438 protein-coding genes, 7 tRNA genes, 2 rRNA genes, 1 other RNA gene, 14 pseudogenes and 1 riboswitch (2 of these 463 running past the window's edge) are annotated in these 442,925 nt (G+C 68.1%); of the genes and pseudogenes, 185 read left to right on the top strand and 277 right to left on the bottom strand.

All coding sequences use genetic code 11. The features are described 5' to 3' along the window. Positions 1-4, bottom strand: partial view of a Holliday junction branch migration protein RuvA gene (gene ruvA, locus CK951_RS03665; protein WP_096784864.1) — the 5' portion only. Its footprint begins 665 nt before the window's first position; 4 of the gene's 669 nt are visible here — the first part of the coding sequence; it begins with the start codon at positions 2-4; the stop codon falls past the left edge of the window. Then, the gene (gene ruvC / locus CK951_RS03660; protein ID WP_096784863.1) at positions 1-507 is read right to left on the bottom strand and encodes a crossover junction endodeoxyribonuclease RuvC; all 507 of its coding nucleotides are present in this window, start codon (positions 505-507) and stop codon (positions 1-3) included. Before ruvC ends, ruvA begins: the two co-directional genes overlap by 4 nt. A 321-nt stretch (positions 508-828) precedes the next feature. On the opposite strand from ruvC, the gene CK951_RS03655 reads away from it, so the two are divergent. Then, positions 829-1,041, top strand: coding sequence for a DUF1127 domain-containing protein (locus CK951_RS03655; protein WP_096784862.1), 213 nt, complete (start codon positions 829-831; stop codon positions 1,039-1,041). A 121-nt stretch (positions 1,042-1,162) separates the two neighbouring features. Here CK951_RS03655 and CK951_RS03650 read toward each other — a convergent pair whose 3' ends face one another. The 5 genes from CK951_RS03650 to CK951_RS03630 form a co-directional block, all read right to left on the bottom strand. Continuing rightward, positions 1,163-1,519, bottom strand: coding sequence for a hypothetical protein (locus CK951_RS03650; RefSeq protein WP_232520674.1), 357 nt, complete (start codon positions 1,517-1,519; stop codon positions 1,163-1,165). Positions 1,520-1,605: 86 nt separating this feature from the next. Then, positions 1,606-2,478, bottom strand: coding sequence for a 50S ribosomal protein L11 methyltransferase (locus tag CK951_RS03645; RefSeq protein ID WP_096784861.1), 873 nt, complete (start codon positions 2,476-2,478; stop codon positions 1,606-1,608). 62 nt (positions 2,479-2,540) lie between these two features. After that, on the bottom strand, positions 2,541-3,203 hold the full coding sequence (gene msrA / locus CK951_RS03640; RefSeq protein WP_096784860.1) for a peptide-methionine (S)-S-oxide reductase MsrA: 663 nt from the start codon (positions 3,201-3,203) through the stop codon (positions 2,541-2,543). A 58-nt stretch (positions 3,204-3,261) separates the two neighbouring features. Continuing rightward, a complete protein-coding gene (locus tag CK951_RS03635) occupies positions 3,262-4,494 on the bottom strand; it encodes an MFS transporter (protein WP_096784859.1) in 1,233 nt (410 codons plus the stop codon). Positions 4,495-4,551: 57 nt separating this feature from the next. Further along, positions 4,552-6,744: a primosomal protein N' gene (locus tag CK951_RS03630; protein WP_096784858.1), complete on the bottom strand. Its 2,193-nt coding sequence runs from the start codon at positions 6,742-6,744 to the stop codon at positions 4,552-4,554. 95 nt (positions 6,745-6,839) lie between these two features. On the opposite strand from CK951_RS03630, the gene fsa reads away from it, so the two are divergent. The 4 genes from fsa to CK951_RS03610 all read left to right on the top strand — a co-directional run bounded on the left by fsa (position 6,840) and on the right by CK951_RS03610 (position 9,968). Next, positions 6,840-7,499 carry a fructose-6-phosphate aldolase gene (gene fsa / locus CK951_RS03625; RefSeq protein ID WP_096784857.1) on the top strand — a complete coding sequence of 220 codons (660 nt, stop codon included), beginning with the start codon at positions 6,840-6,842 and terminating at the stop codon, positions 7,497-7,499. Between the two features lie 22 nt (positions 7,500-7,521). Continuing rightward, positions 7,522-8,202, top strand: coding sequence for a DUF484 family protein (locus tag CK951_RS03620; protein ID WP_096784856.1), 681 nt, complete (start codon positions 7,522-7,524; stop codon positions 8,200-8,202). Continuing rightward, positions 8,199-9,119: a tyrosine recombinase XerC gene (locus CK951_RS03615; RefSeq protein ID WP_096784855.1), complete on the top strand. Its 921-nt coding sequence runs from the start codon at positions 8,199-8,201 to the stop codon at positions 9,117-9,119. Before CK951_RS03620 ends, CK951_RS03615 begins: the two co-directional genes overlap by 4 nt. Before the next feature lie 150 nt (positions 9,120-9,269). Further along, positions 9,270-9,968, top strand: a complete 699-nt coding sequence (locus CK951_RS03610; protein WP_198402395.1) for a phosphatidylcholine/phosphatidylserine synthase — start codon at positions 9,270-9,272, stop codon at positions 9,966-9,968. A 1-nt stretch (position 9,969) separates the two neighbouring features. On the opposite strand, the gene CK951_RS03605 is transcribed toward CK951_RS03610, so the two are convergent. From CK951_RS03605 to CK951_RS03580, 6 genes are all read right to left on the bottom strand, one after another. After that, positions 9,970-10,806 carry an EamA family transporter gene (locus CK951_RS03605; protein WP_096784853.1) on the bottom strand — a complete coding sequence of 279 codons (837 nt, stop codon included), beginning with the start codon at positions 10,804-10,806 and terminating at the stop codon, positions 9,970-9,972. Positions 10,807-10,874: 68 nt separating this feature from the next. Next, positions 10,875-11,318, bottom strand: a complete 444-nt coding sequence (locus tag CK951_RS03600; protein ID WP_096784852.1) for a methylated-DNA--[protein]-cysteine S-methyltransferase — start codon at positions 11,316-11,318, stop codon at positions 10,875-10,877. After that, on the bottom strand, positions 11,315-11,560 hold the full coding sequence (locus tag CK951_RS03595) for a DUF3253 domain-containing protein (RefSeq protein ID WP_096784851.1): 246 nt from the start codon (positions 11,558-11,560) through the stop codon (positions 11,315-11,317). The genes CK951_RS03600 and CK951_RS03595 overlap by 4 nt, the downstream gene beginning before the upstream one ends. Further along, complete coding sequence (gene ileS / locus CK951_RS03590) at positions 11,544-14,480, bottom strand: isoleucine--tRNA ligase (RefSeq protein WP_096784850.1); 2,937 nt, start codon at positions 14,478-14,480, stop codon at positions 11,544-11,546. The genes CK951_RS03595 and ileS overlap by 17 nt, the downstream gene beginning before the upstream one ends. Positions 14,481-14,696: 216 nt before the next feature. Further along, positions 14,697-15,773 (bottom strand): YcjF family protein, encoded by a 1,077-nt coding sequence (locus tag CK951_RS03585; RefSeq protein ID WP_096784849.1) that lies wholly within the window; start codon positions 15,771-15,773, stop codon positions 14,697-14,699. 40 nt (positions 15,774-15,813) lie between these two features. Further along, positions 15,814-17,229: a YcjX family protein gene (locus CK951_RS03580; RefSeq protein ID WP_096784848.1), complete on the bottom strand. Its 1,416-nt coding sequence runs from the start codon at positions 17,227-17,229 to the stop codon at positions 15,814-15,816. Between the two features lie 127 nt (positions 17,230-17,356). Here CK951_RS03580 and truA point away from each other — a divergent pair, with 127 nt between their 5' ends. Then, on the top strand, positions 17,357-18,124 hold the full coding sequence (truA, locus tag CK951_RS03575; protein ID WP_096784847.1) for a tRNA pseudouridine(38-40) synthase TruA: 768 nt from the start codon (positions 17,357-17,359) through the stop codon (positions 18,122-18,124). A 114-nt stretch (positions 18,125-18,238) separates the two neighbouring features. Here truA and CK951_RS03570 read toward each other — a convergent pair whose 3' ends face one another. From CK951_RS03570 to CK951_RS03545, 6 genes are all read right to left on the bottom strand, one after another. Next, a complete protein-coding gene (locus CK951_RS03570; protein ID WP_096784846.1) occupies positions 18,239-20,326 on the bottom strand; it encodes a 3'-5' exonuclease in 2,088 nt (695 codons plus the stop codon). Between the two features lie 3 nt (positions 20,327-20,329). Next, a complete protein-coding gene (locus tag CK951_RS03565; protein WP_096784845.1) occupies positions 20,330-20,719 on the bottom strand; it encodes a response regulator transcription factor in 390 nt (129 codons plus the stop codon). 167 nt (positions 20,720-20,886) lie between these two features. Beyond that, positions 20,887-22,707, bottom strand: a complete 1,821-nt coding sequence (locus tag CK951_RS03560) for a DUF294 nucleotidyltransferase-like domain-containing protein (RefSeq protein WP_096784844.1) — start codon at positions 22,705-22,707, stop codon at positions 20,887-20,889. A 119-nt stretch (positions 22,708-22,826) separates the two neighbouring features. Further along, entirely contained in the window at positions 22,827-23,480 is a 654-nt protein-coding gene (locus CK951_RS03555) for an adenylate kinase (RefSeq protein ID WP_096784843.1), read from the bottom strand. Positions 23,481-23,739: 259 nt separating this feature from the next. Next, positions 23,740-25,701, bottom strand: coding sequence for an acetate--CoA ligase (gene acs / locus CK951_RS03550; RefSeq protein ID WP_096784842.1), 1,962 nt, complete (start codon positions 25,699-25,701; stop codon positions 23,740-23,742). A gap of 351 nt (positions 25,702-26,052) precedes the next feature. Then, positions 26,053-27,690 carry a SulP family inorganic anion transporter gene (locus CK951_RS03545; RefSeq protein WP_198402394.1) on the bottom strand — a complete coding sequence of 546 codons (1,638 nt, stop codon included), beginning with the start codon at positions 27,688-27,690 and terminating at the stop codon, positions 26,053-26,055. A gap of 74 nt (positions 27,691-27,764) precedes the next feature. On the opposite strand from CK951_RS03545, the gene CK951_RS03540 reads away from it, so the two are divergent. Further along, positions 27,765-28,265 carry a HugZ family protein gene (locus CK951_RS03540; protein ID WP_096784841.1) on the top strand — a complete coding sequence of 167 codons (501 nt, stop codon included), beginning with the start codon at positions 27,765-27,767 and terminating at the stop codon, positions 28,263-28,265. Positions 28,266-28,585: 320 nt separating this feature from the next. Continuing rightward, on the top strand, positions 28,586-30,043 hold the full coding sequence (dacB, locus tag CK951_RS03535; protein ID WP_096784840.1) for a D-alanyl-D-alanine carboxypeptidase/D-alanyl-D-alanine-endopeptidase: 1,458 nt from the start codon (positions 28,586-28,588) through the stop codon (positions 30,041-30,043). A gap of 24 nt (positions 30,044-30,067) precedes the next feature. Here dacB and CK951_RS03530 read toward each other — a convergent pair whose 3' ends face one another. Then, complete coding sequence (locus CK951_RS03530) at positions 30,068-30,499, bottom strand: tellurite resistance TerB family protein (protein ID WP_096784839.1); 432 nt, start codon at positions 30,497-30,499, stop codon at positions 30,068-30,070. Positions 30,500-30,608: 109 nt separating this feature from the next. Here CK951_RS03530 and CK951_RS03525 point away from each other — a divergent pair, with 109 nt between their 5' ends. Then, on the top strand, positions 30,609-32,189 hold the full coding sequence (locus tag CK951_RS03525; RefSeq protein WP_096784838.1) for a lysine--tRNA ligase: 1,581 nt from the start codon (positions 30,609-30,611) through the stop codon (positions 32,187-32,189). 153 nt (positions 32,190-32,342) lie between these two features. Here CK951_RS03525 and betC read toward each other — a convergent pair whose 3' ends face one another. The 3 genes from betC to CK951_RS03510 all read right to left on the bottom strand — a co-directional run bounded on the left by betC (position 32,343) and on the right by CK951_RS03510 (position 35,229). Continuing rightward, positions 32,343-33,848, bottom strand: a complete 1,506-nt coding sequence (betC, locus tag CK951_RS03520; RefSeq protein ID WP_096787148.1) for a choline-sulfatase — start codon at positions 33,846-33,848, stop codon at positions 32,343-32,345. A gap of 136 nt (positions 33,849-33,984) precedes the next feature. Next, positions 33,985-34,905, bottom strand: a complete 921-nt coding sequence (locus CK951_RS03515) for an alpha/beta hydrolase (RefSeq protein ID WP_096784837.1) — start codon at positions 34,903-34,905, stop codon at positions 33,985-33,987. 117 nt (positions 34,906-35,022) lie between these two features. Further along, positions 35,023-35,229, bottom strand: coding sequence for a cold-shock protein (locus tag CK951_RS03510; RefSeq protein WP_002720759.1), 207 nt, complete (start codon positions 35,227-35,229; stop codon positions 35,023-35,025). A 253-nt stretch (positions 35,230-35,482) separates the two neighbouring features. Here CK951_RS03510 and CK951_RS03505 point away from each other — a divergent pair, with 253 nt between their 5' ends. Then, the gene (locus CK951_RS03505; protein WP_096784836.1) at positions 35,483-35,773 is read left to right on the top strand and encodes a hypothetical protein; all 291 of its coding nucleotides are present in this window, start codon (positions 35,483-35,485) and stop codon (positions 35,771-35,773) included. Between the two features lie 3 nt (positions 35,774-35,776). Here the strand turns inward: CK951_RS03505 and CK951_RS03500 are convergent, their stop codons facing one another. Beyond that, entirely contained in the window at positions 35,777-35,935 is a 159-nt protein-coding gene (locus CK951_RS03500; protein WP_096784835.1) for a DUF3309 family protein, read from the bottom strand. Positions 35,936-36,084: 149 nt separating this feature from the next. On the opposite strand from CK951_RS03500, the gene CK951_RS03495 reads away from it, so the two are divergent. Further along, a complete protein-coding gene (locus CK951_RS03495; protein ID WP_096784834.1) occupies positions 36,085-36,288 on the top strand; it encodes a DUF2892 domain-containing protein in 204 nt (67 codons plus the stop codon). 8 nt (positions 36,289-36,296) lie between these two features. Here CK951_RS03495 and CK951_RS03490 read toward each other — a convergent pair whose 3' ends face one another. Continuing rightward, positions 36,297-36,656 (bottom strand): hypothetical protein, encoded by a 360-nt coding sequence (locus CK951_RS03490; RefSeq protein ID WP_096784833.1) that lies wholly within the window; start codon positions 36,654-36,656, stop codon positions 36,297-36,299. Beyond that, positions 36,653-38,308 carry an energy-dependent translational throttle protein EttA gene (gene ettA / locus CK951_RS03485; RefSeq protein WP_096784832.1) on the bottom strand — a complete coding sequence of 552 codons (1,656 nt, stop codon included), beginning with the start codon at positions 38,306-38,308 and terminating at the stop codon, positions 36,653-36,655. Before ettA ends, CK951_RS03490 begins: the two co-directional genes overlap by 4 nt. A 143-nt stretch (positions 38,309-38,451) precedes the next feature. On the opposite strand from ettA, the gene CK951_RS03480 reads away from it, so the two are divergent. Then, positions 38,452-39,021: a nicotinate-nucleotide adenylyltransferase gene (locus tag CK951_RS03480; protein WP_232520719.1), complete on the top strand. Its 570-nt coding sequence runs from the start codon at positions 38,452-38,454 to the stop codon at positions 39,019-39,021. A gap of 2 nt (positions 39,022-39,023) precedes the next feature. Here the strand turns inward: CK951_RS03480 and CK951_RS03475 are convergent, their stop codons facing one another. Continuing rightward, positions 39,024-39,446, bottom strand: coding sequence for an OsmC family protein (locus CK951_RS03475; RefSeq protein ID WP_096784831.1), 423 nt, complete (start codon positions 39,444-39,446; stop codon positions 39,024-39,026). A gap of 177 nt (positions 39,447-39,623) precedes the next feature. Here CK951_RS03475 and CK951_RS03470 point away from each other — a divergent pair, with 177 nt between their 5' ends. The 3 genes from CK951_RS03470 to CK951_RS03460 all read left to right on the top strand — a co-directional run bounded on the left by CK951_RS03470 (position 39,624) and on the right by CK951_RS03460 (position 40,970). Further along, a complete protein-coding gene (locus CK951_RS03470; protein ID WP_232520673.1) occupies positions 39,624-40,100 on the top strand; it encodes an NUDIX hydrolase in 477 nt (158 codons plus the stop codon). Beyond that, the gene (locus CK951_RS03465) at positions 40,097-40,591 is read left to right on the top strand and encodes a GreA/GreB family elongation factor (RefSeq protein ID WP_096784830.1); all 495 of its coding nucleotides are present in this window, start codon (positions 40,097-40,099) and stop codon (positions 40,589-40,591) included. The genes CK951_RS03470 and CK951_RS03465 overlap by 4 nt, the downstream gene beginning before the upstream one ends. A gap of 175 nt (positions 40,592-40,766) precedes the next feature. Further along, on the top strand, positions 40,767-40,970 hold the full coding sequence (locus CK951_RS03460) for a hypothetical protein (protein ID WP_096784829.1): 204 nt from the start codon (positions 40,767-40,769) through the stop codon (positions 40,968-40,970). Between the two features lie 28 nt (positions 40,971-40,998). Here the strand turns inward: CK951_RS03460 and argF are convergent, their stop codons facing one another. Continuing rightward, positions 40,999-41,925 (bottom strand): ornithine carbamoyltransferase, encoded by a 927-nt coding sequence (argF, locus tag CK951_RS03455; protein ID WP_096784828.1) that lies wholly within the window; start codon positions 41,923-41,925, stop codon positions 40,999-41,001. Positions 41,926-42,061: 136 nt separating this feature from the next. Next, entirely contained in the window at positions 42,062-43,243 is a 1,182-nt protein-coding gene (locus CK951_RS03450) for an aspartate aminotransferase family protein (protein ID WP_096784827.1), read from the bottom strand. 476 nt (positions 43,244-43,719) lie between these two features. On the opposite strand from CK951_RS03450, the gene CK951_RS03445 reads away from it, so the two are divergent. Beyond that, positions 43,720-44,337: a GcrA family cell cycle regulator gene (locus CK951_RS03445; RefSeq protein ID WP_096784826.1), complete on the top strand. Its 618-nt coding sequence runs from the start codon at positions 43,720-43,722 to the stop codon at positions 44,335-44,337. Positions 44,338-44,439: 102 nt separating this feature from the next. Here CK951_RS03445 and CK951_RS03440 read toward each other — a convergent pair whose 3' ends face one another. Further along, a complete protein-coding gene (locus CK951_RS03440) occupies positions 44,440-46,419 on the bottom strand; it encodes an AsmA family protein (RefSeq protein ID WP_096784825.1) in 1,980 nt (659 codons plus the stop codon). Between the two features lie 344 nt (positions 46,420-46,763). Between CK951_RS03440 and CK951_RS03435 the strand changes: the two genes are divergently transcribed. Together CK951_RS03435 and trpE are read left to right on the top strand one after the other, a co-directional pair. Then, a complete protein-coding gene (locus CK951_RS03435; RefSeq protein WP_096784824.1) occupies positions 46,764-48,629 on the top strand; it encodes a peptidylprolyl isomerase in 1,866 nt (621 codons plus the stop codon). Between the two features lie 9 nt (positions 48,630-48,638). After that, complete coding sequence (gene trpE, locus CK951_RS03430) at positions 48,639-50,150, top strand: anthranilate synthase component I (RefSeq protein ID WP_096784823.1); 1,512 nt, start codon at positions 48,639-48,641, stop codon at positions 50,148-50,150. A 36-nt stretch (positions 50,151-50,186) separates the two neighbouring features. Here trpE and CK951_RS21560 read toward each other — a convergent pair whose 3' ends face one another. Both CK951_RS21560 and CK951_RS21555 read right to left on the bottom strand, forming a co-directional pair. Then, positions 50,187-51,035, bottom strand: coding sequence for a divergent polysaccharide deacetylase family protein (locus CK951_RS21560; protein WP_232520672.1), 849 nt, complete (start codon positions 51,033-51,035; stop codon positions 50,187-50,189). A gap of 17 nt (positions 51,036-51,052) precedes the next feature. Beyond that, complete coding sequence (locus CK951_RS21555; protein WP_232520671.1) at positions 51,053-51,607, bottom strand: hypothetical protein; 555 nt, start codon at positions 51,605-51,607, stop codon at positions 51,053-51,055. Between the two features lie 151 nt (positions 51,608-51,758). Here CK951_RS21555 and CK951_RS03420 point away from each other — a divergent pair, with 151 nt between their 5' ends. Genes CK951_RS03420 through lexA form a run of 6 tightly spaced genes read left to right on the top strand, consistent with a single transcriptional unit; the run spans position 51,759 to position 56,608 of the window. Continuing rightward, positions 51,759-52,346, top strand: a complete 588-nt coding sequence (locus CK951_RS03420) for an aminodeoxychorismate/anthranilate synthase component II (RefSeq protein WP_096784822.1) — start codon at positions 51,759-51,761, stop codon at positions 52,344-52,346. Next, the gene (gene trpD, locus CK951_RS03415; RefSeq protein WP_096784821.1) at positions 52,343-53,359 is read left to right on the top strand and encodes an anthranilate phosphoribosyltransferase; all 1,017 of its coding nucleotides are present in this window, start codon (positions 52,343-52,345) and stop codon (positions 53,357-53,359) included. The genes CK951_RS03420 and trpD overlap by 4 nt, the downstream gene beginning before the upstream one ends. 31 nt (positions 53,360-53,390) lie before the next feature. Next, positions 53,391-54,203 (top strand): indole-3-glycerol phosphate synthase TrpC, encoded by an 813-nt coding sequence (gene trpC, locus CK951_RS03410; RefSeq protein WP_096784820.1) that lies wholly within the window; start codon positions 53,391-53,393, stop codon positions 54,201-54,203. Next, a complete protein-coding gene (gene moaC, locus CK951_RS03405; protein WP_096784819.1) occupies positions 54,203-54,682 on the top strand; it encodes a cyclic pyranopterin monophosphate synthase MoaC in 480 nt (159 codons plus the stop codon). Before trpC ends, moaC begins: the two co-directional genes overlap by 1 nt. Next, positions 54,679-55,863: a gephyrin-like molybdotransferase Glp gene (gene glp, locus CK951_RS03400; RefSeq protein ID WP_096784818.1), complete on the top strand. Its 1,185-nt coding sequence runs from the start codon at positions 54,679-54,681 to the stop codon at positions 55,861-55,863. Before moaC ends, glp begins: the two co-directional genes overlap by 4 nt. 58 nt (positions 55,864-55,921) lie before the next feature. Beyond that, positions 55,922-56,608: a transcriptional repressor LexA gene (gene lexA / locus CK951_RS03395; protein ID WP_096784817.1), complete on the top strand. Its 687-nt coding sequence runs from the start codon at positions 55,922-55,924 to the stop codon at positions 56,606-56,608. On the opposite strand, the gene CK951_RS03390 is transcribed toward lexA, so the two are convergent. Then, positions 56,602-58,641: a ComEC/Rec2 family competence protein gene (locus CK951_RS03390; protein WP_232520670.1), complete on the bottom strand. Its 2,040-nt coding sequence runs from the start codon at positions 58,639-58,641 to the stop codon at positions 56,602-56,604. The genes lexA and CK951_RS03390 overlap by 7 nt on opposite strands. 76 nt (positions 58,642-58,717) lie before the next feature. Here CK951_RS03390 and gltX point away from each other — a divergent pair, with 76 nt between their 5' ends. Next, positions 58,718-60,130 carry a glutamate--tRNA ligase gene (gltX, locus tag CK951_RS03385; RefSeq protein WP_096784816.1) on the top strand — a complete coding sequence of 471 codons (1,413 nt, stop codon included), beginning with the start codon at positions 58,718-58,720 and terminating at the stop codon, positions 60,128-60,130. 101 nt (positions 60,131-60,231) lie between these two features. Further along, the gene (locus CK951_RS03380; RefSeq protein WP_096784815.1) at positions 60,232-61,518 is read left to right on the top strand and encodes a citrate synthase; all 1,287 of its coding nucleotides are present in this window, start codon (positions 60,232-60,234) and stop codon (positions 61,516-61,518) included. 169 nt (positions 61,519-61,687) lie between these two features. Here the strand turns inward: CK951_RS03380 and CK951_RS03375 are convergent, their stop codons facing one another. Next, a complete protein-coding gene (locus CK951_RS03375; RefSeq protein ID WP_096784814.1) occupies positions 61,688-62,791 on the bottom strand; it encodes a DUF2235 domain-containing protein in 1,104 nt (367 codons plus the stop codon). A gap of 156 nt (positions 62,792-62,947) precedes the next feature. Further along, positions 62,948-64,093 carry a type III PLP-dependent enzyme gene (locus CK951_RS03370; protein ID WP_096784813.1) on the bottom strand — a complete coding sequence of 382 codons (1,146 nt, stop codon included), beginning with the start codon at positions 64,091-64,093 and terminating at the stop codon, positions 62,948-62,950. 215 nt (positions 64,094-64,308) lie between these two features. On the opposite strand from CK951_RS03370, the gene CK951_RS03365 reads away from it, so the two are divergent. Both CK951_RS03365 and CK951_RS03360 read left to right on the top strand, forming a co-directional pair. Then, positions 64,309-64,740 carry an Lrp/AsnC family transcriptional regulator gene (locus tag CK951_RS03365; protein ID WP_096784812.1) on the top strand — a complete coding sequence of 144 codons (432 nt, stop codon included), beginning with the start codon at positions 64,309-64,311 and terminating at the stop codon, positions 64,738-64,740. A gap of 81 nt (positions 64,741-64,821) precedes the next feature. Continuing rightward, positions 64,822-67,785 carry a valine--tRNA ligase gene (locus CK951_RS03360; protein WP_096784811.1) on the top strand — a complete coding sequence of 988 codons (2,964 nt, stop codon included), beginning with the start codon at positions 64,822-64,824 and terminating at the stop codon, positions 67,783-67,785. Positions 67,786-67,883: 98 nt separating this feature from the next. Here CK951_RS03360 and CK951_RS03355 read toward each other — a convergent pair whose 3' ends face one another. Continuing rightward, positions 67,884-68,471, bottom strand: coding sequence for a transglycosylase SLT domain-containing protein (locus CK951_RS03355; RefSeq protein WP_096784810.1), 588 nt, complete (start codon positions 68,469-68,471; stop codon positions 67,884-67,886). Positions 68,472-68,640: 169 nt separating this feature from the next. On the opposite strand from CK951_RS03355, the gene gatB reads away from it, so the two are divergent. Both gatB and CK951_RS03345 read left to right on the top strand, forming a co-directional pair. Next, complete coding sequence (gene gatB, locus CK951_RS03350) at positions 68,641-70,152, top strand: Asp-tRNA(Asn)/Glu-tRNA(Gln) amidotransferase subunit GatB (RefSeq protein WP_096784809.1); 1,512 nt, start codon at positions 68,641-68,643, stop codon at positions 70,150-70,152. A 104-nt stretch (positions 70,153-70,256) separates the two neighbouring features. Then, complete coding sequence (locus tag CK951_RS03345) at positions 70,257-70,694, top strand: DUF4177 domain-containing protein (protein ID WP_096784808.1); 438 nt, start codon at positions 70,257-70,259, stop codon at positions 70,692-70,694. Between the two features lie 62 nt (positions 70,695-70,756). Here CK951_RS03345 and CK951_RS03340 read toward each other — a convergent pair whose 3' ends face one another. From CK951_RS03340 to pepN, 3 genes are all read right to left on the bottom strand, one after another. Then, positions 70,757-71,863 (bottom strand): pyridoxal phosphate-dependent aminotransferase, encoded by a 1,107-nt coding sequence (locus CK951_RS03340; protein ID WP_096784807.1) that lies wholly within the window; start codon positions 71,861-71,863, stop codon positions 70,757-70,759. A gap of 103 nt (positions 71,864-71,966) precedes the next feature. After that, positions 71,967-72,878, bottom strand: coding sequence for a lysophospholipid acyltransferase family protein (locus CK951_RS03335; protein ID WP_198402393.1), 912 nt, complete (start codon positions 72,876-72,878; stop codon positions 71,967-71,969). 108 nt (positions 72,879-72,986) lie between these two features. After that, positions 72,987-75,542 carry an aminopeptidase N gene (pepN, locus tag CK951_RS03330; protein WP_096787143.1) on the bottom strand — a complete coding sequence of 852 codons (2,556 nt, stop codon included), beginning with the start codon at positions 75,540-75,542 and terminating at the stop codon, positions 72,987-72,989. 165 nt (positions 75,543-75,707) lie between these two features. On the opposite strand from pepN, the gene CK951_RS03325 reads away from it, so the two are divergent. Further along, positions 75,708-77,021: an FAD-binding domain-containing protein gene (locus CK951_RS03325; protein WP_096784806.1), complete on the top strand. Its 1,314-nt coding sequence runs from the start codon at positions 75,708-75,710 to the stop codon at positions 77,019-77,021. A 98-nt stretch (positions 77,022-77,119) separates the two neighbouring features. Continuing rightward, on the top strand, positions 77,120-79,279 hold the full coding sequence (locus CK951_RS03320) for a malate synthase G (protein WP_096784805.1): 2,160 nt from the start codon (positions 77,120-77,122) through the stop codon (positions 79,277-79,279). 24 nt (positions 79,280-79,303) lie between these two features. Here the strand turns inward: CK951_RS03320 and CK951_RS03315 are convergent, their stop codons facing one another. After that, positions 79,304-79,561, bottom strand: a complete 258-nt coding sequence (locus tag CK951_RS03315) for a BolA family transcriptional regulator (RefSeq protein ID WP_096784804.1) — start codon at positions 79,559-79,561, stop codon at positions 79,304-79,306. 73 nt (positions 79,562-79,634) lie between these two features. Here CK951_RS03315 and CK951_RS03310 point away from each other — a divergent pair, with 73 nt between their 5' ends. The 7 genes from CK951_RS03310 (at position 79,635) to CK951_RS03280 (ending at position 86,268) form a co-directional block, all read left to right on the top strand. Then, entirely contained in the window at positions 79,635-80,270 is a 636-nt protein-coding gene (locus tag CK951_RS03310) for a J domain-containing protein (RefSeq protein WP_096784803.1), read from the top strand. 242 nt (positions 80,271-80,512) lie between these two features. Then, the gene (gene cobS / locus CK951_RS03305) at positions 80,513-81,487 is read left to right on the top strand and encodes a cobaltochelatase subunit CobS (RefSeq protein ID WP_198402392.1); all 975 of its coding nucleotides are present in this window, start codon (positions 80,513-80,515) and stop codon (positions 81,485-81,487) included. Position 81,488: 1 nt separating this feature from the next. Continuing rightward, a complete protein-coding gene (locus CK951_RS03300; protein WP_096784801.1) occupies positions 81,489-81,818 on the top strand; it encodes a hypothetical protein in 330 nt (109 codons plus the stop codon). Between the two features lies 1 nt (position 81,819). Continuing rightward, positions 81,820-82,146, top strand: coding sequence for a hypothetical protein (locus CK951_RS03295; RefSeq protein WP_096784800.1), 327 nt, complete (start codon positions 81,820-81,822; stop codon positions 82,144-82,146). A 57-nt stretch (positions 82,147-82,203) separates the two neighbouring features. Further along, positions 82,204-84,066, top strand: a complete 1,863-nt coding sequence (cobT, locus tag CK951_RS03290; protein ID WP_096784799.1) for a cobaltochelatase subunit CobT — start codon at positions 82,204-82,206, stop codon at positions 84,064-84,066. Beyond that, positions 84,066-85,862, top strand: coding sequence for an aminopeptidase P family protein (locus CK951_RS03285; protein ID WP_096784798.1), 1,797 nt, complete (start codon positions 84,066-84,068; stop codon positions 85,860-85,862). Before cobT ends, CK951_RS03285 begins: the two co-directional genes overlap by 1 nt. Before the next feature lie 64 nt (positions 85,863-85,926). Next, positions 85,927-86,268, top strand: coding sequence for a DUF427 domain-containing protein (locus CK951_RS03280; protein ID WP_096784797.1), 342 nt, complete (start codon positions 85,927-85,929; stop codon positions 86,266-86,268). Positions 86,269-86,279: 11 nt separating this feature from the next. Here CK951_RS03280 and CK951_RS03275 read toward each other — a convergent pair whose 3' ends face one another. Continuing rightward, complete coding sequence (locus CK951_RS03275) at positions 86,280-86,708, bottom strand: SufE family protein (RefSeq protein ID WP_096787142.1); 429 nt, start codon at positions 86,706-86,708, stop codon at positions 86,280-86,282. Between the two features lie 129 nt (positions 86,709-86,837). On the opposite strand from CK951_RS03275, the gene CK951_RS03270 reads away from it, so the two are divergent. Next, positions 86,838-87,290, top strand: a complete 453-nt coding sequence (locus tag CK951_RS03270) for a hypothetical protein (protein WP_096784796.1) — start codon at positions 86,838-86,840, stop codon at positions 87,288-87,290. Between the two features lie 33 nt (positions 87,291-87,323). Here the strand turns inward: CK951_RS03270 and rnd are convergent, their stop codons facing one another. From rnd to purM, 3 genes are all read right to left on the bottom strand, one after another. After that, complete coding sequence (gene rnd, locus CK951_RS03265; protein ID WP_096784795.1) at positions 87,324-88,481, bottom strand: ribonuclease D; 1,158 nt, start codon at positions 88,479-88,481, stop codon at positions 87,324-87,326. Between the two features lie 93 nt (positions 88,482-88,574). After that, positions 88,575-89,165, bottom strand: coding sequence for a phosphoribosylglycinamide formyltransferase (gene purN / locus CK951_RS03260; protein ID WP_096784794.1), 591 nt, complete (start codon positions 89,163-89,165; stop codon positions 88,575-88,577). Then, entirely contained in the window at positions 89,162-90,208 is a 1,047-nt protein-coding gene (gene purM / locus CK951_RS03255) for a phosphoribosylformylglycinamidine cyclo-ligase (RefSeq protein ID WP_096784793.1), read from the bottom strand. The genes purN and purM overlap by 4 nt, the downstream gene beginning before the upstream one ends. A gap of 107 nt (positions 90,209-90,315) precedes the next feature. On the opposite strand from purM, the gene CK951_RS03250 reads away from it, so the two are divergent. Both CK951_RS03250 and CK951_RS20925 read left to right on the top strand, forming a co-directional pair. Further along, positions 90,316-90,391: transfer RNA gene (locus tag CK951_RS03250), tRNA-Ile, on the top strand. Between the two features lie 322 nt (positions 90,392-90,713). Beyond that, positions 90,714-90,986 (top strand): annotated as a pseudogene (locus tag CK951_RS20925) (hypothetical protein); the annotation flags it as partial. Positions 90,987-91,098: 112 nt separating this feature from the next. On the opposite strand, the gene CK951_RS03245 reads toward CK951_RS20925, so the two are convergent. Next, entirely contained in the window at positions 91,099-91,980 is an 882-nt protein-coding gene (locus CK951_RS03245) for a LysR family transcriptional regulator (RefSeq protein WP_096784792.1), read from the bottom strand. A 98-nt stretch (positions 91,981-92,078) separates the two neighbouring features. On the opposite strand from CK951_RS03245, the gene glyA reads away from it, so the two are divergent. Then, positions 92,079-93,401 carry a serine hydroxymethyltransferase gene (glyA, locus tag CK951_RS03240; RefSeq protein WP_096784791.1) on the top strand — a complete coding sequence of 441 codons (1,323 nt, stop codon included), beginning with the start codon at positions 92,079-92,081 and terminating at the stop codon, positions 93,399-93,401. Positions 93,402-93,741: 340 nt separating this feature from the next. Here glyA and CK951_RS03235 read toward each other — a convergent pair whose 3' ends face one another. Then, positions 93,742-93,975: a hypothetical protein gene (locus CK951_RS03235; protein WP_096784790.1), complete on the bottom strand. Its 234-nt coding sequence runs from the start codon at positions 93,973-93,975 to the stop codon at positions 93,742-93,744. A 754-nt stretch (positions 93,976-94,729) separates the two neighbouring features. Here CK951_RS03235 and CK951_RS03230 point away from each other — a divergent pair. Together CK951_RS03230 and CK951_RS03220 are read left to right on the top strand one after the other, a co-directional pair. Continuing rightward, a pseudogene (locus tag CK951_RS03230) lies at positions 94,730-96,123 on the top strand (IS256 family transposase). 356 nt (positions 96,124-96,479) lie between these two features. Continuing rightward, entirely contained in the window at positions 96,480-96,773 is a 294-nt protein-coding gene (locus CK951_RS03220) for an SH3 domain-containing protein (RefSeq protein ID WP_096784788.1), read from the top strand. A gap of 127 nt (positions 96,774-96,900) precedes the next feature. Here the strand turns inward: CK951_RS03220 and CK951_RS03215 are convergent, their stop codons facing one another. After that, positions 96,901-97,740 carry an EamA family transporter gene (locus CK951_RS03215; protein WP_096784787.1) on the bottom strand — a complete coding sequence of 280 codons (840 nt, stop codon included), beginning with the start codon at positions 97,738-97,740 and terminating at the stop codon, positions 96,901-96,903. A 125-nt stretch (positions 97,741-97,865) separates the two neighbouring features. On the opposite strand from CK951_RS03215, the gene CK951_RS03210 reads away from it, so the two are divergent. Beyond that, a complete protein-coding gene (locus CK951_RS03210) occupies positions 97,866-98,723 on the top strand; it encodes a LysR family transcriptional regulator (protein WP_096784786.1) in 858 nt (285 codons plus the stop codon). 73 nt (positions 98,724-98,796) lie between these two features. Next, a pseudogene (locus CK951_RS03205) lies at positions 98,797-99,264 on the top strand (transposase); the annotation flags it as partial. A 110-nt stretch (positions 99,265-99,374) separates the two neighbouring features. Here the strand turns inward: CK951_RS03205 and CK951_RS03200 are convergent. Together CK951_RS03200 and CK951_RS03195 are read right to left on the bottom strand one after the other, a co-directional pair. Beyond that, a complete protein-coding gene (locus tag CK951_RS03200) occupies positions 99,375-99,983 on the bottom strand; it encodes a calcium-binding protein (protein WP_096784785.1) in 609 nt (202 codons plus the stop codon). 83 nt (positions 99,984-100,066) lie between these two features. Next, a complete protein-coding gene (locus CK951_RS03195; protein ID WP_096784784.1) occupies positions 100,067-100,309 on the bottom strand; it encodes a PepSY domain-containing protein in 243 nt (80 codons plus the stop codon). A 113-nt stretch (positions 100,310-100,422) separates the two neighbouring features. Here CK951_RS03195 and CK951_RS03190 point away from each other — a divergent pair, with 113 nt between their 5' ends. From CK951_RS03190 to CK951_RS21305, 4 genes and pseudogenes are all read left to right on the top strand, one after another. Next, positions 100,423-100,734: a PepSY domain-containing protein gene (locus CK951_RS03190; protein WP_096784783.1), complete on the top strand. Its 312-nt coding sequence runs from the start codon at positions 100,423-100,425 to the stop codon at positions 100,732-100,734. A gap of 6 nt (positions 100,735-100,740) precedes the next feature. Beyond that, a complete protein-coding gene (locus tag CK951_RS03185) occupies positions 100,741-101,403 on the top strand; it encodes a response regulator transcription factor (RefSeq protein ID WP_096784782.1) in 663 nt (220 codons plus the stop codon). After that, positions 101,400-102,743, top strand: coding sequence for a HAMP domain-containing sensor histidine kinase (locus tag CK951_RS03180; RefSeq protein ID WP_096784781.1), 1,344 nt, complete (start codon positions 101,400-101,402; stop codon positions 102,741-102,743). Before CK951_RS03185 ends, CK951_RS03180 begins: the two co-directional genes overlap by 4 nt. Positions 102,744-102,889: 146 nt before the next feature. Next, a pseudogene (locus CK951_RS21305) lies at positions 102,890-103,326 on the top strand (hypothetical protein). Between the two features lie 16 nt (positions 103,327-103,342). On the opposite strand, the pseudogene CK951_RS03170 reads toward CK951_RS21305, so the two are convergent. Next, positions 103,343-103,855 (bottom strand): annotated as a pseudogene (locus CK951_RS03170) (IS5 family transposase); the annotation flags it as partial. On the opposite strand from CK951_RS03170, the pseudogene CK951_RS03165 reads away from it, so the two are divergent. The 5 genes and pseudogenes from CK951_RS03165 to CK951_RS22060 all read left to right on the top strand — a co-directional run. After that, positions 103,845-104,700, top strand: a pseudogene (locus CK951_RS03165) (IS110 family transposase); the annotation flags it as partial. The pseudogenes CK951_RS03170 and CK951_RS03165 overlap by 11 nt on opposite strands. Before the next feature lie 54 nt (positions 104,701-104,754). After that, positions 104,755-104,901 carry a hypothetical protein gene (locus CK951_RS21550; protein WP_232520597.1) on the top strand — a complete coding sequence of 49 codons (147 nt, stop codon included), beginning with the start codon at positions 104,755-104,757 and terminating at the stop codon, positions 104,899-104,901. Positions 104,902-105,001: 100 nt separating this feature from the next. Continuing rightward, positions 105,002-105,313 (top strand): hypothetical protein, encoded by a 312-nt coding sequence (locus CK951_RS21545; RefSeq protein WP_232520596.1) that lies wholly within the window; start codon positions 105,002-105,004, stop codon positions 105,311-105,313. A gap of 98 nt (positions 105,314-105,411) precedes the next feature. After that, complete coding sequence (locus CK951_RS21290) at positions 105,412-105,825, top strand: DDE-type integrase/transposase/recombinase (protein WP_232520595.1); 414 nt, start codon at positions 105,412-105,414, stop codon at positions 105,823-105,825. A 41-nt stretch (positions 105,826-105,866) separates the two neighbouring features. Continuing rightward, entirely contained in the window at positions 105,867-106,043 is a 177-nt protein-coding gene (locus CK951_RS22060; RefSeq protein WP_232520594.1) for an integrase core domain-containing protein, read from the top strand. Between the two features lie 288 nt (positions 106,044-106,331). Here CK951_RS22060 and CK951_RS22055 read toward each other — a convergent pair. The 6 genes and pseudogenes from CK951_RS22055 to CK951_RS03125 form a co-directional block, all read right to left on the bottom strand. Next, a pseudogene (locus CK951_RS22055) lies at positions 106,332-106,775 on the bottom strand (AAA family ATPase); the annotation flags it as partial. A gap of 240 nt (positions 106,776-107,015) precedes the next feature. After that, complete coding sequence (locus CK951_RS03145; RefSeq protein WP_096784780.1) at positions 107,016-107,948, bottom strand: IS5 family transposase; 933 nt, start codon at positions 107,946-107,948, stop codon at positions 107,016-107,018. 284 nt (positions 107,949-108,232) lie between these two features. Beyond that, a complete protein-coding gene (gene istB, locus CK951_RS03140; protein ID WP_096784779.1) occupies positions 108,233-109,096 on the bottom strand; it encodes an IS21-like element helper ATPase IstB in 864 nt (287 codons plus the stop codon). Beyond that, positions 109,093-110,559 (bottom strand): IS21 family transposase, encoded by a 1,467-nt coding sequence (gene istA / locus CK951_RS03135; RefSeq protein WP_157764584.1) that lies wholly within the window; start codon positions 110,557-110,559, stop codon positions 109,093-109,095. The genes istB and istA overlap by 4 nt, the downstream gene beginning before the upstream one ends. Before the next feature lie 139 nt (positions 110,560-110,698). Continuing rightward, a pseudogene (locus CK951_RS03130) lies at positions 110,699-111,624 on the bottom strand (transposase). A gap of 161 nt (positions 111,625-111,785) precedes the next feature. Continuing rightward, entirely contained in the window at positions 111,786-114,092 is a 2,307-nt protein-coding gene (locus CK951_RS03125; RefSeq protein WP_096784777.1) for a hypothetical protein, read from the bottom strand. 677 nt (positions 114,093-114,769) lie between these two features. Between CK951_RS03125 and CK951_RS03120 the strand changes: the two genes are divergently transcribed. Then, positions 114,770-117,127 carry a heavy metal translocating P-type ATPase gene (locus tag CK951_RS03120; protein ID WP_096784776.1) on the top strand — a complete coding sequence of 786 codons (2,358 nt, stop codon included), beginning with the start codon at positions 114,770-114,772 and terminating at the stop codon, positions 117,125-117,127. 64 nt (positions 117,128-117,191) lie between these two features. On the opposite strand, the pseudogene CK951_RS03115 reads toward CK951_RS03120, so the two are convergent. Beyond that, positions 117,192-117,596: pseudogene (locus tag CK951_RS03115) on the bottom strand (IS5/IS1182 family transposase); the annotation flags it as partial. An 88-nt stretch (positions 117,597-117,684) separates the two neighbouring features. On the opposite strand from CK951_RS03115, the gene CK951_RS03110 reads away from it, so the two are divergent. Next, a complete protein-coding gene (locus CK951_RS03110; protein WP_096784775.1) occupies positions 117,685-118,710 on the top strand; it encodes an IS110 family transposase in 1,026 nt (341 codons plus the stop codon). 267 nt (positions 118,711-118,977) lie between these two features. On the opposite strand, the pseudogene CK951_RS03105 reads toward CK951_RS03110, so the two are convergent. Beyond that, positions 118,978-119,488 (bottom strand): annotated as a pseudogene (locus CK951_RS03105) (transposase); the annotation flags it as partial. Positions 119,489-120,039: 551 nt separating this feature from the next. Between CK951_RS03105 and CK951_RS03100 the strand changes: the two are divergent. After that, positions 120,040-121,545, top strand: coding sequence for a DUF6880 family protein (locus tag CK951_RS03100; protein WP_096784774.1), 1,506 nt, complete (start codon positions 120,040-120,042; stop codon positions 121,543-121,545). Between the two features lie 632 nt (positions 121,546-122,177). Beyond that, a complete protein-coding gene (locus CK951_RS21280) occupies positions 122,178-122,348 on the top strand; it encodes a hypothetical protein (RefSeq protein WP_198402388.1) in 171 nt (56 codons plus the stop codon). A gap of 387 nt (positions 122,349-122,735) precedes the next feature. Here the strand turns inward: CK951_RS21280 and CK951_RS03095 are convergent, their stop codons facing one another. Beyond that, positions 122,736-123,638: a LysR family transcriptional regulator gene (locus tag CK951_RS03095; protein WP_232520666.1), complete on the bottom strand. Its 903-nt coding sequence runs from the start codon at positions 123,636-123,638 to the stop codon at positions 122,736-122,738. Positions 123,639-123,745: 107 nt separating this feature from the next. On the opposite strand from CK951_RS03095, the gene CK951_RS03090 reads away from it, so the two are divergent. The 8 genes from CK951_RS03090 (at position 123,746) to CK951_RS03055 (ending at position 135,406) form a co-directional block, all read left to right on the top strand. Continuing rightward, positions 123,746-124,816 carry a 4-oxalomesaconate tautomerase gene (locus CK951_RS03090; RefSeq protein WP_096784772.1) on the top strand — a complete coding sequence of 357 codons (1,071 nt, stop codon included), beginning with the start codon at positions 123,746-123,748 and terminating at the stop codon, positions 124,814-124,816. Positions 124,817-124,898: 82 nt separating this feature from the next. After that, positions 124,899-125,879, top strand: a complete 981-nt coding sequence (locus CK951_RS03085) for a tripartite tricarboxylate transporter substrate binding protein (protein ID WP_096784771.1) — start codon at positions 124,899-124,901, stop codon at positions 125,877-125,879. A 5-nt stretch (positions 125,880-125,884) separates the two neighbouring features. Further along, on the top strand, positions 125,885-126,418 hold the full coding sequence (locus tag CK951_RS03080; RefSeq protein ID WP_096784770.1) for a tripartite tricarboxylate transporter TctB family protein: 534 nt from the start codon (positions 125,885-125,887) through the stop codon (positions 126,416-126,418). A 1-nt stretch (position 126,419) separates the two neighbouring features. Beyond that, complete coding sequence (locus CK951_RS03075; RefSeq protein WP_096784769.1) at positions 126,420-127,925, top strand: tripartite tricarboxylate transporter permease; 1,506 nt, start codon at positions 126,420-126,422, stop codon at positions 127,923-127,925. 109 nt (positions 127,926-128,034) lie between these two features. Further along, positions 128,035-128,820 carry a TerC family protein gene (locus CK951_RS03070; RefSeq protein WP_096784768.1) on the top strand — a complete coding sequence of 262 codons (786 nt, stop codon included), beginning with the start codon at positions 128,035-128,037 and terminating at the stop codon, positions 128,818-128,820. A gap of 103 nt (positions 128,821-128,923) precedes the next feature. After that, on the top strand, positions 128,924-130,207 hold the full coding sequence (locus tag CK951_RS03065) for an ATP citrate lyase citrate-binding domain-containing protein (protein ID WP_096784767.1): 1,284 nt from the start codon (positions 128,924-128,926) through the stop codon (positions 130,205-130,207). Positions 130,208-130,222: 15 nt separating this feature from the next. Next, positions 130,223-132,934, top strand: a complete 2,712-nt coding sequence (locus tag CK951_RS03060; RefSeq protein ID WP_096784766.1) for a CoA-binding protein — start codon at positions 130,223-130,225, stop codon at positions 132,932-132,934. Between the two features lie 507 nt (positions 132,935-133,441). Then, the gene (locus tag CK951_RS03055) at positions 133,442-135,406 is read left to right on the top strand and encodes a TniQ family protein (protein WP_157764498.1); all 1,965 of its coding nucleotides are present in this window, start codon (positions 133,442-133,444) and stop codon (positions 135,404-135,406) included. A gap of 198 nt (positions 135,407-135,604) precedes the next feature. Here the strand turns inward: CK951_RS03055 and CK951_RS03050 are convergent. From CK951_RS03050 to CK951_RS03040, 3 genes are all read right to left on the bottom strand, one after another. After that, a tRNA-Arg gene (locus tag CK951_RS03050) sits at positions 135,605-135,681 on the bottom strand. A 42-nt stretch (positions 135,682-135,723) separates the two neighbouring features. Continuing rightward, complete coding sequence (locus CK951_RS03045) at positions 135,724-136,209, bottom strand: GNAT family N-acetyltransferase (RefSeq protein ID WP_232520665.1); 486 nt, start codon at positions 136,207-136,209, stop codon at positions 135,724-135,726. Between the two features lie 212 nt (positions 136,210-136,421). After that, complete coding sequence (locus CK951_RS03040) at positions 136,422-136,733, bottom strand: ETC complex I subunit (protein ID WP_096784763.1); 312 nt, start codon at positions 136,731-136,733, stop codon at positions 136,422-136,424. 256 nt (positions 136,734-136,989) lie between these two features. Between CK951_RS03040 and uvrB the strand changes: the two genes are divergently transcribed. Both uvrB and CK951_RS03030 read left to right on the top strand, forming a co-directional pair. Beyond that, positions 136,990-139,173 (top strand): excinuclease ABC subunit UvrB, encoded by a 2,184-nt coding sequence (gene uvrB / locus CK951_RS03035; protein WP_096784762.1) that lies wholly within the window; start codon positions 136,990-136,992, stop codon positions 139,171-139,173. Positions 139,174-139,240: 67 nt separating this feature from the next. Further along, the gene (locus tag CK951_RS03030) at positions 139,241-139,966 is read left to right on the top strand and encodes a hypothetical protein (protein WP_096784761.1); all 726 of its coding nucleotides are present in this window, start codon (positions 139,241-139,243) and stop codon (positions 139,964-139,966) included. An 8-nt stretch (positions 139,967-139,974) separates the two neighbouring features. Here the strand turns inward: CK951_RS03030 and CK951_RS03025 are convergent, their stop codons facing one another. After that, positions 139,975-140,247 carry a GlsB/YeaQ/YmgE family stress response membrane protein gene (locus CK951_RS03025; RefSeq protein ID WP_096784760.1) on the bottom strand — a complete coding sequence of 91 codons (273 nt, stop codon included), beginning with the start codon at positions 140,245-140,247 and terminating at the stop codon, positions 139,975-139,977. 53 nt (positions 140,248-140,300) lie between these two features. Beyond that, complete coding sequence (locus CK951_RS03020) at positions 140,301-140,618, bottom strand: antibiotic biosynthesis monooxygenase (protein WP_096784759.1); 318 nt, start codon at positions 140,616-140,618, stop codon at positions 140,301-140,303. A gap of 141 nt (positions 140,619-140,759) precedes the next feature. On the opposite strand from CK951_RS03020, the gene CK951_RS03015 reads away from it, so the two are divergent. Then, a complete protein-coding gene (locus CK951_RS03015; protein ID WP_096787141.1) occupies positions 140,760-140,951 on the top strand; it encodes a hypothetical protein in 192 nt (63 codons plus the stop codon). Between the two features lie 302 nt (positions 140,952-141,253). Beyond that, the gene (locus CK951_RS03005) at positions 141,254-141,397 is read left to right on the top strand and encodes an entericidin A/B family lipoprotein (protein WP_096784757.1); all 144 of its coding nucleotides are present in this window, start codon (positions 141,254-141,256) and stop codon (positions 141,395-141,397) included. A 60-nt stretch (positions 141,398-141,457) separates the two neighbouring features. On the opposite strand, the gene lepA is transcribed toward CK951_RS03005, so the two are convergent. Continuing rightward, positions 141,458-143,257 (bottom strand): translation elongation factor 4, encoded by a 1,800-nt coding sequence (gene lepA, locus CK951_RS03000; RefSeq protein ID WP_198402387.1) that lies wholly within the window; start codon positions 143,255-143,257, stop codon positions 141,458-141,460. Positions 143,258-143,319: 62 nt separating this feature from the next. Between lepA and CK951_RS21865 the strand changes: the two genes are divergently transcribed. Both CK951_RS21865 and CK951_RS02990 read left to right on the top strand, forming a co-directional pair. Continuing rightward, on the top strand, positions 143,320-144,519 hold the full coding sequence (locus CK951_RS21865; protein WP_157764497.1) for a calcium-binding protein: 1,200 nt from the start codon (positions 143,320-143,322) through the stop codon (positions 144,517-144,519). 110 nt (positions 144,520-144,629) lie between these two features. Next, positions 144,630-144,938: a hypothetical protein gene (locus CK951_RS02990; RefSeq protein ID WP_096784754.1), complete on the top strand. Its 309-nt coding sequence runs from the start codon at positions 144,630-144,632 to the stop codon at positions 144,936-144,938. Between the two features lie 36 nt (positions 144,939-144,974). On the opposite strand, the gene CK951_RS02985 is transcribed toward CK951_RS02990, so the two are convergent. From CK951_RS02985 to meaB, 4 genes are all read right to left on the bottom strand, one after another. Beyond that, entirely contained in the window at positions 144,975-145,457 is a 483-nt protein-coding gene (locus CK951_RS02985; protein ID WP_096784753.1) for a copper chaperone PCu(A)C, read from the bottom strand. A gap of 36 nt (positions 145,458-145,493) precedes the next feature. Next, complete coding sequence (locus tag CK951_RS02980) at positions 145,494-145,847, bottom strand: hypothetical protein (RefSeq protein ID WP_096784752.1); 354 nt, start codon at positions 145,845-145,847, stop codon at positions 145,494-145,496. A 118-nt stretch (positions 145,848-145,965) separates the two neighbouring features. Further along, the gene (gene rpmB, locus CK951_RS02975; protein ID WP_069332452.1) at positions 145,966-146,256 is read right to left on the bottom strand and encodes a 50S ribosomal protein L28; all 291 of its coding nucleotides are present in this window, start codon (positions 146,254-146,256) and stop codon (positions 145,966-145,968) included. 136 nt (positions 146,257-146,392) lie between these two features. Next, positions 146,393-147,364 (bottom strand): methylmalonyl Co-A mutase-associated GTPase MeaB, encoded by a 972-nt coding sequence (gene meaB / locus CK951_RS02970; protein ID WP_096784751.1) that lies wholly within the window; start codon positions 147,362-147,364, stop codon positions 146,393-146,395. Between the two features lie 126 nt (positions 147,365-147,490). Here meaB and CK951_RS02965 point away from each other — a divergent pair, with 126 nt between their 5' ends. Beyond that, a complete protein-coding gene (locus tag CK951_RS02965; protein ID WP_232520664.1) occupies positions 147,491-148,201 on the top strand; it encodes a DUF3108 domain-containing protein in 711 nt (236 codons plus the stop codon). A 39-nt stretch (positions 148,202-148,240) separates the two neighbouring features. Then, positions 148,241-150,667: an ATP-dependent helicase HrpB gene (hrpB, locus tag CK951_RS02960; protein WP_096784749.1), complete on the top strand. Its 2,427-nt coding sequence runs from the start codon at positions 148,241-148,243 to the stop codon at positions 150,665-150,667. Positions 150,668-150,898: 231 nt separating this feature from the next. Here hrpB and CK951_RS02955 read toward each other — a convergent pair whose 3' ends face one another. From CK951_RS02955 to CK951_RS02920, 8 genes are all read right to left on the bottom strand, one after another. After that, positions 150,899-151,417: a lipocalin family protein gene (locus CK951_RS02955; protein WP_096784748.1), complete on the bottom strand. Its 519-nt coding sequence runs from the start codon at positions 151,415-151,417 to the stop codon at positions 150,899-150,901. 95 nt (positions 151,418-151,512) lie between these two features. Beyond that, on the bottom strand, positions 151,513-153,531 hold the full coding sequence (locus CK951_RS02950; protein ID WP_096784747.1) for a M3 family metallopeptidase: 2,019 nt from the start codon (positions 153,529-153,531) through the stop codon (positions 151,513-151,515). A 113-nt stretch (positions 153,532-153,644) separates the two neighbouring features. After that, positions 153,645-154,424 (bottom strand): transporter substrate-binding domain-containing protein, encoded by a 780-nt coding sequence (locus CK951_RS02945; RefSeq protein WP_096784746.1) that lies wholly within the window; start codon positions 154,422-154,424, stop codon positions 153,645-153,647. A gap of 39 nt (positions 154,425-154,463) precedes the next feature. After that, on the bottom strand, positions 154,464-155,531 hold the full coding sequence (locus tag CK951_RS02940; RefSeq protein WP_096784745.1) for a HesA/MoeB/ThiF family protein: 1,068 nt from the start codon (positions 155,529-155,531) through the stop codon (positions 154,464-154,466). Then, entirely contained in the window at positions 155,531-155,998 is a 468-nt protein-coding gene (dut, locus tag CK951_RS02935; RefSeq protein WP_096784744.1) for a dUTP diphosphatase, read from the bottom strand. Before dut ends, CK951_RS02940 begins: the two co-directional genes overlap by 1 nt. A gap of 27 nt (positions 155,999-156,025) precedes the next feature. Beyond that, positions 156,026-157,216 carry a bifunctional phosphopantothenoylcysteine decarboxylase/phosphopantothenate--cysteine ligase CoaBC gene (gene coaBC, locus CK951_RS02930; protein WP_096784743.1) on the bottom strand — a complete coding sequence of 397 codons (1,191 nt, stop codon included), beginning with the start codon at positions 157,214-157,216 and terminating at the stop codon, positions 156,026-156,028. Positions 157,217-157,288: 72 nt separating this feature from the next. Beyond that, entirely contained in the window at positions 157,289-158,104 is an 816-nt protein-coding gene (locus CK951_RS02925) for a ChaN family lipoprotein (protein WP_096784742.1), read from the bottom strand. Then, positions 158,101-158,979: an RNA polymerase factor sigma-32 gene (locus tag CK951_RS02920; protein ID WP_096784741.1), complete on the bottom strand. Its 879-nt coding sequence runs from the start codon at positions 158,977-158,979 to the stop codon at positions 158,101-158,103. Before CK951_RS02920 ends, CK951_RS02925 begins: the two co-directional genes overlap by 4 nt. A gap of 54 nt (positions 158,980-159,033) precedes the next feature. Here CK951_RS02920 and cobU point away from each other — a divergent pair, with 54 nt between their 5' ends. From cobU to CK951_RS02900, 4 genes are all read left to right on the top strand, one after another. Beyond that, the gene (gene cobU, locus CK951_RS02915; RefSeq protein ID WP_096784740.1) at positions 159,034-159,588 is read left to right on the top strand and encodes a bifunctional adenosylcobinamide kinase/adenosylcobinamide-phosphate guanylyltransferase; all 555 of its coding nucleotides are present in this window, start codon (positions 159,034-159,036) and stop codon (positions 159,586-159,588) included. Further along, positions 159,585-160,163 (top strand): histidine phosphatase family protein, encoded by a 579-nt coding sequence (locus tag CK951_RS02910; protein ID WP_096784739.1) that lies wholly within the window; start codon positions 159,585-159,587, stop codon positions 160,161-160,163. The genes cobU and CK951_RS02910 overlap by 4 nt, the downstream gene beginning before the upstream one ends. 104 nt (positions 160,164-160,267) lie before the next feature. Continuing rightward, positions 160,268-160,344 (top strand) — tRNA-Arg (locus tag CK951_RS02905). Between the two features lie 686 nt (positions 160,345-161,030). Beyond that, entirely contained in the window at positions 161,031-162,650 is a 1,620-nt protein-coding gene (locus CK951_RS02900; protein ID WP_096784738.1) for a sensor histidine kinase, read from the top strand. 9 nt (positions 162,651-162,659) lie between these two features. On the opposite strand, the gene CK951_RS02895 is transcribed toward CK951_RS02900, so the two are convergent. The 14 genes from CK951_RS02895 to CK951_RS02830 form a co-directional block, all read right to left on the bottom strand. Continuing rightward, the gene (locus CK951_RS02895; RefSeq protein WP_096784737.1) at positions 162,660-163,376 is read right to left on the bottom strand and encodes an ABC transporter permease; all 717 of its coding nucleotides are present in this window, start codon (positions 163,374-163,376) and stop codon (positions 162,660-162,662) included. After that, positions 163,373-164,092, bottom strand: a complete 720-nt coding sequence (locus CK951_RS02890) for an ATP-binding cassette domain-containing protein (RefSeq protein ID WP_232520663.1) — start codon at positions 164,090-164,092, stop codon at positions 163,373-163,375. The genes CK951_RS02895 and CK951_RS02890 overlap by 4 nt, the downstream gene beginning before the upstream one ends. Next, positions 164,089-165,015 carry an ABC transporter substrate-binding protein gene (locus tag CK951_RS02885; RefSeq protein ID WP_096784735.1) on the bottom strand — a complete coding sequence of 309 codons (927 nt, stop codon included), beginning with the start codon at positions 165,013-165,015 and terminating at the stop codon, positions 164,089-164,091. Before CK951_RS02885 ends, CK951_RS02890 begins: the two co-directional genes overlap by 4 nt. Further along, entirely contained in the window at positions 165,012-165,815 is an 804-nt protein-coding gene (gene thiD / locus CK951_RS02880; RefSeq protein ID WP_096787140.1) for a bifunctional hydroxymethylpyrimidine kinase/phosphomethylpyrimidine kinase, read from the bottom strand. The genes CK951_RS02885 and thiD overlap by 4 nt, the downstream gene beginning before the upstream one ends. Further along, positions 165,812-166,423 (bottom strand): thiamine phosphate synthase, encoded by a 612-nt coding sequence (thiE, locus tag CK951_RS02875; RefSeq protein WP_096784734.1) that lies wholly within the window; start codon positions 166,421-166,423, stop codon positions 165,812-165,814. Before thiE ends, thiD begins: the two co-directional genes overlap by 4 nt. Beyond that, positions 166,420-167,208 (bottom strand): hydroxyethylthiazole kinase, encoded by a 789-nt coding sequence (gene thiM / locus CK951_RS02870; RefSeq protein WP_096784733.1) that lies wholly within the window; start codon positions 167,206-167,208, stop codon positions 166,420-166,422. Before thiM ends, thiE begins: the two co-directional genes overlap by 4 nt. A gap of 47 nt (positions 167,209-167,255) precedes the next feature. Continuing rightward, a riboswitch (TPP riboswitch) is annotated at positions 167,256-167,350 on the bottom strand. 52 nt (positions 167,351-167,402) lie between these two features. Then, complete coding sequence (locus CK951_RS02865; RefSeq protein WP_096784732.1) at positions 167,403-167,855, bottom strand: lytic transglycosylase domain-containing protein; 453 nt, start codon at positions 167,853-167,855, stop codon at positions 167,403-167,405. Further along, positions 167,852-168,646 carry an inositol monophosphatase family protein gene (locus CK951_RS02860; protein ID WP_096784731.1) on the bottom strand — a complete coding sequence of 265 codons (795 nt, stop codon included), beginning with the start codon at positions 168,644-168,646 and terminating at the stop codon, positions 167,852-167,854. Before CK951_RS02860 ends, CK951_RS02865 begins: the two co-directional genes overlap by 4 nt. Before the next feature lie 10 nt (positions 168,647-168,656). Beyond that, positions 168,657-169,640: a UDP-glucose 4-epimerase GalE gene (gene galE, locus CK951_RS02855; protein ID WP_096784730.1), complete on the bottom strand. Its 984-nt coding sequence runs from the start codon at positions 169,638-169,640 to the stop codon at positions 168,657-168,659. A gap of 9 nt (positions 169,641-169,649) precedes the next feature. Beyond that, positions 169,650-170,954 carry a UDP-glucose/GDP-mannose dehydrogenase family protein gene (locus CK951_RS02850; protein ID WP_096784729.1) on the bottom strand — a complete coding sequence of 435 codons (1,305 nt, stop codon included), beginning with the start codon at positions 170,952-170,954 and terminating at the stop codon, positions 169,650-169,652. Positions 170,955-171,021: 67 nt separating this feature from the next. After that, positions 171,022-171,933, bottom strand: a complete 912-nt coding sequence (locus tag CK951_RS02845; protein ID WP_096784728.1) for a DMT family transporter — start codon at positions 171,931-171,933, stop codon at positions 171,022-171,024. A 300-nt stretch (positions 171,934-172,233) separates the two neighbouring features. Next, complete coding sequence (locus tag CK951_RS02840; protein ID WP_096784727.1) at positions 172,234-172,980, bottom strand: YebC/PmpR family DNA-binding transcriptional regulator; 747 nt, start codon at positions 172,978-172,980, stop codon at positions 172,234-172,236. Positions 172,981-173,054: 74 nt separating this feature from the next. After that, positions 173,055-174,833: an SLC13 family permease gene (locus CK951_RS02835; protein WP_198402386.1), complete on the bottom strand. Its 1,779-nt coding sequence runs from the start codon at positions 174,831-174,833 to the stop codon at positions 173,055-173,057. Between the two features lie 136 nt (positions 174,834-174,969). After that, positions 174,970-175,779, bottom strand: coding sequence for a TIGR00282 family metallophosphoesterase (locus CK951_RS02830; RefSeq protein ID WP_096784725.1), 810 nt, complete (start codon positions 175,777-175,779; stop codon positions 174,970-174,972). 84 nt (positions 175,780-175,863) lie between these two features. Between CK951_RS02830 and CK951_RS02825 the strand changes: the two genes are divergently transcribed. Together CK951_RS02825 and pdeM are read left to right on the top strand one after the other, a co-directional pair. Further along, positions 175,864-178,263 carry a ligase-associated DNA damage response DEXH box helicase gene (locus CK951_RS02825; protein WP_096784724.1) on the top strand — a complete coding sequence of 800 codons (2,400 nt, stop codon included), beginning with the start codon at positions 175,864-175,866 and terminating at the stop codon, positions 178,261-178,263. A 27-nt stretch (positions 178,264-178,290) separates the two neighbouring features. After that, positions 178,291-178,977, top strand: a complete 687-nt coding sequence (gene pdeM / locus CK951_RS02820) for a ligase-associated DNA damage response endonuclease PdeM (protein ID WP_096784723.1) — start codon at positions 178,291-178,293, stop codon at positions 178,975-178,977. On the opposite strand, the gene CK951_RS02815 is transcribed toward pdeM, so the two are convergent. The 15 genes from CK951_RS02815 to ybgC form a co-directional block, all read right to left on the bottom strand. Further along, positions 178,941-179,597, bottom strand: a complete 657-nt coding sequence (locus tag CK951_RS02815) for a LytTR family DNA-binding domain-containing protein (RefSeq protein ID WP_232520662.1) — start codon at positions 179,595-179,597, stop codon at positions 178,941-178,943. The genes pdeM and CK951_RS02815 overlap by 37 nt on opposite strands. Positions 179,598-179,753: 156 nt before the next feature. Then, positions 179,754-180,644 carry a bifunctional methylenetetrahydrofolate dehydrogenase/methenyltetrahydrofolate cyclohydrolase FolD gene (folD, locus tag CK951_RS02810; RefSeq protein ID WP_096784721.1) on the bottom strand — a complete coding sequence of 297 codons (891 nt, stop codon included), beginning with the start codon at positions 180,642-180,644 and terminating at the stop codon, positions 179,754-179,756. Beyond that, entirely contained in the window at positions 180,641-180,961 is a 321-nt protein-coding gene (locus tag CK951_RS02805) for a chorismate mutase (protein WP_096784720.1), read from the bottom strand. Before CK951_RS02805 ends, folD begins: the two co-directional genes overlap by 4 nt. 74 nt (positions 180,962-181,035) lie before the next feature. Beyond that, a complete protein-coding gene (locus tag CK951_RS02800) occupies positions 181,036-182,703 on the bottom strand; it encodes a formate--tetrahydrofolate ligase (protein ID WP_096784719.1) in 1,668 nt (555 codons plus the stop codon). A 64-nt stretch (positions 182,704-182,767) separates the two neighbouring features. Continuing rightward, complete coding sequence (locus CK951_RS02795) at positions 182,768-183,370, bottom strand: MOSC domain-containing protein (protein ID WP_096784718.1); 603 nt, start codon at positions 183,368-183,370, stop codon at positions 182,768-182,770. Then, complete coding sequence (locus CK951_RS02790; RefSeq protein WP_269770510.1) at positions 183,358-184,131, bottom strand: methyltransferase domain-containing protein; 774 nt, start codon at positions 184,129-184,131, stop codon at positions 183,358-183,360. The genes CK951_RS02795 and CK951_RS02790 overlap by 13 nt, the downstream gene beginning before the upstream one ends. A gap of 10 nt (positions 184,132-184,141) precedes the next feature. After that, positions 184,142-186,043, bottom strand: coding sequence for an ATP-dependent zinc metalloprotease FtsH (gene ftsH, locus CK951_RS02785; RefSeq protein ID WP_096784717.1), 1,902 nt, complete (start codon positions 186,041-186,043; stop codon positions 184,142-184,144). 76 nt (positions 186,044-186,119) lie between these two features. Further along, positions 186,120-187,361: a tRNA lysidine(34) synthetase TilS gene (tilS, locus tag CK951_RS02780; RefSeq protein WP_096784716.1), complete on the bottom strand. Its 1,242-nt coding sequence runs from the start codon at positions 187,359-187,361 to the stop codon at positions 186,120-186,122. Beyond that, positions 187,361-188,185 carry a tol-pal system protein YbgF gene (gene ybgF, locus CK951_RS02775; protein ID WP_096784715.1) on the bottom strand — a complete coding sequence of 275 codons (825 nt, stop codon included), beginning with the start codon at positions 188,183-188,185 and terminating at the stop codon, positions 187,361-187,363. Before ybgF ends, tilS begins: the two co-directional genes overlap by 1 nt. 4 nt (positions 188,186-188,189) lie before the next feature. Beyond that, on the bottom strand, positions 188,190-188,744 hold the full coding sequence (gene pal / locus CK951_RS02770; protein ID WP_096784714.1) for a peptidoglycan-associated lipoprotein Pal: 555 nt from the start codon (positions 188,742-188,744) through the stop codon (positions 188,190-188,192). Between the two features lie 84 nt (positions 188,745-188,828). Beyond that, the gene (gene tolB, locus CK951_RS02765; RefSeq protein ID WP_096784713.1) at positions 188,829-190,163 is read right to left on the bottom strand and encodes a Tol-Pal system beta propeller repeat protein TolB; all 1,335 of its coding nucleotides are present in this window, start codon (positions 190,161-190,163) and stop codon (positions 188,829-188,831) included. Positions 190,164-190,233: 70 nt separating this feature from the next. Next, the gene (locus tag CK951_RS02760; RefSeq protein ID WP_096784712.1) at positions 190,234-191,517 is read right to left on the bottom strand and encodes a cell envelope biogenesis protein TolA; all 1,284 of its coding nucleotides are present in this window, start codon (positions 191,515-191,517) and stop codon (positions 190,234-190,236) included. 10 nt (positions 191,518-191,527) lie between these two features. After that, a complete protein-coding gene (gene tolR, locus CK951_RS02755; protein WP_096784711.1) occupies positions 191,528-191,998 on the bottom strand; it encodes a protein TolR in 471 nt (156 codons plus the stop codon). Between the two features lie 3 nt (positions 191,999-192,001). Continuing rightward, on the bottom strand, positions 192,002-192,700 hold the full coding sequence (gene tolQ, locus CK951_RS02750; protein ID WP_096784710.1) for a protein TolQ: 699 nt from the start codon (positions 192,698-192,700) through the stop codon (positions 192,002-192,004). Between the two features lie 136 nt (positions 192,701-192,836). Beyond that, on the bottom strand, positions 192,837-193,226 hold the full coding sequence (gene ybgC, locus CK951_RS02745; RefSeq protein WP_096784709.1) for a tol-pal system-associated acyl-CoA thioesterase: 390 nt from the start codon (positions 193,224-193,226) through the stop codon (positions 192,837-192,839). Between the two features lie 266 nt (positions 193,227-193,492). Here ybgC and CK951_RS02740 point away from each other — a divergent pair, with 266 nt between their 5' ends. The 5 genes from CK951_RS02740 to CK951_RS02720 all read left to right on the top strand — a co-directional run bounded on the left by CK951_RS02740 (position 193,493) and on the right by CK951_RS02720 (position 197,716). Further along, positions 193,493-193,786 (top strand): hypothetical protein, encoded by a 294-nt coding sequence (locus CK951_RS02740; protein WP_096784708.1) that lies wholly within the window; start codon positions 193,493-193,495, stop codon positions 193,784-193,786. Positions 193,787-194,049: 263 nt separating this feature from the next. Next, positions 194,050-195,177 carry a DNA polymerase III subunit delta' gene (locus CK951_RS02735; protein ID WP_096784707.1) on the top strand — a complete coding sequence of 376 codons (1,128 nt, stop codon included), beginning with the start codon at positions 194,050-194,052 and terminating at the stop codon, positions 195,175-195,177. A 6-nt stretch (positions 195,178-195,183) separates the two neighbouring features. Continuing rightward, positions 195,184-195,984, top strand: coding sequence for a TatD family hydrolase (locus CK951_RS02730; protein WP_096784706.1), 801 nt, complete (start codon positions 195,184-195,186; stop codon positions 195,982-195,984). Then, positions 195,984-196,781, top strand: coding sequence for an MBL fold metallo-hydrolase (locus tag CK951_RS02725; RefSeq protein ID WP_096784705.1), 798 nt, complete (start codon positions 195,984-195,986; stop codon positions 196,779-196,781). Before CK951_RS02730 ends, CK951_RS02725 begins: the two co-directional genes overlap by 1 nt. Further along, the gene (locus CK951_RS02720) at positions 196,778-197,716 is read left to right on the top strand and encodes an AEC family transporter (RefSeq protein ID WP_096784704.1); all 939 of its coding nucleotides are present in this window, start codon (positions 196,778-196,780) and stop codon (positions 197,714-197,716) included. The genes CK951_RS02725 and CK951_RS02720 overlap by 4 nt, the downstream gene beginning before the upstream one ends. Here the strand turns inward: CK951_RS02720 and CK951_RS02715 are convergent. The 3 genes from CK951_RS02715 to hemC all read right to left on the bottom strand — a co-directional run bounded on the left by CK951_RS02715 (position 197,701) and on the right by hemC (position 202,366). After that, positions 197,701-200,406, bottom strand: coding sequence for a DUF2339 domain-containing protein (locus tag CK951_RS02715; RefSeq protein ID WP_232520661.1), 2,706 nt, complete (start codon positions 200,404-200,406; stop codon positions 197,701-197,703). The genes CK951_RS02720 and CK951_RS02715 overlap by 16 nt on opposite strands. 69 nt (positions 200,407-200,475) lie before the next feature. Further along, positions 200,476-201,237, bottom strand: coding sequence for a serine/threonine protein phosphatase (locus CK951_RS02710; RefSeq protein WP_096784703.1), 762 nt, complete (start codon positions 201,235-201,237; stop codon positions 200,476-200,478). Positions 201,238-201,397: 160 nt separating this feature from the next. After that, the gene (gene hemC, locus CK951_RS02705) at positions 201,398-202,366 is read right to left on the bottom strand and encodes a hydroxymethylbilane synthase (protein WP_096784702.1); all 969 of its coding nucleotides are present in this window, start codon (positions 202,364-202,366) and stop codon (positions 201,398-201,400) included. Positions 202,367-202,443: 77 nt separating this feature from the next. Here hemC and hemE point away from each other — a divergent pair, with 77 nt between their 5' ends. Together hemE and CK951_RS02695 are read left to right on the top strand one after the other, a co-directional pair. Continuing rightward, positions 202,444-203,475: a uroporphyrinogen decarboxylase gene (gene hemE / locus CK951_RS02700; RefSeq protein ID WP_096784701.1), complete on the top strand. Its 1,032-nt coding sequence runs from the start codon at positions 202,444-202,446 to the stop codon at positions 203,473-203,475. Between the two features lie 97 nt (positions 203,476-203,572). After that, complete coding sequence (locus CK951_RS02695) at positions 203,573-204,172, top strand: hypothetical protein (protein ID WP_096784700.1); 600 nt, start codon at positions 203,573-203,575, stop codon at positions 204,170-204,172. A 27-nt stretch (positions 204,173-204,199) separates the two neighbouring features. On the opposite strand, the gene hemF is transcribed toward CK951_RS02695, so the two are convergent. Next, a complete protein-coding gene (gene hemF, locus CK951_RS02690) occupies positions 204,200-205,078 on the bottom strand; it encodes an oxygen-dependent coproporphyrinogen oxidase (RefSeq protein ID WP_096784699.1) in 879 nt (292 codons plus the stop codon). A gap of 98 nt (positions 205,079-205,176) precedes the next feature. Between hemF and CK951_RS02685 the strand changes: the two genes are divergently transcribed. Further along, positions 205,177-205,593, top strand: a complete 417-nt coding sequence (locus CK951_RS02685; RefSeq protein WP_096784698.1) for a hypothetical protein — start codon at positions 205,177-205,179, stop codon at positions 205,591-205,593. 7 nt (positions 205,594-205,600) lie between these two features. On the opposite strand, the gene CK951_RS02680 is transcribed toward CK951_RS02685, so the two are convergent. The 3 genes from CK951_RS02680 to clpS are packed head-to-tail and all read right to left on the bottom strand — an operon-like array spanning position 205,601 to position 207,761. Continuing rightward, positions 205,601-206,410 carry an SDR family NAD(P)-dependent oxidoreductase gene (locus tag CK951_RS02680; RefSeq protein WP_096784697.1) on the bottom strand — a complete coding sequence of 270 codons (810 nt, stop codon included), beginning with the start codon at positions 206,408-206,410 and terminating at the stop codon, positions 205,601-205,603. Between the two features lie 13 nt (positions 206,411-206,423). Next, positions 206,424-207,425: a class I SAM-dependent methyltransferase gene (locus CK951_RS02675; RefSeq protein ID WP_096784696.1), complete on the bottom strand. Its 1,002-nt coding sequence runs from the start codon at positions 207,423-207,425 to the stop codon at positions 206,424-206,426. A 15-nt stretch (positions 207,426-207,440) separates the two neighbouring features. After that, positions 207,441-207,761: an ATP-dependent Clp protease adapter ClpS gene (gene clpS, locus CK951_RS02670; protein WP_011338417.1), complete on the bottom strand. Its 321-nt coding sequence runs from the start codon at positions 207,759-207,761 to the stop codon at positions 207,441-207,443. 172 nt (positions 207,762-207,933) lie between these two features. On the opposite strand from clpS, the gene CK951_RS02665 reads away from it, so the two are divergent. Both CK951_RS02665 and CK951_RS02660 read left to right on the top strand, forming a co-directional pair. Beyond that, complete coding sequence (locus CK951_RS02665) at positions 207,934-208,647, top strand: HAD family hydrolase (RefSeq protein WP_096784694.1); 714 nt, start codon at positions 207,934-207,936, stop codon at positions 208,645-208,647. Positions 208,648-208,864: 217 nt separating this feature from the next. Further along, positions 208,865-210,256 carry a D-alanyl-D-alanine carboxypeptidase family protein gene (locus CK951_RS02660; RefSeq protein WP_198402428.1) on the top strand — a complete coding sequence of 464 codons (1,392 nt, stop codon included), beginning with the start codon at positions 208,865-208,867 and terminating at the stop codon, positions 210,254-210,256. A 142-nt stretch (positions 210,257-210,398) separates the two neighbouring features. Here CK951_RS02660 and ccoS read toward each other — a convergent pair whose 3' ends face one another. The 8 genes from ccoS to ccoN all read right to left on the bottom strand — a co-directional run bounded on the left by ccoS (position 210,399) and on the right by ccoN (position 218,332). Next, positions 210,399-210,557 (bottom strand): cbb3-type cytochrome oxidase assembly protein CcoS, encoded by a 159-nt coding sequence (gene ccoS, locus CK951_RS02655; protein WP_096784692.1) that lies wholly within the window; start codon positions 210,555-210,557, stop codon positions 210,399-210,401. Beyond that, positions 210,557-212,770 (bottom strand): heavy metal translocating P-type ATPase, encoded by a 2,214-nt coding sequence (locus tag CK951_RS02650; protein ID WP_096784691.1) that lies wholly within the window; start codon positions 212,768-212,770, stop codon positions 210,557-210,559. The genes ccoS and CK951_RS02650 overlap by 1 nt, the downstream gene beginning before the upstream one ends. Positions 212,771-212,773: 3 nt before the next feature. Next, a complete protein-coding gene (locus CK951_RS02645) occupies positions 212,774-213,232 on the bottom strand; it encodes a FixH family protein (RefSeq protein WP_096784690.1) in 459 nt (152 codons plus the stop codon). A gap of 1 nt (position 213,233) precedes the next feature. Further along, positions 213,234-214,667: a cytochrome c oxidase accessory protein CcoG gene (ccoG, locus tag CK951_RS02640; RefSeq protein ID WP_096784689.1), complete on the bottom strand. Its 1,434-nt coding sequence runs from the start codon at positions 214,665-214,667 to the stop codon at positions 213,234-213,236. 227 nt (positions 214,668-214,894) lie between these two features. Continuing rightward, positions 214,895-215,773: a cytochrome-c oxidase, cbb3-type subunit III gene (gene ccoP / locus CK951_RS02635; protein ID WP_096784688.1), complete on the bottom strand. Its 879-nt coding sequence runs from the start codon at positions 215,771-215,773 to the stop codon at positions 214,895-214,897. After that, on the bottom strand, positions 215,770-215,973 hold the full coding sequence (locus tag CK951_RS02630; RefSeq protein WP_096784687.1) for a cbb3-type cytochrome c oxidase subunit 3: 204 nt from the start codon (positions 215,971-215,973) through the stop codon (positions 215,770-215,772). The genes ccoP and CK951_RS02630 overlap by 4 nt, the downstream gene beginning before the upstream one ends. A gap of 11 nt (positions 215,974-215,984) precedes the next feature. Then, a complete protein-coding gene (gene ccoO / locus CK951_RS02625; protein ID WP_096784686.1) occupies positions 215,985-216,710 on the bottom strand; it encodes a cytochrome-c oxidase, cbb3-type subunit II in 726 nt (241 codons plus the stop codon). A gap of 14 nt (positions 216,711-216,724) precedes the next feature. Beyond that, positions 216,725-218,332 (bottom strand): cytochrome-c oxidase, cbb3-type subunit I, encoded by a 1,608-nt coding sequence (ccoN, locus tag CK951_RS02620; protein WP_096784685.1) that lies wholly within the window; start codon positions 218,330-218,332, stop codon positions 216,725-216,727. A 194-nt stretch (positions 218,333-218,526) separates the two neighbouring features. Here ccoN and CK951_RS02615 point away from each other — a divergent pair, with 194 nt between their 5' ends. Continuing rightward, positions 218,527-219,375 carry a universal stress protein gene (locus tag CK951_RS02615; protein ID WP_096784684.1) on the top strand — a complete coding sequence of 283 codons (849 nt, stop codon included), beginning with the start codon at positions 218,527-218,529 and terminating at the stop codon, positions 219,373-219,375. A 53-nt stretch (positions 219,376-219,428) separates the two neighbouring features. Here the strand turns inward: CK951_RS02615 and fnrL are convergent, their stop codons facing one another. Next, complete coding sequence (fnrL, locus tag CK951_RS02610; RefSeq protein ID WP_096784683.1) at positions 219,429-220,175, bottom strand: transcriptional regulator FnrL; 747 nt, start codon at positions 220,173-220,175, stop codon at positions 219,429-219,431. A gap of 61 nt (positions 220,176-220,236) precedes the next feature. Here fnrL and hemN point away from each other — a divergent pair, with 61 nt between their 5' ends. After that, a complete protein-coding gene (gene hemN / locus CK951_RS02605) occupies positions 220,237-221,592 on the top strand; it encodes an oxygen-independent coproporphyrinogen III oxidase (protein ID WP_096784682.1) in 1,356 nt (451 codons plus the stop codon). A gap of 77 nt (positions 221,593-221,669) precedes the next feature. On the opposite strand, the gene CK951_RS02600 is transcribed toward hemN, so the two are convergent. From CK951_RS02600 to CK951_RS02575, 6 genes are all read right to left on the bottom strand, one after another. Beyond that, positions 221,670-222,896, bottom strand: coding sequence for a glycosyltransferase family 4 protein (locus CK951_RS02600; protein WP_096784681.1), 1,227 nt, complete (start codon positions 222,894-222,896; stop codon positions 221,670-221,672). Positions 222,897-222,904: 8 nt separating this feature from the next. Further along, the gene (locus CK951_RS02595) at positions 222,905-224,506 is read right to left on the bottom strand and encodes an ABC transporter ATP-binding protein (protein ID WP_096784680.1); all 1,602 of its coding nucleotides are present in this window, start codon (positions 224,504-224,506) and stop codon (positions 222,905-222,907) included. Next, positions 224,503-225,609 (bottom strand): ABC transporter permease, encoded by a 1,107-nt coding sequence (locus CK951_RS02590; RefSeq protein ID WP_096784679.1) that lies wholly within the window; start codon positions 225,607-225,609, stop codon positions 224,503-224,505. Before CK951_RS02590 ends, CK951_RS02595 begins: the two co-directional genes overlap by 4 nt. Position 225,610: 1 nt before the next feature. Next, positions 225,611-226,699 carry a microcin C ABC transporter permease YejB gene (locus CK951_RS02585; protein WP_096784678.1) on the bottom strand — a complete coding sequence of 363 codons (1,089 nt, stop codon included), beginning with the start codon at positions 226,697-226,699 and terminating at the stop codon, positions 225,611-225,613. A 16-nt stretch (positions 226,700-226,715) separates the two neighbouring features. Next, a complete protein-coding gene (locus tag CK951_RS02580; protein ID WP_096784677.1) occupies positions 226,716-228,644 on the bottom strand; it encodes an extracellular solute-binding protein in 1,929 nt (642 codons plus the stop codon). Between the two features lie 199 nt (positions 228,645-228,843). After that, the gene (locus tag CK951_RS02575; protein ID WP_096784676.1) at positions 228,844-229,368 is read right to left on the bottom strand and encodes a cytochrome c family protein; all 525 of its coding nucleotides are present in this window, start codon (positions 229,366-229,368) and stop codon (positions 228,844-228,846) included. Between the two features lie 120 nt (positions 229,369-229,488). On the opposite strand from CK951_RS02575, the gene CK951_RS02570 reads away from it, so the two are divergent. Next, complete coding sequence (locus CK951_RS02570; protein ID WP_096787137.1) at positions 229,489-230,322, top strand: prephenate dehydratase; 834 nt, start codon at positions 229,489-229,491, stop codon at positions 230,320-230,322. 162 nt (positions 230,323-230,484) lie between these two features. Here CK951_RS02570 and CK951_RS02565 read toward each other — a convergent pair whose 3' ends face one another. Next, positions 230,485-230,958, bottom strand: coding sequence for an SRPBCC family protein (locus CK951_RS02565; RefSeq protein WP_096784675.1), 474 nt, complete (start codon positions 230,956-230,958; stop codon positions 230,485-230,487). Positions 230,959-230,995: 37 nt separating this feature from the next. Next, positions 230,996-231,949: an NAD(+) diphosphatase gene (gene nudC, locus CK951_RS02560; RefSeq protein ID WP_096784674.1), complete on the bottom strand. Its 954-nt coding sequence runs from the start codon at positions 231,947-231,949 to the stop codon at positions 230,996-230,998. Between the two features lie 171 nt (positions 231,950-232,120). On the opposite strand from nudC, the gene CK951_RS02555 reads away from it, so the two are divergent. The 5 genes from CK951_RS02555 to recR all read left to right on the top strand — a co-directional run bounded on the left by CK951_RS02555 (position 232,121) and on the right by recR (position 236,983). After that, a complete protein-coding gene (locus CK951_RS02555) occupies positions 232,121-234,025 on the top strand; it encodes a bifunctional 2',3'-cyclic-nucleotide 2'-phosphodiesterase/3'-nucleotidase (RefSeq protein WP_096784673.1) in 1,905 nt (634 codons plus the stop codon). Between the two features lie 42 nt (positions 234,026-234,067). After that, positions 234,068-234,166: signal recognition particle sRNA small type (ffs, locus tag CK951_RS02550), an RNA gene on the top strand. 110 nt (positions 234,167-234,276) lie between these two features. Next, positions 234,277-236,025, top strand: a complete 1,749-nt coding sequence (locus CK951_RS02545) for a DNA polymerase III subunit gamma/tau (RefSeq protein WP_096784672.1) — start codon at positions 234,277-234,279, stop codon at positions 236,023-236,025. A gap of 12 nt (positions 236,026-236,037) precedes the next feature. Beyond that, positions 236,038-236,382, top strand: coding sequence for a YbaB/EbfC family nucleoid-associated protein (locus CK951_RS02540; RefSeq protein WP_096784671.1), 345 nt, complete (start codon positions 236,038-236,040; stop codon positions 236,380-236,382). Position 236,383: 1 nt separating this feature from the next. Beyond that, complete coding sequence (gene recR, locus CK951_RS02535; RefSeq protein ID WP_096784670.1) at positions 236,384-236,983, top strand: recombination mediator RecR; 600 nt, start codon at positions 236,384-236,386, stop codon at positions 236,981-236,983. 46 nt (positions 236,984-237,029) lie between these two features. Here the strand turns inward: recR and CK951_RS02530 are convergent, their stop codons facing one another. Continuing rightward, the gene (locus tag CK951_RS02530; RefSeq protein WP_096784669.1) at positions 237,030-237,791 is read right to left on the bottom strand and encodes a DUF1013 domain-containing protein; all 762 of its coding nucleotides are present in this window, start codon (positions 237,789-237,791) and stop codon (positions 237,030-237,032) included. 120 nt (positions 237,792-237,911) lie between these two features. Here CK951_RS02530 and CK951_RS02525 point away from each other — a divergent pair, with 120 nt between their 5' ends. Beyond that, positions 237,912-238,532, top strand: coding sequence for a ribonuclease T2 (locus CK951_RS02525; protein ID WP_096784668.1), 621 nt, complete (start codon positions 237,912-237,914; stop codon positions 238,530-238,532). Positions 238,533-238,787: 255 nt separating this feature from the next. Here the strand turns inward: CK951_RS02525 and CK951_RS02520 are convergent, their stop codons facing one another. Beyond that, positions 238,788-239,774, bottom strand: a complete 987-nt coding sequence (locus CK951_RS02520; protein ID WP_096784667.1) for an NAD(P)H-quinone oxidoreductase — start codon at positions 239,772-239,774, stop codon at positions 238,788-238,790. A gap of 10 nt (positions 239,775-239,784) precedes the next feature. Next, a complete protein-coding gene (locus CK951_RS02515; protein WP_096784666.1) occupies positions 239,785-240,477 on the bottom strand; it encodes a COQ9 family protein in 693 nt (230 codons plus the stop codon). 109 nt (positions 240,478-240,586) lie between these two features. Here CK951_RS02515 and rpsU point away from each other — a divergent pair, with 109 nt between their 5' ends. From rpsU to CK951_RS02495, 4 genes are all read left to right on the top strand, one after another. Next, on the top strand, positions 240,587-240,793 hold the full coding sequence (rpsU, locus tag CK951_RS02510) for a 30S ribosomal protein S21 (RefSeq protein WP_002720900.1): 207 nt from the start codon (positions 240,587-240,589) through the stop codon (positions 240,791-240,793). Between the two features lie 199 nt (positions 240,794-240,992). Continuing rightward, entirely contained in the window at positions 240,993-241,691 is a 699-nt protein-coding gene (locus CK951_RS02505) for a phosphatidylserine decarboxylase (protein ID WP_096784665.1), read from the top strand. 3 nt (positions 241,692-241,694) lie between these two features. Continuing rightward, entirely contained in the window at positions 241,695-242,432 is a 738-nt protein-coding gene (gene pssA, locus CK951_RS02500) for a CDP-diacylglycerol--serine O-phosphatidyltransferase (protein ID WP_096784664.1), read from the top strand. Positions 242,433-242,456: 24 nt separating this feature from the next. After that, positions 242,457-243,071 (top strand): class I SAM-dependent methyltransferase, encoded by a 615-nt coding sequence (locus CK951_RS02495; protein ID WP_096784663.1) that lies wholly within the window; start codon positions 242,457-242,459, stop codon positions 243,069-243,071. Positions 243,072-243,122: 51 nt separating this feature from the next. Here CK951_RS02495 and CK951_RS02490 read toward each other — a convergent pair whose 3' ends face one another. Beyond that, positions 243,123-243,581, bottom strand: coding sequence for an Lrp/AsnC family transcriptional regulator (locus tag CK951_RS02490; RefSeq protein WP_096784662.1), 459 nt, complete (start codon positions 243,579-243,581; stop codon positions 243,123-243,125). 139 nt (positions 243,582-243,720) lie between these two features. On the opposite strand from CK951_RS02490, the gene ald reads away from it, so the two are divergent. Together ald and CK951_RS02480 are read left to right on the top strand one after the other, a co-directional pair. Next, the gene (ald, locus tag CK951_RS02485) at positions 243,721-244,839 is read left to right on the top strand and encodes an alanine dehydrogenase (protein WP_096784661.1); all 1,119 of its coding nucleotides are present in this window, start codon (positions 243,721-243,723) and stop codon (positions 244,837-244,839) included. A 250-nt stretch (positions 244,840-245,089) separates the two neighbouring features. Beyond that, positions 245,090-245,782 (top strand): glutathione S-transferase family protein, encoded by a 693-nt coding sequence (locus CK951_RS02480; protein ID WP_096784660.1) that lies wholly within the window; start codon positions 245,090-245,092, stop codon positions 245,780-245,782. Positions 245,783-245,788: 6 nt separating this feature from the next. On the opposite strand, the gene CK951_RS02475 is transcribed toward CK951_RS02480, so the two are convergent. After that, positions 245,789-246,340 (bottom strand): TlpA disulfide reductase family protein, encoded by a 552-nt coding sequence (locus CK951_RS02475; protein ID WP_096784659.1) that lies wholly within the window; start codon positions 246,338-246,340, stop codon positions 245,789-245,791. Positions 246,341-246,361: 21 nt separating this feature from the next. On the opposite strand from CK951_RS02475, the gene argH reads away from it, so the two are divergent. The 5 genes from argH to CK951_RS02445 all read left to right on the top strand — a co-directional run bounded on the left by argH (position 246,362) and on the right by CK951_RS02445 (position 252,256). Next, positions 246,362-247,777 carry an argininosuccinate lyase gene (gene argH, locus CK951_RS02470; RefSeq protein ID WP_096784658.1) on the top strand — a complete coding sequence of 472 codons (1,416 nt, stop codon included), beginning with the start codon at positions 246,362-246,364 and terminating at the stop codon, positions 247,775-247,777. Then, complete coding sequence (locus tag CK951_RS02465; RefSeq protein WP_096784657.1) at positions 247,774-247,923, top strand: argininosuccinate lyase; 150 nt, start codon at positions 247,774-247,776, stop codon at positions 247,921-247,923. Before argH ends, CK951_RS02465 begins: the two co-directional genes overlap by 4 nt. A gap of 228 nt (positions 247,924-248,151) precedes the next feature. After that, positions 248,152-248,469, top strand: coding sequence for a DUF2834 domain-containing protein (locus tag CK951_RS02455; RefSeq protein WP_096784656.1), 318 nt, complete (start codon positions 248,152-248,154; stop codon positions 248,467-248,469). A 6-nt stretch (positions 248,470-248,475) separates the two neighbouring features. Continuing rightward, the gene (lysA, locus tag CK951_RS02450) at positions 248,476-249,741 is read left to right on the top strand and encodes a diaminopimelate decarboxylase (RefSeq protein ID WP_096784655.1); all 1,266 of its coding nucleotides are present in this window, start codon (positions 248,476-248,478) and stop codon (positions 249,739-249,741) included. 28 nt (positions 249,742-249,769) lie between these two features. Then, the gene (locus CK951_RS02445) at positions 249,770-252,256 is read left to right on the top strand and encodes a TIGR02302 family protein (protein ID WP_096784654.1); all 2,487 of its coding nucleotides are present in this window, start codon (positions 249,770-249,772) and stop codon (positions 252,254-252,256) included. A gap of 1 nt (position 252,257) precedes the next feature. Here the strand turns inward: CK951_RS02445 and CK951_RS02440 are convergent, their stop codons facing one another. Continuing rightward, complete coding sequence (locus CK951_RS02440) at positions 252,258-253,130, bottom strand: zinc-ribbon domain-containing protein (protein ID WP_096784653.1); 873 nt, start codon at positions 253,128-253,130, stop codon at positions 252,258-252,260. Positions 253,131-253,295: 165 nt separating this feature from the next. On the opposite strand from CK951_RS02440, the gene CK951_RS02435 reads away from it, so the two are divergent. Genes CK951_RS02435 through CK951_RS02425 form a run of 3 tightly spaced genes read left to right on the top strand, consistent with a single transcriptional unit; the run spans position 253,296 to position 255,591 of the window. Beyond that, positions 253,296-253,967: a cell division ATP-binding protein FtsE gene (locus CK951_RS02435; protein WP_096784652.1), complete on the top strand. Its 672-nt coding sequence runs from the start codon at positions 253,296-253,298 to the stop codon at positions 253,965-253,967. Beyond that, positions 253,964-254,866, top strand: coding sequence for an ABC transporter permease (locus CK951_RS02430; RefSeq protein ID WP_096784651.1), 903 nt, complete (start codon positions 253,964-253,966; stop codon positions 254,864-254,866). Before CK951_RS02435 ends, CK951_RS02430 begins: the two co-directional genes overlap by 4 nt. Further along, positions 254,866-255,591, top strand: a complete 726-nt coding sequence (locus CK951_RS02425) for a 1-acyl-sn-glycerol-3-phosphate acyltransferase (RefSeq protein ID WP_096784650.1) — start codon at positions 254,866-254,868, stop codon at positions 255,589-255,591. The genes CK951_RS02430 and CK951_RS02425 overlap by 1 nt, the downstream gene beginning before the upstream one ends. A 19-nt stretch (positions 255,592-255,610) precedes the next feature. On the opposite strand, the gene CK951_RS02420 is transcribed toward CK951_RS02425, so the two are convergent. Genes CK951_RS02420 through mobA form a run of 3 tightly spaced genes read right to left on the bottom strand, consistent with a single transcriptional unit; the run spans position 255,611 to position 258,131 of the window. Beyond that, positions 255,611-256,198, bottom strand: a complete 588-nt coding sequence (locus CK951_RS02420; RefSeq protein WP_096784649.1) for a GNAT family N-acetyltransferase — start codon at positions 256,196-256,198, stop codon at positions 255,611-255,613. After that, complete coding sequence (gene mobB / locus CK951_RS02415; protein WP_096784648.1) at positions 256,195-257,553, bottom strand: molybdopterin-guanine dinucleotide biosynthesis protein B; 1,359 nt, start codon at positions 257,551-257,553, stop codon at positions 256,195-256,197. Before mobB ends, CK951_RS02420 begins: the two co-directional genes overlap by 4 nt. Beyond that, positions 257,550-258,131 carry a molybdenum cofactor guanylyltransferase MobA gene (mobA, locus tag CK951_RS02410; protein WP_096787136.1) on the bottom strand — a complete coding sequence of 194 codons (582 nt, stop codon included), beginning with the start codon at positions 258,129-258,131 and terminating at the stop codon, positions 257,550-257,552. The genes mobB and mobA overlap by 4 nt, the downstream gene beginning before the upstream one ends. Positions 258,132-258,208: 77 nt before the next feature. On the opposite strand from mobA, the gene CK951_RS02405 reads away from it, so the two are divergent. After that, a complete protein-coding gene (locus CK951_RS02405) occupies positions 258,209-258,916 on the top strand; it encodes an AzlC family ABC transporter permease (RefSeq protein WP_096784647.1) in 708 nt (235 codons plus the stop codon). Then, positions 258,913-259,245, top strand: a complete 333-nt coding sequence (locus CK951_RS02400) for an AzlD domain-containing protein (protein WP_096784646.1) — start codon at positions 258,913-258,915, stop codon at positions 259,243-259,245. Before CK951_RS02405 ends, CK951_RS02400 begins: the two co-directional genes overlap by 4 nt. Positions 259,246-259,250: 5 nt before the next feature. Here the strand turns inward: CK951_RS02400 and CK951_RS02395 are convergent, their stop codons facing one another. The 4 genes from CK951_RS02395 to CK951_RS02380 all read right to left on the bottom strand — a co-directional run bounded on the left by CK951_RS02395 (position 259,251) and on the right by CK951_RS02380 (position 262,913). Beyond that, positions 259,251-259,865, bottom strand: a complete 615-nt coding sequence (locus CK951_RS02395) for a hypothetical protein (protein WP_096784645.1) — start codon at positions 259,863-259,865, stop codon at positions 259,251-259,253. Between the two features lie 32 nt (positions 259,866-259,897). Then, on the bottom strand, positions 259,898-260,083 hold the full coding sequence (locus tag CK951_RS02390) for an aa3-type cytochrome c oxidase subunit IV (protein WP_096784644.1): 186 nt from the start codon (positions 260,081-260,083) through the stop codon (positions 259,898-259,900). Positions 260,084-260,193: 110 nt separating this feature from the next. Further along, positions 260,194-261,228, bottom strand: a complete 1,035-nt coding sequence (locus tag CK951_RS02385) for an MBL fold metallo-hydrolase (RefSeq protein WP_096784643.1) — start codon at positions 261,226-261,228, stop codon at positions 260,194-260,196. Next, positions 261,225-262,913, bottom strand: a complete 1,689-nt coding sequence (locus tag CK951_RS02380; RefSeq protein ID WP_096784642.1) for an acyl-CoA dehydrogenase — start codon at positions 262,911-262,913, stop codon at positions 261,225-261,227. Before CK951_RS02380 ends, CK951_RS02385 begins: the two co-directional genes overlap by 4 nt. A 107-nt stretch (positions 262,914-263,020) precedes the next feature. Between CK951_RS02380 and CK951_RS02375 the strand changes: the two genes are divergently transcribed. After that, positions 263,021-263,959: an L-threonylcarbamoyladenylate synthase gene (locus CK951_RS02375; protein ID WP_096784641.1), complete on the top strand. Its 939-nt coding sequence runs from the start codon at positions 263,021-263,023 to the stop codon at positions 263,957-263,959. 48 nt (positions 263,960-264,007) lie between these two features. Here the strand turns inward: CK951_RS02375 and CK951_RS02370 are convergent, their stop codons facing one another. Then, positions 264,008-264,595: a DNA-3-methyladenine glycosylase I gene (locus CK951_RS02370; protein WP_096784640.1), complete on the bottom strand. Its 588-nt coding sequence runs from the start codon at positions 264,593-264,595 to the stop codon at positions 264,008-264,010. 89 nt (positions 264,596-264,684) lie between these two features. On the opposite strand from CK951_RS02370, the gene CK951_RS02365 reads away from it, so the two are divergent. The 3 genes from CK951_RS02365 (at position 264,685) to phbB (ending at position 267,633) form a co-directional block, all read left to right on the top strand. Further along, positions 264,685-265,512, top strand: coding sequence for an EAL domain-containing protein (locus CK951_RS02365; protein ID WP_096784639.1), 828 nt, complete (start codon positions 264,685-264,687; stop codon positions 265,510-265,512). 121 nt (positions 265,513-265,633) lie between these two features. After that, positions 265,634-266,809 carry an acetyl-CoA C-acetyltransferase gene (locus tag CK951_RS02360; RefSeq protein ID WP_096784638.1) on the top strand — a complete coding sequence of 392 codons (1,176 nt, stop codon included), beginning with the start codon at positions 265,634-265,636 and terminating at the stop codon, positions 266,807-266,809. 98 nt (positions 266,810-266,907) lie between these two features. Further along, positions 266,908-267,633: an acetoacetyl-CoA reductase gene (gene phbB, locus CK951_RS02355; RefSeq protein WP_096784637.1), complete on the top strand. Its 726-nt coding sequence runs from the start codon at positions 266,908-266,910 to the stop codon at positions 267,631-267,633. Positions 267,634-267,765: 132 nt separating this feature from the next. Here the strand turns inward: phbB and CK951_RS02350 are convergent, their stop codons facing one another. From CK951_RS02350 to CK951_RS02340, 3 genes are all read right to left on the bottom strand, one after another. After that, a complete protein-coding gene (locus CK951_RS02350; RefSeq protein ID WP_096784636.1) occupies positions 267,766-267,933 on the bottom strand; it encodes a YdcH family protein in 168 nt (55 codons plus the stop codon). 98 nt (positions 267,934-268,031) lie between these two features. Beyond that, the gene (locus CK951_RS02345) at positions 268,032-268,793 is read right to left on the bottom strand and encodes a tRNA1(Val) (adenine(37)-N6)-methyltransferase (RefSeq protein ID WP_096784635.1); all 762 of its coding nucleotides are present in this window, start codon (positions 268,791-268,793) and stop codon (positions 268,032-268,034) included. Further along, the gene (locus tag CK951_RS02340; protein WP_096784634.1) at positions 268,793-269,008 is read right to left on the bottom strand and encodes a DUF2007 domain-containing protein; all 216 of its coding nucleotides are present in this window, start codon (positions 269,006-269,008) and stop codon (positions 268,793-268,795) included. Before CK951_RS02340 ends, CK951_RS02345 begins: the two co-directional genes overlap by 1 nt. A gap of 54 nt (positions 269,009-269,062) precedes the next feature. Between CK951_RS02340 and CK951_RS02335 the strand changes: the two genes are divergently transcribed. Beyond that, a complete protein-coding gene (locus CK951_RS02335; RefSeq protein WP_096784633.1) occupies positions 269,063-270,064 on the top strand; it encodes a polyprenyl synthetase family protein in 1,002 nt (333 codons plus the stop codon). 38 nt (positions 270,065-270,102) lie between these two features. Here the strand turns inward: CK951_RS02335 and CK951_RS02330 are convergent, their stop codons facing one another. From CK951_RS02330 to CK951_RS02320, 3 genes are all read right to left on the bottom strand, one after another. Further along, complete coding sequence (locus tag CK951_RS02330) at positions 270,103-270,939, bottom strand: 4-(cytidine 5'-diphospho)-2-C-methyl-D-erythritol kinase (RefSeq protein WP_096784632.1); 837 nt, start codon at positions 270,937-270,939, stop codon at positions 270,103-270,105. Next, positions 270,932-272,635, bottom strand: coding sequence for a tetratricopeptide repeat protein (locus CK951_RS02325; RefSeq protein ID WP_096784631.1), 1,704 nt, complete (start codon positions 272,633-272,635; stop codon positions 270,932-270,934). The genes CK951_RS02330 and CK951_RS02325 overlap by 8 nt, the downstream gene beginning before the upstream one ends. 99 nt (positions 272,636-272,734) lie before the next feature. Next, positions 272,735-274,390 (bottom strand): electron transfer flavoprotein-ubiquinone oxidoreductase, encoded by a 1,656-nt coding sequence (locus CK951_RS02320; protein ID WP_096784630.1) that lies wholly within the window; start codon positions 274,388-274,390, stop codon positions 272,735-272,737. 280 nt (positions 274,391-274,670) lie between these two features. On the opposite strand from CK951_RS02320, the gene greA reads away from it, so the two are divergent. Next, positions 274,671-275,141, top strand: a complete 471-nt coding sequence (gene greA / locus CK951_RS02310) for a transcription elongation factor GreA (RefSeq protein ID WP_198402385.1) — start codon at positions 274,671-274,673, stop codon at positions 275,139-275,141. Positions 275,142-275,149: 8 nt separating this feature from the next. Then, on the top strand, positions 275,150-276,112 hold the full coding sequence (locus tag CK951_RS02305) for a hypothetical protein (RefSeq protein WP_096784628.1): 963 nt from the start codon (positions 275,150-275,152) through the stop codon (positions 276,110-276,112). A 79-nt stretch (positions 276,113-276,191) separates the two neighbouring features. On the opposite strand, the gene CK951_RS02300 is transcribed toward CK951_RS02305, so the two are convergent. The 3 genes from CK951_RS02300 to CK951_RS02290 all read right to left on the bottom strand — a co-directional run bounded on the left by CK951_RS02300 (position 276,192) and on the right by CK951_RS02290 (position 278,144). Beyond that, positions 276,192-276,809, bottom strand: coding sequence for a Hint domain-containing protein (locus CK951_RS02300; RefSeq protein WP_096784627.1), 618 nt, complete (start codon positions 276,807-276,809; stop codon positions 276,192-276,194). Positions 276,810-276,873: 64 nt separating this feature from the next. Beyond that, the gene (locus tag CK951_RS02295) at positions 276,874-277,188 is read right to left on the bottom strand and encodes a multidrug efflux SMR transporter (RefSeq protein ID WP_096784626.1); all 315 of its coding nucleotides are present in this window, start codon (positions 277,186-277,188) and stop codon (positions 276,874-276,876) included. Beyond that, on the bottom strand, positions 277,185-278,144 hold the full coding sequence (locus CK951_RS02290) for an acetyl-CoA carboxylase carboxyltransferase subunit alpha (RefSeq protein ID WP_096784625.1): 960 nt from the start codon (positions 278,142-278,144) through the stop codon (positions 277,185-277,187). Before CK951_RS02290 ends, CK951_RS02295 begins: the two co-directional genes overlap by 4 nt. Positions 278,145-278,374: 230 nt before the next feature. On the opposite strand from CK951_RS02290, the gene CK951_RS02285 reads away from it, so the two are divergent. Next, positions 278,375-278,839, top strand: a complete 465-nt coding sequence (locus CK951_RS02285; RefSeq protein ID WP_096784624.1) for a GyrI-like domain-containing protein — start codon at positions 278,375-278,377, stop codon at positions 278,837-278,839. Positions 278,840-278,929: 90 nt separating this feature from the next. Here the strand turns inward: CK951_RS02285 and CK951_RS02280 are convergent, their stop codons facing one another. Next, entirely contained in the window at positions 278,930-279,886 is a 957-nt protein-coding gene (locus CK951_RS02280; protein ID WP_096784623.1) for an L-malyl-CoA/beta-methylmalyl-CoA lyase, read from the bottom strand. A 270-nt stretch (positions 279,887-280,156) separates the two neighbouring features. On the opposite strand from CK951_RS02280, the gene dgcN reads away from it, so the two are divergent. The 3 genes from dgcN (at position 280,157) to CK951_RS02265 (ending at position 283,081) form a co-directional block, all read left to right on the top strand. After that, complete coding sequence (gene dgcN / locus CK951_RS02275; RefSeq protein WP_096784622.1) at positions 280,157-281,158, top strand: N-acetyltransferase DgcN; 1,002 nt, start codon at positions 280,157-280,159, stop codon at positions 281,156-281,158. Positions 281,159-281,255: 97 nt separating this feature from the next. Further along, positions 281,256-282,218 (top strand): N-acetyl-D-Glu racemase DgcA, encoded by a 963-nt coding sequence (dgcA, locus tag CK951_RS02270; protein ID WP_096784621.1) that lies wholly within the window; start codon positions 281,256-281,258, stop codon positions 282,216-282,218. Positions 282,219-282,220: 2 nt separating this feature from the next. Further along, the gene (locus tag CK951_RS02265; protein WP_096784620.1) at positions 282,221-283,081 is read left to right on the top strand and encodes a D-amino-acid transaminase; all 861 of its coding nucleotides are present in this window, start codon (positions 282,221-282,223) and stop codon (positions 283,079-283,081) included. 45 nt (positions 283,082-283,126) lie between these two features. On the opposite strand, the gene CK951_RS02260 is transcribed toward CK951_RS02265, so the two are convergent. Beyond that, a complete protein-coding gene (locus CK951_RS02260; RefSeq protein ID WP_096784619.1) occupies positions 283,127-283,864 on the bottom strand; it encodes an N-formylglutamate amidohydrolase in 738 nt (245 codons plus the stop codon). A gap of 142 nt (positions 283,865-284,006) precedes the next feature. Here CK951_RS02260 and pyk point away from each other — a divergent pair, with 142 nt between their 5' ends. From pyk to pheT, 7 genes are all read left to right on the top strand, one after another. Continuing rightward, positions 284,007-285,452 (top strand): pyruvate kinase, encoded by a 1,446-nt coding sequence (pyk, locus tag CK951_RS02255; protein WP_096784618.1) that lies wholly within the window; start codon positions 284,007-284,009, stop codon positions 285,450-285,452. Between the two features lie 43 nt (positions 285,453-285,495). Next, positions 285,496-285,720: a hypothetical protein gene (locus tag CK951_RS02250; protein WP_096784617.1), complete on the top strand. Its 225-nt coding sequence runs from the start codon at positions 285,496-285,498 to the stop codon at positions 285,718-285,720. 109 nt (positions 285,721-285,829) lie between these two features. Beyond that, on the top strand, positions 285,830-286,030 hold the full coding sequence (rpmI, locus tag CK951_RS02245; RefSeq protein ID WP_096784616.1) for a 50S ribosomal protein L35: 201 nt from the start codon (positions 285,830-285,832) through the stop codon (positions 286,028-286,030). A 12-nt stretch (positions 286,031-286,042) separates the two neighbouring features. Next, entirely contained in the window at positions 286,043-286,405 is a 363-nt protein-coding gene (gene rplT, locus CK951_RS02240; protein ID WP_096784615.1) for a 50S ribosomal protein L20, read from the top strand. A 135-nt stretch (positions 286,406-286,540) separates the two neighbouring features. Further along, positions 286,541-287,623 (top strand): phenylalanine--tRNA ligase subunit alpha, encoded by a 1,083-nt coding sequence (gene pheS, locus CK951_RS02235; RefSeq protein WP_096784614.1) that lies wholly within the window; start codon positions 286,541-286,543, stop codon positions 287,621-287,623. A gap of 33 nt (positions 287,624-287,656) precedes the next feature. Continuing rightward, positions 287,657-288,367 (top strand): hypothetical protein, encoded by a 711-nt coding sequence (locus tag CK951_RS02230; RefSeq protein WP_096784613.1) that lies wholly within the window; start codon positions 287,657-287,659, stop codon positions 288,365-288,367. 332 nt (positions 288,368-288,699) lie between these two features. After that, complete coding sequence (pheT, locus tag CK951_RS02225; protein ID WP_096784612.1) at positions 288,700-291,117, top strand: phenylalanine--tRNA ligase subunit beta; 2,418 nt, start codon at positions 288,700-288,702, stop codon at positions 291,115-291,117. Between the two features lie 51 nt (positions 291,118-291,168). Here pheT and CK951_RS02220 read toward each other — a convergent pair whose 3' ends face one another. Both CK951_RS02220 and CK951_RS02215 read right to left on the bottom strand, forming a co-directional pair. After that, on the bottom strand, positions 291,169-291,825 hold the full coding sequence (locus CK951_RS02220) for a DUF1523 family protein (protein WP_096784611.1): 657 nt from the start codon (positions 291,823-291,825) through the stop codon (positions 291,169-291,171). Positions 291,826-291,832: 7 nt separating this feature from the next. Beyond that, the gene (locus CK951_RS02215) at positions 291,833-292,102 is read right to left on the bottom strand and encodes a hypothetical protein (protein WP_096784610.1); all 270 of its coding nucleotides are present in this window, start codon (positions 292,100-292,102) and stop codon (positions 291,833-291,835) included. A gap of 118 nt (positions 292,103-292,220) precedes the next feature. Here CK951_RS02215 and CK951_RS02210 point away from each other — a divergent pair, with 118 nt between their 5' ends. Further along, on the top strand, positions 292,221-293,504 hold the full coding sequence (locus CK951_RS02210; protein ID WP_096784609.1) for an acetylornithine deacetylase/succinyl-diaminopimelate desuccinylase family protein: 1,284 nt from the start codon (positions 292,221-292,223) through the stop codon (positions 293,502-293,504). A gap of 22 nt (positions 293,505-293,526) precedes the next feature. Here CK951_RS02210 and panC read toward each other — a convergent pair whose 3' ends face one another. Then, a complete protein-coding gene (panC, locus tag CK951_RS02205; RefSeq protein WP_096784608.1) occupies positions 293,527-294,366 on the bottom strand; it encodes a pantoate--beta-alanine ligase in 840 nt (279 codons plus the stop codon). Next, on the bottom strand, positions 294,366-295,202 hold the full coding sequence (gene panB / locus CK951_RS02200) for a 3-methyl-2-oxobutanoate hydroxymethyltransferase (RefSeq protein WP_096784607.1): 837 nt from the start codon (positions 295,200-295,202) through the stop codon (positions 294,366-294,368). Before panB ends, panC begins: the two co-directional genes overlap by 1 nt. Positions 295,203-295,399: 197 nt before the next feature. On the opposite strand from panB, the gene CK951_RS02195 reads away from it, so the two are divergent. After that, positions 295,400-295,741 carry a cupin domain-containing protein gene (locus CK951_RS02195; RefSeq protein ID WP_096784606.1) on the top strand — a complete coding sequence of 114 codons (342 nt, stop codon included), beginning with the start codon at positions 295,400-295,402 and terminating at the stop codon, positions 295,739-295,741. Positions 295,742-295,938: 197 nt separating this feature from the next. Here CK951_RS02195 and CK951_RS02190 read toward each other — a convergent pair whose 3' ends face one another. The 58 genes from CK951_RS02190 to parC form a co-directional block, all read right to left on the bottom strand. Beyond that, the gene (locus tag CK951_RS02190) at positions 295,939-296,703 is read right to left on the bottom strand and encodes a L,D-transpeptidase (protein WP_198402384.1); all 765 of its coding nucleotides are present in this window, start codon (positions 296,701-296,703) and stop codon (positions 295,939-295,941) included. Positions 296,704-296,832: 129 nt separating this feature from the next. Continuing rightward, positions 296,833-298,038, bottom strand: a complete 1,206-nt coding sequence (locus tag CK951_RS02185) for a M24 family metallopeptidase (protein WP_096784605.1) — start codon at positions 298,036-298,038, stop codon at positions 296,833-296,835. 263 nt (positions 298,039-298,301) lie between these two features. Beyond that, on the bottom strand, positions 298,302-298,670 hold the full coding sequence (locus CK951_RS02180) for a 2Fe-2S iron-sulfur cluster-binding protein (RefSeq protein ID WP_096784604.1): 369 nt from the start codon (positions 298,668-298,670) through the stop codon (positions 298,302-298,304). A gap of 223 nt (positions 298,671-298,893) precedes the next feature. Beyond that, positions 298,894-299,682, bottom strand: coding sequence for an amino acid ABC transporter ATP-binding protein (locus CK951_RS02175; RefSeq protein WP_096784603.1), 789 nt, complete (start codon positions 299,680-299,682; stop codon positions 298,894-298,896). A gap of 10 nt (positions 299,683-299,692) precedes the next feature. After that, positions 299,693-301,021 (bottom strand): amino acid ABC transporter permease, encoded by a 1,329-nt coding sequence (locus tag CK951_RS02170; protein WP_096784602.1) that lies wholly within the window; start codon positions 301,019-301,021, stop codon positions 299,693-299,695. A gap of 1 nt (position 301,022) precedes the next feature. Next, positions 301,023-302,285, bottom strand: a complete 1,263-nt coding sequence (locus CK951_RS02165; RefSeq protein ID WP_096784601.1) for an amino acid ABC transporter permease — start codon at positions 302,283-302,285, stop codon at positions 301,023-301,025. A gap of 154 nt (positions 302,286-302,439) precedes the next feature. Beyond that, the gene (locus tag CK951_RS02160) at positions 302,440-303,456 is read right to left on the bottom strand and encodes an amino acid ABC transporter substrate-binding protein (RefSeq protein ID WP_096784600.1); all 1,017 of its coding nucleotides are present in this window, start codon (positions 303,454-303,456) and stop codon (positions 302,440-302,442) included. Between the two features lie 228 nt (positions 303,457-303,684). Beyond that, positions 303,685-304,392, bottom strand: a complete 708-nt coding sequence (locus CK951_RS02155) for an ATP12 family chaperone protein (protein WP_096784599.1) — start codon at positions 304,390-304,392, stop codon at positions 303,685-303,687. After that, entirely contained in the window at positions 304,392-305,435 is a 1,044-nt protein-coding gene (locus tag CK951_RS02150; protein ID WP_096784598.1) for an RluA family pseudouridine synthase, read from the bottom strand. The genes CK951_RS02155 and CK951_RS02150 overlap by 1 nt, the downstream gene beginning before the upstream one ends. Next, positions 305,432-305,809, bottom strand: a complete 378-nt coding sequence (gene crcB / locus CK951_RS02145; RefSeq protein ID WP_096784597.1) for a fluoride efflux transporter CrcB — start codon at positions 305,807-305,809, stop codon at positions 305,432-305,434. Before crcB ends, CK951_RS02150 begins: the two co-directional genes overlap by 4 nt. 31 nt (positions 305,810-305,840) lie before the next feature. Further along, positions 305,841-307,154: a replication-associated recombination protein A gene (locus CK951_RS02140; protein WP_096784596.1), complete on the bottom strand. Its 1,314-nt coding sequence runs from the start codon at positions 307,152-307,154 to the stop codon at positions 305,841-305,843. A gap of 38 nt (positions 307,155-307,192) precedes the next feature. Then, entirely contained in the window at positions 307,193-308,581 is a 1,389-nt protein-coding gene (locus tag CK951_RS02135) for a trypsin-like peptidase domain-containing protein (RefSeq protein WP_096784595.1), read from the bottom strand. Positions 308,582-308,635: 54 nt separating this feature from the next. Then, positions 308,636-309,247 (bottom strand): autoinducer binding domain-containing protein, encoded by a 612-nt coding sequence (locus CK951_RS02130; protein WP_096784594.1) that lies wholly within the window; start codon positions 309,245-309,247, stop codon positions 308,636-308,638. A 277-nt stretch (positions 309,248-309,524) separates the two neighbouring features. Next, positions 309,525-309,944: a 50S ribosomal protein L17 gene (rplQ, locus tag CK951_RS02125; protein ID WP_096784593.1), complete on the bottom strand. Its 420-nt coding sequence runs from the start codon at positions 309,942-309,944 to the stop codon at positions 309,525-309,527. A 99-nt stretch (positions 309,945-310,043) separates the two neighbouring features. Beyond that, positions 310,044-311,060 carry a DNA-directed RNA polymerase subunit alpha gene (locus CK951_RS02120; RefSeq protein ID WP_096784592.1) on the bottom strand — a complete coding sequence of 339 codons (1,017 nt, stop codon included), beginning with the start codon at positions 311,058-311,060 and terminating at the stop codon, positions 310,044-310,046. 115 nt (positions 311,061-311,175) lie between these two features. After that, positions 311,176-311,565, bottom strand: a complete 390-nt coding sequence (rpsK, locus tag CK951_RS02115; protein WP_011909468.1) for a 30S ribosomal protein S11 — start codon at positions 311,563-311,565, stop codon at positions 311,176-311,178. A 13-nt stretch (positions 311,566-311,578) separates the two neighbouring features. Next, entirely contained in the window at positions 311,579-311,947 is a 369-nt protein-coding gene (gene rpsM, locus CK951_RS02110) for a 30S ribosomal protein S13 (protein WP_096784591.1), read from the bottom strand. A gap of 176 nt (positions 311,948-312,123) precedes the next feature. Then, positions 312,124-312,777 (bottom strand): adenylate kinase, encoded by a 654-nt coding sequence (locus CK951_RS02105; protein WP_096784590.1) that lies wholly within the window; start codon positions 312,775-312,777, stop codon positions 312,124-312,126. A gap of 10 nt (positions 312,778-312,787) precedes the next feature. Next, positions 312,788-314,146, bottom strand: a complete 1,359-nt coding sequence (gene secY / locus CK951_RS02100) for a preprotein translocase subunit SecY (protein ID WP_096784589.1) — start codon at positions 314,144-314,146, stop codon at positions 312,788-312,790. Positions 314,147-314,245: 99 nt separating this feature from the next. After that, a complete protein-coding gene (gene rplO, locus CK951_RS02095) occupies positions 314,246-314,728 on the bottom strand; it encodes a 50S ribosomal protein L15 (RefSeq protein ID WP_096784588.1) in 483 nt (160 codons plus the stop codon). Positions 314,729-314,867: 139 nt separating this feature from the next. Beyond that, positions 314,868-315,017 (bottom strand): hypothetical protein, encoded by a 150-nt coding sequence (locus CK951_RS21275; RefSeq protein ID WP_198402383.1) that lies wholly within the window; start codon positions 315,015-315,017, stop codon positions 314,868-314,870. An 80-nt stretch (positions 315,018-315,097) separates the two neighbouring features. Further along, positions 315,098-315,286, bottom strand: coding sequence for a 50S ribosomal protein L30 (rpmD, locus tag CK951_RS02085; protein ID WP_002722524.1), 189 nt, complete (start codon positions 315,284-315,286; stop codon positions 315,098-315,100). Between the two features lie 12 nt (positions 315,287-315,298). Beyond that, positions 315,299-315,865, bottom strand: a complete 567-nt coding sequence (rpsE, locus tag CK951_RS02080) for a 30S ribosomal protein S5 (protein ID WP_096784586.1) — start codon at positions 315,863-315,865, stop codon at positions 315,299-315,301. Positions 315,866-315,876: 11 nt separating this feature from the next. Further along, positions 315,877-316,236, bottom strand: a complete 360-nt coding sequence (gene rplR / locus CK951_RS02075; RefSeq protein ID WP_096784585.1) for a 50S ribosomal protein L18 — start codon at positions 316,234-316,236, stop codon at positions 315,877-315,879. A gap of 11 nt (positions 316,237-316,247) precedes the next feature. Next, positions 316,248-316,781 carry a 50S ribosomal protein L6 gene (gene rplF, locus CK951_RS02070; protein ID WP_096784584.1) on the bottom strand — a complete coding sequence of 178 codons (534 nt, stop codon included), beginning with the start codon at positions 316,779-316,781 and terminating at the stop codon, positions 316,248-316,250. Positions 316,782-316,791: 10 nt separating this feature from the next. Then, positions 316,792-317,190, bottom strand: a complete 399-nt coding sequence (gene rpsH, locus CK951_RS02065) for a 30S ribosomal protein S8 (RefSeq protein ID WP_096784583.1) — start codon at positions 317,188-317,190, stop codon at positions 316,792-316,794. A gap of 12 nt (positions 317,191-317,202) precedes the next feature. After that, positions 317,203-317,508, bottom strand: a complete 306-nt coding sequence (gene rpsN, locus CK951_RS02060) for a 30S ribosomal protein S14 (protein ID WP_096784582.1) — start codon at positions 317,506-317,508, stop codon at positions 317,203-317,205. Positions 317,509-317,525: 17 nt separating this feature from the next. Beyond that, positions 317,526-318,086 carry a 50S ribosomal protein L5 gene (rplE, locus tag CK951_RS02055; protein ID WP_096784581.1) on the bottom strand — a complete coding sequence of 187 codons (561 nt, stop codon included), beginning with the start codon at positions 318,084-318,086 and terminating at the stop codon, positions 317,526-317,528. Further along, positions 318,086-318,391, bottom strand: a complete 306-nt coding sequence (gene rplX / locus CK951_RS02050) for a 50S ribosomal protein L24 (protein ID WP_096784580.1) — start codon at positions 318,389-318,391, stop codon at positions 318,086-318,088. The genes rplE and rplX overlap by 1 nt, the downstream gene beginning before the upstream one ends. Beyond that, positions 318,391-318,759, bottom strand: coding sequence for a 50S ribosomal protein L14 (gene rplN, locus CK951_RS02045; protein ID WP_002722508.1), 369 nt, complete (start codon positions 318,757-318,759; stop codon positions 318,391-318,393). The genes rplX and rplN overlap by 1 nt, the downstream gene beginning before the upstream one ends. Before the next feature lie 72 nt (positions 318,760-318,831). After that, positions 318,832-319,074 carry a 30S ribosomal protein S17 gene (gene rpsQ, locus CK951_RS02040; protein WP_096784579.1) on the bottom strand — a complete coding sequence of 81 codons (243 nt, stop codon included), beginning with the start codon at positions 319,072-319,074 and terminating at the stop codon, positions 318,832-318,834. A gap of 13 nt (positions 319,075-319,087) precedes the next feature. After that, a complete protein-coding gene (gene rpmC, locus CK951_RS02035; protein ID WP_096784578.1) occupies positions 319,088-319,294 on the bottom strand; it encodes a 50S ribosomal protein L29 in 207 nt (68 codons plus the stop codon). A 231-nt stretch (positions 319,295-319,525) separates the two neighbouring features. Continuing rightward, entirely contained in the window at positions 319,526-319,939 is a 414-nt protein-coding gene (gene rplP / locus CK951_RS02030) for a 50S ribosomal protein L16 (protein ID WP_096784577.1), read from the bottom strand. A gap of 12 nt (positions 319,940-319,951) precedes the next feature. Next, entirely contained in the window at positions 319,952-320,668 is a 717-nt protein-coding gene (rpsC, locus tag CK951_RS02025) for a 30S ribosomal protein S3 (RefSeq protein ID WP_096784576.1), read from the bottom strand. Beyond that, complete coding sequence (rplV, locus tag CK951_RS02020) at positions 320,668-321,048, bottom strand: 50S ribosomal protein L22 (RefSeq protein ID WP_096784575.1); 381 nt, start codon at positions 321,046-321,048, stop codon at positions 320,668-320,670. The genes rpsC and rplV overlap by 1 nt, the downstream gene beginning before the upstream one ends. A 3-nt stretch (positions 321,049-321,051) precedes the next feature. Next, positions 321,052-321,330, bottom strand: coding sequence for a 30S ribosomal protein S19 (rpsS, locus tag CK951_RS02015; RefSeq protein ID WP_096784574.1), 279 nt, complete (start codon positions 321,328-321,330; stop codon positions 321,052-321,054). 3 nt (positions 321,331-321,333) lie between these two features. Then, positions 321,334-322,173 carry a 50S ribosomal protein L2 gene (rplB, locus tag CK951_RS02010; protein WP_096784573.1) on the bottom strand — a complete coding sequence of 280 codons (840 nt, stop codon included), beginning with the start codon at positions 322,171-322,173 and terminating at the stop codon, positions 321,334-321,336. Positions 322,174-322,295: 122 nt separating this feature from the next. Beyond that, positions 322,296-322,592: a 50S ribosomal protein L23 gene (locus tag CK951_RS02005; RefSeq protein WP_096784572.1), complete on the bottom strand. Its 297-nt coding sequence runs from the start codon at positions 322,590-322,592 to the stop codon at positions 322,296-322,298. Then, a complete protein-coding gene (gene rplD, locus CK951_RS02000) occupies positions 322,589-323,209 on the bottom strand; it encodes a 50S ribosomal protein L4 (RefSeq protein ID WP_096784571.1) in 621 nt (206 codons plus the stop codon). Before rplD ends, CK951_RS02005 begins: the two co-directional genes overlap by 4 nt. Continuing rightward, positions 323,199-323,915, bottom strand: coding sequence for a 50S ribosomal protein L3 (rplC, locus tag CK951_RS01995; RefSeq protein ID WP_096784570.1), 717 nt, complete (start codon positions 323,913-323,915; stop codon positions 323,199-323,201). Before rplC ends, rplD begins: the two co-directional genes overlap by 11 nt. A gap of 13 nt (positions 323,916-323,928) precedes the next feature. Continuing rightward, positions 323,929-324,237: a 30S ribosomal protein S10 gene (rpsJ, locus tag CK951_RS01990; protein ID WP_002722490.1), complete on the bottom strand. Its 309-nt coding sequence runs from the start codon at positions 324,235-324,237 to the stop codon at positions 323,929-323,931. Positions 324,238-324,308: 71 nt separating this feature from the next. Further along, positions 324,309-325,484, bottom strand: coding sequence for an elongation factor Tu (gene tuf / locus CK951_RS01985; RefSeq protein ID WP_096784559.1), 1,176 nt, complete (start codon positions 325,482-325,484; stop codon positions 324,309-324,311). A 75-nt stretch (positions 325,485-325,559) separates the two neighbouring features. Next, positions 325,560-327,677: an elongation factor G gene (gene fusA, locus CK951_RS01980; RefSeq protein ID WP_096784569.1), complete on the bottom strand. Its 2,118-nt coding sequence runs from the start codon at positions 327,675-327,677 to the stop codon at positions 325,560-325,562. Positions 327,678-327,701: 24 nt separating this feature from the next. Then, entirely contained in the window at positions 327,702-328,172 is a 471-nt protein-coding gene (gene rpsG / locus CK951_RS01975; RefSeq protein WP_002722484.1) for a 30S ribosomal protein S7, read from the bottom strand. 12 nt (positions 328,173-328,184) lie between these two features. Next, on the bottom strand, positions 328,185-328,556 hold the full coding sequence (gene rpsL, locus CK951_RS01970; RefSeq protein ID WP_002722481.1) for a 30S ribosomal protein S12: 372 nt from the start codon (positions 328,554-328,556) through the stop codon (positions 328,185-328,187). A 211-nt stretch (positions 328,557-328,767) separates the two neighbouring features. Further along, positions 328,768-329,691, bottom strand: a complete 924-nt coding sequence (locus CK951_RS01965; RefSeq protein WP_096784568.1) for a DMT family transporter — start codon at positions 329,689-329,691, stop codon at positions 328,768-328,770. A gap of 121 nt (positions 329,692-329,812) precedes the next feature. Next, the gene (gene rpoC, locus CK951_RS01960; protein ID WP_096784567.1) at positions 329,813-334,060 is read right to left on the bottom strand and encodes a DNA-directed RNA polymerase subunit beta'; all 4,248 of its coding nucleotides are present in this window, start codon (positions 334,058-334,060) and stop codon (positions 329,813-329,815) included. A 76-nt stretch (positions 334,061-334,136) separates the two neighbouring features. Next, on the bottom strand, positions 334,137-338,270 hold the full coding sequence (gene rpoB, locus CK951_RS01955) for a DNA-directed RNA polymerase subunit beta (protein ID WP_096784566.1): 4,134 nt from the start codon (positions 338,268-338,270) through the stop codon (positions 334,137-334,139). A 244-nt stretch (positions 338,271-338,514) separates the two neighbouring features. Then, the gene (gene rplL, locus CK951_RS01950) at positions 338,515-338,889 is read right to left on the bottom strand and encodes a 50S ribosomal protein L7/L12 (RefSeq protein WP_096784565.1); all 375 of its coding nucleotides are present in this window, start codon (positions 338,887-338,889) and stop codon (positions 338,515-338,517) included. A gap of 69 nt (positions 338,890-338,958) precedes the next feature. Beyond that, the gene (gene rplJ, locus CK951_RS01945; RefSeq protein ID WP_096784564.1) at positions 338,959-339,474 is read right to left on the bottom strand and encodes a 50S ribosomal protein L10; all 516 of its coding nucleotides are present in this window, start codon (positions 339,472-339,474) and stop codon (positions 338,959-338,961) included. A 224-nt stretch (positions 339,475-339,698) separates the two neighbouring features. Beyond that, entirely contained in the window at positions 339,699-340,397 is a 699-nt protein-coding gene (gene rplA, locus CK951_RS01940; RefSeq protein ID WP_096784563.1) for a 50S ribosomal protein L1, read from the bottom strand. A 3-nt stretch (positions 340,398-340,400) separates the two neighbouring features. Further along, the gene (gene rplK / locus CK951_RS01935; RefSeq protein WP_096784562.1) at positions 340,401-340,853 is read right to left on the bottom strand and encodes a 50S ribosomal protein L11; all 453 of its coding nucleotides are present in this window, start codon (positions 340,851-340,853) and stop codon (positions 340,401-340,403) included. Positions 340,854-340,945: 92 nt separating this feature from the next. After that, positions 340,946-341,482, bottom strand: a complete 537-nt coding sequence (nusG, locus tag CK951_RS01930; protein WP_096784561.1) for a transcription termination/antitermination protein NusG — start codon at positions 341,480-341,482, stop codon at positions 340,946-340,948. Between the two features lie 162 nt (positions 341,483-341,644). Continuing rightward, entirely contained in the window at positions 341,645-341,839 is a 195-nt protein-coding gene (secE, locus tag CK951_RS01925) for a preprotein translocase subunit SecE (RefSeq protein ID WP_096784560.1), read from the bottom strand. Between the two features lie 85 nt (positions 341,840-341,924). Beyond that, positions 341,925-342,000, bottom strand: a tRNA-Trp gene (locus tag CK951_RS01920). A gap of 223 nt (positions 342,001-342,223) precedes the next feature. Further along, complete coding sequence (tuf, locus tag CK951_RS01915; RefSeq protein WP_096784559.1) at positions 342,224-343,399, bottom strand: elongation factor Tu; 1,176 nt, start codon at positions 343,397-343,399, stop codon at positions 342,224-342,226. A gap of 100 nt (positions 343,400-343,499) precedes the next feature. Next, positions 343,500-344,075 (bottom strand): hypothetical protein, encoded by a 576-nt coding sequence (locus CK951_RS01910; RefSeq protein WP_096784558.1) that lies wholly within the window; start codon positions 344,073-344,075, stop codon positions 343,500-343,502. An 83-nt stretch (positions 344,076-344,158) separates the two neighbouring features. Next, positions 344,159-346,462, bottom strand: a complete 2,304-nt coding sequence (parC, locus tag CK951_RS01905) for a DNA topoisomerase IV subunit A (protein ID WP_096784557.1) — start codon at positions 346,460-346,462, stop codon at positions 344,159-344,161. A gap of 146 nt (positions 346,463-346,608) precedes the next feature. On the opposite strand from parC, the gene CK951_RS01900 reads away from it, so the two are divergent. The 5 genes from CK951_RS01900 (at position 346,609) to CK951_RS01880 (ending at position 350,095) form a co-directional block, all read left to right on the top strand. Continuing rightward, positions 346,609-347,430 (top strand): SDR family NAD(P)-dependent oxidoreductase, encoded by an 822-nt coding sequence (locus tag CK951_RS01900; RefSeq protein WP_096784556.1) that lies wholly within the window; start codon positions 346,609-346,611, stop codon positions 347,428-347,430. Between the two features lie 59 nt (positions 347,431-347,489). Then, on the top strand, positions 347,490-347,699 hold the full coding sequence (locus CK951_RS01895) for a twin transmembrane helix small protein (RefSeq protein WP_096784555.1): 210 nt from the start codon (positions 347,490-347,492) through the stop codon (positions 347,697-347,699). Continuing rightward, positions 347,699-348,277 (top strand): cob(I)yrinic acid a,c-diamide adenosyltransferase, encoded by a 579-nt coding sequence (locus tag CK951_RS01890; RefSeq protein ID WP_096784554.1) that lies wholly within the window; start codon positions 347,699-347,701, stop codon positions 348,275-348,277. The genes CK951_RS01895 and CK951_RS01890 overlap by 1 nt, the downstream gene beginning before the upstream one ends. Positions 348,278-348,407: 130 nt before the next feature. Next, positions 348,408-349,169 (top strand): electron transfer flavoprotein subunit beta/FixA family protein, encoded by a 762-nt coding sequence (locus tag CK951_RS01885; RefSeq protein ID WP_096784553.1) that lies wholly within the window; start codon positions 348,408-348,410, stop codon positions 349,167-349,169. Next, entirely contained in the window at positions 349,169-350,095 is a 927-nt protein-coding gene (locus CK951_RS01880) for an electron transfer flavoprotein subunit alpha/FixB family protein (RefSeq protein WP_096784552.1), read from the top strand. The genes CK951_RS01885 and CK951_RS01880 overlap by 1 nt, the downstream gene beginning before the upstream one ends. Before the next feature lie 48 nt (positions 350,096-350,143). On the opposite strand, the gene CK951_RS01875 is transcribed toward CK951_RS01880, so the two are convergent. Next, complete coding sequence (locus CK951_RS01875) at positions 350,144-350,968, bottom strand: DUF6473 family protein (RefSeq protein ID WP_096787134.1); 825 nt, start codon at positions 350,966-350,968, stop codon at positions 350,144-350,146. Between the two features lie 168 nt (positions 350,969-351,136). On the opposite strand from CK951_RS01875, the gene CK951_RS01870 reads away from it, so the two are divergent. Next, on the top strand, positions 351,137-352,012 hold the full coding sequence (locus tag CK951_RS01870; protein WP_096784551.1) for a 3-hydroxybutyryl-CoA dehydrogenase: 876 nt from the start codon (positions 351,137-351,139) through the stop codon (positions 352,010-352,012). Positions 352,013-352,020: 8 nt separating this feature from the next. Here the strand turns inward: CK951_RS01870 and CK951_RS01865 are convergent, their stop codons facing one another. From CK951_RS01865 to CK951_RS01840, 6 genes are read right to left on the bottom strand one after another with little or no spacing between them, the layout of a single operon-like run. Further along, complete coding sequence (locus CK951_RS01865) at positions 352,021-352,290, bottom strand: HPr family phosphocarrier protein (protein WP_096784550.1); 270 nt, start codon at positions 352,288-352,290, stop codon at positions 352,021-352,023. Next, complete coding sequence (locus tag CK951_RS01860; RefSeq protein WP_096784549.1) at positions 352,290-352,688, bottom strand: PTS sugar transporter subunit IIA; 399 nt, start codon at positions 352,686-352,688, stop codon at positions 352,290-352,292. Before CK951_RS01860 ends, CK951_RS01865 begins: the two co-directional genes overlap by 1 nt. Then, positions 352,685-353,593, bottom strand: a complete 909-nt coding sequence (gene rapZ, locus CK951_RS01855; RefSeq protein ID WP_096784548.1) for an RNase adapter RapZ — start codon at positions 353,591-353,593, stop codon at positions 352,685-352,687. Before rapZ ends, CK951_RS01860 begins: the two co-directional genes overlap by 4 nt. Positions 353,594-353,614: 21 nt before the next feature. After that, positions 353,615-354,043, bottom strand: coding sequence for an HPr kinase/phosphorylase (locus CK951_RS01850; RefSeq protein ID WP_096784547.1), 429 nt, complete (start codon positions 354,041-354,043; stop codon positions 353,615-353,617). Further along, complete coding sequence (locus CK951_RS01845) at positions 354,040-355,749, bottom strand: sensor histidine kinase (protein WP_096784546.1); 1,710 nt, start codon at positions 355,747-355,749, stop codon at positions 354,040-354,042. The genes CK951_RS01850 and CK951_RS01845 overlap by 4 nt, the downstream gene beginning before the upstream one ends. 9 nt (positions 355,750-355,758) lie before the next feature. Further along, on the bottom strand, positions 355,759-356,460 hold the full coding sequence (locus CK951_RS01840) for a response regulator transcription factor (protein ID WP_096784545.1): 702 nt from the start codon (positions 356,458-356,460) through the stop codon (positions 355,759-355,761). A 341-nt stretch (positions 356,461-356,801) separates the two neighbouring features. On the opposite strand from CK951_RS01840, the gene CK951_RS01835 reads away from it, so the two are divergent. Both CK951_RS01835 and CK951_RS01830 read left to right on the top strand, forming a co-directional pair. Further along, the gene (locus CK951_RS01835) at positions 356,802-358,400 is read left to right on the top strand and encodes a phosphoenolpyruvate carboxykinase (RefSeq protein WP_096784544.1); all 1,599 of its coding nucleotides are present in this window, start codon (positions 356,802-356,804) and stop codon (positions 358,398-358,400) included. 172 nt (positions 358,401-358,572) lie between these two features. After that, complete coding sequence (locus CK951_RS01830; RefSeq protein ID WP_096784543.1) at positions 358,573-360,240, top strand: acyl-CoA dehydrogenase family protein; 1,668 nt, start codon at positions 358,573-358,575, stop codon at positions 360,238-360,240. A gap of 82 nt (positions 360,241-360,322) precedes the next feature. Here the strand turns inward: CK951_RS01830 and recO are convergent, their stop codons facing one another. The 11 genes from recO to folK form a co-directional block, all read right to left on the bottom strand. Next, a complete protein-coding gene (recO, locus tag CK951_RS01825) occupies positions 360,323-361,042 on the bottom strand; it encodes a DNA repair protein RecO (protein ID WP_096784542.1) in 720 nt (239 codons plus the stop codon). A 36-nt stretch (positions 361,043-361,078) separates the two neighbouring features. Further along, a complete protein-coding gene (locus CK951_RS01820) occupies positions 361,079-361,414 on the bottom strand; it encodes a DUF1491 family protein (protein WP_096784541.1) in 336 nt (111 codons plus the stop codon). A 1-nt stretch (position 361,415) separates the two neighbouring features. Next, complete coding sequence (gene era, locus CK951_RS01815) at positions 361,416-362,330, bottom strand: GTPase Era (RefSeq protein WP_096784540.1); 915 nt, start codon at positions 362,328-362,330, stop codon at positions 361,416-361,418. Further along, positions 362,323-363,012 (bottom strand): ribonuclease III, encoded by a 690-nt coding sequence (rnc, locus tag CK951_RS01810; RefSeq protein WP_096784539.1) that lies wholly within the window; start codon positions 363,010-363,012, stop codon positions 362,323-362,325. Before rnc ends, era begins: the two co-directional genes overlap by 8 nt. Then, positions 363,009-363,797 carry a signal peptidase I gene (gene lepB, locus CK951_RS01805; RefSeq protein ID WP_096784538.1) on the bottom strand — a complete coding sequence of 263 codons (789 nt, stop codon included), beginning with the start codon at positions 363,795-363,797 and terminating at the stop codon, positions 363,009-363,011. The genes rnc and lepB overlap by 4 nt, the downstream gene beginning before the upstream one ends. 69 nt (positions 363,798-363,866) lie before the next feature. Next, positions 363,867-364,280, bottom strand: coding sequence for a holo-ACP synthase (acpS, locus tag CK951_RS01800; RefSeq protein ID WP_096784537.1), 414 nt, complete (start codon positions 364,278-364,280; stop codon positions 363,867-363,869). A gap of 28 nt (positions 364,281-364,308) precedes the next feature. After that, entirely contained in the window at positions 364,309-365,070 is a 762-nt protein-coding gene (locus CK951_RS01795) for a pyridoxine 5'-phosphate synthase (RefSeq protein WP_096784536.1), read from the bottom strand. Between the two features lie 36 nt (positions 365,071-365,106). Continuing rightward, positions 365,107-365,763: a DUF2062 domain-containing protein gene (locus tag CK951_RS01790; RefSeq protein ID WP_096784535.1), complete on the bottom strand. Its 657-nt coding sequence runs from the start codon at positions 365,761-365,763 to the stop codon at positions 365,107-365,109. An 18-nt stretch (positions 365,764-365,781) separates the two neighbouring features. Further along, positions 365,782-367,899 carry a bifunctional (p)ppGpp synthetase/guanosine-3',5'-bis(diphosphate) 3'-pyrophosphohydrolase gene (locus tag CK951_RS01785; protein ID WP_096784534.1) on the bottom strand — a complete coding sequence of 706 codons (2,118 nt, stop codon included), beginning with the start codon at positions 367,897-367,899 and terminating at the stop codon, positions 365,782-365,784. Positions 367,900-367,929: 30 nt separating this feature from the next. Continuing rightward, positions 367,930-368,283, bottom strand: coding sequence for a DNA-directed RNA polymerase subunit omega (rpoZ, locus tag CK951_RS01780; protein ID WP_096784533.1), 354 nt, complete (start codon positions 368,281-368,283; stop codon positions 367,930-367,932). Between the two features lie 84 nt (positions 368,284-368,367). Next, a complete protein-coding gene (gene folK / locus CK951_RS01775) occupies positions 368,368-368,946 on the bottom strand; it encodes a 2-amino-4-hydroxy-6-hydroxymethyldihydropteridine diphosphokinase (RefSeq protein ID WP_096784532.1) in 579 nt (192 codons plus the stop codon). A 145-nt stretch (positions 368,947-369,091) separates the two neighbouring features. On the opposite strand from folK, the gene CK951_RS01770 reads away from it, so the two are divergent. The 3 genes from CK951_RS01770 to CK951_RS01760 all read left to right on the top strand — a co-directional run bounded on the left by CK951_RS01770 (position 369,092) and on the right by CK951_RS01760 (position 371,351). Further along, complete coding sequence (locus tag CK951_RS01770) at positions 369,092-369,664, top strand: NYN domain-containing protein (protein WP_096784531.1); 573 nt, start codon at positions 369,092-369,094, stop codon at positions 369,662-369,664. Positions 369,665-369,794: 130 nt separating this feature from the next. Next, a complete protein-coding gene (gene ispH, locus CK951_RS01765; protein ID WP_096784530.1) occupies positions 369,795-370,754 on the top strand; it encodes a 4-hydroxy-3-methylbut-2-enyl diphosphate reductase in 960 nt (319 codons plus the stop codon). A 144-nt stretch (positions 370,755-370,898) separates the two neighbouring features. Continuing rightward, entirely contained in the window at positions 370,899-371,351 is a 453-nt protein-coding gene (locus CK951_RS01760) for a DUF3429 domain-containing protein (protein WP_096784529.1), read from the top strand. Here the strand turns inward: CK951_RS01760 and CK951_RS01755 are convergent. After that, entirely contained in the window at positions 371,348-372,385 is a 1,038-nt protein-coding gene (locus CK951_RS01755; protein ID WP_096784528.1) for a LacI family DNA-binding transcriptional regulator, read from the bottom strand. The two genes, CK951_RS01760 and CK951_RS01755, sit on opposite strands and share 4 nt — an antisense overlap. A gap of 296 nt (positions 372,386-372,681) precedes the next feature. On the opposite strand from CK951_RS01755, the gene CK951_RS01750 reads away from it, so the two are divergent. The 3 genes from CK951_RS01750 to CK951_RS01740 all read left to right on the top strand — a co-directional run bounded on the left by CK951_RS01750 (position 372,682) and on the right by CK951_RS01740 (position 376,603). Beyond that, positions 372,682-372,757: transfer RNA gene (locus CK951_RS01750), tRNA-Arg, on the top strand. 118 nt (positions 372,758-372,875) lie between these two features. Beyond that, positions 372,876-375,290, top strand: a complete 2,415-nt coding sequence (locus tag CK951_RS01745; protein ID WP_096784527.1) for a hypothetical protein — start codon at positions 372,876-372,878, stop codon at positions 375,288-375,290. Positions 375,291-375,412: 122 nt separating this feature from the next. Continuing rightward, positions 375,413-376,603: a TIGR03862 family flavoprotein gene (locus CK951_RS01740; RefSeq protein ID WP_096787133.1), complete on the top strand. Its 1,191-nt coding sequence runs from the start codon at positions 375,413-375,415 to the stop codon at positions 376,601-376,603. Here CK951_RS01740 and CK951_RS01735 read toward each other — a convergent pair. The 5 genes from CK951_RS01735 to CK951_RS01715 all read right to left on the bottom strand — a co-directional run bounded on the left by CK951_RS01735 (position 376,563) and on the right by CK951_RS01715 (position 382,004). Next, on the bottom strand, positions 376,563-377,264 hold the full coding sequence (locus CK951_RS01735) for a porin (RefSeq protein ID WP_096784526.1): 702 nt from the start codon (positions 377,262-377,264) through the stop codon (positions 376,563-376,565). The genes CK951_RS01740 and CK951_RS01735 overlap by 41 nt on opposite strands. Before the next feature lie 106 nt (positions 377,265-377,370). Then, positions 377,371-378,363, bottom strand: coding sequence for a DNA polymerase III subunit delta (gene holA, locus CK951_RS01730; protein ID WP_096784525.1), 993 nt, complete (start codon positions 378,361-378,363; stop codon positions 377,371-377,373). After that, on the bottom strand, positions 378,360-378,848 hold the full coding sequence (lptE, locus tag CK951_RS01725) for an LPS assembly lipoprotein LptE (RefSeq protein ID WP_096784524.1): 489 nt from the start codon (positions 378,846-378,848) through the stop codon (positions 378,360-378,362). The genes holA and lptE overlap by 4 nt, the downstream gene beginning before the upstream one ends. After that, a complete protein-coding gene (leuS, locus tag CK951_RS01720; RefSeq protein WP_096784523.1) occupies positions 378,835-381,378 on the bottom strand; it encodes a leucine--tRNA ligase in 2,544 nt (847 codons plus the stop codon). Before leuS ends, lptE begins: the two co-directional genes overlap by 14 nt. Before the next feature lie 95 nt (positions 381,379-381,473). Continuing rightward, positions 381,474-382,004, bottom strand: coding sequence for a DUF3576 domain-containing protein (locus CK951_RS01715; RefSeq protein ID WP_096784522.1), 531 nt, complete (start codon positions 382,002-382,004; stop codon positions 381,474-381,476). 284 nt (positions 382,005-382,288) lie between these two features. Here CK951_RS01715 and CK951_RS01710 point away from each other — a divergent pair, with 284 nt between their 5' ends. From CK951_RS01710 to CK951_RS01700, 3 genes are all read left to right on the top strand, one after another. Beyond that, positions 382,289-383,353, top strand: coding sequence for a porin (locus tag CK951_RS01710; RefSeq protein ID WP_096784521.1), 1,065 nt, complete (start codon positions 382,289-382,291; stop codon positions 383,351-383,353). A gap of 122 nt (positions 383,354-383,475) precedes the next feature. Further along, positions 383,476-385,629 carry a tetratricopeptide repeat-containing sulfotransferase family protein gene (locus tag CK951_RS01705; protein ID WP_096784520.1) on the top strand — a complete coding sequence of 718 codons (2,154 nt, stop codon included), beginning with the start codon at positions 383,476-383,478 and terminating at the stop codon, positions 385,627-385,629. After that, on the top strand, positions 385,622-386,275 hold the full coding sequence (locus CK951_RS01700) for a YggS family pyridoxal phosphate-dependent enzyme (RefSeq protein ID WP_096784519.1): 654 nt from the start codon (positions 385,622-385,624) through the stop codon (positions 386,273-386,275). Before CK951_RS01705 ends, CK951_RS01700 begins: the two co-directional genes overlap by 8 nt. A gap of 74 nt (positions 386,276-386,349) precedes the next feature. On the opposite strand, the gene CK951_RS01695 is transcribed toward CK951_RS01700, so the two are convergent. Continuing rightward, a complete protein-coding gene (locus CK951_RS01695; RefSeq protein WP_096784518.1) occupies positions 386,350-386,844 on the bottom strand; it encodes a L,D-transpeptidase in 495 nt (164 codons plus the stop codon). Continuing rightward, positions 386,841-387,929 carry a GTP cyclohydrolase II gene (gene ribA / locus CK951_RS01690; RefSeq protein WP_096784517.1) on the bottom strand — a complete coding sequence of 363 codons (1,089 nt, stop codon included), beginning with the start codon at positions 387,927-387,929 and terminating at the stop codon, positions 386,841-386,843. Before ribA ends, CK951_RS01695 begins: the two co-directional genes overlap by 4 nt. A gap of 150 nt (positions 387,930-388,079) precedes the next feature. Between ribA and CK951_RS01685 the strand changes: the two genes are divergently transcribed. The 7 genes from CK951_RS01685 (at position 388,080) to CK951_RS01655 (ending at position 394,389) form a co-directional block, all read left to right on the top strand. After that, positions 388,080-388,766, top strand: a complete 687-nt coding sequence (locus CK951_RS01685) for a response regulator transcription factor (RefSeq protein ID WP_096784516.1) — start codon at positions 388,080-388,082, stop codon at positions 388,764-388,766. Positions 388,767-388,977: 211 nt separating this feature from the next. Beyond that, complete coding sequence (locus CK951_RS01680; RefSeq protein WP_096784515.1) at positions 388,978-389,766, top strand: exodeoxyribonuclease III; 789 nt, start codon at positions 388,978-388,980, stop codon at positions 389,764-389,766. A gap of 391 nt (positions 389,767-390,157) precedes the next feature. Further along, entirely contained in the window at positions 390,158-391,135 is a 978-nt protein-coding gene (gene mbfA, locus CK951_RS01675; RefSeq protein WP_096784514.1) for an iron exporter MbfA, read from the top strand. Positions 391,136-391,218: 83 nt separating this feature from the next. After that, a complete protein-coding gene (locus tag CK951_RS01670) occupies positions 391,219-392,148 on the top strand; it encodes an AEC family transporter (protein WP_096784513.1) in 930 nt (309 codons plus the stop codon). Positions 392,149-392,163: 15 nt separating this feature from the next. Continuing rightward, positions 392,164-392,997: an S-formylglutathione hydrolase gene (gene fghA / locus CK951_RS01665; protein WP_096784512.1), complete on the top strand. Its 834-nt coding sequence runs from the start codon at positions 392,164-392,166 to the stop codon at positions 392,995-392,997. After that, positions 392,990-393,448: a YaiI/YqxD family protein gene (locus CK951_RS01660; protein ID WP_096784511.1), complete on the top strand. Its 459-nt coding sequence runs from the start codon at positions 392,990-392,992 to the stop codon at positions 393,446-393,448. The genes fghA and CK951_RS01660 overlap by 8 nt, the downstream gene beginning before the upstream one ends. Before the next feature lie 29 nt (positions 393,449-393,477). Further along, positions 393,478-394,389 (top strand): ornithine cyclodeaminase family protein, encoded by a 912-nt coding sequence (locus CK951_RS01655; RefSeq protein WP_096784510.1) that lies wholly within the window; start codon positions 393,478-393,480, stop codon positions 394,387-394,389. Positions 394,390-394,660: 271 nt separating this feature from the next. Here CK951_RS01655 and CK951_RS01650 read toward each other — a convergent pair whose 3' ends face one another. Beyond that, entirely contained in the window at positions 394,661-395,653 is a 993-nt protein-coding gene (locus tag CK951_RS01650; RefSeq protein ID WP_096784509.1) for an adenosine kinase, read from the bottom strand. After that, positions 395,650-396,294 (bottom strand): endonuclease III, encoded by a 645-nt coding sequence (nth, locus tag CK951_RS01645; protein WP_096784508.1) that lies wholly within the window; start codon positions 396,292-396,294, stop codon positions 395,650-395,652. Before nth ends, CK951_RS01650 begins: the two co-directional genes overlap by 4 nt. 105 nt (positions 396,295-396,399) lie before the next feature. Here nth and CK951_RS01640 point away from each other — a divergent pair, with 105 nt between their 5' ends. From CK951_RS01640 to CK951_RS01630, 3 genes are all read left to right on the top strand, one after another. Continuing rightward, the gene (locus CK951_RS01640; RefSeq protein ID WP_096784507.1) at positions 396,400-397,248 is read left to right on the top strand and encodes a methylated-DNA--[protein]-cysteine S-methyltransferase; all 849 of its coding nucleotides are present in this window, start codon (positions 396,400-396,402) and stop codon (positions 397,246-397,248) included. Between the two features lie 113 nt (positions 397,249-397,361). After that, positions 397,362-398,048 carry an OmpA family protein gene (locus CK951_RS01635; protein WP_096784506.1) on the top strand — a complete coding sequence of 229 codons (687 nt, stop codon included), beginning with the start codon at positions 397,362-397,364 and terminating at the stop codon, positions 398,046-398,048. Between the two features lie 91 nt (positions 398,049-398,139). Then, on the top strand, positions 398,140-398,907 hold the full coding sequence (locus CK951_RS01630) for a FadR/GntR family transcriptional regulator (protein WP_096784505.1): 768 nt from the start codon (positions 398,140-398,142) through the stop codon (positions 398,905-398,907). A 97-nt stretch (positions 398,908-399,004) separates the two neighbouring features. Here CK951_RS01630 and CK951_RS01625 read toward each other — a convergent pair whose 3' ends face one another. The 5 genes from CK951_RS01625 to CK951_RS01605 form a co-directional block, all read right to left on the bottom strand. Continuing rightward, a complete protein-coding gene (locus tag CK951_RS01625; protein ID WP_096784504.1) occupies positions 399,005-399,559 on the bottom strand; it encodes a F0F1 ATP synthase subunit B in 555 nt (184 codons plus the stop codon). 5 nt (positions 399,560-399,564) lie between these two features. Continuing rightward, positions 399,565-400,116, bottom strand: a complete 552-nt coding sequence (locus CK951_RS01620) for a F0F1 ATP synthase subunit B' (protein ID WP_096784503.1) — start codon at positions 400,114-400,116, stop codon at positions 399,565-399,567. A 77-nt stretch (positions 400,117-400,193) separates the two neighbouring features. Continuing rightward, positions 400,194-400,430 (bottom strand): F0F1 ATP synthase subunit C, encoded by a 237-nt coding sequence (locus CK951_RS01615; RefSeq protein WP_096784502.1) that lies wholly within the window; start codon positions 400,428-400,430, stop codon positions 400,194-400,196. Positions 400,431-400,487: 57 nt separating this feature from the next. Beyond that, positions 400,488-401,237 (bottom strand): F0F1 ATP synthase subunit A, encoded by a 750-nt coding sequence (locus CK951_RS01610; protein ID WP_096784501.1) that lies wholly within the window; start codon positions 401,235-401,237, stop codon positions 400,488-400,490. A 1-nt stretch (position 401,238) separates the two neighbouring features. Further along, positions 401,239-401,589, bottom strand: coding sequence for an AtpZ/AtpI family protein (locus tag CK951_RS01605; RefSeq protein WP_096784500.1), 351 nt, complete (start codon positions 401,587-401,589; stop codon positions 401,239-401,241). Between the two features lie 218 nt (positions 401,590-401,807). Between CK951_RS01605 and CK951_RS01600 the strand changes: the two genes are divergently transcribed. Further along, positions 401,808-402,167: a helix-turn-helix transcriptional regulator gene (locus tag CK951_RS01600; protein WP_096784499.1), complete on the top strand. Its 360-nt coding sequence runs from the start codon at positions 401,808-401,810 to the stop codon at positions 402,165-402,167. Here the strand turns inward: CK951_RS01600 and CK951_RS01595 are convergent. The 13 genes from CK951_RS01595 to ffh all read right to left on the bottom strand — a co-directional run bounded on the left by CK951_RS01595 (position 402,146) and on the right by ffh (position 411,577). Beyond that, positions 402,146-403,651, bottom strand: coding sequence for a malonyl-CoA synthase (locus CK951_RS01595; protein ID WP_096784498.1), 1,506 nt, complete (start codon positions 403,649-403,651; stop codon positions 402,146-402,148). The genes CK951_RS01600 and CK951_RS01595 overlap by 22 nt on opposite strands. Before the next feature lie 13 nt (positions 403,652-403,664). Then, the gene (locus CK951_RS01590; protein ID WP_096784497.1) at positions 403,665-404,474 is read right to left on the bottom strand and encodes a division plane positioning ATPase MipZ; all 810 of its coding nucleotides are present in this window, start codon (positions 404,472-404,474) and stop codon (positions 403,665-403,667) included. A 143-nt stretch (positions 404,475-404,617) separates the two neighbouring features. Next, entirely contained in the window at positions 404,618-404,839 is a 222-nt protein-coding gene (rpmE, locus tag CK951_RS01585; RefSeq protein WP_096784496.1) for a 50S ribosomal protein L31, read from the bottom strand. A gap of 11 nt (positions 404,840-404,850) precedes the next feature. Next, positions 404,851-405,225, bottom strand: coding sequence for a 50S ribosomal protein L19 (rplS, locus tag CK951_RS01580; protein WP_002721387.1), 375 nt, complete (start codon positions 405,223-405,225; stop codon positions 404,851-404,853). 48 nt (positions 405,226-405,273) lie between these two features. Then, the gene (trmD, locus tag CK951_RS01575; protein ID WP_096784495.1) at positions 405,274-406,101 is read right to left on the bottom strand and encodes a tRNA (guanosine(37)-N1)-methyltransferase TrmD; all 828 of its coding nucleotides are present in this window, start codon (positions 406,099-406,101) and stop codon (positions 405,274-405,276) included. A gap of 51 nt (positions 406,102-406,152) precedes the next feature. Further along, the gene (locus CK951_RS01570) at positions 406,153-407,013 is read right to left on the bottom strand and encodes a hypothetical protein (protein WP_096784494.1); all 861 of its coding nucleotides are present in this window, start codon (positions 407,011-407,013) and stop codon (positions 406,153-406,155) included. 84 nt (positions 407,014-407,097) lie between these two features. Continuing rightward, a complete protein-coding gene (gene rimM, locus CK951_RS01565; protein ID WP_096784493.1) occupies positions 407,098-407,607 on the bottom strand; it encodes a ribosome maturation factor RimM in 510 nt (169 codons plus the stop codon). A 50-nt stretch (positions 407,608-407,657) separates the two neighbouring features. Next, positions 407,658-408,008 (bottom strand): 30S ribosomal protein S16, encoded by a 351-nt coding sequence (gene rpsP, locus CK951_RS01560; RefSeq protein WP_096784492.1) that lies wholly within the window; start codon positions 408,006-408,008, stop codon positions 407,658-407,660. Positions 408,009-408,048: 40 nt separating this feature from the next. Next, the gene (locus CK951_RS01555; RefSeq protein WP_096784491.1) at positions 408,049-408,381 is read right to left on the bottom strand and encodes a chorismate mutase; all 333 of its coding nucleotides are present in this window, start codon (positions 408,379-408,381) and stop codon (positions 408,049-408,051) included. Further along, the gene (locus CK951_RS01550) at positions 408,378-408,938 is read right to left on the bottom strand and encodes a GNAT family N-acetyltransferase (protein ID WP_096784490.1); all 561 of its coding nucleotides are present in this window, start codon (positions 408,936-408,938) and stop codon (positions 408,378-408,380) included. The genes CK951_RS01555 and CK951_RS01550 overlap by 4 nt, the downstream gene beginning before the upstream one ends. After that, the gene (locus CK951_RS01545; RefSeq protein ID WP_096784489.1) at positions 408,935-409,465 is read right to left on the bottom strand and encodes a GNAT family N-acetyltransferase; all 531 of its coding nucleotides are present in this window, start codon (positions 409,463-409,465) and stop codon (positions 408,935-408,937) included. The genes CK951_RS01550 and CK951_RS01545 overlap by 4 nt, the downstream gene beginning before the upstream one ends. After that, on the bottom strand, positions 409,462-410,001 hold the full coding sequence (locus CK951_RS01540; protein WP_096784488.1) for a GNAT family N-acetyltransferase: 540 nt from the start codon (positions 409,999-410,001) through the stop codon (positions 409,462-409,464). The genes CK951_RS01545 and CK951_RS01540 overlap by 4 nt, the downstream gene beginning before the upstream one ends. A 73-nt stretch (positions 410,002-410,074) precedes the next feature. Continuing rightward, a complete protein-coding gene (gene ffh, locus CK951_RS01535) occupies positions 410,075-411,577 on the bottom strand; it encodes a signal recognition particle protein (protein WP_096784487.1) in 1,503 nt (500 codons plus the stop codon). 317 nt (positions 411,578-411,894) lie between these two features. On the opposite strand from ffh, the gene CK951_RS01530 reads away from it, so the two are divergent. After that, positions 411,895-412,773: a LysR family transcriptional regulator gene (locus CK951_RS01530; RefSeq protein WP_096784486.1), complete on the top strand. Its 879-nt coding sequence runs from the start codon at positions 411,895-411,897 to the stop codon at positions 412,771-412,773. On the opposite strand, the gene modC is transcribed toward CK951_RS01530, so the two are convergent. From modC to CK951_RS20915, 6 genes are all read right to left on the bottom strand, one after another. Beyond that, positions 412,770-413,915, bottom strand: coding sequence for a molybdenum ABC transporter ATP-binding protein (gene modC / locus CK951_RS01525; RefSeq protein WP_096784485.1), 1,146 nt, complete (start codon positions 413,913-413,915; stop codon positions 412,770-412,772). The genes CK951_RS01530 and modC overlap by 4 nt on opposite strands. Beyond that, positions 413,912-414,598 (bottom strand): molybdate ABC transporter permease subunit, encoded by a 687-nt coding sequence (gene modB, locus CK951_RS01520; protein WP_096784484.1) that lies wholly within the window; start codon positions 414,596-414,598, stop codon positions 413,912-413,914. Before modB ends, modC begins: the two co-directional genes overlap by 4 nt. A 2-nt stretch (positions 414,599-414,600) precedes the next feature. Then, positions 414,601-415,365: a molybdate ABC transporter substrate-binding protein gene (modA, locus tag CK951_RS01515; protein WP_096784483.1), complete on the bottom strand. Its 765-nt coding sequence runs from the start codon at positions 415,363-415,365 to the stop codon at positions 414,601-414,603. 48 nt (positions 415,366-415,413) lie between these two features. After that, positions 415,414-416,277, bottom strand: a complete 864-nt coding sequence (locus tag CK951_RS01510) for a TOBE domain-containing protein (protein ID WP_232520660.1) — start codon at positions 416,275-416,277, stop codon at positions 415,414-415,416. A gap of 664 nt (positions 416,278-416,941) precedes the next feature. Next, a complete protein-coding gene (locus CK951_RS01505) occupies positions 416,942-417,727 on the bottom strand; it encodes a TOBE domain-containing protein (protein ID WP_096787132.1) in 786 nt (261 codons plus the stop codon). 393 nt (positions 417,728-418,120) lie between these two features. Continuing rightward, the gene (locus tag CK951_RS20915; RefSeq protein WP_157764496.1) at positions 418,121-418,339 is read right to left on the bottom strand and encodes a hypothetical protein; all 219 of its coding nucleotides are present in this window, start codon (positions 418,337-418,339) and stop codon (positions 418,121-418,123) included. Here CK951_RS20915 and CK951_RS01500 point away from each other — a divergent pair. From CK951_RS01500 to tnpB, 3 genes and pseudogenes are all read left to right on the top strand, one after another. Further along, the gene (locus CK951_RS01500; protein ID WP_157764495.1) at positions 418,338-418,589 is read left to right on the top strand and encodes a hypothetical protein; all 252 of its coding nucleotides are present in this window, start codon (positions 418,338-418,340) and stop codon (positions 418,587-418,589) included. The two genes, CK951_RS20915 and CK951_RS01500, sit on opposite strands and share 2 nt — an antisense overlap. Positions 418,590-418,849: 260 nt before the next feature. After that, positions 418,850-419,072 (top strand): annotated as a pseudogene (locus tag CK951_RS21530) (IS481 family transposase); the annotation flags it as partial. 227 nt (positions 419,073-419,299) lie between these two features. Further along, positions 419,300-419,635, top strand: a complete 336-nt coding sequence (gene tnpB / locus CK951_RS22050) for an IS66 family insertion sequence element accessory protein TnpB (protein ID WP_157764494.1) — start codon at positions 419,300-419,302, stop codon at positions 419,633-419,635. Here the strand turns inward: tnpB and CK951_RS21270 are convergent. From CK951_RS21270 to CK951_RS01480, 3 genes are read right to left on the bottom strand one after another with little or no spacing between them, the layout of a single operon-like run. Next, positions 419,532-419,795 carry a hypothetical protein gene (locus tag CK951_RS21270; protein ID WP_198402382.1) on the bottom strand — a complete coding sequence of 88 codons (264 nt, stop codon included), beginning with the start codon at positions 419,793-419,795 and terminating at the stop codon, positions 419,532-419,534. The genes tnpB and CK951_RS21270 overlap by 104 nt on opposite strands. Continuing rightward, positions 419,792-420,538: a hypothetical protein gene (locus CK951_RS01485; protein ID WP_096784479.1), complete on the bottom strand. Its 747-nt coding sequence runs from the start codon at positions 420,536-420,538 to the stop codon at positions 419,792-419,794. The genes CK951_RS21270 and CK951_RS01485 overlap by 4 nt, the downstream gene beginning before the upstream one ends. Next, positions 420,538-420,744 carry a DUF6511 domain-containing protein gene (locus CK951_RS01480; RefSeq protein ID WP_096784478.1) on the bottom strand — a complete coding sequence of 69 codons (207 nt, stop codon included), beginning with the start codon at positions 420,742-420,744 and terminating at the stop codon, positions 420,538-420,540. Before CK951_RS01480 ends, CK951_RS01485 begins: the two co-directional genes overlap by 1 nt. A gap of 224 nt (positions 420,745-420,968) precedes the next feature. Here CK951_RS01480 and CK951_RS01475 point away from each other — a divergent pair, with 224 nt between their 5' ends. From CK951_RS01475 to CK951_RS01405, 15 genes and pseudogenes are all read left to right on the top strand, one after another. Further along, a complete protein-coding gene (locus tag CK951_RS01475) occupies positions 420,969-422,168 on the top strand; it encodes a hypothetical protein (protein WP_157764493.1) in 1,200 nt (399 codons plus the stop codon). Continuing rightward, complete coding sequence (locus CK951_RS01470) at positions 422,137-423,261, top strand: hypothetical protein (RefSeq protein ID WP_157764492.1); 1,125 nt, start codon at positions 422,137-422,139, stop codon at positions 423,259-423,261. The genes CK951_RS01475 and CK951_RS01470 overlap by 32 nt, the downstream gene beginning before the upstream one ends. A 168-nt stretch (positions 423,262-423,429) precedes the next feature. Then, positions 423,430-424,041 carry a helix-turn-helix domain-containing protein gene (locus CK951_RS01465; RefSeq protein WP_096784475.1) on the top strand — a complete coding sequence of 204 codons (612 nt, stop codon included), beginning with the start codon at positions 423,430-423,432 and terminating at the stop codon, positions 424,039-424,041. A gap of 178 nt (positions 424,042-424,219) precedes the next feature. Continuing rightward, on the top strand, positions 424,220-424,513 hold the full coding sequence (locus CK951_RS01460) for a hypothetical protein (protein WP_096784474.1): 294 nt from the start codon (positions 424,220-424,222) through the stop codon (positions 424,511-424,513). Beyond that, positions 424,510-425,406, top strand: a complete 897-nt coding sequence (locus tag CK951_RS01455; RefSeq protein WP_232520659.1) for an ATP-binding protein — start codon at positions 424,510-424,512, stop codon at positions 425,404-425,406. The genes CK951_RS01460 and CK951_RS01455 overlap by 4 nt, the downstream gene beginning before the upstream one ends. 2 nt (positions 425,407-425,408) lie before the next feature. Further along, on the top strand, positions 425,409-426,038 hold the full coding sequence (locus tag CK951_RS01450; protein WP_096784473.1) for a hypothetical protein: 630 nt from the start codon (positions 425,409-425,411) through the stop codon (positions 426,036-426,038). An 11-nt stretch (positions 426,039-426,049) separates the two neighbouring features. Next, positions 426,050-427,732 carry a DEAD/DEAH box helicase gene (locus CK951_RS01445; RefSeq protein WP_096784472.1) on the top strand — a complete coding sequence of 561 codons (1,683 nt, stop codon included), beginning with the start codon at positions 426,050-426,052 and terminating at the stop codon, positions 427,730-427,732. Between the two features lie 196 nt (positions 427,733-427,928). After that, positions 427,929-428,384, top strand: coding sequence for a DUF2924 domain-containing protein (locus CK951_RS01435; RefSeq protein ID WP_096784470.1), 456 nt, complete (start codon positions 427,929-427,931; stop codon positions 428,382-428,384). After that, entirely contained in the window at positions 428,381-429,706 is a 1,326-nt protein-coding gene (locus CK951_RS01430) for a recombinase family protein (RefSeq protein ID WP_096784469.1), read from the top strand. Before CK951_RS01435 ends, CK951_RS01430 begins: the two co-directional genes overlap by 4 nt. Beyond that, positions 429,703-430,006 (top strand): annotated as a pseudogene (locus CK951_RS01425) (hypothetical protein); the annotation flags it as partial. The gene CK951_RS01430 and the pseudogene CK951_RS01425, both read left to right, overlap by 4 nt. A 519-nt stretch (positions 430,007-430,525) precedes the next feature. Beyond that, on the top strand, positions 430,526-431,863 hold the full coding sequence (locus tag CK951_RS01420; RefSeq protein ID WP_157764491.1) for a DNA cytosine methyltransferase: 1,338 nt from the start codon (positions 430,526-430,528) through the stop codon (positions 431,861-431,863). Further along, positions 431,850-432,983, top strand: a complete 1,134-nt coding sequence (locus CK951_RS01415) for a DNA cytosine methyltransferase (RefSeq protein ID WP_198402381.1) — start codon at positions 431,850-431,852, stop codon at positions 432,981-432,983. The genes CK951_RS01420 and CK951_RS01415 overlap by 14 nt, the downstream gene beginning before the upstream one ends. An 83-nt stretch (positions 432,984-433,066) precedes the next feature. Beyond that, a complete protein-coding gene (locus CK951_RS20910; RefSeq protein WP_157764490.1) occupies positions 433,067-435,028 on the top strand; it encodes an McrB family protein in 1,962 nt (653 codons plus the stop codon). A gap of 5 nt (positions 435,029-435,033) precedes the next feature. Next, on the top strand, positions 435,034-436,650 hold the full coding sequence (locus CK951_RS22045; protein WP_096784467.1) for a DUF2357 domain-containing protein: 1,617 nt from the start codon (positions 435,034-435,036) through the stop codon (positions 436,648-436,650). A gap of 127 nt (positions 436,651-436,777) precedes the next feature. After that, complete coding sequence (locus tag CK951_RS01405; protein WP_096784466.1) at positions 436,778-437,224, top strand: very short patch repair endonuclease; 447 nt, start codon at positions 436,778-436,780, stop codon at positions 437,222-437,224. 311 nt (positions 437,225-437,535) lie between these two features. On the opposite strand, the gene CK951_RS01400 is transcribed toward CK951_RS01405, so the two are convergent. Continuing rightward, positions 437,536-437,626 (bottom strand) — tRNA-Ser (locus CK951_RS01400). 87 nt (positions 437,627-437,713) lie between these two features. On the opposite strand from CK951_RS01400, the pseudogene CK951_RS01395 reads away from it, so the two are divergent. Continuing rightward, a pseudogene (locus tag CK951_RS01395) lies at positions 437,714-437,914 on the top strand (transposase); the annotation flags it as partial. Between the two features lie 80 nt (positions 437,915-437,994). On the opposite strand, the pseudogene CK951_RS01390 reads toward CK951_RS01395, so the two are convergent. From CK951_RS01390 to CK951_RS01375, 4 genes and pseudogenes are all read right to left on the bottom strand, one after another. Then, a pseudogene (locus tag CK951_RS01390) lies at positions 437,995-439,340 on the bottom strand (IS5 family transposase). 384 nt (positions 439,341-439,724) lie between these two features. Next, positions 439,725-439,801 (bottom strand) — tRNA-Met (locus CK951_RS01385). A 78-nt stretch (positions 439,802-439,879) separates the two neighbouring features. Beyond that, positions 439,880-439,994 (bottom strand): 5S ribosomal RNA (gene rrf, locus CK951_RS01380). A 99-nt stretch (positions 439,995-440,093) separates the two neighbouring features. Continuing rightward, positions 440,094-442,925: ribosomal RNA gene (locus tag CK951_RS01375) — 23S ribosomal RNA — on the bottom strand (it continues 36 nt past the right edge of the window).

The raw sequence follows: 442,925 nt of genomic DNA, 5'->3' as shown, positions 1-442,925 counted from the left end.
TCATCGCGCGGCCCTCGCCAGCGCCGCCTCGAGCCGCCCCGAGGACTGGACGTGATGGGCATGGCAGATCGCCACCGCCAGCGCGTCCGCGGCGTCGGGTCCGGCGAGGCTGACGCCGGGCAGGTGCAGCTTCACCATGTGCTCGATCTGAACCTTGGCGGCGTGGCCCACGCCCACCACGGTCTTCTTGACCGCATTCGGCGCGTATTCCCCGACCGACAGCCCCGCCTGCGCCGGCACCAGCAGCGCGATGCCGCGCGCCTGCCCCAGCTTCAGCGTCGCCACCCCGTCCTTGTTGACGAAGGTATGCTCGACCGCTGCGGTCTCGGGGCGGAACCGGGCAATCACCTCGGTCAGCTGCCCGTGCAGCGACAACAGCCGCTGGGCCAGTTCGCCCGAATCGGAATGGCAGATTCCATTGGCAACGTGGAGGAGACGCGCCCCCTCGACGTCGATCACCCCCCAACCCATGTTGCGCAGACCCGGGTCGATGCCCAGAACCCTCATTCCGCCCCCTGCTTCCTGTTGCCGCAAGGGCTAGCACGAAGAGGGAACATCCGCCAGCGGCTTTCCCCTGTTGCCTGTCGTCGCAGCATCTGCGATACGGTCGCGAGGTCCGAAAGCGACGCTTCGTCCTCACGACGCGACGGCCGACGGACACCGCGGAAGCCTTTGGAATACAAAGGTATCCTGCCGCTTCGAGCCTTGCGTTTTCTGCAATGCAGCGTTGCTCCGGCGTCGATTGCCGACATGAAGCTGCCGGCTTATGTGCCTGTCCAGTCGCAGCATTGCTGTGAACTTGAGCAGTTGATGAAAAGGATCAAGGCCATGGCTGCCTTCGAGACGACCCGCCCGGCGCCCTTCGGCGCCATCGCGACCTTCCACTTCGTGCAGTCGATCAGCGACCTCATCGCCGCTGTCGTCGCCTGGAACGACGCCCGCGCGACCCGCGCGGCCCTTTCGCGGCTCAGCGACCGCGAACTCGACGACATCGGTCTCTGCCGCGGCGATATCGAGGACATCTGTGCGCTGCGCCGCTGAGGCTCGACAGCCGCCGGGACAAGGCTTCCCGGACCTGCTGTAAAGGCCGCTCCCGTCCGGGATGCGGCCTTTTCCTTTGCCGAAGCGGCGTGGTCAGGACAGGGCGCCGGAACCCCTCGGCTCAGACCCTGACAAGAACCCGCGCGAGGCCGGCGGCCACCATGCGCGTGACGGGATCGGCCTGCATCAACAGGCTGCCGACGCGGTCGAACCCCTCGCCCTGCGCCAGCTGGTCCACGCGGCTCTGGTAGCTGTCGGGGCCGATGCGCCAGAGGATGGCCCCCTTCATCGCCATGCCGCAGACCAGCAGCACGAGCAGCGGCGCCACGACCCGCGGCTTGCGGCGCATCGGCCTGGCATAGTGGGACCGCCCCAGCGTCCCCTCCGCCTCGAAGCCGAAGCCCCGCGCATGCGCGGCCTCGATCCGGGCAATGCGGGCCTGGAAGTCGGCGAGGTTCGGATCCACTGACATGCTCATGCTCTCGATCATCGCCACCCACCGCCGGCAAGGCTACGCCGGGATAGTGGCGGAAACGAGGCGTCTGAATAGCCTTTGCCGGGGTTTCAGAGCCTGCGCATCACCAGACAGCACCACTCGCCCAGATCCTCGCGCGCCTTCAGCTCGAATCCGGCCGCAAGGTAAGCCGCAATGATCGCCTCGGCCTGCACCACCAGCAGGCCCGACAGGATCGAAAGGCCCCCGCCCGCGATGTTCTGCGCCATCGCCGGCGCAAGCTCGATCAGTGGGCCCTTCAGGATGTTGGCGAAGACCAGATCGAAGGGCGCCGCCGCCGCGAGGCGCGGATGATCGAAGCCCGCGGCCTCGAGGCAGTCGAGCCGCCCGTCAAGACCGTTGATCGCGACATTGGCCACCGCCACGTCCACCGCCACCTCGTCGATGTCCGAGGCGACGACCTGTGCCTGCGGAAAGACCCGTGCCGCGGCCATGGCAAGCACCGCCGTGCCGCAGCCGATGTCGGCGACCTTCGCAGGCGCGAAGCCCTCGTCCACCAGCCGGTCGAGCGCGCGCAGGCAGCCCAGCGTGGTGCCGTGGTGGCCGGTGCCGAAGGCCACCGTCGCCTCGATCTGCAACGCGATCCGCCCCTCGGGCACCTTGTCGGCGTCGTGGCTGCCATAGACGAAGAAGCGCCCCGCCTCGACCGGCGACAGTTCGCGCCGGACCTTGGCGACCCAGTCGATCTCGGGCAGTTCCGACACGGCGAAGGGGCGCGCGTCGAAGGCCGTGGCCAGAAGCTCCAGCACCGCCTCGGACGGCTTCTCAAGGAAATAGGCGCCAACCTCCCAGAGGCCCGAGCCGTCCTCGATCTCGAACACGCCGACGCCGGTCGGTTCGGGGTTCATCTTCTCGAGCGCTTCGGCGAGGGCTTCGGCAGCCTCCTCGCCATCCAGCGTGGTCAGGGCGGAATAAGTGGGCATGGGCGGCCTCCGGTCGGGTCAGGGCGGGCCTATCCCCGCCCCCGCCCGCCGTCAAGCGCCGCTCAGCCCGCGGCGATGCCCGAGCCGACCGGGCATGACACGCCCGTGCCGCCGATCCCGCAGTAACCGCCGGGGTTCTTCGCCAGATACTGCTGGTGGTAGGCTTCAGCGAAGTAGAAGGGCGGCGCCGGGCGGATCTCGGTGGTGATGCGGCCGCGGCCGGCGGCGGTCAGCGCCCCCTGGTAGGCCGCAAGGCTCGCCTGCGCGGCCGCGGCCTGTGCCTCGTCGAAGGTGTAGATGGCCGAGCGGTATTGCGTGCCGCTGTCGTTGCCCTGCCGCATCCCCTGCGTCGGGTCGTGGTTCTCCCAGAACAGCTTCAGCAGCATGTCATAGGGCAGGACAGCCGGGTCATAGATCACCCGCACGACCTCGGTATGGCCGGTCTGCCCCGAGCAGACCTCCTCGTAGGTCGGGTTCGGGGTGTAGCCGCCGGCATAGCCCGCCATGGTCAGCCAGACGCCCTGCGGCATCTGCCAGAACTTCCGCTCGACGCCCCAGAAGCAGCCCATTCCGAAGATCGCCTCGGCCATTCCCGCCGGCACCGGCGATTTCAGCGGCAGGCCGGACAGGAAATGCGTCTCGGCGGTCGGGATCGGCTGGCTTCGACCGGGCAGCGCCTCGTGGGGCGACACCATCTCGGACTTCTTGCGGTTCAGCAGGAACATGGGGCGGCCTCCGGGTTGACAGGCGACAAATATAGGCCCCGGATCGCGGGCTTGAAAGTCACTCTGCCGGCACCGGGCGCCCCCGGGCGATCACCGTTTCGTATCCCCGCTCGGGGTGGCGCGGGATCAGGAAGGAAAGCCCGAGCGACAGAAGCGCCATCCCCGCCGCCAGCACGAAGACCGAGGCCGGTTCCGTCACCCACAGATACCCCAGTGCCGCCGGCAGCACGACCGCCGCGATGTGGTTGATGGTGAACGAGACGGCGGCGGTGGGCGCGATGTCGGCCGGATCGGCGATCTTCTGGAAATAGGTCTTCAGGGCGAAGGCCATGCCGAAGAACAGGTGGTCGATGACGTAGAGCGCCGCCGCCACCGCCACGCCCCAGCCGAAGACGTAGATCCCGCCATAGGCGAGGAACACCAGCGTCAGGCCGGCGTGTTCGATCATCAGCATCCGCCGTTCGCCATGCCGCTGCACCATCCGCCCGATCCAGGGCGAGGCCAGCATGTTCACGAGGAAGTTGATCATGAAAAGGCCGGTGACGGCATCCACCTCGAAGCCGAAATGCTCGACCATCATGAAGGCGGCAAAGACCACGAAGATCTGCCGCCGCGCCCCGGCAAGGAACTGGAGCAGGTAGTAAAGCCAGTAGCGCCGGCGCAGCACCATGCGCTTGTTCTGCGGATGGGGCGAGTCGAACTGCGGATAAAGCAGCAGGGCGGCGACCGCGAGCAGCGCCGTCACTCCGCCCGAGGCCAGATAGACCGTGCTGTAGTCCAGCCCCAGCGTCCGCCACGTCAGCACGATCAGCCCATAAGCCAGAAGCGACGCCCCCGCCCCGACCGAGGCGATCCAGCCGATGGTCCGCGGCGCCGTGGCTTTCGGCAGCCACTGCAGCTGCAGGCTCTGGTTCATTGTTTCGAAGTAGTGGAAGCCGATCGAGGACAGGAGCGTGATGAACAGCATCCCTCCGAAGGTCGGAAACCATGCCGTCAGCGCGGTCGCCACGCCCAGCAGCGTCAGCGAGACCAGCGCGAGCACCTGTTCGCGCACGAAGAGCAGGATGGCGATGACCCCGATGGCAAGGAAGCCCGGGATCTCGCGCACCGTGTGCAGCCAGCCGATCTCGACGCCGGTGAAGCCTGCGGTGTCGATGACGAAATTGTTGAGCAGCGCCGACCATGTGGCGAAGGCCACCGGCATGGCGGCCGCCATCAGGAACAGAAGCGCCTCGGGGCGCCGCCAGACCGGCAGCGAGGATGTTTCGGAGAGGGGGACGGTGCGTGCCATGCCGCCTGTTACTCCCGCGGCGCCGGAGAGGCGAGACGGATTTTCCCGCCTCGCGGGTCAGAGGAAGCTTTGCGGGTCGATGTCCACCGCCAGCCGCAGGTTCGCCGACAGCTTCACCGGTGCCAGCCATTCGGCGATGGCCGCCTGCAGCGGCGCGCCCTTCGGCGCCTTCACCAGCAGGCGCACCCGATGCCGGCCGCGGACGCGGGCGATCGGCGCGGGCGCCGGGCCGAAGACCTGCGCCCCGATCCGGCGCAACGGTGCGTCGTTGCGGGCAAGCACGCCGCCCAGATCGAAGACCGGCGCGACCTCGGGACCCGAGAGGATGATCCCCGCCAACCGGCCGAAGGGGGGCATGCCCGCCACGCGGCGCTCCTCGGCCTCGGCGCGCCAGAAGGCTTCCTCGTCGCCGCCGAGGATGGCGCGGATCACCGGATGCTCGGGCTGGTAGGTCTGCACAAGCGCCACCCCGCGCCGCCCGGCGGAACGCCCCGCCCGGCCCGCCACCTGCCGCACCAACTGGAACGTCCGCTCGGCTGCGCGCAGGTCGGACCCTTGCAACCCGAGGTCCGCGTCGATCACTCCCACCAGCGTCAGCAGCGGGAAGTTGTGCCCCTTGGCCACGATCTGCGTGCCGATGATGATGTCGGCGCCGCCCTCGGCGATGGCCGCGATCTGCTCCTTCAGCGCGCGGGCCGAGCCGAAGAGGTCCGAGGACAGCACCGCCACCCGAGCTGAGGGGAAACGCGCGGCGACCTCCTCGGCCAGCCGCTCGACGCCGGGGCCGACGGGCGCCATCCGGCCCTCGACCTTGCAGGCGGGGCAGGCCTCCGGCATCGGCTTCGTGTCGCCGCACTGGTGGCAGACGAGGCGCTTCTGGAACCGGTGCTCGACCATGCGCGCATCGCAGTGATCGCAGCCGATCTGGTGGCCGCAGGCGCGGCAGATCGTGACCGGCGCATAGCCGCGGCGATTGAGGAACAAAAGCGACTGCTCCCCCCGCGCGATGCGCGCCTCGACCGAGCGCGCCAGCACTTCCGAGATCCAGCGTGTCGCCGGCAGCTTCTCGGCCCGCATGTCGATGGTGCGCATCTCGGGCAGTTCCGCCGCGCCGAAGCGCGCGCCGAGATCGAGGCGCGCGTATTTCCCCTGATCCGCGTTGACCCAGCTTTCGAGCGAGGGCGTGGCAGAGGCGAGCACCACCGGGCAGCCGCAGATCGAGGCGCGCAGCACCGCCATGTCGCGGGCGTTGTAGAGCGCGCCCTCCTCCTGCTTGTAGGAAGTGTCGTGTTCCTCGTCGACGACGATGAGGCCAAGGTCGCGGAACGGCAGGAACAGCGCGGAACGGGCGCCCACCACGACCTGCGCCCCGCCCTCGGCCACCATGCGCCAGAGGCGCCGCCGCTCGGTCGAGGTCACGCCCGAGTGCCATTCGGCGGGCCGGGCGCCGAAGCGGGCCTCGACGCGGGTCAGGAACTCCGAGGTCAGCGCGATCTCGGGCAGCAGCACCAGCGCCTGCCGGCCGCGGCGGAGCGTCTCGGCAACGGCCTCCAGATAGACCTCGGTCTTGCCCGAGCCGGTGACGCCCTTGAGCAGCGTCGTGCCATAGGCATCCGCCGCCACCGCCGCCACCAGGGCCTCGGCGGCAGCGACCTGATCACCCTCGAGCCGCACCGCCGCCCGGTCGGGATCGAGCCGCGGATAGGGCAGGTCGCGTGGCGCGTCCTCCTCGAGGATCGCACCGGCCTTCACCAGCCCCTTCACGACCGAGGAGGTGACGCCCGCCTCGGCCAGAAGCTCGGCCAGTGTCAGCGGCGCCCCGTCGTGCGCCGCCAGCGCGTCGAGCACCCGAAGCCGCGCCTCGGTCACCCGCTGGGGCTCGGGCCCGGCCAGCCGGTAGACGCGGCGGGTCGAGGGCGGCTCTCCGAGCCCCGGTGCGCGGGTGGCAAGGCGCAGCATCGCGGCCAGCGGCGTCAGCGTGTAGTCGGCGGCGCGGACGAGAAACAGCCGCATCTCCTCGCGCATCGGTGCCGCATCGAGGACGCGCGCGACCGACCGCAGCTTTTCGGCGTCAAAGCCGCCCTCGCCCGGTCCCCAGACCACGCCCAGCACGCGGCGGGGGCCCAGCGGCACCTCGACGAAGTCGCCCGCGCCGCATCCACCCTCGGGCGCGCGGTAGTCGAGCACGCGGCCGAGCGGCTCGGTGGTCAACACACCCACCCTGGTGCCTTCCGGGAACTTACCTGTCACTGCCGGCTTCCCTTTAACCCTGCGCCCCGATGCGCTATTACACCGCGGACGGTGGGGGTGACACCCCCGCGGAACCCGAGACAAGGAAGACCCTCATGAAATTCTTCGTCGACACCGCCGATGTCGCAGCGATTGCGGAGCTGAACGCTCTCGGCATGGTGGACGGGGTCACGACGAACCCGTCCCTGATCCTGAAGTCCGGACGCAACATTCTGGAGGTCACGCGCGAGATCTGCCAGCTCGTGTCCGGTCCCGTCTCGGCCGAGGTCGTCGCCTCCAAGGCCGACGACATGATCGAGGAAGGCCGCCACCTGGCCGAGCTCGCCCCGAACATCACGGTGAAGGTGCCGCTGACCTGGGACGGCCTCCGGGCCTGCAAGGTGCTCTCGGACGAGGGCCGCATGGTCAACGTGACGCTCTGCTTCTCGGTCAACCAGGCGCTGCTGGCGGCCAAGGCGGGCGCGACCTTCATCTCGCCCTTCATCGGCCGGCTGGACGACATCAACCTCGACGGCATCGACCTGATCGCCGACATCCGCCAGGTGTATGACAACTACGACTTCAAGACCCAGGTGCTCGCCGCCTCGATCCGCACGCCGAACCATGTTGCCGACTGCGCCCGGATCGGCGCGGACGTCATCACCGCGCCGCCCTCGGTCATCAAGTCGCTGGCGAACCACGTGCTGACCGACAAGGGGCTCGACCTCTTCAACGCCGACTGGGCGAAGACCGGGCAGACGATCCTGTCCAAGTAACCGCGGCACCGGCGAGGGCGGCATGATCGAACAGGACCTGCGCGACAAGATCCTCGCGACCCCCGAGATGATCCTCGAGGATCGCGACCTGATGAAGGCGCTGATCGCGGCGAACGAGCGTGCGATGGGCGGCAACGTGATCGACCTGCGCGGCATCGCGATGGAGCGTCTGGAGGGCCGGCTCGACCGGCTCGAGGACACGCATCGCTCTGTCATCGCCGCCGCCTACGAGAACCTCGCCGGCACCAACCTGATCCATCGGGCGATCCTGCAGATGCTGGATCCGCTGACCTTCGAGGAATTCCTGACGAGCCTCGCCGGAGAGGTCGCGCAGACCCTGCGCGTGGACTGCATGCGGCTGGTGCTGGAAAGCGCGCAGCGGGACGAGGACCCGGCCCTGCGCCGGGTCGGAGATGTCCTGTTCGTGGCCGAGCCGGGCTTTGTCGCCGACTACATCATGGGCGGACGCAACGTGTCGCTGCGGCCGGTGACGCTGCGCCGTGCGCTGCCCGACTCGCCGCTCTACGGCGGGCGGATGGGATCCGAGGCGCTGATGCGGCTCGATTTCGGGCGCGGGCGGCTGCCGGGGATGCTGGTGATGGGGTCCGAAGACCCGGGCCATTTCAAGCCGACGCAGGGCACCGACCTGCTCGCCTTCTTCGCCGGGGTGTTCGAGCGCACGATGCGCCGCTGGCTGTCATGAGCCTTTCGATCCCGCCCGCGGCGCGCGATGCGCTTCAGGCGTGGCTCGACCATCTGCGGGTGATCGACGGCGCAGCCGAGGCCACGCTGAAGGCCTATGCGGCCGATGTCGGCGGCTGGCTCGCCTTTCTCGCCGGGCACCTCGGGGAAGGCTACGGGCTGAAGACGCTGGCCGGGATCCCCCACGCCGACCTGCGCGCCTGGATGGCGCATGAACGCGCCCGGGGTCTTGGGGCGCGCTCGCTTGCCCGGTCGCTCTCGGCGGTGCGGCAGTTCACCGGCTGGCTGGCCGAGCGCGAGGGCGTGGATGCCACGGCGGTCCTGTCGGCCCGCAGCCCGAAGTTCCGCCGCAAGCTGCCCCGCCCGCTGTCGGTGCCGGATGCGAAGGCGATGATCGCCACCGTGGCCGAGGACTCGGCCGAGGACTGGATCCGCGCCCGCGACGAGGCGGTGGTGACGCTGCTCTACGGCTGCGGCCTCAGGATTTCCGAGGCGCTGGGGCTTCCGGCCTCGGCGCATCCCTTGCCCGAGGTGCTGCGCATCATCGGCAAGGGCGGGAAGGAGCGGCTGGTTCCCACGCTTCCCGCCGCGCGCGAGGCCGTGGGGCGTTACGCCGGCCTCTGCCCGTTCGACCTGACCTCGGGCGCGCTGTTCCGCGGCGCGCGCGGCGGCGCGCTGAACCCGCGGCTGGTAGCCAAGGTGATGGAGCGCGCGCGGGCCGTGCTGGGCCTGCCGCCGACCGCCACGCCCCATGCCATGCGCCATTCCTTCGCGACGCATCTCCTGAACGCGGGCGGCGACCTGCGCGCGATCCAGGAGCTTCTGGGCCATGCCTCGCTGTCCACGACCCAGGTCTATACCGCGGTGGACGGCGCCCGGCTGATGGAGGTCTACGCCCGCGCCCACCCACGGGCATGATCACCCGGCCGACCGATCCCGGAGCGGCAGACACCGCATCCGCCGGGACAGGGGGACGGGCCGGACGCATGGTCAGCTTCCGGCCGACGGAGGGTGCTGCGACCCTTGGCCGGGCTTGCCTGCCCTGCGGGATTGCGGCATGACGGTCGGATGAACGCGCGCCTCAAAGCCTTGTCCGTCCATCTGTTGACCGCCACCGGGGCCGTGCTCTCGATGCTGGCCATGCTCGCCGCCGTCGAGGAGGAATGGAGCCTGATGTTCCTCTGGCTCGTCGTCGCGCTGTTCGTGGACGGCATCGACGGGCCGCTGGCGCGCAAGTTCGACGTCAAGCACAACTGGCCGACCTATGACGGCGTGCTGCTCGACCTGATCATCGACTACCTGACCTATGTCTTCATCCCCGCCTATGCGCTGTTCAAGTCGGGGATGCTGACCGGCTGGACCGGCTGGATCGCCATCATCGTCATCGTCTATGGCTCGGTGATCTACTTCGCCGACACGCGGATGAAGACCAAGGACTATTCCTTCGCGGGCTTTCCCGCCTGCTGGAACATGGTCGTGCTGGTGCTCTTCGCGATCTCTCCGGGGCAGCTCACGATCCTCGGCATCGTCGTGGCTCTGACAGTCGCGATGTTCACCAACCTCAGGTTCATCCACCCGGTCCGCACCGACCGCTGGCGCGCGATCTCGCTGCCGATCGCCGCCGCCTGGGTGTTCTTCGCCGCCTGGGCCGCCTGGGTCGAGTTCAACGAGGAAAGCTGGGCGCATTGGGGGCTGGTCGTGACCTCGGTCTACCTCGTCGTCGCCGGCATCGCGCAGCAGATCATTCCCGAGCGCCGCACCGCCTGAGCTAGAGCCGCGTCAGCATCACGCCCCCGACGATCAGGCCGGCGGCGATGGCCTTGTCGCGCGTCATCCGCTCGCCGAAGGCAAGCCAGCCGATCAGCACGGCGAACAGGATCGAGGTCTCGCGCAGCGCCGCCACCACGGCGATGGGCGCGACCGTCATCGCCCAGATCGAGATCGCATAGGCGCCATAGGAGGCCGCGCAGGCCAGCGTCCCCGCCGCCCAGGCGCGGCGGTCGGCCCGGAGCAGCGCCCACCCGCGCCACGCGACCATGCCGAGCGTGAACATCAGCCCGTCGGCAACGAAGACCCAGGCGACATAGGCCACCGCATCGCCCGAGACGCGCGCGCCCAGCCCGTCGATCATCGTGTAGCAGGCCGTGGCCGCCGCCGAGCCCAGCGCATAGGGCAGCAGGCGCCGCTCCTCGCCGCCGATGAAGACGCCGCGCGCCATCATCAGGATGCCGAGGCCCAGCACCGTGATGCCGGCATACTGGCCCGCGCTCACCGCATCGGGCAGCGTCGCCGCGCCGACCAGCGCCACCACCATCGGCGCCGCGCCGCGCGCGATGGGATAGACGCGGGACAGGTCCCCGTGCTCGTAGGCGAAGGTGAGGAAGGACTTGTAGGCGAAGTGGCAGCAGCCCGCCGCCAGCACCCAGGGCCAGACCTCGGCCGCGGGCCAGGGCCGGGTCAGGGCCACGGCAAGGCCGATCGGCACCTCGGCCACCGACAGGATCACCATGGCCGAGACCTTGGAACTGCCGACCTTGATGATCGCGTTCCAGCTTGCGTGAAGGAAGGCCGCGCCAAGCACCGCCAACAGGACGCCGACACTCATTCTGGCCCGCCCATCGTGACATCGGACCACGGCTAGCCGGGCAAGGGCCGATCCGCAAGCCCCGAGGATCAGAGCAGAAGCGCACCCTCGTGACGGAGAAGCGCGACCTTGGTCTCGATCCCGCCGGGCGCCGAGAAACCGCCCAGCCCCGTGGCCGCGAGCACCCGGTGGCAGGGCACGAGGATCGGCAGCGGATTACGCCCGCAAGCCTGCCCCACCGCCTGCGCGCTGATGCCGAGCGCCTTCGCCAGCTCGTCATAGCGCCGCGTCTCGCCGAAGGGGATGCGCCGCAGCGCCTTGAGGAACAGCGCCTGCCGCCCCTCGCCCAGCTCAAGCGGCAGGTCGAAAACCGTCAGGCGCCGGTCGAAATAGGCCTGCACCTGCGCGATGGCCTCGTCGAGCAGGGGCGAGGTCTCGCCGCCCGGCTCGTCGCTCCAGGCCAGCCGCGTGAGGCGTCCGTCCTCCTCGGTCAGGACCAGCCGGCCGAGGGGCGAGAGGAACGAGGCCTTCATGGCAGCGCGAGCCGGATCGGCCCGCGTGCCGTGCGGGGATCGACCGGCCGGCCCCTCTGTGTCGCGCAGAGCAGACCCTCGGCGGCGCAGGCTTGCGCCACGCGGCGGATGTCGGGCATCAACTGTCTCCACTCGGGCGCCAGGCGCCGCGCGGCTTCCGAGGGGCAGAAGCTGCGGCCCCTGCCCCGTTCCTGCGCGAGGTCCATCAGGACCCCGCGGATCGCCTCATCCGAGCACGTCATTGCACCGGGCGCAGGTGCCCGGGTGCTTGTGCGAGCCCACATCGGGCAGGATCTGCCAGCAGCGCTCGCATTTCTCGCCCTCGGCCTTTTCGAACACGACGCCGACCCCCGGAACCTCGGGCAGACGGAAGGCCTCGTTCGGCTCGGGATCGCCCGTCAGCACGAGATCCGAGGTGATGCAGACCTCGGCGAAGTTCACCGACTTCAGCGCCTGAAGCACCTCGGCATCCGCGACATGCACGACCGGAGCGGCCTCGAGGCTCGCGCCGATGACCTTGGCCGTCCGCTGCACCTCGAGCGCCGCCGTGACGGCGCGGCGCACCTGCCGCAGCGTCGCCCATTTCGCCGCCAGCGGCTCGTCGCGCCAGTCGGCAGGGGTGTCGGGAATGTCCTGCAGATGGATCGAACTGTCGGCACCGGGGAAGCGCGAGAGCCAGACGTCCTCCATCGTGAAGACGAGGATCGGCGCGAACCAGGTCGTCAGGCGGTGGAACAGCAGGTCCATGACCGTCCGGGCCGCGCGGCGGCGGAGGCTTGCCGGGCCGTCGCAATAGAGCGCGTCCTTGCGGATGTCGAAGTAGAAGGCCGAGAGGTCGGTGGTGCAGAAGGTGAAGAGCCGCTGGAACACGCCCTGGAAGTCATAGGTGGCGTAGCCCTTCCTCACCTCGACGTCGAGTTCCGCGAGGCGATGCAGCACCCAGCGCTCCAGTTCCGGCATGTCAGCCGGCTCGACCCGTTCGGCCTCGGAGAAGCCCGCGAGCGCGCCCAGCATGTAGCGCATGGTGTTGCGCAGGCGGCGGTAGCTGTCGGCGGTGCCCTTCAGGATCTCCTTGCCGATGCGCAGGTCCACGGTGAAGTCCGACTGCGCCACCCAGAGCCGCAGGATGTCGGCGCCGTATTCGTCGATCACCTGCTGCGGCGCGACCGTGTTGCCGAGCGACTTGGACATCTTCATGCCCTTCTCGTCCAGCGTGAAGCCGTGGGTCAGCACGCCGCGATAGGGCGCCCGCCCCTTGGTGCCGCAGGCCTGCAGCATCGAGGAGTGGAACCAGCCGCGGTGCTGGTCGGTGCCTTCGAGGTAGAGGTCGGCGAGGCCGTCCTCGGAGCCGTCCGCGCGGTCGCGCAGCACGAAGGCGTGGGTCGATCCGCTGTCGAACCAGACGTCGAGCACGTCGAAGACCTGATCGTAGGCCTCGGGGTCGTGAAGCCCGGCGAGGATCTCGGCCTTGAAGCCGTCGACGTACCAGACGTCCGCACCCTTCGCCTCGAAGGTCGCGACGATGCGGGCGTTGACGGCCGGATCCTTCAGCAGGAAGTCGGGATCGGTGGGCCGCGCCCCCTTCTTCACGAAGCAGGTCAGCGGCACGCCCCATGCCCGCTGGCGCGACAGCACCCAGTCGGGCCGCGCCTCCATCATGGAATGCAGGCGGTTCCGGCCCGAGACGGGGGTGAACTTCACCAGTTCCTCGATCGAGCGCAGGGCGCGCTTGCGGATCGTGTCGCCGTGCTCGCCCATGCCGTCGTTCAGGGTGTGGTCGATCGCCACGAACCACTGCGGCGTGTTGCGGTAGATCAGCGGTGCCTTCGACCGCCACGAATGCGGGTAGGAGTGCTTCAGCTTGCCCTTGGCGATCAGCGCGCCCGAGCGGGCGAGCGCCTTGATGACCTCGACGTTGGCCGGGCCTTCCTTGCCCTCGGACGTGATGATGACCTGCCCGCCGAAGAGCGGCAGGTCGGTGCGGTAGGAGCCATCCTCGAGCACGTTGTAAGTCATCGGCAGGCCGAACTTCAGGCCCAGCTGGTAGTCGTCGTCGCCGTGGCTGGGCGCGGTATGGACAAAGCCCGTGCCTGCGTCGTCAGTCACATGCTCGCCCGGCAGCATCGGAACGTCGAAGTCCCATTCGCCGGCCGAGCCCTCAAGCCCGCGGAACGGATGGGCCAGCACCAGCCCGCGCAGCTCCTCGGCCGCGACGCCGCGGACACGCGCGAAACCCTCGACGCGGGCCGACTTGAAGATGCCCTCTGCCAGCTTGTCGGCGAGGATCACCGTCTCGCCGATCTTCGCCGTCGAGTTCTCGGCCACCGCCTCAACGCGGTAGAGGCCGTAGGCGATCTCGGGCGAGAAGGCCACCGCACGGTTCTGCGGGATGGTCCAGGGCGTCGTGGTCCAGATCACGACCGAAGCCGCCAGCGCCTCGGTATGCAGGCACGCCTCGGCATCCGGGAACGATCCGGCCGACACGATCGGAAACCTCACCCAGATCTGGTGCGAGGTGTGGTCGTGGTATTCGACCTCGGCCTCGGCCAGCGCGGTCTTCTCGACCGGGCTCCACATGACCGGCTTCGAGCCCTGGTAGAGCGTGCCGTTCATCAGGAACTTCATGAACTCGTCGGCGATCACCGCCTCGGCGTGGAAGTCCATGGTCAGGTAGGGCTCGGCCCAGTTGCCGGTGACGCCGAGGCGCTTGAACTCCTCGCGCTGGACGTCGATCCAGCCTTCGGCGAACTTCCGGCACTCCTGCCGGAAGGCGACCACGTCCACGTCGTCCTTGTTCAGGCCCTTCGCGCGGTACTGCTCCTCGATCTTCCATTCGATCGGCAGGCCGTGGCAGTCCCAGCCGGGGACATAACGGGCGTCCTTGCCCATCATCTGCTGGCTGCGCACCACCATGTCCTTGAGGATCTTGTTCAGCGCGTGCCCGATGTGGAGGTGGCCGTTCGCATAGGGAGGGCCGTCGTGGAGCGTGAAGGGCGCGCGGCCCGCGGCCTTGGCGCGCAGGCGGTCGTAGACGCCGATCTCGGCCCAGCGCTTCAACCACTCCGGCTCGCGCTGGGGCAGGCCCGCGCGCATCGGAAAGTCGGTCTCGGGCAGGAAGACGGTGTCCTTGTAGTCAGGGACGGTGGTCGTATCGGCGGACATCGGATGCGGTCCTTGTGGGAATCGGGGGATCGGGCGCGGCCCCTCGGGGCTCTCGCGCCACGGCATGCGGAACCCGGCGCCTGGGATCAGGACGCCGGGCCGGTAATTCGGATGATGGTCGCGATGCGATGCCTCATGCGGGGCTTATAGCCTTGGGTCGGCGAACGGTCCAGTGGCCCTCCGCGCGCAGAAGGGCGACCGGCCCCCGCACCGCGCTCAGCGGTCGAAGAGGCCGGTCAGGCTGCGGCTGACGAGGTTCGTGACCTTCGGCCGGGGTGCCGCGTGGAACGGCAGCGGCCGGCAGAGCTCCATCGCGGCAACGCCCACGCGCGCCGTCAGGGCGCCGTTCACCATCCCCTCGCCGAAGCGGCGCGAGACCTTGGACAGCACCCCGCCGCCGGCCACCGATTGCAGCAGGTCATCGGTCACCGCCACCGCCCCGGCCGCCACGAGCGAGACGAAGACGCGGCGCAGCAGGCGCACGCTGCCGAAGCTGCCCGAGCGGCCGCCGTAGATCTCGGCGATCCGCCGCACCATGCGCAGGTTGGCGTAGAGCGCCGCCGCCACATCCGCCAGCGCCAGCGGCACCAGCGCCGTCACCGCCGCCACCTGCCGCGCGGCGGCCTCGATCTCGCGCCGCGCGCTCTGGTCGAGCGAGGTCAGCAGCTCGGTCTCGGCAAGGTTCAGCAGGCCGTCCACGTCGAAGACCTCGGCATGCCGCTCGGCAAGCCGCGCGCGGCCCCAGCGCAGGTCCGGCCGGTGGGCATAGATCCCTTCCAGCGAGGCCACGACGCGGCGCGCGGCCTTGAGGTCGTCCTTCGCCCGCGCCGCCAGCGCATCCGCCCGCAACTGGTCGAGACGGGCGAGGCGGACATAGGCCCACCATTCGCGCAGGCCGAGTGCCGCGGCCGTCACGACGGCAAGGCCGATCAGCACGAAGCCGACAAGGCCCAGCACCGTGTTCCGGCCGAGCAGGCCCGCCACGAAATCCCATGCCGCGACGGAGAGGACGAAGGCGAAGAGCGTGCCGAACACCCAGCCGGCGAAGCGGCCGAGGCGCGAGCCGCGCACCGTCGCGATGCGGCTGGCGGCCAGCATCGCCTGCCCCTTCGGCACGTCGAGGTCGATGTCGGGCACCGGAGGCACATCGGCCGGCGTGGGACCGCTCACCCTCTCGGGCGGCGGCGGCACGCCCCGCGGGGGGCGCGCGGGCGGAACGGGCGCGGTGGCGCCCTCCTCGCCGGTTTCCCAGTCAAGCAGCATCGGCTTCCTGGGCGGCGGCTTGTCGATCATGGCCGATCTCCCTTCGGGCAGGCGGCGGAAGGCGACCGGCTCAGAGCCGGTCGCCGATCAGGAATTCGGCGGCGCGGTCGAGCCGGATGTGCGGCGGCCCCTCGCCGGGCTTCAGAAGCACCCGGGCCGGCGCGAAGTTCATCAGCGCGAACTCGGCATCGAGCCACTGCTCGGCCCCTTCGCGGGCGGGCGCGAGGATCTTGCTCGGGTCCGCGGGCAACTCGCCCGGATACATCGCGACCTGCCGTCCGTTGGCGAGAAGGCGGCCGCGGACGGCCTCGACCGTCTCGCCGTGGCGCGTGACCTCCTCCTCGACCGTGGCGCGGACCGAGGCAAGCGACATGGCCGCCGTCAGCGAGCCGGCGAAGGCCGCGCGGTCGCGCGCCTCGCGCAGCATCGCCTCCATGATCGCGGTCAGCTTGGGGTGCTGGGTGTGGTGCAGGTGGTCGGCCATGGTGGCCGCGAACAGGATGCGCTCCACCCGGTGGCCCAGAAGCAGCGTCGACAGGAACGAGTTGCGGCCCGGCCGGAAGGCCGAGAGGATCTCGGCCATCGTCCGGCGCAGATCCTCCAGCGCCTGCGGGCCGGCGTGGATCGCCCCCATCGCATCGACCAGCACCACCTGCCGGTCGATCTTGGAGAAATGCTCGCGGAAGAACGGCTTGACCACGTTTTCCTTGTAGCTTTCGTAACGCCTGCCCATCTCGCGCCAGAGGCTCGCGCGCGGGGTCTGGGTCGGCAGGGGCAGCGGCGCGAAGGTCAGCACCGGCGAGCCGGCAAGGTCGCCCGGCAGCAGGAACCGCCCCGGCGTGCAGTCCGACCAGCCCGCCTTGCGCGCCGCCGTCAGGTAGCCGGTGAAACTTGCCGCCAGCGCCAGCGCCTGCGGCTCCTCCAGCGGCTGCGAGCCGTCGATGCCGTGCACCATCGCCAGATAGTCCGCGGCCTCGGGGCGCGGCGTGATCCGCTTCAGCGTCTCCTCGGACCATTGCGCATAGCTCTTTTCCAGCAGCGACAGGTCCAGAAGCCACTCGCCGGGATAGTCGACAATGTCGAGATGGACGGTGCGCGGCCCGGTCAGTCCCGCGATCATGCCCGAGGGCCGGACCCGAAACGAGAGCCGGAGTTCCGAGATCGAGCGGGTCGAGGACGGCCACCGCGGCTCGTCGCCAAGGATCGCCGACAGGTGGTTCTCGAAGTCGAAGCGCGGCAGCGTGTCGTCGGGCTGCGGCTGCAGGAAGACCGCGCTGATCCGGCCCTCGGCCTGCGCCCGCAGTTGCGGCATGCGACCCCGGTCGAGGAGGTTCGCCACGAGCCCGGTGATGAAGACGGTCTTGCCGGCCCGCGACAGGCCAGTCACCCCGAGCCGGACCACCGGCTCGAAGAAGGTCTCGGAGACGGTGGTGACAGCACCCTCGATTCCGCGTGCCACACCGTCGGTCAGTCTGCGGAGAACCACGCGCCTGCCTCTCGTTTACCCGCCCTTGAGGATAGGCGGCTGCCGGCCTGTCATGTAGGCACGACCGCAGCCTGTGCCAACAGGCCGCAGCCTTGGCTTGGCCCCCACCGGATGCTACGGGAAGCGCATGCCCAGATACGCGCTGAAGATCGAATACGACGGGGCCCCGTTCGCCGGCTGGCAGCGACAGGCGACGCTGCCCTCGGTGCAGGGCGCGATCGAGGCCGCGCTGGCCCGGCTCGAGCCGCGCGAGCACACGATCGCCGCCGCGGGGCGCACCGATACGGGCGTGCATGCCACGGGGCAGGTCGCGCATTGCGACATGGCCCGCGACTGGGATCCGTTCCGGCTGGCGGGCGCGCTGAATGCCCATCTGCGCCCGCATCCGGTGGCGGTGGTGGCCGTGGCGCAGGTGCCGGACGAGTTCCACGCCCGCTTCTCGGCCATCGAGCGGCGCTATCTTTTCCGGCTGCTGTCCCGCCGCGCGCCCGAGGTGCATGACCGCGGCCGGGTCTGGCGCGTGCCCCATGCGCTGGACGCCGAGGCGATGCGGGCCGCGGCGGCGCATCTCGTGGGGCGGCACGACTTCACCACCTTCCGCGCCGCGGGCTGTCAGGCGGCCTCGCCGGTCAAGACGCTGGACGAGCTGTCGCTCGAGGTGGCCGAGGTCGCGAACGGCGTCGAATACCGCTTCCGCCTGCGCGCGCGGAGCTTCCTGCACAATCAGGTCCGCTCCATCGTCGGCACGCTGGAGCGGGTGGGCGTGGGGGCCTGGTCCCCCGACGAGGTGAAGGCCGCGCTGGAGGCCCGCAACCGTGCCGCCTGCGGCCCGGTCTGCCCGCCGCAGGGGCTTTACCTGACCGGCGTGGGCTATCCCGAGGACCCGTTCGCCTGAACCGCCGGCTGCCGACCGACAAGGTCGAGTGCCGCCGCGAGGGTCTCCACCCATCCGCATCCGAGGGCCCCGCCCTGACGGCATGAAGCCCGCCCGAAGGACGCGGGGGCGCGCTCAGGCCTCGGTCAGGTGGCTCTCGTTCAGATCGGTGAGCAGCCGGCCGTGCCGCCGCACCTCGGACAGCACCGAGCCGAAGGTCTCGAAGCCGCGGCCCTGCAGCATCGGCAGAAGCTTCAGGAAAGCCTCGGCCGTCGCCACGGTGTCGCCGATGGCGGTGTGGCGGGCCTCCTCGGGGATGGTGATGCCAAGGCGGTGGGTCAGCGCGTCGAGGCTGTGCACCTCGGCCTGCCCGAACAGAACCGCCGACAGCAGCACGGTGTCGAGAATGGGATTGTCGAACCGGCGGCTCATGTAGGGTTCGGCCCGGCGCAGGAATTCCATGTCGAAGGGCGCGTTGTGCGCCACCAGCACGGCGCCTTCGGCGAACTTGTGGAAGGCGCGGCCGACCTCGACGATGTCGGGCGCATCGGCCACCATCGCGTCAGTGATGCCATGCACCTCGGTCGAGGTGGGCGGGATCGGCCGGCGCGGGTTGACCAGCGTGTCGAAGACCTCGCCCTCGACGCGGCGACCGTTGACGATGCGGACGGCGGCGATCTGCACGATCTCGTCCTGCGAGGGCATGAGGCCGGTGGTCTCGGTGTCGAACACCACATAGGTCAGGCTCTCGAGCCGCGTGTCGGCGACCTTCTCGTTCCGGGCCTTCGACAGCAGGTCGAAGTCATAGACCACCGCGCGCGGAATGGCCGGCGGACGCGGACCCGTGCGGCGGGCGGCGCGCAACGGCAGGCAGACCGCGCGTTCGCCGGCCCCCGCGCTTTCGGGCCAGATCTCGGTCATGTGGGTGGACAGCACGGTGCGGCCGGTCACCTCGGGCACGCCGGGTTCCAGCGGCTCGGCCAGCCAGTCCTCGAGCAGGCCCACGGGAAGCGGCGCCCCCTGCCAGTGCAGGCGAAGCATGGCCTCGGTGCCGTCCTCGGTCAGCGTCACCCGGAAACGGTCGGCCGAGCGGCGCGCGGCCACGCGCGCGGCAACGGTGGCCACTAGGCCGATCACCTCGAAACCGTTGCAGCGCAGCAGAAGCGGCGCGTCGCCGACCTCTGCCGAAAGGCCCGCCTGCTCCAGCCGCGCGCGCAACCCGTCCAGCAGGTCCGAGGCGCGGGTGATGGCCAGCGGCCAGCCGTCGTGCCGGTTCTCCTCGTGCTTCCGCCCCAGGTCGTTGACCGCCAGCGCCAGCCCCGCCACCTCCTCGCGCAGCGCACGCTCGACATTCGGCGGCGGACAGGTCCCGGCGGGCAACACCTCGAACAGGGTCTGAAGGTTGGCGGCCGGACGGCGCAGGCGGTCGAACACCTCGGCCAGAAGCGCCTCGCGCCGGGCATAGGAGGCGAGCGCCGAAGTCACGTCGCGCAGGGTCAGCACGTAGCCGGGCTTGGTCGTCTCGCCCGCGATCAGCCGCATCCGCGCCGCCAGCACCCGCGCCCCCACCACGGTGGTGCACAGGATGTCCGAGGCCGCATCCGGGTCGCCCGCCTCGGTCAGCCGCTGATGCGCGTGGCGGATCGGGCCTTCGCGCAGGTAGTCGAACAGGTTGCGGTCCAGCCCCGGCGCGCCCACCGCATGCATCAGGTCGGTCGCGGGGCCGTTGTAGAACACCAGCTGGTGATCGCCCGAACAGAGCAGCACGCCCACCGGCACGTCCGACAGCAGCGCCTCGAGCCGGGCCTTCTCGGCCGAAAGCCGCGAGGTCTCGCGCGCGACCGACTCGGCCAGCGCGTTGCGCGTCTCGGCCAGCGTCAGCGCGGTGGCCGAGGCGGCGGGCGCAAGATCGCCCAGATAGCGGGCCGTCGGTTCCTCGATGGCGCCGTCCACGCCCGCATGGGCGCGGGCGCGCAGCTTTCCGGCCAGCCGGATGATCGGCAGCGCCACGTTTGCATCGAAGAGATACCAGACCCAGGTCACCAGCCCCAGGATGACGAAGCCCGACACTAGGCCGACCTGCTGGAAGGCCGGCAGCAGGGCGGGTTCGCTGATGCGCCGGTAGGCGAAGGCAAGGCCCACGGCGACGGCCACATTGGCGCCCACCGCAAGCACCGCGAAGAACAGAAGGATCCTGACGCGCAGGCCGAGGCGTTGCAGCATGGCTCACTCCCCCTCGCCCAGCAGCCGCCGCACCTCGGCGCGCAGGGCCTTCAGCTCGAAGGGTTTCGAGATGAACCCGTCCGCGCCGAGCGCGAGGCCCTTCTTGCGCTCGATGGCCGAGCCGCGCGCCGTCATCATGAGGATCTTCACATCCGCGAGCGTCGGGTCCAGCCGCACGCCCTGGCAGATCTCGTAGCCCGAGACCTCGGGCAGCATCACGTCCAGCAGCACGAGGTCGGGATGGGTGTCGCGGATGCGGCCAAGCGCCTCCGCGCCGTTCGAGATCCGGTCATGCTCGTAGCCCTCGCGCGTGATCAGGTAATCCAGCGCGATGGCAATGTTGTCCTCGTCCTCCACCACGAGTATCCGGCGTTTGCCTGCTCCGTCCGCCATGTCACCCCTCCCTGCAATCCGCCTTCAGCGGATCGTCCTCGTCACGCCTTCGGCCGATGGTCCGGCCGATGGCCGTCACTCGCATGTCAGGCCCCGGCCCGCGCCTCCCCGCGCCCGACCGGAACCGGCTTCGGCAGCGGAGGCGCCGGACGGCGCCGCCGCCCGTGTCAGGTGCGCGCCCCGCGGGCCGATCCCAGCGCCGACTGCATGGTGCGCACGACGACGAAGGCATCGCGCAGGTGGCTGCGCTCGAAATCCGACAGGTCCGACGGCGCGAGGAAGTTGTCGGGCGCCCGGCCCGACCGGATCAGCCGCGCCTGGTTCTCCAGCCGCATCTGCGCGATCATGTCATAGGCCTCGATCAGGTCCCGTGCGCCCGAGACCGAGATCACCCCGGAATGTTCCGCGGCCTGCAGCCGCGCCCGCGTGTTGCAGGGATGCAGCTCGCCGATCAGCGCATAGACCCGTCCGAGGTCGATCACCGGCACGACGCCGTTCATCTTGAGGTCGATGTGGTTCTTGTGCTCGCCCGACCGGATCGTGGCGAAGCCGCGGATCAGCCCCAGCGGCGGGACGTGCTTCAGCGCGTTCGACACCATGTGCGCCACGAACATCGAGCTTCGTGCCGCAAGACCCAGCGTGTCCTTCTGCAGGCTGTGGAACAGCTCTTCGTCGCCGCCGATCGGGCGCAGGTCGAACATGACCGAGGCCAGCATCTGCGCCGTCGGATCCGGCGTGTCGATCCAGGTCAGGAAATACCGCCGCCACTCGCGCAGCGGCTGGCGCCACATCGGGTTGGTCGCCATCATGTCGCCGGGGCAATAGGCATAGCCGCAGGCCTGCAGCCCTTCCGAGACGAACTTCGCCAGCGCCGCGAAATAGGTCTCGTCCGCCGGCAGCGCGCTGTCGGACAGGATCAGGCAGTTGTCCTGGTCCGAGACGCCGGTCTGCTCCTGCCGTCCCTGGCTGCCGCAGGCGCACCAGACGTAGGGCACCGGCGGCGGGCCCAGCCGGTCCTCGGCCAGCGCCAGCAGGCGCCGCGTCACCGTGTCGGAGATGTCGGTGATCAGGCGGGTGACCACCTCGTGCGAATTGTGCCCCGCCACCAGCTGCACCAGAAGCTTCGGGATGCGCGCGGTGACGGCCTGCAGTTCCGCCACGGAATCGGCCGTGGCCGCGTCGCGCACCAGCTGCGCCGACGAGACCGCCTGGAACCGGGTCAGGTCGGTCTGGGTGATCATGCCGACCAGATGCCCGTCCTCGACCACCGGCAGGTGGCCGATCCGGCGCTCGAGCATGATGTGCAGGATGTCCGATCCCAGCGCGTCGGGTGATAGCGCCACCGGGTCGGCCGTCATCACCTCGATCACCGGCGTCGAGAGGTCGAGGCCCACCGCCACCACCTTGTTGGTCATGTCCCGCGTGGTGACGATGCCAAGGAAGGCCTGCCCGTCCACCACGCCCAGCGAGGAAACACCGGCGTCGCGCATCTTCATCGCCGCGGTGCGGATCGTGTCGCCGGGCAGGCAGGTCACGGGGCGGCGCGCCATCAGGTCCGCGACCTTCTGGGTCATCAGGTCCGAGGCCCGGTAGCCCTGCGTGCGGCGCCGGGTAAAGAAACGCTCGAAGGCCGGCGAGGTCGAGAACAGCCGGCGGAACTCGTCCGCCGGCAGCATCAGCAGCACGCCGTCGGTGGTCGCCCGGGCGGTGGTCGCGGCGCGGCCATCGCGCATCAGCCCGCGCTCGCCGAAGGAGTTGCGCGGGCCGAGGACCGAGATCACGTCGCCCGTGGGTTCCAGGATCTCAACGCCGCCGCGCTTGACGAGGTAGAGGCCCACCAGCCGCTCGCCATGACGATAGACCGTCTCGCCGGCGGTGATCTCCCTGCGGCTGAAGCAGCCGGCGACGCGCGCCATCTCGTCCTGCGGCAGGCTGTCGTAGGGATGCACCGTTTCCAGGAAACTCACGATCGTGTCGACATCTTCCATCAGGCTGCTCGATGCTTCACCGGTTGGACGGGCCCCGGCCGGAGCGCGCCGTTGTCACTGCCTTGGCGCCGTGCACACCCACGGCATCCGCGCCCCCTCCCCGGGGGACGCGGCAGGGTTCAGTCCGAGACGTTTCTGACGATGGTTTCGAGGGTCTCGGCGATCTGGTCGATGTTGCGCATGGCGTCGATGCGGTGCAGGACGCCCTGGGCGTCGTAATGGGCGATCAGCGGCGCGGTCTGGGCGTGGTAGGCCGCCAGCCGCGCGCCCACCGTCTCGGCGTTGTCGTCCGGGCGGCGCTTGAACTCGGTGCCGTTGCAGCGGTCGCAGGTGCCCTCCGCCGCGGGGCGCTTGAAGCGGTCGTGGTAGCCCTCGCCGCAAGCGGCGCAGGTGAAGCGGCCCGAGACGCGCTCGACCATCGCCGCGTCGTCGACCTCGAGGCTGATCGCCGCCGTCACCCGCTGCCCCGCCCCCGCCAGCAGCGCGTCAAGCGCCGCCGCCTGCCCCGCGGTGCGCGGGAAGCCGTCGAGGATGATGCCCGCCGCCACGTCGGGCGCGGCCATCCGGTCGGCGAGGACGCGCAGCACGATCTCGTCCGAGACGAGGCCGCCCGCCTCCATCACCGCCTTCGCCGCCAGCCCCGCGGGCGTGCCCGCCGCCACCGCCGCGCGCAGCAGGTCGCCGGTGGACAGCTGGACGAGGCCGAAGCGCTCCTCCAGCATCCGCGCCTGCGTGCCCTTGCCCGCACCCGGAGGCCCGAGCAGGATCAGCACCGCCGGACGGGCGGCCGCCTCCGTGCCACCCTCCGCCGCCGCGGCGGGCCGGGCGGCGCCGGGGCCGCCCTCTGCCGTTCCGAGAGGTCGGGCGGCGCCGGGGCCGCCCTCCGGCGTTCCGAGAGGTCGGGCGGCTCCAGAGCCGCCCTCTGCCGTTCCGAGAGGTCGGGCGGCTCCAGAGCCGCCCTCTGCCGTTCCGAGAGGCCGGGCGGCTCCAGAGCCGCCCTCCGGCGCCCCTGCGGTTCCCTCCGCCATCGCCTCAGCCCCGGTTCTTGCGGTTGGCGATCAGGTCGTCCACCACCGACGGATCGGCGAGCGTCGTGGTGTCGCCCAAGCTGCCGAAGTCGTTCTCGGCGATCTTGCGCAGGATCCGGCGCATGATCTTGCCCGAGCGGGTCTTCGGCAGCCCCGGCGCCCACTGGATGATGTCGGGCGAGGCGATCGGGCCGATCTCGGTCCGGACCCATTTCACCAGGTCCTTGCGCAACTCCTCGGAGGGCTCCACCCCGTTCATCAGCGTGACATAGGCATAGATGCCCTGGCCCTTGATGTCGTGCGGATAGCCCACCACCGCGGCCTCGGCGACCTGGGCATGGGCCACGAGGGCCGATTCCACCTCGGCCGTGCCCATCCGGTGGCCCGAGACGTTGATCACGTCATCGACCCGGCCGGTCACCCAGTAATAGCCGTCGGCATCGCGGCGGCAGCCGTCGCCGGTGAAGTAATAGCCCTTGTATTGCGAGAAATAAGCCTCCTCGAAGCGCTCGTGGTCGCCCCAGAGCGTGCGCATCTGCCCCGGCCAGCTGTCGGCGATGCAGAGCACGCCCTCGGTCGCCATCTCGGTCAGCTCGTGCCCGTCGGTCGGGTCCAGAACCACCGGCTTCACCCCGAAGAAGGGCTTGGAGGCCGCGCCCGGCTTCACCGGAATGGCGCCCGGCAAGGGCGTGATCATGTGGCCGCCGGTCTCGGTCTGCCAGAAGGTGTCGACGATCGGGCAGCGGCCCTTGCCGACATGGGTGTTGTACCAGCTCCAGGCCTCGGGGTTGATCGGCTCGCCGACCGAGCCCAGCAGCTTCAGCGACGACAGGTCGTACTTGTCCACCCACTCCGGCCCGAGCCCCATCAGCGAGCGGATCGCCGTCGGCGCGGTGTAGAACTGGTTGACCCTGTGCTTCTCGCAGACCGCCCAGAAGCGGCCCGCATCCGGGTAGGTCGGCACGCCCTCGAACATCACCGTGGTGCCGCCGTTGGCGAGCGGGCCGTAGACGATGTAGCTGTGCCCCGTCACCCAGCCCACGTCCGCGGTGCACCAGAACACGTCGCCGTCGTGGTAGTCGAAGGTCAGCTGGTGCGTCATCGCCGCGTAGGTGAGATAACCGCCCGAGGTGTGGACCACGCCCTTCGGCTTGCCGGTGGAGCCCGAGGTGTAGAGGATGAAGAGCGGATCCTCGGCGTTCACTTCCTCGATCGGGCAGTCGGGCGAGGCCTGGGCCATCATCGCCTTCACGTCGACGTCGCGGCCTTCGGTCCAGTGGGTCTGGTCGCCGGTGTGCTTCACCACGAGGCAGCGCACCCGGTCCGAGCAGTGCAGCAGCGCCGCGTCGGTGTTCGACTTCAAGGGCGTGCGCCGCCCGCCGCGCGGTGCGGTGTCGGCGGTGATCACCACCTTGGCCTGGCAGTCGTTGATCCGGTTCGCCAGCGCATCCGGCGAGAAGCCCGCGAAGACGACCGAATGGATCGCGCCGATCCGCGCGCAGGCGAGCATGGCATAGGCGGCCTCGGGGATCATGGGCAGGTACATCACCACCCGGTCGCCCTTGCGCACGCCCTGGCTGACCAGCACGTTCGCCATCCGGCAGACCTGGTCGTGGAGTTCCTGGTAGCTGATGTGCTGGGCGGGCTGGTTCGGATCGTCCGGCTCCCAGATGATCGCGGTCTGGCTGGCGCGGGTCGCGAGGTGGCGGTCGATGCAGTTCCAGGCCACGTTCAGCGTGCCGTCGTGGAACCACTTGATCGAGACCTCGCCGGGCTTGAAGCTCGTCTCCTTCACCTTCGTGTAGGGCCTGATCCAGTCCAGCCGCTTGCCCTGTTCCCCCCAGAACGCCTCCGGGTCCGAAACGGATGCCGCATACATCCGCTCGTATCCCGACGCGTCCACATGGGCCTGCGCGATGAAGTCCGAAGAAGCCGTGTAAACGGCCTGCGCCTGAGCGTGATCCATGAAAGCTCCTCCTACACGCGGGCCGAAACCGCCCGCCACACGGCCGCGGTCGCGGCCCCCTCTCCAATAGACAGAGTGTAACGCATCGGTCAATTTTCGCGTAACTCTTTTCCTGTCGCGATTTTTTTTGTAACGTTCTTTACTGGTGAGGCCGACGTTCTGTAAATTGGCGGAACGGCCGCGGGTTTTGCGCCTTTTTTTCAAGGCCCTGCCGGCAGCCCTCGGCCGCGCGGCTGACGGGTCCCGGCGGACCGCGCGTCAACGGACCATCGGCGGCCTGTGCGGAACGTGGGACGGTAGCGGCTGAATGCCGCCCCGTCCCGCGCGCGGGATGCTGCCGATTCGACCGGTTCAGGTTGCGCCGAGAACTTCGTCCACCCCCGCCACGTCGGGCAGGTAGCGCACATGCGGCTCGCGCAGGCCCTGGGCCAGCAGCACGCGGCGCACCTCGACATTGGCCCCCGTGATGAAAAGCTGACCGCCGCGGCGCGCCATCTTGTGCGCCAGCAGCTCGAACGAGCGCGCGCCCGAGCTGTCGATGAACGGCACCTCGGCAAAGTCAAGAACGAAGGCCCGCGGCCGTTCGGCGAAGCGGTCGAGAGCCGAGCCGAGCATGGCGGCCGCGCCGAAGAAATAGGGGCCGCGCAATCGGTAGATCACCCGGTCCGCCGTCACCGCGCCGCCCGCCTCGGGCACCGGCGCGGGCTCGGCGGTCGCGGTCTCGGACATGCGGCGAATGAAGACGAGGCCGCCGAGCGCGAAGCCCACCACGATCCCTTCTGTCAGGTCGCGGAACACGACGAGCAGGAAGGTGGCGAGCACCACCATCGCATCGCCGCGCGAGGTGCGCAGGAGGTTCCAGAATTCCTCCTTCTCGAACATGTTCCAGGCCACGACGGCCAGCACCCCCGCCAGCGCCGCCAGGGGGATGTAGGCCGCGAGCGGTGCCGCCACCAGCATGAAGCCCAGTATGAACAGCGCGTGCAGCATCCCCGAGACCGGCCCGCGCGACCCCGCCCGGACGTTGGTCGCGGTGCGCGCGATGGTGCCGGTGACGCAGAAGCCGCCGAACAGCGCCGAGCCGACGTTCGCCCAGCCCTGCGCGATCAGCTCGGCGTTGGGACGGTGCTGGGTGCCGGCCATGCCGTCCGCCACCACCGCCGACAGCAGCGATTCGATGGCGCCGAGCAGCGTGAAGCTGACAGCCCACGGCAGGGCCGCCAGCACCGCCTCGGGGGTGAGAGAGGGCAGCGCCGGCATCGGCAGCATGTGCGGCAACGCGCCGAACCGGGTGCCGATGGTGGCCACGGGCAGGTCCAGGACCTCGACCGCGACGGCGGCCGCCACCACCGCGATCAGCAGGCTCGGCAGCCTCGGCGCGAGATGCTTCATCACCTCGATCAGGGCCACGGTGCCGGCCGCGACCGCGACAACCGCGGGGGTCACGCTGTCGCGCGCGTTCCAGAGCATCTCGAGCTTGGCCAGGATCTCCGAGGGTTCGGGGCCGGCAAGCGTCAGGCCAAGCAGCTCCTTCAGCTGGCTCGCGAAGATGATGACCGCGATCCCGGCGGTGAAGCCCACGGTCACCGGATAGGGGATGAAGCGGATGTAGCTGCCGAACTTCAGCGTGCCGACCGCGATCAGCAGGAAGCCGGACAGGAAGGTGGCAAGGATCAGCCCCTCGATCCCGATCTGCATCACGCAGGCCGAGACCAGCACGATGAAGGCGCCCGCCGGCCCGCCGATCTGGAAGCGGCTGCCGCCAAGCGCCGAAACGAGGAAGCCGCCGACGATGGCGGTATAGAGCCCGCGCTCGGGCCCCACGCCCGAGGCGATGGCGATGGCCGTCGAAAGCGGCAGCGCGACGATGGCGACGGTCAGCCCGGCCAGCGCATCGGCGCGCAGGTCGCGCAGGCGGTAGCCCTCGCGCAGGACGGTGACGATCTTCGGCAGGAAATGATCCCAGAAGGTGAGGGTTGTCTCGCGCATGACATGCCTGTACCGCTTGTATGCGCCGAGCGGACGCTTGCTCCGCCCCACTTGTCAACCCTCCCGTCCGGACGATGCCCGACCCTGCCGATCCCCTTCTTGCGGCCGATGACGACGCCCGCATCCTGGCCCGCGCCCTGCTTGCGAAGGCGCGCCATGCCTCGCTGGCCGTCACGGATGCCGAGACCGGAACGCCCGGCATCAGCCTGATCGCCTTCGGTCTCGATCCCGAAGGGATGCCGCTCACCCTCGTCTCGGGCCTCGCGCCGCACATGGCGGCGCTGCGCAGCCATCCGGCCGCCGCGGTGATGGTCGGAAGCCCCGGCGCGAAGGGCGACCCGTTGACGCACCCCCGGCTGATGATCCGCGTGACGGCCGAATTCGTGGCGCGGGGCACGCCCGAACATGCCGCCCTGCGCGAGCATTGGCTGGCACTGCAGCCCAAGGCGAAGCTCTACGTCGATTTCGCGGATTTCGCCTTTGCCCGGCTGGTGCCCGTGTCGGCGATCCTGAACGGCGGCTTCGGTCGCGCCTGGCGGCTGACCCCCGAGGATCTGCGGCAGGAGCGGGAATGAGAAGGGGCGGCCCCTGCCGCCCCCTCCCCCGCTTCCCCGCCGGTCACCGGCCCAACAGCGCCGGAGGGTCGCGGTGCGGCCTGCCCGGTTCGGGCCGGGGAGCGGCTGGCGCGTGACGCCGGAGAACCGCCCCGCATCCGCCTCGCCCTTGCCCGCCGGCGGCCGCAGCCGTCCGCATGACTGCCACACTGCCACGCAAGGATTGACGAAGGGCTGGCAGGGCGCACGCTGCGGCACCGCCATCCGCAACACCTCCTCCGGCAACAGGCTTGTCAGCGCCACGCCCGGCTCGCTACCATCGCGCGCATGAGGATGACCGCATGACCTTCACCCGGCGCTGGCTGCTCGGCGCGCTTCTGGCGGGCGTCGCCACGCCGGCGCTGGCCGAGGCGCCGACGCGCTCGCCACGCCCGCTGCGCCGGGGCGGGGCTGCCGCACCGCCCGACGCGTCGGACCTTGTCGCCCGCGCGGCACTGGGTGGCGCCGTGGCCTATGTTGCCGTCGATGCCGCCACCGGCGAGGTGATCGAGGCGTCGAACGCGGCGCTCCGGCTGCCGCCGGCCAGCACCGCCAAGGCGATCACGGCGCTTTACGCGCTGGATCGGCTGGGCCCGGACTTCCGCTTCACCACCCGGCTGCTGGCCACCGGCCCGATCGAGAACGGGATCATCCAGGGCGATCTGGTGCTGGCCGGCTCGGGCGATCCGACGCTGTCCACCGACGCGCTGGGCGACATGGCGGCGAAGCTGAAGGCGGCCGGCGTCCGCGGCGTCACCGGGCGCTACGTGGCCGAGGCCGGCGCCCTGCCCGCCATTTCGGCCATCGACCCCGAGCAGCCCGCCCATGTCGGCTACAACCCCGCGCTCTCGGGGCTGAACCTGAACTTCAACCGCGTGCATTTCGAATGGAAGCGCGCGCCGAAGGGCTATGCCGTCACGATGGACGCCCGCGCCGAACGCTTCGTGCCGCCCGTGGCCATGGCCCGGATGGAGGTCGTGACGCGCGACCTGCCGGTCTATACCTACATGGGCGGACAGGGCTCGGACAGCTGGACGGTGGCCAGCAGCGCACTTGGCAAGGCCGGAAGCCGCTGGCTTCCGGTGCGCCACCCCGAGACCTACACCGCCGAGGTGTTCCAGACCCTCGCCCGGGCGCAGGGGATCGACCTGCCGGCGGCGCAGGTCGTGCGCGTCCGCCCCGAAGGCCGCACGCTCGTCGAATGGCAGAGCGAGCCGCTGCGCGAGATCCTGCGCGACATGCTGAAATACTCGACCAACATCACCGCCGAGGCGGTGGGGCTGGCCGCCTCGGGCGAGGCGTCGCTGGCGCAGTCGGCGCGCGCCATGAGCCTATGGGCGAACGGGAGCTTCGGCATCTCGGCCGAGTTCCGCGACCATTCCGGCCTCGGCGGCCGCTCGCGCGTTTCGGCCGCCGACATGGCCAGCGCGCTGGCACAGGCCGAGCGGCGGGGACTCGGGCTGCGGCCGATCCTCAAGACGCTGGAGATCGGCGGGGCCAAGGGTCGGCGGAAGCCGGGGCAGCCGGTGACGGTGGCAGCGAAGACCGGGACGCTGAACTTCGTCTCGGGCCTTGTCGGCATCGCCTCGCCGTCGGGGGGCCGCGACCTGGTCTTCGCGATCTACTGCGCCGACCGGACCCGCCGCGACGCCCTGACGACGGACGACCGCGAGCGCCCGCAGGGAATGCCGGAATGGACGGCGCGGGCGCGGGGACTGCAGCGCAGCCTGATCGAACGCTGGGCCGCCCTGCCCGCCTGACGGGCCGGGACGCCCCGCGCCGGGTCAGATCAGCATGTGGCGGGCGCGCGCCCCACGCTCGATCGCCGCGGCGTGAAGCCGGTCGATGTCCAGCTCGTTGCGGATCTCTTCCAGCATGCGCAGCTCGGGCTGGCCGAGCGTCCCGTCCGCCGCCGCCACGTCGCAGGCCAGCGCATAGGCAGTTTCATACAACCGGTCGTCGAGCGCGGCGCGGATCAGGCCGAAGAGCGCGTCCAGCCCCTCGTCCTCCTCGAACAGGTCAAAGACCGTCTCGGCGATGGGGCGGATGCGGTCGGCGTCGTAGGTCGAGAAGATCGGCAGGTGGCCCACGATCCGCTCGATGGCGATCAGTTCGGCCGTGCGCACATTCGCATCCGAGAAGGAGACGGCGATCATGATCGCCACGAGGGCATCCTGGGGGTTGAGCGAGGGCGGGGTGTGCGGCACGGCGGGCATTCCTGAAAGCGTGGTCGCGGCGCAGATTATTGACGCGGCCGGACCCCGGCAATAGGAGACGGGGGTTCGGGCGGCACGGGGCTGCCCGTCTGCCCGAGGATCTCCGCCCATGTCCGCCCTCAGCGATGCCGCGATGACGTCCAAAGCCTGGCCCTTCGAAGAGGCCCGCCGGATTCTCGCCCGCTACAAGGGCAAGGCGCCGGAGAAGGGCTATGTGCTGTTCGAGACCGGCTACGGCCCCTCGGGCCTGCCGCATATCGGCACCTTCGGCGAAGTGGCGCGGACGACGATGATCCGCCGCGCGTTCGAGGCGATCTCGGACATCCCCACGCGGCTGATCTGTTTCTCGGACGACATGGACGGGATGCGCAAGGTGCCCGACAACGTGCCGAACGGCGCGATGCTGCGCGAGAACCTGCAGCGGCCGCTGACCTCGGTCCCCGACCCGTTCGGCGAATACGAAAGCTTCGGCCACCACAACAACGCGATGCTGCGCCGCTTCCTCGACACCTTCGGGTTCGAATACGAATTCATCTCGGCCACCGACTTCTACAAGTCGGGCCAGTTCGACGCGACGCTGCTCCGCGCCTGCGAACGCTACGACGCGCTGATGGAGATCATGATGGCGAGCCTCCGCGAGGAGCGGCAGCAGACCTATTCGATCTTCCTGCCGATCTCGCCCATTTCGGGGCGTGTGCTCTACGTGCCGCTGAAGGAGGTCAACGCCAAGGACGGCACCATCACCTTCGACGACGAGGACGGCACCGAGACCACCCTGCCCGTCACCGGGGGCAACGTGAAGCTGCAGTGGAAGCCCGACTTCGGCGCCCGCTGGGCCGCGCTCGACGTGGACTTCGAGATGTATGGCAAGGACCACTCGACCAACACGCCGATCTATGACGGGATCTGCGAGGTGCTGGGCGGCCGGAAGCCCGAGCATTTCACCTATGAGCTGTTCCTCGACGACAAGGGCGAGAAGATCTCGAAGTCGAAGGGCAACGGGCTGACGATCGACGAGTGGCTGAGCTACGCCTCGACGGAAAGCCTGAGCTACTTCATGTTCCTCAAGCCGAAGACCGCCAAGCGGATGCATTTCGACGTGATCCCGAAGGCGGTGGACGAGTATCACCAGCAGCTCCGGGCCTACCCGACGCAGGACGTGGCGAAGCAGATCGACAACCCGGTCTGGCACATCCACCAGGGCAACCCGCCGGAATCGAAGATGGTGGTGAGCTTCGCGATGCTCCTGAACCTCGCCTCGGTCGCGCAGGCGCAGGACAGGGACGGGCTCTGGGGCTTCATCAGGCGCTATGCGCCCGAGGCGAGCCCCGAGACGCACCCCGACCTGGATGCCGCGGCGGGCTTCGCGGTGCGCTACTTCCACGATTTCGTGGCGCCGAAGCGGGTCTATCGCCTGCCGACCGAGCAGGAGCGCGCGGCAATCGCCGACCTGCGCGACCGGCTGGCCGCCTGGGACGGCGGTCTGGATGCCGAGGCGCTGCAGTCGCTGGTCTTCGCCGTGGGTCGCGAACACGGGTTCGAACCACTGCGCGACTGGTTCAAGGCGCTCTACGAGGTGCTGCTTGGCGCCTCGGAAGGCCCGCGCTTCGGCGGGTTCATCGCGCTCTATGGCGTGAACGAAACGATTGCCCTGATCGACCGGGGTCTGTCGGGCGCCCTCGCCGCCTGACGGCACCCGCTGCCTCGCCCCGCGGGGAAGGTGCCGCCTGCGGGGGCGTCGAACCCCCGCAGGCGGCGCTGCCGCGGACAGTCCCGTCGGACGGTCCCGGCCCAGGGCGGGCGCCGCGGGAGATCCAGCGCAGCGCGCCCCGCCCCGGAACGGTCACTCGCCGCGGGGGAAGCGCTTGCTCTCCTCCAGCACGTTCAGGTCCATGTGGTTGCGCATGTAGCGCTCGGACGCCTTCTGCAGCGGCTGGTAGTCCCACGGGTAGTAGCCGCCCTGCCGCAGCGAGTCGTAGACCACCCAGCGGCGGGCCTGGCTTTCGCGCACCGCGGCATCGAAGGCAGCGAGGTCCCAGCGCGCCTCGGAGGCCGCGCGAAGCCGCCCGAGCACCTCGGCGTGGGCGGGATCGGGGGCAAGGTTGTGGCGCTCCGCGGGATCGGTTTCGAGGTCGAAGAGTTGCTCGGGATCGGCCTTGCAGCGGACGTATTTCCAGCGTCCGTCGCGGATGGCGACCAGCGGCGTGATCGAGCCCTCGGCGGCATACTCCATCAGGACGGGCGAGGTCCTGCCCTCGCCTTGCGCGAGCGGCACCAGGCTTTCGCCGTCCGTCCAGGGCGCCACCTCGCCCATGTCGATGCCCGCCAGCGCGCAGAGCGTCGGCGTCACGTCGATGGTCGAGACCGGCGTCGCGATCCGGCCCGGAGGCAGGCCGGGCGCCGCGATCATCAGCGGCACCCGCGCCGAGCCCTCGAAGAAGTTCATCTTGAACCAGAGGCCGCGCTCGCCCAGCATCTCGCCGTGGTCCGAGACGAAGACCACGATGGCCTCCTGCCGGGTCGCGTCCAGCACCGAAAGGATCTCGCCGATCTTGTCATCCACATAGGAAATGTTGGCGAAATAGCCGCGCCGCGAGCGGCGGATCTGCTCGTCGGTGAGGTCGAAGGCGCGGAAGTCGCAGGCGTCCATCAGGCGGCGGCTGTGCGGGTCCTGCGCCTCGTAAGGGATCGGCTCGGGCGGGGCGAGCATCGGGTGGTCCTCGTAGAGATCCCAATACTTCCGCCGCGCCGCGAAGGGATCGTGGGGATGGGTGAAGCTGACCGTCATGCACCAGGGCCGGTCGTCGCCGCCGCGCGACAGGTCGTAGAGCTTCTGGATCGCGTGATGCGCCACGTCGTCGTCGTATTCGAGCTGGTTGGTGATCTCGGCCACGCCCGCGCCGGTGACCGAGCCGAGGTTGTGATACCACCAGTCGATCCGCTCGCCGGGCTTGCGGTAGTCCGGCGTCCAGCCGAAATCGGCCGGGTAGATGTCGGTCGTCAGCCGCTCCTCGAACCCGTGCAGCTGGTCGGGACCGACGAAGTGCATCTTCCCGGACAGGCAGGTCTGCCAGCCCGCGCGCCGCAGGTGATGGGCGAAGGTCGGGATGTCCGAGGCGAACTCGGCCGCGTTGTCGTAGACCCGCGTGCGCGAGGGCAGCTGGCCCGACATGAACGAGGCCCGCGCCGGCGCGCAGAGCGGGCTGGCCGTGTAGGCATTGGCAAAGCGGGTCGAGCGCTCGGCAAGGCGCTTCAGGTTCGGGGCGTGGAGCCAATCGGCCGGCCCGTCGGGGAACAGCGTCCCGTTGAGCTGGTCGACCATAAGAATCAGGATGTTGGGCTTCGTCATGGCGGCCTTCGTGCAGGGTGTGCCGCAGCCATGCCCCGGCCGCGCGAAGCCGTCTGTCCCGCAGGCGACCTGTTCGGGCCGCACTTGCCACGGACCCGTCGTTTGTGGCGAGCCTCCGGCCTTCGGCCCGCGCGGATCAGAACTGCCCGCGGGACATGCCGGTGACGGCTGCCGTGATGCGGGCGAAGCTCTGCGCCGCGCGGGTGATGCGGTGGCGGCCGCGCAGGAAGCCGTGGACGAGGCCGGGCTCCTCGATCCAGCGCGCCCGGCCGGCCGCGGCGCGGATCGCGTCGCGATAGGCACGGCCATCGTCGGACAGGGGATCGCATTGCGCCGTCACCACCAGGGTGGGCGGCAGGCCGCGGAAATCGGTGTCCCGCAGCGCGTCCGAGGTCGGATCGGCGCCAGGCTCCCGCCCGCCGTGGCGGATCGCGGCCATGGACAGCACGTCCTGTCGCGAGAGCATGGGCGCCGTCGCATGGGTCAGATAGCTGCCGCGATCGCGGTTCCCACCGAGCGCGGGGCAGATCAGCACCTGCCCCGACAGGGCGACCCGCCCGCGCAGCGCATGGGCGACCGAGGCGGCGAGGCTGCCGCCTGCGTCGTGGCCCACCAGCACCAGCGGCCCGGGAAAGGCCAGTGCAACCGCCTTGGTGGCGGCAAGCGCGTCCTGGAACGCCGCGGGGTGCACATGCTCCGGTGCCAGGCGATAGCCGACGGAGATCACGCGCAATCCGGTCGTGGCAGCGATCTCGGCGCAGAGGTCGTCCTCGCTGTCGAGATCGCCGAGCACGAAGCCGCCGCTGTGCAGGAAGACCACGCTTCCGGGCGCCGAACCCGTGGCATGGAGCCGGCAGGGCACGCCGCCGAAGCTCCGATCCTCGGGGGCCGGGGCGCCGGGCGGCGCGGCGCGGAACGCGCGGCACATCTGGTGATGAAGGGCGCGCTGCATGTCGAGGGCGAGCCGCGCGCTGTCGGGCGGGAAGTGGCGGGCGCTGGCGCGGATGAACTCCCACGTCTCGTCGTCGATGAGATCGAGGTAGTCCGCTTCATCCATGACAGCGCCTCCGGCCGGTGCGGCGCCACTCTGCGTCCGAAGCGGAGGGGCCGCAACACCGGCGAAAGGCAAAGGGCGGGCCAGACGGCCCGCCCTTTCAGACCCGAGGCGAAGACCTCAGGCGATCGAGATGTTCGTGGCCGATTCGCGGCCGTCGCGGCCCGATTCGATGTCGAACGTGACGGCCTGACCGTCGTTCAGCGCGCGAATGCCGGCACGCTCGAGCGCGGTGATGTGGACGAACACGTCCTTCTTGCCACCTTCAGGGGCGATGAAACCATAGCCCTTGGTGGCGTTGAACCATTTCACGGTGCCTTTGGCCATCGTGATGTCTCCTGTCGAAAGTCCCGCCCGCGGAAGTGCGGCGGCTCGGCTCAGTCAGGGCAAGATCGAAGGACTGTTGCCGGCGAGGGAGACAGTGGTCGATAAAGATAACGTCGCGCGGGGAGTATGCCCGATGCTCCGCATGAATCAACAAGATTCAGGGCGCGTGGGGCGGATTGCCGCCGGTGCGCCGCATTGGCAGCCGCCGCGGCAGCGGCTAACTTCGGCGCGATGGACATTCTGGAGGCTGAACATGACCTGGGGAACCCTGATGAGCCGCGCCCACGGGATGTGCGAGTTCTGCGGCGGCATGGACGACTGCCTGCCCGTCGAGGTCGAGGGCGTGGGCGAGGTGCTGCTCTGCGCGATCTGCGAAGGCGACCCGCCGGCCGAGCACTGGCGCTGCCTGGAACAGGCCGCCACCTCGGAACATCCCGAGGTGCAGGTCGCGGTCTGGCGCAAGCTGGGAGAGATCGGCGAGCCCTGGGCCGCCGAGGTGCGCAGCCGGATGCGCCTCGCCCCGGAGGTCGAGGCGCTGCTCTGAGCGTCAGATCCGGCCCAACAGGACCAGGATCAGCACGACGATCAACACCACCCCGATCGCGCCCGAGGGGCCATAGCCCCAGCTGCGTGAATATCCCCAGTTCGGCAGCGCGCCGATGAGGATCAGGATGAGGATGATCAGCAGGATGGTCGAGAGTGTCATGGGACGTTCCTCGCGCGCCTGAAAGGACTTCAAGCGAGGAACGTCCCGGCCGCGGCGCGGTTCCCCGGGGCCATGCATTCCGAATATTGAATTCGAAGCGGGGCGGTGTTACCTCGGGCGCAGGAACTTCCGCAACCGGAGTGGCAAAGATGACCCTCGACCGCATGGTGATGACGTTTGCCGGCTGCATGGTGCTCTTGAGCGTGCTGCTGACCGCCTTCGTCTCGCCCTATTTCGTCTGGTTCACCGTCTTCATCGGGCTGAACCTGATCCAGTCGTCCTTCACCGGCTTCTGCCCGGCAGCGATCCTGTTCCGCAAGATGGGGGTGAAGGCGGGCTGCGCCTTCGACTGAGCCGCGGCTCAGGGCAGGCGGCGCGGCTGGATCAGCTTCAGCCGGTCGCCCATCTCGATGTTGACCCCGCGCATCGCGTCGAGCGACTCCTGCGTCCGGCGCGACTGCTCGGCAAAAGGGTCGGTCCGCCGCCCGAGGTCGCTGATCGCGCCCTCGGGCTGCTGCGTTTCATCCTGCGGCAGCACCTTCTTCGCGCGGTGGCGTTGCAGCGCCTCCGCCTGCTCGCGGTGCCTGCACATCAGGTAGTCGAGGGTCAGGTCCTCGTCGGTGCGCAGCGGCCGATCCTTGGCCTTTTCGCAGGCCGCCTGCGCCGCCGCCGGAAGCGCCAGCACAAGGCCCGCGGCCAGGAACAGCCGCCGTGCCGTCATCGAGTGAACTTCTTGTATTTCACGCGGTGCGGCTCCACCGAATCGGGGCCGAGGCGACGGATCTTGTCCTCCTCGTAAGCCTCGAAGTTGCCTTCGAACCATTCCACATGGGCATCCCCCTCGAAGGCGAGGATATGGGTGCAGAGCCGGTCGAGGAAGAAACGATCGTGTGAGATGATGATCGCCGAACCGGCGAAATCGTCGATCGCCGCTTCCAGCGCCTGCAGCGTCTCCACGTCGAGGTCGTTGGTCGGTTCGTCCAGCAGCAGCACGTTGCCGTTCGAGCGCAGGAGCTTGGCCATGTGCACGCGGTTGCGCTCACCGCCCGAGAGCAGCCCCACCTTCTTCTGCTGGTCGGTGCCCTTGAAGTTGAACGCCCCGCAATAGGCGCGGCTGTTCATCTCGAAATCGCCGAGGTGGATGATCTCCAGCCCGTCCGAGATCTCCTCCCACACCGTCTTGTTCGGGTCGAGCGCGTCGCGGCTCTGGTCGACATAGGACAGCTGCACCGTATCGCCGATGGTGATGGTGCCGGAATCCGGCGGCTCCTGCCCGGTCAGCATCCGGAAGAGGGTGGACTTGCCGGCGCCGTTCGGCCCGATCACGCCCACCACGCCGCCCGGCGGGATCGAGAACGACAGGTTCTCGATCAGCAGCTTGTCGCCCATGTGCTTGGTCAGGTTCTCGACCTCGATCACCTTGCCGCCCAGACGCTCGCCGTTCGGAATGATGATCTGCGCGGTCGAGACGCGCTCGCGCACCGACTGGCCGGCCAGTTCGTTGTATTTCTGGATCCGGGCCTTCTGCTTCGCCTGCCGCGCCTTGGCGCCCGAGCGGATCCATTCCAGTTCGCGCTGCAGGACCTTCTGCTTGGCCTTGTCCTCGCGCGCTTCCTGCACCATCCGCTTGGCCTTCTGCTCCAGCCACGAGGAATAGTTGCCCTCGTAGGGGATGCCGCGGCCGCGGTCGAGTTCCAGGATCCAGCCGGTGATGTCGTCCAGGAAGTAGCGGTCGTGGGTCACGATCAGGATCGTGCCCTTGTAGTCGATCAGGTGCTGCTGCAGCCAGGCGATCGATTCCGCGTCGAGGTGGTTCGTGGGTTCGTCCAGAAGCAGCATGTCGGGCGCTTCCAGCAGCAGCTTGCACAGCGCCACCCGGCGCCGCTCGCCGCCCGAGAGCGTTTCCACATCCGCGTCATCGGGCGGGCAGCGCAGCGCCTCCATCGCGATGTCGACCTGGCTGTCGAGATCCCACAGGTTCTGCGAGTCGATCAGGTCCTGAAGCTGGGCCATCTCGTCCGCGGTCTCGTCCGAGTAGTTCATGGCCAGCTCGTTGTAGCGGTCGAGGATCGCCCGCTTGGCCGCCACGCCCTCCATCACGTTGCCGCGCACGTTCAACGCCGGATCAAGCTGCGGTTCCTGCGCAAGGTAGCCGACGCGGGCGCCCTTGGCGGCCCAGGCCTCGCCTTTGAAATCGGTGTCCATTCCCGCCATGATCCGCAGCAGCGTGGACTTGCCCGAGCCGTTGACGCCGACGACGCCGATCTTGACGCCGGGCAGGAAGTTGAGGTGGACGTTCTCGAAGCACTTCTTGCCGCCCGGATAGGTCTTCGAGACGCCCTCCATGTGGTAGACGTATTGGTACGAGGCCATGCGAAACTCTCCATGAGGCGGTTTGGCGGCCCTTTTACCGATTGCGCTGGACAAGGGCAACGCGAGGATGGTTTCAGGGCGCGGTCTTGGGAGTGCGGAATGCGGAGGATCCTGTGCAGGGCTGGCCGGTGGCGCATGCGGGAATGGCGGTCGGCCTTCTCGGCGGGTCTTTCGACCCGGCCCATGCCGGCCATGTCCACATCACGCGCGAGGCGCTGAAGCGGTTCGGCCTCGACCGGGTCTGGTGGCTGGTCTCGCCCGGCAACCCGCTGAAGCCGCGGCCCCCCGCGCCGCTGGCCCTCCGCATGGCCGAGGCGCGCCGTCTGATGCGGCACCCGCGGGTCGAGGTGACCGATCTCGAGGCGCGTCTTGGCACGCGCTTCACGGCCGAGACGCTGGCGGCTCTCCGGGCGCGCTATCCGGGCGTGCGCTTCGTCTGGCTGATGGGCGCGGACAACCTCGTGCAGTTCCATCGGTGGGAGCGCCGGCGCGCGATCATGGCCAGCGTGCCGGTGGGCGTGCTGGCGCGCCCCGGCGCCGGGCTGGCCGGCCGGACCAGCCCGGCGGCCCGGGCGCTCGCGGGAGCGTTGCTGCCCGCGGCGCAGGCCCGCCGCCTGCCCCTTGCCCCGCCGCCGGCCTGGTGCTTCGTCAACCTCCCGATGGTGGACGTGTCCTCCACCGAGATCCGCCGCAGCGGCGTGTGGCGCGGCTGAGATCAGCCGAGCCGGGCGTTCATCGTGATCTCGGCGGTCAGCAGCTTCGAGACCGGGCAGTTCGCCTTGGCCGACTCGGCCGCCTTCAGGAATGCATCCTCGTCCGCGCCGGGGATCTCGGCTCTCACGTCGAGATGCACCGCGGTGATGGCGAACCCGTCGCCCTGCCGGTCGAGCGAGACGGTGGCCGTGGTCTCGATCCGGTCAGCGGTCATGCCGTGCTCGCCCAGCACGTTCGACAGCGCCATCGAGAAGCAGCCCGCATGGGCCGCGCCGATCAGTTCCTCGGGATTGGTGCCCGCGCCGTCCTCGAAGCGGGTGTTGAAGCCGTATTGCGCATCCGACAGCACGCCCGACTGCGTGCTGACCGTGCCGCGGCCGGTCTTGAGATCGCCCGTCCACACTGCCGAACCCTTGCGTTTCATCGCTTCCTCCGCTTGTCGGGGGCGCGCCCGATCCGGCGCCCCTTTCGGAACGGCGCCGGCCCTGCGGCGGTTCCGCAACCGGTGGAGCTTCGGCTTGCGAGCGGGCCTGCCCGGCGCCGCATCCCGCGGCAGCGCCGGCTGCGGGGGCTCGATGCCCCCGCAGGCGGCACCCCCGGCATGGACTTTTTCCGCGCGGCCTGCGACGCTCTGACCATGAAGACCCCGCGCCTTGCCGCCCGCGCCCTCATCCTCCAGGAGAACCGGCTGCTCCTCGTGAACGCCTGGCCGGAGGGTCTGTCCGACCTCTGGTGCGCCCCGGGGGGCGGGGTCGAGGCGGGCACGTCGCTGCCCGAGAACCTCGCTCGAGAGGTCGAGGAGGAAACCGGCCTCGTCGTCAGCGTCGGCGACCCCTGTCTCGTGAACGAGTTCCACGACCCGGACACCGGGTTTCACCAGGTCGACATCTACTTCCGCTGCGCCATCGCCTCGGGGATCCTCTCGAGCGACTGGCGCGACCCGGCCGGCATCGTCACCGAGCGGCGCTTCTTCGACCGCGCCGAGCTTTCCGCCATCCGCTACAAGCCCGACAGCCTGCCCGCCGTGGCCTGGGGCAATGGCATCCTCTACGATCCTCTGGAGCCGATCCTGCGATGAGCCGCGCCTTCGTCAAGGAGGATGGGCCCGACAACGAGCCGCTCCCCGACCTGCCGATCAGCCCTCACCCGAACCTCGTCACGCCGCGGGGGCTGGCCGACCTGCGGCGCCGGCTGGCCGAGGCGCAGGCGACGCTGCAAGCCCTTCGGGCGCGCGAGGATCGCCTCGACCGCCTGCCCGAGGCCGCGGCCGAGCGCGACATCCGCTACCTCGAGGCCCGCATCGCGAGCGCGATCCCCGTCGATCCGGCCGCCGCGCCGGCGGACGAGGTGGCCTTCGGCCATCGCGTGACAGTCGAGGACGAGGCAGGCATCGAGACGACCTGGCAGATCACCGGCGAGGATGAAGCCTCGGCCGCCGACCACCGCATCGCGCCCCACTCGCCGCTGGGGCGGGCGCTGATCGGCGCGCGGGCGGGCGACGAGGTGGTCTGGACCCGCCCGGCAGGACAGGTCACGCTTCTCGTCAAGAGAATCGCCTGCCCCGACTGATCGGCGGAATTTCCCACTCTGCAAAAATCTTCGGCAACAGGATCTGCCGCTGCACGTTGTCCGCCGAAATCCCGTTTCATGCCCTCGCGACGCACTGCGCGGTTTAGGTTGGTTCAGGCTCACACGGTATCAGCGGTGCTCAGGGAGGACCTCGCCACCGTCGAAGAGGTCGACAATGATCGAACTTGCCTTCCTGGCGTGCCTGAGCGCCATGCCCGATGCCTGCGAAGAACGCAGCCTCTACTACTCCGACCTGACCCCCATGTCCTGCCTCATGGGGGCTCAGCCCGAACTCGCGAAATGGGTCGTCGAGCATCCCAGATACCGGGTCGCCCGCTGGAGCTGCCGCCTGAAGGACCCCAGCGAGCAGGACGCCTGACCGGCCCCGGCCAACCGTCCCGCAGGGCTTACAGGCCGAGGCACCAGCGCATCACGGCCTTCTGTGCGTGCAGCCGGTTCTCGGCCTCGTCGAACACGACCGAATGCGGGCCGTCCATGACGGCGCTCGTCACCTCGTCGTCGCGGTGCGCCGGCAGGCAGTGCATGAACAGCGCGTCGGGCTTCGCCCGCGCCATCAGCGCCTCGTTCACCTGATAGGGCCTGAGCTGGTTGTGCCGCCGCTCGCGCGCGGATTGCGGATCGTGCATCGAGACCCAGGTGTCGGTCACCACCAGGTCCGCCCCCTCCACGGCGCGGGCGGGATCGCGCTCGATGGTCACGCGGCGGCCCTTCTCGCGGGCATAGCCCATGAACTCGGCCTCGGGCTCCAGCGTGGGCGGGCCGGTGAAGGTGAAGTCGAAGCCGAACTGTCCCGCCGCATGGATCAGCGAGGCGCAGACGTTGTTGCCGTCGCCGGCCCAGACCACCTTGCGGCCCGCGATGGCACCGCGATGCTCCTCGTAGGTCATCACGTCGGCCATGATCTGGCAGGGATGGGTGCGGTTCGTCAGCCCGTTGATGACCGGCACCGTCGCATGCTCGGCCATCTCCAGAAGCGTCGCCTCCTCGAAGGTGCGGATCATGATCAGGTCCACGTAGCGCGACAGCACGCGGGCGGTGTCGGCGATGGTCTCGCCATGGCCGAGCTGCATCTCCTTGCCCGAGAGCACCATGGTCTGCCCGCCCATCTGCCTCACGCCCACGTCGAACGAGACGCGGGTGCGGGTCGAGGGCTTTTCGAAGATCAGCGCGACCATGCGGCCGGCGAGCGGCTGGTCATCGTCCAGTTCGCCCTTCGGACGGCCGTTGCGCGCAGCCTTCATGGCATGCGCGTTGTCGATCATCTGCCGCAGTTCGGCGGCGTCCGTCTTGTGGATATCGAGGAAATGATTCACTGGTTCGGCCCTTGCTGCCGGTCGGGGGCATCTGCGCCCCGGGCGCACCCTGGCGCCGTCACGACCGGATGATGTTCACCTGAAGGAAGCGGCGGTGGCGGCTCCTCGTCGGCGGCGGTGCGGCAGCCGGCGCCTCTCAGGCCGCATCGCGTTCCAGTGCCCCTGCCGCCCGGTCGAGCCGCGCCACGGCCTCGGCGATGTCCTCGTCTGGGATGTTCAGCGCCGGCAGCAGCCGCAGCACGTTGTCGGCGGCCGGCACCGTCAGCAGGTGCTGCCCATAGGCCGCCTGCACAACGTCGACATTCGGAACCCGGCAGCGCAGGCCGAGCATGAGCCCCAGGCCCCGGACCTCCTCGAACACCTCGGGATGGGAGGCCACGAGCCCCTCGAGCTTCTGGCGGAACAGCGCGGCCTTGCGGCCCACCTCGGACAGGAAGGCGTCGTCGGCCACGATCTCCATCACCTTCGCCGCCACCGCACAGCCCAAGGGGTTCCCGCCATAGGTCGAGCCGTGGGTGCCCACCACCATTTCCGCCGCCGCCCGCCCGGTCGCGAGTACCGCGCCGATCGGAAAGCCGCCGCCAATGCCCTTCGCCACCATCATGATGTCAGGCTCCACCCCCGCCCATTCGTGGGCGAAGAGCTTGCCGGTCCGCCCCATGCCGCACTGCACCTCATCGAAGATCAGCAGCGCGCCGACGGAGTCGCAGGCATCGCGCAGGCCCTTGAGGCAGACGTCGGGCAGGACGCGGATGCCGCCCTCGCCCTGGATCGGCTCGATCATCACGGCCGCGGTGCGGTCCGAGATCGCGGCCCTCAGCGCCTCGTGGTCGCCAAACGGCAGGTGGCGGAAGCCGGGCATCAGCGGGCCGAAGCCCTTGACCATCTTCTCGGACCCCGCCGCGGCGATGGCGCCAGTCGAGCGGCCGTGGAAGGCGCCCTCGAAGCAGAGGATCTCGATCCGGTCCGGCTGGCCCTTCCCGGACCAGTATTTCCGCACCATCTTGATCGCCAGTTCCGCAGCCTCCGTGCCCGAATTGGTGAAGAAGACGGTATCGGCGAAGGTCGCCTCGACGAGGCGTTCGGCCAGCCGTTCCTGCTCGGGGATGCGGTAGAGGTTCGAGACATGCCAGAGCTTGCCGGCCTGTTCCGACAGCACCCGGACGAGCTCGGGGTTGGCATGGCCCAGCGCGTTGACCGCGATGCCCGCGCCGAGGTCGAGGTATCGGGTGCCGTCCTCGGCGACAAGCCAGGAGCCTTCGCCTGCGATGAAGGCAAGCGGCGCGCGGTTGTAGGTCGGCAGGACAGCGGAAATCATCGGCAGGGGTCCCTTGGAAAGCCACAGGGGTGCCAGAGGAGGCGCCCCAAGTCAACGTGATGTGTCGGGAAAGGGTGACAGCCGCGCAGGCGCGGACCGACGCTCAGGCGCGTCGGCGTCGGGAGGAGAGAAGGCGGCTCCGGCATGTCATGGTGACGTGGTTAGCGCAGTCAGGCGCCCCTGTCCATGCGCTTTCACCACGCGGGGCAGTGTTGTCCCGTATCGGTTGCGCGGGTCGCGCATCCTTGGCATCCTTCAGCGGCCCGGACCTGCGCGGCCGATGGGCGCCCCCTCGGGGGCGTGCGTCGTCGGACCACCGGCAGGCGCCCGTGCCGCGGCGATTCCGGTCGCGCGGCACCGGGGCGACTTGAAACGCGGCCGGGGCGCGTGTAAATCTCGCTGCCTCCCCCGCACCAAGCGGGGAACGGCGGAAGCCCGGCGCCTGCGTCGGGGCCACCCTCAAGCGGAGTTGCGGCATGTCCTGGACCGACGAACGCGTCGAGACCCTGAAGCGAATGTGGGCCGAGGGCCAGAGCGCCAGCCAGATCGCCAAGGAACTCGGCGGCGTCACGCGCAATGCGGTGATCGGCAAGGTGCATCGCCTGGGCCTGTCGAACCGCGTGGGCGGCAACGGCGGACGCGACGAGATCGAGGAGGACCTGCCGCCGCCGGTCGCCCCGGCAGCCGCCCCCGCCGCAGCCGCCCGGCCCGAACCGGTACGCCCGGCCGATCCGCCGCGAGCCGCCGATCCGCGCCCCGCGCCCGAACGTCCCGCACCTGCCCCCTCGGCGCCGGTTGCGGCCGTGCCGCTCAGGAAGCCGGTCGTGCCGGCCGGCCAGCCGCTGCCGCCGCAGCCCTCGGCCAACGAGATCAGCCCCGAGGCCCTCGCCTCGGTGCGCGAGGTCGAGAAGCGCGCCCGTCGCCTGACGCTGATGGAACTGACCGAGCGCACCTGCAAATGGCCGATCGGCGACCCTGCCACCGACGACTTCTGGTTCTGCGGGCTGCCCTCCTCGGCCGGCAAGCCCTATTGCGAGGCGCATGTCGGCGTGGCCTTCCAGCCGATGAGCGCGCGCCGCGACCGTCGTCGCTGACGCTTCGTCATCGGGAATACTCAAGGGCGCCCGGTCAAAGGGGCGCCCTTTTCCATGACCTTCGGGGGCATGGGCGGCCGGACCTTGCGGCGGCGGCGACGATCAGTCCCCGCCCAGCAGGCGGTTCAGCGCGCGGCCGGCCTCGTCCTCCAGCGCCTCGCGGGCGCGGCGCTTGGCGGCGTCCTCCAGACTCTCGCCCTCGCCCAAGACGACGCCCAGCCGCTCGGCGGCCTCCTCTTCCAGACGCTGCTTCATCTCGCGCTCGACGGGCTGGCGCACAAGGGCCTCCATGTCGAGACGGTAGGACGGCTTTGCCCAGGGGCCGGTGACCAGCACCGGCACGCTGACCCCGCCCGTCCCGTCCTCGCGCGGCAGAAGCCGCGGCAGGAAGCGATAGTCGACGGTCCGTGCGCCGATTTCCAGCCGGCCCGCTCCGGTCGCACGCAGCAGTGGCGCGGCCAGCACCAGATCCTCGTTGCGCAGCACGCCGTTTTCGATGGAGAAGCTGGCGGTCAGCCGGTCGAAGATGGTCTTCTTCCCCTCGCCGACATAGCCCGCGTCCAGCGTCCGCACCATGCCGGCAAGGTCAAGCCCGCGCATCTCGCCCTTGCCGAAGGCCACCGAACCCTCGCCCGAAAGGCTCCGCGCCAGCGCCTCCGCGCTCGTGCCCGAGCCGAGCAGCTTCAGCGTCACGTCTCCCCGCGTCGCCAGCCGGTCGAAGCCCGCCAGATCGGCCAGCAGTGGCTCGGTCGCGAGCCCCTTCAGCGCCAGATCGGCCCCCAGCGACAGGCCGTTGCGTGCATTGACCACCACCTGCCCCGCGAGACTGCCGCCATAGGCCGCCGCCTCGCGCAGATCGGCGACCGCGCGCCCCCGGTCGAGCGAGACGATCGCCTTCGTCGCGCCAAGGCGGATCCGGCCAAGGTCGATGCTGCCCGCGGCCAGCGCGATCCGGGCGTCAAGCTCGCCGAGCGCGCTGGCGTCGATCTTCCGCTTCGACCAGCCCTGCGGGCTGTCGGCCGCACCGGCAGGGCCCGCCCCCTCCTCTCCGGAGCCGCCCGTCCGGGACAGGTCCAGCGCTTCGGCGCGCAGGTTCGCCTCGAGCCGCGGGCGCGCCTCGCCCGGCGTCAGGTCGGCCTCGACCGCCAGCCGGTTGCCGTCGAGGCTCACCTGCCCCTCGCGCAGGTGGATGGTGCCGCCATCGGCCAGCGTGAAGCGCCCCGCGATGCCGACCTCCTCCCGGCCGAGGCCCTGCGGCAGGTCCGGCCGGGGCTGGCCGACCAGCGCCATCAGATCCGCAAGATCACCCAGCGCCGCATCGATGCGGCCCTCGGCCATCGCGGGGGCGGTGCCAAGCTGTCCGTCGAAGGCGACCCGCGCATCGCCCGAGACCAGCGACAACCGCAGCGGCACCACGCGGCCCGACAGGAAGGACGCGCCCTCCTGCACCGTTCCCTCGGCGGCGAAGGCGCGGCCGTTCGCCTGACCCGCAACCGTGAGGTCGGCCGGGCCGCCCGGCTCGGGAAGGCTCACCTGCGCCTCGAGCGCGGTGATGTCGGCGGATGCGCCGGACCTGCCGTCGCGCCACACGACGCGGCCGCCGTGGATCACGCCCTCGTCCAGCGCGAACCGGCTCAGCCCGCCGCCCGCCGAGGGGGCCGGGGTCGCCTCGCCTTTGCCCGCAGGCGCCGCCGCCGGCGGCGCGAGGTCCCAGTTCGCCTGCCCCTCGGGCGAGCGTTCGAGGCGGATCACCGGCGCCTCCAGCGCGATCCGGCTGATACGCCACGCGCCGGTCATCAGCGCCACGGTATCAAGGCCGATCTCGAGCGCGGCCGCCTCGAGCATCGGCCCCTCGTCGGACCACGGCGCATTGGCGATGGTCACCGGCCCCGTCCGCACGCCGAGCCGCGGCCAGACCGAGGGCCTCACCTCGCCCGAGATGGTCAGCGCGCGCCCGGTCGAGGCTTCGAACTGCTCGGCCGCAAGCTGCGCCACCCGCTCGCGCGGGACCAGCACCAGCGCGACAAGGAAAAGGGCCACGAGCCCCAGAACCACACCCGCCAGACGGATCACCCAGCGCATAGCCACCTCCGCTCAGGGTTCAGGAAAGACTAGCGGCGCCCTCCCGCAGCGGCAAGCATCGCGCCGGAAACCGGCAGCCAACCGCCTTCGGGCGGATCGGGACAAGCCCTCGGCGGGTCCGGGCCGGACAGGCCGCGCGCAGGGCTGACACCGGCGCCGACCGTCCTCCAGTGGCCGCGCCGGACCCCGCGGCCGCGCCCCGCTGCGGCAGCCGGCGGTCATGTCGCTCATGCACATCCTGCGGTCGCCCCCAGCGGCCACGCCTCGCTGCGGCCCTCTGCGTCTTGCCCCGGCGCCGCCTAGGCCCTAGACATTCGCAACCGCCCCGAACCGGAAGCCATGCCATGTCACGACTGACGACGATCGAGCACCACAAGCCGAAGAAGAAGGGGACGCAGATCGTTTTCTGGGGTCTCGTCGGCTTGATGGCCGTCGGCCTGGGCGGCTTCGGCGTGACCAACTTCGGCGGCGGCATGTCCCGCATCGGCAGCGTCGGCGACCGCGACATCACCACGGCCGCCTATGCCCGCGCGCTGCAGCAGGAGCTGCGCGCCTTCGGGGCCCAGATCAAGCAGACGGTCACGCTGGAACAGGCGCAGGCGCTTGGCCTCGATGCGCAGGTGCGCCAGCGGCTGGTGGCCGAGGCCGCGCTGGCCAACGAGGCCGACCACATCGGCCTTTCGGTGGGAGACGAGCGGGTGGCGCGCGAGATCACCGGCGTGGACGCCTTCCACGGCCCCGCCGGCAAGTTCGACCGCGAGACTTACCGGATGGTGCTGCGCCAGAACAACCTGTCCGAGCCGGAGTTCGAGACCGGCCTGCGCGAGGACATGACCCGCTCGCTGCTGCAGGGCGCGGTGGCGGGCGGCTTCGTGGCGCCGCAGGCGATGACGGACCGGCTCCACGCCTACATTGCCGAGCGGCGCAGCTTCAGCCTGTTGCGCCTGACCGAGGCCAACCTGTCCGCGCCGCTGCCCGCGCCCGCCGAGGACGCGCTGAAGGCGTGGCATGCCGCGCATCCGGCGGACTTCACCGCGCCCGAGATCAAGCGCATCACCTATGCCGCGCTGCTGCCGGAACAGGTCGCCCCCACGCTGCCGGTGGACGAGGCGGAACTGCGCCGGGTCTATGACGAGCGCCGCGCCGAATATGTCCAGCCCGAGCGCCGACTGGTCGAGCGGCTGGTCTTCCCGACACCCGAGGCCGCCGCGGAAGCCCGCAAGCGCATCGACGCCGGAACCGCCTTCGAGGACATCGTGGCCGAACGCGGGCTGGAACTGTCCGACATCGACCTCGGCGACGCCTCGCGCGAGGATCTGGGCGCGGCCGCGGATGCGGTCTTCGCGCTGGCCGAGCCGGGCATCGCCGGCCCGGTCGAGACCGACCTCGGCCCCGCGCTCTTCCGCATGAACGGCGTGATCGCCGCGCAGGAAACCCCGTTCGAGGAGGCCCGCGAGGACCTGCTGGCCGAATACCAGCAGGACGCCGCCGGCCGCGCGATCGCCAGCCGGCGCGAGGAGATCGACGACCTGCTTGCCGCCGGCGCGACCATCGAGGAGCTGGGCAAGGAAGCCGGCATGACGGTGGCGACGGTGGATTACGCGCCCGGCATCGACTCCGACATCGCCGGCCATCAGGCCTTCCGCGATGCGGCCGACAAGCTGCAGCAGGACGATTTCCCCGAGACGGTGATGCTGGCCGATGGCGGCCTCGTGGCGCTGCGTCTGGACGAAGTGGTGCCGCCCGCGCTGAAACCGTTCGAGGAGGTGCGCGACGAGGTGGCCGAGGCCGTGCGCGCCGACGCGCTGGCCAAGGCGCTGTCGGCCCGCGCCGCCGAGATCGCCGAGGCGGTCAAGGGCGGGGCGGATCTCGCCAGCTTCGGCACCATCGAGGAGCTGGGCCCGCTGACCCGCGACGGCTTCGTCGAGAACGTGCCCCCCACCCTCGTGCCCACCGCCTTCGAGATCGGGGCGGGCGAGATCCGGACCGTCGAGGGCGAGGGTTTCGCCGGTATCCTGCGTCTCGACGCGATCCAGCCCGCGCCGACCGACGACGAGGCGGCCACGGCGCTGAAGGCCTCGCTTTCGGCGCAGATCGAGCAGGCGCTGGCGCAGGACGCGCTGGCGCTCTACTCGAACGCCCTGATGCAGGAGGCCGGGATCACGCTCGACGCCTCCGCGATCTCCGCCGTTCATGCCCAGTTCCAGTAAGGTGCCCCCGTGCCGCTCGTGACGACCTTCGACTCCTTCGAGCGCGGCTGGAATGCCGGGCAGAACCAGCTGGTCTATGCCCGGCTGACCGCGGATCTCGACACGCCCGTGTCGCTGATGCTGAAGCTGGCCGAGGCGCGGACCGACACCTTCATGCTCGAGTCGGTGACCGGCGGTGAGGTGCGCGGGCGCTACTCGGTCGTGGGCATGAAGCCCGACCTGATCTGGCAGTGCCACGGGCAGGAAAGCCGGATCAACCGCGAGGCGCGCTTCGACCGGCTTGCGTTCCAGCCGCTCGAGGGGCATCCGCTCGACACGCTGCGCGCGCTGATCGCGGAAAGCCGGATCGAGATGCCGGCCGACCTACCGCCGATCGCGGCGGGCCTGTTCGGCTACCTCGGCTACGACACGATCCGGCTCGTGGAGCATCTGCCGGACGTGAACCCCGATCCGCTCGGCCTGCCCGACGCGGTGCTGATGCGGCCCTCGGTCGTGGCGGTGCTCGATGGCGTGAAGGGCGAGGTGACGGTGGTCGCACCCGCCTGGGTCTCCTCCGGCCTCTCGGCACGGGCCGCCTACGCGCAGGCCGCGGAGCGGGTGATGGACGCGCTGCGCGACCTCGACCGTGCGCCGCCCGCGCAACGGGACTTCGGCGAGGTGGCCACCGTGGGCGAGATGCGGTCGAACTTCACGCACGAGGGTTACAAGGCCGCTGTCGAGAAGGCGAAGGAATACATCCGCGCCGGCGACATCTTCCAGGTCGTCCCGTCGCAGCGCTGGTCGCAGGAATTCAAGCTGCCGCCCTTCGCGCTCTACCGCAGCTTGCGCAAGACCAACCCGTCGCCCTTCCTGTTCTTCTTCAACTTCGGCGGCTTCCAGGTCATCGGGGCGAGCCCCGAGATCCTCGTGCGGCTGCGCGACGGCCAGGTAACGATCCGCCCGATCGCCGGCACCCGCAAGCGCGGCGCGACCCCCGAGGAGGACCGCGCGCTCGAGGCGGACCTGCTCGCCGACAAGAAGGAACTGGCCGAGCATCTGATGCTTCTCGACCTCGGCCGCAACGACGTGGGCCGCGTGGCGAAGATCGGCACCGTGCGCCCGACCGAGAAGTTCATCATCGAGCGCTACAGCCACGTCATGCACATCGTCTCGAACGTGGTGGGCGAGATCGCGGAGGGCCATGACGCGCTGTCGGCGCTGCTGGCGGGTCTGCCCGCGGGCACCGTCTCCGGCGCGCCGAAGGTCCGCGCGATGGAGATCATCGACGAGCTGGAGCCGGAGAAGCGCGGCGTCTATGGCGGCGGCGTCGGCTATTTCGCGGCGAACGGCGAGATGGACTTCTGCATCGCGCTGCGCACGGCCGTCCTGAAGGACGAAACGCTCTACATCCAGTCGGGCGGCGGCGTGGTCTATGACAGCGACCCCGAGGCCGAGTATCAGGAGACGGTGAACAAGGCGATGGCGCTGCGGCGCGCCGCCGAGGATGCGGGGCTCTTTGCCCGCCGCAACGGCAATGCCTGAAGCCCGGCCCGCCCGAAGCGGCGGGCGGGCGACCCGCTAGCGCATCACCGCGGTGACCGGGGCAAGGGCGACCGAATCCGCCCGGCCCTCCACGGTCCATTCGATCAGGCCCTGCACGGTCTCGGGCCGCGTTTCGCCATAGACCGTCACCTGCCCTTCCTGCGCGGCCTTGAAGGCCGCCCGGTCGAGCGTGCGGCGGATGTCGGCCACCTGAGCGCCCTCGGCGTCGAGATTGCGGAACACCAGCGCGGTCGGCAGCCCCTCGCGCCGGGCGACCTGATCGGCGGCGTTCAGGCCGCGGTCATGCGTGACGAGGCCCCTGCCCTGCGCCTCGAGGATCTGGACCACCTGGGTAGAGAGGCTGCGGGCGGACTGGAAGCCGGCCTGCGGCAGGTCGATCAGGCCGACAGCCTCGGGCAGCGCCGTGGCCGCCGCCTCCAGCGTCACCTCGATGTCGGAGGGCTGCGCACCGTCGGGAATGCCGGTGGCAAGCATCAGCACCTCGTGTCCGGCCGCGCGATACATGCTTGCAGCCGTCGCGGCATCGGGGGCCTGCGGGTCGATCACGAAGGTGACGGGGAAGGGCAAGGCGCACAGCGCCTCGCGGTCGAGGTCGGGCCCACCGGTGTCGCGGAGGAGGATCGAGAACAGCGGCTTCTTCTGCGCATTCTCGAACGGGCGGGCGTGGCGCCGGATCGGCGGCAGGTCGGCCACCTCAGGCGCGGGCGCGGCTTCGGGCGAAGGCTCGCCGATCCGCGGCAGCCGCGAGGCGGCGGGATCGCCGGGCGCCCCCGGCGGATCGGGTTCCAGCAGTCGCGGCAGGTCCTGCCCGGTGCCGGCCGGCGCGGCAGGCTCGCCCTCGGGGGCCGCGGCCTGCGCCAGCATCGCCTCTTCCTCGGCCGTCAGCGGGGGCGGCGGCGGCAGGTCGGCGGCCGAGGGTCCGGCCTCGGCGGCGGGGGCACCGGGTTGCGGCGCGCCGTCCGACCGCACGGCCGCCGGAGTGGCAAGGGCCGGCACTGCAGGCGCCGCGGCCTCGGCTTCGGGTGCGGGGCGGGGCGGCGGGCTCCCAGCGGCACCGGCTGCGGCCGGGCGGCGGTCGAGGTGTCGGGAGCCTCGGGCTCGGCCGCGGCGGGCGCGGCGACGACAGGCGCCTCGGACCGGGCGGGGCTCGTATCCGCGGCGGGAAGCACAGGCGCCACCTCGGGCAGCGGGCGGGCGAACTCGGAGCCTGCGGGCGGCGCAAGGTCGGTGGTCGGGCCGGAAGCCGCGGCCGGGTCCGGCCCGATGGCCGCGGGAGCGGAGGACGGCTGCGCGACCGCAAGGGCCGCCGCCTCGAGGCTCGGGCTGGCCGCGGGCCAGATCGTCCCCGGCGGGCGCGCGATCTGCGACGCCACCGCGAGGCCCACGCTTCCCACAACGCCGCCCATGATCATGCCCGAAAGGAAACCCCGGCCCATGGCCTACCTCCTGCCTGCCCCGCCCGGGGCATTTCGCGCGTTCGCCGCGCCGTTCATCCCCTTGACGCCCCTGCGCCGCTCGGCCCATGTATAACGCGACCGTCGCAAGGGTTCACCCCCTATCCTCCACATCGCCTCGGGGTGCCGCAAGATGCTGCTTCTCATCGACAACTACGACAGCTTCACCTACAACCTCGTGCATTATCTGGGGGAACTCGGGGCGGAGGTCGACGTGCGCCGCAACGACGCGCTCGACGTGCAGGCCGCGATGGCGCTGCATCCCGATGCCATCGTGCTCTCGCCCGGCCCCTGCGACCCCGCCGCCGCCGGCATCTGCCTGCCGCTGACCGCCGCCGCAGCCGAGGCGAAGATCCCGCTGCTCGGCGTCTGCCTCGGCCACCAGACCATCGGCGAGGCTTTCGGCGGCAAGGTCGTCCGCTGCCACGAGATCGTGCACGGCAAGATGGGCACGATGCATCACAGCGGAAAGGGCGTCTTCACGGGGCTGCCCTCGCCCTTCCTCGCCACCCGCTACCACAGCCTGGTGGTCGAGCGGGAAGGCCTGCCCGACTGCCTCGAAGTCACCGCCTGGCTCGAGGACGGCACGATCATGGGCCTGCGCCACAAGACGCTGCCGATCGAGGGCGTGCAGTTCCACCCCGAAAGCATCGCCTCCGAGCACGGCCACCAGATGCTGCGCAACTTCCTCGACAGCTCCCGCGTCGGAGCGCCGGCATGAGCGACCGCCTGAAGCCGCTGATCGGCACCGCCGCCAGCCGCCCGCTGACCCGCGAGGAAGCCGAACTCGCCTTCGAATGCCTGTTCGAGGGGGAGGCCACGCCCGCGCAGATGGGCGGCCTGCTGATGGCGCTGCGCACGCGCGGCGAGACGGTGGACGAATACGCCGCCGCCGCCAGCGTCATGCGCTCGAAATGCGTGAAGGTGCGCGCGCCGCATGGCGCGATCGACATCGTCGGCACAGGGGGCGACGGCAAGGGCACGCTGAACATCTCGACCGCGACGGCCTTCGTCGTGGCCGGCGCGGGCGTGCCGGTGGCCAAGCACGGCAACCGGAACCTCTCGTCCAAGTCGGGCGCGGCGGATGCGCTGACCGAGATGGGCCTCAATGTCATGGTCGGCCCCGAGGTGGTCGAGGAATGCCTGATGGAGGCCGGGATCGGCTTCATGATGGCGCCGATGCACCACCCCGCCATGCGCCACGTCGGCCCGGTGCGGGCGGAACTGGGAACGCGGACGATCTTCAACATCCTCGGCCCGCTGACCAACCCCGCCGGGGTGAAGCGCCAGCTGACCGGCGCCTTCTCGGCCGCGCTGATCCGGCCGATGGCCGAGGTGCTGCGCGCCCTCGGCTCGGAACGGGCCTGGCTCGTGCATGGCGGCGACGGCACGGACGAGTTGTCGATCTCGGCCCCCTCGAAGGTCGCGGCGCTCGAAGGCGGCCAGATCCGCGAGTTCGAGCTGCACCCCGAGGAGGCCGGCCTGCCGGTCCACCCGTTCGAGGCGATCGTCGGCGGCAGCCCTGCCGAAAATGCGGCAGCCTTCCGCGCGCTGCTTGACGGGGCGCCGGGCGCCTATCGCGACGCGGTGCTGCTGAACTCCGCCGCGGCTCTGGTCGTTGCAGAGAAGGCGCAGACGCTCGGGGACGGGGTCGCGCTTGCGATGGAAAGCATCCTGTCCGGCGCCGCCAAGGCCAAGGTGGCAGTTCTGGGCCGGATCACAAACGCCGGCTGAAGGGCCGCAAGACAAGGAGAGCCGGCCCGAAATGAGCACCATTCTGGACCGCATCAAGGCCTACAAGCTTGAGGAAGTCGAAGCCCGCAAGGCTGCCCGGCCGCTGCCTCTGGTCGAGGACGCGGCCCACGCCGCCCCCGCGCCGCGCGGCTTTGCCAAGGCGCTGGCGACGGCTGCGGCCACCGGCTACGGCCTGATTGCCGAGATCAAGAAGGCCAGCCCCTCGAAGGGCCTGATCCGCGCCGATTTCGACCCGCCGGCCCTTGCAAGGGCCTACGAGGCGGGAGGGGCGACCTGCCTGTCCGTGCTGACCGACGGGCCGAGCTTCCAGGGCGCCGACGACTACCTGAGGCAGGCGCATGACGCGGTCTCGCTGCCCTGCCTGCGCAAGGATTTCCTCTACGACACCTATCAGGTGGCCGAGGCGCGCGCGCTTGGCGCCGACTGCATCCTGATCATCATGGCGAGCGTCTCGGATGCGCAGGCGCTGGAGCTTGAGGCTGCGGCAAGCCAGTGGGGCATGGATGCGCTGATCGAGGTGCATTCGCGCGAGGAACTGGCCCGGGCGGAACAGCTGAAGTCGCGGCTGATCGGCATCAACAACCGCAACCTCGACACGTTCGAGGTCTCGCTGGACGTGACGCGCGACCTTGCGCGCCGTGTGCCCGAGGACCGGCTGATCGTGTCGGAAAGCGGGCTCTACACCCCCGAGGACCTTGCCGATCTGGCGCGCTACGGGGCGCGCTGCTTCCTGATCGGCGAAAGCCTGATGCGCCAGCCGGATGTTGAGGCCGCGACGCGCGCCATCCTCGCCAATCCGCTGACCGCGCAGGGCGGGGTCTGATGGCCGGCCTCAGCCATTTCGACGAAAAGGGCCGCGCCCACATGGTGGACGTGTCCGACAAGCCGGTGACGGCGCGCCTCGCCGTGGCACGCGGCGCCGTGAAGATGAGCGCCGAGACGCTCGCACTGGTGGCCGAGGGCCGCGCCGAGAAGGGCGACGTGCTGGGCGTGGCGCGGCTGGCCGGGATCATGGCGGCGAAGCGGACGGCCGATCTCATCCCGCTCTGCCATCCGCTGCCGATCACCAGGGTGGCGGTGGAGCTGACGGTGGACCCGGCGCTTCCGGGCGTGGTGGTCGAGGCGACGGTGAAGACCGGCGGCCAGACCGGGGTGGAAATGGAGGCGCTGACCGCGGTCAGCGTCGCCTGTCTCACGATCTACGACATGGTAAAGGCGGTCGAGAAGTCGATGGAGATCACCGGCATCCGCCTGATCCTGAAGGACGGCGGCAAGTCGGGCCGCTACGAGGCCGGGCCATGATCCCGGTCGAGGAGGCGCTGGCGCGCGCGCTGACCCTGGCCGCACCGCTCCGCGTGGAGCGTGTGCCGCTGGCCGAGGCCTGCGGCCGCGTCATGGCGAAACCGGCCGTGGCCACGCGCGACCAGCCGCCGTTCGACGCCTCGGCCATGGACGGCTATGCGCTGATCGGCGATCCGGCGATGGGAGAGAGCTTCACCGTGGTGGGCGAGGCCGCGGCGGGGCATGGCTACGAAGGCGACCTTCGGCCCGGGCAGGCGGTGCGGATCTTCACCGGCGCCCCCGTTCCCGAAGCCGCCACCCGCGTGGTGATCCAGGAGGACGTGCTGGCGCTGGACCATGTGATCCGCCTGAAGGCCGGCGCCGAGGGCGGCACCCATATCCGGCCCCGCGGGCAGGATTTCAAGGCGGGCGACAGCCTTTCGCCGCGCCGCCTCCGGCCCAACGACCTCGCGCTGCTGGCCGCCATGAACATCCCCGAGGTGACGGTGACGCGTCGGCCGGTGGTGGCGCTGATCGCCACGGGGGACGAGCTGGTGATGCCGGGCGAGGAGCCGCGGCCTGACCAGATCATCGCCTCGAACAGCTTCGCGCTGAAGGCGCTGGTCGAGGCCGAGGGCGCCGAGGGCCGCCTGCTGCCGATCGCGCGGGACACCGAGGCCGACCTGCGCATGGTGCTGGAACTGGCCGCCGACGCCGACCTGATCGTGACCATCGGCGGCGCCTCGGTCGGCGATCATGACCTTGTGGGGAAGGTCGCGGCCGGCATGGGGCTGGAGCGCGCCTTCTACAAGATCGCGATGCGGCCGGGAAAGCCGCTGATGGCCGGGCGGCTGAACGGCGTGCCCATGCTGGGCCTGCCCGGCAATCCGGTGTCCTCCATCGTCTGCGCGCATCTGTTCCTGCTGCCGATGCTGCGGGTGATGCTGGGCCTGCCTGCCGCCCCCGCCCCGACGCGGCGCGCGGAACTGGCCGTGGCGCTGCCGCCGAACCCGTCGCGGGAACATTACATGCGGGCGCAGCTGACCCAGCGCGACGGTCTGCCGCTGATCGAGCCGTTCCGGTCGCAGGATTCGGCGCTGCTCCGGATCCTGACAGAGGCCGATGCGCTGCTGGTGCGTCCGGTGGACGACCCGGCCCGCGAGGCCGGCGGGACAGTGGATTACATCCCGCTGAGCGCTTGACACAAACGGGGAACGCGGGCAGAACAGGGGGTGAACCCGGCCACCGGAGGATCTGTCCGTGCTGACCCGCAAGCAGATGGAACTGCTGGATTTCATCAAGACCCGGATGGACCGGGACGGCGTGCCTCCCTCGTTCGACGAGATGAAGGACGCGCTCGACCTGCGGTCGAAATCCGGCATCCACCGGCTGATCACGGCGCTGGAGGAACGCGGCTTCATCCGCCGCCTTGCCCACCGCGCCCGCGCGATCGAGATCGTGAAACTGCCCGAGGCGATGGAACGGGCGGGCTTCACCCCGAAGGTGATCGAGGGCGACCGGCCCGAGCCGCCGAAGGGCGCCCGGCCGATCGAGACCGTGAACGCGCTCGACCTGCCGCTGCTGGGGCGGATCGCCGCCGGCATGCCGATCGAGGCGATCTCGGACGTGGCGCAGTCGGTGACGGTGCCGGGATCGATGCTGTCGGGCCGCGGCCAGCATTACGCGCTGGAGGTCCGTGGCGATTCCATGATCGAGGCCGGGATCAACGACGGCGACATCGTGGTGATCCGCGAGCAGCAGACGGCCGACAATGGCGACATCGTGGTGGCGCTGGTCGCGGATCACGAGGCAACGCTGAAGCGCTTCCGCCGCCGCGGCGGGATGATCGCGCTGGAGCCGGCCAATGCCGCCTATGAGACGCAGGTCTATCCCGACCACATGGTCAAGGTGCAGGGCCGCCTCGTCGGGCTGATCCGCAGCTACTGAGCGCCGCTCCACAGCCGGTTCCCTGCGCGGGCGGGCTGAAGGCGCGGCCCATCCGCGTCCGGCCAGACCGCGAGCGAGCCGGTATGGTCCAGCACGGCCTCGTCGATCAGCAGGCAGCCCTCGGGCACCTCGCCCTTGTGGCGCGAGGTCAGGATGACCAGCCGGGCCGTCGCGCAGGCCTCCGGGACGAGGGCTGCGGCCCCTTTCCCCTTCAGCGCCACCCCCTCCAGCGCGCCAAGCCGGAACCTTCGCGCCTCGCGCGGGCCATCAAATCCCTGCCGGTCGGCGGCGGTCGGCTGGTCGGCAAGATCGCCGTCGTTCTCCAGCCAGGTTTCGGCCGCAAACCCTCCGCCGCGCGGGGTCGAGAGCGCCCGCCCCTGCGGCCCCATCAGCCCGACCAGCGCCCCGTCCGAGGCCACAAGCAGCGGCGGCCGCTCGCTCTGCGACCAGAGCCAGAAGGACAACGCCATGACGGCGATCCCCGCGTGCCGCGCCTGGCCGCGCCAAAGCATCAGCCACAACCCTCCGAGGGTAAGGAGGGGCAGCACCCATGGCCCGGGCGACGGCACCGCGCCCAGCGACCCCGGCATGGCCGCCACCCAGTGCGCCACCCAGAGGATCCAGCGCGCGCCGAGTTCCATCACCCAGAGCGCGGGCGTCGCCGCCCCGAGTGGCGCCAGCAGCGCCGAGAGCGCGGCGGCCGGCATCACCAGAAGCTCCATCACCGGCACGGCGATCAGGTTGCCCAGCAGGCCATAGACCGCGATGCGGTTGAAATGCGCCGCCGCATAGGGGCCGGTGGACAGGCCGCCGATCATCGAGGACAGGAACAGCATGAAGATGGGCGCCACCAGCCGCGACATGGTGCGGGGATGCACCCGCTCGCGCAGGCCGTTGAAGCCCCAGATCAGCGCCCCGGTCGCCGCAAAGGACATCTGGAAGCCGGCTTCCAGCAGCGCCTCGGGCTGCCAGAGCAGGATGATCGTCGCGGCGAGCGCGAAGGTGCGCATCGACAGCGCCCGCCGGTCGGCCAGGATCGCGGCCAGCATGAAGGCGATCATGACGAAGGCCCGGAGCGTCGCCACGTTGCCGCCCGACATCAGCAGGTAGAAGCCGGTGGCAAGGAACGCCGCCCCGGCCGCGATCTTCTTCGTCGGCAGCCGCAGCGCCAGCGGCGGCACAAGGGCGAGACCATAACGCACGATGGCGAAGACGAAGCCCGCGATCAGGCTCATGTTCAGCCCCGAGATCGCAAGGATATGGGCGAGCCCCGACCGCCGCAGATCCTCCATCGTCGCGGCGCTGATGCCGGCATAGTCGCCGGTCAGGACCGCGGCGGCGAAGGCGCCGGCCTCGCCGGGAAAGCGGTCCTGCACGGCCGTCCGGATGCCGGCCCGCAGCCGGGCGACCGGCGCCGCCCCCGGATCGGCCGGTTCGAGCAGGACCACCGGTGTGCGGGTATAGCCCACCGCCCCCAGCCGGTCGAAGAAGGCCATGCGGCGAAAGTCGAAACCCCCCGGTTCTGCGGGCGCCAGCGGCGCGTCGAGGTGGCCGGTCAGCATCACCACCATGCCGGGTTCCGGGGTGAAGGGCTGCTCGCCGTGGATGGTGAGGCGGACCCGCTCCGGCGTGCGCTCGGGGGATGTGCGTTCCAGCACCACCCGGTCGAGCGTCAGCCGCATGGCGTCGGACTGCGAGCGGTCGATCGTGACCACCCTGCCCTCGACGGCGCCATAGTAGTGAAAGCCGAGGATCGGCGCGGCCACGGTCTGCGCGCGGAACCCCGCCGCGAGGAAGCCCGCCGCGATGCAGGTGGCGGCGATGATCGGCGGATGCAGCAGTTCCGGCCCGCGCAGCCGGCCGGCGATGCCTACCGCCAGAAGGGCCAGGGCGGCAAGGTAGAGCGCAAGGCCCGGCTCGTCCGCCGGCGCGAACCACAGGCCGATGCCGATCCCGAGGAAGACCGGCACCCAGGGGAACAGGAACCCGCGCGCCTCGGCCAGAGCCACGAGCGGAAGGGCCAGAGCGCGCACCTTGTTTCCCGATCCACGATTGCCTAGACAGACCCGATCCTGAGCGCCCGAAGGTTTCAAAAAGGTTAATCCGCCCATGCCCGCCGCGACCGAGAAGCCCGTCGTCACCCGTTTCGCCCCCTCGCCGACCGGCTATCTGCACATCGGCGGCGGTCGGACGGCGCTGTTCAACTGGCTCTTCGCCCGCGGCCACAAGGGCACCTTCCTGCTCCGGATCGAGGATACCGACCGCGAACGCTCGACCCCCGAGGCGACGGACGCGATCCTGCGCGGGCTCACCTGGCTTGGCCTTGACTGGGACGGCGAGGTGGTCAGCCAGTTCGCCCGCAAGGACCGGCACGCCGAGGTGGCGCGCGAGATGCTGGACCGCGGCGCGGCCTACAAGTGCTTCTCGACGCAGGAGGAGATCGAGGCGTTCCGCGAGGCCGCCCGCGCCGAGGGCCGCTCGACCCTGTTCCAGAGCCCGTGGCGGGACGCCGATCCCGCAAGCCATCCCGACGCGCCCTATGTCATCCGCATGAAGGCGCCGCGCGACGGCGAGACGGTGATCGAGGACCGCGTGCAGGGCTCGGTCCGGTTCCGCAACGACACACTCGACGACATGGTGGTGCTGCGCTCTGACGGGACGCCTACCTACATGCTCGCGGTGGTGGTGGACGACCACGACATGGGCGTGACGCATGTGATCCGCGGCGACGACCACCTGAACAACGCCGCCCGGCAGACCATGGTCTATCAGGCGATGGGCTGGGACATTCCGGTCTGGGCGCATATCCCGCTGATCCACGGCCCCGACGGCAAGAAGCTGTCGAAGCGGCACGGCGCGCTGGGGGTCGAGGAATATCAGGCGATGGGCTATCCGGCCGCCGGGATGCGCAACTACCTGACGCGCCTCGGCTGGGCGCATGGCGACGAGGAGTTCTTCACCTCCGAACAGGCGATGGAGTGGTTCGACCTCGAGGGAATCGGCCGCTCGCCCGCGCGACTCGACTTCAAGAAGCTGGAAAGCGTCTGCGGCCAGCACATTGCGGTCATGGAAGATGGGGCGCTGATGCATGAAATTGCGGCATATCTCGCTGCAGCGCGGAAGCCGGCGCTGACGGACCTGCAGGAGGAGCGCCTGCGCGCCGCGCTCTACTGCCTGAAGGACCGCGCGAAGACCTTCCCGGAACTTCTTGAAAAGGCGCGCTTCGCGCTGGAAGCACGCCCCATTGTCCCGGATGACGCTGCGGCAAAATCCCTCGATGCGGTATCCCGTGGTATACTGCGCGAATTGACGCCGATCCTGCAAACTGCTAGCTGGTCGAAGCAGGAACTGGAGGCCGTCCTTGCCGCCTTCGCCGAGGGCAAGGGAATGGGCTTCGGAAAACTGGCTGCCCCCTTGCGCGCCGCTCTGGCAGGACGCACGGTGACGCCCAGCGTCTACGACATGATGCTCGTCATCGGTCGGGACGAGACGATAGCGCGGCTGGAGGATGCCGCGGCCTGACCGCCGCCTCCCTCCTCGCCCGCCCCGGCCCGGATCAGGACCGGGAGCCTTTCGGCCCCGCGCGCATTGCGCGGGCCGGCCCGAACGAGAGAGGGAGAAGCATGACGAAATCCGCAAAGCTCACGATCGGCGAGAAGGTCATCGACCTGCCGATCCATTCGCCCACCCTGGGGCCGGACGTGGTCGATATCCGCAAGCTCTATGCGGAAGCCGACGTCTTCACCTACGACCCCGGCTTCACCTCGACGGCATCCTGCGAAAGCACGATCACCTACATCGACGGCGACAAGGGCGAGCTGCTGTATCGCGGCTACCCGATCGAGCAGCTGGCCGAGCGCTCCCACTACCTGGAAGTCTGCTACCTGCTGCTCTACGGAGAGCTGCCGAATGCGGCGCAGCTGGCGGATTTCGAATACCGGATCACGCGGCACACCATGCTGCACGAGCAGATCCACTATTTCTTCCGCGGGTTCCGGCGTGACAGCCACCCGATGGCCACGATGGTGGGCGTGGTGGGCGCCATGTCGGCCTTCTACCACGACTCGCTCGACATCAACGATCCCTGGCAGCGCGAGGTCGCGGCGGTCCGGATGATCGCCAAGCTGCCGACGATCGCCGCGATGGCCTTCAAGTATTCGCTGGGCCAGCCATTCAACTATCCGCAAAACCACCTCGATTACGCCGGCAACTTCCTGCACATGTGCTTTGCCGTGCCGGCCGAGCCCTACACCGTGAACCCGGTGCTGTCGAAGGCGATGGACCGCATCATGATGCTCCATGCCGACCACGAGCAGAACGCCTCGACCTCGACAGTGCGTCTGGCGGGCTCGTCGGGCGCCAACCCCTTCGCCTGCATCGCGGCCGGCATCGCCTGCCTCTGGGGTCCGGCGCATGGCGGGGCGAACCAGGCCTGCCTCGAGATGTTGCGCGAGATCGGCACGGTGGACCGCATCCCGGAATACATCAAGCGCGCCAAGGACAAGGACGACCCGTTCCGCCTGATGGGCTTCGGCCACCGCGTGTACAAGAACTTCGACCCGCGGGCGAAGGTGATGAAGGAAAGCGCCGACGAGGTGCTGGGCCTGCTCGGCATCGAGAACAACCCGACGCTGCAGGTCGCCAAGGAGCTGGAGCGGATCGCGCTGGAGGACGACTACTTCGTCTCGAAGAAGCTCTATCCGAACGTGGACTTCTACTCGGGCATCATCCTCGACGCGATGGGCTTCCCGACCTCGATGTTCACGCCGATCTTCGCGATCTCGCGCACGGTCGGCTGGATCTCGCAGTGGAAGGAGATGATCGGCGATCCCACGCAGAAGATCGGCCGCCCGCGCCAGCTCTACAAGGGCGAGAAGATGCGCGACTACGTCGACCTGCGCCACCGCTGACATCGGGACATGAACGCGAAACGGCGGCTCGCAAGGGCCGCCGTTCTGCATTTTCCCCGGCGCATCCGGCATGGCGCCGGGCGGGAGCCTCGGGGCCAGGGTCGTCGAGTTGGCTGATGGCATCGAGGCGAGCCGGGTCCGACGTAACGGCCTGCCGGGCGCTTGTAATTCAGCCCTGCGTGGGCTGACCAGCCGCCGCGGTTCCCGGCCGCAGCCGCCAGCCGCGGCGGCGCGTCTCGGGCAGGCGGACCGAGGGGTGGATGTATTCCGTCGGGCAGCGCAGCGTCACCCGCTTCTGCCGCCAGAGGAAGATCTTGCTCCAGCCGGCATACATGCTGGTCATCGGCGCGCCGACGTCGCAGGGGAACCGCGCGCGCCAGCCCTCGGGCAGTTGCAGGCCGCAATGCGAGGCGCGTTCCAGCATCCACACCAGCGGGATGTTCGACAGGAGGCGCGAGCCGTGCCGCCCGCCCGCGAGCTGCCCGCCGACGTCGCCGTGCCCGCCCTTGAACCACGCCTGCTCGACGATCTGCCCGTGGTAGGGATAATCCCACAGAACCGGCTCGAACACGGTCCGCTTCTCGTCCAGGGCCAGCGCGTGGAAGCCATGCCGGACGGCGCGGCCCAGCCGGTGGTTGTGGAAGGCGTGGCGGTCCGCGACGATGCGCCAGACAATGGGCAGGCGCACGCCCAGCGCCTTGACCGTGTCGAAGATGCCGACCATCTCGATCTCGATCCGCTCGTGGCAGAGCCGGCGCGAGAAGGCACGTGCATGGGGCCGGGTGCTGCCCATCTCGTAGTGCCGCCAGGCCAGCTGCACGTTGCGCTCGGTCGCCTCCTCGCGGCGCAGGAGGCCGACGTGGTCGATCACGCCCGCCAGCGAGCGCACGGCATAGGCGCCGCGCGAATAGCCGAACAGGAAGATCCGGTCGCCCGGCTGGTAATGCGAGGCGAGGTAGCCATAGGCCCGGCGGATCTGGCGGTTCAGGCCCTTGCCCTGCACCAGATCGCCGATCCGGAGCCAGCCGCCCCATTGCAGCCCGGGCTCGTAATAGATCGTGCGCTGGACCGACCGGCGCTCTTCCCGCAGCAGCTTGAACAGCAGGCCGACGTTCGTCTCGTGTCCCGGCTCGAGCGATGAGCAGGTGCCGTCGAGCAGGATCACGTGATCCACCCTGCCCCGGCGGGCGCCGCGACCGGGCGGCGTGGCGGGTTCCGTCTCGACCGTCGGATGGGGGCGGAGCCAGTGGCGGATGCGCTTGATCAGCGACATGCTCCGCCCTCCGCGACTACCGTCGTTTCGCCCTCGCACCCCTCTGACTGGTCAAGCGCAAACATGGTGTCCATCCACTTTCACATGGAGGAAGAAGATGAAACCCGGCCGGAGGGTTCCGGCCGGGCTTCAAAATATCACCGATAGGTGAATGATTTACAATCTGAGCGAAAGCACAGTCGCCATACTCAGTTCGCCGAAGCCGTTGAAGCGGGTGTTGGTGGCGGTCGAGTAGGCGCCCATACCCTGGAACACCAGAAAGTCTCCCTCCTCGACCTCCGCCGAAAGCGGAAGCTCGCCCGGAAGGCGGTCCACCGAGTCGCAGGTCGGGCCGAAGATGATGCGGTCGCGGGTCTCGCCGTCACGGCGCCGGCCCTCGGGCGTCAGCACTTCGACGCGGTCGATCACGCCGATCAGCGGCAGTTCGGTCAGCGAGCCATAGACCCCGTCGTTCAGGAAGACATGGGTGTCGTCCCGGACTGCCTTGACCCGCGCCGCCAGCGTGAAGGCGTCGGCGCAGATGCCGCGGCCCGGCTCGCAGACCAGCAGCGGGCGGGCGTCGCCGAAGGCCTCGTCCGCCACGCGGTCGATCAGGTGGAAGATCGCCTCAAGCTCGGGCTCCACCCCGTTCAGCCGGTGAGAGGGGAAGCCGCCGCCGACGTTCAGCCGCGCGATGGTCACGCCCGCCTCGCGGCCGATCTCGGCGGCGGTGCGGATGTAGGTCTCCCACGCGGCCGGGTCGGTGCATTGCGTGCCCGGGTGGAAGGTCATCGAGGGGATGAAGCCCGCCTCGGCCACCGTCTTGAGGAGTTCGGTCGCAAGCTCCACCGTCGCGCCAAATTTGGCGCCGAAGTTGTAGGCCGCACCCGAGACCGGCAGCTTGAAGCGCACCGAGATCTCGCAGCCTTCGGCCGGGACCATCTCGACCAGCTTGGCGAGTTCCGACTTGGAGTCGACCGACCAGCTTTTCACGCCCATCTCGACGCCCACCGCGATCTCGGACCGCGCGCGGACGGGGTTGTTGTAGTGCAGCGCGGCGTCGGGGGCGATCCGGCGGATCATGCGGATCTCGTGCGGCGAGGCCACGTCATAGCCGCGGATGCCGGCGGCGGCGAGGTTCTCGATCACCACCTCTTCCGGGTTCGACTTGACGGCATAGGTCACCATGCCCGGGAAACCGTCGATGAAGCGACGCGCGGTCGCCTGCAGGGTCGCGGGCGAGAAGAACAGCACCGGCGTCTCGGGAGAGATCGCGCGGAGATATTCGGCGGGGTTTGTCCAGATCGTTTTCGAGAGTCCCATCGGCGTTTCCTTTCGGCCAACAAGACGCAAGCCCTCTGCCCGGATTCATGGGGAGTGGGAGGCACCTGCGCGGTTTCGACAAACCAGGCCAGGTGCGTATGAGCCGCCCTTTTCCTGCAACAAAGGATGCCTCATTTGGGGCACAAATCCACCGATCAAAAGTGTTGATATGCAGCGATCTGTCGGCATAATGACGAAAACCTTGGTCAATATGCATGGACGAACTCGACAGAAACATCCTGGGCATCCTGGGGGCCGATGCGCGGACCTCCGTGGCCACGCTCGCCCGGCGGTTGAAGGTCGCGCGCTCGACGATCCAGGCCCGGCTGGAGCGTCTCGAGACCTCCGGCGTGATCGCCGGCTACACCCTCAAGCTCGGCGAGGAGGCGCGCCAAGGCCGCCTTCGCGCCTCCGTCCTGCTCACCATCGAGCCCCGGACGCAGCCCGCGATCCTGACGCGCCTCAAGGCCATCGCTGAGGTCGAGAAGGTTTTCACCACCTCGGGCCGGTTCGACCTTCTCCTGCAGATCGCCGCGCCCTCGACGCAGGTTCTGGATCAGGTCCTGGACGAGGTCGGCGCCATGACCGGCGTCCGAAGCTCGGAGAGCCTGATCCATCTGTCCACCCGGATCGACCGCGCGGTCTAGCCCCCGGCACCGTGGCGCGATGAGGCTTGGCCTCGGCCTTCGCCTTGGGTAGACCGGGCGCAACAGCTACGGGGGCGCGACATGCCGATGGACAAGACCTTCAACGCCGCCGAGGCCGAGGCCCGGCTCTATGCCCAGTGGGAGAAGGCCGGCGCCTTCAAGGCCGGGGCCAACGCCTCGCGCCCCGAGACCTTCTGCATCATGATCCCGCCGCCGAACGTGACGGGCTCGCTGCACATGGGGCATGCGTTCAACAACACGCTGCAGGACATCCTGACGCGCTGGCACCGGATGCGCGGCTTCGACACGCTCTGGCAGCCCGGTCAGGATCACGCGGGCATCGCCACGCAGATGGTGGTGGAGCGCGACCTCGCCAAGGCCGGCCATCCCTCGCGCCGCGAGATGGGCCGCGAGGCGTTCCTTCAGAAGGTCTGGGAGTGGAAGGAGCAGTCGGGCGGCACGATCATCAACCAGTTGAAGCGGCTGGGTGCCTCCTGCGACTGGTCGCGCAACGCCTTCACGATGGACGCGAACTTCCAGCGCGCCGTGCTGAAGGTCTTCGTGGACCTTTACGAAAAGGGCTTCATCTACCGCGGCAAGCGGCTGGTGAACTGGGACCCGCATTTCGAGACCGCGATCTCGGACCTGGAAGTCGAGCAGGTCGAGATGAACGGCAACATGTGGCGCCTGCGCTACCGGCTGGCCGATGGCGCGACCTACCGCCATCCGGTGACCTTCGACGAGACCGACACCCCCATCGACTGGGAAGAGCGCGACTACCTGACGGTGGCGACGACGCGCCCCGAGACGATGCTGGGCGATACCGGCATCGCGGTGAACCCCGCCGATGATCGCTACGCCCACCTGATCGGCAAGGAGGTGATCCTACCGCTGGTCGGCCGCCGCATCCCGATCGTGGCCGACGACTATGCCGATCCCTCGAAGGGCACCGGCGCGGTGAAGATCACCCCTGCGCATGACTTCAACGACTGGGGCGTGGGCCAGCGGACGGGGCTGCGCGCCATCAACGTGATGACCGGCCGGGCCACGATGTTCCTTGCCGAGAACCCGGATTTCCTCGAGGGCTGCGAATGCGAGGATGTCGTCTTCGCCCTCGACGGCCTCGACCGCTACGAGGCAAGGACGCGCATCGTGGCGCTGGCCGAGGAGCAGGGCTGGCTGGACGGCATCGACAGCGACCGCCACATGGTTCCGCATGGCGACCGCTCCAAGGTCGCCATCGAACCGATGCTGACCGACCAGTGGTTCGTGGACACGGCGAAGATCGTGCAGCCCGCGATAGACGCCGTGCGCGACGGCCGGACCGAGATCCTGCCCGAGCGCGACGCCAAGACCTATTTCCACTGGCTCGAGAACATCGAGCCGTGGTGCATCAGCCGCCAGCTGTGGTGGGGCCACCAGATCCCGGTGTGGTATGGCCTCGACGTCTGGCCCGCGGGCTTTGACGACGACGGCGACGACAGGCTGGACGAGGTCGAGATCTTCGAGCTGCTCGAGGATGGCGCCTTCAACCACGCCGACCCGGTGCATCACTGCGCGGCGGATTTTGACGGGGTGTCCGAGAAGTTCCTCGACGATCTGGCCTCGCTGCCAGCGCCACTGAACCACGCCCGCATCGTCGAGGTGGCCGACCGTGCGGCGGCCATCGACCTGCTTGCCCAGTCGCTGGCCGACTACAACCTTTCCGAGGACCCGACGCACCTCGTCTATCCGGTCTGGCGCGATCCGGACGTGCTGGACACCTGGTTCTCGTCGGGGCTCTGGCCGATCGGCACGCTGGGCTGGCCCGAGGACACGGCAGAACTGAAGCGCTACTTCCCCACGAGCGTGCTCATCACCGGCTTCGACATCATCTTCTTCTGGGTTGCCCGGATGATGATGATGCAGCTTGCCGTGGTGAACGAGGTTCCCTTCAAGACCGTCTACGTCCACGCCCTCGTGCGGGACGAGAAGGGCAAGAAGATGTCGAAGTCGCTCGGCAACGTGCTCGATCCGCTGGAGCTGATCGACGAGTTCGGCGCCGATGCGGTGCGCTTCACGCTGACGGCGATGGCCGCGATGGGGCGCGACCTGAAGCTGTCCACGGCGCGGATCGCCGGCTATCGCAACTTCGGCACGAAGCTCTGGAATGCCTGCCGCTTCGCCGAGATGAACGGCGTGTGGGAGGGCCACGCGACGCGGAGCGCCCCGCCCGCCGCGACCGCCACGGTGAACCGCTGGATCATTGGCGAGACCGGCCGCGTGCGCGAGGAAGTGGATGCCGCGCTGGCCGCCTACCGCTTCGACGCGGCGGCCAATGCGCTCTATGCCTTCGTCTGGGGCAAGGTCTGCGACTGGTATGTCGAGTTCTCGAAGCCGCTGTTCGACACCGAGGCGGCCGCCGAGACCCGCGCCACCATGGCCTGGGTGCTCGACCAGTGCATGATCCTGCTGCACCCGATCATGCCCTTCGTGACAGAGGAGCTCTGGGCCACCACCGGCAGGCGCGCGAAGATGCTGGTCCACACCGACTGGCCCGCCTTCGGCGCGGACCTCGTCAATCCCGCAGCGGATCGCGAGATGACCTGGGTGATCGGCCTGATCGAGGAAATCCGCTCGGCCCGTGCGCAGGTGCGGGTGCCCGCGGGGCTGAAGCTGCCGGTGGTGCAGATCGCGCTCGACGAGGCAAGCCGAGGGGCCCTTGCGCGGAACGAGGCGCTGATCCTGCGACTCGCCCGGCTCGAGGGCTTCACCGAGGCGGCGAGCGCACCCAAGGGGGCGCTGACCATCGCGGTGGAGGGCGGCAGCTTCGCCATCCCGCTGGAAGGCGTCATCGACATCGGCGCCGAGAAGGCGCGGCTGGAGAAGACGCTGGAGAAGCTTCAGAAGGACATGGCCGGCCTGCGCGGGCGTCTGGGCAACCCGTCCTTCGTGGCCTCGGCACCCGAGGAAGTGGTGGACGAGGCGCGGACCCGACTCGAACAGGGCGAGGAGGAAGCGGAGAAGCTCGGTTCCGCCCTCGCGCGTCTGGCCGAGATCGCCTGATCCACCCGGCGGCCCTTCCCCGCGGAGGGGCCGCATTCGAAAAGCCGCCGACCGCAAACAGGTTCAGCCGCCGGAAAGCCCTTCCGGCGGGGGACGGATCAACTCTTCAGCTGGCAATAGGGTTGGGCGCGCGTCCAGGCGGCCATGTCGGCCCGCTTCGAGGCGCTGCGGAACGGCGCCCAGTCGCGGCCGAGGCCCAGCCGCCCGTTTCCGGCCACCATGCCGTCGCGGCCGACCTGTTTCGCGGCGATCCGGACGGCACAGGACAGGTTCATCGCGCCGTCCTTCAGCTCGCCCGCGCTGCGCGCCGCGCAGCCATGCGCCCGCGCGGTCTGCGGTGCGATCTGGGTCAGGCCGATCCAGCGCCCGCCGCCGCCCGAGGCCTTCGGGTTCCACGTGCTCTCGTGCTTGGCGAGCGCCGACAGGATCCCGCTCCAGAAGGCGCGCCGCTCGTCCGGGGTGGCGTCGGGATAGCCCGGGCACCAGGTCGCGATGTCGCGCGGAACGATATCGGTCAGGTAGTCGTCGCGCTGCTCCACGGCCAGAAGGGTCCGCTGGGTCCAGATTTCGGCTTCCGGCCGGTGATCCCACCGCATGACGGGCAGGGTCTCGGGAGTCGGTTGGGCTTCGCCGCAGGAAATGGGCAGGGCGAGCATGAGGCCGAGCAGGACGGTGCGGAACTTCATGGGACAACCTCAAGCGGCGCCGCGTCCTGTCGCGGCCTGCAGGTTCTGCCCGGCGCCGGCGGATACTGGCAACCCACCCTTGGGGATGTCGGCGAGACTCCGCCCGGGGCGGACTTGCCCTCTGGCGGTTCCCCGCCTAGAACGGGGCCGCGACCGGAGGGACCATTCCATGCTCGACCTGACCTATGAATCGCCCAAGCCCAAGGTCATCGCGGGGGCGAAACACGACTGGGAACTGGTGATCGGCATGGAGATCCATGCTCAGGTCTCCTCGAACGCCAAGCTGTTCTCGGGCGCCTCGACGACCTTCGGCGCCGAGCCGAATTCCAATGTGTCCTTCGTGGATTGCGCGATGCCGGGGATGTTGCCGGTGATCAACGAATTCTGCGTCGCGCAGGCGGTTCGCACCGGGCTGGGGCTGAAGGCGCAGATCAATCTGGTCTCGGCGTTCGACCGCAAGAACTACTTCTATCCGGACCTGCCGCAGGGCTACCAGATCAGCCAGCTCTACCACCCCATCGTGGGCGAGGGCGAAGTGCTGGTCGAGATGGGCCCGGGCGTCGCGCGCCTCGTGCGGATCGAGCGAATCCACCTCGAGCAGGACGCGGGCAAGTCGATTCACGACATGGACCCGAATCTCTCCTTCGTGGACTTCAACCGCACGGGCGTCGCGCTGATGGAGATCGTCAGCCGCCCCGACATCCGCGGCCCCGAGGAAGCGGCGGCCTATGTGGCGAAGCTGCGCCAGATCCTGCGCTACCTCGGCACCTGCGACGGCAACATGCAGAACGGCAACCTGCGGGCGGACGTGAACGTCTCGGTCTGCCGGCCCGGCGACTACGAGCGCTATCAGGCGACGCAGGACTTCTCGCATCTGGGAACCCGCTGCGAGATCAAGAACATGAACTCGATGCGCTTCATCCAGCAGGCCATCGACTACGAGGCGCGGCGCCAGATCGCGATCCTCGAGGATGGCGGCAAGGTGGTGCAGGAAACGCGCCTCTACGATCCCGACAAGGGCGAGACGCGCTCGATGCGGTCGAAGGAGGAGGCGCACGACTACCGCTACTTCCCCGATCCGGACCTGCTGCCGCTGGAGATCGAGCAGGCGTGGGTGGACGATATCGCCGCCTCGATGCCCGAGTTGCCGGACGCCAAGAAGGCCCGCTTCATGGCGGACTACGGCGTGACCGACTACGATGCCAACGTGCTGACGGCCGACCTCGAATCGGCCATGTTCTTCGAATCGGTGGCGAAGGGGCGGGACGGCAAGCAGGCGGCGAACTGGGTCATCAACGAGCTGTTCGGCCGGCTGAACAAGCAGGGCCTGACCATCGCCGAGACACCCGTGACGGCCGCTCAGCTGGGGGGGGTTCTCGACCTCATCGGCTCGGGCGAGATCTCGGGCAAGATGGCCAAGGACCTGTTCGAGATCCTCTGGACCGAGGGCGGCGACCCCGCCGAGGTGGCGGCCGCGCGCGGCATGAAGCAGGTGACCGACACCGGCGCCATCGAGACCGCGGTGGACGAGATCATCGCGGCCAATCCCGCTCAGGTCGAGAAGGCCAAGGCGAACCCGAAGCTGGCAGGTTGGTTCGTGGGGCAGGTGATCAAGGCCACCGGCGGCAAGGCCAACCCGGCCGCCGTGAACCAGATCGTGGCGCAGAAGCTGGGGCTTTAAGTCTCGGCAAGCCCCCGCCCGCGCGGCGCCGCGCGGGCTGTTCCCCCTTGGCGACAGGCGGATCTGCCCTAGACTCGCGATACAGTCAGCGAGAATTTCAGGTCATGCCCCGATTCGAATACAAGGTCGTTCCTGCCCCGCGGAAGGGCGAGAAGGTGAAGGGGGCAAGGACCCCCACCGACCGTTTCGCCCTGTCGCTTACCCAGTTGATGAATGATCTCGGCCGAGATGGCTGGGAATATCTGCGCGCCGAGACCCTGCCCTGCGAGGAGCGGGTGGGCTTCACCGGGAAGACCACCACCTTCCAGAACCTGCTGATCTTCCGCCGGGTCGAGTCCACGGAAGCCGGACCCGAGAGACTTCCCCCGGACCTCCCGGCCTTCTTCCGCCCCGAGCGGCCGCCCGAGCCTTCGGAACTGGCGGCGAGCCTTTCGGCCCGTCGGGTGGAGGCCGAGGCCGGCCTGCGTGCGCCGCCCGTGCGGGCGCCGGAGGGACAGGCACCGGCGATCGGTCCGGCACGGGGCGGCCTCGCGGCCGAGTGAGCCCCCTCGCCCCGGCTGAGCGGCCGACAGCCCAGCCGCGCGACGCCCGGGAGCCGGGCAGGCTAGGCGCGCACCGCCGCCAGAGCCTCGGGCAGGGCCGCCTCGAAGGCGGCCATCTCCTCGGCGCGCCCGCAGCTGACGCGGATGCAGCGGTCGTGCGGCGCAACGAACGGCATGCGAACGAAGATGTCGCGCGCGATCAGCGCTTTCAGCACCTCGCGCGCATGGGCGCCGTCGCGGCCGCAGTCGATCGTGACGAAATTGGTGGCCGACGGCAGGGGACGAAGTCCGCAGGTCCGGGCGATCCGCGAAAGCTCGTCCCGCGACAGGGCAACCTCGACGCGAACCTGTTCAAGCCAGGCCTCGTCCAGCAGGGCGGCCAGCGCGCCGGCCTGCGCGATGCGACCGACGCCGAAGTGGTTGCGCACCTTGTCGAAGGCCGCCACCAGCGAGGCCGCGCCGATGGCGTAGCCCACGCGCAGCCCCGCCATGCCGTAGCCTTTCGAGAAGGTGCGGAAGCGGATCACGCGGGGATCCTCGGGGTCGATCTGCGGCGCCGTCCCTTCGGGCGCAAGTTCCACATAGGCTTCGTCCAGCGCCAGCAGCGTGCCCTCGGGCAGGGCGTCGATCATCGCGCGGATGACTGCGGCCGGATGGTGGGACCCCATCGGATTGTCGGGATTGGCAAGATAGACCAGCTTCGCGCCGACCTCGCGCGCGGCGGCGACCAGCGCCTCGGGATCCTCGTGATCCCCGCGATAGGGCACCTTGTGGAGCCGTCCGCCGAAGCCCTCGACATGAAAGGCGAAGGTCGGATAGGCGCCCTCGGAGGTCACCACCGGGTCGCCCTCGGCCACCAGCAGCCGCACGAGCGAGCCGAGCAGGCCGTCGATCCCCTCGCCCACCGTCACATTGGCCTGTGCGACGCGGTGCCGGGCGGCGATGGCCGCGCGCAGATCGTGGATCTCGGGATCGCCATACATCCAGACCTCGGAGGCGGCGAGCGTCATCGCGGCGACCGCCCTCGGCGAAGGGCCGAAGAGGCTTTCGTTCGCGCCCAGCCGGGCACGGAACGCCCTGCCCCGCGCCCGCTCCTGCGTCTCGGGTCCGACGAAGGGGACGGTGGCGGGCAGGCGTTGGACAAGCGGGGTGTAGCGGGGTCCGGTCATGGGGCGAGTTGAACGCGATCCACGCGCGCCACGCAAGAGCGGCGCGCGGCTGATCCCGCCTGCCTCCGCGAGTCGCACCCAAAGGGGAGCTGCCGGGCCCTTTCTAGCCGCGGGCGTAGCGCAGCGCGCCACGCAGGCTCGTCATCTGCACGATGCTCACCGCCGGCGAATGCTGGCCGCCCAGTGCCAGCGTCGCCTCGCGCAGCATCTCGATCCCCTCCTCGGATCTGGCCGGCAGGCGCTCGGGCGGGATCGGCCGGCCCATGGTGATGCGGAACGGCTGGCGGTGCTTGTTCAGCACCTCGTGGAACAGGGTGATGTCGCGCAAGGTGGGGTGGATCAGGTCGAACAGGTAGAACAGCGTCGAGTTGCGCGCCCGGATGTTCACCGGCACCACCTCGAGGTCGAACTTGCGCGCGATCATCGCGGCCGAGGCCATCCACGGCCGCTCCATCAGCTTCAGCCCCGTCCGCTTCGCCAGCCGTCCCGAGGGGAAGATCACGCCGAGCCGGCCTGCGTCGATGGCGCGGCGGGTATAGTCCATCGTCTCGCGCGTCTTCTGGTGGCTGCGCTTCTCGGGCCGCCACTCGACCGGGCAGATCAGGTCCTCCATCTGCGGCAGCACGCGCAGGATGTCGCGGTTGGCGTAGAAGAAGAGGTCGGGCCGCAGGGGCGCCAGCGCCCGGTGCAGCATGATCCCGTCGGCGATGCCGGTGGGGTGGTTGCAGACCACCAGCGCCGGACCGTTCCGCGGCAGGTTCTCGAGCCCCGACACCTCGACATCGCGGGCGATCAGGTCGCCCACCATGCGCATGATATCGGGCGTGGGGTGGTCCTTCAGCCGCTCGCCCAGCGCCACGGTGCGGTTGTAGCCCAGCACGCGGGTCAGCATCCGCCGTGCAAGCTCGTGATGCGGGCGGCCGGAAAACAGCCACGGCGCGCGTTCCTCGATGAGGGGATCGATTCGGGACTGCATCATGAGCGACACCATGGTCTTCCAGCTCTCGCACGACATGAGGCCGGGTTTCTGCGCCGGGCAAGCCCTGCCACCCGTCCACCTTCCGTCTCGGCAGTCATCCGCCGGTCAGAACGCTTCGGCACGATCAAGGTTCCGCGTCCCCCCTCAGCCGCGCCGCATCCGCGCCGCCATCTCGGCCAGATCGCGGCTGAGACCGGGCGCGGCAAGGATGCGGTCAAGCTCGGCCGCCATCAGCGCCTGACGGTCGGCGTCATAGCGGGCGAGCGTCTCGAAGGCGGTGGACATGCGGGCGGCCGTCTGCGGGTTCAGCGGATCGAGCCGGATCAGCCAGTCGGCCAAGAGCCGGTAGCTGTCGCCCGAGGCATGGTGGAAGCCGGCGTGGTTGGCCGAAAGCGCGCCGATCACCGCGCGGAAGCGGTTGGGGTTCTTCCAGTCGAAGGCCGCATGCCGGGTCAGCCGCTCGACGGTCGCCGCGGTCTCGGCCGGCGCGGCATGCAGGATCTGCAGCGAGAACCACTTGTCCATCACCAGCCGGTCGCGGCTCCAGCGCGTCTCGAAAAGGCCCAGCTCCTCCTGCCCGCGTCCGATCTCGAGCAGGCAGGCGAGCGCGCCGACCTCCTCGGTCATGTTGTTGGCCGAGCGGAAGGCGGCCTCGGCCCGCGCGCCGCCGTCGCGCCGCGACAGCAGGCCCAGCGCGGCAAGGCGCAGCGCCCGGCGACCGGCGGCCCGCGCCTCCGGCGTGAAGGGGCCGGGCTCGGCCAGACGGTCGATCAGCCCGCCAAGCTCCGGCTCCAGCCGCTCGGCCAGCGCCTCGGCCATCCGGTTCCGCACGGCATGGATGCGCGCGGGGTCGGGAACATGGCCCGAGGCATGGAGCGTCTGCGCCATGTCGTCCTCGCCCGGCAGCCGCAGCGCCAGCGCCCGGAAGGCGGGGTCCAGCGTCTCGTCCACCGCCACCCGGGCCAGCGCGTCGAGCCAGTCCGGCCCCGGCTGCGCCCCATCCGTCACCATCCGCGCCAGCACGTCCTTGGCGAGCGCACGCCCCGCCTCCCACTTGTTGAACGGGTCCGTGTCGTGGGCGAGCAGGAAGGCGCGTTCCTCGGGCGAGGTGTCGCGTTCCAGCACCACCGGCGCCGAGAAGCCGCGCAGGATCGAGGGAACGGGCCGGCTGGCCAGACCGCCGAAGCTGAAGCTCTGCCGCGCCTCGGTCATCTCGAGCACCGTGGTCGGCAGCACCTCGTCGCCGTTGGGGTTCAGCAGGCCGACCGCGATCGGGATGACCTTGGGACGCTTCACCGGCTGGTCGGGCGTCGGCGGGTTCACCTGCTCGAAGTCGAGCGTATAGCGGCCGGCCTCGTAATGTTCGGCGACCTTCAGTCGGGGCGTCCCCGCCTCGGAATACCAGCGCTTGAACTGCGAGAGGTCGCGCCCCGTGGCATCCTCGAAGACCTTGAGCCAGTCCTCGATGGTCGCCGCCTGCCCGTCGTGGCGCCGGAAATAGAGATCGAGCGCGCGGGAATAGCCCTCGTCGCCCACGAGACGCTTCAGCATCCCGATCACCTCGGCGCCCTTCTCGTAGACCGTCGCGGTGTAGAAGTTGTTGATCTCGATGTATTCCTCGGGGCGGACGGGATGGGCGAGCGGCCCGTCGTCCTCGCGGAACTGCCGCGCGCGCAGCGTCAGCACATCCTCGATCCGCTTCACCGCGGCCGAGCGCATGTCCGCGCTGAACTGTTGGTCGCGGAAGACCGTCAGCCCTTCCTTCAGGCAGAGCTGGAACCAGTCGCGGCAGGTGATCCGGTTGCCGGTCCAGTTGTGGAAGTACTCATGCGCGATGATCGCCTCGATCCGGGCGAAGTCGTCGTCGGTCGCGGTCTCGGGAAGGGCCAGCACATACTTCGAGTTGAAGATGTTCAGGCCCTTGTTCTCCATCGCGCCCATGTTGAAATCGTCCACGGCCACGATGTTGAAGATGTCGAGGTCGTATTCCCGGCCATAGACCTCCTCGTCCCACTTCATCGCGCGGATCAGGCTGTCCATCGCATAGCCGCAGCGCGCCTCGTCGCCGGGGCGGACCCAGATGTTCAGCGCGACGTCGCGGCCCGACATGGTGGTGAAGCCCGCGCTGTGGGCGACCAGATCGCCGGCCACCAGCGCGAAGAGATAGGCGGGCTTCGGCCATGGATCGTGCCATTCCGCCCAGCCGGGCCCGTTCGCCACCTCGTTGCCGTTCGACAGAAGCACCGGCAGGTCGCTTTCGATCCGCACGCGGAAGGGCGCCATCACATCGGGGCGGTCGGGGTAGAAGGTGATCCTGCGGAACCCCTCGGCCTCGCACTGGGTGCAATACATGCCGTTCGACATGTAGAGCCCTTCCAGCGCGGTGTTGGCGGCGGGGTCGATCTCGACCTCGGCGGTGAAGGTGAAGGGTCCGTCGGGCAGGCTTGACTGCGGCAGGGTCAGCCCGGTCGCGTCGGGTTCGGTGGCGATCGGCACGCCATCCACCGCCGCCGCGATCAGCCGGATCTTCTCGCCATCCAGCCTCAGGTCATGCCGCCCAGGGCGGGCCGGGTTCGGCGTGAACCGGATCTCGGACAGCACCCGCGTCGCACCCGGCGCGAGGCGGAAGGTCAGCGAGACGGTTTCGACGAGGTGGCCGGGAGGAAGGTAGTCGGCGAGGCGGATCGGCATGTCGGTCATGATCTTCTCCTTGACCTTCAAGCCTAGTCGGCGAAGCGGCGCGCGCAAGGGCGGCATCGCCGGAAGGTGGTCCCGGGCATCATCCGCGGCGTTCGATTCAGAAGTTTGACGGCCCCGCCGGTGCGGCCCCTTGCTCTTTCGCCGCGTTGCGGTAAGCCATGTTCCATGAATGTTCTCGTCTGGTTCCGGAACGACCTGCGGGTGACCGATCATCCCGCGCTTGCCCTTGCGGCCGAGGCCCGGGTCTTGCCGCTGCACATCATCGATCCGGAGGACTGGGCCGATTCCGCGCGCTCGGCGCGGCAGTGGATGTTCCGCGCCGAATGTCTCGTCGAGTTGCGGGAGACGCTGGCCCGGCTCGGCGCACCGCTGGCGGTGCGGGTGGGCGATCCGGTGGCCGTGCTCGACACCCTCTGCCGGCTGCACCGAATCAGGCGCATCCTCTGCCTCGAGGATGCGGCCAGCCGGGCCACCGATCGGCGCGTCGCCGGTTGGGCGGCAACGGCTGGCGTCGAACTGGCGGTCGTCCCGCAGGGTCCGGGTGCCCCGGCCGCCCTCAGCCCGGTTCCGGCGGTGGAGCCGGGACCGATCCCGCCGCCCCGCGCCCTGCGGCTGGCCGAGGACCGTTGCCCGCACCGCCAGCCCGGCGGGCGGGAACAGGGGCTTCTGTTGTTGCAGGGCTTTCTCGAGCGGCGTGGGGAAGCCTATCGCGAGGCGCGCGACCGGCCGCTGCTGGCCGAGCGCCTTTCGTCGCGTCTGTCGCCCCATCTCGCCGCCGGAAGCCTGTCGCGGGCCGAGGTGGCCGAGGCGCTCGCCCGGCGGCTGGCCGAGCGGCCGGGCCCCGGCTGGACGCGGAGCCTTGCGGCGTTCCGAACCGCGCTTGCCCAGACGGCGGAGGGTGCCGCGCCGTCCGATACCGGCGCCGACGCCGCGCATCTGGGGGCCTTCCAGCGCGCCGAGACCGGGCTGCCCTTCGTCGACGCGGCCTTGCGCTGTCTCGACGCGACGGGCTGGCTGCCTGCCCGGATGCGGGCAATGCTCGCCTCGGTCGCGCTGCACCATCTGGGCCTGCCGCAGCGGCCGGCAGGTGCGGCGCTGGCCTGCCGGCTGACCGATTTCACGCCGCCCGTGCATTGGGCGCAGATGGAACGCGCCGCGGGCCGGGGGCCGGCCGATCCCATCGCCCTCGCCGCCATTCTGGACCCGGACGGCCGCTTCACCCGGCGCTGGCTGCCGGAACTGGCCGATGTGCCCGATGCCCTGCTGCAGGAGCCGTGGCGCTGGACCGGTGCGCGCCGGCTCCTCGGGCATCGCTACCCCGAGGCCGTGGTGGACCCGGCCAGCACCGCCCGCGAGGCGCGCCGCCGCCTGATGCGCCGGGCCGCCGGGACGGCGGATCTGGTGGACTGGCGCGGCGCCCGCCCGGCCCGTGGGCGCCGCGTCCCGGTCTCTCCGGCCCAACTGCACCTCGACCTCTGAAACGGTCCCTGGATGCCTTGTCGACAGTCCGCCTTGGTTGCTTGCGGGCACGTTTGTCCGTAAAGCTGCGACAGAATGTCATCGCGGGGAGAAGACCCTTGACCGACCGGATCGAGAAGCACGGCCTGCAGGTCGACATCCGCCTGGCGGAGTTCCTGACGCGCGAGGCGCTGCCCGGCTCGGGCGTCGAGGAGGATGCCTTCTGGGGCGGCCTTGCGGCGATGGTGCGCGACCTCGGGCCGGTAAACCGCGCGCTTCTCGATCGCCGCTCGTGGATGCAGGACCGGATCGATGCATGGCATCGCGAACGGCGCGGCCAGCCGGGCCTGCTTGAGGATTACAAGGCCTTCCTGCGCGAGATCGACTATCTCCTGCCCGAGGGACCGGATTTCGCGATCGAGACGGAAAACGTCGACCCCGAGATCGCGTTGACCGCAGGACCGCAACTCGTGGTGCCGGTGATGAACGCGCGTTATGCGCTGAACGCGGCAAATGCCCGGTGGGGATCGCTCTATGATGCGCTCTATGGCACGGATGCCCTGGGCGATCTGCCGCCCGACGGAGGCTTCGACGCCGCGCGCGGCGCGCGAGTGATAGCCTGGGGGCGGCAGTTCCTTGACGAGGTGGTGCCGCTGGCCGAGGGCAGCCACGCCGCCGTGACCGGCTATCGGGTCGAGGACGGGGCACTCGTTCCGGCGCTGAAGAACCCGGCAGAGTTCGTCGGCTATGGCGGCGCGGCCGGGGCGCCCTCGGCCATCGTGCTCATGCACCACGGGCTGCACCTTATCCTCGATATCGACCACGGGCACCGGATCGGCGCCACGGACCGGGCGGGCATCGCCGACATCCGGCTGGAGGCGGCGCTGTCGGCGATCATGGATTGCGAGGATTCCATTGCGGCCGTCGATGGCGAAGACAAGGCGCTGGCCTATGGCAACTGGCTCGGCCTGATGAAGGGCGACCTGCGCGAGGCGATCTCGAAGGCTGGCCGAATGTTCGTTCGGGAACTGGCGCCAGACCTCGAGTTTGCCGCTGCGGCGGGCGGGCGGCTGCGGCTCAAGGGCCGCGCGCTGATGCTGGTGCGCAACGTGGGCCACCTGATGACCACTCCTGCCGTGCTGGACGAACAGGGCGAGGAGATCTTCGAGGGCATGCTCGACGCCTTCGCCACCACCCTTTGCGCGATGCATGACCTGCGCAAGACAGAGGGACCCCGGAACTCGGTCACCGGATCGGTCTATGTGGTGAAGCCGAAGATGCACGGCCCCGAGGAGGTCGCCTTCGCCGACGAGATCTTCTCTCGCGTGGAACGGGCCTTCGGATTGCCGCCCTACACCGTCAAGCTCGGCATCATGGACGAGGAGCGGCGCACGAGCGTGAACCTCAAGGAGTGCATCCGGGCCGCAAAGCATCGTGTCGCCTTCATCAACACGGGCTTCCTCGACCGGACGGGCGACGAGATCGTGACCGGAATGGAAGCCGGGCCGATGGTGAAGAAGGGCGACATGAAGGCCTCGCGCTGGATCGCCTCCTACGAGGATCGCAACGTGGACATCGGGCTGGCCTGCGGACTGCGCGGCCGGGCGCAGATCGGCAAGGGCATGTGGGCCGCGCCCGACCGCATGGCCGAGATGCTCGCGACCAAGATCGCCCATCCGCGCGCGGGCGCCAACTGCGCCTGGGTCCCCTCGCCCACCGCTGCCACCCTGCATGCCACGCATTACCACCGCGTCGATGTCGCCGCGCGGCAGGCCGAGATCGCGGCGGCGGGGCCGCGCGGCTCGCTGGACGATCTTCTGACGCTGCCGGTCGCCGAGGGCGTGAACTGGTCAGACGCCGAACTGCGCCAGGAGATCGAGAACAACGCGCATGGCATCCTCGGCTATGTCGTGCGCTGGGTCGATCAGGGCATCGGCTGCTCGAAGGTGCCCGACATCAACAACATCGGCCTGATGGAGGACCGGGCGACCTGCCGCATCTCCTCTCAGGCGCTGGTGAACTGGCTGCACCACGGCGTCGTTTCGGAAGAGCAGGTCAGGGCCGCGCTGGAGAAGATGGCCGTCGTGGTGGACAGCCAGAACGCCGAGGATCCGAACTACCGGCCCATGGCGCCGGGCTTCGACGGGGCGGCCTTCCGGGCTGCCTGCGACCTCGTGTTCAAGGGACGCGAGCAGCCCTCGGGCTATACCGAGCCGGTCCTGCACGACCGCAGGCTTCAGGTGAAGGCCGAACGCACGCCGCAGGTATCGGTCACCTGAGACGCTGCGGCCCGCGTCGCCGGGTCAGCCGTCGAGATCCAGCGCCAGCGCGTGGATGCGGCCAACCAGATCCTGCCCGAGCGCGGCGTGCACGGCACGGTGACGCTCAAGCCGGGTCTTGCCGGCCATGGCCCCTGCCCTCATCTTCACATGGAAGTGGGTCTCGCCGCCCTCGCGCCAGCCGCCATGGCCGCGATGCTTCTCGCTTTCGTCAACCACTTCAAGCTCATGCGGAGCGAAGGCCGACTGGAGCCGATCACGAATTTCCTCAACCACGCCCATCCTGTGCCTTCCCCTCTTCAATCCGGCGCACAAACCCCTAAACTCACGCCTCCGAGTCGGAAAGGCAGAAGAGATGACCAACCGCCCCCCCTTCGAATTCGACATCCGCGTGTCGTCGGACAAGAAGCGTCGCAAGACGGGGCGCCGCGGCATGTCGGGCGCCTTCGAGACCTCAACGCGGGGCTGCGACTATCCCGGCTGCGCCGAAGGCGGCGTCTATCGCGCGCCGAAATCGCCGGACCTGCTCGACGAGTTCTTCTGGTTCTGCAAGGACCACGTGCGCGAGTACAACCTGAAATGGAACTTCTTCCAGGGCTCCTCCGAGGACGAGATCAAGCGCATCCTCGACAAGGACCGGCTGTGGGAGCGTGAGACCCAACCCTTCGGCAAGCGCCCGGACGAGGGCCGCGTCTGGTCGCGGCTGGGCGTGAACGACCCGATGGAGATCCTGGGCGAGAAGGCGACGCAGAATCCGGGCAAGTCGGCCAGCACGGCGATGCGCAAGCTGCCCCCAACCGAGCGCAAGGCGCTGGAGATCCTCGACGCGCGCGACACCTGGACCAAGCTCGAGATCCGCAAGCAGTACAAGAGCCTGGTGAAGGACCTGCACCCCGACATGAACGGCGGCAACCGCGCCGACGAGGACCGCCTGCAGGAAGTCGTCTGGGCCTGGGACCAGATCAAGGACAGCCGCTACTTCCGCGATTGAGCCCGGACGGATCGTCCCGCCCCTTCGGGGCCGGCACCGCCCCCGGCTGAAGAACCACCAAGATTTGCCGCCTTCCCACTCTCCGGGGCGGGCGATCAGGGTCCGGCGGTCCGTTGCCACGCCAACCTGCGAGACCATGGCAGGACGTCGATCCGGACGCCCTTCCCCTTGCAGGCCCCTACGATATGTTCCATCAAAGATTGGCCGCTTCCGGGCGGCCAATCTGGAAACAAGGCGGACGGATGCTGGACATGACTGTGAGACCCACCGAAGAAATTTCCGTTCGCGAGGTCTTCGGCATCGACACCGACATGAAGGTGAAGGGCTTCGCCGACCGCAGCGACCGCGTCCCGGACATCGACCCGACCTACAAGTTCGACCCCGACACGACGCTCGCCATCCTTGCGGGCTTTGCCTACAACCGCCGCGTGATGATCCAGGGCTATCACGGCACCGGCAAGTCCACCCATATCGAGCAGGTGGCCAGCCGGCTGAACTGGCCCTGCGTGCGGGTGAACCTCGACAGCCACGTCAGCCGGATCGACCTGATCGGCAAGGACGCCATCAAGCTGGTGGACGGCAAGCAGGTCACCACCTTCCAGGAGGGCATCCTGCCCTGGGCGCTGAGGAATCCCTGCGCCATCGTCTTCGACGAATACGACGCCGGCCGCGCCGACGTGATGTTCGTGATCCAGCGGGTGCTCGAGACGGACGGCAAGCTCACGCTGCTCGACCAGAACGAGATCATCACGCCGCACCCCTGCTTCAGGCTGTTCGCCACGGCGAACACGGTGGGCCTCGGCGACACCACGGGCCTCTACCACGGCACGCAGCAGATCAACCAGGGCCAGATGGACCGCTGGTCGCTGGTAGCCACGCTGAACTACCTTTCCCACGACGCCGAGGTGGCGATCGTCCTGTCGAAGAACCCGCACTACAACACCGACAAGGGCCGCAAGACGATCAGCCAGATGGTCACCGTCGCGGACCTCACGCGCACCGCCTTCATGAACGGCGACCTCTCGACGGTGATGAGCCCGCGGACGGTGATCTCCTGGGCGCAGAACGCCGAGATCTTCCGCAACGTGGGCTATGCCTTCCGCCTCACCTTCCTCAACAAGTGCGACGAGCTGGAGCGCCAGACCGTGGCCGAGTTCTACCAGCGCTGCTTTGCCGAGGAACTGCCGGAAAGCGCCGCCTCGATGGCGATGAAGTGAGATGACCCCGACCGCCCTCGCCGAACGCATCGCCGACTGCCTCGCCACCCGGGCGCGGGCGAAGCGGCTGGGCATTGCAATGGCCGCAGCCGGGGCGGTGGCGGGCGGGCTGATCGCGCTCCTCACGCTTGGCGGAGTGCTGCCGACACTGGCCGGCGCCCTCGCCGCGGCCGCGCTTGGCTCCCTGCCCCCGGCCGTGCGCCGCCTCCACGCCGGACGCGACCTCGCCCAGCTCGAGGCGGACCACCCGGCGGTGTTCCCGGTGGCGATGGAGCGTTACCGCATGGTGATGGCGACGGAACGCGCCTCGCGCTACAAGCTCTACTGCTGACATGGAGCAGGCCCTCATCGCCGAGCGCCTGGCCGAGCTTCACGGCATCATCGACCGGACCCGACGGCGCGACCGGCTGATCGTCGCCGCGCTCGCGCTTGGCGCGGGGCTTGTGGTGCTGGCCGCGAAGGGGCCTGCGGCCGCGGCCATGGCCGCCGTGGCGGCCGGCATGGCCGCCTCGGTCCCGGTCTGGCTGCGGCGAGCCTCGGCCCGGCGCCAACTCGCCGACCTGGAACGGGAACACCCGGCCCAGGTTGCCCTTGCGATGGACCGCTACCGTCTTGCCATGGCGACCCGGCGCGCCGAGCGCTGGAAGGTGTTTCGCTGACCCAGTCCCTCGGCATTTCCCTTGTCCGCGCATCCCGTGGGTGCTTTATCTGAAGCCATGACCAAGCCCAGCGACAACCCCGCCGATCCGTTCAAGAAGGCCCTCGCCGAGGCGACGAAGACGCTCGCCGACGATCCCGACATGACGGTGACCTTCTCGGTCGATCCTTCGGGCATGACCAGGGACGGAATGCGGCTGCCGCAGGTCAGCCGGCGGCTGACGCGGGACGAGGTCTTGCTCGCGCGCGGAACGGCCGACGCCTTCGCGCTGCGCCGGAGGCATCACGACGATGCGCTGGCTGCCCGCTACTGCCCCACCGGGCAGCTTGCGCGCGAGATCTACGAGGCGATGGAGACCGCCCGCTGCGAGGCGGTGGGCGCGCAGGACATGCCCGGCACGGCCGGCAACATTGATGCGCGGATCGGCCACGACGCCGAGCGCAAGGGCTATGCCCAGATCACGCAGGCCGCGGATGCTCCGCTGGCTACCGCGGCGGGGTATCTGGTCCGTCACCTCGCCACCGGGCGCCCTCTGCCCAAGGGCGCGGACAACGTCATGGAGCTGTGGCGCGGCTTCATCGAAGGTCAGGCGGGCGGGGCGCTGCAGAACCTCGACGAGGTCTTGACCGATCAGGCCGCCTTCGCACGGATGGCGCGCAAGGTGATCTCGGACCTCGGCTATGGCGACCAGCTGGGCGACGACCCGGACGTGGACGAACAGGACGATGCCGGCGAGGAGGCCGAGCAGAACGAGGACGAGGCCCAGAGCCAGGGCGAGGAGGAGAGCGAGGACAACCCCGACGCCCAGCCGGAGCGCAGCCAGGAAGAGCAGCAGGACGCGAGCCAGGCCCAGGTCTCGATGGAGGACCAGCCCGACGCCGATCAGGGCGAGGAGGTCGAGCTGCCCGAGGGCGAGGCACCGCTGGAGCCACCTCCGCCCGCGCCCTACTCCGAGGCCGACCCCGCCTATACCGTCTTCGTGACCGACTTCGACGAGGAGATCCGCGCCGAGGATCTGGCCGAGCCGGCCGAGCTCGAACGGCTGCGCGCCTATCTCGACCAGCAGCTCGAGCCGCTGAAGGGCGCGGTCTCGCGGCTGGCCAACAAGCTTCAGCGCCGCCTGCAGGCGCAGCAGAACCGCAGTTGGGAGTTCGACCGCGAGGAAGGCATCCTCGACGCCGGCCGCCTCGCCCGCGTCGTGGCCAACCCGACCACGCCCCTGTCCTTCAAGGTCGAGAAGGACACCGAGTTCCGCGACACCTGCGTGACTCTGCTGCTGGACAATTCGGGTTCCATGCGGGGACGCCCCATCTCCATCGCCGCGATCTGCGCCGACGTGCTCGCGCGGACGCTGGAGCGTTGTCAGGTGAAGGTCGAGATCCTCGGCTTCACCACGCGCGCCTGGAAGGGCGGTCAAAGCCGCGAGAAGTGGCTGGCCGCCGGTCGTCCGCAGCAGCCAGGCCGGCTGAACGACCTGCGCCACATCATCTACAAGGGGGCCGACGCGCCGTGGCGGCGCGCGCGGCAGAATCTCGGTCTGATGATGAAGGAAGGGCTCCTGAAGGAGAACATCGACGGCGAGGCGCTGGAATGGGCCCACCGCAGGCTGAGCCACCGGGCCGAGGCGCGCAAGATACTGATGGTGATCTCGGACGGGGCGCCGGTGGACGATTCCACCCTTTCGGTGAACCCGGCGAGCTATCTTGAAAAACACCTCCGCGACGTGATCGCCATGGTGGAGCGCAAGCGCCAGGTCGAGCTGATCGCCATCGGCATCGGCCATGACGTGACGCGCTATTACGCGCGGGCGGTGACCATCACCGACGTGGAGCAGCTGGCCGGCGCGATGACCGAGCAGCTGGCAAGTCTCTTCGACGCCGATCCGAAGAAGCGGATCCGCAGGGCAAGACAGGTGGCCTGATGTTCCAGACGTTCCATGCGACCTCCTCCCCGGCCCAGGGGCCGGCACGGCTTGCCGCGCTGAGGGCGGCACTCGGGGCCGAGGGGCTTTCGGGCCTGCTCGTCCCGCGCGCCGATGCGCATCAGGGCGAATACGTGGCCGCACGGGACGAACGTCTTCAGTGGCTGACCGGCTTTTCCGGCTCGGCCGGGTTCTGCATCGTGCTGCCGGATGTTGCCGGCATCTTCATCGATGGGCGCTACCGGGTGCAGGTGAAGCATCAGGTGGACACTGGGCATTTCACCCCCGTGCCCTGGCCCGAGGTGCAGCCCGGCGACTGGATCGGCGAAAAACTTTCCCAGGGCATCATCGGCTTCGATCCCTGGCTGCACACGGCGGACGAGATCGCCCGGTTGCAGACCGCGCTTGCCGGACGCGACATCAGCCTGCGCCCCGTCGGAAATCCCGTCGACCAGCTCTGGACGGACCAGCCCGAGCCGCCGAAGGGCCGCGCCTTCGCCCATCCGGACGAGCTTGCCGGCGAGAGCAGCGCCGCCAAGCGGCTGCGCCTCGCGGCCGCGCTGGCGAAGGCGGGGCGGCGCGCCGCGGTGATCACGCTGCCTGATTCGATCTGCTGGCTGCTGAACATCCGCGGCGCCGACGTGCCGCGCAACCCTATCCTGCATGCCTTTGCGGTGCTGCATGACGATGGCCGCGTGACGCTTTACGTCGAGCCGGAGAAGATCGACGCCGACCTGCGCGCCCATCTCGGCGATCACGTGACACTTCGCCCGCCGCAGGCCTTCGTGCCCGGACTTCGCTCCCTGTCCGGTCCTGTGCAGGTGGACCGCAAGACCGCGCCGCTGGCCGTGACGCTGGAACTGCAGGAGGCCGGGATCGAGGTGGTGGATGGCGACGACCCCTGCCGCCTGCCCAAGGCCTGCAAGACACCGGCAGAGATCGCCGGGATGCGCGAGGCGCATCTGCGCGACGGCGCCGCGATGGTGGAGTTCCTGTGCTGGCTCGATGCCGAGGCCCCGAGGGGTAGCCTGACCGAGGTCGACGTGGTGACTGCCCTCGAAGGCTTCCGCCGCGCCACCAACGCGCTGCACGACATCAGCTTCGACACGATCTGCGGCGCCGGTCCGAACGGCGCGATCATGCACTACCGGGTCACCGAGGGCTCGAACCGGCCGGTGCGGCGGGACGAGCTGCTGCTGGTGGATTCCGGCGCACAGTATCCGGACGGCACCACCGACATCACCCGCACCGTTGCCGTGGGCGATCCGGGCGAGGAAGCGCGCGAGTGCTACACCCGCGTGCTTCAGGGGCTGATCGCGATCAGCCGGGCGCGCTGGCCGAAGGGCCTCGCCGGCCGCGATCTCGACGCGCTGGCGCGGTTCAATCTCTGGGTGGCGGGGCTCGACTATGACCACGGCACGGGTCATGGCGTGGGCGCCTTCCTGTCGGTGCACGAGGGTCCGCAGCGGATCGCCCGGATCTCCGAGGTGCCGCTGGAGCCGGGCATGATCCTGTCGAACGAACCCGGCTATTACCGCGAGGGCGCCTTCGGCATCCGGCTGGAAAACCTTATCGTCGTAACTGAGGCGCCGGCCCTGGGCGACATGCGAAAGCAGCTGAGCTTCGAGACGCTGACCTTCGCCCCCTTCGACCGCCGGCTGATCCTGCCCGCCCGCCTGTCGCCGGACGAGCGGGCCTGGCTTGATGCCTACCATGCCGAAGTTCTCGAAAGGATCGGGCCGCGCCTGTCGCCCGCGGGGCTCGACTGGCTTCGGATAGCCGCTGCGCCTCTTTGACCTCTTGCCCTGCCGGCTCTCGCCCGCCATCCTTTCTGCGTTGCAGCACAGTAAGGGACTTCCGATGAGCGAGCACATTCACCTGCGCAAGGCCCAGGGCAAGTGGGTCATCCGGACGGACTCGGCTGTCCTCGGCGAGACGCTGAACGCCATCGAACTGACCGAGGGCAGCCGTGACCCGGTGATCTATTTCCCGCGCGAGGATGTGGCGATGGTCATGTTCGACAAGAGCGACAAGGCCACGACCTGCCCGCTGAAGGGAGAGGCCAGCTATTACTCGATCGTCGGCCCGAACGGCACGCTGAAGGACGCGGCGTGGTCCTACGAATCACCCAAGAAAGGGCTCGAGGCCATCGCCGGCCACCTGGCCTTCGCGCCCGAGGTGACCAAGGTCGGCCAGTACTGACCGGCACCGCCTCAGGCGGTCGCCACCTCGGACGAGACGCGGCGGATGCGCTCCACCATGGCGCGCAGTCCGTTCGACCGCTGCGACGACAGATGCTGGTCGAGGCCGAGCCGCGCAAGCTCGGCCGGGGCATCGACCTTCGCCACCTCGGCCACCGTCAGCCCGGAGTAGAGCGCGTGCAGCACGGCGATCAGGCCGCGCACGATCATCGCGTCGCTGTCGCCCTGGAAGTCGAACCGGGCCGCGCCGCCGTTGCCATCGATCACCGGCCGGATCCAGACCTGGCTTGCACAGCCCTCGACCTTGGTGGCCGGCACCTTGAACGCGTCGGGAAGCGGCGGCATCGCCTTGCCCAGCTCGATCACATGGCGATAGCGGTCCTCCCAGTCGTCCAGGAACTCGAACGTCTCGGCGATGTCTTCGAAGGCTTGGCTGGCCATGCGTGTCTCCATACCTCACGTCACAGGTAAGCGCTGGATCCCGCAAGGTCCAGCCCCGCGCGCCCACGCTTTTCAAAGCGCAGCGCATCGGCTAGCCATTGGGCAGAGATGGATGCGAGGGATGAAGGAATGAGACGACCGCTGCTGCTGGGGCTCGCACTGGTCCTGACGCTGGGGGCCTGCGGCACGCGGCTCAACCCGGTGAACTGGTTTGGCGGGTCCGAGCCTGCCACTGCCACCATGACGCCGGTTGCCCTGCCCGCCCCTTCCGAGGACGGGCGCCCGCTGATGGCGCAGGTGATCTCGCTCGACATCGACGCGATGCAGGGCGGCGCCATCGTGCGGGCGGTCGGCCTGCCGCCGACGCAGGGCTACTGGGCTGCCGAACTGGTCGGGCGTCCGGTGCAGGATGGCGTCAAGACCTTCGAGTTCCGCGCCCTGCCCCCGATGGCGCAGGCGGCTGTCTCCACCCAGCAGTCGCGCGAAGTGACGGTGGGGGCCTTCATCACCGCCCATGAGCTGCAGGGGATCCGGCAGATCACCGTCGTCGCGGCCGGCAACGCGCTCACCAGCCGCCGCTGAGGCACCGGCGCTCCCCGGCCGGGGAGCGTCCGACTAGAGCTTGACCACCCGGACCTCGTTGCCCTTTGCCGAAAGCGCGATCTCGCCGCGGCAAAGGCGCAACGCATCCGATCCGAAGGCTTCCAGCCGCCAGCCCTTGAGCGTGGGCAGGTCCCGCTCGCCCGCCGCGATCGCGTCGAGATCCGAGGCCGAGGCGATCAGCCGCGCCGCCACGCCGAGGCTTTCCGACTTCGCCTTCAGCAGCACGCGCAGAAGATCGGCCAGCGCCGGATTGACCTGAAGCTGCTCGCGCGACAGGTCCGGCTTCGGCATGTCCTCGGGCCGCATCTCGAGCCCCGCCTTCACCGCCGCAAGGATGCCTTCCGCGACATCCCCCCGCCGGCCTTCGCGCATCAGAAGGCGGGAGCGGCCGAGTTCCTCGGCATTGGTCGGACGGGTCGAGGCGATCTCGAGCAGCGCGTCGTCCTTCATCACCCGCGAGCGCGGCACGTTGTTCCGCTGCGCGTAGTCCTCGCGGAAGCGGGCGAGTTCCTTGACCACGGCGAGGAACCGGCCCGAGGTCGTGCGGGTCTTGATTCGCAGCCAGGCCTCATCAGGGCGCACGGTATAGGTCTCGGGATCGGTGAGGATCGCCAGTTCCTCCTCGACCCACTTCTGCCGGCCGTTCTTCGCGATCTGCTCGGACAGCCATTCGTAGATCACGCGCAGATGCGTTACATCCGCGATGGCATAGGTCATCTGCGCATCCGAGAGCGGCCGCCGCGACCAGTCGGTGAAGCGCGAGGTCTTGTCGAGCTGCTCGCGGGCGATCTTCTTGACCAGCGTCTCATAGCCCACCTGCTCGCCGAAGCCGCAGACCATCGCCGCAACCTGCGTGTCGAAGAGCGGCGTCGGGAAGACTCCGCCTTCGACGAAGAAGATCTCGAGATCCTGCCGCGCGGCGTGGAAGACCTTGACCGTCGGCTCGTGCCGGAACAGGTCGTAGAGCGGCTCCAGCGACATGTCCGGCCCCTCGATCGGGTCCACCAGCACCGCCTCGCCGTTCCGGCCGGGCAGCGCCATCTGGATCAGGCAGAGCTTGGACCAGTAGGTCCGCTCGCGCAGGAACTCGGTATCGATGGTGACGTAGGGCGCGGCCTTGGCGGCCTCGCAGAAGGCGGCCAGGGCCTCGGTGGTGGTGATCGACTGCATCAGGGTCCCGCGTCTCGGGGTTCACGCGGGTTCGTCCCGCGCCCCCGCTATAGGCGGCGTGGCCGGAAAAGGAAAGACCGATGGGTCGTTGCGTCAGGGGAGGAGGATGGGCCTGCGGTCGCCCGCCGCGAACCTGCGCAGGACGGCCGGGTAAAGCAGGTGCTCCTGCGTCAGGACCCGAGCCGCCAGCGTCTCCGGCGTGTCGTCCGGCAGGACGGGCACCCGCGCCTGCCCGAGGATCGGCCCGTCATCCAGCGCGGCCGTCACCTCGTGCACCGTGCAGCCGGCCTGCGTGTCGCCTGCCTCGATGGCGCGACGGTGGGTGTGCAAGCCCTGGTATTTCGGCAGGAGCGACGGATGGATGTTCAGCATGCGCCCTTCGAACCGCGCCACGAAGTCCGCCGTCAGCACCCGCATGAAGCCGGCCAGGCACAGGATGTCCGGCTGCGCCTCGAGGATCGGCTCCAGCAGCGCCGCCTCGAAGGCCGGGCGGTCGCCCTTGAACGGCCGGTGATCCACCGCCGCGACCGGCACGCCCAGCGCCGCAGCCCGTTCCAGCCCCGCCGCCGCGGGATCGTTCGAGACCACGAGCACGGGCCGCGCCGGATGGTCGCCCGCCATGCTGCGCACAAGGGCGAGCATGTTTGAGCCGCCGCCCGAGATCAGGATGGCGACTCGCTTCACAGAAGGCGGCCGTCGTAGCTCACGCCCCTGCCGACCGTCACCTCGCCGATCCGGGTGACCGACTCGCCCTCGGCGCTCAGCAGCGCGGCGAGGTCGTCCGCGCGGTCCGCCGCCACGACGAGGATCATGCCGATGCCGCAATTGAAGGTCTTCAGCAGTTCCGGCTCCGCCATTCCGGCGGTCTCGGCGAGCCAGCGGAACACCGGCGGAAGCGCCCAGGACGACAGGTCGATCCGCGCCCCCGCCCCTTCGGGCAGCACCCGCGGCAGGTTCTCGGTCAGGCCGCCGCCTGTGATATGGGCCAGCGCATGGACACCGCCCGCCCGGATCGCCGCCAGTGCCTGCTTCACGTAAAGCCGCGTCGGCGTGAGCAGCACCTGCCCGAGCCGGCCGGAGGCGAAGGGCGCCGGGGCATCCCAGCCGAGGCCCGAAAGATCGACGACCTTTCTCACGAAGGAATAGCCGTTCGAATGCACGCCGTCCGAGGCGAGGCCGAGCAGCACATCGCCGACCTGCACGCCGCATGGCAGATCCTGCCCGCGCTCCATGGCGCCCACGGCGAAGCCGGCAAGGTCGAAGTCGCCGCTGTGATACATCCCGGGCATCTCGGCGGTCTCGCCGCCGATGAGGGCGCAGCCAGAGGCCGCACAGCCCTCGGCAATTCCCTCGATGATCCGGGCGGCCTGGTCGACCTCGAGCTTGCCGGTGGCAAAATAGTCGAGGAAGAACAGCGGCTCGGCGCCCTGGCAGACGAGATCGTTGACGCACATCGCGACGAGGTCGATGCCGATGGTGCCGACCTCGCCGGTATCGATCGCGATGCGCAGCTTGGTGCCCACGCCATCGGTGGCCGCGACCAGGACGGGGTCGACGTAGCCCGCGGCCTTCAGGTCGAACAGCGCCCCGAAGCCACCGAGGCCCGAGACGGTCCCGGCCCGGTTCGTCCGCTTCGCGGCGGGCTTGATCCGTTCGACGAGGGCGTTGCCGGCGTCGATGTCCACCCCGGCGTCCGCGTATGTCAGCCCCTTGTGCTCTTCGGCCATGATCCATCCCTGCCGCTGCCTGCCGTCCCTCTAGACGATCGCCGCCGAGCGTGCAACGCGAAGCCACCCTTGACCCCTGCACCGCTTCGCCTTAACGGGGATCGGCCGGGCCTGTAGCTCAATGGTCAGAGCAGGGCGCTCATAACGCCTTGGTTGGGGGTTCGAGTCCCTCCGGGCCTACCAGGCCGCTATTCACTCAATGATCTGAGAGGTGGGGTGTCCCATCTTCAGCCCATGGGACACCATTGCCGTCAGAGCCCCACCCTGGACAAGGCAGAAACCGCTTCGGCACCCAATCGCGAGCGATCACGCCCTTGGTGCAGATGTCTCTGTGCCTCGGTGCGCCCGTGCACGTACATTGATGTGATGCTGGGTGACTCCGACCCCAGCAGTTGCCCGGCCTCGCGGACGCCGTCGCTCGTCTAGCCGGTGAGACCTGCTTCCTGCGAGGCCCGTTGATTTGAGGTGGGTGTCGCGACCCAGGCTCCGCAAGGAGACCGGACCGATGAGCAATCTCTATGGGCTCACAGACGCCCGGATGGAGCGGTTGAAGCCGTTCATCGGGACGACGGACCACTGGACTGTCCTCTGATCCTCCTTGCTTCCGTAGAGCCGTGGCAACCCCCCCCCCCCCGTCGACGACCGACGTGTTCCGGGCGGCATGATCTTCATCGACCGCAATGGTTTGTGGTGGTGCGACGCGCCCGTGGAACAAGGCCCGGCGAAGGACCTGACCGCGTCGGGATATTGCTCGGACGCCTATAAGGACTGGCGCCGCCACCCGCCACGACAGGGACCCCTTAACCTTCTTCCCAGCCATGGCCCCTCGCCGCATCCGTCCTCTTCCGGTTGTGAAACCTGCAAACCCGGCACCTTAAGGCATGACGTGTTCAGCCCAACTCCCGCAGCACGTCGAGCAGGCTCCGCTGGTTGCGGCTCGCGGCCGGCCCGGGCAACGTCCAGAGTGTGATCGACTGGCGGCCAATCACCCCTCGCCCGAGCGGCGCGACCAGATCTCCGGCGTCGAGGTGCCTCGACACGAGCGCCTTCCGCGCGATCAGGATGCCTGAGCCGTTAAGTGCCTCCTCAACGGCAACGGCGTAGAGCGAGAACACGGGACCGCGCGGCGTGAACGCCTGACCGGGCAGGGCGACGGCCGCCCAGGTGCTCCAGTCGTCGGCCCATGCAGAGTCGGTCAGACAGGTCATGGTCAGAAGATCTTGGGGAGCGCGGATGCGCCGGGCAAGTTCGGGGGTGCAGACCGGAAGGATCTCGTCCCCGGCGATGCGAATGCCATCGGTCGGAACGTCATCTGTATAGAAAAGGCAGAGATCGAAAGGCACGCGCTTCAGGTTGGGCGGCGTCTCCACGGCGGTGACGGACACTTCGATTTCAGGTAGCGCCGCCCGCAGCGCCGGAAGACGTGGTGCAAGCCAGAGTTGCGCAAGCGCCGGCAAGGTGGCGATGTGTATCCGCTTCGGAGCGGCGTCCTGACGGAGCTCCTGCACAGCCTCGCCGAGCCGGTCGAATGCCTCGACGAAGCGCGGCAAGGCGCGTGCGCCGATCGCGGTGAGTTCCACGCCCTGCGCATGACGTTTGAACAGCGGTGCCCCGATTTCGTTCTCGAGAGCCTTGATCTGTGCGCCCACGGCACCGGGCGTTACCCGCAACTCCTCGGCGGCAAGGGCGAAGCCGCCAAGCCGGGCGGAAGCCTCGAAAGCCCGCAAGGCATTCAGGGAAGGGAGACGCGGAAAGGGTGGTGCAACTGCCAAGCGAGACTCATGTTTTCTATGCCTATCATTCCTGAAATCTGCTTTGCACGGAAGCCTCCACTTGCCGAGGATGGCGGCATCTGGACCGGAGTTCCCCCATGACCGTTCATCATCTTCGCCCCTGGCTGCCGCCCACCGTCGTCACGCGCATCGACGCGATCAGCGCCGAGACCGCCCGTGCCACGTCGGATGAGATCGACGCTCGTATCTTCGCGCTCGCGGAGCGCAACCGCGCGATTCACGATCGCGAATGCTTCAACCTCAACCCGGCGACCAACGTCATGAACCCCAGGGCCGAGGCGCTGCTTGCGAGCGGTCTCGGCGCACGACCGTCGCTCGGTTATCCGGGCGACAAATACGAGATGGGGCTCGAGGCGATCGAGGAAATCGAGGTCATCGCCGCACAGCTCGCGGCCGAGGTCTTCAAGGCCAGACATGCCGAGATCCGGGTGGGGTCCGGCGCCTTGGCGAATCTTTACGCGTTCATGGCTACTTGCGAGCCCGGGGATGCGATCATCGCGCCGCCCGCCACCATCGGCGGCCATGTCACGCACCACCGTGCCGGCTGCGCGGGTCTCTACCGTCTCGACACCCATCCAGCCCCCGTCAACGCCGACGGCTACACGGTTGATCTCGACAGGCTGCGTGACCTTGCCCGTGACGTGCGTCCGAAGCTGATCACGATCGGGATGAGCCTGAACCTCTTCCCGCATCCGATCGCGGAAATACGCGGGATCGCGGATGAGGTCGGCGCGAAGGTTCTCTTCGATGCCGCTCACCAGTGCGGCATGATCGCAGGCGGCATCTTCGCCGATCCGCTCGCCCAAGGTGCCCACATGATGACCATGAGCACCTACAAGAGTCTTGGAGGGCCGGCGGGGGGCCTCATCGTGACCAACGACGATGATCTGGCCCAGCGGATCGAAAAGATCGCCTTCCCCGGGCTCACCGCGAACTTCGATGTCGCGAAGTCGGCAGCCCTCGCGATCGGGCTTCTGGACTGGCGGGAGTTCGGGGCTGCCTATGCAACGGCGATGGTCTCCACGGCCAAGGCACTGGCCGAGGCGCTTGCGGCGGAGGACATGCCCGTATTTGCGACCTCGCAGGGCCATACAGGTTCGCACCAGTTCGCGCTGGAGGCGGCGGAGTTCGGGGGCGGTCAGGCTGCGTCGAAACACCTGCGAAAGGCCAACATTCTCGCTTGCGGGATCGGCTTGCCGGTTGCTCCCGTGGAAGGGGACCTCAATGGCTTGCGTCTGGGCACTCCGGAGCTCTGCCGCTGGGGCATGACGGCAAGCGACATGCCCCGGCTGGCCGGCCTCATCGCACGGGCACTGCGGTCCTCGCAGCCCGAAGCTCTGGCACCGGAGGTCGCCGAATGGCGCAGCAGCTTCGATCAGCTCCACTTCATTCGGGGGTGAGCAAACAACAAGCCATTGATAGGAAAGGTGCTTTCCTGTCCCGGCCCCTCGCAGATGCTTTTCCTGGCCCTCCGCGGCCTCACTTGCGCAGTTGGGCCGATCATGGAGTGCTCGGCACTGGATTCCGCCGGACGCCAGAAGGCGTCATCTTGCGACCGGCTCCATGTCCTTGCGCAGATGGAGCGCACGGTAATCGGGCCCGTCCGGCGAGAATCGACCGGGCGATGACGGTGTTCCGGTGCTCGCCCCATTAGGCGGCGAGGATGCTCGTGGTCGCGAACCGGGGGTGGAACGCGGCGACGTCGGCCTTGGAGGATCTCGTATCCGAACATCGGCTGCTTCACTCTGGTTGCCGGGTGTGCCCCGCGGCCAACAGCGCGAGTAGCCGGCCGCCATCCCGCATCCCGACACGCCTGCCGAACGCCGCGGCAGACGGCCGCTCGGAGGTAAGCCTGACGGGCTGCGCCTCCGCCAACCTGTCGACCTCGGCCCGCGCCACGACGATCCCGGGATAGCCCTCCACACCGGCCCGCCGCCCCGCCGTGCGCGAGGCGCCGGTCGAGCCAGAAGTCATGGGGGCACGGATCCGACGGGTGCAGATCCACGGCACCGCCGAGGATCGCGTCCTCGATGTCCGCCAGCCGAGTGGCAACGTCGTATTCCTCGGTGGGGCTCTTGACCGCGTCCTCTGAACCCCACACGTATCAGCCGCTCAGGCCGGTCGCGTCCACCAATCCCGAACCCCCGCCGTAGCTCTCGCTACGGAACGATCCCTTGTTTGCAACAAACAGGTCAGTCGCTCATGTCCGAGCAATTCATTTCGAGCTGAGCTCCTTACGCCTCCGAGATCGTGCTCTGCGGCCTGCGTCCAGAAGACGTGAAGCCGCTCGCCAAGCTCCCTGAGGCTTGGCTTCCTGCCGCTGGACCACTTGGTCCTGTCTACGGCGGGCCGATTGGTCGAGGGCGACGCCGTCCTGCTGCTTCCCCCGCTGCGGACGGTGACAGCATCGGCAAGCTCGCGAGCCCTAGGTTGCACGACTGGCTCGGCGAGGCCCTCGATGCGCCCTATCTGGTGCTGATGCTCTGCCCGGAGGAGGCCATCCCGCCCGCCGAATTGCTACGTTATCTGCCCGCCCCCCCTGAACCTGATGCGGACCGACCGCGCGATCGTCTTCCAGCGCGGAAATCGACGGGGGGGGCGGTGAGGTTAGCGTGCGAGGAGCTGGTGTAATTTCGTCGCCAGCGGCGGTGTGATCCCGGGTGGCCATCGAGGTGTATGGTCGAGGTGGAGTTTGGCGACTTCAACCACGGACCTTACGGAGACCCCGATGACCAAGACGAACATGGACCTGTCCGAGCTTCTGGCCAAGCACGATCAGGGCGACTTCCTGCGCTCCATAGCCGAGGCTGTCCTGCAGCTGATCATGGACTTCGAGCGTAAAGCGATCGATCCAGTGGATCGATCGTAGCGAAGAAGGATGTGGAAGGCCTGATCGGTGCCGGCCGGCATGAACGCAGCGGTGATCGCACGACCTGGCGCAACGGGTATCGGAGAGCGCGCTCTCGATACCCGTCTGGGCACGCTGAACCTGCGGGTGCCGAAGCTCCGGCAGGGCAGCTACTTCCCAGGCTTCCCCGAGGCCCGGAAGACCTTCGAACAAGCGCCGGTGGCGGTCATCCAGGAGGCGTGGATCAGCGGCGTGTCGACCCGACGGGTGGACGAACTGGTGCAGGCCATGGGGCTGAACGGAATCTCGAAGAGCACGGTGTCCAAGCTTTGCAAGGAATGAGCCGGGCCAGAAAACGATCCGGGGGATCGTTTTCCCGGCGAATGACGAACGCGTGGGCGAGTTCCTGAACCGCCCGCTGACCGGCGAGTGGCCCTATGTCTGGCTGGACGCGACCTACCTCAAGGTGCGCCTGGGCGGTCGCATCGTGCCGGTCGCGGCGATAATCGCCGTGGCCGCAATACCGAGGGGCGCCGGGAGATCATCGGCCTTGGCATCGGCCCGTCCGAAGCGTTCGGGCGATGGCCCTCACCCTTCTGGACCGAGTTCCTGCGATCCCTGCGCGCCCGCGGCCTCGGCGGGATCAGGCTGGTGATCAGCCCTCGGCGGCGAAACGGTCTCCCGGACCGTTTCGTGCCCCGCCTCGACCCATACCGGCCTCAAGGCCGCCATCGCCCGGGTGTTCGAGGCGACCTGGCAGCGCTGCCGCGTTCCCTGGATCAGGAACGCGCTGGCACATGTCTCGCGCGGCCAGCATACCGTCGTCGCCGCCGCGATCCGGCAGGCCTTCGATCAGCCCGACCGCGCCCATGCCGGCGAGACCTGGCGCAAGGTCTCTGAGCAGTTGCGCCCGCGCTGGCCCAAGCTCGCCGACCTCATGGATGCCAGCGAGCACGACGTGCTGGCCTACATGTCCTTCCCGCGCCAGCACCGGACCAAGTTGCACAGCACGAATCCGATCGAGCGACTGAACAAGGAGGTGAAGCGGCGCGCCGACGTGGTCGGCGTTGGTCGGGAAATCCTTCCACTGGAAGGATTTCTGATCCTCCCAACTCCCCAACGACGCCTCCATCCTGCGCCTGATCGGCGCGGTGCTGTTCGAGCAGAATGACGAGTGGCAGACCTCGAGCCGCTGCATGATGGTCGAGGCCTTCGCCCGCATCGACACCAAGGAGATCGACCCCATTCTCAGCATGACCACAAAAGCCGCCTGATCATGACCTCAGGCCATCCGGGAATTTACACCAGCTTGGCGGACGTGACCGCGGTGAGCCGCCTGACGCGCGGGAAGCCGACATTGAATGTGCGGCAGAGCTATGCGGGTCTTGCGCCCCGGCTGGCGGCCCAGGTCGGCCATTACTCGCAACGCAAAGCGGTTCCGGCGGAGGCGCAAGGCGGGTGGTCGTAGGACAGGCTGCGTCGGGCATCACGTCCGGCTTCGGGGCGCGGATCGGCGTCCGGCCCGTAAGTCTCGGCCGCGTCGAGCAGGGCACCCTTGCCAGAGCACGGTTTGTCGTTCACACGCGTGGCGAAGTCCGCCGGATCTGGCACGAAAGCTTGAGGTTTCGCGATGCATCGTCTGCTCATCCCAATGCTCGCCTCGACGCTGCTGCTGACCGCGTGCGCGAGCCATGCGGTTGGCCCTGGCAGCCGGGTCGTCGTCGAGCGCGCGGGAAGCGAGCTTCTGAAGCTCCGCGCCGGGCCGGGGCTCGGCTACCGCGTTCTCCTCGGCCTGCCGGATGGCACGGCCCTTATGCGCCACGACTGCGTGACCGAGGTGGGTCAACTCTGGTGCCGGGTGTCGCTGGCCGACGCACCGCGCATGACCGGCTATGTTTCTGCCGACTACCTCTCGGAGCGCTGAGCCCAGACGGACGCTGCGAAGCAAGCCTTATCGCCCCGGGTGGGGGATCCTTCCGGCCGCGGCTGGGCGCCGTGCGTGGCCCTGACCGGGTCTCCCGCGGCGCTGCTGCGCGACCTCGGGAGCCCGCTTACGTCTTCATGATCGCGATGCCCCCGGCGATCATCGCCGCGGAGGTCCATCGCCATCGGCTGACGGGTTCACGCAGGACGATGGCCGCGATGAGCGTGGCGAAGAGGATGCTCGATTCCCGCAGGGCCGCGACGAGGGCGAGGGGCGCCTGGGTGAACGCCCAGACTGCGATCCAGTAGGAGCCGAGCGACATGGCGCCCGCCGCCAGGCCCGTCCGCCAGGCGGGCAGCAGTGCCGGGAAGGCCGCCGCCCCTCGCGTCACGGCTGCCCAGAGCGCCATCAGCGCGGCGTCTCCCACCACCATCCACAGGATGAATCCGGAGGGCGTGCCGGCAACCCGCGCTCCGACGCCGTCGACAAGCGTGTACCCTGCGGTGAATCCGGCCGTGCCAAGCGCGAAGAACAGCGCCGCGCCGCCCATCCGCCCCGCGGACGATCCCTTCGCCGCCATCAGGAGCACACCAGCAGAGATCGCGCCGATGGCTGCCAGGCCCGCGTCGCCCGGATCCGCCCCGAGCGCCATGACCGATACGAGCGTGACAACCAGAGGCGCCGTGCCGCGGGCAAGCGGATAGACCTGGCTCAGGTCGGCATGGGCGTAGGCCTGGACGAGGAACAGCTTGTAGCCCGCATGGAGCAGCGCGGCAGTCGCGATCCACGACCATGCCGCCGGCGCTGGCATCGGCACGAAGGGAAGAAGCGGCAGCGCGATCAGAGCCTGCACCAGCGCCAGGAGGAGCACGGTCGAGACGCGATCAAGCCCGACCTTGACGACCGAGTTCCACCCGGCATGCAGCAGGGCCGCCATGAGGACGGCGGCGAAGACATGTGTATCCATGAGACCTCCGGGGCGGCGCGGGCGGGCTTCAAGTCGCCGCGCAAGATGTTCCGAAGCGTGGTATCCCGCAGAGCAGGTACGTTGAAAAACGATGATTTTTCGCCTGCCATGTGCAATCAGAGCACATGAAACGCGGCACGCTCCCCCTTACCGCTCTGCGCGCCTTCGAGGCGACCATGCGCCTCGGGCAGATGCGGCGCGCGGCGGACGAACTCGGCGTGACCTACAGCGCGGTCAGCCGACAGGTTCGGGGACTGGAAGAGATGCTGGGCGTCCCGCTCTTCGAGGGGCCGCGGAACAGGCTGGTTCCCTCCGCCGCGGCGCTGGCACTGCAGCCCGCGCTGACCGAGGCATTCGACGGGATCGAGGCGGCGGTCGCGCGCGTGCAGCGTCGGGACCGGCGGGTTCTCGACGTTTCGTGCCTTGGCACCCTCGCCATGCGTTGGCTGATCCCGCGGATGGCGCTTTTTCAGGCGGCGCACCCCGGGATCGAACTGCGCCTGACCACCGATGACGGCCCGGTGGATTTCACGCAGAGGCGGATCGACGTCGCGATCCGGGTGGGATCCGGCCCCTGGGGCAGCGCGCAGGCCACGGAACTTTTCCCCGATAACGTCGGCCCGGTCCTGAGCCCTGCATTGATACCCGAGGACCAACTCACGCCGCAAAGCCTCCTCGGCATGACCGCTCTGAAAACCAGGACGCGGCCGGCGGCCTGGGCTGACTGGACCGCCAGGCAAGGCCTCGCCGCACCCATCCAGACCCTGGAATTCGAGCACTTCTACTTCATGCTCGAAGCTGTCACCGCAGGCCTTGGTGTGGCGATCGCGCCTGACATCCTGATCCGCGACGACCTCGCGGCTGGACGGCTTGTCGCGCCGTTCGGTTTCGTGCCGTCGGGGATGTCCTACGTCGCGCTACGACCGGCGCGGCGGAACGCAGACGCGGAAACGTTCATTGACTGGCTCGTTGCAGCCAACTGACAGGAACGGCCGCGGTGTACAGCATCGGCGTTGCGGCAGAACTTCCGCCAGGAAGGGTTCACGTCAGGACTCCATGCCGTTAGACGGGCGGCATGACGAAGCCTGCACGCACCCTTACCGCACGACCAACTGGACCAGCTACAACAGGGCACTCCGGAGGCGCAGGTCGCTCCTGATCTGGCTGGACAGGGAAATGTCCTGGCTCGCGCCGCGTGAGGGAAGACCAGGGCGGCCGCCGTAGTCTTCAGACGCAGCGGTCCAGTTCTGCCTGTCGATCAAGGGTGAAGGGCGCCCGGAGAACGGTCCTGAGGACCGTTTTCAGCCCTGAACGGGCGGAGCCCTGGTTCCGGCTGCGGCTGAGGCAGGCCGCCGCGATGGTCGCCAGCCTCCTGCGCCTGGCTGGGCTGGACTGGCCGGTTCCGGACGTCTCCACCCTCGGCCGCCGGCGGAAGTCTCTGGCTGTCCATATCCCACAGCGCCGCGCCGACCACTGAACTCGCTGGTGCAAAGCACCGGGATCAAGTTTCTCGGCGACGGGGAATGACAGGCCCGCAAGCTCGGCGCGCAGAGGCGACGTCCGGCGCGGGTGGGTTCAAGCCTGTTCAGCGGCCAAAGCCCCCTGCCCGGGTCCCCGGCCGTTTCAGCCCCTGTTCAGAGGATGAAGTCCGACATGTCGAGGTGCGACACCTGCATGTTGGTGATCGTGACGACAGTGTCGGCAGAAAGGGTCAGGACGACGCTGGTTCCGACCTGCTGGGCGCCGTTGATGAGCGCCCTAGCCTGGGCGACGCTGAAATCGTCCAGTTCGATCCGGTCCACGCCGTTGCGGAAATCCGTCACGGTATCGCGACCGTCGCCGCGTTCGAACTCGAAGACGTCGGCGCCCGCTCCGCCGGTCAGGATGTCGTTTCCGCCACCGCCTTCGAGGTGATCGGAGCCTGCCCCGCCCCAGAGCCGGTCCTCTCCGGCCCCGCCGTCGAGCTCGTCCTTGCCTGCCCCGCCCGACAGCCGGTCATGTCCGGCGCCGCCGTCGAGCTCGTCATTGCCTGCGCCGCCACGAAGACGGTCGTTGCCCCGGTCCCCCTCGAGGTCGTCGGCTCCCTCGCCGCCGTCCAGATGGTCGTTGCCACTGCCGCCGTGGAGATCATCGTTGCCCTCCAGGCCGAAGAGGCGGTCGTTGCCTCCGAAACCGGTCAGGATGTCGGCCAGCCGGGTTCCGGTGAGGGTATCGGCCAGGTTCGTTCCGATGCGTCGTGCCATGGTGTTGTTCCTTGAATCGGGTCAGGATCGCCGCGGGCTGTCCGCGCCGTCCGAAGGGTTGCCGGCTGGGGGTTCGGCCAGGATCAGTCGTCGCGGCGCTCGCGGAGGATGTCGGCTGTGGCGGCATCGACGAGCAGTTCGACACGGGCGCCGGCGGGGCTCACCGCCTCCACCTCGAACCGCGCGCCCTCTGCCTCGATCTCGTGGACGGTGTAGCCCTTGACCTCGAGTGCGGAAAGAGCGGCAGAAACCGGCAGCGCCGCCTCGGCCGCCGCCATGGTTGCACCGATGCTCAGGGCCGCGGCCGTTAGCAGGACATTCTTCACTCTCTTCTCCTTGCCAGGTTGCCAATGTCCGAGGCTGATCGCACAGGCGCGCTGACAGCGCCCTGAGACAGGCCGTAGGCGATTTGTCAGGAAGGGCGGTGTAGGGTGGCCGGATGACACGTTCCGTTCTGCTCCTTGCCCTTCCGCTCCTGCTTCTTCCGATCTCCGGGGGGAGCCAGGATCTCCTGCCGCCCGATTTCGAGCTCGCCGAGGAGGCCGTGCGACGGGGCGAGATCCTGCCGCTGGCCGATATCCTGCAACGCGTCGCGGCGGTTCAGGAGGGGCGGGTGATCGAGGTGGAACTGGAAATCGAAAACGGCCTGCGCATCTATGAGGTGGAACTCATCACCCCTGACGGGCGTCTGCTCGAGACCGACCTGAATGCGGCGACGGGGGAGATTCTCTCGCTGGGCGAGGACGACTGAAGGATCATGCGCGCCCTTGTCGTCGAGGACGATCCCCGCATTGCCGAAGACCTCGCCCGCGCCCTTGCCTCGTCGGGATTTCGTATCGAACAGGTGGCCGAGGGAGAAGCCGCGTGGTTCCGGGGCGGGACGGAGGCCTATGACCTGATTGTCCTTGACCTCGGCCTGCCAGGGCTGGATGGGCTGAGCGTGCTGAAGCGCTGGCGCGGCGAAGGTGTGACGAGCCCGGTCCTGATCCTGACCGCACGCGGATCGTGGCGAGAGCGGGTCGAGGGCATCGACGCGGGTGCGGATGACTATCTGCCCAAGCCCTTCCGGATGGAGGAACTTCTGGCGCGCGCCCGCGCACTGGTGCGCCGGACCGGGGGACAGGCCACCTCCCAGCAGATGGTCGGGAAGCTCTCGGTCGATCTCAACCGCATGGCTGTCGCCGTGCAGGGCGTTCCGGTCGGCGTCACGCCGCTGGAGTTCCGGCTGATCTCCTATCTGGCCCTGCACCGGGACCGCGTCGTTCCGCCGACGGAACTGCTCGACCATCTCTACGGGGACGAGGACAGTCGCGACACCAACGCGCTCGAGGCGGTCATCGCCCGGGTCCGGCGCAAGCTGGGACCGGGCGTCGTCGGCACGCGCCGTGGCTTCGGCTATTTCCTGGACGGCGCGATTTGAGCCGTCAGTCGCTGCGTCTGCGCCTGGGTCTGGTCGGAGGCCTGTCCATCCTCGGCGCCCTCGCGCTGTCGGTGATCGGTCTGACGCTCCTGTTCGAGCGCCACGTGCAGCGCGTGGCGGTGGCCGATCTTGAGGCGCGGTCCTATTCCGTCGCGGCCATGATCGAGATGACGGCCCCCCACCGCGCGGGCTTTCGCCCTGCGCCCGTCGATCCGCTCTATGAACAACCCTTTTCGGGCCATTACTGGCAGCTGGAACTGGGGCCGCATACTCGCCGCTCGCGCTCGCTGTGGGATGTGACCCTGCCCCGCATCGGCCCACCCCTCCCTCCCGGAACCGCTCGCGTCCTTGACATGACCGGCCCCGAGGCCCGGCCCTTGCTGGCCTTCGAGACCTGGTTGAGCGTCGACGACGGGGCCTCGACGGTGCCGGTGCGCATCGTCGTGGCCACGGACCGCGCCGCGCTCGATGAGGCCCGGAGCGGCTTTCTGAGGGATCTCCTGCCCTATTCGGCCGCTCTCGGGCTGCTGCTGGTGCTGGGCTTCTGGGCACAGTTGACGGTCGGCATGCGGCCCCTCACGGCGGTGAGCGACCGGGTTGCGGCGCTGCGATCGGGCCGCATCGCGCGGATGGGGACCAGCCTTCCGGCCGAGGTGCTGCCTCTTGCCGGAGAGATCGACACGCTTCTTTCGGACCGCGACGGGGAATTGCTCCGCGCCCGCAATCGCGCCGCCGACCTCGCGCATGGCCTCAAGACGCCTTTGCAGGCCCTGCTGGGTGACGCGGCGCATCTGCGCGAGCGGGGGGACCGGGACCTGGCCGACAGCATCGAGACCATCGCCACCGGCATGCGCGGGCTGGTGGAGCGCGAACTGCGCCGCGCGACGATCCAGTCCGACCGCAGACCCTTGCGCGCGAACCTCCTGACCATCGTGTCCGGCGTGGTGAATGTCCTGCGCCGGACGCCCGACGGGGCGGCGCTCTCGTGGGAGGTGGATATTGCCGCCGATCTGGAACTGAGGATCGACCCCGACGATCTTGCCGAAGCCTTCGGTGCCCTTGCGGAAAACGCCGCGCGCCATGCCACCGGCAGGGTGGCGGTCCAGGCTCGGGCCGAGGCGGGGATGGCGACGATCCGGCTCAGCGACGACGGCCCGGGCGCACCCGCCGAGGCGATGCGGGACCTTGTGCGACGGGGGTTTCGCGCGGACGAGCGCGCCGGCGGGCAAGGCCTCGGTCTCGCGATCGCAGGCGAGATTGTCGAGGCGGCCGGAGGAGCGCTTTCCTTCTCGAATGAAGGACCGGGTCTTACGGTTCTGCTGAAGCTGCCCTTGCCTTGATCCGGGCTTGATCGGCCGAACGCGGCACACCCTCCGGCCGCCGGGGTCCCGGAGGCTGCGCAGGTTGTGTCCAGAGCCGGGCGTCCTCAGGAAAGGGAGAGCGGAATCGTCAGTGACGGGGCTTGCCGATCCTCCTCTTGGACAAGGTGCCAGTGGTGGACAGCCGCACGAATATCCTGCTTCTGCGGGTGGGCGACGAGCGGCAGGGCACCGTGGGCTTTACCAGCCGGGGCTGGCGGGTGAGCAAAGCCCGGGGCCGTCGGTGCGCTTCATGGGCATCAACCGCTCGGCCATCGCCTCTTACCTGATCAGCCTCTACTGCTCGCTCGTGGTGCAGTCGCGCGATGCGCTGGCGGTGCTCGAGGCTGCGGAGATCGGCAGTTCCATGACTATCCCGACAGCTACAAGTGACTTCGCGCCCGCAGCGGCGGGCTTGCGGGACGTGGGGCTGCTGACGGCACTGGCAAACCAGTTGTTCGCCGCCTACCGGGAACCACGGCACCGCCTTCGGCAGGCGGGCCGTTTGCCTATCCGGTGCCGAACGCCCAACCTAGCCCCCCTGGCCTTGCTCCGGGGCTGCTAGGCTCCAGACTCATTGATTATCGGAGCCAGAACAGGACGATGGCTGCGAGTGCGATAGCGGAGAAGAAGGTGTCCGGGCAGCGGTCGTATCGGCTAGCAACCCGTCGCCAGTCCTTGAGGCGGCCGAACATGATCTCGATGCGGTTGCGGCGCTTGTAACGCCTCTTGTCGTATTTCACCGCCTTCTTGCGCGATTTCCGGCCCGGGATGCAGACCTTCATCCCTTTGTCTTTCAACGCTTCTCGCAGCCAGTCCGCATCGTAGCCCCTGTCTGCCAGCAACCAGTCCGCCTTCGGCAGGCTGCCCGGCAGCGCCGCCGCGCCGGTGTAGTCGCTGACCTGTCCAGCGGACATGAAGAACCCGATCGGCCGCCCCTTCGCATCGGCGACGGCGTGCAACTTGGTGTTCATGCTCCCCTTGGTGCGCCCGATCTGACGTGCGCGCCCCCCTTTATGGATGGCCCGCCCCTCCCGCCGCCCTCTGCAGGATGGCGGTGTTGAATGAAGGAAGGAGTGAGCCATGAGCATTGTGATCCTGGGGTCGATCTGGGCAAGAACAGCCTGCCGCGTGGTTGGACTGGATGCCAACGGCAAGGTCGTCGTGAGACGGCGGATGCGCCGTGACGGGGTGATCACCTTCGCCTCACGGTTGACACCTTGCATCATGGCGATGGAAGCGCGCTGCGGGGCGCACCACATGGGTCGTGCGCTGGCCGCGCTGGGGCACGAGATCCGGTTGATGTCGCCGGAATATGTTCGCCCCTACGTCAAGGCACAGAAGAACGATGACCGGGACGCCGAGGCGATTGCGGAAGCGGCCACCCGTCCGACCATGCGCTTTGTCGAACTCAAGAGCGAGAAGCAGCTTGACGTTCAGACGCTGCACCGGGTGCGCGATCGTCTGGTCGGGGAGCGAACCTCCCTGACCAACCAGATCCGCAGCCTGCTGCTGGAGCGCGGGCACGTCGTGGCGCAGGGTCACGGGCGGTTGCGGCTCTTGCTGCGCGATCTTCTGGATGATGGCGCCGACGCCCTGAGCCCACGCATGGCGTTCCTGCTTGGAGACATGCGCGCGCGTCGGGAAGAACTGGGACCGTCGCATCGCCGCCTTCGACGCCGAGTTTGTAGCCATGGTCCGAAGTGATGACAGGGCACGACGGCTGACGAGCATTCCGGGCATTGGAGTGCTCAATGCGACCGCGCTGGCGGCCGCGGTTGGCAACGCTGCCACCTTCGGCAAGGGCCGAGATCTAGCGGCCTGGCTGGGTCTCGTGCCTCGTCAGGCCACGACCGGCGGCAGGCCAAGGCTCCTCGGGATCACGAAGCGGGGCAGTCGCTATCTCCGCAAGATGCTGATCCAGGGCGCGCGTGTATCGACCCAGTGAAAATCTGCTCATGCTACAAGGAGTAAGGTAGCGATGAGTGTGACGATGGACGACCCGATCAAACGCTGGACGGCGAAGCGCAAGACGGCGCTCGTGGTGGAGATCATCCAAGGCACTTGTGAGGGACCGTGGCGCCAGTGGCGCCGCGTAAGCCCGAACAAGGACGGTGGCCGAGGCCAGCCGGTCCTATGATCTCTCGCCTTCCGAGATCGAGGGTTGGGTCGAGGATGCCAAGCGGGGGATGGATATCGAAGGGGACCGTGGCCGCAGTGCGGCCGCGTAAGCCCTGGAGATGGCGCTCCGCGCCAACCCGCTCGACATCCGCGAGCAGTACGAGAAGCAGCTGAAGGACCTTCAGGAAGCCTATGGCGAGGCGATGCTGGAGCTGCGGGCGAGAAAAAAGCTCCAGGCCCTGCTGGATGCGGCGGATCGAGCCATGGAGCCGCCACTGGTCCGAGGCCCATGGCGAGGAAATGATCCAGAGCATCCAGCAGGGCCTTCTGGCCGATGGGATCACGGTGCCGCTGACCAAGCTGTGTGCGTGGTTCGGCGTGCCGCGGCGGACCGTGTACTACAAGCCGACGAAAGCTGCGCCGAAGGTTGATCCACGATTTGCCGAGCCGATCAAGGCCATGATCGAGCAGGAGCCGTCCTTCGGCTACCGCACGGTCGCCTGGCTTCTGGGCTTTCAACAAGAACACGGTGCAGCGGGTCTTCCAGATCAAGGGCTGGCAGGTCCGCAAGCGCCCGATCGGAATGCGACCCAGGATAGAAGCGGTGCCCTCGGTGGCCCAGGCCCCCAACGAGCGCTGGTCCACGGATCTCTGCCGGGTCTGGGCCGGGCGCGACGGCTGGGCCACGCTCGCCCTGGTGATCGACTGCCATACCCGCGAGCTTCTGGGCTGGCACCTGTCGCGCTCGGGCAAGGCCTCCACGGCCGCGAGCGCGTTGGAACACGCGCTGATCAACCGGTTCGGCACACTCGGCCGGGTGACGAAGGAGTTCCTGCTGAGGTCCGACAACGGCGTTCGCCATGGGCCTCGGACCAGTGGCGGCACCATGGCTCACTCTTCACCAGTCGCAAATACACGGCCCTCGTCCGCAGCTACGGCCTGAAGCAGGAGTTCATCACCCCGCATTGCCCGCAGCAGAACGGCATGGTCGAGCGCGTGATCCGGACCCTGAAGGAGCAGTGCGTTCACCGCCAGCGCTTCGACAGCCTCCAGCACGCGGCACGCGCCATCGGCGACTGGATCGCTTTCTACAACCATCGCCGCCCGCATCAGGAGCTGGACATGAAAACCCCCGCCGAGGCATTCGCCTTGGCGGCTTAACCTGTGCAGATTCCGCTGGGTCGATACAGGCGGGCGCCGTTCCATCCGCTCGGCGCGGTCGAGCATGCGGATCACGGCACGCAGATCCGGCAGGTAGCCGCGGGCGGCGGCTCGGCCGAGGGCCTCGCAGATCGCCCCGATCGAGGTCTCGGACAGCCCTCGCCGGGTGCCCTGGTGCCGGGCGAACTGCTGGAGGTGCGGCACCGTCGGCCGCTCCAGCCGGATCGGCGGGCAGCGACTGATCAGGTGCGCCGGCAACGCGCGCCAGTCGTTGGAGGCGAGGATCCAGCTGACCCACCTCATGTCGAATGCGATTTCGAAGTAGGGACAGCTCCAGCGTTCCGCCGAGTCCGGCTCGAGCAGTGGCAGGAGCGCGTTGGTCAGGAAAAAGCAGTGACCCTTGATCGAATCCGCGTTGCCCGCCTTTTCCACCTCGTCGACAATAATGACCGGATTTCCGACGAGTTCAGCGAGGATGAGGTTGATCATCCTGCCAGGCGCGGCGTTTCCCCAACCGCGCTGCGACCCGACCAGCCCGAAGCTCGCGTTCTCCACGGTGGCCTCAAAGATGGGGCCCGGCACGCCGATCAGGCCTGCGAGCAGGCGCCCGAGATAGCTCTTGCCGATCCCCGGCGCGCCGTCGAGCAGCTTAGGCCTGATGCGCGTCCCGAGTTCGCCACGCTCAACCGATTGCTGCAGATCCTGCCAGATCCGGTCCACCGCCGGGGCCATCCAGGGCATCTCTGCGTGCAGGGCGGCCGCGATCTCGTCCGCGCGATGTGCCGAGGGCAGTGCGACCAGATCCACGCCGTCGCGCAGCACCTCGAGCCGCTTTTTGTCCTCGGGCCTCAGCCGACTCAGCGGAGATTTCCGAGTAGCGCAGGCGCTGATGGCTTCCGCCCGACGTGAGATGCGCTGGGCTCTGTTGCACAAATCGGGTGAGGGACGGAGTTCCCCTTTCCCTGGACGGACCTATCCTGCGACCTCTGTGATGGGCGTGCCGAGGGCCGTGAAACCGTTCAGGACAGCGACACGGACCTGGAACTCTGCAACCTGACGATCGAAGTCCCGAGCGGAGAGGCGCTGCCCAAGCAACTTGATGCAGTGCATCTTGGTCTCTGCCCGGCTTCGTCGATGATAACCGCTCCATCGTCGCCAGATTGTCTTGCCGACGCGCTTGGATGTGCGCAGGATTTCGTTGCGAGCGATCGCTCCGGCGGTGTCTGGCTTCCATGGTTTGGCGTTCTTGCGGGGCGGAATGACCGCGGCGGCACCGCGGGCGGCGATGGCGTTGTGGCACTTGCGGGTGTCGAAGGCGCCGTCGGCGGTGACAGTGGCGATCTCTTGCCCGACCGGGATCTGGTCGAGCAACTCGGGCAGCATGGGCGCATCGCCCACTTCGCTGGTGGTGAACTCGGCGGCCCGGATTTCCAGGGATTTCTCGTCAATTCCGATGTGGATCTTGCGCCAGACGCGCCGCTTTGAGCCGCCGTGCTTACGGGCGTTCCACTCGCCTTCACCTTCAACCTTGATCCCGGTGCTGTCGACCAGCAAATGAAGCGGGCCGTCCGAACCGCGGTAGGGAATGTTCACCTTCAGGGTCTTCTGGCGGCGCGACAGCGTGCTGAAGTCTGGCACCGCCCAATCCAGACCGATCAGCCGCAGCAGGCTCTCGACGAACCCTGTGGTCTGGCGCAGCGCCATGCCGAATAGCACCTTCATCGTCAGGCAGGTTTGGATGGCGGCATCACCATAGGCGGGCTGCCGTCCACGCTTGCCCGTTGGCGCGGCTTCCCAAGTCATGGCGGGATCGAACCAGATCGTCAGCGAGCCGCGGCGCTTCAGCGCTCCGTTGTAGCTTGGCCAGTTCCGGGTCTTGTAGGTCGGGGGTGTCGGTCTGCTCATGCCCTCCAGCTACCATGCTGGATTCACAAGATAAATCCCTCACCCGATTTGTGCAACAGAGCCCTTGCGAGGGCTTCGTTGACCACCTGCCGGATCTTGCGCAGCGGATGCCCGGCCGGGATGCGGTCTTCGAGGTCGACATAGGGCGTTGTTGCAGAAAGCCGCCTTGAGGCGTGACTTCCCCTTTCCCCCCGGGACGTCAGGCGACGCGGTGTAGAGCGTCAACCTCCTTGGCCGTGACCGACAACCAGGATGGCCGGTTTTGACCGCTGCGGTCGTTGGTGTTAGTCGGCGCTGATCTCCCTCTGCTTGTCGTTGATGTTGTCGGTGGCTTCGACGCCGATGTTGTCGCTGGAGGTTGTCGGCGCAGCGACAGGCTCCGTGGATCGGCGTCGTGCGGCGGCGCGTCGGCGGAAGCTCTCGCCGTTCATCTCGAGGATGGTCGCGTGGTGAACCAGCCGGTCGATGGCGGCGACGGTCATGGCCTGATCGGGGAAGACGCGGTTCCAGGCGCTGAAGGGCTGGTTGGCGGCGATGGCGAGGCTTCTGGTCTCGTAGCGCCGGGCGATGAGCTCGAAGAGCACCGAGCTCTCGGCCTGGTCCTTCTGGGCGTAGGTGATGTCGTCGAGGATAATCAGGTCGAATTTGTCGAGCTTCGCGAGGGCGGCCTCAAGGACGAGGTCGCGGCGCGCGGCCTGCAGCCTCTGCACGATGTCGGTGGTGGGGGTGTAGAGGACGCGCTTGCCGGCCTCGACGAGGGCATGGCCGATGGCACAGAGAACGTGGCTCTTGCCGGCGCCCGAGTTGCCGATGGCGATGAGATTGGCGCCGGTCTCAACCCAATCCCCGGCGGCCAACGCCTCGATGCGGGCCCGGGTCACGCCGGACAGCGCCTTGAAGTCAAGCGTTGCCAGCGTCTTGCCGCCGGGAAGTTCGGACTGCTGCAGATGGCGCTGGATGCGGCGGGCATCGCGATCGGCGAGCTCGACCTCGGCCAGGGCTGCGAGGAAGCGCGAGGCGGGCCAGCCCTCGGCGTCGGCACGCTCGGCGAGCATCGGCCAGTGGCGCTGGATGCTGGGCAGGCGCAGAGCCGTGAGCATGGCGGGCAACGCATGCACATCGACGGGGTGCGGGGCAGCGGCGGTCATGCGCGCGCCTCCAGCAGCTCGTCGAAGCGGGCCAGATCGGTGAGGTTGACGGGCGTGTCGTCGGGCAGCTCGCGCCGACGCGGCTCCAGCTTGCTCCTTAGCGCATGGGCTTCGGGCAATTCGCCATGACCGAGGGTGTGGGCAATCAGCGCGGCCAGTTCAGCCTCGCAGCCCTCCGCATGGGCAAGCCACAGCAGATCGACCATGCGACGGCAGGCGTCGCGGCGCGGCAAGGCGGCGGACAACGCAACCCAGGCCTCGGCGTATTCCGATCGCGGGAACAGGCCGTCGCGGTAAACGGAACCGGCCAGCGCCTGCGGCTTGCGGCGCAGGGCGTGGATGACAGGGCGATAGTTGACGCAGTGGACGCGGGCGCCGTCATCGCGGCCGCGACGGCGGGGGTGCGTGACGACAGGGGTCGCTCCGAGAAAGGCCTCGATCCGGTCGTCGTAGACATGGACCCGCAGGCGCTTGCCGATCAGCTGCGAGGGTGCCGAGTAGAAGACCTGGTGGACCAGAAAGCCCCCGGTCTTCGTGACCCGCGCGACCACTTCGGTGAAGTCTGTGGTGCGCCGGGCCGGCAGCGGCCTGAGCGCCGCCATCTCGATGCGCACCGCGGACTCGCGCCGGCGGTTGCGTCGGGCGACCAGTTCATCGACGAAGCGGCGCCAGCTGGCGAGATCGGCGAAGTCGCGGGAGCCACGCAGGATCAGGGCCTGGTCGAGGGCGACCTTCAGGTGGTTGTTGTGGGCCTCGACCGATCCGTTCTCGTGCGCCTCGCCCGGGTTGTTGCGGCTGGCGAGCATGCCGTAGTGGGCGCAGAACGCCTGATAGCGGCTGGTGACATCGGCCGCCGCTTCGGTGTCGAGGTTCCGGTAAGCTGCGGACAGGCTGTCGGTTCGGTGCTCGTGCGGGACGCCGCCAAGGGTCCAGAGTGCGTTCTGGAGGTTCTCGGCCAGCGCCGGGAAGCTCTCGCCGCCCAGCACCACGGCGGCATGTTCCCAGCCGCTGTAGGCCAGGACGAAGTGGTAGAGGCGCTGCTCCAGCGGCTGCCCCGCGATCGTCACGCAGAGTTCGTTCGCATCGGTGAAGTCCGACAGGGCCATCCGGCCGGGCTCGGGCGTCTGACGGAAGATCACGTCGCGCTCGGGGCCGTTCAGGGCACGCCAGTCGCGGACGCGCCGCTCGAGCGTCCGGCGCACGCGGTCGTCCGGGAAAGCCTCCGGGTCGCTCATCTGAAGGTGCCGCAGCAGGGTCACGGCCTGAACGGCCGGATCACGCGCGAGGATCGGCAGCAGCACCGGCTCCCACACCGCCTCGAGCGGGTCGGGCACGGTGCGGCCCCGGGGGGCCGGACGTTGCGAGGGAAGGCGCGGATCGGCATCGATGCGGCGGGCGGTGCGCTCGCTGAAGCCGGCGCGGGCGGCGGCGACACGCTGGCTGTGCTGGAGACGGTCGGTCATGTAGACTCTCAATTGCTGGTCGGTGACGGGTTTGCCCGGCACGGTCGGATCTCCGTTTGGACGCAGAGATCCCGATCCTACCGGCCCGCAGCGGCCAGCACCCACCCTTCTCCCCCGAAACGAGGGCCAGCCGCTGGGTTCAGCCTCCGGGACGGGCTACGCCCGTCCTCCGGCTCAACCCAGCGGCCAACTTGCCTGACGGTGTCGGACAACTTGGTTGTCGCTCATCAACGCGGACGATCTCGGCGGTGCCGAGGGCGTTGAAGCGGTTCATGAGAGCGACGCGGATGTGGATCTCGGCGGTCTGACGGTCGGGGGTGAGCCATTGGAACGCCATTGGTCCGAGAGACAGTGGCGAACGCCATGATGCGTTCACCTAAGGCCTTGAGCCGAGCCGGTGAGCGCCACCGGTTCGAGCGAACCGGCGAGGGCATCTTCGCCTCGATCCGGCTGCGGGCGTGGTAGCCCGTCCATCGCTTCCAGAACGCCCGGCCATAGTGACGGGTGGCGCGCAGGGTCTCGTTTCCGGCCCGGGCGGCGGGGCCATCTTCCTTCCATGGTCGGCCGTTCCTGCGGATCAGTATGACGGCTGTGGCGCGGCGCTCGACGATGGCCGTGTGGCAGCGTCGCGTGTCATAGGCGCCGTCGCCGGTCACGGTGCCGATCTCCTCATCCTCGGGGATCTGGTCCAGCAGCTCGGGCAGGACAGGGCTGTCGCCGTCGCGGCTGGGGGTGAACTCGACGGCGCGGATGTCGGACGTGGTCCCATCCATGGCCAGATGCACCTTGCGCCTTTGGCGCCGGCCCTGCGCCCCAGGGCTCCGCCCGTTCAGGGCTGAAAACGGTCCTCAGGACCGTTTTCCGGGCGCCCTTCACCCTTGATCGACAGGCAGAACTGGATCGCCGCATCCGAGAACAGCGGCGGCCGCCCAGGCCTGCCCTCAGGTGGCGCGAGCCAGGCCATCTCCCTGTCCAGCCAGATCAGCAGCGACCCGCGCCTCCGGAGCGCCTGGTTGTAGGTGGCCAGTTCGTCGTGCGATGGCGGGGGCGTGCAGGCTTCGTCATGCTTCCCGTCTAACGCCATGGAGTCGTGATGTGGATCCTTCCGGGCGGAAGTTCTGCAACAATGCCCACCCGATACGACCGATGCCCGGAAACCTTCTTCTCCGCTATGGCCCTCGCAGCAACCGTCTTGTTCTGGCTCTGAAACTCAATGAGTCTGGAGCCTAGATGAGCGGATAGTCCACGATGCCGGAAATGTCCGTGACAGCGCCCGTCCCGTAGCCCTCGATAACAAGAACGGCGCCGCTGACGAAGCGGACGATGACGTCGCCCCCGGGACCGGTGTCCTCCACGCCGGTTATGACCGCATTCTCCCAGCTTTCGCTCGGATCCGAATAGATCGAATCCGGGTGCTCCCGGATCGAGAAGCGGATGCGCTCGGCCGCGCCGTCGAAGTCGGTGATCCGCATCTCGCCCTGCGCAGCGGGATCAAAGAGGAAGGTGTCCACCCCCGCACCGCCGGTCGCAAGGATCTCGCCGCCCCAACCGCCCAGCGTGTCGTCGCCCGAACCGCCCAAGACCGAGCCGCCTCCGGGTGTCGGAAGCCGGGTCCAGACATCGCTCACCACCGTCATGCCGTTGTAGAGGGTGAGGAAGTCGTCGCCGGTGCCGCCGGTCAGGCGGAGAATGTTGGTGCCCTGGCCGGTGTAGACGGCCTCGAGCCGGTCGTCGCCTGCGCCGCCGTCCATGACGATGCGCGACTCGCTGTCCTCCGACCAGCCGTGTGCCGTCACGGCGAAAAGGGTGTCGGCGCCATCTCCGCCCGCTAGCGCCAGGGCGAAGCGGGCGATGCCGAGGTCGGGCCAGCTGGTCCGCTCGACATAGGGTCCAACCGACGCCGCGAGCACATCGTCGCCCGTCCCGCCCGACAGGCCCTCGGCATGGCTGAAACCTCCCGCGGCACCCCCGAAGAACTCGGTCCGGGACTCAACCCGGTCGTTGCCCCCGCCCCCCTCGAACCGGTAGGCCGACTTGGCGCCGGAGCCGGGGCCGATCAGCGCCACGTTGTCGATCACGTCGTCGCCCCGGCCGCCCTGCGCCGTGATCAGGCCGAACTCCTGCGCCCGCCCTCGTGCAATGATCGAGGTCGAGAGGCTGTCGTTTCCAGCGCCGCCGCTCAGCCTGATCGCGCTGTCGGCGTCCCGCACCGCCACGCTCAGATTGTCGTTGCCGTCGCCTCCGGACAGGACGTGCAGGCCGCGATCGCCGCCGCGGGTTGTCACGGTCATCAGGTCGTGCCCCGCGCCGCCGTCGAGGGTCGAGGCGAAGCGGTGGCCGGTCAGCATGGCATCGATCCCGAAGTCCACCGTCAGCTCGTCGTTCCCCGCGCCGCCGCGCAGGTCGGCGAACAGGCGCACGCGTCCCGAGGTGCTGCCGCCGTATGGGTCGATCGCCGACAGATCGGCCACGGCGGAGAGCCGGTCGTTGCCGGTCCCGCCATCCAGCACGAAGGCGCCGTGGACGCTCCCGTAGTCGATGTCGTCCGTCCTGCTCGTGGTCAGATCCAGCCGTGCGGTGACCGCGTCGTTTCCCTCGCCGGCATCGATGATCTGAAGCGACCGGGCCGACACGGCTGCGACGTGGCTTGCGAAGCTCTCGACCCTGTCGTTGCCCGCGTCCGCGCGGATCCGGGTCACGAACTTCTCGTGCAGGGTGACGCGCAGCGCGCCGTTGTGGCCTACCTGACCAACATCGAGGCGGTCATCTCCGCTGCCGCCGTCCACGATCATCCGGGTCAGGCCGCCCAGTTCGTTGCCGGTGACGCCGAGGCGTGCCCAGACCTCGTCGGCGCCCGAGCCAGCCCGCACCTCGCTCAGACCGATCACGCCACGGCCGTTGATCGCCGTTAAGGAACTCGACAGCACGTCGTCGCCGCCACGGCCGTCGACGAAGGACCGGGACCAGCTGCGCTCGGCCGTCTGATCGAACACCATCGACGCCGACAGGACGTCGGCATCGTCTCCGCCGACGACGCTGTTGGTCAGGACGAACTCACCGCCCACCCCGAAGTTGCGACGGTAGTCGCCGGCGTAGGCGTTCAAGGTGATCCGGTTGGTTCCCTCGCCTCCGGTCGCCGTCAGCGACACCACCGACCGCGTGCCACCGTAGCTGCTCGCCTGGCCCAGGATCCAGATGTCGTCATCGCCGGACCCGCCCTTGGCGTTCACCAGCACCGTCGCGTCGCTTTGCGACTGCGCCTCGAGAGTCGCCTCGATCCGGTCGGCGCCATCGCCTCCCGACAGGGCGGCGACGGCCATGGCTGGCTCCGTCCGCAAGCTGTCGCCGCGCGAATAAAGGGTAATGAGATCGTCGCCGTCCCCGGCATCGATAACGGTGCGCTGGAAACCGCTCGTGATCGTGTCGTTCCCCTCGAGGCCGAGGACGAGGGTATCCTCGTCAAGAGCTGTCAGAAGATCCGGCCCGTCGGTTCCCAGCAGGAGCTGCGCCGTTGCCTTTCGACTCGTCCTCATGGTCTGGCCTCGCCTTGGGTCGCCCGTCCAGCCTGCAGCCTGCGGTAAATCCAAGATTCGCGCGACGCCTTCTTTGCGGTGAGGCGGTCACCGCTAGCGCCTCGGGTACGGACGTCGAAGCATGGCCATCGGTCGAAAGGATCGCACCAGCAGCCTCCACCACCATACCTATCTGATTGGAGAGCTTCATGACCCGAAGCCTAGCTGCCCTGCCCGATCCGGCCGCGCTTCGTCCTCGCGCACGAACCGTGCCCGTCCCGCACGGCAGCCCAAAGGTCGACGCTGGCGCATGGCATGCGGAGCTCGTCCCTGACGGGAGCCCGACGGTGACGGTAATTCTCTTCGATGCATCGGACGCACCGGTCTCGGCGGAAGGCTGGAAAAGGCCAGGCTACTCTCGTGATTGGAGGCGTCGCGCAACGCTTCCAGCTCGTGCGGGCGGGGGACCTCCTGCATGGGGCGGCCACGGCACCGCTTTGCTCGGACAGCGGCGGGGCGGTGCGTTCAACGTGGCCCGACAGCACGACGGCCACGGCGACCTTCTGACGCCTGCACGGGAGGGCGGGCCCGGACCGGTGCCCGCGACATGCCGGCTTGACCTTCCAGTTCCCGGAAGATGCAGGATCATTAAGGGCCATCATCAGGCCACTCCGGTTCCAGGAGGGTCAGGAGGCGGAATGATACCGAGCGATCCCAGGTCGGACGGTCACGCTCACCATGGGCACGAGGCGGCGGTTCCCGAGGGTGCCGCGGTCGCCGTGGACCCGGTCTGCGGGATGAAGGTCGTCCTGAAGGAGGGTTCCCGCAGCGTGACGTTCCAAGGCCGGACCTTCCACTTCTGTTCCGACGGATGCCAGGCGAAGTTCGAGGCGGATCCGTGGTTTTATGCCTCCGGCAACGCCGGGAAGGTCGTGGCCGCTCCGCCGAAAGGCACCCAGTACACCTGCCCGATGCATCCCCAGATCGTGCGCGACGCGCCGGGCTCCTGCCCGATCTGCGGCATGGCGCTGGAACCGATGGTGCCCACGGACGAGCCCTCGCACGAACGGACGGACTTCACCCGCAGGATGTGGGTTAGCGTGGCGGCCTCGGTGCCACTGGTGATCCTCACCATGGGCGGGACGGTGGGACTGCCCGTCCGCGACTGGATCGGCCACCGCACCTCGCTCTACCTCGAGTTCCTCATCGCGACGCCCATCGTGCTCTGGGCGGCGGCGCCGTTCTTCAGGCGCGGGCTCGACTCGATCCGAAACCGAAGCGCCAACATGTGGACCCTGATCTCGCTGGGGGTGGGTGCCGCCTGGCTCTACTCGATCGCAGCGACCTTCCTGCCCGGCCTCTTCCCGGAGGCCTACCGGATGGACGGCATGGTCGGCACCTACTATGAGGCGGCCGCCGTCATCATCGCGCTGGTCTTCGTGGGCCAAGTGCTGGAACTCCGCGCGCGTGAGCGGACGGGTGATGCGATCCGTGCTCTCCTGAACCTCGCGCCGAAGGTGGCGCGCCGCATCCTTCCGGACGGGCGGGAATACGACGCGCCCCTTGAAAACGTGCTGGCCGGTGACCGCCTGCGGGTAAGGCCCGGCGAGGCCGTGCCCGTGGACGGAGAAGTTCTGGAAGGTCATTCGGCGGTCGACGAAAGCATGCTCACTGGCGAACCGATGCCCGTCGAGAAGGGGCCGGGGGACCTGGTGACCGGAGGAACCCTGAACCGCAACGGCTCGCTCGTCATGGTGGCCAGCCGGGTCGGGGCGGACACCGTGCTCGCGCAGATCGTCGAGATGGTGGCGAACGCGCGCCGCTCGCGCGCCCCCATCCAGGGCATGGCGGACCGCGTCTCGGCGATCTTCGTGCCCACGGTCGTCGGGGTGGCGGTGCTCGCCTTCCTCGTCTGGTGGTTTGCGGGTCCCGATCCCGCGTTCTTCTTCGCCACGGCCGCTGCGGTCTCGGTGCTCATCATCGCCTGTCCCTGCGCCCTTGGACTCGCGACACCAATCTCGATCACGACCGCGGCGGGTCGGGGAGCGCAGGCAGGCGTGCTGATCAAGGACGCCGAGGCGCTCGAGCGGATGGCCGGTGTGGACACGCTCATCGTGGACAAGACCGGAACCCTGACCGAAGGAAAGCCCAGTCTGACCGATACCGTTGCCGTGGCCGGGCTCAGCGAGCAGGAGGTGCTGGCCGCCGCCGCCTCTCTCGAGCGCGGGTCCGAGCATCCACTGGCCGAGGCCATCGTGCAGGGCGCAGAGGCGCAGGGGCTGACCCTTGTGCCTGCAGAGGACTTCAGGGCCCTCACGGGAAAGGGCGTGAAGGGCTCCATTCAGGGACGGGCTGTGGCGCTCGGCAACGCCGCCCTGATGACGGATCTGGGGCTCGAGACCTCTGCCTTCGAGGGGACGGCCGACGCCCTTCGTGCCGAGGGCAAGACGGCGATGTTCCTGGCCATCGACGGGCGGCTGGCTGGCCTTGTGGCGGTGGCGGACCCCGTCAAGTCTTCCACCGCGGAGGCAATCCGGAAACTTCACGCGGAAGGCCTGCGCATCGTCATGGCCACCGGGGACAACGAGCGCACCGCGCAGGCGATTGCCCGGCGCCTCGGCATCGACGAGGTTCGGGCGGGTGTCCTGCCCGCCGACAAGAAGGCGCTGATCGACGCCCTCCGTGCGAAGGGCCGGCGGGTTGCAATGGCAGGCGACGGGGTGAACGACGCGCCCGCCTTGGCGGCGGCGGACGTCGGGATCGCCATGGGGACCGGAGCAGACGTGGCCCTGGAGAGCGCGGGCATCACCCTGCTCGGCGGCGACCTGATGGGGATCGTCCGGGCGCGGAAACTGGCGCGGGCGACCCTTCGGAACATCCGGCAGAACCTGTTCTTTGCCTTTGCCTACAACGCACTTGGCGTGCCGGTGGCGGCAGGCGTGCTTTACCCCTGGTCCGGCCTCCTGCTCTCGCCGATGATCGCGGCAGCGGCCATGAGCCTGTCCTCGGTATCGGTGATCGCGAACGCCCTGCGGCTGCGGCGGGTGAAGCTTTAGGCAGCGTGCTGATCGGCCGGGCTTGAGCTTGTCCGCACCAGATAGTTCAGCCTGAACAACTTGCTCAGGTGGCCGCGAAGCTGTGCCGCTGAAATCCTGCCTGCCGGAGCACCGCCAGGACGATGGTTATGACGGAAGCAAGAAGCGCCCTCAGATGGGCGAGGATCTTGCGGATGTTGTGCCCGCAGCTGCAGAGGACAGTAAAGAACGCGTTGCCGATCGTGCCCTTCAGGAAGCAGCGCGCGAGCCTTCCGCCGGTCTTCATGTGGCCGATCTCGGGTTCGATGCTGCTCCGTCGCAGCGCCTTCGCCAGCGCCGGGGTCAGCCCGCGGCGAGTGCCGCTGATCAGGACCCGGGTGTGCTCGACGCCGTGACCGTTGTAGCCGCGATCGACGACAGCCCGCTTCGGCGGGTAGCCCGTGACGATCGCGACCTGCTCCAGCGCCTCGCCGAGGGTGTGGCCGTCGTAGATGGGATGGTTGCCGCCCTCTCCTGACGGCATCGCAATGTGCCAAGGTCGTGGTGTTCAACGCCACGCAAGCGGAGAGGACGGCGAGATGAAGGATACGATGATCGGGGTGGATCTGGCAAAGCGTGTTTTCCAGCTCCACGGGGCGACGATGACGGGGGAGGTGAAGTTCCGCAAGAAGCTGTCGCGCGAACAGTTCTGCGCGTTCATGGCGAAACAGCCCGCTGCTTTGGTGGTGTTCGAGGCCTGTGGGAGCGCAAGCTACTGGGCCCGGGAGATGGCGGCCCTCGGGCATGAGGTGCGGCTGATCGCGCCGCAGTATGTGCGGCCCTTCGTGAAGCGCCAGAAAAACGATGCAGCCGACGCCGAGGCGATCGTGATCGCTGCGCGGCAGGCCGAGATGCGCTTCGTGGTGCCGAAGACGGCAGATCAGCAGGCCAGGGCGGTGCTGTTCCGCAGCCGTGAGCGGCTCGTTCACCAACGCACGGAACTCGTGAACGCGCTTCGCGCGGTGCTCTATGAATACGGCCACGTCTTCCCGATCGGCCTCTGCCACGTGAAGCGCATCGCGGCGGTGGTCGAGGATCCTGGCTGCGACCTGCCCGCCCTTGTCATTGCGGAGTGCCAGGACCTGCTGGCGCAGATTGCGGAGAAGAGCGAGAGGATCGAGACGAAGACCAAGGCCCTGAAGGCGCTCGCAGCGGAGACCGATACCGCGCGGCGCCTGCAGACGACGCCCGGCGTCGGCCCCCTGACGGCGCTGGCGGTCGAGGCCTTTGCCCCTGACATGGCGCAGTTCAAGTCCGGCCGGGATTTCGTGGCCTGGCTGGGGCTGGTGCCACGCCAGCACTCGAGCGGTGGGAAGGCACGGCTGGGGCGGATCTCCAAGGCCGGCCAGAGCGATATCCGACGGCTTTTGATCATCGGAGCGATGAGCCGCATCACGGGCCGCGCACGCCACAAGGTGCCAGCCGAGAGCTGGCTCGGCCGCAAGCTTGCGACGAAGCCGAAAATGCTGATTGGGATCGCGCTGGCCAATAAGATGGCCCGGCAGTTCTGGGCGATGCTGACGAAGAACGAGGACTACCGGGATCCGGCGCTGGCGAGGGCATGACCACCCTGTCGTGACCTGCCAGTTCCGGTGCCAAGGGGGAGTGTGAGAAGCCAATGACCTGAATGGGCGCAACGATCGAACAGATCCGGATCGGGGAAGCCAGGGCAATCCCATGAGCATCAGAGCTCACGTCGTAGATTTGGACCCGACCCGCTGATCACCATACCGGCCCGCGGCTTCTGGAAGCGCCGCACATCGAGGCCTGAAAGAAGACCGCACTCGATCACACGCCGACAGGGTCAGAAGCCTCTTGCATCACGGGCGGCAACCAAAGAAGGGATTGCCCGGCAGCGAGCGCGTGCCCACCACGAAGCCGCCCGTCAGCGTGGTGGCGATGCTGACCTTGGTGCCGAACTCGTAGCGCACCCGAGCCTTGCCCTTGGAGATGCAGTCGACCTCCGGCTCATGCAGCGCATGGATCTTGCCGGGGTCCTTCGGCTTCTGGTGAAGCAGCCGCGAGACCAGCACGAGCTTGTCGAGCACCCGCTCGCGCAGCGGCGGTGAAGTGCTGAAAGTACGGGTTCTCCACCTACCGCGCGACGACCGCCTCGTCCGAGCGCCGGAAGGCGTGTTGGAGGTAGAGCAGCCCCGCCACGAGACGCGGGGAGGTCGCCGGACGCCCGGTGGTGGATGGGAAGAACCCCGTCCATTCCCGTTCGAAGAACTCCCAGTCGATCAGCCCCGCCAGCATGACCAGCTCGTGACGCATGTCGATCATGTCGACCAGACGCGGTCGGAAGAGGTAATTCTGCTCGGGCGGATGGGGACGGTGCTTCATACGACGGGCCGAAATTGCAAGGTTCTGGCCCGAATCCTTTGAAATCCTGCAGGACATGGCGACTGAAACCTCGGGTTCTCCCTGCCGGATCACCCACTTCACGGTTGTTCGGGCCGGACTCTGTAGCCTCCCAATCCGCTTCCCGCCCCTCACGGCTGAACCGGCTGTGATCTCGCTGCGGTCCGCCCGAACGGCTGCTCCGGCAAGGTTTCTGCGACAATCACGCCGCACTGCTGTCAGACGGCTTTCCGCCCTCTGCTCCTGATCGCGGCATCGCGCCGCACCTCGGATGGATGACCGAGAAGGGCTGCTTGGTCCCTTTGCTGCAACACGCTCGACTGGCCACTTCGGAGGTTGGCGCTGTGAGGATCGATCGGCGGCTCAGGGCCGACCGTGCCGTTTTCCCGCGCTCCAGCGCGCGGGTCGGCGGCGGCCGCAATTTGCGTTTCGCGACGCTCCAGGGCGAGCCTCACCGACTGATCCCCTCCAGTGTTGCCGCGCGGTCTTCCGTCAGGCAAGACGATCTGACGCCACGATCACGGATCCGCCCCATGGCCCGCAAGCCCGCTCTCGACATCGAGACCCTCCTCAAGCTCGGCCCCGAAAAGCTCGCGCGGCTGGTGCTCGACGAGACGCAGGACAACCCCGGCTTCAAGCGCCGCGTGTCGGCCGCGGTCGCCGGGACCGCGGGGCCGGAAGCTATCGCGAAGATCGTCGACCGCAGACTCGCGGGCCTCGAACGCGCCCGTGGCTTCGTCGACTGGGACAAGGCCCGCGCCTTCGCCGACGACCTCCGCAGCCTGGTCGCCGTCATCGCCGAGGAACTCGGCCCCGCCGATCCGGCGCTGGCGGTCGACCGGCTGCTCCGCTTCCTCGTCACCCACGGCACGGTCTTCGAGCGCGTCGACGATTCCTCGGGCCGCGTGGCCGACACCTATGTGCTGGCCACCGAGGCCCTTGGGCCGCTGGTGGGGCGGCTGGGCGCGGCGGCCTCGGACCTGCCCGAGCGGGTGACGGAGGCGCTTGACGCGAGCGCCTACGGCTATCTGACGCCGGTCGCGCGGGCGATCATTCCCCAACTGCCGCCCGCGGTTCTGGCGGCCTGGGACGCCGATCTGGCGGCACGCAGCGCCGCGGTCGGCGCGCCCGGGTGCGACCGCTGGTTCCGCTCGGCGGCCGCAGAATGGGCCGAGATCCGGCAGGCGATCGCGGTCGCGCGCGGCGATCTCGACGGGTTGGTGGCGATCGAGGCGGCCAAGCCGGACCACGTCCAGCGCCCGCTGGCGATGGCCGCGCAGCTGCTGGAGGCCGGGCGGGCGGCCGAGGCGCTCGACTGGGTGCGCAAGGAGCCGAGCCCGCTGCAGGGACGCGTGACGATCCTCGACGACGACAGCTTCGACCCCGAGGCGCCCGCGGTGCAGCGGGTGAGCCTTGAGGCCCGGATCCTCGACGCGCTCGGGCGCCGCGACGAGGCGCGGGCGCTGCGCTGGGAGGGCTTCGCCGCGACGCTTTCGGCCAAGCTTCTGCGCGAGCATCTTAAATCGCTGCCGGATTTCGACGATCTCGAGGCCGAGGAGAACGCGCTGAGCCTCGCACTTGACCATCCCGAGGGGCTGGTGGCGCTTGGCTTCCTGCTCGACTGGAACCGGCGCGACCTTGCGGCGCGGCTGGTGATCGCGCGGGCGGAGAGTTGGAGCGGGGCGGACTGGTACGTGCTGCCGAAGGTCGCGGACCTCTTGCAGCACGAGCATCCGGTGGCGGCGACAATTCTCTATCGCTCGCTGCTGGCCGACATCCTCGCGCGGGCGCGGTCGAAGGCCTACGGGCACGGGGTGGAGTATCTGCGGCGGCTCGACCAGCTGGCCGGGGCAGCGGAGGCGGACGCTGCGTGGCCGCAGGGGATGGAGGCCCACGCCGCCTGGCGGGCGGCGCTGAAGCGCGACCACGGGCGTAAGACGGGCTTCTGGAGCCAGATGGGCGAGAGCGGAAAGGCGGGGGCGGCAGAGCCCGAGCGGCCGCTCAGGGGCCGGGCGCCGCGGTGGGTGCAGAGTCCGTGAGGCGGGGGAGACCGAATAAAACGGCCGAAGCCGAAAGGCAGCCTTCCGGCACGAAAGGCAAAACTCTCTGGGAGTTTTCATGGTGTGGATTGCCACAGAATTCTTCCTCAAGAGGCCACTTTCTTTCCTTTAGGGCAGCAGTTCTGACCCTCCCTGAGGGAAGTGGCTTCCAGGCATGTGACATCCCGCACCGCCAAGTCACAATCTCTCCGCCTGCGGTCCAAGCGCCACCCAGAATCGGGTTCGTGGGAGACGGGGCTGGAAGTGTGGGCTGTCAACGCATGTTCCATCGGGTCAGGCCGCACCGTCGTCGGGCATCTCACCGCTTCCCGCGGCACCTGGTCGTAGCCGAGGCGCACGGCCCTGAGCGGCCGTTCGGCGACTAGAGCCGGTTCCGCGAAGCTGCCGCTCGAGCGCACTGCGGCGAATCGTCATGCCGTCCATCAGGCAGTGGGTCCCGGCGGAATTCAGCATGAACGCCCGCTGCCGGTCGCCCGGCCCGGCTCCGCGGGCAAGGGAGATGATGGCCACGTACGCGCATTCCGGCAATGCAACTTCGGCGGGTCTCAATGGCTTCATAGAGCATTATGTCGTGGCTGCGAGCGATCGAAGCTCGCAGAAGGAAAAAAGCCATGCAATCCGGATTATCCTCGCTTCTGAAGCCCTTTGTGGACGCGCTTGATGTCTTCATTGCCGCTTCGCGCGCCTCGGCCTGTGCCGACCGTCATTCCATGCCCGCCGCCCGTGACCTCATGCGCCTCGGGATCGATCCGGCCGCGTTCTACAGGATCGGTCGCGGCTGATCAGCAAAGACTATGATGGGCGGACATTCGGGAGCCGGCGCCGGAGCGGCCTGCCAGATCTGAACGTAGCCACTCACTTCGGCCCTGGCTCGCGGAACCCTCCGTCGTCATGCCCAAGTGTCCTGTCAAAGTGGGTCCATTTCAGTTCGCTCGTTGCCGTAATGCAAGGGCGGGAGACCCCACCGGGGCGAGGCAGATAGTCTGGGCGACGAACATGAGGATGCCGGTTGGCCAAGACGAATACCTCGGGGTCGCCGGTGTCGGTCGGCAGGGCTTGTCCTGAGGATTCAGCCGGGGCACCGCGTGTTGCGCTTCCTGACCGGCCCAAGCGCCACAGGGAGAAACCGATGCAGACGGCTCCGGCGGGTCTCTCGGGGAGGCCAGCGCTCAGGTAGCGCCGCCCCAGGTTCCGATGAGCATGTTCATGAACGTCGCCGCTGCAGGCGAAATCGAGGCTCCGCGCCTTCGGACAACTCCGATCGTCCGGGAAACCTCCGGATCCCGGATCGGGCACGTGGCGAGGAACGGATGATCTCCCTGGGGCGTCGCCATCCTCGGCAAGACGGAGATCCCAAGGCCAGCTTCAACGAGACCCAGGGACGTCGAAAGATGCGTTACCTCATAAGTCCATTGAAGGCTCACGCCTGACTTCACCAGCACTGCATCCAGAAGCACGCGGTTCGCGCTCGACCTGTGGACCGTGATGAGCGGGTAAGGGGCAAGGTCAGCCCACGTCAGGCTTTCGGACCCCGCCAGAGGATGGTCCTTGCGAACGGCCAGGACGAAAGGGTCCTCTGCAAGACGGTCGAAAACCAGGTCTGGATCGGCGGCGCCCATGATGTTGACGCCGAACTCGACCTCGCCCCGGGCGACGGCCTGCAACCCTTCCGTCGCAGGAAGGTCGAGGATGCGGAAGCGCACGTCCGGATGTTCGACGCGGAACGCCCTGATCACCGTGGGCAGGTAGTAGAAGGCTGCGGTCGGAAGACAAGCCAGGCTCACGATCCCCCCGCGGCGCCGGGGATCGCGGAACGTGAAGAGCGATCCATCGAATTCCTCGAGCATCCGCCTGACCAACGGCAGCAGTTCCCGCCCCATGGCCGTGGGGGCCACATGACGCGTCGTCCGTTCGAGCAGCGCTCCCCCCGTTGCAGCCTCAAGCTTCTGGATGCGCCTGCTGACGGCCGTCTGGGACAGATTCAGGACCTCCGCGGAGCGGTGGAAGCTCCCCAGTTCCACCACGAGAAGAAACGCCCGCAGGTCCAGTATTTCGCAATTGATGCGTTCCACGCAGTAATTCCTCCGATCATAGCAATTAACAGGATAAATGGAATCGCGTAAAACGCAATTGAAGAAGCGATTGAAACGCATGGCGCATCAAACGGGAGCCGACAGTGATGGATGACCTTGTCCGCATCCCATGCGTCCTGATGCGGGGCGGAACCTCCAGAGGACCGTTCTTCCTTGCCTCCGATCTGCCCATCGATCCCAAGCAGCGGGACGCGGTGCTGATCGAGATCATGGGATCGGGGCACCCCTTGGAGATCGACGGCATCGGCGGAGGCAACTCCCTGACCTCCAAGGTCGCGATCATCGGCCCGCCGACGCGACAGGGGGCGGATGTCGATTATCTCTTCGCGCAGGTGAAGGTGGAGGAGCGGGCGGTGGATCTGTCGCCCAACTGCGGCAACATGCTCTCGGCGGTGGGTCCGTTCGCGATCGAGGCCGGCCTGGTTCCGATCCGCGGCGACCGGACGACCGTTCGGGTCCATAACGTCAACACCGGCAAGATCATCGAGGCGGTGATCGAGACCCCAGGCGGAACCATCCGCTATCAGGGAGAGGCCGTCATCGACGGCGTTCCGGGCATGGCCGCTCCGGTCTACCTGGCGTTCACGGAAGCGGTCGGCGCAAAGACGGGGCTGCTGTTGCCGACAGGCACGCCGCAGGAGACCATCGAGGGTATTCCGGTTTCCCTCATCGACGGGGCGACGCCGGTGATGATCGTGCGGGCCGAAGCCTTCGGGCTGAGCGGCTCCGAGCCGGCGCTGATCCTCGACGCCAACCGCGACTTCATGGCGAAGCTCGAAGCCATGCGGATCGAGGCGGGCGCGCGCATGGGTCTGGGCGACGTGCGATCCTCGGTGCTGCCCAAGCCGATCCTCATCGGCCAGCCGTTGCACGGTGGCACCCTCTCGGTGCGCTACTTCACTCCGCATGCCTGCCATACATCTCTCGCGACGACCGGAGCCGTAACCGTCGCAATGGCCGCGACCTTGCCGGACAGCCTTGTTGGCGCATCCATGTCCGACTTCAGGCTGCCGTGCGATCTGATGCTTGAGCATCCCACGGGACGAATGGGCGTGCGCGTCGCCCTCCCCGCGGGTGCGTCGCTTCCGGCGGTCTACGTCATGCGGACTTGCCGTCGACTCTTCGAAGGGGCCGTGCTGGCCCGCCGCAAGAACTGAACGAGTAACCCGACGGCGCTGATCCGGCCGGGAAACATGAGGTGCAATCAGCCCGATACACTACCTTGGAGGAGGAAAACCCATGACTACCACTTTCTCACGCCGCGCAGCGCTGGCGCTCGGTATTGCCGCTGTCTCGCTTGCGGGATTTCCGGCCGCGGCGGATGACGATTATCCGTCGTCGAAGCCCATCACCCTCGTCGTGGCCTATGCCGCGGGCGGCGGAACCGATGCCATCGCAAGGGGCTTCGCCGCGCAGTTCGAGAAGGAACTCGGCGGTCGCGTCATCGTCGAAAACCGACCGGGTGCGGCCGGCAACATGGGGACCGACGCGGTCGCCAAGGCTGACCCGGACGGCTACACGCTCCTCGTCGGCAACCAGGGACCGATGGTGGTCAACCCGCACATCTTCGAGATGCGGCATGACCCGGTCGAAGCGCTCGATCCCATCGCGATGATCGCGGATGCCCAACTCGTCATCGTGGTCGGTCCGCGGCTGCCGGTGAAGACGCTCCCGGAGTTCCTCGAAAAGGCCAAGTCGCAAGAGCTCGTCTACGGCTCGGCGGGCAACGTGTCGGCCAGCCATGTCGCCACCCTGCTTTTCGGACAGAGCGCCGGCGTCGATCTCAAGCATGTGCCTTACAAGGGTGCCGGCCCCGCGGTGAACGACCTTGTCGGCGGCCACGTCGACTTCATGGTGACGACGATTCCATCCGTCATCGGCCTGATCGAGTCGGGCACGGTCACGGCCCTTGCCGTCACGGGCGCGGAGCGCTTCAAGGGCCTGCCGGACGTCCCGACCGCGATCGAGGCCGGCCTTCCAGGTTATACTGCCTCGGCCTGGTACGGCATCCTCGGCCCGAAGGGCATTCCCGAGGACGTCCGCGCCAAGATCGCCGACGCAACGTTGGCGACGCTGAAGAACCCCGCGTTCCTGGAGAAGCTCGAGACCGATGGGGCTGTGCCCTCCGATCTCGTCGGCCCCGCCTTCGCGGATTTCATGGCTGCCGAGCGCGCGCGCTGGGGCGAGGTGGTCAAGGCCGCCGACATCAGGGTGGAGTGAGGCCGATGGCAGGCGACGTCCATCTCGACATCGACCCCGAGGAGGTCCCGCCTTCCTCCCCGTGGTTGGGGCGCGAGCGGCTGGCGGGGCTGAGCCTCGTCGGCTTCGGCGCGCTGGCGCTCTGGGCAAGTTCCGACCTGCCCTTCGCCTCCGAATTCGGGGTGAGCTCCGGCCTTGTGCCGCGGCTCCTCTCGATCCTGATCTTCGGCCTGGGTGTCCTCCAGCTGTTCCTTTCCTGGAGGAAGCCGGGGCCATCCACCGGGGGCTGGCGCATGCACACCATGCTGCCGGTGGTGGCGGCCATCGTGCTCTTTGCCGTGACCATCCGCGGCTACGAGTTCGGCTCGCTGCACATTCCCGAACTCGGTTTGCTGGTGGCGACGCCGCTCGCGATCGTCGTCTCGGGCCTCGCCGCGCAGGATACGAAGCTGCCCGAACTTCTGCTTTTCGCGGCCGTGCTGACCCTCTTCTGCATCGGTCTCTTCCGCTATGCGCTCGGCCTCTCCCTGCCGGTGGCGCCATGGCTGATCGGATACTGACATGTGGGAAACCTTCTCGAACCTCGCCTTCGGTCTCTCGGTTGCCCTGACGCTGAAGAATGTCTTCTTTTGCTTCGTAGGTTGCCTTGTCGGGACCCTCGTCGGCGTGCTGCCGGGTATCGGGCCGGTCGCGACGATCGCGATCCTTCTGCCCGTCACCCTGTCGCTTGACCCGACGGGAGCGCTGATCATGCTCGCCGGCATCTATTACGGCGCGCAGTACGGCGGCTCGACGACCGCCATCCTCGTCAACATTCCCGGCGAGGCGACCGCGGTCGTCACCGCGCTGGACGGGCACCAGATGGCGCGAAAGGGCCAGGCCGGGCTCGCACTCGGCCTTGCCGCGATCGGCTCGTTCTTCGCCGGCACGGTCACGACCATCATGATCGCGGCGGTCGCCGGGCCGATGACGAGCCTGGGGCTGCTGTTCGGACCCGCGGAATACTTCTCGCTGATGATCATGGGTCTGATCTTTGCGGTCGTGCTCGCCCACGGCTCGCTCAACAAGGCGGTGGCGATGATCCTCGTCGGCGTCCTGCTCTCGGCCGTCGGCGCGGACATGGAGACCGGGCGGGAGCGGATGACCTTCGGGCTCGAGATGCTTCAGGACGGCATCGAGTTCGTGGTCATCGCGATGGGCATCTTCGGCTTCGGCGAGATCTTCAGGAACCTCGCGGACCCCGAGCCACGCAACATCATGCGCAACGCAATCGGACGGCTGTGGCCCACGTTCAGGGAACTGCGCGAGAACTTCGGGGCGATGGTCCGCGGCACGGCGATCGGTTCCGTTCTGGGCGTTCTGCCGGGCAATGGTGCCATCCTCGGCCCGTTCGCCAGCTACGCCGTGGAGAAGCGCATCTCCGATCGTCCCCAGGACTTCGGCAAGGGGGTGTCGCAGGCCGTCGCCGGTCCGGAGTCGGCCAACAACGCGGGCGCCCAGAGTTCGTTCATCCCGCTCCTGACCCTCGGTCTGCCGCCGAATGCGGTGATGGCGCTGATGGTCGGCGCGATGATGATCCAAGGGATCGTCCCCGGGCCGCAGGTCATCGAGCGCAGCCCCGATCTCTTCTGGGGTCTGGTCGCTTCGATGTGGATCGGGAACCTGATGCTCGTCATCATCAACCTGCCGCTGATCGGTCTCTGGGTGAAGCTTCTCAAGGTGCCCTATCGCCTGCTCTTCCCGGCCATCGTGGCCTTCTGCTGTATCGGCCTGTTCTCGATCTCGAGCGAGCCCGGGCACGTGATGATGGCGGCGGTCTTCGGCCTCTTCGGCTACGTCCTCTACAAGCTGCAGTTCGAGCCGGCACCGCTCGCCCTCGGCTTCGTGCTCGGCCGGCTGCTGGAGGAGAAGCTGCGGCAGGCGCTGATCATCTCGGACGGGAGCCCGCTTACCTTCGTCACCTCTCCGTTGTCTCTCGGACTGCTTCTCGTGGCGGCCGCGGCCCTGGCCGTTGCGGTGCTTCCCTCGATCCGGAAGTCCCGGGACGAGGTCTTCAAGGACGCCTGACGGCGACCCGGGATGCGCCCGGCGCATCCCGGACCTCCTTCGCCCCTGTGCGAGTTCGGTCATCGACCCGGAAGCAGGGTTGCTTCACCCCGAACGACTCGAGGAGCTCATGGATTTCATAGCCACACACTTCGTCTTCCTCACCACGCCGGAAGGCTGGGCCGCAATGGTGACGCTCATTGCCATGGAAGTCGTGCTCGGCATCGACAACCTCATCTTCATCTCGATCCTGACGAACAAGCTGCCGCCAGAGCACCGCGAGCGCGCCCGCAAGCTTGGCATCGGGGCAGCCCTCGTGATGCGGCTGGTGCTGCTTGCCACCATCGCCTGGATCGTCGGCCTGACGACCCCGGTCTTCACCGCCTTCGGCAACGAGTTCTCCTGGCGCGACCTGATCCTGATCGCTGGCGGCCTCTTCCTCGTGTGGAAGGCGACGAAGGAAATCCATCACACCGTGGATCCGGTCGATCACAGGGATACGGCCGTCGGCGGCGCCGTCAGCACCAATCTCGGAGGCGCAATCTTCCAGATCCTGCTGCTCGATCTGGTGTTCTCGGTCGACTCGATCATCACCGCGGTCGGAATGACGGATTATCTGGCCATCATGTACATCGCCGTCATCGTCGCCATCACCGTGATGCTGGTCGCGGCCGCTCCGCTCGCCGCCTTCATCGAGCGCAACCCGACCATCGTCATGCTCGCCCTCGGCTTCCTTCTGATGATCGGGACGACGCTGATCGCCGACGGCTTCGGCTTCCACGTGCCGAAGGGCTACATCTACGCCGCCATGGGCTTCTCGGCACTGGTCGAAGGGCTGAACATGCTGGCGCGGCGACGTTCGGAACGGGCGGCTGACGGGACGGCCAGCGCGACGGAGGACCGCGTCGAGCGCTGACCGCTCCCGAGGGGCAGCCCCGGCCCGAACGCCTATCACGATCGACCGCCGCATCCTTCCGGCGCGAAGTACTCGGAAACGACACGCAACACGGGATGGACCCATGCAACTCAACGGCCTGCTTCACGGCGCGCGCCTGCTTGGCCACGTCGACTTCCCAACCCCCGAGGTGCTCGGCCCCGACGCGAGCGAGGATCAGATCCAGACCCTCATCGACCGCCACGGGCTCATCTTCATCAAGCCGGTCTTCCGCGGCGGGATCGGCAAGAAGGGAAAGGCCGGCCTTGTCGGCAGGGCCCGAACGCTGAAGGAGGCGCTCGCCGAGAAGGAGCGGCTCTACTTCTGCGAGCATCGGCTCGGCAACGCCTACGCCAAGGCCAATGGCGTGACCTTCGAGGCCGGGGTGCCTGCCGAGCACGAGGTCTATTTCTCGATAGCGGACAACACCCTCTTCCGCGCGCCGACGATGACGCTGACCCACCGCGGCGGCATCGACATCGAGGAACTGCCGAAGTCGGACGTGGCGATGGTGCCGTTCGAGGCGCTGACCGGCCTCAAGGCCTTCGTGGTGGCGAATGCGCTCGGCGACATCGGAGCGCCGAAGGAGATCATCTCGCCCCTCGTCCAGCAGCTGCCGAAGCTCTGGGAGCTTTTCCACCACTACGGGATGACCACGCTCGAGCTGAACCCCATCCGGATGATGCCGGTGAGCGGCGGGCGGCTCGTGCCGATGGCCTGCGACTTCAAGTGCGGCTTCGACCGCGACGACCCACGCGTCAGCCGGCTGGGGCTGCCGGACCAGATCTTCGCCGCGGACGTCTCCGCCTTCGAGCAGGAGGTGAACCAGCTCCGCACCCACCAGGGGCAATCCGACGTCTTTGTCATCAACGACAAGGGCACGATCCTCGCCCCGACCTTCGGCGGCGGCGCGAACTCCCTCGTGACCGAAGTGCTCGGCGAGGCGGCGATCATCTCGTCGGACTTCGGCGGCAACCCGCCCTACGAGAAGATGAAGGCGGTCGCCTCGATCTGCTACCGGCATTTCCTCCACCAGACCAACGTCCTTTTCATCATCGGCGGCAAGTCGAACAACACCGACATCCTCGAGACCTTCCGGGCGATGGGCGATGCGCTCAGGGAGCACTTCGCCGCGCATGGGCCGACGCCGCTTCACGTGGTCGTCGGACGCGGGGGGCCGAACCTCGTCCGCGGCATGGGCAACCTGTCGGAGACCCTGGAGAGCCTCGGTCTCCCCTACCGCTTCTTCGGCTTCGACAGCGCGATCTCGGAGGTGGTGAACCACGCCAAGCGCGTGGACCAGTGGATGCGGGCCGGGGGTCGCGAGGAGGTTGCGGCGTCGCTCGGCCTCAAGCCGGCAACCGATTGAAAGGGAGGAAAAACCGTGTATCATCAAGGCATCCAAGGAATCCCCTACTATCTCGGCATCTCGTCGCTGGCTGAAATCGCCACGGCTGAAGACCGGGTCTGCGTGCTGAACATCGCCGGCGGCGAAAGCCGGCAGGTGACGCCGACGAGCCACGCCTTTTCCGGCGGCAACGTCGTCTTCGGCACCTCGCCGGGTCGTGCCGGGCAGGTGCTGAAGACCCCGGCAGGCGACATCCCCATCTTCAACAGCGTCCGCGAGGGGCTGAACGCGGGGCTCTCGTTCAACACCGGGGTCGTCTACCTGCCGCCGTCCGGCGCGCGCGATGGCGTGGCCGAGTTGATCCGGGTCAACCCCGACCTGCGCAAGATCGTCATCATCACCGAGAAGATCTCGGTCCACGACGCACGCGAGATCCGGGCGATGGCGCAGGGCAACGGCATCGACATCATCGGCGGCAACTGCCTCGGCGTTGCCGACAGCTGGAACCGGGTCAGGATCGGGGGCGCCCTGGGGGGCGACCATCCGGAGGAGTCGCTGATCAAGGGCTCGGTCGCGATCTTCTCGAACTCCGGAGGCTTCACCACCACGATCGCCCAGTATCTCGCCACCGCGGGCTGGGGGACGACGACACTGATCTCCTCCGGCAAGGACGTCTACATCCACTACGCCTGCCCGGACTTCGCCCGCGCCTTCGCCGCGGACGAACGATCGCAGGCGGCGGTGCTCTATGCCGAACCCGGCGGTTACTACGAGCACGGGATCGCCTGGACGAAGCCGGTCGTCGCCTGTGTCGTCGGCCGCTGGAAGTCGAGGCTGACCCGCGCCGTCGGCCACGCCGGCGCGATGGCAGGCTCGGGCGACGCGGCAGAGGACAAGGAACGCTGGTTCATGGAGGCGTTCGATGTCGACGCGATCTTCACGCCGGACAACCCGGTCGTCTCGGCGCGGGGCGCGGTGGTCACCAACATCGCCGACATCCCGGCGGCGCTGACCGCGGTGATGAAGTTGAACGGCACGGCGCCGGACTTTGCCCCCCGGGGCAACCTTGCGCTGAAGCCATGGCTGGCGAACGACCAGGGGCTGCCGCTGCCCGCCGACATCGCGTTGCCGGTCGTCACCGCGCCGGAACCCTGTGCCAGCCAGATCGACGCGCTCGGCCAGCAGGTCGGCGCCGTGGTGGCGCGGCAGAACATGAAGGACAAGTCGGGCGCCAGCGTGATGAACCCGACGACGCAGGTAACCAGCGTGCATGGCCACGAGGTGCTCGACCTTGCGCTGCAACCGCTGGAGGCCTGCTTCGCGCTGCCCCTCGTCCACGAGATCGCCAGCGAGAACGACCGTGCCATGCTCGACGTGGCCGTGGCGGCCGAGGTCAACCTCGTCGGCGACCCGATCCTCGCCGCGGCGGATGCCGCGCGCGAGGCGGGCAATGCGCCGAACGCGGTGATGGCGACCGCGGCGCTTCTGACCGGGCCCCGGCGGGTCGAGCGGGCGTTGGCCTGCACACGAGCCCTGATCGACATCTTCAGCCATTCCGGGCTGAAGGACGGTCGGGACGAAAGCTTCGACTCCAGCCACATCCGGATCGACCCCGAGACGCGGGCGCTGTTCATGGCGACCGAGGCGGAGGCAGCCGACCCGCGGCCCGAAGCGATGCTGCGGGCCATCGCGGCACGCGGCGGCAAGTCGGCGTTCCTGAAGTTCCTGCAGAGCCTCGGCATCCGGCTGTCGCGCGACGCGATCCTTGCGGCAATCGCCACGACGATCAGCTGGGGACCGTTGATGCGGAAGCGCATCACGCGGCTGACGGCCGAGACGCTGCCGTGGTACCTGCGGCTCTACGGGGTGATGGTCGGCTCGACCATCCCCGCCGAGCATCACCAGTCGGGCCTGCTGCACGGGATCGCGCGCGATGAACGGTTCGGGCAATGGACGATGGCCGATCTGTGCTTCCTCGCCATGACCGGCAAGAAGCCGACGCCGGAGGAGGCGCTGCCCCTGCAGATCCTCATCGGCCTGCTGATCTCCAACGGCCCCGGCTCGATTTCAGGCCAGGGTGCCAAGGGCGCCGTCTCGGCCGACGGTCCCCAGACGCTGGGCCGTGTGCAGATCAACAAGGCGATGGTGGGGTTTCTGACCCACTGTGGCTTCAGCCATGGCGGCAACGGGTACGAAGGGATGGCCTTCCTGCTCGACCAGTTCAAGGACAAGGGGCTGACGGACCCCTCGGACCCGGCGCACGGCATCGACCTGAAGGCGATGGCGACGGAGTTCGCGAAACAGTACCGGCGCGAAAAGCGGGCGTCGAAGGAGGCAGGTGCCGAGGTCCGTGCGCTGCCCGGCGTGCATCATCCGGTCTTCCGAGGCAAGCCGGTCAATCATGATCCGCGGGAGCGGTTCGTTGCCGAGTACATGGCCCGCGCCGGGCACTACAACATCTTCCACGCCTTCTATCGCGAACTGGTGCAGGCGCTCTACGACAACGGCGCGAGCCCCTACGTGTTCTGCGTGAACGTCGACGCAATCATCGCGGCGCTGCTGCTGGCGTTGCTCTGGCCCGACTATCGCGCCGAGCGTCTGAGCGAGCGGGACCTCGAGACCGCGGCCTTCACGGTGTTTCTCTATGGCCGGATGATCGGATCGGCGGCGGAGATCGACGACCACCTGAACCGCGGCCGGAACATGGACACACGTACGCCGGCATCGGCCTGCGGCTTCGTCGTGTGAGGGAGCTTTGACCCGCACCGCAATTGCATCGATCAAGCAGGGTTTCTTCGGAACGAATGTGATCGGGTGCGCCGCGTAGGATGAACGGCTTGAAGTGAACTTGCCGAGCAAGCTGAGGAAGCGGACGTTCTCCAATCCTGGGTCCAGGTTCCCGCCGAAGTTGCAGAACTGGGTCAGAGCCGGATAGACAGCGTGTTCCACCTCCCCTTCCCAAACGGCCGCCCCACAATCAAAGGCCGCGACCGCCCTCTTCGTGCTGGCGCTGGACCGGATTGACGCTAGGGAGTGTGCGCCATGAGCGTCTGCTGTCGCACGATCCGGCGGGTGCGATGCCGCATCCGCCTCAGGCAGCTTTCCGCCCGTCGCGTAGGCACCGCCAAGCTTGGTGCAGTGGGCTTGAAGGTCTGAGAAGGGCTGTGAGCGCGTCTTGCAAAGCTCGAGAGGCCGCTTCGGATGCTCGCGCCGTGAGGGTCGTCTGGCCGTCCTGGGCCGCTCTGCATATTGCAGATGTGCCGCGGGACACCGCGTGACGCTGCAGCCCGCGGTGTCGGCCGATCCAGAGCCTGTCTCATCCACGAGTGGAAATCCGCAGCCCGTTGCTCCATCCTGCCACGGCATCCCTCTCTAGCCGTCTTCTCTCCAGTGGCACAGCCGTTTCCTCTCCGCCCGGTGCCCCTGATCCGGGAGACCTTCCCCTCCTTCCTCTCCCGGTTCGCCGCCATGAATGGCGTCAGCACGTGGGATTTCTGTCGAGACCGGGATTTCTCGCTCAAGCGCGCCGTGGAACTGGAGCCGGACGTCGTCGAACGTATTGGCGAGATCGGTGGGCTGTCGCAGGATGCGCTCCGTGACATGCTGTCCTGGACGGGCGAGCGCGCCGGCACCGTCCGCATGACGTTCCGGGGCGAGATCTTCGGATCCCGGGCGCTCCGCAACCCGAAGGTGCGGGGCTGTCCGGCCTGCCTCCGGGAGGATGCCGCGGCCCATCGTGGTGCTGCGATCGAGGCGATGGCGCTCCGCGGCGACTGGCAGTTTCGCGAGGTCAGCCTCTGTCTCCGGCACCGGCATCCGCTGGTGCAGCTCTGGGAGGTCGAGAGCCTTACCGAGCGGCACGACTTCGGCGTCCGGCTGACGGCCATCGAGGACGCGATCCTCGGCGGGACCTTGGATCTGCCCGCGTCCGAGCCGAGCGCCTTTGACTTCTGGCTCGACCGGCGCCTCGCGGATGGCAGCGACGCGACGTGGCTTGCGAACCATTCGCTGCACGCGGCGACGATCTTCGTCCGGCTACTCGGCATGGAACTCCTGCGGCTGCATGAACCTTCCGCGGACTACTATGACCGGCTCCGTCTCGCGCAGGTCAAGGGCTTCGACGTGGCGGAGTGTGGCGGGGAGGCGATCGGCGAGGCCCTCGATGCGCTGGCCCGCCATCCGGGCGGGCACAACGACGAGCCGCAGAAGGCCTTCGGTCAGCTCTACGCCAACCTGAACCGGCTCTACCTCGACGAGGCCGGCTTCGACCCGTTCCGCCGGCTGCTTCGCGATTGCATCCTCGCCCACTGGCCGGTCGCCGCGGGCGAGATCGTGCTGGGCGAAGCGCTGCCAAAGCGGCGCCTCCATTCCGTGCTCACCGCCGCGCGGGAGGCGGGCGTCACGACCGATCTGGCCCGGCAGTTCCTGTTGGAGGCGGGGGCCATCCGCCTGGGGGATAACCGGCCCGATAGCCGCAAGACCTTCGATGCGGACCGCTTCGGCCCGCTCATCACCGAGATCCCGAAGCTCGTCGGACCTGGCCCGATGCGCCGGGCGATGGAGGCCACGTTGAAGGAGTTCCAGGCTCTCGTCGCGGACGGGGTGGCTCTGGTGGCGGAGCTGCACGCCCGTGCCGTGCCGGTCGCGGCCGATGACGCCGCATGGGAGAGCGTCCAGCGCGCCCGGCAACGACGGAGCGTGGCGGTCGGCGTCATCATCGCGGCCATCATCCAGGCCGGGGAGCTGAAGGCGGGGCGACGGGCCGGTGTGGAGGGCTATGGCGGGATCGTGGTGGCGCGGGCCGAGGTCGACAGGATGGCGGAGGCGCGGTCTGTCAGGCTTACCCCCGAACGGCCGTCGGCCGCGGCGTTCGGCCGGAGTATCGGGATGCGCGATGGCGGCCGGTTCCTGGCGCTGGTGGCCGCGGGACACACTCCGGCAACCAGGGTGACGCATCCGAAGTTCGGCACCGTGATCCTCGTCCTCTCCGAAGCCGACATCGCCGCGTTCCATCGCCGGTTCGCGACCACGACGACTCTCACCGCCGAATGGGGCGAGCACCGGAACACTGTCATCGCCCGGCTGGAGGCAGCCCCGAGTGTCGCGAATCTCGCCGGACGGGGCCGATTACGGGGCGCTCTATCTGCAAACGGACGTGGAGCCGGTCGCAAGATGACGCCCTCGGGCGTCCGGCGGGATCCGCCGGGCGGAGGGTTCTGAGATCGGCCGAACTGCGAAAGAGGAGCCGTGAAGAGCCCAAAAAGGAACGCCTATGGGCGGCAAAGTCAGGAAAATACCCCGCTGTATCAGAGACTTGCGACAGGAAGCCCCGACATCACGAGATTTGTCTTGATCGCGGGTGTGCAAGAAAACCGCCGAAACGTGCATCTTTATGCCTCGTTGGCAAAGAGACGCCCATGGCGGGCCCAGAAGGACTCGAACCCTCAGCCTGCCGATTAGAAGTCGGCTGCTCTATCCAGTTGAGCTATGAGCCCGCTTTTGCCCTTTTGCGTCAGCCGGGACCTGCGCGCAAGGGGTCAGAGGCTGCGCGTCATGAAGAGGCTGTTGGGATCCTCCACATATCCCTCGAACGGCGGGCAGGGGACGAAGCCGGCGGCTGCATAGAGCCGGCGGGCCGAGGCGAAAGCGGGCTCGACCCCGGTCTCGAGGCTCATGCGGGTGAAGCCGGCCGCGCGCGCCTCCGCAAGGAGGTGATCGAGCAGCAGCCGGGCAAGGCCCCTTCCCCGCGCCTCCTCGACGACATGCATCGACTTGATCTCCGCATGTCCGGCATCGATGGCCTTGAACGCGCCCATGCCGAGGACATCTTCGCCCTCCCGCACACTGAAGAAGGCCACCGCCGGATCGGCCAGATCGGCCGGGTCAAGCGCATGCACGCTTTCGGGCGGGGAACTCTGCCACATCAGCTCGAGGTGACGCCGGAACAGCGGGCCGAGGTCCAGGGACAGCGGGTTGTCACGCCGGATCACCGGGCGGGCACCTGCGTCGATCATGTCTGACATGGCTCAAGACTCCCGTCCGGTTGAGGGCATTCGCCGCGATTACGGTCGCTCCTGCCCAGCGCGAGGGACCGCAACCGTCCGTGGCGCCCTATGGGCGCGCAGGATCCGGCTTTCGCGGCAGCCGGAAAGCGGTGAGCGCGAGGCGCACAGGCTTCGGGCCGGGAGCCGGCGCGCAAGGGCGCGATGTCCGGCCACTTCCGCCTCGCCACTCCTCAGTGCGTCCACGCACCCCGGCGATCGGTCGCGAAGTTCTCGCCATACCCGCGCGGGCGGACGTTCGCGCGACGGAGCCGCGGTTCCATCACCTCCACCTCGAGACCGTGGTGGCGGGCGTAGTCGAGCGCGGCCTCACGGCTCTCGAAGCGAAGCACGACCTGACTCTGCGTGTCGCCGGACGATGTCCAGCCCATCAGCGGATCGATGTCGCGGGTCTCGTTGCTTTCGAATTCGAGAACCCAGCCTCTCGCCTTGCCGGTTCCGGACTGCATGGCGTTTCGGGCCGGTTGGTAGATACGCGCGCGCATGAAGGGCTCCCTTGCAGTTGCCCCGTTTATTGGCGGCTTTCCTGTCGCAGATCAAGACCAACCCGGCCTTTTGCAAGGCGGCTGTCGGTCGATCACGGGAGGGTGGGTGGGGTGTGTGGTGCAACCGACCGACAGCGTTCTGCTGCTTGCCTCTTCCTTCTACCGGTCGAGGGTTAAGGGCGGGTAAAGATCCGCACCCCTTCCCCTTGTTTGCGAACAAAAACGGATCAAATCTAGGCGGCCAGGGGAATCAGCCATGCCGCACAACAATACGAACATGCCGATGCACCGCCCGGACGTGCTGACCCGCCCGAAGCTCGAAGGCGGGCGGCGGTTCGTCCTGCGGACTCCGTTCGAGCCGGCCGGCGACCAGCCGACCGCGATCGCGGAACTGGCAGCGGGCATCGTCGCCGGCGAACAGAATCAGGTGCTGCTGGGGGCTACGGGCACCGGCAAGACCTTCACCATGGCGAAGATCATCGAGCAGACCCAGCGCCCGGCGATCATCCTTGCGCCGAACAAGACGCTGGCGGCGCAGCTTTACGGCGAATTCAAGGGCTTCTTCCCCGAGAACGCGGTGGAATACTTCGTGTCCTACTACGACTACTACCAGCCCGAGGCCTACGTTCCGCGCTCCGACACCTACATCGAGAAGGAATCGCAGATCAACGAGCAGATCGACCGGATGCGCCACTCCGCCACCCGGGCGCTGCTGGAGCGTGACGACGTGATCATCGTGGCCTCGGTCTCGTGCATCTACGGCATCGGCTCGGTCGAGACCTATTCGGCGATGACGCAGGACCTGATCGTGGGCAACGCCTACGACCAGCGGACGGTTCTGGCGGAACTGGTGGCGCAGCAATACCGCCGGAACGACCAGGCCTTCCAGCGCGGCAGCTTTCGGGTCAGGGGCGATTCGCTGGAAGTCTGGCCGGCCCACCTTGAAGACCGGGCGTGGCGGTTCTCGTTCTTTGGCGAGGAGCTGGAAAGCATCACCGAGTTCGACCCGCTGACCGGCGCGAAGACCGACAGCTTCAAGCAGATCCGCATCTACGCGAATTCGCACTACGTCACGCCGCGGCCGACGATGCAGCAGGCTGTCCAGGGCATCAAGCGCGAGCTGCGCCAGCGGCTCGACCAGCTGGTGAACGAGGGAAAACTGCTGGAGGCGCAGCGGCTGGAGCAGCGCACCAACTTCGATCTCGAGATGCTGGAGGCGACCGGTGTCTGCAACGGCATCGAGAACTACTCGCGCTACCTGACGGGCCGCGCGCCGGGCGAGCCGCCGCCCACGCTGTTCGAGTTCATCCCCGATAACGCCATCGTCTTCGCCGACGAAAGCCATGTCAGCGTGCCGCAGATCGGCGGCATGTATCGTGGCGACTACCGGCGCAAGTTCACCCTCGCCGAGCACGGCTTCCGCCTGCCCTCCTGCATGGACAACCGCCCGCTGAAGTTCGAGGAATGGGACGCGATGCGGCCGCAGTCGGTCTTCGTCTCGGCGACGCCCGCAGCGTGGGAACTGGAACAGGCTGGCGGTGTCTTCGCCGAACAGGTGATCCGGCCGACCGGCCTCCTCGATCCGATGGTCGAGATCCGCCCGGTGGAGATGCAGGTGGACGACCTCTTGGACGAGATCCGCAAGGTTTCGGCCGCCGGGCTGCGCACGCTGGTCACGGTGCTGACCAAGCGCATGGCCGAGGATCTGACCGAATACCTGCACGAACAGGGCATCCGCGTGCGCTACATGCATTCGGACATCGACACGATCGAGCGGATCGAGATCCTGCGCGACCTGCGCCTCGGGGCCTTCGACGTGCTGGTGGGGATCAACCTCTTGCGCGAGGGGCTCGACATCCCGGAATGCGGGTTGGTGGCGATCCTCGACGCCGACAAGGAAGGGTTCCTGCGCTCGGAAACCTCGCTGATCCAGACCATTGGCCGGGCGGCGCGGAATGCCGAGGGCCGGGTGATCATGTATGCCGACCGGATCACCGGCAGCATGGAGCGCGCGCTGCGCGAGACCGAGCGGCGGCGCGAGAAGCAGATCGCCTACAACGAGGCGCATGGCATCACGCCGCAGACCGTCCGGAAGAACGTCGAGGACGTGCTGGCCGGTCTCTGGCAGGGCGACACCGACATGAGCCGCGTGACGGCAAAGGTCGAGAAGCCGATGGTCGGCGCGAACCTTGCCGCCCATCTCGACGCGCTGCGCGCGGCGATGCGCAAGGCCGCCGAGAACCTCGAGTTCGAGGAGGCCGCCCGCCTCCGCGACGAGGTCAAGCGCCTCGAGGCCGTGGAGCTTGCGGTAGCGGACGACCCGCTCGCCCGGCAGTCGGCGGTCGAGGAGGCGGCGGAAGCCGCGGTGAAATCCTCGGGCCGCAGCACCGCGGGGCGGGCCGGCCAGCGCGGCGGCAACAAGCGGCGTCGCGGGCGCTGATCCGGCCGGTCTTAACCGGCCGTTAACCTTGAGCGCGTCAGGCTGCACGGGTTCGGAGGACCGACCCATGCGCACCGCTCTCTCGCGCCTGCTCGGGCTGGCAGCGCTGGCCGGGGCGGCCGTCTGCGCACCGCACGCCCACGCCGGGCCCTGGGCGCGCGAGGATGGCGCGGTCTTTCTCACCCTGTCGCAGCAGGGCGATGCGGCCGGCGAAAGCTGGACCGGCCTCTGGGCCGAATATGGCCTGACGCCGCGGATCACGCTGGGGATCGACGCCGGCGTGTCGGGACGCGGCGACGGAAAGTTCATCCTGTGGGGCCAGAAGGCCTGGGTGCGCGGCGAGCACCGCTTCGCAGCCTCGGCCGGGATCGGCGCCAGCTTCATCGGCGAGGAGGTCATGCCGCTCGCGCAGCTGGGCGGCGGATGGGGCCGCGGTCTTTCGACCCGGTTCGGGGCAGGATGGGTGGCCGCCGAGGCTCGGGCGATCGTCACGGCGCGCAACGTGACCTTCACGCAGCAGCTCAACTCGCAGGCCCTGGCGACCTATGTCTACATGCTGCCGGAAACCAGCGCGAAGGCCGAACTGACACTGGGCCTTCGCCCGCGCGACCGGCTGATGCTGATCAGCCAGGTGCAGCTGGAACAGGGACGCGACACGGGCCTCGACATGCGGCTGGCCAACTCGGTCGTCTACAGCCTGCGCGATCCGGCAAAGCTGGAGGTGGGGCTGATCACGCCGATCAGCGGCGAGGCCGAGCCTGCGGTGAAGCTCGGCCTCTGGCTGGAGTTCTGACTCCCGCGCTAGTCGAAGATCAGCCGGGCGATCACCAGCACGATCACCGCGCCGATCAGCGCGGCCGCCAGAATCGCCACCAGCCCCGAGGCCGCCAGCACCGTCACCCCAAGGGCGAGCAGAACCAGCGGCGCGGCCAGTGCGCCGATCAGCCCGATGAGCAAGTAGCGGCCCCGGTGCCGCCCGCCCGCGGCAAGGCTCGCGACCCATCCGGCCAGAAGACCTGTCAGGGCAAGCAGGACCAGCCCCACCACCCCGACAGCCTGCACGAACTCTTCCATCTGTCTCTCCCACCGTTGCGGAAGAAAACGCGGACGGATGGCCGCCGGGTCCGTCAGTAGACCGCGGCCACCTCGTACATCACCGGCTCGAAGCTGCGGCACAGTTCGGCAAACCGTCGGGTGCGCTCCCGCATCTCCGGCGCGCGCAGCATCGCCATGAAATCCTCGCGCCGCTGCCACTGGGAATAGTTCGCGATCCGCGTCTGGGCATCGTTGACGTGCAGGCTGGCCGAGATGAAGCCCGGCTGGTGGCGGATGAAGTCGTCGAGCGCGGCCTGCAGTTCCTCGAGCAGGTCGGCGCAGGTGCCGGGGGTCATCTCGAAGGTTGTGATTACGGTCTGGCCGGTGAAGGCCGGGTCGATATTGGTCATGTCCGCTCTCCTGTCCTGAGGGAAAGCCTATGACTGCCGAAGACTTGCGGCAAGCGCGGTAAAATGCGGCAGCCGGTGCGGCGGCCGGCCTGCGGCAACTTCGCCCTACCCGTCCCCATGGGTCCGCGCTACGCTTCGGCCATGCAACTGATCGATCCGAACCACCCGTTCTTCCGTCCCGCCTGGCGCCGCTGGGCCACCGGGATCTTTCCGATCGCCTGGTCCGCCGTGGAGCTTTTCGCCCTCGGCAACCCGATCTGGGCGGTGATCTTCCTGCTTCTGGGGATCTATGCCTTCTGGGTGCTGGTCATCAAGGGACCGGACGCCGCCTGAACGCAGCCGCCGCGCGCGTCCATCCGCCGACCGGAAGGATGCGCGCGGCCTGTCTCTCCCGATGGCCCTGCGTCGGGCGGCCGGGCGGCGGCAGGCTGCCACCCGGCCGCGGTCCACGGCCGGGATCGATCAGCATGGCGGCCCCCGAGGCCGCGAGCGTCAGCAGGAAAAGGGCGAGGACGAACCGGGTCATGCGGCAGAGAATTGCCGCAATCCGTTTAAGGACGCCTTAAGCCCCTTCTTCGGCCGGAACGGGATGGGCCGCCCGTGCGTTCGTGGCGCAGCAACCACGGAGAAACCACATGATGAAACCCTTCCTCCTCCTGCCCCTGCTGGCGCTGGTGGGCCTTGCCGCCTGCGAGACGGTCGAAGGCGCGGGTCAGGATCTTTCGGCTGCGGGCGACGCGATTACCCAGGAATCGCAGGAGGCCCAGAGCGGCATGTGAGGAAGGCGATCCTCGCCAGGCCGACGGGGCGGGGCACGGGCTGATGCCCGGCCCTGCCTCTCAACTGTCCATCTTCAGCGCGTTGATGAAGGCCTGCTGCGGGATCTCGACCTTGCCGAACTGGCGCATCTTCTTCTTGCCGGCCTTCTGCTTGTCCAGCAGCTTGCGCTTCCGCGTGGCGTCACCGCCGTAGCACTTGGCGGTCACGTCCTTGCGCATCGCCGAGATCGTCTCGCGCGCGATCACCCGTCCGCCGATCGCCGCCTGGATCGGGATCTTGAACATGTGCCGCGGGATCAGCTCCTTGAGCTTTTCCACCATGGCCCGGCCGCGCAGGTCGGCGCGGTCGCGGTGCACCATCATCGACAGCGCGTCCACCGGCTCGTCGTTCACGAGGATCGACATCTTCACCAGGAAATCCTCGCGGTAGCCGGTGATCTGGTAGTCGAAGCTGGCATAGCCCTTCGTCACCGACTTCAGCCGGTCGTAGAAGTCGAACACAACCTCGTTCAGCGGCAGGTCATAGACGACCATCGCGCGACTGCCGGCATAGCTCAGGTCAAGCTGGATGCCGCGGCGGTCCTGACACAGCTTCAGCACGTCACCGAGATACTCGTCCGGAACCATGATCGTGGCGCGGATCCGCGGCTCCTCGATATGGTCCACATAGGTCAGGTCGGGCATGTCGGTGGGGTTGTGCAGTTCCTGCACGGTCCCGTCCTTCATGTAGATCTGATAGACCACCGAGGGCGCGGTGGTGATCAGATCCAGATCGTATTCCCGTTCCAGCCGGTCCCGCACCACTTCCAGATGCAGAAGCCCGAGGAAGCCGCAACGGAAGCCGAAGCCCAGCGCCGCCGAGGTCTCCATCTCGTAGGTGAAGGAGGCGTCGTTCAGCGCCAGCTTCTCGATCGCCTCGCGCAGGGCCTCGAAATCGTTGGCGTCCACCGGGAAGAGGCCGCAGAACACCACCGGCTGCGCCGGCTTGAAGCCCGGCAGCGGCGCTTCGCAGCCCTTCTTCTCGTGGGTGATCGTGTCGCCCACCCGAGTGTCCCGCACCTGCTTGATCGAGGCGGTCAGCACGCCGATCTCGCCCGGACCGAGTTCGTCGATGTCCACCATCTGGGGTTTCAGCACGGCCAGCCGGTCGATCCCGTAGATCGCGCCGGTCTGCATCATCTTCACCCGGTCGCCCTTGCGGATCACGCCGTCCATCACGCGGATCATCACGACGACGCCGAGATAGCTGTCATACCAGCTGTCCACCAGCATCGCCTTCAGCGGCGCCGAACGGTCACCCTGCGGATGCGGCAGGCGGGTGACGATGGCTTCCAGCACGTCGGGAATCCCCAGCCCCGACTTGGCCGAGATCAGCACCGCATCCGAGGCATCGAGGCCGATCACGTCCTCGATCTGCGCCTTGACCCGCTCGGGCTCGGCCGCGGGCAGATCGATCTTGTTCAGCACCGGCACGATGTCGTGCCCGGCATCCAGCGCCTGATAGACGTTGGCCAGAGTCTGCGCCTCGACGCCCTGCGAGGCATCGACGACCAGTAGCGAACCCTCGACCGCGCGCATGGACCGGCTGACCTCATAGGCGAAGTCGACGTGGCCGGGCGTGTCGATCAGGTTCAGGACGTAGGTCTTGCCGTCCTTCGCCGGATATTCGATCCGCACGGTGTTGGCCTTGATGGTGATGCCCCGCTCGCGCTCGATATCCATCGAGTCCAGGATCTGGGCCTTCATGTCGCGTTCGGCCACCGTCCCCGTCAACTGGATCAGCCGGTCGGCGAGGGTGGATTTGCCGTGGTCAATATGTGCCACGATCGAGAAGTTGCGGATGAGGTCGAGCTGGGTCATGCGCGGCATATAGCCTGTCGCGGCTGCGCCGGGAAGGGGCCTGCGAGAACCGGGGTCGCGTGTTGACAGCGAGCCCGCCCAGGGCGAGAATTATCGTCACTAAACCACTGATTGCAAGGTATATTATGACCACTCGCGTTAACGGGACGTCCGCCGCGGACTTCCTGAGAGAATATTCCTACGACAACCTGATTCTTTCCGGCCGGGGCGGCAACGACACGCTGCAGGGCTCCTACGGCAACGACCGGGTGTTCGGCGGCATCGGCAACGACACGATCTACGTCAGCACGGGCCGCGACGACCTCTATGGCGGGGCGGGCAACGACACCTACATTGCAGACTCCAGTGCAAACGGGTTCTCGGTGTCGGTCCACGAGGATGCGGCAGGCGGCGTGGATACCTTCATCATCCGCACCAGCCTCGTGTGGGGCAGCACGCCGGACAACGTCGAACGCGTGCTGATCGAGGCCGACGTCCTGCGGTTCGAAGGCAATGATGCCGACAACGTCATCGATGCCTCCACGCGCTACAACTCCATGACGATCTCGGGCCACGGCGGAAACGACCGCATCTTCGGCACGTCAGACCACGACATCATCAATGGCGGAAGCGGAGCCGACACGATGTCGGGCGGTGCCGGCTACGACACCTACTATGTCGACAACCTGCGCGACGTGATCCTCGAGAGCGCCTCAAGCTCGGATACGGACCAAGTCTACTCCACCGTCAGCTTCACCCTCAACCAAGGCGTGGAGGAACTTGCCCTGCTCGGTGCGGCGCGCAACGGCACCGGCAATGCACAGGACAATTCGATCTACGGCAACGGTCTGGCGAACGTGCTGGTCGGCCGAGGCGGCGACGACCGGCTCGGCGGCGGGGCGGCCAATGACAGCATCGACGGCGGAGATGGCGACGATGTGCTGGACGGCGGACTGGGTCGCGACATCCTGACCGGCGGCGGCGGCGCGGATGTCTTCGTGTTCCAGACGCGCGGCAGCGGATCGAGCCGCGCAACGGCAGACGTGATCCGGGACTTCCGCAGCGCGGATCTGATCGACCTGACCTCCGCCGACGCGAACCTGCAGCAAGCCGACATCCAGCAATTCACCTTCATCGGAGCGAACGAGTTCCACGACCGCGCAGGTGAGCTGCGCTTCTCCGGCGGCTATCTGATGGCGGATCGCAACGGTGACGGCGCGGCGGACTTCTTCATCGCGGTGACCGGCTCGCTCGCCGACGTCAGGGATTCACTGTTGCTGTGACGGTCCGACGGCACGAATCGGTTTGATAAAAAGCGGCATCCGGGCATAATTGGCGCGATAAGAAAGACCGGCGGGGATCAACCCCGCCGGAGCAGTGAACGAGGCAGATCATGAAGAAACCGGCCCTTGCGGCGGCGCTTGCCGTCCTCGTCCTTCCCACACTTGCCGCTGCCGGAGGCCCGATCGAACGGGCCTGCCTGCGCTCGGACCGTCAGGCGGCCAACCGCGCCACCTGCAACTGCATCCAGCAGGTCGCGGACATGTCCCTGCGCTCGGGCGACCAGAAGCGCGCAGCGAAGTTCTTCGCCGATCCGGAGGAGGCGCAGGAGGTGCGATTCTCCAGCCGCAGCTCCGACGAGGCGTTCTGGCTGCGCTACAAGTCCTTCGGCGAGGCGGCTCAGGCCTATTGCGGCGGCTGACGGAAGGGGCGCGCCCGGCGGGCACGCCCCGAAGGCTCAGTTGCCGTGCGTCATGCCGTGCATCATCTGCCCGGCGGCAGCGTCGCGCTTCAGGTCCACCGGCACCGTCAGGTCGATCGTCTTGCCGCTCTCGAAGCTGAGCGTCAGGGCGACCGTGTCACCATCGGCCAGCGGCCGGGTCAGCCCCATCAGCATGACGTGATCCCCGCCGCGCGCCAGCGCGTGGCTGCCGTGGGCGGGCACCGGAAAGCCCTCCTCGACCTTCCTCATCTGCATGACGCCATCGGCGCCCGCGACATGGGTGTGCAGTTCCACCAGCTCGGCGGCGTCCGAGGCGGCACCGGTCAGCCGGTCGTCGCTGTCGCCGTGGTTCTCGATCACCATGAAGATGCCGCCTGACTTGGCGGCAGGGCTCGCGACGCGCGCATAGGCATCCGTCACCGACAGGTGGCTTTCGGCGAAGGCGGGGGCGGCAACTGCCACCGCGGCGGCGGTCATCAGGGCTTTGAGCAGGGTCATCTTGTGTCTCTCCTGTTTGCGGGAAGGGTGCGTCGGTCAGCCGAAGCCGACCGGCGGCCCGCGCGCACAGGGCGAGAAGGGGTCCGGGCCCTCGGCCTGCCGCGGCAGGTCCAGCCGCAGCGCGATCCCGCGCGCGGCGGGCGCCGCGGGCAGCGCCGGCGCATCCGTCAAGGCCGCAATCAGCAGGCTGCCAAGGCAGTCCGGGCAGGGATGAACCGGCCCGAGGGGCCGCCCGCCGGCATCGACGGCAAGCGTGGTGACGCCGAGGCCGGTGCAGATGACGACCTGCCGGCCCAGCGCCGCCTGTCCGCGCGCCACGGCGACCGTCACCGACGAGGCAACGAGCACGAGGCCGAGCATCAGGACGAACAGGAGGCGGAGCCGGATCATGCCGCGATCATAGGCGCTGGCCGCGCGGCCACAAGCGCGGCCGGCGGCAAAGCTTGCGCCAAAGCAAAGGCCCCGCCGATGGCGGGGCCGCAGCGCGGTGCGATGCAGAGAGAGTGGATCAGGCCGCGGTGGCCTGGGCCTTCTCGATCTCTTTCTTGATGGCGCGGGCTTTCAGCGACAGCTCGTCGTCCTTGGCCTTCGCAAGGAAGGCGTCGAGGCCGCCGCGGTGATCGACGGTGCGCAGCGCCGCCGCCGAGATGCGCAGCTTGAACGACTGGCCCAGCACGTCCGAGATGAGGGTGACGTCGTTCAGGTTCGGCAGGAAGCGCCGACGGGACTTGTTGTTGGCGTGGCTGACCGTGTTGCCGGTCATCGGAGCCTTACCGCTGAGTTCGCAGACGCGCGACATGGTCGTGATCCTTGTGGTTGTGCATGAAGGGCACCGCCAAGGGCAGCGCGCCGAATTCCATCGGCGCCGTGTAGGGGCAAACGCGGGCGGCGTCAAGCGATTCAGGCCCGATCCTTCCGCCCCGCAACACCTCCGGTCAGAGCCGGGCCAGCAGTTCCGCCGCCGCAGCCTCCGGCGTCAGGCCGCCCCGGGTCACGGCCTCGCCCAGCCGCGCCATCGCGTCCCGCGCGGGCCCCGGCCGCGTGAGGACGGACAGCAGCCCCTGCCGCACCTCCTCCTCGAACCAGTGGCGCGACTGCTCGGCCCGGCGGCTTGCGAAATGGCCCTGCTCGCGGCGCCAGAGGATCAGCGCCTGCATCTCCTCCCAGGCGGCGGCAAGGCCGGCCTCCTCCAGCGCCGAGACGGGCATGGCCTTGGGGAACCCCTCGGGGTCCTGCGGGCGCCGGCGCAGCAGGCGCAGCGCGCCGGCGTAGTCCGACACCGTGCGCAGCGCCGCGGGCTTCAGGTCGCCATCGGCCTTGTTGACAAGGATGATGTCGGCCATCTCCATGATGCCGCGCTTGACCCCCTGCAACTCGTCGCCGCCCGCGGGCGCCAGCAGCAGCAGGAACAGGTCGCACAGCTGGGCCACCACGGTCTCGGACTGACCGACGCCCACGGTCTCGATCAGGATGATGTCGAAACCGGCCGCCTCGCACAGCGCCACCGCCTCGCGCGTGCGGCGGGCGACCCCGCCAAGGTGGCTCTGCGAGGGCGAGGGCCGGATGAAGGCGCGCGGCTCGCGCGACAGCCGCTCCATCCGCGTCTTGTCGCCGAGGATCGACCCGCCCGAGCGGGCCGAGGACGGATCGACCGCCAGCACGGCCACCCGCTTCCCCTGCCCCGTCAGCATCAGCCCGAAGCTTTCGATGAAGGTCGACTTGCCGACGCCCGGCGTGCCCGACAATCCGATCCGCAGCGCCTCGCGCCCGGTCTTCGCCAGTTCCCCCAGCAGGGCAAGCGCCTGTTCGCGGTGATCGGCGCGCTGGCTTTCCACCAGCGTGATGGCGCGCGCAAGGGCACGGCGGTCGCCGCTGGCGATACGGGAGGCGAGGTCGGCAGGGTCCATCGTACGCTCCGGCAGGGTTCCGCGCCGCTTGACGCGAATGTCAGCGTGCCGCGGCGATGCGGGGCTGTTTTGCCCTCTCTTCCCGGGATATTCCAGAGGGCAGGTTGCGACAGGATGAGGGTTCGCATGGGCAGGCTCGGGATCATGGCACTGACGCTTCTGCTGGCGGCGCCGGCCAGCGCGGGAACGGACGAGGCGGTGTTCGACCTGATGCTGCGCGGCATGCGGGCGGGGACGCTCTCGTTCAGCGCCGAGGAACAGGACGGCCGCTATGCCGTCAACGGCAGGCTGGAAAGCGGCGGGCTGATCGGCATGTTCAAGACCACACGCTACGACGTGGCCGCGCGGGGCTCGATCCAGGGCCGCACGCCGGCGGCCGCGACCTACAGCGAGCGCGCCGCCCGGGGCGACGATCGCCGCGAGACGATCCTCACATGGACCAACGGCGTCCCCGCGGTGGAGCGCAGCGTGCCGCAGCGCAAGCGCCGCTCCTACGACATCGAGGCGCAAGAGCAGCGCGGCACGGTCGATCCCCTGAGCGCGCTCTACGCCGCGCTGCGCGACACCGCTCCGGGCGAGGAGTGCCGGCTGTCGCTCGACATCTTCGACGGGCGGCGGCTGACGCGGGTGGCCCTCGGCGAGCCCACGCCCTCCGAAACCGGCGTGACCTGCAAGGGCGAGTTCCGCCGCGTGGCGGGCTATTCGAAGGAGGATCTGGCCGAGAAGTCGCGCTTCCCCTTCGTGGTCAGCTTCGCGCCGACCGATGAGGGCCGGATGCGCGCCGTGCGGGTGACGGCCGACACGATCTATGGCCAGGCGACGCTGCGCCGCCGCTAGGCTCTGGCGCGGCGCGCGTGGCACGGCCATAACGGCCGCATGAGCGAGACCCTTCCGATCGACGCCGCGCTGCCCGAACTGGTGGCCGCGCTGCGCAGAAGCCGCATGGCGGTGCTTCAGGCGCCGCCGGGCGCGGGCAAGACCACGCGCGTGCCGCTGGCGATGCTGGACGCCGGCCTCTGCGAGGGCCGCATCATCCTGCTGGAGCCGCGGCGGCTGGCCGCGCGGGCGGCGGCCGAGCGGATGGCCGCGACGCGGGGCGAGGCGGTGGGCCAGACCGTCGGCTACCGCATCCGCGGCGAGGCGAAGGTCTCGCGCGCCACCCGGATCGAGGTGGTGACCGAGGGCATCCTGACCCGGATGATCCAGGACGACCCCGCGCTCGACAGCATCGGCGCGCTGATCTTCGACGAGTTCCACGAGCGCAGCCTCAACGCCGATCTCGGCCTTGCGCTGGCGCTGGAGGTGCGTGGCGCGCTGCGCGAGGATCTGCTGCTCGTCGCGATGTCGGCGACCCTCGATGCCGCGCCGGTGGCGGCCCTCATGGGGGACGCCCCGGTGGTGACCTCCGAGGGCCGCGCCTTCCCGGTCGAGACGCGCTGGCTGCCGAAGCCCCTGCCCCCCGGCGCGCGGCTCGAGCCGGAGGTGGCGGCGATTGTCCGGCAGGCGCTGGCCGAGACCGAGGGCGACATGCTGGTCTTCCTGCCCGGCGAGGCCGAGATCCGGCGCGTGCAGGGCCTGCTCGACCTTCCGGGCTGCGAGGTCGCCCCGCTCTTCGGCGCGATGGACTTCGGCGCGCAGCGCGCGGCCCTCGCACCATCCGAGCGCCGCAAGGTCGTCCTCGCGACCTCGATCGCCGAAACCTCGCTGACCATTCCGGGCGTCCGGGTGGTCGTGGATGCCGGCCGGGCGCGGCGGGCGCGGTTCGACCCCAACTCCGGCATGTCCCGGCTGGTGACCGAGCGTGTCACGCGGGCCGAGGCCGAGCAGCGCCGCGGTCGCGCCGGCCGCGTGGCCCCGGGGATCTGCTTCCGGATGTGGACGAAGGGCGAGGAAGGCGCGCTCCTGCCCTTTCCCCCTGCCGAGATCGAGGCCGCCGACCTCACCGGCCTCGCGCTGGAACTGGCGGTCTGGGGCAGCAGCGACCTCGCCTTCCTCACGCCGCCGCATCCCGGCGTGCTGGCCGAGGCCCGCGCCCTGCTGGAAGGGCTGGGCGCGCTGGAGAACGGCCGCATCACCGAACACGGCCGTGCGCTCGCGCGGCTGCCGCTGCATCCGCGTGTGGGCCACATGCTGGCGCTCTCGGGGCCTCAGGCCGCACCGCTCGCCGCGCTCATGGCCGACCGCGACCTGGTGAAGGGGCCGCCGGACCTCGCGCTGCGCCTTGCTGCCCTGCGCGACCCGAAACGGTTCTCGGACGAGCATCCGCATGAGGTGAACCGTGCCGCCCTCGCCCGCATCCGCGACGAGGCCCGGCGGCTCGCGAGCTCGGTGTCCGCGCCCGATGCGGGCTTCTCGCCGGGCCAGATGGCGGCGCTGGCCTATCCCGACCGGATCGGCCTCAGGCGCAAGGGCGACAGCCCGCGCTGGGTGCTGTCGGCCGGCAAGGGCGCGGCGATGGAGCCGGGCCAGCCGCTGTCGGGGGCCCGCCTGATCGTCGCCACCGACCTCGACGGCAATGCCCGCGAGGCGAAGGTCCGGCAGGCCGCCGCCATCACCGAATCCGAATTGCGCGAGCTTTTCGCCCCACAGATCCGCTGGCGCGAGGTCTGCGAGTGGTCGCGTCGCGAGGGCCGGGTGATCGCCCGGCGGCAGGAGATGCTGGGCGCCCTCGTGCTCGACGACCGCAGCTGGCCCGATGCCCCGCCCGAGGCGCTGGCCCGCGCCGCCGTCGAGGGCCTGCGCCAGATCGGCCTGCCCTGGAGCCCATCCGCCCGCCGCCTCCGCGCCCGGATCGCGCTGCTGCATGCCGAGGGCGCCGACCTGCCGGATGTGTCGGACGCGGCCCTGCTGGCCGATCCCGACTGGCTGCTGCCCTTCCTCGGCGGGCGCCGGACCGAGGCCGACCTGCGCGCCCTCGACCTGACCGAGCCGCTGCGCGCGCGGCTCGGCTGGGAGGGCGGGCAACTCCTCGACCGCCTGGCGCCGTCGCATTTCGAAACCCCGCTCGGCCGCCGCGTGCCGATCGATTACGAGGGCGAGGCGCCCGGCATCGAGATCCGGCTGCAGGAGATGTTCGGCGTGACGGCCCATCCCACGGTCGGGCCGAAGCGGCTGCCGTTGCGGATCACGCTGCTCTCGCCCGGCCAGCGCCCGGTGCAGGTGACGATGGACCTGCCCGGCTTCTGGGCCAGTTCCTACGCGGACGTGCGCCGGGACATGCGCGGCCGCTACCCGCGCCACCCCTGGCCGGAAGATCCGACCGAGGCCGAGCCGACCACCCGCGCCAAGCCGCGCGGCACCTGAGCCGCCCGCGCCTCAGCCAGCCGCTCCCCAAGCCGGACGCCCCGGCCCACCGCGCCCGTTCCGGCAGAACCGCCGGTGATGCGACGGGCTCCGCACCCCAGGATCACCGCAGCCGTTCCACGCCAGACACCGGGAGCGGGCCGTGCGCCGACCCCGGCGCGCGGACTTTGACGTCTTCCGCGGCAGCGCCGTTCGCGGGGGTTCGATGCCCCCGCGGACGGCACCCCCGCCTCAACGCTGGTCGGTCCGCTGCAGCGCCGCCGCATCATAGCCGCTGCGCTCGAACAGCGAGCGCGCAGCGTAGAACTCCTCGGGATCGATGCGGCGATCGCGGTGCAGCACCCAGCCGGCGATCCGCGTGGGCGTTCCCACCACCAGCATGCGGCCGTCCGCCGACTGTCCGAGGATCCAGTAGTCGCCGCCGAAGGGCACGCCCTGCAACTGCACGGTCAGCTTGCCTGGCCCGGCAACCCGCGCAACGCCCGTGATCTCGCGGATCTCGCCCCCCACCTGGCAGCGGTTCCGGAGCGCGATCGAGCCATCCGCCTGCGGCTGGTAATAGGCGGTGGTATGGCTGCAGCCGCGCTGGAAGGGCGCCGGGAAGTGCGCCACCTCGTACCAGAGGCCTGCGATGTCGGCCGGCTGCACCGCCGGGTCGAGGAAGAACGGCGCGCCCAGCCAGCGCGACGAGGGCACGTGCCGCTCGCAGGCGGCGAGCGCAAGAATGCCAAGCAGAAGCAGGCGTTTCATCGAACCTCCCGAATCCAGTTGCAGCACGGACGGGGCGCACGGCCCCGTGCCCCTGCAGCATCCGCCGCCGCCCCGGTCCTGTCGAGTCCCGAAACTCAGGCCGCGTCGAGAAGTCCCCGGCCCTTCAGCAGCGCCTCGACCCCCGGCATCCGGCCGCGGAAGGCGGTGTAAAGCTCTTCCGCCTCGCGCGAGCCGCCGGCCGAGAGCACATGCGTCTCGAGCCTGCGCGCCATCTCGGGGTCGAACGGGTCCCCTGCCTCCTCGAAAGCCGCGAAGGCGTCGGCATCCATCACCTCGGACCACATGTAGCTGTAGTAGCCGGCCGAGTATCCGTCGCCCGAGAAGACATGGGCGAAATGCGGCGTCGCGTGGCGCATCCGGATCGCGCGCGGCATGCCCAGGCCCTCCAGCACCTCGGCCTGCCGCGCCATCGGATCGGCCGGCGCCGCGGTTTCGTGGAACGCGAGGTCCACCATCGCCGACGACACGAACTCAACCGTGGCAAAGCCCTGGTCGTAGGTCGACGCGGCCAGCAGGCGCTTGCGCATCCCCTCGGGCATCGGCTCGCCGGTCTGCCAGTGGCGGGCGTGACGCTCCAGCACCTCGGGCACCGACAGCCAGTGCTCGTAAAGCTGGCTCGGCAGTTCCACGAAGTCGCGCGCGACCGAGGTGCCCGAGATGAAGCCATGGGTCACGTCCGACAGCATCTGGTGCAGCGCGTGGCCGAACTCGTGGAACAGCGTCCGCGCATCGTCCCAGGACAGCAGCGCGGGGTCGCCCTTCGCGAAGTTGCACACGTTGACCACGACGGGCCGCTGCTCGCCGCCCAGCTTCCTCTGTCCCCGCATGGTCGAGCACCAGGCTCCCGACCGCTTCGAGGCTCGGGCGAAGTAGTCGCCGAGGAACACCGCCATGTGGCGCCCGTTCCGCGTCACCTCCCAGGCGCGCACATCGGGATGGTAGAGGGGCAGGTCGAGCGGGCGAAACTCCAGCCCGAACAGGCGATTGGCGCAGTCGAAGGCAGCCTCGATCATGCGGTCGAGCGACAGGTAGGGCTTCAGCGCCGCCTCGTCGAGGTCATGTTCCGCCGCGCGGCGCTTCTGCGAGTAGTAGCGCCAGTCCCAGGGTTCGAGATCGCCGTTGATCCCGTCCTTGTGCATCATCGCCGCCAGCACCTCGGCATCGGCTTCGGCGCGAACCTTTGCGGGCGCCCAGACCCGCAGCAGCAGGTCGCGCACCGCATCCGGCGTCTTCGCCATCTCGGTCTCGAGCTTGTAGGCCGCGAAGCTTGGATAGCCGAGCAGTCGCGCCCGCTCCTCGCGCAGGCGCAGGATCTCGGCGGCGACCTCGCGGTTGTCGCTCGCGTTGCCGTTGGCGCCGCGCGCGACCCAGGCCTCATAGGCCTGCCGGCGCAACTCACGCCGCGGCGAGAACTGCAGGAACGGCACGATGAGCGAGCGGTTCAGGGTCACGACCGGCCCCTCCGCCCCGCGCTCGGCCCCCGCCGCGCGCGCCGTCGCCACGACGAAATCGGGTAGCCCCTCCAGATCCTCCTCCCGGAGCGGCATCATCCATTCGCGCTCGTCGGCCAGCAGGTTCTGGCCGAAGGTCGTGCCCAGCACCGCGAGGCGCGACTTGACGGCTGTCAACCGCTCGGCCTCTGCCCCCTCCAGCTCCGCGCCCGAGCGGACGAACATCCGCCGGTAAAGCATCAGCACCCGCGCCTGCTCGGGCTCGAGCCCCAAAGCGTCACGGTCCTGCCACAGCGTCTCGATCCGCCGGAACAGCGGGCGGTTGTTCACCACCTCGGACGAGAAGGCCGACATCTTCGGCGCAAGCTCGCGCTGCAGCGCCTCGCGCGCCTCGTTGCTGTCGGCGCCGGCGAGGTTGTAGAAGACGCCCGCCACGCGATCGAGGCTTTCCTCGGCCAGTTCCAGCGCCGCGATGGTGTTTTCGAAGCTCGGAGGCTCGGGGTTCTCCGCGATGGCCGCGATGTTGGCCCGTGCCTCGGCAAGGGCCGCGTCGAAGGCGGGCGCAAAATCCTCGTCACGGATCACGGCGAAGGGCGGCAGCTCGAAGGCCGAGGTCCAGGGCGAAAGCAGCGGATTGGTCATGGCGGGTCTCCTTCGCCGCCAAAGCTAGGGCCGGGATCGCGTGCCGTCCATCCCCGAGGGCGGCTGCCAGAGGATCAGATGGGAGCACATGCGCACCCCCTGCCCCGGCAGACTCACTGCTTCATCTTGAAGTCGAGGAACCACTTCCGGTCGATCGCCTTCAGCGTCCCGTCCTCGCGCATCGACGCAAGTGCCGCGTTCACCGGCGCGACCAGATCCGAGCCCTTGGGGAAGATGAAGCCGAACTCCTCGGTGCCGACCGGCTCGCCCACGATCTTCAGCTTGCCCTCCGAGCCTGCGACATAGCCCGCACCGGCCGTGGCATCGGTCAGCACCAGATCGGCCTCGCCCGCCAGCAGCGCCTGCACCGAGGCGCCGAACGTGTCGAACAGCACGATCCGGGGGTTGTGCTCGTCTCCGTCCAGCATCTCGTAGACGCCGACATAGAACGGTGTCGTGCCGGGCTGCGCCGCCATCCGCAGCGTCCTGTCGGCCGCGAACGAGGCCGCGTCGTCGAAGCGGTCCTCGTCGCCGCGCACCATCAGCACCATCTCGGACCGCATGTAGGGATCGGAGAAATCGACCTTCTCCTTGCGGTCCTCGCGGATGGTGATGCCGGTCATGCCGATGTCATAGCGGCCTTCCGAGACCGCCGGGATCATCTCGTCCCAGCCTGCCGTGGCATAGCTCACCTTCAGGTCCAGCCGCTTCGCGATCTCGGCCATGGCGTCGTATTCCCAGCCGACCGCATGGCCCGAGGCGTCGATGAACTGGAGCGGCGGATAGGCGTTCTCGGTCACCACCGTCACCGCGCGCCCGTTCAGGTCGGGCAGGTCCCGGGCGGCGGCCGGCAGGGCAAGGAGGGCAAGCGCAAGCAGCAGGCGGGCAGGCATGGCGATCTCCGTCAGTGTCCGTCGTGCGTTGCGGGCAGGCTAGGCGATGCCTGCCGCCCCGTCCAGCCGCCCGCCCCGGCCGCCGCAGACCGGGCAGCCATCGCGCGGCTTCAGGACGATTCGCCGCGTCTCGCCCCAGAGCGCGTCGTAGATCAGAAGCGCGCCGCGCAGCGTCGCCCCGGCCCCCGTCAGGTGCTTCACCGCCTCTACCGCCATGATCGAGCCCACCACCCCCGGCAGCGGCGCGATCACGCCGGCCTCGGCGCAGGACGGCACCAGCCCCGGCGCCGGCCGCACCGGGAAGGTGCATTCGAAGCAGGGCCCGCCATGCGCGGGATCGTAAAGGCTCACCTGCCCCTCCCACTGCGCGATCGCGCCGGAGATGAGCGGCTTTTTCGCCGCGACCGCCACCCGGTTTGCCAGATAGCGCGTGTCGAAATTGTCCGTCCCGTCGAGGATCAGGTCGTAGTCGGCAAAGAGATCCGCCGCGATCTCCTCGGTCAGCCGCCGCTCGTAGGGGCGCACCTCGACGAAGGGATTGAGCGCGCGCATCGCCGCCGCGGCCGAGGCCACCTTGGGCCAGCCGATCCGGGCATCGGCATGGATCACCTGCCGCTGGAGGTTCGAGCCTTCGACCCGGTCATCGTCGATCACCCCGATCGTGCCGACCCCCGCCGCCGCCAGATAAAGCAGCGCCGGCGAGCCGAGGCCGCCCGCGCCGATCACCAGCACGCGCGCCTCCTTCAGCCGTTTCTGTCCCGGGCCGCCCACCTCGCGCAGCATGATGTGGCGGGCGTAGCGCTCCAGCTCGTCCGGGCGGAACAGGCCCTGTGCCGCCGGCGCGACCCGCGTCGCCGCCCGGCGGCGGAGCCGGCCGAGCGCCATCCTGTAGAAAGCCCCCAGAACGGCAAGCCCCCCCAGCACGAGCCATGGCTCTGCCCGGCCGCCGGTGGCAAGCCGCAGCGGATGGGCCGCCGGCAGCACGACATGCGCCGAGACGACGCCGAGCCAGAGAAAGCCGAGCATGGCGACCCTCAGCCAGAGGGGCAGTCTCAGCAGCCAGCCGAGGCCCCAGAGCACCGCCGCAAGCGCCAGAACCGCCAGCATCAGGCGATCCCGGTGGAGCCGAAGCCGCCTGTGCCACGCGCCGTCTCGCCAAGGTCATCGACCAGTTGGAAACCCGCCTGCACGACCGGCGCCACCACCATCTGCGCGATCCGGTCGCCATGCGCGATCCGGAACGGTTCGGCCCCCAGGTTCACCAGCAGCACGCCGAGCGGCCCGCGATAGTCGCTGTCGATGGTGCCGGGCGTGTTCGGAAGCGAAATGCCGTTCTTCAGCGCCAGCCCCGAGCGCGGCCGGATCTGGGCCTCGAACCCCGCGGGGATCTCGAGGCGCAGGCCCGTCGGCACCAGCACCCGCTGCATCGGCGGAAGCAGCAGCCCCTCGGCCCGGACCTCGGGCGGCAGGTTGGCGCGCAGGTCCGCACCCGCGGCGCCCGCCGTCTCGTAGGAGGGCAGCGGCAGCGCCGCGTCCGCCCAGCTTTCCCGGATCACCCGCACGATCGGCCGCATCGACTTCTTCCCTTCGCCTGCTCCGCCTCAGCCCAGCGCATCCGCAATGCGTCGCGCCAGCCTGCGGGCCACCTCGTCCTTGCCCATCCGCGGCCAGTCCTCGGCACCCTCGGCAGTGATCAGCGTCACCGCGTTCTCGCTGCCGCCCATGATGCCGGTCGCCGGAGAAACGTCGTTGGCCACGATCCAGTCGCAGCCCTTGCGCGCCCGCTTGGCGGTGGCATGGGCAATGACATCGTCGGTTTCGGCCGCGAAGCCCACCACCAGCCGCGGCCGCCCCTCGCCCCTGCGCGAGACGCTGGCAAGGATGTCCGGGTTCTCGGCGAAGTCGAGTGAAAGCCCGCCCGAGCCCTTCTTCACCTTGGAGGCGGCGGCATTGGCCACCCGCCAGTCCGCCACCGCCGCGGCGAAGACCGCAGCCTCGACAGGCAGCGCGGCCTCGACGGCGGCCATCATCTCGCGCGCGGTCTCGACCCGGACCACCTCGACCCCCGCCGGCGGAGGCACGCTCGCCGGCCCGGTGACGAAGACGACCTGTGCGCCGAGATCGCGCAGCGCCGCCGCCAGCGCCGTGCCCTGCGCGCCCGACGACCGGTTGGCGATGTAGCGCACCGGGTCGATCGGCTCATGCGTGGGACCCGAGGTGACCAGCACCCGCCGTCCGGCCAGCGGACCGGCAGCCAGAGCACGCTCGATGGCGGCAAGGATCTCCATCGGCTCGGCCATGCGGCCGGGACCGAACTCGCCGCAGGCCATGTCGCCCTCGTTCGGCCCGACGGTCAGCACGCCGTCTCTCTGCAACGTCGCAAGGTTGCGGCGCGTTGCCGGATGCTGCCACATCCGGACGTTCATCGCCGGGGCGAGCAGCACGCGCGTATCCGTGGCCAGCAGGAGCGTCGAGGCAAGATCCTCGGCGCGTCCCCCGGCCATCCGCGCCATCAGGTCCGCCGTCGCGGGCGCGACCACGATCAGGTCGGCGACGCGGGACAGCGCGATGTGCCCCATCTCGGCCTCCTGCGTGAGGTCGAAAAGCTCCTGATGGACCGCCTCGCCCGCGAGGGCAGCCACCGACAGAGGGGTCACGAATTCCGCGGCTGATCGCGTCATCACCGGCGTGACCGCAGCGCCGCGCTCGCGCAGGCGGCGGATCAGGTCCAGCGCCTTGTAGGCGGCAATGCCGCCGCCGATGATCAGAAGAATGCGCTTGCCGGCCACCATGGCTTCGCCCCCGAGGCTTCCGCCCCCGGTGTAGGGGCCTCTGGGCCGAGACTCAACCCGGCCGACGCGGGATCAGTCGCCGGTAAGTGTGGCGCAGGGATCCTCGCGCTCGGCCGGCGCCGTGACGAGCCACAGGTCAAAGGGCACCTCGCCCTCGGGCGGCTCCTCGAACTGGCCGACGGACAGCACGCGCAACTGAGGCGCGACCGCGGCAAGCACCGATGGCAGGCCCACGTCGCGCCGGGCATGACCCGTTCCGGTGATCACGGCCACGGGCCCGCCCGTATCCTCCATCGCCTCCAGGACGGCCCGGGCGAGCGAGGCGTCGCGCAGCCGCTGCGCCTCGACCATGCCGGGCAGCAGATCCTCCGGGAGCGCCCCGCAATGGGCGATCCGCTGCTCCTCCACACGCGAGGCCAAATCCGACGGATCAAGCGGCCGGTCCAGCCCGAAGCGTACTGCGGCGGGGCCGAAGGCGGCGGCTGCCCCGTCGGTCACCGCCTCGCGCGCCGCTTCGCGAACGACCTCGGCGCCGAAGACCTTCGCTTCCGGCGCCGCCAGCAGGATCGGATGATACATCGAGAAATCCGGCCAGCCGGAGCGGTCCCACTCGAGTTCCGCCGCCAGCTTCCGCCCGCTCTCCAGTATGGAGGGCCGGATCAGCCCGGCCTTCTCAGCGGTCAGCATCTCGAAGACCAGCGCGGCCGGACGCAGCGCCGCCACGGCCACGGCCTGATTCTCGTGATGGCGGGGGTTGTCGTGAACCTCTCCCAGGATGACCACATCGGCCGGAGGCAGCGCGGCAAGGGCCGCCGGTTCTATGCGCTCGGCCAGCCCGGGACGGGCCGCCAGGGCCATCCCGGCCGCGAAAAGGATGCACTGTTTCATAAAAGGAAGTGATGCACCTCGCGGGACTGGGCTTCAAGGCTTCGGCGCATCTTCGCAAAGGCCGCCGCTTCAAGCTGCCGCACCCGTTCCTTGGACAGCTTCAGCTCCTCGCCCAGGCTTTCCAGCGTGCGGGGCACGTCGCGCAACTTGCGCTCGGTCACGATGAAGCGCTCGCGGGCGTTGAGTTGCTGCATCGCCGTGATGAGCCAGTCGCGCAGCCGCGCGGAATCAAGCGAGCCCTCGACCTGTTCCGCGGCCTGGGCGGAATCGTCCTCGAGCGCATCGATCCACTCGCGCCCATCCTCGTCCGCCGACTGCGTGGCGTTGAGCGAGAAGTCCGAGCCCGACAGCCGCCCCTCCATCATCTCGACATCGGCAAGCGGAACGCCCACGTCATGCGCCACCATCTCGCGCAGCTGATGGGCGTCCAGCACCTCGCCGCGCTGGCTGGCCTCGCGCTCGAGCCGTGCCTGCACCCGCCGCATGTTGAAGAACAGCGCCTTCTGGCTCGAGGTGGACCCCGTGCGCACCAGCGACCAGTTGCGCATCACATAGTCCTGGATCGAGGCCTTGATCCACCAGACCGCATAGGTCGAGAAGCGCACGCCGCGGTCGGGGTCGAACTTGTCGGCGGCCTTCATCAGCCCCAGCGACGCCTCCTGGATCAGGTCGTTCATCGGGGCGCCGTAGCGGCGGTATTTCGAGGCCATCGATATGGCAAGGCGCATGTAGGCGGTGATCAGCCGGTGCAGGGCCGCCTCGTCGCGCGCATCGCGCCAGGCATAGGCAAGGCGCGATTCGGTCGCGGCATCCAGAAGTTCCGCCCTCATCGCTTGGCGGGACATCGTTTGATCGGTATATCCGTCCAGTGCCATCAGGACCCCCTGTCGAACCCGCCCACAGATCTGTCTTTACTACGGAACAATCCCATGTCCGGATCACATGATTTGGCGCTGCCGCCCCTGACGCTGGTGCTGGGGGGCGCGCGGTCCGGAAAGTCGCGGATGGCGGAGCGGCTGGTCAGCGACACGGGCCGCCCCCGGATCTATCTGGCGACGGCCGATGCATGGGATGACGAGATGGCCGCACGGATCGCGGCTCACCGCCACGACCGGGGCGACGGCTGGCAGACCGTCGAGGAGCCGCGCGATCTCTGTCCTGCCTTGTCACGGATGCCTCCCGAGGCTTGCGTCCTGCTGGATTGCGCGACGCTGTGGCTGACCAATCATCTGCTTGCCGGAAGCGACCTCGATGCCGAGATCACCTCGCTTCTTCATGCGCTTGGCGCGTGCCCTGCGCCCGTTGTCGTGGTTTCAAACGAGGTTGGGTGGGCGATAGTTCCCGAGAATTCGCTTGCGCGCCGTTTCCGCGACGAGCAGGGCCGGCTGAACCAGCGCCTCGCGGCGCAGGCAGGGCTGGTCGTGGGCGTGATGGCGGGTCTGCCCTTCGTGCTGAAGGGCCGCCTGCCGGGACAGGCCGCGTGACGCGCCTGCACTGGGTCCGGCACGGGCCGACGCATGCAACGACCATGATCGGCTGGACCGACCGCCCCGCCGACCTGTCGGACACCGCGGCCACCGAACGCCTGGACGCGGCGCTGCCGCGCGGAGCGCTGATCGTCTCGTCCGACCTGCTGCGCGCCCGTGCCACCGCGGATGTGCTGTCCGCGGGCCGGCGGCGCCTGCCCCACGACCCGCGCCTGCGCGAGATCCATTTCGGTGCATGGGAGAACCGGAGCTTCGCCCAGGTCGAGGCGGGCACGCCGCGCCGGATGCAGGCCTTCTGGCAGAACGCCGGCGAGGCGCGCGCCCCGGGCGGCGAGACCTGGAACGAGCTCCGGGCGCGGGTGTCCGCGGCCATGCAGGACCTCGCGCTGCGGCATCAGGGCGAGGAGATCGTGGTCGTCTCGCATTTCGGCCCGATCCTCGTTGCGCTGCAGGTGGCCCTCGGGCTCGGCGTGCAGGAGGCCTTCGGCCACCGGATCGAGCCGCTGTCCGTCACCTCCCTTTCGCTGAGCGCCGAGGGATGGGCCGCGGGTCCGATCAACCGCATCGCCTGAGGGGCATCCGCCGGCCGATGGCGGTCAGGTGGCGCGCATTTGTGGCAACCGGGTGCAGCAACCCTGTTGCAGCCGCCCCGGCAAGCGGCTATACCCCGCCGGACGCACCCGTAGCTCAGCTGGATAGAGCGCTGCCCTCCGAAGGCAGAGGCCAGGGGTTCGAATCCCTTCGGGTGCGCCATCATCGATCAAGTCCTGAGGTTCCTGCGCCGGACCTCCACACGGGAAGCTCCCAAGCGCCGTCATTCGCGGCCGCAGGCAGGACCGGAATCGCCTCGGAGTTTGCTGGCCGCGCCAGTATCGGCACGACCGGGGCGGGCGCGCATCCGATCGGCCAGGGCACGACGCCGCGGCCGGCGCGCAGGGGGATTGGTCGCCGCCAGACCTCCGGGGCACGGCAGCGGTCCCTATCGGCTCTGGCCATGGCCATCGCGCCTGCCTCGGGATCGGACGACGTGCGGGCAGGCATCGCTCGCCTTCGGCAGCCCCTCGCGAGCGGATGGTGCCCGCATGGGAAGCGGCGACGCCCGCCATCTCGCTCGGCACCCGTCGCGAGTGGGTGGCGCTCCGCACAGGCAGGCCGCCTGCGGCGATCCGCGCCTTTGCGCCAGGGCGCGCGTCATGCGATCTTCCCGGCGTGAGAAAGTGACCTTGTGCAGGTAACCCTGCCGGACCCGCCCGGGGGCGTTCGTCCGGCGGCGCGCCCCGAGGGGTGCGAGAGTGGGGTGACTCGTCCCGGATGGACGGTCACCCCGCACGGGCCGCATCGTCCCCTTCCGCCGGAAATCCCGACGCAGAAACAGGAAACGCTGGCCAATCCGGACGAGTTTCGGCAACTCTGACCAGATCGAACCGGAGGTTGCACGGGTGTCTTGGGTCGGATCGTCGGCGCCGCGCGGCAGGGAAGCCGAGCCAAGCCTGCCGCTGCTGCTTTCGCTGGTCGTCACGGGCTACATCCTGATGGGCAAGCTTGGACTTGCCACGGCCATGCCGCCCGCGGGAACCGTCATCTTCTGGGCGCCGAATGCCATACTGCTGGTCGGGTTGCTGTCGACCGCGCCCCGGCGCTGGCCGATCCTGCTGGCGGGGGCGCTCGTCGCCGAAGTGGCCGTCGACTGGCCCGAGATGCCGCTCCGCTGGGCGCTGGCCTTCGGCCTTGTGAACTGCTTCGAGGCGACGCTCGCCGCGGCGCTTCTCACGCGCTTCTCGGCAGGGCCGGTCAGGCTGGCCGGGCTCGGTTCCTTCGTGCGCTTCGTGGTGCTTGCACCGGTGTTCGCCTCGGGTGTGGCGGCACTTGGCGGGGCACTGATCATCAAGCTGCGCTTTCCGGACATCAGCTATCTGCACTACTGGCGGGTCTTCTGGCTGGGAGATGCGCTGGGGGTGCTGCTAGTCGCGACCGCGCTCCTCGTCTGGCTTGAACCGGGCAGGCGCTTCGCCTGGCGCGACCGGTTCGACCGGCTGGAGGCCGCGGCGCTCGCCATGGGCGTGGCGACGGTGTCGGTGATCGCGCTGATGCGCGAGAGCAACCTCGAACATATCTACCTGCTCTTCCCGCTGCTCCTGTGGGCCGCGCTGCGCTTCCGGATCGAGGGGGCGACCGTGGCCGTCGGCGTCACGACCGGCATCGCGCTCTGGGCCGTGGCGCAGGGCCGCGGCCCCTTCATCGAACTCTCGGCCATCGAAAGGGTGGGTGCGCTGCAATTGCTGATCGCGGTGGTGGCGCTCTCGACCTTCATGCTGGCCTTCTCGGCCGACGACAGGCGGAACGTCACCCGACGGCTGGAGGGGCTGGTTCACGACCTGCAGCAGGCGCAGGGCACGCTGGAGCGGATGAACGCCGACCTCGACGCGCGGGTGACCGAACGGACGCAGGCGCTTCAGGCGACGCTGGCACGCAACGAGATGCTGCTGCGCGAGGTGCACCACCGGGTGAAGAACAACCTTCAGCTCATCTCGAGCCTCGTTGCCTTGCAGCGGCGCGGGGTCGAGGCCCCCGCGATGCGCGAGCGGCTTGCCCGCATCCAGGGCCAGATCGGCGCGATCGCCACCACCTACGACCTGCTGCACCGGCTGGAAGGCAGCGAGTCGGTGGACTTCGGCCCCTTCGTCCCCGCTCTCTGCGATGCCATCGCGGTGGCCGAGGATGGCCGCGCCCGGATCGCGGCCGAGGTGTCGGGAGCGGCCCGCGTCGATGCCGATGCGGCCATCGCCCTGTCGCTGGCGCTGAACGAACTGGTGACCAATGCGCTGAAGCACGCCGGTCCCCGGCCCGAGGTGCGCGTGGTCTGCCGCCGCGAGGGGGACGAGCTGATCCTCTGCGTCGAGGATGACGGCCCCGGCTTTCCGAAGGACTTCGACCTGCACCGGCAGAAGGGTTTCGGCGTCCGCATGGTGTCGAGCCTGATCGGCCAGGCCCAGGGATCGGTGCGGCTTCCCGACACCGGGCGCGGGGCAGCGGTCGAGATCCGGGTGCCCGTCTCCTGAGCGCGGCCGTCAGAGCCCGAACCGGCGCAAGAGCGCATCGACCGCCGCCCGCAGCGCCAGCGTCAGCACGGCCAGCACGGCCAGCGCGGCGAACATCAGGTCCGTCTTCATGCGGGCATTGGCCAGCAGCATCAGGTGGCCAAGCCCCTGCGACGCACCTACCCACTCACCGATCACCGCACCGATGGGCGCGTAGACCGCCGCGATCCGCAGCGCCGCGCCCAGATGCGGCAAGGCATGCGGCAGCCGCAGCCAGACCAGCGTCCGCAGCCGCGACGCACGGGCCAGCCGCGCAAGATCAAGCGTCGCCTGGGGCGTCGCGCGCAACCCGTCGTGCAGCGCCGATGCGACGGGGAAGAACACGATCAGCACGACCACGGCCACCTTCGACTCCATGCCATAGCCGAGCCACAGGGTCAGGATCGGCGCGAGCGCGAAGACCGGCACCGCCTGGCTCATGACCAGCACCGGGCGCAGCAGCCGGGCGATCCTGTCCGAAAGCGCGGTGGCAAGTCCCGCCAGCAGTCCGGCGAGGCAGCCCGCCACCAGCCCTGCCCCGATCTCGGCCAGGGTGGTGGCCGCGCTGGACAGAAGCAGCGTCCGGCTGGACACCAGTTCGCGCAGCACGGCCAGCGGGGCGGGCAGGATGAAGGCGGGCACCCCCGTCAGCATCACCACCGCCTGCCAGAGCGCGACCATCGCCAGTGCCGGACCAAGAGCCTTCATGCCAGCCGCGCCATCAGCGCCTCGGAGGCCGCGGCAAGGCTCTGCAGACTGCGCGGCGGCGCGTCGGGTGGCGTGTCCACCGGCTCCAGCCCGGCGCGGGACAACAGCCAGACACGGTCGCCCAGCCGCAGCGCCTCCATCGGGTCATGGGTGACGAGCAGCACGGCGGCGCCCGAAAGCTGCGCCCGGGCGAGGTCCTGCATCCGTCGCCGCGTGCCGGCGTCGAGCGCCGAGAACGGCTCGTCCAGCAGGGCCAGCGGCGCCCTCTCCATCAGCGCCCGCGCCAGTGCCACGCGCTGCCGCTGCCCGCCCGAAAGGCTCGCCGGCGCGCGATCCTCCATGCCCTCGAGTCCGACCGAGGCCAGAAGGGCGCGGGCCCGGGCGGCATCGGCGCGCTCTCCCCTCAGCCGGCAGCCCAGCAGCACGTTGCCCAGCACGCCGAGCCGCGGCTGCAGCAGGTCCTCCTGCGCCATCCAGGCCAACCGCTGCGGCGCGCGGATGCGGCCTTCGAAGTGCGCGCCGGTGGGCAGGCTCGCAAGCAGGCGCAGAATCGTGCTTTTCCCCGCGCCCGAGGCGCCGAGCAGGCAGGTCCAGCCCGGGGGCAGGTCCAGGCGCACATCGCGGAACAGTGGCCGGTCGCCCAGCCAGGCCGTCCCCTCGAGTCCGAAGTCCTCCGAGCCAGCGCGCGCCAATGCGGTGGCCTGACAGCGGCTCACCGGCCGAGATCCACCGCGATCTCCTGCACCCCCGGCGCGGCGGGGATCAGCCCGACCTGCTGCATGTAGCGGCCGAAGTCCGCATAGCGCGCCTCGTCCAGCGCCAGCGGGTGCGCCGCGAAATGCGGCAGCGTATCCCCCCAGGCGGCGGCGTTCAGCGCATCGTCGACCTCGGCCGACCAGCCGCGGAACACATCCCACGCCTCCTGCGGATGCTGGGCGATGAAGGCCGCCGCCCGCTCGGTGACCTTCAGGAAGGTGGCCACGGCTTCGCGGTCCATCGTCTCGGGGTTCGCGACGTAGATCAGTTCGTCATAGACGGGCACGCCGTTCTGTTCGGGCAGGAAGCACCGCCCTTGCGAGCCGGTGGCCGCGATCTGGTGCAGCTCGAAGTTGCGGAAGGCGCCCGCGACCGCATCGACCTGGCCCGCGGCCAGCGCCGGCGTCAGGGCGAAGTTCACGTTGACGAATTCGACCTCGGCGGGCTCGACGCCGTTGGTGCGCAGCATGGTGTGCAGCAGCGCCTCCTCGATGCCGGCCACGGAGAAGCCCACCTTCCGGCCCTTCAGGTCGGCCAGACCGGCCACCGGCCCCTCGGCCCGGGCCATGACGCAGTAAAGCGGGCTGTCGATCAGCGTCCCCACCCGCACCAGCGGCAGACCCTCGGCATGTTGCAGATAGAGTTGCGGCTGGTAGGTGATCGCCAGATCCGCCTGCCCCGAGGCCGCCATCTTCGGCGGATCGGCCGGATCGGCGGGGGCGACGATCTCGACCTCAAGCCCTGCCTCGTCGAACCAGCCCTGACGCGCGGCCACGATGATCGGGCCATGGTCGGGATTGACGAACCAGTCGAGCACCACGGTCAGCGGTTGGGCCGCGACCGGGGCGGGCAGCAGAAGGGCCAGAAGGGCCATGCGTTTCATGCGGGAGTCCTCAGCATCGCGAAGTGATCGGTCGGCCCGTGACCATGGCCGACCCCGAGCCGGTCTGCCCCGGCAATGGCGCGCGAGACATAGGCCTTGGCCGCCACCGCGGCGCCGAGGGCATCGCCCGTCAGCGCCAGATGGGTGGCAAGCGCGGACGAAAGCGTGCAGCCCGTCCCGTGCGTGTTTCGGGTATCGGTGCGCGGCGAGACCAGCCATTCCGCCCGATCGGCATCAAGGAACAGGTCCGGGCAATCCTCGCCCGCCAGATGCCCGCCCTTCAGCAGCACCGCCCGCGGCCCCAGCGCCAGAAGCGCCCGCGCCTGCCGCTCCATGCCGGCGCGGTCGCGGGCCTCGGCCTCGCCCAGCAGGTCGGCGGCCTCGGGCAGGTTCGGGGTGACAATGGCGGCCAGCGGCAGCAGTCGCGCACGCAGCGCGGCCACCGCCTCGGCGGCCAGCAGCCGGTCGCCGCCCTTGGCGACCATCACCGGGTCGAGCACGACCGGAACGCCGCGCGCCTCCAGTTCCTCGGCCACCGCCCCGGCGATACCGGCGGTGCCGAGCATCCCGATCTTCACCGCATCCACGCGGATGTCGTCGAAGACCGCGCGGAGCTGCGCCACCACGAAGGCCGGGTCGATCAGCTGCACCCCGGTCACGCCGCGGGTGTTCTGGGCGGTCAGTGCGGTCAGCGCGGCCATGGCGTAGCCGCCGTTCGCGCTGATCGCCTTGATGTCGGCCTGAATGCCGGCGCCGCCCGAGGGGTCGGAGCCCGCGATGGACAGGATGTTCGGGATCATGCCTGCCCCCATTCGAAAGCCAGCGCGCGCGCCGCCGCTTCCGCGTCCGTCGCCGCACCGATGGCCGAGACGATCGCCATGCCCGCGGCCCCTGCCTGCCGCACCGCCGCCGCATCGCCAGGGCCAAGGCCACCGATCGCCACCGCCGGAACAGGCGCGGCGGCGACCAGCGCGGCCAGCCCCTCGAAGCCGATGGGCGGCGCGTGGTCGGGCTTCGAGGCGGTCGCCCGCACCGGCCCGGCGCCGACATAGTCCACGAGGCCGAGCGGCATGGCCTTCACATGCTCCAGCCGTTCGACGGAAAGACCCAGCAGCCGGTCAGGGCCGAGCCGCCGCCGCGCCTCCTCGACCGGCAGATCGCCCTGCCCGACATGCAGACCCGCCGCACCCGAGGCCAGCACCACCTCGACCCGGTCGTTCACGATCAGCGGCACGCCGAACGGCGCAAGCATCGCGACCAGCCGGCGGGCGCGGTCGATCAGATCGGCGTCCGGCGCCTGCTTGTCGCGCAACTGCACCAGCGTCGCGCCGCCCCGGACGGCGGCAAGGACCAGATCCTCGAGCCCCTCGCCCCCGTCCGGCGTCACGAAATAGAGCGAGAGGTTCATGCCGCCTCCACCCGCGCGCCGCGGTCGAGGTCTGCAGCGGTCAGCCCGTGCAGCGCGTCGAGGAAGCGGACCTGGAAGCTGCCCGGCCCCTCGGCCCCATGGGCCGCGCGTTCCCCGGCAAGGCCGAAGAAGGCGAGCGCCGCCACCGTCGCCTCGAGCCTCGGCTGGCCGCTGACGAAGGCGCCGACGATGCCGGTCAGCGAACAGCCAAGCGCGGTGACCTTCGGCATCAGCGCATGGCCATTGGCGCAGCGGAAGGCGCGGACGCCATCGGTGACGAAATCGACCGGCCCCGTCACCGCCACCACCGCCCCGGAGGATGCCGCGAGCCGCCGCGCGCCATCTTCCGCCGCGGCGACCGGGTCGGCGCTGTCGGCGCCCTTGCCGCGCGCCCCGGCCCCGGCGAGGGCAAGGATCTCCGAGGCATTGCCGCGGATCACCGCGGGCTTCAGCGCCAGAAGCCGCGCGCCCAGATCGCGCCGGAACGCCGTGGCCCCCACCGCCACCGGATCGAGCACCCATGGCCGCCCCGCCGCCGCGGCGCCTTCGGCCGCCGCGACCATGCCCTCGATCCAGCGCGGGCTGGGCGTGCCCATGTTGATGGTCAGGACATGCGCGATGCCGGCGAACTCGGCCGATTCCTCGGCGTCATGCACCATGGCGGGCGAGGCGCCCGCCGCCAGCAGCACGTTCGCCATGACGTTCATCGCCACGAAATTGGTGATGCACTGCACCAGCGGCGCCGTGCGCCGCATCGTGTCGAGATAGGCTCCGCAGTTCTCCATCGCTCTCCTTCCGCAGAGGGAGAACGAGGGCATGCATCCATGGGGGGACCTGCAGCACCGCGACTTCCTCCGCCAGCATGACCTGGTTCAGGTTCAAAGGGTGCTTCTCAGCCCGGATGCCCGGACGCCCCTGTCACAGCCACAGGCTTAGCGCGAAGAAGAGGCGCGGCGCAAGTCCCGCCGCGCGGAACGGGTCAGCGAAGGCCGGTCTCTTCCAGAAGGCCCATCCGCTTGGCCTCGTAATAGTAGCCCTTGCGATACCACTCGATCGCCCGCTCCTCGTTGCCGCGGGACACGAGCCAGGCGCCGCGCAGGTATTTCCCGCCATAGCGCAGGTTGGTCTCGGCATCGAGCAGGCTTTCCGCCGGCCCGCGATGGCCCATCGTGCGCGCGGTCTGCGGCGCGATCTGCATGAGCCCCATGTAGGGGCCGTTGCGCGCGGCCGGGTTGTAGCCGCTTTCGTGCCGCACCACGCGGTGCATCAGCGACGGCGGCACCTGATACTGCCGCGCGTAATCGGTCACCAAGCGCATCACCTCGGGGGATCCCGAGGGTCCGCGGGTCGGAGCCGGCTCGCGGTCCCCTCCGCCACAGCCCGCCAACATTAGCGCCACCGCGACAGCCGCGGCGCCCATCCTGCCCTTCATCCTGCCTGTCCCTCTGCTGCCTTCACGACGGCTTGCAATTCGTCCCACACGTTCGGTGCGGCGACGAGCACCATGCCACCACCGGGGCATTTCGGGAAGGGGGCGGATCGTCCGCCCGCCTCCTCGACCATCAGAAGCGCCGCAAGGCAGTCCCAGGGATGCATGTGCGGCTCGTAATAGCCGCCAAGCCGGCCCGCCGCGACCGAGGCGAGCATGATCGCGCCCGAGCCGTTGCGGTAGAAGATGCCACCGCGGCGCATGAGTTCCCGCACCAGCGCCGAGGCGAAATCCGGGGATGTGCGGTGGCTTGCGCCCAGCGCCACGTTGCAGTTCGAGATCCGCAGGTCAGGCCGCGCGGTCAGGCGCTGGCCGTTGAGATGGGCGCCGTGGCCGCGGCGCGCGGTGAAGGTCTCCTGCGCCAGCGGATGCTCGATCACGCCGGCGACCGTCTCGCCGTCCCGCACCAGCGCGAGCACCACGCACCAGTGCGGCAAACCGGCAAGGAAGGGCGAGGTGCCGTCGATCGGGTCGATCACCCAGGTGAAGCCGCTGCTGCCCTCCTGCGCGCCATGCTCCTCGCCCAGAAAGCCGTCCTCGGGGAACGCTGCGGCGAGGCGGTCGCGGATCAGCGTCTCGACCTCGCGGTCGGCGCGGCTGACGATGTCCTGCGGGCTGGCCTTGGCCTCGATGGCAAGGCTCTCGCGGTGCGCGAAGAAATCGAGCGCGAGGCGCCCGGCTTCCGCCGCCACCTCCTGTGCAGCGTCGAGACGGGCGGCGACGGGATCGGTCAAGCGGTTGTCCTCATGTGTGTTTCGGCGCCTGATGCCAGCGCCAGGCATCGGCGATCATGTGCGGCAGGGTCGACAGGCCCGGCTCCCACCCAAGCTCCTTCACCGCGCGTTCCGAGCCGCAGACCAGCGCCGTCGCGTCGCCCGGCCGGCGGTCGCCATAGACGATGGGAACCTCGCGGTTGGTGACGGCGCGCGAATGCTCGATCACCTCGCGGACCGAGAAGCCGCGCCCGGTGCCAAGGCAGAACACCCGGCTCGCCCCGCCGTCGAGCAGCCGGTTCAGCCCCAGCACATGCGCCTGCGCCAGATCCATCACGTGCACATAGTCGCGGATGCAGGTGCCGTCATGCGTCGGATAATCGGTGCCGAAGACGGTCAGCGCCGGCCGCTTGCCCGCCACAGCATCCAGCATCAGCGGGATCAGATGCGTCTCGGGCTCGTGCTGCTCGCCGATCTCGGCCTCGGGGTCGGCGCCCGCCACGTTGAAATAGCGGAAGATCGTGTGATTGAGCCCGAAGGAAGCGCCGAAGTTGGCCAGCATCTCCTCGATGGCGCGCTTCGAGGCGCCATAGGCGTTGATCGGGCGCTGCGGCGTATCCTCGTCAAGCACCACGCCATCCTGATCGCCATAGGTCGCGCAGGTCGAGGAGAAGACGAAGTTGCGGATGCCATGCGCCACCGTCGCCTCGATCAGGTTCAGCGCGCCGGTCACGTTCACCCGCCAGTAGGTCGCGGGATCGCGCATGGATTCGCCCACCAGCGAGAGCGCCGCGAAATGCATCACCGCGACAGGCTTCCATTCCTCCAGCGTCGCGTCGATCGAGGCGCGGTCCATCAGGTCCCCGCAGGCGAGCGGGCCGAACTTCACCGCCCCCGCCCAGCCGGTCGACAGGTTGTCGAAGGTGACGGGCTCGAATCCCGCGCGCTTCAACACCTTGCAGGCGTGCGAGCCGATATAGCCCGCGCCGCCCGTCACCAGAACCCGATCACCCATTCGCATCTCCTAGCGGCCGACCCCGACGTAAGTGGTGAAGCCGGCCCTTGCCGCATCGGCCGGCGCATAGACGTTGCGCAGGTCGGCCATCTTCGGCTCGGCCATGACACGGGCCAGCCGGGACAGGTCGAGCGCGCGGAACTCGTTCCATTCGGTCAGGATCACCAGCACCGAGGCGCCCTCGGCCGCGGCATAGGCATCCTCCATCCAGCGGACGCCGGGCAGCAGCGTCTCGCCCTCGTGCCGGCCCTGCGGGTCGACCACGCGGACCTTCGCCCCTGCCCCGATCAGCGCCGGCACGATGGTCAGCGAGGGCGCGTCGCGCATGTCGTCGGTGTTGGGCTTGAAGGTCACGCCCAGGACGGCGATGGTCTTGTCGCGGCACGAGCCGTCGCAGAGATCCTCGATCTTCTCGATCATGCGGCGCTTGATCTCGTCATTGACCTTGATGACCGTCTCGACGATCTGGATGGGAGAGGCATGTTCCTGCCCCATCCGCGCCAGCGCTTTGGTATCCTTGGGGAAACACGAGCCGCCATAGCCCGGCCCGGCGTGCAGGAACTTGTTGCCGATCCGCCCGTCGAGGCCCATGCCCTTCGACACGGCCTTGATGTCGGCACCCACCCGTTCGCAAAGCGCGGCGATCTCGTTGATGAAGGTGATCTTCGTCGCGAGGAAGGCGTTCGCGGCATATTTGATCATCTCGGCGCTCTCCAGCCCGGTATAGACCACCGGGAAGTCGCGCAGGAACAGCGGGCGGTAGATGTCGGCCATCACCTGCTTCGCCCGCTCGGATTCCACGCCCACCACCACGCGGTCCGGGCGCATGAAGTCGTCGATGGCCGCGCCTTCACGCAGGAATTCGGGGTTTGAGGCCACGTCGAAATCGGCGGCCGGATTGGCCCCGCGGATCACCTCGGCCACCTTGCGGTTGGTGCCGATCGGCACGGTCGATTTGGTCACCACCACCGCGTAATGTTCAAGCGCGTGGGCGATCTCCTCGGCCGCGGCCATCACATAGGTCAGGTCGGCATGGCCGTCGCCGCGCCGCGTGGGCGTGCCCACGGCGATGAACACCGCCTCGGCGCCGCGCATCGCCTCGGCCAGATCGAGCGTGAAGCTGAGCCGGCCGGCGGCGACGTTGCGCGCCATCAGCGCATCCAGCCCCGGCTCGAAGATCGGCACCTTGCCGTCGTTCAGCTTGGCGATCTTGGAGGGGTCCTTGTCGACGCAGACCACCTCGTGCCCGAAGTCGGAAAAGCAGACGCCCGAGACGAGGCCCACATAGCCTGTGCCGATCATCGCGATCTTCATGGAAAAGTGCGTCCTTTCTCTCGTGAGCCTGTCTAAGCGGGCCCGTTTCAGACTGTCAAATTCAACTCTAGGTATCTGCGACCGCAGGTCCGCTCGCCTTTCGCCGCAAGACGGATTCGCGCCAGGTGATGTAGCTTATGGCGCCGATGATGATGCCGCCCCCCAGAAGCACGTAGGGATCGACCGGTTCCCCGAAGGCCAGCGCACCGAGCAGCGTGGCCCAGACCAGTTGCAGGAAGGTGACGGGCTGCGTCACGGTCAGGGGGGCCGCCGAAAAGGCCCGGGTCATGCAATAGTGCCCGGAGGTCGCGAAGGCCGCCACCAGCGCCAGCCACAGAAGCTGTTCCGCCCCCACCGGCACCCAGACCAGAAGCGCGAACGGCAGAAGACCGACCGTCACCATCAGCGACATCATCGCCACGATCGTCCCCGCCCCCGCGAGGTCCGAAAGCCTGCGGGCCATCAGGTAGCTGAAGGCGAAGAACACCGCCGCCGCAAGCTGCGACAGATGCCCCGGCAACAGCTCGCGCAGGCCGGGCCGCAGCACCACCAGCGCGCCCACCAGCGCCACGGCGACCGCAAGCACACGCCGCAGCGCCAGCCGCTCGCCGAAGAACAGTGCCGCGCCGACCGTCACGAGAACCGGGTTGAGGTAGCCGATGGCCGTCACCTCGGCCACCGGGATCCGCGCCATAGCGTAGAACCAGCAGATCACGGCGGCGGTATGGAACGCGCCGCGCAACGAATAGAGCCTCAGCGTGCCCGGGGCGAATCCCTGCCGCAGCACCGGCAGGAGTGTCGGCAGCAGGAACAGCACCCCGAAGGCAAAGCGGATGAAGGCGCCCTGCGCCGCCGGGATCTCGGGGCCGAGATAGCGGACGATGCCCGTCACGCCCACGAAGCTGAGGCCGGACCCCAGCATCCAGAGCACGCCCTCCAGCGTGCGAGTCCGGCTTGGATCGGCGGGATGGGCGCTCATGGCCGGCAGTCAATCCGATCCGTCCCGCCGCCGCAAGGTCCGTTCAGCCGGGGCCGGGTCGCCGTCGACGGCCCTTCGCGGGGGCCGGCCGGCAGGTCCGGCGTACCTGCGCGTGCAGGAACGTGCGGCCCTGAGTATCGGCGACGCGGCCCGGGCTACCGGGGTCCCTGCGCGTGCAGGCACGCCATAGCCTCGACCGGCCGGGAAATCGCCCCGGAACCGGAGGACCGGCCGAACGCATGTCGCGCGGGACACAAGGATGGGCCCGACCCCCGGCCGGACCCGCCCGCTCCTCCGCCCTCAGGCGTCGAGCTTCGCCGCCACGTCCTCGGGGATGTCGAAGTTCGCGGTGACCGTCTGCACGTCGTCATCCTCTTCCAGCGCGTCGATCAGCTTCATCAGCTTCGTCGCGGTCTCGAGGTCGACGTTGGTGCGGTTCTGCGGCTTCCAGACGAGCTTGGCTTCCTCGCTTTCACCCAGAACCTTCTCGAGCGCCTCGCTGACCTCGTTCAGGCTGGTGTCGGGGCAGTAGATCCAGTGGCCGTCCTCGTCCGATTCGACATCGTCCGCGCCGGCCTCGATCGCGGCCATCATCACCGTGTCGGCATCGCCGGCGGCGGGCTTGTAGGTGATCTCGCCCACCCGGTCGAACATGAAGCTGACCGAGCCGGTGGTTCCGAGGTTGCCGCCAAACTTGGTGAAGTAGCTGCGCACGTTCGAGGCCGTGCGGTTCACGTTGTCGGTCATCGTCTCGACGATGATCGCGATGCCGTTCGGGCCATAGCCCTCGTAGCGGATTTCCGAGTAATCCTCGGCATCGCCACCCTGCGACTTCTTGATCGCGCGTTCGATCACGTCCTTGGGCATCGACACGGCCTTCGCCGCCTTCACGGCAAGGCGCAGGCGCGGGTTCTTGTCGGGATCGGGGTCACCCATCTTGGCGGCGACGGTGATCTCCTTCGCCAGCTTCGAGAACATCTTCGAGCGCAGCTTGTCCTGCTTGCCCTTGCGATGCTGGATGTTCGCCCATTTGGAATGGCCCGCCATGACCCTCTCCGATCCTTTGATGTGGGGCGCCTATAGCCCACGGCCCCGGGGGGCCGCAAGCCCGCGGCCTCAAGTCAGAACGGGAAGAACAGCGGGATCAGCAGGCTCATCGCCACCATCATCAGAAGGTTCAGCGGCAGACCCACGCGCAGGAAGTCGGTGAAGCGGTAGCCGCCGGGGCCATAGACCAGCGTATTGGTCTGGTAGCCGATGGGCGTGGCGAAACTGGCCGAGGCACCGAACATCACCGCCACCACGAAGGGTCGCGGATCGACGCCAAGCGACAGCGCGAGGCCCACGACGATGGGCGTCAGGATCACCGCCACGGCATTGTTGCTTACCACCTCGGTCATCAGCGAGGTCAGCGAATAGACGACGAAGATCAGCGCGAAGGGCGGCAGCCCCTGCATCAGCGGCGTCGCCGCGTCGACGATCATCCGCACCGCGCCCGAGTTCTCGAGCCCTGCGCCCACCGCGAGCATCGCGAAGATGAGCGCCAGGAGCCGCCCCTCGACATAGCCAAAGGCCTCTTCGGCATCGATGCAGCCCGAGACCAGCACCACCGCGACACCCATGAGCGACAGGATGACGATCGGGGCAATGTCAAGCGCCGAGAGCACGACGACCGCCGCAAGGACGCCCAGCACGATCGGCGCGCGGTCGCGGCGATAGGCCCGTTCGGAGGGTCTGGCGATATCGACCACCTGCATGTCCGAGGCCAGCCGCTCGATATCCGCCGACGCCCCTTCCAGCAGCAGCGTGTCGCCCACCTGCACCACCAGGTCGTCCAGCTGGCGCCCGATGTTCTGGTTGCGGCGGTGCACGGCCAGCACATAGACGCCGTAGCGCCGCCTGAGCCGCATCGCCCCCAGCGACCGGCCGACCATGAAGCAGCCGGGCGTGATCAGCACCTCGACCACGTTGGTCTGGACCGAGGACAGCTTGTCCACCAGCCGCACCTCGCGGCTCGCCTGCAGGCTCAGCACCTCCGACATCGGGGTGCGCAGCACGATGCGGTCACCGGCCTCCAGCGTGACCTCGGCGAGGTTCCGGCGCAACGACGCGTCGCCGCGCAGCACGTCGATCACGCGCAGGCTCTCGCGCCTGAACAGGTCCACATCCTCGACCCGGCGGCCGATCAGCGCCGAGCCTTCCGGCACCGCCACCTCGGTGAAGAACTTCATCCGGCTGCGGTCGGTCAGCATCATGCCCAGGCTGTCGCGGTCGGGCAGCAGCCGGCCGGCGAAGAGCCACAGGTAGCCGACGCCCAGCGCCGCCATGATCAGCCCGAGCGGCGTGATCTCGAAGATCGAGAACGCCTCCAGCCCGGATTCCTGCGCCACGCCATCGACCAGAAGGTTCGTCGACGTGCCGATGAGCGTGATCGTGCCCCCGAAGATCGACAGGTAGCTGAGCGGGATCATGATCTTCGACGGGGCCACCTTCATCTCGCGGGCGATCTGCATGAAGACCGGGATCATCACCACCACGACGGGGGTGTTGTTGATGAAGGCGGACATGCCCAGAACGGTCACCGACATGATCGCCAGCGTGCGCACCGGCCTTTCCGACACGTGGCGGATGGCCAGTTGCGTCACCCAGTCCAGCGTGCCCGTCCGGACCAGCGCCCCCGCGAGGATGAAGAGCCCCGCGATGGTCCAGGGCGCGGGATTGGACAGCACGTCCAGCGCATCGTCCTGCGGCAGGATGCCCAGCGCCAGCATCAGCGCTGCCCCGGCGACGGCCGTGACCTCGACCGGGAAGGTCTCGCGGACGAACAGGACAAGCATTCCCGCAACGATGGCAAGCGCCGCTTGGGCCTGCAGAGGATCCGGCAGTTCCAGCCCGAACATCATCTCTCCCGACGAGGTTTCGCGGATTGATACGCCGCGGCGGCCGACAATCAAAGCGGCCGGTCGCGCCGGCGGCGCCGTCACGGGGAACGGGTGTCCGGATTCCCGCCCCGGGCCGGAACGGCGTTCCGCCGCCTCAGGGGCGCGATTCCTGCAGGCGTCCGCCCACGCGCACCGGAACCACGCGCAGGGCAAGGCCGGCCCGGTCGTCCGTCTCGACATAGACGCCCGACAGCGTGGCCGGGCCCGAGGCCGGCTCGAACCGGCCCTTGGGCATCTGGGTGATGAAGCGGCGCAAAGGCTCGGTCTTCTCCATGCCGATGACCGAATCGTAGTCGCCGCACATGCCGGCATCGGTCAGATAGGCGGTGCCGCCGTTCAGGATCTGCGCATCGGCGGTCGGAATGTGCGTGTGGGTGCCCACGACGAGGCTAGCCCGTCCGTCGCACCAGTGGCCCATCGCCATCTTCTCGCTCGTGGCCTCGCAATGCATGTCCACGATGATGGCCTGCGCCGCCCCGCCAAGGGGCGAGCCCTTCAGCACGCCGTCCACCGCCGAGAACGGATCGTCGAAGGGCCGTTTCATGAAGACCTGCCCCAGCGCCTGCACCACGACCACCTTTCGGCCGCCGACGCTGAAGACGCGCGCGCCCTTGCCCGGCGCGCTGCGGGCATAGTTCAGCGGCCGGACGATCCGCGGTTCGGTCTCGATGAATTGCAGCATCTCCTTCTGGTCGAAGGCATGATCGCCCAGCGTCACGCAATCCGCGCCCGACGCCAGCAGCTTCCTGGCGTGGTCGGCCGTCAGCCCCGCGCCACTCGACGCGTTCTCGCCGTTCACCACGACGAAATCGAGACCCCAGTCCGCGCGCAGCCCGGGCAGCCGTTCCGCCACCACCGAGCGTCCCGCGCGCCCCATCACATCGCCAAGAAAGAGAAGCTTCATGCGGCAGGGTTAGGTCCGCCCCGACCCGAGGGCAAGGGGATTCCGCCCCTTTCCCGACTGCCGGGGGCGCCCTATCCTTGCCCGATGACCCGCCTGCCGCCCCCCCTCGAGCACTGGTTCGCCTCGCGCGGATGGGCGCTCCATCCGCATCAGGAGGCGATGCTGCGCCGTGCGGAGGAGCCGGCGCTGCTGCTGGTCGCACCCACCGGCGGGGGCAAGACGCTTGCAGGATTCCTGCCGACGCTGGCCGAACTCGGCCAGAAGCCACCGCCGGGCTTGCACACGCTCTACATTTCGCCGCTGAAGGCGCTGACAGCCGACATCCGCCGCAACCTGCGCGCGCCGATCGAGGGTACGGGCCTCGCGATCCGGGTCGAAGACCGCACCGGCGACACCGGCAGCCACACGCGCCGCCGCCAGCGCGCCGATCCGCCGCACATCCTGCTGACCACGCCCGAAAGCCTCGCGCTGCTCCTGTCCTACGAGGATGCGCCGCGGATCTTCGCCGGCCTGAAGCGGGTGATCGTGGACGAGATCCACGCGCTGGCCGAGTCGAAGCGGGGCGATCAGCTGATGCTGTGCCTCGCCCGGCTCCAGCGCCTTGCGCCGGGCATGCGCCGCGTGGGCCTCTCGGCCACGGTCGAGGATCCTCCCGCGCTCGCCCGGTTCCTCGCCTGCCATCCCGGCCCCTGCGCGGTGCTGGAGGCCGATCCCGGCCCAGATCCCGACATCGCCATGCTGGAAACCGAGGCCCCGCCGCCCTGGGCCGGCGGCGGCGGGCGCCACGCCATCCCCGAGGTGCTGGCCGAGATCCGCCGCCACCGCACCACCCTTGTCTTCCACAACACCCGCGCACAGGCGGAACTGTTCTTCCACGCGCTCTGGTTGGCGAACGAGGACGACCTGCCCATCGGCATCCACCACGGCTCGCTGTCGCGCGAACAGCGCGAGCGGGTCGAGGCGGCGATGGTGGCGGGCGAGCTGCGCGCCATCGTCTGCACCGGCTCGCTCGATCTGGGCATCGACTGGGGCGACGTCGATCTGGTTATCCTGGTGGGCGCGCCGAAGAACGTGAAGCGCCTCGTCCAGCGCATCGGTCGGGCGAACCACCGCTACAACGCGCCCTCCAAGGCGCTTCTGGTGCCGGCCAACCGTTTCGAGGTGGTGGAATGCCTTGCCGCGCTGGAAGCCGTGCGCGACCACACGCTCGACGGCGAACCGCGTGGGGCGGGACCGCGCGACGTGCTCTGCCAGCACATCCTGATCACCGCCGCCGCCGGGCCGTTCGACGCGGACGCCCTCTTCGCCGAGGTGACGAGCGCCAGCCCCTATGCCGGCCTCTCCCGCCCCGACTTCGACGCCTGCATCGACTTCGTGGCGACGGGTGGCTATGCGCTGCGCGCCTATGACCGCTGGCAGCGGATCATGCTGCGCGACGGGCGGTGGCAACTGCGCGACCCGCGCACGGCGCAGGTGATCCGGATGAACATCGGCACCATCATCGACACCGAAGTGCTGAAGGTCCGGATGCGCGGCCGCGGCGGCGCTCCGCTGGGCGAGATCGAGGAAGGCTTCGCCGCCACCCTCACCCCCGGCGACACCTTCCTGATGGCCGGTCAGGTCGTGCGCTACGAGGGCCTGCACGAAATGACGGTGGAGGTCACACGCAACCCCGGCCGCGATCCACGGGTGGCCACCTTCAATGGAACGAAATTCGCCACCTCCACCCTGCTTACCCACCGGATCCTTGAGCTTTTCCAACAACCGGACTGGCCGGGCCTGCCGCGCCACACCGCCGACTGGCTGGCCCTGCAGCGAGAGGTCTCGTGCCTCCCCGACCGCGACCGCCTGCTGGTCGAAAGCTTTCCGCATGACGGGCGCGAGCATCTGTGCATCTACGGCTTTGCCGGACGGAACGCGCAGCAGACCCTCGGCCTCCTGCTCACCAAGCGGATGGAGGAGGAACGCCTTGCCCCGCTCGGCTTCGTGGCCACCGACTATGCCACGCTGATCTGGGGGCTGGATGCGGTGACGGACCCTGCACCGCTGTTCGACCCCGCGCGCCTGCGCGAGGGGCTGGAGGGCTGGCTTGCCGGCAATGCGGTGATGAAGCGGACGTTCCGCAACTCGGCCATCATCGCCGGGCTGATCGAGCGCACGCACATGGGCCGCAGGCGGACCGGCAAGCAGGCGACGTTCTCCTCGGATATCCTTTACGACACGCTGATGCGCCACGATCCCGGCCACCTGCTGCTGAAGATCACCCGCGAGGAGGCCGAGCGCGGTCTGGTGGACTTCGGCCGCATCGAGGAGATGCTGGCGCGGATCGGCAGCCGGATCGACTGCCGCCGGCTGTCGCGCGTGACGCCCTTGGCCGCGCCGCTCTTCCTCGAGATGGGGCGCGTTCCGGTCGAGGGGGCCGGCCGCCACCGGCTGATGGAGGAACAGGCGGCCGCCTTGATGGCCGCCGCGGGACTTGCGTAAGCCGGACGGATCGGACAGGAACGGGCCATGAACGGCCATTCCTTCACCCTTGCCGGCGCGGCGCTGGTGGCGCTGCCCTCGGGCGCGCTCTGGTGGCCCGGGGAACGGCTGCTCTGCGTGTCCGACCTGCATCTCGGCAAGTCCGAGCGTCTGGCGCGGCGCGGGGGCACGCTGCTGCCGCCCTACGAGACACGCGCCACGCTCACGCGGCTCGACGCCGATCTGGAGGCGACGGGTGCGGGCGCCGTGCTGTGCCTCGGCGACTCCTTCGACGATGGCGCGGCGGCGGAGGCGCTGCCCGAGGACGAACGGCTCTGGCTGCGCCGCCTGATGGCAGGGAGGGACTGGACCTGGATCCTCGGTAACCACGACCCCGCGCCCGTGGATTGCGGCGGAACCTACCGGGCCGAGGTCACCCTGGGCGCGCTCAGCTTCCGCCACATCGCTTCGGGCGAGGCCGAGGTTTCCGGCCACTACCACCCGAAATGCGCGCTGGCCGGCAAGGCCCGTCCCTGCTTCCTGCTGGATGGGTCCCGACTGATCCTGCCGGCCTATGGTGCCTATACCGGCGGGCTCTGGTGCCACGACCCGGCGCTTGTCGCCCTGATGCGGCCGGGGGCGCTGGCGATCCTGACCGGACACCGGGCGCTGCCCGTGCCGATGCCGCGCATGGCGCCTCAGATCAGGCCGCGCTCCTCGACCTTCGCACGGTGAGCGCGGCTGACCGGGATCCGGCTGCCGTCCTTCAGGACGAGGAACAGCTTGCCCGGCTCGCGCTCCACTCCCGTCACCGCCGACCAAGCCACCCAGTGCGAGCGATGCACCTGCGCGCCGGGCACGCCCTCCGTCTCGTCCATGGCGTCCGAGAACCGCATCAGCAGGCTCGAGGGGCCCGCGCTGGTCACGATGTCGACGTAGTGATCGCGCACGGTGATCGAGATCAGTTCACCCCGCGCCGCGGGCTCCATCCGGTACAGCAGGCGCGCCTCTCCGCTGGCGACCGGGCTCGCCGGGCCCAGCCGGATCGCCGACAGTCCCAGCCCGGCGCAGAACAGCGCGGGGGCGACCTCGGCCACAGTTGGCGCGAGTGCGTCGCCCAGCGCAAGCCGCATCAGCCACCAGAGCGGCAGCGTCAGCAGGACGGCGACCGCCAGAGCGAGGCCGACGCCGCGCTTCAACTCGCGCAGGCCCGCCGTCGCGAACCAGATCCGAAGCGCAAGGCCGAGGGTCAGGGTCAGGGCGACGAGCGCGCTCCAGAACAGGAACCGCTCGGGCAAGGGATAATGCTGGTAGCTGCCGAACGGCCCCGAGACGGCCAGTCCGGTCGAAAGCACTGCCCATGTCAGCCACGGCAGCGGGTCAGAAAGACAATCGGCATAACGGCGCGAGAAGGACAAATGAACCTCCGCCAAGACCTGAACCAATGGTCCTTGGCTACAGGCCCGGCTGCGGCCTTTCAACTCCGCCGTGTGACGCAGGCTCCGCGCGTATCAGGCGGTCAGGCCCTGAGGCTCGGGCAGGCCGTTCGCCCGACAGCAGGCGGTCAGGGTGTTGGCCAGCAGGCAGGCGATGGTCATCGGCCCCACCCCGCCCGGAACCGGCGTGATCGCGCCCGCGACCTCCGAGGCCGAGGCAAACTCGACATCGCCCACCAGCTTCGTCTTGCCGTCCCGCTCGATGCGGTTGATGCCCACGTCGATGACGGTGGCGCCGGGCTTCACGTAGTCGCCGGTGATCATCTCGGGCCGCCCCACCGCCGCCACGAGGATGTCGGCGCCGCGGCAGACCGCCGCCAGATCCTTCGTGCGCGAATGGGCGATGGTGACGGTGCAGCTGTCACCCAGCAGCAGCTGCGCCATCGGCTTGCCGACGATGTTCGACCGGCCGACCACCACCGCGTTCAGCCCGGAAAGCTTGCCCAGATGGTCGCGCAGCATCATCAGGCAGCCGAGCGGCGTGCAGGGCACCATGCTCTTCTGCCCCGTGCCGAGCCGCCCCACGTTCGAGATGTGAAAGCCGTCGACGTCCTTCGCCGGATCGAGCGCGTTGATCACCAGATCCGAGTTAAGGTGAGGCGGCAGCGGCAACTGCACGAGAATGCCGTGAACCTGCGGATCGCGGTTCAGACGGTCGATCAGCGCCAGCAACTCGGCCTCGGAGGTGTCGGCGGGCAGGCGATGTTCGAAAGAGGCCATGCCGACCTCGACCGTCTGCTTGCCCTTGGCGCCGACATAGACCTGGCTCGCCGGATCCTCGCCCACGAGGACGACCGCAAGGCCCGGGGTGAGGCCGTGATCGGCCTTCAGCCGCGCCACATGGTCTGCCACCTGCGCGCGCACATTCGCCGCGAAGACCTTGCCGTCGATCCGCTTCGCCGTCATTCCGTCGTCCCCTCCCTCGGGGCGTCTGGCCCCAGAACCTCTTCCTCGCGGGCGATCGACCAGTCGATCAGGATCCGCCAGAGCGTCTCGATCAGGGCGGGGTCGAGGCCCTCGGCCATCGCCCGGACGCGCACGTTGCGCACGACCTCCTCGACCCGCACGTCGATGCGCGCGGGCAGGCCCTCCACCGTCTTGATTTCGGCCGCGCGATCGATGTAGCCGGCCCGGCGGGCCAGCGCCTCGACGAGCTGCGCATCCAACGCGTCGATCATCGCGCGCACGTCTTCCATCGAGTGGCAATCTTCCGGGTCTCGCACCTTGGTCCTCGCTTCTGGGTCCGGTCCCCGTTTCAGACACCGGCCATTCAAGGTCAAGGGGGCGAAACGACCGCCTAGAACAGCCCCTCGATCAGTCCGTCGCCGTTCAGCCGGATCACCTCGGCCGAAGGCTGGCGTGGAAGGCCCGGCATGGTGCGGATCTCGCCGCAGATCGCCACCACGAAGCCCGCCCCTGCGGACAGCCGCACCTCGCGCACCGGGACCGAATGCCCCTCGGGCGCGCCCCGGATCGCGGCATCGGTGGTGAAGCTGTACTGAGTCTTCGCCATGCATACCGGCAGCGCCCCGTATCCGGCCTTCTCCCACGCCCGCAACTCGTCGCGGATGGTGTGATCGGCAATCACGTCATGTGCGTGATAGATGCGCCTTGCGACGGTCTCCATCTTCTCGAAAAGCGGCATGTCGTCGGGATAGAGCGGCGCGAACATCGACGGCGTCTCCGCGAGTTGCACCACCTTGTGCGCCAGATCCTCGATGCCGGCCGATCCTTCCGCCCAGTGCCGGCAGACGATCGCTTCTGCCCCCTGCGCCGCAACGTAGGCGCGGACCGCCGCGATCTCGGCCTCGGTATCGGTGGTGAAGTGGTTGATCGCCACGACGACCGGCACGCCGAAGCCCTTCACGTTCGAGATGTGCCGCCCGAGGTTCGGGCAGCCGTGCCGGACCGCCGCCACATCCTCGCGGCCCAGATCCTCCTTCGCCACGCCGCCGTTCATCTTCAGCGCCCGGATCGTGGCGACCACCACGGCCGCCGCGGGCTTCAGCCCGGCGATGCGGCATTTGATGTTGAAGAACTTCTCGGCTCCCAGATCCGCACCGAAGCCCGCCTCGGTCACCACGTAATCAGCCAGCTTCAGCGCGGTGCGCGTGGCGATCACCGAATTGCAGCCATGCGCGATGTTGGCGAAGGGTCCGCCGTGGACGAAGGCCGGGTTGTTCTCGACGGTCTGGACGAGGTTCGGCTGCATCGCGTCCTTCAGAAGCACCGCCATCGCGCCATCGGCCTTCAGGTCGCGGCAGAAGACCGGCGTGCGGTCGCGGCGATAGCCTATGACGATGCCGCCCAGCCGCCGCTCCAGATCCTCCAGATCCTCGGCGAGGCAGAGGATTGCCATGACCTCCGACGCCACGGTGATGTCGAAGCCGGTCTGGCGCGGAAAGCCGTTCGCTACGCCGCCGAGGTTCACCACGATGTCGCGCAGCGCGCGGTCGTTCATGTCCATCACCCGCCGCCAGGTGATGCGGCGGGCATCGAGGCCCAGTTCGTTGCCCCAGTAGATGTGGTTGTCGATCATCGCGGCCAGCAGATTGTGCGCCGAGGTGATCGCGTGGAAATCGCCGGTGAAGTGGAGGTTCATGTCCTCCATCGGGATAACCTGCGAGCGGCCTCCGCCCGCCGCGCCGCCCTTCATGCCGAAGTTGGGCCCCAGCGAGGCCTCGCGGATGCAGGTGATCGCGCGCTTGCCGATCCGGTTCAGCCCGTCGCCGAGGCCGACCGTCGTGGTGGTCTTGCCCTCGCCTGCGGGCGTCGGGTTGATCGCGGTGACGAGGATCAGCCGGCCGTCGGGCCGGTCCTTCAGGCTGCGGATGAAGCCCTGCGAGACCTTGGCCTTGTCGTGGCCATAGGGGATCAGATCCCCGGCCGGGATGCCCAGCCGGGCGCCGATCTCCTGGATCGGTTTCTTGCAGGCGGAACGCGCGATCTCGATGTCCGTGGTCATGAAGCCTCCCCTTCCTCTTCCCTTGGCTAGCAAGCGGAAGACCCGTCAGGCCAGCAGAATTCACTCATCCCTTGGTGCGGGCCGCCCCGAGATGCGGCCAGGCCGGCTGCTCCGGAATATGAAGGCGGACGGCCGCGCCCAGCCGAAGCACCCCTTCGGCCTCGACCCAGGCGGTGACGCCGCGGCGCCCGACCGCGGCCGGCTTGAACCTTGCGCCCGCGCCGGGATGGACCGCCTCGATGGGCTTTGCCGGAAGCGTGCAGGGCCGGTTGCGCATGTCCACCACCAGCGTCGCACCGCCCTCGGCCTGCAACCGTGACGAGGGCGGGACGAGCGAGAAGTCGGGGATGCCCTCGATCACCATCGTCGCACCCACAAGGGCGGGATCGAGCGCGGCAAGGCCCATCCCCGCGGCGATGACCGCAAGCTCCTCGGCAGAGAGGATCGAGACCTGGCGGGTGTTGCGGATCGTGGTGCCGCGCCGATACTGCGCCGTCACGCGCGAGCAGGACGGCCGGGTAAGACCGCCATGCGCCTCGCCTTCGGGCCCGCCGAAGCCAAGGGCGAGTTCGGTCACGGCACGCGCCTCCAGCGCCGCCGCGCGGTCGACCACCAGGCCAAGCCAGGTGATCCGGCCGGTGAAGCCCGTGGGGATCAGGGCCGGCATGTCAGCACGAAGAAGCAGCGGCGGAACGGGAACAGCGTGCCGCCATCGGGAAGCAGCGGATAGGCGGCTGCGAGGCAGGAATCATAGGCTCCGATGAAGGCACGGGCCTCTTCGTCGGTCAGCCGCGCAAGGAACGGCCGCATCGCGGTCGACTCGGTGAAGCGCCGGACGGGATGGCCGTCGGCCCAGGCCTCGAGGTGCTGCACATATTCGGTCTCCCAGGCCTGCACCTCGCCGAAGGGGGCAAGCTGCTGCCAGTAGTGCTGGGCCGGGGCGACCGGAGGCGCATCCTCGGGCTCGAACCGGTCGGGGAACATGCCGGCGGCGATGTCGCGCAGGAACCGGTGCGAGGGCGCGCCGTATTGCCGGGGCATCTGCACGGCGAGCACGCCCCCCGGCGGCAGAAACGTCGCCAGCCGGGGCATCAGCGCGGCGTGATCCGGCAGCCATTGCAGGGCCGCGTTGGAGAAGATCAGCGCGACAGCCTCCTCCGGCTGCCAGAGAGCGATGTCGGCTTGGGTCAGGGCGTCGTAGCAGCCCGAGGGCGCGGCCTCGGCAATCATGGCGGGCGAGGCATCCACCCCGACGATCCGGCGTTCGGGCCACCGCGTCCGAAGCGGCATTCCGACGGCGCCGTTGCCGCATCCCAGATCGACGATCACGCCGGGTGGCAAACCGCCGACCTGAGCCAGAAGATCCAGCGCCGGGCGCAAACGCAAACCCCGAAACCTTGCGTAGGTTTCGGGGTTCCAGTCCTGCATTGGATGGCGCTCAGACAGAGGGCTCGAGGCCGCCGTCGGCCTTGATGACCTTCGGCCGGGTCTTCGGGATCGCGGCGATCGAGCCGCCGCCCACCGGCCGGTCGGCATCGTCGTCGCCATCGATCTTCTCGCCGGCAATGACGCGGCGGATCTGGTCGCCGGTCAGCGTCTCGTATTCCAGCAGACCCTTGGCCAGACGCTCGAAGTCCTCGGACTTCTCGGTCAGGATGCGATAGGCCGTCTGGTAGCCTTCGTCGATCAGGCGCTTCACCTCGGCCTCGATCAGCTTCTTGGTCTCGGCCGAGACCGAGAAGCCGGCCGTGTTGCCCTGATAGCCCTCATGCGCCTCGGCATAGTCGATGTTGCCGACCGCGTCCGACATGCCCCAGCGCATCACCATGGCGCGGGCAAGGGCAGAGGCCTGCTGGATGTCGCCCGCCGGACCCGAGGACACCGCTTCCTCGCCATACTTGATGATCTCGGCCGCCTTGCCGGCCATCGTCATGGCGATCTTCTGCTTGCCCTCGTCCTTGTGCATGTTCAGCCGGTCCATCTCGGGCAGGCTGACCACCATGCCGAGCGCACCGCCCCGCGGGATGATCGTCGCCTTGTAGACCGGATCGCACTTGGACAGGTTCATGCCGACGATGGCGTGACCGGCTTCGTGATAGGCGGTCTTTTCCTTCTGGTCGGCGGTCAGGACCATCGAGCGCCGCTCGGCGCCCATCATCACCTTGTCCTTGGCGTTCTCGAAGTCTTCCATCGTGACGAAGCGGCGGCCGACGCGGGCAGCCAGCAGCGCCGCCTCGTTCACCAGGTTCATCAGGTCGGCGCCCGAGAAGCCCGGCGTGCCGCGCGCGATCAGTCGCAGGTCGACGTTCGGCCCCAGCGGCACCTTGCGGGCATGGACCGACAGGATCTTCTCGCGGCCCTTGATGTCGGGGTTCGGCACATGGATCGTGCGGTCGAAGCGGCCGGGACGCAGCAGCGCCGGGTCAAGCACGTCCTTGCGGTTGGTCGCCGCGACGATGATCACGCCCTCGTTCGCCTCGAAGCCATCCATTTCGACCAGCAGCTGGTTCAGCGTCTGCTCGCGCTCGTCGTTGCCGCCGCCGATCCCCACGCCACGGGCGCGGCCCACGGCGTCGATCTCGTCGATGAAGACGATGCAGGGCGCGTTCTTCTTGGCCTGCTCGAACATGTCACGGACACGGGAGGCACCCACACCCACGAACATCTCGACGAAGTCGGAACCCGAGATGGTGAAGAACGGCACGCCCGCCTCGCCCGCGATGGCGCGTGCCAGAAGCGTCTTGCCGGTGCCGGGCGGGCCGACGAGCAGCGCGCCCTTCGGGATCTTGCCGCCGAGACGCGAGAACTTCTGCGGGTTGCGCAGGAACTCGACGATCTCCTCGAGTTCCTCCTTGGCCTCGTCGATGCCGGCCACGTCGTCGAAGGTCACCCGCCCCTGCTTCTCGGTCAGAAGCTTGGCGCGGGACTTCCCGAAGCCCATGGCCCCGCCGCGCCCGCCGCCCTGCATCCGGTTCATGAAGAAGATCCAGATGCCGATCAGCACGAGGAAGGGCAGCCAGAGCGAGATGAGCGAGAAGAAGCCCGACTGCTCCTGCGCCTCGGCGCGAACCTCGACGCCCTGCGCGATCAGGCGGTCGGTGACCTCCTCGCCCTGCGGCTTGATCGCCACGTATTGCGTGCCGTCCTTGCCGCGCACCATCACCCGTTCGCCATCCAGCGTGACCGAGGCGACCTCGCCATTGTCCACGCGGCCGATGAAGTCGGAATAGGAGATGGTGCGCGAGCCGCTGGTGGTCTGGCCGCCGCTGAACAGGTTGAACAGCGCCAGGATCAGCAGGAACAGGACCACCCAGAATGCGATGTTTCTCGCGTTGCCCACGAATGTCTCCTTGCAGAGTCTAGCCGCGGGGGAACCCGCAGTCTTGCCGTTGAAGATAGAGATAAGCGCGGGGCGTTCAATGCGATAGTAGAGAAAGAAAATCGTCGTTTCGCAACGGATCGGCAACCGCGCTCCAGCCCGCGGCCTTGCCCGCCAGCGGGGCGGCCACCAGTCGATCGTCCCGCCAGACCGAAGGGGAGGCCAGAAGGCTTGCCCGCGGCAGCCCGGTCCCGCGCCAGTCCGGGCAGAGCGCAAGCCCATCCGGCCCCAACGCCCGGATCCGCAACCCCTTGTCATCCGGCGGATTGTCGCGCTCGGGGCCCGTCAGGCACCACCGGCCGTCCCACCGCGCGCCCACCGGGGCCACGAGGCTCCGCACCGCCTGCCATTCGCGGAAGATGCGCAGCCCCTCCGCGCGCCGGACGAGCCGGCAGCCGTGCAGCGTCACGGATTTCCCCTCGGCCAGCCGCCGGGTGGCCTGCGCCAGCGCCGGGCCGCGCGGGCCGTATTCCGCCGAGGCGACCCATAGAATCGCCTGCCTCAGCAGACGTCGCAGCACCTCGGCGGGAAGATCCAGCGCCGCAGGATCCAGAAGGACGTCCCCTCGGTCGAGGCGCTGCACCCGCCCCGCCGCCTCGCGCGTCTGCACGTCAAGCGCGTCGCGGACCTCGGCAAGGTGGCCCGCCACCTCGGCCAGCCGCTCGGAGCCAAGGCCGATCCCTGCCAGACCCTTCATCGCCTTCCGCACCCGCGCCCGGTCGAAGGCAGGGTTCTCGTTCGACGGGTCCTCGACCCAGCCGGCGCCGCGCCGGCGCAACTCGTCGCGCAACTCCTCGCGCCCGATGCCGAGCAGGGGCCGCAGCCACAGCATCCCCTCGTGCCGGCGCCGCGCCTGCATGGCCGCGAGGCCGTCCACGCCCGCCCCGCGCGCAAGCCGCATCAGGAAGGTCTCGGCCACGTCGTCGCGCGTATGACCGAGCGCCACGGCCTCCAGCCCCTCGGCCCGCGCCCAATCGGCGATCAGCCGGTAGCGCGCGCGGCGGGCCTGATCCTGCAGGTTGCCGCGCCCCTCCCACCCCTCCCAGCGCAGGATGTCGTGCGGCACGCCGAGGCCCGCGCAGACGCGGGCCACCTCGGCAGCCTCCAGCGCAGCCTCGGGACGCAGGCCGTGATCGACCGTCACCGCCCGCGCTGCAATCCCGGCCTCGGCCGCAAGGTGGAGAAGCGCCATCGAGTCGCCGCCCCCGGAAACGGCAAGGCCCAGGGCATGCACATCGGCGAGCCCCGGGCCGTTCAGGAACCGCTGCAAGAGCGGCATCAGTTGCAGCCGAGGCCCTGCATGGCGGTGGCCGCCTCAAGGGCCGGGGCGCTTCCGGGGAAGCGGGTGCCGACCTCGGCCAGCGTCACGCAGGCTTCGGGAGTCTGCTTCAGGTCGCCCAGCGCCCGGCCCAGCTTCAGCAGCGCCTCGGGCGCTCGCGGGCCGTTCGGCGCGCCCGAGAAGCTCTCCAGATAGGCGCGGGCCGCGTTCGCGGTCTCGCCCAGCTGGCTCAGCGCCTCGCCGCGCAGGAAGTGGGCTTCATAGGTCAGGGGCCCACCCGTATAGGTCTCGGCGAAGGTCTTAAAGAGGTCCGCGGCGGTTCGAAAGTCACCTTGACCGAGCACCTCCTGGGCCCGGTCGAAGTCGGCTTTCTCGGAGACGGCCAGTTCCGCCCCACCCGCATCGGCAGCCGGAGCCGGCGCAGGGGTTGCCACAGGCGCCGCCGGCGCCTCGCCGCCGAGCGGCTTGGTTTCGCCGAGGGCACCGATATCGCAGCCCTCCTCGAGTTCGCAGACCCGGAACTCCAGATCGCCCACCCGGTTGGTGCCGTCCGCCACAACCCGGTTGATCCGAAGCTCCAGCTCCTCGGCCTTGGCGGTCACCTGCGACAGCGCCGCCTCCATCGCGTCCATGCGCTGAAGCGCCGAACCCCCGGCCGCGCCGGAGGTCGCAGCCCCGGTCGAGACCAGTTCGCGCTTGAGCGAGTTGAACTCGGCCTGAAGCGTTCCCAGCTCGGCCTTGATGTCGGCGAGCGTCTGCGCCCGATCCTGCGCCGCCGCCGAGAGCGGCGCCAGCACCAGCGCTGCGGCCCAGATCAGGCGCATCGGGTCAGGCCCCCGCGCCCATCGAGAGCACCGTCACCGCGCGCCGGTTCTTGCCGTAGCATTCCTCGGTCGAGCAGACCTCCACGGGGCGCTCCTTGCCGTAGGACACCGTCTTCATGCGCGAGGGCGCGACGCCCTTCGAGATCAGGTAGTCCTGCACCGCCGAGGCGCGACGGGCGCCGAGGGCAAGGTTGTATTCCCGCGTGCCCTGCTCGTCGGCGTGGCCTTCGATGATGATGGCGTAGTCGGCGTTCGAGGCGAGCCATTGCGACTGGGTGTCGAGCGTGGCGCGCGCCGTGTCCGACAGCGTGCTCTGGTCCACCGCGAAGAACACGCGGTCACCGAGCGTCTGCTGGAAGTAGGCGATCGAGCTCGGGTCGTTCGGCCCGCCGAGGCCCTGGCTGTCGATGCCGCCCGCGCCATAGCCGCCCATGCCGGCGCCACCCGCGCCGCCCATGCCGGCGCCGCCCGCCCCGCCTGCGCCATAGCGGTCGGGGTTGTTGCAGGCGGCAAGGCCAAGGGCCGCCAGAAGAACGAGAGCCTTCGGAAGATGGGTCATCGGATTGTCCTTCGCAGATCGGGCGCAGTGCGGCCGAAGGTAACAGGTTTGGCCGCCGTGGGAAACGGCGGCCGGCGTGTCATGTCAGGGCAGAAGCGGCGACCATGCCGGGTCCGAGGCCGCCACGCTCAAGGGCACCCGCTTGAGGTTGCGCCCCGAGATGTCGACCGAGTAGAGCGCCGGCTGCCCGCCTGCCCCCGCGCCTTCGCGGGTGAACATCAGGACGCGGCCGTTCGGCGCCCAGGTCGGGCCCTCGTCGAGGAACGAGGCGGTGAGCAGCCGCTCTTCCGAGCCGTCGGTGCGCATCACGCCGATGTGGAAGCGGCCCTGATGCTGCTTGGTAAAGGCGATGAGGTCTCCGCGCGGCGACCAGACCGGCGTGCCGTAGCGGCCCGCGCCGTTCGAGATCCGCCGCGGCTCGCCGCCGCCGGCGGACATGATGTAGAGCTGCTGCGTGCCCGAGCGGTCGCTTTCGAAGACGATCTGGCTGCCATCGGGCGAGTAGCTGGGCGCGGTCTCGATCGAGGGCGCGTTGGTCAGCTGCCGGCGCGAGCCCGACGCGGTGTCGAGGGTATAGATGTCGGTGTTGCCACCCTGCTCCAACGAGAAGGCCACGGTGCGCCCATCGGGCGCGAAGCGCGGGGCGAAGGTCATGGTGCCCGGCTGCTCGGCCAGCCCCTTGGTCGCCAGCGAGCCTACGTTCATCAGGTAGATCCGCGGGAAGCCGGTCGAGTACGAGGTGAACAGGATACGGTCGCCGGTCGGCGAGAAGCGCGGCGCAAGCACGATGGACGAGGAATCCGTCAGGTACTGCACGTTGGCGCCATCGTAATCCATCACGGCAAGGCGCTTGGCGCGGGCGTTCTTCGGCCCCGATTCCGAGACGAAGACCACCCGGCTGTCGAAATAGCCGCCCTCGCCGGTGATCCGGCTGTAGGCCACGTCGGCCACCTTGTGCGCCATGCGCCGCCAACCCGAGGCGGAACCGGCGAACTGCAGACCCTCGCCCAGCGGCTGGTCGGAGAAGACGTCGTGAAGCCGGAACTTCACCACCACCCGGTCGCCCGAGGCCGAGACCGAGCCGGTCAGCAGCGCCTGAGCGTTGATCGCCTTCCAGTCGGCATAGGCGATGGGCGCGTCGAAGCTCGTGACGCGGCTGATGTGCGCCGAGGCGGGGATCTCGCGGAAGAGGCCGGTGCCCGACAGATCAGAGGCGATGACGCGCGCGATGTCCTGCGCAAGCTGCGAGGCGCCGCCGTTCTCGGCCACGAAGTCGGGAATGGCGAAGGGCAAGGGTTCGATCACGCCTTCGGTGATCTCGATGCGCAACGGCCCGTTCTGCGCCACGGCCGGAGCGGCGGCAGGCAACAGAAGGGCAAGGGCCAGGCCCATCGGGGCGAGGGTTCTGAACAGGGTCATGGAGTCCTCATGCTCTCCGGGTTCGGTTGGACCGGGCAGGGGCCCGGAAGCGGATGGCGGGGCCGAGAGATCATTTCATCCGCATCCCGCTGGGATCGAACACCATCTCGACCTCGCGCCACTGGTCGTATTTCTCGGCCGGCAGCGGGAAGCCCCGGGCGCCGCAGCGGATGACGGCACGGCGCGCGGCCTCGAAGGCTTGCCGGGCGCCGGCGTCGCTGCCGCCGCTCGAGTCGATCATGCGGATCGAGCCCGCGTCAGGCTTGCCGTCCTGGCCCATGGTCATCGCGACCGTCACCGTCGTCGCCAGCGCCTCGGTCGACAGCGCGCCCACGTTCCAGCACTGCTGCACGGCGACGCGGAAGGCATCCTTCTCGCCGCTGGTCATCGGCGGACCGGACCGCGCCGGGGCCGAGGGCTTCTCGGACGGCTCGTCCTCGCCGCCGCCCATCGCCTCGGCCAGCGCATCGTTGATGGCATCCGTCTCGGCCGGCCTGGAGGCGGGCTTTTCGGCCGGCTTCTCCGACGGCTTGTCGGCCGGCTTTTCAGCCGGTTTGTCGGCGGGCTTGTCGACCGGCTTCTCCTCGCTGTCGCGGCTGGCCGAAGCGGGCTTCGGTTCTTCCTCGGCCGCCGGCTCGGGTGCCGCGGCGCGCTTCGGGCGCACCTTCGGCCGGGTCGAGCTGGTGGGGGCGAGCTGCGCCACTTCCTCGGTCTCGGTCGCTTCGGTCACGATCTCGGTCGTGGCCTCCTGCGGCGCGGCCTGCGGCTTCTCCTCGACCTTTTCCTCGGCCGGCTTCTCGGCATCCGGCGTCACCGCGGGTTCCGGAACCTCGGCGACCTCGGCCTCCGGCTCCGGCGCCTCGGCGGGCGTCGGCGCCACGCGGGGCGCGGGCTTCGGCTTCGGCCGCGGGGAGGATTGCGGCACGAGGATCGGCTGTTCCACCTCGGCCAGGGGCGCGACCGGCTCGGGCGCCTCGGCGATCTCGGGCTCGGGAACCGGCGCGATGTCAGGCGCCGTGGGGGCGGCATCGGGAGCGGGCGCGGGCGCGGGTTCCGGGCGCGGCTCGGGCGCGGGCGGCGGAGGCTCCTCGGCCACCGGCTCGGGCGCGGGCGCGGGCTCGGCCTCCTCGGGCGGCGGCGCGGGCTGCGCGGGCTCGGCCGTGGCTTCCGGCGGGGTCTCGGACGGCGCGGTGGCCGCCGCGGTCATGGCGTCGAACTCCTCGCTGGTCATCAGCGAGACGGAGGTCACGGCAACTTCGGGCGCATGGTCGGGCTGGAAGAACCAGTCGCCGAACAAGAGCCAGAGGATCAGGCTCAGGTGCCCGATGCCGGAGATGATGACCCCCTTGTTCATGATGTGGGGCCTAGCCGTCGTTTCCGCCGAAGGTCGGGCCGCCGACATCCGTCACCAGCCCGATGTCCTGGAAGCCGCCCTTGTTGAGCGCGCCCATCACCTGTGCCACCCGCTCGTAGGGTATCGAGCCGTCCGCGCGCAGGAAGACCTTCTTCGAGGTCCGCTCGGCCGCGATGGCGGAAAGCTTGGGGATCAGATCGGCCTCGGCCGTCTCGGTGGTCTGGATCATCAGCCGGCCGTCGGCGACCAGCGTGATGGTCAGCGGCTCCTCCTGCTCGGTCGGAAGCGCGTTGGCCGCCGTCTCGGGCAGCTTCACGGGAACGCCCACGGTCAGCAGCGGCGCGGCCACCATGAAGATGATGAGAAGCACGAGCATCACGTCCACGAAGGGCGTGACGTTGATCTCGGACATCGCGGCCGAGGCGCCGCGACGACGGCCGCGCCGGCCCCCGCCGGACTTCTTGATGACGCCCGCACCCATCGGTCAGGCCGCGTCCAGCTGGCGCGACAGGATGGTGGCGAATTCGTCGGAGAAGGCGTCGTAGCCGCCGATGATCCGTTCGGAATCGGCATTGAGCTTGTTGTAGAACACCACGGCCGGGATCGCGGCCACGAGACCGAAGGCAGTGGCGAGCAGCGCCTCGGCGATACCCGGCGCCACGACGGCGAGGTTCGTGTTCTGCGAGATCGCGATCTGCTCGAAGGCGTGCTTGATGCCCCAGACCGTGCCGAAGAGGCCGATGAAGGGCGCGGTCGAGCCGGTGGTGGCGAGGAACGACAGGCCCGCGTTCAGCCGCTCGCTCTCCTTGTCGATCGCCACGCCCATGGAGCGGTCGATGCGCGACTGGGCGCCCGCGATCAGCCCGCCATCGTTGCGGTGGCTGCGGCGCCACTCCAGCATGCCGGCGGCAAAGATCTTCTCGGACGCGCCCTCGGGCTGGGGACCCAGACGCTCGAAGAGCTCGTCCAGCGGCTCGCCCGACCAGAAGGCGCGGTCGAAGATCGAGGCCTCGCGCCGCGCCAGACGGAACATGATGTGTTTCTGGATGATGATGGCCCACGACCAGAAGGACATGACGATCAGCAGGATCATCACGAACTTCACGGTGAGCGTCGCGCGCGCGAAGAGGGCGAGCATGGAGAAATCAATCTCCTGCGCCGTCGCAAGGGTTTCCGTTTCCATCTGCCTGCTCTCTTGGGGCCGTTCTGCGGGCCGTTCCTTACAGGTGATTCTATCCGGCTTTTAGAGGGATTGCCAACACATCTGCGTCAAGTGGCAAATGGGTGCCACCTGTCGCTGCGACCCCTGATGGCGCCTCTCAGCCGAGGCGCTGGCGGACATCCGCCGGAAGCCGGGCCGCCCGGCCCTCTGCATCCAGACATACCAGCACCACGCGCGCGGCGAAAAGCTTCTCGTCGTCGCGCCAGACCTCCTGATCCAGCACGATGCGCGCGCCGCCGGTCTCGACCAGCCGGGTCTCGACCTCGAGCAGGTCGTCGAAGCGGGCCGGACGCAGGTAATCGGCCTCGACCCGGCGGACGGCGAAGACGATCCCCGTCTCGTCGCGCAGCCGGCCCTGGTCGATGCCCTTTCCGCGGACCCATTCGCTGCGGCCGCGCTCGATGAACTTCAGATAGTTGGCGTAGTAGACGATTCCCGCGAGGTCGGTGTCCTCGTAGTAAACGCGAAGGGCGAAACGGTGGCTCATCGGGGCCTCGGGGCTCGGATCGACTCGGGTTCCCGACTAGCGCGAAGGCCGGCACCGAACAAGGAAGATCCCGGATTTGCTGGTAAAAATTTCGCAGGTCCCGCCGGGCCGGCGCGGTGCGAGTGTATGCCGCACCTTGTTCCGCGCGTTTCTGCGTGAGGAAGCCGCGCCGCGTGCTAACGTCAGGACCGCAGGTGCATCCGCATCGTTTCGAGGCGTGTTGCGCGTCTGATCATGAGTTCTAATGCCCGTTAGAGGAGAGCACTATGTCTGATATGGAAAAGGCGATGTCGCAGATGCTGGCCGACATGACGCCGAAGAAACTGCCCACCAACGAAGAGATCTTCGGCAAGGGCGCGGAACTCGGCGATGCCAAGGCGATGGGCTTCACCGACATGCTCGAGTCCATGACCCCGAAGAAACTGCCGACCAACGAAGAGATCTTCGGCCAACTGGCGGAGCTCGACACCACGGCTTTCGACGAACTGCTGAAGATGATCACGCCCCAGAAGCTGATGTCGTACGAAGAACTCGCGAAGATGTTCGGGATGAAGCTCTGACGACCTGAACGGACGCTGACCCCCAGGGGCCCGAGCGGCCGGCCGATGGGCCGGCCACGTCGCATTTTGGGGCACCCGTGGCGGACGCGCCCTGTGGCAGGAGCCAGCCGCGAGCGGCGGAATGGCTCCTGCACGTCGCACCGTGGCGCAGCTTCGGGCCACCGATGACCGCGCGAGGCGCTTGCATTCCCGGCTCCCGTCATCCTACCTCCGTCCTGCGCCCCGGCTGACAGGATGGCGCCACGCCCATCCGAGAGGGAGCAATGGCGCAGCCCGCGCAGGATGACATTCCCGAACCCGACCGCGTCGAGGGCGCCCCCCACCCGCGCCAGACGGCGCGTCTCTTCGGCCATGACCGTGCCGAGGCCGAGTTCCTCGCCGCCTTCACCTCCGGCCGGCTGCATCACGGCTGGCTGATCACGGGTCCGCTCGGCGTGGGCAAGGCGACGCTGGCCTGGCGCGTCGCGCGCTTCCTGCTGGCAACCCCGCCCGACGGCGGGTTGTTCGCACCCCCTCCGCCCGCCTCGCTCGACATCCCGGCGGAGCATCCGGTCGCGCGCCGTGTGGCTGCCCTGTCCGAAGGGAGCCTGTTCCTGCTCCGCCGCGCCTGGGACGAGAAGGCGAAGCGGCTGAAGACCCAGATCACGGTCGAGGAAGTGCGGCGAATGAAGTCCTTCTTCTCGCTGTCCTCCGCGGACGGCGGGCGACGGGTCGCCATCGTCGATCCGGCGGACGAGATGAACCCCTCGGCCGCGAACGCGCTGCTCAAGCTGCTGGAGGAACCGCCCGCAGGGGTGACGATCCTGCTGGTCTGCCACCAGCCCTCGCGGCTTCTGCCGACAATCCGTTCGCGCTGCAGGGAGTTGCGGCTGACGCCGCTGGGGGCCTCCGACATGGCCCGCGCGCTGGAGGCGGCCGGGGTCGAGGCAAGCGATCCGGCCGCGCTTGCCGAACTGGCCGGCGGTTCGGCCGGCGAGGCGATCCGCATAGCCAATCTCGACGGCATGAAGCTCTACGCCGCGCTGGTCGGCCTGCTGTCCGGGCTGCCCCGGCTCGATCGCGGAAAGCTGGTGGCGCTGGCCGACGCCGCCTCGGGCAGGGGAGCCGAGGCGCAGTTCGATCTCATGCTGTCGCTGATCGACCTCTTCCTTGCCCGTCTGGCGCGTGCCGGCACGCTGGGGCGGACCCCGCCCGAGGCCGCCCCCGGCGAGGCGCAGCTGATCGCGCGCCTTGCGCCCGATCCGCAGACCGCGCGGGGCTGGGCGGATCTCGCGCAGTCGCTGGGAAACCGGGCGCGGCGCGGGCGGGCGGTCAACCTTGACCCTGCCGCGCTTCTCATGGATATGGTTCTCAGGATCGACGAGACGGCGGCGCAGCTCGCCCCAAGGTAAGCCTGGATGACGCCCGAACCCCTCCTGCCGCAGATCGTCGACAGCCACTGCCACCTGGATTTTCCCGACTTCGAGGGCGAACTGCCCGAGATCGTCGCCCGTGCGCGGGCGGCTGGCGTGACGCGGATGGTGACGATCTGCACCCGCCTGCGGCATGAGCCGCGCGTCCGCGCGATTGCCGAAGCCTTCGACGGCGTGTTCTACGCCGCCGGCACCCATCCGATGAGCGCGGCCGAGGAACCGATGGCGACGGTCGAGGAGCTGGTGGCGCTGGCCGCGCATCCCAAGTTCGTCGGAATCGGCGAAAGCGGACTCGACTACCACTACACGCCGGAAAGCCGCGGGGCGCAGCAGGAAAGCCTGCGCATCCACATCGAGGCCGCGCGCCGCACCGGCTTGCCGCTGATCATCCACGCCCGCGACGCGGACGAGGACATGGCCCGCATCCTGACCGAGGAGCATCGCGCCGGCGCCTACACCTGCGTGATGCACTGCTTCTCCTCCGGCCCCGCGCTGGCCGAGGCGGCGCTGGATCTGGGCTTCTACCTGTCCATGTCCGGGATCGCCGCCTTCCCGAAGTCGGCCGAGCTGCGCGCGATCTTCGCAGCGGCACCGCTCGACCGCATCCTGCTCGAGACCGACAGCCCCTACCTCGCCCCCCCACCCCACCGCGGGCGGCGCAACGAGCCCGCCTATACCGCCCATACCGCCGCGAAGGGGGCCGAGGTCTTCGGACTGAGCCTCGCGGAATTCGCCGCGGCAACCACGGCAAACTTCGACCGGCTGTTCGCGAAGGCCGCCGCCTGATGGCGCGTCTGCGCTGCACCATCCTCGGCTGCGGCTCGTCGGGGGGCGTGCCGCGGCTGGGCGGCCATTGGGGCGACTGCGACCCCGCCAACCCGAAGAACCGCCGCCGCCGCTGCTCGATGCTGATCGAGCGGATCGACAACGGCGGCACGACCCGGGTGCTGATCGACACATCGCCCGACCTGCACCCTCAGCTTCTGGATGCCGGGGTCGGCGTTCTGGATGCGGTCGCCTGGACCCATGCCCATGCCGACCACGTCCACGGCATCGACGACCTGCGCCAGATCGTCTTCAACATGCAGAAGCGCCTGCCGGTCTGGGCCGATCCGGTCACGCAGGATTCGCTGCTGACGCGCTTCGGCTATGCCTTCACGCAGCCGTCCGGATCGCTCTATCCGCCGATCCTTGAGCTGAACACCATCGACGGCCCGTTCGAGATCACCGGCGCCGGCGGGACGATCCGGCTGCAGCCGTTTGAAGTCAGCCACGGGCCGACCGATGCGCTGGGGTTCCGCGTGGGCGGCATGGCCTACCTGCCCGACGTGCTGTCGATCCCCGAGGAAAGCTGGGTGCATCTCGACGGGCTGGAGATGTGGGTGCTCGACACGCTGCGCCGCAAGCCGCATCCGACCCATGCCCATCTCGACCTGGCACTCGAATGGATCGGCCGGGCGCGGCCCGAGCGCGCGATCCTGACCAACATGCACATCGACCTCGACTACGAGACGCTCGCGGCCGAACTGCCGGCCCATGTCGTGCCGGCCTACGACGGGCTGAGCTTCGACCTCGACGCATGAGCGCGCTGATCGATGTCATCCTGCCGGTCTTCCTCGTCATCGGGTTCGGCTACGCGGCGGTGCGGGCCGGGCTGATCTCGGACCTCGCCGTCGATGGGATCATGCGTTTCGCGCAGAACTTCGCGGTGCCCTGCCTGCTGTTCTCGTCCATCGCGCGGCTGGACCTGTCGGCGAACTACGACGTCGGGCTCTTCGTATCGTTCTACGCCGGGGCCTTCGCCGGATTCTGGGCAGGCTTCCTCGGGGCGCGGCACCTGTTCCACCGACCGCTCGAGGACTGCGTGGCCATCGGCTTCGCGTGCCTGTTCTCGAACTCGCTGCTTCTGGGCCTGCCGATCACCGAGCGCGCCTATGGCCCGGACGCATTGGCCGCGAACTATGCGATCATCTCGATCCATTCGCCGCTCCTCTACGGTTTCGGCATCACCTTCATGGAGATCGTGCGCTCGCACGGGATGGGCCTGTCGAAGCCGCGTCTGGCGCGGCAGGTGGTGACGGCGATCTTCAGCCAGCCGCTGGTGATCGGCATCACGCTCGGCTTCATCGTGAACCTGTCGGGCATGGCGCTGCCCGAGGTCATCGACGGCGCTGTCGGCATGATGGCGCGGGCGGCGCTGCCCACGGCGCTCTTCGGGCTTGGCGGCGTGCTGATGCGCTATCGGCCCGAGGGCGACATGAAGGTGATCGGCATGATCACGGTCCTGTCGCTGGTGGTGCATCCGGGGGTGGCGTGGCTGCTTGGCCGGTATGCCTTCGGGCTGGACACGGCGCAGATCCGCTCGGCCGTGGTCACCGCCGCGATGGCGCCGGGGGTGAACACCTATCTCTTCGCCAACCTCTACGGCGTGGCGAAGCGGGTGACCGCCTCGGCCGTGCTGATCGCCACCGGCACGTCGATCCTGACGATCTGGCTCTGGCTTCAGGTGCTGCCCTGATCGCCCGCCATCGCGCGGCGCACCAGCGTGTTGAGCCACGCCATCCCCGCCAGCACCAACCCAAGGCAGAAGAAGCTCAGCACCCGGACGAGGCCCGAGAGGCCAGCGGCATCCCACAGGAAGACCTTGGCCACCGTGACCGCGATCACCAGCATCGCGAGGCGCCGCAGGGTCTCGGACCGGCGCTGCACGGCCTGCCAGAGCAGCGCCGCGCCGCAGACGAGCATCGCCACGGTGTAGCTGTAAAGCTCGCCCTGCAGCACCAGCGGCGCATCGATCCGCGCGCCGTGCCAGAGCCGGCGGATCTCGAGCACCGCCCATAGCAGGACGAGCGCCCCGCCCGCCAGCTGCACCGGCCGCCGGATCAGGCCCAGACCGGGAATGACCGCGGCGGCGGCGATGATCAGCGCCCCCGGCAGCGCATAGGCCACGGCAAGGCTGTCGAGCAGCGGCACGCCGAGGATCCTGCCCGACTCGCCCGCGATCAGCGGGTTGGCCGGAACCACCGCCATCAGCAGGAAGGCGGCGGCCACAGCCCCCGCCGCAGCCGCCAGCGCGCGGCGGAGCTTGTCCGGCAGGCCGTCACCCCTGACGCGCCAGAGCTGCGTCACGGCCACCACCAGCCAGGGCAGCGCCTGCAGCGACAGGAACCAGTGCGTCTGGAATCCGCGGTCGAGGTCCGTCGCACCGAACCAGCGCAGGAGGAGCACGTCGACCAGCAGCGCGGCCCAGGCGACGGCCGCGCTCTCCGCCACCGTCCGTTCCATCCGCCGCTCCTCGGGCAGCAGGGCCCGCGCCGCAGCGGCAGCCGCGATGGCACCGAGGAAGGCCGCCAGCACCTGCTCCACCGGGGCGAACCGCGCCCAGTCGAAGCCGGGATCGGCCAGCAGCCGGTAGCTGATCGCGACGGCGCCCAGTTGCAGGAACCAGCCCATCTCGACCAGCCGCAGACGCCGGTCGAGCCAGGCCGCGACCACCACCAGCACCCCGAGCGCCAGCGTCAGCGCCGCCGCCTCGAGAAGCAGAGTCATCGCAAGGGCGACGCAGGAGAGCGCGGCGAGCACGGCCCAGGCCATCGGCCTCCGGTCCTCGAGCCCGGCCCAGCGCAGCGCGAACCAGGTCATCAGCGCAGCGACCGCCATCACGTGCAGCGCCCAGGGCAGATTGCCCACCACCGGCGCAGGCTGCCAGCGGAACTCCAGCAGCGCGGCGGCGACGGGCGCGACCAGCACGGCCGCCAGCGCGAGCGGCCGGAGCAGGCTGCCCCAGGCCCGGCCGGAGAGCGCCATGGACACCACGCCGGCCATCAGCAGAAGCGCCGTGGCCGTGGCCGGGGGCGCGGATTCCGGCGCGCGCAGCGCGATGGCCTGAAGGGCGAAGCCGCGCGCCATGCCCTCGGCGGTCCACAGATGCGCGAGGAAGGCCAGGGCTGGCAGGATCGCGAGGTCGCCGATGCCGGGCGCGCGCAGGCTCATCACCACCAGCGCGACCGAAAGGCCGGCGAGCGTGCCGAAGGACCAGAGGCCGTCGATGCTCAGCCACAGCGCGAGCGAGGCCACCGCCACCATGCCCAGCGCCAGCCGCACCGGGAAGGCGGGGAAGCCCGCTCCCAGCAGCCGGTCGCTGAGCGCGGGCGCCTCGTGGTCGGGGATCGGCGCGCGCGCGGGCACCACGACGGACAGCCCGACGAACCCCGCCAGCGACAGCGCCCAGCCCCCCTCCCCCGCCCCGCCGAGGAACATCAGGAAGGCGCCTCCGACGCCAACCACAAGCGCCAGCACCGAGACCCAGCCCCAGCGTCGGAACGCATCCACCGCAAGACCGAGGAAGGCAATCAACAGGTAATAGGGATAGAGCATCGCCGTGGCGCCGCTCTCCCCCGCCACGAGGAAGGGCGCCGCGCCGGCGCCGGAAAGGCCCATCGCGACCAGGAAGGGCCCGTGACGCCAGCCCAGCAGGACCGCGCCCAGCGTGGTCGCGACCAGCCCCGCGAGCGTCAGCGACGGGCCATAAAGCATGTAGAGCAGCCGTCCCGCAACGATCCCGGCATAGATCGAGACGAGACCCGCGGCCGAGAACACGGACGGAAGGTAGAGCGCCGGCGCCTCGTCGCCCTCGCCGCCGCGGCGGCGCACCCATTCGCCCGCTGCGACCAGCGCGAGGCCGAAGGCAACCGCCGCCGCGACGCGCAGAGGGGGCGGCAGCAGGCCCGCCTCGATGCCATATTGCACGAAGAAGATCCCCGCGAAGGCAAGCGAGACGGCGGAGAGCGTGAAGGCCCAGTTGGTCCTCAGCCACAGCGCAAGCGCCGAAAGCCGGTCGGCGCGGAACACCACGGCCCTGCTGTCCGTGCCGGACGGCAGGGGTTCATCCTGTGGCGGCCCGGGGCGCGGAGTGCGGCCGGCCCATGGACCCGCCGCGAGATCCGCCACGGCGGGCTCGGGTTCAGCCGGGGCTTCGAAGGCGGCCGTCGGCACTGGCGTAGCGGCAGCCGGTTCAACTTGCGGTGCGGGCGTCGCCTCTGGCGTAGCTTGCGGCGCGGGCGCCAGCGTCGCCAGTGCCGCCTCGAGCCGGCCGATCCGGTCGAGCAACCGCCTCTGGCGCAGCCAGAGCAGGACGGTCGCGACGGGCGTTCCCAGCAGGATACCCAGAATCGCCAGCGCCATCAGGATGATCACACCGTCGCCCACCGCACGCCTCCTGCCGCCGTCGCCTTGCGCCACGATGACACGGATCCCGCGCCGGGGGCAGAGGGTCCCTCAGGGCTGGCGCTGGTGCTCGGTCACATAGGCCAGCGCCAGCGGCAGGGCGCTCAACTCGCGCGAGCCGGGGCGCGCGAGGCGCAGCGCGGTGGCGGCGGGCGCGACCATGGAGAGCAGCAGCGCCATGCGGTGCACGGCGGGCCAGGTGCCCTCGGGGGCGTGGGTCAGGTAGGCGCCCAGCGCCGCGCCCAACACGTCATGCGCGCTGCGGTCGGCACACAGGCAGGAGTGGATGAAGATCATCACGTCCAGCGCGAAATGCCGGTTGCGGCGGCGGCGCTCCGCATAGCGGGCAAGGCTGATGAAGCGGGCGCACTCGCCGTCCCAGCAGATCGCGCGCATCGTTGGCCGGCCATGGGTGAACCCGGCCCGATGCACCTTCCCCAGCGCCTCGCCTGCCGCGGCAAAGGCGGCCGTCCGCTCGCGCGAGCGGACATCGGAGGAGCGCAGCAGGTGGCGCAGGTTGGCGCCCGCGTCGCGCGTCACCAGCCAGTCCGTGTGCCCGTCCACCATCGCCACCACAGGCAAGCCGGCTTCGGCCATCCGGGCATAGCCCTCGCGCTCGCGCCGGAGCAGGCGGCGCATGTCGCCCTTGCGCTGCCAGGCGCGGTGGGTGAGGTCCTCGACGCGTTTCAGCCAGAGTTGGTCACCGTCCGGCAGCGGCAGCGGCCGGATCCGCACCGGCGGCTCGCGGAGGGCGTTGGCGATCACCTCGACGAAGGGATCGGCGGCGGGAGTGGCTGCATCGGCCTGTGACATGACTCGCACCCCGGCGGCACCATGCCGTCATATCCGAAGGTTACCAGCGTTCCGCCCTCCGCCGAGAGCGCCTGTTGCCGCACCCACGCAAGAAAATGTCGCGGCGGACAGGAAAAGGGCGGCCGCAGGGGCCGCCCTCGGGATCACGTCGATCAGGGATTCAGCGCCAGCTGAAGAAGTCCTTCGGCGCCCGGCCCAGCAGTTCCGAGGCGAGTTCCGCCCCCAGCGCCGCCGCATCCGGGATCGGGCCGCGGATCTCGCCCGAGATCGACTCTGACCCGTCGGGCCGCAGGATCTCGCCGCGCAGCCAGACCTGATCGCCTTCCAGCACCGCAAGGCCGGCGATCGGCGTCTCGCACGAGCCGTCGAGCTTCAGCAGGTAGCTGCGCTCAGCCGCAAGCCGGTGGCCGGTGGGGACGTCGTGGATCGCGGCCAGCATCTCCTGCGTGCGCGGGTCGTCGATCCGGCGCTCGATCCCGATGGCGCCCTGCGCCACGGCCGACAGCATGTCCTCGGGCTCGATGGCCACGCGCGGCACGTCATCCATCTTCAGCCGGTTCAGCCCGGCCATCGCGAGGAAGGTGCCCCGCGCCACCCCGTCCGAAAGCTTCTTGAGACGGGTCTGGAGGTTCCCCCGGAACTCCACGATCTGCAGGTCCGGGCGGCGGTTCAGGAGTTGCGCGCGGCGGCGAAGGCTCGACGAGCCCACCACGGCGCCCTGCGGCAAATCAGCCAGCCCCCCTTCGGCGAAGGTGATGAAGGCGTCCCGCGTGTCCTCGCGCGGCAGGTACGTGTCGAGGATCAGCCCCTCGGGCTGAAGCGTCGGCATGTCCTTCATCGAATGCACGGCGATGTCGATTCCCCCGTCCAGCAGGGCCTCCTCGATCTCGCGCGTGAACAGGCCCTTGCCGCCGATCTCCTTCAGAGGGCGGTCCAAGACCTTGTCGCCGGTGGTTTTTATGACCACGATTTCGAATGCCTCTTCCGGCAGCGAGAACGCGGCCGACAGGCGGCTGCGGGTCTCGTAGGCCTGAGCCAACGCAAGCGGCGAGCCGCGCGTGCCGATCTTGAGGGGTTCAGCGGGGGTGGGCATGGTGTGTGTCATGCCGATTTGGTTATCGCTGTCCATTTGCCCTGACAACTCCCCATATTGACATCCCATGCGCAGCTTGGGAACCAGCACGCAAGCTGAGAAGGAGCACCTCCATGACGAAGACGATGCTGCGGTCGCTGAAGGGCGAGACGCTGCCCACGCCCCCGATCTGGCTGATGCGTCAGGCTGGGCGCTACCTGCCGGAGTACCGCGCGACCCGCGCCCAGGCGGGGGACTTTCTCTCGCTGTGCTACAACCCCGAACTCGCCGCCGAGGTGACGCTGCAGCCGATCCGCCGCTATGGCTTCGACGCGGCGATCCTGTTCGCCGACATCCTGCTGCTGCCGCAGGCGCTCGGCGCGGATCTGTGGTTCGAGACGGGCGAAGGCCCGCGGATGTCGACGATCACCGACATGGCCGGGGTCGAGGCGCTGAAGGGCCGCGATGACATCCACGACAAGCTCGCCCCGGTCTACGAGACCTGCCGCATCCTCTCCCGCGAACTTCCCAAGGAGACAACCTTCATCGGTTTCGCCGGGATGCCCTGGACGGTCGCGACCTACATGATCGCGGGCCGCGGGTCGAAGGACCAGGCCGCCGCCCACAAGCTGAAGGATACCGACCGTCCGGCCTTCGTCGCGCTGATGGACCGGGTGACCGACGCCACGATCGAATATCTCTCGAAGCAGGTCGAGGCCGGCTGCGAGGTGGTCAAGCTGTTTGACAGCTGGGCCGGATCGCTGAAAGGTCAGGACTTCGAGGATTTCGCGGTCGCCCCGGCGAAGAAGATCATCGCCGAACTGAAGGCGCGCCACCCGGGCCTGCCGGTCATCGCCTTCCCGCGCGAGGCGGGCGAGGGTTACATCGGTTTCGCCGAAAAGACCGGCGCGGATTGCGTGGCCATCGACAACTCCGTCAGCCCGGAATGGGCGGCCGAGAAGGTTCAGGCCGGCAAGACCTGCGTGCAGGGCAACCTCGACCCGAAATACATGGTGACGGGCGGCGAAGAACTGGTGGCGGCCACGAAGCGCGTGGTCGAGGCGTTCCGGAACGGCCCGCACATCTTCAACCTCGGCCACGGCATCACCCCCGAGGCCGATCCCGAGAACGTGACGCTGCTGATCGAGACGATCCGCGGCAAGTGAGACGCGCGGGGCGGCTCACGCATCCTTGAGCCGCCCCCGGTTGCCTTCCTCGGCCCCAGCCGACAGGTTCGCCCGCAGCCTGATATGCGGAATCGCCATGCGCCCGGCCCTCGTCGCCCTTCTGCTCCTTGCCCCGACCGCCGCCGCGGCCAAGCCGCAGGCCTGCCTGACCTCGCTCGAGGGCTTCCCCACCGCGCTCAGCTACGACAGCGAGGATCAGGAGGTCCGCGCCAACCGCTCGACGCGCGAACGCTGGCTCGGCGGCTATGGCGACATCACCTGCCCCGGCTATGTCACGCTGCGCGCCATGACGCCCGGGCTGAACGACCGCGAGCGGTCGGTGTTCTGCCTGCAGTTCGACCACGAAACCGACACCTACACCGGCTTTGCCGAGGGCAAGCGCGACGCCTATGTGCATTGCGCCCAGCCCACGGGCGCCTTCTGCGAGAAGGTCAACGCCTCGGCCGAGACCGCCCGGAAGGTGGCGGGCGCCGCCGGCCGGGTGCTGAACGGCGTCCAAGCGGTTGAAAACAGCGCCGGGGCCGTCGTGCTCTCGGGCTCGACCGGATCGGTTTCGGCCGCGCTCTCGAACCTCGGCGCCACGGCGCTGCCCATCGTCAGCGCCCCGGCCACCCTCGCGGCGGCCGCGGTGACGGTGGTGGCCGTTGGTGGCGCGGTCTATGTCTGCAGCGAATAGACCGTCGGAAGGCGCTGGCCCCGTCCGTCAGACCCACTTGGCCAGCGGCGGCAGGCTCATCAGCACGGCATTGGCGTCGTGGCCGGTCTCGAGCCCGAACTTCGTGCCCCGGTCATAGACCAGATTGTATTCGGCATAGAGCCCGCGGTGGATCAGCTGCGCGTCGCGGTCGGCCTCGGTCCAGGGTGTGGCGACCCGGCGTTCGACCAGCGGCACGAAGGCCGGCAGGAAGGCGCGGCCGATCTCTTGGGTGAAGGCGAAGTCGGCCTCCCAGTCGCCGGTGTTCAGGTCGTCGTAGAAGATGCCGCCGACGCCCCGCGCCCGCCCACGGTGGGGGACGAAGAAATACTCGTCGGCCCAGGCCTTGAAGCGGGGATAGGCGTCGGGCGAATGCGCCTCGCAGGCGGTGCGCAGGGTGGAGTGGAAATGCTCGGTGTCCTCGGGATATTCGAGGCAGGGATTGAGGTCGGAGCCGCCGCCGAACCACCAGGCGTGCGGTGTCCAGAACATCCGCGTGTTCATGTGCACCGCCGGCACATGCGGGTTCTGCATGTGCGCGACGAGGCTGATGCCCGAGGCCCAGAACCGCGGGTCCGCCTCCATCCCCGGCACGCCGCGGGCCGCCATGGCGCGCTGCGCCCGCTCGGCCAGCCGTCCGTGGACGGTCGAGACGTTGACGCCCACCTTCTCGAACACCCGGCCGCCGCGCATCACGCTCATCAGGCCGCCGCCCCCGCCGCCCTCGCGCTCGGTCTCGGTGACCTCGAAGCGCCCGGGCGCCGGGTCGGTGGGGGACGTGCCGGCCACCGCATCCTCCAGATCCTCGAACGCCGCGAGGATCTGGTCCCGCAGGCTTCGGAACCAGGCGGAGGCCCGGGCCTTGTGCTCGTCCATGCCGTCAATCATGCAAACCTCCCACAGCTTTTCCGCGAGAGCTAGCAGCTTTGCCGCCGTCGATCCAGAAACCACTGGCGCGGGACCGGGAAACGGGTAGCTTCGGGGACATGAGACGCGCCGGCCCCCTGATCCCGCTGTTCGCTCTTCTTGCCGCCTGCGGCACGCCGCAGGAACGCTGCATCGCGCAGGTGACGCGCGACCTGCGCGTGGTGGACGAGCTGATCCAGGAGGGCGAACTGAACCTCGCCCGCGGCTACGCGATCGAGGAGGTGACCGACTATCGCCCGGAATGGGTGGATTGCGGGCCACCCTTCGTGCGCTACCGCGCCAACGGCGAGCGGATCTATTACCCGCCGCGCCGCTGCTTCGACCAGGTGCCCTATACCGTGCGCCAGCCCAAGGCGATCGACCTTGCCGCCGAGGCCCGCACGCTTGAGCAACTGAAGAAGAAGCGCGTCCAGTTGGCGCGGCAGGCGATTCCCGCGGTGGAGCAGTGCCGCGCGTTTTACCCCGAGACGAAGTAGCCCGCCTTCAGTGAACTGCCGCGCAGGCCGGGTCGATCAGGCTGCGCCCGCCGTCCAGCGTGACGACCTGCCCGGTCATGAAGGCCGCCGCATCCGAGGCGAGGAACTGCACCGTCTCGACGATCTCGGACGCCGCGGCGATGCGCTTCATCGGCGTGCGCTCGGTGATCGCGACGCGCAGCCCGGGCGCGTCCTTCAGCGCGTTCTGCAGGCTCGCGCTCATGACCGAGCCGAAGGAGACCGCGTTCACCCGGATGCCCCTCGGCGCCAGCGCGACGGCCATCGAGCGCGTCATCTGCTCGACCGCGGCGCAACTGATCGAATAGGCCAGCAGCTCCGGCTGGGTGCGGATCGCGGCGATCGACGAGAGGTTGATGATCGAGCCGACCTGCGCCGGCTTCTCCTCGCTCTTTTCAGCGCGCGCGATCATGCGCTTGGCGGTCAGCTGAGTCAGGCGCAGGCTGGTCAGCAGGTTCTGCTGCAAGAGCGTCTCGACCGCGTCCTGCTCGGGGCAGAGCGGATCGGAGGTGGCGATCTGCCGGCTCGCGTTCACCAGGATGTCCACCCGGTCGAAGGCATCCACCGTCGCCGAGAGCAGGTTGGTGATGGTCAGCTTCTCGCGCAGGTCGCCCGCGAACATGCGGACGGGACCTTCGGCGCGGGCTTCCTCGCCCACCTGGTCCTCCAGCCGGGCCTCGTCGATGTCGACGAACATCACGTTCGCCCCCTTGTCGACGAAGTGGCGCGCGACGGCGAGACCGATGCCGCTGGCGGCCCCGGTCACGATGGCCGTCCTGCCGGCAATGACTAGTGACATGCAGTGTCTCCCGTTACGCGCGCGATACGCCGACCTTCTCGGGCCGGGAGGCGCGGACGATCCTGAAGGCGGCATCGCCGCCGATCTCCTCGACCTCGCGGAACAGCGCGCGAAGTCCGCGGTCATAGGGCAGGTGACGGTTCGCCACCAGCCAGAGCACCCCCTGCGGCTGCAGAAGCCGCGCCGCGGCCTGCAGGAAGCCCAGCCCGAGCGCCGGATCGGCCTCGCGCGTGGTGTGGAAAGGCGGGTTGCAGACCACGACATCCGCGGCCTTCGAGAGCCGGAAGCGGGTCGCGTCGGCCCAGTGGAAAAAGGCGCGCGGGTCGGTGACGTTCAGCCGCGCGCAGGCCAGCGCCGCGTGCTCGGCCTCGACCAGGTCCAGCCGCTTGACGTGGGGCCGCTCCAGCACCGCGCGCGACAGGTAGCCCCAGCCGGCTCCAAGGTCGACCACCCGGCCCGACAGCTCCGCCGGCAGGGCCGCCAGCAGCAGCGCCGAACCGCGGTCGGGCGCATCGGCCGAGAAGACTCCGGGCAAGGTGCGGAACCCGCCCTCCACCGCGGTCAGCCGCGCCGCCCAGTCCTCGAGCCCCGGCCCCGCCGCGAAGGTGAACAGCTTGCCATGCGCCTTGGACAGGGTGGCCGAGACCGCAAGCCGTTCGCCCAGATCCCGGTAGATCGCCTCGATCCCGTCGGTCTTCTGCCCGTCCACCACGATGGGCCCGCCCGGTTCCACCGCCGCCGCGGCCTCGGCCAGAAGGGCCCTAGCCTCGTCGCGCGACCGTGGCAGGCAGACGATGGCGGCGGCATGACCCTGCCCTCCCTCGACCGCCACGCGGTAGCCCTGCGCCGCGAAGGCATCATGCTCGGGACGGAAGCCCTGCACGATCAGCAGGCGATCCTTCGGCAGGGCGGACAGGTCGTCGCCGGCGCGCGCACGATAGACCGCGATGCTGCCCGCGTCAGGCAGCACCACCGCGCCTGTCTCCAGCGCCAGTGTCAGCCGTGCAGATCGCATGCGGGGGCCTGCGGCCTATTCCTTTTCCATGGTGCATTGCAGCGGATGCTGATGCCGGCGGGCGAAGTCCATGACCTGCGCCACCTTGGTCTCGGCCACCTCGAACGAGAACACGCCCACGACGGCGAGCCCCTTCTTGTGGACGGTCAGCATGATCTCGAACGCCTGCGCGTGGCTCAGGCCGAAGAAGCGTTCCAGCACATGCACCACGAATTCCATCGGCGTGTAGTCGTCGTTCAGCAGCAGCACCTTGTACAGCGGCGGCCGCTGCGTCTTGCTGCGCGTCTTGGTCAGGATCGACGTGTCGTCGCCGGGACCGCCCGTCTTGTCGGACATCTGAAGCGGACGAAGGGTCAAGATCGTGGCTCCTGCCGATGCGCGGATTCGAAGGGATGGACGAGACGCACAGTATAATCCATTTTCGCGCGTCGGAAAGAGGCGCGCATGACGCGGAAAGCGTTGCAGGCCGCGCAGGAAACTGCGTAATCCGGCAGCAGCGGGAGGGGCCATGAACCGACGCATCACCACCATCGCGTTCGACGCGGACGACACGCTCTGGCAGAACGAGACCTTCTATCGACTCACTCAGGAGCGGTTCACCGGCCTTCTGGCCCAGCATGCCAGCCCCGACCACCTGCACGAGCGGCTGCTGGCGGCCGAGCGGCGCAACCTCGGCCACTACGGATTCGGCATCAAGGGCTTCATGCTGTCGATGATCGAGACCGCCATCGAGGTGACCGAGGAGCGCGTTCCCGCCAATGTCATACGCGAGATCATCGCCGCCGGTCAGGAGATGCTGGCCCATCCGATCGAGCTTCTGCCCCATGCGCGCGAGGCCGTGGAGGCGCTGGCGGCCGATCACCGTGTCATTCTTGTCACAAAGGGCGATCTTCTTGATCAGGAGCGCAAGCTCGCCCAGTCAGAGCTGGGCGAGCTGTTCGACGCGGTCGAGATCGTCTCGGACAAGACCACTCCGGTCTACGAGCGGATCTTCCGGCGGCACGGCGACGGGCCGGAGCGCGCGCTGATGGTTGGTAACTCGTTGAAATCGGACGTCATTCCCCCGATTGCCGCCGGGGGATTCGGCGTGCATGTGCCGCATGGCCTGACCTGGGCGCTGGAACATGCCGATCCGCCGGACGGTCATCCGCGCTTCTTCACCCTGCCCGACCTGGGCGGGCTGCCGGCGCTGGTGGATCGGCTTAACGGGAATTTCCCATAACTTGAGGTTCTTGGCCCCGGCTGCCCCAGATCTGCCACAGCCGATGAACAGCCCGTGAAAACCCCTTGAAACTCAGGGGTTTTCCTGAATCGACGCCTGTGCTAGCGTCGGCGGCAAATCAACAATCTCCCCGGACGATCAAAAAAGAACCGGCGGAAACGAGGCAGGCAGAAGGACAGGCGACGTGACATCGCATCTGGGGCAGTACGTCCGCAAAATGCTATTCGTGGCCGCGGCTGGGGTTCTGGCGGCGCAATCCGCCCTCGCCGCACCCTATGCGGCCATCGTGATGGACGCCCGAACGGGCGAGACCCTCTACGAGACCAACGCCTCGACGCGTCTCCATCCGGCGTCGCTCACCAAGATGATGACGCTCTACATCACCTTCCAGGCGATCCAGCGGGGCGAGATCTCGCTCGACAGCATGGTGACGGTCACCAAGAACGCGGCGGCCGAGCCCCCCTCCAAGCTCGGCCTGCGGGCGGGCCAGCGCATCGCCCTGCGCTACCTGATCCGGGCCGCCGCCGTGAAATCGGCCAACGACGCCGCCACCGCGATCTGCGAGGCCGTCGGCGGGTCGGAGGCAGCCTTTGCCGAGCGGATGAACCGCACGGCGAAGGCCATCGGGATGAAGGGCTCGACCTTCCGGAACTGCAACGGGCTGACCGCCGAGGGCCACCTGTCCACCGCGCGCGACATGAACCTGCTGGGCCGGCGGCTGTTCTTCGATTTCCCGCAATACTACAACATCTTCTCGCGCCGCACCGCCGATGCGGGCGTCGCGACCGTGTCGAACACCAACACGCGCTTCCTTGACGCCTACAAGGGTGCGGACGGGATCAAGACCGGCTACACCTCGCCCGCCGGCTACAACCTGACCGCCTCGGCGCAGCGCGGCAACAAGCGCATCATCGCCACCGTCTTCGGCGGCAAGAGCACCGCGCACCGCAACGCCAAGATGGCCGAGCTGCTCGACCTCGGCTTCCGCGAGGCGCCGACCGGCGCGAAAGTCCGCCGGCCCGAGCCCATCGACATGAACGCGGTCGCCGTGGCCTCGGCGCAGGCGGTCGCGGTGGAGCAGCCGCTCCAGACCGTGCTGACCCGCTCGCCGCGTCCCCTCGCCCGTCCGGGCTCCAGCGCGGCCATCGCGGCCGCCGCCAAGGTGGACACGATGCAGGGCGGAATCGAATCGGCGCTGGCGGCCTCCCTGCAGGACGACGTCGCGATGCAGGTGGCGCAGGCGGTCGCGCTGGAAGGCGAAGGCTCGGACTCGGGCCTCGCGCCGCGCGAGCGTCCGGCGATGCGGCTGGCGGCCGCCTCTCCCTCGCCGGTGCCCACCTCGCCCGAGGTGATCACGCGGATGTCGACCTCGGGCGGGCGGCACTGGGGCGTGAACGTGGGCCGCTTCCCGTCGCGCAGCGCGGCCGAGCGCCAGCTCATGCGGATCGCGCTGGCCGAAAGCGGCACGCTGAACGACGGGCTGCGCAAGATCATGGAACGCTCGGGCGGCTATGACGCGAATTTCATGGGCCTGACCCAGGAAGAGGCGGATCTGGCCTGCCGCCGCCTGCAGGCCCGCGCCATCCAGTGCTTCGCCATCGGCCCGTGACCCTCACGAGCTGAAACGATTCCGCAGCAAGGCCCGCAGCCCACAGGCGCGGGCCTTTCCCATGTCCGGTGCAGGAATGGAGCCGACGACCGCCCCTTCAATGCCAGAAGCCCGCCGTCGGTCGAGGGCGGGCCTTCCGGGCTCAGGGGCGGGGATGGTCGTCGTAATCCGTCTTCAGGATGCGGTTCGCATCGCCCTCGGGATCGTCATACTGCCGCGCCTTGAGCGACCAGAAGAAGGCGGCAAGGCCAAGACCGCCCAGGAAAAGCGAGACCGGGATCAGGTAGGCCAGGATATCCATCACTTCACCCTGAGCGCATTCAGCGAGACGCTGATCGAGGACAGCGACATGGCCAGCGCCGCGGCCAGCGGCGTGGCGAGCCCCACCAGCGCCAGCGGCACCGCCACCACGTTGTAGCCCGCCGAGATCGCGAAGTTCTCCTTGATCCGGCGCGTGGCCTTGACCGAGATCCGCAGCGCATCGGCAATGGGTGACATGTCCTGACCCAGCAGCACGATGTCCGAGGCCACACGTGCCGCATCAAGCGCCGAGGCCGGCGAGATCGACACATGCGCTGCCGCCAGCGCCGCCGTGTCGTTCAGCCCGTCGCCCACCATCAGCACGCGCCGCCCCTCGGCCGTCAGCGCCGAAACCCGGGCGGCCTTCGCCTCGGGCAGCGCGCCCGACTGCCATTCCGCGATGCCGAGCCGGCCAGCGAGGCCGGCCACCGCGGCCTCGGTATCACCCGACAGCAGCAGAAGCCGCTTGCCCTGGGCAGACAGCGCCCGCACCGCCTGTTCCGCGCCGGGACGCAGGCGGTCGGTGAAGGTGAAGGCGCGGGTCCCGGCCCCGGCCGTGAGGTAGGTCGCCGTCACCGAAACCGGCTCCGCCCCGACCCATTCGGCCCGGCCAAGCCGCACCGTGCGGCCGTGGAATTGCCCCTCGACACCAAAGCCGGGCACCTCGCGCAGATCGGTGACGGCCGCAGGATGGATGCCGGCCGCCCTGGCCGCGGCCGAAAGCGCCTGCGCCAGCGGATGGGATGAGGCCCCGGCCAGCGCGGCGGCCACCTCGAGATCGGCGCGCGGATGCGAGGCGATGTTGGTCGGCTCGGGCGTCCCCATCGTCAGCGTGCCGGTCTTGTCGAACACCAACGTATCGACCTCGGCCAGCCGCTCGAGCGCCGTGCCGTGCTTGATCAGCAGCCCCATGCGGAACAGCCGGCCGCTCGCCGCGGTCACGACCGCCGGCACGGCAAGCCCCAGCGCGCAGGGGCAGGTGATGATGAGGACGGCGGCCGAGATGTTGATCGAGGTTCGGATGTCGCCGTTGGTGATCCACATCCAGACCCCGAAGGCGGAGAAGGACAGAAGATGCACAAGCGGGGAATAGAGCCGCGAGGCGCGCTCGGCCAGCGAGGTGTAGCGGGTCTTGGCACTCTCCGCGACCGCCACCAGATCGGCCATCCGGTGCAGCGACGAGTCGCGTCCCGCCGCCGTGACGCGGACGGTCAGCGGGCCGGTCAGGTTCACCTCGCCCGCCGAAACCACCATCTCGGGAGCCGCCTGCAGCGGCAGGCTCTCGCCGGTCAGAAGCGAGCGGTCGAGTTCGGAAAAGCCCTCGGTCACCACGCCATCGACCGGCATCCGCCCGCCAGGACGGACACGGACCAACTCTCCCGCTGCAAGCTCGGCGATCGGCACCGTGACCTCGGCCCCGTCGCGCAGCACGATGGCGCGCGGCACCTCGAGTGCGGCCAGCTCCTCGGCGGCCGAGCGGGCGACGGCGCGGGTGCGGTGGTCGAGATAGCGCCCGGCGAGCAGGAAGAAGGTCAGCATCACCGCCGCGTCGAAATAGGCGTGATGGCCGGAGTGGAAGGTCTCGAACAGCGAGATCGACGAGGCGAGGATGATGGCGAGCGAGATCGGCACGTCCATGCCCAGCCGCCCGACGCGCAGCGCGGCCCAGGCGCTGCGGAAGAAGGGCTGCCCGGCAAAGACCACGGTGGGCAGCGCGATGGCGGCCGAGATCCAGTGGAACAGGTCGCGCGTGGCGTTCTCGGCCCCCGACCAGACCGCGACCGACAAGAGCATCACGTTCATCATCGAGAAGCCGGCGACACCGAGGCGCATCAGCAGGTCGCGGCCCTGACGGTCGGTCTCGGTGGCCGACAGGAGGCCGGCGTCCAGCTCGTGCGCCTCGTAGCCGAGCCCGGCCAGCACCTCGATCAGGTCGGCGGCAGTCACGTCGGGCTCGGCATCGACCGAGACCCGGCGCAGGGTCAGGTTCACCCGCGCCGAGCGCACGCCCGGCAGCGCCTCGAGCCCGCCCTCGACGGTCGTCATGCAGGCGGCACAATGCGCCGTCGGCAGCGACAGGACCAGCCGACCCGAGGCCGGGGCAGCCATCGCGGCAAGCCTTTCGGCCGAGGGCGCCGCGACACAGGCGGGACAGGCCGAGGCCGAAGCGGGCACGTCAGCCGGGGGAAGGTCGAGGCGCTCCGCGACGGTCATTGCTCAGCCCTGCACGAAAAGGTCGAGGCGCTGGCGGAACGGCGTGCCGGCGGCGGAGGTCGCCTCGATCTGCAGCATCCACTTGCCATGCCCGAGGGCGACCGGCGCCCGGAAGGCGCCGGAGCGCAGCACGAAGTCCGGCCGGCGATCCTCGCGCGATTCGGTGGTGCGTCCCACCAGCACGTCGAGCGTCTGGACCGCGGCCGGGCGCCCCTCGGCATCGGCAAAGCGCAGGATCAGTTCCTGCGCTTCCGGGTCATAATCCGCCTCCAGCCTCCAGCCGAGCGCCTGCTGCGCCGTGCGCTCGGCATCGAAGGTCTGGCTCGCGACATAGGAGTTCGCGACCTCGAGACCGGGGAAAGTCGAGACCGCCTTGACCGCCATCACGACGTTCACGGCGATGATCACTGCGAAGGCGCCCACGGTGATCGCCAGAACCTTGCGCCCGGTCAGTTCGGCCATGTCAGTTGCCCCTTCCGTTGAAGATCGTGTCGTGGTGCACGCGCTCGCTTGCCGTCAGGTCCTCGACCCAGAGCCGGAGATCTGTCCGCTCGGCGTCTGCCGCGGCGCTGGACTTGTCCGCGATGACATATACGCGCTGCGTCATGGTCTCGTTGGCAGGAACGGTTACCACGGACCCCTCTGCCCCCTCCAGCGAAAGCGACAGGTCGGCCTCGCTGGTCAGCGAGATCTGATACTTGCGGTCGTCGCCCTGCTTGTTGCGCAGGCGCAGGTCATAGGTGTTGCGGATCGAACCGTCCGAGAGCGTGACATAGGTCGGGTTGCGCAGCGGCGTCACGTTGATGTCGATGGGCGAGCGCAGGAAGAGCGCGACCACCAGCGCCACGCCGATCCCCGACCAGAGCGCGGTGTAGATCAGCGTCCGCACGCGGAACACATGGCGCCAGGCGGAGCGCGGTTTCTGCCCCTCGCGCTCGGCCCGCTCGTCCGTCAGGGCGAGGTAGCCGATGAGGCTCGGCGGCTTGCCGATCTTGTCCATCACCTCGTCGCAGGCGTCGATGCAGAGCGCGCAGGTGATGCAGGCGAGTTGCTGGCCGTCGCGGATGTCGATGCCCATCGGGCAGACGTTCACGCAGGCCATGCAGTCGATGCAGTCACCCTGCGCGGGGTCGATCGGCTCGCCCTTCTTCAGCTTGCCGCGCGGCTCGCCCCGCCATTCGCGGTAGGCGACGGTGATGGTCTCCTCGTCCATCATCGCGGCCTGGATGCGCGGCCAGGGGCAGGCGTAGATGCAGATCTGCTCGCGCGCGAAGCCGCCGAAGGCGAAGGTCGTGGCCGTCAGCGTCGCCACGGTGATGTAGGCCACGGGGTGGGCGTTGCCGGTGAAGAGATCGACCAGCAGCGTCGGCGCGTCGGTGAAGTAGAACACCCAGGCCCCGCCGGTCGCGAGGCCGATCAGCAGCCACAGCGTCCATTTGGACAGCCGCTTGCGGATCTTCTCGGCGTTCCACTCCTGCCGCAGCAGGCGGATGCGGGCGTTGCGGTCACCCTCGATCCAGCGTTCCACGAGGATGTAGAGGTCGGTCCACACGGTCTGCGGGCAGGCATAACCGCACCAGACCCGCCCGGCGGCCGCCGTGAACAGGAAGAGGCCAAGCCCCGCCATGATCAGCAGGCCCGCCACGAAGTAGAATTCGTGCGGCCAGATCTCGATCATGAAGAAGAAGAAGCGCCGGTTCGCGATGTCGACGAGGATCGCCTGATCGGGCAGGTTCGGCCCGCGGTCCCAGCGGATCCACGGCGCGAGGTAGTAGATGCCCAGCGTCACCCCCATGATCCACCACTTCAGGGCGCGGAACTTGCCGCTCACCCGCTTGGGGAAGATGGGTTCCCGCTTGGCATAGAGGCTGGTCGTTTCGGTATCGGGGCTGGTCACGGCGGACTCCGGCTGCTTTGATGTTCCGGGTGCTATCAGACCGGTCGGCCCGCGCAACTTGACATCCATCAAAATTACGCATCCGTGATACATCATTCACGGCAGCAAGGACCATCTGCGCCTGTCGTCGGGACAGGAAGGCGCCGACCCCTCGCACTCGGAACACCTGAACATGGGTGAGGAGAAGGCGCCGGCCCGCGGGGCTGCCCCCGCGGGCCGTTCAGCACTTATTCGCCGCCGCCAAGGCCGTGGACATAGACGGCCGCCGCGCGGATGTCGGCTTCGGAGAGGCGGGCGTTCCAGTTCGGCATGACGCCGAACCGGGCATAGGTCACCGTCTCGGTCAGCTTGTCGCGGTCGCCGCCGTAAAGCCAGATCGCGTCGGTCAGGTTCGGGGCGCCCACATCGCGGCTGCCCGCGCCGTCCTCGCCGTGGCAGGCGGCGCAGTTGTCGGCGAAGACCGTGGCGCCTTCGGCGGCGAGCGCCGCGTCATGGTCCTGCCCGGACAGCGCCAGCACATGCTCGACCACCTGGCCGATCTGCGTGGCGTCCAGCAGCTCGTCCGCCCCGAAGCGCGGCATCTCGGAATAGCGCGCCTCGGCGTCGGTGGTGTTGCGGATGCCGTGCGTGATCGTGGTGTGGATCGACTCGATGTCGCCGCCCCACAGCCAATCGTCGTCGAGCAGGTTGGGATAGCCCTGCCCCTGCACGCCCGCAGCACCCGACCCGTGGCACTGCTGGCAGTTGGTGCGGAACACCGCGGCACCGGCGTTGGTGGCATACTGGCGCAGGTCGGGATCGGCCGCGATGGCGGTCAGGTCGGTCTCGACCAGCTTCTGCCGGATGGCCGCGTTCGCCTCGGCAAAGGCCTGGATCTCCTGCTCCACGTCCTGCCGGGTCGAGGCCCCGAGCAGGCCCGGAGTGGCCGCCTTCACCAGCGGCCAGGCCGGATAGAGCAGCGAGTAGCCCACCGCCCAGATGATGCAGGCGTAGAAGGTCCACAGCCACCAGCGCGGCATCGGGTTGTCGTACTCTTGAATGCCATCCCAGGAATGGCCGGTGGTCGGCGGCTCGCCGGACTTCGGTTTCGTCGGTTTCACACTCATTTCCTCGCCTCCTCGGACGACGACTCGGGGTCGTCATCGGCGGGTTTCGTCTCGTGGCGGAAGATCGCGTTGGCAGCCTCGTCATGATGCTTGCGGCTGCCGGGACGCCAGGCCCAGAACACCACGCCCACGAAGAACAGCGTCAGGACGAGCAGCATCCAGCTGTCGGCGAAGCTGCGCAGCAGGCTGTAGGTATCCATGCCCGCCCCTCCTACCGGCTCGCGTCGGGGGTGAAGGTCGAGAAGTCGACCATCGTGCCCAGCACCTGCAGGTAGGCGACCAGCGCGTCCATCTCGGTCAGCTGCGGCTGGCCGTCGAAGTTGCGCACCGCGGCCTTGCCATAGCGCTCGAGCAGCCCTTCGCTGTCCCCGTTCGGATCCGCCTGCACCTTGAAGTCGGCCACCGCGGCTTCCATCATATCGTCCGTGTAGGGCGTGCCGACCGTCCGGTGGACGGTCATCACGTCCTGGATGTAGCGGCCGTCGATCTCGCGATGCGAGAGGAAGCCGTATTTCGGCATGATGGATTCCGGCACCACCGACTGCGGGTTGGTCAGGTGGTCGACGTGCCACTCGTCCGAGTAGCGCTCACCCACCCGGGCGAGGTCCGGGCCGGTGCGCTTGGAGCCCCACTGGAAGGGGTGATCGTACATCGACTCGGCCGCCAGGCTGTAGTGGCCGTAGCGCTCCACCTCGTCGCGCATCGGGCGGACCATCTGGCTGTGGCAGACGTAGCAGCCCTCGCGGATGTAGACGTCGCGCCCCGCGAGTTCGAGCGGGGTGTAGGGGCGAACCCCTTCCACCTTCTCGATCGTGTTCTCGAGGTAGAACAGCGGCACGATCTGCACCAGGCCGCCGATGGTGACCACGAGGAAGCTGAAGATCAGCAGCAGCGTGGCGTTGGTTTCGAGGATCTTGTGTTTTGCGAGGATACCCATGGTCGTCCCCTCCGTCACTCAGCGGGAACGGCCGTGGGACGCAGCGCCCGGGCAGGCGCGGTCGTCACGGTTTTCCACAGGTTGTAGCACATGATCAGCGCGCCGGTCAGGTAGAGCACGCCACCCAGACCGCGGACCACGTTCATCGGGAACTTGGCGGCCACGGTGTCGGCGAAGGCGTTCACGAGGAAGCCGTTCGCATCCACTTCACGCCACATCAGGCCTTCCATGATGCCCGAGACCCACATCGACGAGGCGTAGAGCACGATGCCGATGGTGGCGAGCCAGAAGTGCCACGAGACGAGGCTGAGGCTGTAGAGCCGTTCCTTGTTCCACAGTTTCGGCGTCAGGAAGTAGAGCGCGCCGAAGGTGATCATGCCGTTCCAGCCAAGCGCGCCGGAGTGGACGTGACCGATGGTCCAGTCGGTGTAGTGGCTGAGCGAGTTCACGGCCTTGATCGACATCATCGGGCCTTCGAAGGTCGACATGCCGTAGAAGCCGATCGAGACCACCATCATGCGGATGATCGGGTCGGTGCGCAGCTTGTCCCAGGCGCCCGAGAGCGTCATCAGGCCGTTGATCATGCCACCCCACGACGGCATCCACAGCATGATCGAGAACACCATGCCGAGCGTCGAGGCCCAGTCGGGCAGCGCGGTGTAGTGCAGGTGGTGCGGGCCGGCCCAGATGTAGAGGAAGATCAGCGCCCAGAAGTGCACGATCGACAGCTTGTAGCTGTAGACCGGACGCTCGGCCTGCTTCGGCACGAAGTAGTACATCATGCCGAGGAAGCCGGCTGTCAGGAAGAAGCCCACGGCGTTGTGGCCATACCACCACTGCACCATGGCGTCCTGCACGCCCGAGAAGACCTGGACGGACTTCGAGCCGAAGAACGAGACGGGGATCGACAGGTTGTTGAAGATGTGCAGCATCGCCACGGTGACGATGAAGCTCAGGTAGAACCAGTTCGCCACGTAGATGTGGGGTTCCTTGCGCTTGATGATCGTGCCCAGGAACGCGGCGAGATAGGCGACCCAGACGATCGTCAGCCACAGGTCGAGGTACCATTCCGGCTCGGCGTATTCCTTCGACTGGGTGGCGCCGAGCAGGTAGCTCGAGGCGGCCAGCACGATGAAGAGGTTGTAGCCCCAGAACACGAACCAGCCGAGGTTGCCACCCCAGAGCCGCGCGGCCGAGGTGCGCTGCACCACGTAGAAGCTCGTCGCGATCAGGGCGTTGCCGCCGAAGGCGAAGATCACCGCCGAGGTGTGCAGCGGACGCAGGCGCCCGAAGTTCAGATAGCCCTGCGCCCATTCGAAGTTGAGCGACGGGAAGGCCAGCTGGAACGCGATGATGACGGCCACCAGGAAGCCGACGACACCCCAGAAGGCGGTCGCCACCACGCCGTAGCGGATGACCCCGTCCATATACTCGGTCTGCAACACCGGCTGGGGACGAACATCGTTCCCCACCCTGCGCACCTGCCAGAGGAAAAGGCCGCCAGCCACCAGCATGACCGTTACGGCGTTCACCATGTATGCAAGGTCGCGCGCGTAGTTGGCGGCGATCGCGGCACATAGCGCGATCACGCCTAGCGCGACCAACTTAACATAATCCCACATCTTGCGTCCCTTCGTCTTCGCTAGGCCGACTCCCCCGGCCGATGCTAATCGACAGGCCGTGTGTGGCGGCGTGTCGCGGATTCTGCCTTGATCCATGTCAATGGTTTCGGCTCTGATACTTGATCAGCATCAAGGAACAAAGCCCCTTTCGATCACAACATCCGGGTCGGAAGCTTTCGGCTGGAGATTGTGAAATGGCCTACAAATCCCTGCTTTCCGTGGCCACTTCGCCCGATCGGGTGGAACCCGTGCTCTCGGTGGCGTCGCGTCTCGCGCTGGCGGAAGACGCTCATCTTGACGTTCTCGCCCTCGGAATCGACGGGACCCAGGTGGCCTACTACAACATGGGCGGCACCGCGGTGGTGCTGCAGATGGCGCTGGAACGCGCCGAACAGGAGGCGCAGGCCGTCGAAAAGGCCGCGCGGGCGGCGCTGGCCGCGCAGCCCGTCACGCTGCGCAGCTCGGTCGAGACGGCGGTGGCGCAGATGGGCGGCCTCAGCGGCCTCGTGGCGATGCGCTCGCGCTTCGCCGATCTCGTGGTGCTGCCGCGCCCCTACGGCAAGGGCCGCGGCGCCGAGGCCGAGGCCGTGGTCGAGGCCGCGCTGTTCGAGGGTCAGGCGCCCGTGCTGGTGATTCCCGACGACGCGAGCCTCAGCGATCACTACGGCAATCGCATCATCATCGCCTGGGACCAGAGCCGCGAGGCCCTGACCGCGGTGCGCAAGGCCATGCCCTTCCTGCTGCGGGCCGAGGTGGTGAACATCGTCATCGTCGATCCCTCGGCCCATGGCGCCGAGCGGTCGGACCCGGGCGGCGCACTGTGCCAGATGCTCGTACGGCACGGCGTGCGCGCCGAGGTCTCGGTGCTTGCCAAGACGCTGCCGCGCGTCTCGGACGTGATCGCGCGCCATGTGCGCGACCAGAATGGCGATCTTCTCGTGATGGGTGCCTACGGGCACTCGCGCTTCCGCGAGGCGATCATCGGCGGGGCGACCCGTGACATGCTGGAACTGGCCGAAGTGCCGGTCCTGATGGCGCACTGACGCTCGGTGATGCGCCCACTTCGCCCGCCCCTCCCGGGGGCGGGCCCTTCGCTTCAGACCAGAAGGCCGCCGTCACTGTCGTCGCCCGCCTCTTCCAGAAGCCGGGCGAAATCGTTCACGATCACGTGGCGCTTGCCTTCCAGCGAGATCACCCCGTCGCGCTTCAGCGCCGAGACCTGCCGGCTGACCGTCTCGAGCGTGAGGCCGAGGTAATCCGCCATCTCCTCGCGCGTGAGCGGCAGGTCGAACGTCAACGGCCCCTTCGGGTCGCGCAGCTTCAGCGCCGCGTCGCGCCGGGCGATGATGGCAAGCAGGCTTGCGATCTTCTCGCGCGCGGTCTTGCGGCCCAGCAGCAGCATCCACTCTCGCGCGGCATCCAGTTCGTCCAGCGTCATTTCCAGAAGGCGCTGCCCGACGTGGGGCGTCTTCTGCATCATCTCCTCGAACGGCTTGCGGCGGAAGCAGCACATCAGAAGGTCGGTGGTCGCGGTCACGTCATAGGCCACGGTCTGGCGTCCCGGACGCCCCACGAAGTCCGAGGGCAGCAGCAGGCCCACCATCTGGCGCCGGCCATCCTCCATCGTCTGGGTCAGCGTGGCGATCCCGGTCACCACCGAGGCCACGAAATCCATCTTGTCCCCCGACCAGATCACGGTCTGCCCAGCCTGATAGCTGCGGTAGTACTTGATCTGCTCCAGCGTCGCGAGTTCATCCGTATCGCACCGTGCGCAGACGGCACGGTGACGGATCGGACAGTCGCCGCAGCGGTGGAGGATTGTTGGGACTTCGAGCAGCGTCATGCCGTTTCCCCGCTTGATCTGAATCAAAGCAATAAACGAGTTTCGCGCCTAGCGAAAGTCGATGCAGTCGGTTTCTCAACTTGCAAAATTCGGGCTCTTTGACGCCCGCGTGCCGCGCTACACGAGCTACCCGACCGTGCCGCACTTCGGTTCCGGCGTGACCGACCGCCTTCATGGCGAATGGATCTCGGCGATTCCGGCCGGCAGTTCAATATCGCTATACCTGCACGTTCCGTTTTGCCGCAGGTTGTGCTGGTTCTGCGCATCCCGCACGCAGGGGACGAGTTCCGATGCGCCGGTGCGCGCCTATGCCGCAGCCCTGAAGTCCGAGATCGCCCTGCTTCAGGCGAGGCTGGCGCCCGGCATCCGGCTGTCGCGGCTGCACTGGGGCGGCGGCACTCCGACGCTGCTGCCGCCGCATCTGATCGTTGAACTGGTTTCGGCCATCCGCGACGCCATCCCCGCAGCTCCGGACACCGAGTTTTCGGTGGAGGTCGATCCCAACGAGATCGACGCCGCGCGCCTTGATGCGCTGGTCGAGTGCGGCATGAACCGCGTCTCGATCGGCGTGCAGGATTTCGACCCCGCAATCCAGAAGATCATCGGCCGCGAACAGGGCTACGACGTCACCCTCCGGCTGGTCGAGATGCTGCGGGACCGGGATGTCGCGGGCCTGACCGCCGACATCCTGTTCGGCCTGCCGAATCAGACGCAGCTGGGCATTGCCAGCACGGTGCAGAAGCTGCTTGCCCTAGCGCCCGACCGGGTGGCGCTCTACGGCTATGCCCATGTGCCGTGGATGTCGCGCCGGCAACTGATGATCTCCTCGGACACGCTGCCCCGGCCCGAGGAGCGGCTGGAGCTGTTCCAGACCGCGCGCGAGCTGTTCCTGTGGGACGGCTACACCGAGGTCGGGATCGACCATTTCGCGCGGCCCGGCGATGCCCTCGCCCGGCTGCCGGCCGAGGGGCGGCTGCGGCGCAGCTTCAATGGCTACACCGACGACCCGGCCGAGGTGCTCGTGGGCCTCGGCGCTTCGGCGATCTCGCGGTTTCCGCAGGGCTTCACGCAGAACGCCGCCAGCACCTCGGACCACATGCGGGCGATCCGCGCCGGCCATTTCTCGACCATGCGCGGGCACATCCTGTCCGACGAGGACCGGCTGCGCGGCCGGATGATCGAACAGCTGATGTGCGAGTTCCGGATCAGCCGCGCCCGGATCCTCGCCCGGTTCGGCATCGCGCCCGAGCGGCTGGAGGCGATGTTCCGGGCGGTGGCGCTCGACTTTCCCGAAGTCGTCGAGATCACCGGATACGGGCTGGAGATCGCGCCCTCGGGTCGCGCCCTCACCCGCATGATCGCACGGCGCTTCGACGCCTATGACCAGAACCCGCTGAGGCCGGGGGTGCCAGCCTGAAACCACCCGGGTTGACGGCCCCCGGGCAGGGCGATCAGGCTCGGTTCGGGGTCGCGGCCCCCGCCATGGCCGGGCGCTCAGGCGTGCGGCGCGAAGCGCTCCACGAACTCCACCATCCTCGGCAGGCAGACCGAGCGCAGGTCGTAGCGGCTCAGGATCGTCTCACGCGCCGCATCGCGCAGGGGGCGGAAGCGGTCCGGGTCGGCCAGCGCCTCGGTCATCACCTCGGACCAGCCCTTCACGTCGAAGAAATCGACCAGAAGCCCGTTCATGCCGTGGCGGATCACCTCCTCGACCGGCGCAGTGCGCGAGCCGATGACCAGCGCCCCCGCCGACATCGCCTCGAGCATCGACCAGGACAGCACGAACGGATAGGTCATGTAGACATGCGCCCGGCTGACCTGCATCAGCGCCTTGAACCGGTCGTAGGGCACGCGGCCGACGAAATGCAGCCGCGAGAGGTCGAGGCGGTCGCCGACCTCGGCCAGAATGCGCTCCTTCCACGTGCCTTCCGCCGGCGCCGGGCCATAGCTCACGCCGTCGCCGCCGACCAGCACCACCTGCGCATCGGGCCGCGCCGCCAGCACCGCGGGCAGGGCACGCAGGAAGACGTGGTAGCCGCGATAGGGCTCGAGGTTGCGGTTCACGAAGGTCAGAACCTCGTCGCCGGGCCTCAGCACGCGGCCATCGGGCAGCGCAAAGCCCGCGCCGGGATCGGGCGCCACCGCCTGCGTGTCCACCCCGTCGTGGATCACCTCGATCATCCGCCTGAGCGGCGCAGGATAGGTCGAGGCCTGCCACAGCGTCGGCGACAGCCCCGCATCCGCATGCAGCAGCGCCTGCCCCAGATGCGCCGCACGACCTTGCGCGATCATCACCGCGTCGAAGCCGCGGCGGTCGAACTCGGGATCGAAGGCCACGTCCTGCCCGATGCCGCGATAGTAGAACTCGGCGTAGATCAGGAGTTTCGCCTCGGGCCAGACCTCCTTCAGGAACAGCGTCTCGCCCCAGCCGGAATGGCCGAAGATCACGTCGGGGCGATAGCCGCGCTGGTCGCGCAACTGCACCGCCGCCCGCGCGACCGTCACGCCGCGGTCGCTCATCTGGGTGTAGTTGCGGCCCAGCCGCGTCGCCTGCGGATCGGGCAGCGGCGTCTCGTGCCGGTAGCGCAGAACCGGGATCGGCGCCTCGCGCATGTTCGTGCCGTCGGTCAGGGCAAGGCACTCGTGCCCGCGGCGCGCAAGCTCGGGCGCGAGATGCAGGAACTGGCCGGGAAAGTTCTGGTGAACGAACAGGATCTTCATGGCACTCGTCAAACCGCCTGGCTGAGCCCTCCACCGAAGGCGGCGGCCAGCAGCGTCCGCGCGTATTCGGTCTGCGGCCGCTCGAAGACGTCGTCGCCTTCGCCGGCCTCCACGACATCGCCGTCCTTCATGACCAGGACCTTGTGCGACAGGGCGCGGATCACCCGCAGGTCGTGGCTGATGAACAGGTAGGCGAGGCCCCACTTGCGTTGCAGTGCGCGCAGAAGCTCCACGATCTGCACCTGCACGGTCATGTCGAGCGCGCTGGTCGGCTCGTCCAGCACCACGAACTTCGGGCGCAGGATCATGGCCCGCGCGATCGCGATGCGCTGGCGCTGCCCGCCCGAGAACTCGTGCGGATAGCGCCCCATGGCCGTGGGATCGAGGCCGACCTCGGTCATGATCTCGGCCACCATGTCGCGGCGGTCGCGCCCCTTCTCGACGCCATGCACCCCAAGGCCCTCGGCAATGATCTGCTCGACCGTCATTCGCGGCGAGAGGCTGCCATAGGGGTCCTGGAACACGATCTGCATGTCGCGGCGCAGGTCGCGCAGGGCACGGCCCGGGCGGGTGTGGATCGGCTGGCCGAGGAAGACGATCGGCCCCTCCGACTCGATCAGCCTCAGAAGCCCCAGTGCGAGCGTCGTCTTGCCCGATCCGCTTTCGCCCACCACGCCCAGCGTCTCGCCCGCGCGGATCGAGAGCGTCGCGCCGTTCACCGCCTTCACATGCCCCACGGTGCGCTTCAGAAGCCCCTTCTGGATCGGGAACCAGACACGCAGCCCCTCGGTGCGCACGATCTCGGCCGCGCCTTCGGGCACCGGATCGGGCCGACCCTTTGGCTCTGCCGCGAGCAGCTTCTGCGTGTAGGGGTGTTTCGGCGCAGCGAAGATCTGCGCGGCCGGACCCTGCTCGACGATCTCGCCGCCCTGCATCACGCAGACCCGGTCGGCGATCCGCCGCACCACGCCGAGGTCATGGGTGATGAAGAGAAGGCTCAGCCCCTCGGTGCGCTTCAGTTCCGCCAGCAGGTCGAGGATCTGCGCCTGGATCGTCACGTCGAGCGCGGTCGTCGGCTCGTCCGCGATCAACAGGTCCGGCCCGTTCGCCAGCGCCATCGCGATCATCACCCGCTGCCGCTGCCCGCCCGAGAGCTGATGCGGATAGGCGCCGAGCCGGCTTACCGCATCGCGGATGCCGACCTTGGTCAAGAGGTCGAGGATACGCGCCCGAGCCGCAGCCCCGACCAGCCCCTGATGCAGCGCAAGGCTCTCGCCGATCTGCCGCTCGATGGTGTGGAGCGGGTTGAGCGAGGTCATCGGCTCCTGGAAGATGAAGCTGATGTCGTTGCCGCGCACCTTGCGCAGGCTGGCCTCGGGCGCGCCGACCATCTCGCGCCCCTCGTAGAGCACCGATCCCGTGACCTCGGCGCTGTCGGGCAGGAGCGAGACGGTGGAAAGCGCCGTTACCGACTTGCCCGAGCCGCTTTCGCCGACCAGCGCGACGGTTTCGCCGCGGCCGACCGAGAAGCTCACCCGCTTCACCGCCTCGACGATCCGCCCGTCCTGCCGGAAGCGGACGGTGAGGTCCTGAACCTGAAGCACGCTCATCGGAAGGTCTTTCGCGGATCGAAGGCGTCGCGGACACCCTCGAAGATGAACACCATCAGCGAGAGCATGATCGCGAAGGCGAAGAAGGCGGTGAAACCCAGCCACGGCGCCTGCAGGTTCTGCTTGGCCTGCAGCGTCAACTCGCCCAGCGAGGGCGCGTTCGACGGCAGCCCGAAGCCGAGGAAGTCGAGCGCGGCAAGGCTGCCGATGGTGCCGGTGATGATGAAGGGCAGCATGGTCAGCGTGGCGACCATCGCGTTGGGCAGGACGTGGCGGAACATGATCACCCCGTCCGCCACTCCAAGCGCCCGCGCCGCCCGGACGTACTCGAAGTTCCGCGCCCGCAGGAACTCGGCCCGGACGACGCCGATCAGGCTCGTCCAGCCGAAAAGCACCATCAGCCCCACCAGCAGCCAGAAGTTCATCTGCCAGATCGCGGCCACGATGATGATGATGTAGAGCGAGGGCGTGGAGCCCCAGAGTTCGATCACCCGCTGGAAGATCAGGTCGGTCAGCCCGCCGAAATAGCCCTGCACGGCGCCCGCGGCGATGCCGATGGCCGAGGTGAGGAAGGTCACGATCAACGCGAAGGCGACCGACAGGCGGAAGCCGTAGATCACCCGCGCCAGCACGTCGCGCGCCGTGTCGTCGGTGCCGAGCCAGTGGTCGGCATCCGGCGGCGAGGGTGCCGCACGGCCGATGTCGTTGATCGTGTCGTAGCTATAGGGGATCGGTGGCCAGAGGATCCAGCCGCGCTCGATCGGCTGGCCCTCGACCGTGCCCCCCTTGGCCTCGGCCTCGACGCCCTCGGGATCGTCCCAGCAGGCCTCGTGCCCCCCTGAGACGATCAGGCAGCGTACTTCCGGGTCGCGATAGGCGGCCTCGGTCTGGAAGTCGCCGCCGAAGGTGGTCTCGGGGTAGAACTGCGTGATCGGGGTGTAGAGACTGCCGCGGTAGCTGATCAGCAGCGGCTTGTCGTTCGCCAGAAGCTCGGCAAAGAGAGACAGGCCGAACAGGATCGCGAAGACGAAGAGCGAGAAGTAGGCCCGGCGGTTCGCCTTGAAGTTCCGCCAGCGGCGCTGGTTGAGCGGGGACAGCGCCATCTCAGCTCCGCGTCCCGAAGTCGATGCGGGGATCGATCCAGACATACATCAGGTCCGACAGGATCCCCATGACGAGGCCGAGCAGGCCGAAGACGAAGAGCGTGCCGAAGATCACCGGGTAGTCGCGCGCCACCGCGGCCTCGAACCCGAGCCGGCCGAGGCCGTCGAGCGAGAAGATCGTCTCGATGATCAGGCTGCCGCCGAAGAAGACCGAGACGAAGACCGACGGGAAGGACGCGATCACGATCAGCATGGCGTTGCGGAACACGTGGCCGTAGAGCACACGCCCCTCGGTCAGCCCCTTCGCGCGGGCGGTCATGACGTATTGCTTGCGGATCTCGTCAAGGAAGGAGTTCTTCGTCAGCAGCGTCAGCGTCGCGAAGGCCGAGATGGTCGAGGCCACCACCGGCAGCGTGATGTGCCAGATGTAGTCGGCGATCTTGCCCGGGATCGACAGACTTTCCCAGTTGTCGGATGTCAACCCGCGCAGCGGGAACCACTGCCAGTAGGAGCCGCCGGCGAACAGCACCAGCAGGAGGATCGCGAACAGGAAGCCGGGGATGGCATAGGCCACGATGATGGCGCCGCTCGTCCAGGTGTCGAAGCTGGAGCCGTCCTTCACCGCCTTGCGGATGCCGAGCGGGATCGAGACCAGATAGGCGATCAGCGTGGACCACAGGCCCAGCGTGATCGAGACCGGCATCTTCTCCAGCACCAGATCGACGACCGAGATCGAGCGGAAATAGCTCTCGCCGAAGTCGAAGCGCAGGTAGTTCCACATCATGTTGAGGAACCGCTCGAGCGGCGGCTTGTCGAAGCCGAACTGCCGCTCCAGATCCGCGATGAACTCGGGCGGCAGGCCGCGCGAGCCGACATAGCGTTCGTCGGCCTGCCCGGCCGCCGCGATGTCGCCGCCGGCATCGCCGCCGCCCGCGACCGTCTGGAACACGTCGCCCTGCCCTTCGAGTCGCGCCAGCACCTGCTCGATCGGGCCGCCGGGGACGAACTGGGTCAGGGCGAAGTTGATGACCATGATGCCGAACAGCGTCGGCAGGATCAGCAGCAGTCGCCGGAGGATGTAGGCTCCCATCGTGGGGTGCGGCCCTTTACTGTCTCAGCGCGCCCGATGCGCGCAGCGCCTGCGCCTTGTCGGGGTTGAACCACCAGAAGTCCAGTTCTCCCAGCGCATAGGGCGGCAGCGTCTCGGGGTGTTCATACATGTCATAGTAGGCGACGGTGTGGCTGGCCTTGTACCATTGCGGCACCCAGAAGCGTTCCAGCCGCAGGACGCGGTCGAGTGCCTTCGTGGCCGTCACCAGCTCGTCCGAGGACTTGGCCGCCAGCACGACCTCGATCATCCGGTCGACGGCCGGGCTTTTCAGACCCATCATGTTGAAGCTCGAGACATCCGCCGTCTCGGAGCCGTAATACTGCTTCAGCTCCGACCCCGAGATGTAGTTCGTCCGCGCGTTGCCCGTCGCGATGTCATAGTCGAAGCTCGGCGGGCGGGTGCGGCTTTCCATCTGCGCATTGTCCACCCGCGTCATCACCGCATCGATCCCCAGCGCGCGCAGGTTCTCGACGTAGGGATTGATCACCCGGTCGAAGGTCTGGCTGTCGTTCAGGAACTCGATCCGCAGCACCTCGCCCTTGGCATTGCGGCGCAGGCCGTCGTCGCCCACCGCCCAGCCGGCCTCGTCGAGCAGCTTGCTCGCGGCGCGCAGGTTCTTGCGGTCCAGCTGGCGGTCGCTGGAGACGGGCGGGCTGACGGGCGGGTCGGTCAGGATGGAGGCCGGCAGCAGCCCCTCGTCCACCAGCGGCTTCAGCAGCGCGACCTCGGCCTCGGACGGCGGGCCGCTCGGCTCGAGATAGCTGTTCTCCCAGAAGGAATCGACGCGGGTGTAGAGGCCGTAGAAGAGCGTCGCGTTCGACCATTCGAAGTTGAAGACGAGGTTCAGCGCCTCGCGCACGCGGGGGTCCTGAAACTTCTCGCGGCGGAGGTTGAGCATCCAGCCCTGCCCGGTGGCCTTGGCACCGGAAGGCAGCTCGACCTTCTTCACCACGCCGGATGCCACTGCCGGAAAATCGTAGCCCGTTGCCCAGAGGATCGAGGAGGCCTCGTTGCGGAAGGTGTAGCTGCCGCCCTTGAAGCCCTCGAAGGCCGCGTTGTAGTCGGCGTAATACTCGATCCGGATCGTGTCGAAATTGCCGGTGCCACGGGTGATCGGCAGGTCCTTGCCCCAGTAGTCGGGGTTCCGGCGATAGACGACGGTCTGGCCCACGTTCATCCGGTCAAGCACATAGGCGCCCGAGCCGAGGAAGGGCTTGAGGCTGCCTTCCTCGAGGTCCAGCCCTTCGCGTTCGTATTGCGCCTTCGACAGGACCGGCAGGCCGCCCACGTCCTGCGGCAGGTCGCGGGTCGGAATGCCGGGCTTGAAGGTGAACTTGACCCGGTGGGTGTCCAGCGCCTCGGTGCTCTCGACCTGCTGGGCGAAGACGGTGCGGAAGTCCGTGAGGCCCTTGGTCAGGAAGGTCTGGTACGAGAACACGACGTCCTCGGCCGTGACCGGCGTTCCGTCCGAGAACTTCGCCTCGGGGCGCAGGTTGAAGATCACCCAGCTGCGATCCTCGGGATATTCCAGCGTCTCGCAGAGCAGGCAGTAGGCGGCGCCGATCTCGTCCGCGGTGCCCACGAGGATGGATTCATACATCACCGAGGACAGCGCCGCCGCACGGCCCTTCACCGAATAGGGGTTCATCGAATCGAACCCGCCAAAGGCCCATTCCGAGATCTCGCCGCCCTTGGGCGCATCGGGATTGACGTAGTCGAGATGTGCAAAGTCGGCGGGATACTTCAGGTCGCCGAAGGTCGAGATGCCATGCGCCTTGATGACCTTCTGTTCCTCGGCATGCAGCGGCAGCGCCGCCGCCGTGACGACCAGAAGCCCCAGCCCGCCCAGAAGCCATGGCCGCACGTCGGGAAGTCTCTCAGCCGCGACCCCACCCTGCGCCGTGCGCGCCCCGACTTGCGCCATGCCGTTCTCCCTGCCTCGTTACGCGGGCCTCGCGCCCATCGGCCCATGCTAAGGCGCAATCCGCGGCGGCCTCAAGTTGCGATTGCGTGACGATGGCGGTCGGGCGGCCGGGAATGGCAAAAGCCGCCCCGGGGCGAGGCCGGTGAATGGCAAAAGGCCGCCCCAGGGGGCGGCCCGGAAGGCAGGATGCGCAGGCGGCTTACTGAAGCGAGGCCAGATAGGCCACCACGTTCGCCCGGTCCGCTTCCTTCGGCAGGCCGGCAAAGGTCATCTTGGTGCCCGGCACGTGACCCTTTGGGTTCTCGATGAAGCCGTTCAGCTCGTCCAGCGTCCAGTTCGGAGCAGCGCCTGCATGGGCCACCATCGCCTCCGAATAGGCGAAGCCCTCGACCGAGGCCACCGCACGATCGACCACGCCGTCGAGATGCGGGCCGGTCGCGTTCGATCCGTCGACCTTGTGGCAGGCCGCGCATTTCGCGAAGGCCTTCTGTCCGGCGGCGACATCGGCCGCGGCCACCAGATCGGCGAAGGGAACCGCCGCCTCGGCGGTCTCCTCCTCCGCGGCCCCCGCCCCGGTGTCGATCACATAGGCCTGCTCGGCCTCGTCGCCATGCCCGCCGCCGATGGTATAGAGCGCATCGGCCGCCCATCCCCCAAGAAGGAACACCAGAAACGCGCCGCAAACGGCGCCGACCGCCTTCGTCAGGGTCATCGTGTCGAACATGTCGCATTTACCTCGATTTGGGTCCGCGGGACATGTACCCGCTTCTTCCCCGCGCTTTCAAGGTGTAGTAGCGCCGCCGGGCGCGGGGACAACCCGTTTTTGATCGCGGAGACCGATGGCATGACCGGCCGAATCGCATTCCAGGGCGAACCGGGCGCCTATTCCCACGAAGCCTGCCGACAGGCGCGTCCGGGAATGGAGGCCGTGCCCTGCCGCACCTTCGAGGATGCGATCGAGCTTGTCCGCTCGGGCGAGGCGGATCTGGCGATGCTGCCGGTCGAGAACTCGACCTATGGCCGGGTGGCCGACATCCACTCGCTGCTGCCGGGGTCGGGCCTCAGGATCATCGATGAGGCCTTCGTCCGGGTGCACATCAACCTGCTCGCGGTCCGCGGAACGCCGATCGGCAAGATCGAGGCCGCGATGAGCCACACCGTCCTGCTGGGTCAGTGCCGGTCGTTCCTGCGCCGTCACGGGATCCGCTCGGTGACCGGCGCCGATACCGCCGGCTCGGCGCGGCTGGTGGCCGAGAAGGGCGATCCCAGGCTGGCCGCACTGGCCTCGGAACTGGCCGGCGAGATCTACGGCCTCGACGTGGTGGCCCGCCACATCGAGGACCAGTCGAACAACACCACGCGCTTCCTCGTGATGGCGCGCGAGGCGGACTGGACCCGCCGCGGCCCGGGCAAGATGGTCACGACCTTCACGTTCCGGGTGCGCAACATCCCCGCCGCGCTCTACAAGGCGCTTGGCGGCTTCGCCACGAACAGCGTCAACATGACGAAGCTGGAAAGCTACATGGTCGGCGGCTCGTTCGTCGCGACCGAGTTCTACGCCGACATCGAGGGCCACCCCGAGGATCCGAACGTGGCGCTGGCACTCGAGGAGCTCGGTTACTTCACCAGCCAGCACGAGATCCTCGGCGTCTATCCCGCGGACCGAGGCCGCGGCTGAAGCATCGGCCGCGGGGCGATCAGGCAGACAATCGTCTCGATTCCGGCGCGACGGCCGTGCGTCGCCACGGGCGGTTCGGCCCTGCCGGGGAAGCGCGGCGCGGGCCACGGCTTCCCACCGGCGGCGCTGCTATGCGAACGTTCGGTTCGATGCGAGCGCCGGTCAGGCCCTCGTGCCGGCCTTCCAGCGATCCTCGATATCGGCGGCAAAGCCCGCGACGCGGGTCTCGAGCTTGCGCTGGAACTTGCCCTTGGCCAGCTTCAGCGACTGCACGAGGACCCGGGCGGCGATGGTCGTCGGCTTGACCTCGGAGATCACGCCGACCCGCGTCCGGCGCGGTCCCAGTTCCACGAACTCCAGCGCCAGATGGGCCCGGACCGAATAGCCATGCCCCTCGAGGACCAGCCGTTGCCCCGGCTCGATCGAGGCGAGGCGCAGGTCGATCTCGCGCGGCTTGCCCTGATAGCCGAAGCGCACGAGCCAGCCCATGCCGGGCCCCGCCTCCGGAGTATGATCGAGCCGCTGGACCTCGACGCCGCGCCGCAGGGCCGCGCGCTCCCAGACGACGAAGTCCGACAGGAGGTCCCAGACGAAATCGATCGGCGCCTCGACGTCTTCCTTCGTGCTCAGCCGCATGGCCCATCCCCTTGGCAGATCCGGGCGCCTTCTGGCGTCAATCGAGGCGATCCGCAAGCCAGTTGGCGATCAGGAAATGCGCGATGGCGCCTTTTCGCGCCGGCTTCACCCGGGGGTGGTGGCCGGCCATCACCGACACCATCTCCTCGCGAGTAAGCCAGAGCGCATCCTCGAGTTCCGCCGGATCGAGCGTGATCGCATCGGTCAGCGCGACCCCGTGGCAGCCGACCATCAGCGAGGCGGGGAAGGGCCAGGGCTGGCTGGCGAGATAGCGGACTTCGCCGACCTTCACGCCGGTTTCCTCGTCCACCTCGCGCCGCACGGCCGCCTCGATGGTCTCGCCCGGCTCGACGAAGCCCGCGAGGCAGGAATAGAACCCCTCGGGCCAGCCTGCCGAGCGGCCGACCAGCGCGCGGTTGCCATGGGTGACCAGCATGATGACGACCGGATCGGTGCGTGGGAAATGCTGCGCCGCGCAGACGGGGCAGCGGCGCTGCCAGCCGCCCTCGGCCGGCTCGGACGGCGCGCCGCAGGCCGAGCAGAACCGGTGGCTGCGGTGCCACTGGACCAGCGCCTTCGCGGTGGCGGCAAGTTCCGCCTCGCGCGGGTCCAGCTGCAGCATAAGGCCGCGCAACTCGCCGAAGGCGATGGTCGCCGGCAGGGCCGGATGGGTCTGGAAGCCGGGATCGAAGAAGCCGGCCGCGACCGCCTCGGCACCCGCCTCGGGCGCCCAGTCCGAGACATCGGCGGCAAAGCAGGGCGCATCACCGTCGAGGCCGAGGAAGACCGGCTCCTCGGCCCCTGCCAGCACGGGATGTCCGGCCGGCAGCCATGCCAGCCGCGCGCCATCGGCAAAGAGCGGCTTGCCGCGCCAGACCGGCAGCACGCGCCCGGCCGAAAACATCGCCGCCAGCCCCTCCGCATCGCCGCGCAGCCGGCCCGCGCGATCCAGCCCCGAGCCGCCGAAGACCACCGTTTCCGCGTGCCGCATCCGCAACCTCCCGATCAGCCCCCGCCCTCATGCCACGGCTCGGGCCGGCGGGCCAAGCGCGACGAGAAGGGTGCTGGCGCATCCGGCGGCGCGGGCCTAGCCTCGGCCCGTTCGAAGCGATCGCCCGGCGCGCAGTCCCCGACGCTGGCGGCCGCGGACCACGGAGACGGGATGAGCCATACCCCCCTGCCCCCTCCCGCGGGCGCGCCCGCAGCAGCGACAGCCCTGCCGCACCGGCCGGAGCAGGTTGCGGCCGCCGAGGTGCCGCTTCGCATCCTCGCCACCACCGATCTGCATGTCGAGATCCTGCCCTATGACTATCATGCCGACCGCGAGGTCGAGGGGCCCGCGCTGGCCTGCACCGCCACGCTGATCGCCGAGGCGAGGGCCGAGGCGGCCAACGTCCTGCTCCTGGACAATGGCGACCTGCTGCAGGGCAACCCGATGGGCGACCTCTGGGCACAGCGCGGGATGGACGGCGGGACCCACCCGCTGATTCAGGCGATGAACGCGCTTGGCTATGACGCTGCGACGGTCGGCAACCACGATTTCGACTACGGGATCGACTTCCTGATCGAGGCGCTCGCCGGCGCGGCCTTTCCCGTCGTCTCGGCCAACGCGGTGCTGGCGCTCGGCGAGACGCCGCTTCATGACCGGCCGCTGCTGCCGCCCTATGCGGTGCTCGAGCGCAGGCTGGTCGATCGCGCGGGCCGCGCTCATCCCGTCCGGATCGGGGTCCTGGGCCTGCTGCCGCCGCAGGTGCCGCTCTGGGATCGGGCGGTGCTGGGCGACCGTCTGGTGACGCGCGACATCTTTCCCTGCGCCGCGGCCTGGGTGGAGGAGATGAAGCGTGTCGGCTGCGATCTGGTCGTGGCGCTTTGCCATTCCGGGATCGGCGACAGCGAGGCGCACCCCGGGCAGGAGGACGCGGCCGTGCCGGTCGCGGGCCTTCCGGGGATCGATGCCGTGGTGGCGGGCCACAGCCACCTCGTCTTCCCCTCGCAGGGTTTCCCGACCGGGCCCGGGATCGACCCGGTGGCGGGGCGGATCGCCGGCAAGCCCGCGGTGATGGCGGGGGCGCGCGGTTCGCACCTCGGCGTGATCGACCTGGTGCTGCGGGCGAACGCCGGGCGCTGGACCGTGGCCACCGCCGCGGCCGAGGTGCGGCCCCTGATGCGCGCCGTGCCGCCCGCGCCCGCCATCCTGCGCCTGGCGGAGGCGGCCCATGCCGAGACGCTGCGCCATGCCCGGCACCCCATCGGGCATTCGCTGACGCGGATCACCAGCCACTTCGCGCTGGCCGCCCCCTCGGCCGGGGTGGCGCTGGTGGCCGAGGCACAGGCGCGCCATCTGGAACGCGTTCTGACCGGGACCGACCTTGCCGGCCTGCCGATCCTGTCGGCCGCGGCACCCTTCAAGGCGGGCGGACTCGGCGGGCCGCAGAACTACACCGACATTCCTGCCGGCGACCTTGCCCTGCGGCATGCGTCGGACCTCTACATCTACCCCAACCTGATCGCCGCCGTCCGGCTGACCGGCGCGCAGATCGCCGAATGGCTGGAGCGCGCCGCGAGCATCTTCGCGCAGCTCGCGCCCGGCATTGCCGACCAGCCGCTGATCGATCCGACCGTGCCGAGCTATACCTTCGACCTGATCCACGGCCTCGACTTCACGATCGATCCGAGCGAGCCCGCCCGCTACGACGCGCACGGCCAGCTGCTGCGGCCGGAGGCGCGCCGCATCCGCGGGCTGGCCCGGCACGGCCGCGCGGTCGATGCCGGCGACGCCTTCGTGGTGGCCACGAACAGCTACCGTGCCGGTGCCTCTGCCCGGCTGTTCGGCGAGGTGCCGGTCTGGTCGGGCAGCGACAGCATCCGCGACATCCTGATCCGGCACATCGCCGGGACATCGCCGATCGCACCGGTAGCGCCGGCCTTCTGGCGGCTGGCGCCGGTGCCCGGCGCCTCTGCCATCCTTCTGTCCGCACCCGATCCGGCGCCGCCGCCGCCCGGCCTTCGGCTGACGCGGCTCGCGCCCGACACGGGGGGCTTCTCGCGCTTCCGCCTCGCGCTCTGACGGGTGCTTGCAAATGCGACGGGGCGGGCCTATATCGGCCGGCGAGAGGTTGGCGCGGGCAGGCGCCTCGCCAACCCGGTCAGGTCCGGAAGGAAGCAGCCGTAACGAGTCCCGTCTGGGTCGATGTCCAGCCTCTCACCTTTCCCCGACAGCAGGAACCTCGCCACCCCGGTCGGCCCCGCGGGCCTTCTGGTGGACGCCGCCGCTGCCCCGCCCTAATCTCGGTCCCAGTCCGAATCCGCCGAGGTCCGATGTCCGACACACCCGAGCAAGGCTATCAGGTCCTTGCCCGCAAATACCGCCCGCAGACCTTCGCCGACCTGATCGGACAGGACGCGATGGTGCGCACGCTGAAGAACGCCTTCGCGGCCGACCGGATCGCCCATGCCTTCGTGATGACGGGGGTGCGCGGGGTGGGCAAGACCACCACCGCCCGGATCATCGCCAAGGGGCTGAACTGCGTCGGCCCCGACGGCACCGGCGGGCCGACCACCGAGCCCTGCGGCACCTGCGAGCCCTGCCGCGCGATCGCCGAGGGCCGCCATGTCGACGTGATGGAGATGGACGCGGCTTCGCGCACCGGCGTGGGCGACATCCGCGAGATCATCGACTCGGTCCACTACAGGGCGGCCTCGGCGCGCTACAAGATCTACATCATCGACGAGGTCCACATGCTCTCGACCAGCGCGTTCAACGCGCTGCTCAAGACGCTCGAGGAACCGCCCGCCCATGTGAAGTTCATCTTCGCGACCACCGAGATCCGCAAGGTTCCGGTGACGGTGCTGTCGCGCTGCCAGCGGTTCGACCTGAAGCGGATCGAGCCCGAGGTGATGATGGCTCATCTGGCGAAGGTGGCCGGGCTGGAAGGCGCGCGCCTCGCGCCCGAGGCGCTGGCGCTGATCACCCGCGCCGCCGAAGGCTCGGTGCGGGACGCGATGAGCCTGATGGATCAGGCGATCGCCCACGGCGCGGGCGAGACTTCGGCCGATCAGGTGAGGGCGATGCTGGGCCTTGCCGACCGCGGGCGGGTGCTCGACCTCTTCGATCTGGTGATGAAGGGCGACGCGGCGGGTGCGCTGGCCGAACTGTCGGGCCAATATGCCGACGGCGCCGACCCGATGGCGGTGCTGCGCGACCTGGCCGAGATCACGCACTGGATCTCGGTGATCAAGATCACGCCCGAGGCCGCCGAGGATCCGACCACTCCGCCGGACGAACGGATGCGCGGCCTAGACATGGCGCAGCGCCTGCCGATGCGGGTGCTGACGCGGATGTGGCAGATGCTGCTCAAGGCGATCGAGGAGGTCTCTCTGGCCCCCAACGCCATGATGGCGGCCGAGATGGCGGTGATCCGGCTGACCCATGTGGCCGATCTGCCGGACCCGGAAAGCCTCGTGCGCAAGCTCATGCGGCAGGGCGCGGCGCCGGCGCCCGGTCCCGGCGCTGCGGGCGGCGGCCCGGCAGGAGGGGCAAGAGCGCCGACGGCACAGGCCGTCGCGCAGGCGCCCGTCCGCACCACGATGGCAGGCGCCTCGGCGGGCACCGCGACGGCCCTTGCCGTGGCCGAGGGCCAGCCGCTGTGCCAGAGCTTCGCGCAGATGGTCGAGCTGATCCGCACGAAGCGCGACATGAAGCTGCTCTACGAGGTCGAGACCGGCGTTCGCCTCGTCCGCTTCGCGCCGGCCCGGATCGAGTTCGAGCCCTCGCCCGAGGCCGCGCCGGATCTTGCCGCACGGCTCTCGCAGCGGCTGCAGGGCTGGACCGGCATCCGCTGGGGCGTCTCGGTCGTCTCGGGCGGGGGGCAGCCGACGATTGCGGAAGAGCGCGACAAGGGGCGCCTTGCGGACAAGGCCAAGGCGCTGGAAAACCCGCTGGTCCAGGCGGTGATGGCCGCCTTTCCGGGGGCGCGGATCGCCGAGATCCGCAAGCCGCAGGAGATCGCCGCGACCGAGGCGCTGGCCGAGGTCGAGGACGAATGGGACCCGTTCGAGGACAGTTGAGAGGAGCAAGAGATGCTTAAGGGATTGGGCGGCCTTGGCGACATGGCCAAGATGATGAAGGCCGCACAGGGCTTTCAGGAGAAGATGGCGCAGCTCCAGCAGGATCTGGGCAGCATGACGGTGGTGGGCGAGTCCGGCGCGGGCCTCGTGAAGGCCACCTCGACCGCCAAGGGCGAGCTGACCGGCATCGAGATCGACCCGTCGATCTTCAGCGCCTCGGAAAAGGAAGTGGTCGAGGATCTGATCCTCGCGGCGATCAAGGATGCGCAGGCCAAGGCCGCCGAGAAGGCCAAGGAAGAAATGGGCAAGCTGACCGAGGGCCTCGGCCTGCCGCCGGGCATGAAGCTGCCGTTCTGACATGGCCGAAGCGCCCGGCGACATCGAGCGGCTGATCGAGCTGATGGCGCGGTTGCCGGGCCTCGGGCCCCGCTCCGCTCGCCGGGCGGTGCTGATGATGCTGAAGAAACGGGGGGCCGTGATGGCCCCTCTGGCGCAGGTGATGGCCGAGGTCGCGGCCTCGGCCTGCGACTGCGCGCGCTGCGGCAACATCACCGGCGCGGACCTCTGTGACATCTGCCGCGACGAGCGGCGCGCGACGGGCGAATTGTGCGTGGTCGAGGACGTGGCCGACCTCTGGGCGCTGGAGCGTGCCGGCGCGTTCCGTGGCCGCTATCACGTGCTGGGCGGCGTGCTTTCGGCGCTGGATGCGGTCGGGCCGGAGGATCTGCGCATCCCGCGCCTGGCCGAGCGGGTGCGCGAGGAAGGCATCACCGAGGTCATTCTTGCGCTCAACGCCACGGTGGATGGCCAGACCACGGCCCATTACATCGCCGACGTGCTGGAGCCTCTTGGCGTTCAGGTCACTTCGCTTGCGCAGGGCGTGCCGATCGGCGGCGAACTCGACTATCTCGACGACGGCACGATCGGTGCGGCGCTACGGGCACGCCGCCGGTTCTGACCGACTGGCGCGTCCGTTGCTTCGGCGCTCGAGGCGCCAAGCCGCATCAGATACGGTGGTCGTCCTCTTCCTCTTCCTCGTCCTCCGCATCGTCACCGTGCGGCAGGTTGAAGAAGGAATCGGCATCCGAGAAGTCGGCGGGGCGCTTCTCTTCCTCCGTGCGGCCGAACTGCTCCAGCCCGGCAAGGCCCGAGGGCATCCGCGGCTCGTCCGGCATCGAGAGCGACTGTTCGGTCGAGACGAGCTTGCGCCGCTCGTCATCGCTCATCACCAGACCCTCGGCGGCCTTCTTGCGCGCAGCGGCCTGCACCGCAGTGTCCAGTTCCGACTGGCGGCAGAGGCCGAGCGCGACCGGGTCGATCGGCTGGATCGAGCCGATGTTCCAGTGCGTGCGCTCGCGGATCGACTGGATGGTGGGCTTGGTGGTGCCGACGAGCTTGGCGATCGCGCCGTCCGAGAGTTCCGGGTGGAACTTCACCAGCCACAGGATGGCGGCCGGGCGGTCCTGCCGCTTGGACAGCGGCGTGTAGCGCGGGCCGCGGCGCTTTTCCTCGCCCACGGCGGCCGGGTTGAACTTCAGCTTCAGCCGGTAGAGCGGGTCCTTCTGGCCCTTCTCGATCTCGATCTGGTCAAGCTGGTTGTTGGCCACCGGATCGAAGCCCTTCACGCCCGCCGCGACGTCGCCATCCGCAATGCCCTGCACCTCAAGCTCGTGCATGCCGCAGAAATCGGCGATCTGCCGGAACGACAGGGTGGTGTTGTCGATCAGCCAGACTGCGGTGGCCTTGGACATCAGCGGCTTGTTCATCGGACGATCCTTTGCAAATCTTGACCATGCCGGGAAAACGGCTGCGGCCGGGCCGCGTCTTCTCGTTTTCGGGAAGTTCAGGTGGCATATACTGCCGATCGGGGCAGAGGGGAAGCGAAAATGCGTGTGTTTGCCTTCGGTCTCGCGCTCGCGGCGGCGCCGGCGCTCGCGGATCAGGACCGTGCCGGCGACTTCACGCACTACATCCTTTCGCTGAGCTGGGAGCCGACGTGGTGCGCGGTGGAGGGCGAGGCGCGCGGGGCCGAGGAATGCAGCTGGGGCCGCGGCTTCGTGCTCCACGGCCTCTGGCCGCAGCGCGAGGAGGGCTGGCCCGCCTTCTGCCTGACGGTGGAGCGCGACCCCTCGCGCCGCGATACCGACGCGATGTCGGACCTCATGTCGCCGGGGCTCGCCTGGTATCAGTGGAAGAAGCACGGCCGCTGCTCGGCGCTTCCGCCGACCGACTACTTCGCCCTGATGCGCGAGGCGGTGGAGCGTGTGGCGGTGCCCGACCCCCTTCTCCGCCTGCGTGAGGACATCGCCCTGCCGCCCCGGGTGCTCGAGGAAGCCTTCGTCGAGGCCAACCCGGGGCTGCCCCCGGAAGGCATCACCGTCACCTGCGAAGGCGAGTATGTTCAGGAAGTGCGGATCTGCCTGACGAAGGAACTGATGTTCCGCGCCTGCGCGCCGGACGCCCGAGAGGACTGCCGAAGGCCGAGCGCCCTGATGGACAAGCCCTGACCAGGCGTCGCGCGCCTTCCCCGCTGTGCCAAGCCCCTCACTTCGAAGCCGGCCCGGCAATGGAGCTGCTCGGGGCCGTGGTGGAGGCTTTCCCAGCGGCCCCGCCGCGGGCGCGACCCGCCGTCTTCTTCCTCCAGCAGCGCGACCAGAGCCGCCGACGTGCCGCTTCGGCCACCCGGTCTGCCCCGCCCTCTCCACCATCCGCGGCAGCGCCGGAGGAGGGGGTTCGATGCCCCCTCCTCCGGCTCCCCCGTCTCAGACCGCGAGGACGATCTTGCCGATGTGGCCCGAGCCTTCCATCCGGGCATGGGCCAGCGCCGCTTCCTCCAACCCGTATTCGCTGTCCATCACCGGGCGCAGCGCACCCGAGGCCACCATCGGCCAGACCTGTGCCTCCACGTCGCGGGCATAACGCGCCTTGGCGAGGTCGCTCTGCGGGCGCAGGGTCGAGCCGGTGATCGTCAGGCGCCGCATCATCACCTCGGCGAAGTTCAGCTCGACCTTCGTGCCCTCGAGGAAGGCGATCTGGACCAGCCGCCCCTCCGTCGCCAGCGCCTTGACGTTGCGCGGCAGGTAGCTGCCGCCGACCATGTCGAGGATCAGGTCGGCCCCGCCCTCGGCCTTCAGGATCGCGACGAAATCCTCCTCGCGGTAGTTGATCGCCCGCTCGGCCCCAAGTTCCCGGCAGGCCGCGCACTTCTCCTCCGACCCAGCGGTGGCGAAGACCCGCGCGCCCAGCGCCTTCGCGATCTGGATCGCGGTCGTGCCGATCCCGGACGAGCCGCCGTGGACGAGGAACCGCTCGCCCGCCTTCAGGCCCCCGCGCAAAACCACGTTCGACCAGACCGTGAAGCAGGTCTCGGGCAGGCAGGCGGCCTCGCGCAGGCCCAGCCCCTCGGGGATCGGCAGCGCATGCTCGGCCGGCGTCAGCGCGTATTCGGCATAGCCTCCACCGGGCAGCAGCGCGCAGACCCGGTCGCCCACCTTCCAGCGCGCGACGCCGGGACCCACGGCCGCCACCTCGCCCGCGGCCTCCAGCCCCGGCAGCGGAGAGGCGCCGGGCGGCGGCGCATAGGCGCCTGCGCGTTGCAGGGCATCGGGCCGGTTCACGCCGGCATAGGCCACGCGGATCAGGATCTGGCCGTGCCCCGGCACCGGAACCGGAACCGTGCAGGGGCGCAGCACCTCGGGCCCGCCGGGCTGGGAAATCTCCACGGCGCGCATCGTCTCGGGCAGGGTCACAGGGGTCTCCTCAGTAATGGCTCGTCCGGCCCGGCATGTCCGGCGCCGGCTTCGGTGCGTGGACGCGGCGCATCATCATCCGCGGTCCAGCCGTCACCGCGCGCAGCAGCGGATTGCGCTGCGCCTCGGTCTTGAACTTCTCGAACCGCAGCACGTCGGCGATGCGCCGGTCGAGGAACTCCCATGTCGCGTAGTGGCCGGGCGTGTCGTCGCCCAGCCAGTAGAGCACGGTCGCCGCATAGACCGCCGAAAGCGTCGCCCGCTTGGTGTACCAGTTCACGTCGCGCGATTCGTCGCCCAGCGCGGTCCAGATCCTGTCCGCCGTGCCCCAGACCGCCTTGGCCCCGTCCGAGGCATGCTGCGGCAGGCTGAACAGCGTCGAGCCGCGCCGCACCAGTTCCTTGTCCTCGACCGCCTCGAGGCGGAAGCGGATCAGCGCGGCCACCCGCTCGGAATAGCGCATCGCGCCAAGATCGACCGCCGCCGCCTTCTCGAGCATCCGCTCGTCGCCGCGGCGGTGGTAGGCCAGCGCGAGGTCCACGCCGCCGCGCGGGAACAGCGCCCGCGCCAGCCCGGGCGCCACGCCCGAATCGCTTACGGCCGCCCGCAGCGTCGCCTCGGACCAGCCGTCGAACGGCACATGCATCACCGCCGCGTCGAGGATGGCGTCGCGCGCCTTCTCGTTTCCGTCCCGAACATCCATAGCCAGTTCCTTTTCCGGTTCCCTGCGGTGGACAAGCCACTCTGTCTTTGATATAGGCGCCCGACCTGCTTATCTTGCAACTCTAACCTAGGAAGGTGGTGACAACCACATGCAGGTCAGCGTCCGCGACAACAACGTCGAACAGGCCCTTCGGGCCCTGAAGAAAAAGCTCCAGCGCGAAGGCGTGTTCCGCGAAATGAAGCTCAAGCAGCATTTCGAGAAACCCTCCGTCAAGCGCGCCCGTGAGCAAGCCGAAGCGGTCCGCCGTGCGCGCAAGCTCGCGCGCAAGAAGGCGCAACGCGAAGGCGCTCTCTGAGACGTCGCCGCGAAGCTGGGCGGGTCTTCGGACTCGCCGTCATCGGACCCCCGTCGCGCAAGTGTCGGGGGTTTTTCTTTCCCCGGTGCGGCAGAGGCGCGCAGCGTCGAGCTGTCCCTCAGGGTTGCATTGGCGGGCCCGAATGCTTTTATCCCGCCATTAACCTTGGGCCCGGACCCATGTCAGAAGGCATTCAAGAATGGCGATCGACCTGCTCTCCACCTTCATCAAGCCGATGCACCGTGAGGGCTTCAAGTTCGTCGGCATCTTCGCCGCCGTCACGCTCATCCTGTTCCTGATCTGGGAACCGCTCGGCTGGATCGGCGTGATCCTCACGGTCTGGTGCTACTACTTCTTCCGCGATCCGATCCGCGTCACCCCCATGCGCGAGGGGCTGCTTGTCAGCCCAGCCGACGGCGTGATCTCGCTGATCGAGCCCGCCGTGCCGCCAGCGGAACTCGGGATGGGCGACGCCGCGCTGACCCGCGTGTCGGTGTTCATGAACGTCTTCAACTGCCACGTGAACCGCGCGCCCATCGGCGGCACGATCACGAAGATCGCCTATCGCCCCGGCAAGTTCCTCAATGCCTCGCTCGACAAGGCGAGCGTGGACAACGAGCGCAACGGCCTTGCCATCCGCCTCGCGGACGGCCGCCAGATCGGCGTGGTGCAGATCGCGGGCCTCGTCGCCCGCCGCATCCTCTGCGAGGTGAAGGAGGGCGCGACGCTCGGCACCGGCGACCGCTTCGGCATGATCCGCTTCGGCTCGCGCGTCGATGTTTACCTGCCCGAGGGCGTGCAGCCGCTGGTCTGCCTCGGCCAGACCATGATCTCGGGCGAGACGGTGATCGCCGACCTCGCCAGCACGGAGGCGCGCCGCACCGGCGCGAGCATCTGAGCCATGCTGCGGCGCGACGAGCGGACCCTGCCCCTGCTGATGCTGCTGCCGAACCTCGTGACCATCACGGGGCTCTGCGCCGGGCTGACGGCGATCCGCTTCATCATGGTCGGGCGGTTCGACATCGCCGCCATGCTGATCATCTTCGCCGCCGCCATCGACGGGCTCGACGGGCTGATCGCGCGCCGCCTCAACGCGCAGTCCGAGTTCGGCGCCGAACTCGATTCGCTTTCCGATTTCCTGAACTTCGGCGTCGCGCCGGGGCTTCTGGTGTACCAGTACGCGCTGGCCGGCACCTATTCGACCAACTGGGTCTTCGTGCTGGTCTATACGCTTTGCGGCTGCCTGCGGCTTGCACGCTTCAACGTGAACCGCGACCAGCCGCTGCCGCCGGGCGCCAAGCCGCACTTCACCGGCGTGCCGGCCCCGGGCGGGGCGCTTCTGGCGCTGCTGCCGATCTTCATGTCGCTGCAGGGGCTGGTCGATGCCTCGGCCTTCCCGATGGCCTATGGGGTCTACCTCGCTTTGGTCGGCTTGCTCATGACGAGCCGGATCCCCACAATATCGCCGAAGGCGATGCGAATCCCGCGGGACAAGACGATCTTCGTGCTGATCGGCACGGTCATCGTCCTGGGGCTCCTCGTCACGCGGTTCTGGCTTCTGATGGTGCTTGTCGGCCTCGCCTATGCCGCGGTCACCGCCATGTCGATTGGGAACTACCTGCGCCGCTGGCGCAGCTGAGATCAACCACAGAGGGACGGACGCATGGAACTGGACGCGGTAAGCCGGAGCTACAAGCGCTGGGCGCCTATCTACGACTTCTCCTTCGGCAAGGTGAGCGAAAGCCCGCGACGCCGGACGGCCACGCATGTGAACGCGCGTGGCGGCAAGGTGCTCGAGGTGGGCGTGGGCACGGGTCTCTCGCTGCCGCTCTACAGCCATCGGGTCGCCGTCACGGGCATCGACTTCTCGCACGAGATGCTGGCCAAGGCCCGCGACAAGGTCGAGGAACTCGGCCTGAAGCCGGTGAAGGAGCTGCGCCAGATGGATGCGCGCGAGCTCGACTTTCCCGACGAGACCTTCGACACCGTGGTGGCCATGTTCCTCGTCTCGGTCGTGCCGGAACCCGAGCGCGTCGTCTCCGAGATGGCCCGCGTCTGCCGCAGGGGCGGCGAGGTGGTGATCGTGAACCACTTTGCGCGCGACAAGGGCCCGCTGGCCGCCGTCGAGAAGGCGCTGGCGCGGTTCGAGAACACGCTGGGCTGGCACTCCGACTTCGCGATCGAGCGCGTGACGGGCGATCAGCGCCTCGAGGTGATCGAGCAAGCGCCGATGGGTCCGGGCGGGCTCTTCACCTTCCTGCGCTTCAAGCGCGTCTGACGACAGGCTGGCCGCCCGATGCCGGGCGGCCGCAGCGGGCCCTGGCCGCGGTCAGACCGGGATCGCCGTCGTCTTGAACACGGTCCGCAGCGCAAAGCTCGAATGCATCTGCGCCACGCCGGGCAGGCGCGCGAGATGCTGGCGATGGATGCGGGCGAAATCCTCGGTATCCTGCGCGACGACCTTCAGGAGATAATCCGCCGTCCCGGCCATCAGGTGGCATTCGAGGATGTCCGGCACCCGTGCCACCTCGCGCTCGAACGCCTCGAGCACCTCGTCGGCCTGTCCCTGCAGGGTGATCTCCACGAAGACCGTCGTGGGCCGCGAGAGCTTGCGCGCATCCAGAAGCGCCACGTAGCCCGCGATGAAGCCCTCCTCCTCCAGGCGCTGCACGCGGCGGTGGCAGGCCGAGGGCGAGAGGTTCACCCGTTCCGACAGTTCGGCGTTGGTTATGCGGCCCTGCTTCTGCAGGACGGTCAGGATTCGGCGGTCTGTCGCGTCAAGTTCCATTCGGATGCAAGGTTCTTCGGCTGAGGGCGGGTTTCGCGGAAGAAGCTACCGCCCTCCTCTGCTGCCGTCACGCGAGATTTCAAAGCACCACCGCCGGCTCCCGTGCATCCTGTGTCAAAATCACGCAGGGAGGAAAGTGATGAGGATCGGCTGCCCCAGGGAGATCAAGCCGCAGGAATTCCGCGTGGGCCTCACGCCCCATGCCGCGCGTGAGGCCCGATTCCATGGCCACGAGGTGATCGTGGAAGCCGGGGCCGGCATCGGGTCCGGCTTCCCGGACGAGGACTATCGCGCGGCCGGTGCCCGGCTTGTCGATACCTCCGAGGAGGTCTTTGCCGAGGCCGAGATGATCGTGAAGGTGAAGGAGCCGCAGGCGGTCGAACGGGCGCGCCTGCGGGCGGGTCAGGTGCTCTTCACCTATCTGCATCTTGCGCCCGATCCCGAGCAGACGCGGGACCTGCTGGCCTCGGGCGTGACCGCCATCGCCTACGAGACGGTGACCGATGCGCGGGGCGGCCTTCCGCTGCTGGCGCCGATGTCCGAGGTGGCGGGGCGCCTTGCGCCGCAGGTCGGGGCGTGGACGCTGCAGAAGGCCAATGGCGGTCGCGGCGTGCTGCTCGGCGGCGTGCCGGGCGTGGGGCCGGCGCGGGTCGTGGTGATCGGTGGTGGTGTCGTGGGCACTCACGCAGCGCGCATTGCGGCCGGGATGGGCGCCGATGTCACCGTGCTCGACCGATCGCTGCCGCGACTGCGGACGCTCGACGAGGCCTTCGGCAGCCTGTTCCGCACCTCCTATGCCTCGGCGGGCAACACGGCGGATCTGGTCGCCGAGGCAGACATGGTGATCGGCGCGGTGCTGATCCCGGGGGCGGCAGCGCCGAAGCTGGTCAGCCGGGCGCAACTTTCCACCATGAAGCCCGGGGCGGCGATCGTGGACGTCGCCATCGACCAGGGCGGCTGCTTCGAGACCTCGCGCCCGACCACCCATCAGGACCCGATCTATGAGGTGGACGGGATCATGCACTATTGCGTGGCGAACATGCCGGGCGCGGTGGCGCGGACCTCGACGCTGGCGCTGGGGAACGCGACCATGCCCTTCCTGCTGGCGCTCGCCGACAAGGGTTGGAAACGCGCCTGCGAAGAGGACCCCCACCTGCTGGCCGGTCTCAACACCCATGCCGGACACCTGACCTATTACGCTGTCGGCCGGGCGCTGGAGATCGACGTGCTGTCGCCGCATCTGGCGCTGAAGATGTGACGGGGCGGTCCCGACGGGTGTCCGAGCCTCCAGAGAACTGACAGTCCGCCACGCAAAGCCCGCGGCGGCTGTCGTCTTCCGGTGCGTCCCCGTGCTGGTCAGACGGCCGCCATCCGATCCACAGGGACGGCCGTTCCGCATCCACCCGTTCCAGGCCGCCTCCCGGACTGGCCGGAACCTCGGGCGGCATCGAGGCTTGTCTTCCCTCGCGCCGACATCCCATGGTCGGCAGGCCTGACCGGAGGACCGCATGACCGACCTTTCCGCCTTTCCGATCACCCGCCGCTGGCCACCGCGCACCCCCGGCGCGATCCAGCTCTACTCCCTGAACACACCGAACGGCGTGAAGGTCTCGATCGCTCTGGAAGAGCTGGGACTGCCCTACGACGCGCACTTGGTGGATTTCGAGACGAAGGACCAGCTCAGCCCCGAGTTCCTGTCGCTCAACCCGAACAACAAGATCCCGGCGATCATCGACCCCGAGGGACCGGATGGGAGGCCGCTCCCCCTTTTCGAAAGCGGGGCGATCCTGATCTACCTCGCCGAGAAGACAGGCCGGCTGCTGCCCGAGGACCGGCGCTACGAGGTGCTGCAGTGGCTGATGTTCCAGATGGGCGGGATCGGGCCGATGTTCGGCCAGCTCGGCTTCTTCCACCACTTCGCCGGCAAGGAGATCGAGGATCCGCGCCCGAAGGAGCGCTACCGCGCCGAAGCCGAGCGGCTGCTGAAGGTGCTGGAGGGCGCGATGGAGGGGCGCGAGTGGATCGCGGGCGATTATTCCATCGCCGACATCGCGATCTGCCCCTGGCTGCGGGCCTTGCGCGACTTCTACAAGGCGGCGGATCTGGCGGGCTGGGGTGGCCTGACGGCTGTTCCCGCCTGGCTCGAGCGGTTCCTGGATCGGCCGGCAGTGCAGCGGGGGCTTACGATCCCCTCCCGCTGACGGGGGTCAGTCCATCATCTCGGCAAGGACGGCGCGGGCCTCTGGCGAATCCCAGACCGCGTCGCCGATCAGCCGCGCGACCTCGCGGCCCTCAGGGTCGAGGACCAGCGTCACCGGCAGGCCCATCACCCCGATCTGCCGGGCCAGCGCCGACTTCGGATCGCGCAGCGCTGTAAGGTGCCTCACGCCGGCCTCCTCGAAGAAGCGGGTGATGGCTGGCACCGCGTTCCGGCCCGTCGCCACCGTCACCACCGCGAAGCGCTCGCCGCCCATGGCGGCCTGAAGCGCGTCGAGCGTCGGCATCTCCTCGCGGCAGGGGGCGCACCAGGTCGCCCAGAAATTGGCCACCACCCACTTGCCCTTCCAGTCCGAGAGGCTGCTCGGCGCCTCGTCCAGCGCCACCAGCCCCTGCTCGGGCAGCGGCCTGGGCGCGTCGTGGATCACCAGCTTGCGCATGTCGCCCGTGCGCATCGCCGCAGCCTCCGCCGGTCCGGCCGCCGCGCCGTTTGCACCGAAGGTCAAGGCCGTGTAGATCACGGCAAACAGCAGACGCAGCATTCCACCTCCCGAAGGCTTTCCATGTCCGACCGAGCCCCCTCCTCCTCCGCCGCCAACGCCATGTGGGGCGGGCGTTTCGCCGCCGGACCGGACGCGATCATGCAGGCGATCAACGCCTCGATCGGGTTCGACAAGCGGCTTTTCGCGCAGGACATCCGAGGCTCGCGCGCCCATGCCGCCATGCTGGCGGCGACAGGCATCCTTAGCACTAAAGATGCAGAGGCCATCGGGGAAGGCCTTCTCACGGTGTTGTCAGAGATCGAGTCCGGACATTTCCCGTTCCGGGTCGAGCTGGAAGACATCCACATGAACGTCGAGGGACGGCTGAAGGAGCTGATCGGCGAGCCGGCCGGCCGGCTGCACACGGCGCGGAGCCGCAACGACCAGGTGGCGGTGGATTTTCGCCTCTGGGTCCGCGACCAGTGCGACGCTGCCATCGCCGGCATCGAGGCGCTGATGAAGGCCTTCGTTTCGCAGGCCGAGGCCGGCGCCGACTGGGTGATGCCGGGCTTCACCCACCTGCAGACCGCGCAGCCGGTGACCTGGGGCCATCACATGATGGCCTATGTCGAGATGCTGGCCCGCGACCGGTCGCGCTTCGTGGACGCGCGCGCGCGGATGAACGAATGCCCCTTGGGCGCCGCGGCGCTGGCGGGGACGAGCTTTCCCATCGACCGCCACATGACGGCTGAGGCGCTCGGCTTCGACCGGCCGACGGCGAACAGCCTCGATTCGGTCAGCGACCGCGACTTCGCGCTGGAGTTCCTGTCGGCCTCGGCGATCTGCGCCATGCACCTGTCCCGCTTCGCCGAGGAGCTGGTGATCTGGTCCTCGGCGCAGTTCCGCTTCGTGCGGCTGTCCGATCGCTGGACAACCGGCTCGTCCATCATGCCGCAGAAGAAGAACCCCGATGCGGCGGAACTGCTGCGCGCCAAGCTGGGCCGGGTGCTGGGCGCGGCGGTGGCGCTGTTCACCGTGATGAAGGGCCTGCCGCTGACCTATTCCAAGGACATGCAGGAGGACAAGGAGCAGGTCTTCGACGCCGCCGACACGCTGATGCTGGGCCTCGCCGCGATGACGGGGATGGTCGCCGACATGCAGGCCAACCGCGAGGCACTGGTGGCGTCCGCCGCCTCGGGCTTCTCGACCGCGACGGATCTGGCCGACTGGCTGGTGCGCGAGCTGGGCCTGCCGTTCCGCGAGGCGCATCACGTCACCGGCACGCTGGTCGCGATGGCCGAGGGCAAGGGCTGCGACCTGCCGGACCTGACGCTTGCCGACATGCAGGCGGTCCACCCGGGCATCCGCGAGGATGTCTTCGCCGTCCTTGGCGTCGAGAACTCGGTGCGCAGCCGCATCTCCTACGGCGGCACCGCGCCCGACAACGTCCGCGCGCAGGTGGCGCGCTGGAAGCAGCATCTGGGGATGACCGCATGACGCGACCGCTGATCCTGCTCGTCCTTGCCCTCGCGGGCTGCGGCATCGACGGTCCGCCGCTGAAACCCGGCACCAACGAGCCGGTCGAGGTCCAGCCGGGCCTGACGATCGGCGGCACCGCCGAGTTCGGCATTCAGGGCAACTGACGATGCGGTGGGCGCTCCTCCTCCCGCTCGGCCTCGCGGCCTGTGCCCAGCCCTCCGAGCCGCATGTCGGCGTGGGCGTCGGCGTGGGTCCGGGTGGCGTCGGCGTCCATCCCGGCGTCTCGACGCGGGTCGGGGCCGCGCGCGTGGGAGTCGGGCCGCATGGGGCTTCTGTCGGCACAGGATTTGGTATCGGTAACCTTGCAATTGGTTTGGGGAGTGCGCTCTGACATGTCGCCGCTGCGAATGATCTTCCTTGCCCTCGCGATCTGGGGCGCGACGCATCCGATGTTCCACTTCGTCTCCTACATGCTGGAGACGGGCGAGGGCTTCGGCGGCATGATTGACGCCTGGTATGTCAATTCCTCGACCACCGGCCTCGTCTGGGACCTGACGATCTCGGCCATCACGCTGACCGTCTGGATCCTGGCCGAGACCTTCACCCGGAAGAACTGGATCGCGCTTGTGGCGATCCCGGCCACCTTCCTGATCGGCGTCTCCTGCGGCCTGCCGCTCTACCTGTTCCTGCGTTCGCGCCCCGTGACCTGAGAAGACATGGACCATTTCCTCTACCGCAACGGGACGCTCCACGCCGAGGATGTCCGCCTGTCCGACATCGCGGCCACCGTGGGCACGCCGTTCTACTGCTATTCGACCGCCACGCTGACGCGGCACTACCACCTCTTCACCGAGGCGCTCTCGCCGCTGCCGCACATGGTCTGCTTCGCGATCAAGTCGCTGTCGAACGTCGCGGTGCTGAAGGTGCTGGGCGACATCGGCGCGGGGATGGACGTCGTCTCGGGCGGGGAATACCTGCGCGCGAAGGCGGCCGGCGTGCCGGGCGACCGCATCGTGTTCTCGGGCGTCGGCAAGACGCGCGAGGAGATGCGGACGGCGCTGGAAGGCGGCATCCGCCAGTTCAACGTGGAATCCGAGCCGGAGATGCGGGCGCTGTCCGAGGTGGCCCACTCCATGGGCCTGCGCGCGCCGATCGCCGTGCGGGTGAACCCGGACGTCGATGCCCGCACGCACGAGAAGATCGCAACGGGCAAGAAGGAGAACAAGTTCGGCATCCCGATCGCCCGCGCAGCCGAGGTCTATGCCGAGGCGGCGGCGCTGCCCGGTCTCGAGGTGGTGGGGATCGACGTCCACATCGGCTCGCAGCTGACCGAACTCGAACCCTTCGAGCAGGCCTATCTGAAGGTCGCCGAACTGACCGAACGGCTGCGCGCCGAGGGCCACGACATCCGCCGGCTCGACCTCGGCGGGGGCCTCGGCATCCCCTACACCCGCTCGAACGAGGCGCCGCCGCTGCCGCTGGAATACGGGGCGCTGATCAAGCGCACCGTGGGCCATCTCGGCTGCGAGATCGAGATCGAGCCGGGCCGGCTGATCTCGGGCAACGCGGGCGTGCTGGTGGCCGGCGTGATCTATGTGAAGCACGGCGAGGGGCGGGATTTCCTGATCCTCGACGCGGCGATGAATGATCTGGTGCGGCCCTCGATGTATGGCGCGCACCACGACATCGTGCCGGTGGAGGAAGCCGCTCCGGGGATCGAGCCGCAGCCCTATGACGTGGTCGGGCCGATCTGCGAAACCGGCGACACCTTCGCCAAGGGGCGCCTCCTGCCCGCGATGGCCGAGGGCGATCTGGTCGCCTTCCGCTCGGCCGGGGCCTATGGCGCGGTGATGGCGTCGGAATACAACTCGCGCCCGCTGGTGCCCGAGGTGCTGGTTCACGGGGATCACTTCGCCGTCATTCGGGCGAGACCGACGTTTGACGAAATCCTGAAGCGAGATAGCATTCCCGAATGGCTGTGACGCGCGCAGCCTGTTTCAGGCGAGGCGCATGGCACGCGAAACCCCGGATCCCGCGACCGAAACGGCTCTGGAACGGCTGATCTGGCCGCTCCGCCTGACCTGGGCGGGGCTCTGGGCCGAGCGTCTGGCGCGCGCGTTCTGGCCGGTCTGGACCATCCTGATCGCGACAATGGCCGCGCTGGTCTTCGGGCTTCAGGACCTGTTGCCGCTCGACTGGGTGCGGGGCGGCCTTGCCGTGGCGGGGCTGGGCGCGCTGGTGGCGCTGGGGCTCGGGCTGCGCGGCTTCCGCCGGCCCTCGCGTGCGGATGCGCTGGGGCGGCTCGATGCCTCGCTGCCGGGGCGGCCGATCTCGTCCATGATCGACCAGCAGGCGATCGGCACCTCCGACCCCTGGTCGCGGGCGATCTGGCAGGCGCACCGTGCCCGCATGGCCGAGCGTGCGGCACAGGCCCGTGCCGTGCCGCCTGACCTGCGGCTGGCTCGCCGCGACCCCTTCGCGCTGCGCTACGTCGCGCTGACCGCGCTGGTCGTGGCGCTGATGTTCGGCTCGGTGTGGCGGCTCGGCTCGGTTGCCGGCCTCGGTCCCGGCGGGGCCGAGGCGATGGTCGGCGGGCCAAGCTGGGAGGCATGGGCCCAGCCGCCCGGCTACACCGGCAAGCCCTCGCTCTACCTCAACGAGATCGACACGCCCGACGTGACCCTGCCGGTCGGCAGCCGCGTGCAGGTCCGGCTTTACGGCGAGGTGGGCGATCTTGGCGTGACCGAGACCGTCTCGGGCCGGCCGGTCGGCGAGCCGGTCCCGGGACCCGCGCAGGATTTCGATGTCCGCCAGACCGGCTCGATCACCATCGACGGCCAGGGCGGGCGCGCCTGGCGCGTGATGGCGCTGGCCGATGCGCCGCCCGCCGTCTCGACCGAGGGAGAGATGAGCCGCGAGGCGGACGGCCGGATGAAGCTGACCTTCTCGGCGCAGGACGACTATGGCGTGACGGGCGGGCGGGCGGTGATCGCGCTGGATCTGGCCGCCGTCGACCGCCGCTTCGGCCTGGTGGCTGAGCCGGAGCCGCGCGAGCCTGTGACGCTGGACCTGCCGCTGCCGATCTCGGGCAACCGGGCCGAGTTCAGCGAGACGCTGGTGGATGACCTGTCCAAGCATCCCTTCGCGAACCTTCCCGTGGTGCTGAACCTGACGGTCACCGATGCCGCGATGCAGGAGGGCTCCTCGCCCACGCTGAAGGTCGTGCTGCCGGGCCGGCGCTTCTTCGATCCGCTGGCCTCCGCGCTGATCGAGCTGCGCCGTGACCTGCTCTGGACCGCCGCCAACGGGCCGCGGACGGCGCAGATCCTGCACGCGATCACCCATTCGCCCGAGGGCCTCTTCCGTAACGAGCGCGCCTTCCTGCGCACCCGCGTCCTGATGCGCCGGCTGGATGCCGAGGCTGCGACCCTGACGCCCACCGCCCGCGACGAGATCGCCGAGCAGCTGTGGGAGATTGCGCTGATGGTCGAGGAGGGCGACCTCGCCTCGGCGCTGGAGGCGCTGCGCCGCGCGCAGGACCGGCTGGACGAGGCGATCCGCAACGGCGCCTCGCCGGACGAGATCCAGAAGCTGATGGACGAGATGCGCGAGGCGCTGAACAACTACATGCGCGAACTGGCCGAGGAGGCGCAGCGCAATCCCGACCAGCAGCAGTCCGAGAACCGCCAGACCATGGAGATGTCGGGCGACCAGCTGCAGGAGATGCTCGACAAGCTGCAGGAGCTGATGGAGCAGGGCAAGATGGCCGAGGCGGCCGAGTTGATGGAGATGATGCGTCAGCTGATGGAGAACATGCAGGTCACGATGGGCGAGGGCCAGGGCCAGGGGCCAGGCAACCAGGCCATGCGCGACCTCTCCGAGACGCTGCGCGACCAGCAGGGCCTGTCGGATGACTCGTTCCAGCAACTGCAGCGCGGGCCGAACGGCGAGCCTCGTGGCGGCGAGCAACCCGGCGAGGGCGAGGGCCAGGACGGCCGCAGCCTTGCCGACCGGCAGCGCGACCTGAAGAACCGGCTGAACGGAATGAACGACAGCCAGCTTCCCGGCGCGGGCAGCGAGCGCGGCGAAAGCGGCCGCCGGTCGCTGGACGACGCCGGCCGCGCGATGGAAGAGGCCGAGCGGGCGCTGCGTGACGGCGACCTGCCCGGCGCACTCGACCGGCAGGCCGAGGCGATGGAGTCGCTGCGCGAGGGGATGCGCGACCTGGGTGAGGCGATGGCCGAGGAGCAGCGCCAGCAGAACGGCCAGGGCGAGGGCGAGGCCTTCGGCCGGGCCGATCCGAACAGCCAGCGCGACCCGCTGGGCCGCGAACCGGGCGAGACGGGCCGGATCGGCTCGGATCGCAACATGCTGCAGGGCGAGGACGTCTATCGCCGGGCGCAGGACCTGCTGGACGAGATCCGCCGCCGCTCGGGCGACCTCACGCGCCCCGAGATCGAGCGCGACTACCTGCGCCGCCTGCTCGATATGTACTAGCTCAGGAAGCGGCGTCCTGCACTGCCTGACGGGCGGTCTGCAGCAGCCGGTCGAGCAGCAGGCGCGCCTCGTCCACCGCGGCGACGTAGCGGCGCAGCGCGGGCTCGGCCCCGGGCATCTCGGCCGCGATCTGCGGTGCCATCAGATAGCCGGTGGCCAGAAGCAGGGCGACCACGATCATCAGGAAGAACCCGGCGCGATAGGAGGCGCGCGACGGACGCGGCGGCGGCGCGGGCTCGTCCCCGGCGCCGGGGCGCGTGACGCTGGACCGCAAGGTCGAGTTGATCTCCTCGATGTCCGGCAGCAGGTCGCGCCGGGGTCGCGGCATCGGCTCGGCCAGGGGTGCCTGCGGCATCGGCGGCGCGGCCGGGGGCTGGAAGGCCACGACCTGCGCCAGCGCCGGCCGCTGGTCGGGCAGCACGGAAGGGTCCGGCACCGGGGCGATCACCGTCTCGCCCGCGCCTTCCCTGCGGCGCTGCTCGGCCTCGCGCTCGGCTTCCTCGCGCAGGACGGCAAGCAGGCCCTCGTCGAGGCTGCGGCTGGGAGGGGCCACGGCCGCGGGCGGGACCGCGGCATCGTCGTCGTCCTCGCCGGGCGGATCCTCGTCGGCCGAATCCGGCCCGCGTCCGGGTTCGGGCGTGCCGAGGGTCGGATCGGACTGCGGCAGCGGCGTCTCGGAAAGCCAGGCGGGGGGCGCCGCCGCGGGCGGAGCCTCTTCTGGCGCGGCCGCGGGCAGCGGCACCGAGAAGATCGCGCTTGGCCGCTGGAACCAGCCATGCCCGCAGTTCGAACACTGGACGTCGCGGCCCTCGGCCGGGATGGCATCATCGGACACTTCGTATTGCGCGTCGCAATTCGGGCAAATCAGCCGCATGTCCCTCTTCCCGCCTCGTCACCTGATCTTTGCGTCATCTTGTAGCAACGATGCCGCGCCCATCCAAGCCTTTGTGGCCGCAGCGTCTTCGAGCCTCATTGAAACCGCCCGCAGGGTGGTTAAGACTGCGGCCGCATTCGCGGGACCCGAAGGGGAGAAACAGGCGTGATCGCCTTCGACAATGTCGCCTACAGCTACGGCGGCGGTGAGCTTCTGTCCGAAGTCTCGCTGCGCCTGACCCGCGGCTCGTTTCATTTCCTGACCGGGCCCTCGGGCTCGGGCAAGTCCACCTTCCTCAAGCTCTGCTACGCCGAGCTTCTGCCCACCGCCGGCAGCGTCACGATCTTCGACCGCGAGGTGCGCAGCCTCGACCGCGACGAGGTCGCGCGGATGCGCAGGCGGGTGGGCGTGGTGCATCAGGACTGCCAGTTTCTCGACCATCTGCCGCTCGCCGCGAACGTTACGCTGCCGCTGACCGTGGCGGGCCGCGACACGAACGCACAGGATCTGTCGGACCTGCTGGCATGGGTCGGACTGGCCCAGCTGGCCGATGCCCTGCCCCCCGCCCTGTCGGGCGGCGAGCGCCAGCGCGCCGCGGTCGCCCGCGCCATCATCACCTCGCCCGACGTGCTGCTGGCCGACGAGCCGACAGGCAATCTCGACTGGGAGATGTCGCTGCGGCTGCTGAAGCTGCTGGTGGAGCTGAACCGGATGGGCACCACGATCCTCGTCGCCACGCATGACCTGAACCTGATCCGCAACGCCAAGCAGCAGGTCGCTGCGCGGGTGCTTCGGATCTCGAACCGTCGGGTTCAGCTTGCGGGGGCCGACCTGTGACCTTCGCCCAGCTTCTGTCGGAACTCGCCACGCCCGACCGGCAGGCCGACCGCGTGGTTCCGCCCTCGGGGCACACCGCCTGGCTGACCGGCTTCACCGCCGGAACCATGACCTTCCTTGCCGTCTTCGCGCTGGCGCTGTCGCTGGCGGCGGGCCGGCTGGCCGACCGCTGGGGCGAGGCGCTGGAGCGCACGGCGACCATCCGCATCTCGGCCCCCGAGGAGCAGCTGGAGGTCCAGACCCGGGCGGTGCTCGACCTGCTGGCCGAGACGCCCGGCATCGCCTCGGCGCGGGCGCTGACGGACGAGGAAGAGCACGCCCTGCTCGAGCCGTGGTTCGGAGCCGACCTGCCGCTCGACTCGCTGCCCATCCCGCGGCTGATCGAGCTGCACGAGGAGGGCGAGGGCTATGACGCCGACGGCCTGCGCCAGCGGCTTGCGGCCGAGGCCCCGGGCGCGGTGCTCGACGATCATCTGCGCTGGCGCCAGCCGCTGGCCGTCGCCGCCTCGCGGTTGCGGCTGCTGGGTGCCGTGTCGATCCTGCTGATCCTCGCCAGCACGGCGGCGATGATCACGCTGGCCGCGAATGCGTCGCTTGCCGCGAATGCGCAGGTCATCCGCGTGCTGCGCCTCGTGGGCGCACATGACCGCTATATCGCCCGCGCCTTCGTGCGGCGCTTCACGCTGCGGGCGCTGGCCGGGGCCGCGGCGGGCGCGCTGGCCGGCATGGCGGCGATCGCCCTCCTGCCCTCGGCCGATGCCGCGGGCGGCTTCATGACCGGCCTCGGCTTTCAGGGCGCCGGCTGGCTTCTGCCGCTGCTCCTGCCGCCCGCCGCCGCCGTCACCGCCTTCTTCGCCACCCGCGCCGCCGCCTTCCGCAAGCTCAAGGAACTCACCTGATGCGCCACGCGCTGCAATGGATCCGGTCCATCATCTTCAACGTCCAGATGTATGTCTCGATGATCGTCATCGCGCTGGCCTTCACGCCGCTGGTGATGCTCGACCGCAAGTGGGCGCTGGTCTGGATGCAGGTCTTCGGGCGCTGGGTCCGCTTCACGGCGCGCTGGATCGTCGGGCTGAAGACAGAGGTCCGCGGCGAGGTGCCGACCGGCGCCGTGCTGATCGCCTCGAAGCACCAGAGCTTCCTCGATTCGATCACCCTAGTCTCGGTGCTGCCCGCGGCGCGCTTCATCATGAAGAAGGAGCTGGGCTGGATCCCCCTGATGGGCTGGCACGCGCTGCGCGCCGGGTTCATCCCCGTGGATCGCGGCAAGCGCGGGGCGGCGATCAAGAAGATGATGGCCGACGTGGCCAAGGGCCGCGAGCAGCCGGGCCAGCTGATCATCTATCCGCAGGGCACCCGCGTGGCGCCGGGGGACGAGAAGCCCTACAAGATGGGCACCGCGGTGCTGTATGGCCAGCTCGAGCAGGACTGCCATCCGGTCGCGACCAACGTCGGCGTGTTCTGGCCGCGGCATGGCGTGTTCCGCAAGCCCGGGACGGCGGTGATCGAGTTCCTGCCGCCGATCGCGCCGGGCCACACGCCGGCCACCTTCATGGTCGAGCTGGAGTCCGCGATCGAGGCAGCCTCGAACCGGCTGATCGCCGAGGCCCGGGGCGCCTGACGGGCGCCCGGGCTGCGGTTCAGCGCACCCGGCGCACCATGGTGATCGCGCTGGTGAAGCCAAAGACATGGCGCAGCGCGCCGATGCCATGCGCGCTGACCGCCACGAAACCCAGCCGCTCGTAGAGCGCCCGGGCGCGCCAGTTCGAATCGATCACATCCAGACGGACCGCCGTATAGCCGCGCCGGATCGCCTCGGCGCAGATCTCGCCCAGAAGGGCCGTGCCGATGCCATGAGAGCGCATCTCGCGCTCGACGCAGATGCCGTCCAGCAGGAAGCGGTCGTTGTCCACCTCGCCCTGCAGCAGGCGCAGGATCATCGCGCGCCAGGTGCCGCCCCAGGCGCCATAGACGGCCCGCATGTCGGCACTGGTGCCGCCGGCGAAGCCGCCGCGCGGCGTCTTGAAGCCGGCAAGGCCCAGCAGGCGCCCGTCGTCATCCAGCGCCGCGATGGCATGGTCCTCGCGCATGACCCGCTCAAGGAAGGCCAGCGCCCGCGGCTCGGGACCCATAACCTTGTCGAGCTTGCCGCCGAAGGCCTGCCAGTAGAGCCGGGCCGCCGTGTGCCGCTGCGCGGCCGGCAGGCCGTGATGCAGGCTGATCCTCATATCAGGGAAAGCCGCAGCTGATCGGCATGGCCGGCCCCGAGGATCCAGCCCTCCTCGGCGCGGCCGGGCCAGTCGGGCACGTCCTCGAGCAGATCGCCCAGCGAGCCGTCGCGCGACATCCGCCACAGCGCCCGCGCCATCAGACGCACCTGCGCCGAATCCTTGATCTCGCCGTCGCGGGTGGCCTTGGTGATCTGCGGCCCGAGGAGCGAGGGGTAGATCTCGGCCACGACCAGCGGCGCGGTGGCGGGCTCGAACGGCCAGGCGGCGGCATGGAAGCGGCGGCGGAGGCGCGCGATGACCGGCAGGCCCAGAAGCGCCTGCGAGCCGACCGAGCCGGTGGTGTAGAGCTTCCAGACCGGATGCGCCTTCGGCACCGCCAGTTCCACGCGCCGCCGCTCGGCGATGCCCAGCGCGGCGTGGTCGCAGGTCTTGCGGTCGGGCAGGTCGGCAAGCTCCATCCCCGCGGGTCGGCCCCAGAACGGCCCTGCCCCCTCGAAGGCCGCGTTGATCCCGGCGGCCAGCTGGAAGCGGTTGTTGGCGTTGTCGGGCGCGTCCTCGATCCGCGCCTCGAGCCAGTCCCAGAGCGCGGGCGCCCACCGCTCGCCCGCAAGCTTCGGCGCGAAGCCTTCCGGATAGCCGAAGGGGAAGTCGAAGCCGGCCAGCACCCGCCGCCCCGCCGCAAGCTCGAAGGCGAAGAGGTCGTTCAGATGCGCCTCGGCATCGGCACGGGTGCGGTGATAGCTCACCGTCTCGCCCAGCGGGCTCGCCACGCCGATCCAGATCGCATCCGACGAGGGCTTCCTCGGCGAGGGCACCGAGGCGCCCGACCAGTCCACCGCGATCACCGTGTCGAAGCCGGTGCGGACGAGGCCGGTCTCGGCCAGCACGAAATCCGCCACCGCCCCCACGTCGTCGAGGTCGAGCACCGGGACGGGCAGCGACAGCGGGCAATCGGCGGCGACCGCCCGCACCCAAGGGTCCTGCGGCTGGATCGGCTCGTGCCCGGCCGCTGCGCGGAAGACCTCGATCTTGGGATGCGGCTCGGACTTGTAGCCCTCGACCAGCACCAGATCGACCGGCGCCATCCGGGACAGGATCGCCGCCAGCCCCGGCTCGGGTCCGCGGTGCTCGCGCATCAGCGCGAAGCGGTCGGCCGAGGCCAGCACGACCTCCGACGCTCCGGCCGCGCGGTGGCGCCAGGTGTCCTTGCCCGGCTGGTCTAGGTCCACCTCGTGGTGGACATGCTTGACCGTCGAGACGCTGAAGCCGCGCGCGATGATCGCGCCCACCAGCCGCTCCATCAGGCTGGTCTTGCCGGCGTCCTTCCAGCCGATGATTCCGTAAACCCTCATTCCCCGTTCCGCAGCATCGATTCGGCCTGCGCCAGATCCTCCGGCGCGTTCAGGTTGAGGAAGGCGTTCGCGTCCGGAAATCCAGCCCGTGCGGCCGCATGCCGCGCCGCGAAGGCCATGACCTTCGCCTCTCCGGCGGCAAGCCAGGCCTCGAGATCGTCGGCCACCCCGACCGGCCAGAGCGCGCAAGCCGGATGCAGCCGCCCGCCCGCTTCCGCGACGGCGGCTCCGCCATCGCCGGCCATCCACAGGCGCGGCGCCAGATCGCAGGGAAAGAACGGCGTATCCACCGGCACCGTCACCAGCGCATCGGCGCCGCGCGCCGCGGCCCAGCGCAGGCCCGCAAGCACCCCCGACATCGGCCCCTGCGGCCGCGCGTCGGCCAGGACCGGCAGGCCGAAGCGCGCGAATCGCGCGGGGTCGCCATTGGCGCTGATCGCCAGTTCCTCGACCTGCGGCGCGAGGCGATCGACGGCATGGGCCAGCAGCGGCCGGCCCGCCAGCGGCAGCAGCGCCTTGTCGGTTCCGCCCATCCGCCGGCCTTCTCCGCCGGCCAGGATCAGCCCGAAGAGTCTCATCCGCGCCTCCGATTGCATCGCCCGGCCAGAAGCCGTAAGCCGTCCGGGCGCGGCCGTAAACCCGAAGGTTCCCTGCCATGTCCGTTCGTCGAGCCGCCGTCCTGCGCGGCATCTGGTCCTCTGCCCCCTTCGCGCTCGTCATCGGGCCGTTCGGCCTGCTGTTCGGCGTCGTGGGCACCGAGGCGGGGCTCGACATCGTCGAAGTCATGGGCTTCTCGATCATCGTCATCGCCGGGGCGGCGCAGTTCGCCGCGGTGCAGATGCTGGCCGATCACGCGCCGACGGTGATCATCCTTGCGACTTCGCTCGCGGTGAACCTGCGCATGGCGATGTATTCCGCCTCGCTTACACCGCATCTGGGGAAGGCCCCGGTCGGGATGCGGGCCGTGATGGCCTATTTCCTGGTCGACCAGACCTACGCGGCCTCGATGATCGAATACGACCGCAACCCGGAGATGAGCCTTGGAGAGAAGATCGCCTTCTTCTTCGGCACGGTGCTGCCGGTCTGCCCGCTCTGGTATGTCTCGACCTATGTCGGCGCAAAGGTCGGCACGGCGATCCCGCCCGAGTTCGCGCTGGATTTCGCGGTGCCCATCACCTTCCTCGCCATGATCGCGCCACTTCTGCGCACAGCGGCGCATGTGGCGGCCGCGGGGGTTTCGGTGGCCCTGGCGCTGGCGCTGGCCTTCGTGCCCTACAACGGCGGGCTGCTGATCGCCGCCGTGGCGGCCATGGTGACCGGCGCGCAGGTCGAGGCCTGGACCGAGCGGAGGCGCGCGGCATGATCGAGAACACCCTGCAGGTCTGGATCGTGATGATCGTGCTGGGCCTCGGCACGTTCCTGATGCGCTTCTCGTTCCTCGGGATGATCGGCAGCCGCCAGTTGCCGGTCTGGGCACTGCGCCTCCTGCGCTACACGCCGGTTGCGGTGCTGCCGGGGCTGGTGGCGCCGCTCGTGCTCTGGCCGCCAGCGACGGGGGGCGAGACCGACCCGGCGCGCCTTGCCGCGGCGGTGGCGACGGTGGGGGTCGGCCTGCTGTCCCGCAACGTCTTTGCCGCGATCTTCGCAGGGGCGGCGGTGCTCTACCTCACGCCCTGGCTGATGGCGCTCTGATCCCGTCAGTAGGCGAGGCGGGGATCGCCCTGCTGCACGATCAGCACGCCGTGGTTGTCGTCAGCATCGTCGTCCCGGATCGTCCGGGTCTCCACGCCCGGCAACTGGCCGAACTCGGCCATCAGCCGGTTCGGAAACCAGGTCACGCCGATCGACTCGAGGCCCGGCGTGCCGTTCAGGATGCTCGAGATCGACCGCGCGCATTGCGCCTTGGGCACCGCGCCATAGGCCATGGCGCGCCGCATCACCGTTTCCGCCATCTCGGCCGAGACCTGCACCGTCTGCTCGTGCACGTCGAAGGTCTCGCGCGCGTGGTAGTCGATGTAGAAATCGACGACCTTCGGCGTGACGCCGAAGTGGACGTCATTCCGTTCGGGCAGCCGCGGATGGTGCCAGGTGCCGGCGGGGTCGAACATCACCACCTGCGAGCCGTTGATGAGCAGGCCGGAATGCGCCCCCCCGCCGCCCTTGACGCGCGTCACCGTGTAGAGCGTGATCGAGGCGGGCTCGCCCGAGACGAAATGCGCGCGGGTGACCTCGGCCTCCGGGGCCCATTTCGGTTCGGCGCCGCCGCAGGCGGCAAGCGCCAGCAGGGCGACGCAAGGTAGGATGGTTCGCATGGAAGGTCCTGGAGACGTCGCCCCGGCGGGGATCAGGCGTTGGCGAGGGCGAGGAAGATCAGGACGCAGAAGATGATGACCGCACCCCAGGTCACCATGCGGATGAAGCCGACGAAGGTCTTCTCCTGCTGGGTGATGTCCATGGTTCCGGGCACATGCCCATGATCGGCGTGCGAATGGTCGGCCATCGGTCCGGGTCCCTTGTGAGTGTCAGACATCTATCCGAATTCCTTTCCGCTGTCACGCCTGCTCGACCGGGTGCCGCGAGGACCCGGCCCGCCCTGCCCCGTCGCCGCGACGCCTGCGGGCGGTCGTGGCCCGCAAGAGGTCAGGCGTCCGCCCGCTGCCAGATCCACGCGCCGTCCGCGTCCGGCCGCCGGATGACCTCGCCGCGGTGCCAGAGGTGGTTCATGTGCGCCACCGCCTCGACCAGTGCCATGTCATAGGCGCCGCCCACGATCTCGCGTCCGAAGAGCGGGATGAAACACTCGGCCGCGGTCCGCGGTTCCGCCAGATGCTCGCGCAACCGGTCGAGCGCGCCCTCGTGGTTCTCGATCATCTGCCGCAGGCGGAGCGGCAGTCCGGTGAAGGGCAGCTTGTGGCCCGGCAGGATCAGCAGGTCGTCGCGCGCATGCTCGCGGAACGCCCGGCACGAGGCGAGCCAGTCGGCCAGCGGATCCGCCTCCGGCTCCGAGGCATAGACGCCGATGTTGGCCGAGATGCCGGGGAGAAGCTGGTCGCCGCCCAGCACCAGCCGGTCGTCGAGGCTCCAGAGCGTTGCATGTTCCGGGGCATGGCCGTGACCGACCCGGACGACCCAGCGCCGCCCGCCGGCGGTCAGGATGTCGCCATCCACGATGCGCGAGAAGCCCTGCGGCATGGGCGCCACCACATCGGCGAAGTTGAACGGCCGCTCGGTCGCGCGGCGGGCCAGCATCTCGGCCGGCATGCCCGCCCGACGCCAGTAGGCCAGCGTCTCGGCCGTGGGCACCGGCTGCACGTCCAGCGTCAGCATCCGGGCATAGAGCCACGAGGTCCGCGTGCAGACCAGTTCCGCCCCCATCGACTGGAACCAGCCGGCGAGGCCCACGTGGTCCGGGTGGTAGTGTGTGACGATCACCCGCCGGATCGGGCGGCCGCCCAGCGGCCCGTCCATCAGCCGCTGCCAGATGGCGCGGCCGCGGCGGCTGTCGAAGCCGGTATCCACCAGCGTCCAGCCGTCGCCGTCATCCAGCGCGAAGACATTGACGTGATCGAGCTGCATCGGCAGCGGCAGGCGCAGCCACAGCACGCCCTCGGCCAGAGGGATGGCCGAGCCCTCCTCGGGCGGCAGGTCGAACGGCGTGCGGATCTGGGCCGTCACGCCGCGAGATCCTCGGCGGAAAGGGCATAGAGCCCGGCCGCCCCCTCGCGCACCTGCGCCAGAAGCGCCGCGTGCTCGGGCAGCAGCCGGCGGATCGCCACGCGGGCCAGCGGCTCGCGCGCCCGCTCGGCGATGGCGGCCGTCAGGTGGAAGTGGGCACCCAGCACCCGGGCGAAGGCGCGCAGATAGGGCACGGCTCCGGCGTAGCGGTCCTGCATCTCCTGCGCGACCAGCGCCTCGGTCGCCTCGCGCAGCGCCTCGGTCGCGGCCCAGACGTCGTTGGCGAGGTCCGGCAGGCTGTGCCGCGCCGTCTCGGCCGCATCCTCGATCTCCTGCAGCAGGCGGAACGCGGCCTCGCCGCCGTCCATCATCTTGCGGCCCACCAGATCCATCGCCTGGATGCCGTTGGTGCCCTCGTAGATCGCCGTCACCCGCACGTCGCGCAGGTATTGCGCGGCACCCGTGCCCTCGATGAAGCCGGTCCCGCCATGGACCTGCACGCCCATCGAGGCGACCTCGATCCCGACATCCGTGCCGTAGGCCTTGGCGATCGGCGTCAGCAGCGCGGCCCGCGCCTGCCACTCGGCCGAACCCGTCGCGCGCGCCATGTCGAGCGCGACCGCGCAGGCAAGCGCGATGGCGCGGGCCGAGAAGGTCTCGGCCTTCATCACGGCGAGCATCCGGCGCACGTCGGCATGCTCGATGATCGTCCCCGATCCGCCCTGCCGGCGCTCCAGCGCATAGGCCACGGCCGCCTGCGTCGCGGCCTCGGCCACGCCCACGCCCTGCACGCCCACGCCGAGGCGGGCGTTGTTCATCATGGTGAACATCGCCGCCATTCCCTTGTGCGGCGCGCCCACCAGCCAGCCCCGGGCGGCATCGAACTGCATGACCGCCGTGGGCGAGCCGTGCAGGCCCAGCTTGTCCTCGAGGCTCACGACGCTCAGGCTGTTCCGCTGCCCCGGGTTGCCATCGGCATCGGGGATGAACTTCGGCACCATGAAGAGGCTGATGCCCCGGGTGCCGGGCGGGCCGTCGGGCAGGCGCGCCAGCACGAGATGGCAGGTGTTGGCAAGGAAATCGCTGTCGGCCCAGGTGATGTAGATCTTCTGCCCGGTGATGGCATGGCTGCCGTCGCCCAGCGGCTCTGCCCGCGTCCTGACCGCGCCGACATCCGAACCGGCCTGCGGCTCCGTCAGGTTCATCGTGCCGTTCCACTCGCCCGAGATCAGCCGGGGCAGGTAAAGCGCCTTGATCTCGTCCGAGGCATGATGCTCCAGCGCCTCGATCTGGCCCTGGGTCAGCAGCGGGTTCAGATGCAGCGACAGGCAGGCGCCGGCCATCATCTCGTTCACCGCCGTCGTCACGGTCAGCGGCAGGCCCATGCCGCCATGGGCGGGATCGGCCGAAATCCCCACCCAGCCGCCCTCGGCAATGGCGCGATAGCCCTCGGCAAAGCCCGGCGACGTGCGGACGACGCCGTTCTCCAGCCGCGCCGGGTGCAGATCGCCCGGCCGTTGCAGCGGCGCGAGCACCTCCTCGCACAGCTTGCCGGCTTCGGACAGCACGGCCTCGACAATCTCTGGGGTGGCTTCGGCGAAACGGTCGGTGGCGGCGACCTGATCCAGCCCGACCACATGGCGCAGAAGGAAGCGGAAGTCGGCCAGCGGGGCGCGATAGGGCATGGGGTCCTCCGGGAAGGCGCGCCTTGGCAAAGGGCCGGGACGCGGATAAGTCACCGGAAGCCTACCTTACGCGCCCCTGTCCTCAAGCTCAACGCTGCGTCACGCCGATGACCGAGACCCGCCTGCTGCCCGCGACGCCCGAAGGCATCGCCGACGCCGCCCGCATCCTGGGCGACGGCGGGCTGGTGGCCTTCCCGACCGAGACGGTCTATGGCCTCGGCGGCGACGCGCGCTCGGACCTTGCGGTGGCGCGGATCTTCGAGGCCAAGGGGCGCCCGCGCTTCAACCCGCTGATCGTGCATCTGCCGGACCTTGAGACCGCCCGCCGCTACGCGCGCTTCGACGACGCGGCCGAGCGGCTGGCGGGGGCTTTCTGGCCCGGGCCGCTCACGCTGGTCCTGCCGCTGGGCGAGGCGCCGCTGTCGCCGCTGGTGACGGCCGGCCTCCCTTCGGTCGCGATCCGGGTTCCTGCCCATCCGCTGGCGCGCGAACTTCTGCGCGCCTTCGGCGGCCCGCTCGCCGCGCCTTCCGCCAACCCCTCCGGCCGGGTCAGCCCGACCCGCGCCGCCCATGTGATCGAGGGTCTCGCAGGCCGGATCGAGGCGGTGCTGGACGGCGGAGCCTGCGAGGTCGGCGTGGAATCGACCATCCTCGGCCTCGACGGGCCGCCGCGCCTGCTGCGCCCCGGCGGCCTGCCCCTCGAGGCGCTCGAGGAGTGCCTTGGCCAGCGCCTCGCCAGCGGCGGCAGCGCCGAGCGTCCCACTGCGCCCGGCCAACTCGCGTCGCATTACGCGCCCGCGGTGGCGCTGCGGCTGGGCGTGACCAGCCCGGCGGAAGGCGAGACCTATCTGGGCTTCGGTCACTCGGGCGGCACGCTGAACCTCTCGCCTTCGGGCGATCTGGTCGAGGCGGCGGCGAACCTCTTCCACCTGCTGCGCGAGGCGGACAGGCTGGGCCGCCCCATTGCCGTGGCGCCGATTCCGGAAAAGGGGCTGGGCCGGGCGATCAACGACCGGCTGCGGCGCGCCGCGGCGCCGCGCCCCTAGGCCATCCCGGCCGCCGCCCCCTTCAGTTCAATCCGGCAACGGCACGTTTCAGGACGTCCCGGGCTGGCCCAGCGCCGCGCAGCGGGCATGGGCGGGGCAGGTCACGAGGTGGTCGTTCACCATGCCGGTCGCCTGCATGAAGGCATAGACGATGGTCGGCCCGCAGAAGCGGAAGCCCTGCGCCTTCAGGTCCTTCGACATGGCGCGTGCCGCGGCCGTCTCGGTCGGGACCTCGGCCATGCTGGCAAAGCGGTTCTGCACCGGGCTCCCCTCGACATGCTTCCACAGGAAGTCCGCAAACCCCTCGCGCTCCTCGATGGCAAGGAAGGCGCGGGCGTTGCCGATGGTCGCCTCGATCTTGCCACGGTGCCGGACGATGCCGGCGTCAGACAGCAGGCGCGCCACCTCGGGTTCACCCCAGGCGGCGATGGTGGCCGGCTCGAACCCCGCGAAGGCCGCGCGGAAGGCGTCGCGCTTTCTCAGGATGGTGATCCAGGCGAGGCCCGCCTGAAACCCGTCGAGAACCAGCTTCTCCCAAAGCGCGCGGGCATCGCGCTCGGGAACGCCCCATTCGCGGTCGTGATAGTCCATGTAGAGCGGGTCGGTCCCGCACCAGGGGCAACGCATGGGGATCATATCCGAAGGATATCAATGCCAATCTGAACTTTTCCTTTACGGTTGTGGCGGCAGTCTGTCATCGGATTCGGGCAGTGAAGGCGGAAGAAATGGCTCAGCAACGCAGGCCGGAGGCACCGCCAGTCGGCACGCCCCTCGACTTCGCCATGGATGAGATCGACAGGCAGACCCTGCGCATGGTGGAACAGGCGCTGCGGGCGGAGCGGCTGGCGCTGGCCTGGCAGCCGGTGGTGCTCGCGCGGGACGTGACGCGGAGCGTGTTCCACGAGGGGCTGATCCGCGTGCTGGACGAAACCGGTCGCAACATCCCGGCGCGGGACTTCATGGCAGCGATCGAGACGCAGGAACTCGGCCGCCTGATCGATTGCGCCGCGCTCGGCATGGGTCTTTCGGCGCTGGCGCGCAATCCGGGCCTGCGGCTGTCGATCAACATGTCCGCCCGCTCGATCGGCTACACGCGCTGGATGTCGACGCTGAAGGCGGGGCTGCGATCGAACCCGACGCTGGGCGAGCGGCTGATCCTCGAGATCACGGAAAGCTCGGCCATGCAGGTGCCGGAACTGGTGATCGCCTTCATGGACGAGCTGCAGCGCGAGGGGATCTCTTTCGCGCTTGACGATTTCGGCGCCGGCTTCACCGCCTTCCGCTACCTCAAGGATTTCTTCTTCGACATCATCAAGATCGACGGCCAGTTCATCCGCAACATCCACGCCGATGCGGACAACCAGGTTCTGACCCAGGCCATGCTCTCGGTCGCGCGGCACTTCGACATGTTCACGGTCGCGGAATCGGTCGAGACGACGGAAGAGGCCGAATGGCTGCGCCGGGCCGGCGTGGACTGCCTGCAGGGCTATCTGTTCGGCGCTCCGCACACCCAGCCCGCGTGGGAGCCGGTCAACCAGCGCATGACCGCCTGACCCCCTTCTCGCCGGTTCGGGCGCAAAGATCTTGCGCTCGGCCCCCTCGGTGCTTACCCAATTTCTGCGAAGCGGCGGAGAAGCCCCTCTGCCGGCATCGGGTTCAGGGAGAGGAACGGACATGACCAACGTGGTAATCGTCTCGGCGGCGCGCACGGCCGTCGGGAGCTTCAATGGCGCCTTCGCGAACACGCCCGCGCACGAACTCGGCGCCGCCGTCATCGAGGCCGTGATCGCCCGCGCGGGGATCGACAAGGCCGAGGTCAGCGAGACGATCCTCGGCCAGGTGCTGACCGCCGGCCAGGGCCAGAACCCGGCCCGTCAGGCGCATATCCGCGCCGGGCTGCCGAAGGAAAGCGCCGCCTGGAGCATCAACCAGGTCTGCGGCTCGGGCCTTCGCTCGGTGGCGCTGGCGGCGCAGCACGTCCAGCTGGGCGATGCCTCGATCGTCATCGCGGGCGGGCAGGAGAACATGAGCCTCGCCCCCCATGTCGCGCATCTGCGCGCCGGCCAGAAGATGGGCGACCTGAGCTTCATCGACTCGATGATCAAGGACGGGCTGTGGGACGCCTTCAACGGCTATCACATGGGCCAGACCGCCGAGAACGTCGCCGCGCAGTGGCAGATCAGCCGCGACATGCAGGACGAATTTGCCGTCGCCAGCCAGAACAAGGCCGAGGCGGCGCAGAAGGCCGGCAAGTTCGCCGACGAGATCGTGCCCTTCGTGATCAAGACCCGGAAGGGCGACGTGACGGTGGACGCCGACGAGTACATCCGCCACGGCGCGACGCTGGACGCGATGGCGAAGCTGCGCCCGGCCTTCACCAAGGACGGCACGGTGACTGCCGCCAATGCCTCTGGCATCAACGACGGCGCCGCGATGGTGCTGGTGATGAGCGCGGAAGAGGCCGAGAAGCGCGGGCTCACCCCCCTCGCCCGCATCGCCTCCTATGCCACGGCCGGTCTTGATCCGTCGATCATGGGCGTCGGTCCGATCCACGCCAGCCGCAAGGCGCTGGAAAAGGCGGGCTGGAAGGTCGGCGACCTCGATCTGGTGGAAGCCAACGAAGCCTTCGCGGCGCAGGCCTGCGCGGTGAACAAGGACATGGGCTGGGATCCCTCGATCGTGAACGTGAACGGCGGCGCCATCGCCATCGGCCACCCGATCGGCGCGTCGGGCGCGCGCATCCTGAACACGCTGCTGTTCGAGATGAAGCGGCGCGACGCGAGGCGCGGCCTCGCCACGCTCTGCATCGGCGGCGGCATGGGCGTCGCCATGTGCCTTGAGCGTCCCTGATCCTTTCGCAGTTGCAGAAAACGGGGGCGCAATTTTATTGCGCCCCCTATTTCGTTTGGATAACAGTCTTTCACAAGCAGTCTTGCTGAGGAGGAATCATGTCGAAAGTTGCTTTGGTCACCGGCGGTTCGCGCGGCATCGGCGCCGCCATCTCGATCGCGCTGAAGAACGCGGGCTATACCGTCGCCGCGAACTATGCCGGCAATGACGAGGCCGCGCAGAAGTTCACCGCCGAGACCGGCATCAAGACCTACAAGTGGTCGGTGGCCGACTACGACGCCTGCGCCGCCGGCATTGCGCAGGTCGAGGCCGAACTTGGCCCGGTCGCCGTGCTGGTCAACAACGCCGGCATCACCCGCGACGCGATGTTCCACAAGATGACCGTCGCGCAGTGGAAAGAGGTGATGGACACCAACCTCTCGGGCCTGTTCAACATGACCCATCCGCTCTGGTCGGGGATGCGCGACCGCAAGTTCGGCCGCATCATCAACATCTCGTCGATCAACGGCCAGAAGGGCCAGGCCGGCCAGGCGAACTATTCCGCGGCGAAGGCGGGCGATCTGGGCTTCACCAAGGCGCTGGCGCAGGAAGGCGCACGCGCCGGCATCACCGTGAACGCGATCTGCCCGGGCTACATCGGCACCGAGATGGTCCGCGCGATCGACGAGAAGGTGCTGAACGAGCGCATCATCCCGCAGATCCCGGTGGGCCGCCTGGGCGAGCCGGAAGAGATCGCGCGCTGCGTGGTGTTCCTGGCCTCGGACGATGCGGGCTTCATCACCGGCTCCACCATCACCGCCAACGGCGGCCAGTATTTCGTCTGACACGACCCGGCGCGCGCGGAGGACATTCCGCGCGCGCAAACCGGCTGCTGTGCGGGGGATTCAACCTGCGGCAGAAAAAGCCGGCGCCGCTCCGGCAGGGGGCGCTGGCGGTCCGCCAGCGCCGGGCACGCGTCAGGCCTGGGAGAGGCGGTTGATTTCTTCCTTGAGCCTCAACTTCTGTTTCTTCATCTCGGAGATCTTCAGGGCGTCGACGGCAGGGTTTCGCTGAGCTTTCTCCACGCTTTCCGAGAGGGTCTCGTGCTTGCGGCGCAGTTCCTGCAGATGCGAAGCGACAGTCATTCTCGTCCTCCTGTGCATGATCCGAGTGTCACGAGTTCATCACAAAGGACGAGTCGTGTCACGCAAACTCGGGCCCTTTGGCGGAGCTTCGCGCAGGGCTAGATCAACCTGAACGGGAAAACGCCGCCGCCGCGAAGGATCTGCGCGGCCGGAGGCGTGAAGCTTTCGCGGTCGCCGTCGTGGCGGTCGCCCTCGTGCAGCACGAAGGGGGGCAGCAGGCGGAACGTGCCCTTGCCGCCCTTGCGGGACTGGAGGATCACTCTCTTGGCCTCGCGCCCGGCACGCGCCTGAAGTGGCAGCACCACCGTCGAACCCATGCGCGCATCAAGAGCGGCCAGCGCATCCGGCAGGCGATCCGCCCCGAAGATCAGCGACAAAATGCCGCGGGGCGCAAGGCGCCGGATGCCGGCCCCGATCCACAGCCCGAGCGGCGTCGCCTCGCGCATCGCGCGCTCGCGGCCGGGGTCGGCGGCCCCGGTCCCGCCGCCCGCCGGGTAATAGGGCGGGTTGGCGATGACATGGTCGAAGCTCGCCCGCAGCGGTGCGGGCATCCGGGCCAGGTCACCCTCGACCACCTCGAGCGCCACCCCGTTCCGCGCCGCGTTCTCGCGCGCGAGCGCGGCATAGGCCGGCTGAAGCTCCAGCCCCGCCAGCCGCAGCTCCGGCACCCGCGCGGCGAGGCAGAGGCTCGCCACCCCCACCCCGCAGCCAAGCTCGAGCACGCTCTGCCCCGGCTCAGCCGGGACGGCCGCCGCCAGCAGCACCGGATCGGTCGCGGCCCGGTAGCCGCGCCGGGGTTGCAGCACCCGAAGCCGGCCGCCCAGGAAGCCGTCGTCGGTCAGCTCGTCAGGCGCGAACATCAGGGAGTGGTCTCGATGCCGTTGTCGGCCATCACGCGGCAGGCGCGGTCCCAATCATCGAGAGAGACAAACAGCCGCCGCGGCAATATGCCGATCGAGCCTTCGAGGACGCTCATGTGGACGTCCACCGGAAAGGCGTCTATATCCTCGCCCTGAAGGAGCGCGGTGGCGAAGGCGATGATCGTCGGATCGGTCGTGCGTAACAGTTCCTTCATGTCGGGGACATTGTCGGCAACGCGTCGGTTTGTCGAGCAGGTTGCAGGATCGGGATGGGATTGGACGAGGTTTCGCAAAAGCCGCACGAACGGCTCGCCACTTGGCTCGCCGGGGACATGGCAGCCGTCAACGCGCTGATCCGCGAGCGGATGGCCTCGAAACACGCGCCCCGCATCCCCGAGGTGACGGCCCATCTGGTCGAAGCCGGCGGCAAGCGGCTCCGCCCGCTGCTGACGCTGGCCGCCGCGCGGATGTGTGGCTATGACGGCCCCTATCACATCCATCTGGCGGCCACGGTCGAGTTCATCCACACGGCGACGCTGTTGCATGACGACGTGGTGGACGAAAGCCACCGCCGCCGCGGCAAGCCGACCGCCAACCTCCTGTGGGACAACAAGTCCTCGGTTCTGGTCGGCGACTACCTCTTTGCCCGCAGCTTCCAGCTGATGGTCGAGACCGGGTCGCTGCGCGTGATGGACATCCTCGCCAACGCTTCGGCCACGATCTCGGAAGGCGAGGTGCTGCAGCTGACCGCGGCGCAGGACCTGCGCACGACCGAGGACATCTACCTGCAGGTGGTCCGCGGCAAGACGGCGGCGCTGTTCGCGGCGGCAACCGAGGTCGGCGGCGTGGTGGCGGGCGTGTCGGACGAGCAGGTGGACGCCCTGCACGCCTATGGCGACGCGCTGGGGATCGCCTTCCAGATCGTGGACGACCTGCTCGACTACGGCGGCGTGGATGCCCAGATCGGCAAGAACACCGGCGACGACTTCCGCGAGCGCAAGCTGACCCTGCCGGTCATCAAGGCCGTGGCCAAGGCTGACGAGGCCGAGCGCGCCTTCTGGCAGCGCGTGATCGAGAAGGGTGACCAGCGCGAGGGCGACTTCGCCGAGGCGCATGCGATCATGACCCGTCACGGCTCGATGGAAGCCGCGCGTCAGGACGCGCTGCACTGGGTCGCGGTGGCGCGGGACTCGCTGACGAAGCTGCCGGCGCATCCGCTGCGCGACATGCTGCACGATCTGGCGGATTTCGTCGTCGAACGCATCGCCTGAGAGCGCGCCGCCGGATCACCTCCGGCGGCCGGCCTGCCTCAGCCGATCATCCGGGCAGGCTCCACCCACCATGTGGGGCGGCGGCTCCGAAGCTTCTCGGCGCCCGCACGCGCCCCGCCCTCATCCGCGAATAGTCCGAAGCAGGTCGCGCCCGAGCCCGACATCCGGGCCAGCAGGCAGCCCGGCAGCGACGACAGTTCCGCCTTCGTCTCGGCGATCTCGGGCGCGAGGCTAACGGCCGGCGCCTCCAGATCGTTCCGCATCGCATCAAGGAAGGTGGCCAGTTCCTCGGCCGAGCCACAGGCGGGCAGCACCTTTGGCATCGGCGGGTTGTCCCGGCGGGCCAGCGCCTTGAACACCGGGGGCGTGGGCACAGAGACGCCGGGGTTGGCCAGCACCAGCCAGGCCTGCGGAAGCGGGTGATCGAGCGGGCTCAGCACTTCGCCCACGCCCGACATCCGCACCGCGCGGCCCTCGAGGCAGACGGGAACGTCCGCGCCCAGCTTCAGCACCGCCGCAGGCTCGGGCAGCGGCGCGTCCCACAATTCGGCCAGCGCCTTCAGCGTCGCCGCGGCATCGGCCGAACCGCCACCGATGCCCGAGGCCACCGGCAGGCGCTTTTCCAGCGTGAGCCGCGCCCCCTGCCCGCCCATGGCACGCGCGGCCCGCAGCACGAGGTTGTCGTCAGACACCGGCAGGTTGCCAGCCTGCGGCCCGGTGATCTCGAGCGTCAACTCCTCGGCGGCCTCGGCGCGGACGGTATCGCCCACCTCGGCAAAGACGACGAGCGAATCGAGCAGATGATAGCCGTCCGGCCGCTGGCCGGTGACATGCAGGGTCAGGTTGATCTTGGCTTGGGCAAAGGCTTCAGTCATTCGCACTTTCGGCAACAGATAACGGTTTTGCGCCTTCCTCGGCCAGAAGCGCATCGAGTCCGACCGCAAGCTTGCGGCGGATGCGCTCGGCCTCCTTTTCCTCGGGGTCGAAGGACAGCGCGCGGCGCCACTGGAAGCGGGCCTCGAGCTTGCGCCCTACGGCCCAATAGACATCGCCCAGATGGTCGGTGACGATCGGATCGACAGGTTCGAGCAGCGAGGCCTTCTCCATCGGCTCCACCGCATCCTGATAGCGGCCGAGGCGGAAGTAGGCCCAGGCGAGGCTGTCGATGATATAGCCGCTTTCGGGCCGGGCGGCGACGGCACGCTCGATCATCGACAGCGCCTCCTCGAGGTTCTGCCCCCGGTCGACGAAGGAATAGCCGAGGTAGTTCAGGACCTGCGGCTCGTCCGGGTTCAGCGCCAGCGCCTTGCGGAAGTCGGCCTCGGCCTCGGCCCAGTGCGACAGGCGCTCGTGGCAGATGCCGCGGCTGTAATAGAGCGGCCAGTGCTGGCGCTCGGGCGCCTCGACCCGGGCGATGGCCGCGTCATAGGCGGCCACGGCATCGGCATAGCGCTCTTCCCGGCGCAGCGCGTCGCCCAGCGCCAGATGAACCTGCATCAGGTCGGCCCGGCTGCGCGCAAGGCCCTGCAGCACCTCCAGCGAGGCCTCGGTCTTGCCGTCGGCGCGCAGCGCATCGGCGCGCCCGATCTCGGCCACGAAGAACATCGGGTCCGAGGTCGGGATGCGGGCGTAGGTCTCGGAGGCCAGCTGGTGCTGCCCCTCGTTGTCAAGGATCTGCGCCGTGAGCAGCAGCGCCTCGGTATGGTCGGGCCGCAGGTGGATCGTCGTGCGGGCATAAAGCAGGGTCGAGCCGTCGTCGCCCTCGCCGCTCAGCGCACCGGCGAGGGTGAAGAAGATCTCGGCCATGCCCTCGGTCGCGTTGCGCGCCACGTCGTAGGTCAGCTTTTCGCCAGCACCCAGCCGGGCCTTCAGCGCGTCGATGCCCGCATCGGCATCGGCGCCGAAGCTGCGGTCGAGCATGGCGATGGCATCGGCGTTCCGGTCGAGCTGGCTGAGGATCTGCGCATGGGCGATCGAGCCGCGGCGCATCACGTGCAGCGTCCTGCCGTCGCTGCCGGTGAGGATCGCGTCCGCCCCCTCGAAATCGCCGGCCGCCGCCAGCGCCAGCGCCTTGTGGTAGAGGCCGAAGGCTTCCAGCCCGTCCCCCGCCTGCGCGATCCCGTCGAAGGCGGCCAGCGCCTCGGACATCCGGCCGGCGCCGAGCGCCGCCCAGGCCATGGCGAGCTTGTCCACCAGCGGACCAAGGCCGGTCGGCCCGCCCTTCAGGATCGCCTCGAAATCCTGCCGCTGCGCCCGGTCGGCCAAAAGCACCAGCGCCGCGGGCTGGCTCGGCGCCTTGGCCTCGACGAGCCGGTTGGCCAGCGGCACGGCCTTGTCGATCTCGCCCAGCGAAAAGGCCGAGATCAGCGCGCCCTCGACGAGGGCCTGATTGGCCGGATCGTCCGCCAGCGCCCGCGTGAACCAGTCGCTGGCCGCGCGATAATCGCTGCTGGCGGCCGCGACACGGGCAGCGAGATAGGCGCCCGCGTCGCCATCCTGCGCCAGCGTCGCCGCAGGCAGAAGCCCGGCGAGCGCCAGGGCCAGGACGGGACGCGTCAGGAAGTTCGCCATGGATGTTCGCCTCCGGTTTCCGGCAACGCTAGCCGTGCCGCAGGGGCAAGGCAATGCGCGCGGGACCGGAACGCAAAGGCTCGCGCAAATGTCAACCGCTCACATGTTCGGATAGTTCGGGCCGTCGCCACCCTGCGGGGTCGTCCACACGATGTTCTGGCTGGGGTCCTTGATGTCGCAGGTCTTGCAGTGCACGCAGTTCTGGAAGTTGATCACGAAGCGCGGTTCGCGCCCGGCCTCGCTCACCACCTCGTAGACGCCCGCCGGGCAGTAGCGCTGAGCGGGTTCGGCGAAGGTCGGCAGGTTGACCGCGATCGGGATCGACGGGTCCTTCAGCTTCAGATGCGCCGGCTGGCTTTCCTCGTGATTGGTGAAGGAGAAGGCCACGTTCGTCAGCCGGTCGAAGGACAGCACGCCATCAGGCTTCGGATAGTCGATCGGCGCGTGGAACTTCGCGGGCTGCGTGTCGCGCGCATCGTCCTTGTGGTGCTTCATCGTGCCGAAGACCGAGAAGCCGAACAGGCTGTTCGTCCACATGTCCAGCCCGCCCAGCGCCATCGAGGCGTAAAGCCCCAGATGCGACCAGATCGGCTTGACGTTGCGCACCTTCCACAGGTCCTGCCCGATGGGGCCCTTGCGGACCTCCTTCTCGTAGGAGGTCAGTTCGTCGCCCTGACGGCCCTCCTTGATCGCGGCATGGGCGGCCTCGGCCGCGGCCTTGCCCGAAAGCATCGCGTTGTGGTTGCCCTTGATGCGCGGCACGTTGACCATGCCGGCCGAGCAGCCGAGCAGCGCGCCGCCCGGGAAGACCATCTTCGGCAGCGACTGGAAGCCGCCCTCGCTGATCGCCCGCGCGCCATAGGCCACGCGCTTGCCGCCCTTCAGCAGCTCGGCCACCATCGGGTGGTGCTTGAAGCGCTGGAACTCGGCGTAGGGATAGAGGTGCGGGTTCTCGTAGTTCAGGTGCACCACGAGGCCGATGAAGACCTGGTTGTTCTCGGCATGGTAGATGAACGAGCCGCCGCCCGCGTTCTTGCCCAAGGGCCAGCCCATCGTGTGCCAGATCCGGCCGGGCTTGTGCTTCTTGGGATCGATCTCCCAGATCTCCTTCATGCCGAGGCCGTATTTCTGCGGCCCATAGCCCTTGCGAAGGTCGAACTTCTCCATCACCTGCTTCGAGAGCGACCCGCGCACGCCCTCGGCCAGCAGGACATACTTGCCCAGAAGCTCCATCCCCGGCTCGTAGTTCGGGCCGGGAGTGCCATCCGACTGCTTGCCGAACTCGCCCGCGACCACGCCGCGGACCTCGCCATTCTCGCCATAGACCAGCTCCGAGCAGGACATGCCCGGGAAGATCTCGACACCCAGTTCCTCGGCCTGCGTCGCCATCCAGCGGCAGACATTGCCCATCGAGACGACGTAGTTGCCGTGGTTGTCCATCAGCTTCGGCACCGGCCAGCTGGGCAGCATGTGCTGGCCCGCGGGCGTGAGCAGGAAGAAGTGGTCCTCGGTCACCGGGGTGTTCAGCGGGGCGCCCTTCTCCTTCCAGTCCGGGATCAGCGCGTTCAGCCCGGTCGGGTCCAGCACCGCGCCCGACAGGATGTGCGCGCCCACTTCGGAGCCTTTTTCCAGCAGCACCACCGACAGGTCGGGATCAAGCTGCTTCAGCCGGATCGCCGCCGAAAGGCCCGCGGGTCCAGCCCCCACGATCACGACATCATATTCCATCTGCTCGCGGGTGATCTGGTCGGTCATCAGGCGGTCCTCTGGCGGGCTCTGGGCGCGGTCACCCGGCTGGATAAGGCTGTCAAGGCAGTCAACCGGTCTTGCAACATGGAGGACGCAAGGTCAATCGTGACGCCGCGGCCGGCTCGCCGCGATGCCGCGACAAATGCTGCGGTTGCGCGGTGCGACGCCGCCCAGACAAGCGCCCTCTTGCATTTGGGCGCCCCATCGGCTCAGGTGCGGGAAAGACAACCATTCGAGGTCATGGCCCTGCCCGGGCCGTGGCTTTCTGTTTTTTGGGTGAAGGCCGATGGAAAAGATCCCGATGACCCGCGCGGGCTTCAACGCGCTCGACGACGAACTCAAGACGCTCAAGACCGTGGAGCGCCCGGCCGTCATCCGCGCCATCGCCGAGGCGCGCGAGCATGGCGATCTTTCGGAGAACGCCGAATACCACGCCGCGCGCGAGAAGCAGAGCTTCATCGAAGGCCGGATCAAGGAGCTGGAAGCGATCCTGTCGCTGGCCGAGGTGATCGATCCGACGAAGCTTTCCGGCTCGATCAAGTTCGGCGCCACGGTCACGATCCTCGACGAGGAGACCGAGGAAGAGCGGACCTACCAGATCGTCGGCGAGGCCGAGGCCGACATCGAGAACGGCCTGCTCAACATCAAGTCGCCGCTCGCCCGGGCCCTGATCGGCAAGGACGAGGGGGATTCGATCGAGGTGAAGACGCCGGGCGGCGAGCGCGGCTACGAGGTGGTCTCGGTCCGCTTCGTCTGAGGCCGCGCATGACCGACCCTCACGACAAGCCTCTCGATCTGGGTCTTTACGCGCGCGAGCGGCTGGCCGCGCTCACGCCGGCCGAGGCGGCGGTCGGCGGGGTGGGGCTGCTCTGGACGCTGGGTGTCGCCCTGCACCTGATGGTGGGCGGCGAAGGTGGCTTCTTCGCCCATGCGCTGGCGATTCTCGCAGTGCTGCTGCCGCTGGGCCTGACGGTCGCCATGGTGCTGTTCCTGCGCACCATCCGGGTGCTGCGGTCCGAGAACGAGCGGCTCGGCGTGGCGGTCGATGCAATGCGCAAGGCGCATATCGCAAGCCAGCAGGGCGGCGCGGCCCGCGTCGCGCTGGAGAAGCGGGTCGAGGATCTGGCCACGGCGCAGCATCAGCTTGAACTGCGGCTGGCCGAGCTTTGTGCCCCGCCCGTCGAGGACGTGCCCGCCGCCCCCCGCGCGGCCGAGGACCAGCCGGCGCTTGCGCTGGGCCGTCCGCGCACCCGCGCGCCGTTGAGCGTGGCCGATCTGGTGCGCGCCCTGAACTTCCCCGAGACGGCCGAGGATCGCGCGGGCTTCCGCGCGCTCCGGCGCGCGCTCGAGGATCCGTCCTCGGCCAAGCTCGTGCGGGCGGCGCAGGACGTGTTGACGCTGCTGAGCCAGCTCGGCCTGTTCATGGAGGATCTGTCGCCCGATCGCGCCCGGCCGGAGATCTGGCGCCGCTTCGCCACGGGCGAGCGCGGCAAGACGATCTCGGACCTCGGCGGGATCCACGACAAGGATGCGCTGGCGCTCGTCTCGACGCGGATGCGCGAGGATCCGGTGTTCCGCGATGCGGCGCACCACTTCCTGCGTGCCTTCGACCGCACGTTCTCGCATTTCGCGCCTCAGGCGAGCGATGCCGAGATCATCGAGATGGCCGAGACCCGCACCGCGCGCGCCTTCATGCTGTTCGGACGGGCGATGGGCACCTTCGACTGAGGTGCGCCGCCGACGGGTCTTCCGCGGCTGCCCGGATCAGGACGTCGGCGCGCGACGGTGGTCCTTTCCCGTTCCGGCTTCAGGGCCGCGCCCGAGTTCCGGACGATCCGCCCCGCGGCGGGTCACCCGCGGCCGACGTCGGCCAGAACGCAAGCGGATCGAGACCGAACAGGCGGCGACGGCGCGGCGCCTCGCACGGAAGCCCCTCGACCGGCACGATACTCTGTGCGCCGAGCAGGAAGCGGACGGCGGGAACCGGGCCGTCCGGCGGACGCTGCGCGATGCTCGACCCGTTGACCAGCGCGAGGATGGGCACCAGAACCACGGACGGGGGCGCGTGAGGCGCGTCGGCCCTCCCCTTCAGGCAGATCCGCTGCGCCGGAGACAGCAGCAGAGCCCGCTCCGGCACGCCCTTGCCCAGCGCATCCGGCGCGACCCTGACCGGCCAGCCGCGCGGATCGGCCAAGGGCTCCGGCCGCAGGATGTGCCGCTCGACGGCCAGCACGGGAAGGAAGCCGTCGCCGGGCGACCAGACCCGGTCGCCCGGCCGGAGGCTGCGCAGGGCGCGCGGCCCGTCGGCGGTCAGCACCCGCGCCCCGGCCGGAAACCCCGCCGCGGGATCGGTCCCGTCCCGCGCCTCCTCGGCCACCCACCGGAAGACGGGAGGTGCACCCCTCTTTGCACTTCTCAGGAACATACAGGCCTCCGCTGCTGCGCGACACGCTTGCAGAGGAGGGTTACTTTCCGCTTACCGGAACGGTTCAGGCAAGCTTCAGCGCGACGATGCCCGCCACGATCAGCCCGATCCCTGCGATCCGCAGCGGCGAGGCAGGCTCGCCGAACAGCGCCATGGCCAGCAGCGCCGTCCCGACGGCGCCGATGCCCACCCAGACCGCATAGGCGGTGCCGACCGGCAGGCTCTTCATGGCAAGGCTCAAGAGCCAGAAGCTGGCCACCGCGCCGATCAGCGTCAGCACGCTCGGCACCGGCCGGGTGAAGCCGTCCGAGTATTTCAGGCCCAGCGCCCAGCCGGTCTCCAGCAGACCGGCCAGCAGCACGAGCAGCCAGGCGCTCACGCAGCCAGACCCTTCGACCCCATGTCGAGGAACTTGTTGCGGCGGTCCCTGATCAGCCACTCCGGCTTGCGGCCGATCAGCTCCTTCAGCATCATCTCGACGGCCTTGCCGACCGCCTCGACGGTCTCGCGGCGGCCGCGCTGTGCGCCGCCCAGCGGTTCCTTGATGATGCGGTCGATGACGCCCAGCTTGTGCAGGTCCTGCGCGGTCAGGCGCAGCGCCTCGGCGGCCTCGCGCATCTTCTCGGCGTCCTTCCACAGGATCGAGGCGCAGCCCTCGGGCGAGATCACCGAATAGACGGAATGTTCCAGCATCGCGATCCGGTTCGCGGTCGCCAGCGCCACGGCCCCGCCCGAGCCGCCCTCGCCGATTACCACCGTCACCAGCGGCACGCCGATCTCCAGGCATTTCTGCGTGGCGCGTGCGATGGCCTCGGCCTGCCCGCGCTCTTCCGCGCCCTTGCCGGGATAGGCGCCGGGGGTGTCGACCAGCGTGATGACCGGCAGCTTGAAGCGGTGCGCAAGGTCCATCAGGCGGATCGCCTTGCGATAGCCCTCGGGGCGGGCCATGCCGAAGTTGCGTTCGATGCGGGTCTTGGTGTCGTGGCCCTTCTCCTGCCCGATCACCACCACCGGGTTGTCGTTGAACCGCGCAAGCCCCCCCATGATGGCATGGTCGTCGGCGAAGTTCCGGTCACCCGCGAGCGGGGTGTAGTCGGTGAACAGCCCCTCGATGTAATCCTTGCAGTGCGGCCGGTCCGGGTGCCGCGCGACCTGGCATTTCCGCCAGGGCGAGAGATCCTTGTAGAGGTCCTTCAGCAGCGTCTCGGCCTTCTTGTCGAGCGCGGCCGCTTCCTTCTCGACGTCCATCTCCTTGTTGCCCCGGGCCAGGGCGCGCAGTTCCTCGGCCTTGCCCTCGATCTCCGAGAGCGGCTTTTCGAATTCGAGATAGTTCATCGCGGACACTCCGTGCGGACCGGCACGGTATATGCAGCCCGGCGGGGACAAATGCAACAAGCCGGCCGGGACGCGCCGCCGCAGGCGCCGGCCGCGGATGGCGCATCTGACGCAACGTCAACCGGCTGATGCGCGCCCGCGGCGCCGCCCGGTCAAAGTGCCACACGAGGACGGGCGAAATTCTGGCGCAACATGAGGTTGCTGTCCGTGACGAGTTGAGGAGCAAGGCCATGTATCCCGTGCAAATTCGCGACAAGGCCCCCCGCCGGCTTGCGGCCCTGCTGCATGCCGGGTCCTTCGAGGAAATCGGCTGCACCCTGGGCCAGACCTGCCAGATCCTGGAGGAGCGCGGGCTTCTGGACCGCGCCGGCTGCATGGTCGGGGTCTATTGGGACAATCCCGTTCTGGCGCCTGCGGGCACGCTGCACAGCCATGCCGGCATCGACGTGCCCGCCGGGATGGACATTGCCGCGCCCCTGCAGGAGTTGCGGCTGAGCGGGGGTCGCCATGCCGTGCTGCGCTACACCGGCCCCTATTCAGGGCTGGCCGACGCCTATCGCTACCTGTTCACGCGGTGGCTGCCGGAGAACCGCGAGACCCAGGCCGAGGGGCCGGTGCTGGAGATCTACCGCAACGCCTCGATGGACACGCCCTCGGACCAGCTGGTGACCGACATCTGCGTTCCGCTGACCTGACAACAGCAACGCCCCGGACCGGGGTCCGGGGCGCGCGTCCTCCCGTCTTGCTACGGTTTGCCTCCCAACTTGCCGCAGCGCCGGTATGTCTCAGGCTGAGATCATTTCCGCCTGTCTCACAATCACTTCTGCCTGTTTGATGGACGCTATGTCAACGAGTCTTCCCTTGTAGACCGTCGCTCCCTCGCCGCGGGCCTTGGCGGCCTCCATCGCAGAGAGAATTTCCCGCGCCTCGGTCACCGCCTTTTCGGAGGGGGTGAATACCTCGTTCGCCAGCGCCACCTGCTTGGGGTGGATCGCCCACTTGCCCACCATGCCGAGGGTCGCCGAACGGCGGGCCTGGGCGCGGAAGCCCTCATCGTCCGAGAAGTCGCCGAAGGGTCCGTCCACCGGCAGGATGCCGTGCGTGCGGCAGGCCGCGACGATGGCCGCCTGCGCCCAGTGCCACGGGTCGGACCAGTGCTTCGCGCCCTCGTGCAGCATGTAGTAGTTTTCCTGCGTGCCGCCGATGCCGGTCGTCTGCATCCCCATCGAGGCCGCGAAGTCGGCCGCGCCGAGGCTCATGGCCTGCAGGCGGGGCGAGGAGGCCGCGATCTCCTCGACATGGGCGATGCCGGCGGCCGATTCGATGATGACCTCGAAGCTGACGGGCTTCATGCGGCCCTTGGCGCGCTCGATGGCGGTCACCAGCGCATCGACGGCATAGACATCCGCCGCACAGCCCACCTTGGGAATCATGATCTGGTCGAGTCGTTCGCCCGCCTGCTCCAGCAGGTCCACCACGTCGCGATACCAGAACGGCGTGTCGAGGCCGTTGATGCGGACCGAGAGATACTTGCGGCGCCAGTCGAGCGTGTTGATCGCCTCGATGATGTTGGCGCGCGCCTGCGGCTTGTCGTCGGGCGCCACCGAATCCTCGAGGTCGAGGTTGATGACATCCGCCGCCGAGGCCGCCATCTTCTCGAACAGAGCAGGCCGCGAGCCGGGCCCGAACAACTGGCAGCGGTTGGGACGGGCGGGCGGCGTAGGCTGGATGCGGAAGCTCATGCGTTCTCTCGGCAAGGAAGTTTCTTCATCTTGTGGCATTTGGTTATATTATTGCGCAGTGGCGCGCAAGCGCCTTTCGCATTCGCAGAATGCAGCCGCAGCAAGAGGCAGAGCTTGCGCAAGGCCATGGCATCTGGAAAGAAAATTCGTCACCTGCAGCTCGGCGCCGAAGAACATTGCGTCAATCTCGGCACCAGACGCAGAGAATGCGATGCAATTCCGCCGCTCGTCGCGCATCATCGCGCCGACCCAGACGCAAGGATGCCTTCGATGATCCAGACCCCCTACCTGCTCTTTCTCGGCGATGCGCCGGACGCGCTGGCGGCAAAGGTCGCGCAGGGGATCAAGGACTGGCGCCCCGAGTTCGCGCTGGGGCAGTTCCGGATGGAGGGCTGCAAGGCCGATCTCGGCCTGCCCGACATGACGCTGGCCGAGGCGAAGGCCGCGGGCTGCAGGACGCTGGTGATCGGCGTGGCGAACCGCGGCGGGGTGATCTCGCCCGCGTGGAAGAAGGTGCTGGTGGCGGCGCTGGAAGAAGGCTTTGACCTCGCCTCGGGCCTGCACAACCTGCTGCGCGACGAGGAGGATCTTGCGGCGGTGGCGCGGGCGACCGGGCGGCAGCTGCATGACGTGCGGGTGCCCGAGGTGGACTATCCCATCGCCAACGGCCGCAAGCGCCGCGGCAAGCGGATGCTGGCCGTGGGCACCGACTGCTCGATCGGCAAGATGTATACCGCGCTGTGCGTGGACAAGGAGATGCGGGCACGCGGGCTGAATGCCACCTTCCGCGCGACGGGGCAGACCGGCATCCTGATCACCGGCGACGGGGTGCCGCTGGATGCGGTGGTCGCGGATTTCATGGCCGGCTCGATCGAGTGGCTGACGCCCGACAACGATCCCGACCACTGGGACTTGATCGAGGGCCAGGGCTCGCTGTTCCACGTCAGCTATTCGGGCGTGACGCTCGCGCTGATCCATGGCGGGCAGCCCGACGCGCTGATCATCTGCCACGAGCCGACGCGCGCCCACATGCGCGGCCTGCCCGACTACAAGCTGCCCACGATCGAGCAGGTCCGCGATGCCGCGCTGGCCATGGCACGGGTAGCCAATCCGGCCTGTGTGGCGGTGGGCTGCGCGATCAACACGGCGGCCCTGTCGGATGCCGAGGCACTGGCCTGCTGCACCGAGATCGAGGCCCGCACCGGCCTGCCGACCGTCGATCCGTTCCGCCACGGCGCCGGCCGGCTGGTGGATGCGCTGATGGCGGTGTAGCCTCCGCCCGCTGCCCGGCGGCGCCGACCGCATCGCGGCGCGGCCGGGGCGGCAGCGGGCCATGCCCCGCGAACGACGCATCGGCCGGAGGAGCCCCATGATCACCGTCACCCCCGAGAGCTTCCGCCTCGCCGAGGTCTTCACAATCTCGCGCGGCTCGCGCACCGAGGCCCGGGTGCTGACCATCCATGTCACCCGCGGCGGCGTGACGGGCCGCGGCGAATGCGTCCCCTATGCCCGTTATGGCGAGACGCTGGAGAGCGTGGCCGACCAGATCGCGACCCTGCCCGAGAACCTCACCCGCGCCGACCTGCAAGGCCTGTTGCCCGCGGGGGCGGCCCGCAACGCGGTGGATTGCGCGCTGTGGGATCTCGAAGCCAGGGACAGCGGCAAGCGGGTCTGGCAGCTGCTGGGCCTGCCCGCACCGGTGCCGCAGGTCACGGCCTTCACCCTGTCGCTGGATACGCCCGACAACATGCGCGCCGCGGCGGCGCGGAACGCGCATCGCCCGCTGCTGAAGATCAAGCTCGGCACGCCCGACGACATGCCCCGGCTCGAGGCGGTGCGGGCGGGCGCGCCCTCGACCCGGATCATCGTCGATGCCAACGAAGGGTGGACCGCCGAGGTCTATGTCGATCTGGCGCCGCATCTGATCCGTCTGGGCGTGGCGCTGGTCGAGCAGCCGCTGCCGGCCGGTCAGGACGACCTTCTGGCCGAGATTGCCCGCCCCCTGCCGGTCTGCGCCGACGAATCCTGCCACGACCGGCACTCGCTGGCCGGGCTGAAGGGCAAATACGATGTCGTGAACATCAAGCTCGACAAGACCGGCGGCCTGACCGAGGCGCTGGCGCTGAAGGATGCAGCCCTGGCCGAGGGCTATGGCCTGATGGTCGGCTGCATGGTCGGATCGTCGCTTGCCATGGCGCCGGCCGTGCTGGTGGCGCAGGGTGCGGCTTATGTCGACCTTGACGGGCCGCTGCTTCTGGCCGAAGACCGCGAGCATCCGCTGGTCTTCGACGAGGCCGGCATTCACCCGCCATCCGCCGAACTCTGGGGTTAAGCATGAGCCGCATCGTCTATGTGAACGGGGAGTATCTTCCCGAGGAAGAGGCCAAGGTCTCGATCTTCGACCGGGGCTTTCTCATGGCCGATGGCGTCTACGAGGTGACCTCGGTCCTCGCGGGCAAGCTGATCGACTTCGCGGGCCACGCCGAGCGCCTCGCGCGGTCGCTGGGCGAGCTGGACATGGCGATGCCTATGAGCGCGGACGAGCTGCTGGCGATCCACCGCGAACTGGTGGCGAAGAACGCGATCGACGAGGGGATGGTCTATCTCCAGATCACCCGCGGCAATCCGGGCGACCGCGACTTTGCCTTCCCGCCGGCGGACACGAAGCCGACCGTGGTGCTCTTCACGCAGTCGAAGCCCGGCCTTGCCGCAAACCCGGTGGCGAAGGTCGGCATCAAGGTCATCTCGATCCCCGACATCCGCTGGGGCCGGCGCGACATCAAGACGGTGCAACTCCTCTACCCGTCGATGGCCAAGATGGCGGCCAAGAAGGCCCATGTCGATGACGCCTGGTTCGTCGAGGACGGCATGGTGACCGAGGGCACCTCGAACAACGTCTATATCGTGAAGGGTGGCAAGATCATCACCCGCCACCTCGGCAACGACATCCTGCACGGCATCACCCGCGCCGCCGTCCTGCGCTTCGCCCGCGAGGCGCAGATGGAGGTTGAGGAACGCCCCTTCACCATCGACGAGGCGCAGGCGGCGGACGAGGCCTTCTTCACCTCCGCCTCGGCCTTCGTGATGCCGGTGGTCGAGATCGACGGCAAGCCGGTCGGCACCGGCAAGCCGGGTTCGGTCGCCGCCCGCCTGCGCGAGATCTATCTGGACGAAAGCCTCAAGGCAGCCGTCTGACTGACCGGCATCGGCGCGACCCGGGGCGGCTTCGGCCGCCCCCTGTCATTCCGGGAAGCCGGCCAGAACCTCCTGCAGGATCGGCGCCAGCCGCGCGGCCCAGGCGACCTGCTCCGCCTCCTCGCGGATCAGGTCATGGCGCAGCTCGATCAGCGTGTTCAGCCGCCCGCGCTGCAGGGCGTGACGGTCGATCGAGTCGCCTGGCAGGTGGCCGAGATAGGGCTCGTTGTCCCCCACGCAGAGGTCGGGCTCCTCCCGCAGCCGCGCGATCAGCGCAAGGCTGAAGGCGCTGTCGAGATGCGAATGCAGCACGCCTACATGCCAGGGCCGCGGGCCACGGCCCTGCAGCCGCGGCGTGAAGGAATGGATCGCCACGATCACCGTATCCGCCCGCCGCGCCGCCAGACGCGCCAGCGCGGCATGGTAGGGCCGGTGCAGCAGGTCGAGCCGCCGTTCAACCTCGGCCGCATCGACATGGCGGTTCGCGGGGATGATCGTGCCGTCATAGAGCCGCATCACCAGCGTCGGGTCCATCTCGCCCCGGTTCGGGTCGATCACCAGCCGCGAGAAGGTGGAAAGCACGCAAGGACCGTCGAGCCGCGCAGCCAGCTCGCGCGCCACGCCCGCGGCACCGACGTCATAGGCGATGTGGCGCCCCATCTCCTCGGGCGGCAGGCCCAGGTCGCCGCCGGCGACCTCGGGCGGCACCCGGTTCGAGGCATGATCGCAGGTCACCAGCCAGCGCGACGGGCGGTCCGCTCCGACGATCTCGAAGGCGCTCATCCGGGTCTCCCTGTCACGAGGCTGTCAGACCCACCGTTTAAGCCGCAACAGGAAAAAGCGCCAGTTGCCGCGCCCCGGGCTTTGGGCCATAGAGATGACGGCCCACCACGACATCGATGGAACTTTGAGGAAACGAGGCAGCATGAGACGCCTTCGCAATGTAAAGATCGTGGCCACCCTGGGCCCGGCCTCCAACGACCACGCCACCATCCGCGCGCTTTTCGAGGCAGGCGCCGACGTGTTCCGGCTCAACATGAGCCACGGTTCGCATGACGACATCCGCGCGCGGCACGCCATCATTCGCCAGATCGAGGCCGAGACCGGCACGCCCATCGGCATCCTTGCCGACCTGCAGGGGCCGAAGCTGCGCGTCGGCGTCTTCGCCAACGGCTCCGAGGAACTGGAGGACCGGTCGATGTTCCGGCTGGACCTCGATCCGACGCCCGGAACGGCGCAGCGGGTGAACCTGCCGCATCCCGAGATCTTCGCGGCCTTGGAACCCGGCGCCACGCTTCTGGTCAATGACGGCAAGATCCGCCTGCAGGTCAAGGACTGCAGCCCCGATCATGCCGACTGCATCGTGACGGTGGGCGGGACGATCTCGAACCGCAAGGGCGTGAACGTGCCCGACGTGCTGCTGCCGCTCGCCGCGCTGTCCGAGAAGGACCGGCGCGACCTGGAATTCGCCTGCGAACTGGGCGTGGACTGGCTGGCGCTCTCGTTCGTGCAGCGCCCCGAGGACGTCGAGGAGGCGCGCAGCCTTGCCCGCGGCCGGGCGGCCATCCTGTCGAAGATCGAGAAGCCCGCGGCGGTGAATGCCTTCGAGGCCATCCTTGCGGTGTCCGACGGCATCATGGTCGCGCGCGGCGACCTTGGGGTCGAGCTGCCCGTGCAGGCGGTGCCGCCGATCCAGAAGCGCCTTGTGCGCGGGGCGCGGGCGGCGGCCAAGCCGGTGATCGTGGCGACCCAGATGCTCGAGTCGATGATCGATTCGCCGATGCCCACGCGCGCCGAGGTTTCGGACGTGGCGACGGCGATCTACGAGGGCGCCGATGCGGTGATGCTCTCGGCCGAATCCGCCGCCGGCTCGTATCCGATCGAGGCGGTGATGACGATGAACAACACCGCCATCTCGGTCGAGAACGATCCCGTCTATCGCGACATCATCGAGGCGAGCCGCACCGCCAAGCGGGCCAGCGTGGCCGATGCCATCGTGGCCGCCGCGCGCGAGATCGCCGAGACCACGCCGATCAAGGCCATCTGCTGCTTCACCCAGACTGGCAAGACCGTCTCGCTGGTCGCGCGCGAACGTCCGCGGGTGCCGATCCTAGCGCTGACCCCGCTGATCGAGACCGCGCGGCGGCTCGCGCTGACCTGGGGCACACATTGCGTGGTGACCGAGCCGCAGGAACGCTTCAAGGGCGCGGTGATCTGCGCGGCGCGGGCGGCGCTGGCCGACGGCTTCGCTCAGGAGCATGAGCAGATCGCCGTGGTGGCGGGCGTTCCCTTCAACGTCAGGGGCACGACCAACATCCTTCGCGTGGCCCCCTGCGACGAACGATTGATTTACAGCGTCGATCCCGAATAACCTGCGCCCGGGCAGGCCCTTGGCAGAAAGCGGGGAGACGGCTTTGGACAGCGAACTCCTTCTCGTCACGGGCCTCGTCCTCGGCGCAGTCGCCATCCCCTCGACGCTGTCGGCGCTGAACGACGGCCGCCCGCCGCGCGCGGGCGCCGTGGGCCTGCTGCTGGCTGGGACGGCTGTCGCCGTAGCGCTGCAGGCCCGCCCGGGCGGCTATGAACTGGCCGACATCCCGCAGGTGTTCTCGAACGTGATCGGCCGGTTCCTGAACTGAATCCGCTTGCACCGCGGCCCTCCCCCGCCTATAGGGCGCCACTCACCCGCACGGCCGGCCGAAGTGGCATGCCGAGTCGTGCCAGAACCGCTCGCAAGAGGAGATGGAAATGCCCAAGATGAAGACCAAGTCCGCGGCGAAGAAGCGCTTCAGCTTCACCGCCACCGGCAAGGTGAAGGCCGGCCCGGCCGGCAAGCGCCACGGCATGATCAAGCGCTCGACGAAATTCATCCGCGACGTGACCGGGACGATGGTCCTGTGCGACTCGGACGCGAAGATCGTCAAGAAATACATGCCCTACGACCGGTAAGGAGAGCTTCACATGTCCCGCGTCAAGTCCGGCAAGGTCACCCACGCCCGTCACCGCAAGGTCATCAAGCAGGCGAAGGGCTACTATGCCGCCCGCTCCACCAACTTCCGCACCGCGACGCAGGCCGTCGACAAGGCGAACCAGTATGCGACCCGCGACCGCAAGGCCCGCAAGCGCAACTTCCGCGCGCTGTGGATCCAGCGGATCAACGCCGCCGTCCGCCTGTTCGACCTCGAGATGACCTATTCGCGCTTCATCAACGGTCTGGCGAAAGCCGGGATCGAGGTGGACCGCAAGGTTCTCGCCGATCTCGCCGTGCACGAGCCGGAGGCGTTCAACGCCATCGCCGCGCAGGCAAAGGCCGCGCTGGCCTGAGGCCGCCCATTTCCGCTTTCGGGAAGCCCCGCCGCTCGCGCGGGGCTTTTCCATGTCCGGGGGTTGTCCCCGCCCCGCTCTGGACAAACCGCCCCTCTCTGGGTAGCACCCCGTCACCCGCACCGGAGACTGACCATGACCGCGCTCGACACGCTCAGAGGCAAATACATCGAGGCCATCGCCGCCGCCTCCGACGAGGCTGCGCTCGAGGAGGTCCGCCTTGCCGCGCTGGGCAAGAAGGGCGAGATCAGCCTGAAGATGCGCGAGCTGGGCCAGATGACGCCGGAAGAGCGCAGCACGGTCGGCGCCGCCCTCAACCGCCTGCGCGACGAGATCGACGCGAGCCTGCGCGCCCGCAAGGCCGGGCTGGCCGATGCGGCGCTGGATGCGCGACTGAAGACCGAATGGCTCGACGTGACGCTGCCGGGCCGCCCGCGCCGGATGGGCACGATCCATCCCGTGTCGCAGGTGATGGCCGAACTGACCGCGATCTTCGCCGACATGGGCTTTGCCGTGGCGGAAGGCCCTCAGGTCGAAAGCGACTGGTTCAACTTCGACGCGCTGAACATCCCGCCCGAGCATCCCGCCCGGCAGGAGCATGACACCTTCTTCATGGCGCGGGCCGAGGGCGATGCCCGCCCGCCGCATGTGCTGCGCACCCATACCTCGCCGGTGCAGATCCGCGCCATGCAGGCGCAGGGCGCTCCCATCCGGGTGATCGCCCCGGGCCGCGTCTATCGCATGGACATGGACCAGACCCACACGCCGATGTTCCATCAGGTCGAGGGGCTTGCGATCGACCGCGACATCTCGATGGCCAACCTCAAGTGGGTGTTGGAAGAATTCTGCCGCGCCTTCTTCGAGGTGCCCTCGGTCGAGCTGCGCTTCCGCGCCTCGCACTTCCCCTTCACCGAGCCCTCGGCCGAGGTGGACATCCGCTGCTCGTGGGAGGGCGGACAGCTGAAGATCGGCGAGGGCGACGGCTGGCTGGAGATCCTCGGCAGCGGCATGGTGCATCCGAAGGTGCTGGCGGCGGCGGGGGTGAACCCCGACGAATGGCAGGGATTTGCCTTCGGCATGGGGATCGACCGCATCGCCATGCTGAAATACGGCATCCCCGATCTGCGGGCCTTCTTCGAAAGCGACCTGCGCTGGCTGCGTCACTATGGCTTTGCCGCTCTGGACATGCCCGATCTGGCAGGTGGGCTGTCGCGCTGATACCCTGACCGGATCTTGGTAAAGGGTCCGGTCATGTACACCGTCCAACACATCGTAACCATCCAGAACGTCATCGCGGCGACGCTCGTCGTCTGGTACTTCGCCGCGGTCTACTATCTCGAACTGCGCCGCCAGTTCCGTTATCCCGAATACCCCCGCTCCGCACGCTTCCCGATGTGGCGCAAGCGCTTCCAGCTCTATGCGCAGCTTCAGGCGACATCGCCCGGCAACATCACCGATCGCAGCCCCGAGGCGCAGGAGGTGCTGCAGGCCTTCCTCCGCAAGGTCGAGATCCGCAGCGCGACGCTGGTCGCACTCTGGGCCGTGGTGCTGGGCGCGGTCCTCACGCTCGCCTTCACACTGCCGAGCTGGCAGGTCGGGCGGCTCCTGCTGATCGCCATCGCGGTCTGCTGCATCCCCTTCGTGCTGCGCCTTGCGCTCGGCGTCGCGCAGGTCGATCAGGTGGCCGCGCAGAAGGTGCTGACCAACTCGGTCGATGACGCCACCGCCGCGCGCCGGCTGCAGGACCAGCTGATCGAGGACCTGTTCAACAAGGAACTCGCCTTCCGCTTCTCGGCCTTCGGCTTCCGCTCGCTGCTCGCGGTGCTTCTGCTGCTGACGGCGGGCTATCTCTCGACCTACATCGACTGGGCGGCCGTCTCGGCCAACCTGCCGGAGCTGACGATGCCCCGGTTCAGCCTGCCGGAACTGACGCTTCCGAAGCTGCCGGCCTTCCATCTCTGATCCAACGGGCTGTCCGGCACGTGCCGGGCAGCCCGCTACCGCGCCGGCACCTCGGCTGGCGGCGGCTCTCCATCTCCCTCCGGACAGTTCAGCCAGACCAGCGCCATGAGCGCCATGAGAACGCACATGCGGGGCACATTGCTGCGCGGGCGGTCGGGCGGAGGGTGCATCCAGTCTTCCATGTCCGTCAGCTAAAGCGATCTTGTGGACAAAAGGTTGACGCCGGATCCGCGGCGGCGGAACAGCACGTTTCCCGCGGGGAAACCCCGGCCTTCCCCTTGCCGCCCGATTGCGCTAAGGCCCATCCGCAACCAATTCCGAGGGGCGCGCCGATGAAATTCACCCTGTCCTGGCTGAAGGATCACCTCGAGACCGAGGCCCCTGTCGACGAGATCGCGACCGCGCTGACCGATCTCGGGCACGAGGTCGAGGGCATCGAGGACCCCGCGAAGACGCTCGGCGCCTTCCGCATCTGCCGCGTGATCGAGGCCCAGCCGCATCCGAACGCCGACCGCCTGCGGCTCTGCCGGGTCGAGACCTGGCCGAACGGGCCGGAGGCGCCCTCGCAGGAGGTGCAGGTGGTCTGCGGCGCGCCGAACGCGCGAACCGGCCTGATCGGCGTCTTCGCCCCGGTCGGCACACATGTGCCCGGCACCGGCGTCGACCTGAAGCCGGGCGTCATCCGCGGCGTCGAGTCGAACGGGATGCTGTGCTCCGAGCGTGAACTGATGCTCTCGGACGACCATGACGGCATCATCGACCTGCCGGCGGATGCGCCGCTGGGCGTCCGCTTCATCGACTATCGCGGGCTGAACGATCCGGTGATCGAGGTGAAGATCACGCCGAACCGGCCCGATGGCCTCGGCGTCCGCGGCCTCGCGCGCGATCTGGCTGCGCGTGGGCTGGGCCGGCTGAAGCCGCTCGTGGTGGAGCCCGTCCCGGGCCGCTTCCCCTCGCCCGTCGGCGTCACGATCAGCGAGGAGCTGAAGGCCAAGGGCTGCCCGCTTTTTGCCGGGCGCACCATCCGCGGCGTGAAGAACGGCCCCTCGCCCGAGTGGCTGCAGGACCGGCTGAAGGCGATCGGCCTGCGGCCGATCTCGGCGCTAGTGGACATCACCAACTACTTCACCATCGGGCTGAACCGTCCGCTCCACGTCTTCGACGTGGCGAAGGTCAAGGGCGACCTGCGCATCCACGCCGCCCAAGGGGGCGAGGAACTGCTGGCGCTCGACGGCAAGACCTACACGCTGCGCGCCGGGCAGATGCTCATCTCCGACGACGAGCAGCCCGAGTCGCTGGCGGGGATCATGGGCGGCGAGCTTTCGGGCTGCACCGAGACGACCACCGACGTCTTCCTTGAATCCGCTCTCTGGGACCCGATCACCATTGCCGCGACCGGCCGGGTGCTGAAGATCACCTCGGATGCCCGCTACCGGTTCGAGCGCGGCGTCGATCCGGCCTTCGCGCTGCCGGGGCTGGAACTTGCGACGCGGATGATCCTCGACCTCTGCGGCGGCGAGCCGTCCGAGGTGGTGATGGACGGCGCGGTGCCGGATACCTCGCGCGCCTATCGCTTCGACGCGAAGCGGGTGGTCAGCCTCGTCGGCATGGAGATCCCCGAGGCCGAGCAGCGCGCGACGCTGGAGGCGCTTGGCTTCACGCTTCAGGGCGACATGGCCTCGCCCCCCTCGTGGCGCCCCGACGTGCAGGGCGAGGCCGATCTGGTCGAAGAGATCGCCCGCGTCGCCTCGCTGACGAAACTGGAAGGCAAGCCTCTTCCCCGCGCGCAGGCCGGCGTGCCGAAGCCGATCCTCACGCCGCTTCAGGTGCGCGAGCAGGCGGCGCGGCGGACGCTGGCGGCGCTCGGCTACAACGAATGCGTGACCTACAGCTTCATCGACGAGGGCGCGGCCGCGCTCTTCGGCGGCGGGTCCGAGGCGGTGCGGGTCGAGAACCCGATCTCGTCCGAGATGACCCACCTGCGCCCCGACCTGCTGCCGGGCCTGCTGCGGGCCGCAGCGCGCAATCAGGCGCGCGGCTTCATGGACGTGGCGCTGTGCGAGATCGGCCCCGCCTTCCACGGCGGCGAGCCGGGCGAGCAGCATCTGCAGGCGACCGGCCTTCTGGTCGGCGCTTCGGCCCCGCGCGATCCCTTCGGCTCGCGCCGGCCGGTGGATGTCTATGACGCCAAGGCGGATGCCGAGGCGGTTCTGGCGGCGGTTGGCGCTCCCGCGAAGATGCAGATCACCCGCAAGGTCGCCTCGTGGTGGCACCCGGGGCGGTCGGGCGTGATCGGCCTCGGTCCGAACGTGCTGGCCACCTTCGGCGAGCTGCATCCGAAGGTCCTGCGCGAGATGGACGTGAAGGGGCCGGCGGTCGCCTTCACCCTGCTCATTGCCAACGTGCCGCTGCCGAAGGTCAAGACCCCGACCCGGCCGGCGCTGAAGCTTTCGGACCTGCAGGCGGTCGAGCGCGACTTCGCCTTCGTGGTGGATCAGGGCGTCGAGGCGCTGGCGCTGGTGAACGCAGCGCAAGGGGCCGACAAGACCCTGATCGAAAGCGTGCGCGTCTTCGACCAGTTCGCCGGCGAGAAGGCCGAGGCGCAGATGGGCGCGGGCAAGAAGTCGCTCGCCATCACCGTCCGCCTCCAGCCTGTCGACAAGACGCTGACCGAAAAGGACATCGAGGCGGTGTCTGCGAAGATCGTGGATAAGGTCTCGAAGGCCACGGGCGGCACGCTCCGGGCCTGAAACGAAAGGCGCCGGGGCATCCCCGGCGCCCCGCCTGTCATCCGGCGCGCCTCAGTTGCGCAGCGAGTTCAGCCAGGCGCGGAAACGCCCCGCGCTGGTCCTTGCCTGCTTGCGCGCCCGCTGGGTCTGGGAGTCCCAGGCATCCTCGATATCCTCCAGCGCCGGATCGATCGTGCGCTCGCGGAACTGCATCCACATCTTGTAGATCATGAAGGCGATCAGTCCGAGGGTCAGGAAGAACAGGATGTTGAACCACGGAATGATCGTCGTGTCCGGCCCCGCGACCGGCTTCAGGTTCAACGCGTTCGGAAAGATCGTGAACAACTGGTTCCGCCAGCCGTAATGGGTGATCGAGACCCATTGCGGGGTGCCGCTGGTCGAGGTCAGGTCGGTGGCCTTGGCCTGAACGTCGAAGCTGTTGACCTTGAAGTAGGGCGGCCAGCCCCAGCCGGTATCCTCGTTGCGGTAGACCATCGTCTTGCCGTTGGGAAACACCGCCTGGATGAACTTCACGTCGCGGCTGCCGGCGTTGGCCACGTTGGTGCCCGCATCGGGCGCGGCGAAGAAGAAGCTGTTCTCACCCAGATCCATGCGCTGGGTGTTGGTGCCGACGATGCGCACGATGTCGTGCTGAGGCAGGGTGTAGTGCAGGAAGGCCGCGATCAGCAGCGCCACCAGCGCCAGAGCCGTCCACTTTGCGTAACGCATGACAACCTCACGAGAAATTGTGGATCCAGAACAGGACCACGAACAAAACCTGCGGCACGATGTAGACGAAAAGCACCAGCCTGGCCCGCAGGCTGCGGCGAAAGTCCATCATGCCTGTCTCGATATAGTCCTCGCGCTCGCCCGAACCATCCCCCGCGTCGTATTCCTTCTCGAGCTTCTCGCGATGCAGCGAGTTGATGTAGACCGAAAGCAGCAGGAAGATCACCGTCTGCACCACGAGACCCAGAAGGGCGAGGCGAAGGAAACCCAGGATCATGCCATCCTCCGTGGTGCGAGGGGTCGCTGCGCCGTTCTAGCGCAGGGCGCATGGTCGCGGTAGCGGGCAGAAGGACGCGCCGTTGCCAACGGGCGGCGGTCCTGCCAAGCTCCCAGCAATGGAGGATGCTCGCCTGATCGCGGAAGTCGAAGGCCGTCGCGAGGCGCTGGTGGCGCTCGCGCGGGATCTCGTGCGCATCCCGACGCTGAACCCGCCGGGGCGGAACTACCGCGAGATCTGCGAGATCCTGGCGGCACGCCTCGCGCCCGGGTTCGAGGTGGAGTTGATCCGGGCCGTCGGCGCACCGGGCGATTCGGAGGCCCATCCGCGCTGGAACCTGATAGCACGGCGGGAGGGCGCCCGGCCCGGCGACTGCGTGCATTTCAACTCGCATCACGACGTGGTCGAGGTGGGCCACGGCTGGACCCGCGATCCGTTCGGCGGCGAGGTCGAGGGCGACCGGCTTTACGGCCGTGGGTCCTGCGACATGAAGGGCGGCCTTGCGGCCTCGGTGATCGCGGCCGAGGCGTTCCTTGCCGCCTGCCCCGACTTCGCCGGCTCGATCGAGATTTCCGCCACGGCGGACGAGGAGTCGGGTGGCTTCGGCGGCGTGGCGTGGCTGGCCGAGCACGGCCGCTTCGCCCATGTCCAGCACGTCCTGATCCCCGAGCCCTTGCACAAGGACCGCATCTGCCTCGGCCATCGTGGCGTCTGGTGGGCCGAGATCGAGACGAAGGGCCGGATCGCGCATGGCTCGATGCCCTTCCTCGGTGACAGCGCCATCCGCCACATGGGCGCGCTGCTGGCCGAGATCGAGGACCGGCTTTATCCGATCCTCGCCACCCGCCTCACGGAAATGCCGGTCACGCCCGAGGGCGCGCGCCAGCCGACGCTCAACATCAACTCGATCCACGGCGGCGAGCCGGAGCCCGAGCCGGGCTACACCGGCTTGCCCGCGCCCTGCGTCGCCGACCGCTGCCGGATCGTGATCGACCGCCGGGTGATGATCGAGGAAGACCTCGGCGCGGTGAAGGCCGAGTTGCGCGGGCTCGCGGAGCGCCTTGCCGAGACCCGCCCCGGCTTCGCCTTCGAGATCCGCGACCTGTTCGAGGTGCACCCGACGATGACCGATCGCGAGGCGCCGGTGGTGCGCTCGACCGCCGCAGCGATCGAGCGGGTGCTGGCGCGACAGGCTGAATTCGTCGTCTCGCCCGGCACCTATGACCAGAAGCACATCGACCGGATCGGCAAGCTGAAGAACTGCATCGCCTATGGTCCGGGCCTGCTGCGTCTGGCGCACCAGCCCGACGAGTGGATCGGCATCCAGGACATGCTGGACAGCGCGAAGGTCATGGCGTTGACCCTCGCCGATCTGCTGGGGCAAGGGCAGGCCCGCGGCTGAATCGGGATCGCGGGACTGCGGGCTACACTGGAATGTTGTCGATCAGCCGCACGCCTTCCAGCGTGGCTGCCGCGAGCAGCCGGCCGTCGCCGTTCAGCCGCTCCATCGGCTGCAGCAGGTCGGCCGAGCGCAGCTCCAGATAATCCACCGCCTCGTATCCTGCCGTCAGGACAGCGGCGCGTGCCGCGTCCAGCGCCTGCGGAGCCGCGGTGCCGGCGCGCATCGCCTGGGCCGCCTCCTGCATGGCGCGATGCAGCGCCGGGGCCAAGGCGCGGCCCTTTTCGGACAGGCGGACGTTGCGCGAGGACATGGCAAGGCCGTCCGCCTCGCGCACCGTGGGGCAGCCGATGATCTCTACGGGGATGTTCAGATCGGCCACCAGCCGCCGGACCACCATCAGCTGCTGCCAGTCCTTCTCGCCGAAGAAGGCGCGGTCGGCCATCGTCATGCCGAAGAGCTTTGCCACGACCGTCGCCACGCCATCGAAATGGCCGGGCCGATGCGCACCCTCCAGCGGTTCGCTGACGCCGGCGACCGAGACCGAGGTGGCGAAGCCCGGCGGATAGACCTCCTCGGGCGCGGGGGCAAAGATCGCATCGACGCCGACGGCTGCGAGCAGAGCCGCGTCGCGCTCCTCGGTGCGGGGATATTTCTCCAGATCGGCGGCGCTGTTGAACTGCTTCGGGTTGACGAAGATCGTCACGACCACCCGGTCGCAGGCGGCGCGCGCGCTGCGGGCAAGGCTCAGGTGGCCTTCATGCAACGCGCCCATGGTCGGCACCACGCCGACGCTTTCGCCCGCCCATTTCCAGCCCGAGACGCGGGCGCGCACCTCGGCCACCGTCCGCAGCACCTGCGGCATCACCGGCCGTCCCCCTTCGGCAATTCGTCGGGAAAGACATGCTCGGGGCCGGGGAAGCGCCGGGCACGGACCTCGGCGGCATAGGCGGCGATGGCCTCGTCGGCGGCCTTCCCCAGATCACCGTAGCGTTTCACGAACTTCGGCCGGAACTCGGTAAAGAGACCCAGCATGTCGTCCAGCACCAGAACCTGTCCGTCGCAGCCGGCCGAGGCGCCGATGCCGATGGTGGGGATCGCGAGCGCCTCGGTGATCCGGCGGGAGAGCCCGTCCGGCACCTTCTCGAGCACCACCGAGAAGGCGCCCGCCTCGGCCACCGCCTGCGCATCCGCCATGACGCGCTCGGCGTCCGCGCCGCGGCCCTGCACCTTGTAGCCGCCCAGCGAGTTGACCGCCTGCGGCGTCAGGCCGACATGCGCCATGACCGGGATGCCACGCTCGACGAGGAAGCGGATCGTCTCGGCCATGTGCCGCCCGCCCTCCAGCTTCACGGCGGTGCAGCCGGTCTCGGCCATCAGGCGGCGGGCGCTGGCGAAGGCTTGCGCCGGGCCTTCCTCGTAGCTGCCGAAGGGCATGTCGATCACCAGCATGGAGCGCGAGATCCCGCGGGCGACGGCCTGGCCGTGCAGGATCATCATCTCCATCGTCACGCCCAGCGTCGAGGGCAGGCCGTGCACCACCATGCCGAGGCTGTCGCCCACCAGCGTGATGTCGCAATGCGCATCCACCAGCCGCGCCATCGGCGTCGTGTAGGCCGTGAGGCAGACGATCGGCTCGCCTCCCTTCCGTGCCAGGATGTCGGCCGCCATCACCGGGCGGACGGGGCTGCTCGCGCTCATCGCTATTCTCTCCCCCCAGAGGAACCGTCGGCTCCGGATATAATGGCCAAGTGCCGGAAGGGCCAGCAGATCCTTCCCGCGCCCCGCGGCGCGGACCGCGATGCGCGCAAGGGTCGGGGCAGCGTGGCAGGCGTCTTCGGACCCTTGACCCCGGCCCGCGGCCGGCGATGCTGGCGGCGACCCGACAGGAGACAGCCATGACCCTCATCGCCAGACTGACCCGCGACGGCATCACCCCCGAGGTGGAGCGGCCCGATTCCGACCGGGTGATCGCGGGCGATCCGGTCCACACCACCTGGAACGTCGAGGAGCGCGACGGCCTCTGGTGCGGTCTCTGGCAGTCCACGCCCGGCAAGTGGCGCGTGAGCTATGCCGAATGGGAATATGTCCGCATCCTCGAGGGCCGCTCGGTCCTGACGGCCGGGGACGGCAGCCGGGTCGTGCTGGAAGCCGGTGACAGCTGGATCATCCGGCCCGGGTTCGAAGGCACGTGGGAGGTGCTGGAGACCACGCTGAAGGACTATGTCATCCGGCTCTGAGGCCGGAGGGCCCCGCACCTGCCGCCCCGCTTCGCGACGCAGCCGGCCTGACGGGCAGGCGCCGGCCGACCTGATCGCCCGGCGGGCCGACGATGCGACCCGGCGGGGCTCCGACCTCTGCCGGTGCAGCGCGGAAGCCGCGGCGCGTTCCGGAACAGACCCGGCCGGGGAGTCGGAACGCGGCCTTCGGCGGCGTCTCAGCGGGCGGTGGCCGGGACACCGGACAGCAGGATCTCCTCCTCGGCGGTCAGCGCCTCCGCAGTGCCGGGGGTGGCGCGACCGTATTCGTCGTCGTGGAACGGCCCCTCCAGCGCCAGCGACTCCGATTCGGAGCGCACCTTGACCGGCGTGCCGATGTTCGTCCGGTTGTAGAGGTCGATGGCGTCCTGATTGAACAGGCGGATGCAGCCGGCCGAAGTGGCGTGCCCGATCGACGAGTTCTGCACCGTGCCATGGATGCGGAACATGGTGTCCCGACCGCCGCGGTAGAGATAGAGCGCGCGCGCGCCAAGCGGATTCTCGAGCCCTCCGGGCAGGCCGGCGGCATAGGGACGATACATCTCGGGCTGGGTCCGCAGCATGTTCAGCGTCGGCTGCCACGACGGCCACTCGCGCTTGCGCCCGACCTTGGCATTTCCGCGGAACGCAAGGCCCTGACGGCCCACGGCAATGGCGTAGCGCATCGCCTTGCCCTCCTCGGTCACGAAGTAGAGCCGCCGCGCATAGCTGTCGACCACGATGGTCCCGGGCTTCTCGGAGCCGGCGTAGGGCACTTCCTGCCGCACCGTATCAGGCGTGAGGTAGCGCGTCGGCACCGGCTGGATGAAGAACTCGCCATCCTGGATGCCGGGATAGAGCGGATGATCCTGTGGCGGCATCGGCGCGGGAGCGGACGCGCAGGCGGCGAGGAACGGAAGAAGCGCGAAGAGGGCCAGGGAGAGAATGCGTCCGGTCACGGTCAACCCACGTCAGGAATGCTGCCTGACAAGATCGGACATGGCAGGCGCCCTGCGTCAAGTCCCGAAGGCGAGGAATCTCCCCGGGCGTGGCGCCCGGGGATCACCTGGGGCGGTTGCCCGCCGGCAGGACCGTCAGCCGACGACGTTGAAACCCGGGCCGTAGGGGTAGCCCGTGATGTTCTCGTTGCCGTCCTCGGTGATCACCAGGATGTCGTGCTCGCGGTAGCCGCCCGCCCCGGGCTGCCCCTCGGTGAGCGTCAGCATCGGCTCCATCGAGATCACCATGCCCGGCTCCAGCACCGTCTCGATGTCCTCGCGCAGTTCCAGCCCCGCCTCGCGCCCGTAGTAGTGCGAGAGCACGCCGAACGAGTGGCCATAGCCGAAGGTCCGGTATTGCAGCAGGTCGCGCTCGGCGAAGAGGGTGTTGATCTTCGCGGTGATCTCGGCGCAGGAGGCGCCCGGCTTCAGGAGGCTCATGCCGTATTCATGGGCGGCGACGTTGGCCTCCCAGATCTTCAGGCTGGCCGGGTCCACCTCACCGACGAAAAGCGTGCGTTCCAGCGCGGTGTAATAGCCCGAGATCATCGGGAAGCAGTTGAGCGAGAGGATGTCGCCGCGCTGAAGCGCGCGGTTCGTCACCGGGTTGTGCGCGCCGTCGGTGTTCAGGCCCGACTGGAACCAGACCCAGGTGTCGCGATACTCGGCCTCGGGGAAGCGCCTGGCGATCTCGCGCTCCATCGCGTCGCGGCCGGCGATGGCGATCTCGATCTCGGTCGCGCCGACCTTCACCGCGTCGCGGATGGCGTAGCCGCCGACATCGGCCACCTGTGCGCCCTGCCGGATCAGGGCGATCTCGGCGGGCGACTTGAGCATGCGCTGCGCCATGGTGCCGGGGGCGATGTCCATGCCGCGCGAGGGCTTGAGGAAGACGTTGAGCTTCTCGGCCTGCACCATGGTCAGGTGATCGGCCTCGCAGCCGATGGCCTTGCCGGTGCCGGTGACACCTGCGACCGTGCGCCAGAAGTTGTCGCGCTGCCAGTCGGTGTAGGTGATGTTGTCCCCCGCGCTCCTCCGCCACGGCTGGCCGGCGTCGATGCCCGCGGAAACGGTCACGCAGTCGGTGGGCGTCACCACGCAGGCATAGGGCCGTCCGAACGAGCAGTAGAGGAAGCCCGAGTAATAGGCCACGTTGTGCATCGAGGTGAGCACCACGGCGTCGAGCGCGTGCAGCTCCATCAGGTCGCGCAGGCCGGCAAGCCGCGCCTCGTATTCCTCTACGGCGAAGGGCAGCGCGGCCTTCTGGCCGTTGTGGCAGCGGTAGTTTTCGGGACGTTCCATATCGGACCTCATCACAAGGGGTCCGCGTGGAAGGGGACCCCGAAAGAGTCCCGGCGTACAGGACGGACACGGGAGGCTGACCCCCCGCAAGCACCGGAGGGGTCGCCCCCTCCTCGCGTCGACGCCATCGCCGCGTGCGCTGTTCCATGTCCGGGTTCTGCCCGGCAGACCCGCACCCCGAAGGGCGCGGGCGTTGTCATTTCATTCCCTCGCGGCCGGCCTTCTGTCAAGCGGCAGAACGCGTCGCGGCTCTCGGGACGGTCTCAGGCGCCGCCGGGGGCGCCGGTGAAGGCCACGGTCACGTCCTCGTCGCGGGCGATGAACTGGCAGGCGAGGCGATAGCGCGGCGGCAGGTCGAGCACTTCGGCATCCTCGATCTCCTTCGCGGTGATCCTGCCCAGTTCCTTCAGCTTGGCCTTCTCCTTCTCGGTCAGGTCGATGCCCTTGCGCATCGAGGGATCCTTGTAGGTCACCTCGATCAGGCATGAGGCGCAGTTGCCATCCTTGCACTCGAACGGGATCGGAACCTTGTGCTCCTCGGCAACCGCCAGGATCGTCTTGGTATCGCCCGCAACCGCATAGACGGTGAGGTCCTCGTGCATGATCGGCGACGAGAAGGTGATGTTGGCCATGTGACTTGTCCCTCTGAAAGCGCCCCTCCGCCGGAGACGGATCGGGCGACGCTCCTCCCGAAGGGAACGATAGCAAGCGGGGCCACCGGCGCGCGGGTGCCCGCGGTCGCAGGCGCGCGGCCCGGCTGCCGGACAAACAGCCGGATTTCCGGGCAATGAAGCCGAAAGGGCGCCGCTTGGGTCAGCGACGCCCTTTCTTTTGGCAGGCGCGGGGTGGTCGCCCTCAGTGGCCGAGAATCTGGCTCAGGAACAGCTTCGTCCGCTCGCTGCGCGGGTTGCGGAAGAACTCGCCCGGCTCGTTCTGCTCGACGATCTGGCCCTGGTCCATGAAGATGACCCGGTTCGCCACGGCCTGCGCGAAGCCCATCTCGTGCGTCACGCAGAGCATGGTCATCCCCTCCTCGGCCAACTCGATCATGGTGTCGAGCACCTCCTTGATCATCTCGGGGTCGAGCGCCGATGTCGGCTCGTCGAAGAGCATGATGCGCGGCTTCATGCAGAGCGAGCGGGCGATGGCCACCCGCTGCTGCTGGCCGCCCGACAGCTGGCCCGGGAACTTGTGGGCCTGCTCGGGGATCTTGACCTTGCGGAGGAAGTGCATCGCCACCTCCTCGGCTTCCTTCTTGGGGGTCTTGCGCACCCAGATCGGCGCCAGCGTGCAGTTTTCCAGGATCGTCAGGTGCGGGAACAGGTTGAAGTGCTGGAACACCATCCCGACCTCGGAGCGCACCTTGTCGATGTTCTTGAGGTCGGAGGTCAGCTCGATCCCGTCCACCACGATCTGGCCGGACTGGTGTTCCTCGAGCCGGTTGATGCAGCGGATCAGCGTGGACTTCCCCGAACCGGAGGGGCCGCAGATCACGATCCGCTCGCCCTTGTGGACGGTCATGTTCACGTCGCGCAGGACGTGGAAGCTGCCGTACCACTTGTTCATCTGGCTGATCTGGATCGCGACCTCGTCGCTCACCTGCATGTGGCTGCGGTCGATCTTGCGGTCGATGGCCTCGGACATGGACGGGCTCCTATCGGTGGTCGGTCTTCAGCCGGCGCTCGAGATACATCGAGTAGCGCGACATGGCGAAGTTGAAGGCGAAGAAGATCAGGCCGACGAAGATGTAGGGCTCCCAGTAGATGCCCTTCCAGTCGGTCGAGGCGCGGACGGCGTCGGTGATGCCCTTCAAGGGATCGAGAAGCCCCACGAAGACCACCAGCGTCGTGTCCTTGAACAGGCCGATGAAGGTCGAGACGATGCCGGGGATCGAGATCTTCAGCGCCTGCGGCAGGACGATCAGCCGCTGCGCCTTCCAGTAGTCGAGGCCGAGCGCATCGGCGGCCTCGTACTGGCCGCGGGGCAGCGCGGCAAGGCCGCCGCGGATCACCTCGGCGATGTAGGCCGCGGCGAAGAGGGTCACCATGATGATGACGCGCAGGATGATGTCGAAGGTCGTGCCCGGCGGCAGGAAGTAGTTCAGCAGCAGCGAGGCCGTGAACAGCAGCGTGATCAGCGGCACGCCGCGGATGAACTCGATGAACGAGACCGAGAGCAGCTTGACGAGCAGCATGTCCGACCGCCGGCCCAGCGCCAGCACGATACCCAGCGGCAGCGACAGCGTGATGCCCGAGATGCCGATGGTCACGGCGAGCAGGAAGCCGCCGAACTTGTCGGAGCGAACGGGCTCCAGCCAGAAGGGCGCCACCCGCCCGACTAGGCCCGTCAGGTCCCGCGACACGTCGCCCGCAACGAAGAGCCACCAGAGGATCGGCACGAGGATGGCACCCGCCACCGCCACGATGCTGCCGAACCGGGACAGCAGGCGATAGGCGAGCCACCCGAGGGCGAAGCCGGCCGCCGCCGTAACCGGCAGGAAGACCGAGCCGCCCCAGAGCAGCCAGAAGCCGATGAAGGGAAAGGCGAGGCTGAACCACAGCATCCCCCGCGGCAGGCGCAGGAACAGCACCGGGGCCAGCGCCACGAACAGCAGCACGAAGGCCAGCGTTGGGCGCCAGTAGAGGTGGTTCGGGTAGAAGCCATACAGGAACTGGGTCCAGCGCTCGCGGATCACCGCCCAGCATGCGCCGGTAACGCCCTCGCCCCAGCGCTCGGTGATGATCTGCCGGCACTGGCTCAGGTTGTCGGCCACCCAGACCGAGCGCGCCAGCCACGGCACGATCCCGTGCAGCAGATACCAGAGCAGGAAGACCCCGACGATGGTGAGCAGGATGTTCAGCGGCCCGGAGAACAGGTTCAGCCGCAGCCAGCGGATCACGCCGGCTTCGGCAACCGGGGGCGCCTCGGGCGGCAGCATGGTCTCGCGGACGAAGGGCACGGTCTGGGCGTGGGTCTCGCTCATCTCAGCGCTCCTTCAGCTTCACGGAGGCGTTGTAGACGTTCATCACGCCCGAGATGACGAGGCTGATGGCAAGGTAGATCAGCATCATCAAGAGCACGCACTCAAGCTCGCGCCCCGTCTGGTTCAGCGTGATGCCGCCCAGCGTGCCCCTCAGGTCGAGGTAGCCCACCGCGATGGCGAGCGAGGAGTTCTTGGTCAGGTTCAGGTATTGCGAGATCAGCGGCGGGATGATGACCCTGAGCGCCTGCGGCAGGATCACGAGGTTCATCGTCCGCGCCGGGCGCAGGCCGAGCGCGAAGGCGGCCTCGGACTGGCCGCGCGAGATGGCGAGGATGCCCGCGCGCACGATCTCGGCGATGAAGGCGCCGGTATAGAGCGACAGCGCCAGCCACAGCGCCATGAACGAGTTCGACACGTTCAGCCCGCCGGTGAAGTTGAAGCCCTTGAGCGTGGGAAATTCCAGATGGAACCCGAGCGCCAGCAGCACCGCGACCGGCAGGCCCACCAGCAGCAGGAGCGAGGTCCACCAGGTCGCCGGGCGAACGCCGGTGGCTTCCTGGATACGGGTGGCGCGCGCCTTCACCATGCGGTTCAGGAACCAGCCGATGACCACGGCCGCCATCACTGCGAGCACGTCGAGATTGACGTAGAACAGCCCGAGGTCCAGCCAGCCCAGCTCGCGGCTGAACACCGGGTTCGGCATCGCGGTATAGCGGTTGGTGATGGCGATGGCGTCGAGGAACATCGACTGGTTCGCCACGCCCGTCTCGGGGTTCGGGCGGAAGGCATTGGGCGCCGGCGTCGCCTCGGTGAAGACGGCGTAGATCAGCAGGATCCACAGCAGCAGCGGGACGTTGCGGAAGACCTCGACATAGACGGTCATCAGCCGCCCGACGAGCCAGTTCTTCGACAGCCTGAGAACGCCGACGATCACGCCGATAACCGTGGCGGCGATGCAGCCGAGCAGCGCGATCAGAAGCGTGTTGAGCAGCCCGACCAGCATCGCACGACCATGCGTGCTGTCATTGGTGTATTCGACCAGCCGCTGGCTGATGTCATAGCCGGCGCGGTTCCACAGGAAGCTGTAGTCGAAATCCTTGCCCAGTGCCTCGAGGTTGCGCACGGTGTTGTCCACCAGCCAGGCGGCGCCGGCCATGAACAGGAAGAAGACGAAGACCTGGATGGTAAGCGAACGATACCGCGTATCGTATAGCAGCATGCTGAGCCGAAAGCTGTCTTTCGGCACCTCGGCGACATTGGCCATGCGGTGTTTCCCCATTGTCCGGAAAGCGGGGCCGGATTGTCCCGGCGGGCTGGCGTCGTTGCGCCCCTCGCAGTCCGATCGTTGATGCCTCGCCTGCCTTCGGCGGCGGGTTCTGTCGGAAAGGGGCGCCCCTTGCGGAGCGCCCCCTGTCCGGTCAGCGGAACGGCGGAGCGTAGAGCAGGCCGCCCTGCGTCCATTGCGCATTCAGGCCGCGCGCGAGGCCGATCGGGGTCGCCTCGCCGATGGTCGCGGCGAAGATCTCGCCGTAGTTGCCGCCCACCGCGATCGCGCGCTTGGCCCAGTCCTTGTCCAGCCGGATCATCGGCCCGAGGTCACCCTCGACGCCGAGCAGGCGGCGGATCTCCGGGTTCGGCGAGGAAGCGGCAAGCTCCTCCATGTTGGCCGAGGTCACGCCGTATTCCTCGGCGGCGATCAGCGCGTTCAGCGTCCAGCGGACGATGTCGGTCCATTCATTGTCGCCATGGCGCGTGGCCGGCCCCAGCGGCTCCTTCGAGATGATCTCGGGGAGGATGATGTGATTTTCCGGATCGGCGAAGGCCGCGCGGGTCGCGGCAAGGCCCGAGGCGTCGGTGGTGTAGGCATCACAGGCGCCGGCGGCATACTGCTGCTCGCCCTCGGCGTTGGTCTCGACCGCGACGGGGGTATAGGAGAGGTTGTTGACCTTGAACCAGTCGGCGAGGTTCAGTTCGGTCGTGGTGCCGGTCTGGATGCAGACGGTGGCGCCATCGAGTTCCTTGGCCGAGGTCACGCCCAGATCCTTGCGCACCATGAAGCCCTGGCCGTCGTAGTAGTTCACGCCGACGAAATCGAGCTTGAGGTCGGTGTCGCGCGAGAAGGTCCAGGTGGAGTTGCGGGCCAGCAGGTCGACCTCGCCCGAGGCGAGCGCGGTGAAGCGGGTCTGGCCGGTGGTGGGCACGAACTTGACCTTGCTTCCGTCACCCAGCACGGCCGCGGCAACCGCGCGGCAGAACGAGACGTCGAAGCCGGTCCAGTTGCCGTTGGCATCGGGGAGGGAGAAGCCGGTCAGACCGGTGGAGACAGCGCAATTCAGCTCGCCCCGCGCCTTCACGTCGTCGAGCGTCGCTGCCGAGGCGATGCCGGCAGCAAGGCCCGCCACGGTCAGCGTGCCAAGAAAAACGGATTGTTTCATGCGTACCTCTTCCTGAATGCCGCCAGGTTCTCAGGCGGATTTTTGATCCCCGGTGAGCGAGGACGTCTCGTGTGGAGGATACCATCTCCACGGTGGACGCCAGTGTCGACCGAAGGCGTTTCAAACGTCAAGTCAAACCGGCGAAGTAGCCATTTTCGCAGCGAATTCACCCTGTTGCGAATCAAATGTGCAAAGTTGCGACGAGAGGCCGCCCCTGCCGGCCGATTGTCACCCGCACAAGGCGAAGAATCGCGCCGCATGCAGGAAGGCGGCCTTGCGCAGCGCCTCTGCCGCGGCGGCCTCCTCGTCCTCGCCCCACTGGCTCGCCTGCCAGGTCTCGTCGATGCGCGAGAGCGTCCAGGCCTCTTCGGCGCTCAATCGACCCTCGGCCACCGCGAAGGCCAGCACGAGCGAGCCGGAGATCGCCACGAGATCGTGGAAGGCCGCGATCTGGAAGGCGGAAAGGCCGCGGACCCGCTCCGAAAGGCGGGACAGGCTGTCGGCGGGCTGGGCCTCGGGCACGACGCCCTGCGTGGCGTGGAGGGGCGCCGCAAGGGCCTCGGACGCCCAGTCGAGCAGCGGGTCCCACCCAGCCTTCTGCCGCGCGACCAGCGCCGCGGGCGCCACGGCGCGGTAGCAGATCAGGTCGGTCTCGCCATAGGCGGCGAGAAGCCCGGTCACCTCGTCGAACTGGGGGGCCACCTTGTCGAGCGCGGAATTGGCAGAGCGGGTGAAGGGCATCGTCTCGGGCCGGACCTCGCGATCCTGCGCGCGCCATTCCTCGGCGATGGCCTCGGCGAGGCCGCGCGTCGGCACGACCAGCGCGCGCTTGCCCGGCGTCTTCACCTCGCGCCCGTCCAGGGTGACCGAGAAGCCCCCGTCCCGCTCCTCGACCCTTGCCTCGGTCCAGAAGCGCTTCAACGCCCAGCCAGCCATCACTTCCCTCCGAACGGATCTTCCGGCACGTCGCCTTCCTTCCAGTCCAGGAGCTTCCACGTCTTGGCCATGTGCGGCGGCAGGGGCGCGGTGCAGGTCATCGGCTCCTTCCGGATCGGATGCTCGATGGTCAGGCTCCGGGCATGCAGGTGCAGCTTGCGGCTGATCTCGCCGCCCAGCTGCGCCCCCCAGCCATCACCGGGATTCTCCTGGCCCGAGCCGCCATACTTGCCGTCGCCGACGATGGGGTGTCCGAGTTCGGCCATGTGCGCGCGCAACTGGTGCGTGCGGCCGGTGATCGGCGACAGCGCCATCCAGGCGCAGCGGGTGCCGAGGAACCAGAGCGTGAAGAAGTCGGTCTGCGCCCGCTTCGCCTCGGGGTAGTCGCCGACCTTGGCGGGGTGGATGCAGAGCATCTTCTCGCCCTCTCCGCCGCGGCCATGCCCCGGCGCCTTCATCAGCGCATACTTGATCGAGCCCTGCTTGGGGCTGGGCACGCCCGCGACCAGCGCCCAGTAGATCTTGCGGGTGTTGCGGTGGCGGAACGCCTCGGACAGCGCCCGCGCCACCCGGTCGGTGCGCGCCAGAACCAGCACGCCCGACGTATCCTTGTCGAGGCGGTGCACCAGCTTGGGCCGCTCCTTGTAGCCGAACTTCAGCGCCTCGGTCAGCCCGTCCACATGCCGGTCGCCCTGCCCCGAGCCGCCCTGCGAGGGCAGGCCCGCCGGCTTGTTCAGCACGATGATGTCGTTGTCGCGATAGATCACGCAGTCCTGGATCATCTGCTCGTCGGACTTCGTGACCTTCGGCGCCTCGGGCCGGGGGGCGTTCGGATCGGGCAGCGGCGGCACGCGGATCTCCATGCCCTCGGCAACGCGGTCCGAGGCCTTGGCGCGCGCGCCATCCACCCGGATCTGCCCGGTGCGGCACATCTTCTCGACCGCGCCCTGCGTCAGATGCGGGAAGCGGCGCTTGAACCAGCGGTCAAGACGCTGCTCGCCCTCGTCCTCCGTGACCGTCAGCAGCTGGACCCCGTTGCTCATGCGAACACCCCCCGCATCGTCGCCATCCCGGCGAACAGCGCGACCAATGACAGACTGACCGTTACCACCACATAGACCGCCGCAAGGCCCAGCTCCCCGCGCTCGTAAAGCGTCGCGGCATCCAGCGAGAAGGCCGAGAAGGTGGTGAATCCGCCGAGGATGCCGGTCATCAGGAAGGGCGCCCAGCGGTTGCCGCCCTTGTGTGCCAGCACGACCACCAGCACGCCCATCAGGAACGAGCCCAGGACGTTGACGAAGACGGTCCCGATGGGAAAGCCCGAGCCGAACAACCTCATCGAGGCGATGTTGGTGAGGTAGCGCGCCGAGGCGCCGAGGGCGCCACCCAGCGCCACTTGAAGAAGCGAGCTGATCATCGCGCCTCTCTGTTCCCCGCGTCCACCTTTGTCAACCGCCCTGCCGCCTCGCACGCAGCTTGGCGAAATAGTCGACGCGCTTCTTCAGTTCCCGCTCGAAGCCGCGTTCCTGCGGCAGATACCAGACGGGGCGCTTCATCCCCTCAGGGAAGTAGTTCTGACCCGAAAAGCCGTCCTCGGCGTCATGGTCGTAGGCGTAGCCCGCGCCATAGCCGATCTCCTTCATCATCTTCGTCGGCGCGTTCAGGATATGCTTGGGCGGCGGCTCCGATCCGGTCTGCCGCGCCGCCGCCCGTGCGGCCTTGTAGGCGGTATAGACCGCGTTCGATTTCGGGCTGAGCGCGAGATAGACCAGCGCCTCGGCCAGCGCGAGTTCGCCCTCGGGCGAGCCGAGGCGTTCGTAGGTCTGCCACGCCTCGAGACAGATCCCCTGCGCCTGCGGATCGGCAAGGCCGATGTCCTCGACCGCCATGCGGGTTATGCGGCGGGCCAGGAAGCGCGGGTCCTCGCCGCCCTCCAGCATCCGGGCGAACCAGTAGAGGGCCGCATCCGGATCCGAACCCCGCACGGATTTGTGCAGTGCCGAGATGAGGTTGTAATGCTCCTCGCCGGACTTGTCGTATTTCGCGGCCCGCCGCATCAGCCGCGTTGCCAGCTGGTCGCGGTCGAGGTGGCCCTTGACCTTCCAGGCCATCACCTGCTCGACAAGGTTCAGAAGCGCCCGCCCGTCGCCGTCCGCCATCTCGAGCAGCGCCTCGCGCGCCGGGCCGTCCAGCGGCAGGGCCCGGCCCAGCTCGTGCTCGGCCCGCTGGGCCAGACGCTCCAGATCGGCGAGGCTCAGCCGTTCCAGCACGATCACCTGCGCGCGCGACATGAGCGCGGCGTTCAGCTCGAACGAGGGGTTCTCGGTCGTGGCGCCGACGAGGAGGATCGTACCGTCCTCCATGTGCGGCAGGAAGCCGTCCTGCTGCGCCTTGTTGAAGCGGTGGATCTCGTCGACGAAGAGCAGCGTCCCCTGCCCGTTGGTCCGGCGCAGCCGCGCCGCCTCGAACACCTTCCGCAGGTCCGGCACGCCGGTGAAGATGGCCGAGATCTGCACGAAGGCCAGGTCGGTCTCCTTCGCCAGAAGCCGCGCGATCGTGGTCTTGCCGACCCCCGGCGGCCCCCAGAGGATCAGCGACGACAGGCTCCCCGAGGCGAGCATCGCGCCCAGCGGCCCCTCGGGCGACAGCACCTTTTCCTGCCCGATCACCTCGGCCAGCGCCTTCGGCCGCAGCCGGTCGGCGAGCGGGCGCGGCGCATCGGCGGCGGGGGCGGAGGGTCGGTCGAAGAGATCGTCGGACATGGGCCGAGCCTACGCCGGCCGCGCCGCGGGGGAAAGCGTCACAGCCGGAAGCGCAGACGCAGCGGCTGCCCCTCGCGCAGGATGTCCACCTGCCACCAGCGGGCGTTATCGCGCGAGGCGATCAGCACGTCGCGCGGACGCTCGATCCTTCGGCCGTTGATCTCGAGCAGCAGGTCGCCCGGGCGCAGGCCGGCCCGCGCGGCAAAGCTTTCGGCGTCGCGCACCACCACGCCTTCGGCCGCCAGCGGCAGGCCCAGTTCGGCGCTGACCGCGGGATTGATCCGCTCCACCGTCAGGCCGGCCAGCACCGACTCGCGCAGGGTCAGCGTCTCGCGCGGGGGATCGTCCGGTGGGGCGATCAACGCCACCTCGGCCTCGCGTTCGTCGCCGTCGCGCAGATAGGTCACGCGGGCCGTGGCGCCGATCCCCATGGCCGAGAGGCGGAACATCACCTCCTGCGGGCTGTCGGTGCGCTGGCCGCCAATCATCAGAACCACGTCGCCCGCGCGAAGCCCCGCCTTCCGGAAGGGGCTCGCCGCGTCGAGCTCGGTCAGCACCACGCCTTCCGGGCGCGGCAGCCCCATCGCATCGGCCATGGCGGCATCGACCGCCTGCCCGTTCACGCCGGCCCAGGGCCGCCGGAACCGCTCCTCGCCCGCCTCGGCCTGCGCCAGGAAACTGCGGACGAGGTTGGCGGGAATGGCGAAGCCGATCCCGTTCGAGCCGCCAGACTGGGTCAGGATCGCGGTGTTGATGCCGAGCAGCCGGCCCGCCGTGTCGACCAGCGCGCCCCCCGAGTTGCCGGGGTTGATCGCGGCATCCGTCTGTATGAAGTAGCCGCGCCCGCCGTCGATCGACAGCCCCGACCGCGCCAGCCCGGACACGATGCCCTGCGAGACCGTCTGGCCCACCCCGAACGGGTTGCCGATCGCCAGCACCAGCTCGCCCACCTCGACGCCGTCCGAATCGCGCAGCGGCAGGAACGGCAGGTCCGCCGCATCGGAGAGGCGCAGCACCGCGAGGTCGCTGTCCTCGTCGGCCAGCATCACCTCGGCCTCGTATTCGCGGCGATCGTTCAGCACGACCCGGATCGCATCGGCCTGCCCGACCACATGGTAGTTCGACACCACGATGCCATCCGCCGAAACGATCACCCCCGAGCCGAGCGAGTTCTGCACCCGCGGCTGCCGCCGGCCGAGATCGCGGAAGAAGCGGTCGAAGAAGGGATCGGCGGCGAAGGGGCTGACGCGCTGCTCGACCACGCGGGTGGCGTAGATGTTGACCACCGCCGGGGCGGCCTCGCGCACGACCGGGGCGAAGCTCAGCGCGATCTCGGAGGCGGAGGCGGGCACCCGGGTCTCGGCCGGAACGGCCAGCGGCAGAAGCGTCGCAAGAATCGGGACGGCAAACAGGACTGGCAGGCGCATGCAAACCTCATCGGACGCGGCGATATGTAAGCCGCGCCTGCGCCGGCGCAAGCGTCAGATGAGGCGATAGTCCTTGGCGCGCTGGATCGCCTCGGCGGTGGTGCGGGCGCCAAGCCGCGCACGCGCGCTTGCAATCCGGGCCTTCAGCGCGCTCTCCGAGATGCCGAGCTTGGCGGCCGCCGCGACATGCCGGTCGCCATTGGCGATGCAGCGCAGCGCCTCGATCTGCGGCTGGGTCAATTCCTCGGTCGGCAGCGTCAGATCATGCAACCGCTGGAATGAGGCAAACAGATCCGACATCTCCCCATCGGTGAATTCCCGATCCGTACGCGCGAAATTTCCAATGCTGCGCGAGCGGGCGGGACCCCAGGAAACCGTGCAGCCAAATTTCAGGCCGAATTCCCGGGCCGCGGAAAAGATTCCTTTCGGATCGGGCAAACCGAGATCGCTCCACCGCCGAATTCCGGTTTCCCCGATGGCCCAGATGATCGCCGGATCATGCAGGACGAATCCATGCTCGGTGTAATATTCGATCCAGTCCTCGCGGTAGGATTGCAGGACGATCAGGGGGGACGCGAAGCGGATGTGGAGGCCGATGAAGTAGCCCGCAGGCGCGAGGCGTTTCATCTGGCTGATTTCGATATCGGGTTTCGAATTGATCTTCATTTCGGAAACAATCTGCAACGAATCCCAGTTATGGACAATGGCGATAACAATTCGCAGGTGATGGCACTTCTTAACCGATCCTTTGCGAGTTTATTGCAGTGCAGTGATGAAGCAAACCCCGTTCTTTTCCAATGGTGAATCCGGCTGCCTGCAACTCGTCTTTGGCGGAAATCCCATACGTTTGACTGAAGCGGACCAATTCGAAGGGTCCGAAAAGAAATAGGCCCGCCATCCGAAGAGGCGGGCCTTTCTGATCAAGCGGACGTGTCGTCCGAAGTCACTCCTCGAGCGCTTCCTCGGCAGCCGTGCGCGCCTTGTCGGCAGCGCCCTTGGCGTTCGGGTCGCGGTCGACGAACTCGATGATCGCCATCGGGGCCATGTCGCCATAGCGGAAGCCGGCCTTCAGGACGCGGACATAGCCACCGGCGCGCTCGGCGTAGCGCGGCCCGAGGATCGCGAAGAGCCGCTCGACGTGGCGGTCTTCCTTGAGCTGGGCCGCAGCCTGACGGCGGGCGTGCAGGTCGCCGCGCTTGGCGAGCGTGACCAGCTTCTCGATGATCGGGCGCAGTTCCTTGGCCTTCGGCAGGGTCGTCTTGATCTGCTCGTGCTCGATCAGCGAGCCGGCCATGTTGGCGAACAGCGCCTTGCGGTGCTCGTGGGTGCGGTTCAGGCGGCGGTAGCCGCGGGCGTGACGCATGATGGTCTCCTAATGCTTTGTCTTGCCCTTCGTGCGTAGCGACGGGCTTCGTTGGGGCGGGATTGCCCAGGTGTCGAGAGGGGGCGTGACGCCCCGCCCTCAGAACTGGTCTTCGAAGCGCTTGGCGAGGTCTTCGATGTTCTCCGGCGGCCAGTCCTCGACGTCCATGCCGAGGTGGAGGCCCATGCCCGAGAGAACTTCCTTGATCTCGTTCAGCGACTTGCGGCCGAAGTTCGGCGTGCGCAGCATCTCGGCTTCCGTCTTCTGGATCAGGTCGCCGATGTAGACGATGTTGTCGTTCTTCAGGCAGTTGGCCGAGCGGACCGACAGTTCCAGCTCGTCCACCTTCTTGAGAAGCAGCGGGTTGAACTCCAGCCCGTCCTCGACATCGTGGCGGGTGGCCGATTCCGGCTCCTCGAAGTTCACGAAGATCGACAGCTGGTCCTGCAGGATGCGCGCGGCATAGGCCACCGCATCTTCCGGGGTCAGGCCGCCGTCCGTCTCGACGCGCATGGTCAGCTTGTCGTAGTCGAGCACCTGGCCCTCGCGGGTCGGCGTGACCTCATAGCTCACCTTCTTCACCGGCGAGTAGATCGCGTCGATCGGGATCAGACCGATCGGAGCGTCCTCGGGACGGTTCTTGTCGGCGGCGACATAGCCCTTGCCGGTGTTCACGGTGAGTTCCATGAACACGTCCGCGCCCTCGTCGAGGTGGCAGATCACGTGATCCTTGTTCAGGATCTCGATGCCATTCGATTCCGAGATGTCACCGGCGGTCACCACGCCCGGCCCCTTGGCCGAGATCGACAGGCGCTTCGGCCCCTCGACTTCCATCTTGATGGAGACGCCCTTGAGGTTCAGCACGATGTCGGTCACGTCCTCGCGGACGCCCGCGACGCTCGAGAACTCGTGCAGGACGTTGTCGATCTGGACGGAGGTAATGGCGGCGCCCTGCAGCGACGACAGCAGCACGCGGCGCAGCGCGTTGCCCAGCGTCAGGCCGAAGCCGCGCTCAAGCGGTTCGGCGACCACGGTGGCGACGCGCGCCGGATCGGCACCCGGCTTGACGACCAGCTGCGTCGGCTTGATCAGCTCGGCCCAGTTCTTGTGGATCATGCGTTTGCCTCCATACCTGTCGCCAGCCCATGTCCGTAAGCCGGCAACGCCCGAGGATCTGAACAAGTCGATCGGGCCGCGCCAGATGGCACGGCCCGATCCGATGGATCTGCGATCAGACGCGCCGACGCTTCGGCGGACGGCAGCCGTTGTGCGCCATCGGCGTCACGTCGCGGATCGAGGTGATGTTGAGGCCGGCGGCGGCCAGCGCGCGCAAAGCCGATTCGCGGCCCGAGCCCGGACCCTGCACTTCGACCTCGATGGTCTTCATGCCGTGTTCCTGCGCCTTCTTGGCCGCATCCTCGGCCGCCATCTGGGCGGCGTAGGGGGTCGACTTGCGCGAGCCCTTGAAGCCCATCGTGCCGGCCGACGACCACGAGATCGCGTTGCCCTGCACGTCAGAGATCAGGATCTTGGTGTTGTTGAACGAGGAGTTCACATGAGCAACGCCGGCGGCGATGTTCTTGCGCTCCTTGCGCTTCATGCGGGTCTTGTCACGTGCCATGTCTCAGCGCCCCTTATTTCTTCTTGCCAGCGATGGCTTTCGCCGGGCCCTTGCGGGTGCGGGCGTTGGTGTGGGTGCGCTGGCCGCGGACCGGCAGGCCACGACGGTGACGCAGGCCGCGGTAGCAGCCGAGGTCCATCAGACGCTTGATGTTCATCGAGGTCTCACGACGCAGGTCGCCTTCGACCGTGCAGTTCGCGTCGATGTATTCGCGGATCGCCAGCACTTCGGCGTCGGAAAGATCGTTCACGCGGCGGGCGCGGTCGATGCCCACGGCCTCGCAGATCTGTTCCGCGATGAAGGGGCCGATGCCCGTGATGTAGGTGAGCGCGATCGGAACCCGTTTCGCGGTCGGGATGTTGACGCCAGCAATACGTGCCAAACGTTTCTTCCTTATGTTGCGGTCCCGTAATTCCAGGACCTTTTTTCACAACCACCGGAGCCGGCAGTCGCTCCGGACTTGCAGCCGCGGGACAGACTCGCCGTCCGCGGCCGATTCCCCTTCGGGACGCCGTGATCTATGGGGTTTTGCTCCGCCCGTCAAGGGCAGATGCAAAGTCACCCCCGCTTGTCAAGAACCTTCGAGATCGCAGCGGAAACCTCGTCCATCTCGGCCAGGCCATCGACCGACGACAGCTGCCCCTTGGCGTAATAGTAGCCGATCAGCGGAGAGGTCTTCTTGTAGTATTCCATGAGCCGCTTCGACAGCGCCTCCTCGGTGTCATCGGCACGCCGGCGCAGGTCGGACGAGCCGCAGACGTCGCAGACACCCTCCTGCGCGGTGGGCTTCGTCTCGTCGTGATAGACCGCACCGCAGTTGCCGCAGGAATAGCGGCCGGTGATGCGCGCGACCAGCGCCGCGTCGTCCACCTGCATCTCGATCACCGCATCGAGGCCCTGCCCCATCTGGGCCAGAAGCTCCCCCAGCGCATCGGCCTGCGCCAGCGTGCGCGGGAAGCCGTCGAAGATGAAGCCCCCGGCAGCGGGCGTGGAGAGCTTCTCGCGGATCAGGCCGATCACGATGTCATCCGTGACCAGCTCGCCCCGGTCCATCACCTCGGCGGCGCGGCGGCCCATGTCCGAGCCGCTGGTCTTCGCCTCGCGCAGCATGTCGCCGGTCGACAGCTGCACCATGCCGCGGCTCTCCTCGAGCCGTTTCGCCTGGGTCCCCTTCCCCGCACCGGGCGGACCCAGAAGTATCACGTTCACCATCACTCTTCCCTCAGCGGCGGGTCGGAGCCTTCGCCCCTGTCCGCTTTCTCCCCCTCAGCTGCGACCGCTCGATCAGCCCTTCGTACTGATGCGCGAGCAGGTGCGACTGGATCTGGTTGATCGTGTCCATCGTCACCGACACCACGATCAGCACGGACGTTCCCCCGAAGTAGAAGGGAATGCCCAGCTGGTTGCGCAGGACCTCGGGCAGAAGGCAGACGGCCGCAAGATAGGCCGAGCCGATCACGAGGATCCGGTTCACCACATATTCGAGATATTCCTCGGTCTTCTTGCCGGGGCGGATGCCCGGGATGAAGCCGTTCTGGTTCTTCAGGTTCTCGGCCACGTCATCGACCTTGAACGCCACGTTCGCCGTGTAGAAATAGGCGAAGAAGACGATCATCGAGGCGAAGAACACCAGGTAGAGCGGCTGGCCGGGGCCGAAATAGGCCAGGATCGTCGACATGATCGGCCCGGTCTGGGCGCCAGAGAAGGTCGAGATCGTGACCGGCAGCAGAAGCAGCGACGAGGCGAAGATCGCCGGGATCACGCCCGCCGGGTTGACCTTGACCGGCAGGTGGGACGAGCCGCCGTCGTAGATCTTCATCCCGACCTGACGCCGCGGATACTGGATGTGGATCTTGCGCAGCGCGCGCTCCATGAACACCACGAAGGCGATCACCGCAACAACCATGACCATCACGCCGATGATCACCGCCGGGCTGATCGCACCCGAGCGGCCCTGGCTGAAGAATTGCGCCAGCGCGGCCGGAATTTCCGCCACGATGCCGACGAAGATGATCAGCGAGATGCCGTTGCCGATGCCGCGCGCGGTGATCTGCTCGCCGAGCCACATCAGGAACATCGTGCCGCCGACCAGCGTGACCACGCAGGCGGAGCGGAAGAACATCCCCGGGTCGGTGACGAGGTCGCCCGCCTCGAGGCTCATCGCGATGCCCCAGGCCTGGAAGGTCGCCAGGAACACCGTGCCGTAGCGGGTGTACTGGTTGATCTTCTTGCGGCCCTGCTCGCCCTCCTTCTTCAGCTGCTCGAGCTTGGGCACCATAGAGGCCATCAGCTGCACGATGATCGAGGCCGAGATGTAGGGCATGATGCCGAGGGCGAAGATGCCCATCCGGCTGATCGCGCCGCCGGTGAACATGTTGAGCATGCCGCCGATGCCGGCGGTCGCCCCTGCCATGAACTCGCGCAGCGCCGATCCGTCGATCCCCGGCACCGGGATGTAGGTGCCGAGACGGTAGACCATCAGCAGGCCGATGGTGAAGAAGATGCGTTGGCGAAGGTCCGTGGCCTTCCCGAGGGCGCCCCAACTCAGGTTCGACGCCATTTGCTCTGCAGCAGATGCCATGCCCGTCTCTTTCATGACGGCGCCGCCGATCCGTTCTCCGGGTCGGCGGCGCGGGAAAACTGTCAGGTCATTTATGCGCCCGGAGGCGCAGTCACAACCTTATTCTGCGCTCGCCGCCGCAGCCGGCGCGGTCAGCGTGACCGAGCCGCCGGCCTTCTCGACCGCTTCGACCGCCGATTTCGAGGCGCCGGTCACGGTGAGGGTCAGCTTCGCGGTGATCTCGCCCTTGGCGAGAACGCGGATGCCATCGCGCTTGTGCGAGGTCACGCCCGCGGCCACGATCGCATTCTCGTCGATCGGCTGGCTGGCGTCGAGCTTGCCGGCGTCGACGAACTTCTGGATCAGGCCCAGGTTGACCACCGCATATTCCTTGCGGTTCGGCTTCGAGAAGCCGCGCTTCGGCAGACGCCGGTAGAGCGGCATCTGGCCGCCTTCGTAGCCACCCAGAGCCACGCCCGAACGCGATTTCTGGCCCTTGATACCACGGCCGGCAGTCTTGCCCTTGCCCGAGCCCGGGCCGCGCGCCACGCGCTTCTTCTTGCGGGCTGCGCCTTCGTTGTCGCGGAGTTCGTTCAGTTTCATGTCGCTATCTCCTGGCCGGAACCCCTCCGCCAGCGACGGATGGAGGGAACACGGCATTTCTTGCTTGGAAGCGGCCCTCGGGCCGCCGGACGCCTATAGTCTCTTGGCCGCCGTGGATCAAGGGCGGAAAGAGCTTCGCTCAGTGGCAATGCACCTCTCCCCGCTTGCGGTCCATGTGGCAACACTGGCCCGGGGGCGAACTCTTGCGGCAACCGCCGCCATGGGCCGGAGCCGAAACCGCCGCCGCCCCCTGAAGTCCGACCAGCAGCGCGAGAATCGCCGTCCACATCACGCGCCCCTCCCGCAGGCGGCCGAAATGCAAGACGCCCCGGACCAGCCGGGGCGTCCAGTGCTTCACGAAGGCGCAGCTCAGCCGCGCTCCTCGATGATCTCCACCAGATGCGGGATCTTGGCGACCATGCCGCGGATCGACGGCGTGTCTTCCAGTTCCCGGGTGCGGTGCATCTTGTTCAGACCGAGCCCCTTGAGGACAGCGGTCTGGACGGCCGGGCGGCGGGCAGCCGACCGGACCTGCTTCACGATGATCGTTTTCGCCATGGTCCGGGCTCCTTACGCTTCCGCCACTTCGGCTTCAGGCTTCTTCAGGATCTCGGCAACCTTCTTGCCGCGACGCTGCGCGACTTGACGGGGGCTCGATTCCCGCTTGAGGCCATCCATCGTGGCGCGGATCATGTTGTAGGGGTTCTGCGAGCCGAGCGACTTCGCCACGACGTCCTGAAGCCCCAGCATCTCGAACACGGCGCGCATCGGGCCACCGGCGATGATGCCGGTCCCAGGAACGGCGGCCCGCATCACGACCTTGCCGGCGCCGTGGCGGCCTTCCATGTCGTGGTGCAGCGTCCGGCCGTCCCGCAGGGCGACGCGGATCATCTGCCGCTTCGCCTGCTCGGTGGCCTTGCGGATCGCCTCCGGCACTTCCTTGGCCTTGCCCTTGCCGAAGCCGACGCGGCCGCGCTGGTCACCGACCACGACCAGAGCCGCAAAGCCGAAGCGCTTGCCGCCCTTCACGGTCTTGGACACGCGGTTGATCGCCACCAGACGATCGGCGAATTCCGGGGTTTCCTCGCGCGGCGCACGATCGTCGCGGCGGTCCCGGCGGTTCTCTCTCTCTGCCATCGTCTTACTCCTCAGAACTTCAGGCCGCCTTCACGGGCAGCGTCGGCCAGAGCCTTGATCTTCCCGTGAAAGAGGAAACCGCCACGGTCGAAGTAGCATGCTTCGATCCCGGCTGCCTTCGCCCGCTCGGCGATCGCACGGCCCACGGCCGCCGACGCCTCGACGTTGTTCTTGCCGAAGAAGCCCAGATCCTTTTCCAGGGTCGAGGCCGCGGCCAGCGTCACGCCGTTCGCGTCGTCGATCAGCTGCGCGCTGATGTTCTTGCTCGAACGATGGACGGACAGGCGCAGACGCCCGTTCGCCGACGCTTTCAGTTTGTTCCGGACGCGCAGGCGGCGCTTGAGGAACAGCTCTCTTTTCGTGTTCGCCATTTTCGCGCCCCTTACTTCTTCTTGCCTTCCTTGCGGAAGATGAACTCGTCCTTGTAGCGGATGCCCTTGCCCTTGTAGGGCTCGGGACGCCGCCACTCGCGGATGTTCGCCGCAACCTGACCGACGAGCTGCTGGTCGATGCCCTCAATCGTGATCTCGGTCTGCTTCGGGGTGGCAACGGTCACGCCGGCCGGAACCTCGAAGTTGACGTCGTGGCTGTAGCCGAGCGACAGTTTCAGGACATTGCCGGCCATCGCGGCGCGGTAACCCACGCCGGTGATCTCCAGCTCCTTCTTGAAGCCGGTGGTCACGCCGATCACCAGGTTCTCGACCTGCGACCGGACCATGCCCCACTGCTGACGCGCACGCTTCGAGGTGCCGCGCGGCGTCACGCGGACCACACCCTCTTCGAGGGCGATCGTCACGTCGTCGGTCGCGAGGAAGCTGCGGGTGCCCTTCGGGCCCTTCACTTCTATCGACTGACCCGAGACCGAGGCCGTCACGCCTTTCGGCAGCGGAACGGGCTTCTTGCCAATACGAGACATTTGACCCTCCTCAGAACACGGTGCAGAGCACTTCGCCGCCAACATTGGCGGAGCGGGCGCTCGCATCGGACATGACGCCTTTCGGCGTGGAGATGATGGAGACGCCCAAGCCATTGCGGACGCTCGGAAGGTCCTTGGTGGCCATGTAGACGCGGCGGCCGGGCTTCGACACGCGCTTGAGTTCGCGGATCACCGGGGTGCCTTCGAAGTACTTCAGCGAGATGACCAGTTCGCCCTGGCCGTTCTCGGTTTCCTTCTTCTCGTAGCCGCGGATGTAGCCCTCGGCCTGAAGCACGTCCAGCACCCAGGCGCGCAGCTTGGAGGCCGGCGTCGAGACGGTGGACTTGCCGCGCAGCTGCGCGTTGCGGATGCGGGTCAGCATATCGCCGAGCGGATCGTTCATCGACATATCCCGATCTCCTTACCAGCTCGACTTCACCATGCCGGGGATCTGGCCGAACGAGGCCAGTTCACGCAGCATGATCCGCGAGAGTTTCAGCTTGCGGTAGAACGCATGCGGGCGGCCCGTCAGCTGGCAGCGGTTGTGGATCCGCGTCGCCGACGAGTTGCGGGGCAGTTCCGCCAGCTTGAGCTGCGCCTTGAAGCGCTGCTCCATCGGCAGGTCCGCATTGGTGGTGATCTCTTTCAGCGAGGCGCGCTTGGCAGCATACTTCTGCACCATCTTCGCGCGCTTGACCTCGCGTTCGATCATGGATTTCTTTGCCATATCTCTCTCTCCCGCGATCAGCTGATGAACGGCATGTTGAACTGCTTCAACAGCGCCTTCGCTTCCGCGTCGGTCTTCGCGGTGGTGCAGATAATGATGTCCATGCCGAGAACCTCGTCGACCTTGTCGAAGTTGATCTCGGGGAACACGAACTGCTCTTTCAGGCCCATCGCGTAGTTGCCGCGCCCGTCGAACGAGTTGCCCTTGACGCCGCGGAAGTCGCGGACGCGGGGCAGCGCGATCGTGATCAGACGGTCGAGGAATTCGTACATGCGGTCGCCGCGCAGGGTGACCTTGCAGCCGAGCGGCATCAGCTCGCGCACGCGGAAGCCGGCGATCGACTTCTTGGCGTGGGTGATGACGGCCTTCTGGCCGGCGATCAGCGACAGCTCTTCCGCAGCGGTCTTCACCTTCTTGGTGTCCTTGACCGCTTCGCCGACGCCCATGTTCAGGACGATCTTGTCCAGACGCGGGATCTGCATGTCGTTCTTGTAGCCGAACTGCTCCTTCAGCGCCGCGCGAACGGTGCTGGCATAGGCAGTCTTGAGCCGCGGGGTGTAGTTGGTCTGGTCGAGCATCAGATGACGTCCCCCGTGGTCTTGGCGTAGCGGACCTTCTGCTCGCCTTCCATGCGGAAGCCGACGCGGGTCGCCTTGCCGTTGGCATCGAGCAGCGCGAGGTTCGACAGGTCGATCGGCATCGCCTTGGCGATGCGGCCGCCCTGCGAGGTCGGGGTCTGCTTGGTGTGACGGATGGCGAGGTTCACGCCGTCGACGATGGCCTTGTTGGCCTTCGGCATCACCGTGGTGATCTCACCCTGCTTGCCCTTGTCCTTGCCGGCGAGCACGACGACCTTGTCGCCCTTCTTCAGCTTGGCGGCCATCAGAGCACCTCCGGAGCCAGCGAGATGATTTTCATGAAGTTCTTGGCACGCAGTTCGCGCACGACCGGCCCGAAGATACGGGTGCCGACCGGTTCGCCCTGGTTGTTCAGGATGACGGCGGCGTTGCGGTCGAAGCGGATGGTGGTGCCGTCCTCACGACGGACTTCCTTGGCGGTGCGCACGACGACGGCCTTGCGGACATCGCCCTTCTTCACGCGACCGCGCGGGATGGCTTCCTTGACCGACACCACGATGATGTCGCCGACGCTGGCGTAGCGGCGGTGGGAACCACCCAGAACCTTGATGCACTGAACCCGGCGAGCGCCCGAGTTGTCAGCAACATCCAGATTGGTCTGCATCTGGATCATTTGGTTTCTCCCGACCTTTGGGGACCGCTTGATCCCGCGGCCCCAGGGTTTCGTTCAGACGGAAAGGTCAACTCAGGCCGAAACGGCTTCGGTGACGACCTTCCAGCGTTTGGTCTTCGAGATGGGCGCGCATTCCTCGATGCGGACGACGTCGCCGACCTTGAACTGGTTCTCCGGGTCGTGCGCCCGGTATTTCTTCGACAGGCGGACCGTCTTCTTCAGCAGCGGGTGCTTGAAGCGGCGCTCGACGAGGACCGTCACGGTCTGCTCGTTCTTGTCGCTGGTCACGGTGCCTTGCAGGATGCGTTTGGGCATGGAAGCCTCCCTCTCAGTTCGCAGCGGCCGAAGCGGCCATCTCGTTCAGGACCGTCTTGATGCGGGCGACGTCACGACGGACGGCGCGCATGCGGGCGGTGTTCTCGAGCTGGCCAGTGGCCTGCTGGAAACGGAGGTTGAAGGCTTCCTTCTTGAGCGCCACGAGCTGGTCGCGGAGCTGGTCCGGGGTCTTGGACCGGAGATCCTGGGCGGTGGTCATCGCCTCGTTCCTTTCTCAATCACCAGAGGGCCCCTGACCTTGGCGCAGGGTCACCTGTGTCCTGGTGGATCAATGACAAATCCGCGAATCCGGTCGCCCGGAATCCGCAGGATGCAGCCTGCTACAGGAGGAGAGGTCCAAGAGCAAGCAGAGAATCGTTCACCCCGCGCCGGAAAGCGAAGGGCCCCCGGCGTGGTGACGTCGGGGGCCCCTTCAATCCGTTGCGGGACCTTACCAGTCCTCGCGCACCACGATGCGGGTGGTGATCGGCAGCTTCATCGCGCCGAGGCGCAGGGCCTCGCGGGCGATCGTCTCGGACACGCCGTCGATCTCGAACATGATCCGGCCCGGCTTGACCTTGGCCGCCCAGAAGTCGACCGAGCCCTTGCCCTTACCCATACGCACTTCGGTCGGCTTCGAGGTGACCGGAGTGTCGGGGAACACGCGGATCCAGACCCGGCCCTGACGCTTCATGTGGCGGGTGATCGCGCGGCGGGCCGCCTCGATCTGCCGCGCGGTGACGCGCTCGGGCTCGGTGGCCTTGAGGCCGAAGCCGCCGAAGTTCAGGAGGAACCCGCCCTTCGCCTCGCCGTGGATGCGGCCCTTGTGCTGTTTGCGGAACTTTGTCCGTTTCGGTTGCAGCATCTTATTGCTCCCTTACGCGCGTTCGCGGTCGCGACGCGGCGGACGCGGCGCAGCGCCTTCCTGGGCTTCCGAATGCCGGCGGTCGTGCGCCTGCGGATCGTGCTCCAGGATCTCGCCCTTGAAGATCCAGACCTTCACCCCGATGATCCCGTAGGGGGTCGTGGCTTCCGAGGTCGCATAGTCGATGTCGGCGCGCAGCGTGTGCAGCGGCACGCGACCTTCGCGATACCACTCGGTCCGGGCAATCTCGGCACCGCCGAGGCGGCCCGCGACGTTGACCCGGATGCCGAGCGCACCGATGCGCATGGCGTTCTGCACGCCGCGCTTCATGGCGCGACGGAAGGACACCCGACGCTCCATCTGCTGGGCGATCGACTCGGCCACCAGCTGGGCGTCAAGCTCGGGCTTGCGGATCTCGACGATGTTCAGGTGAAGCTCGGACTTCGTGAAGGCCGAGAGCTTCTTGCGCAGCGTCTCGATGTCCGCGCCCTTCTTGCCGATGATCACGCCCGGACGGGCGGTGTGGATCGTCACGCGGCACTTCTTGTGCGGACGCTCGATGATCACCTTCGACACGCCGGCCTGCTTGGCGTAGTCGTGGATGAACTCGCGCATCTTGAGGTCTTCCAGCAGCAGGTTGCCGTAGTCCTTCGACTCGGCGAACCAGCGGCTGTCCCAGGTGCGGTTCACCTGAAGGCGCATGCCGATCGGATTGACCTTCTGACCCATTACGCAGTCTCCCCGACTTGCTTCACCTTGATCGTGAGCTCGCTGAACGGTTTCATGATCTTGCCGAACCGGCCGCGGGCGCGCGGACGGCCGCGCTTCATCACGAGGTTCTTGCCGCAGTAGGCTTCGGTCACGACGAGCTCATCCACGTCGAGGCCGTGGTTGTTCTCGGCGTTGGCGATGGCCGACTGGAGGCACTTCAGCACGTCCTGGCTGATGCGCTTCTTCGAGAAGGTGAGGTCGGCGATCGCCTTGTCGACCTTCTTGCCACGGATCAGCGCGGCGACGAGGTTCAGCTTCTGCGGCGAGGTGCGCAGCATCTTCGCCTTGGCGAAGGCTTCGTTTTCGCCCACGCGGCGCGGGTTCTTTTCCTGGCCCATGGATTACTTCCTCTTCGCTTTCTTGTCGGCGGCGTGACCGTAGTAGGTCCGCGTCGGCGAGTACTCACCGAACTTCTGGCCGATCATCTCCTCGGTCACGTTGACCGGGATGTGCTTCTTGCCGTTGTAGACGCCGAAGGTGAGGCCCACGAACTGCGGCAGGATGGTGGAGCGACGCGACCAGATCTTGATCACTTCGTTCTTGCCCGACTCGCGCGACTTCTCTGCCTTCTTCAGCAGGTAGCCGTCGACGAAGGGGCCTTTCCAGGTAGAACGTGCCATCTATCAGCGCCCTTTCTTCTTCGCGTGGCGCGAGCGGACAATGAGGTTGTCCGAAGCCTTGCTCTTGCGGGTGCGGTTGCCCTTGGTGCCCTTGCCCCACGGGGTAACCGGGTGACGGCCGCCCGAGGTGCGGCCTTCGCCGCCGCCGTGCGGGTGGTCGATCGGGTTCATGGCCACGCCGCGGACCGTCGGGCGGACGCCCAGGTGACGCATGCGGCCAGCCTTGCCGAAGTTCTGGTTCGAGTTGTCGGGGTTCGACACCGCGCCAACCGTCGCCATGCACTCCTGACGCACCATGCGCAGTTCGCCCGACGAAAGGCGGATCTGGGCATAGCCGCCGTCACGGCCGACGAATTGCGCATAGGTGCCGGCGGCGCGGGCCAGCTGGCCGCCCTTGCCCGGCTTGAGTTCGACGTTGTGCACGATCGTACCGATCGGCATGCCCGAGAACGGCATCGCGTTGCCCGGCTTCACGTCGGTCTTCTCGCCGGCGATCACGCTGTCGCCCACGGCGAGGCGCTGCGGCGCGAGGATGTAGGCAAGCTCGCCATCCTCATATTTCACGAGCGCGATGAAGGCGGTCCGGTTCGGGTCGTATTCGATCCGCTCGACGACAGCCGCCATGTCGAACTTGCGACGCTTGAAATCGACGATGCGGTAGAGACGCTTCGCCCCGCCGCCCTTGTGCCACATCGTGACGCGTCCGGTGTTGTTCCGTCCGCCGGTCTTGATAAGGCCCTCAACGAGGGTCTTGACCGGGCGGCCTTTCCACAGCTCCGAACGGTCGATCAGAACCAGCCCACGCTGGCCAGGCGTCGTCGGTTTGTACGACTTGAGTGCCATGCTTCCTGTCTTCCGTCAGCTAGAGGACCCCTTGCGGGTCCGGTACAGGGCTCCGAAGATCCCCAGGTGATAAAAATCCGCGGCCCCGGAAACCCGGGGCCGCAAGATTCGTCGGCCTTTTATCAGAGGCCGGTGGTGACGTCGATGGTGTTTCCTTCCTCGAGCGTCACATAGGCCTTCTTGCGATCCGAGCGGACGCCGGGACGGCCCTTGAACTTCTTCGTCTTGCCCTTGGTGACGGTGGTGTTCACCGCCTTGACCTTGACGTTGAAGATCGCCTCGACCGCTTCCTTGATCTGCGGCTTGGTCGCGTCCATCGCCACCGCGAAGACGACGCCATTGGCCTCGGAGGTCATGGTCGCCTTCTCGGTGATCACCGGCTTGCGGATCACATCGTAGTGTTCGGGTTTGGCGGTCATTTCAGACGAGCCTCCAGAGCTTCGACACCCGCCTTCGTGATCACGAGGGTGTCACGCTTCAGGATGTCATAGACGTTCGCCCCGATCGACGGCAGCACATCGACGCCCTCGAGGTTGCGTGCCGCCTTGGCGAAGTTCTCGTTGATCTCGGCGCCGTCGATGACGAGCACGCGCTTCCAGCCGAGCTCCTTCACCGCCTTGGCGAGAACCGCGGTCTTCGCCTCGGTCAGCGCGATGTCCTCGATCACGATCAGGTTGCCGGTCGTGGCCTTCGACGACAGCGCGTGCTTCAGACCCAGCGCCCGGAACTTCTTGTTCAGGTCGTGGGCGTGGCTGCGCGGGGTCGGGCCCTTGTAGACGCCACCGTGACGGAAGATCGGCGCCTTCTTGGACCCGTGGCGAGCGCCGCCGGTACCTTTCTGGCGGTAGATCTTCTTGGTCGAGTAGCTCACGTCCGACTTGCCGAGCACCGAGTGGGTGCCGGCCTGGGCTTTCGCCCGCTGCCAGCGCACCACGCGGTGCAGGATGTCGGCGCGCGGCTCGAGGCCGAAGATCGCGTCGTCGAGTTCAATCGAGCCCGCGGGGCTCGCGTCCAGCTTGATGACTTCAGCCTTCATTGCTTTCGCCTCCAACGGAGGTTTCCAGAGCCGCCGCGCGGATCGCCGCCGGACGGATCGCCTGTTCCGGCACCGGCTTCTTCACGGCATCCTTGATGGTGACCCAGCCGCCCTTCGAACCGGGAACGGCGCCCTTCACCATGATCAGGCCGCGGTCGCTGTCGGTGCGGACGACCTGCAGGTTCTGCGTGGTCACACGGGCTGCACCCATGTGGCCGGCCATCTTCTTGCCCTTGAACACCTTGCCGGGGTCCTGGCACTGGCCGGTCGAACCGTGCGAGCGGTGGCTGATCGACACGCCGTGCGAGGCGCGCAGACCGCCGAAGTTGTGCCGCTTCATCGCACCGGCAAAGCCTTTACCGATCGAGGTGCCGGCGATGTCCACATACTGACCCGCGAAGTAGTGGTCAGCGGTGATCTCGGCACCGACGTCGATCAGGCAGTCCGGCGTGACGCGGAATTCGGCGATCTTGCGCTTGGGCTCCACGTTTGCTTTCGCGAAGTGGCCGCGCATGCCGGCCGAGGTCCGTTTCGCCTTGGCGGCACCCGCGCCGAGCTGGACGGCGGTGTAGCCATCCTTCTCGGCCGTGCGCTGCGCGACGACCTGGAGCGAGTCGAGTTGGAGGACGGTCACGGGAACCTGCTTGCCGTCCTCGAGGAACAGCCGGGTCATGCCCAGCTTCTTGGCGATAACACCAGAGCGCATTGTCGTGGACCCCTCAAACCTTGATCTGGATGTCCACGCCGGCCGCGAGGTCGAGCTTCATCAGCGCGTCCACGGTCTGCGGGGTCGGATCGACGATGTCGAGAAGGCGCTTGTGCGTCCGGATCTCCCACTGGTCGCGCGACTTCTTGTCGATGTGCGGACCGCGGAGAACGGTGAACTTCTCGATCTTGTTCGGCAGCGGGATCGGGCCGCGCACTTGCGCGCCGGTCCGCTTCGCCGTGTTCACGATTTCCTGGGTGCTGGCGTCCAGCACCCGGTAATCGAAGGCTTTCAGCCTGATGCGGATAGTCTGACCTTGCATTTACATGCCCTCGGGCTTGGCGGGAAACGGGGGGGCTTGGGTCGTCCCCCCGCCCCTCTGCCAATTTGCGATTACGCGATGATTTTCGAGACGACGCCGGCGCCGACGGTGCGGCCGCCTTCACGGATGGCGAAGCGGAGCTTCTCTTCCATGGCGATCGGCGCGATCAGCTCGACGTTGAACTTCAGGTTGTCGCCCGGCATCACCATCTCGGTGCCTTCCGGCAGTTGAACCGTGCCGGTCACGTCGGTGGTGCGGAAGTAGAACTGCGGACGGTAGTTCGCGAAGAACGGGGTGTGGCGGCCGCCTTCCTCTTTCGTGAGGATGTAGGCCTCGGCCTCGAACTTCGTGTGCGGCTTCACCGAGCCGGGCTTGCACAGCACCTGGCCGCGCTCGATCCCGTCGCGGTCCACGCCACGCAGCAGCAGACCGACGTTGTCGCCCGCCTCGCCCTGGTCGAGCAGCTTGCGGAACATCTCGACGCCGGTGCAGACCGTCTTCTTCGACGGGCGGATGCCGACGATCTCGAGTTCCTCGCCCACCTTCACCACGCCGCGCTCGATGCGGCCGGTGGCCACGGTGCCGCGGCCCGAGATCGAGAACACGTCCTCGACCGGCATCAGGAACGGCTGGTCCACGGCGCGGGCCGGGGTCGGGATGTACTCGTCAACGGCGGCGATCAGGGCGCGGATCGCGTCCTCGCCGATTTCCTTCTCGGTGCCATTCATCGCATGCAGCGCCGAGCCCTTGATGATCGGGATGTCGTCGCCGGGGTAGTCATAGGACGACAGCAGCTCACGGATCTCCATCTCGACCAGTTCGAGAAGTTCCGGGTCATCGACCTGGTCGACCTTGTTCATGAACACGACCATGTAGGGGATGCCCACCTGGCGGCCGAGCAGGATGTGCTCGCGGGTCTGCGGCATCGGGCCGTCGGCGGCCGACACCACGAGGATCGCGCCGTCCATCTGGGCGGCACCGGTGATCATGTTCTTCACGTAGTCGGCGTGGCCGGGGCAGTCGACGTGGGCGTAGTGGCGGGTGTCCGACTCGTATTCCACGTGGGCGGTCGAGATCGTGATGCCGCGGGCGCGCTCTTCCGGGGCGCCGTCGATCTGGTCGTAGGCGCGGAATTCGCCGAAGTACTTGGTGATCGCGGCCGTCAGCGTCGTCTTGCCGTGGTCAACGTGGCCGATCGTGCCGATGTTGACGTGCGGTTTCGTCCGCTCGAACTTTGCCTTTGCCATGATGGCCTCCTGAATGTGTCGCGGGTGGGGTGCACCCTACGGGGTTGGGTAGGGTGGGCTGATCGCCCACCGCGCTTAGGCGTATTTCTTCTGGATCTCGTCCGAGATGTTCTGCGGCACCGCGTCGTAGTGGTCGAAGTGCATGGTGAACACGGCGCGGCCCGAGGACATCGAGCGCAGCGTGTTGATGTAGCCGAACATGTTGGCCAGCGGAACGAAGGCGTTGATCACGTTCGCGTTGCCGCGAGTGTCCTGGCCCTGCACCATGCCGCGCCGCGAGGTCAGGTCGCCGATGATGCCGCCGGTGTATTCCTCCGGGGTCACCACTTCGACCTTCATGATCGGCTCGAGCAGCTTCGCGCCGGCCTTCTTCAGGCCTTCGCGCATCCCGGCCCGGGCCGCGATCTCGAAGGCGAGAACCGACGAGTCGACGTCGTGGAACGCACCGTCAACCAGCGCGACCTTGAAGTCGATGACCGGGAAGCCCGCGAGCGGACCCGAGTCCATGACCGACTTGATGCCCTTCTCGACGCCGGGGATGTATTCCTTCGGCACCGCGCCACCGACGATCTTCGACTCGAACGAGTAGCCCTGGCCCGGCTCGACCGGTTCGATCTGAAGCTTGACGCGGGCGAACTGGCCCGTGCCGCCGGTCTGCTTCTTGTGGGTGTAGTCGATCTCGGCCGCACGCGAGATGGTCTCGCGGTAGGCCACCTGCGGCGCACCGATGTTCGCCTCGACCTTGAACTCGCGCTTCATCCGGTCGACGAGGATGTCGAGGTGAAGTTCGCCCATGCCCTTCATGATCGTCTGCCCCGACTCGAAGTCGGTCTCGACGCGGAAGGACGGGTCCTCGGCGGCCAGACGCGCGAGCGCCAGACCCATCTTCTCCTGGTCGGCCTTGGTCTTCGGCTCGACGGCGATCTCGATCACCGGCTCGGGGAAGGTCATGGTTTCCAGGACGACCTGATTGTTCGGGTCGCAGAGCGTGTCGCCGGTGGTGGTCTCTTTCAGACCGGCCAGCGCGATGATGTCGCCCGCGAAGGCTTCGTCGATCTCTTCCCGGTTGATGGCGTGCATCATCATCATCCGGCCCACGCGCTCGCGCTTGCCCTTCGTCGAGTTGACCATCTGGTCACCCTTCTTGAGCACGCCCGAGTAGATGCGGGTGAAGGTGAGCGAGCCCACGAAGGGGTCGTTCATGATCTTGAACGCCAGCGCCGCGAAGGGCTGCGCGTCGTCGGCCGAGCGCGCGATGTTGCGCGTTTCGGTCTCGTCGCCCGGGGCGAAGCCCATGTAGGCCGGCACGTCGAGCGGCGACGGCAGGTAGTCGATCACCGAGTTCAGGACCGGCTGCACGCCCTTGTTCTTGAACGCGGAGCCCGCGGTCACCGGAACGAAGGACATGGAGAGGCAGCCCTTGCGGATCAGCTTCCGCAGGGTCGGGACGTCGGGCTCGTTGCCTTCGAGGTAGGCTTCCATCGCCTCGTCGTCCTGCTCGACGGCGAGTTCGATCAGCTTGCCGCGCCACTCTTCGGCTTCCGCCTTGAGCGAGTCGCGCACGTCGCGGATTTCCCACGAAGCGCCAAGGTCTTCACCCTGGTAAACCCATTCCTTCATCGTCACGAGGTCGATGATGCCTTCCAGCTTGTCCTCGGCGCCGATCGGCAGGGCGATCGGGGCGGGGGTCGCGCCGGTGCGGTCCTTGATCATCTTCACGCAGTTGAAGAAGTCGGCGCCGATCTTGTCCATCTTGTTGACGAACACGATCCGCGGAACCTTGTAGCGGTCGGCCTGGCGCCAGACGGTTTCCGTCTGGGGCTCGACGCCGGCGTTGGCGTCCAGAAGGCACACGGCCCCGTCAAGCACCGCCAGCGAACGCTCGACCTCGATGGTGAAGTCGACGTGTCCGGGGGTGTCGATGATGTTGAAGCGGTGCTTCGGCGTCATCGGGGTCTTGCCGTCCTCGGTGCGCTCCCAGAAGGTCGTGGTCGCGGCCGAGGTGATGGTGATGCCCCGCTCCTGCTCCTGCTCCATCCAGTCCATCGTCGCGGCGCCGTCATGCACCTCGCCGATCTTGTGGGACTTGCCGGTGTAGTAGAGGATCCGCTCGGTCGTCGTCGTCTTGCCGGCGTCGATGTGAGCCATGATCCCGAAGTTACGGTACAGCTCGAGGGGGTATTCGCGTGCCATCTGGATGGTCCTCAGGCTGAGTGGTTACCAGCGGTAATGGCTGAACGCCTTGTTCGCGTCGGCCATCTTGTGGGTGTCTTCCCGCTTCTTCACGGCCGTCCCGCGGTTGTTGCAGGCATCGGCGAGCTCGGCGGCGAGACGCTCTTCCATGGTGTTCTCGTTGCGCTTGCGCGCGGCGGTGATCAGCCAGCGGATCGCAAGGGCCTCACGGCGCTCGGTGCGGACTTCGACCGGAACCTGGTAGGTGGCCCCGCCGACGCGGCGCGAGCGCACCTCGACCGAGGGCTTCACGTTGTCGAGCGCCTCGTGGAAGGCTTCGAGCGGCTCGCGCTTCAGACGGGTCTGGACCCGGTCGAGCGCGTTGTAGACGATCGATTCCGCGACCGACTTCTTGCCGTCGATCATCAGGTTGTTCATGAACTTGGTCAGCACCGTATCGCCGAACTTGGCGTCGGGCAGGATTTCGCGCTTCTCGGCTGCGTGACGACGGGACATACCCGGAACTCCTTATTTCGGACGCTTCGCGCCGTATTTCGAACGGCGTTGACGACGATCTTTGACACCCTGGGTATCGAGGACACCGCGCAGGATGTGGTAGCGAACGCCCGGAAGGTCCTTCACGCGGCCGCCGCGGATGAGCACGACGGAGTGCTCTTGCAGGTTGTGCTTCTCGCCGGGGATGTAGGAGATCACCTCGAAGCCGTTGGTCAGGCGGACCTTGGCGACCTTACGCATAGCGGAGTTCGGCTTCTTCGGCGTCGTGGTGTAGACGCGCGTGCAGACGCCACGCTTCTGCGGGCAGGACTCCAGGTGCTGGGACTTGGAGCGGACTCGTTTCGGCTCCCGCGGCTTGCGGATGAGCTGTTGGATCGTTGGCATTCACGTTCCCCGTGTTGCAACCCGTTTCATTCACGCCTGCCCGGATCCGGTCGGGGGGCGCCGTTCGCGGTGCCTGTTCGCACAAACACCAAAACCGCGGACGTCCCTTTGCGGGGACGACGCGGTGGAATTCCAGAGGATCGGGGCGCGGAGCCCGGATCATGACCACTACAGTTAACTGAGGCTGGCCGCAGGCCGAGGAGCCCGCAGCTCAGGTAGGCGGCGTATAGGGGGAGTCGCGGGGGATGTCAACAGGCGCCTCCTGCCGGCGGGCAAGCCGCGCCTCGCGCCAGAGGGTGAAGATCCCCGCCGCCGCCACGATGGCCGATCCGGCCAGCGTCATCGCGTCCGGAAGGTTGCCGAACATGAGCCAGCCGAGGCCGATGGCCCAGATCAGGCCGGTGTATCGAAAGGGCGAGACGAAGCCGATGTCGCCCGCCCGCATCGCGGCCACGATGAACAGATAACCCAGGATCAGCGCCCCGGCGGCGACAAGGATCAGCAGTGCCTCGCGCAGGCTGACCGGCTGAAGCCCCGCGACGAGGGCGCCCGCAATCCCCATCACGGTCACCGCGAGCGAGGTCCAGATCGCAATGGTGGCGGAGGGCACCGCCGGTCCGAGCCGTCGCGTCGCCAGATCCCGCGCCACCACGCAGGCGACCGAGGCAAGGCCGAGCAGCGACCAGACACTGAATCCTTCGGCCCCCGGGCGCACGATCAGCAGAACACCCCCGAAGCCTGCGAGGATCGCCAGCATCCGGCGCCAGCCCAGCGGCTCCTTCAGGACAACCGCCGCCGCAAGCGTGACAGCCAGTGGCAGCGACTGCAGGATCGCCACGAGGTTCGCGAGCGGCAGCACCATCAGCGCCGAAAGGTAGGTGACCGTCGCCAGCACGTCCGCGCCCACCCGGATCGACAGCAGCTTTCGGTCGGGACGGGGCAGCCGGAAGCGCAGGCCGCCGACGCTCGAGCCATACAGGAACAGGAACGGCAGCGTGACGAGGCCGCGCAGCGCGATGGCCTCGAACAGCGGCAGGCTCTGCGTCACCGCCTTCATCAGGGCGTCGTTCACCGTGAAGGCCGCCATCGCCACGTTCATGGCGATCGCGCCGCGCAGATTGTCCGAGAGGGGCAAGGGAATCTCCGTCTTCCGACGCAGGCTAGTCGGGCCCGCGGCCGGGCGAAAGGCGGAAACCGGAAAAAAGCAAGGGCCCCCGTGCGACGTGCACGGAGGCCCCCGTCTCAGTGCCGGACGATCACTCGTCGCGGCTTTCCACCGTGTCCACCAGGCCCGAGTCCTCGGGCCCGAAGTCGATGACCTCGTCGGTCGGCGCAGCCAGTGCCGCCGCGGCTTCCGCCTCGGCGCGACGGGCGTCGATGACCTTCTGGTCGCGGTCGTGGGCGATCTTCTTGACGCGCGAGGTCGCCCCGCCCGTCCCGGCCGGGATCAGCCGGCCGACGATCACGTTCTCCTTCAGGCCGACGAGCTTGTCGCGCTTGCCCTGAACCGAGGCTTCGGTGAGCACGCGCGTCGTCTCCTGGAACGAGGCCGCCGAGATGAAGCTGCGGGTCTGCAGCGACGCCTTGGTGATCCCGAGCAGGATCGGCTCTGCCACCGCGGGACGCATCCCGTGCTGGATCGCCTTCTCGTTGGTCTCGTCAAGCTCGGCCTTGTCCACATGCTCGCCCTTGAGCAGCGTGGTCTCGCCCGAGTCGAGGATCTCGAACTTCTGCAGCATCTGCCGCACGATCACCTCGATGTGCTTGTCGTTGATCTTCACGCCCTGCAGTCGGTAGACCTCCTGCACCTCGTCGATCATGTAGTTGGCCAGCGCCTCGACCCCCATGATCCGCAGGATGTCGTGCGGAGCCGGGTTGCCGTCCATGATGTAGTCACCCTTCTGCACGAAGTCGCCTTCCTGCACCGGGATGTGCTTGCCTTTCGGCACCATGTATTCGACGGGCGTCAGCGTCTCGTCCACCGGCTCGATCGTGATGCGGCGCTTGTTCTTGTAGTCCTTGCCGAAGCGCACGTAGCCGTCGTTCTCGGCGATGATCGCGTGGTCCTTCGGACGACGGGCCTCGAACAGTTCCGCCACGCGGGGAAGACCCCCGGTGATGTCCTTGGTCCGGGCACCTTCGCGCGGGATACGCGCCACGACGTCGCCGGCGCGGACCGCCTGGCCGTCCTCGACCGAAAGGATCGCCTCCACCGACATCGGGTACGAGATCGGGTTGCCCGCCTCGTTCCGCATCGGATCGCCCGTCTCCGGATTCATGATGATGATTTCCGGTTTCAGGTCGCCGCCCTTCGGCGTCGAGCGCCAGTCGGACACGATCTTCTGCGTCATGCCGGTGGCTTCGTCGGTGTCCTCGCGAACCGAGATCCCCGAGATGAGGTCCACGAACCGCGCCACACCGTCCTTCTCGGCGATGATCGGCAGGGTATAGGGGTCCCATTCGAAGAGACGGTTGCCGCGCTTGACGGTCTGGCCGTCCTTCACGTGCACCTTGGCGCCGTAGGTGATCTTGTGGGTCGCGCGCTCCTGCCCCGCCTCGTCGATGATGGCGATCTGCATGTTGCGGCCCATGACGATCTGGTCGCCCGAGGCGGTCTCGAGCAGGTTCGGGTTCCGGAACTCGATCCGGCCCTCCTGGCTCGCTTCGAGGAACGACTGCTGGCCGCCCTGCGCGATGCCGCCGATGTGGAAGGTCCGCATCGTGAGCTGCGTGCCGGGTTCACCGATCGACTGGGCGGCGATGATGCCGACCGCCTCGCCGATGTTGACCAGCGTGCCTCGGGCAAGGTCGCGCCCGTAGCACATGGCGCAGACGCCCTCTTCCGCTTCACATGTCAGCGGCGAGCGGATGCGGACCAGCGCGACGTTCGCCTGATCGATCAGGTCGGCACGACGCTCGTCGATCAGCTCGCCCCTGGCCACGACCACCTCGTCGGTGCCCGGGACAAGGATGTCCTCGGCCGCGACACGACCCAGCACGCGCTCGGAGAGCGGGCTGACGACCTCGCCCTCGTTCACCGCCGCGGAGGCCGTGATCGCATTCTCGGTGCCGCAGTCGTGGCTGCGCACGATGCAGTCCTGTGCCACGTCCACCAGACGGCGGGTCAGGTAGCCCGAGTTCGCCGTCTTGAGCGCGGTGTCGGCCAGACCCTTCCGGGCGCCGTGAGTCGAGTTGAAGTACTCGAGCACGGTCAGGCCTTCCTTGAAGTTCGAGATGATCGGCGTCTCGATGATCTCGCCGTTCGGCTTGGCCATCAGGCCGCGCATCCCGCCCAGCTGCTTCATCTGCGCCGGCGAACCCCGCGCGCCCGAGTGGGACATCATGTAGACCGAGTTCGGCTCCTTCTCGGCGCCGGCGTCGTCATAACGCACGGCCGAGATCTCGGCCATCATCTCGCCCGCCACCTTGTCCGAGCATTTCGACCAGGCGTCGACGACCTTGTTGTACTTTTCGCCTTGGGTGATCAGGCCGTCCATGTACTGCTGCTCGAACTCCTTCACCTGATCGCGGACCTCGTTCACGATGGGCCACTTGGTGTCGGGGATGAGCATGTCGTCCTTGCCGAACGAGATGCCGGCCTTGAAGGCTTCGCGGAAGCCCATGCCCATGATCTGGTCGCAGAAGATCACCGACTCCTTCTGGCCGCAGTAGCGGTAGACGGTGTCGATGACGTTCTGCACGTCCTTCTTCCGCAGAAGCCGGTTGACCAGCTCGAAGGGCGCCTTGGCGTTCAGGGGCAGGAGGTTGCCCAGCCGCAGGCGGCCCGGGGTGGTCTCGTAGCGCCGGATGACCTCGTTGCCCTCGTCGTCGATCTGCTTGATCCGGGCGGTGATGCGGGCGTGCAGGTGCACCTCGCCGGCGGCAAGGGCATGCTCGACCTCTTCGACGGACGAGAAGGCCATGCCCTCGCCCTTCATGCCCTTGCGCTCCATCGTGGTGTAATAGAGGCCGAGGACCATGTCCTGCGACGGCACGATGATCGGCGCGCCGTTGGCGGGCGACAGCACGTTGTTCGTGGACATCATCAGCACGCGCGCTTCCAGCTGGGCTTCCAGCGAGAGCGGCACGTGGACGGCCATCTGGTCACCGTCGAAGTCGGCGTTGAAGGCCGAGCAGACCAGCGGGTGAAGCTGGATCGCCTTGCCCTCGATCAGGATCGGCTCGAACGCCTGGATGCCCAGACGGTGCAGCGTCGGCGCGCGGTTCAGCAGCACCGGGTGTTCGCGGATCACCTCGTCGAGGATGTCCCAGACCTCCGGGCGCTCCTTCTCGACCAGCTTCTTCGCCTGCTTCACCGTGCTGCTGAGGCCCTTGGCCTCCAGCCGCGAGTAGATGAACGGCTTGAACAGTTCGAGCGCCATCTTCTTCGGCAGGCCGCACTGGTGCAGCTTCAGCTCCGGCCCGGTCACGATGACCGAACGGCCCGAGAAGTCCACGCGCTTGCCGAGCAGGTTCTGGCGGAACCGGCCCTGCTTGCCCTTCAGCATGTCCGACAGCGACTTCAGCGGGCGCTTGTTGGTGCCCGTGATGACGCGGCCGCGGCGGCCGTTGTCGAACAGCGCGTCGACGGCTTCCTGCAACATCCGCTTTTCGTTGCGGACGATGATGTCCGGCGCGCGCAGCTCGATCAGCCGCTTGAGGCGGTTGTTCCGGTTGATGACGCGGCGGTAGAGGTCGTTGAGGTCGGACGTGGCGAAGCGGCCGCCGTCCAGCGGGACCAGCGGGCGCAGTTCCGGCGGGATCACCGGCAGCACGGTCAGGATCATCCACTCGGGCCGGTTACCCGACTCGAGGAACGATTCCACGATCTTGAGCCGCTTGATGATCTTCTTCGGCTTCAGTTCCCCGGTCGCCTCCTTCAACTCCTCGCGGAGCGTCTCGGCGGTCTGTTCGAGGTCGATGGCCGACAGCATCTCGCGGATCGCCTCGGCGCCGATGTTGGCGGTGAAGGCGTCGGCGCCGTACTGGTCCTGCGCGTCGAGGAACTCTTCCTCGGTCATCAGCTGGCCGTAGGTGAGGTCGGTCAGGCCCGGCTCGATGACGACGTAGTTCTCGAAGTAGAGGATGCGCTCGAGGTCACGCAGCGTCATGTCCAGCATGAGGCCGATGCGGGACGGCAGCGACTTCAGGAACCAGATGTGCGCGACCGGGGCGGCGAGCTCGATATGGCCCATCCGCTCGCGCCGCACCTTCTGGAGCGTCACTTCCACGCCGCACTTCTCGCAGACGACGCCGCGATACTTCATGCGCTTGTACTTGCCGCAAAGGCACTCGTAATCCTTGATCGGCCCGAAGATCCGGGCGCAGAACAGGCCGTCCCGCTCCGGCTTGAAGGTCCGGTAGTTGATCGTCTCGGGCTTCTTGATCTCGCCGTAGGACCACGAGAGGATCCGTTCCGGCGAGGCGAGCGAGATCTTGATCTCGTCGAAGGTCTTGACCGGCGCAACCGGGTTGAACGGGTTGGTCGAGAGTTCCTGGTTCATATCCTGATCCCTAAAAGGTTGCGGTCGAAGAACGGGGCGCTTCCCCGGGCGTCAGGCCCGGGGAAGCGCGCAACCGTCACTCTTCGTCCGCATCCAGGAGTTCCATGTTGAGGCCGAGGCCCCGCACTTCCTTGACGAGCACGTTGAACGACTCCGGGACACCCGCCTCGAAGTTGTCCTCGCCCTTGACGATCGACTCGTACATCTTGGTGCGGCCCGCCACGTCGTCCGACTTCACCGTCAGCATTTCCTGCAGGGTGTAGGCGGCGCCGTAGGCTTCGAGCGCCCAGACCTCCATCTCGCCGAGACGCTGGCCACCGAACTGCGCCTTCCCGCCCAGCGGCTGCTGGGTGACGAGCGAGTACGGCCCCGTGGAACGGGCGTGCAGCTTGTCGTCGACAAGGTGGTGCAGCTTCAGCATGTACTTCACGCCCACGGTGACCGGACGCGCGAACTGCTCGCCCGTGCGGCCGTCGAAGACGATGGACTGGCCGCTCTTGTCGAAGCCCGCCCGACGCAGCGCGTCGTTCACGTCCGGCTCCTTCGCGCCGTCGAAGACCGGGGTCGCGATCGGCACGCCCTTGGTCACGCGGCTGGCCATCTCGACCAGATCGTCCTCGTCACGGTCGGCGAAAGCGCCCTCGTAGGTCTCGTCGCCATAGGCCAGACGCATGGCTTCCTTGACCGGGGTCAGGTCGCCCGAGCGGCGGTACTGCTGCAGCGCCTCGTCGATCTGGATGCCAAGACCGCGCGCGGCCCAGCCCATGTGCGTCTCGAGGATCTGGCCGACGTTCATCCGCGACGGCACGCCGAGCGGGTTGAGCACGAGGTCGACATGCGTGCCGTCCGCAAGGAACGGCATGTCCTCGATCGGCACCACCTTCGAGATGACGCCCTTGTTGCCGTGACGGCCGGCCATCTTGTCGCCCGGCTGCAGCTTGCGCTTCACCGCGACGAACACCTTGACCATCTTCATCACGCCCGGAGGCAGGTCGTCGCCGCGGCGGACCTTCTCGACCTTGTCCTCGAAGCGGTGATCGAGCGCGCGCTTCTGCGCCTCGAACTGCTCGTGGAGGGCCTCGACTTCCTTCGCGTCGGCTTCCTCACCCAGCGCCAGCTGCCACCACTGCCCGCGCGAGAGCGTGGACAGAAGCTCGTCGTTGATCTCGGAGCCAGCGCGGATGCCCTTCGGACCCTTCACGGCAACCTTGCCCATGATCAGCGACTTGAGGCGCGCGTAGATGTTGCGCTCGAGGATCGCCAGCTCGTCGTCCCGGTCACGGGCCAGACGCTCGACCTCTTCGCGCTCGATCTGCAGCGCACGCTCGTCCTTGTCGACGCCGTGGCGGTTGAAGACCCGCACTTCCACGATCGTGCCATAGGCCCCCGGCGGCAGGCGCAGCGAGGTGTCGCGCACGTCCGACGCCTTTTCCCCGAAGATCGCGCGGAGGAGCTTTTCTTCCGGCGTCATCGGGCTTTCGCCCTTCGGGGTGATCTTGCCGACGAGGATGTCACCCGGCTGCACTTCAGCGCCGATGTAGACGATGCCCGCCTCGTCGAGGTTGCGCAGGGCTTCCTCGCCGACGTTCGGGATGTCGCGGGTGATCTCTTCCGGCCCGAGCTTGGTATCGCGGGCGGCGACCTCGTATTCCTCGATGTGGATCGAGGTATAGACGTCGTCGCGCAGGATGCGCTCGGAGATCAGGATCGAGTCCTCGTAGTTGTAGCCGTTCCACGGCATGAAGGCCACGACCACGTTCCGGCCAAGGGCGAGTTCGCCCATGTCGGTGCAAGGACCGTCGGCCACCACCTCGCCACGCGCGACGACGTCGCCCACCTTCACCAGCGGCCGCTGGTTGATGCAGGACGACTGGTTCGAGCGTTTGAACTTGCGCAGGCGGTAGATGTCGACGCCCGGCTCGCCCGGCTCCAGCATCTCGGTGGCGCGCACGACGATACGCGTCGCGTCCACCTGGTCGATCACGCCCGCACGGCGCGCCATGATGGCGGCGCCGCTGTCACGCGCCACCACGGCCTCGATCCCCGTGCCCACGAAGGGCGCGTCGGATTGCAGGAGCGGCACCGCCTGACGCTGCATGTTCGAGCCCATCAGCGCGCGGTTCGCGTCGTCGTTCTCGAGGAACGGGATCAGCGAGGCCGCGACCGACACGAGCTGCTTCGGCGACACGTCGATCAGGTCGATGGCATCCGGCGGGTTCAGCATGAACTCGCCCGCCTTCCGCGACGAGATCAGGTCGTCGGCAAAGCGGCCGTCCTCGTCCTGCGCCGCGTTGGCCTGCGCCACGGTGTGACGCATCTCCTCGGTCGCCGACATGTAGACGACCTCGTCGGTCACCTTGCCTTCGATCACCTTGCGGTAGGGGGTCTCGATGAAGCCGTACTTGTTCACGCGGGCGAAGGTCGCGAGGCTGTTGATCAGGCCGATGTTCTGACCTTCCGGCGTCTCGATCGGGCACATCCGGCCATAGTGGGTCGGGTGAACGTCGCGCACCTCGAAGCCCGCGCGCTCGCGGGTCAGACCGCCCGGCCCGAGGGCCGAGAGACGCCGCTTGTGGGTGACTTCCGACAGCGGGTTGGTCTGGTCCATGAACTGCGACAGCTGCGACGAGCCGAAGAACTCGCGCACGGCAGCCGCCGCCGGCTTCGCGTTGATCAGGTCCTGCGGCATGATCGTGTCGATCTCGACCGAGGACATCCGCTCCTTGATCGCGCGCTCCATGCGGAGCAGGCCCACGCGGTACTGGTTCTCCATCAGCTCGCCGACCGAGCGCACCCGGCGGTTGCCGAGGTGGTCGATGTCGTCGATCTCACCCTTGCCGTCGCGCAGTTCGGTCAGCGCCTTGATGCAGGCGATGATGTCGTCGCGGTCGAGCGTGCGCTGGGTGTCGGGCTTGCCGAGGTCCAGACGCATGTTCATCTTCACGCGGCCGACGGCCGACAGGTCGTAGCGCTCGCTGTCGAAGAACAGCGTGTCGAACAGGTTCGACGCGGCCTCGACGGTCGGCGGCTCGCCCGGACGCATCACGCGGTAGATGTCCATGAGCGCGGTATCGCGGCCCATGTTCTTGTCCGCCGCCATGGTGTTGCGGATGTAGGGGCCGACGTTGACGTTGTCGATGTCGAGCACCGGGATGTCGGTGATGCCCTGATCGAGCAGCAGCTTCAGCGTGCCGCCCTTCACCTCGCCGTCGCGGTCGTACTCCATCGTGAGTTCGTCACCGGCTTCGACCCAGATCTCGCCGGTTTCCTCGTTGATGATGTCACGCGCGACGTAGCGGCCGACGATGTGGTCGAACGGCACCAGAAGCTCGGTGATCTGGCCCTCGTCGATCCACTTCTTGACCATCCGCGGCGTGGCCTTCTCGCCCGCCTTCAGGATGACCTCGCCGGTGGCCGCGTCCACGAGGTCGTAGCTCGGCCGGGTGCCGCGCACACGCTCGGGGAAGAACCGGGTGACCCAGCCGCGGTTCTTCTGATACTTGAAGTCCACCGTCTCGTAATAGGCATCCATGATGCCTTCCTGATCCATGCCGAGGGCATAGAGCAGCGTCGTCACCGGCAGCTTCCGGCGGCGGTCGATGCGGGCGAAGACGATGTCCTTGGCGTCGAACTCGAAATCGAGCCACGAGCCGCGGTAGGGGATGATGCGGCAGGCGAAGAGCAGCTTGCCCGAGGAATGCGTCTTGCCCTTGTCGTGGTCAAAGAACACGCCAGGGGAGCGGTGCATCTGGCTGACGATCACGCGCTCGGTGCCGTTCACGATGAACGTGCCGTTCGCGGTCATCAGGGGCATGTCGCCCATGTAGACGTCCTGCTCCTTGATGTCCTTGACGGACCGCGCGCCCGTGGTCTCGTCGACATCGAACACGATCAGACGCAGGGTGACCTTCAGCGGCGCGGCATAGGTCATGTCGCGCTGCTGGCACTCGTCCACGTCATACTTCGGCTTCTCGAGCTCGTATTTCACGAACTCGAGCACGGCGGTCTCGTTGAAGTCCTTGATCGGGAAGACCGACTGGAAGACGCCCTGGATGCCTTCGCCATCGGCGGCCTTCGGGCCGTCGCCCGATTTCAGGAACAGATCGTAGGAGGATTTCTGAACCTCGATCAGGTTCGGCATCTCCAGCACTTCGCGGATCTTGCCGTAGTACCTGCGGATACGTTTCTGGCCAACGTAGCTCTGAGCCATGCTCGAAGTCACCTTTCGTTTTCGCGGGCGCACGTGCCGTCGGGCCACGGGCATGCGCCGCTTGCGAAGAAGGGGGGAGGTCCCATTCACGCCCGCCGTCCCACCGGAGGGCTCCCGAACCTCGAACCACGCCTTGGAAGGGGCTTCGGGCTGGAAGCCCCTTCCGAGACAGGTTCGGCTGGGCCCGACAATCCGTCGGACCCAGCCCGATTTCAACCGCTGGATGCGCGAGGCATCCGCGAGATTACTTCAGCTCGACTTTCGCGCCAGCTTCTTCGAGCTTCTTCTTCATGGCTTCGGCGTCGGCTTTCGAAGCGCCTTCCTTCACCTTGCCGCCAGCTTCCACGAGGTCCTTGGCTTCTTTCAGGCCGAGACCGGTGATCGCGCGCACTTCCTTGATCACGTTGATCTTGTTGGCGCCGGCGTCGGTCAGGACGACGTCGAACTCGGTCTTCTCTTCTTCGGCCGGGGCCGCGGCAGCGGCCGGGCCGGCAACCATGACGGCGCCGCCGGCGGCCGGCTCGATGCCGTACTTGTCTTTGAGGATCGTCTTCAGCTCTTGGGCTTCGAGCAGGGTCAGACCGACGATTTCTTCGGCGAGTTTGTTCAGATCAGCCATTTTCTGTTCCGTTCAGTTAGATGGGGTCCAACATGGTGGGCAACAACCCACGCAGGTCGACGAGATTGCTCAAGCGGCTTCCCGCTCCTCCAGGGTGGAGAGGATGCCGGCGATGTTCGAAGCAGGTGCGCCAATGGCCCCGGCGATGCTCGACGCGGGCGCACCGATGCACGACACGATCTGAGCGATGAGCTCTTCGCGCGACGGCATGGCGGCGACGGTCTTCACACCGGCCTGGTCCAGGATCGTGTCGCCCATTGCCCCGCCAAGGATCACGAACTTGTCGTTCTTCTTGGCATAGGCTTCCGCAACCTTCGCCGCAGCGACGGGGTCCTCGGAATAGGCCATCACGGTCATGCCCGTGAGCAGGTCACCCATCTTTTCGCAGGGTTGACCGGCAAGGGCGATCTTGGCGAGCCTGTTCTTGGCAACGCGCACGGACCCACCGACTTCGCGCATCTGCGCGCGCAGGTCCTGCATCTGAGCAACCGTGACGCCTGCGTAGTGTGCAACCACGACCACGCCAGAGCTTGCGAAGATCTGGCCGAGTTCCTCGACCACTTTCTCTTTCTGGGCTCTATCCACAGTTTCACTCCAAGTTTGGGGGTTTCCCCCCGGCTCACTTCTGCCCCGCGAGCGGGGCGTTCGGGTCCGCGATGTGGTCCCGAGCCAAGATCCGGCGGTTGCCCGCAAAAATCCTTCTCGATCCCCATCTCAGGCAGGACATTAAGAGGTCGCCCTCACCCGCCGTCTCGGACAGGACGGGGCGTTGCCGCCCCGTCATCCCGCGCGTTGCCGCGCGGAAATTCTCAGTGGCTCGTCGCCGAGCTCAGGTCGACCGAGACGCCCGGGCCCATGGTCGAGGACAGCGACACCTTCTTGAGGTAGGTGCCCTTCGCCCCGGCGGGCTTCGCGCGGTTCACGGCGTCCACGAAGGCGCGGACGTTCTGCGCGAGCTTCTCGGTGTCGAACGAGACCTTGCCGACGCCGGCGTGGATCACACCGGCCTTCTCGACCTTGAACTGGACCTCGCCGCCCTTGGCGTTGCCGACGGCGCCGGCCACGTCCATGGTCACCGTGCCGACCTTCGGGTTCGGCATCAGGTTGCGCGGGCCCAGGATCTTGCCCAGACGGCCGACGAGCGGCATCATGTCCGGGGTCGCGATGCAGCGGTCGAACTCGATCTTGCCCGACTGGATGGTCTCCATCAGGTCCTCGGCGCCGACGATGTCCGCACCGGCGGCCTTGGCCTCGTCAGCCTTGGCGCCGCGGGCGAAGACCGCCACGCGAACCGTCTTGCCCGTGCCGTTCGGCAGGGTGACGACGCCGCGAACCATCTGGTCGGCGTGACGCGGGTCGACGCCCAGGTTCATCGCGACTTCCAGCGTCTCGTCGAACTTGGCCGAGGCCGCCTGCTTGATCAGCGCAACCGCATCCTCGAGCGAGATCAGGTCCTTGCCGACGAAGGCTTCACGCGCCGCGCGCGTCCGTTTTCCAACCTTGGCCATGACTTACCCCTTGACCTCGATGCCGCAGGACTTGGCCGAGCCAAGGATGATCTGCATCGCCGCCTCGATGTCGTTGGCGTTCAGATCCTTCATCTTCGCTTCGGCGATCTTGCGGATCTGCGCCGCGGTCACCGTGCCCGCCACTTCGCGGCCCGGCTTGGTCGAGCCCTTCGGACGGTTGCGCTTGCCCACCGACGGAAGGCCCGCGGCCTTCTTCAGCATGTAGGAGGCCGGCGCCGTCTTCAGCTCGAGGCTGAACGACTTGTCCTGGTAGTAGGTGATGATGACCGGAGTGGGCGTGCCCGGCTCGATGTCGGCGGTCTTCGCGTTGAATTCCTTCACGAAGGCCATGATGTTCAGGCCGCGCTGACCCAGCGCCGGACCGACCGGCGGGGACGGGTTGGCTTGCCCCGCCTTCACTTGCAGCTTCAGCTGCCCGATGACTTTCTTGGCCATGTGGCCTCTCCTCTGTCACTGCCCCAGGGGGCGAGTTTAGTGGTCCGGTCCGTCACGCCCCACGGGCGCGCTCGCCTCCCACGCGATGCACGTCAGATGCCGCCCTTGGCGACCTGCGTGAATTCCAGCTCGACCGGGGTGGCCCGGCCGAAGATCGAGACGGTCACCTTGAGGCGCGAATGCTCTTCATCCACGTCCTCGACCATGCCCGAGAAGCCCTCGAACGGGCCGTCCGTCACCTTCACCGTCTCGCCGATGTCGTAGCGGATCAGGCTGCGCGGCTGCGCCTCGCCTTCCTCGACGCGGTTCAGGATCGTGTTCACTTCCGAGTCGCGCATCGGCATCGGCTTGCCCTGCGGCCCGAGGAACCCTGTCACCCGGTTGATCGAGGAGATCAGGTGGTAGCCGCGGTTCGACATTTCCATGTGCACCAGCACATAGCCCGGCATGAAACGACGCTCGGAGGTCACCTTCTTGCCGCGCCGGACCTCGATCACCTCTTCGGTCGGCACGAGAACCTCGTCGATCTCCTCCTGAAGACCGGCATCCGCCACGGCCGTCCGGATCTGCTCGGCGACCTTCTTCTCGAAGTTCGAGAGAACGCTCACCGAATACCAACGCTTCGCCATGCCTCAGCCTACCTCTTCGCGCGGGGCTTTCCCCGCATCTTCCGGCGGACAGGCGTCCGCCCCCAGAACAAAAAACAGCGCGCAACCCGAATCGCTGCGCGCCGGCCTCTGCCAAGTCACCGCCCGATTACAGGCAGGACCTCCGGCGATCAAGAACAAACGTCAGAAGCTGTTCAGAAGCAGGCTGAGCCCCTGACGGATGCCGAAATCCACCAGCGAGAAGAAGGTGGCCGTCAGCGCCGCCATGACGAAGACCATGATCGTGGTGAGCATCACCTCGCGGCGGCCGGGCCAGGTGACCTTGCCGACCTCGGAGCGCACCTGCGAAATGAACTGGAACGGATTCGCCTTGGCCATCGTCTCGTCCTGAATGAAGCGTCGCGCGGCAGATACGCCCTTGGCGGGCGAAGTTCAAGGCGTCAGGCGTTCTGCGGGAGAGGCTTGGCAGGAGTTGGGGGACTCGAACCCACGACCCTCGGTTTTGGAGACCGATGCTCTACCAACTGAGCTAAACTCCTAAGCCTGCCCGCGAGGTAAGACAGCCGCGGGACGAATGCAAGCCCGTTTTTGCGCCCTCGCGCGATTGCGATATGCCGCCGCAGGCTGTGCCCTTTCGGGACCGCCCGCTGACGCCCTGACCGCCCCGACAGGGCGCAACGGCCCGGCGCAGGGGGCCGCCAGCCGGAAAAGGGAAAGGGCGCGCGGGTTGCCCTGCGCGCCCTCCTCGCGATCCCGGCGGGATCAGGCGATGATTTTCGAGACGACGCCGGCGCCGACGGTGCGGCCGCCTTCACGGATGGCGAAGCGGAGCTTCTCTTCCATGGCGATCGGCGCGATCAGCTCGACGTTGAACTTCAGGTTGTCGCCCGGCATCACCATCTCGGTGCCTTCCGGCAGCTGAACCGTGCCGGTCACGTCGGTGGTGCGGAAGTAGAACTGCGGACGGTAGTTCGCGAAGAACGGGGTGTGGCGGCCGCCTTCCTCTTTCGTGAGGATGTAGGCCTCGGCCTCGAACTTCGTGTGCGGCTTCACCGAGCCGGGCTTGCACAGCACCTGGCCGCGCTCGATCCCGTCGCGGTCAACGCCACGCAGCAGCAGGCCCACGTTGTCGCCCGCCTCGCCCTGGTCGAGCAGCTTGCGGAACATCTCGACGCCGGTGCAGACCGTCTTCTTCGACGGGCGGATGCCGACGATCTCGAGTTCCTCGCCCACCTTCACCACGCCGCGCTCGATGCGGCCGGTGGCCACGGTGCCGCGGCCCGAGATCGAGAACACGTCCTCGACCGGCATCAGGAACGGCTGGTCCACGGCGCGGGCCGGGGTCGGGATGTACTCGTCAACGGCGGCGATCAGGGCGCGGATCGCGTCCTCGCCGATTTCCTTCTCGGTGCCGTTCATCGCATGCAGCGCCGAGCCCTTGATGATCGGGATGTCGTCGCCGGGGTAGTCGTAGGACGACAGGAGTTCGCGGATCTCCATCTCGACCAGCTCGAGAAGTTCCGGGTCATCGACCTGGTCGACCTTGTTCATGAACACGACCATGTAGGGGATGCCCACCTGGCGGCCGAGCAGGATGTGCTCGCGGGTCTGCGGCATCGGGCCGTCGGCGGCCGACACCACGAGGATCGCGCCGTCCATCTGGGCCGCGCCGGTGATCATGTTCTTCACGTAGTCGGCGTGGCCGGGGCAGTCGACGTGGGCGTAGTGGCGGGTGTCCGACTCGTATTCCACATGGGCGGTCGAGATCGTGATGCCGCGGGCGCGCTCTTCCGGGGCGCCGTCGATCTGGTCGTAGGCGCGGAATTCGCCGAAGTACTTGGTGATCGCGGCCGTCAGCGTCGTCTTGCCGTGGTCAACGTGGCCGATCGTGCCGATGTTGACGTGCGGTTTCGTCCGTTCGAATTTTGCCTTTGCCATTGGCGGAGCGCCTCGCGGATTGGGGGACGGCCCGAGGACGGTCGGGCAGCCCGTTCTACACGGCGGCGGAGTTATCCATTGGACAAGGGAAAATCAAGTATCACTTGTCCCCGCGCGGGTTCCGGGGCGGCTCGGGCGGCAGCGGCGGCAGGCCGAACCACTCGGGATGCTGGAGCAGCCAGGTCTCGACCCGCTTCGCCACGTTGTAGGCCAGCGCTTCCATCTGCTGCCCCTTCGTCTGGGTCAGCCCGGTGCCGATGATCGACTCGCCCGAGAGGCTTTCGAAGACCGTCATCTTCTCGCCCTCGGCGTTCAGTTTCCGCCCCGCCGCATCGTCCCAGATGTTCGCGGTGATCGCCACCACCGACTTCGGCGCCGCCACCACCGGAATGCCGGGCGGCGCCAGCGCATAGCCGTCGACGCTGATGCCGAGGTTGTAGAGCTTCGTGCCCTGATAGCGACCGAAGCGGTCGTCGATCGCCTTCTTCATGGCCGCCTCCCACTCCTCGACGCTCGCCGAGCGCGAGATCGGCACCTTCTGCACGTTGTCGGCCACGACGATGTTGAGCCCCAGCGCGAAGTCTCCCAGATCCGCCGGAGGGTCCTGGAGATCGTTCCTCTGGCACCCCGCCAGCAGGGCAAGCCCGAGGCAGAGCGCGGCAGCGCGGCGGGTCATGACGGCGTCCTTCCTGAGTGGCGCTCCGCCTTATCCCGCCGGCGATGCGTGCGCAACTCCGGCACCCGGTGCAGCCGCACCCCTCAGTTGAAGCGGTTGTCGCGCGGGAAGCCGCGGGGTGCCATCTTTCCGGCGCCGGCCCGGGGGCCCTTCCATTCCGCAAGGTCGGTCTCGGAGCGGGTGCGGCCGGCGGGGTCCTTCCAGACGAGGCCCTTCGCGATGTCGAAGGTGATCGCGTCGGCCAGCCCGCCGTCCTTGTATTTCTGCAGGCGGACGCCCTTGCCCTTCGCCATCTCGGGCAGTTCCTCGAGCGCGAAGACCAGAAGCTTGCGGTTCTCGCCCACCACCGCGACGTGATCCCCGCGCACAGGGCGGCAGATCGCGGTGCGCACGCCTTCCTTCATCGTCAGCACCGCCTTCCCGGCGCGGGTCTGGGCCAGCACCTCCTCGGACGGCACCACGAAACCGTCACCGGCGGAGGAGGCCAGCAACAGCTTCTCGCCCGGCCGCCAGATCATCAGGTCGGTGATCTCGGCCTCGTTCGGCAGGTCCACCATCAGGCGCACCGGCTCGCCCATGCCGCGGCCACCCGGCAGGCTCGCGCCGGTCAGGGTGTAGAAGCGGCCGTTCGAGCCGACCAGCAGCAGCCGGTCGGTCGTCTCGGCGTGGAACATGAAGCGCGGGGCGTCGCCGTCCTTGAACTTCACCTCGGCGTCGAGCGGCTGGTGGCCCTTCATCGCCCGGATCCAGCCCATCTTCGAGCAGATGACCGTGATCGGCTCGCGCTCGATCATGGCTTCCAGCGGCACCTCCTCGACCTCGCCCGCCTCGGCGAACTGGGTGCGGCGCGCGCCCGCCACGGTCCATTTGCCGAAGAGCTTCTGGATCTCCTTCAGGTCGGCGCCGATCCGGTCCCACTGGCGGGCCTCGCTGCCGATCAGCCCTTCCAGATCGGCACGCTCGGCCAGCAGCGCGTCCCGCTCGGCCAGCAGTTCCATCTCCTCGAGACGGCGCAGCGAGCGGAGGCGCATGTTCAGGATCGCCTCGGCCTGAACCTCGGTCAGATCGCCCGGACCCTCGCTCGGCCCGACATAGTCCTTCTCGGACGTCGCGCGCTTGAACTTGCGGCCCCATTTCTCGGCCATCAGCGCCCGCTTCGGCTCCGCGTCGTAGCGGATGATGTCGATCACCCGGTCGAGGTTGAGGTAGGCGACGATCAGGCCGCCCAGCACCTCGAGCCGGTGGTCGATCTTCTCCATCCGGTGCTGCGAGCGACGGATCAGCACCTCGCGCCGGTGGTCGAGGAAGGCGCGCAGCACCTCCTTGAGCGAGCAGACCTTCGGCGTTCGGCCGTCGATCAGCACGTTCATGTTCATCGAGAAGCGCACTTCCAGATCCGAGTTGCGGAAGAGCATCCCCATCAGCATCTCGGGATCGACGGTCCGGGCGCGCGGTTCCAGCACGATGCGCACGTCATCGGCGCTTTCGTCGCGGACATCGGCAAGCGCCGGGACCTTCTTGGTCTGGATCACCTCGGCCAGCCGCTCGATCAGCTTCGACTTCTGCACCTGATAGGGGATCTCGGTCACCACGATCTGCCAGGTGCCGCGGCCGAGATCCTCGACCTGCCACTTCGCCCGCAGCCGGAAGGCGCCGCGGCCGGTGCGGTAGGCGTCGAGGATCGAGGCAGGCGGCTCGACGATCACGCCTCCCGTGGGAAAGTCCGGTCCCGGGATCAGCCGCACCAGCGCCTCGTCGGCCAGGTCGGGATCGCGGATCATCGCGAGGCAGCCCTCGATCAGTTCGTCGAGGTTGTGCGGCGGGATGTTGGTGGCCATGCCGACCGCGATCCCCGAGGCGCCATTGGCCAGCAGGTTCGGGAAGGCCGCCGGCATCACGATCGGCTCTTCCAGCGTGCCGTCATAGTTCGGGCGGAAGTCCACCGCGTTCTCGGCCAGCCCTTCCATCAACAGTTCGGCGATGGGCGTCAGGCGGGCCTCGGTGTAGCGACTGGCGGCCGGATTGTCGCCGTCGATGTTGCCGAAGTTGCCCTGCCCGTCCACCAGCGGATAGCGGACGTTGAAATCCTGCGCGAGCCGCGCCATCGCGTCGTAGATCGCCGCGTCGCCATGCGGGTGATAGTTCCCCATCACGTCGCCCGCGATCTTCGCCGACTTGCGGAAGCCCCCCGTGGGCGACAACCGCAATTCGCGCATCGCGAACAGGATGCGGCGGTGAACCGGCTTCAGTCCGTCGCGCGCGTCGGGCAGCGCGCGGTGCATGATGGTCGAAAGCGCATAGGTCAGGTAGCGCTCGCCGATGGCACGGCGCAGCGGTTCCGAGGTGGTCAGCGGCTCTTGCGCGGGGTCTTCGGGCGTGTCGGTCATGGCCCCGTGTCTAGTCGCGGCGGTTGCATCGGTCCAGACGGAAAGGATGGCGCGGATCGGAGGCGGCAGAAACGGTCGCGCAACTGACGCATTGGCCTTCGCCGCGGTTCTCCCCTAACAGAAGCCCGACCTTCGGAGGGCAGTGGATGAAGAGCGTTCTGATCACGGGGTGTTCGTCGGGCATCGGCCTCGACGCCGCGCGCGGCCTCAGTGCCCGCGGCTGGCGGGTCTTCGCCACCTGCCGGAAGGAGGCCGATTGCGAGCGGCTGCGTGCCGAGGGGCTGGAAAGCTTCCGCCTCGACTATGACGACCCCGACAGCCTTGCCGCGGCCGTGGAGGAAGCCACCCGCCACACGGGCGGCACGCTGGATGCGCTTTACAACAACGGCGCCTTCGCCTGCCCCGGCGCGGTGGAGGATTTGCCGCGCGAGGCGCTGCGCGCCGTGCTCGAGACCAACATCGTCGGCGTCCACGACCTCACCCGCCGGGTGATCCCGGTCATGCGGCGGCAGGGCCACGGGCGGATCGTGAACTGCTCGTCGGTGCTGGGTTTTGTCGGCTATCCGTGGCGCGGCGCCTATGTGGCGTCGAAATACGCGATGGAGGGGCTGACCGATGTCCTTCGCCTCGAGATGTCGGACACCCCTATCCGGGTCGTGCTGCTGGAACCCGGCCCCATCGCCTCGAAGATCCGCGAGAACTCGATCCCGCATTTCGAGCGCTGGATCGACTGGCAAGCCTCGGCCCGCGCCGAGCAATACCGGCAGTCTCTGGTGAAGCGGCTCTACGAGGGCGGGCACGACCGCTGGCAGTTGCCGGCGTCCGCCGTGACGGAAAAGCTGATCGAGGCGCTGGAAAGCCCCTCCCCCCGCGCCCGCTACCGCATCACCGTCCCCAGCCGCACCGCATGGTTGCTGCGCCGGCTGCTGCCGACGCGCGCGCTCGACCGGGTGCTGTCGCGCGGCTGAAAGGGGTCGCTTTTTCGCCCCGATCCGCTACATGACGGCGACAATCCCGGAGGATGGTCATGCTGCAGGATCCGCTAACCGTCATCGTAGCGCTTGCCGTGGGCGGCGTTCTGGTGATCCTTGCGATCGGGATCGGCGGCTTCGCCCGCGGTGGAGACTTCAACCGCAAGCACGGCAACCGCCTCATGCGCTGGCGCATCATCGCACAGGCGGTGGCGATCGCGCTCATCCTCCTCATCGTCGCCGTTCGCCAATCCGGAGTTTTCTGATGGTCGTCCTTTCGAAGATCTACACCAAGACCGGCGACGCCGGCGAAACCGCGCTGGGCAACGGCGCCCGGGTGGCCAAGCATTCGACCCGCGTCCACGCCTACGGCACGGTGGACGAGACGAACGCAACCGTGGGCCTCGCGCGGCAACATGCGACGGGCGAGATGGAACTGGGCCTCGCCCGGATCTCGAACGACCTCTTCGACCTTGGCGCCGATCTCTGCCGCCCCGAGATGGAGCGCGACGCCGAGGCCGAGTTCCCCCCCTTGCGCATCCTCGCCGCCCAGGTGGGCCGGCTGGAGCGCGAGATCGACGCGATGAACGCCAGCCTGCAACCCCTGCGCAGCTTCATCCTGCCGGGAGGATCGGCGCTGGCGGCGCATCTCCATCTCTGCCGGACGGTCTGCCGCCGGGCCGAGCGCCTGACGGTGGAATTGGCCACCATGGAATCGGTCAACCCCGAGGCGGTGAAGTATCTCAACCGCCTGTCAGACTGGTTCTTCGTCGCCGGCCGCATGGCGAACGATGACGGCCGCGCCGACGTGCTCTGGGTTCCCGGCCTCACGCGTGGGGCATAAGGACGCAGACGGACGCGACGTCGAACGGGATTTCCCTGTCGGTTTTGGTCTGTTTTCGCTGTGCCGTTGCGGCTAACAACGGCGCGGAGAGTTTGCCCGCCATGGGCGGATGGAAGGGAGATTGCCACTGATGAAGGTACTGGTGCCTGTCAAGCGCGTGATCGACTACAACGTGAAGGTCCGCGTGAAGGCGGACGGCACGGGCGTCGATCTTGCCAACGTGAAGATGTCGATGAACCCGTTCGACGAAATCGCGGTCGAAGCGGCGATCCGTCTGCGCGAGGCCGGCACCGCGACCGAAGTCGTCGTGGTCTCGATCGGCGTCAAGCAGGCGCAGGAGACGCTGCGCACCGCCCTCGCCATGGGCGCCGACCGCGCGATCCTGATCGAGGCGGCCTCGGACGTGCATCAGGACATCGAGCCGCTGGCGGTCGCGAAGCTGCTCAAGGGCGTCGTGGATGCCGAACAGCCGGGCCTCGTGATCTGCGGCAAGCAGGCGATCGACAACGACATGAACGCCACCGGCCAGATGCTCTCGGCGCTGCTGGGCTGGAGCCAGGCGACCTTCGCCTCGGATCTGGCGATCGAGGGCGATGCGGCGGTCGTGACCCGCGAGGTCGATGGCGGGATGCAGACCATCAAGGTGAAGATGCCGACCATCGTCACCGTGGACCTGCGCATGAACGAGCCGCGCTATGCCTCGCTGCCCAACATCATGAAGGCCAAGAAGAAGCCGCTGGAGGAGAAGACGGCGGCCGACTACGGCGTCGATGTCACCCCGCGCCTGAGCGTGGTGAAGACCGCCGAGCCGGCGGGCCGCAAGGCCGGCGTCAAGGTCGGCTCGGTCGATGAGCTGATCGCGAAACTGAAAGACGAAGCGGGGGTGATCTGATGGCCGTTCTTCTGATTGCCGAAGTGACCGGCGGCACGCTGGGCGCGGATTCGACGGCGAAGGCGCTGACCGCAGCGAAGGCGCTGGGCGACGTGACGGTGCTGGTGGCGGGCTCGGGCGTCGATGCCGCCGCCGCCGAGGCCGCTCAGTTCGCCGGAGTTTCGAAGGTTCTCGCGGCGGATGAAGCCGCCTATGGCCACGGCCTCGCCGAGCCGCTGGCGGACCTCGTGCTGAGCCTTGCGCCCTCCTACAGCCACATCCTTGCCCCGGCGACCTCGGCGGCGAAGAACGTGCTGCCGCGCGTGGCCGCCCTGCTCGACGTGATGGTGCTGTCGGAGGTGACCGCCGTGATCGACGCCGACACGTTCGAGCGCCCGATCTACGCCGGCAACGCCGTGCAGACCGTGAAGTCGGCGGACGCGACCAAGGTCGCCACCATCCGCACCGCCACCTTCGAGGCGGCGGGCAAGGGCGGCTCGGCTCCGGTCGAGAAGATCGGCGCGGCGGGCGACAAGGGCCTGTCCTCCTGGGTCGAGGACAAGGTGGCGGCCTCGGACCGGCCGGAGCTGACTTCGGCGAAGATCGTCGTCTCGGGCGGCCGCGGCGTGGGTTCCGAAGAGAACTTCGCCATGATCGAGAAGCTGGCCGACAAGCTCGGGGCCGCGGTCGGCGCCTCGCGCGCGGCGGTGGACTCGGGCTATGCGCCGAACGACTGGCAGGTCGGCCAGACCGGCAAGGTCGTGGCGCCGCAGCTCTACATCGCCGTCGGCATCTCGGGCGCGATCCAGCACCTGGCCGGCATGAAGGATTCGAAGGTCATCGTCGCCATCAACAAGGACGAGGAGGCGCCGATCTTCCAGGTGGCCGACTACGGTCTCGTGGGCGACCTGTTCAGCCTCGTGCCGGAACTGACCGAGAAGCTCTGATCCGGCCAAGCCGTTGACATTGGACGGGCGCCCCTGGGGGCGCCCGTTTCACATCAGGCGCAGCAGCGCAGGCCCCAGCGCCGCGGCGATCTCGGCATGGACCGCAGGGCCCGGCACCTCGGCCGCGATCGGCGCATCGAGCGGGGGAAAGGTCATGCCCTCGGTGCCCTTCCGGCGCGCCTCCTCGGAGATCACCACCTCGAGATACTGGCTGGCATGGGGCCGCACCGCCGCGATCATCTCGGCATCCACAAGCAGCGGCGAGGTATCGGGCGTCAGCGGCCCCTCCCGCGACGGGGCATGGTCTGCGATCCAGAGAAGCAGGGTCTGCGATGGGATGCGCCCCAGCAACGTGCGCATCCGCGCCACCCAGGCCGCGCGAAGCTCGGCCGCGACCTGTGTGAACTTGTCGGGCGAGACGGCGTACAGCGTCTGGATCATGTGCCGGGTGAAGGTGAAGTCGGCGAAATCCACCTCGCGGTACATGGCGCGCAACACCGGCGAGGCGCTGAGGAACCGGTCGTTCCGGCGCGGATGCACCGAGTAGAGCCGGTTCGTCAGGTTCGCCGCGCCCACCACCTGCACCACGGCGATCTGCGCCTTGGCGGCGATCCCCGCCACGCTCGGATCGTTCAGATAGACGTCGATCCCGGCGTTCATGCAGGCCAGATTGACCATCCGGAGGCCCGTCGCCGCCTCCACCAGATCCGGGAAGGGCTGCGGCACGAACTTGCCATAGCTCTCGGTTCCGCCCAGCACGGCACAGAACGCGCCCTCGAGGCTGCGTCGCGGCCCCCGGAACAGCAGCTTCGATGTGCCATACCGGCACGGAAAATAGTCCAGGGCCCCTTCGCCCTGATATGCGAAAGCCATCACACCCACCATCGCAGTTCACCCGGAAGTCACGATGAGCGCGAGGCGTTGCCAAATGGCTAAAGGCTGCATTCGAACCGAAGTTTAGCCAGTCCCCGAACCGGCCGCGCCCTTGCGCCTGCCGCCGCGCGCCGCCTATTGTTCGCCCAGGTCAGCAGGAGTGAACCGATGGAGATCCACAAGGTCGGCGTGGTGGGCGCGGGGCAGATGGGCAGCGGCATCGCGCATGTCTTCTCGCTGGCCGGATACGAGGTGCTTCTGAACGACATCAGCGCCGAAGGGCTGCAGAAGGCGCTGAGCGGCATCGACCGCAACATGGAACGGCAGGTCGCCCGCGGCAAGATCACCGCCGAGGACAAGCTGGCGGCTCTCGGCCGGATCCGCACCACGATGACGCTGACCGACATCGCGAAGACCGACCTGGTGATCGAGGCCGCAACCGAGCGCGAGACAGTCAAGCAGGCGATCTTCGAGGACCTCGTGCCGCATCTCCTGCCCCACACCATCCTGACCTCGAACACCTCGTCGATCTCGATCACCCGGCTCGCCTCGCGCACCGACCGGCCCGAGCGGTTCATGGGCTTCCACTTCATGAACCCGGTGCCGGTGATGCAGCTGGTTGAACTGATCCGCGGCATCGCCACCGACGAGCCGACCTACCGGACCCTGCACGAGGTGGTGCGCCGCCTGGGCAAGACCGCCGCCAGCGCCGAGGACTTCCCGGCCTTCATCGTGAACCGCATCCTCGTGCCGATGATCAACGAAGCGGTCTATACGCTCTACGAGGGCGTGGGATCGGTGAAGTCGATCGACGAGTCGCTGAAGCTGGGGGCGAACCATCCGATGGGTCCGCTGGAACTGGCGGACTTCATCGGGCTCGACACCTGCCTTGCCATCATGAACGTTCTTCATGACGGGCTTGCCGATACCAAGTACCGGCCCTGCCCGCTGCTGGTGAAATACGTCGAGGCCGGATGGCTGGGCCGCAAGACCGAGCGCGGCTTCTACGACTACCGGGGCGGAACGCCGGTCCCGACGCGATAGCCGTCGCGCTACATCTCCTCGCCGAAACGGTCGGCCACGAGGCGCTGGAGCGCCTCGGCCAGGCCCTCGGCATCGGCACCCATGGTCTTCACCCGGATCGACGTGCCGCGCGACGCCGCGAGCATTAGCAGGCCCATGATCGAATCGCCCGAGACCACCATGCCGTCTTTGGACACCTCGGCCTGAGCGTCATGACGCTCGACCACCTCGACGAACTTGGCCGAGGCCCGCGCATGCAGGCCCTTCTCGTTCACGATCGTCAACTCGCGTTCGATCATCAGTCCGCCCCGCCGCCGAGGTCCAGGCTGTTGATGTACTTGCGACCCGCGTCGAGCGCGAGCGCCACCGCCTGCGGCACCGCAAGCTCCCGCGACTTGGCCAGCTTGATCAGCATGGGCAGATTGGCTCCGTAGATGATGCGTCGGTCCCGGCCCGCGCAGGCCGGCAGCGAGAGGTTCGAGGGCGAGCCGCCGAACATGTCCGTCACCACGACGACGCCGGCCCCGCGATCGACGGCGCGGGCGGCAGCGGTGATCTCGGCCTGCTTGGCGGCGCGGTCGTGGTCGTCCTCGATGGCGATGGCGGCCATGGCCTCCTGCTTGCCTACGACATGCTCGACCGCCGAGAGATACTCCCGCGCCAGCCCGCCGTGCGCAACGATGACGATACCGATCACGCCTTCTCACCCTGATGCGTGGGGAGCACCGCGGCCGCCCTGCGTTCGAGTTCCCTGTGCCGTTTTGACACCGGCCAGCCGGCCTCTGCAAGGACATTGCCAAGACGTTCGGCCACCGCCACCGAACGGTGCTGGCCGCCGGTGCAGCCGAAGCCGATCGAAAGATGCGCCTTGCCCTCCTGCAACTGCGCCGGCAGCAGGAACAGCACGAGGTCGCAGAGCTTCCCGAAGAACGGCGCGAAGCGGGGATCGGAGCCGATGTAGTCGGCCACCGCAGCATCGCGCCCGTCGAGGCTGCGCAGGCTCTCGACCCAGTAGGGGTTCTTCAGGAATCGGCAGTCGAAGATCATGTCCACTCCGCGCGGAACCCCCCGCTTGTAGGAGAAGGACTGCACCGATACCGCAAGACGTGTCGCCGCACCCCGGTCGAACCAGTGCGCGAGATCGGACTTCAGGTCATGGGGCGACATCTCGGAGGTGTCGATCAGATGGTCGGCGCGGGCACGGATCGGCGCGAGCAGGTCGATTTCGCGCTCCACGCCCTCGCTCGGGGTCTCGGCCGGGGCGAGGGGATGGCGGCGGCGGGTCTGGTTGTAGCGGCGGATGAGTTCCGAGGCAGAACAGTCGATGTAGAGCACTTCCAGCGATACCCGCGGGTCCTGCGTCAACGTGTCGATCAGTTCGATCAGCGCGGTGGCGTTGAAGTCGCGGTTGCGCACGTCGAGGCCAAGCGCGATCGGCCGGCCGATCGACGGCCCCTCGATCAGGCGCGGCACGAAGGACAGCGGCAGGTTGTCGATGACCTCGTAGCCCATGTCCTCGAGCGCGTTGATCGCGGTCGTGCGACCGGCACCCGAAGGGCCGGTGACCAGCACGAGCCGGTATTCCTGCACGGGCTCCACCATAAGGTCCAAGTCTCTTCGCTCTCAGGCCACCCGCCCCGACTTCAGGCGGAGCAGCAGCGCTGAGGAAAAATGGCTTCCTTCCTGTCCAAGCACAAGGTCAACGGGCAATCCGAGCACCTGAATGTTACGCCAGTGTGGCAAACGCTCCGTCTCGCGCTGCCCGAGGTCGACCGCTAGAACCACTCGCGCTTCGTGAACGGCGGGGCATTTCAGCAGGCCGATGCCGCGCGCCTCGATCATCCCGGCGATGGGCGGCGGGCAGCGCGCGACCAGCAGGTCGCCCCGACGCTCCACCTCCGTCTGGTCGTCGGCCACCAGCGCCGCGCCGAGGGCGATCAGTTCAAGTGCCAGCGACGACTTGCCCGACCCGGAGGGCCCCATGATCAGCAGCGCCCTGTCCCCGACCGCGACGCAACTGGCATGGAGCAGATCGCGCCCGGCCTCGGTCACACGGGCAGGCCCACGACGAAGCGCGCGCCCAGCGGCTCGGAGGTGATGTCGGCATTGGTCGGGCGGATGTTCTCGGCCCAGATCACGCCGCCATGCGCCTCGACGATCTGCTTCGAGATCGCGAGGCCGAGGCCCGAGTGGTTGCCGAACTGGCCCTCGGGCCGCTCGGAATAGAAGCGCCGGAAGATCTTGGTCAGTGCCTGTTCCGGGATGCCCGGCCCGGTATCCTCGACCACCACGAGAACGCGGTTCTCGCGCCGGCGCGCCCAGACGCGGACGGCGTCGCCCTCTTCGCAGAACGACAGGGCATTGGTGATCAGGTTGACGAAGACCTGCGCCAGCCGCGCCTCGAGTCCGCGGATGCAGATGGGCTCGGTCGGCAGGTCGGTGATGAAATCCACCCCGCGCTCGGCCGCCTGCTTGCCGAGATATTCGCCAAGGTTCGAGATCGTGCGCAGGAGGTCGAACTCTTCCTCCTCCTCCTTCACGAGTTCGCTGTCCAGCCGCGAGGCGTTGGAGATGTCGCTGACCAGCCGGTCGAGCCGCCGCACGTCATGTTCGATCACGTCGAGCAACCTTTCGCGCTGATCCTCGCGCTTCGCCAGCCGAAGCGTGCCCACGGCCGACCGCAGCGAGGCCAGCGGGTTCTTGATCTCGTGCGCCACGTCCGCGGCGAACTGCTCGTTCGCGTCGATGCGGTCGTAGAGCGCGGCCACCATGCCGCGCATCGCGATGGAGAGCCGGCCGATCTCGTCCGGCCGTGCCGTCAGGTCGGGGATGCGCACCCGTCCCGGCGCCATCTTCCGTGCGTCGCGGTCGCGGCCAAGCTCGGCCGCCGCCGCAAGATCGGCCAGCGGGTTCGCGATGGTCGAAGCCAGCACGAGACTGAGCCCGATCGAGACGAAGAGTGCGACCACGAACATCTGCAGGATCTGCTCTCGCTCGTAGCGCACGAGGCGGTCGATCTCGCCGGCGGCGGAGGTGATCGCCACCACGCCCACGATCTCCTCGCCCTGCCGGATCGGCGTCGCGACCGAGAAGAGCGCCCCGCCATCCACGTCGAGTCCGGTGTTGATCGTCGTCCGCCCGTCGAGCGCCCCCGCATAGACCTGACGGGCCAGATCCTCGGCGTCGATCTCGGGCTGCGGGTCATCGCCATAGGACAGCACGCGCGAGACCGTCTCCCACACGGCGTTCAGGAAATCGGTGATGAAGGTCGAGCGTGCCTCGTCCCGCCCCGCCTTGGGCGCCTGCCCCTGCGCCGAGGCGAGCACCGCGCCGCCCGGATCGAACACGAAGAGATCGATGGCCGGATCGACCGCGACCGCCGCCAGCGTGCCGGCGACATCGAGGTCAGCCTCCGGCCCCAGCGAATCGAGGCGCGCCTCGAACACGTTCGCCACCAGCTGCGCCTCGGAGACGAGGGCCCGCTCGCGCTGGAGGACGAGGTTCTCGCGGAACGGGTTGGTGAACAGCACGCCCGAGACCTGGATCACCAGAGCGAGCAGGTTGAAGATGATGATCTTGCGCGCCAGCGGCGAGCGGTTCAGCGAGACGATCCCGCGTCGCCCCCGGGTCTTCTGCAGGGCAGGGTCGGCCTTCTCGTCCGGCGCGATCCAGTCCTCGCCCAGCAGCACGTCGCCCGGTTTCGGCTGGACCGGCGAGGCGGCGGTCTGGTCCCGGCCGAAGGAGGAGGCGGCGGTCATGTGGGCCCGTCACTCCTCGTTGTAGCGGTAGCCGATGCCGTAGAGCGTCTCGATGGCGGAAAACTCGGGGTCTGCCGTGCGCATCTTCTTGCGCAGGCGCTTGATGTGGCTGTCGATCGTGCGGTCGTCGACATAGACCTGATCGTCATAGGCCACATCCATCAGCTGGTCGCGGCTCTTGACGAAGCCGGGGCGCTGCGCCAGCGCCTGCAGCAGCAGGAATTCGGTCACCGTGAGCGAGACGTCGCTGCCCTTCCAGCTGACCGCATGGCGGAGCGGGTCCATCCGCAGGTTGCCCCGCTCGAGGATGCGATTCTCTTCCTGCGTTTCCGTCTCGCCGCCCGACAGCGCCTCCTGCCGGCGCAGGAGCGCGCGGATCCGCTCGACCAGCAGGCGCTGCGAGAAGGGCTTCTTGACGTAGTCGTCCGCCCCCATGCGCAGGCCCAGCACCTCGTCGATCTCGTCGTCCTTCGAGGTGAGGAAGATCACCGGCATCGTGGTTTTCTGCCGCAGACGCTGCAGCAGATCCATCCCGTCCATCCGCGGCATCTTGATGTCGAGCACCGCCATGTCCGGCATGCGCTTGTTGAAGGCGTCCAAGGCGGACTGACCGTCATTGTAGGTCTCGACCTCGAACCCCTCGGCCTCCAAGGTCATGGCGACCGAGGTCAGGATGTTCCGGTCATCGTCCACGAGAGCGATCCTAGACATTATCCCAACCCCAAACAGACTGCATTCCCAAATTCGCTGCATGATCCTTTTTCCGCCGAAGGAATCAATAGCCATCTGCGAATCGGACAAGCCGGCGGACGGACGATCAGGTGGATTATGCAAAGGAATGACTAATTTGCCGCAACGATCCGCCGAAGATTGCGCCAACCTGTCGCTGGTTGCGCTAACGTCCCGTCGTCACTCTGTTGTCGCATGGGCGGCTCATGGTATAGGTTTGCCTTGTCGGCTCCCGTCTGCGGGCGCTGACCGGCATCCTATGGCCCGGGATGCCGTTGGAGGACCGGAAACAGCCGCTCGGGCGGCATCGGGGAGCTTGCAGTATGAATTTCGGACGCGTGAACCCAGCCCAGACGCTGGACGCACAAGGCATCACTGGACTTGCGGAGGTTCATTACAACCTCATCGAACCCGCGCTCGTGGAAGCCGCGGTGAAGCGCGGCGAGGGCCGTCTGGGTCGCGGAGGCGCCTTCCTCTGCTCGACCGGCGCCTTCACGGGCCGCTCGCCCAAGGACAAGTTCGTGGTCCGCACGCCGTCGGTCGAGGACACGATCTGGTGGGAGAACAACGCGCCGATGGCTCCCGACGCGTTCGACCGCCTGCATGCCGACATGCTCGAGCACATGAAGGGCCGCACCTACTACGTGCAGGACCTCTATGCAGGCGCCGACCCCGAGCTTCGCCTTGACGTCCGCATGGTGACCGAACTCGCCTGGCACGGCCTCTTCATCCGCCACATGCTGCGCCGCCCCGAGCGCGCCGAACTCGACAGCTTCGTGCCCGAGTGGACCGTGATCAACTGCCCCTCGTTCAAGGCCGATCCGGCGCGCCACGGCTGCCGCACCGACACCGTGATCGTGCTGAACTTCGAGCGTAAGCTGATCCTGATCGCCAACACCGAGTACGCCGGCGAGAACAAGAAGTCGGTCTTCACGCTGCTGAACTACATCCTGCCCGGCAAGGGCGTGATGGCGATGCACTGCTCCGCCAACCACGCGATCGGCAACACGGACGATGCGGCGGTGTTCTTCGGCCTCTCGGGCACCGGCAAGACGACGCTCTCGGCCGATCCGGTGCGCACGCTGATCGGCGACGACGAGCACGGCTGGTCGGACAAGGGCACCTTCAACTTCGAAGGCGGCTGCTACGCCAAGACGATCAACCTCTCGGCCGAAGCCGAACCCGAGATCTACGCCACGACCTCGAAGTTCGCGACCGTGGTCGAGAACATGGTCTATGACCCCGAGACGCTGGTCCTCGACTTCGACGATGACAGCCTGACCGCCAACACCCGCTGCGCCTATCCGCTCGACTACATCTCGAACGCATCGGAAAGTGGTGTCGCCGGGCATCCGAAGAACGTGATCATGCTGACCTGCGACGCCTTCGGCGTGCTGCCGCCGATCGCGCGGCTGACCCCGGCGCAGGCGATGTATCACTTCCTCTCGGGCTTCACCTCGAAGGTGGCCGGCACCGAGCGTGGCGTGACCGAGCCGCAGCCGACCTTCTCGACCTGCTTCGGTGCGCCCTTCATGCCGCGTCGTCCGGAAGTCTACGGCAAGCTCCTGCAGGAGAAGATCACCAGCCTCGGCGCGACGTGCTGGCTCGTGAACACCGGCTGGACCGGCGGCGCCTACGGCACCGGCAAGCGGATGCCGATCAAGGCGACCCGCGCGCTGCTGACTGCGGCCCTCGACGGCTCGCTCGCCAACGTGACCTTCCGCAAGGACGCGAACTTCGGCTTCGAGGTTCCGACCGAACTGAATGGCGTCGATCCGAAGCTGCTCGACCCGCGCTCGACCTGGGCCGATCCGGCGGCCTACGACGCGCAGGCGAAGAAGCTGGTCGAGATGTTCGCCAACAACTTCGCGCAATACGTGCCCTACATCGACGCCGACGTGAAGGCGGCGGCGATCGGCTGACCTTTCCGCATCCGCGGGTGGCAGGGGGGCGCTTCGGCGCCCCCTTTTAGTTTTTGCCCATCGAATCAAGAAGGTCATATTCATGCGCATGAAACGCATCGCGCGAATTTTTGTTGCGCTGCGGGTGCAAAGTGATTAGGACATCGCAGTCGCAGAATGGAGGAGTCATGCCATGCCGAAGGACGGATCGACCATGCACGAACAGCCGCTTCTCGCCGATCTTCTCTCGCTGACGGCTGATGCCCTCCCCGAGACCGAGGCGCTGCTGGAAACCGCGCGCGCCGCGCTGAAGGAGCGGGTGAGCGTCAACGGCAAGGTATCGTCCAAGGCGCTCGAGCAGGACCAGTTCGCGGCGCATGCGCTTTCGTGGCTGGCCACTTACGTCGAGTCGCTGCGCCAGATGCGCGCCTGGGCCGGCCGGCTCGAGACCGAGGGCCGCCTTGGCGAGATGGAGGCGCTGATCCTGCAGATCGCCTTCGGCGAATACCTCGCGCAGATCCGCGGCGGCATCCCGATGAGTCAGAACGAGACGGCGCGGGTGCAGGACATCGGCGTTGAGCTTGGCCATCCCGGCGAGGCGGTGAAGACCCTCATCCGGCAGGGCAACACGCCCGCCGCGCGGGCGGCCCTCGTCGCGCTGATGCGGGACAACCACGGGCGCGCGACCTTCGGTGCCTCGGGCCTCGACGAGGAACTGGAGATGATCCGCGACCAGTTCCGCCGCTTCGCGGACGAGCGCGTGACGCCCAACGCGCACGGCTGGCACATGAAGGACGAGCTGATCCCGATGGAGATCATCGACTCGCTCGCCGAGATGGGCGTCTTCGGCCTGACGATCCCGGAAGAATTCGGCGGCTTCGGCCTCTCGAAAGCCTCGATGGTCGTGGTGTCCGAGGAACTGTCGCGCGGCTACATCGGCGTGGGCTCGCTGGGCACCCGCTCCGAGATCGCGGCCGAGCTGATCCTCTGCGGCGGCACGCCCGAGCAGAAGGCGCAGTGGCTGCCGAAGCTGGCCAGCGGAGAGATCCTGCCCACCGCGGTCTTCACCGAACCGAACACCGGCTCGGACCTCGGCAGCCTGCGCACCCGCGCGGTGAAGGACGGCGACGAGTGGGTGGTGAACGGCAACAAGACCTGGATCACCCATGCCGCGCGCACCCATGTGATGACGCTGCTGGCCCGGACGGACCCCGAGACGACCGATTACCGCGGCCTCTCGATGTTCCTTGCCGAGAAGACCCCCGGCACGGACGAAAACCCCTTCCCGACCCCCGGCATGACCGGCGGCGAGATCGAGGTTCTGGGCTACCGGGGCATGAAGGAATACGAGATCGGCTTCGACGGCTTCCGCGTAAAGGGCGAGAACCTTCTGGGCGGCGTCGAGGGTCAGGGCTTCAAGCAGCTGATGCAGACCTTCGAGAGCGCCCGCATCCAGACCGCCGCCCGCGCCATCGGCGTCGCGCAGAGCGCGCTGGAGGTCGGGATGCAATACGCCGAGGACCGCAAGCAGTTCGGCAAGTCGCTGATCGAGTTCCCGCGCGTTGCCGGCAAGCTCGCCATGATGGCGGTCGAGATCATGATCGCGCGGCAGCTGACCTATTTCTCCGCTTGGGAGAAGGACCACGGACAGCGCTGCGACCTGGAGGCGGGGATGGCGAAGCTTCTGGGCGCCCGCGTCGCCTGGGCCTCGGCCGACAACGCGCTGCAGATCCACGGAGGCAACGGCTTCGCGCTGGAATACCAGATCAGCCGCATCCTCTGCGACGCGCGGATCCTCAACATCTTCGAAGGCGCGGCCGAGATCCAGGCGCAGGTGATCGCCCGGCGTCTGCTGGACTAATCGCCTGAAGCATCTTTCCGAAGGGCGGGCGCGATGCCCGCCCTTCGCTTTTCCGGCGCGTCATCCGCGCTTCGTGAACGGATCAGAGACGCGAGAGCAGTTCCACAAGCCGCGCCCGCGCCTCCGGCAAGGGGCGGCCGTTCAGCATCGGCGCCAGTTCGCGCGCCAGGAAATGTCCGGTAACGGCAAGGCCCTGCCGCAGATCCTCGCCCGACGCCGGCCCCTGCCCCATCAGCGCAAGCGGCAGCGGAAAGAGCCGATCCACCCATTCGCCCGCCGCCTCGCGGCTGACGGCACGGCCTGTCTTCGGGCTGACATAGGCCAGATCGTCCCGGCTGCCCGTCACCGCGCATCGGCTGAGGTCCAGACCGAAGCCGGTTTCTTCCAGCAGGCGCATCTCCCACCTGAGATAGGCCGCAGGCCAGTCCGGCTGTCCCAGAGCATCAAGCATGGCGATGCTTGCCTGCCAAAGACCCGGATGCGGCTCGCGCTCGGGCAGCGTGACATGCAGCATGGCGCAGATCGCGTTGAGACCGGCGAGGCCGAGGCGGTCCCCCAGCAGCCCCGTCCGCGCGCGCAAGGGCTCCACCGTGAAGGCACCCATGTGCTCGTCGAGTCGCGCCTTCCAGGTCAGGTCGAGTTGCGCCCCCGGCTGCAGGATGGGCGCGATCCGGCGAGAGGCGCCGCCGCGCACGACGCCCAGGTGGCGGCCATGCGCGGCCGTGAAGACCTCGATGATCGCGGCGCTCTCGCCGTGCCGCCGCACCGACAGCAGCGCGCCCTCGTCCCGCCATTCCAACATCGGCCGACTATCCCGCGGTCACGGCCGCGCGTCCAGTCACTCGGAGAGGCCCGGCTCGTCGAGCAGCGTGCGGCCCTGCCGGTCCTCGATCTCGATCACCCATAGGTCAGGGTCGAAGCGGCGTTGGCGCGCGACTGCGCCATCCACATCGGCCTCGGCGCCCTCGGCCAGCACCACCCACGCCCGCTCACCGGTCATCAGGTTGAACGAGCGGTGCCACGCCCGCGCCTGCCCGTCGAGCGTCGCGCATTTCACCAGCACGGTGCCCGCGGTGGCATCGCCCTTGGCCGTCACGAAGGCGGGGATGTCGGCCAGCCGCAGTCGCGCCAGATAGGCGCGGACCCAGAAGTCGGCCGTCAGCCGCGGCTGCACCTCAGTCGCCGTCCTTGAAGTCGAGGCCCATTTCCGAGTAGCGCTCGGGCTCCTCCAGCCAGTTCGGCCGGACCTTCACCTGAAGAAAGAGGTGGACGGGGCGTTCGAGGAAGGCCGCGATCTCTGCGCGTGCGGCCTGGCCGATCTGCTTGATCGTCTCGCCCTTCGCGCCCAGCACGATGCCCTTGTGGCCGTCGCGCGCCACATAGACCACCTGGTCGATGCGGGCGGAACCGTCCGGCCGGTCCTCCCACTTCTCGGTCTCGACGGTCAGCTGGTAGGGCAGTTCCTCGTGGAGCCGCAGCGTCAGCTTCTCGCGGGTGATCTCGGCCGCGATCGCCCGCATCGGCACGTCGGCGATCTGGTCCTCGGGGTAGAACCACGGCCCCTCGGGCAGCACCGATGCCAGCCACTGGCGCAGCTTGTCCACGCCATAGCCCTTCTCGGCCGAGATCATGAAGGTCTCGGCGAAGGGGAAGGCCGCGTTCAGTTCCTGCGCGAGGCCCAGCAGCACCTCGGCCTTCACCCGGTCGATCTTGTTGATGGCGAGCGCCACGGTCTGACCCTGCGGGATGCGGTCGCGCATCGCATCGATGATCGCCTGCGTGCCCTCAGTCAGGCCGCGGTGCGCCTCGACCAGCAGCACGATGACATCGGCGTCAGCAGCCCCGCCCCAGGCGGCGGCGACCATGGCCCGGTCGAGCCGGCGGCGCGGGCGGAAGAGGCCGGGCGTGTCGACGAAGACGATCTGGGTCTCGCCCTCCATCGCGACGCCGCGGATGCGGGCGCGGGTGGTCTGGACCTTGTGGGTCACGATCGAGACCTTCGCCCCCACCATGCGGTTCAGCAGCGTGGATTTGCCGGCATTCGGCTCGCCGATCAGGGCGACGAAACCTGCGCGGGTCGTGTCAGTCATTCTTCGCCTCCATCCGCGCGAGTAGCGCCCGCGCCGCCGCCTGTTCCGCCACCCGCTTCGTGCCGGCGGCGGCCCGCTCGGTCTCGCCGTTGCCAAGCCGGACCTCGACGGTGAAGACCGGCGCGTGATCGGGGCCCGAGCGGTCGGTCGCCTCGTAGGTCGGCGGCGGCAGGCCGCGGGCCTGCGCCCATTCCTGCAAGGCGGTCTTGGCATCGCGCGCGTCGGCCTCGACCTGCGCGATCCGGTCGCCCCAGAGCCTCAGCACCAGCCGGCGCGCGGCCTCGAATCCCCCGTCGAGATAGACCGCGGCGATCACCGCTTCCAGTGCATCGCCCAGAAGCGCCTCCTTCCGGCGGCCGCCCGACATCATCTCGGACCGGCCGAGCTTCAGCACCTCGCCCAGCCCAAGGTCGCGCGCCACTGCGGCGCAGGTCTCCTTGCGGACGAGAGCGTTGAAACGGGGCGCCAACTGCCCCTCGGTCGCCTTCTGGTCGGCGGCCAGCAGCGCCTCGGCCATCACCAGCCCGAGCACCCGGTCGCCGAGGAATTCGAGCCGCTGGTTGTCGGGACGCGTGGCCGAGGACAGCGACGAATGCGTCACCGCGCGCAGAAGCAGGTCGGGCTCGCGGAAGTCATGCCCGATGCGGGCCGCGAAGGCCCGAAGGTCGGAGGACAGTTTCAATCGACGGCCTTGAAGAAACGGTCGGCGCGCCAGGTCCAGAAGTAGAGCATCGAGCGTCCGGCCGAGGAGAACATGATGCGATCCGCACGGCCGATCAGGTTCTCGGCGGGCACGAAGCCGACGCCGCCGACGGCTTGGCCATAGCGGCTGTCCTGGCTGTTGTCGCGGTTGTCGCCCATGAAGAAGTAATGGCCGGCCGGAACGGTGAAGACGTCGGTGTTGTCGCCGAAGCCGTTGGTGTCGATGTTCAGCACGTCATGCGTGCGCCCGCCGGGAAGCGTCTCGGTGAAGCGGCTCTTGGTGCAGGTGCCGCCCTCGCCCACCGGGCCGTTCTCGCAGCGCGGGAGGTTGCCCATCGGGCCCTGCTGCTCATAGACCTCCTCGAAGGTGCCGGCCGGCTCCTGCGGGACCATCTGGCCGTTGAGGTAGAGGATGCCCCCCTTCATCTGCACCGTGTCGCCCGGCAGGCCGATCAGCCGCTTGATGAAGTCCGAGCCATTGACTGGATGGCGGAACACCACAACGTCGCCGCGCTCGGGCTCCGAGGCGAGGATGCGCCCCGAGAACGGGCACAGGGCGAAGGGGCAGGAATACTGCGAATAGCCATAGGCCATCTTGTTGACGAACAGGAAGTCGCCGATCAGCAGCGTGTCCTTCATCGACCCGGACGGAATCCAGAACGGCTGGAAGAACAGCGTGCGGAACACCCCCGCGATCAGGAGCGCATAGACGATGGTCTTGATCGTCTCGAGGATGCCGCCTTCGGTTTTTGCCTTGCTCGCCATGAAGTCTGCCTGTCTGGTTGCGGGCCGGCCGCCCGGTTCGGCGCTTCATGCGCGCCGACAAGGGATGAGTCAAGCTGGCGGGGGCGCAACCGGCCGCGCCTCGATCACCACGAAGGCCTGCGCCCAGGGGTGGTCGTCGGTCAGGCTGACATGGACCACCGCCTCGTGGCCCGGGGGCGTCATGGCCGCCAGCCGCTCGGCCGCCCAGCCGGTCAGGTGCATCACCGGCTGGCCGGTCGCTAGATTGGCCACGCTCATGTCCTTCCACGCGATGCCCATGCGCAACCCGGTGCCCAGCGCCTTCGAGCAGGCCTCCTTGGCGGCCCAGCGCTTGGCATAGGTTCCGGCGACATTGGCGCGGCCCTCGGCCTTGGCCTGCTCGGCCCGCGTGAAGACACGGTTGCGGAAGCGGTCGCCGAAGCGGGCGAGCGTCCTTTCCATCCGTTCGATGTTGGCGAGGTCGGTGCCGACCCCGAGGATCATCGCCCGCTCCGGACGGCCGAAGCGGGGATCATCCCGCCAGCGCCTCGCGCGCCGCGTCCATGCGTCGGCGCATGCCCTCGATCGCACTGCCCAGACCGCGGAAGATCGCCTCGCCGATCAGGAAATGGCCGATGTTCAGCTCCATCACCTGCGGGAAGGCCGCGATCTCGGCAACCGTGTCGTAGCTGATCCCGTGCCCGGCATGGACCTCGAGCCCGAGCGAATGGGCGAGCGCCGCGCCCTCGCGCAGCGCCTCGAGTTCGCGCGCGGCGTCGGCGGCGCGGCCCTCGGCGACGAGGTCGCAGTAATGGCCGGTGTGCAGTTCCACCACCGCGGCGCCGATCTCGGCCGAGGCCTCGATCTGGCGCACGTCATGGCCGATGAACATCGAGACCCGGCAGCCCGCCTCGCGCAGCGGCGCCACGAAATCCGCGAGGCGCGCGACGTCGCCCGCCACGTCGATGCCGCCCTCGGTCGTGCGCTCCTCGCGCCGTTCGGGCACAAGACAGACCGCATGCGGCTTGTGGCGCAACGCGATGGCCTGCATCTCGGGCGTGGTCGCCATCTCGAGGTTCAGCGGCACCCGCAGCCCCTGCATGAGGGCGGTGATGTCCTCGTCGCGGATGTGGCGACGGTCCTCGCGCAGGTGGGCGGTAATGCCGTCCGCGCCCGCGGCCTCGGCCAGCAGGCCCGCGCGCAGCGGATCGGGATAGGCCGTGCCGCGGGCGTTGCGCACCGTCGCCACATGATCGATGTTCACGCCCAGCCGCAGCCGACCCAATGGTTTCATGGTCTTTCCATTCACTCCGATGATGCCCGGACCATCCTATTGGCTTCCGGGACCCGCGTCATCCGCTTCGGGCAGGCCACGACGCCGGCGGCGGGCGCGGCGCGCCTCGGTCTTCATGGCGCGGATCTTCTGGTAGGCGCGGATCACCGGGATGGTCAGGTAGTAGAAGACCATGCCGGTGATGATGCCGGGAATGATGCCGCCCACCAGATAGGGCAGGAAGATCATGCGGAAGAAATGCGCGAGGTTCGACCAGCGCGTGGGGTCCGAGGTGAAGATTGCAAGCAGGTTGGCCCATATCTCGGAGCCCGCGCCGGTAAAGGCGTCGAAGATCGAGAGCACCGTCAGCTTCTCGTCGAGCCCGAGCATCCAGTGCCCGATCTCGACCGAGGAGATGGCGATCAGCGGCGTGGTGATCGGGTTGCCGATGAAGGTGGCCAGCAGCGCGGCGAGGATGTTGCCGCGCAGGATCCACGCCACCAGCGCCGAGCCGAGGAAGTGGAAGCCGAACAGCGGCGTGAACGAGATGAACACCCCCGCGAAGACACCGCGCGCGATCCGGTGCGGTTCGTCCGGCAGACGGGTCAGCCGGTGCTTGACGTATTGCGCTGCCCGGCGCCAGCCGCCGCGGGGCCAGACGCTTTCCTGGGCAAGCTGCCGCCAGCTCTTGGGGGTACGCCGCTTGAAGACCAAACCGTTCCTCGTGGCCCGTCAGGGCTTCCTGCTGAGATCCCGGTGCCGCGCGATCTGCGCCACATCCGTCTCCGCCTCGAGGGCAGTCATCAGCGTGTGCAGATGTTCGACATCCCTGAGATCCACATCGACCAGAAGGCGATAGTAGTCCGGCTTGCGGTCGGTGAACCTGAGGTCGGAGATATTGGCCTTCTGCTCGCCGATCAAGGTGCAGATCCGCCCGAGAACGCCGGCATCGTTCGAGATGGTTAGATCGAGCGTCACGGTATGGACCGCCGCGTGCCGGCCGGCATGCCAGTGCAGGTCGATCCAGCGCGAGGGCTGCTCCTCGAACTCCTCAAGCGCGGGGCAGTCGATGGCGTGGATCACCACGCCCTGCCCGCGATAGGTGATGCCGACGATCCGTTCGCCCGGCACCGGCTGGCAGCACTTGGCGCGGCGGAACTGCTGGTCGTCGGACAGGCCCACCACCGGGCGCTGCATGTCCACCTCGGGACCCGAGGCGCGCACGAGTTCGGGATAGAGCGTCTCGACCACCTTCCGCGCGGTCAGCTCGGCGGAGCCGAGCTGTGCCAGAAGCTCGGTCTCGTCCGACAGGCCGAGCATCTTCGCCGCCGTCCTGAGCGCCTTGTCGGTGGCCTTGCGGCCCACATGGTCGAAGGCCGCCCGCGCGAGTTCCTGCCCCAGCTTCACGAACCGGCCGCGGTCCTCCTCGCGCAAGGAGCGCCGGATCGCGGCCTTGGCGCGGCCCGTGGTCACGATGTCGATCCAGCTGGCCTGCGGGCGCTGGCCTTCCGCCGTGATGATCTCGACCGACTGGCCGTTCTTCAGCCGGGTCCAGAGCGGCACGCGGATGCCGTCCACCTTCGCCGAGACGCAGGAATGGCCGATTCTTGTATGGATCGCATAGGCATAGTCGAGCGGCGTGGCACCCCGCGGCAGCTGGATCACGTCGCCCTTGGGCGTGAAGCAGAACACCTGGTCGGTGTACATCTCGAGCTTCACGTTCTCCATGAACTCGTCGTGGTCGTCCTCGTCCAGACGCTCGGTCAGGCTGGCGATCCACTTGGCGGGATCGACCGCGAAGGGGTTGTGGACGCGCACGCCCTCGCGATAGCTCCAGTGCGCCGCCACGCCGGCCTCGGCCACCTCGTGCATCTGGCGGGTGCGGATCTGCACCTCGACCCGCTTGCCGTCGCGCCCCGAGACCGTGGTGTGGATCGAGCGGTAGCCGTTCGACTTGGGCTGGCTGATGTAGTCCTTGAACCGGCCCGGCACGGCGCGCCAGCGCTGGTGGATCACGCCGAGGATGCGGTAGCAGTCTGCCACGTCCTTGCAGATCACGCGGAAGCCGTAGATGTCCGAAAGCCGCGAGAAGGCCAGATCCTTCTCCTGCATCTTGCGCCAGATCGAATAGGGCTTCTTGGCGCGGCCGTAGACATCGGCCTCGATATGGGCCTTTTCCAGCTCCAGCCTTATATCGGCGGTGATCTTGTGGACCACGTCGCCCGTCTCGCGCTGCAGCGTGATGAAGCGGCGGATGATCGAGTTGCGCGCCTCGGGGTTCAGCACGCGGAAGGCGAGATCTTCCAGTTCCTCGCGCATCCACTGCATGCCCATGCGGCCGGCGAGCGGCGCGAAGATCTCCATCGTCTCGCGCGCCTTCTGGGCCTGCTTCTCGGGGCGCATCGACTTGATCGTGCGCATGTTGTGCAGCCGGTCGGCAAGCTTGACGAGGATCACCCGCAGGTCCTTGGACATCGCCATGAACAGCTTGCGGAAGTTCTCGGCCTGCTTGGACTGCGTCGAGGACAGCTCGAGGTTGGTGAGCTTCGTCACCCCGTTCACCAGTTCGGCGATATCCTCGCCGAACAGGCGCGAGACCTCGGTATAGGTGGACTTCGTGTCCTCGATCGTGTCGTGGAGAAGTGCCGTGACGATGGTCGCATCGTCCAGCCGCTGCTCGGTCAGGATGGCGGCAACGGCGACCGGATGGGTGAAATAGGGCTCGCCGGACTGGCGGAACTGCCCCTCGTGCATCTGCCGCCCGTAGGCATAGGCGCGACGGATCAGGTCCGCATTGGTGCGCGGATTGTAGTTGCGGACGAGGGCGATCAGGTCTTCGACGTCGATCATGGCCCCGACCGCAACAGGTTCAATACAGGATCAATGCTGGCCCTGCGCTTCCATGAGCGCACGCAGCAGTTTTTCTTCCGACATGTCGTCCTGGACCGGACGGTCGATCTCGCCGCCCATGAGCAGCGCCATCTGGTCCTCTTCCGGCTCGTCCACCTCGATCTGGGTCTGGTGGCTTTCGATCATGCGCTCGCGCAGGACCTCGGCACCCTGGGTCTCTTCCGCGATCTCGCGCAGCGCGACCACCGGGTTCTTGTCGTTGTCGCGCTCGATCGTCAGCGGCGACCCCGATGCGATCTCGCGCGCCCGATGGGCGGCCAGCATCACCAGTTCGAACCGGTTCGGGACCTTGTCAACGCAATCTTCAACCGTCACGCGGGCCATGGGAGTCTCCGTTTCGGACAGGGGGCATGGAGCGGCCTATGTAGACCGCGCGCAGGCTCTTGACAAGACCGGTTTCCCTGTTCCTCAGCCCTCGATGCACACGACCGCGTCGCGGTCCGCCGCAGGCAGGCGGGCCAGGATCTCGGCTACCGTCAGGCCGAGCAGGGGGTGGCGCCAGTCCGGCGCAACCTCGGCGAGCGGCACCAGGACGAAGGCGCGATCCTGCATCCGCGGGTGGGGCAGAATCGGACCGTCAGGCACCAGCCGCCCCTGCTCCTCGGGCGACAGCCGGCGCCACCGCTCCTGCGTGGCGGAATCGGGCCAGACCGAATCACCCAGCGCGATCAGGTCGAGGTCGAGCGTGCGACTGCCCCAGCGTTCGACCCTCCGTCGGCCAAAATCCGCCTCGATGCGGTGCAGCACCTCGAGGATGGATACAACATCGGCATCCGCCGGAAGGTGGAAGACGCCTGCAGCATTGACAAAGTCCGGAGCGGCCCGGGCAGGAAAAAAAGGGGTCCGGAACAGCCTGCTCACGCGAATCCTGCAAGAAAACGCATTTGCAACTGCAGAAAACGCCTCGGTCACGACCTGTTGGGGGAACCTTCCGCGGTCGTGCAGGTTCGACCCGAATGCAACCAGAGCTTGCTTCCCACCCGACATGTCCAATGGTATAAGTTTCTGATGAGGCCCGCTTGCCGGTAGATGTATTACACTGATATCCGACCCTTTGTCGATTTATGCTTGGCGAAATCCATTCCGATGACAGCAGATTGACGAAGCAAGGGTTCTCGAGGGGACAAGGATAATGTTCTACAAGGACGAACGGCTTGCGCTGTTCATAGACGGTTCGAACCTTTACGCGGCCGCGAAGGCGCTGGGGTTCGACATCGACTACAAGCTGCTGCGCCAGGAGTTCATGCGCCGGGGAAAGCTGCTCCGGGCATTCTACTACACGGCCCTGCTTGAAAACGACGACTACTCGCCGATCCGTCCGCTGGTCGACTGGCTGCACTACAACGGCTTCACCATGGTGACGAAGCCCGCGAAGGAGTACACGGACAGTCAGGGCCGTCGCAAGGTCAAGGGCAACATGGACATCGAGCTCACGGTGGACGCCATGGAGCTTGCGCCCCGCGTGGATCACATCGTCCTGTTTTCGGGCGACGGCGACTTCCGCCCGCTGGTCGAGAGCCTGCAGCGGCAGGGTGTGCGCGTGTCGGTGGTCTCGACCATCCGCAGCCAGCCCCCGATGATCGCAGACGAACTCCGCCGCCAGGCCGACAACTTCATCGAGCTGGACGAGCTGCGCGAGGTGATCGGCCGCCCGCCGCGCGAGCCGCGAATCGAGCGTGAAGAAATCTCGGTCGAGGCGAAATGACGTCCGAGCGGGCGCGCCCCCGGGCGCGCCGCCCGAAGATGCGGCATCCTGAGGCGGGTGCCATGCCGGGGCTGGACCCGAACGCCCGATGGGAATACCTCTGGGTGGCACAGGACAGAAGAGCCGGCCCATGACCAAGCCAACCCTCACCCTCTACCTCGCCGCCCCCCGCGGCTTCTGCGCCGGCGTCGACCGCGCGATCCGCATCGTCGAGATGGCTCTCGAGAAATGGGGCGCCCCGGTCTACGTCCGCCACGAGATCGTTCACAACAAGTTCGTTGTGGATCGTCTGGCCGGCATGGGCGCCGTCTTCGTCGAGGAACTGGACGACGCCCCTCTCGACCGGCCGGTGATCTTCTCGGCGCATGGCGTGCCGAAATCGGTGCCGGAAGAGGCCGAGCGGCGCAACATGACCTATGTCGATGCCACCTGCCCGCTGGTCGCCCGCATCCACATGGCCGCCCAGCGCTTCAGCGAATCCGGGCTGCAGATGGTGATGATCGGTCACAAGGGCCACCCCGAGACCATCGGCACCATGGGACAGCTGCCCGAGGGCGAGGTGCTGCTGGTCGAGACGGTGGAGGATGTGGCGGCCCTCGAGGTTCGCGATCCCGAGAAGCTTGCCCTGATCACGCAGACCACGCTGTCGATCGACGACACGGCCGCGGTGATCGCCGCCCTGCGCGAGAAGTTCCCCGCGATCGAGGTCCCCGCGAAGGAGGACATCTGCTACGCCACGACGAACCGTCAGGGCGCGGTGAAGGCGCTCGCCCAGAAGGTCGAGGCGCTGCTGGTGATCGGCGCGCCGAACTCGTCGAACTCGCGGCGGCTGGTCGAGGTCGGCGCGGCGGCCGGCTGCAGGGTCGCCCATCTGGTGCAACGCGCGACCGACATCGACTGGGAGGCCCTGCAGGGCGTGACCCGGGTCGGCGTCGCCGCCGGCGCCTCGGCACCCGAGGTTCTGGTGGACGAGGTGATTGCCGCCTTCCGCGAGCGGTTCGACACCACGGTAGAGACCGTCGAGACGGTGAAGGAGCGGGTCGAGTTCAAGGTGCCACGCATCCTGCGCGAACCGGTCGAGACCCAGTGACACCGAGGGGCGGGGCCGCGTGGCGCTGCTTCCCCGCCCGATCGATGCTCAGGCGATGCGCATGACCCAAGGCGGCACGACGGCGCGGCCCCGTGTCATCCCGAGTCCCGTGGGGCGCGATGCCCCGTCTTCCTTCGAGGCTCCATGAACCAGATCCCCCGCCCTGCCCTGCTGCTCGGCCTTGCCGGGCTGATCCCGTTCCTCTGGAGCGCCCTGACCGAACTCTCCCCGCAGACGGGCGACTGGGCCGCCGGAGTGCTGGGGCCGCGATTCGTCGGGCCCTATGTCGGCCTTGCGTATGGCATGGTCATCCTGTCCTTCATGTCGGGCGTGCTCTGGGGCTTCTCGACCCGCCTGTCGGGCCGGGAGGCCGCGACGGGATACGCGCTGTCGGTGATCCCGGCACTCTGGGCCTTCTTCTTCGTCGGCGGCGGCCCGACTTCGGCCGCGATCTATCTGGCGGCGGGTTTCGCTGGCCTTCTGGCGCTCGACTGGACGTTCTGGACGCAGGGCCTGGCGCCCGGCTGGTGGATGCGCCTGCGCGTCCTGCTCACCTCGGTCGTGCTTGCCTGCCTCGCGGTGACGATCTTCCTCTAGATCCTGCGGATCGTGTCGCCCGGCTCGAGCTTGGGTTCGAGTTCGATCACCACACCCGAGGTGGCGCCATCTGGCCTCTTGCCCGAGACGATCTCGGCCGCCCGGCGCCCGATCTCGAGCCGGCAGGCATCCATCGTGGCGAGATGGCAGGGCAGACCCTGCACCAGTTCCACGCCGTTGAAGCCCGCAAGCCCGACGCGATCCGGCACCTCGATGCCGTGGTGCAGGCACCAGAGCAGCCCGCCCGCGCCGATCATGTCGTTAGAATAATAAAGGAAATCCAGATCCGGGCTACGCTTAAGGATGGCTTCCGTCATCTCGCGGCCCTTCAGGAGCGCCGATCCGCCCGAGTAGAACTCGCGATCCTCCACATGCAGACCGGCGGCGCCGAGCGCCTCTTCGAACCCCTCCAGCCGCTTCCGCGCCCGGTGATCGTGGGGCATCATCGTCCCGAGGAAGCCGATCCGGCGATAGCCTGCCGCCACGATGGCCTCGGCCATCTGCCGGCCGGCGCGGCGGTGCGAGATGCCCACCGCATTGTCCACCGGCGTGCCGTCCACATCCATGATCTCGACGATCGGGATGCCGGCATTCTCCAGCATCGCGCGGGCCGCCGCGCTCCGCTCCAGCCCGGCGATGATGATGCCCGAAGGGCGCCACGACAGCATCTCGTAAAGCACCTTCTCCTCGCGCTCCGGCGAGTAGTTGGTGACGCCCACGACGGGTTGAAGGCCGGTATCCTCGAGCACTTCGGACACGCCGGTCAGCACTTCGGGAAAGACCATGTTGGACAGCGAGGGGATGATCACGGCCACAAGGTTCACGCGCTGGCTGGCCAGCGCCCCGGCGATCCGGTTCGGCACGTAGCCCAGCGCCCGGGCCGCCGCCAGCACCCGCTCGCGGGTGGCGCCCGACACGTCGCCGCGATTGCGCAGCACCCGACTCACGGTCATTTCCGAGACGCCCGAGGCGTCGGACACATCACGCAGGGTCAGGGTGCGCCGCTGGGCCGCGGAAGCCGGCTCTTTCGCCACGAAACATCTCTCTTGCAAAGACCTTACGTTTTCTTGTTAGCGTCAAAGGGGGGCTTGTCCAAGGCCTCTCCCTGTGGCATGTTAGCGATAACGGCCGATCCTGCGGCTGACGGTATCCTGCGCGTCGTGCAAGCTCTCCAAGTCTGACGCAACGGACCCATGGGGGAGTGGTGGGCCAAGAGTCACTCCCCCAGCTCTCCTCCTCAGGCCTCCTTTCCCCGCTTCCGCCACGATGAGCGTCGCGTCTTGCAACAGTCGCGAATTGGCCGCATTAAGGGGCAGGCCCGCCGGCTGCCGGCCCCGTAGCTCAACGGATAGAGCGATCCCCTCCTAAGGGATAGGTTGCAGGTTCAAGTCCTGCCGGGGTCACCACCCGCCGCCCGTGACTGGCAGCGCGCGGTGCGATTGCCGGATCTCAACCCCTCGCGGCGATGACCGTCTGACGGAGGGCGCCGCCGCTGGCGGCCCTTCCTCCATCAGAGGAACCGCTATGGCCATTGACCCAGATATCACACCGCTCCTCGATGCCCTGTCCACGCAGGTGGCGAACATCGAGGGGCAGGCGACCGACCTTGCGACGCGCATCGATGCGGTGAAGGCGGAACTGCTGTCCCTCGAGGACCATGCGGCGGAAGAGAGCGCAGCCCTGCTTGCGCGTCTCGCGGCGCTGGAATCGGCGCTGCCCGCCGTGGCGGACACCAGCCAGTGCAGCGACACCGCCCTTGCCGGCCGCATCGATTCGCTCAGCGCGAGTTCGACAGCCGGGGATGCGGCGCTGTGCGAGCGGCTGGACACGGTGCAGAGCGAGATGGGCAGCCTCGGCACGCGCCTGACCGAGGCTCTGTCGCGTCTGACGAAGCTCGAGGGGGGCGGTGCGCCGGTGACGGCCGACCTGTTCGACGACGAGACGGCCGCGGCGCCCGTCGGCTGGACGCAGGGCTGGCATCCGCTCGACTGGATCGAGACCGGGGGCGCCATCCGCTCGCAGCCCGCCAACACGTCGCGGACGCTGCTGTCCTGTGACGCCCTCGACACTGCCACCGACGTCGAGACGCTGGCGCTGTTCGGCTTCGCCGATGCCGGCGGCTATGGCGGCCTGGCGATGCGGGCATCCGGTGCCGCCACGAGCGAAAGCGGCTACCGGGTGATGTTCAACAACAACGGTTCCGGGCCGTCCATGCAGGTGGTCCGCTTCAACGCAGGCACCGCCACCATCCTGTCGAACCTGGCCTTCCCACGTGCCGCGGCCGGCGACTACTGGCTGCGCATGCGGCTGAGCGGACCGACGCTGTCGTGGAAGGCCTGGCCTGCGAGCGAGAACGAGCCCGCCGCATGGACCGGCACCGTGACCGACGGCAGCCCGATCGTCACCGCCGGCCGCTGCGGCGTCACCGCGGGCTGCGGTGCCTCCACCGCCACGACGGTCAAGGTGCAGCAGTTCTCCTGGGCTCTGGACGGGGCCTCTGCCGCACCGGCGCCGGTCACGGTCACGACAGCGGAGCCGCCCGCCCCCTCGGTGCCGCCCGAGACGACGGTGCCGCCCGCGACGGCGGAGCCGAAGCCCTGGGAAAGGATCGGCACGCTGCCGATGCCGGTCATAGCCTTCGACGACCAGGCCAGCAGGACCGTCTACGTGGCGCCGGGCAGCCGCTATGCCCATGTCCGGGTCTCGGCCAGTTCGGACATCAAGGCGACCGCCTACCTGCGCCCGTGGGTGTCGAACGTGACGGGGGGCAACGTGAACGTCGGCAGCAACCAGGAGCTCTGGGTCGGGCCCTACTGGTGCGCATGGCGCCCGGGGGACGACCGCGATCTCTGGGTCACGATCGACATGCAATACGGTCGCGCGGCCGGCAACCGGTTCAGCATCGCCTTCCACACCGACATGGGCGGATGGGCGACGGCCAGCCCGATCACCGGCTACGTCGAGGTCAAGGAGGGCGCGGTCAATGCCCTGCCCGCCGTCATGCCCCACCACCGTCCGCCGATGCAGCTGACCTTTACCGGCGCGCCGACGGTTTCGCTCGATCCCGCCGGCATCATCTGGTCGGACAGCGGCTATGTCGGAAATGCCTCCTCCGGCACGCCGTGCTGGATGTCGCGCCTGTCGCATGGCTACACCCAGGACGGTAACGGCGAGGTCGGGCTCTACCTCAACGACGACGCCTTCCCGGGGGTCGCGCAGACGCCGCACATGAAGGGCACCGACCAGCAGGGCCGGCCGTTCGTGCGCCTGCGCTCCGAGCGGCTGGTTGCACCGCATGTCTTCCAGGACACGCGGCTGTTCTACCATCAGGCCAGCGCCCTCGTCGCGCAGCGCCTGCCCGCCTGGCGCGGCAAGACCGGCGTCTGGTCGGCGCGGTGCATGACCTCGAGCCGGATGTACTCCTGGCCGGCGTTCTGGCTGCTGGGCGACGGCTGGCCGCCCGAGTTCGACATCTTCGAGCACTTCAACGGGATCTACGGCAGCTGGCCGGACGGATCGTGGTCCACCTCCACGGCGCATTCCGGCCCCTTCGGCTCGCTCACGGTGATGAACCGCCACCCGCTGAAGTTCGACCTGAACAAGCTCGGCTTCAGCACCTTCGACGCCTATACCGAGATCCACGACTACGCCGCCTACGTCGACCGCGACTGGATCTACAGCTTCATCGACGGCGTCGAGGTGTTCTGCTGCCCGAACATCGCGCGACACGAGAACTGGGACGCGAACTGGTCGCTCTATCCGATGTTCGACGTCGCGGCGAAGTTCGCCAATCCGAGCACCTACCCCTACAGCGACGGCTCGGGCGACATGTACATCTACGGCGCGACCAAGCACGAGACCACTGCGGCGGCCCTGGTTCCCTTCACCGAGGCACGTCCCTGGATGAACCGGAAGATCGCGCCCGACCCGACGTTCTGAGTCCGGTCCGGTCCGGCTTCGGCCGGGGCCCCCGTTCCGGCTGTTGCCCGCCCCCTCGGGGCGGGCATTTCCTTTGCCGGCCGCCTCGCCTACCGTGCCGGGGCGAGAAAGGAGCACGGATGATCGACGCAGTGGTAATCGGGGGTGGACCCGCGGGGCTGATGGCCGCCGAGGAGCTTGCCCGCGCGGGGCGTCGTGTCCTGCTCTGCGATGGCAAGCCGAGCCTCGGGCGCAAGCTCCTCATGGCAGGCAAGTCGGGCCTGAACCTGACCAAGGACGAGCCGCTGTCCGGGTTCATGGCGCATTATGGCGAGGCGGCGGACTGGCTCCTGCCCATGCTGGCCGAATTCGGCCCCGAGGCGGTGCAGGACTGGGCGCGCGCCCTCGGCCAGCCGGTGTTCACCGGGACCTCGGGCCGGGTTTTCCCGGTCGCCATGAAGGCCTCGCCGCTGCTGCGCGCCTGGCTTGTGCGGCTGAACGCGCTGGGCGTCGAGGTCCGCACCCGCTGGCGCTGGGAGGGGTTCGAGGGGCGCGCCCTTCGCTTCCGCACGCCGGACGGCCCTGTGGAGCTGACACCGGCGGTGACGGTGCTGGCGCTGGGCGGGGCAAGCTGGTCGCGCCTCGGCTCCGATGGCGCATGGGCGGAATGGCTCGCGGCGCGGGGCGTCGGCATCGCGCCGTTCCGGCCGGCCAACATGGGTTTTCTCGTCGACTGGAGCCCGCACATGGCCCGACACTTCGGCGCGCCGGTGAAGGGCTGCGCGCTGATGGCGGGCGACCGGCGCGAGCGTGGCGAGTTCGTCATCTCGGCGCGTGGGATCGAGGGCGGCGGGGTCTATGCCCTGTCCCGTCTCCTGAGGGAGGGCGCGCCCCTGACGCTGGACCTGCTGCCCGACCTTTCGACGCAGGACCTCGCCACCCGGATCGCAAAGCTGCGGGCGGGCGAGAGCATCGCCAACCGGCTGCGCAAGCTGGGCCTCTCGCCGGCCGCGGCGGCGCTGGTGCAGGAGTTCGCCCGCCCCCTGCCGCAGGGCGAGGCGCTGGCCCGGCTGCTCAAGGCGCTGGCGGTGCCGCTCGCAGGCCCGCGCCCGCTCGACGAGGCGATCTCGACCGCCGGCGGCATCACGCGGGACAGCCTGACCGGCGATCTGGAACTGCGGGCCCTGCCGGGCATCTTCGCCTGCGGCGAGATGCTCGACTGGGAGGCCCCGACCGGAGGCTACCTGCTGACCGCCTGCCTCGCCACCGGCCGTCACGCGGGCCGCGCCGCCGCTAGAGCCCCGGGGTCACCGAAAGCAGGCTGCGCCGGCTGAACATGGTGCCGCGGTTCGGGCCGAAGTCGAAGCGCGCGCCGATCCCGACATAAGGCTCGGAACCATCGAGGCCCAGATCGTCCGCATCCAGCGCGCCGACCTCGGCCGTCAGCGCCAGACCGTTCGGCAGCGTGTAGTCGCCGGTCAGGCCGAACCGCGTGGTATCCAGCCCCTCGATGTCGAGGTGCTGGATCTTGCCGCCCAGCCCGAAGCTGCCGGAAAGCAGGACGCTTCCCTCCAGCCCCATCATCGAGCCGGTGAGCCCCGAATTGTCCGCGCGGCCGACATGGGCTTCGACGTCGAAGGTGTCGCTGCGCTGGCCGACCTCGAAGCCGTAGAAATCCACGCTGTCGCCGGCGACATCCTCGATGCCGTAAAAGATGCCAAGGGCCGTCTCGGGATTCACATAGAAAAGCCCGTGCAGCGCGCCCGACGTCGCGTCGTCCTCGATGCCGTGCAGCCTGCTGTAGCCCAGATCGCCCTGCACGCCGAAGCTTGGCCCGAAGGCGAAATCGACCGACCCGCCGAGGCTCGTCTTGGCGATGTCGCTGTCCTCGGTAAAGGCGGAATGGCCGAAATCCACTGTGGCGCCCGTCATCTCGGCGATGGCCGGAGTCGCGGCCACGGCCGCCGCGAGGGCGAGCACGGAAAGCCTGTTCATGGTCTGCTCCAAGTTTCTTGTTCTGCCTCATACCGGATCTAGCACGTTCCGCCTTCGGGATCACCCCCTGTAGCGGAAATTGCTCGGGCCAAGCCCGGGCGGCCTGTCAGCGGTGGTTGCACAGACGGATCAGCGCGCGCTCCATCACGGCCATGGCCGGGGCCCGGCTTGTCGACCGCAGCGTCAGGTCGGTCTCCACCAGCAGCCGAAGCGCCTCCTCCAGCCGCTGCACCCCCCACCGCTGCGACTGGCGTTGCATCTGCTCGCGCCGCGGGTTGTAGGTGGGCCGCCCCGCCTCCGCCCCCGTCGCGATCCGGTGCAGGTTGCGGAAGTGGCGGAGCGCGCCGATGCAGAGCGTGACCGCATTCACGCCCTGCGCCTCGAGCCGCCGCAGCAGCGGCGCGACCTCGGCCCGCCGCCCCTCGGCCACGGCATGCAGCAGGTCATCCACTCCCGCCTCGATCGAGGCCGGGGCAAGGGCTGCGACCTCGGCCGCGGACAGCGGCGCCGGATCGCCCAGCTTGTAGAGCGCAAGCTTCTCGACGGTCTGGCGCAGGTCGCCGGGATCGATCTCGCGCGACAACGCCGAGAGTGCCGCGGTTGCCGCAGGCTCCAGCGCACCGAGGCCCGCCTGTCGCAGCATCGCCTCGATCTCGTCGCGGGTGGGCGGGTCGTCATAGAGGCCGATGCAGACTGCGTTGGGATGCGCTTCGAACAGCTTCTTCAGCGCGGACTTGCCCGTCAGGCCGCCCGCGGTCACCACAAGCTGCGCATCGCCCGGCCGCCAAGCCTTCAGGGCGTGGCCCACAAGCTCCGCCAGACCGTCGCCGGCCTCGTCCACCAGAACGGCACGCGGCCCCGCGAAAAAGCCTTTCGCCGTCATGGCGTCCAAAAGCGCGGCCGGATCGCGCCGCAACTCGGCGGCGGGAAGGCGTGACAGCCGCATCTCGGCCGCGCCTTCGGGACCGATCAGCGCGGCGATCGCCTCCTGACGCTTGAGCGCGACCCGCATCGCATCCTGCCCGAAGATCAGAAGGCCGGCGCGGGACGGATCGGGCCGGGCCAGATAGCGCGCGGCCTCGGCGCCCTTCAGGATCATCCGAGCCAGCGCCCCGACGTGGCGATGAGCTGGGTCACGATCTGGTCGGCGAGGATCCGCATCAGCCGGTAGGAGGCGTCCTGTTCGGCGACCAGTGCCGCGACGGTGGAGCCTGTCGCCGACCACGAGGTGAAGTTCGTGACGGTGCCGCTGTCCACCGTCTTGCCCGTCGTGCGGTCCTCGACGGTGAAGTCGATCCGGCCGCTCAGGTTGTAGCGGGTGATCGAGTTGTCGGAGGTGATGCCGACGCTGTCGATGTCGGTGCTGATCCGGTAGTGCAGGTCGAAGCGCGGCGCCTCGGGGCGGCCGAGACGCTCCTCCAGCCGCTCCACCAGGTCGAAGCCGTTCTTGTCGGTCGGGTCGTCCACCCGGATCGCGCCCTGCAGCGTCTCGGCCGGGCCGCCCGGCGCATAGGCCGGACGGAAGCCGCAGCCGGCAAGGGCCAGCGTGGCAAGAAGGAAGGCGCGGCGGTCAGATGACGACATTGACGATGCGGCCCGGCACGACGATCAGCTTCTTCGGCGCACCGCCCGACAGCGCGCGCTGCACAGCTTCGTCTGCCAGCACCAGCTTTTCAACCTCGGATGCGGCCATGTCCTTCGGCACCGTGATCTCGGCCCGGCGCTTGCCGTTCACCTGGATCGGAAGGGTCACCGTATCATCGACCAGAAGCGCAGGGTCGGCCTTGGGCCAGGGCGCCCGGGCCACCAGCCCCTCGCCGCCGAGCATGGCCCAGACCTCCTCGGCCAGATGCGGCACCATCGGCGACATCAGCTGCGCCATGATGCGCATCGCGCGCTTCTTCGCCTCAGCCCCCGCAGCCGAGCGCGAGAGCGTGTTGGTGAATTCGTAAAGCTTGGCGATGGCCTTGTTGAAGGCAAAGCCCTCGATCCCCTGCGTGACCTCGGCAATGGCCTTGGCGGTGGCCTTGTCCAGCGCCGCATCCTCGGCATTGGCGGCAGCGTCGGCGCGGCTGATCTCGTCGGCCAGCCGCCAGACGCGGCCCAGATGCTTGAACGCCGCCTCGGCGCCCGAGGCCGTCCATTCGACGTCGCGCTCGGGCGGGCTGTCCGACATCACGAACCAGCGCGCCGTGTCGGCACCGAACTGGGCGATGATGTTCATCGGATCGACGACGTTCTTCTTCGATTTCGACATCTTGGCCGAGGGGATGATCTCGACCGGAGTGCCGTCCGCCAGTTTCCCCTCGGTCACGTCCTCGGGCAGGTGATAGACCGGGCGGCCCGCCGCGTCGCGGGTCATGTAGATCTCGTGCGTCACCATCCCTTGCGTGAACAGCGCGTTGAACGGCTCGATCGCCTTGGCGGGCAGGTGGCCGGTCTTCTGCATCGCCCGCGCGAAGAAGCGGGAATAGAGCAGGTGCAGGATCGCATGCTCGATGCCACCGATATACTGGTCGACGTTCATCCAGTAGTCGGCTTCCTCGGCATCGGTCGGCGTCGCCGCATGAGGCGCCGTGAAGCGGGCGTAATACCACGACGAGTCCACGAACGTGTCCATCGTGTCGGTCTCGCGCCGGGCCTTCGCGCCGCATTTCGGGCAGGTGCAGTCGCGCCACGTCGGATGGCGGTCGAGCGGGTTGCCCGGCACGTCGAAGGTCACGTCGTCCGGCAGGCGGACGGGCAGGTTCTCCTTGGCTTCCGGGACCACGCCGCAGGTCTCGCAATGGATCACCGGGATCGGGCAGCCCCAGTAGCGCTGGCGGCTGATGCCCCAGTCGCGCAGGCGGTAGTTGGTCACGCCCCGGCCCACGCCCTGCGATTCGCAGAACTCGATGGCAGCGGCGACACCCTCGTCGCCGGTCTGCACCTCGGCACCCGCAAAGCCGCGGACATAGCGCACGCGTTCGGACTTCATCGGCACGAAGGCTTCCGCCAGCGGCGCCTCCTCGGTACCCTCGGCGACGAAGACCGGCGGGATCGGCAGGCCGTATTTCGAGGCGAACTCGAAGTCGCGCTGGTCATGCGCCGGGCAGCCGAAGATCGCCCCGGTGCCATAATCCATCAGGATGAAGTTCGCGATGTAGACCGGCAGTTCCCACGCCGTGTCAAAGGGATGGCGCACACGGATGCCGGTATCGAGGCCCTTCTTCTCCGCCTTCTCCAGCGCCTCCTCCGAGGTGCCGACGCGCCGGCACTCGGCCACGAACTCGGCCACCTCCGGGTTGTGCCGCTCCAGATGCCTGGCCAGCGGATGATCCGGCGAGATCGCCGCGAAGGATGCGCCCATCAGCGTGTCGGGCCGCGTCGTATAGACCTCCAGCCGGTCGAATCCCTCGGGCGCGCCGACGGTCGAGAAGGCGAATTGCAGACCGCGCGACTTGCCGATCCAGTTGGCCTGCATCAGCCGCACCTTCTCGGGCCAGTCCTTCAGCGTGTCCAGCGCCTCCAGCAGTTCCCCGGCATAGTCCGAGATCCGGAAGAACCACTGCGTCAGCTCCCGCCGCTCGACCGGCGCACCCGAGCGCCAGCCCTTGCCGTCGATCACCTGCTCGTTCGCAAGCACCGTCATGTCCACGGGGTCCCAGTTCACCACCGCGTTCCTGCGGTAGATCAGGCCCGCCTCCATCATGTCGATGAACATGGCCTGCTGCTGGCCGTAGTATTCCGGGTCGCAGGTCGCGAACTCGCGGCTCCAGTCGATGGACAGGCCCAGCGGCTTCATCTGCGCACGCATGTCGGCGATGTTTCCGTAGGTCCAGTCCTTCGGGTGGCCGCCCCGCTCCATCGCGGCGTTCTCGGCGGGCATCCCGAAGGCGTCCCAGCCCATCGGATGCAGGACGGAATAGCCGGCGGCGGCCTTCTGCCGCGCCACCACGTCGCCCATCGTGTAGTTGCGCACGTGCCCCATGTGGATGCGCCCCGAGGGGTAGGGGAACATCTCGAGCACGTAGTATTTCGGCCGCGAGGGGTCGTGCCGCGCCTTGAAGACGCCCGCCTCGTCCCAGGCGGCCTGCCAACGGCTTTCGGTTGCTGCGGGATCGTAGCGGGACATGGCGGCCTCTTCAGACAGGATCGCCCGCAGTTACACCGAGGCGGCGCCCGAGGTCCAGAGCCGCCCCTGCTTCTTCCGGTCGCCCGGGGGGTGTGTCAGAGGCTCGAGTCGCGCAGCCGCAGCTGCCGGGCCCGGTTCAGGATCGCATCCTCGACCGCGCGCTGGGTCTCGGCCGAGACCGGCCCGCCGCCCTGCGTCTGCAGCGCCACCTTCAGCGAGCGCGCGTCAAGGGCCGGGTCCTGCACGTAGACGGTCGCGCGATAGGCCCGCCCGCCGCCCGGCGGCACGCCGTAGCCGGTCGAGATCACGCCGGTGAACGGGTCCACCGACTGGATCGGCAGGAAGTTCAGCACTTCCAGAGAGGCGTTCCAGATATACTTGTTCACCTCGACGGTGGTGTTGGGATCGTCCTTCGCGCCGAACAGGTCCCAGACCGAGGAACCGGTGGAGGCGGGATTGCGCTCCGCGAACTCGGCCTCGCGCTGGGCCGCGCCTGCCGCCGCCTGGCGTTCCGCCGCGTCGCGCATCGACTCGTTGCCGGGCGCGCCGACCGAGCCGCCACAGGCCGAGAGCGAAAGCGCGAGTCCGACCGGAAGGGCGGCGCGCGCGAGGCGATGGAAGCTCATGAAGTCCCCCGTGTCTTACGTCTGGTGCTGTCTAGCCGAGCCTCCCGACCGTGCCAAGGTTTTTCCCGCCCGAAGCCCCTCGCGGGCAGGAAATCAGGCATTTTCCGGCCTTTGGGGGCCGTGGCGGGCGGAAAAGATGACTGTGGCAAGACTGCACCATCATCTACGTCTTTCCCCTTCGGCGGGCCGTTCCAATTGCAATCGAGGCCGCCAGAGGGGAAACAGAGGCAGGCCCACTCGGATTCCCCTGAGCTGGGGCGCAGACGAGACAAACGAGGGAAACTATGAAACAGATTCTTCTTGCGACCACCGCCCTGGTCATGACCGCCGGTGTGGCCGCGGCCGAAATCACCTTCAGCGGCACCGCCGAAATGGGCATCGTCGGCAGCGGCGAGGACATGGCTGTGATCGGCCGTGGCCAGTCGAACGTCGGCGGCACCGAATTCCACAACGACTTCAACCTGATCGTGACCGCCACCGGCGAGACCGACATGGGCCTGTCGTTCGGCGTCAGCACCGAGATCTCGAAGGACGAAGGCGAAGCCAACGGCAACTTCTCGGCCGACAACACCGCCGCCTTCATCTCGGGCGCCTACGGCACCCTGACCATGGGTGAAATCGACGGCGCCATGGACTGGGCGATCACCGAGAACATCGGCAACCCGGGCTCGATCGGCGACGACGAAACCACCCACCTCGGCTACCTCGGCGCGTTCGGCGACGCTTCGTACGACAACCAGATCGCCCGCTACGAGTACAACTTCGGCGACTTCGGCGTCGCGATCTCGGCGGAACTGTCGGACGGCGCGTTCGTTTCGGATGATCCGGAAGTTGGCGTCAACAACGAAATCGTTGGCGACAGCGGCGAGAACTACGCCGTCGGTGGTAAGTACAGCGGTGACTTCGGCGGCTTCGGCCTCGGCTTCGGCCTCGCCTACCAGACCTTCGACGATGGCGCGATCACCTTCGTGGAAGACGTGCAGGGCATCGGCGAAGCCGACGTCGACATCCTCGCGGTCAGCGCCACTGCCGACTTCAACAACGGCTTCAAGGCCGGCATCGAGTACTCGGACTGGTCGGCTGAGAACGACGCGGGCCAAGACCTCGACTTCGCCCACATGGCGATCTCGGGTGGCTTCGTGACCGGCGCGTTCGAAATCGGCGCCAACTACGGCGTGTTCGACTTCGACACCGAAGGCGCGGCTGACAAGATCGAAGGCTACGGCATCGCTGCGGCCTACGACCTCGGCGGCGGCCTGAAAGTCCACGGCGGCTACGGCGACTCCGACGTCGACGGCATCGAAGGCGACTGGGAAACCTACTCGGTCGGCGTCTCGATGTCGTTCTGATCGGATCTCCGATCCTGAACGGAAAGAGCGGGCCTCGTGCCCGCTCTTTTCTTTTGTGCCGCCAAATCGACATGGGCGCGCGGCCGTGCTAGTTCCGGGCGAAACCTTGCGGACATTTCACCATGTTGCCCCTGAACCCCGCCCATCTCTCTCACCTGCTGTCCGAAGCCGTGCGGCTGCACGAAGCGGGCCGGCTGGCGGAGGCCGAGGAGCGCTATCGCTCGATGCTGGCCGTCGCGCCCGACATGGCGGCAGCCGCCTTCCACCTCGGCCGGCTGCTCGCGACCCGCAAGTCGCCCGAGGCGCTGGACTGGCTTGGCCGCGCGGCCCGCACCCGCCCGCAGGAGGCAGCAGTCTGGCAGGCATGGGCGGCCGCGGCACAGCTTCTGGGCGACGAGGCCGCCCGCGACGCGGTGCTTGCCGCAGCCCGCGGGAAGAAGCTGGCTCCGGCCCTGCTCTCGCAGATCGAGGCCCGCCTGTCGGGCGCAACGCCCGCACCCGTGGCGCAGCCTCGCATCGGGCGCGCGCCCGGGCCCGAGGTGAAGGCGCTTCTGGACGATGTCCGCGCCGGCCGGATGGCGGCCGCGGAACGGCGCGCGCTCGCGATCCTGAAGGCCGCGCCCGACAGCGCGCTGGCCGCCGATGTCCTCGGCAGCGCACGGATGGCGCTCGGCCGGCCCGATCAGGCACTGGAGGCGTTCCGCCGCAGCACCACGCTCGAACCGGGCTGGGGCGAGGGCCACCTGCATCTCGGCCAGGCGCTGATGCGGCTCGGCCGGCCAGCCGAGGCGCTGGAGCCGCTGGCCCGTGCCGCCGCGCTGTCCCGGACCCCGGCGCGGGCGCTGGTGATGCTCGCGCTGGCGCAGGCCCGGCTCGGACGGCAGCCGCAGGCGCTGGCCGCGCTGAAGCGCGCCGTGGAAGCCGAGCCGCGCAACGCCGAGGCGCAGTTCCAGCTCGGCGTCCTCCACACCGACCTGCGCAACTTCCCCGAGGCCGAGGCCGCCCTGCGCGCCTCGGAAGCGGCCGGCAACCGCAGCGCCGAACTGCAACTGCGGCTGGGTCAGGTCCTGCTGCTGCAGGGCGACGAGGCGGGGGCCGAAGCCTGCTACGAGAAGGGTCTGTCGCGCGAACCCGATCACGCGATGCTTCTGTCGCGCAAGGGGCTGCTGCTGCAGGGCCGCGGCGCCTTCGCCGAGGCCGAAGCGCTGCTGCGCCGTGCCATCGCCCTTTCGCCGGGCACGGGCGAGTTCTACCGGCTGCTCTCGGCCAGCCTGAAGATGACGGCCGACGACCCGCTTCTGGCCGAGATGCAGCGCCGATTCGACGACTCCACCACCGCCGAGGCCGACCGGATGCACCTCGGCTTCGCCCTTGCCAAGGCGATGGAGGACCTGAAGCGGCACGACCGCGTCTTCACCTACCTGCGCCCCGCGAACGAGCTGATGCGGAAGGCGCATCCCTACGACATCGCCACCCGCCGCGCCGAGGTCGACGGCATCCTGCGCGCCTTCGCCGATTTCGCCCCGCGGCCGGCCGAGGGCCGATCCGACTTCGCCTCGGTCTTCGTGACCGGCATGCCGCGCTCGGGGACGACGCTGGTCGAGCAGATCATCGCCAGCCACAGCCGCATGACCGGCGGTGGCGAGGTGGGCGTCGCCGCGCGCGAGGTGCAGAAGGTGGTCCTCGACGCGCAGGGCCGTCACCGGGCCTGGGGCGATATCGCGCCGGATGAGGTGGCCGCCATGGGCCAACGCTACGAGGCCACGCTGCGCCGGCGCTTCCCGGATGCGGTGCAGGTCACCGACAAGTCGATCCAGACCCATGCCTGGATGGGCTTCATCGCCGAGGCGCTGCCGAAGGCGAAGTTCGTCGTCGTCCGCCGCGATCCCCGCGACACGGCGCTGTCGATCTACCGCAACGTCTTCGCCGAGAACACGCATCTCTACGCCTACGACCTGCACGACCTCGGGCTCTATTTCCGCATGTTCGAGGAACTGATCGACTTCTGGCGCGCCAAGATGCCGGGCGGCTTCCACGAAGTCCAATACGAGGAGCTGGTGGCCAACCCCGAGGCGGAATCGCGCCGGCTGATCGCCGCCTGCGGCCTCGACTGGGAGGACGCCTGCCTGAACTTCCACGAGAACAAGCGCCGCGTCGAGACGTTGAGCCTCTATCAGGTGCGCCAGCCGATCTACGCCACCTCGACAAAGGCGTGGGAGCGGCACCGCGAGGATCTGGCCGGGTTCATCGCGGCACTGGAGGGGCAGCATGCTTGAGGACATCCTGTCGCGCATTGCCCGCGCCGAACAGGCCGCGGGCCGCGAACCGGGATCCGTCGAGCTGATCGCCGTGTCGAAGGTGCAGCCGCTGGACCGCGTGGTGGCCGTGCTCGAGCAGGGCCACCGGATCTTCGGCGAGAACTACGTGCAGGAGGCCACGGCAAAGTGGCCGGACCTGCGCCACCGCTTCGGCCATGTCTCGGTCCACATGATCGGCCCGCTGCAGACCAACAAGGCGAAGGCGGCGGTGGGCCTCTTCAACGCGATCCACACGCTCGACCGGCCCTCGCTTGCCGAGCGCCTGGCGCGGCTGGCGCAGGAGCGCGGCTCCTCACCCGAGCTGTTCGTGCAGGTGAACACCGGGGAAGAACCGCAGAAGGCGGGCGTGCTGCCGGCTGACGCCGACGCCTTCATCGCTGCCTGCCGCGGGATGGACCTGCCGGTCCGCGGCCTGATGTGCATCCCGCCCGAGGATCAGGACAGCGCGCCGCATTTCGCGATGCTGGCCGACATTGCGGCGCGGAACGGCCTCGGCGGCTTGTCCATGGGGATGAGCGGCGATTTCGAGGCCGCCATCGCCGCCGGCGCGACCCATGTGCGGGTAGGCTCCGCCATCTTTGGCGCGCGGGACTATTCCCGATAGAAGCCGGCCCTGCCCTTCCCGTGGCGAGGGGGCATTCCGGTGCCGCGCACGAGTGGCGTCGCCCCGCGCGAAGGCTATTTCACGACCAGCCGGGTCTGCGGCGTGATCCGGTTCGCGATCCACAGAAGGTCGCGGCGCGCGAAGGCCACGCAGCCCGCCGTGGGATGGCGGGGCCGCCGCCAGCTGTGCAGGAAGATCGCCGAGCCGCGGCCGGGGATGGCCTCGGGCCAGTTCCAGTCGGTGAGCAGGATCACGTCATAAAGCGGGTCGGCCCGCATCAGCCGCTCGTGGCTGAAGGCGTGCGGAGCGCGGACCATCTGGTTGTAGTCCGGGTCGCGCGGATCGTCCGACCAGAGGTCGGAGGGGCCAAAGGCCTGCGCCCAGTCCGGCAACTGCGATGCCGCGACGCGGTCGGGGCGGTAGAGCAGCCCCGCGATGCGATGCGTGCCCCGCGGCGTGGCACCGTCGCCCTCGCGCTTTGCGCCGGTGATGCCGCCCCGCCCGATGGCGCAGGCAAACGCCCTGCCCATGAACTGCGCTCCCCAGCGGGTGACGACCAGATCGCTCATACCAGATGCCCCGACTTCGCGGCCTTGGTGGCCAGATACGCCGCATTGAACTCGTTCCGGCCGACATGAAGCGGGACGCGCTCGGTCACGCGGATGCCGTTCGCCTCCATCATGCGGATCTTGGCCGGGTTGTTGGTCAGCAGCCGCACGGCCGAGAACCCCATCTGCCGCAGGATCCCGGCGCCGATGCGGAAATCGCGCTCGTCATCCTCGAAGCCGAGACGGTGGTTCGCCTCGACGGTATCGAAGCCCTGATCCTGAAGCGAATAGGCGCGCATCTTGTTGGCAAGCCCGATCCCGCGCCCCTCCTGGTTGAGGTAGAGCAGCACCCCCGCCCCCTCCTCGCCCATCCGGCCCAGCGCCGCGCGCAGTTGCGGGCCGCAGTCGCATTTCAGGCTGCCCAGCACGTCGCCGGTGAAACAGGCCGAGTGCAGCCGCGCCAGCACCGGCTGGGCACGGTCGGGCTTGCCGATCTCGATCGCGTAGTGCTCCTCGCCGCCATCCTCGGGGCGGAAGACATGCACCCGTCCCGCTTCCGAGGCGACCATCGGCACCCGCGCCGAGACCACCGGATGCAGCGGCGAGCCGCGCGTGAGTTCGGGCTCGACCTCGGCCAGCGGCAGAAGGGTCAGCGCATTCTCGACAGCAAGCCGCAGCGGCTCGGCCACCGGCACGACCAGCGCGGCGGGCAACAGATGCGCTGATTTCGCCAGCGCCAGCGCCGCCCGCGCAAGCCCCGCCCCGCCGCCCCGCAGCGAGCGGAGCGGACCCTTCATCGGCAGGCGCAGGTCGTCGGCCGGATCGGCCACCGCCTGAAGCCACTCGATCCCGGCGGCATCCGGCACCTCGATCCGCGCAAGGTCGCCGTCGTAGACCCGTGCCTTCAGCGTCTCGGCGCGCCGCGCGGTGATGGCCAGTTCCGGCGCACCCAGCAGACGGAGTTCGGCCAGCCGCGCCGCCTCCAGCGCCTCGACCGCCACGGCAAGCACGCCGGTTCCTTCGGCGGTCAGCACCACCGGCACGCCCATGCGCAGGTCGCCCCGCGCGCGGTTCAGGCGTTCGACGATGCTGGGGGCAAGCGGCATGGGGGCATCCTTTCGCGATCTTCCTAGCGTCCTGCGCGGGAAATTGAAACAATCCGCCGCCTTGCGACACGTCCGCGTGAGAAGATGGTCGCAAATCTTGCCGCGCTGGTGATGCACGCACATGTGATCCGCAGAACGAAGGAGAGACCGATGGCTTCCCTGAAGAAGATCCTGCTCGTGGACGACGACGACGACCTGCGCGAGGCACTGAGCGAACAGCTGGTGATGACCGAGGATTTCGACGTGTTCGAGGCCGGCTCGGGCGCCGAGGGGATGGAGAAGGCCAAGGCCGGTCTCTACGATCTGGTCATCCTCGACGTGGGGCTGCCGGATACGGACGGCCGCGAGCTGTGCCGCCGGATGCGCAAGGCCGGGGTCAAATGTCCGATCCTGATGCTGACAGGACATGATTCGGACAGCGACACGATCCTCGGCCTCGACGCGGGCGCGAACGACTATGTGACCAAACCCTTCAAGTTTCCGGTGTTGCTTGCACGCATCAGGGCGCAACTTCGTGCGCATGAACAATCGGAAGATGCAGTCTTTCAACTGGGACCCTACAGCTTCCGCCCCGCCCAGAAACTGCTGGTCGACGAGAAGGAGCGCAAGATCCGCCTGACCGAGAAGGAAACCAACATCTTGAAGTACCTCTACCGCGCATCGCAAGGCGTTGTGGCTCGCGAGGTGCTTCTCCACGAGGTCTGGGGCTACAACGCCGGCGTTACAACCCATACGCTAGAGACACACATCTACAGGTTGCGGCAGAAGATCGAGCCCGATCCGTCGAACGCGCGGCTGCTGGTCACGGAGTCCGGTGGCTACAGGCTAGTTGCGTGAGATCAAATTAACTCCCACAGTATATGTTATAGGTCACTTCAGGCGGGACCGTTCCCGCTTCGCGAAATCCCTCCCGTGCCGGGGCAATGGCACGGACCCTCCCTGTTGGATCTGGCCGGGCCTCGTGCCCGGCCTTTTTTTCGCGCTTCGCCAATGGTGGACCCCCGGAACCTTGCCGGCTAGGAAGAAGGCCCGAGAACCGGAGCCCGCCATGACCTTCACGCTTGCCACCTGGAACATCAACTCGGTCCGCCTGCGCGAGGCGCTGGTCTCGCGCCTGCTGACCCAGGAGATGCCGGACATCCTCTGCCTGCAGGAGTGCAAGAGCCCGGTCGAGAAGATGCCGCTCGAGGCGTTCCGGGCGCTCGGCTACGGCTGGTGCGTGGCGCGCGGGCAGAAGGGCTACAACGGCGTGGCGATCCTGTCGAAGCTGCCGCTGGTGGATGCGGGCAACCACGACTTCGCCGATCTGGGGCATGCCCGCCACGTCTCGGCCACGCTCGAGAGTGGGGTGACGATCCACAACTGCTACGTCCCGGCCGGCGGTGACATTCCCGACCGCGAGCAGAACGTGAAGTTCGGCCAGAAGCTCGACTACCTGACCCGGATGCGTGACTGGTGCCGCGAGGACAAGCCGCGCAAGGCGATCCTTGTGGGCGACCTGAACATCGCCCCGCGCGAGGATGACGTCTGGAACCACAAGGCGCTGTTGAAGATCGTGAGCCATACGCCGGTCGAGGTCGATCACCTGAACGCGCTGATGGAGGCCGGCGGCTGGATCGACGTCACCCGCAAGGACATCCCCGAGGGGCGGCTCTATTCCTGGTGGTCCTATCGCTCGCCGGACTGGGATGCCGCGGACAAGGGCCGGCGGCTCGACCACATCTGGGTCTCGCCCGACATCGCCAATGCGGCGCATGGCAGCCGCATCCTGCGCACCGTCCGCGGCTGGGAGCAGCCTTCGGACCACGCACCGGTCTTCGCCACGTTCGATCTCTGACCTGCGGTCGCGCCCTTCCGGCAGGGGGTTTCGCCCTGATCTCCGTCAGTTCATCCGGATGGCCTCACGCGAAGCGCTTCGCCGGAGACGGCCGTCCCGCGTGACAGACAGCGCAGGTTCTGCCACATCCTTGCCCAGCATGCCACGTATCGCAGCGCCCGGCCTACCGACCATCCCGCACGACCCGGAACTTCGCATTGATGCTTGGCAACAGGCTCGGGCCACGCGATGAAGGCATCCATTGCAGGCGCTGCTTCGGCCGATGCGACACCTCTGTCGGCTCGATTAGGTCTGATGACCGAATGCGCAGCCGCCGGCAACATGTTGAAACGGAAGATCCTGCCGCAGACGGGTTTGCGCCCGATCTGGAACGACGCTTGAAAGGTGACACATGATTCCCGGTTTCTCATCGCGCCGCCGCTTCAAGGACCTCACCGAGGCGGAGATCCTCGCGCTTGCGATCTCGTCGGAAGAGGATGACGCCCGCATCTACCGCACCTACGCCGACCGCCTGCGGGAAGGCTATCCCGGCTCGGCCCGCGTGTTCGAGGCGATGGCCGAGGAGGAGGACGGCCATCGGCGCCGCCTGATCGAGGTCTTCCGCCACCGCTTCGGCGAGGCCATCCCGCTGATCCGGCGCGAACACGTGGAGGGCTACCGGCCGCGCAAGCCGGTCTGGCTGCTCGAGACCCTGCCGATCGAGCGCATCCGCGCCGAGGCCTGGGACATGGAGAACAGCGCGCGCAGCTTCTACGAAAAGGCGGCGAAGCGGGTGACGGATGCCTCGACGCGCAAGCTGCTGGGCGATCTCGCGGCCGCCGAGGCGGGGCACGAGCACCGCGCCGATGCGCTGGCCGACGAGCATCTCGGCACCGAGGTCCGCGCCGAGGAGGACCAGACGGCAAAGCGACAGTTCATCCTGACCTGGGTGCAGCCGGGGCTTGCGGGCCTGATGGATGGCTCGGTCTCGACGCTGGCGCCGATCTTCGCCACCGCCTTCGCCACGCAGGATCCCTGGACGACCTTTCAGGTCGGCCTTGCGGCGTCGGTCGGCGCGGGCATCTCGATGGGCTTCACCGAGGCCGCGCATGACGACGGCGTCCTCTCGGGCCGCGGCGCGCCGTGGAAGCGGGGGCTCGCCTCGGGCGTGATGACGACGGCAGGCGGCCTCGGCCATGCGCTGCCCTACCTGATCCCCAGCTTCGGCATCGCGACCGCCATTGCCATCGCGGTGGTCTTCGTCGAGCTCTGGGCCATCGCGTGGATCCAGAACCGCTACATGGAGACGCCCTTCCTGCGCGCGGCGCTGCAGGTGGTGCTGGGCGGCAGCCTCGTGCTGGCCGCGGGCATCCTGATCGGCTTCGGCTGAGGAACAGGGTCCGACGATTGGCCGAGCTTGCATCCCGGCCGGGGCCGTGAAACCTTGGCCGCACCCCGAGCCGAAAGCCTGCGATGCTGCCCGTCCTTCTCAAGACCCTGCCCTTCTTCGCGCTGATCGGCACGGGCTATCTGGCCGGGCGGACGCGCTTTTTCACGCCGGAGGCGACGGCCTGGCTGACGAAGTTCGTGTTCTACTTCGCGCTCTCCGCCATGCTCTTCCGCTTCGCCGCGAACCTCTCGCTGGCCGAGATCTGGTCGGGGCCCTTCGTGCTCGCCTATCTCTCGGGCTGTGCCGCGGTCTATGCGCTGGCCGCCGGCGTGGCCCGCCTGCGCGGCGTGAACACCGAGGAAGCGGCGATCGAGGCGCAATGCGCCGTCATCGGCAACACGGGCTTTCTGGGCGTGCCGATGCTGGTGCTGCTGCTGGGCGCGCAGGCGGCAGGGCCGGTGCTGATGGTGCTGGCCATCGACCTGATCGTGTTCTCGTCACTGATCACGCTGATCATCACCGGCGTGCGCGAGCGTCACATGAGCCTGCGCATCGTGAAGGTGCTGGCACAGGGACTGCTGAAGAACCCGATGATCGTCTCGATGGTGGCGGGGCTGGCGTGGTCGGCGACCGCGCTGCCGGTGCCGGCGCCGGTCAACGACTTCCTCGCGCTCCTGGGCGGTGCGGCGACGCCGGGGGCGCTCTTTGCCATCGGCGCCTCGCTCGCCACAAAATCGGCCGAACGGGTCGAGGTCGCCGCCTGGCTTTCGTTCTGCAAGCTGGTGCTGCATCCGGCGGCGGTGGCCATCACGGCGCTGCTGATCTTCCCCGTCGAACGGCAGGCCGCGGGCGTGATGATCTCCGCCGCAGCCCTGCCCGTCGCCGGCAACGTCTACATCCTTGCGCAGCACTACGGGGTCGCGCCGCAGCGCGTCTCGGCCTCGATCCTGATTTCCACCGCGGTCAGCATCCTGACCATCACCGGCGTGATCGCCTGGGTCACGACCTTCTGAGGAGAGGAGACCACCATGAAGACGATATCCGAGAGCCGCTGTTTCGGGGGCATGCAGGGCGTCTATTGCCACACGTCGCCGGTCACCAACTGCGACATGACCTTCGGCCTCTACCTCCCGCCCGAGGCCGAGAATGCGGCCGTGCCGCTGGTCTGGTATCTCTCGGGCCTGACCTGCACGCATGAGAACGCGATGGTGAAGGCCGGCGCGCAGAAATGGGCGGCCGAGGAGGGCGTGGCGCTGGTCTTTCCCGACACCTCGCCGCGCGGCGAGGGCGTGCCGGACGATCCGTCGAACTATGCGCTCGGCCAAGGGGCGGGCTTCTACGTCAACGCCACGGAAGAGCCGTGGTCGGCGAACTTCCGCATGTGGGACTACATCACCGAGGATCTGCCGCGGGTGCTGTTCTCGGCCTTTCCGCTGGACGAGGGGCGGCAGTCCATCATGGGCCATTCGATGGGCGGGCATGGCGCGCTGACCATCGCGATGAGCTTTCCGGGCCGGTTCCGCTCGGTCTCGGCCTTCGCGCCGATCACCCACCCGACCGCCTCGGACTGGGGCCGCAAGCAGCTTCTGGCCTATCTGGGCAGCGACGAGGCCAAGTGGGCGCCGCACGATTCCGTCATGCTGATGCGCAAGCGCGGCTTCGACGGGCCGATGCTGATCGACCAGGGCGCGCAGGACCAGTTCCTCGACGCGCTGAAGCCCGAGGCTCTGGCCGAGGCGATGATGGCGCGGCGGCAGCAGGGCATCTTCCGGATGCAGCAGGGCTACGACCACAGCTATTTCTTCGTCGCGACCTTCATGGAGGAGCACATCCAGTTCCACGCCACGGCGCTCTATGACTGATCTCTACATCGACGCCGACGCCTGCCCGGTGAAGGCCGAGGCAGAGCGCGTCGCCGTCCGGCACGGGATCCGGATGTTCGTCGTCTCGAACGGCGGCATCCGACCCTCGGCGCATCCGCTGGTCGAAAGCGTCATCGTGCCGGAAGGCCCGGACGTGGCCGACATGTGGATCGCCGAGCGCGCGGGGCCGGGCGACGTGGTGGTGACCGCCGACATTCCGCTCGCCGCAAAGGTCGTGGCGGCCGGTGCGCTGGTGGTGAAGCCGAACGGCGAGGAACTGACCGCCGCCAACATCGGCAACGTGCTGGCGACGCGCGACCTGATGGCCGATCTCCGCTCGGCCGATCCGTTCCGGCAGGGCGGCGGGCGGCCCTTCTCGAAGGCCGACCGTTCGCGCTTCCTCGACGTGCTGGAACGTGCGATGCGGAAGGCGCAGACAGCCCGCCGCTGACCGGGCGCGTCCAGACACGAGGCAGGAACATGAGCATCGACATCATCGGCCCCGAGGCCGAGTCCCTTCTGACCTGGGACGGGCTGACGACCGCGCTTGCGGCCGGGCACAGGCTGCCCCGGGCCGAGATCGCCGACGTCTTCCTCTACCGCGGCAAGGACACGCTGCTGAGCCGTGCCGCCTGGATCGACGGGCTGGGGCAACTGGTGAAGACCGCGACGATCTTTCCGGGCAACGCCGCGCTGGGGAAGGGCTCGGTCAATGGCGCCGTGACGCTGTTCTCCGACCGTGACGGCACGCTGGACGCCTTGGTCGATTTCCACCTGGTGACGAAATGGAAGACGGCGGGCGACAGCCTGCTCGCCGCGAAGACCCTTGCCCGCAAGGACAGCCGCGAGATCCTGATCGTGGGCGCGGGCGCGGTGGCCCGCTCGATGATCGAAGCCTATGCGAGCCTCTTTCACGATGCGCGCTTCACGGTCTGGAACCGCTCGGGCGACAAGGCCCGCGCGATGGAAGGCCCCCGCGTGACCGCCACCGAGGATCTCGAGGCCGCGGTGCGGGCCGCCGACATCATCTGCACCGCCACCATGAGCCACGAGCCGGTGGTCAAGGGCGCGTGGCTGAAGCCCGGCACCCATCTCGACCTGATCGGCGCCTACCGTCCCGACATGCGTGAGGTGGATGACGAGGCGCTGCGCCGGGCGACGATCTTCGTCGACAGCCGCGCGACCACCATCGGCCACATCGGCGAGATCCGGGACCCGATCGCCCGCGGCGTGATCTCCGAAGCCGACATCCGGGCGGACTACTACGACCTCGCCTCGGGCGCCTATGCGCGCTCCTCGGACGACGAGATCACGCTGGCCAAGAACGGCGGCGGCGCCCACCTCGACCTCATGACGGCCTCCTACATCGCCGCCATGTGGCGCATGCGCTGAGCCGCACCGGACCTGAAAGGTCCGTCAGCCGGGCATCGGGACGCGCATCCGCCGCTCCTGCCGCCCTGCGGCGCATCGATCGGGTATGGGGAAGCCACGCAAAGCGCGCTCCCCTCCTGCGCCGGCCGGGACAAGGCCGCGATCAGGGTGCTCGCGAAGCACAGGCCCGCCGGCCGCAGCCGGTGGGGATCTGCCGCAGCCGCCGCGACCGTCCGCGGCAGCGGCGCGCGGCGATGGCCCCGGAGGGGCCTGAGCCGCGCGCCTCCCCCCGTCAGAGCACGCCGTACCGGCTGAACAGCGTCCGCAGATCCGCCTCGGGCCGCGCCCCGATATGCGAGATCACCTCCGAGGCCGCGATGCACCCCATGCGCCCCGCCGCCTCGTGGCCATGGCCGTTCGCCAGCCCCCAGAGGAAGGCCCCGGCGAACAGGTCGCCCGCCCCCGTCGCATCCACGATCCGCGTCGGGATCGCCGGGACGTGCCAGTGCTGGCCCTCGGCCAGGATATGCGCGCCCTTCTCGCTCTCGGTGCAGGCGACGATCGCGACCTCGGACGCGGCCGCCTTCAGCGCCGCAGCGAAGTCGTCGGTCTGATACATCGACAGGATCTCGGCGCGGTTGGCGAACAGCAGGTCCACATCCTCGCGGATCATCCTGCGGAAGGCGTCGCGGTGGCGCTCGACGCAGAACGGGTCCGACAGCGTGACCGAGACGCGCCCGCCCGCCTCCTTGCAGGCGGCAATGGCCTTGGCGAAGGCCCGGTGGCTTTCCGGCCCGTCGAAGCGGTAGCCCTCGAGGTAGATCCATTCCGCCGAGGCCGCCTGCGCCTCGTCGATGTCCTCCGGTGTCAGGAACTCCGACCAGCCGAGATAGGTGTTCATCGACCGCTCGCCGTCGGGCGTGACCAGCACGATGCAGCGGCCAGTCTCGTGGCCGTTCGCCTTCGGCGCCAGAGGCGTCTCGTAGACCGCGCCCTGCGCCCGCAGGTCATGGGCAAAGATCGCGCCCAGCTGGTCGTCGCAGACCTTGCCGACATAGGCCGTTCGCCCGCCCAGCTGCGCGATGCCCGCGATGGTGTTCGCCGCCGAGCCACCCGAGATCTCCTGCGCCGGGCCGATCCGCCCATAGAGATCCACCGCCCGCGGCATGTCGATCAACTGCATGATCCCGCGGCCGATGCCATTCGCATCAAGGAAGGCGTCATCGCAATGCGCAAGCACGTCGACCAGCGCATTGCCGATGCCGACGATCTGAAACTTCTTCATGCTGTCTTGTCCTCGTAAAGGCAGAGATCGCGGATCGGGCAGATGCCGCATTTCGGTTTGCGCGCGACGCAGATGTAGCGGCCGTGCAGGATGAGCCAGTGGTGCGCATGGAGCATGAAGGGCGCGGGGACATGATCCTCCAACGCGCGCTCCACCGCCTCGACATCCTTGCCGGGGCCGATGCCCGTGCGGTTCGCCACCCGGAAGATGTGGGTGTCCACCGCCATCGCCGGCAGCCTGAACCACATGTTCAGCACCACGTTCGCGGTCTTGCGCCCGACCCCCGGCAGCGACTGCAGCGCCGCGCGGGACGAGGGCACCTCGCCGCCATAGACGTCGACCAGCAGCCGGCTGAGCGCGATCACGTTCTTCGCCTTGTTGCGGAAAAGGCCGATGGTGCGGATGTGCTCCACCAGCCCCTCCTCGCCAAGCTCCAGCATCTGCTGCGGCGTCGTCACCTGCGCAAAGAGCGCCCGCGTGGCCCTGTTCACCCCGGCATCCGTCGCCTGCGCCGACAGCGCCACGGCGACCAGCAGGGTGAAGGCGTTGACATGTTCCAGTTCGCCCTTCGGCTCGGCCTCCAGCGCGTGGAACCGGGTGAAGATCTCGTGGATCGTGGAATAGTCGAGTTGCCGCGCCATCGCCGCCAGCTATGCCCGAGCCTCCGGCGCGGAGCAAGCGAAGCCGCAGGAATCGGGTCGCGGCCGGCCGTCGCGGTGGCTAGGCTTCTGGCAAAGGAGGCCGCCATGTCCGACACCCTCGCCGCCGAGCGCCCCGCCTATCACTACGCCGTCATCGCCCGCGCGCTGGCCGAGATCGACGCCGGCGGCCCCTCGCTGTCGCTTGACGAGCTTGCCGGCCGCATGGGCCTCAGCCCGGCGCATTTCCAGCGCATCTTCTCGCAATGGGTGGGCGTGTCGCCGAAGCGTTACCAGCAATACCTGACGCTCGATCATGCAAGGCGCCTGCTGGCCGAGCGATTCACCCTGCTAGACACCTCGCTCGCCACCGGCCTCTCGGGCCCCGGCCGGCTGCACGACCTGTTCCTCCGCTGGGAGGCGATGAGCCCCGGCGACTTCGCCCGCGCCGGCGAAGGCCTGACCATCCGCTGGGTCAGCGTTCCGTCGCCCTTCGGCGAGGCGCTGGTGATGGCGACCGACCGCGGCATCTGCGGCCTCGCCTTCTGCGAGGAAACCGGCCGGACCGCCGCCATGGCAGACCTGATGGCCCGCTGGCCCCGGGCGCAGTATGTCGAGGACGAGGCGACCGTCGCCCCCCTCGCCGCGCAGGCCTTCAGCGGCGGCGAGACGCGCCTGCACCTCATCGGCGCGCCGTTCCAGATCAAGGTCTGGGAGGCGCTGCTGCGCATCCCCTCGGGCCATGTCACCACCTATTCCGAGATCGCCTCGGCCGTCGGGCACCCGCGCGCCGTCCGGGCGGTGGGCACCGCCGTGGGCCGCAACCCGGTGAGCTTCCTCATTCCCTGCCACCGGGCGCTGCGCAAGTCCGGCGGCCTTGGCGGCTACCACTGGGGACTGCCCGTCAAGCGTGCCATGCTGGCATGGGAGGCGGCGCGGGCGGACGCAATCGCGTGATCTCGGCAGGTTTCTGCCGCATCTCGCGGCGCGACCCTCTCCACCGTTTCACGGTTGTGCGATATGCAGGGGCGCACCCATTTCCGGGCGCCAATGACATTCGTGAGGCGGCAATGAACTTCGTGAAATCTCCCCTTCTGGTGTTGACGCTGGGCGTGGCGACGCTGGCCGGCTGCGCCGATCCCTATGCCGCGAATGGCGGCTACAACACCGCGGGCGGCGGCTATGCCCAGCAGAACCCCCGCGCCACCGCCGGCATCGCCACGGGCGCGATCCTCGGCGGCCTTCTGGGCGCCTCGTCGAGCGAGGACAAGCTGGAGAAGGCCGTTGTCGGCGCGACGGTGGGCGGCATCCTGGGCGGGGCGGTCGGCTCGGCGCTGGACCGGCAGGCGGCGGACCTGCGGCGCTCGATCGGCAACGACCAGGTGAGCGTGACCAACACCGGCTCGGAACTCGTGGTGACCATGCCGCAGGACATCCTGTTCGCCACCGACAGCGCGAACCTGCGCCCGGACCTGACGCGCGATCTCGGCGCCGTGGCGCAGAACCTGATGCAGTATCCGAACTCGACCATCGCGGTCGTCGGCCATACCGACAGCACCGGCTCGGCCGCCTACAACCAGGATCTGTCGATGCGTCGCGCCCAGTCGGTCGCCGGCGTGCTGATCGGCAACGGCGTGCCGTCCTATCGTGTCTCGGCCATCGGCCGCGGCGAGGATCAGCCGGTGGCCTCGAACCTCACCCCGGAAGGCCGCGCGCAGAACCGGCGCGTCGACATCATCATCCGGCCGACCAACTGATCCCGGCACGGGCGGGCCACGGCGGCCCGCCCTTCCCTGTTGAGCTTCCCCGCGCGCGGTCATAGATTCTGACCAATGCGAGGGGAGTGTCATGCCGTTCCAGAAGATCCAGTCCGAGAAGCTGTCGCAAAGCGTGGTGCGGCAGATCGAACTCCTGATCCTGCGCGGGATCCTGCGCCCGGACGAGCGGCTGCCCTCCGAACGTGACCTGTCCGAGCGGCTGGGTGTCTCGCGTCCCAGCCTGCGCGACGCCATCGCCGACCTGCAGGACCGCGGGCTGCTCGTCAGCCGGCCCGGCTCGGGCATCTTCGTGGCCGAGGTTCTGGGCTCGGCCTTCTCGCCGGCGCTGGTGGAGCTGTTCGCCAGCCACGAGGAGGCGGTCTTCGACTACATCGACTTCCGCCGCGATCTCGAGGGGCTCTCGGCCGAACGTGCGGCCACCCGCGCCTCGGACACCGACCTGCAGGTGATCGACACGATCTTCCGCAAGATGGAGGCCGCGCATCTGAAGCGGGACCCGTCGGACGAGGCGGCGCTGGACGCGCAGTTCCACATGGCGATCATCGAGGCGAGCCACAACGTCGTCATGCTGCACATGATGCGGTCGATGTTCGACCTGTTGCGCAGCGGGGTGTTCTACAATCGCCAGATGATGTTCCGCCAGCGCACGACGCGCGAGTCGCTGCTCGACCAGCACCGCCAGATCAATGCGGCGCTGCAGGCGCGCGATCCAAAGGCCGCGCGCGAGGCGATCGAGGCGCACTTGGGCTATGTCGAGAAGGCGATCAGCGAGGGGAACCGGGCCGAGCGGAACGAGGTCGTGGCCCGGCAGCGGCTGGAGCATGAGCGCAGCCGCTGATCTGTCGGCGAGCGGTGGCCGGATCAAGCAAAAAGGCCCCGCCGAAGTATCGGCGGGGCCAGGGAAGATCGGCGCGCCTGCGGGCGCCGGATCGGTGTCAGTGGAAGCGGGCTTCCACCTGCCGGATCGACTCGTCGATCGAAGCCGAGGCTGCCTGAGCCGTCATCTGGCCCCTCAGCAGGTCGGCCGCCGCCGCCACGGCGACATTGATCGCCTGCTCGCGGATCGCACGGACCGCGCCGGCTTCCGCCGAGGCGATCTGCTCGTCCGCCGCGGCGAGACGCCGGGCGATCGAGGCCTTCAGGTCCAGCTTGGCCTGATCGGCCGCCGCCTGCGCCTCTTCGCGGGCCGAGGCGACGATGCGGGCGGCCTGCTCCTGCACTTCCTTCTGCTTGCGGTCGTAGGACGCAAGGATCGTCCTCGCTTCCTCACGCAGCGCACGGGCCTCTTCCAGATCGGTGCGGATCTGCAGGGCGCGCTTGTCGAGCTGACGGATGATCAGCCCGGGAACCTTGAAGTAGACAAGGATCCCGATGAAGGCGAGGAACGAGATCGTGACGATGAAGTCGGTGTTGCCCAGCGAGAAGAACGGCCCCGTCGCGGCCATCGCGGGCGTCGCGGCGAGAGCCGCGAGAATCGAGAGCTTTTTCATCCCGTTCACCCCTTCATCCGGGCCGCAACGGCCGCCTGGACACTCGCGCCATCGGCACGACCGCCCAGCGCCGCGACCAGAGCCTCGGCCGTGTCGCGCGCCACCTCGGAGACGCTTTGCAGCGCACCGGCACGGATCTCGGCGATCCGGGCTTCGGATTCCGCGGCCTTGGCCGAAATCTCGGCATCGGCCTTCGCCGTGGCCTCGGCCAGCTGCGCGTTGATCTGCGCCCTGGTCTCGGCGACAATGGCCTGAGCCTCGGCCCGGGCCTTCGCCAGCGCCTCGTTATAGGCCTTCTCGGCCAGAACGGCCTTCTGCTTCAGCTCTTCCGCCGCCGCAAGGTCGTTGGTGATCGTGCCGCTCCGCTCGGCCAGGACCGCCCCGATCCGGGGCAGAGCCACGCGCGAGAGCACGAAGTAGATCGCAGCCAGGGCGATGACGAGCCAGAAGATCTGGTTGCCCCAGGTCGAGAAGTCAAGCTGCGGCATCCCGGTGGCCGGAGCCGCCGCATGGCCGGCCGCACCGGCCGCCGCATCGTGCGCTGCTTCAGTCGCCATGTCGTATCCTCGTGTCCCTCAAGAACCAGGCCGGACGGGTTGATCCCCTCCGGCCGCAAGTGTCGGTCCTGAAAGGATCAGAGGGCGAACATCAGCAGGAGCGCGACGAGGAACGAGAAGATCCCGAAGGCTTCCGCGAAGGCGATGCCGATGAAGAGGAACGCGGTCTGGCCGGGGGCGGCCGACGGGTTGCGCAGCGCACCCGACAGGAAGTTGCCGGCCACGTTGCCCACGCCGATCGCAGCGCCGCCCATGCCAGCGCAAGCCAGACCCGCGCCGATGTAGGCACCCATTTGAACGATATCGCCTTCCATGTCCGTCACTCCTTGATGCTGGAATTGGCTGAATTGGTGTATGCGGGGACCGCGGTCTCAGTGGTGCGGATGCAGCGCATCGCGCAGGTAGACGCAGGTCAGGATGGTGAAGACATAGGCCTGGATGAAGGCGACCAGCACCTCCATGGCGTACATCGCGGTGATGGCGACGATCGACAGCGGCGAGATCAGCGCGACCGCGGCAAAGCCCGCGAACACCTTGATCACCGCGTGGCCCGCCATGACGTTGCCGACAAGACGAATGGAATGGCTGACCGGGCGCACGAGATACGAGATCACCTCGATCACGGCCAGCACGGGGCGCAGGGCGAGCGGCGCCGACGAGACCCAGAAGAGTTCGAGGAAGTGCTTGCCGTGCTTCATGAAGCCGATGGCCGTCACGGTAATGAACACCGCCAGCGCCAGCACCACCGTCACCGCGACGTGCGAGGTGGTGGTGAAGGACATCGGGATCAGGCCGAGGAAGTTCGCGAAGACGATGAACATGAACAGCGTCATGATGTAGGGGAAGTACTTCACCCCGTCATGGCCGGTCACGTCCTCGACCATCCTGTAGACGAAGCCATAGGCGAGCTCGGCAACCGACTGGGTGCGCGAGGGCACGATCGCCCGGCGCCGCGTGCCCAGCACCATCAGCGCGACCACGCAGCAGACGGCCAGCGCCATCCAGACGGTCACGTTGGTGATCGTGTACCAGTGGACATCGGTGCCGCCGAAGAACGGACGGACGATGAACTGGTCCATCGGGTGGATTTGAAGGCCGCCGCTCTCTGCTTCCGTCGCCATGTCAACTTCCTCTGGTCTCGTCGTCGGGTTTCCCCGCACTCATCTGTGCCGCCGCCGCAGCGTCGCCCATCTTCCGGGCGGTCCCCATCATCGTCCTCACCCCGGCGGCGAAGCCGAACAAGGCAAAGAGCACCAGCATGATGGGCCGGGTCCCGAACAACTCGTCCAGCCCGTAGCCGATGGCCAGCCCGATCAGGACTCCGGTCACCAGCTCGATCACCATCCGCCAGGCCAGCTCGCCCTGCGACAATGCCTTGCCCGCCTCAGCGCCTTTCCCGGGCGGTTTTCCTTTCAGCTTCGCGAGCCGCGCCTCGAGGACCCGCATTCGCTCGGAGTCAGGATCTTCCGTCATCGGGGGATGTCCCTTCAGCAGTCGGCCGATACCTACGCAGCCCGCCCAGCCGAGTCAAGGAAGCTTTTCCCAAGAAATATTAACGCGTTTTCAGTGTCTTGGGCCATGGCCCGAACGCGTGAGCGCCCCCGCGGGCGCCCGGCCGGGGCAGTGAGGAAGGGTGCCACGTCATTCAACCGCATGGTTGACGATGCCGCAGGGCAGCGTAGCATCTGCCCATGCAAGACAAGCTCGACACGATCTTCTCCGCCCTCGCCGATCCCACGCGGCGCGAGATTCTGTCGATGCTGCTCGAGGACGACATGGCGGTCACCGACGTGGCCGAACCGTTCCGGATGTCGCTGGCCGCCATCTCGAAGCATCTTCAGGTTCTGGTCGAGGCGGGCCTGATCACGCAGGAAAAGCGCGGCCGGGTGAAGTGGTGCAAGCTGGAGCCCGACGCGCTGCGCGCCGCCTCGGTCTGGATGCAGGGCTTCGGGCAGTTCGAGCCGGTCCATCTCGACGCCTTCGAGCGCTTCCTCGCGCAGGAACTGGCCGAAGACCCGGCCGAAGCGCCTCAGGCAAACCACCCGGCATAGGTCTCGCGCAGCAGGTTCTTCTGCACCTTGCCCATGGTGTTGCGCGGTAACTCCGGCACCACCACGGCGGCCTTCGGCTGCTTGAACCGTGCCAGACGGCCGGCGACGGCGGCCAGCACCACCTGCGCGTCAAGACCCACCCCCGGACGCGGCACGAGGACGGCCAGCACCGCCTCGCCGAAGTCGGGATGCGGCACGCCGATCACCGCGCTTTCCAGCACGCCCGGCACCTCGTCGAGCAGCAGTTCGACCTCCTTCGGATAGACGTTGAAGCCGCCGGAGATCACCAGATCCTTGGCGCGCCCGACGATGTGGACGTAGCCCTCGGCATCCCGCGTGGCGAGGTCGCCGGTTATGAAGAAGCCGTCCGGGCGCAGTTCCTCGGCGGTCTTCTCGGGCATCTGCCAGTAGCCCTGGAACACGTTCGGGCCTCGGACCTCGATCACCCCGACCTCGCCTGGTGCTGCCTCGCGCCCGTCGGCCATGATCCGCAGCTCCACCCCCGGCAGGGGAAAGCCGACCGTGCCGGCCCGGCGCTCGCCGTCGTAGGGGTTGGAGGTGCTCATGTTGGTTTCGGTCATGCCGTAGCGTTCGAGGATGCGGTGACCGGTGCGCCGCTCGAACTCCTGGTGCGTCTCGGCCAGAAGCGGTGCGGAGCCGGAGATGAAAAGCCGCATGCCGGCTGTCAACTCGCGCGTCAGGCGCGCGTCGGAGAGCAGCCGGGTGTAGAAGGTCGGAACCCCCATCATCGCCGTCGCCTGCGGCATCAGCCGCAGGATCGCCTCGGGGTCGAAACCGGGCATGAAGATCATCGCCCCGCCGGTCAGCAGCACGATGTTCGAGGCGACGAACAGACCGTGGGTGTGGAAGATCGGCAGGGCGTGGATCAGCACGTCGCCATCGGTGAAGCGCCAGAGATCGGCCAGGACCTCGGTATTCGACAGCAGGTTGCGGTGGCTCAGCATCGCGCCCTTCGACCGACCCGTGGTGCCGGAGGTGTAGAGCAGCGCCGCCAGATCCTCGGGGCTCCGCTCTGCCGGCTCGATACTTTCGGGCTGGCCCTTGGACAACTGGCGCAGATCGCCGGAGCCGTCGGCGTTCAGCGTGATCAGCCGCGCGCCGTGGCGGGCCGCCACCGGTGCCAGCGCCTCGGCCCGCTCGCCGTCGCAGAGGAAGATCCGGGGCGTGGCGTTGCCAAGGAAATAGTCCACCTCGTCAGGGGTATAGGCTGGGTTCAGCGGCAGGAAGACCGCCCCCAGCGCGACAGCCGCGCCATAGGCGGCCAGCGCCTCGGGGCTCTTGCCGACCTGCGCGGCGATGCGGTCGCCGGCGGTCAGACCGGCTGCCCGAAGTGAATGGGCCTGACGCGCGACCAGCCGCAGGAAGGCGTCGCCGCTGATCCGGCGGCCATCCGGCAGGATCATCAGATCCGAGGCGCGCCCGGCCAGAGGGGCGAACAGGGCATCGTAGAGCGTGTTGGCCATCGGTCTCCCGCAATCAGAAATCGGGCTTCACGCCCGGCAGCTTCAACTCGATCAGCAGGTCGCGCACTTCCTGACGGGCGGCGATGTTGGACAGGCTGAGTTGCTCCACCCCCGTATCGCGCAGGTCCAGAAGCGTCAGGCCCCGCGGGAAGAGCTCGCGGAAGATCACCCGCTCGGAGAAGCCCGAGGCGACACGGAAACCGATCCGGCGCGACAGGTCCTCGAGCGCGGCGCCGACCTTCTTCTTGTTGTGCATCTGCTGCGTGCCGAGGCGGTTTCGCAGCACGATCCAGTCGATCGGCTTCAGCCCGGCTTGGGCGCGGAACTGCCGCGCGCTCCAGACCATCTCGGCATAGATCGAGGGGCCCTTCACCTTGCCGGTTTCGGGGTCCGTCCGCGCCAGCAGGTCGAAATCGACGAAACTGTCATTTAACGGCGTGATCAGCGTATCCGCCAGCGAATGCGCCACCTGGCTCAGCCGGGTGTGAGAGCCGGGGCAGTCGATCAGGATGAAATCGGACACCGGCTCCAGCGCGGACATCGCAGCGGCGAGACGCATGTCGAGCGGGTTCTCGCCCTCGGGCACCTCGGCGGGATCGACCTCGGGCAGCAAGCGATAGTCGGGCATCGGCAGCGCGAGTCCCACACTCGTCGCAAACGCCTGCCGGTTCTCGATGTAGCGGCCGAAGCTGCGCTGACGGAGGTCGAGGTCCAGCGCGCCGACGCGGAAGCCCAGCCGGACCAGCGCCGTCGCCACATGCATGCAGGTCGTGGATTTGCCCGAGCCGCCCTTCTCGTTGCCGACCACGATGATATGCGCCAAGGCCGCCGTCCCCCCTGCTGCCTTTCGCGGTTAGCCTCTGGCGGGCATTCGCGCAAGGGTGTGCCATGGGCTGCGGCATTTCCTCATGCCCGCAAGCGAAAGGGCGCGCCCTGCGGCGCGCCCTCCGATCAGTTCCGGCGGTCTCAGAACCCGAGGCCGGCGTACTTGTTCTTGAACTTCGACACGCGGCCCCCGGTGTCCATCAGCTTGGCGGTGCCACCGGTCCAGGCGGGATGCGCGAGCGGGTCGATCTCGAGCGCCATCTGTTCGCCTTCCTTGCCCCAGGTCGAGCGGACCTGGAACACGGTGCCATCCGTCATCCTGACGTCGATGAAGTGGTAGTCGGGGTGGATGCCCTTCTTCATGGCGCCGGTCCTTATTCCGATTTTTCTTTGTAGTTGGTGACTTCCGCGATCCGGGCCGACTTGCCGCGGCGCGAGCGGAGGTAGTAGAGCTTCGCGCGACGAACGCGGCCGCGACGCACCACCTCGATCGAGTCGATGTTGGTCGAGTAGAGCGGGAACACGCGCTCGACGCCTTCGCCGAACGAGATCTTGCGCACGGTGAACGAGGCCGAGATCGTGTTGCCGCCCTTGCGGCCGATCACAACGCCTTCGTAGTTCTGCACGCGCGAACGGGTGCCTTCGGTCACCTTGTAGCCGACGCGGACGGTGTCGCCGGCCTTGAAATCCGGGATGGTCTTGCCGAGGGCGGCAATCTGCTCCGCCTCGAGTTGTGCGATCAGGTTCATCGCAAGTCCTTTCCTCTGCTCGCGGTTTCCCCGCGAAGTGATGCCGCCTCAGAGCTCTCGGTCTTCGCCCGGGTCCCTACCGCGCGCCGCGCAGTAAGCCCGCCAGAGATCAGGCCTGCGTTCCTTCGTCAGCCTTTCGGCCTCGGCCTTCCGCCAGCGGGTGATGTTCGCGTGATGGCCGGACAGAAGAATCTCCGGGATCGCGCGGCCCTGCCAGACGGTCGGCCGTGTGTACTGCGGAAATTCAAGAAGTCCCTCCGAAAAGGATTCCTCTTCGGTGGACGCATGATTCCCGAGCACGCGCGGTATAAGCCGCACCGTCGCGTCGATCAAGGCCTGCGCCGCGATCTCGCCCCCGGTCAGGACGAAATCGCCCAAGGAAACCTCCTCGACGGCGTATTCGTCCAGCACGCGCTGGTCCACGCCCTCGAACCGGCCGCAGAGAAGCGTCAGCCCCTCTCCTCCCGCCCAGTCGCGCGCCTTCGACTGGCTGAACGGCACGCCGCGCGGCGAGAGGTAGACGACCGGCCAGCGCCGGCGATCCGTGGGCGTGCCGACCGAGGCCGCATCCAGCGCCTTGGCCACGATGTCGGCGCGCAGCACCATCCCCGCGCCCCCGCCGGCCGGATTGTCGTCGACGTTGCGGTGCCGGCCCTCGCCGAAGGGGCGCAGGTCGATCGTCTCGAGCGCCCAGAGCCCCATGTCGAGCGCGCGGCCCGTCAGCGACAGGCCCAGCGTTCCCGGGAAGGCCTCGGGGAACAGCGTGATCACCCGCGCCTGCCATGCCCCCTTGACGACAGGAGGCCCCGACAGTTCGCGCGGTTGAAGCGAGGGCCGGATGGACAGCCGGCCATGGGATTTTGGAGTCTCGGTCATGCGCGGGGGTATGCGGGAAACCGCCCCCCGCGGCAAGGCCCGCGGTCGGGATCAGGCGGCGCGGCCAAGCTCGAACGGCAGGCCCGCGGGCGCCTTGGCCCGGACGACGGCCGCGCGCAGCACCGGAACCGTCGGGCAATCGTCCTGCGCCTGCGGCCGCTGCGCCAGAAGGGACTGGAGACGCAGCGCGAGAAGCCGGAGCAGCGTGCGGTCGGTGCCGGCGATGCGCAGCGCGCGGACCGGCTCGGCCCGGCCCGGGCAGGTATCGGCCGCGGCGACCGAGGTGGCCTGCAGGATCAGCGCCCGGCGCGCGGCGATGCAGGGCGACGGCTCGGCCCGGATCCGCCGGTCCAGCGCATCGAGGAGCGCGGCACTGGTCAGCGAGGGCGCAAGATCGACCAGCCGCTTCATCAACTCGACCTCGTCGGTGTCGTCGGGCAGCCGGAAGAACGGCGCGACCAGCCGGTCGGCGCGCTGGCCTTCAAGCTCGATCGCCAGTTCCTCGGGCACCTCGTCAAGGAAGCCGTGGGCGAAGGCGATCTTCGCCGGATCGAGCGTCAGCCGCGAGAAGGGGATCGCGAGAAGCGAGATGGCGATCGCGGCGGACTCGGAAATCACGGGCGTCGCGGGAAGCATGCCGCCGATGGCCCGGCCAACGATGAAGAGGGCTGCGACCAGCAGGATCTGGGTGGCAACGGTCGCCGCCACGCGCAGGATGGCGGCCCCGTCGGACCAGCCGGCGCGATCCTGCGGCCATTGCGCGGGGCGCATCACCATCGTCCACATGACGAAGAGGGCGGCGAAGGCAGGCAGAACCGGAAGATCGTGCCGGCCGATGCCGGATACCAGCGGCCCGAGATACAGCATCGCGGTGAACAGGAGCGACAGGCGAAGTTGAAGGCCAAGTGACATCGGATCACCCTCTTGCGAACCCTTAACCGAGATATTCCCGCAAAAGTGGTGAAGACGTGGCGCGCTCGGCACCTTTCCGAGACGTCAGTCCAGCCCTTCGGGCGGGTCTGCCACAATCCTGCCTGCCGCCAGGTCCACCGTCGGCACCACGGCCCGGGTGAAGGGCAGCAGCAGCGGCTCGCGCAGCGCGCCACCGGTGATCTCCAGAATGTCGCCGGCGCCGTGGTTGTGCACGGCATGCACCCGACCGATCAGTGCCCCGCCAGTGTCGCGCACCTCGAGCCCGATCAGGTCGGCATGATAGAATTCATCGTCCCCCAGCGAGGGCAGACGCTCGCGGTCGGCATAGAGGCCCGTGCCGCGCAGCGCGTCGGCTTCCTCCTTCGTCGCCACGCCCGACAGGCGCGCGCCAAGGCCGCCCGCGACCGGGCGGGTCAGGGTGATGCGGAAGCTGCGGCTGCCGTCCTCGGTGAAGAGGGCGCCGTAGGAGGCGATATCGGTCGGCTCGGCGCAGAAGGACTTCAGGCGCACCTCGCCCTTCACCCCAAAGGCTCCGGCGATGGAACCCACGCAGACGCGGTCGGTCTTCGACATATGCGCACCCGGAAAGGAAAGGGCGGCCCCGTGGGGACCGCCCGGCAGTGTCACTCGGCCGAGGCGGCGGCGCGCTCGGCCTTCTTCTTGGCCAGTTCCGCCATGCGCTTGCCCGGGACGGCGGCCTTCGGGTTGTTGCGCACGGCCTTTTCCTTCAGGCCGGCGGCTTCCAGGAAGCGCGCGACGCGGTCGGTCGGCTGTGCGCCCTGGCCCAGCCAGTACTGCACGCGCTCGACATTCATCTTGATGCGGTCCTCGCTGTCCTTGGCGAGCAGCGGGTTGTAGGTGCCCAGCTTCTCGAGGAAGCGGCCGTCGCGCGGCATCCGGCTGTCGGACGCGACGATCGAGTAGTGGGGGCGCTTCTTCGAGCCGCCACGGGCGAGACGGATTTTCATAGCCATGGGTATTCTCCTGTTTGGCTGGCGGCCGGGCAGCGCCCGGTCATTTCTGCAGTTTCTCGTGGTGCCTGATCACTTCGGAGATGATGAAGTTCAGGAATTTCTTGGCAAATTCGGGATCGAGGTCGGCTTCCTTGGAGAGCCACTCCAGCCGCTCGATCTGGCGTGCCTCGCGCACGGGGTCGGAGGGCGGCAGATCATGCTCGGCCTTCAGCCGCCCGACCGCCTGGGTCTGCTTGAAGCGTTCGGCGAGCGTATAGACCAGGATGGCGTCCAGCCGGTCGATGCTGTCGCGATGCTCGCGCAGCAGCGCCTGCGCGCGCGCGGTGGCATCGGCCGGCGGGACCTCGGCAGGATCGGGACGCGGCGCACTCATACGGAAACCTCCGGCACGGGATGACGGTAGACGAGCACGCCGTCCAGCGTGCCGGGATCGAGCCGCGCGCCCAGCCGTTCGGCAAGCCGGCGCGAGCGGAAGTTGTCCGGGGCGATGCAGGACACCAGCCGCGGCAGGCCCAGCGCCGTGAAGGCATGGTGGCGCGCGGCCTCGGCGGCCTCCTGCGCATAGCCCTGCCCCTCAGCCTCGGCCGTGAACAGGAAGCCGAGTTCCGGATCGGGATCGCCCGGCTCCATGCCGATCAGCACGAAGCCCAGAAGGTCGGCGTCGAGTTCGACCGACCACAGGCCGTGCCCGCGCAGGAGCCAGGTGGCCGTCATCCGGCAGAAGTCGTCCCACGCCTCGGCCCGCGGCAGCGGACCGCCGATATGGCGCCCACGGTCCGAGCCGACGATCTCGGCATAGGTCGCGAAGTCGTCCAGTCGCGGCGCGCGCAGGCGCAGGCGGCGCGTGGCGATCTCGGGCACGGCACCCGCAACGCCGGCCGCCTGCATCGCGCAGGCGCGCGTGATCGGATGGCTCCAGGGGCTGGTCATGCGCGTGCCTCGGGGCCGGTGTGGCGGAAGACGAGGGTCGGGCCATCGCCGGGGAAGGCGGCGCCCGCATCGCGCACCGCGCCCAGCCGTTCGGCCAGCGCGATGGAGCGGGCGTTGTCGGGGTGGATGTAGCTGACGGCGGTCTTCCAGCCGAGGTTCTGGAAGGCGTGCCGGCGCGCGGCCTCGGCCGCCTCGCGGGCAAAGCCCTGCCCCTCGCCGGCATCGCTGAACACCGTCCAGCCCAGTTCCGGCTCGGGCCAGCCCTCGGGGAACCACGGGCCGGCCATGCCCAGCGCCTCGTCGCTGCCTCGGCGGGTGAAGAAGAACATGCCATAGCCGCGCAGCACCCAGTGCCCGACCATGTGGCCGAACGACCGCCACGCGAGTTCGCGCGTCAGACGGCCGCCGGTGAACCTGGCGCGGTCGCTGGTCAGGTAGCCGGCCACGGCCTCCCAGTCGCGGGCGGCGGGCATGCGCAGCGTCAGCCGTTCGGTGGCGATGGCGGGGCTGCCGGTGACCGAGATCATGCGTAGGCCTCCATCCCGCCGTCGTCCTCGGACGGATGGCGGTAGATGTGGATGAGGCGGTCGCCTTCCTCCAGCACCCGCTCCAGCGTGGCACCCAGACGACGCACGAGGGACAGGCTGCGGCGGTTCTCGGCATCGATCATGGTGATCAGCGGCCCCATGCCCAGCGTGCCCTGCATATGCGCGCGGACGGCAAGCGCGGCCTCGTAGGCATAGCCCTTGCCCTCGAACCCCTCGTAGAGGTGCCAGCCCAGTTCCGGCTCCGGCCAGCCGATGTGGTTGATGACGCCGGCGCGGCCGACGAAGGCGCCGTCCCGGGTGTCGATCGACCACATGCCGTAGCCCCGCAGCGCCCAGTGGCCGATGCCCGCAAGGAAGATCCGCCAGGTGCCGAAGCTGTCCTGCCGCCCGCCGATGAACCGTGTGCGGTCGCTTTCGCCGAAGGCGATCATCGCGGGCAGGTCGCTCTCGCGCGGCTCGCGCAGGATCAGCCGCTCGGTCTCGAGGACGGGGATGTGGAAGGGAAGCGTGCTCATCGCGCCCTCCGACCATGCGCGGCCGGCCGCGAAACCGCGGTCAGGGCCGTCGCAAGAGGAAGGGCGCGCGAGGTCATTTCTTCTTGCCCAAGCCCGAGAGGCCGGCCGGCAGCTTCAGCCCGCCACCCGGCATTCCGGGGAAGCCGCCCATGCCGCCGGGCATCTTGCCCTTCATCGCCGCCGCCGCGGCCTGCATCTCCTCGGGCGTGACATTGGACATGTCGGGCATGCCGCCCTTGCCCATCATCTGCTTGAGGGCCTGCTTCATCATGCCCCCCTTGCCCATCTTCTTCATCATGTCCGCCATCTGGCGGTGCTGCTTGAGCAGGCGGTTCAACTCCTGCACCTCGAGCCCCGCGCCGGCCGCGATCCGCTTCTTGCGGCTCGCCTGCAGAAGGTCGGGGTTCGCCCGCTCCTTCTTGGTCATCGAGTTGATCAGCGCCACCTGACGACGGATGAACTTGTCGTCGAAGCCCGCTTCCTCGGCGGCCTTCGACATCTTGCCCATGCCGGGCAGCATGCCCATCATGCCCTGGATGCCGCCCATCTTGAGCATCTGCTCCAGCTGCATCTTCAGGTCGTTCATGTTGAAGAGGCCCTTCTGGAACCGCTTCATCATCTTGGCGGCCTGCTCGGCCTCGAAGGTCTCCTGCGCCTTTTCGACAAGGGCGACGATGTCGCCCATGCCGAGGATCCGGCCGGCGATCCGCTCGGGCTCGAAGGTCTCGATGGCGTCCATCTTCTCGCCGAGGCCGACGAAGCGGATCGGCTTGCCGGTGACCGCGCGCATCGAAAGCGCGGCACCGCCGCGGCCGTCGCCGTCCATCCGGGTGAGCACCACGCCCGAGATGCCGACCTTGCCGTCGAACTCGGTCGCGACGTTCACCGCGTCCTGACCGGTCAGGCCGTCAACCACCAGCAGCGTCTCGCGCGGGTTGGCGATGTCGCGAACCGCCTGAACCTCGTCCATCAGCACTTCGTCGATGTGCAGACGGCCCGCGGTATCGAGCATGATGACGTCATAGCCGCCCATCGACCCTTGGGTCTTCGCGCGCTTGGCGATCTGGACGGCGGTCTCGCCCTTGACGATCGGCAGCGTGTCCACGCCGATCTGCGCGCCGAGGATCTGCAGCTGCTCCATCGCCGCCGGGCGATTGGTGTCGAGCGAGGCCATCAGCACCCGCTTGCCCTGCTTCTCGTTCAGACGCTTGGCCAGCTTGGCCGTCGTCGTCGTCTTGCCCGAGCCCTGCAGGCCCACCATCAGGATCGTCGCGGGCGGGTTGTCGATCTTCAGCGCATCCGCCGGCCCGTCGCCGCGCAGCACGGTGACCAGCTCGTCATGGACGATCTTCACGACCTGCTGGCCCGGGGTCACCGACTTGGTGACGCCCTGCCCAGTCGCCTTCTCTTGCACGCGCTTCACGAAATCGCGCGCGACGGGAAGCGAAACGTCGGCCTCGAGCAGCGCCACGCGCACTTCGCGCAGCGCGGTCGCCACGTCGTCCTCGGTCAGCGCACCCTGCTTGGTGAGCCGCTCGAACACGCCGCCAAGGCGTTCGGACAGACTTTCGAACATCGCGGTCTCTCCCGACCTGTTGAACTCTGCCCCGACCTAGGACGGGACGGCAAAAATCACAACGGCACCCATGGGCGCATCGCGCTGATGGGTGGCGATCCCGACTCATGGCCGGGACCGGAGGCTCCAACGGAACTCCGGAAATCTCGGGGGCGATACGCCGGATGACCGTCCGAGTCAAGCATTGCAGGGCCGGCGCGCCGGGATGGTGGCCCGACGGCGGTCGCGCCCCCGCGCGCCATTGGACCACGCCGCACGCCGCCCTATGCTGTGCGCCAGCGAACATTCTGCCGGGCATGAAGGATGAGGCGGCCGCGATGAGCTTCGAGGACTGGGACGAGATCCGCACCGCCTTCCAGGTTGCCCGCCTCGGCACGGTTTCGGGCGCGGCCGAGGTCCTCGGCGTGCACCACGCCACCGTCATCCGCCACATCGACGCGCTCGAGAAGCGGCTGGGTGCGCGCCTGTTCCAGCGCCACGCCCGCGGCTACACCCCGACCGAGGCGGGGCGCGACCTGCTTCTCGTCGCGCAGACCACGGAAGAGCAGTTCAACCAGCTCGCCAGCCGCATCAAGGGGCTGGGAGAGACCGTGGCGGGCGAACTGGTGGTCACGTCGCTCGCCGGCTTCTCGCCGCTCGTCACGCCGGTGCTTGCCTCGTTCCAGGAGAAGCACCCCGGCGTCATCGTGCGGTTCCTGACCGACATGCGCCTGTTCCGGCTGGACTACGGCGAGGCCCATGTGGCGATTCGCGCCGGCGCCATGCCCGAGGAGCCCGACAACGTCGTCCAGCCCCTCGTCCGCATGCGCCACGCGCTCTATGCGGCGCCGGCCTATGCGGCACGGCAGGGGCTGCCCTCGGGACCGCAGGACTTCGGCCTCCACCGGTTCGTCGGCGCGGACGTGCCGCGCGCGCCCTATCACCGCTGGATGCGCGACCATGTGCCGGCCGACCGGATCACCTTCCGCGCCTCCGAGGTGGCCGCGCTCGAGGATGCCGTCCGCGCCGGAGCGGGCCTGGGCTTTCTTCCGGTGATGTCCGCCGCAGGCAGCGACCTGATCGAGATCCTGCCGCCGCGCCCCGAATGGGAGGCACCGGTCTGGCTCGTGACGCATGTGGACCTGCACCGCACCCTGAAGGTGCAGAGCTTTCTGAACCACCTCAAGGAGGCGGCACGGTCCTGGGAGGGGATCTAGGTGGGCCGCCCCTGTGGAACCTGCCCCGGGGGCCGCGCCCTGTCGGCGCGGGCGGCCAGCACCTGCGCAGGCTCGGCCAGGGCGACGGCCTTCAGCCGCGCCACCACCAGGTCGCCCGGCTTCAGGGCCAGCCGGTCCCATGATTTGCGCGACACCCGCGACAGCAGCGCCGCCCCCGGGCCGTCCTGGCCGAGGCGCAGGCGGACGGTGATCTGGTGGTTCCCCGCAGGCTCCGCCCCTTCGATCCGGGCCGGCAGCGCGTTCAGGATCGTGGTGTCCAGCGCCGCATGGCGGCCGAGGCTCACGTCGCTGGCCGGGATGCGCAGGCGGCGGCGGGTGCCGTGCGGCCCGAGGTCGCCCGGCACCGTCACCACCCCGCCCGGCACCCGCACGTCCGTGAGGCCATAGGCCGGGTCGGTCGCGATCACCTCGCCTTCGATGACGGCCGCAGGCTCCGGCATGTGGATCAGCGGCAGGGCCGGATCCGCCAGCAGGTCGGCGATGGGCCCCGCCGCGCGCACGCGGCCCGCCTCCATCAGCACCAGCGTGTCGGCCAGCCGCTCGACCTCGGCAATGTCGTGACTGACGTAGAGCACCGGGATCGACAGCGTCGCGTGCAACCGCTCGAGATAGGGCAGGATCTCGTCCTTGGAAAAGCGGTCGAGCGCCGACAGCGGCTCGTCCATCAGCAGAAGCCGCGGCTGGGACAGGAGCGCCCGGCCGATCGCCACGCGCTGCCGCTCGCCGCCCGAAAGGCTCGGCACCGGGCGGTCGAAGAGAGGCGCGATGCCGAGCAGGTCCACCACCTCGTCCGTGCCGATCCGCACCGCGCCCTTCGAGCGGCGCAGCCCGAAGCGCAGGTTCTGCTCCACTGAAAGGTGGGGGAAAAGGCTTGCCTCCTGAAAGACGTAGCCAATGGCGCGGCGGTGCGGCGGCAGGAAGCGCCGGCCCTCCTGCCAGGTCTCGCCATTCACCCGAAGACTGCCCTGGGGAAGGCGCAGGAGCCCCGCCACTCCGCGCAAAACGGTCGTCTTGCCGCAGCCCGAGGGGCCGAAAAGCGCGGTGACCCCCTCGCCCGGCACGGTGAAGGAGGCATCGATGTCGAAGCTGCCGAGACGGCCGCGGAACCCGGCCTCGATCATCGCCGCGACCCGTTCAGCCGACGCTCGACCAGCATCATGGCGAGGATGACGAGGAAGGACATGACCAGCATGCCCCCCGCCAGCACATGCGCCTTGCCCCATTGCAGTGTCTCGACGAAGTCGAAGATCGTGACCGACAGCACCTTGGTCTGGCCGGGGATGCCGCCGCCGATCATCAACACCACGCCGAACTCGCCCAGCGTATGGGCAAAGCCGAGGATCGCGCCGGTGAAGATCCCCGGCAAGGCCAAGGGCAGCGCCACGGTGAAGAAGGCGTCGAGCGGCGAGGCCCGCAGCGTGGCGGCCACCTCCATCGGCCGGTCGCCCATCGCCTCGAAGGCATTGCGGATCGGATTGACCACGAAGGGCAGCGAATAGATCACCGACCCCACCACCAGCCCCTCGAAGGTGAACGAGAGCTTCCGCCCCAGAAGCGCGGTGAGCGGCGAGTTCGGCCCCATCGCGATCAGCAGATAGAAGCCGAGCACCGTCGGCGGCAGGACGATCGGCAGCGAGACGACCGCGCCCACGATCTCCTTCCGGAGACCGCCGGCGCGCGCCAGCCACCAGGCCAGAGGGGTCCCCACCAGCAGCAGCAGGACGGTCGTGACGGCGGCCAGCTTCAGCGTCAGCCAGATCGTCGTCATCATCGCCGCATCGAACAGCGGGGTTCCCTCGGCCATGCTCACTCACCCACGGCGTAGCCGTATTTCCCGATGATGGCTGTCGCCTCGGGGCTTTTCAGGAATTCGACATAGGCCCGGGCCGCCTCGCTCGCCTCGCCCTTCTTCAGCAGCACCGCATCCTGCCGGATCGGGGTGTAAAGCTCCTGCGGGACGATCCAGCGCGAGCCCTTGTCGTCCGCGACGATCTGGCTGAGCGCGACGAAGCCCACGTCCGCGTTGCCGGTGGCCGCGAACTGGTGGGTCTGGCTGATGCTCTTGCCCTGCACGATCTTCGGCTCCAGCGCCTCGAACACGCCGAGATGTCTCATCACCTCGACCGCCGCGGCACCGTAGGGCGCGGTCGCGGGATCGGCAATGGCGACATGGGTCAGGCTTGCGTCCTTCAGCGCGGCCCCGGTGCCGTCGATCCTCGCGGGGTCGGCGCTCCAGAGCACGAGCTTGCCCACCGCATAGGTGAAGCGGCTGCCGGGCACCGCGAACCCGTCGGCCTCGGCCTTCTCGGCCCGGGTCTGGTCGGCGGACAGGAAGACATGGAACGGCGCGTCCTGCGTGATCTGGGTGTAGAGCTGCCCCGACGCGCCGAAGCTGTAGGTGACGGTGTTCCCTGTCGCCTTCCGGAAGGCCGTGCCGATCTCGGTCGCGGCATCGGTGAAGTTCGCGGCGACGGCGGCAAGGATTTCCTCGGCCCGGAGGGGCGCCGCAAGAACGACCGAGACGATCAGCGCGCCGCAGGTCGCGCGCAGGGCGTTCCTGAGTGATGACATGGAACTTTCCTTTTCGCTGGTTGAAGATGGGCCGGCCCCTGCGCGGGGTCAGGGCATGGCGAGGATGACGTGGCTCGCCTTGAAGAGCGCGGTCGCCGTCGCGCCGGGAGCGAGGCCGAGGTCGTCTGCGCTCTTGCGGGTGATCATCGCAGTGATGGTCTTGCCGTCGCCGAGGTCGAGCGTGACCTCGCTGTTGACCGGGCCATCCTCGCGCGCCGAGACCGTGCCGGTCAGCCGGTTGCAGGCCGAGATGCGGCCCGGATTGTCGCCGGCGGAGAGCATCACGAAGGTCGCCTTGATCAGCGCGAAGACCTGCGCGCCCTCCTGCAGCCCCATCTCCTCGGCGCTGCGCTCGGTGATGACCGAGGTGAGCCGGTGCCCGTCGGTCAGCATCAGCTCGACCTCGGCACTGACGGCGCCCTGGGTGACGCGGGTGACGGTGCAGCGAAAGGTGTTGCGGGTGCTGGTCTGCATCATGAGTCTCCTGAGGGTGTTTATCGCGCCGCCGGGTGAGGCGGCGAAGCCGGTGTCGATGACGGCAAGCGCCTTGCCGAGCGAGGTTTCGAGCATGGAAAAGCAGTCGATCAGGGCATGGCCGGCCCGCGTGACACGGGCGCCGCCGCCAGCCCTTCCGCCGGGCGAGGCCGCCACCAGCGGATGGGCGAACAGGTTGTTCATCGTTCCCACCGCGGCCCACGCGGCCTTGCAGGACAGGCCGACCTCCCTCGGCGCGCTCGCGATCGAGCCCTGCGCATCGATCGCGCGGAGAAGCCGGATCCGGTCACCGCCCACCCGGGGAGCGTCCTCGCGCTGCAGGGTCAGCGCCGCCTTCAGCTTGCCGTCGGACATCGAGGTTTCTCCGGGATCACCGTTATGTAGTTTCGCAATATAGCGATGAGCGATCAGGTTCAAGCGTCTCGTTCGGAGGCTGGCCTATACAGCGCGATCGAGCGAGGCTTTCGGGCCAGCGGCGCCCTGCGACAGGGCATCCGGAAGGCCGGGCGCACGAAATTGCGGCGACCGGCCCGCCCGATGATCAGGATTTCGCCAGGATACGGCTTCCGCCGCCGGGCTGCCGCTTCGCATCCCGCCCTCTGAGAATGGAATGGACCGTGGCCGGAACGCCTGGCGGCGGGCGCTCCGCCCCGCCGAAAGCATGCGGCTGGCCGTTCGGGGAAAGCTCCCGCCGGGAGGGAAATGCATTGGTGCACCCGGTGAAGCACGCGCGATGCAGGTGCCGGACGCAAGACCCGATCGCGTCCTCCCGGGCCGCCAGGCGATGCGGCCTCCGGATGGCACCTTGTCATGGCGCCGGCGATGGCGCTTGGCCTGCCGGTCCTTGTCCCGGTTCCGCCTCCGGAAGTGGCTCGACTGCACGCAGGGGCTGACAGAGCGGCTGTCGCCCGCGCCGGGATCGCTCCAAGGCTGGCGGGACAACCTGCCAAGGCGCCCCGCGCCGATCGGCGCGGCATGTCAGGCGGCTGCGCCGGCCCGGTCGCCGCGCGCGTCCCCGGCAGACAGGTTCCGCGGCACGGACCGCGTTTCGGGAGGCGGCCCCGCCGGTGCGGCGGCGTGCTCAGGGCAGCGCGAGGATCACGTGGCTGGACTTCACCAGGGCGGTGGCCTCGTCGCCGACGCGCAGGCCCAGAGTCTCGGCGCTCTCGCGGGTGATGGTCGCGGCGAGCGTCCGGCCGCCGCCGAGATCCAGCACGACCTCGCTGTTCACCGGCCCGTCGGTGCGCGACGTGACGGTGCCCACCAGCCGGTTGCGCACCGAGAGCGCGCCGACCTCCCTCCCCTTCGCCACGATGACAAAGCTCGACTTCACCAGCGCGAAGACCTCGACACCGGGGGCGAGGCCCATGTCGGCGGCGCTCCGCCCGGTGATGACGGCGACAAGGCTCTGGCCGCCGCCGATGTCCATCGTGACCTCGGCGCTGACCGTGCTTTCGGTCACGGCCGTGACGACCGATCGATAGGCGTTGCGGGCAGAGGTCTTCATCATCAGGCTCCAGAGGATGTCGCCGGGGTCGAGGTCGATCTGCGTCTCGAGGCTGGTGACGACGCGCTCCAGACCCTCGCGGATCGCCGTGAAGGCGGCGATCACCTTCTCGCCCGCCGGCGTCAGGGTCGCCCCTCCGCCCGCACGGCCCCCGGGAGCGGCCGTCACGAGCGGGCTTGCGAAGAGATTGTTCATGGCATGGACACCGTCCCACGCCGCCTTGTAGGACAGGCCGATCTCGCGTGCCGCGGCCGAGATCGACCCCGTGCGCCCGATTGCCGCCAGCAGTGCCACCCGGTCGGCACCCATCCGGGCCCCGGATCGCTCCAGCGTCAAGGCGCTTTGCACCGTGCCCGTCATCGCCCGCTCCTTCTCATGCCCTGTCGCCTTCATAGCGCGCGACGCATCGCTTCACCACCGTCCTGCCGGACGGCCTCCGTCACCTCGGGCACACCGCTGAAGCAGGCTTCAAGGAGTCGCTCGGGCTACTGCTGAAGCTGTTGAACCGTCGCCATGGTCAGGCGCCCGGATTGAGGAACGCGCCGCGGACGTCCCCCACACCCGGGCCGAGGTCGAGGACGACCCGGAGCCCACGCGTCCCAGCCGTCGCGCGATACCCTCTGCGGCCTGGGCACGCCGGACAGGCAGGCATGTTCGAGGCAAGGCAGCACGGGGCCGGAGCGGTGAAGACATGGAACCGCCTGTCAGGGACCCGCAGTTCCTCCATCAGTGACAGGTTACTGGCGAACGGGTTCACTTCGGAACGGTCGTCGGGCTGAGTTGCGCCAGATAGCCTTCGGCCAGCGCTTCCAGTTGCGCCGCGGGGCGTTGATCGGGATGTCCCAAGCTCGCCACGACTACCGCCAGTTGGCGTTGCCGTTGTCGCAGCGGGCGCTGCGACCGTCGCTGTCCACCTTGCGCGGCCCGCTCTTGGGCCGCCACGCCGGCCTCGGCAAACAACATGCGGCGCATGACCCGTGTTCTCATGATTCACGCTGTTTATCCTGGCTGGCTCCGCGACGATCCGACCGAAGGCGTGCGCAAGCTCAAGCGAAAAGCAGACAGGCTTGTGAGGTGGGAAGAAGAGCAGATTGCGCGGTTCACCGATCTCCACAAGCCCGGCTCGCGTGCGCATCTGGCCCTGTCCCTGCTGCTGCACACCGGGCAGCGGTGGAGCGGCATTGTGCGCATGGGCCGACAGCATATCCGGAGGCTGTGCTGACGATCGTGCAACAACAAACCGGCGGGAAAGTGAATGTTCCCCCGCGCCACGGGCCTCGGGCGGCAATCGACGCCTGCCCGAAGGATCACCACAAGTTCCTGATGACGGCGCAGAGCCCTTCACGCCGGCCTCACGAACTGGTTGTGCGCCATGGTGTGCGAAGCAGATCTGCCGGACAACCTGTCGCCTCCGCGCACGCTGTCCGAGCTGCAACACGGCTATCGGAAGCTTCGCTCGCGCAAGTGAGCCGCGAGTAGGGCATCAATCAGAAGGCGGCGGCGAAGTGGCGCAAAGCGGGCGGAGGTGGAAGATCTGAACACGGGGCCGAAGGAGCCGCACTCCACGGTCCTGACCGGTGCCGAGGAGGCGACGGTCGTGGCCTTCCGGCGCCACACGCTGCTGCCGCTGGATGACTGCCTCTACGCCCTGCAGCCGTCCATCCCGCATCTGACCCGCTTTGCCTTGCACCGATGCCTCCAGCGCTAAGCGATCGAGCCATTGGAGCGCCATCGCTCCGAGAGACAACGGCCAAGCATCCAGTTTGCCGAGCAGCCTCGCAACAGCGACACCGCCTGGTCGGGGCAGCTGCGCTTCGACATTCGAGGCACACGGGACCAAACACCGCCTGACCAAGCCGAACCACCCTTGGACCAACGATCAAGTCGAGCGCAAGAACCGCACGATCAAGGGCGCGACCGTCAGCGCTGATCGTGCAGGACCAGCTGAAGCTCGATCCGCATTCGGGCGTGACGGTAGTCTTCCGCTCGAAGCGGGGCGACAGACTGAAGATCCTGGTCTGGGACGGCAGTGGCCTCGTGCTGATCTACAAGCGGCTCGATCAGGGCAGCTTCGCCTGGGTGAAGACCGGACCCGAAGGGATCGATCCGTCCAGTGGACGGATCGACGGGACGAACGCTCGAAGCGCCGGGGTCCAGGACGGGGTCATGCGGCTGTCCCGGGCGCAACGAACAGGGCCATGCCAGCGTCGCTCGCCCATGTCGCCTGAAGCGCGAGTTTCGCGGCTAGCGTGGCGTCCGCTTCGATGAAGGGCACATGCGGCGGGCCATCGCCCGCGCCTTTCTCTGCGAGCGCACGGACCGGCACCCAGCCGTCGCAGTAGCCGAACACCACGTCGGCATAGATCGCGATCATTTCAGCGTCGGGCGCGACGTCATCGGGCACGATGGTGTCGGACGGGACCGTCATGCCCAGCACCGTTCCCGCCACGCACAGAAGCGACATTCGAAGTGGTCGGGGTCGGCCGTGTGGCGGGGAAGAATTTCACCCGCATCACAGGCGCGCAGGATCGTCACCGCCTTGTCGCTGGCGGACTGGGCGAGTGCGGCATCGAACGGCACGAGTTCGTGCCAGATCTCGCACGTGTCCTTGTTGATCGCCGTGAAGAGCGCGGGCGCCTCGGTCAGGCCGAGATAGGCTTGGTAGAGCGCGATCTGCGCGGCGTAGACTGGCTTGGCCTTTCCGACGCCGTGCTTCGCGATTTCCCGCCAGTTCTTGGCGTTCGCCGATTTGCACTCCCAGAGCGCAGGAACCGCCATGCCGTTCGGCGCGGCGACGACCACCCCGTCGGCATGGCCTTGCACACGTCCGCCCACGACCGAGAAGCCGAACTGATCGCCATGGCGATTGCGCGTGCGAAGGTCGAACCCGGCCCTGCGCAGCCAGACGATGGCCAAGTCTTCGAGAACGTGCCCGAGCGCGAAGATCCGCAGGGACTTGCCCGAGAACCCGGCAGCCGGGTCCTTCGGCGTCTTCAGGTATTCGTACTGCAGCCTGCGCTGGCAGATGTCACCCAGCCGACTGCCTCCGAGATAGTCGCGTTGGGGACGTTCGGCCTGTTCCGCGATAAGGGCGGTGTCGATGCAGGTATTGACGGTGTCCGCGAAACTGGGCGGCTTCTCCCGATGGTTGAAGTCGAAACCGGCGTCCATCAGAACGGCACCTCCGGATCGGGCCGGGGCGCGCTGGTCTGCATCGCCTCCTGGAAGCCATCGACGGCGGCCGCCGCGATCGCGAGCGCTTGTGCCTCGGTGAGATCGGCGAACCGCGTGGCCCATCCGATCTCGGCCATGAGTTCCGCCATGTTACGGAGGGCTGCGCGCAGAGCTGCCTGTTCGCGTTCGTCTGGATCTATCATGCGCCGACCCCGCTAGTGGGCGCTGGCGTGCTGGAATGCGGGATGGCGCAGCGCGCCGGGTAGATGCTGTTCATGGGAGAGCTCCAGATGCTCTCCTCACCTACCGGCGGGGGTGGCGGACTGTCGGATGGCGCGCACAGAACCTTACGGGAACACAATCTTGTGGCGAGCGCGATTCCTTCCTAATCTTGCGGACCGTAACAATTTAAGGAGCAACGAGGCCGATGCCAGCATTTAATCCAAGGATTTTCAGCAACCCAGCCCGCCTCAAGCATATTGCTCCCGCGAGACTGAAAGCGTTTCTTGAGCCTTGGAAGGACTACTTCAAGTCCCGCAAGCTCGACCTCGCCGCGTGTTCGACAGATGACATGCCGCTCGATGCCATCGCTGACGTACTCATGAATCCCGATGCTTCAGTTCCCGAGGACATGGTCAACGCGCTCTATTACGTGCACGAAACCGCGTCCCATGAGGCGATGGACGAGTTGCTCGACCGCGCAGCAGCTGCGGGCATCGAGATCGACAAGGATCACGAGGTTTCGTTGGCCGATGTTTCGGTCCAGATCTGGCTTGCTCAGCCCATGCTGCTTCAGCGCCAGCATGCCGAAACCGTGGCGTTCCAGCGTTCCAACTTCATGTATTTCGCAGGTTCGCGCCCGCAGAAAAAGACCGCAGCGCTGCCGTCCATCTCAGACGCCATTGCGAAGACCATGCAGGACCGGATGGACAACTGGTTCGAGGTGAAGCGACGCGGCCGCAACAGCCGGATTTTCGCGTTCCCGCGAGGCGAGAAGATCTGGCTGCTCGTGCGGCACGGCATGCCGATGCGCCGGGAAGGGAAGCACCAGGACGACGGTGAAAGCGGAATTGCGTTCTATCGGCCCCAACAACATGACGTGCTGATCTACGACAGTATGACCGACGAGATCGGCGTGAACGCCGGAACGAAGGGCGAGCGCGAACTCTATCTCAAGACGTTCGGTGAGGCGCTGTTCGGCAGCGAGGATTATTTCGATCGCTCCGAGCGATACACACTCGATCCGCTGCGCGAACTGGGGCCGGATGCAATGGCGCATGGGGATATCGAGGGAATTGCCGGTGTGCGCTTCGTGGAGTTCGGCCGTCGATGGCCCGGTAAATTTTCGGAGATGGAAATTCGTAAGTCGGAGGACCTGTTCAAGGCCTATGGCGAAAACTGGGAGAAGCGGCTCACTGGCGGCGCGTTCACGCACGCGACCTTCAAGTTTGCATTCGAAGGCAGCAAGCGGGAGCGGTCCGTGACGATAAGGCCCGCGAACATTGCGCGCTATGAACGGGAGTCTGACGAAGAGGTCATCGAAGCCTGGCTGAAGGCTCGCGGGTTCTGGGCGATTCCGGCAGGGGCGGATGACGATGCGGATTTCGAAGTTCTGGAAAGCGCTTGATGCGCTGACCGATGCTGCGACCGACCGGCGCGAATGGGCCAGCCTGTTGGGCGATGAATTCGCCTGCGTGGTTGTCGACGAGCCCGGCTGTTGTCTCCCACTGTTGCGATCGACCGGAACGCGAACGACGAGCATCGCCTGCCCATCACCGGGCGGTGACGGGTGCCCCCGTCAAGTCGTGCACCATGACGACGGCACCATCCGCGCTGTCTGTGGTGACAGCCCTAAGGCCTGCGCCGATCTCGACCTTAACAAGAACGACATCATGATCTACGGCCTCGACCGTGTCGGATTGGCTCGGAGCATTGCTGCCGCACTCGATCTGTCCGACCGGCCCGCAAGCTTCGACCGTCGACCGGTCTTCAGGATCGGCTCACATGATGTGTTTGCAGGCCGGGGTTTCCCTGTTTTCCTGACGGTTCCGGGGCCGCTTGCACGCGAGGACGTGGCGCAATTTGACGACGTGATTACCCACCCGGGACCCAAACTGGTACTGGCCCCGACCTCCTCATCAATCCCGCCGCAACTTGCCGCCGCTCTGGATCGCGAAGGCGTTATGCGCATGGCGCTTGAGGATCTGGTCCACCTTGATGACCGCGGGCAATTGCAGCCTTGCCAGCCATCGACCGTCGTGTTCGCCGATCTCCGCGCTCAGATCGCGAGCGGAACGGATAACGCAGTCTCTAACCTGGCGTGGGCGCTGCCGAGCAACGCGCGATGGGAGGAAATCGGGATCCGCTTCGTCGCCGATGAAGTCGTTATCGTGAGTTTCCGGGGCGAGACCCGGAGGTTCGAGCCCGATGGGCTCGGGCTGAAGAGCGCCAAGAATGGCAAGCCGAAAGCGGCGTGGACCTACCTGAAGGCGTTCGCGATGCAGGGCGGCAGGCTCCCCGTCCATCATGCCAAGAGCGCCGAGACCTCGAGGCACCAGAAGCAGAAGCAGACGCTGTCCAAGGCGCTGCGTGCCGCCTTCGGGATCGCCGACGATCCGCTACCCACGGTCGGGGCCGAGTATGTCGCCCGTTTCGTGGCGAATGCCGATGACCTCCAGCAAGGCAGACAGGGACAGTCCCGACGAAAATTCGCTGACTGACCTCAATAATTTCTTTGAAAGAGTTCGCCGCTCAAGCCGCTGAAATCCAACCGGGTTTCAGCGGTTTCTCTTTGTGCTGAGCCCGCCAAGGCCGCCGCTCCAACGAATTTTCGCCGGTCCCGGTCACTCGGGCCGCGTGCCCGTCCACCTGGACGAAGGCGAAACTTCATGGAGCGTTTCCACCCCATTTGCGACGCGCGCTCGCGCGTCTCTCGCAACATCTGTCACCGGGCCGAACGGCTGGCGCGTTCGGGCGCAATCCCCGGCATGGACGCCGAGGACATCAAGCAGGACCTGCGTCTGCACCTTTATCGCAGGGATGCCAAGTTCGACCCCTCCCGCGGTCAGTACGACACGTTCGCAGACCGCGTTCTGGCGAACCGCATTGCCACGCTGGCCGCGCCAACCGAACGCCTCCGGGTCGAACGGGCGTGGATTGACTTCGACACCCCGTCCGAAGGTCGCGGCGATGACGCAGTGCTGGCGCTCGCGGAAACCCTTCCGGAAAGCGCAGCGCCGCACGCCGGGTCGGCCCGGTCACCGGATGAGGCCTTCGGCCTCGTTCGCGATGTCCGGCGGTTCCTGGCGGGCCTGACCCCGGCGTGCCGGGACCTTGCACTGGCGCTGATCGACATGTCGCCCACCGAAGCGGCGCAGGCACTCGGGATCCATCGCAGCACAGTCTACGCCCGGCTTGGCACCATCCGGAAGGCGGCCGAAGCGCTTGATCTCGCGGCATATCTCGGCACGGCCCCGACAGTTCCGGATGCCCGCCGGTAGATGATGACAGGACCGGCCAAGACCCGGTCCTGCCAAGTTTCATGCCGGGCCCTCGGAGGAATGCAACACCCCCGCTCGGGGAAACACTCCGACCGCAAGCTCCAGGGCGGCGTCAGGCCCGGCAGCAGTCTTCCCGACGATCCCTGGACACCAACCGACGAAAGCACGGAGCACCACAATGTTCACGACCTCCCCCCTGAAACGCCTGCGCCAGTCGAGCTGGATGGAGGCGATCCCCGATACGATCGATGTGCCGGCCTTGTCCGACCGGGCGGGCCGCTCGGTGCCGATCGAGCGTGCCACGGTTGACGAGATCGAGTTCGCCCTCGTTGCCCTCGCGAAGCAGCAATCTGCCATGTATCGGCTGACCAGCGCGCTTGGCGATGTGCTGAAGATGGCACGCCGCCAGGGCGCTGGTGGCGCTGATATCGCCATCTCGGCCGCGGCCCGCGATCTGGATGCCAGCAGGTGAGCGCCCCTTTCGGCGCCGGACCGATCCGGATCATCACTGCAGACGAACGCTTGCGCGAGGCGCGCGGCATCAAGGGGGTGCTCACGGGCACCTCCGGGATCGGCAAGACCACCCAACTGCTGACCCTCGATCCGCAGCGCACGCTGTTCCTGAACCTCGAGGCTGGCGAATTGGCCGTTCAGGGCTGGCCCGGCGACGAAGTCCGTATCCGGGACTGGGAGGTCGCCCGCGATCTTGCGGCCTGGATCGGTGGAGCCAATCCAGCCATGCGAGATGACCAGCCCTACGGCATGGGGCACTTCGCTCGGGTCTGTGCGTCGTTCGGACCGGCAAGCCAGCTCGACAAGTACGATACGGTCTTCGTCGACAGCATCTCGGTTGCCTCCCGCATTTGCCTGCAATGGTGCAAGGGCCAGCCGCAGGCGCAGTCCGACCGCACCGGCAAGGCGGACCTGCGCGCAACCTACGGATTGCTCGGCCAGGAGATGATCGGCTGGCTCACGCATCTGCAGCACACGCCCGCCAAGAACATCTGGCTGGTCGGTCTCCTCGACAGGAAGCTGGACGACTTCGGCAAGCCCTACTTCTCGATGCAGATCGAAGGGTCCAAGACAGGACTGGAACTCCCTGGAATCGTTGATGAAGTCATCACACTGACCGAGCTGCGCCCTGAGAAGGGCGAGCCGTTCCGTGCCTTCGTCTGCACCACGATCAACGACTTCGGCCTGCCTGCGAAGGATCGCAGCGGGCGGTTGTCGATGATCGAGCCTGCCCATCTCGGGCGGCTCATGGCGAAGATCCGGGGGCCGCGTCCCGAGGGAGCGTCCCGCCTCAACTTCGACCTCCCGGCGGCGGCTGCCGCGCCTCATTCCCCGACGACGAAAGGAGCATGACCATGGCGAGCGACATGGATTTCAATGGCGCGGACACGCAGGACGCCGCCTTCGACCTCATTCCCGCCAACACGCTGGCGAAGGTCTGCCTGACCATCCGCCCCGGTGGAGCGGGCCCCGAGGGCTGGCTGACCCAGAGCAAGACCAGCACCGCCCTTTACCTCAACACCGAGGCGGTCGTGATGGAGGGGCCGTTCGCCCGTCGCCGCATCTACACTCGGATCGGCTTCCGCGGGAAGGCGGCAGGCGGGCCGGGCGACGATACCTACGGCAACCGTGGGCGTGCCATGATCCGCGGCATCCTTGAATCCGCCCGAGGAGTGCGTGCCGACGATCAGTCGAACGCCGCCCGCGCCGCGCGGATGATCCGCAGCCTCGGCGAGTTGAGCGGGCTGGAGTTCGTGGCGCGCATCGGCATCGAGCGCGACAAGGACAAGCCCGACGACACCGGGCGCAACGTCATAAAGGCCGCGCTCGGCGCCGACCATGCCGAATATGCGCGCCTGCTGGGCAGCGTGCCGCAGCCGCCGCAGCAGGGTCAGTACAACGCGACGGGCGCCCAGCTGTCGAACACCGGCATGGGCCAGTCCGGCACGCCATCGTCCGGTTCCGCACCCTTCTGGGCGCGCTGAGGAGGACGGTCATGATCCCACGCGATTATCAGAGGGCGGCAGTCGATGCCGCCCGCGACCGCACCGCCACCCACGGCAACACCATGCTGGTCCTGCCCACGGGGGCGGGCAAGACGGCCATCGCCGGTTTCTACATCGGCGAGGAACTGGAACACCGGCGACACGACCGCGTCCTGGTGCTGCAGCACACGGACGAGTTGATCGACCAGAACCGGACCTCCATCGGGGCCGTGACCGGAATGGCCACCTCGGTGGTCAAGGCCGAGCAGGACGACTGGGACGGCCGCATCGTCTTCGGAAGCGTCCAGACCCTGGCGCGCGCCAACCGGCGCGAGCGGATGGCGCCGGTCTCGCATCTCGTCATCGACGAATGCCACCGCTCCGCGGCGCAAAGCTATCAGTCCATCATCGACGAGGCCCGGGCGCTCAATCCGGAGATCAAGCTGCTCGGGCTCTCGGCGACGCCGGGTCGCGGCGATGGCCGCAGCCTGCGCCGCACCTTCAGCAATGTCGGCTATCACCTCAAGATCGGCACGCTGATCAGTCGCGGTCTCCTGGTGCCACCGCGCACCTATACCATCGATCTCGGCGTCGAGGACGAACTGGCGGGGCTCGGCGCCACCGCTGGCGATTTCGACATGCGCGCGGCAGACAAGGTGCTGAACCGCTCGGTGCTGAACGAGGCTGTTGTCGAACACTGGCAGGCGAAGGCAGCGGACCGGCGCACCATCTTCTTCTGTGCGACGGTCGACCATGCCGATGCGGTTGCCGAGGCCTTCCGTACGGCGGGCGTCACGGCCGAGACGATCTCGGGCGAGATGCCATCGCGGACGCGCGCCGACCTCATTGCCCGTTTCGACCGGGGCGAGGTGCAGGTGCTGACGAACTGCATGGTCCTGACGGAAGGGTTCGACAGCCAGCCGGTCGGCTGCATCGGCATCCTGCGCCCCATGCTGCACAAGGGCACCTTCATCCAGGCAGTCGGTCGCGGCCTGCGGCGGGTCGATCCCGCGCGTTTTCCCGGCATCGTGAAAACCGACTGCGTCGTGCTCGACTTCGCGGGGGCGGCGCTCCGGCACGGGTCGCTCGAACAGGAGATCACCCTCGACGAGGACGATCCCGAGCCCGGCCAGGCACCTTGGAAACTGTGCCCGACCTGTGAGGCCGAATTGCCGCTTGGAGCATCGGTCTGTGATTTCTGCGGTCACGTCTTCACGCGGGAACGAGCAGAGGCCCGACTGCTGACCGCCTTCGACATGATGGAGATCGACCTGCTGGAGCGGTCCCCGTTCGCCTGGTGCGATCTGCATGGCGACGGCCAGGCGATGATGGCGAGCGGGTTCAAAGGCTGGGCCGGGGTGTTCCATGATGGCGCGCTCTGGCACGCGCTCGGACAGCCGAAAGGCAGGGCGATCCGGCCGCTCGCCATCGGCACCCGGGTGCAGGCGCTCGCCGCCGCAGACGATTTCCTGCGCGCCACCGAGACCGGGACCGCCTCGATCAAGAGCCGTCGCTGGCTGAACGACCCGGCGACGATGAAACAGATGGACCTGCTGCAGCGCGCGGGGCACGAGGCCAATGGGCTGGATTTCAGCCTGTCGAAATACGCCGCCAACTGCCATCTGAACTTCCGTTGGAACCGCGGCGCGATCACCGCTGCCGTTCTTGGCCGTGCGGAGCGGTCGGCTGCATGAAACGCCCCAATCCGCTCCCGCCCGACCAGATGACGCCCACAGAGCGCCGCACGGAGCTGTGCGGCCTGGTGGCGCTCGGGCTGGTTCGGTTGCGGATGCGGGATGAGGGCGAAGTATCTGACGATACTGGAGAACGTTGCCTACACTATCCGCCCGACCAATGCCGTCATGCAACTCCAACTCGCCGGAGAAATGCATGAACAAGCCCGATCCCATCCCCGCGCGCCTGGCCGCGCTCAAGACCACGCCGACGCCCAACCTGAAGAAACAGTGGCGCGACCTGTTCGACAGCGAGCCGCCACCGTTCAACCGCCGCTACCTCGAGTCCCGTCTAGCATACCGCATCCAGGAACTCGCCTATGGCGGACTGAAGCCCGAGACGATCCAGCGGCTGGAGCAGCTTGGCGAGGAACTGGATGGCGGCGACAAGACGAAGCGCGGCATCCGCGCCGATCGCGACCGCCCCATTACCGGCACACGGCTTCTGCGCGAGTGGCAGGGCGTCGAACAGATCGTCACCGTCACCGCGGACGGCTTCGAATGGCAGGGGCGGCCCTACAAGTCGCTGTCCGCGATCGCCCGCGCGATCACCGGCACGCGCTGGAACGGCTGGGTCTTCTTCGGGCTCAAGAACCACAGGGGGCGGAAATGACGAAGCCGCCCGAGAAATCCAAGATCGTCCGCAAGCTGCGCTGCGCCGTCTACACCCGCAAATCTTCCGAGGAAGGGCTAGAGCAGGAGTTCAACAGCCTTCATGCCCAACGCGAAGCCTGCGAGGCATACATCGCCAGCCAGCGCTCCGAGGGCTGGGTGCTGGTCCGCGATCAGTATGACGACGGCGGCATCTCGGGCGGCACGCTGGAACGCCCTGGATTGAAGCGCCTGCTGGAGGATATCGAGGACGGGCTGGTCGATGTGGTGGTGGTCTACAAGATCGACCGTCTCAGCCGCTCGCTGGCCGACTTCGCCAAGTTGGTCGAGGTGTTCGACCGGAACGGTGTGACCTTCGTCTCGGTGACGCAGTCGTTCAACACGACCACGTCGATGGGGCGGCTGACGCTGAACATCCTGCTCAGCTTCGCCCAGTTCGAACGCGAGGTGACCGCCGAGCGCATCCGCGACAAGGTCGCCGCCAGTCGAAAGAAGGGCATGTGGATGGGCGGGGTGCCGCCCTACGGCTACCGCGTCGAGAACCGCAAGCTGGTCATCGACGAAGAAACCGCCGCGCATGTGCGCTGGATCTTTGCACGCTTCCTCGAGATCGGGTCCTGCACGGAACTGGCGCGGGAGGTCGGCACGCGCGGTATCCGGACGCCGCGCGGCAACCGGATCGACAAGAAGTACATCTATCGGATGCTCAGCAACCGCGCCTACATCGGCGAGGCGGTCCACAAGGGCGACAGCTATCCGGGCGAGCACGACGCCATCGTCGACTGCGAGGTTTGGGACAAGGTTCACGCCATCCTGCAGGAGAGTCCCCGGAAGCGCGCCTCGCGGACCCGCGCCGAGACGCCCGCGCTGTTGAAGGGGTTGCTGTTCGGTCCCGATGGCGCCGCCTTCTCGCCGACGCACACGCGCAAGGGCTCTAGGCTCTACCGCTACTATGTCAGCCAGACCGTGCTGAAGCATGGCGCTGGATGCTGCCCCATCGGCCGCGTGCCAGCAGGGGAGATAGAGGCCGCCGTCATTGATCAGCTGCGCGCCGTGTTCCGCCAGCCTGAGATCGTGGCGGGTACTTTCAGAGCGGCGCGGACGCAGGACGAGGACATCACCGAGGCCGACGCCCGTGCGGCCCTGCAGCAGCTCGACCCGCTGTGGGACGAACTATTCCCCGCCGAGCAGACGCGCATCGTGGCGCTGCTGGTCGAGCGAGTCGATATCGGGGCCGACGGCCTGAACGTGCGGCTGCGCGTCGATGGCCTTGGCGGCCTCGCGCGCGAGATGCTGGCAGGATACATGGGGGCGGCTGCATGACCAGCGGCAAGCCGGTTCCCGAGACGGTGACGCTCCACGTCCCGTTTCGCGTCGTGAAGCGCGGCGGGCGGAAGGAGATGCAGCTGCCAGAGGGCGCTGCGCAGCCGCGAAGGCCCGACAGCGCACTTATCAAGGCGCTGGCGCGCGCCTTCCGCTGGAAGCGGATGTTGGAGTCCGGAGAGTTCACGACGATAACCGAATTGGCCGAGCGCGAGGGGATCGCGCCCTCCTACATGACCCGTGTGCTCAAGCTCACAATGCTGTCGCCACACCTCGTGGAGGCCATCTTGGATGGTCGGCACCCTGAACACATTACGCTGGACAGGATGATCGGCCAAGTTTCCGCTGATTGGTCGGAGCACCACACCTTATTGGCCCGCAACATAGCCAAACCGAACACTGATGCCAGAAGTGCGATGCGACGCGCATCAACTATGCCTTCACAGGCATCTTCCAGGCAGACGGCATGAGCACCGCAGCAAAACGGCGCCTGCCTAGAACCTTGCGGTGAGCCCCTGGAAAGGGTACTGAGAGGTGGGATGAATGCTCAAAAGTGCGCATTTATCACGATTAGTGCGACCTTCGGGACGCATGCGGAGAGGGAGGTCAGGCCCCAGATGAAGCTATCCGTGTTGTTGTCAGATGACGAAGGTGAGCGCTTCTGCGTGTATTGCGCCGAAAAGGGTCACAAGAAATCTACGTTGATTGCTAGGCTCATACGCGAACATCTTGATCGGGAGGCCTTTTCCACCCAGCGCTCGCTCTTTCCCCAAAGGGAAAGCGCGATGCCCAAAGAACGCCCTGTGCGAAAGACAAGAGTTGAGTGAGAAAAAGAAACGTGCAGAGGGGGCGCAAATCATGCCACAGGACAAAGATAGCGCGATAAGGCGCTCATCAAACTACCGCAAATCGGAAAAGAAAATAACCCAAGAGGTGAGCGATCGGCAACTTTCCAAAATGATCGCCAGAACTGAAAGCCTGCCCAACATCGGAGTAGTCGATTTTTTCTGCGGGGCTGGAGGTGTTAGCATAGGCCTAAAGGCTATTAGCGGCCCTGCAAAGTTCGAGATCATCGAGGGAATCGACAATGATCAGCATTGCGCCCGAACATTTGAGACTATGGTCGGGGCTCCATGCGATCGTGTGGATATTCTTGAGATAGCAAATTCAGAAGCGGCGCTCGCTGCAAAAATGGCTTCTTGGCAGCTTGAGCGCTTTGACAAGATACTCTTGGTAGGCTGTGCACCATGCCAAGGGTTTGCAGCACACCGTAAGTCATTTATGGAGGACGATCCCCGCCGCAACCTCTTTGAGGCTTTCTGCCGGATTGCGGCGGTCGTTCAGCCGGATGCAATTCTCATGGAGAACGTACCGGACCTGTTCTCTGCTGGTCACTGGCCCCATTTCGCGGCGGGACGCGAACGACTTGCAAAAAGCGGTTTTGAGGTTCGTGCAGGGATTTATAACCTTGCAGGCTTTGGCCTGCCTCAGGAGCGCTTCCGGGCTGTGGTGATGGCATTTCGCGCAGCCTTTGTTCTTCCAGCCGCTCCGATTCACCCTGGGGAGTATCGCACCGTACGAGAAGCGATCGGGAACCTACCCAAACTCGCGTCGGGCGAGAAGGATCCGCGCGACCCTATGCATGTCGCATCGAAGCATCGTCCGAGCACGCTAGAGATCCTTCGGCAGATACCGAAGGATGGCGGCAACCGACCGGTTGGTGTCGGGCCCGCATGCCTTGATCGAACGCGAGCCACACACGGCGGATACACTGATGTCTACGGGCGGCTGCCGTGGGACAAGCCGTCAGTCACGATCACAGCGCGATGCCGGACGCCCTCTTGCGGCCGCTTTGCACATCCAGAGCAAGATCGAGGACTCACTACCCGTGAGGCCGCGCTGCTACAGGGGTTCCCTCCAGACTATCTTTTTTCAGGGCCGTTCGATGACGGTTTCAAGCAAGTTGGGAATGCTGTCTCACCACTGGTTGCTCAGCGACTTGGAGAGTTCGTAGCCGCACAATTGGTGGGTCAATCAACGGATAAATGGTTGGAAGGGGTGCCGCCCATTGAGGTGAGCGGTGCGGTGGGGCCAGGGTTCGCAGTGACGATTAACGGAATAAAGCGCCAAAGGACAAGAAAACATGCAGCTGCTTAATCAAAGGAGCTGCGATCTGGCTTTGGAACCGATGATAAAAAAAGAACTCTACACGCCCAAGGCGATTGACTTGTTCTGTGGCGCTGGAGGTCTATCTCTCGGTTTAACTTCTGCAGGGTACAGAATTGCTGCAGCCTTAGACAACGACCCAATTGCCACCCGAACCTACGAACGCGCTCTGGGGTCGCATGTCGATACTGCTTCAATCGAAGAGGTGTCAGGCAAAGAGATACTTGGCCGCGCAAACCTAGGCCGAGGCGACTGCATGCTCTTAGCTGGTGGCCCCCCCTGCCAAGGATTTTCTGTCCAGCGACGTGGCGATCGAGAGGATGCAAGGAACGGGCTTGTACTGCACTTCATGCGTCTCGTGGAGGAGGTGCGGCCTCAATTTTTCCTGATGGAGAATGTCGGTGGCTTGCTTAGCAAGCACGGAAAGCCATTCCTGAAAGAAATGGCGGAGCGCGCCGCGCGACTGAACTATATAATCCATATCGAACTTCTGGATGCTGCCGATTATGGCGTTCCCCAAGTGCGAAAACGTGCATTCTTGGTTGGCGAGCATGCTCCAGACCTTATTCCTAGGTTCCGGTTTCCCAAGAGAACGCACTCGACCCGGCGCGTTACTGTCCGCGATGCTATCGGCGATCTTCCCACGCCGCCAGCAGATGGCAGCCCCCACCCTGGCATCCCAAATCACTACCGAGAGGCCCGTTTATCAAAGCTAAATTTGGAGCGAATCCGTCATGTTCCGCCTGGAGGCGGACGCGAGCATCTGCCTGTGCACTTGCAACTAGCTTGCCACGTGAACAATCCGGGACATCGACATATGGATGTCTACGGGAGACTGTCGTGGGACGAGCCGTCCGTGACCCTGACGGCGAGATTTGACAGCTTTACGCGCGGAAGGTTCGGTCATCCCGACGACGACCGCAGCCTTACTGTTCGAGAAGGTGCTCGTTTGCAGACTTTCCCGGACCACTTCGTGTTCGAGGGCAACCGCGAGCAGGGAGCTCGCCAGGTTGGGAATGCTGTCCCACCTCTTTTGGCTCAGCGCATCGGTGCGGCAATCATCGAGGCGGCTGCAGCTAGACAAGAAGGTCGACTCTTGGCGCTCCCGTGAGAGCGTGTCCATCAAGAGCGGTCTGTTGACAGCGCTTATCTAAGCTTGGACTGTTACACACAAGCAAACTCGAGGTGCGCGTCTTGGTGGAAACAGCCGAAGATACTGCCGCTACGGCAGCAGAAATCCCGTCAACGATTACTGTAGAAACTGCACCAGACGGAGCGCTCAGGTGGCCCGCACCGGATAGGGACTCTCCGCAAATCGGCGTCTTCACCGGCGGCTACACGCCGGACAAGACGATCGGCGCCTTGCTCCAAATGGAAGGACGGTCGGGGCGCAACGAGGATGACGTCAAGGCAGTCACCGGCCAAGAGATCAAGCGTCCACGGCGCTGGCATAAGATATTCGAACGAATGGGCATCCTGTATCCGGGCGAGGGCGCGACCAGGTTGGCAAGGCTAGGTCGATTGTTGCGAGAAGCGGCGCGCCCGGACGGAATGAAGAGGGTGATAGCGGTAGAAGTGCTCGATGTCCTGAGGCGCTACCAGTTCGACAATCCAGCAGAACGCAGCCTTCCAGACGGAAACAGCGTTCACCCCTATTGGGTCGTCCTGCGAGCTGCCTCCCAACTAGATTGGAAGATTCACTGGGACGAGGTGAACCGCGAGCTGATGCGTCTCCTACATGACAACGAGACAGACGCTGCCATTGAACGCATACGGATAGCCCGGCAGGATCCTGGATATGGGGCGTTCATCGGAAAAGCGGCCAATGCAGCAGGACTTTTGAATGCTCGAACCCATCCTGCAGAAGAGAACGCACCAGAAGGAAAGACTCCAGAAGGACAGCTACGAGACCAACGAATGACGCCTTTTCTCAAGCGCGCCGGATTTGGCGAACTGCTGCTAGCGTCGCCTGGCGCCGCAGGGGGCGGTTACTGGAGGATTCCAGATGATGTTCGCGATGTGGTTTCTGCTGCGGTTTCGAAGAATCCAGCTTCCAAATCTTTCTCAACCGCACAGGAGTGGATTGAGTGGTTCTGTGAAGGGACCGCTGCGTCCAGAGAGGCATCAGCACCACCACCACCACCTTCTGTGGCAACGCCAATCCCAGATTTGACCTTATCAATTCTGAAGAAGGCCTTAAGCGACCATGAGCCCGATTTAGTATTTTCTGATGATCTGCTTGCCTCCCTTATTGCGGCGATCCGGTCGGGAGACGGCAAGAACTTCATCATTCTGCGAGGCGTTAGTGGGACCGGAAAATCTCGGTTGGTATCGGCCTTGGCAAAAGCGGTTTACGGTCAGCCAGCTGTTGATCGACCACACTTAACAATAATCGAAGTGCGGCCAGACTGGACTGATGGGACGCAATTGCTGGGTCACTACGATCCAATAGGCGCAAAATATGTCCGCGCTCCGTTTCTGGATGCAATGCTCACTGCCGCCGAAGAGGCAGTTCCTGTATTTGTATGCCTAGATGAGATGAACCTCGCACGTGTTGAGTATTACTTGGCGGACTGCCTAAGTGCGATGGAATCTGGAAATGAGATCATCCTCGACACTCGAGGCGATGCAACAATTGCAAATAGTGTCAAATGGTCACCAAATATTTTTCTCTTTGGAACGGTGAACATCGACGAATCAACACTCCGCATCAGTGATAAGGTCTTGGATCGCGCCCAGGTGATAGATACCAGTGATGTCGACCTTACCTCATCATTAGAAAAGTGGCTCAGTGAAGCTTCAGCCCTCGATGAAGGGGAGCGCATCCGAACAAAGGAGATCCTGGAAGGTACGTGGAAGACATTGCGCGTAGTTGACGCTCACTTCGGTTTCCGCACCGCTCGCGCGGTTATCCGCTTCGTAAACGAGGCCAAAGCCAGCTCCGATGGTGCGCTGACCGTCGATTCAGCTATCGACGCTCAACTTTGCCAAAAGGTTCTGACAAAAATGCGGGGCGAAGGCGAGCATTGGTCGGAGCCACTAAGGCGGTTGGAAGAAATATTCCAGAAGCTCGGCCTCCAGAGCCGATCCGCGACTGTGCTCGGGCGAATGCGTCGCGATCTCGAGCGCTTCGGGAGTTTTCAGTTTTGGAACTGACTTTGATGGTCAGAGTGGCTGGGCACGCAAAAATTTATATGGTTCTCCCGGATTGCGATGTACCGAAAGGAGTAATCGCTGAAAATCGGCGACTTGAGTTTAGCGTTGAGATCGATGGAAGGCCACCTGATCATAGAAGCGAGCTTTACCTGAATGACATTGCGCTGCCGCGCTTTACGCGAGGTGGCGAAACTGTATTTCTTTTTGAGAACGAGTTCTTCGCCGGTGATTTGCGCATCGCAATAATCAGAGAAGGTCAAGTCTTGATCATGGCGGAGGTCGAAGTTGATGCCGACCTCGCGAAACTCACGCGAGACGAGTACGCGACAATGGTGTCCGAGACGTCGCGCGCAACACTTGCGCTTTATCGGCTGGGTGTTGTTACAATGCCAGCGTCCGCCAGCGCCAACGGACTTCGATGTGACGTTGTCACCCTCGAGCTTATACGAACAAACTTTGTCCGCTTTGAGCGGGCGGTATCGCGTATTGCAGATCATCCTGTTCGCCTTCTTGAGTCGATGTCGGAGGAGGTCGACGTTGCGCGCGCACGCCGGATCGATGATCGGACTATTTTGGCTGCTCTCCGCTCCCCGCATTCGAGGGCGGCAACAGTGGCCGAATTGGCTTCAGCTCCAAGGCTCGTTGGCGCACTGGGTGGTAGGTGGGCGCCAAGGCTAAGGCAGACGAAGCGAGAGGAAACTGTAGACGCGTATGAGAACAGGGTAATCGTCGGGTTTATGCGCTGGCTCCGCTCCGTGATCGCAGACTTAACGGAGCGCTTCTCAGTCGGCGCTACAGTGGAACTACCCGCGGGTACAGAAGCCCTTTGGTCGGCGCGCGTATCCCGGTGGCGCAACAGAATTGCCAACTTGGAGCGTCGTTCAATCTTCTCGGGACTACGGCCCGAGCACGGATTGCGGGCGACGAGCGTTTTTCGGATGCATCCTGACTATGCTGCAGCCTTTTCGGCGATGAGCAGAATGCGAGCGGGATTGGGGGCAGCAGGCTTAGCCCGTCCAAATCTTTCCGTCGATAGAACATATCGACTATATGAAATCTGGTGCTACGTCAGCCTTTTAGCCGCTGCCGCCAGTGTTTTTCCAAATTCGCGCGTTCGAATCGCAGAAGTACTGCGGGGGTGCGAGGATGGGAGAGCCTTCGGGACAGTGCTTGCACAGGGTGGTGCTGGGAATATACCACTCGAGGAAACCCTGATACTCACCTATCAAAGACGCGTGACACGCAAACCCGCGGCTGACGGGGTCAGGACTCCTCTTGTAGAAGCGATTCCCGATATTGTCCTGAGCCGTCTTGATCCTTCCGGTCGTTGCACTGGAATGGTCGTGCTTGATCCGAAATATCGCTCGGGAAGCTCCCTTAACGCGGGAGTTCAAGATCTGCATGCCTACCGGGATTCAATTCTAGGATACGATGATAAGCCTGTGGTTCGTGGAGCAGTGGTAATGGCGCCGCGGCCTAGCGATCTGCCGATCCTCAAGGGCCCAATTCCTTTTAATATGCCGGCTATCGCCGAAGTTCGGCCGGCACATGACCAAGGGGTGTTTGAACGCTTGCTGACGCGATCCGTGGAGATGCTGTCTAGCACCCATTGCGTTGCATGAGGCGTTGTTCTCCAGTCTGCCTGGGCGAGTTTTCGCGGCGTTGGTTCAGGTTTTTGTACATAACTTCCCTAAGGCACGAGCATTGGAGGCCGCAACGGATAATGTCGATAAGGTAACCCGTTCTCGGATGATGTCCGCCGTGCGGGGAAAGAATACAAAGCCTGAGTTGGCTCTCAGGCGGGCATTGCACGCGCGCGGTTTCCGCTTCCGGCTTCATGCCGGCAAGGTTCACGGTCGACCGGACCTTGTCCTTCCGAAGTATCGCGCCGTGGTCTTCGTGCACGGCTGCTTCTGGCACCGACACCAGGGGTGCCGCTACGCCACCATCCCCTCGACCCGTTCCGAGTTCTGGCAGGCGAAGTTCGACGCGAACGTCGCTCGGGACAGTGCTGTTCGCAGAAAGCTCCTCGAAGACGGATGGCGCGTGGCAACGGTATGGGAGTGCGCCCTACGGAAGCAGGAACAGGTTGGCGCCAGCATTGGTCTTCTCGCGGTCTGGCTGCCCGTAGGGCCCGCTACCATCGAGATCGGTGTAAGTGACATTCCGCATTGCGGGATCATCGCTGCCGATTGAGATCGTGGCGGCTGAACAGTCACCTCGTTGCTTCGCCGATGTCGATGTTTTCCGATTTCGGTTCCATTTCGAAGCACGCCCCTGAAATCGAAGTGTTCCATAGAAGGTTGAAAAATTGGCTTACTTTCAATGGGTTAAATGATCTTCACCAAATCCATGCAGGCAACAGGTCCGGAGAATATTGGCCCAGAGAGACCACTTTCGGTCCTCCTTGCACCCAGCTCAGTGCTCAGCCCCTCCCGCATAACCCTCGAAAACAAAGGAAAAATCCGGCCGCTGCCGGGTCCGGAGAACGCTTTCGCGAGGGCAAGTGGCGGAGACGAAGGGATTCGAACCCTCGAGACCCTTTAGAGGTCTGCACCCTTAGCAGGGGTGTGCCTTCGACCGCTCGGCCACGTCTCCGCAGACCCGTATAGGGATCAAGGCCAAGGAGAACAAGCGATTTTTTGGCCGCGCGCTCGGCCCTTGGCAACGGCCTATTTCTCGGATTTGAAGGTCTGCATCCCGGGCCAGAAACCGCGCAAGACCGATGTGAGATACGACAAGAGGCGTTACAAGCGGCGCAACCGCATCGAGATCATGTTCGGGCGAGTCAAGGACTGGCGACGAGTCGCTACCCGATATGACCGCTGCCCGGACACCTTCTTCTCCGCTATCGCACTCGCAGCCATCGTCCTGTTCTGGAACTGAAAATCAATGAGTCTGGACCCTAAGATCTGTTGAAGGAGAGCTCTATGCTTCCCTTACTTCGTTCAGCCTGAACAACGCGGTCAGGCGGCCGCGATGCTGTGGTGCTGAAATCTGTCGTGCCGGATCGCCGTCAGGACGAGGGTGATGATGGCGGCAAGAAGCTTCCTCAGGTGGGCGAGGATCTTGCGGATGTTGTGGCCGCAGCCGCAGAGGACGGCGAAGAGGGCGTCTCCGAGGGTGCCTTTCAGGTAGCAGCGGGCGAGGCGGCCATCGGTCTTCATGTGGCCGATCGCGGGCTCGATGCTGCTGCGCCGTCGGAGCGCCTTCGCCAGCGAGGGCGTCAGGCCGCGGCGGGTGCCGCTGATCAGCACCTGGGTATGTTCGACGCCGTGGCCCTTGTAGCCGCGATCGACGACAGCCCGCTTCGGCGGGTGGCCGGTGAGGATCGCCACCTGCTCCAGCGCCTCGCCGAGGGTGTGGCCGTCGCAAGGGTTCCCCGGCAGCGAGCGCGTGCCCACCACGAAGCTGCCCGTCAGCGTGGTGGCGATGCTGACCTTGGTGCCGAACTCGTAGCGCACCCGAGCCTTGCCCTTGGAGATGCAGTCGACCTCCGGCTCATGCAGTGAATAGATCTTGCCGGGATCCTTCGGCTTCTGGTGGAGCAGCCGCGAGACCAGCACGAGCTTGTCGAGCATCCGCTCGCGCAGCGGCCCCGCGGGGATCTCGTCGAGCTGCCGCCGGATGTCCCGCATCACGCGGCCGGTGTAGCCTTTCTGCGTTCTCAAGGCCTTGCGCATGCGCCGGAACTGCTTCGCGTGGGCGTAGCGCCCCACCTGCGCCGCCAGCCGCGGTGCCAGGGGGCGTAGCTTTGGCGCAGCTCGATCCCGGCGTCCCGGGCCAGACCCACCAGCTGCGCCCGCGCGCGTTCGTAGAGGCGGGAGTCCGTCGGGTGCGCGATGTTCTTTTCCATGACGGTCGTGTCGACCGCCACCTCGTCGAGGCAGGCATCGTCGACGGCACCCGATTTCCGCCCGGCCTCGATGGTCTTCGTCAGCAGCCATTCGACTCCCTCTTCCCCGATCCGCTTCCGCCAGCGGATGAGCGAGGTGGGATCGATCGGCGGGCGGTGCTGAAAGAAGGTCTCCCCGGTGAAATGCTGAAAGTAGGGGTTCTCGACCCAGCGCGCGACCACAGCCTCGTCCGACAGCCGGAACGCGTGCTGCAGGTAGAGCAGCCCCGCGACCAGCCGCGGCGAGGTCGCCGGCCGTCCGGTGCTGGACGGGAAGAAGCCCGCCCATTCGCGCTCGAAGAACTCCCAGTCGATCAGCCCCGCCAGCGTGACCAGCTCGTGGCGCAGGTCGATCATGTCGACGAGGCGCGGCCGGAAGAGGTCATTCCGCTCGGGCGGACGGGGACGGTGCTTCATGCGGCGGGCCAAAATTGCAGGGTTACGGGCGGAATCCTATGAAATCATGCAGGCCATGGCGACTGAAACCTCGGCTTTCACGCGCTGTATCAACCACTTCCGTGTTGTTCAGGCCGGACTACGTGAAGCCCCAGCAATCAAGAGACTTGAGATCGGCTACGTTGGTAAGCATCTGCGGATCGTCTCGCAGAACTAATGCAACCTCTATCCGGTTGGCCTCGGTCCACTGCGGTTTTCGCGCGCTCCGCGTCCTGCGCGGCTACTATCCCACTGGAGTCGCACGCGGAATTTGTCCGTTTGTTGACCTATTGTTGACCCGCGCGTTAGAACGCAAAAAACCGCCCCAATGGGCGGCCGGTAACGTCTTGATCTTACGTTGTTTTTTGGTTGCGGGGGCAGGATTTGAACCTGCGGCCTTCAGGTTATGAGCCTGACGAGCTACCGGGCTGCTCCACCCCGCGGCCGTTTTGCGTCTTGAGCGATTGTTTGCTTCTGACGCGGATGATTTTGATCGTTCTGGAGATTTCGTTTCTTTTCAGGTCTGGCGGCGACCTACTCTCCCACGTCTTGAGACGCAGTACCATTGGCGCGACGGCACTTAACGGCCGAGTTCGGGATGGGATCGGGTGTTTTGCTCGTGCTATGGCCACCAGACCGGAGAAGAAACGACAACATCAGGCTTATGCTTGTTCCAGGTCGTGCTGCTTTCTGATCTGGGGTAGAGCGAGGTTATGAGCCTTGCTGTTACCGGGTCAGATCAAGCCAATCGGGCAATTAGTACCAGTCAGCTGAATGCGTTGCCGCACTTACACCTCTGGCCTATCGACGTGGTGGTCTTCCACGGCCCTCAAGGGAGACCTTGTTTTGAAGGGGGCTTCCCGCTTAGATGCCTTCAGCGGTTATCCTGTCCGAACATAGCTACCCAGCACTGCCGTTGGCACGACAACTGGTCCACCAGTGGTTCGTTCACCCCGGTCCTCTCGTACTAGGGGCAACTCTTCTCAAGTCTCCTACACCCACGGCAGATAGGGACCGAACTGTCTCACGACGTTCTAAACCCAGCTCACGTACCTCTTTAAATGGCGAACAGCCATACCCTTGGGACCTGCTCCAGCCCCAGGATGAGATGAGCCGACATCGAGGTGCCAAACGATGCCGTCGATATGGACTCTTGGGCATCATCAGCCTGTTATCCCCAGAGTACCTTTTATCCGTTGAGCGATGGCCCTTCCACTCGGGACCACCGGATCACTATGGCCGACTTTCGTCTCTGCTCGACTTGTCAGTCTTGCAGTCAGGCGGGCTTCTGCCATTGCACTCGACGACCGATTTCCGACCGGTCTGAGCCCACCATCGCGCGCCTCCGTTACTGTTTGGGAGGCGACCGCCCCAGTCAAACTACCCACCACGCAGGGTCCCGGATCCGGATGACGGACCGCGGTTAGACATCAAGAATGCGAAGGGTGGTATCTCAAGGTTGGCTCCACGGGAACTGGCGTCCCCGCTTCGATGCCTACCACCTATCCTGCACATCACATTCCTGATGCCAGTGCGAAGCTATAGTAAAGGTTCATGGGGTCTTTCCGTCTAACCGCGGGAAGTGTGCATCTTGACACACAGTTCAATTTCGCTGAGTCCACATCAGAGACAGCGGGGAGATCGTTACGCCATTCGTGCAGGTCGGAACTTACCCGACAAGGAATTTCGCTACCTTAGGACCGTTATAGTTACGGCCGCCGTTTACTGGGGCTTCAATTCAAGGCTTGCACCTCTCCTTTTAACCTTCCAGCACCGGGCAGGCGTCAGACCCTATACGTCGCCTTACGGCTTCGCAGAGCCCTGTGTTTTAAGTAAACAGTCGCCACCCCCTGGTTTGTGCCCCCCGCCCATGCTTGCGCACAGACGGGGCCTCCTTCTCGCGAACTTACGGAGGCATTTTGCCGAGTTCCTTTGATGTGGTTCTCTCAAGCGCCTTGGTATACTCTACCAGTCCACCTGTGTCGGTTTAGGGTACGGTCTGATGGAGGGCTATTTCCAGGGACCGCTCAGCAGCCCGGCCAATCCGATAAGGCCGAACTACACCTGCGATCCGTCACATCCTCCTGGCCCAGGAATATTAACCTGGTTCCCATCGACTACGCCTTTCGGCCTCGCCTTAGGGGCCGGCTCACCCTGCTCAGATTAGCTTTAAGCAGGAACCCTTGGACTTTCGGCGACAGGGTCTCTCACCCTGTTTGTCGCTACTCATGTCAACATTCTCGCTTCCGATCTCTCCACCGGATGCCTTACGGCCCGGCTTCACAGAAAGCTTCGCGTCTCTGTCTCCCCGGAGGGATAAGAGACATGAAGCTATATCACGGAACGCTCCGCTACCACGCACATTGCTGTGCATCCTGAGCTTCGGCTCGTGGCTTGAGCCCCGTTACATCTTCGCCGCAGGACAGCTTGTCTAGACCAGTGAGCTGTTACGCTATCTTTAAAGGATGGCTGCTTCTAAGCCAACCTCCTGGTTGTTTTGGCCGTCCCACATGCTTTCCCACTTAGCCACGAATTGGGGGCCTTAGCTGCAGGTCAGGGTTGTTTCCCTCTTCACGACGGACGTTAGCACCCGCCGTGTGTCTCCCGGATAGTACTCTCGGGTATTCGGAGTTTGCTTAGACTCAGTAAGGCTGTGGGCCCCCATCATCCATGCAGTGCTCTACCCCCCGAGGTATTCGTCCGAGGCGCTACCTAAATAGCTTTCGCGGAGAACCAGCTATCTCCAGGTTTGATTGGCCTTTCACCCCTAGCCACAAGTCATCCAGACCCTTTTCAACGGGTGTTGGTTCGGACCTCCATCAGGTGTTACCCTGACTTCATCCTGCTCATGGCTAGATCACCTGGTTTCGGGTCTGATCCCACGAACTCGACGCCCTTTTAAGACTCGCTTTCGCTGCGCCTCCACCTATCGGCTTAAGCTTGCTCGTGAGACCAAGTCGTTGACCCATTATACAAAAGGTACGCCGTCAGGTCTCATGGACCCTCCGACTGCTTGTAGGCGTCCGGTTTCAGGTACTGTTTCACTCCCCTCGTCGGGGTGCTTTTCACCTTTCCCTCACGGTACTGGTTCGCTATCGGTCAGCAAGGAGTACTTAGCCTTCGGGGGTGGTCCCCCGATCTTCAGACAGGATTTCACGTGTCCCGCCCTACTTGATATGTCTCCTGGAGCTTCCTGTACGGGGCTGTCACCCTGTATCGCTGGCCTTTCCAGGCCATTCCAGTCACTCTTCGGAGATCGGCTGGTCCGCGTTCGCTCGCCACTACTAGCGGAGTCTCTGTTGATTTCCTTTCCTCCGGGTACTTAGATGTTTCAGTTCCCCGGGTTCGCTTCAAAACCCCTATGTATTCAGGGTAATGATACCTGGTTTTGCCCATTGATGATCCTGCGCTTCCCCACTCGCGGACAATGTCCTCAAGTAGCGAAGCGGTAGGACAACAATGAACAATCAGGTGGGTTTCCCCATTCGGAGATCCATGGATCAAAGCCTATTCCCGGCTCCCCATGGCTTAACGCAGGGTATCACGTCCTTCATCGCCTCTTGCTGC

This window comes from Rhodobacter sp. CZR27, from assembly GCF_002407205.1.
Classification (GTDB): Bacteria; Pseudomonadota; Alphaproteobacteria; order Rhodobacterales; family Rhodobacteraceae; genus Cereibacter_A.
The sequence above is the reverse complement of the archived record's forward strand: the minus strand, read 5'-3'. Positions and strand labels throughout refer to the sequence as shown.

What these genes read in the sequence shown, in the direction of transcription:
- ruvC (WP_096784863.1), bottom strand. Translation starts at nt 507, where the DNA reads ATGAGGGTTCTGGGCATCGACCCGGGTCTGCGCAACATGGGTTGGGGG.
- CK951_RS03655 (WP_096784862.1), top strand. Translation starts at nt 829, where the DNA reads ATGGCTGCCTTCGAGACGACCCGCCCGGCGCCCTTCGGCGCCATCGCG.
- CK951_RS03650 (WP_232520674.1), bottom strand. Translation starts at nt 1,519, where the DNA reads ATGAGCATGTCAGTGGATCCGAACCTCGCCGACTTCCAGGCCCGCATT.
- CK951_RS03645 (WP_096784861.1), bottom strand. Translation starts at nt 2,478, where the DNA reads ATGCCCACTTATTCCGCCCTGACCACGCTGGATGGCGAGGAGGCTGCC.
- msrA (WP_096784860.1), bottom strand. Translation starts at nt 3,203, where the DNA reads ATGTTCCTGCTGAACCGCAAGAAGTCCGAGATGGTGTCGCCCCACGAG.
- CK951_RS03635 (WP_096784859.1), bottom strand. Translation starts at nt 4,494, where the DNA reads ATGGCACGCACCGTCCCCCTCTCCGAAACATCCTCGCTGCCGGTCTGG.
- fsa (WP_096784857.1), top strand. Translation starts at nt 6,840, where the DNA reads ATGAAATTCTTCGTCGACACCGCCGATGTCGCAGCGATTGCGGAGCTG.
- CK951_RS03620 (WP_096784856.1), top strand. Translation starts at nt 7,522, where the DNA reads ATGATCGAACAGGACCTGCGCGACAAGATCCTCGCGACCCCCGAGATG.
- CK951_RS03615 (WP_096784855.1), top strand. Translation starts at nt 8,199, where the DNA reads ATGAGCCTTTCGATCCCGCCCGCGGCGCGCGATGCGCTTCAGGCGTGG.
- CK951_RS03610 (WP_198402395.1), top strand. Translation starts at nt 9,270, where the DNA reads ATGAACGCGCGCCTCAAAGCCTTGTCCGTCCATCTGTTGACCGCCACC.
- CK951_RS03605 (WP_096784853.1), bottom strand. Translation starts at nt 10,806, where the DNA reads ATGAGTGTCGGCGTCCTGTTGGCGGTGCTTGGCGCGGCCTTCCTTCAC.
- CK951_RS03600 (WP_096784852.1), bottom strand. Translation starts at nt 11,318, where the DNA reads ATGAAGGCCTCGTTCCTCTCGCCCCTCGGCCGGCTGGTCCTGACCGAG.
- CK951_RS03595 (WP_096784851.1), bottom strand. Translation starts at nt 11,560, where the DNA reads ATGACGTGCTCGGATGAGGCGATCCGCGGGGTCCTGATGGACCTCGCG.
- ileS (WP_096784850.1), bottom strand. Translation starts at nt 14,480, where the DNA reads ATGTCCGCCGATACGACCACCGTCCCTGACTACAAGGACACCGTCTTC.
- CK951_RS03585 (WP_096784849.1), bottom strand. Translation starts at nt 15,773, where the DNA reads ATGATCGACAAGCCGCCGCCCAGGAAGCCGATGCTGCTTGACTGGGAA.
- truA (WP_096784847.1), top strand. Translation starts at nt 17,357, where the DNA reads ATGCCCAGATACGCGCTGAAGATCGAATACGACGGGGCCCCGTTCGCC.
- CK951_RS03570 (WP_096784846.1), bottom strand. Translation starts at nt 20,326, where the DNA reads ATGCTGCAACGCCTCGGCCTGCGCGTCAGGATCCTTCTGTTCTTCGCG.
- CK951_RS03565 (WP_096784845.1), bottom strand. Translation starts at nt 20,719, where the DNA reads ATGGCGGACGGAGCAGGCAAACGCCGGATACTCGTGGTGGAGGACGAG.
- CK951_RS03560 (WP_096784844.1), bottom strand. Translation starts at nt 22,707, where the DNA reads ATGGAAGATGTCGACACGATCGTGAGTTTCCTGGAAACGGTGCATCCC.
- acs (WP_096784842.1), bottom strand. Translation starts at nt 25,701, where the DNA reads ATGGATCACGCTCAGGCGCAGGCCGTTTACACGGCTTCTTCGGACTTC.
- CK951_RS03545 (WP_198402394.1), bottom strand. Translation starts at nt 27,690, where the DNA reads ATGCGCGAGACAACCCTCACCTTCTGGGATCATTTCCTGCCGAAGATC.
- CK951_RS03540 (WP_096784841.1), top strand. Translation starts at nt 27,765, where the DNA reads ATGCCCGACCCTGCCGATCCCCTTCTTGCGGCCGATGACGACGCCCGC.
- dacB (WP_096784840.1), top strand. Translation starts at nt 28,586, where the DNA reads ATGACCTTCACCCGGCGCTGGCTGCTCGGCGCGCTTCTGGCGGGCGTC.
- CK951_RS03530 (WP_096784839.1), bottom strand. Translation starts at nt 30,499, where the DNA reads ATGCCCGCCGTGCCGCACACCCCGCCCTCGCTCAACCCCCAGGATGCC.
- CK951_RS03525 (WP_096784838.1), top strand. Translation starts at nt 30,609, where the DNA reads ATGTCCGCCCTCAGCGATGCCGCGATGACGTCCAAAGCCTGGCCCTTC.
- betC (WP_096787148.1), bottom strand. Translation starts at nt 33,848, where the DNA reads ATGACGAAGCCCAACATCCTGATTCTTATGGTCGACCAGCTCAACGGG.
- CK951_RS03515 (WP_096784837.1), bottom strand. Translation starts at nt 34,905, where the DNA reads ATGGATGAAGCGGACTACCTCGATCTCATCGACGACGAGACGTGGGAG.
- CK951_RS03510 (WP_002720759.1), bottom strand. Translation starts at nt 35,229, where the DNA reads ATGGCCAAAGGCACCGTGAAATGGTTCAACGCCACCAAGGGCTATGGT.
- CK951_RS03505 (WP_096784836.1), top strand. Translation starts at nt 35,483, where the DNA reads ATGACCTGGGGAACCCTGATGAGCCGCGCCCACGGGATGTGCGAGTTC.
- CK951_RS03500 (WP_096784835.1), bottom strand. Translation starts at nt 35,935, where the DNA reads ATGACACTCTCGACCATCCTGCTGATCATCCTCATCCTGATCCTCATC.
- CK951_RS03495 (WP_096784834.1), top strand. Translation starts at nt 36,085, where the DNA reads ATGACCCTCGACCGCATGGTGATGACGTTTGCCGGCTGCATGGTGCTC.
- CK951_RS03490 (WP_096784833.1), bottom strand. Translation starts at nt 36,656, where the DNA reads ATGACGGCACGGCGGCTGTTCCTGGCCGCGGGCCTTGTGCTGGCGCTT.
- ettA (WP_096784832.1), bottom strand. Translation starts at nt 38,308, where the DNA reads ATGGCCTCGTACCAATACGTCTACCACATGGAGGGCGTCTCGAAGACC.
- CK951_RS03480 (WP_232520719.1), top strand. Translation starts at nt 38,452, where the DNA reads ATGGCGGTCGGCCTTCTCGGCGGGTCTTTCGACCCGGCCCATGCCGGC.
- CK951_RS03475 (WP_096784831.1), bottom strand. Translation starts at nt 39,446, where the DNA reads ATGAAACGCAAGGGTTCGGCAGTGTGGACGGGCGATCTCAAGACCGGC.
- CK951_RS03470 (WP_232520673.1), top strand. Translation starts at nt 39,624, where the DNA reads ATGGACTTTTTCCGCGCGGCCTGCGACGCTCTGACCATGAAGACCCCG.
- CK951_RS03465 (WP_096784830.1), top strand. Translation starts at nt 40,097, where the DNA reads ATGAGCCGCGCCTTCGTCAAGGAGGATGGGCCCGACAACGAGCCGCTC.
- CK951_RS03460 (WP_096784829.1), top strand. Translation starts at nt 40,767, where the DNA reads ATGATCGAACTTGCCTTCCTGGCGTGCCTGAGCGCCATGCCCGATGCC.
- CK951_RS03450 (WP_096784827.1), bottom strand. Translation starts at nt 43,243, where the DNA reads ATGATTTCCGCTGTCCTGCCGACCTACAACCGCGCGCCGCTTGCCTTC.
- CK951_RS03445 (WP_096784826.1), top strand. Translation starts at nt 43,720, where the DNA reads ATGTCCTGGACCGACGAACGCGTCGAGACCCTGAAGCGAATGTGGGCC.
- CK951_RS03440 (WP_096784825.1), bottom strand. Translation starts at nt 46,419, where the DNA reads ATGCGCTGGGTGATCCGTCTGGCGGGTGTGGTTCTGGGGCTCGTGGCC.
- CK951_RS03435 (WP_096784824.1), top strand. Translation starts at nt 46,764, where the DNA reads ATGTCACGACTGACGACGATCGAGCACCACAAGCCGAAGAAGAAGGGG.
- CK951_RS21560 (WP_232520672.1), bottom strand. Translation starts at nt 51,035, where the DNA reads ATGCTGGCGCAGGCCGCGGCCCCCGAGGGCGAGCCTGCCGCGCCGGCC.
- CK951_RS21555 (WP_232520671.1), bottom strand. Translation starts at nt 51,607, where the DNA reads ATGGGCCGGGGTTTCCTTTCGGGCATGATCATGGGCGGCGTTGTGGGA.
- CK951_RS03420 (WP_096784822.1), top strand. Translation starts at nt 51,759, where the DNA reads ATGCTGCTTCTCATCGACAACTACGACAGCTTCACCTACAACCTCGTG.
- trpD (WP_096784821.1), top strand. Translation starts at nt 52,343, where the DNA reads ATGAGCGACCGCCTGAAGCCGCTGATCGGCACCGCCGCCAGCCGCCCG.
- trpC (WP_096784820.1), top strand. Translation starts at nt 53,391, where the DNA reads ATGAGCACCATTCTGGACCGCATCAAGGCCTACAAGCTTGAGGAAGTC.
- moaC (WP_096784819.1), top strand. Translation starts at nt 54,203, where the DNA reads ATGGCCGGCCTCAGCCATTTCGACGAAAAGGGCCGCGCCCACATGGTG.
- glp (WP_096784818.1), top strand. Translation starts at nt 54,679, where the DNA reads ATGATCCCGGTCGAGGAGGCGCTGGCGCGCGCGCTGACCCTGGCCGCA.
- gltX (WP_096784816.1), top strand. Translation starts at nt 58,718, where the DNA reads ATGCCCGCCGCGACCGAGAAGCCCGTCGTCACCCGTTTCGCCCCCTCG.
- CK951_RS03380 (WP_096784815.1), top strand. Translation starts at nt 60,232, where the DNA reads ATGACGAAATCCGCAAAGCTCACGATCGGCGAGAAGGTCATCGACCTG.
- CK951_RS03375 (WP_096784814.1), bottom strand. Translation starts at nt 62,791, where the DNA reads ATGTCGCTGATCAAGCGCATCCGCCACTGGCTCCGCCCCCATCCGACG.
- CK951_RS03370 (WP_096784813.1), bottom strand. Translation starts at nt 64,093, where the DNA reads ATGGGACTCTCGAAAACGATCTGGACAAACCCCGCCGAATATCTCCGC.
- CK951_RS03365 (WP_096784812.1), top strand. Translation starts at nt 64,309, where the DNA reads ATGGACGAACTCGACAGAAACATCCTGGGCATCCTGGGGGCCGATGCG.
- CK951_RS03360 (WP_096784811.1), top strand. Translation starts at nt 64,822, where the DNA reads ATGCCGATGGACAAGACCTTCAACGCCGCCGAGGCCGAGGCCCGGCTC.
- CK951_RS03355 (WP_096784810.1), bottom strand. Translation starts at nt 68,471, where the DNA reads ATGAAGTTCCGCACCGTCCTGCTCGGCCTCATGCTCGCCCTGCCCATT.
- gatB (WP_096784809.1), top strand. Translation starts at nt 68,641, where the DNA reads ATGCTCGACCTGACCTATGAATCGCCCAAGCCCAAGGTCATCGCGGGG.
- CK951_RS03345 (WP_096784808.1), top strand. Translation starts at nt 70,257, where the DNA reads ATGCCCCGATTCGAATACAAGGTCGTTCCTGCCCCGCGGAAGGGCGAG.
- CK951_RS03340 (WP_096784807.1), bottom strand. Translation starts at nt 71,863, where the DNA reads ATGACCGGACCCCGCTACACCCCGCTTGTCCAACGCCTGCCCGCCACC.
- CK951_RS03335 (WP_198402393.1), bottom strand. Translation starts at nt 72,878, where the DNA reads ATGTCGTGCGAGAGCTGGAAGACCATGGTGTCGCTCATGATGCAGTCC.
- pepN (WP_096787143.1), bottom strand. Translation starts at nt 75,542, where the DNA reads ATGACCGACATGCCGATCCGCCTCGCCGACTACCTTCCTCCCGGCCAC.
- CK951_RS03325 (WP_096784806.1), top strand. Translation starts at nt 75,708, where the DNA reads ATGAATGTTCTCGTCTGGTTCCGGAACGACCTGCGGGTGACCGATCAT.
- CK951_RS03315 (WP_096784804.1), bottom strand. Translation starts at nt 79,561, where the DNA reads ATGGGCGTGGTTGAGGAAATTCGTGATCGGCTCCAGTCGGCCTTCGCT.
- CK951_RS03310 (WP_096784803.1), top strand. Translation starts at nt 79,635, where the DNA reads ATGACCAACCGCCCCCCCTTCGAATTCGACATCCGCGTGTCGTCGGAC.
- cobS (WP_198402392.1), top strand. Translation starts at nt 80,513, where the DNA reads ATGCTGGACATGACTGTGAGACCCACCGAAGAAATTTCCGTTCGCGAG.
- CK951_RS03300 (WP_096784801.1), top strand. Translation starts at nt 81,489, where the DNA reads ATGACCCCGACCGCCCTCGCCGAACGCATCGCCGACTGCCTCGCCACC.
- CK951_RS03295 (WP_096784800.1), top strand. Translation starts at nt 81,820, where the DNA reads ATGGAGCAGGCCCTCATCGCCGAGCGCCTGGCCGAGCTTCACGGCATC.
- cobT (WP_096784799.1), top strand. Translation starts at nt 82,204, where the DNA reads ATGACCAAGCCCAGCGACAACCCCGCCGATCCGTTCAAGAAGGCCCTC.
- CK951_RS03285 (WP_096784798.1), top strand. Translation starts at nt 84,066, where the DNA reads ATGTTCCAGACGTTCCATGCGACCTCCTCCCCGGCCCAGGGGCCGGCA.
- CK951_RS03280 (WP_096784797.1), top strand. Translation starts at nt 85,927, where the DNA reads ATGAGCGAGCACATTCACCTGCGCAAGGCCCAGGGCAAGTGGGTCATC.
- CK951_RS03275 (WP_096787142.1), bottom strand. Translation starts at nt 86,708, where the DNA reads ATGGCCAGCCAAGCCTTCGAAGACATCGCCGAGACGTTCGAGTTCCTG.
- CK951_RS03270 (WP_096784796.1), top strand. Translation starts at nt 86,838, where the DNA reads ATGAGACGACCGCTGCTGCTGGGGCTCGCACTGGTCCTGACGCTGGGG.
- rnd (WP_096784795.1), bottom strand. Translation starts at nt 88,481, where the DNA reads ATGCAGTCGATCACCACCACCGAGGCCCTGGCCGCCTTCTGCGAGGCC.
- purM (WP_096784793.1), bottom strand. Translation starts at nt 90,208, where the DNA reads ATGGCCGAAGAGCACAAGGGGCTGACATACGCGGACGCCGGGGTGGAC.
- glyA (WP_096784791.1), top strand. Translation starts at nt 92,079, where the DNA reads ATGACCGTTCATCATCTTCGCCCCTGGCTGCCGCCCACCGTCGTCACG.
- CK951_RS03235 (WP_096784790.1), bottom strand. Translation starts at nt 93,975, where the DNA reads ATGACTTCTGGCTCGACCGGCGCCTCGCGCACGGCGGGGCGGCGGGCC.
- CK951_RS03220 (WP_096784788.1), top strand. Translation starts at nt 96,480, where the DNA reads ATGCATCGTCTGCTCATCCCAATGCTCGCCTCGACGCTGCTGCTGACC.
- CK951_RS03215 (WP_096784787.1), bottom strand. Translation starts at nt 97,740, where the DNA reads ATGGATACACATGTCTTCGCCGCCGTCCTCATGGCGGCCCTGCTGCAT.
- CK951_RS03210 (WP_096784786.1), top strand. Translation starts at nt 97,866, where the DNA reads ATGAAACGCGGCACGCTCCCCCTTACCGCTCTGCGCGCCTTCGAGGCG.
- CK951_RS03200 (WP_096784785.1), bottom strand. Translation starts at nt 99,983, where the DNA reads ATGGCACGACGCATCGGAACGAACCTGGCCGATACCCTCACCGGAACC.
- CK951_RS03190 (WP_096784783.1), top strand. Translation starts at nt 100,423, where the DNA reads ATGACACGTTCCGTTCTGCTCCTTGCCCTTCCGCTCCTGCTTCTTCCG.
- CK951_RS03185 (WP_096784782.1), top strand. Translation starts at nt 100,741, where the DNA reads ATGCGCGCCCTTGTCGTCGAGGACGATCCCCGCATTGCCGAAGACCTC.
- CK951_RS21550 (WP_232520597.1), top strand. Translation starts at nt 104,755, where the DNA reads ATGGACGACCCGATCAAACGCTGGACGGCGAAGCGCAAGACGGCGCTC.
- CK951_RS21545 (WP_232520596.1), top strand. Translation starts at nt 105,002, where the DNA reads ATGGCGCTCCGCGCCAACCCGCTCGACATCCGCGAGCAGTACGAGAAG.
- CK951_RS22060 (WP_232520594.1), top strand. Translation starts at nt 105,867, where the DNA reads ATGGTCGAGCGCGTGATCCGGACCCTGAAGGAGCAGTGCGTTCACCGC.
- CK951_RS03145 (WP_096784780.1), bottom strand. Translation starts at nt 107,948, where the DNA reads ATGAGCAGACCGACACCCCCGACCTACAAGACCCGGAACTGGCCAAGC.
- istB (WP_096784779.1), bottom strand. Translation starts at nt 109,096, where the DNA reads ATGACCGCCGCTGCCCCGCACCCCGTCGATGTGCATGCGTTGCCCGCC.
- istA (WP_157764584.1), bottom strand. Translation starts at nt 110,559, where the DNA reads ATGACCGACCGTCTCCAGCACAGCCAGCGTGTCGCCGCCGCCCGCGCC.
- CK951_RS03125 (WP_096784777.1), bottom strand. Translation starts at nt 114,092, where the DNA reads ATGAGGACGAGTCGAAAGGCAACGGCGCAGCTCCTGCTGGGAACCGAC.
- CK951_RS03120 (WP_096784776.1), top strand. Translation starts at nt 114,770, where the DNA reads ATGATACCGAGCGATCCCAGGTCGGACGGTCACGCTCACCATGGGCAC.
- CK951_RS03110 (WP_096784775.1), top strand. Translation starts at nt 117,685, where the DNA reads ATGAAGGATACGATGATCGGGGTGGATCTGGCAAAGCGTGTTTTCCAG.
- CK951_RS03100 (WP_096784774.1), top strand. Translation starts at nt 120,040, where the DNA reads ATGGCCCGCAAGCCCGCTCTCGACATCGAGACCCTCCTCAAGCTCGGC.
- CK951_RS21280 (WP_198402388.1), top strand. Translation starts at nt 122,178, where the DNA reads ATGCAATCCGGATTATCCTCGCTTCTGAAGCCCTTTGTGGACGCGCTT.
- CK951_RS03090 (WP_096784772.1), top strand. Translation starts at nt 123,746, where the DNA reads ATGGATGACCTTGTCCGCATCCCATGCGTCCTGATGCGGGGCGGAACC.
- CK951_RS03085 (WP_096784771.1), top strand. Translation starts at nt 124,899, where the DNA reads ATGACTACCACTTTCTCACGCCGCGCAGCGCTGGCGCTCGGTATTGCC.
- CK951_RS03080 (WP_096784770.1), top strand. Translation starts at nt 125,885, where the DNA reads ATGGCAGGCGACGTCCATCTCGACATCGACCCCGAGGAGGTCCCGCCT.
- CK951_RS03075 (WP_096784769.1), top strand. Translation starts at nt 126,420, where the DNA reads ATGTGGGAAACCTTCTCGAACCTCGCCTTCGGTCTCTCGGTTGCCCTG.
- CK951_RS03070 (WP_096784768.1), top strand. Translation starts at nt 128,035, where the DNA reads ATGGATTTCATAGCCACACACTTCGTCTTCCTCACCACGCCGGAAGGC.
- CK951_RS03065 (WP_096784767.1), top strand. Translation starts at nt 128,924, where the DNA reads ATGCAACTCAACGGCCTGCTTCACGGCGCGCGCCTGCTTGGCCACGTC.
- CK951_RS03055 (WP_157764498.1), top strand. Translation starts at nt 133,442, where the DNA reads ATGTGCCGCGGGACACCGCGTGACGCTGCAGCCCGCGGTGTCGGCCGA.
- CK951_RS03045 (WP_232520665.1), bottom strand. Translation starts at nt 136,209, where the DNA reads ATGTCAGACATGATCGACGCAGGTGCCCGCCCGGTGATCCGGCGTGAC.
- CK951_RS03040 (WP_096784763.1), bottom strand. Translation starts at nt 136,733, where the DNA reads ATGCGCGCGCGTATCTACCAACCGGCCCGAAACGCCATGCAGTCCGGA.
- uvrB (WP_096784762.1), top strand. Translation starts at nt 136,990, where the DNA reads ATGCCGCACAACAATACGAACATGCCGATGCACCGCCCGGACGTGCTG.
- CK951_RS03030 (WP_096784761.1), top strand. Translation starts at nt 139,241, where the DNA reads ATGCGCACCGCTCTCTCGCGCCTGCTCGGGCTGGCAGCGCTGGCCGGG.
- CK951_RS03025 (WP_096784760.1), bottom strand. Translation starts at nt 140,247, where the DNA reads ATGGAAGAGTTCGTGCAGGCTGTCGGGGTGGTGGGGCTGGTCCTGCTT.
- CK951_RS03020 (WP_096784759.1), bottom strand. Translation starts at nt 140,618, where the DNA reads ATGACCAATATCGACCCGGCCTTCACCGGCCAGACCGTAATCACAACC.
- CK951_RS03015 (WP_096787141.1), top strand. Translation starts at nt 140,760, where the DNA reads ATGCAACTGATCGATCCGAACCACCCGTTCTTCCGTCCCGCCTGGCGC.
- CK951_RS03005 (WP_096784757.1), top strand. Translation starts at nt 141,254, where the DNA reads ATGATGAAACCCTTCCTCCTCCTGCCCCTGCTGGCGCTGGTGGGCCTT.
- lepA (WP_198402387.1), bottom strand. Translation starts at nt 143,257, where the DNA reads ATGACCCAGCTCGACCTCATCCGCAACTTCTCGATCGTGGCACATATT.
- CK951_RS02990 (WP_096784754.1), top strand. Translation starts at nt 144,630, where the DNA reads ATGAAGAAACCGGCCCTTGCGGCGGCGCTTGCCGTCCTCGTCCTTCCC.
- CK951_RS02985 (WP_096784753.1), bottom strand. Translation starts at nt 145,457, where the DNA reads ATGACCCTGCTCAAAGCCCTGATGACCGCCGCCGCGGTGGCAGTTGCC.
- CK951_RS02980 (WP_096784752.1), bottom strand. Translation starts at nt 145,847, where the DNA reads ATGATCCGGCTCCGCCTCCTGTTCGTCCTGATGCTCGGCCTCGTGCTC.
- rpmB (WP_069332452.1), bottom strand. Translation starts at nt 146,256, where the DNA reads ATGTCGCGCGTCTGCGAACTCAGCGGTAAGGCTCCGATGACCGGCAAC.
- meaB (WP_096784751.1), bottom strand. Translation starts at nt 147,364, where the DNA reads ATGGACCCTGCCGACCTCGCCTCCCGTATCGCCAGCGGCGACCGCCGT.
- CK951_RS02965 (WP_232520664.1), top strand. Translation starts at nt 147,491, where the DNA reads ATGGGCAGGCTCGGGATCATGGCACTGACGCTTCTGCTGGCGGCGCCG.
- hrpB (WP_096784749.1), top strand. Translation starts at nt 148,241, where the DNA reads ATGAGCGAGACCCTTCCGATCGACGCCGCGCTGCCCGAACTGGTGGCC.
- CK951_RS02955 (WP_096784748.1), bottom strand. Translation starts at nt 151,417, where the DNA reads ATGAAACGCCTGCTTCTGCTTGGCATTCTTGCGCTCGCCGCCTGCGAG.
- CK951_RS02950 (WP_096784747.1), bottom strand. Translation starts at nt 153,531, where the DNA reads ATGACCAATCCGCTGCTTTCGCCCTGGACCTCGGCCTTCGAGCTGCCG.
- CK951_RS02945 (WP_096784746.1), bottom strand. Translation starts at nt 154,424, where the DNA reads ATGCCTGCCCGCCTGCTGCTTGCGCTTGCCCTCCTTGCCCTGCCGGCC.
- CK951_RS02940 (WP_096784745.1), bottom strand. Translation starts at nt 155,531, where the DNA reads ATGCTGGCGGTTCTGGCGCTTGCGGCGGTGCTCTGGGGCCTCGGCTGG.
- dut (WP_096784744.1), bottom strand. Translation starts at nt 155,998, where the DNA reads ATGCGGCCGATCGTGCGGGTGATCCGGGAAAGCTGGGCGGACGCGGCG.
- coaBC (WP_096784743.1), bottom strand. Translation starts at nt 157,216, where the DNA reads ATGGTGGCCGGCAAGCGCATTCTTCTGATCATCGGCGGCGGCATTGCC.
- CK951_RS02925 (WP_096784742.1), bottom strand. Translation starts at nt 158,104, where the DNA reads ATGAAACAGTGCATCCTTTTCGCGGCCGGGATGGCCCTGGCGGCCCGT.
- CK951_RS02920 (WP_096784741.1), bottom strand. Translation starts at nt 158,979, where the DNA reads ATGGCACTGGACGGATATACCGATCAAACGATGTCCCGCCAAGCGATG.
- cobU (WP_096784740.1), top strand. Translation starts at nt 159,034, where the DNA reads ATGTCCGGATCACATGATTTGGCGCTGCCGCCCCTGACGCTGGTGCTG.
- CK951_RS02895 (WP_096784737.1), bottom strand. Translation starts at nt 163,376, where the DNA reads ATGAAGGCTCTTGGTCCGGCACTGGCGATGGTCGCGCTCTGGCAGGCG.
- CK951_RS02885 (WP_096784735.1), bottom strand. Translation starts at nt 165,015, where the DNA reads ATGAAACGCATGGCCCTTCTGGCCCTTCTGCTGCCCGCCCCGGTCGCG.
- thiD (WP_096787140.1), bottom strand. Translation starts at nt 165,815, where the DNA reads ATGATCCCGAACATCCTGTCCATCGCGGGCTCCGACCCCTCGGGCGGC.
- thiE (WP_096784734.1), bottom strand. Translation starts at nt 166,423, where the DNA reads ATGAACCTCTCGCTCTATTTCGTGACGCCGGACGGGGGCGAGGGGCTC.
- thiM (WP_096784733.1), bottom strand. Translation starts at nt 167,208, where the DNA reads ATGGAGAACTGCGGAGCCTATCTCGACACGATGCGGCGCACGGCGCCG.
- CK951_RS02865 (WP_096784732.1), bottom strand. Translation starts at nt 167,855, where the DNA reads ATGAAGGGCAGGATGGGCGCCGCGGCTGTCGCGGTGGCGCTAATGTTG.
- galE (WP_096784730.1), bottom strand. Translation starts at nt 169,640, where the DNA reads ATGGGTGATCGGGTTCTGGTGACGGGCGGCGCGGGCTATATCGGCTCG.
- CK951_RS02850 (WP_096784729.1), bottom strand. Translation starts at nt 170,954, where the DNA reads ATGAAGATCGCGATGATCGGCACAGGCTATGTGGGCCTCGTCTCGGGC.
- CK951_RS02845 (WP_096784728.1), bottom strand. Translation starts at nt 171,933, where the DNA reads ATGAGCGCCCATCCCGCCGATCCAAGCCGGACTCGCACGCTGGAGGGC.
- CK951_RS02840 (WP_096784727.1), bottom strand. Translation starts at nt 172,980, where the DNA reads ATGGCGGGCCATTCCAAATGGGCGAACATCCAGCATCGCAAGGGCAAG.
- CK951_RS02835 (WP_198402386.1), bottom strand. Translation starts at nt 174,833, where the DNA reads ATGTTCGGGCTGGAACTGCCGGATCCTCTGCAGGCCCAAGCGGCGCTT.
- CK951_RS02830 (WP_096784725.1), bottom strand. Translation starts at nt 175,779, where the DNA reads ATGAAGCTTCTCTTTCTTGGCGATGTGATGGGGCGCGCGGGACGCTCG.
- CK951_RS02825 (WP_096784724.1), top strand. Translation starts at nt 175,864, where the DNA reads ATGACCCGCCTGCCGCCCCCCCTCGAGCACTGGTTCGCCTCGCGCGGA.
- pdeM (WP_096784723.1), top strand. Translation starts at nt 178,291, where the DNA reads ATGAACGGCCATTCCTTCACCCTTGCCGGCGCGGCGCTGGTGGCGCTG.
- folD (WP_096784721.1), bottom strand. Translation starts at nt 180,644, where the DNA reads ATGACGGCGAAGCGGATCGACGGCAAGGTCTTCGCGGCGAATGTGCGC.
- CK951_RS02800 (WP_096784719.1), bottom strand. Translation starts at nt 182,703, where the DNA reads ATGACCACGGACATCGAGATCGCGCGTTCCGCCTGCAAGAAACCGATC.
- CK951_RS02795 (WP_096784718.1), bottom strand. Translation starts at nt 183,370, where the DNA reads ATGCCGGCCCTGATCCCCACGGGCTTCACCGGCCGGATCACCTGGCTT.
- CK951_RS02790 (WP_269770510.1), bottom strand. Translation starts at nt 184,131, where the DNA reads ATGCAGGACTGGAACCCCGAAACCTACGCAAGGTTTCGGGGTTTGCGT.
- tilS (WP_096784716.1), bottom strand. Translation starts at nt 187,361, where the DNA reads ATGCCGCTCTTGCAGCGGTTCCTGAACGGCCCGGGGCTCGCCGATGTG.
- ybgF (WP_096784715.1), bottom strand. Translation starts at nt 188,185, where the DNA reads ATGCGCCTGATCTGGGCCGCAGCGCTGGTGCTGGCGCCGCTCTCGGCG.
- pal (WP_096784714.1), bottom strand. Translation starts at nt 188,744, where the DNA reads ATGACCCATCTTCCGAAGGCTCTCGTTCTTCTGGCGGCCCTTGGCCTT.
- tolB (WP_096784713.1), bottom strand. Translation starts at nt 190,163, where the DNA reads ATGACCCTGTTCAGAACCCTCGCCCCGATGGGCCTGGCCCTTGCCCTT.
- CK951_RS02760 (WP_096784712.1), bottom strand. Translation starts at nt 191,517, where the DNA reads ATGAACAAGGGGGTCATCATCTCCGGCATCGGGCACCTGAGCCTGATC.
- tolR (WP_096784711.1), bottom strand. Translation starts at nt 191,998, where the DNA reads ATGGGTGCGGGCGTCATCAAGAAGTCCGGCGGGGGCCGGCGCGGCCGT.
- tolQ (WP_096784710.1), bottom strand. Translation starts at nt 192,700, where the DNA reads ATGGAAACGGAAACCCTTGCGACGGCGCAGGAGATTGATTTCTCCATG.
- ybgC (WP_096784709.1), bottom strand. Translation starts at nt 193,226, where the DNA reads ATGAGCCACCGTTTCGCCCTTCGCGTTTACTACGAGGACACCGACCTC.
- CK951_RS02740 (WP_096784708.1), top strand. Translation starts at nt 193,493, where the DNA reads ATGTCTGATATGGAAAAGGCGATGTCGCAGATGCTGGCCGACATGACG.
- CK951_RS02735 (WP_096784707.1), top strand. Translation starts at nt 194,050, where the DNA reads ATGGCGCAGCCCGCGCAGGATGACATTCCCGAACCCGACCGCGTCGAG.
- CK951_RS02730 (WP_096784706.1), top strand. Translation starts at nt 195,184, where the DNA reads ATGACGCCCGAACCCCTCCTGCCGCAGATCGTCGACAGCCACTGCCAC.
- CK951_RS02725 (WP_096784705.1), top strand. Translation starts at nt 195,984, where the DNA reads ATGGCGCGTCTGCGCTGCACCATCCTCGGCTGCGGCTCGTCGGGGGGC.
- CK951_RS02720 (WP_096784704.1), top strand. Translation starts at nt 196,778, where the DNA reads ATGAGCGCGCTGATCGATGTCATCCTGCCGGTCTTCCTCGTCATCGGG.
- CK951_RS02710 (WP_096784703.1), bottom strand. Translation starts at nt 201,237, where the DNA reads ATGTCACAGGCCGATGCAGCCACTCCCGCCGCCGATCCCTTCGTCGAG.
- hemC (WP_096784702.1), bottom strand. Translation starts at nt 202,366, where the DNA reads ATGGACAGCGATAACCAAATCGGCATGACACACACCATGCCCACCCCC.
- hemE (WP_096784701.1), top strand. Translation starts at nt 202,444, where the DNA reads ATGACGAAGACGATGCTGCGGTCGCTGAAGGGCGAGACGCTGCCCACG.
- CK951_RS02695 (WP_096784700.1), top strand. Translation starts at nt 203,573, where the DNA reads ATGCGCCCGGCCCTCGTCGCCCTTCTGCTCCTTGCCCCGACCGCCGCC.
- hemF (WP_096784699.1), bottom strand. Translation starts at nt 205,078, where the DNA reads ATGATTGACGGCATGGACGAGCACAAGGCCCGGGCCTCCGCCTGGTTC.
- CK951_RS02685 (WP_096784698.1), top strand. Translation starts at nt 205,177, where the DNA reads ATGAGACGCGCCGGCCCCCTGATCCCGCTGTTCGCTCTTCTTGCCGCC.
- CK951_RS02680 (WP_096784697.1), bottom strand. Translation starts at nt 206,410, where the DNA reads ATGTCACTAGTCATTGCCGGCAGGACGGCCATCGTGACCGGGGCCGCC.
- CK951_RS02675 (WP_096784696.1), bottom strand. Translation starts at nt 207,425, where the DNA reads ATGCGATCTGCACGGCTGACACTGGCGCTGGAGACAGGCGCGGTGGTG.
- clpS (WP_011338417.1), bottom strand. Translation starts at nt 207,761, where the DNA reads ATGTCCGACAAGACGGGCGGTCCCGGCGACGACACGTCGATCCTGACC.
- CK951_RS02665 (WP_096784694.1), top strand. Translation starts at nt 207,934, where the DNA reads ATGAACCGACGCATCACCACCATCGCGTTCGACGCGGACGACACGCTC.
- CK951_RS02660 (WP_198402428.1), top strand. Translation starts at nt 208,865, where the DNA reads ATGCTATTCGTGGCCGCGGCTGGGGTTCTGGCGGCGCAATCCGCCCTC.
- ccoS (WP_096784692.1), bottom strand. Translation starts at nt 210,557, where the DNA reads ATGGATATCCTGGCCTACCTGATCCCGGTCTCGCTTTTCCTGGGCGGT.
- CK951_RS02650 (WP_096784691.1), bottom strand. Translation starts at nt 212,770, where the DNA reads ATGACCGTCGCGGAGCGCCTCGACCTTCCCCCGGCTGACGTGCCCGCT.
- CK951_RS02645 (WP_096784690.1), bottom strand. Translation starts at nt 213,232, where the DNA reads ATGGCCGAACTGACCGGGCGCAAGGTTCTGGCGATCACCGTGGGCGCC.
- ccoP (WP_096784688.1), bottom strand. Translation starts at nt 215,773, where the DNA reads ATGAGTGTGAAACCGACGAAACCGAAGTCCGGCGAGCCGCCGACCACC.
- CK951_RS02630 (WP_096784687.1), bottom strand. Translation starts at nt 215,973, where the DNA reads ATGGATACCTACAGCCTGCTGCGCAGCTTCGCCGACAGCTGGATGCTG.
- ccoO (WP_096784686.1), bottom strand. Translation starts at nt 216,710, where the DNA reads ATGGGTATCCTCGCAAAACACAAGATCCTCGAAACCAACGCCACGCTG.
- ccoN (WP_096784685.1), bottom strand. Translation starts at nt 218,332, where the DNA reads ATGTGGGATTATGTTAAGTTGGTCGCGCTAGGCGTGATCGCGCTATGT.
- CK951_RS02615 (WP_096784684.1), top strand. Translation starts at nt 218,527, where the DNA reads ATGGCCTACAAATCCCTGCTTTCCGTGGCCACTTCGCCCGATCGGGTG.
- fnrL (WP_096784683.1), bottom strand. Translation starts at nt 220,175, where the DNA reads ATGACGCTGCTCGAAGTCCCAACAATCCTCCACCGCTGCGGCGACTGT.
- hemN (WP_096784682.1), top strand. Translation starts at nt 220,237, where the DNA reads ATGCAGTCGGTTTCTCAACTTGCAAAATTCGGGCTCTTTGACGCCCGC.
- CK951_RS02600 (WP_096784681.1), bottom strand. Translation starts at nt 222,896, where the DNA reads ATGAAGATCCTGTTCGTTCACCAGAACTTTCCCGGCCAGTTCCTGCAT.
- CK951_RS02595 (WP_096784680.1), bottom strand. Translation starts at nt 224,506, where the DNA reads ATGAGCGTGCTTCAGGTTCAGGACCTCACCGTCCGCTTCCGGCAGGAC.
- CK951_RS02590 (WP_096784679.1), bottom strand. Translation starts at nt 225,609, where the DNA reads ATGGCGCTGTCCCCGCTCAACCAGCGCCGCTGGCGGAACTTCAAGGCG.
- CK951_RS02585 (WP_096784678.1), bottom strand. Translation starts at nt 226,699, where the DNA reads ATGGGAGCCTACATCCTCCGGCGACTGCTGCTGATCCTGCCGACGCTG.
- CK951_RS02580 (WP_096784677.1), bottom strand. Translation starts at nt 228,644, where the DNA reads ATGGCGCAAGTCGGGGCGCGCACGGCGCAGGGTGGGGTCGCGGCTGAG.
- CK951_RS02575 (WP_096784676.1), bottom strand. Translation starts at nt 229,368, where the DNA reads ATGTTCGACACGATGACCCTGACGAAGGCGGTCGGCGCCGTTTGCGGC.
- CK951_RS02570 (WP_096787137.1), top strand. Translation starts at nt 229,489, where the DNA reads ATGACCGGCCGAATCGCATTCCAGGGCGAACCGGGCGCCTATTCCCAC.
- CK951_RS02565 (WP_096784675.1), bottom strand. Translation starts at nt 230,958, where the DNA reads ATGCGGCTGAGCACGAAGGAAGACGTCGAGGCGCCGATCGATTTCGTC.
- nudC (WP_096784674.1), bottom strand. Translation starts at nt 231,949, where the DNA reads ATGCGGCACGCGGAAACGGTGGTCTTCGGCGGCTCGGGGCTGGATCGC.
- CK951_RS02555 (WP_096784673.1), top strand. Translation starts at nt 232,121, where the DNA reads ATGAGCCATACCCCCCTGCCCCCTCCCGCGGGCGCGCCCGCAGCAGCG.
- CK951_RS02545 (WP_096784672.1), top strand. Translation starts at nt 234,277, where the DNA reads ATGTCCGACACACCCGAGCAAGGCTATCAGGTCCTTGCCCGCAAATAC.
- CK951_RS02540 (WP_096784671.1), top strand. Translation starts at nt 236,038, where the DNA reads ATGCTTAAGGGATTGGGCGGCCTTGGCGACATGGCCAAGATGATGAAG.
- recR (WP_096784670.1), top strand. Translation starts at nt 236,384, where the DNA reads ATGGCCGAAGCGCCCGGCGACATCGAGCGGCTGATCGAGCTGATGGCG.
- CK951_RS02530 (WP_096784669.1), bottom strand. Translation starts at nt 237,791, where the DNA reads ATGAACAAGCCGCTGATGTCCAAGGCCACCGCAGTCTGGCTGATCGAC.
- CK951_RS02525 (WP_096784668.1), top strand. Translation starts at nt 237,912, where the DNA reads ATGCGTGTGTTTGCCTTCGGTCTCGCGCTCGCGGCGGCGCCGGCGCTC.
- CK951_RS02515 (WP_096784666.1), bottom strand. Translation starts at nt 240,477, where the DNA reads ATGGATGTTCGGGACGGAAACGAGAAGGCGCGCGACGCCATCCTCGAC.
- rpsU (WP_002720900.1), top strand. Translation starts at nt 240,587, where the DNA reads ATGCAGGTCAGCGTCCGCGACAACAACGTCGAACAGGCCCTTCGGGCC.
- CK951_RS02505 (WP_096784665.1), top strand. Translation starts at nt 240,993, where the DNA reads ATGGCGATCGACCTGCTCTCCACCTTCATCAAGCCGATGCACCGTGAG.
- pssA (WP_096784664.1), top strand. Translation starts at nt 241,695, where the DNA reads ATGCTGCGGCGCGACGAGCGGACCCTGCCCCTGCTGATGCTGCTGCCG.
- CK951_RS02495 (WP_096784663.1), top strand. Translation starts at nt 242,457, where the DNA reads ATGGAACTGGACGCGGTAAGCCGGAGCTACAAGCGCTGGGCGCCTATC.
- CK951_RS02490 (WP_096784662.1), bottom strand. Translation starts at nt 243,581, where the DNA reads ATGGAACTTGACGCGACAGACCGCCGAATCCTGACCGTCCTGCAGAAG.
- ald (WP_096784661.1), top strand. Translation starts at nt 243,721, where the DNA reads ATGAGGATCGGCTGCCCCAGGGAGATCAAGCCGCAGGAATTCCGCGTG.
- CK951_RS02480 (WP_096784660.1), top strand. Translation starts at nt 245,090, where the DNA reads ATGACCGACCTTTCCGCCTTTCCGATCACCCGCCGCTGGCCACCGCGC.
- CK951_RS02475 (WP_096784659.1), bottom strand. Translation starts at nt 246,340, where the DNA reads ATGCTGCGTCTGCTGTTTGCCGTGATCTACACGGCCTTGACCTTCGGT.
- argH (WP_096784658.1), top strand. Translation starts at nt 246,362, where the DNA reads ATGTCCGACCGAGCCCCCTCCTCCTCCGCCGCCAACGCCATGTGGGGC.
- CK951_RS02465 (WP_096784657.1), top strand. Translation starts at nt 247,774, where the DNA reads ATGACGCGACCGCTGATCCTGCTCGTCCTTGCCCTCGCGGGCTGCGGC.
- CK951_RS02455 (WP_096784656.1), top strand. Translation starts at nt 248,152, where the DNA reads ATGTCGCCGCTGCGAATGATCTTCCTTGCCCTCGCGATCTGGGGCGCG.
- lysA (WP_096784655.1), top strand. Translation starts at nt 248,476, where the DNA reads ATGGACCATTTCCTCTACCGCAACGGGACGCTCCACGCCGAGGATGTC.
- CK951_RS02445 (WP_096784654.1), top strand. Translation starts at nt 249,770, where the DNA reads ATGGCACGCGAAACCCCGGATCCCGCGACCGAAACGGCTCTGGAACGG.
- CK951_RS02440 (WP_096784653.1), bottom strand. Translation starts at nt 253,130, where the DNA reads ATGCGGCTGATTTGCCCGAATTGCGACGCGCAATACGAAGTGTCCGAT.
- CK951_RS02425 (WP_096784650.1), top strand. Translation starts at nt 254,866, where the DNA reads ATGCGCCACGCGCTGCAATGGATCCGGTCCATCATCTTCAACGTCCAG.
- CK951_RS02420 (WP_096784649.1), bottom strand. Translation starts at nt 256,198, where the DNA reads ATGAGGATCAGCCTGCATCACGGCCTGCCGGCCGCGCAGCGGCACACG.
- mobB (WP_096784648.1), bottom strand. Translation starts at nt 257,553, where the DNA reads ATGAGGGTTTACGGAATCATCGGCTGGAAGGACGCCGGCAAGACCAGC.
- mobA (WP_096787136.1), bottom strand. Translation starts at nt 258,131, where the DNA reads ATGAGACTCTTCGGGCTGATCCTGGCCGGCGGAGAAGGCCGGCGGATG.
- CK951_RS02405 (WP_096784647.1), top strand. Translation starts at nt 258,209, where the DNA reads ATGTCCGTTCGTCGAGCCGCCGTCCTGCGCGGCATCTGGTCCTCTGCC.
- CK951_RS02400 (WP_096784646.1), top strand. Translation starts at nt 258,913, where the DNA reads ATGATCGAGAACACCCTGCAGGTCTGGATCGTGATGATCGTGCTGGGC.
- CK951_RS02395 (WP_096784645.1), bottom strand. Translation starts at nt 259,865, where the DNA reads ATGCGAACCATCCTACCTTGCGTCGCCCTGCTGGCGCTTGCCGCCTGC.
- CK951_RS02390 (WP_096784644.1), bottom strand. Translation starts at nt 260,083, where the DNA reads ATGTCTGACACTCACAAGGGACCCGGACCGATGGCCGACCATTCGCAC.
- CK951_RS02380 (WP_096784642.1), bottom strand. Translation starts at nt 262,913, where the DNA reads ATGCCCTATCGCGCCCCGCTGGCCGACTTCCGCTTCCTTCTGCGCCAT.
- CK951_RS02375 (WP_096784641.1), top strand. Translation starts at nt 263,021, where the DNA reads ATGACCGAGACCCGCCTGCTGCCCGCGACGCCCGAAGGCATCGCCGAC.
- CK951_RS02370 (WP_096784640.1), bottom strand. Translation starts at nt 264,595, where the DNA reads ATGATCCCCATGCGTTGCCCCTGGTGCGGGACCGACCCGCTCTACATG.
- CK951_RS02365 (WP_096784639.1), top strand. Translation starts at nt 264,685, where the DNA reads ATGGCTCAGCAACGCAGGCCGGAGGCACCGCCAGTCGGCACGCCCCTC.
- CK951_RS02360 (WP_096784638.1), top strand. Translation starts at nt 265,634, where the DNA reads ATGACCAACGTGGTAATCGTCTCGGCGGCGCGCACGGCCGTCGGGAGC.
- phbB (WP_096784637.1), top strand. Translation starts at nt 266,908, where the DNA reads ATGTCGAAAGTTGCTTTGGTCACCGGCGGTTCGCGCGGCATCGGCGCC.
- CK951_RS02350 (WP_096784636.1), bottom strand. Translation starts at nt 267,933, where the DNA reads ATGACTGTCGCTTCGCATCTGCAGGAACTGCGCCGCAAGCACGAGACC.
- CK951_RS02345 (WP_096784635.1), bottom strand. Translation starts at nt 268,793, where the DNA reads ATGTTCGCGCCTGACGAGCTGACCGACGACGGCTTCCTGGGCGGCCGG.
- CK951_RS02340 (WP_096784634.1), bottom strand. Translation starts at nt 269,008, where the DNA reads ATGAAGGAACTGTTACGCACGACCGATCCGACGATCATCGCCTTCGCC.
- CK951_RS02335 (WP_096784633.1), top strand. Translation starts at nt 269,063, where the DNA reads ATGGGATTGGACGAGGTTTCGCAAAAGCCGCACGAACGGCTCGCCACT.
- CK951_RS02330 (WP_096784632.1), bottom strand. Translation starts at nt 270,939, where the DNA reads ATGACTGAAGCCTTTGCCCAAGCCAAGATCAACCTGACCCTGCATGTC.
- CK951_RS02325 (WP_096784631.1), bottom strand. Translation starts at nt 272,635, where the DNA reads ATGGCGAACTTCCTGACGCGTCCCGTCCTGGCCCTGGCGCTCGCCGGG.
- CK951_RS02320 (WP_096784630.1), bottom strand. Translation starts at nt 274,390, where the DNA reads ATGACCGACCAGATCACCCGCGAGCAGATGGAATATGATGTCGTGATC.
- greA (WP_198402385.1), top strand. Translation starts at nt 274,671, where the DNA reads ATGGAAAAGATCCCGATGACCCGCGCGGGCTTCAACGCGCTCGACGAC.
- CK951_RS02305 (WP_096784628.1), top strand. Translation starts at nt 275,150, where the DNA reads ATGACCGACCCTCACGACAAGCCTCTCGATCTGGGTCTTTACGCGCGC.
- CK951_RS02300 (WP_096784627.1), bottom strand. Translation starts at nt 276,809, where the DNA reads ATGTTCCTGAGAAGTGCAAAGAGGGGTGCACCTCCCGTCTTCCGGTGG.
- CK951_RS02290 (WP_096784625.1), bottom strand. Translation starts at nt 278,144, where the DNA reads ATGAACTATCTCGAATTCGAAAAGCCGCTCTCGGAGATCGAGGGCAAG.
- CK951_RS02285 (WP_096784624.1), top strand. Translation starts at nt 278,375, where the DNA reads ATGTATCCCGTGCAAATTCGCGACAAGGCCCCCCGCCGGCTTGCGGCC.
- CK951_RS02280 (WP_096784623.1), bottom strand. Translation starts at nt 279,886, where the DNA reads ATGAGCTTCCGCATCCAGCCTACGCCGCCCGCCCGTCCCAACCGCTGC.
- dgcN (WP_096784622.1), top strand. Translation starts at nt 280,157, where the DNA reads ATGATCCAGACCCCCTACCTGCTCTTTCTCGGCGATGCGCCGGACGCG.
- dgcA (WP_096784621.1), top strand. Translation starts at nt 281,256, where the DNA reads ATGATCACCGTCACCCCCGAGAGCTTCCGCCTCGCCGAGGTCTTCACA.
- CK951_RS02265 (WP_096784620.1), top strand. Translation starts at nt 282,221, where the DNA reads ATGAGCCGCATCGTCTATGTGAACGGGGAGTATCTTCCCGAGGAAGAG.
- CK951_RS02260 (WP_096784619.1), bottom strand. Translation starts at nt 283,864, where the DNA reads ATGAGCGCCTTCGAGATCGTCGGAGCGGACCGCCCGTCGCGCTGGCTG.
- pyk (WP_096784618.1), top strand. Translation starts at nt 284,007, where the DNA reads ATGAGACGCCTTCGCAATGTAAAGATCGTGGCCACCCTGGGCCCGGCC.
- rpmI (WP_096784616.1), top strand. Translation starts at nt 285,830, where the DNA reads ATGCCCAAGATGAAGACCAAGTCCGCGGCGAAGAAGCGCTTCAGCTTC.
- rplT (WP_096784615.1), top strand. Translation starts at nt 286,043, where the DNA reads ATGTCCCGCGTCAAGTCCGGCAAGGTCACCCACGCCCGTCACCGCAAG.
- pheS (WP_096784614.1), top strand. Translation starts at nt 286,541, where the DNA reads ATGACCGCGCTCGACACGCTCAGAGGCAAATACATCGAGGCCATCGCC.
- CK951_RS02230 (WP_096784613.1), top strand. Translation starts at nt 287,657, where the DNA reads ATGTACACCGTCCAACACATCGTAACCATCCAGAACGTCATCGCGGCG.
- pheT (WP_096784612.1), top strand. Translation starts at nt 288,700, where the DNA reads ATGAAATTCACCCTGTCCTGGCTGAAGGATCACCTCGAGACCGAGGCC.
- CK951_RS02220 (WP_096784611.1), bottom strand. Translation starts at nt 291,825, where the DNA reads ATGCGTTACGCAAAGTGGACGGCTCTGGCGCTGGTGGCGCTGCTGATC.
- CK951_RS02215 (WP_096784610.1), bottom strand. Translation starts at nt 292,102, where the DNA reads ATGATCCTGGGTTTCCTTCGCCTCGCCCTTCTGGGTCTCGTGGTGCAG.
- CK951_RS02210 (WP_096784609.1), top strand. Translation starts at nt 292,221, where the DNA reads ATGGAGGATGCTCGCCTGATCGCGGAAGTCGAAGGCCGTCGCGAGGCG.
- panC (WP_096784608.1), bottom strand. Translation starts at nt 294,366, where the DNA reads ATGCCGCAGGTGCTGCGGACGGTGGCCGAGGTGCGCGCCCGCGTCTCG.
- panB (WP_096784607.1), bottom strand. Translation starts at nt 295,202, where the DNA reads ATGAGCGCGAGCAGCCCCGTCCGCCCGGTGATGGCGGCCGACATCCTG.
- CK951_RS02195 (WP_096784606.1), top strand. Translation starts at nt 295,400, where the DNA reads ATGACCCTCATCGCCAGACTGACCCGCGACGGCATCACCCCCGAGGTG.
- CK951_RS02185 (WP_096784605.1), bottom strand. Translation starts at nt 298,038, where the DNA reads ATGGAACGTCCCGAAAACTACCGCTGCCACAACGGCCAGAAGGCCGCG.
- CK951_RS02180 (WP_096784604.1), bottom strand. Translation starts at nt 298,670, where the DNA reads ATGGCCAACATCACCTTCTCGTCGCCGATCATGCACGAGGACCTCACC.
- CK951_RS02175 (WP_096784603.1), bottom strand. Translation starts at nt 299,682, where the DNA reads ATGTCCGAGGCCATCGACCGCAAGATCGACCGCAGCCACATGCAGGTG.
- CK951_RS02170 (WP_096784602.1), bottom strand. Translation starts at nt 301,021, where the DNA reads ATGAGCGAGACCCACGCCCAGACCGTGCCCTTCGTCCGCGAGACCATG.
- CK951_RS02165 (WP_096784601.1), bottom strand. Translation starts at nt 302,285, where the DNA reads ATGGCCAATGTCGCCGAGGTGCCGAAAGACAGCTTTCGGCTCAGCATG.
- CK951_RS02160 (WP_096784600.1), bottom strand. Translation starts at nt 303,456, where the DNA reads ATGAAACAATCCGTTTTTCTTGGCACGCTGACCGTGGCGGGCCTTGCT.
- CK951_RS02155 (WP_096784599.1), bottom strand. Translation starts at nt 304,392, where the DNA reads ATGGCTGGCTGGGCGTTGAAGCGCTTCTGGACCGAGGCAAGGGTCGAG.
- CK951_RS02150 (WP_096784598.1), bottom strand. Translation starts at nt 305,435, where the DNA reads ATGAGCAACGGGGTCCAGCTGCTGACGGTCACGGAGGACGAGGGCGAG.
- crcB (WP_096784597.1), bottom strand. Translation starts at nt 305,809, where the DNA reads ATGATCAGCTCGCTTCTTCAAGTGGCGCTGGGTGGCGCCCTCGGCGCC.
- CK951_RS02140 (WP_096784596.1), bottom strand. Translation starts at nt 307,154, where the DNA reads ATGTCCGACGATCTCTTCGACCGACCCTCCGCCCCCGCCGCCGATGCG.
- CK951_RS02135 (WP_096784595.1), bottom strand. Translation starts at nt 308,581, where the DNA reads ATGCGCCTGCCAGTCCTGTTTGCCGTCCCGATTCTTGCGACGCTTCTG.
- CK951_RS02130 (WP_096784594.1), bottom strand. Translation starts at nt 309,247, where the DNA reads ATGAAGATCAATTCGAAACCCGATATCGAAATCAGCCAGATGAAACGC.
- rplQ (WP_096784593.1), bottom strand. Translation starts at nt 309,944, where the DNA reads ATGCGTCACGCCCGCGGCTACCGCCGCCTGAACCGCACCCACGAGCAC.
- CK951_RS02120 (WP_096784592.1), bottom strand. Translation starts at nt 311,060, where the DNA reads ATGATCCACAAGAACTGGGCCGAGCTGATCAAGCCGACGCAGCTGGTC.
- rpsK (WP_011909468.1), bottom strand. Translation starts at nt 311,565, where the DNA reads ATGGCACGTGACAAGACCCGCATGAAGCGCAAGGAGCGCAAGAACATC.
- CK951_RS02105 (WP_096784590.1), bottom strand. Translation starts at nt 312,777, where the DNA reads ATGGTGAACGTGATACTTCTGGGTCCGCCCGGTGCGGGGAAGGGGACC.
- secY (WP_096784589.1), bottom strand. Translation starts at nt 314,146, where the DNA reads ATGGCATCTGCTGCAGAGCAAATGGCGTCGAACCTGAGTTGGGGCGCC.
- rplO (WP_096784588.1), bottom strand. Translation starts at nt 314,728, where the DNA reads ATGAAACTGAACGAACTCCGCGACAACGAAGGCGCAGCCCGCAAGAAG.
- CK951_RS21275 (WP_198402383.1), bottom strand. Translation starts at nt 315,017, where the DNA reads ATGTGGACGGCGATTCTCGCGCTGCTGGTCGGACTTCAGGGGGCGGCG.
- rpmD (WP_002722524.1), bottom strand. Translation starts at nt 315,286, where the DNA reads ATGGCGAAAACGATCATCGTGAAGCAGGTCCGGTCGGCTGCCCGCCGC.
- rpsE (WP_096784586.1), bottom strand. Translation starts at nt 315,865, where the DNA reads ATGGCAGAGAGAGAGAACCGCCGGGACCGCCGCGACGATCGTGCGCCG.
- rplR (WP_096784585.1), bottom strand. Translation starts at nt 316,236, where the DNA reads ATGGCGAACACGAAAAGAGAGCTGTTCCTCAAGCGCCGCCTGCGCGTC.
- rplF (WP_096784584.1), bottom strand. Translation starts at nt 316,781, where the DNA reads ATGTCTCGTATTGGCAAGAAGCCCGTTCCGCTGCCGAAAGGCGTGACG.
- rpsH (WP_096784583.1), bottom strand. Translation starts at nt 317,190, where the DNA reads ATGTCGATGAACGATCCGCTCGGCGATATGCTGACCCGCATCCGCAAC.
- rpsN (WP_096784582.1), bottom strand. Translation starts at nt 317,508, where the DNA reads ATGGCAAAGAAATCCATGATCGAACGCGAGGTCAAGCGCGCGAAGATG.
- rplE (WP_096784581.1), bottom strand. Translation starts at nt 318,086, where the DNA reads ATGCTCGACCAGACCAACTACACCCCGCGGCTCAAGACTGCCTATGCC.
- rplX (WP_096784580.1), bottom strand. Translation starts at nt 318,391, where the DNA reads ATGGCCGCCAAGCTGAAGAAGGGCGACAAGGTCGTCGTGCTCGCCGGC.
- rplN (WP_002722508.1), bottom strand. Translation starts at nt 318,759, where the DNA reads ATGATCCAGATGCAGACCAATCTGGATGTTGCTGACAACTCGGGCGCT.
- rpsQ (WP_096784579.1), bottom strand. Translation starts at nt 319,074, where the DNA reads ATGCCCAAACGCATCCTGCAAGGCACCGTGACCAGCGACAAGAACGAG.
- rpmC (WP_096784578.1), bottom strand. Translation starts at nt 319,294, where the DNA reads ATGACCACCGCCCAGGATCTCCGGTCCAAGACCCCGGACCAGCTCCGC.
- rplP (WP_096784577.1), bottom strand. Translation starts at nt 319,939, where the DNA reads ATGCTGCAACCGAAACGGACAAAGTTCCGCAAACAGCACAAGGGCCGC.
- rpsC (WP_096784576.1), bottom strand. Translation starts at nt 320,668, where the DNA reads ATGGGTCAGAAGGTCAATCCGATCGGCATGCGCCTTCAGGTGAACCGC.
- rplV (WP_096784575.1), bottom strand. Translation starts at nt 321,048, where the DNA reads ATGGGCCAGGAAAAGAACCCGCGCCGCGTGGGCGAAAACGAAGCCTTC.
- rpsS (WP_096784574.1), bottom strand. Translation starts at nt 321,330, where the DNA reads ATGGCACGTTCTACCTGGAAAGGCCCCTTCGTCGACGGCTACCTGCTG.
- rplB (WP_096784573.1), bottom strand. Translation starts at nt 322,173, where the DNA reads ATGGCACTCAAGTCGTACAAACCGACGACGCCTGGCCAGCGTGGGCTG.
- CK951_RS02005 (WP_096784572.1), bottom strand. Translation starts at nt 322,592, where the DNA reads ATGACCGCCAAACCCGAACACTACGATGTGATCCGCAAGCCGGTGATC.
- rplD (WP_096784571.1), bottom strand. Translation starts at nt 323,209, where the DNA reads ATGAAGGCTGAAGTCATCAAGCTGGACGCGAGCCCCGCGGGCTCGATT.
- rplC (WP_096784570.1), bottom strand. Translation starts at nt 323,915, where the DNA reads ATGCGCTCTGGTGTTATCGCCAAGAAGCTGGGCATGACCCGGCTGTTC.
- rpsJ (WP_002722490.1), bottom strand. Translation starts at nt 324,237, where the DNA reads ATGCAAGGTCAGACTATCCGCATCAGGCTGAAAGCCTTCGATTACCGG.
- tuf (WP_096784559.1), bottom strand. Translation starts at nt 325,484, where the DNA reads ATGGCAAAGGCAAAGTTCGAGCGGACGAAACCGCACGTCAACATCGGC.
- fusA (WP_096784569.1), bottom strand. Translation starts at nt 327,677, where the DNA reads ATGGCACGCGAATACCCCCTCGAGCTGTACCGTAACTTCGGGATCATG.
- rpsG (WP_002722484.1), bottom strand. Translation starts at nt 328,172, where the DNA reads ATGTCCCGTCGTCACGCAGCCGAGAAGCGCGAAATCCTGCCCGACGCC.
- rpsL (WP_002722481.1), bottom strand. Translation starts at nt 328,556, where the DNA reads ATGCCAACGATCCAACAGCTCATCCGCAAGCCGCGGGAGCCGAAACGA.
- rpoC (WP_096784567.1), bottom strand. Translation starts at nt 334,060, where the DNA reads ATGAACCAGGAACTCTCGACCAACCCGTTCAACCCGGTTGCGCCGGTC.
- rpoB (WP_096784566.1), bottom strand. Translation starts at nt 338,270, where the DNA reads ATGGCTCAGAGCTACGTTGGCCAGAAACGTATCCGCAGGTACTACGGC.
- rplL (WP_096784565.1), bottom strand. Translation starts at nt 338,889, where the DNA reads ATGGCTGATCTGAACAAACTCGCCGAAGAAATCGTCGGTCTGACCCTG.
- rplA (WP_096784563.1), bottom strand. Translation starts at nt 340,397, where the DNA reads ATGGCCAAGGTTGGAAAACGGACGCGCGCGGCGCGTGAAGCCTTCGTC.
- rplK (WP_096784562.1), bottom strand. Translation starts at nt 340,853, where the DNA reads ATGGCCAAGAAAGTCATCGGGCAGCTGAAGCTGCAAGTGAAGGCGGGG.
- nusG (WP_096784561.1), bottom strand. Translation starts at nt 341,482, where the DNA reads ATGGCGAAGCGTTGGTATTCGGTGAGCGTTCTCTCGAACTTCGAGAAG.
- secE (WP_096784560.1), bottom strand. Translation starts at nt 341,839, where the DNA reads ATGGCCAAGGCGAATCCGTTCCAGTTCATTTCGCAGGTGCGCTCCGAG.
- tuf (WP_096784559.1), bottom strand. Translation starts at nt 343,399, where the DNA reads ATGGCAAAGGCAAAATTCGAACGGACGAAACCGCACGTCAACATCGGC.
- CK951_RS01910 (WP_096784558.1), bottom strand. Translation starts at nt 344,075, where the DNA reads ATGACCCGCCGCGCTGCCGCGCTCTGCCTCGGGCTTGCCCTGCTGGCG.
- parC (WP_096784557.1), bottom strand. Translation starts at nt 346,462, where the DNA reads ATGACCGACACGCCCGAAGACCCCGCGCAAGAGCCGCTGACCACCTCG.
- CK951_RS01900 (WP_096784556.1), top strand. Translation starts at nt 346,609, where the DNA reads ATGAAGAGCGTTCTGATCACGGGGTGTTCGTCGGGCATCGGCCTCGAC.
- CK951_RS01895 (WP_096784555.1), top strand. Translation starts at nt 347,490, where the DNA reads ATGCTGCAGGATCCGCTAACCGTCATCGTAGCGCTTGCCGTGGGCGGC.
- CK951_RS01890 (WP_096784554.1), top strand. Translation starts at nt 347,699, where the DNA reads ATGGTCGTCCTTTCGAAGATCTACACCAAGACCGGCGACGCCGGCGAA.
- CK951_RS01885 (WP_096784553.1), top strand. Translation starts at nt 348,408, where the DNA reads ATGAAGGTACTGGTGCCTGTCAAGCGCGTGATCGACTACAACGTGAAG.
- CK951_RS01880 (WP_096784552.1), top strand. Translation starts at nt 349,169, where the DNA reads ATGGCCGTTCTTCTGATTGCCGAAGTGACCGGCGGCACGCTGGGCGCG.
- CK951_RS01875 (WP_096787134.1), bottom strand. Translation starts at nt 350,968, where the DNA reads ATGGCTTTCGCATATCAGGGCGAAGGGGCCCTGGACTATTTTCCGTGC.
- CK951_RS01870 (WP_096784551.1), top strand. Translation starts at nt 351,137, where the DNA reads ATGGAGATCCACAAGGTCGGCGTGGTGGGCGCGGGGCAGATGGGCAGC.
- CK951_RS01865 (WP_096784550.1), bottom strand. Translation starts at nt 352,290, where the DNA reads ATGATCGAACGCGAGTTGACGATCGTGAACGAGAAGGGCCTGCATGCG.
- rapZ (WP_096784548.1), bottom strand. Translation starts at nt 353,593, where the DNA reads ATGGTGGAGCCCGTGCAGGAATACCGGCTCGTGCTGGTCACCGGCCCT.
- CK951_RS01845 (WP_096784546.1), bottom strand. Translation starts at nt 355,749, where the DNA reads ATGACCGCCGCCTCCTCCTTCGGCCGGGACCAGACCGCCGCCTCGCCG.
- CK951_RS01840 (WP_096784545.1), bottom strand. Translation starts at nt 356,460, where the DNA reads ATGTCTAGGATCGCTCTCGTGGACGATGACCGGAACATCCTGACCTCG.
- CK951_RS01835 (WP_096784544.1), top strand. Translation starts at nt 356,802, where the DNA reads ATGAATTTCGGACGCGTGAACCCAGCCCAGACGCTGGACGCACAAGGC.
- CK951_RS01830 (WP_096784543.1), top strand. Translation starts at nt 358,573, where the DNA reads ATGCCGAAGGACGGATCGACCATGCACGAACAGCCGCTTCTCGCCGAT.
- recO (WP_096784542.1), bottom strand. Translation starts at nt 361,042, where the DNA reads ATGTTGGAATGGCGGGACGAGGGCGCGCTGCTGTCGGTGCGGCGGCAC.
- era (WP_096784540.1), bottom strand. Translation starts at nt 362,330, where the DNA reads ATGACTGACACGACCCGCGCAGGTTTCGTCGCCCTGATCGGCGAGCCG.
- lepB (WP_096784538.1), bottom strand. Translation starts at nt 363,797, where the DNA reads ATGGCGAGCAAGGCAAAAACCGAAGGCGGCATCCTCGAGACGATCAAG.
- acpS (WP_096784537.1), bottom strand. Translation starts at nt 364,280, where the DNA reads ATGATCCTCGGGGTCGGCACCGACCTCGCCAACATCGAACGGATGGAA.
- CK951_RS01795 (WP_096784536.1), bottom strand. Translation starts at nt 365,070, where the DNA reads ATGAAACCATTGGGTCGGCTGCGGCTGGGCGTGAACATCGATCATGTG.
- CK951_RS01785 (WP_096784534.1), bottom strand. Translation starts at nt 367,899, where the DNA reads ATGATCGACGTCGAAGACCTGATCGCCCTCGTCCGCAACTACAATCCG.
- rpoZ (WP_096784533.1), bottom strand. Translation starts at nt 368,283, where the DNA reads ATGGCCCGCGTGACGGTTGAAGATTGCGTTGACAAGGTCCCGAACCGG.
- folK (WP_096784532.1), bottom strand. Translation starts at nt 368,946, where the DNA reads ATGTCGGGTGGGAAGCAAGCTCTGGTTGCATTCGGGTCGAACCTGCAC.
- CK951_RS01770 (WP_096784531.1), top strand. Translation starts at nt 369,092, where the DNA reads ATGTTCTACAAGGACGAACGGCTTGCGCTGTTCATAGACGGTTCGAAC.
- ispH (WP_096784530.1), top strand. Translation starts at nt 369,795, where the DNA reads ATGACCAAGCCAACCCTCACCCTCTACCTCGCCGCCCCCCGCGGCTTC.
- CK951_RS01760 (WP_096784529.1), top strand. Translation starts at nt 370,899, where the DNA reads ATGAACCAGATCCCCCGCCCTGCCCTGCTGCTCGGCCTTGCCGGGCTG.
- CK951_RS01745 (WP_096784527.1), top strand. Translation starts at nt 372,876, where the DNA reads ATGGCCATTGACCCAGATATCACACCGCTCCTCGATGCCCTGTCCACG.
- CK951_RS01735 (WP_096784526.1), bottom strand. Translation starts at nt 377,264, where the DNA reads ATGAACAGGCTTTCCGTGCTCGCCCTCGCGGCGGCCGTGGCCGCGACT.
- holA (WP_096784525.1), bottom strand. Translation starts at nt 378,363, where the DNA reads ATGATCCTGAAGGGCGCCGAGGCCGCGCGCTATCTGGCCCGGCCCGAT.
- lptE (WP_096784524.1), bottom strand. Translation starts at nt 378,848, where the DNA reads ATGTCGTCATCTGACCGCCGCGCCTTCCTTCTTGCCACGCTGGCCCTT.
- leuS (WP_096784523.1), bottom strand. Translation starts at nt 381,378, where the DNA reads ATGTCCCGCTACGATCCCGCAGCAACCGAAAGCCGTTGGCAGGCCGCC.
- CK951_RS01715 (WP_096784522.1), bottom strand. Translation starts at nt 382,004, where the DNA reads ATGAGCTTCCATCGCCTCGCGCGCGCCGCCCTTCCGGTCGGACTCGCG.
- CK951_RS01710 (WP_096784521.1), top strand. Translation starts at nt 382,289, where the DNA reads ATGAAACAGATTCTTCTTGCGACCACCGCCCTGGTCATGACCGCCGGT.
- CK951_RS01705 (WP_096784520.1), top strand. Translation starts at nt 383,476, where the DNA reads ATGTTGCCCCTGAACCCCGCCCATCTCTCTCACCTGCTGTCCGAAGCC.
- CK951_RS01700 (WP_096784519.1), top strand. Translation starts at nt 385,622, where the DNA reads ATGCTTGAGGACATCCTGTCGCGCATTGCCCGCGCCGAACAGGCCGCG.
- CK951_RS01695 (WP_096784518.1), bottom strand. Translation starts at nt 386,844, where the DNA reads ATGAGCGATCTGGTCGTCACCCGCTGGGGAGCGCAGTTCATGGGCAGG.
- ribA (WP_096784517.1), bottom strand. Translation starts at nt 387,929, where the DNA reads ATGCCGCTTGCCCCCAGCATCGTCGAACGCCTGAACCGCGCGCGGGGC.
- CK951_RS01685 (WP_096784516.1), top strand. Translation starts at nt 388,080, where the DNA reads ATGGCTTCCCTGAAGAAGATCCTGCTCGTGGACGACGACGACGACCTG.
- CK951_RS01680 (WP_096784515.1), top strand. Translation starts at nt 388,978, where the DNA reads ATGACCTTCACGCTTGCCACCTGGAACATCAACTCGGTCCGCCTGCGC.
- mbfA (WP_096784514.1), top strand. Translation starts at nt 390,158, where the DNA reads ATGATTCCCGGTTTCTCATCGCGCCGCCGCTTCAAGGACCTCACCGAG.
- CK951_RS01670 (WP_096784513.1), top strand. Translation starts at nt 391,219, where the DNA reads ATGCTGCCCGTCCTTCTCAAGACCCTGCCCTTCTTCGCGCTGATCGGC.
- fghA (WP_096784512.1), top strand. Translation starts at nt 392,164, where the DNA reads ATGAAGACGATATCCGAGAGCCGCTGTTTCGGGGGCATGCAGGGCGTC.
- CK951_RS01660 (WP_096784511.1), top strand. Translation starts at nt 392,990, where the DNA reads ATGACTGATCTCTACATCGACGCCGACGCCTGCCCGGTGAAGGCCGAG.
- CK951_RS01655 (WP_096784510.1), top strand. Translation starts at nt 393,478, where the DNA reads ATGAGCATCGACATCATCGGCCCCGAGGCCGAGTCCCTTCTGACCTGG.
- CK951_RS01650 (WP_096784509.1), bottom strand. Translation starts at nt 395,653, where the DNA reads ATGAAGAAGTTTCAGATCGTCGGCATCGGCAATGCGCTGGTCGACGTG.
- nth (WP_096784508.1), bottom strand. Translation starts at nt 396,294, where the DNA reads ATGGCGCGGCAACTCGACTATTCCACGATCCACGAGATCTTCACCCGG.
- CK951_RS01640 (WP_096784507.1), top strand. Translation starts at nt 396,400, where the DNA reads ATGTCCGACACCCTCGCCGCCGAGCGCCCCGCCTATCACTACGCCGTC.
- CK951_RS01635 (WP_096784506.1), top strand. Translation starts at nt 397,362, where the DNA reads ATGAACTTCGTGAAATCTCCCCTTCTGGTGTTGACGCTGGGCGTGGCG.
- CK951_RS01630 (WP_096784505.1), top strand. Translation starts at nt 398,140, where the DNA reads ATGCCGTTCCAGAAGATCCAGTCCGAGAAGCTGTCGCAAAGCGTGGTG.
- CK951_RS01625 (WP_096784504.1), bottom strand. Translation starts at nt 399,559, where the DNA reads ATGAAAAAGCTCTCGATTCTCGCGGCTCTCGCCGCGACGCCCGCGATG.
- CK951_RS01620 (WP_096784503.1), bottom strand. Translation starts at nt 400,116, where the DNA reads ATGGCGACTGAAGCAGCGCACGATGCGGCGGCCGGTGCGGCCGGCCAT.
- CK951_RS01615 (WP_096784502.1), bottom strand. Translation starts at nt 400,430, where the DNA reads ATGGAAGGCGATATCGTTCAAATGGGTGCCTACATCGGCGCGGGTCTG.
- CK951_RS01610 (WP_096784501.1), bottom strand. Translation starts at nt 401,237, where the DNA reads ATGGCGACGGAAGCAGAGAGCGGCGGCCTTCAAATCCACCCGATGGAC.
- CK951_RS01605 (WP_096784500.1), bottom strand. Translation starts at nt 401,589, where the DNA reads ATGACGGAAGATCCTGACTCCGAGCGAATGCGGGTCCTCGAGGCGCGG.
- CK951_RS01600 (WP_096784499.1), top strand. Translation starts at nt 401,808, where the DNA reads ATGCAAGACAAGCTCGACACGATCTTCTCCGCCCTCGCCGATCCCACG.
- CK951_RS01595 (WP_096784498.1), bottom strand. Translation starts at nt 403,651, where the DNA reads ATGGCCAACACGCTCTACGATGCCCTGTTCGCCCCTCTGGCCGGGCGC.
- rpmE (WP_096784496.1), bottom strand. Translation starts at nt 404,839, where the DNA reads ATGAAGAAGGGCATCCACCCCGACTACCACTTCATCGACGTCAGGATG.
- rplS (WP_002721387.1), bottom strand. Translation starts at nt 405,225, where the DNA reads ATGAACCTGATCGCACAACTCGAGGCGGAGCAGATTGCCGCCCTCGGC.
- trmD (WP_096784495.1), bottom strand. Translation starts at nt 406,101, where the DNA reads ATGACCGAGACTCCAAAATCCCATGGCCGGCTGTCCATCCGGCCCTCG.
- CK951_RS01570 (WP_096784494.1), bottom strand. Translation starts at nt 407,013, where the DNA reads ATGTCACTTGGCCTTCAACTTCGCCTGTCGCTCCTGTTCACCGCGATG.
- rimM (WP_096784493.1), bottom strand. Translation starts at nt 407,607, where the DNA reads ATGTCGAAGACCGACCGCGTCTGCGTGGGTTCCATCGCCGGAGCCTTT.
- rpsP (WP_096784492.1), bottom strand. Translation starts at nt 408,008, where the DNA reads ATGGCTATGAAAATCCGTCTCGCCCGTGGCGGCTCGAAGAAGCGCCCC.
- CK951_RS01555 (WP_096784491.1), bottom strand. Translation starts at nt 408,381, where the DNA reads ATGAGTGCGCCGCGTCCCGATCCTGCCGAGGTCCCGCCGGCCGATGCC.
- CK951_RS01550 (WP_096784490.1), bottom strand. Translation starts at nt 408,938, where the DNA reads ATGACCAGCCCCTGGAGCCATCCGATCACGCGCGCCTGCGCGATGCAG.
- CK951_RS01545 (WP_096784489.1), bottom strand. Translation starts at nt 409,465, where the DNA reads ATGATCTCGGTCACCGGCAGCCCCGCCATCGCCACCGAACGGCTGACG.
- CK951_RS01540 (WP_096784488.1), bottom strand. Translation starts at nt 410,001, where the DNA reads ATGAGCACGCTTCCCTTCCACATCCCCGTCCTCGAGACCGAGCGGCTG.
- ffh (WP_096784487.1), bottom strand. Translation starts at nt 411,577, where the DNA reads ATGTTCGAAAGTCTGTCCGAACGCCTTGGCGGCGTGTTCGAGCGGCTC.
- CK951_RS01530 (WP_096784486.1), top strand. Translation starts at nt 411,895, where the DNA reads ATGAGCTTCGAGGACTGGGACGAGATCCGCACCGCCTTCCAGGTTGCC.
- modC (WP_096784485.1), bottom strand. Translation starts at nt 413,915, where the DNA reads ATGATCGAGGCCGGGTTCCGCGGCCGTCTCGGCAGCTTCGACATCGAT.
- modB (WP_096784484.1), bottom strand. Translation starts at nt 414,598, where the DNA reads ATGGCCGAGGGAACCCCGCTGTTCGATGCGGCGATGATGACGACGATC.
- modA (WP_096784483.1), bottom strand. Translation starts at nt 415,365, where the DNA reads ATGTCATCACTCAGGAACGCCCTGCGCGCGACCTGCGGCGCGCTGATC.
- CK951_RS01505 (WP_096787132.1), bottom strand. Translation starts at nt 417,727, where the DNA reads ATGACGGGCACGGTGCAAAGCGCCTTGACGCTGGAGCGATCCGGGGCC.
- CK951_RS01500 (WP_157764495.1), top strand. Translation starts at nt 418,338, where the DNA reads ATGACCCGTGTTCTCATGATTCACGCTGTTTATCCTGGCTGGCTCCGC.
- CK951_RS20915 (WP_157764496.1), bottom strand. Translation starts at nt 418,339, where the DNA reads ATGCGCCGCATGTTGTTTGCCGAGGCCGGCGTGGCGGCCCAAGAGCGG.
- CK951_RS21270 (WP_198402382.1), bottom strand. Translation starts at nt 419,795, where the DNA reads ATGACGGTCCCGTCCGACACCATCGTGCCCGATGACGTCGCGCCCGAC.
- CK951_RS01485 (WP_096784479.1), bottom strand. Translation starts at nt 420,538, where the DNA reads ATGGACGCCGGTTTCGACTTCAACCATCGGGAGAAGCCGCCCAGTTTC.
- CK951_RS01480 (WP_096784478.1), bottom strand. Translation starts at nt 420,744, where the DNA reads ATGATAGATCCAGACGAACGCGAACAGGCAGCTCTGCGCGCAGCCCTC.
- CK951_RS01475 (WP_157764493.1), top strand. Translation starts at nt 420,969, where the DNA reads ATGCCAGCATTTAATCCAAGGATTTTCAGCAACCCAGCCCGCCTCAAG.
- CK951_RS01470 (WP_157764492.1), top strand. Translation starts at nt 422,137, where the DNA reads ATGCGGATTTCGAAGTTCTGGAAAGCGCTTGATGCGCTGACCGATGCT.
- CK951_RS01465 (WP_096784475.1), top strand. Translation starts at nt 423,430, where the DNA reads ATGGAGCGTTTCCACCCCATTTGCGACGCGCGCTCGCGCGTCTCTCGC.
- CK951_RS01460 (WP_096784474.1), top strand. Translation starts at nt 424,220, where the DNA reads ATGTTCACGACCTCCCCCCTGAAACGCCTGCGCCAGTCGAGCTGGATG.
- CK951_RS01450 (WP_096784473.1), top strand. Translation starts at nt 425,409, where the DNA reads ATGGCGAGCGACATGGATTTCAATGGCGCGGACACGCAGGACGCCGCC.
- CK951_RS01445 (WP_096784472.1), top strand. Translation starts at nt 426,050, where the DNA reads ATGATCCCACGCGATTATCAGAGGGCGGCAGTCGATGCCGCCCGCGAC.
- CK951_RS01435 (WP_096784470.1), top strand. Translation starts at nt 427,929, where the DNA reads ATGAACAAGCCCGATCCCATCCCCGCGCGCCTGGCCGCGCTCAAGACC.
- CK951_RS01430 (WP_096784469.1), top strand. Translation starts at nt 428,381, where the DNA reads ATGACGAAGCCGCCCGAGAAATCCAAGATCGTCCGCAAGCTGCGCTGC.
- CK951_RS01415 (WP_198402381.1), top strand. Translation starts at nt 431,850, where the DNA reads ATGCAGCTGCTTAATCAAAGGAGCTGCGATCTGGCTTTGGAACCGATG.
- CK951_RS22045 (WP_096784467.1), top strand. Translation starts at nt 435,034, where the DNA reads ATGGTCAGAGTGGCTGGGCACGCAAAAATTTATATGGTTCTCCCGGAT.
- CK951_RS01405 (WP_096784466.1), top strand. Translation starts at nt 436,778, where the DNA reads ATGATGTCCGCCGTGCGGGGAAAGAATACAAAGCCTGAGTTGGCTCTC.